The organism is Bradyrhizobium sp. LB13.1, from assembly GCF_054056815.1.
The window spans coordinates 2,618,478-3,079,850 of record NZ_JBSRYQ010000001.1; the positions used below are offsets into that span (position 1 = coordinate 2,618,478).

At 63.1% G+C, this 461,373-nt stretch carries 369 protein-coding genes and 56 pseudogenes (1 of these 425 cut by a window edge); 224 read left to right on the top strand and 201 right to left on the bottom strand.

The genetic code is table 11. The features are described from left to right. A protein-coding gene (locus ACVWYI_RS12415; protein ID WP_456662159.1) for a DNA topoisomerase IB crosses the window boundary here: on the bottom strand, window positions 1–762 show its 5' portion. The gene continues 114 nt to the left of window position 1, outside the view; the window shows 762 of its 876 coding nt (coding positions 1–762); the start codon lies at window positions 760–762; its stop codon lies off the left edge, out of view. Window positions 763–1,248: 486 nt separating this feature from the next. Here ACVWYI_RS12415 and ACVWYI_RS12420 point away from each other — a divergent pair, with 486 nt between their 5' ends. Continuing rightward, window positions 1,249–2,073, top strand: a complete 825-nt coding sequence (locus ACVWYI_RS12420; protein WP_456662160.1) for a ribonuclease HII — start codon at window positions 1,249–1,251, stop codon at window positions 2,071–2,073. 25 nt (window positions 2,074–2,098) lie between these two features. Here the strand turns inward: ACVWYI_RS12420 and ligD (ACVWYI_RS12425) are convergent, their stop codons facing one another. The 11 genes and pseudogenes from ligD (ACVWYI_RS12425) to ACVWYI_RS12475 all read right to left on the bottom strand — a co-directional run bounded on the left by ligD (ACVWYI_RS12425) (window position 2,099) and on the right by ACVWYI_RS12475 (window position 11,270). Then, the gene (gene ligD, locus ACVWYI_RS12425) at window positions 2,099–3,046 is read right to left on the bottom strand and encodes a non-homologous end-joining DNA ligase (protein ID WP_456662161.1); all 948 of its coding nucleotides are present in this window, start codon (window positions 3,044–3,046) and stop codon (window positions 2,099–2,101) included. Window positions 3,047–3,206: 160 nt separating this feature from the next. Further along, window positions 3,207–3,617, bottom strand: a complete 411-nt coding sequence (locus tag ACVWYI_RS12430; RefSeq protein WP_456662162.1) for an MOSC domain-containing protein — start codon at window positions 3,615–3,617, stop codon at window positions 3,207–3,209. Then, window positions 3,617–5,299, bottom strand: coding sequence for a PHP domain-containing protein (locus ACVWYI_RS12435; RefSeq protein WP_456662163.1), 1,683 nt, complete (start codon window positions 5,297–5,299; stop codon window positions 3,617–3,619). The genes ACVWYI_RS12430 and ACVWYI_RS12435 overlap by 1 nt, the downstream gene beginning before the upstream one ends. A 403-nt stretch (window positions 5,300–5,702) precedes the next feature. Then, window positions 5,703–6,566, bottom strand: a complete 864-nt coding sequence (gene istB, locus ACVWYI_RS12440) for an IS21-like element helper ATPase IstB (RefSeq protein WP_456661642.1) — start codon at window positions 6,564–6,566, stop codon at window positions 5,703–5,705. Window positions 6,567–6,574: 8 nt separating this feature from the next. Beyond that, a pseudogene (gene istA, locus ACVWYI_RS12445) lies at window positions 6,575–8,065 on the bottom strand (IS21 family transposase); the annotation flags it as partial. A 640-nt stretch (window positions 8,066–8,705) separates the two neighbouring features. Further along, window positions 8,706–8,885: a hypothetical protein gene (locus ACVWYI_RS12450; protein WP_456662164.1), complete on the bottom strand. Its 180-nt coding sequence runs from the start codon at window positions 8,883–8,885 to the stop codon at window positions 8,706–8,708. A gap of 198 nt (window positions 8,886–9,083) precedes the next feature. After that, a complete protein-coding gene (locus ACVWYI_RS12455) occupies window positions 9,084–9,422 on the bottom strand; it encodes a hypothetical protein (RefSeq protein WP_456662165.1) in 339 nt (112 codons plus the stop codon). 62 nt (window positions 9,423–9,484) lie between these two features. Beyond that, window positions 9,485–9,748: a GlsB/YeaQ/YmgE family stress response membrane protein gene (locus ACVWYI_RS12460; RefSeq protein ID WP_456662166.1), complete on the bottom strand. Its 264-nt coding sequence runs from the start codon at window positions 9,746–9,748 to the stop codon at window positions 9,485–9,487. A gap of 21 nt (window positions 9,749–9,769) precedes the next feature. Then, on the bottom strand, window positions 9,770–10,228 hold the full coding sequence (locus tag ACVWYI_RS12465; RefSeq protein WP_456662167.1) for a YidB family protein: 459 nt from the start codon (window positions 10,226–10,228) through the stop codon (window positions 9,770–9,772). Between the two features lie 71 nt (window positions 10,229–10,299). After that, a complete protein-coding gene (locus tag ACVWYI_RS12470) occupies window positions 10,300–10,914 on the bottom strand; it encodes a general stress protein (protein ID WP_456662168.1) in 615 nt (204 codons plus the stop codon). A 35-nt stretch (window positions 10,915–10,949) separates the two neighbouring features. Then, window positions 10,950–11,270 carry a hypothetical protein gene (locus ACVWYI_RS12475; RefSeq protein ID WP_456662169.1) on the bottom strand — a complete coding sequence of 107 codons (321 nt, stop codon included), beginning with the start codon at window positions 11,268–11,270 and terminating at the stop codon, window positions 10,950–10,952. Window positions 11,271–11,663: 393 nt separating this feature from the next. On the opposite strand from ACVWYI_RS12475, the gene ACVWYI_RS12480 reads away from it, so the two are divergent. Next, complete coding sequence (locus tag ACVWYI_RS12480) at window positions 11,664–11,849, top strand: DUF3606 domain-containing protein (protein ID WP_106946902.1); 186 nt, start codon at window positions 11,664–11,666, stop codon at window positions 11,847–11,849. A 34-nt stretch (window positions 11,850–11,883) separates the two neighbouring features. Here ACVWYI_RS12480 and ACVWYI_RS12485 read toward each other — a convergent pair. After that, window positions 11,884–12,778: pseudogene (locus ACVWYI_RS12485) on the bottom strand (3'-5' exonuclease). Window positions 12,779–13,761: 983 nt separating this feature from the next. On the opposite strand from ACVWYI_RS12485, the gene ACVWYI_RS12490 reads away from it, so the two are divergent. The 3 genes from ACVWYI_RS12490 to ACVWYI_RS12500 all read left to right on the top strand — a co-directional run bounded on the left by ACVWYI_RS12490 (window position 13,762) and on the right by ACVWYI_RS12500 (window position 15,990). After that, entirely contained in the window at window positions 13,762–13,959 is a 198-nt protein-coding gene (locus tag ACVWYI_RS12490; RefSeq protein WP_247431434.1) for a hypothetical protein, read from the top strand. A gap of 194 nt (window positions 13,960–14,153) precedes the next feature. Next, complete coding sequence (locus ACVWYI_RS12495) at window positions 14,154–15,539, top strand: adenylate/guanylate cyclase domain-containing protein (RefSeq protein ID WP_456662170.1); 1,386 nt, start codon at window positions 14,154–14,156, stop codon at window positions 15,537–15,539. After that, window positions 15,469–15,990, top strand: coding sequence for a tetratricopeptide repeat protein (locus tag ACVWYI_RS12500; protein ID WP_456662171.1), 522 nt, complete (start codon window positions 15,469–15,471; stop codon window positions 15,988–15,990). The genes ACVWYI_RS12495 and ACVWYI_RS12500 overlap by 71 nt, the downstream gene beginning before the upstream one ends. 94 nt (window positions 15,991–16,084) lie before the next feature. Here ACVWYI_RS12500 and ACVWYI_RS12505 read toward each other — a convergent pair whose 3' ends face one another. The 5 genes from ACVWYI_RS12505 to ACVWYI_RS12525 all read right to left on the bottom strand — a co-directional run bounded on the left by ACVWYI_RS12505 (window position 16,085) and on the right by ACVWYI_RS12525 (window position 19,813). Further along, window positions 16,085–16,834 (bottom strand): type II toxin-antitoxin system VapC family toxin, encoded by a 750-nt coding sequence (locus tag ACVWYI_RS12505; RefSeq protein WP_456662172.1) that lies wholly within the window; start codon window positions 16,832–16,834, stop codon window positions 16,085–16,087. 5 nt (window positions 16,835–16,839) lie between these two features. Continuing rightward, entirely contained in the window at window positions 16,840–17,337 is a 498-nt protein-coding gene (locus ACVWYI_RS12510; protein ID WP_456662173.1) for a hypothetical protein, read from the bottom strand. 5 nt (window positions 17,338–17,342) lie between these two features. Next, on the bottom strand, window positions 17,343–19,160 hold the full coding sequence (ligD, locus tag ACVWYI_RS12515; protein ID WP_456662174.1) for a DNA ligase D: 1,818 nt from the start codon (window positions 19,158–19,160) through the stop codon (window positions 17,343–17,345). Window positions 19,161–19,279: 119 nt separating this feature from the next. Next, entirely contained in the window at window positions 19,280–19,582 is a 303-nt protein-coding gene (locus tag ACVWYI_RS12520) for a hypothetical protein (RefSeq protein ID WP_456662175.1), read from the bottom strand. 12 nt (window positions 19,583–19,594) lie between these two features. Then, the gene (locus ACVWYI_RS12525) at window positions 19,595–19,813 is read right to left on the bottom strand and encodes a PF20097 family protein (RefSeq protein ID WP_456662176.1); all 219 of its coding nucleotides are present in this window, start codon (window positions 19,811–19,813) and stop codon (window positions 19,595–19,597) included. Window positions 19,814–20,305: 492 nt separating this feature from the next. Between ACVWYI_RS12525 and ACVWYI_RS12530 the strand changes: the two genes are divergently transcribed. Beyond that, entirely contained in the window at window positions 20,306–20,536 is a 231-nt protein-coding gene (locus ACVWYI_RS12530) for a hypothetical protein (RefSeq protein WP_456662177.1), read from the top strand. Between the two features lie 116 nt (window positions 20,537–20,652). After that, window positions 20,653–20,868, top strand: a complete 216-nt coding sequence (locus tag ACVWYI_RS12535; RefSeq protein ID WP_456662178.1) for a hypothetical protein — start codon at window positions 20,653–20,655, stop codon at window positions 20,866–20,868. A gap of 10 nt (window positions 20,869–20,878) precedes the next feature. On the opposite strand, the gene ACVWYI_RS12540 is transcribed toward ACVWYI_RS12535, so the two are convergent. After that, the gene (locus ACVWYI_RS12540) at window positions 20,879–21,061 is read right to left on the bottom strand and encodes a hypothetical protein (protein ID WP_456662179.1); all 183 of its coding nucleotides are present in this window, start codon (window positions 21,059–21,061) and stop codon (window positions 20,879–20,881) included. 247 nt (window positions 21,062–21,308) lie between these two features. Here ACVWYI_RS12540 and ACVWYI_RS12545 point away from each other — a divergent pair, with 247 nt between their 5' ends. From ACVWYI_RS12545 to ACVWYI_RS12555, 3 genes are all read left to right on the top strand, one after another. Continuing rightward, entirely contained in the window at window positions 21,309–21,728 is a 420-nt protein-coding gene (locus ACVWYI_RS12545) for a CopG family transcriptional regulator (protein ID WP_456664515.1), read from the top strand. Between the two features lie 4 nt (window positions 21,729–21,732). Further along, a complete protein-coding gene (locus tag ACVWYI_RS12550) occupies window positions 21,733–22,932 on the top strand; it encodes an extracellular catalytic domain type 1 short-chain-length polyhydroxyalkanoate depolymerase (RefSeq protein WP_456662180.1) in 1,200 nt (399 codons plus the stop codon). 259 nt (window positions 22,933–23,191) lie between these two features. Next, a complete protein-coding gene (locus tag ACVWYI_RS12555) occupies window positions 23,192–23,656 on the top strand; it encodes a hypothetical protein (protein WP_456662181.1) in 465 nt (154 codons plus the stop codon). A gap of 167 nt (window positions 23,657–23,823) precedes the next feature. Here ACVWYI_RS12555 and ACVWYI_RS12560 read toward each other — a convergent pair whose 3' ends face one another. After that, window positions 23,824–24,363 (bottom strand): PepSY domain-containing protein, encoded by a 540-nt coding sequence (locus ACVWYI_RS12560; protein WP_456662182.1) that lies wholly within the window; start codon window positions 24,361–24,363, stop codon window positions 23,824–23,826. Between the two features lie 627 nt (window positions 24,364–24,990). Here ACVWYI_RS12560 and ACVWYI_RS12565 point away from each other — a divergent pair. The 4 genes from ACVWYI_RS12565 to ACVWYI_RS12580 all read left to right on the top strand — a co-directional run bounded on the left by ACVWYI_RS12565 (window position 24,991) and on the right by ACVWYI_RS12580 (window position 28,182). Beyond that, window positions 24,991–26,199 (top strand): PAS domain-containing sensor histidine kinase, encoded by a 1,209-nt coding sequence (locus ACVWYI_RS12565; RefSeq protein WP_456662183.1) that lies wholly within the window; start codon window positions 24,991–24,993, stop codon window positions 26,197–26,199. Window positions 26,200–26,400: 201 nt separating this feature from the next. After that, window positions 26,401–27,120 carry an adenylate/guanylate cyclase domain-containing protein gene (locus ACVWYI_RS12570; protein ID WP_456662184.1) on the top strand — a complete coding sequence of 240 codons (720 nt, stop codon included), beginning with the start codon at window positions 26,401–26,403 and terminating at the stop codon, window positions 27,118–27,120. Between the two features lie 94 nt (window positions 27,121–27,214). Next, the gene (locus ACVWYI_RS12575; protein ID WP_456662185.1) at window positions 27,215–27,865 is read left to right on the top strand and encodes a tetratricopeptide repeat protein; all 651 of its coding nucleotides are present in this window, start codon (window positions 27,215–27,217) and stop codon (window positions 27,863–27,865) included. 38 nt (window positions 27,866–27,903) lie between these two features. Further along, window positions 27,904–28,182 (top strand): hypothetical protein, encoded by a 279-nt coding sequence (locus ACVWYI_RS12580; RefSeq protein WP_456662186.1) that lies wholly within the window; start codon window positions 27,904–27,906, stop codon window positions 28,180–28,182. A gap of 478 nt (window positions 28,183–28,660) precedes the next feature. On the opposite strand, the gene ACVWYI_RS12585 is transcribed toward ACVWYI_RS12580, so the two are convergent. The 3 genes from ACVWYI_RS12585 to ACVWYI_RS12595 all read right to left on the bottom strand — a co-directional run bounded on the left by ACVWYI_RS12585 (window position 28,661) and on the right by ACVWYI_RS12595 (window position 32,997). Beyond that, window positions 28,661–29,737, bottom strand: coding sequence for an IS110 family RNA-guided transposase (locus ACVWYI_RS12585; RefSeq protein ID WP_456662187.1), 1,077 nt, complete (start codon window positions 29,735–29,737; stop codon window positions 28,661–28,663). 117 nt (window positions 29,738–29,854) lie between these two features. Next, on the bottom strand, window positions 29,855–31,141 hold the full coding sequence (gene urtA / locus ACVWYI_RS12590; RefSeq protein ID WP_456662188.1) for an urea ABC transporter substrate-binding protein: 1,287 nt from the start codon (window positions 31,139–31,141) through the stop codon (window positions 29,855–29,857). Continuing rightward, window positions 31,138–32,997 (bottom strand): adenylate/guanylate cyclase domain-containing protein, encoded by a 1,860-nt coding sequence (locus ACVWYI_RS12595; RefSeq protein WP_456662189.1) that lies wholly within the window; start codon window positions 32,995–32,997, stop codon window positions 31,138–31,140. Before ACVWYI_RS12595 ends, urtA begins: the two co-directional genes overlap by 4 nt. 903 nt (window positions 32,998–33,900) lie before the next feature. On the opposite strand from ACVWYI_RS12595, the gene ACVWYI_RS12600 reads away from it, so the two are divergent. After that, window positions 33,901–34,383 carry a hypothetical protein gene (locus ACVWYI_RS12600; RefSeq protein ID WP_456662190.1) on the top strand — a complete coding sequence of 161 codons (483 nt, stop codon included), beginning with the start codon at window positions 33,901–33,903 and terminating at the stop codon, window positions 34,381–34,383. Next, window positions 34,376–35,609: pseudogene (locus ACVWYI_RS12605) on the top strand (HlyD family secretion protein). Before ACVWYI_RS12600 ends, ACVWYI_RS12605 begins: the two are co-directional and overlap by 8 nt. Before the next feature lie 202 nt (window positions 35,610–35,811). On the opposite strand, the gene ACVWYI_RS12610 reads toward ACVWYI_RS12605, so the two are convergent. Both ACVWYI_RS12610 and ACVWYI_RS12615 read right to left on the bottom strand, forming a co-directional pair. Continuing rightward, window positions 35,812–36,216, bottom strand: a complete 405-nt coding sequence (locus ACVWYI_RS12610) for a response regulator (RefSeq protein WP_456662191.1) — start codon at window positions 36,214–36,216, stop codon at window positions 35,812–35,814. A gap of 120 nt (window positions 36,217–36,336) precedes the next feature. Then, on the bottom strand, window positions 36,337–36,771 hold the full coding sequence (locus ACVWYI_RS12615; protein ID WP_456662192.1) for a hypothetical protein: 435 nt from the start codon (window positions 36,769–36,771) through the stop codon (window positions 36,337–36,339). A 911-nt stretch (window positions 36,772–37,682) separates the two neighbouring features. Here ACVWYI_RS12615 and ACVWYI_RS12620 point away from each other — a divergent pair. The 4 genes from ACVWYI_RS12620 (at window position 37,683) to ACVWYI_RS12635 (ending at window position 46,821) form a co-directional block, all read left to right on the top strand. Then, window positions 37,683–38,768 (top strand): IS5 family transposase, encoded by a 1,086-nt coding sequence (locus ACVWYI_RS12620; RefSeq protein ID WP_456651353.1) that lies wholly within the window; start codon window positions 37,683–37,685, stop codon window positions 38,766–38,768. A gap of 428 nt (window positions 38,769–39,196) precedes the next feature. Continuing rightward, entirely contained in the window at window positions 39,197–40,483 is a 1,287-nt protein-coding gene (locus ACVWYI_RS12625; protein ID WP_456662193.1) for a FecR family protein, read from the top strand. Between the two features lie 94 nt (window positions 40,484–40,577). After that, on the top strand, window positions 40,578–46,625 hold the full coding sequence (locus ACVWYI_RS12630) for an Ig-like domain-containing protein (RefSeq protein WP_456662194.1): 6,048 nt from the start codon (window positions 40,578–40,580) through the stop codon (window positions 46,623–46,625). Between the two features lie 46 nt (window positions 46,626–46,671). Further along, on the top strand, window positions 46,672–46,821 hold the full coding sequence (locus ACVWYI_RS12635) for a hypothetical protein (protein ID WP_456662195.1): 150 nt from the start codon (window positions 46,672–46,674) through the stop codon (window positions 46,819–46,821). Between the two features lie 966 nt (window positions 46,822–47,787). Here the strand turns inward: ACVWYI_RS12635 and ACVWYI_RS12640 are convergent. The 3 genes from ACVWYI_RS12640 to ACVWYI_RS12650 all read right to left on the bottom strand — a co-directional run bounded on the left by ACVWYI_RS12640 (window position 47,788) and on the right by ACVWYI_RS12650 (window position 50,275). Beyond that, entirely contained in the window at window positions 47,788–48,237 is a 450-nt protein-coding gene (locus ACVWYI_RS12640; protein ID WP_456662196.1) for a response regulator transcription factor, read from the bottom strand. A gap of 1,116 nt (window positions 48,238–49,353) precedes the next feature. Further along, a complete protein-coding gene (locus ACVWYI_RS12645; RefSeq protein ID WP_456662197.1) occupies window positions 49,354–49,770 on the bottom strand; it encodes an N-acetyltransferase family protein in 417 nt (138 codons plus the stop codon). Window positions 49,771–50,014: 244 nt separating this feature from the next. Continuing rightward, entirely contained in the window at window positions 50,015–50,275 is a 261-nt protein-coding gene (locus tag ACVWYI_RS12650; RefSeq protein WP_456664627.1) for a hypothetical protein, read from the bottom strand. Here ACVWYI_RS12650 and ACVWYI_RS12655 point away from each other — a divergent pair. From ACVWYI_RS12655 to fabI, 4 genes and pseudogenes are all read left to right on the top strand, one after another. Further along, the gene (locus ACVWYI_RS12655) at window positions 50,238–52,460 is read left to right on the top strand and encodes a DUF3141 domain-containing protein (protein ID WP_456662198.1); all 2,223 of its coding nucleotides are present in this window, start codon (window positions 50,238–50,240) and stop codon (window positions 52,458–52,460) included. The genes ACVWYI_RS12650 and ACVWYI_RS12655 overlap by 38 nt on opposite strands. Window positions 52,461–52,490: 30 nt before the next feature. Further along, window positions 52,491–53,453 carry a phosphate acetyltransferase gene (locus ACVWYI_RS12660; RefSeq protein WP_456662199.1) on the top strand — a complete coding sequence of 321 codons (963 nt, stop codon included), beginning with the start codon at window positions 52,491–52,493 and terminating at the stop codon, window positions 53,451–53,453. Between the two features lie 5 nt (window positions 53,454–53,458). Next, window positions 53,459–54,674, top strand: a pseudogene (locus ACVWYI_RS12665) (acetate/propionate family kinase). Further along, window positions 54,671–55,459: an enoyl-ACP reductase FabI gene (fabI, locus tag ACVWYI_RS12670; protein WP_456662200.1), complete on the top strand. Its 789-nt coding sequence runs from the start codon at window positions 54,671–54,673 to the stop codon at window positions 55,457–55,459. The pseudogene ACVWYI_RS12665 and the gene fabI overlap by 4 nt, the downstream one beginning before the upstream one ends. 138 nt (window positions 55,460–55,597) lie before the next feature. Here fabI and ACVWYI_RS12675 read toward each other — a convergent pair whose 3' ends face one another. From ACVWYI_RS12675 to pflB, 4 genes are read right to left on the bottom strand one after another with little or no spacing between them, the layout of a single operon-like run. Next, on the bottom strand, window positions 55,598–56,467 hold the full coding sequence (locus ACVWYI_RS12675) for a formate/nitrite transporter family protein (RefSeq protein ID WP_456662201.1): 870 nt from the start codon (window positions 56,465–56,467) through the stop codon (window positions 55,598–55,600). Window positions 56,468–56,501: 34 nt separating this feature from the next. Further along, window positions 56,502–58,103: an aspartate:alanine exchanger family transporter gene (locus ACVWYI_RS12680; RefSeq protein ID WP_456662202.1), complete on the bottom strand. Its 1,602-nt coding sequence runs from the start codon at window positions 58,101–58,103 to the stop codon at window positions 56,502–56,504. Window positions 58,104–58,144: 41 nt separating this feature from the next. Further along, window positions 58,145–58,972, bottom strand: a complete 828-nt coding sequence (pflA, locus tag ACVWYI_RS12685; RefSeq protein WP_456662203.1) for a pyruvate formate-lyase-activating protein — start codon at window positions 58,970–58,972, stop codon at window positions 58,145–58,147. Window positions 58,973–58,984: 12 nt separating this feature from the next. Then, window positions 58,985–61,255 (bottom strand): formate C-acetyltransferase, encoded by a 2,271-nt coding sequence (pflB, locus tag ACVWYI_RS12690; RefSeq protein WP_456662204.1) that lies wholly within the window; start codon window positions 61,253–61,255, stop codon window positions 58,985–58,987. A 347-nt stretch (window positions 61,256–61,602) separates the two neighbouring features. Here pflB and ACVWYI_RS12695 point away from each other — a divergent pair, with 347 nt between their 5' ends. Both ACVWYI_RS12695 and ACVWYI_RS12700 read left to right on the top strand, forming a co-directional pair. Further along, complete coding sequence (locus ACVWYI_RS12695) at window positions 61,603–61,797, top strand: hypothetical protein (protein ID WP_456662205.1); 195 nt, start codon at window positions 61,603–61,605, stop codon at window positions 61,795–61,797. 12 nt (window positions 61,798–61,809) lie between these two features. Continuing rightward, on the top strand, window positions 61,810–61,980 hold the full coding sequence (locus ACVWYI_RS12700; RefSeq protein ID WP_456662206.1) for a hypothetical protein: 171 nt from the start codon (window positions 61,810–61,812) through the stop codon (window positions 61,978–61,980). An 88-nt stretch (window positions 61,981–62,068) separates the two neighbouring features. Here ACVWYI_RS12700 and ACVWYI_RS12705 read toward each other — a convergent pair whose 3' ends face one another. Beyond that, window positions 62,069–63,001 carry a tyrosine-type recombinase/integrase gene (locus ACVWYI_RS12705; protein ID WP_456662207.1) on the bottom strand — a complete coding sequence of 311 codons (933 nt, stop codon included), beginning with the start codon at window positions 62,999–63,001 and terminating at the stop codon, window positions 62,069–62,071. A 220-nt stretch (window positions 63,002–63,221) separates the two neighbouring features. On the opposite strand from ACVWYI_RS12705, the gene ACVWYI_RS12710 reads away from it, so the two are divergent. Then, window positions 63,222–63,563 carry a hypothetical protein gene (locus ACVWYI_RS12710; RefSeq protein WP_456662208.1) on the top strand — a complete coding sequence of 114 codons (342 nt, stop codon included), beginning with the start codon at window positions 63,222–63,224 and terminating at the stop codon, window positions 63,561–63,563. A 194-nt stretch (window positions 63,564–63,757) separates the two neighbouring features. Here the strand turns inward: ACVWYI_RS12710 and ACVWYI_RS12715 are convergent. The 8 genes and pseudogenes from ACVWYI_RS12715 to ACVWYI_RS12750 all read right to left on the bottom strand — a co-directional run. Further along, a pseudogene (locus ACVWYI_RS12715) lies at window positions 63,758–64,278 on the bottom strand (IS91 family transposase); the annotation flags it as partial. 1,161 nt (window positions 64,279–65,439) lie between these two features. Next, window positions 65,440–66,174, bottom strand: coding sequence for a cytochrome c3 family protein (locus ACVWYI_RS12720; protein WP_456662209.1), 735 nt, complete (start codon window positions 66,172–66,174; stop codon window positions 65,440–65,442). A gap of 5 nt (window positions 66,175–66,179) precedes the next feature. Then, window positions 66,180–66,692, bottom strand: coding sequence for a nitrate reductase cytochrome c-type subunit (locus ACVWYI_RS12725; RefSeq protein ID WP_456662210.1), 513 nt, complete (start codon window positions 66,690–66,692; stop codon window positions 66,180–66,182). Then, a complete protein-coding gene (napA, locus tag ACVWYI_RS12730) occupies window positions 66,665–69,160 on the bottom strand; it encodes a periplasmic nitrate reductase subunit alpha (protein ID WP_456662211.1) in 2,496 nt (831 codons plus the stop codon). Before napA ends, ACVWYI_RS12725 begins: the two co-directional genes overlap by 28 nt. Window positions 69,161–69,163: 3 nt before the next feature. Continuing rightward, entirely contained in the window at window positions 69,164–69,472 is a 309-nt protein-coding gene (locus ACVWYI_RS12735; protein ID WP_456662212.1) for a chaperone NapD, read from the bottom strand. A gap of 11 nt (window positions 69,473–69,483) precedes the next feature. Then, a complete protein-coding gene (gene napE, locus ACVWYI_RS12740) occupies window positions 69,484–69,675 on the bottom strand; it encodes a periplasmic nitrate reductase, NapE protein (RefSeq protein WP_456662213.1) in 192 nt (63 codons plus the stop codon). A 463-nt stretch (window positions 69,676–70,138) separates the two neighbouring features. Beyond that, a complete protein-coding gene (locus ACVWYI_RS12745) occupies window positions 70,139–70,501 on the bottom strand; it encodes an SUMF1/EgtB/PvdO family nonheme iron enzyme (RefSeq protein WP_456662214.1) in 363 nt (120 codons plus the stop codon). A 40-nt stretch (window positions 70,502–70,541) separates the two neighbouring features. Further along, a pseudogene (locus tag ACVWYI_RS12750) lies at window positions 70,542–70,889 on the bottom strand (formylglycine-generating enzyme family protein); the annotation flags it as partial. On the opposite strand from ACVWYI_RS12750, the pseudogene ACVWYI_RS12755 reads away from it, so the two are divergent. Continuing rightward, window positions 70,858–70,941: pseudogene (locus tag ACVWYI_RS12755) on the top strand (hypothetical protein); the annotation flags it as partial. The pseudogenes ACVWYI_RS12750 and ACVWYI_RS12755 sit on opposite strands and share 32 nt — an antisense overlap. A gap of 201 nt (window positions 70,942–71,142) precedes the next feature. On the opposite strand, the pseudogene ACVWYI_RS12760 reads toward ACVWYI_RS12755, so the two are convergent. Then, window positions 71,143–71,864, bottom strand: a pseudogene (locus tag ACVWYI_RS12760) (Crp/Fnr family transcriptional regulator). Between the two features lie 184 nt (window positions 71,865–72,048). Between ACVWYI_RS12760 and ACVWYI_RS12765 the strand changes: the two are divergent. Next, window positions 72,049–72,512: pseudogene (locus ACVWYI_RS12765) on the top strand (pseudoazurin). Between the two features lie 166 nt (window positions 72,513–72,678). Here ACVWYI_RS12765 and ACVWYI_RS12770 read toward each other — a convergent pair. From ACVWYI_RS12770 to ACVWYI_RS12780, 3 genes and pseudogenes are all read right to left on the bottom strand, one after another. Beyond that, window positions 72,679–72,955: pseudogene (locus tag ACVWYI_RS12770) on the bottom strand (PilZ domain-containing protein); the annotation flags it as partial. Window positions 72,956–73,469: 514 nt separating this feature from the next. After that, window positions 73,470–76,496: an ATP-binding protein gene (locus ACVWYI_RS12775; protein WP_456662215.1), complete on the bottom strand. Its 3,027-nt coding sequence runs from the start codon at window positions 76,494–76,496 to the stop codon at window positions 73,470–73,472. 145 nt (window positions 76,497–76,641) lie between these two features. Continuing rightward, window positions 76,642–76,809: pseudogene (locus ACVWYI_RS12780) on the bottom strand (SAM domain-containing protein); the annotation flags it as partial. Between the two features lie 679 nt (window positions 76,810–77,488). Here ACVWYI_RS12780 and ACVWYI_RS12785 point away from each other — a divergent pair. Further along, window positions 77,489–77,833 carry a hypothetical protein gene (locus ACVWYI_RS12785; protein WP_456662216.1) on the top strand — a complete coding sequence of 115 codons (345 nt, stop codon included), beginning with the start codon at window positions 77,489–77,491 and terminating at the stop codon, window positions 77,831–77,833. A gap of 9 nt (window positions 77,834–77,842) precedes the next feature. On the opposite strand, the gene ACVWYI_RS12790 is transcribed toward ACVWYI_RS12785, so the two are convergent. Beyond that, window positions 77,843–79,732 carry an MASE1 domain-containing protein gene (locus ACVWYI_RS12790; protein ID WP_456662217.1) on the bottom strand — a complete coding sequence of 630 codons (1,890 nt, stop codon included), beginning with the start codon at window positions 79,730–79,732 and terminating at the stop codon, window positions 77,843–77,845. A gap of 474 nt (window positions 79,733–80,206) precedes the next feature. Between ACVWYI_RS12790 and ACVWYI_RS12795 the strand changes: the two genes are divergently transcribed. The 5 genes from ACVWYI_RS12795 (at window position 80,207) to ACVWYI_RS12815 (ending at window position 84,246) form a co-directional block, all read left to right on the top strand. Next, entirely contained in the window at window positions 80,207–80,707 is a 501-nt protein-coding gene (locus ACVWYI_RS12795; RefSeq protein WP_456662218.1) for a helix-turn-helix domain-containing protein, read from the top strand. 27 nt (window positions 80,708–80,734) lie between these two features. Next, window positions 80,735–80,947 carry a hypothetical protein gene (locus tag ACVWYI_RS12800; protein ID WP_456662219.1) on the top strand — a complete coding sequence of 71 codons (213 nt, stop codon included), beginning with the start codon at window positions 80,735–80,737 and terminating at the stop codon, window positions 80,945–80,947. Window positions 80,948–81,692: 745 nt separating this feature from the next. Beyond that, window positions 81,693–82,292 carry a hypothetical protein gene (locus ACVWYI_RS12805; RefSeq protein WP_456662220.1) on the top strand — a complete coding sequence of 200 codons (600 nt, stop codon included), beginning with the start codon at window positions 81,693–81,695 and terminating at the stop codon, window positions 82,290–82,292. A gap of 34 nt (window positions 82,293–82,326) precedes the next feature. After that, a complete protein-coding gene (rnk, locus tag ACVWYI_RS12810; protein ID WP_456662221.1) occupies window positions 82,327–82,740 on the top strand; it encodes a nucleoside diphosphate kinase regulator in 414 nt (137 codons plus the stop codon). A gap of 327 nt (window positions 82,741–83,067) precedes the next feature. Further along, window positions 83,068–84,246 carry a DUF5996 family protein gene (locus ACVWYI_RS12815; RefSeq protein WP_456662222.1) on the top strand — a complete coding sequence of 393 codons (1,179 nt, stop codon included), beginning with the start codon at window positions 83,068–83,070 and terminating at the stop codon, window positions 84,244–84,246. On the opposite strand, the gene ACVWYI_RS12820 is transcribed toward ACVWYI_RS12815, so the two are convergent. The 4 genes from ACVWYI_RS12820 to ACVWYI_RS12835 all read right to left on the bottom strand — a co-directional run bounded on the left by ACVWYI_RS12820 (window position 84,243) and on the right by ACVWYI_RS12835 (window position 85,619). After that, a complete protein-coding gene (locus tag ACVWYI_RS12820; protein WP_456662223.1) occupies window positions 84,243–84,572 on the bottom strand; it encodes a GcrA family cell cycle regulator in 330 nt (109 codons plus the stop codon). The genes ACVWYI_RS12815 and ACVWYI_RS12820 overlap by 4 nt on opposite strands. Before the next feature lie 39 nt (window positions 84,573–84,611). Then, on the bottom strand, window positions 84,612–84,788 hold the full coding sequence (locus tag ACVWYI_RS12825) for a hypothetical protein (protein WP_456662224.1): 177 nt from the start codon (window positions 84,786–84,788) through the stop codon (window positions 84,612–84,614). A gap of 143 nt (window positions 84,789–84,931) precedes the next feature. Then, window positions 84,932–85,243, bottom strand: a complete 312-nt coding sequence (locus ACVWYI_RS12830; protein WP_456662225.1) for a hypothetical protein — start codon at window positions 85,241–85,243, stop codon at window positions 84,932–84,934. Window positions 85,244–85,403: 160 nt separating this feature from the next. Next, window positions 85,404–85,619, bottom strand: coding sequence for a dodecin family protein (locus tag ACVWYI_RS12835; protein ID WP_009859447.1), 216 nt, complete (start codon window positions 85,617–85,619; stop codon window positions 85,404–85,406). A gap of 572 nt (window positions 85,620–86,191) precedes the next feature. Here ACVWYI_RS12835 and ACVWYI_RS12840 point away from each other — a divergent pair. The 4 genes from ACVWYI_RS12840 to ACVWYI_RS12855 all read left to right on the top strand — a co-directional run bounded on the left by ACVWYI_RS12840 (window position 86,192) and on the right by ACVWYI_RS12855 (window position 89,357). Beyond that, window positions 86,192–86,335: a hypothetical protein gene (locus tag ACVWYI_RS12840; RefSeq protein WP_247348745.1), complete on the top strand. Its 144-nt coding sequence runs from the start codon at window positions 86,192–86,194 to the stop codon at window positions 86,333–86,335. A gap of 198 nt (window positions 86,336–86,533) precedes the next feature. After that, a complete protein-coding gene (locus ACVWYI_RS12845; RefSeq protein ID WP_456662226.1) occupies window positions 86,534–88,306 on the top strand; it encodes an adenylate/guanylate cyclase domain-containing protein in 1,773 nt (590 codons plus the stop codon). Window positions 88,307–88,734: 428 nt separating this feature from the next. Beyond that, window positions 88,735–88,869: a hypothetical protein gene (locus ACVWYI_RS12850; RefSeq protein WP_456662227.1), complete on the top strand. Its 135-nt coding sequence runs from the start codon at window positions 88,735–88,737 to the stop codon at window positions 88,867–88,869. A 32-nt stretch (window positions 88,870–88,901) separates the two neighbouring features. Then, the gene (locus tag ACVWYI_RS12855; RefSeq protein WP_456664628.1) at window positions 88,902–89,357 is read left to right on the top strand and encodes a hypothetical protein; all 456 of its coding nucleotides are present in this window, start codon (window positions 88,902–88,904) and stop codon (window positions 89,355–89,357) included. A gap of 22 nt (window positions 89,358–89,379) precedes the next feature. Here ACVWYI_RS12855 and ACVWYI_RS12860 read toward each other — a convergent pair. The 4 genes and pseudogenes from ACVWYI_RS12860 to ACVWYI_RS12875 all read right to left on the bottom strand — a co-directional run. Further along, a pseudogene (locus ACVWYI_RS12860) lies at window positions 89,380–89,618 on the bottom strand (SOS response-associated peptidase); the annotation flags it as partial. A 403-nt stretch (window positions 89,619–90,021) separates the two neighbouring features. Next, entirely contained in the window at window positions 90,022–90,372 is a 351-nt protein-coding gene (locus ACVWYI_RS12865; RefSeq protein WP_456662228.1) for a hypothetical protein, read from the bottom strand. A gap of 68 nt (window positions 90,373–90,440) precedes the next feature. Further along, window positions 90,441–91,631, bottom strand: a complete 1,191-nt coding sequence (locus ACVWYI_RS12870; RefSeq protein WP_456662229.1) for a hypothetical protein — start codon at window positions 91,629–91,631, stop codon at window positions 90,441–90,443. Window positions 91,632–92,894: 1,263 nt separating this feature from the next. Next, window positions 92,895–93,800: a LysR family transcriptional regulator gene (locus ACVWYI_RS12875; RefSeq protein ID WP_456662230.1), complete on the bottom strand. Its 906-nt coding sequence runs from the start codon at window positions 93,798–93,800 to the stop codon at window positions 92,895–92,897. A gap of 59 nt (window positions 93,801–93,859) precedes the next feature. On the opposite strand from ACVWYI_RS12875, the gene ACVWYI_RS12880 reads away from it, so the two are divergent. After that, entirely contained in the window at window positions 93,860–94,456 is a 597-nt protein-coding gene (locus ACVWYI_RS12880; RefSeq protein ID WP_456662231.1) for a LysE family translocator, read from the top strand. Between the two features lie 331 nt (window positions 94,457–94,787). On the opposite strand, the gene ACVWYI_RS12885 is transcribed toward ACVWYI_RS12880, so the two are convergent. The 11 genes and pseudogenes from ACVWYI_RS12885 to ACVWYI_RS12935 all read right to left on the bottom strand — a co-directional run bounded on the left by ACVWYI_RS12885 (window position 94,788) and on the right by ACVWYI_RS12935 (window position 104,945). Next, complete coding sequence (locus ACVWYI_RS12885) at window positions 94,788–95,762, bottom strand: tripartite tricarboxylate transporter substrate-binding protein (RefSeq protein ID WP_456662232.1); 975 nt, start codon at window positions 95,760–95,762, stop codon at window positions 94,788–94,790. Between the two features lie 24 nt (window positions 95,763–95,786). After that, a complete protein-coding gene (locus tag ACVWYI_RS12890) occupies window positions 95,787–96,500 on the bottom strand; it encodes a GntR family transcriptional regulator (protein ID WP_247348092.1) in 714 nt (237 codons plus the stop codon). A 21-nt stretch (window positions 96,501–96,521) separates the two neighbouring features. Continuing rightward, on the bottom strand, window positions 96,522–97,262 hold the full coding sequence (locus ACVWYI_RS12895; protein ID WP_456662233.1) for an SDR family oxidoreductase: 741 nt from the start codon (window positions 97,260–97,262) through the stop codon (window positions 96,522–96,524). 24 nt (window positions 97,263–97,286) lie between these two features. After that, window positions 97,287–98,057, bottom strand: a complete 771-nt coding sequence (locus tag ACVWYI_RS12900) for a 3-hydroxybutyrate dehydrogenase (RefSeq protein ID WP_456664516.1) — start codon at window positions 98,055–98,057, stop codon at window positions 97,287–97,289. Between the two features lie 15 nt (window positions 98,058–98,072). After that, window positions 98,073–98,453 carry a carboxymuconolactone decarboxylase family protein gene (locus ACVWYI_RS12905; RefSeq protein WP_456662234.1) on the bottom strand — a complete coding sequence of 127 codons (381 nt, stop codon included), beginning with the start codon at window positions 98,451–98,453 and terminating at the stop codon, window positions 98,073–98,075. Between the two features lie 14 nt (window positions 98,454–98,467). Further along, window positions 98,468–99,703, bottom strand: coding sequence for an ABC transporter substrate-binding protein (locus ACVWYI_RS12910; RefSeq protein ID WP_247348100.1), 1,236 nt, complete (start codon window positions 99,701–99,703; stop codon window positions 98,468–98,470). Window positions 99,704–99,738: 35 nt separating this feature from the next. Next, window positions 99,739–100,989, bottom strand: coding sequence for an ABC transporter substrate-binding protein (locus ACVWYI_RS12915; RefSeq protein ID WP_456662235.1), 1,251 nt, complete (start codon window positions 100,987–100,989; stop codon window positions 99,739–99,741). Between the two features lie 33 nt (window positions 100,990–101,022). Further along, window positions 101,023–101,730 carry an ABC transporter ATP-binding protein gene (locus ACVWYI_RS12920; protein WP_247348104.1) on the bottom strand — a complete coding sequence of 236 codons (708 nt, stop codon included), beginning with the start codon at window positions 101,728–101,730 and terminating at the stop codon, window positions 101,023–101,025. Beyond that, a complete protein-coding gene (locus ACVWYI_RS12925) occupies window positions 101,717–103,489 on the bottom strand; it encodes a branched-chain amino acid ABC transporter ATP-binding protein/permease (RefSeq protein ID WP_456662236.1) in 1,773 nt (590 codons plus the stop codon). Before ACVWYI_RS12925 ends, ACVWYI_RS12920 begins: the two co-directional genes overlap by 14 nt. 2 nt (window positions 103,490–103,491) lie before the next feature. Further along, window positions 103,492–104,428: pseudogene (locus tag ACVWYI_RS12930) on the bottom strand (branched-chain amino acid ABC transporter permease). 112 nt (window positions 104,429–104,540) lie between these two features. Beyond that, window positions 104,541–104,945, bottom strand: coding sequence for a hypothetical protein (locus ACVWYI_RS12935; RefSeq protein ID WP_456662237.1), 405 nt, complete (start codon window positions 104,943–104,945; stop codon window positions 104,541–104,543). A 31-nt stretch (window positions 104,946–104,976) separates the two neighbouring features. Here ACVWYI_RS12935 and ACVWYI_RS12940 point away from each other — a divergent pair, with 31 nt between their 5' ends. Continuing rightward, window positions 104,977–105,165, top strand: coding sequence for a hypothetical protein (locus ACVWYI_RS12940; RefSeq protein WP_456662238.1), 189 nt, complete (start codon window positions 104,977–104,979; stop codon window positions 105,163–105,165). Between the two features lie 81 nt (window positions 105,166–105,246). Here the strand turns inward: ACVWYI_RS12940 and ACVWYI_RS12945 are convergent. Both ACVWYI_RS12945 and ACVWYI_RS12950 read right to left on the bottom strand, forming a co-directional pair. Next, a pseudogene (locus ACVWYI_RS12945) lies at window positions 105,247–105,936 on the bottom strand (MmgE/PrpD family protein); the annotation flags it as partial. Between the two features lie 31 nt (window positions 105,937–105,967). After that, window positions 105,968–106,861 carry an NAD(P)-dependent oxidoreductase gene (locus ACVWYI_RS12950; RefSeq protein WP_456662239.1) on the bottom strand — a complete coding sequence of 298 codons (894 nt, stop codon included), beginning with the start codon at window positions 106,859–106,861 and terminating at the stop codon, window positions 105,968–105,970. Between the two features lie 250 nt (window positions 106,862–107,111). On the opposite strand from ACVWYI_RS12950, the gene ACVWYI_RS12955 reads away from it, so the two are divergent. The 11 genes from ACVWYI_RS12955 (at window position 107,112) to ACVWYI_RS13005 (ending at window position 116,544) form a co-directional block, all read left to right on the top strand. Continuing rightward, the gene (locus ACVWYI_RS12955) at window positions 107,112–108,464 is read left to right on the top strand and encodes an MmgE/PrpD family protein (protein WP_456662240.1); all 1,353 of its coding nucleotides are present in this window, start codon (window positions 107,112–107,114) and stop codon (window positions 108,462–108,464) included. A gap of 28 nt (window positions 108,465–108,492) precedes the next feature. After that, window positions 108,493–108,879 carry a carboxymuconolactone decarboxylase family protein gene (locus ACVWYI_RS12960; protein WP_247348113.1) on the top strand — a complete coding sequence of 129 codons (387 nt, stop codon included), beginning with the start codon at window positions 108,493–108,495 and terminating at the stop codon, window positions 108,877–108,879. Window positions 108,880–108,900: 21 nt separating this feature from the next. After that, window positions 108,901–109,737: an N-acyl homoserine lactonase family protein gene (locus tag ACVWYI_RS12965; RefSeq protein WP_456662241.1), complete on the top strand. Its 837-nt coding sequence runs from the start codon at window positions 108,901–108,903 to the stop codon at window positions 109,735–109,737. A gap of 85 nt (window positions 109,738–109,822) precedes the next feature. Continuing rightward, window positions 109,823–110,530 (top strand): GntR family transcriptional regulator, encoded by a 708-nt coding sequence (locus ACVWYI_RS12970; protein WP_247348117.1) that lies wholly within the window; start codon window positions 109,823–109,825, stop codon window positions 110,528–110,530. Between the two features lie 52 nt (window positions 110,531–110,582). Then, entirely contained in the window at window positions 110,583–111,548 is a 966-nt protein-coding gene (locus tag ACVWYI_RS12975; RefSeq protein ID WP_456662242.1) for an ABC transporter substrate-binding protein, read from the top strand. Between the two features lie 489 nt (window positions 111,549–112,037). Then, window positions 112,038–112,307 carry an ABC transporter permease gene (locus ACVWYI_RS12980; protein ID WP_456662243.1) on the top strand — a complete coding sequence of 90 codons (270 nt, stop codon included), beginning with the start codon at window positions 112,038–112,040 and terminating at the stop codon, window positions 112,305–112,307. After that, entirely contained in the window at window positions 112,286–113,092 is an 807-nt protein-coding gene (locus ACVWYI_RS12985) for an ABC transporter ATP-binding protein (RefSeq protein WP_247348293.1), read from the top strand. Before ACVWYI_RS12980 ends, ACVWYI_RS12985 begins: the two co-directional genes overlap by 22 nt. Window positions 113,093–113,112: 20 nt before the next feature. Further along, window positions 113,113–113,922: an ABC transporter permease gene (locus ACVWYI_RS12990; RefSeq protein WP_456662244.1), complete on the top strand. Its 810-nt coding sequence runs from the start codon at window positions 113,113–113,115 to the stop codon at window positions 113,920–113,922. A 9-nt stretch (window positions 113,923–113,931) separates the two neighbouring features. After that, window positions 113,932–114,591, top strand: a complete 660-nt coding sequence (locus ACVWYI_RS12995) for a polysaccharide deacetylase family protein (RefSeq protein WP_456662245.1) — start codon at window positions 113,932–113,934, stop codon at window positions 114,589–114,591. Between the two features lie 3 nt (window positions 114,592–114,594). Then, window positions 114,595–115,464: a fumarylacetoacetate hydrolase family protein gene (locus ACVWYI_RS13000; RefSeq protein WP_456662246.1), complete on the top strand. Its 870-nt coding sequence runs from the start codon at window positions 114,595–114,597 to the stop codon at window positions 115,462–115,464. 36 nt (window positions 115,465–115,500) lie between these two features. Further along, complete coding sequence (locus ACVWYI_RS13005) at window positions 115,501–116,544, top strand: uroporphyrinogen decarboxylase family protein (RefSeq protein ID WP_247348129.1); 1,044 nt, start codon at window positions 115,501–115,503, stop codon at window positions 116,542–116,544. A gap of 180 nt (window positions 116,545–116,724) precedes the next feature. Here ACVWYI_RS13005 and ACVWYI_RS13010 read toward each other — a convergent pair whose 3' ends face one another. The 7 genes and pseudogenes from ACVWYI_RS13010 to ACVWYI_RS13040 form a co-directional block, all read right to left on the bottom strand. Further along, complete coding sequence (locus tag ACVWYI_RS13010; RefSeq protein WP_354046063.1) at window positions 116,725–117,114, bottom strand: response regulator; 390 nt, start codon at window positions 117,112–117,114, stop codon at window positions 116,725–116,727. Further along, window positions 117,111–117,998 (bottom strand): annotated as a pseudogene (locus tag ACVWYI_RS13015) (sensor histidine kinase); the annotation flags it as partial. The gene ACVWYI_RS13010 and the pseudogene ACVWYI_RS13015, both read right to left, overlap by 4 nt. A 710-nt stretch (window positions 117,999–118,708) precedes the next feature. Next, the gene (locus tag ACVWYI_RS13020; RefSeq protein WP_456662247.1) at window positions 118,709–119,896 is read right to left on the bottom strand and encodes an FIST signal transduction protein; all 1,188 of its coding nucleotides are present in this window, start codon (window positions 119,894–119,896) and stop codon (window positions 118,709–118,711) included. A 246-nt stretch (window positions 119,897–120,142) separates the two neighbouring features. After that, window positions 120,143–120,520 (bottom strand): response regulator transcription factor, encoded by a 378-nt coding sequence (locus ACVWYI_RS13025; protein WP_249811867.1) that lies wholly within the window; start codon window positions 120,518–120,520, stop codon window positions 120,143–120,145. A gap of 77 nt (window positions 120,521–120,597) precedes the next feature. After that, a complete protein-coding gene (locus tag ACVWYI_RS13030) occupies window positions 120,598–121,209 on the bottom strand; it encodes a response regulator transcription factor (protein WP_456662248.1) in 612 nt (203 codons plus the stop codon). Then, window positions 121,206–123,482, bottom strand: a complete 2,277-nt coding sequence (locus tag ACVWYI_RS13035; protein WP_456662249.1) for a sensor histidine kinase — start codon at window positions 123,480–123,482, stop codon at window positions 121,206–121,208. Before ACVWYI_RS13035 ends, ACVWYI_RS13030 begins: the two co-directional genes overlap by 4 nt. Window positions 123,483–123,792: 310 nt before the next feature. After that, window positions 123,793–123,948, bottom strand: coding sequence for a hypothetical protein (locus tag ACVWYI_RS13040; RefSeq protein ID WP_456662250.1), 156 nt, complete (start codon window positions 123,946–123,948; stop codon window positions 123,793–123,795). Between the two features lie 160 nt (window positions 123,949–124,108). Here ACVWYI_RS13040 and ACVWYI_RS13045 point away from each other — a divergent pair, with 160 nt between their 5' ends. After that, window positions 124,109–125,083 carry a helix-turn-helix transcriptional regulator gene (locus ACVWYI_RS13045; protein ID WP_456662251.1) on the top strand — a complete coding sequence of 325 codons (975 nt, stop codon included), beginning with the start codon at window positions 124,109–124,111 and terminating at the stop codon, window positions 125,081–125,083. Between the two features lie 123 nt (window positions 125,084–125,206). Here the strand turns inward: ACVWYI_RS13045 and ACVWYI_RS13050 are convergent, their stop codons facing one another. Beyond that, entirely contained in the window at window positions 125,207–126,094 is an 888-nt protein-coding gene (locus tag ACVWYI_RS13050) for a hypothetical protein (RefSeq protein ID WP_456662252.1), read from the bottom strand. 240 nt (window positions 126,095–126,334) lie between these two features. Here ACVWYI_RS13050 and ACVWYI_RS13055 point away from each other — a divergent pair. Then, window positions 126,335–127,523 (top strand): annotated as a pseudogene (locus ACVWYI_RS13055) (CaiB/BaiF CoA transferase family protein). A gap of 121 nt (window positions 127,524–127,644) precedes the next feature. On the opposite strand, the gene ACVWYI_RS13060 reads toward ACVWYI_RS13055, so the two are convergent. After that, complete coding sequence (locus tag ACVWYI_RS13060; RefSeq protein ID WP_247348146.1) at window positions 127,645–128,013, bottom strand: hypothetical protein; 369 nt, start codon at window positions 128,011–128,013, stop codon at window positions 127,645–127,647. 110 nt (window positions 128,014–128,123) lie between these two features. Next, window positions 128,124–128,579 carry an Hsp20 family protein gene (locus ACVWYI_RS13065; protein ID WP_456662253.1) on the bottom strand — a complete coding sequence of 152 codons (456 nt, stop codon included), beginning with the start codon at window positions 128,577–128,579 and terminating at the stop codon, window positions 128,124–128,126. 355 nt (window positions 128,580–128,934) lie between these two features. On the opposite strand from ACVWYI_RS13065, the gene ACVWYI_RS13070 reads away from it, so the two are divergent. Together ACVWYI_RS13070 and ACVWYI_RS13075 are read left to right on the top strand one after the other, a co-directional pair. Further along, on the top strand, window positions 128,935–129,156 hold the full coding sequence (locus ACVWYI_RS13070; protein WP_456662254.1) for a hypothetical protein: 222 nt from the start codon (window positions 128,935–128,937) through the stop codon (window positions 129,154–129,156). Next, window positions 129,153–129,332, top strand: coding sequence for a hypothetical protein (locus ACVWYI_RS13075; RefSeq protein ID WP_456662255.1), 180 nt, complete (start codon window positions 129,153–129,155; stop codon window positions 129,330–129,332). Before ACVWYI_RS13070 ends, ACVWYI_RS13075 begins: the two co-directional genes overlap by 4 nt. Before the next feature lie 28 nt (window positions 129,333–129,360). Here the strand turns inward: ACVWYI_RS13075 and ACVWYI_RS13080 are convergent. Further along, window positions 129,361–130,085 (bottom strand): annotated as a pseudogene (locus ACVWYI_RS13080) (DUF72 domain-containing protein). A gap of 127 nt (window positions 130,086–130,212) precedes the next feature. On the opposite strand from ACVWYI_RS13080, the gene ACVWYI_RS13085 reads away from it, so the two are divergent. Continuing rightward, window positions 130,213–130,428: a hypothetical protein gene (locus tag ACVWYI_RS13085; RefSeq protein ID WP_354046086.1), complete on the top strand. Its 216-nt coding sequence runs from the start codon at window positions 130,213–130,215 to the stop codon at window positions 130,426–130,428. Window positions 130,429–130,434: 6 nt separating this feature from the next. Here ACVWYI_RS13085 and ACVWYI_RS13090 read toward each other — a convergent pair. From ACVWYI_RS13090 to ACVWYI_RS13105, 4 genes and pseudogenes are all read right to left on the bottom strand, one after another. Next, window positions 130,435–131,605, bottom strand: a pseudogene (locus ACVWYI_RS13090) (amidohydrolase). Between the two features lie 271 nt (window positions 131,606–131,876). Beyond that, window positions 131,877–132,965 (bottom strand): mandelate racemase/muconate lactonizing enzyme family protein, encoded by a 1,089-nt coding sequence (locus ACVWYI_RS13095; RefSeq protein WP_456662256.1) that lies wholly within the window; start codon window positions 132,963–132,965, stop codon window positions 131,877–131,879. Window positions 132,966–133,039: 74 nt separating this feature from the next. After that, window positions 133,040–134,233, bottom strand: a complete 1,194-nt coding sequence (locus ACVWYI_RS13100; protein ID WP_456662257.1) for a M20/M25/M40 family metallo-hydrolase — start codon at window positions 134,231–134,233, stop codon at window positions 133,040–133,042. Between the two features lie 24 nt (window positions 134,234–134,257). Next, window positions 134,258–135,511, bottom strand: a complete 1,254-nt coding sequence (locus ACVWYI_RS13105; protein WP_456662258.1) for an MFS transporter — start codon at window positions 135,509–135,511, stop codon at window positions 134,258–134,260. A 140-nt stretch (window positions 135,512–135,651) separates the two neighbouring features. Between ACVWYI_RS13105 and xylB the strand changes: the two genes are divergently transcribed. From xylB to ACVWYI_RS13125, 4 genes and pseudogenes are all read left to right on the top strand, one after another. Then, a complete protein-coding gene (gene xylB, locus ACVWYI_RS13110; protein WP_456662259.1) occupies window positions 135,652–137,097 on the top strand; it encodes a xylulokinase in 1,446 nt (481 codons plus the stop codon). 217 nt (window positions 137,098–137,314) lie between these two features. Then, window positions 137,315–138,838 (top strand): sugar ABC transporter ATP-binding protein, encoded by a 1,524-nt coding sequence (locus ACVWYI_RS13115; protein WP_456662260.1) that lies wholly within the window; start codon window positions 137,315–137,317, stop codon window positions 138,836–138,838. Next, window positions 138,831–139,886 carry an ABC transporter permease subunit gene (locus ACVWYI_RS13120; protein ID WP_247348171.1) on the top strand — a complete coding sequence of 352 codons (1,056 nt, stop codon included), beginning with the start codon at window positions 138,831–138,833 and terminating at the stop codon, window positions 139,884–139,886. Before ACVWYI_RS13115 ends, ACVWYI_RS13120 begins: the two co-directional genes overlap by 8 nt. Before the next feature lie 131 nt (window positions 139,887–140,017). After that, a pseudogene (locus ACVWYI_RS13125) lies at window positions 140,018–140,934 on the top strand (ABC transporter substrate-binding protein). Window positions 140,935–141,035: 101 nt separating this feature from the next. Here ACVWYI_RS13125 and ACVWYI_RS13130 read toward each other — a convergent pair. From ACVWYI_RS13130 to ACVWYI_RS13155, 6 genes are all read right to left on the bottom strand, one after another. After that, on the bottom strand, window positions 141,036–141,803 hold the full coding sequence (locus ACVWYI_RS13130; protein ID WP_456662261.1) for a glucose 1-dehydrogenase: 768 nt from the start codon (window positions 141,801–141,803) through the stop codon (window positions 141,036–141,038). Window positions 141,804–141,813: 10 nt separating this feature from the next. Then, window positions 141,814–142,200, bottom strand: a complete 387-nt coding sequence (locus tag ACVWYI_RS13135; protein ID WP_456662262.1) for a putative quinol monooxygenase — start codon at window positions 142,198–142,200, stop codon at window positions 141,814–141,816. A gap of 2 nt (window positions 142,201–142,202) precedes the next feature. Further along, window positions 142,203–142,406, bottom strand: a complete 204-nt coding sequence (locus tag ACVWYI_RS13140; protein ID WP_456662263.1) for a DUF2255 family protein — start codon at window positions 142,404–142,406, stop codon at window positions 142,203–142,205. 8 nt (window positions 142,407–142,414) lie between these two features. Then, window positions 142,415–142,810: a (R)-mandelonitrile lyase gene (locus tag ACVWYI_RS13145; protein WP_456664517.1), complete on the bottom strand. Its 396-nt coding sequence runs from the start codon at window positions 142,808–142,810 to the stop codon at window positions 142,415–142,417. Between the two features lie 116 nt (window positions 142,811–142,926). After that, window positions 142,927–143,706 carry a carboxymuconolactone decarboxylase family protein gene (locus tag ACVWYI_RS13150; RefSeq protein ID WP_456662264.1) on the bottom strand — a complete coding sequence of 260 codons (780 nt, stop codon included), beginning with the start codon at window positions 143,704–143,706 and terminating at the stop codon, window positions 142,927–142,929. Next, window positions 143,703–144,911: an arabinose transporter gene (locus tag ACVWYI_RS13155; protein ID WP_456662265.1), complete on the bottom strand. Its 1,209-nt coding sequence runs from the start codon at window positions 144,909–144,911 to the stop codon at window positions 143,703–143,705. Before ACVWYI_RS13155 ends, ACVWYI_RS13150 begins: the two co-directional genes overlap by 4 nt. A 120-nt stretch (window positions 144,912–145,031) precedes the next feature. Here ACVWYI_RS13155 and ACVWYI_RS13160 point away from each other — a divergent pair, with 120 nt between their 5' ends. After that, the gene (locus ACVWYI_RS13160) at window positions 145,032–145,940 is read left to right on the top strand and encodes a LysR family transcriptional regulator (protein ID WP_456662266.1); all 909 of its coding nucleotides are present in this window, start codon (window positions 145,032–145,034) and stop codon (window positions 145,938–145,940) included. A 355-nt stretch (window positions 145,941–146,295) separates the two neighbouring features. Here ACVWYI_RS13160 and ACVWYI_RS13165 read toward each other — a convergent pair whose 3' ends face one another. The 6 genes from ACVWYI_RS13165 to ACVWYI_RS13190 all read right to left on the bottom strand — a co-directional run bounded on the left by ACVWYI_RS13165 (window position 146,296) and on the right by ACVWYI_RS13190 (window position 150,934). Next, window positions 146,296–147,576: a type II toxin-antitoxin system HipA family toxin gene (locus tag ACVWYI_RS13165; RefSeq protein ID WP_456662267.1), complete on the bottom strand. Its 1,281-nt coding sequence runs from the start codon at window positions 147,574–147,576 to the stop codon at window positions 146,296–146,298. Next, window positions 147,563–147,898, bottom strand: coding sequence for a helix-turn-helix domain-containing protein (locus ACVWYI_RS13170; RefSeq protein WP_456662268.1), 336 nt, complete (start codon window positions 147,896–147,898; stop codon window positions 147,563–147,565). Before ACVWYI_RS13170 ends, ACVWYI_RS13165 begins: the two co-directional genes overlap by 14 nt. Before the next feature lie 158 nt (window positions 147,899–148,056). Beyond that, window positions 148,057–148,338, bottom strand: a complete 282-nt coding sequence (locus ACVWYI_RS13175) for an HGGxSTG domain-containing protein (RefSeq protein ID WP_456662269.1) — start codon at window positions 148,336–148,338, stop codon at window positions 148,057–148,059. After that, complete coding sequence (locus ACVWYI_RS13180) at window positions 148,335–148,973, bottom strand: hypothetical protein (protein ID WP_456662270.1); 639 nt, start codon at window positions 148,971–148,973, stop codon at window positions 148,335–148,337. Before ACVWYI_RS13180 ends, ACVWYI_RS13175 begins: the two co-directional genes overlap by 4 nt. A gap of 446 nt (window positions 148,974–149,419) precedes the next feature. After that, window positions 149,420–149,911: an NUDIX domain-containing protein gene (locus tag ACVWYI_RS13185; protein ID WP_456662271.1), complete on the bottom strand. Its 492-nt coding sequence runs from the start codon at window positions 149,909–149,911 to the stop codon at window positions 149,420–149,422. A 63-nt stretch (window positions 149,912–149,974) separates the two neighbouring features. Continuing rightward, on the bottom strand, window positions 149,975–150,934 hold the full coding sequence (locus tag ACVWYI_RS13190; protein WP_456650857.1) for a lytic transglycosylase domain-containing protein: 960 nt from the start codon (window positions 150,932–150,934) through the stop codon (window positions 149,975–149,977). 198 nt (window positions 150,935–151,132) lie between these two features. On the opposite strand from ACVWYI_RS13190, the pseudogene ACVWYI_RS13195 reads away from it, so the two are divergent. Next, window positions 151,133–152,172 (top strand): annotated as a pseudogene (locus ACVWYI_RS13195) (L,D-transpeptidase family protein). A 191-nt stretch (window positions 152,173–152,363) separates the two neighbouring features. Here the strand turns inward: ACVWYI_RS13195 and ACVWYI_RS13200 are convergent. Together ACVWYI_RS13200 and ACVWYI_RS13205 are read right to left on the bottom strand one after the other, a co-directional pair. Further along, a complete protein-coding gene (locus ACVWYI_RS13200; protein WP_456650855.1) occupies window positions 152,364–153,221 on the bottom strand; it encodes a VOC family protein in 858 nt (285 codons plus the stop codon). A gap of 146 nt (window positions 153,222–153,367) precedes the next feature. After that, entirely contained in the window at window positions 153,368–154,558 is a 1,191-nt protein-coding gene (locus ACVWYI_RS13205; protein ID WP_456662272.1) for a urate hydroxylase PuuD, read from the bottom strand. Between the two features lie 235 nt (window positions 154,559–154,793). Between ACVWYI_RS13205 and ACVWYI_RS13210 the strand changes: the two genes are divergently transcribed. After that, a complete protein-coding gene (locus ACVWYI_RS13210) occupies window positions 154,794–156,134 on the top strand; it encodes a PQQ-dependent sugar dehydrogenase (protein ID WP_456662273.1) in 1,341 nt (446 codons plus the stop codon). A 52-nt stretch (window positions 156,135–156,186) separates the two neighbouring features. On the opposite strand, the gene ACVWYI_RS13215 is transcribed toward ACVWYI_RS13210, so the two are convergent. Genes ACVWYI_RS13215 through ACVWYI_RS13225 form a run of 3 tightly spaced genes read right to left on the bottom strand, consistent with a single transcriptional unit; the run spans window position 156,187 to window position 158,370 of the window. Next, a complete protein-coding gene (locus ACVWYI_RS13215) occupies window positions 156,187–156,987 on the bottom strand; it encodes an SDR family NAD(P)-dependent oxidoreductase (RefSeq protein WP_456662274.1) in 801 nt (266 codons plus the stop codon). A 1-nt stretch (window position 156,988) separates the two neighbouring features. After that, window positions 156,989–157,543 (bottom strand): carboxymuconolactone decarboxylase family protein, encoded by a 555-nt coding sequence (locus tag ACVWYI_RS13220; RefSeq protein ID WP_456662275.1) that lies wholly within the window; start codon window positions 157,541–157,543, stop codon window positions 156,989–156,991. A gap of 14 nt (window positions 157,544–157,557) precedes the next feature. Beyond that, window positions 157,558–158,370 carry an SDR family NAD(P)-dependent oxidoreductase gene (locus tag ACVWYI_RS13225; protein WP_456662276.1) on the bottom strand — a complete coding sequence of 271 codons (813 nt, stop codon included), beginning with the start codon at window positions 158,368–158,370 and terminating at the stop codon, window positions 157,558–157,560. Between the two features lie 234 nt (window positions 158,371–158,604). Between ACVWYI_RS13225 and ACVWYI_RS13230 the strand changes: the two genes are divergently transcribed. The 4 genes from ACVWYI_RS13230 to cyoD are packed head-to-tail and all read left to right on the top strand — an operon-like array spanning window position 158,605 to window position 162,455. Next, a complete protein-coding gene (locus tag ACVWYI_RS13230; RefSeq protein WP_456662277.1) occupies window positions 158,605–159,438 on the top strand; it encodes a cytochrome ubiquinol oxidase subunit II in 834 nt (277 codons plus the stop codon). Continuing rightward, on the top strand, window positions 159,428–161,428 hold the full coding sequence (gene cyoB / locus ACVWYI_RS13235; protein ID WP_247441205.1) for a cytochrome o ubiquinol oxidase subunit I: 2,001 nt from the start codon (window positions 159,428–159,430) through the stop codon (window positions 161,426–161,428). The genes ACVWYI_RS13230 and cyoB overlap by 11 nt, the downstream gene beginning before the upstream one ends. Next, window positions 161,428–162,069, top strand: coding sequence for a cytochrome (ubi)quinol oxidase subunit III (locus ACVWYI_RS13240; RefSeq protein WP_456662278.1), 642 nt, complete (start codon window positions 161,428–161,430; stop codon window positions 162,067–162,069). Before cyoB ends, ACVWYI_RS13240 begins: the two co-directional genes overlap by 1 nt. Continuing rightward, window positions 162,066–162,455, top strand: a complete 390-nt coding sequence (gene cyoD, locus ACVWYI_RS13245) for a cytochrome o ubiquinol oxidase subunit IV (RefSeq protein WP_247348214.1) — start codon at window positions 162,066–162,068, stop codon at window positions 162,453–162,455. The genes ACVWYI_RS13240 and cyoD overlap by 4 nt, the downstream gene beginning before the upstream one ends. A 219-nt stretch (window positions 162,456–162,674) precedes the next feature. Here the strand turns inward: cyoD and ACVWYI_RS13250 are convergent, their stop codons facing one another. Beyond that, window positions 162,675–163,463, bottom strand: coding sequence for a thermonuclease family protein (locus ACVWYI_RS13250; RefSeq protein WP_456662279.1), 789 nt, complete (start codon window positions 163,461–163,463; stop codon window positions 162,675–162,677). A 198-nt stretch (window positions 163,464–163,661) separates the two neighbouring features. On the opposite strand from ACVWYI_RS13250, the gene ACVWYI_RS13255 reads away from it, so the two are divergent. The 3 genes from ACVWYI_RS13255 to ACVWYI_RS13265 are packed head-to-tail and all read left to right on the top strand — an operon-like array spanning window position 163,662 to window position 166,797. Then, window positions 163,662–165,260: a GMC family oxidoreductase gene (locus ACVWYI_RS13255; protein ID WP_247348217.1), complete on the top strand. Its 1,599-nt coding sequence runs from the start codon at window positions 163,662–163,664 to the stop codon at window positions 165,258–165,260. A gap of 7 nt (window positions 165,261–165,267) precedes the next feature. Then, complete coding sequence (locus ACVWYI_RS13260; RefSeq protein ID WP_456662280.1) at window positions 165,268–165,717, top strand: hypothetical protein; 450 nt, start codon at window positions 165,268–165,270, stop codon at window positions 165,715–165,717. Window positions 165,718–165,777: 60 nt separating this feature from the next. Next, complete coding sequence (locus ACVWYI_RS13265) at window positions 165,778–166,797, top strand: S1C family serine protease (protein WP_456662281.1); 1,020 nt, start codon at window positions 165,778–165,780, stop codon at window positions 166,795–166,797. 170 nt (window positions 166,798–166,967) lie between these two features. On the opposite strand, the gene ACVWYI_RS13270 is transcribed toward ACVWYI_RS13265, so the two are convergent. Beyond that, a complete protein-coding gene (locus ACVWYI_RS13270) occupies window positions 166,968–170,444 on the bottom strand; it encodes an indolepyruvate ferredoxin oxidoreductase family protein (protein WP_456662282.1) in 3,477 nt (1,158 codons plus the stop codon). Between the two features lie 164 nt (window positions 170,445–170,608). On the opposite strand from ACVWYI_RS13270, the pseudogene ACVWYI_RS13275 reads away from it, so the two are divergent. The 3 genes and pseudogenes from ACVWYI_RS13275 to ACVWYI_RS13285 all read left to right on the top strand — a co-directional run. Further along, a pseudogene (locus ACVWYI_RS13275) lies at window positions 170,609–171,049 on the top strand (hypothetical protein); the annotation flags it as partial. Window positions 171,050–171,253: 204 nt separating this feature from the next. Beyond that, window positions 171,254–171,973 (top strand): cysteine hydrolase family protein, encoded by a 720-nt coding sequence (locus ACVWYI_RS13280; protein ID WP_456662283.1) that lies wholly within the window; start codon window positions 171,254–171,256, stop codon window positions 171,971–171,973. Beyond that, window positions 171,934–172,368: pseudogene (locus ACVWYI_RS13285) on the top strand (regulator); the annotation flags it as partial. The gene ACVWYI_RS13280 and the pseudogene ACVWYI_RS13285, both read left to right, overlap by 40 nt. Here ACVWYI_RS13285 and ACVWYI_RS13290 read toward each other — a convergent pair. The 10 genes and pseudogenes from ACVWYI_RS13290 to ACVWYI_RS13335 form a co-directional block, all read right to left on the bottom strand. After that, a complete protein-coding gene (locus ACVWYI_RS13290; RefSeq protein ID WP_247348226.1) occupies window positions 172,369–173,193 on the bottom strand; it encodes a carbohydrate ABC transporter permease in 825 nt (274 codons plus the stop codon). Beyond that, entirely contained in the window at window positions 173,190–174,128 is a 939-nt protein-coding gene (locus tag ACVWYI_RS13295) for a carbohydrate ABC transporter permease (protein ID WP_247348229.1), read from the bottom strand. Before ACVWYI_RS13295 ends, ACVWYI_RS13290 begins: the two co-directional genes overlap by 4 nt. Further along, entirely contained in the window at window positions 174,125–175,420 is a 1,296-nt protein-coding gene (locus ACVWYI_RS13300; RefSeq protein ID WP_456664518.1) for an ABC transporter substrate-binding protein, read from the bottom strand. The genes ACVWYI_RS13295 and ACVWYI_RS13300 overlap by 4 nt, the downstream gene beginning before the upstream one ends. A 105-nt stretch (window positions 175,421–175,525) precedes the next feature. Further along, complete coding sequence (gene soxA, locus ACVWYI_RS13305; RefSeq protein ID WP_456662284.1) at window positions 175,526–176,308, bottom strand: sulfur oxidation c-type cytochrome SoxA; 783 nt, start codon at window positions 176,306–176,308, stop codon at window positions 175,526–175,528. Next, window positions 176,305–176,622 carry a thiosulfate oxidation carrier complex protein SoxZ gene (gene soxZ / locus ACVWYI_RS13310; RefSeq protein WP_247441222.1) on the bottom strand — a complete coding sequence of 106 codons (318 nt, stop codon included), beginning with the start codon at window positions 176,620–176,622 and terminating at the stop codon, window positions 176,305–176,307. The genes soxA and soxZ overlap by 4 nt, the downstream gene beginning before the upstream one ends. Further along, window positions 176,622–177,089, bottom strand: coding sequence for a SoxY-related AACIE arm protein (locus tag ACVWYI_RS13315; protein ID WP_456662285.1), 468 nt, complete (start codon window positions 177,087–177,089; stop codon window positions 176,622–176,624). The genes soxZ and ACVWYI_RS13315 overlap by 1 nt, the downstream gene beginning before the upstream one ends. A gap of 4 nt (window positions 177,090–177,093) precedes the next feature. Next, window positions 177,094–177,546 carry a sulfur oxidation c-type cytochrome SoxX gene (soxX, locus tag ACVWYI_RS13320; protein WP_247348240.1) on the bottom strand — a complete coding sequence of 151 codons (453 nt, stop codon included), beginning with the start codon at window positions 177,544–177,546 and terminating at the stop codon, window positions 177,094–177,096. Then, window positions 177,539–178,811: pseudogene (locus ACVWYI_RS13325) on the bottom strand (FCSD flavin-binding domain-containing protein). Before ACVWYI_RS13325 ends, soxX begins: the two are co-directional and overlap by 8 nt. A gap of 54 nt (window positions 178,812–178,865) precedes the next feature. Continuing rightward, on the bottom strand, window positions 178,866–181,052 hold the full coding sequence (locus ACVWYI_RS13330) for a molybdopterin cofactor-binding domain-containing protein (RefSeq protein ID WP_456662286.1): 2,187 nt from the start codon (window positions 181,050–181,052) through the stop codon (window positions 178,866–178,868). An 11-nt stretch (window positions 181,053–181,063) separates the two neighbouring features. After that, window positions 181,064–181,513, bottom strand: a complete 450-nt coding sequence (locus ACVWYI_RS13335) for a (2Fe-2S)-binding protein (protein ID WP_247441256.1) — start codon at window positions 181,511–181,513, stop codon at window positions 181,064–181,066. A gap of 274 nt (window positions 181,514–181,787) precedes the next feature. Here ACVWYI_RS13335 and ACVWYI_RS13340 point away from each other — a divergent pair, with 274 nt between their 5' ends. After that, window positions 181,788–183,407: a B12-binding domain-containing radical SAM protein gene (locus tag ACVWYI_RS13340; RefSeq protein ID WP_456662287.1), complete on the top strand. Its 1,620-nt coding sequence runs from the start codon at window positions 181,788–181,790 to the stop codon at window positions 183,405–183,407. Between the two features lie 4 nt (window positions 183,408–183,411). On the opposite strand, the pseudogene ACVWYI_RS13345 reads toward ACVWYI_RS13340, so the two are convergent. Further along, window positions 183,412–184,801 (bottom strand): annotated as a pseudogene (locus ACVWYI_RS13345) (MFS transporter). Between the two features lie 163 nt (window positions 184,802–184,964). Here ACVWYI_RS13345 and ACVWYI_RS13350 point away from each other — a divergent pair. Further along, window positions 184,965–186,026 carry an isocitrate/isopropylmalate dehydrogenase family protein gene (locus ACVWYI_RS13350; protein WP_456662288.1) on the top strand — a complete coding sequence of 354 codons (1,062 nt, stop codon included), beginning with the start codon at window positions 184,965–184,967 and terminating at the stop codon, window positions 186,024–186,026. Between the two features lie 366 nt (window positions 186,027–186,392). Here the strand turns inward: ACVWYI_RS13350 and ACVWYI_RS13355 are convergent, their stop codons facing one another. After that, on the bottom strand, window positions 186,393–187,136 hold the full coding sequence (locus ACVWYI_RS13355; protein WP_247348254.1) for an SDR family NAD(P)-dependent oxidoreductase: 744 nt from the start codon (window positions 187,134–187,136) through the stop codon (window positions 186,393–186,395). Window positions 187,137–187,293: 157 nt separating this feature from the next. Here ACVWYI_RS13355 and ACVWYI_RS13360 point away from each other — a divergent pair, with 157 nt between their 5' ends. The 5 genes and pseudogenes from ACVWYI_RS13360 (at window position 187,294) to ACVWYI_RS13380 (ending at window position 193,471) form a co-directional block, all read left to right on the top strand. Then, window positions 187,294–188,064, top strand: coding sequence for a methyltransferase domain-containing protein (locus tag ACVWYI_RS13360; RefSeq protein WP_456662289.1), 771 nt, complete (start codon window positions 187,294–187,296; stop codon window positions 188,062–188,064). Window positions 188,065–188,275: 211 nt separating this feature from the next. Continuing rightward, window positions 188,276–189,289, top strand: coding sequence for a DctP family TRAP transporter solute-binding subunit (locus ACVWYI_RS13365; RefSeq protein ID WP_247441263.1), 1,014 nt, complete (start codon window positions 188,276–188,278; stop codon window positions 189,287–189,289). A 347-nt stretch (window positions 189,290–189,636) separates the two neighbouring features. Beyond that, a pseudogene (locus tag ACVWYI_RS13370) lies at window positions 189,637–189,867 on the top strand (TRAP transporter small permease); the annotation flags it as partial. A gap of 306 nt (window positions 189,868–190,173) precedes the next feature. Further along, window positions 190,174–191,415, top strand: coding sequence for a TRAP transporter large permease (locus tag ACVWYI_RS13375; protein WP_456664519.1), 1,242 nt, complete (start codon window positions 190,174–190,176; stop codon window positions 191,413–191,415). A 124-nt stretch (window positions 191,416–191,539) separates the two neighbouring features. Further along, complete coding sequence (locus ACVWYI_RS13380) at window positions 191,540–193,471, top strand: alkyl/aryl-sulfatase (protein ID WP_456662290.1); 1,932 nt, start codon at window positions 191,540–191,542, stop codon at window positions 193,469–193,471. Window positions 193,472–193,549: 78 nt separating this feature from the next. Here the strand turns inward: ACVWYI_RS13380 and ACVWYI_RS13385 are convergent, their stop codons facing one another. Next, on the bottom strand, window positions 193,550–194,620 hold the full coding sequence (locus ACVWYI_RS13385; RefSeq protein ID WP_456650829.1) for a glycosyltransferase family 4 protein: 1,071 nt from the start codon (window positions 194,618–194,620) through the stop codon (window positions 193,550–193,552). Between the two features lie 275 nt (window positions 194,621–194,895). Here ACVWYI_RS13385 and ACVWYI_RS13390 point away from each other — a divergent pair, with 275 nt between their 5' ends. The 5 genes from ACVWYI_RS13390 (at window position 194,896) to ACVWYI_RS13410 (ending at window position 201,858) form a co-directional block, all read left to right on the top strand. Then, window positions 194,896–196,659 carry an ABC transporter ATP-binding protein gene (locus tag ACVWYI_RS13390; RefSeq protein ID WP_247348263.1) on the top strand — a complete coding sequence of 588 codons (1,764 nt, stop codon included), beginning with the start codon at window positions 194,896–194,898 and terminating at the stop codon, window positions 196,657–196,659. A 56-nt stretch (window positions 196,660–196,715) separates the two neighbouring features. Further along, window positions 196,716–198,920: an amylo-alpha-1,6-glucosidase gene (locus ACVWYI_RS13395; RefSeq protein ID WP_247441268.1), complete on the top strand. Its 2,205-nt coding sequence runs from the start codon at window positions 196,716–196,718 to the stop codon at window positions 198,918–198,920. Window positions 198,921–198,941: 21 nt separating this feature from the next. After that, window positions 198,942–199,463, top strand: a complete 522-nt coding sequence (locus tag ACVWYI_RS13400) for a PRC-barrel domain-containing protein (RefSeq protein WP_247348267.1) — start codon at window positions 198,942–198,944, stop codon at window positions 199,461–199,463. Between the two features lie 23 nt (window positions 199,464–199,486). Continuing rightward, entirely contained in the window at window positions 199,487–200,800 is a 1,314-nt protein-coding gene (locus ACVWYI_RS13405; protein WP_354105002.1) for an MFS transporter, read from the top strand. A gap of 113 nt (window positions 200,801–200,913) precedes the next feature. Next, a complete protein-coding gene (locus ACVWYI_RS13410; RefSeq protein WP_247441275.1) occupies window positions 200,914–201,858 on the top strand; it encodes an oxygenase MpaB family protein in 945 nt (314 codons plus the stop codon). A 133-nt stretch (window positions 201,859–201,991) separates the two neighbouring features. Here the strand turns inward: ACVWYI_RS13410 and glgA are convergent, their stop codons facing one another. Continuing rightward, window positions 201,992–203,407: a glycogen synthase GlgA gene (gene glgA, locus ACVWYI_RS13415; protein WP_256468284.1), complete on the bottom strand. Its 1,416-nt coding sequence runs from the start codon at window positions 203,405–203,407 to the stop codon at window positions 201,992–201,994. Between the two features lie 192 nt (window positions 203,408–203,599). On the opposite strand from glgA, the gene ACVWYI_RS13420 reads away from it, so the two are divergent. The 3 genes from ACVWYI_RS13420 (at window position 203,600) to ACVWYI_RS13430 (ending at window position 207,263) form a co-directional block, all read left to right on the top strand. Next, on the top strand, window positions 203,600–204,796 hold the full coding sequence (locus tag ACVWYI_RS13420) for a CaiB/BaiF CoA transferase family protein (RefSeq protein ID WP_247441279.1): 1,197 nt from the start codon (window positions 203,600–203,602) through the stop codon (window positions 204,794–204,796). 184 nt (window positions 204,797–204,980) lie between these two features. Continuing rightward, on the top strand, window positions 204,981–206,048 hold the full coding sequence (locus ACVWYI_RS13425) for an alcohol dehydrogenase (protein WP_456662291.1): 1,068 nt from the start codon (window positions 204,981–204,983) through the stop codon (window positions 206,046–206,048). A gap of 135 nt (window positions 206,049–206,183) precedes the next feature. Beyond that, window positions 206,184–207,263, top strand: a complete 1,080-nt coding sequence (locus ACVWYI_RS13430) for an isocitrate/isopropylmalate dehydrogenase family protein (RefSeq protein ID WP_247441281.1) — start codon at window positions 206,184–206,186, stop codon at window positions 207,261–207,263. Between the two features lie 25 nt (window positions 207,264–207,288). Here the strand turns inward: ACVWYI_RS13430 and ACVWYI_RS13435 are convergent, their stop codons facing one another. Together ACVWYI_RS13435 and ACVWYI_RS13440 are read right to left on the bottom strand one after the other, a co-directional pair. Then, complete coding sequence (locus tag ACVWYI_RS13435; protein WP_247441283.1) at window positions 207,289–207,606, bottom strand: antibiotic biosynthesis monooxygenase family protein; 318 nt, start codon at window positions 207,604–207,606, stop codon at window positions 207,289–207,291. 57 nt (window positions 207,607–207,663) lie between these two features. Beyond that, the gene (locus ACVWYI_RS13440) at window positions 207,664–207,996 is read right to left on the bottom strand and encodes a DUF1330 domain-containing protein (RefSeq protein WP_249811110.1); all 333 of its coding nucleotides are present in this window, start codon (window positions 207,994–207,996) and stop codon (window positions 207,664–207,666) included. An 82-nt stretch (window positions 207,997–208,078) separates the two neighbouring features. Between ACVWYI_RS13440 and ACVWYI_RS13445 the strand changes: the two genes are divergently transcribed. Continuing rightward, the gene (locus tag ACVWYI_RS13445) at window positions 208,079–208,978 is read left to right on the top strand and encodes a LysR family transcriptional regulator (RefSeq protein ID WP_247441285.1); all 900 of its coding nucleotides are present in this window, start codon (window positions 208,079–208,081) and stop codon (window positions 208,976–208,978) included. A 4-nt stretch (window positions 208,979–208,982) separates the two neighbouring features. On the opposite strand, the gene ACVWYI_RS13450 is transcribed toward ACVWYI_RS13445, so the two are convergent. Continuing rightward, on the bottom strand, window positions 208,983–209,804 hold the full coding sequence (locus ACVWYI_RS13450; protein WP_247441287.1) for an enoyl-CoA hydratase: 822 nt from the start codon (window positions 209,802–209,804) through the stop codon (window positions 208,983–208,985). Between the two features lie 123 nt (window positions 209,805–209,927). Here ACVWYI_RS13450 and ACVWYI_RS13455 point away from each other — a divergent pair, with 123 nt between their 5' ends. Continuing rightward, entirely contained in the window at window positions 209,928–210,206 is a 279-nt protein-coding gene (locus ACVWYI_RS13455; protein WP_456662292.1) for a hypothetical protein, read from the top strand. 295 nt (window positions 210,207–210,501) lie between these two features. Here the strand turns inward: ACVWYI_RS13455 and ACVWYI_RS13460 are convergent, their stop codons facing one another. Further along, window positions 210,502–210,873 carry a helix-turn-helix domain-containing protein gene (locus ACVWYI_RS13460; protein WP_247317264.1) on the bottom strand — a complete coding sequence of 124 codons (372 nt, stop codon included), beginning with the start codon at window positions 210,871–210,873 and terminating at the stop codon, window positions 210,502–210,504. Between the two features lie 29 nt (window positions 210,874–210,902). After that, window positions 210,903–211,949 (bottom strand): LysR family transcriptional regulator, encoded by a 1,047-nt coding sequence (locus ACVWYI_RS13465; RefSeq protein WP_247342640.1) that lies wholly within the window; start codon window positions 211,947–211,949, stop codon window positions 210,903–210,905. Window positions 211,950–212,473: 524 nt separating this feature from the next. On the opposite strand from ACVWYI_RS13465, the gene ACVWYI_RS13470 reads away from it, so the two are divergent. Both ACVWYI_RS13470 and ACVWYI_RS13475 read left to right on the top strand, forming a co-directional pair. Continuing rightward, window positions 212,474–212,710, top strand: coding sequence for a hypothetical protein (locus ACVWYI_RS13470; RefSeq protein WP_456662293.1), 237 nt, complete (start codon window positions 212,474–212,476; stop codon window positions 212,708–212,710). Window positions 212,711–212,916: 206 nt separating this feature from the next. Next, a complete protein-coding gene (locus ACVWYI_RS13475) occupies window positions 212,917–213,648 on the top strand; it encodes a cytochrome c biogenesis CcdA family protein (RefSeq protein ID WP_247342645.1) in 732 nt (243 codons plus the stop codon). 283 nt (window positions 213,649–213,931) lie between these two features. Here ACVWYI_RS13475 and ACVWYI_RS13480 read toward each other — a convergent pair whose 3' ends face one another. From ACVWYI_RS13480 to ACVWYI_RS13500, 5 genes and pseudogenes are all read right to left on the bottom strand, one after another. Further along, entirely contained in the window at window positions 213,932–215,599 is a 1,668-nt protein-coding gene (locus ACVWYI_RS13480) for a peptidoglycan-binding protein (RefSeq protein WP_456662294.1), read from the bottom strand. Between the two features lie 209 nt (window positions 215,600–215,808). Continuing rightward, entirely contained in the window at window positions 215,809–216,219 is a 411-nt protein-coding gene (locus tag ACVWYI_RS13485; protein ID WP_354053145.1) for a hypothetical protein, read from the bottom strand. A 367-nt stretch (window positions 216,220–216,586) separates the two neighbouring features. Further along, a pseudogene (locus ACVWYI_RS13490) lies at window positions 216,587–217,721 on the bottom strand (mandelate racemase/muconate lactonizing enzyme family protein). Between the two features lie 16 nt (window positions 217,722–217,737). Beyond that, window positions 217,738–219,196, bottom strand: a pseudogene (locus ACVWYI_RS13495) (sensor histidine kinase). Window positions 219,197–219,463: 267 nt separating this feature from the next. Continuing rightward, the gene (locus tag ACVWYI_RS13500) at window positions 219,464–219,805 is read right to left on the bottom strand and encodes a DUF1236 domain-containing protein (protein ID WP_247441293.1); all 342 of its coding nucleotides are present in this window, start codon (window positions 219,803–219,805) and stop codon (window positions 219,464–219,466) included. Window positions 219,806–219,945: 140 nt separating this feature from the next. Between ACVWYI_RS13500 and ACVWYI_RS13505 the strand changes: the two genes are divergently transcribed. The 4 genes from ACVWYI_RS13505 to ACVWYI_RS13520 all read left to right on the top strand — a co-directional run bounded on the left by ACVWYI_RS13505 (window position 219,946) and on the right by ACVWYI_RS13520 (window position 223,477). Then, a complete protein-coding gene (locus ACVWYI_RS13505) occupies window positions 219,946–220,179 on the top strand; it encodes a hypothetical protein (protein WP_247441295.1) in 234 nt (77 codons plus the stop codon). Window positions 220,180–220,563: 384 nt separating this feature from the next. After that, the gene (locus ACVWYI_RS13510) at window positions 220,564–221,562 is read left to right on the top strand and encodes a TRAP transporter substrate-binding protein (protein WP_456662295.1); all 999 of its coding nucleotides are present in this window, start codon (window positions 220,564–220,566) and stop codon (window positions 221,560–221,562) included. 83 nt (window positions 221,563–221,645) lie between these two features. After that, entirely contained in the window at window positions 221,646–222,161 is a 516-nt protein-coding gene (locus ACVWYI_RS13515; RefSeq protein WP_456662296.1) for a TRAP transporter small permease, read from the top strand. After that, window positions 222,158–223,477, top strand: coding sequence for a TRAP transporter large permease (locus tag ACVWYI_RS13520; RefSeq protein ID WP_456662297.1), 1,320 nt, complete (start codon window positions 222,158–222,160; stop codon window positions 223,475–223,477). Before ACVWYI_RS13515 ends, ACVWYI_RS13520 begins: the two co-directional genes overlap by 4 nt. A 22-nt stretch (window positions 223,478–223,499) precedes the next feature. Here ACVWYI_RS13520 and ACVWYI_RS13525 read toward each other — a convergent pair whose 3' ends face one another. Continuing rightward, window positions 223,500–224,774: a serine hydrolase domain-containing protein gene (locus ACVWYI_RS13525; protein WP_456662298.1), complete on the bottom strand. Its 1,275-nt coding sequence runs from the start codon at window positions 224,772–224,774 to the stop codon at window positions 223,500–223,502. Between the two features lie 173 nt (window positions 224,775–224,947). Between ACVWYI_RS13525 and ACVWYI_RS13530 the strand changes: the two genes are divergently transcribed. Then, window positions 224,948–225,865 (top strand): intradiol ring-cleavage dioxygenase, encoded by a 918-nt coding sequence (locus ACVWYI_RS13530; RefSeq protein ID WP_456662299.1) that lies wholly within the window; start codon window positions 224,948–224,950, stop codon window positions 225,863–225,865. Between the two features lie 33 nt (window positions 225,866–225,898). Here ACVWYI_RS13530 and ACVWYI_RS13535 read toward each other — a convergent pair whose 3' ends face one another. Continuing rightward, complete coding sequence (locus ACVWYI_RS13535) at window positions 225,899–226,792, bottom strand: LysR family transcriptional regulator (protein WP_456662300.1); 894 nt, start codon at window positions 226,790–226,792, stop codon at window positions 225,899–225,901. A 102-nt stretch (window positions 226,793–226,894) separates the two neighbouring features. Between ACVWYI_RS13535 and ACVWYI_RS13540 the strand changes: the two are divergent. Continuing rightward, window positions 226,895–227,765 (top strand): annotated as a pseudogene (locus tag ACVWYI_RS13540) (SDR family oxidoreductase). A 48-nt stretch (window positions 227,766–227,813) separates the two neighbouring features. Here ACVWYI_RS13540 and ACVWYI_RS13545 read toward each other — a convergent pair. Continuing rightward, window positions 227,814–229,550: a protein kinase domain-containing protein gene (locus ACVWYI_RS13545; RefSeq protein WP_456662301.1), complete on the bottom strand. Its 1,737-nt coding sequence runs from the start codon at window positions 229,548–229,550 to the stop codon at window positions 227,814–227,816. Window positions 229,551–229,610: 60 nt separating this feature from the next. Continuing rightward, window positions 229,611–230,450, bottom strand: coding sequence for a formate/nitrite transporter family protein (locus ACVWYI_RS13550; RefSeq protein WP_247342686.1), 840 nt, complete (start codon window positions 230,448–230,450; stop codon window positions 229,611–229,613). A gap of 661 nt (window positions 230,451–231,111) precedes the next feature. On the opposite strand from ACVWYI_RS13550, the gene ACVWYI_RS13555 reads away from it, so the two are divergent. The 11 genes and pseudogenes from ACVWYI_RS13555 (at window position 231,112) to ACVWYI_RS13605 (ending at window position 244,691) form a co-directional block, all read left to right on the top strand. Next, window positions 231,112–232,431: a CmpA/NrtA family ABC transporter substrate-binding protein gene (locus tag ACVWYI_RS13555; protein ID WP_456662302.1), complete on the top strand. Its 1,320-nt coding sequence runs from the start codon at window positions 231,112–231,114 to the stop codon at window positions 232,429–232,431. Between the two features lie 71 nt (window positions 232,432–232,502). Continuing rightward, window positions 232,503–233,399, top strand: a complete 897-nt coding sequence (gene ntrB / locus ACVWYI_RS13560) for a nitrate ABC transporter permease (RefSeq protein WP_456662303.1) — start codon at window positions 232,503–232,505, stop codon at window positions 233,397–233,399. A 12-nt stretch (window positions 233,400–233,411) separates the two neighbouring features. Further along, window positions 233,412–234,206 carry an ABC transporter ATP-binding protein gene (locus tag ACVWYI_RS13565; RefSeq protein WP_247441314.1) on the top strand — a complete coding sequence of 265 codons (795 nt, stop codon included), beginning with the start codon at window positions 233,412–233,414 and terminating at the stop codon, window positions 234,204–234,206. A gap of 337 nt (window positions 234,207–234,543) precedes the next feature. After that, complete coding sequence (locus ACVWYI_RS13570) at window positions 234,544–235,923, top strand: MFS transporter (protein WP_456662304.1); 1,380 nt, start codon at window positions 234,544–234,546, stop codon at window positions 235,921–235,923. A gap of 120 nt (window positions 235,924–236,043) precedes the next feature. Continuing rightward, the gene (locus ACVWYI_RS13575; RefSeq protein WP_354053134.1) at window positions 236,044–236,472 is read left to right on the top strand and encodes a globin family protein; all 429 of its coding nucleotides are present in this window, start codon (window positions 236,044–236,046) and stop codon (window positions 236,470–236,472) included. Between the two features lie 10 nt (window positions 236,473–236,482). After that, window positions 236,483–237,700, top strand: coding sequence for an NAD(P)/FAD-dependent oxidoreductase (locus tag ACVWYI_RS13580; RefSeq protein WP_456662305.1), 1,218 nt, complete (start codon window positions 236,483–236,485; stop codon window positions 237,698–237,700). 1 nt (window position 237,701) lies between these two features. Continuing rightward, the gene (locus ACVWYI_RS13585) at window positions 237,702–240,407 is read left to right on the top strand and encodes a nitrate reductase (RefSeq protein WP_456662306.1); all 2,706 of its coding nucleotides are present in this window, start codon (window positions 237,702–237,704) and stop codon (window positions 240,405–240,407) included. 271 nt (window positions 240,408–240,678) lie between these two features. Next, window positions 240,679–241,576 (top strand): annotated as a pseudogene (locus tag ACVWYI_RS13590) (SMP-30/gluconolactonase/LRE family protein). A gap of 8 nt (window positions 241,577–241,584) precedes the next feature. Further along, window positions 241,585–242,424: an aldo/keto reductase gene (locus ACVWYI_RS13595; RefSeq protein ID WP_456662307.1), complete on the top strand. Its 840-nt coding sequence runs from the start codon at window positions 241,585–241,587 to the stop codon at window positions 242,422–242,424. 186 nt (window positions 242,425–242,610) lie between these two features. Continuing rightward, window positions 242,611–243,552: a DMT family transporter gene (locus ACVWYI_RS13600; protein WP_247441508.1), complete on the top strand. Its 942-nt coding sequence runs from the start codon at window positions 242,611–242,613 to the stop codon at window positions 243,550–243,552. A 59-nt stretch (window positions 243,553–243,611) separates the two neighbouring features. After that, window positions 243,612–244,691 carry a zinc-binding dehydrogenase gene (locus ACVWYI_RS13605; protein WP_456662308.1) on the top strand — a complete coding sequence of 360 codons (1,080 nt, stop codon included), beginning with the start codon at window positions 243,612–243,614 and terminating at the stop codon, window positions 244,689–244,691. A 4-nt stretch (window positions 244,692–244,695) separates the two neighbouring features. Here ACVWYI_RS13605 and ACVWYI_RS13610 read toward each other — a convergent pair whose 3' ends face one another. After that, window positions 244,696–245,157 carry an Lrp/AsnC family transcriptional regulator gene (locus ACVWYI_RS13610; protein WP_247441329.1) on the bottom strand — a complete coding sequence of 154 codons (462 nt, stop codon included), beginning with the start codon at window positions 245,155–245,157 and terminating at the stop codon, window positions 244,696–244,698. Window positions 245,158–245,293: 136 nt separating this feature from the next. Between ACVWYI_RS13610 and ACVWYI_RS13615 the strand changes: the two are divergent. After that, window positions 245,294–247,658 (top strand): annotated as a pseudogene (locus ACVWYI_RS13615) (transketolase). A gap of 312 nt (window positions 247,659–247,970) precedes the next feature. Then, window positions 247,971–249,401 (top strand): aldehyde dehydrogenase family protein, encoded by a 1,431-nt coding sequence (locus ACVWYI_RS13620; protein WP_354053128.1) that lies wholly within the window; start codon window positions 247,971–247,973, stop codon window positions 249,399–249,401. 171 nt (window positions 249,402–249,572) lie between these two features. On the opposite strand, the gene ACVWYI_RS13625 is transcribed toward ACVWYI_RS13620, so the two are convergent. Further along, window positions 249,573–250,553 carry an SMP-30/gluconolactonase/LRE family protein gene (locus tag ACVWYI_RS13625; protein WP_354107751.1) on the bottom strand — a complete coding sequence of 327 codons (981 nt, stop codon included), beginning with the start codon at window positions 250,551–250,553 and terminating at the stop codon, window positions 249,573–249,575. Window positions 250,554–250,643: 90 nt separating this feature from the next. Between ACVWYI_RS13625 and ACVWYI_RS13630 the strand changes: the two are divergent. Then, window positions 250,644–251,469: pseudogene (locus ACVWYI_RS13630) on the top strand (NAD-dependent epimerase/dehydratase family protein). 38 nt (window positions 251,470–251,507) lie between these two features. Here ACVWYI_RS13630 and ACVWYI_RS13635 read toward each other — a convergent pair. Further along, window positions 251,508–252,779: an MFS transporter gene (locus tag ACVWYI_RS13635; protein ID WP_456662309.1), complete on the bottom strand. Its 1,272-nt coding sequence runs from the start codon at window positions 252,777–252,779 to the stop codon at window positions 251,508–251,510. 294 nt (window positions 252,780–253,073) lie between these two features. Beyond that, window positions 253,074–253,754 (bottom strand): GntR family transcriptional regulator, encoded by a 681-nt coding sequence (locus ACVWYI_RS13640; protein ID WP_456662310.1) that lies wholly within the window; start codon window positions 253,752–253,754, stop codon window positions 253,074–253,076. Between the two features lie 173 nt (window positions 253,755–253,927). Between ACVWYI_RS13640 and ACVWYI_RS13645 the strand changes: the two genes are divergently transcribed. From ACVWYI_RS13645 to ACVWYI_RS13660, 4 genes are all read left to right on the top strand, one after another. Beyond that, the gene (locus tag ACVWYI_RS13645) at window positions 253,928–255,652 is read left to right on the top strand and encodes an IlvD/Edd family dehydratase (protein WP_456662311.1); all 1,725 of its coding nucleotides are present in this window, start codon (window positions 253,928–253,930) and stop codon (window positions 255,650–255,652) included. Window positions 255,653–255,724: 72 nt separating this feature from the next. Further along, entirely contained in the window at window positions 255,725–256,720 is a 996-nt protein-coding gene (locus tag ACVWYI_RS13650; RefSeq protein ID WP_247342740.1) for a TRAP transporter substrate-binding protein, read from the top strand. A 193-nt stretch (window positions 256,721–256,913) separates the two neighbouring features. Continuing rightward, entirely contained in the window at window positions 256,914–257,492 is a 579-nt protein-coding gene (locus ACVWYI_RS13655; RefSeq protein ID WP_456662312.1) for a TRAP transporter small permease, read from the top strand. Then, window positions 257,489–258,829, top strand: coding sequence for a TRAP transporter large permease (locus tag ACVWYI_RS13660; protein WP_354051885.1), 1,341 nt, complete (start codon window positions 257,489–257,491; stop codon window positions 258,827–258,829). The genes ACVWYI_RS13655 and ACVWYI_RS13660 overlap by 4 nt, the downstream gene beginning before the upstream one ends. Window positions 258,830–258,846: 17 nt before the next feature. On the opposite strand, the gene ACVWYI_RS13665 is transcribed toward ACVWYI_RS13660, so the two are convergent. Then, window positions 258,847–259,641: an enoyl-CoA hydratase/isomerase family protein gene (locus tag ACVWYI_RS13665; protein ID WP_456662313.1), complete on the bottom strand. Its 795-nt coding sequence runs from the start codon at window positions 259,639–259,641 to the stop codon at window positions 258,847–258,849. A gap of 241 nt (window positions 259,642–259,882) precedes the next feature. On the opposite strand from ACVWYI_RS13665, the gene ACVWYI_RS13670 reads away from it, so the two are divergent. Continuing rightward, on the top strand, window positions 259,883–261,115 hold the full coding sequence (locus ACVWYI_RS13670) for an NAD(P)/FAD-dependent oxidoreductase (RefSeq protein ID WP_456662314.1): 1,233 nt from the start codon (window positions 259,883–259,885) through the stop codon (window positions 261,113–261,115). Here the strand turns inward: ACVWYI_RS13670 and ACVWYI_RS13675 are convergent, their stop codons facing one another. Together ACVWYI_RS13675 and ACVWYI_RS13680 are read right to left on the bottom strand one after the other, a co-directional pair. Beyond that, complete coding sequence (locus ACVWYI_RS13675) at window positions 261,116–262,033, bottom strand: ribokinase (RefSeq protein WP_456664520.1); 918 nt, start codon at window positions 262,031–262,033, stop codon at window positions 261,116–261,118. Between the two features lie 17 nt (window positions 262,034–262,050). Then, on the bottom strand, window positions 262,051–262,944 hold the full coding sequence (locus tag ACVWYI_RS13680) for a sugar kinase (protein WP_247342754.1): 894 nt from the start codon (window positions 262,942–262,944) through the stop codon (window positions 262,051–262,053). 209 nt (window positions 262,945–263,153) lie between these two features. On the opposite strand from ACVWYI_RS13680, the gene ACVWYI_RS13685 reads away from it, so the two are divergent. The 9 genes and pseudogenes from ACVWYI_RS13685 to ACVWYI_RS13725 all read left to right on the top strand — a co-directional run bounded on the left by ACVWYI_RS13685 (window position 263,154) and on the right by ACVWYI_RS13725 (window position 272,621). Continuing rightward, entirely contained in the window at window positions 263,154–264,002 is an 849-nt protein-coding gene (locus ACVWYI_RS13685) for a VOC family protein (protein WP_456662315.1), read from the top strand. Window positions 264,003–264,097: 95 nt separating this feature from the next. Further along, complete coding sequence (locus ACVWYI_RS13690) at window positions 264,098–264,859, top strand: TetR/AcrR family transcriptional regulator (RefSeq protein WP_456662316.1); 762 nt, start codon at window positions 264,098–264,100, stop codon at window positions 264,857–264,859. Between the two features lie 218 nt (window positions 264,860–265,077). After that, a complete protein-coding gene (locus ACVWYI_RS13695) occupies window positions 265,078–265,887 on the top strand; it encodes an ABC transporter permease (RefSeq protein WP_456650794.1) in 810 nt (269 codons plus the stop codon). 55 nt (window positions 265,888–265,942) lie between these two features. After that, on the top strand, window positions 265,943–266,935 hold the full coding sequence (locus ACVWYI_RS13700; RefSeq protein ID WP_247349675.1) for an ABC transporter substrate-binding protein: 993 nt from the start codon (window positions 265,943–265,945) through the stop codon (window positions 266,933–266,935). Between the two features lie 14 nt (window positions 266,936–266,949). Continuing rightward, a complete protein-coding gene (locus ACVWYI_RS13705; protein WP_456664521.1) occupies window positions 266,950–267,780 on the top strand; it encodes an ABC transporter ATP-binding protein in 831 nt (276 codons plus the stop codon). 215 nt (window positions 267,781–267,995) lie between these two features. Further along, window positions 267,996–269,394: pseudogene (locus ACVWYI_RS13710) on the top strand (hypothetical protein). Continuing rightward, complete coding sequence (locus ACVWYI_RS13715) at window positions 269,391–270,542, top strand: Gfo/Idh/MocA family protein (RefSeq protein ID WP_247288534.1); 1,152 nt, start codon at window positions 269,391–269,393, stop codon at window positions 270,540–270,542. Before ACVWYI_RS13710 ends, ACVWYI_RS13715 begins: the two are co-directional and overlap by 4 nt. 10 nt (window positions 270,543–270,552) lie before the next feature. Beyond that, the gene (locus ACVWYI_RS13720; protein ID WP_456662317.1) at window positions 270,553–271,758 is read left to right on the top strand and encodes a dihydrodipicolinate synthase family protein; all 1,206 of its coding nucleotides are present in this window, start codon (window positions 270,553–270,555) and stop codon (window positions 271,756–271,758) included. Continuing rightward, a complete protein-coding gene (locus ACVWYI_RS13725; protein ID WP_456662318.1) occupies window positions 271,758–272,621 on the top strand; it encodes a sugar phosphate isomerase/epimerase family protein in 864 nt (287 codons plus the stop codon). Before ACVWYI_RS13720 ends, ACVWYI_RS13725 begins: the two co-directional genes overlap by 1 nt. Before the next feature lie 40 nt (window positions 272,622–272,661). Here the strand turns inward: ACVWYI_RS13725 and ACVWYI_RS13730 are convergent, their stop codons facing one another. Then, the gene (locus tag ACVWYI_RS13730) at window positions 272,662–273,894 is read right to left on the bottom strand and encodes a cytochrome P450 (RefSeq protein ID WP_456662319.1); all 1,233 of its coding nucleotides are present in this window, start codon (window positions 273,892–273,894) and stop codon (window positions 272,662–272,664) included. Between the two features lie 107 nt (window positions 273,895–274,001). On the opposite strand from ACVWYI_RS13730, the gene ACVWYI_RS13735 reads away from it, so the two are divergent. From ACVWYI_RS13735 to cnbZ, 9 genes and pseudogenes are all read left to right on the top strand, one after another. Then, complete coding sequence (locus tag ACVWYI_RS13735) at window positions 274,002–274,556, top strand: phosphonopyruvate decarboxylase (protein WP_456662320.1); 555 nt, start codon at window positions 274,002–274,004, stop codon at window positions 274,554–274,556. After that, window positions 274,553–275,143 carry a thiamine pyrophosphate-dependent enzyme gene (locus ACVWYI_RS13740; protein ID WP_456662321.1) on the top strand — a complete coding sequence of 197 codons (591 nt, stop codon included), beginning with the start codon at window positions 274,553–274,555 and terminating at the stop codon, window positions 275,141–275,143. The genes ACVWYI_RS13735 and ACVWYI_RS13740 overlap by 4 nt, the downstream gene beginning before the upstream one ends. A 135-nt stretch (window positions 275,144–275,278) precedes the next feature. After that, window positions 275,279–275,980: a TetR/AcrR family transcriptional regulator gene (locus tag ACVWYI_RS13745; protein ID WP_354051897.1), complete on the top strand. Its 702-nt coding sequence runs from the start codon at window positions 275,279–275,281 to the stop codon at window positions 275,978–275,980. 1 nt (window position 275,981) lies between these two features. Next, the gene (locus ACVWYI_RS13750) at window positions 275,982–277,175 is read left to right on the top strand and encodes an efflux RND transporter periplasmic adaptor subunit (protein ID WP_247349684.1); all 1,194 of its coding nucleotides are present in this window, start codon (window positions 275,982–275,984) and stop codon (window positions 277,173–277,175) included. Window positions 277,176–277,251: 76 nt separating this feature from the next. Beyond that, window positions 277,252–280,348 (top strand): annotated as a pseudogene (locus tag ACVWYI_RS13755) (MexW/MexI family multidrug efflux RND transporter permease subunit). 139 nt (window positions 280,349–280,487) lie between these two features. Further along, entirely contained in the window at window positions 280,488–283,085 is a 2,598-nt protein-coding gene (locus ACVWYI_RS13760) for an ATP-binding protein (protein WP_456662322.1), read from the top strand. After that, window positions 283,082–283,471: a response regulator gene (locus ACVWYI_RS13765; protein ID WP_247349687.1), complete on the top strand. Its 390-nt coding sequence runs from the start codon at window positions 283,082–283,084 to the stop codon at window positions 283,469–283,471. Before ACVWYI_RS13760 ends, ACVWYI_RS13765 begins: the two co-directional genes overlap by 4 nt. Beyond that, window positions 283,468–284,719: pseudogene (locus ACVWYI_RS13770) on the top strand (adenylate/guanylate cyclase domain-containing protein). The gene ACVWYI_RS13765 and the pseudogene ACVWYI_RS13770 overlap by 4 nt, the downstream one beginning before the upstream one ends. A gap of 9 nt (window positions 284,720–284,728) precedes the next feature. Further along, a complete protein-coding gene (gene cnbZ, locus ACVWYI_RS13775) occupies window positions 284,729–285,475 on the top strand; it encodes a 2-amino-5-chloromuconate deaminase CnbZ (RefSeq protein WP_456662323.1) in 747 nt (248 codons plus the stop codon). Here cnbZ and ACVWYI_RS13780 read toward each other — a convergent pair. The 12 genes and pseudogenes from ACVWYI_RS13780 to ACVWYI_RS13835 all read right to left on the bottom strand — a co-directional run bounded on the left by ACVWYI_RS13780 (window position 285,472) and on the right by ACVWYI_RS13835 (window position 299,266). Then, entirely contained in the window at window positions 285,472–286,359 is an 888-nt protein-coding gene (locus tag ACVWYI_RS13780; RefSeq protein WP_456662324.1) for an ABC transporter permease, read from the bottom strand. The two genes, cnbZ and ACVWYI_RS13780, sit on opposite strands and share 4 nt — an antisense overlap. Window positions 286,360–286,362: 3 nt before the next feature. Further along, entirely contained in the window at window positions 286,363–287,304 is a 942-nt protein-coding gene (locus ACVWYI_RS13785; RefSeq protein WP_354106680.1) for an ABC transporter permease, read from the bottom strand. A gap of 31 nt (window positions 287,305–287,335) precedes the next feature. After that, window positions 287,336–288,847 (bottom strand): ABC transporter substrate-binding protein, encoded by a 1,512-nt coding sequence (locus tag ACVWYI_RS13790; RefSeq protein ID WP_456662325.1) that lies wholly within the window; start codon window positions 288,845–288,847, stop codon window positions 287,336–287,338. A 23-nt stretch (window positions 288,848–288,870) separates the two neighbouring features. Beyond that, window positions 288,871–289,971: an ABC transporter ATP-binding protein gene (locus ACVWYI_RS13795; RefSeq protein WP_456662326.1), complete on the bottom strand. Its 1,101-nt coding sequence runs from the start codon at window positions 289,969–289,971 to the stop codon at window positions 288,871–288,873. Beyond that, a complete protein-coding gene (locus ACVWYI_RS13800) occupies window positions 289,971–290,942 on the bottom strand; it encodes an ABC transporter ATP-binding protein (protein ID WP_456664522.1) in 972 nt (323 codons plus the stop codon). Before ACVWYI_RS13800 ends, ACVWYI_RS13795 begins: the two co-directional genes overlap by 1 nt. A 15-nt stretch (window positions 290,943–290,957) precedes the next feature. Next, window positions 290,958–291,668 carry a DUF1028 domain-containing protein gene (locus ACVWYI_RS13805; protein WP_456662327.1) on the bottom strand — a complete coding sequence of 237 codons (711 nt, stop codon included), beginning with the start codon at window positions 291,666–291,668 and terminating at the stop codon, window positions 290,958–290,960. Between the two features lie 10 nt (window positions 291,669–291,678). After that, window positions 291,679–293,491, bottom strand: a pseudogene (locus ACVWYI_RS13810) (gamma-glutamyltransferase family protein). An 81-nt stretch (window positions 293,492–293,572) separates the two neighbouring features. Beyond that, a complete protein-coding gene (locus ACVWYI_RS13815) occupies window positions 293,573–294,562 on the bottom strand; it encodes an ABC transporter ATP-binding protein (RefSeq protein ID WP_247349702.1) in 990 nt (329 codons plus the stop codon). Further along, window positions 294,559–295,545 (bottom strand): ABC transporter ATP-binding protein, encoded by a 987-nt coding sequence (locus ACVWYI_RS13820; RefSeq protein ID WP_247441395.1) that lies wholly within the window; start codon window positions 295,543–295,545, stop codon window positions 294,559–294,561. Before ACVWYI_RS13820 ends, ACVWYI_RS13815 begins: the two co-directional genes overlap by 4 nt. Before the next feature lie 58 nt (window positions 295,546–295,603). Next, entirely contained in the window at window positions 295,604–296,575 is a 972-nt protein-coding gene (locus ACVWYI_RS13825; RefSeq protein ID WP_456662328.1) for an ABC transporter permease, read from the bottom strand. Window positions 296,576–296,585: 10 nt separating this feature from the next. Continuing rightward, window positions 296,586–297,566 (bottom strand): ABC transporter permease, encoded by a 981-nt coding sequence (locus tag ACVWYI_RS13830; protein WP_456662329.1) that lies wholly within the window; start codon window positions 297,564–297,566, stop codon window positions 296,586–296,588. A gap of 104 nt (window positions 297,567–297,670) precedes the next feature. Continuing rightward, window positions 297,671–299,266: an ABC transporter substrate-binding protein gene (locus tag ACVWYI_RS13835; protein WP_456662330.1), complete on the bottom strand. Its 1,596-nt coding sequence runs from the start codon at window positions 299,264–299,266 to the stop codon at window positions 297,671–297,673. A 294-nt stretch (window positions 299,267–299,560) separates the two neighbouring features. Between ACVWYI_RS13835 and ACVWYI_RS13840 the strand changes: the two genes are divergently transcribed. The 6 genes and pseudogenes from ACVWYI_RS13840 (at window position 299,561) to ACVWYI_RS13865 (ending at window position 307,293) form a co-directional block, all read left to right on the top strand. Next, window positions 299,561–299,818 (top strand): DUF6489 family protein, encoded by a 258-nt coding sequence (locus ACVWYI_RS13840; protein WP_247441401.1) that lies wholly within the window; start codon window positions 299,561–299,563, stop codon window positions 299,816–299,818. Next, entirely contained in the window at window positions 299,818–300,618 is an 801-nt protein-coding gene (locus tag ACVWYI_RS13845) for an esterase/lipase family protein (RefSeq protein ID WP_247349709.1), read from the top strand. The genes ACVWYI_RS13840 and ACVWYI_RS13845 overlap by 1 nt, the downstream gene beginning before the upstream one ends. A 45-nt stretch (window positions 300,619–300,663) precedes the next feature. After that, window positions 300,664–302,214: a WS/DGAT/MGAT family O-acyltransferase gene (locus ACVWYI_RS13850; protein ID WP_247441404.1), complete on the top strand. Its 1,551-nt coding sequence runs from the start codon at window positions 300,664–300,666 to the stop codon at window positions 302,212–302,214. A gap of 10 nt (window positions 302,215–302,224) precedes the next feature. Further along, window positions 302,225–303,221: pseudogene (locus tag ACVWYI_RS13855) on the top strand (alpha/beta fold hydrolase). A gap of 130 nt (window positions 303,222–303,351) precedes the next feature. Next, window positions 303,352–306,588 (top strand): bifunctional cytochrome P450/NADPH--P450 reductase, encoded by a 3,237-nt coding sequence (locus ACVWYI_RS13860; protein ID WP_456662331.1) that lies wholly within the window; start codon window positions 303,352–303,354, stop codon window positions 306,586–306,588. Between the two features lie 30 nt (window positions 306,589–306,618). Continuing rightward, window positions 306,619–307,293 carry a spermine/spermidine synthase domain-containing protein gene (locus ACVWYI_RS13865; protein WP_456662332.1) on the top strand — a complete coding sequence of 225 codons (675 nt, stop codon included), beginning with the start codon at window positions 306,619–306,621 and terminating at the stop codon, window positions 307,291–307,293. Window positions 307,294–307,322: 29 nt separating this feature from the next. Here the strand turns inward: ACVWYI_RS13865 and ACVWYI_RS13870 are convergent. Beyond that, window positions 307,323–307,786 (bottom strand): annotated as a pseudogene (locus ACVWYI_RS13870) (nuclear transport factor 2 family protein). A 121-nt stretch (window positions 307,787–307,907) separates the two neighbouring features. Next, on the bottom strand, window positions 307,908–308,822 hold the full coding sequence (locus tag ACVWYI_RS13875) for an alpha/beta fold hydrolase (RefSeq protein ID WP_247441413.1): 915 nt from the start codon (window positions 308,820–308,822) through the stop codon (window positions 307,908–307,910). A gap of 172 nt (window positions 308,823–308,994) precedes the next feature. Between ACVWYI_RS13875 and ACVWYI_RS13880 the strand changes: the two genes are divergently transcribed. From ACVWYI_RS13880 to ACVWYI_RS13955, 16 genes are all read left to right on the top strand, one after another. Next, window positions 308,995–309,378 carry a metal-sensitive transcriptional regulator gene (locus ACVWYI_RS13880; RefSeq protein ID WP_247349714.1) on the top strand — a complete coding sequence of 128 codons (384 nt, stop codon included), beginning with the start codon at window positions 308,995–308,997 and terminating at the stop codon, window positions 309,376–309,378. Next, on the top strand, window positions 309,375–310,457 hold the full coding sequence (locus ACVWYI_RS13885; protein WP_247441415.1) for an alpha/beta fold hydrolase: 1,083 nt from the start codon (window positions 309,375–309,377) through the stop codon (window positions 310,455–310,457). Before ACVWYI_RS13880 ends, ACVWYI_RS13885 begins: the two co-directional genes overlap by 4 nt. Beyond that, window positions 310,454–311,047, top strand: a complete 594-nt coding sequence (locus tag ACVWYI_RS13890; protein ID WP_247349716.1) for a GNAT family N-acetyltransferase — start codon at window positions 310,454–310,456, stop codon at window positions 311,045–311,047. Before ACVWYI_RS13885 ends, ACVWYI_RS13890 begins: the two co-directional genes overlap by 4 nt. Before the next feature lie 204 nt (window positions 311,048–311,251). Further along, window positions 311,252–311,707: a phasin gene (locus tag ACVWYI_RS13895; RefSeq protein ID WP_247349717.1), complete on the top strand. Its 456-nt coding sequence runs from the start codon at window positions 311,252–311,254 to the stop codon at window positions 311,705–311,707. A gap of 168 nt (window positions 311,708–311,875) precedes the next feature. Continuing rightward, window positions 311,876–313,162, top strand: a complete 1,287-nt coding sequence (locus ACVWYI_RS13900) for a DUF445 domain-containing protein (RefSeq protein ID WP_456662333.1) — start codon at window positions 311,876–311,878, stop codon at window positions 313,160–313,162. 201 nt (window positions 313,163–313,363) lie between these two features. Next, window positions 313,364–314,134: an esterase/lipase family protein gene (locus ACVWYI_RS13905; protein WP_456662334.1), complete on the top strand. Its 771-nt coding sequence runs from the start codon at window positions 313,364–313,366 to the stop codon at window positions 314,132–314,134. Window positions 314,135–314,323: 189 nt separating this feature from the next. Then, window positions 314,324–315,190, top strand: coding sequence for a phenylacetic acid degradation operon negative regulatory protein PaaX (gene paaX / locus ACVWYI_RS13910; RefSeq protein ID WP_354051822.1), 867 nt, complete (start codon window positions 314,324–314,326; stop codon window positions 315,188–315,190). Between the two features lie 76 nt (window positions 315,191–315,266). Further along, a complete protein-coding gene (paaA, locus tag ACVWYI_RS13915) occupies window positions 315,267–316,259 on the top strand; it encodes a 1,2-phenylacetyl-CoA epoxidase subunit PaaA (protein ID WP_456662335.1) in 993 nt (330 codons plus the stop codon). A 10-nt stretch (window positions 316,260–316,269) separates the two neighbouring features. After that, entirely contained in the window at window positions 316,270–316,557 is a 288-nt protein-coding gene (paaB, locus tag ACVWYI_RS13920; RefSeq protein ID WP_247349725.1) for a 1,2-phenylacetyl-CoA epoxidase subunit PaaB, read from the top strand. A 131-nt stretch (window positions 316,558–316,688) separates the two neighbouring features. Beyond that, the gene (paaC, locus tag ACVWYI_RS13925; protein WP_456662336.1) at window positions 316,689–317,465 is read left to right on the top strand and encodes a 1,2-phenylacetyl-CoA epoxidase subunit PaaC; all 777 of its coding nucleotides are present in this window, start codon (window positions 316,689–316,691) and stop codon (window positions 317,463–317,465) included. Next, window positions 317,459–317,962, top strand: a complete 504-nt coding sequence (paaD, locus tag ACVWYI_RS13930; protein WP_456662337.1) for a 1,2-phenylacetyl-CoA epoxidase subunit PaaD — start codon at window positions 317,459–317,461, stop codon at window positions 317,960–317,962. The genes paaC and paaD overlap by 7 nt, the downstream gene beginning before the upstream one ends. A 2-nt stretch (window positions 317,963–317,964) precedes the next feature. After that, window positions 317,965–319,047: a 1,2-phenylacetyl-CoA epoxidase subunit PaaE gene (gene paaE / locus ACVWYI_RS13935; RefSeq protein ID WP_456662338.1), complete on the top strand. Its 1,083-nt coding sequence runs from the start codon at window positions 317,965–317,967 to the stop codon at window positions 319,045–319,047. 55 nt (window positions 319,048–319,102) lie between these two features. After that, window positions 319,103–319,552 (top strand): hydroxyphenylacetyl-CoA thioesterase PaaI, encoded by a 450-nt coding sequence (gene paaI, locus ACVWYI_RS13940; protein ID WP_247441429.1) that lies wholly within the window; start codon window positions 319,103–319,105, stop codon window positions 319,550–319,552. A gap of 36 nt (window positions 319,553–319,588) precedes the next feature. After that, window positions 319,589–320,920, top strand: coding sequence for a phenylacetate--CoA ligase PaaK (paaK, locus tag ACVWYI_RS13945; protein WP_456650765.1), 1,332 nt, complete (start codon window positions 319,589–319,591; stop codon window positions 320,918–320,920). Between the two features lie 53 nt (window positions 320,921–320,973). Beyond that, a complete protein-coding gene (locus ACVWYI_RS13950; RefSeq protein ID WP_456662339.1) occupies window positions 320,974–321,978 on the top strand; it encodes a quinone oxidoreductase family protein in 1,005 nt (334 codons plus the stop codon). 2 nt (window positions 321,979–321,980) lie between these two features. After that, entirely contained in the window at window positions 321,981–323,039 is a 1,059-nt protein-coding gene (locus ACVWYI_RS13955; RefSeq protein WP_456662340.1) for a YeeE/YedE family protein, read from the top strand. On the opposite strand, the gene ACVWYI_RS13960 is transcribed toward ACVWYI_RS13955, so the two are convergent. Then, window positions 323,018–323,932, bottom strand: a complete 915-nt coding sequence (locus tag ACVWYI_RS13960) for a DMT family transporter (RefSeq protein WP_354051803.1) — start codon at window positions 323,930–323,932, stop codon at window positions 323,018–323,020. The two genes, ACVWYI_RS13955 and ACVWYI_RS13960, sit on opposite strands and share 22 nt — an antisense overlap. A gap of 99 nt (window positions 323,933–324,031) precedes the next feature. Between ACVWYI_RS13960 and pdxR the strand changes: the two genes are divergently transcribed. Then, window positions 324,032–325,459 carry a MocR-like pyridoxine biosynthesis transcription factor PdxR gene (gene pdxR / locus ACVWYI_RS13965; RefSeq protein ID WP_456664523.1) on the top strand — a complete coding sequence of 476 codons (1,428 nt, stop codon included), beginning with the start codon at window positions 324,032–324,034 and terminating at the stop codon, window positions 325,457–325,459. A gap of 4 nt (window positions 325,460–325,463) precedes the next feature. Here pdxR and ACVWYI_RS13970 read toward each other — a convergent pair. The 5 genes and pseudogenes from ACVWYI_RS13970 to ACVWYI_RS13990 form a co-directional block, all read right to left on the bottom strand. After that, a pseudogene (locus tag ACVWYI_RS13970) lies at window positions 325,464–326,688 on the bottom strand (bifunctional alpha/beta hydrolase/OsmC family protein). A gap of 25 nt (window positions 326,689–326,713) precedes the next feature. Further along, window positions 326,714–327,376 carry a sulfite oxidase-like oxidoreductase gene (locus ACVWYI_RS13975; RefSeq protein WP_456662341.1) on the bottom strand — a complete coding sequence of 221 codons (663 nt, stop codon included), beginning with the start codon at window positions 327,374–327,376 and terminating at the stop codon, window positions 326,714–326,716. A gap of 3 nt (window positions 327,377–327,379) precedes the next feature. Further along, complete coding sequence (locus tag ACVWYI_RS13980; RefSeq protein WP_456662342.1) at window positions 327,380–328,702, bottom strand: MFS transporter; 1,323 nt, start codon at window positions 328,700–328,702, stop codon at window positions 327,380–327,382. 33 nt (window positions 328,703–328,735) lie between these two features. Continuing rightward, entirely contained in the window at window positions 328,736–329,959 is a 1,224-nt protein-coding gene (locus ACVWYI_RS13985) for a cytochrome P450 (RefSeq protein WP_354106706.1), read from the bottom strand. A gap of 59 nt (window positions 329,960–330,018) precedes the next feature. After that, complete coding sequence (locus tag ACVWYI_RS13990) at window positions 330,019–330,228, bottom strand: ferredoxin (RefSeq protein ID WP_456662343.1); 210 nt, start codon at window positions 330,226–330,228, stop codon at window positions 330,019–330,021. A 148-nt stretch (window positions 330,229–330,376) separates the two neighbouring features. Between ACVWYI_RS13990 and ACVWYI_RS13995 the strand changes: the two genes are divergently transcribed. Then, a complete protein-coding gene (locus ACVWYI_RS13995; RefSeq protein ID WP_456662344.1) occupies window positions 330,377–331,024 on the top strand; it encodes a TetR/AcrR family transcriptional regulator in 648 nt (215 codons plus the stop codon). On the opposite strand, the gene ACVWYI_RS14000 is transcribed toward ACVWYI_RS13995, so the two are convergent. The 4 genes from ACVWYI_RS14000 to ACVWYI_RS14015 form a co-directional block, all read right to left on the bottom strand. After that, the gene (locus tag ACVWYI_RS14000) at window positions 331,021–331,671 is read right to left on the bottom strand and encodes an aspartate/glutamate racemase family protein (RefSeq protein ID WP_456662345.1); all 651 of its coding nucleotides are present in this window, start codon (window positions 331,669–331,671) and stop codon (window positions 331,021–331,023) included. The two genes, ACVWYI_RS13995 and ACVWYI_RS14000, sit on opposite strands and share 4 nt — an antisense overlap. A gap of 148 nt (window positions 331,672–331,819) precedes the next feature. Continuing rightward, a complete protein-coding gene (locus tag ACVWYI_RS14005) occupies window positions 331,820–332,833 on the bottom strand; it encodes an amino acid ABC transporter substrate-binding protein (RefSeq protein ID WP_247349742.1) in 1,014 nt (337 codons plus the stop codon). Window positions 332,834–332,845: 12 nt separating this feature from the next. Next, on the bottom strand, window positions 332,846–334,195 hold the full coding sequence (locus ACVWYI_RS14010; RefSeq protein WP_456662346.1) for an aspartate aminotransferase family protein: 1,350 nt from the start codon (window positions 334,193–334,195) through the stop codon (window positions 332,846–332,848). Between the two features lie 3 nt (window positions 334,196–334,198). Next, the gene (locus ACVWYI_RS14015; RefSeq protein ID WP_456662347.1) at window positions 334,199–335,071 is read right to left on the bottom strand and encodes a MurR/RpiR family transcriptional regulator; all 873 of its coding nucleotides are present in this window, start codon (window positions 335,069–335,071) and stop codon (window positions 334,199–334,201) included. Window positions 335,072–335,158: 87 nt separating this feature from the next. Between ACVWYI_RS14015 and ACVWYI_RS14020 the strand changes: the two are divergent. Beyond that, a pseudogene (locus ACVWYI_RS14020) lies at window positions 335,159–336,353 on the top strand (amino acid ABC transporter permease). Between the two features lie 2 nt (window positions 336,354–336,355). After that, entirely contained in the window at window positions 336,356–337,462 is a 1,107-nt protein-coding gene (locus tag ACVWYI_RS14025; RefSeq protein ID WP_247349747.1) for an amino acid ABC transporter permease, read from the top strand. Between the two features lie 63 nt (window positions 337,463–337,525). Here ACVWYI_RS14025 and ACVWYI_RS14030 read toward each other — a convergent pair whose 3' ends face one another. Together ACVWYI_RS14030 and ACVWYI_RS14035 are read right to left on the bottom strand one after the other, a co-directional pair. Continuing rightward, a complete protein-coding gene (locus tag ACVWYI_RS14030; protein ID WP_456662348.1) occupies window positions 337,526–338,944 on the bottom strand; it encodes an amidase in 1,419 nt (472 codons plus the stop codon). 110 nt (window positions 338,945–339,054) lie between these two features. Beyond that, window positions 339,055–339,831, bottom strand: coding sequence for an SDR family oxidoreductase (locus ACVWYI_RS14035; protein WP_456662349.1), 777 nt, complete (start codon window positions 339,829–339,831; stop codon window positions 339,055–339,057). A gap of 156 nt (window positions 339,832–339,987) precedes the next feature. Here ACVWYI_RS14035 and ACVWYI_RS14040 point away from each other — a divergent pair, with 156 nt between their 5' ends. Then, window positions 339,988–341,061, top strand: coding sequence for a tartrate dehydrogenase (locus ACVWYI_RS14040; RefSeq protein ID WP_456662350.1), 1,074 nt, complete (start codon window positions 339,988–339,990; stop codon window positions 341,059–341,061). A gap of 192 nt (window positions 341,062–341,253) precedes the next feature. Here the strand turns inward: ACVWYI_RS14040 and ACVWYI_RS14045 are convergent, their stop codons facing one another. From ACVWYI_RS14045 to ACVWYI_RS14060, 4 genes are read right to left on the bottom strand one after another with little or no spacing between them, the layout of a single operon-like run. Further along, window positions 341,254–342,330, bottom strand: a complete 1,077-nt coding sequence (locus ACVWYI_RS14045; protein ID WP_456662351.1) for a malate/lactate/ureidoglycolate dehydrogenase — start codon at window positions 342,328–342,330, stop codon at window positions 341,254–341,256. An 11-nt stretch (window positions 342,331–342,341) separates the two neighbouring features. Beyond that, window positions 342,342–343,253, bottom strand: a complete 912-nt coding sequence (locus tag ACVWYI_RS14050) for an NAD(P)-dependent oxidoreductase (RefSeq protein ID WP_456662352.1) — start codon at window positions 343,251–343,253, stop codon at window positions 342,342–342,344. A gap of 12 nt (window positions 343,254–343,265) precedes the next feature. Next, complete coding sequence (locus ACVWYI_RS14055) at window positions 343,266–344,516, bottom strand: allantoate amidohydrolase (RefSeq protein WP_456662353.1); 1,251 nt, start codon at window positions 344,514–344,516, stop codon at window positions 343,266–343,268. A gap of 32 nt (window positions 344,517–344,548) precedes the next feature. Then, window positions 344,549–345,466, bottom strand: coding sequence for a LysR family transcriptional regulator (locus ACVWYI_RS14060; protein ID WP_247441466.1), 918 nt, complete (start codon window positions 345,464–345,466; stop codon window positions 344,549–344,551). 120 nt (window positions 345,467–345,586) lie between these two features. Here ACVWYI_RS14060 and ACVWYI_RS14065 point away from each other — a divergent pair, with 120 nt between their 5' ends. The 6 genes and pseudogenes from ACVWYI_RS14065 to ACVWYI_RS14090 all read left to right on the top strand — a co-directional run bounded on the left by ACVWYI_RS14065 (window position 345,587) and on the right by ACVWYI_RS14090 (window position 351,196). After that, window positions 345,587–346,402, top strand: a complete 816-nt coding sequence (locus tag ACVWYI_RS14065; RefSeq protein ID WP_456662354.1) for a putative hydro-lyase — start codon at window positions 345,587–345,589, stop codon at window positions 346,400–346,402. An 89-nt stretch (window positions 346,403–346,491) separates the two neighbouring features. Beyond that, on the top strand, window positions 346,492–347,736 hold the full coding sequence (locus ACVWYI_RS14070; RefSeq protein WP_456662355.1) for an ABC transporter substrate-binding protein: 1,245 nt from the start codon (window positions 346,492–346,494) through the stop codon (window positions 347,734–347,736). 181 nt (window positions 347,737–347,917) lie between these two features. Next, the gene (locus ACVWYI_RS14075) at window positions 347,918–348,796 is read left to right on the top strand and encodes a branched-chain amino acid ABC transporter permease (protein ID WP_456662356.1); all 879 of its coding nucleotides are present in this window, start codon (window positions 347,918–347,920) and stop codon (window positions 348,794–348,796) included. Continuing rightward, window positions 348,796–349,779, top strand: coding sequence for a branched-chain amino acid ABC transporter permease (locus tag ACVWYI_RS14080; protein ID WP_456662357.1), 984 nt, complete (start codon window positions 348,796–348,798; stop codon window positions 349,777–349,779). The genes ACVWYI_RS14075 and ACVWYI_RS14080 overlap by 1 nt, the downstream gene beginning before the upstream one ends. Further along, a pseudogene (locus ACVWYI_RS14085) lies at window positions 349,776–350,508 on the top strand (ABC transporter ATP-binding protein). The gene ACVWYI_RS14080 and the pseudogene ACVWYI_RS14085 overlap by 4 nt, the downstream one beginning before the upstream one ends. Continuing rightward, a complete protein-coding gene (locus ACVWYI_RS14090) occupies window positions 350,492–351,196 on the top strand; it encodes an ABC transporter ATP-binding protein (RefSeq protein WP_247349760.1) in 705 nt (234 codons plus the stop codon). Before ACVWYI_RS14085 ends, ACVWYI_RS14090 begins: the two are co-directional and overlap by 17 nt. A gap of 136 nt (window positions 351,197–351,332) precedes the next feature. Here the strand turns inward: ACVWYI_RS14090 and otnC are convergent. Further along, window positions 351,333–352,038, bottom strand: a pseudogene (otnC, locus tag ACVWYI_RS14095) (3-oxo-tetronate 4-phosphate decarboxylase). Between the two features lie 104 nt (window positions 352,039–352,142). On the opposite strand from otnC, the gene ltnD reads away from it, so the two are divergent. The 6 genes and pseudogenes from ltnD (at window position 352,143) to ACVWYI_RS14125 (ending at window position 361,612) form a co-directional block, all read left to right on the top strand. After that, window positions 352,143–353,060 (top strand): L-threonate dehydrogenase, encoded by a 918-nt coding sequence (gene ltnD / locus ACVWYI_RS14100; protein ID WP_456662358.1) that lies wholly within the window; start codon window positions 352,143–352,145, stop codon window positions 353,058–353,060. Between the two features lie 14 nt (window positions 353,061–353,074). Continuing rightward, window positions 353,075–353,858: pseudogene (gene otnI, locus ACVWYI_RS14105) on the top strand (2-oxo-tetronate isomerase). Beyond that, a pseudogene (gene otnK, locus ACVWYI_RS14110) lies at window positions 353,855–355,133 on the top strand (3-oxo-tetronate kinase). Before otnI ends, otnK begins: the two co-directional pseudogenes overlap by 4 nt. 170 nt (window positions 355,134–355,303) lie before the next feature. Continuing rightward, window positions 355,304–356,997, top strand: a pseudogene (locus ACVWYI_RS14115) (methyl-accepting chemotaxis protein). A gap of 246 nt (window positions 356,998–357,243) precedes the next feature. Beyond that, window positions 357,244–360,423, top strand: coding sequence for an efflux RND transporter permease subunit (locus tag ACVWYI_RS14120; protein WP_456662359.1), 3,180 nt, complete (start codon window positions 357,244–357,246; stop codon window positions 360,421–360,423). After that, window positions 360,410–361,612, top strand: a complete 1,203-nt coding sequence (locus ACVWYI_RS14125) for an efflux RND transporter periplasmic adaptor subunit (RefSeq protein WP_456662360.1) — start codon at window positions 360,410–360,412, stop codon at window positions 361,610–361,612. Before ACVWYI_RS14120 ends, ACVWYI_RS14125 begins: the two co-directional genes overlap by 14 nt. Before the next feature lie 70 nt (window positions 361,613–361,682). Here the strand turns inward: ACVWYI_RS14125 and ACVWYI_RS14130 are convergent, their stop codons facing one another. Together ACVWYI_RS14130 and ACVWYI_RS14135 are read right to left on the bottom strand one after the other, a co-directional pair. Beyond that, complete coding sequence (locus ACVWYI_RS14130) at window positions 361,683–363,197, bottom strand: acetyl-CoA acetyltransferase (protein WP_456662361.1); 1,515 nt, start codon at window positions 363,195–363,197, stop codon at window positions 361,683–361,685. Between the two features lie 166 nt (window positions 363,198–363,363). Next, the gene (locus ACVWYI_RS14135) at window positions 363,364–364,497 is read right to left on the bottom strand and encodes a nitronate monooxygenase (RefSeq protein ID WP_456662362.1); all 1,134 of its coding nucleotides are present in this window, start codon (window positions 364,495–364,497) and stop codon (window positions 363,364–363,366) included. A 247-nt stretch (window positions 364,498–364,744) separates the two neighbouring features. On the opposite strand from ACVWYI_RS14135, the gene ACVWYI_RS14140 reads away from it, so the two are divergent. Both ACVWYI_RS14140 and yghU read left to right on the top strand, forming a co-directional pair. Beyond that, the gene (locus tag ACVWYI_RS14140; RefSeq protein ID WP_456662363.1) at window positions 364,745–366,403 is read left to right on the top strand and encodes a flavin-containing monooxygenase; all 1,659 of its coding nucleotides are present in this window, start codon (window positions 364,745–364,747) and stop codon (window positions 366,401–366,403) included. Between the two features lie 110 nt (window positions 366,404–366,513). Next, a complete protein-coding gene (gene yghU / locus ACVWYI_RS14145) occupies window positions 366,514–367,395 on the top strand; it encodes a glutathione-dependent disulfide-bond oxidoreductase (RefSeq protein ID WP_456662364.1) in 882 nt (293 codons plus the stop codon). A 175-nt stretch (window positions 367,396–367,570) separates the two neighbouring features. Here yghU and ACVWYI_RS14150 read toward each other — a convergent pair whose 3' ends face one another. Continuing rightward, window positions 367,571–368,848, bottom strand: a complete 1,278-nt coding sequence (locus ACVWYI_RS14150) for an acyl-CoA dehydrogenase family protein (protein ID WP_456662365.1) — start codon at window positions 368,846–368,848, stop codon at window positions 367,571–367,573. Window positions 368,849–369,257: 409 nt separating this feature from the next. Here ACVWYI_RS14150 and ACVWYI_RS14155 point away from each other — a divergent pair, with 409 nt between their 5' ends. Then, entirely contained in the window at window positions 369,258–370,439 is a 1,182-nt protein-coding gene (locus ACVWYI_RS14155; protein ID WP_354053044.1) for a sensor histidine kinase, read from the top strand. Between the two features lie 80 nt (window positions 370,440–370,519). Here the strand turns inward: ACVWYI_RS14155 and ACVWYI_RS14160 are convergent, their stop codons facing one another. Continuing rightward, a complete protein-coding gene (locus ACVWYI_RS14160) occupies window positions 370,520–370,897 on the bottom strand; it encodes a VOC family protein (RefSeq protein ID WP_354053045.1) in 378 nt (125 codons plus the stop codon). 79 nt (window positions 370,898–370,976) lie between these two features. Next, window positions 370,977–371,756 carry an SDR family NAD(P)-dependent oxidoreductase gene (locus ACVWYI_RS14165; RefSeq protein WP_247349776.1) on the bottom strand — a complete coding sequence of 260 codons (780 nt, stop codon included), beginning with the start codon at window positions 371,754–371,756 and terminating at the stop codon, window positions 370,977–370,979. Between the two features lie 177 nt (window positions 371,757–371,933). Between ACVWYI_RS14165 and ACVWYI_RS14170 the strand changes: the two genes are divergently transcribed. From ACVWYI_RS14170 to ACVWYI_RS14180, 3 genes are read left to right on the top strand one after another with little or no spacing between them, the layout of a single operon-like run. Beyond that, the gene (locus tag ACVWYI_RS14170; protein WP_456662366.1) at window positions 371,934–372,725 is read left to right on the top strand and encodes an enoyl-CoA hydratase/isomerase; all 792 of its coding nucleotides are present in this window, start codon (window positions 371,934–371,936) and stop codon (window positions 372,723–372,725) included. Continuing rightward, the gene (locus ACVWYI_RS14175) at window positions 372,722–373,708 is read left to right on the top strand and encodes a phosphotransferase family protein (RefSeq protein ID WP_456662367.1); all 987 of its coding nucleotides are present in this window, start codon (window positions 372,722–372,724) and stop codon (window positions 373,706–373,708) included. Before ACVWYI_RS14170 ends, ACVWYI_RS14175 begins: the two co-directional genes overlap by 4 nt. 2 nt (window positions 373,709–373,710) lie before the next feature. Then, window positions 373,711–374,091, top strand: coding sequence for a DUF6285 domain-containing protein (locus ACVWYI_RS14180; RefSeq protein WP_247349781.1), 381 nt, complete (start codon window positions 373,711–373,713; stop codon window positions 374,089–374,091). 122 nt (window positions 374,092–374,213) lie between these two features. Here the strand turns inward: ACVWYI_RS14180 and ACVWYI_RS14185 are convergent, their stop codons facing one another. Beyond that, window positions 374,214–374,993 (bottom strand): enoyl-CoA hydratase-related protein, encoded by a 780-nt coding sequence (locus ACVWYI_RS14185; RefSeq protein ID WP_456662368.1) that lies wholly within the window; start codon window positions 374,991–374,993, stop codon window positions 374,214–374,216. 209 nt (window positions 374,994–375,202) lie between these two features. On the opposite strand from ACVWYI_RS14185, the pseudogene ACVWYI_RS14190 reads away from it, so the two are divergent. Beyond that, window positions 375,203–376,482 (top strand): annotated as a pseudogene (locus tag ACVWYI_RS14190) (acyl-CoA dehydrogenase family protein). A gap of 169 nt (window positions 376,483–376,651) precedes the next feature. On the opposite strand, the gene ACVWYI_RS14195 reads toward ACVWYI_RS14190, so the two are convergent. Then, window positions 376,652–378,232 (bottom strand): fatty acid--CoA ligase, encoded by a 1,581-nt coding sequence (locus ACVWYI_RS14195; RefSeq protein ID WP_456662369.1) that lies wholly within the window; start codon window positions 378,230–378,232, stop codon window positions 376,652–376,654. 234 nt (window positions 378,233–378,466) lie between these two features. Further along, window positions 378,467–379,339, bottom strand: a complete 873-nt coding sequence (locus tag ACVWYI_RS14200) for an SDR family oxidoreductase (protein ID WP_456662370.1) — start codon at window positions 379,337–379,339, stop codon at window positions 378,467–378,469. Window positions 379,340–379,454: 115 nt separating this feature from the next. Between ACVWYI_RS14200 and ACVWYI_RS14205 the strand changes: the two genes are divergently transcribed. The 3 genes and pseudogenes from ACVWYI_RS14205 to ACVWYI_RS14215 all read left to right on the top strand — a co-directional run bounded on the left by ACVWYI_RS14205 (window position 379,455) and on the right by ACVWYI_RS14215 (window position 382,429). Beyond that, a complete protein-coding gene (locus tag ACVWYI_RS14205; RefSeq protein ID WP_456662371.1) occupies window positions 379,455–380,264 on the top strand; it encodes a crotonase/enoyl-CoA hydratase family protein in 810 nt (269 codons plus the stop codon). Between the two features lie 126 nt (window positions 380,265–380,390). Next, a pseudogene (locus ACVWYI_RS14210) lies at window positions 380,391–381,936 on the top strand (acyl-CoA synthetase). Between the two features lie 88 nt (window positions 381,937–382,024). Continuing rightward, entirely contained in the window at window positions 382,025–382,429 is a 405-nt protein-coding gene (locus ACVWYI_RS14215) for a YccF domain-containing protein (protein ID WP_247349792.1), read from the top strand. A 498-nt stretch (window positions 382,430–382,927) separates the two neighbouring features. On the opposite strand, the gene ACVWYI_RS14220 is transcribed toward ACVWYI_RS14215, so the two are convergent. After that, window positions 382,928–383,854, bottom strand: a complete 927-nt coding sequence (locus ACVWYI_RS14220; RefSeq protein WP_456662372.1) for a LysR family transcriptional regulator — start codon at window positions 383,852–383,854, stop codon at window positions 382,928–382,930. A gap of 161 nt (window positions 383,855–384,015) precedes the next feature. On the opposite strand from ACVWYI_RS14220, the gene ACVWYI_RS14225 reads away from it, so the two are divergent. Next, complete coding sequence (locus ACVWYI_RS14225) at window positions 384,016–384,996, top strand: tripartite tricarboxylate transporter substrate-binding protein (RefSeq protein ID WP_456662373.1); 981 nt, start codon at window positions 384,016–384,018, stop codon at window positions 384,994–384,996. Between the two features lie 927 nt (window positions 384,997–385,923). Beyond that, window positions 385,924–388,713, top strand: coding sequence for a phosphoenolpyruvate carboxylase (gene ppc / locus ACVWYI_RS14230; protein ID WP_456662374.1), 2,790 nt, complete (start codon window positions 385,924–385,926; stop codon window positions 388,711–388,713). Window positions 388,714–388,776: 63 nt separating this feature from the next. On the opposite strand, the gene ACVWYI_RS14235 is transcribed toward ppc, so the two are convergent. The 4 genes from ACVWYI_RS14235 to ACVWYI_RS14250 form a co-directional block, all read right to left on the bottom strand. Then, a complete protein-coding gene (locus ACVWYI_RS14235) occupies window positions 388,777–389,949 on the bottom strand; it encodes an SMP-30/gluconolactonase/LRE family protein (protein WP_456664524.1) in 1,173 nt (390 codons plus the stop codon). A gap of 114 nt (window positions 389,950–390,063) precedes the next feature. Further along, window positions 390,064–390,978, bottom strand: a complete 915-nt coding sequence (locus ACVWYI_RS14240; protein ID WP_456662375.1) for an SDR family oxidoreductase — start codon at window positions 390,976–390,978, stop codon at window positions 390,064–390,066. 5 nt (window positions 390,979–390,983) lie between these two features. Continuing rightward, entirely contained in the window at window positions 390,984–392,123 is a 1,140-nt protein-coding gene (locus ACVWYI_RS14245; protein WP_456662376.1) for a thiolase C-terminal domain-containing protein, read from the bottom strand. Between the two features lie 3 nt (window positions 392,124–392,126). Then, window positions 392,127–392,540, bottom strand: coding sequence for a Zn-ribbon domain-containing OB-fold protein (locus tag ACVWYI_RS14250; protein WP_247349800.1), 414 nt, complete (start codon window positions 392,538–392,540; stop codon window positions 392,127–392,129). Between the two features lie 192 nt (window positions 392,541–392,732). Between ACVWYI_RS14250 and ACVWYI_RS14255 the strand changes: the two genes are divergently transcribed. From ACVWYI_RS14255 to alkB, 4 genes are all read left to right on the top strand, one after another. Continuing rightward, on the top strand, window positions 392,733–394,082 hold the full coding sequence (locus ACVWYI_RS14255) for an amidase (protein WP_456662377.1): 1,350 nt from the start codon (window positions 392,733–392,735) through the stop codon (window positions 394,080–394,082). Continuing rightward, entirely contained in the window at window positions 394,075–394,761 is a 687-nt protein-coding gene (locus ACVWYI_RS14260; protein ID WP_456662378.1) for a DUF2848 domain-containing protein, read from the top strand. Before ACVWYI_RS14255 ends, ACVWYI_RS14260 begins: the two co-directional genes overlap by 8 nt. A gap of 184 nt (window positions 394,762–394,945) precedes the next feature. After that, window positions 394,946–395,692, top strand: coding sequence for a 2OG-Fe(II) oxygenase (locus ACVWYI_RS14265; RefSeq protein ID WP_456662379.1), 747 nt, complete (start codon window positions 394,946–394,948; stop codon window positions 395,690–395,692). Window positions 395,693–395,701: 9 nt separating this feature from the next. Beyond that, window positions 395,702–396,355: a DNA oxidative demethylase AlkB gene (alkB, locus tag ACVWYI_RS14270; RefSeq protein WP_456662380.1), complete on the top strand. Its 654-nt coding sequence runs from the start codon at window positions 395,702–395,704 to the stop codon at window positions 396,353–396,355. 126 nt (window positions 396,356–396,481) lie between these two features. Here alkB and ACVWYI_RS14275 read toward each other — a convergent pair. The 6 genes and pseudogenes from ACVWYI_RS14275 to hpaH form a co-directional block, all read right to left on the bottom strand. Beyond that, window positions 396,482–398,108: pseudogene (locus ACVWYI_RS14275) on the bottom strand (thiamine pyrophosphate-dependent enzyme). A 25-nt stretch (window positions 398,109–398,133) separates the two neighbouring features. Then, the gene (locus ACVWYI_RS14280; RefSeq protein ID WP_456662381.1) at window positions 398,134–399,003 is read right to left on the bottom strand and encodes a fumarylacetoacetate hydrolase family protein; all 870 of its coding nucleotides are present in this window, start codon (window positions 399,001–399,003) and stop codon (window positions 398,134–398,136) included. A gap of 3 nt (window positions 399,004–399,006) precedes the next feature. After that, window positions 399,007–399,991 (bottom strand): annotated as a pseudogene (gene hpaD, locus ACVWYI_RS14285) (3,4-dihydroxyphenylacetate 2,3-dioxygenase). Between the two features lie 66 nt (window positions 399,992–400,057). After that, on the bottom strand, window positions 400,058–401,596 hold the full coding sequence (gene hpaE, locus ACVWYI_RS14290; protein ID WP_456650718.1) for a 5-carboxymethyl-2-hydroxymuconate semialdehyde dehydrogenase: 1,539 nt from the start codon (window positions 401,594–401,596) through the stop codon (window positions 400,058–400,060). Continuing rightward, entirely contained in the window at window positions 401,589–401,987 is a 399-nt protein-coding gene (locus ACVWYI_RS14295; protein WP_247349812.1) for a 5-carboxymethyl-2-hydroxymuconate Delta-isomerase, read from the bottom strand. Before ACVWYI_RS14295 ends, hpaE begins: the two co-directional genes overlap by 8 nt. Before the next feature lie 30 nt (window positions 401,988–402,017). Beyond that, entirely contained in the window at window positions 402,018–402,824 is an 807-nt protein-coding gene (gene hpaH, locus ACVWYI_RS14300) for a 2-oxo-hept-4-ene-1,7-dioate hydratase (protein WP_456662382.1), read from the bottom strand. Between the two features lie 170 nt (window positions 402,825–402,994). Here hpaH and hpaR point away from each other — a divergent pair, with 170 nt between their 5' ends. The 19 genes and pseudogenes from hpaR to ACVWYI_RS14395 all read left to right on the top strand — a co-directional run bounded on the left by hpaR (window position 402,995) and on the right by ACVWYI_RS14395 (window position 428,864). Beyond that, complete coding sequence (gene hpaR, locus ACVWYI_RS14305) at window positions 402,995–403,453, top strand: homoprotocatechuate degradation operon regulator HpaR (protein ID WP_456652062.1); 459 nt, start codon at window positions 402,995–402,997, stop codon at window positions 403,451–403,453. Between the two features lie 289 nt (window positions 403,454–403,742). Next, on the top strand, window positions 403,743–404,885 hold the full coding sequence (locus tag ACVWYI_RS14310) for an ABC transporter substrate-binding protein (RefSeq protein WP_247447299.1): 1,143 nt from the start codon (window positions 403,743–403,745) through the stop codon (window positions 404,883–404,885). An 84-nt stretch (window positions 404,886–404,969) separates the two neighbouring features. Continuing rightward, entirely contained in the window at window positions 404,970–405,842 is an 873-nt protein-coding gene (locus ACVWYI_RS14315; protein ID WP_247349815.1) for a branched-chain amino acid ABC transporter permease, read from the top strand. Next, a complete protein-coding gene (locus tag ACVWYI_RS14320) occupies window positions 405,839–407,617 on the top strand; it encodes a branched-chain amino acid ABC transporter ATP-binding protein/permease (RefSeq protein ID WP_456662383.1) in 1,779 nt (592 codons plus the stop codon). The genes ACVWYI_RS14315 and ACVWYI_RS14320 overlap by 4 nt, the downstream gene beginning before the upstream one ends. Further along, complete coding sequence (locus tag ACVWYI_RS14325) at window positions 407,617–408,345, top strand: ABC transporter ATP-binding protein (protein WP_148774473.1); 729 nt, start codon at window positions 407,617–407,619, stop codon at window positions 408,343–408,345. The genes ACVWYI_RS14320 and ACVWYI_RS14325 overlap by 1 nt, the downstream gene beginning before the upstream one ends. A gap of 72 nt (window positions 408,346–408,417) precedes the next feature. Next, window positions 408,418–409,504: pseudogene (locus ACVWYI_RS14330) on the top strand (malate/lactate/ureidoglycolate dehydrogenase). Window positions 409,505–409,647: 143 nt separating this feature from the next. Continuing rightward, a complete protein-coding gene (locus ACVWYI_RS14335; protein WP_247349821.1) occupies window positions 409,648–410,424 on the top strand; it encodes an HpcH/HpaI aldolase family protein in 777 nt (258 codons plus the stop codon). Between the two features lie 159 nt (window positions 410,425–410,583). Then, complete coding sequence (locus tag ACVWYI_RS14340) at window positions 410,584–412,107, top strand: UxaA family hydrolase (RefSeq protein WP_456662384.1); 1,524 nt, start codon at window positions 410,584–410,586, stop codon at window positions 412,105–412,107. 349 nt (window positions 412,108–412,456) lie between these two features. Beyond that, complete coding sequence (locus ACVWYI_RS14345) at window positions 412,457–413,173, top strand: hypothetical protein (RefSeq protein ID WP_456662385.1); 717 nt, start codon at window positions 412,457–412,459, stop codon at window positions 413,171–413,173. Between the two features lie 1,006 nt (window positions 413,174–414,179). Next, window positions 414,180–417,457 (top strand): annotated as a pseudogene (locus tag ACVWYI_RS14350) (transglutaminase family protein). Window positions 417,458–417,484: 27 nt separating this feature from the next. Continuing rightward, window positions 417,485–420,010: a circularly permuted type 2 ATP-grasp protein gene (locus ACVWYI_RS14355; protein ID WP_456662386.1), complete on the top strand. Its 2,526-nt coding sequence runs from the start codon at window positions 417,485–417,487 to the stop codon at window positions 420,008–420,010. Continuing rightward, entirely contained in the window at window positions 420,007–420,885 is an 879-nt protein-coding gene (locus tag ACVWYI_RS14360) for a transglutaminase family protein (protein ID WP_456662387.1), read from the top strand. The genes ACVWYI_RS14355 and ACVWYI_RS14360 overlap by 4 nt, the downstream gene beginning before the upstream one ends. 218 nt (window positions 420,886–421,103) lie before the next feature. Next, the gene (locus ACVWYI_RS14365; RefSeq protein WP_247349826.1) at window positions 421,104–421,931 is read left to right on the top strand and encodes a metal-dependent phosphohydrolase; all 828 of its coding nucleotides are present in this window, start codon (window positions 421,104–421,106) and stop codon (window positions 421,929–421,931) included. 47 nt (window positions 421,932–421,978) lie between these two features. Continuing rightward, on the top strand, window positions 421,979–422,869 hold the full coding sequence (locus tag ACVWYI_RS14370) for an alpha/beta fold hydrolase (RefSeq protein WP_456662388.1): 891 nt from the start codon (window positions 421,979–421,981) through the stop codon (window positions 422,867–422,869). A gap of 136 nt (window positions 422,870–423,005) precedes the next feature. Next, complete coding sequence (folE, locus tag ACVWYI_RS14375; protein WP_247447292.1) at window positions 423,006–423,632, top strand: GTP cyclohydrolase I FolE; 627 nt, start codon at window positions 423,006–423,008, stop codon at window positions 423,630–423,632. A 27-nt stretch (window positions 423,633–423,659) separates the two neighbouring features. Continuing rightward, complete coding sequence (locus tag ACVWYI_RS14380) at window positions 423,660–425,183, top strand: FAD-dependent oxidoreductase (RefSeq protein ID WP_456662389.1); 1,524 nt, start codon at window positions 423,660–423,662, stop codon at window positions 425,181–425,183. Window positions 425,184–425,379: 196 nt separating this feature from the next. Next, window positions 425,380–426,588 (top strand): ABC transporter substrate-binding protein, encoded by a 1,209-nt coding sequence (locus ACVWYI_RS14385; protein WP_456662390.1) that lies wholly within the window; start codon window positions 425,380–425,382, stop codon window positions 426,586–426,588. A 228-nt stretch (window positions 426,589–426,816) separates the two neighbouring features. Then, a pseudogene (locus tag ACVWYI_RS14390) lies at window positions 426,817–428,036 on the top strand (acyl-CoA dehydrogenase family protein). A 336-nt stretch (window positions 428,037–428,372) separates the two neighbouring features. Next, a complete protein-coding gene (locus tag ACVWYI_RS14395; protein ID WP_247349833.1) occupies window positions 428,373–428,864 on the top strand; it encodes a septal ring lytic transglycosylase RlpA family protein in 492 nt (163 codons plus the stop codon). Between the two features lie 57 nt (window positions 428,865–428,921). Here ACVWYI_RS14395 and ACVWYI_RS14400 read toward each other — a convergent pair whose 3' ends face one another. Then, the gene (locus ACVWYI_RS14400; protein ID WP_247349834.1) at window positions 428,922–429,830 is read right to left on the bottom strand and encodes a LysR family transcriptional regulator; all 909 of its coding nucleotides are present in this window, start codon (window positions 429,828–429,830) and stop codon (window positions 428,922–428,924) included. Between the two features lie 130 nt (window positions 429,831–429,960). On the opposite strand from ACVWYI_RS14400, the gene ACVWYI_RS14405 reads away from it, so the two are divergent. Together ACVWYI_RS14405 and ACVWYI_RS14410 are read left to right on the top strand one after the other, a co-directional pair. Next, complete coding sequence (locus tag ACVWYI_RS14405; RefSeq protein ID WP_456662391.1) at window positions 429,961–431,190, top strand: MFS transporter; 1,230 nt, start codon at window positions 429,961–429,963, stop codon at window positions 431,188–431,190. A gap of 151 nt (window positions 431,191–431,341) precedes the next feature. Next, window positions 431,342–432,136 carry a COG4705 family protein gene (locus ACVWYI_RS14410; RefSeq protein WP_456662392.1) on the top strand — a complete coding sequence of 265 codons (795 nt, stop codon included), beginning with the start codon at window positions 431,342–431,344 and terminating at the stop codon, window positions 432,134–432,136. Between the two features lie 370 nt (window positions 432,137–432,506). On the opposite strand, the pseudogene ACVWYI_RS14415 reads toward ACVWYI_RS14410, so the two are convergent. After that, a pseudogene (locus tag ACVWYI_RS14415) lies at window positions 432,507–434,247 on the bottom strand (methyl-accepting chemotaxis protein). A gap of 244 nt (window positions 434,248–434,491) precedes the next feature. Between ACVWYI_RS14415 and ACVWYI_RS14420 the strand changes: the two are divergent. From ACVWYI_RS14420 to ACVWYI_RS14435, 4 genes are all read left to right on the top strand, one after another. Next, window positions 434,492–435,874: an ethanolamine ammonia-lyase subunit EutB gene (locus ACVWYI_RS14420; RefSeq protein WP_456662393.1), complete on the top strand. Its 1,383-nt coding sequence runs from the start codon at window positions 434,492–434,494 to the stop codon at window positions 435,872–435,874. Window positions 435,875–436,027: 153 nt separating this feature from the next. Further along, the gene (locus ACVWYI_RS14425) at window positions 436,028–437,614 is read left to right on the top strand and encodes a B12-binding domain-containing radical SAM protein (protein WP_456662394.1); all 1,587 of its coding nucleotides are present in this window, start codon (window positions 436,028–436,030) and stop codon (window positions 437,612–437,614) included. Between the two features lie 6 nt (window positions 437,615–437,620). After that, a complete protein-coding gene (gene eutC, locus ACVWYI_RS14430) occupies window positions 437,621–438,406 on the top strand; it encodes an ethanolamine ammonia-lyase subunit EutC (RefSeq protein WP_456662395.1) in 786 nt (261 codons plus the stop codon). A 204-nt stretch (window positions 438,407–438,610) separates the two neighbouring features. Then, window positions 438,611–440,977, top strand: coding sequence for an efflux RND transporter permease subunit (locus ACVWYI_RS14435; RefSeq protein ID WP_354107211.1), 2,367 nt, complete (start codon window positions 438,611–438,613; stop codon window positions 440,975–440,977). A gap of 105 nt (window positions 440,978–441,082) precedes the next feature. Here ACVWYI_RS14435 and ACVWYI_RS14440 read toward each other — a convergent pair whose 3' ends face one another. Further along, a complete protein-coding gene (locus tag ACVWYI_RS14440) occupies window positions 441,083–441,580 on the bottom strand; it encodes a hypothetical protein (RefSeq protein WP_456662396.1) in 498 nt (165 codons plus the stop codon). A gap of 461 nt (window positions 441,581–442,041) precedes the next feature. On the opposite strand from ACVWYI_RS14440, the gene ACVWYI_RS14445 reads away from it, so the two are divergent. The 6 genes from ACVWYI_RS14445 (at window position 442,042) to ACVWYI_RS14470 (ending at window position 448,255) form a co-directional block, all read left to right on the top strand. Further along, window positions 442,042–442,275, top strand: a complete 234-nt coding sequence (locus ACVWYI_RS14445; protein WP_247349845.1) for a hypothetical protein — start codon at window positions 442,042–442,044, stop codon at window positions 442,273–442,275. Between the two features lie 191 nt (window positions 442,276–442,466). Further along, window positions 442,467–443,351, top strand: a complete 885-nt coding sequence (gene hpnC, locus ACVWYI_RS14450; protein ID WP_354047047.1) for a squalene synthase HpnC — start codon at window positions 442,467–442,469, stop codon at window positions 443,349–443,351. Beyond that, entirely contained in the window at window positions 443,341–444,180 is an 840-nt protein-coding gene (gene hpnD, locus ACVWYI_RS14455) for a presqualene diphosphate synthase HpnD (RefSeq protein WP_247447278.1), read from the top strand. The genes hpnC and hpnD overlap by 11 nt, the downstream gene beginning before the upstream one ends. Next, on the top strand, window positions 444,180–445,436 hold the full coding sequence (gene hpnE, locus ACVWYI_RS14460; RefSeq protein ID WP_247447277.1) for a hydroxysqualene dehydroxylase HpnE: 1,257 nt from the start codon (window positions 444,180–444,182) through the stop codon (window positions 445,434–445,436). Before hpnD ends, hpnE begins: the two co-directional genes overlap by 1 nt. 75 nt (window positions 445,437–445,511) lie before the next feature. Further along, window positions 445,512–447,509, top strand: a complete 1,998-nt coding sequence (shc, locus tag ACVWYI_RS14465) for a squalene--hopene cyclase (RefSeq protein WP_456662397.1) — start codon at window positions 445,512–445,514, stop codon at window positions 447,507–447,509. Continuing rightward, window positions 447,506–448,255, top strand: a complete 750-nt coding sequence (locus ACVWYI_RS14470; protein ID WP_247349850.1) for a phosphorylase — start codon at window positions 447,506–447,508, stop codon at window positions 448,253–448,255. The genes shc and ACVWYI_RS14470 overlap by 4 nt, the downstream gene beginning before the upstream one ends. A gap of 93 nt (window positions 448,256–448,348) precedes the next feature. On the opposite strand, the gene hpnH is transcribed toward ACVWYI_RS14470, so the two are convergent. Both hpnH and ACVWYI_RS14480 read right to left on the bottom strand, forming a co-directional pair. Continuing rightward, window positions 448,349–449,509 carry an adenosyl-hopene transferase HpnH gene (gene hpnH / locus ACVWYI_RS14475; RefSeq protein WP_456662398.1) on the bottom strand — a complete coding sequence of 387 codons (1,161 nt, stop codon included), beginning with the start codon at window positions 449,507–449,509 and terminating at the stop codon, window positions 448,349–448,351. A 35-nt stretch (window positions 449,510–449,544) separates the two neighbouring features. After that, window positions 449,545–449,955: pseudogene (locus ACVWYI_RS14480) on the bottom strand (4-hydroxy-3-methylbut-2-enyl diphosphate reductase); the annotation flags it as partial. Between the two features lie 540 nt (window positions 449,956–450,495). Here ACVWYI_RS14480 and hpnN point away from each other — a divergent pair. Continuing rightward, window positions 450,496–453,086: pseudogene (gene hpnN / locus ACVWYI_RS14485) on the top strand (hopanoid transporter HpnN). Here hpnN and ACVWYI_RS14490 read toward each other — a convergent pair. Next, complete coding sequence (locus tag ACVWYI_RS14490; RefSeq protein WP_456662399.1) at window positions 453,054–453,686, bottom strand: DUF2147 domain-containing protein; 633 nt, start codon at window positions 453,684–453,686, stop codon at window positions 453,054–453,056. The pseudogene hpnN and the gene ACVWYI_RS14490 sit on opposite strands and share 33 nt — an antisense overlap. A 141-nt stretch (window positions 453,687–453,827) precedes the next feature. Here ACVWYI_RS14490 and hpnO point away from each other — a divergent pair, with 141 nt between their 5' ends. Further along, complete coding sequence (gene hpnO, locus ACVWYI_RS14495) at window positions 453,828–455,219, top strand: aminobacteriohopanetriol synthase HpnO (RefSeq protein WP_456662400.1); 1,392 nt, start codon at window positions 453,828–453,830, stop codon at window positions 455,217–455,219. A 9-nt stretch (window positions 455,220–455,228) separates the two neighbouring features. Here the strand turns inward: hpnO and ACVWYI_RS14500 are convergent, their stop codons facing one another. The 8 genes and pseudogenes from ACVWYI_RS14500 to ACVWYI_RS14535 form a co-directional block, all read right to left on the bottom strand. After that, window positions 455,229–455,534 (bottom strand): HigA family addiction module antitoxin, encoded by a 306-nt coding sequence (locus tag ACVWYI_RS14500; RefSeq protein WP_247349855.1) that lies wholly within the window; start codon window positions 455,532–455,534, stop codon window positions 455,229–455,231. 15 nt (window positions 455,535–455,549) lie between these two features. After that, window positions 455,550–455,828, bottom strand: a pseudogene (locus tag ACVWYI_RS14505) (type II toxin-antitoxin system RelE/ParE family toxin); the annotation flags it as partial. A 68-nt stretch (window positions 455,829–455,896) separates the two neighbouring features. After that, window positions 455,897–456,664 (bottom strand): anti-sigma factor family protein, encoded by a 768-nt coding sequence (locus ACVWYI_RS14510; protein ID WP_354107203.1) that lies wholly within the window; start codon window positions 456,662–456,664, stop codon window positions 455,897–455,899. Further along, window positions 456,661–457,209: a sigma-70 family RNA polymerase sigma factor gene (locus ACVWYI_RS14515; protein ID WP_456662401.1), complete on the bottom strand. Its 549-nt coding sequence runs from the start codon at window positions 457,207–457,209 to the stop codon at window positions 456,661–456,663. Before ACVWYI_RS14515 ends, ACVWYI_RS14510 begins: the two co-directional genes overlap by 4 nt. Before the next feature lie 142 nt (window positions 457,210–457,351). After that, window positions 457,352–457,687, bottom strand: a complete 336-nt coding sequence (locus tag ACVWYI_RS14520) for a cupredoxin domain-containing protein (protein ID WP_456662402.1) — start codon at window positions 457,685–457,687, stop codon at window positions 457,352–457,354. A gap of 23 nt (window positions 457,688–457,710) precedes the next feature. Further along, on the bottom strand, window positions 457,711–458,655 hold the full coding sequence (locus ACVWYI_RS14525) for a metallophosphoesterase family protein (protein WP_456662403.1): 945 nt from the start codon (window positions 458,653–458,655) through the stop codon (window positions 457,711–457,713). Window positions 458,656–458,768: 113 nt separating this feature from the next. Next, on the bottom strand, window positions 458,769–459,650 hold the full coding sequence (locus ACVWYI_RS14530) for an alpha/beta fold hydrolase (protein WP_456662404.1): 882 nt from the start codon (window positions 459,648–459,650) through the stop codon (window positions 458,769–458,771). 9 nt (window positions 459,651–459,659) lie between these two features. Beyond that, a pseudogene (locus tag ACVWYI_RS14535) lies at window positions 459,660–461,280 on the bottom strand (GMC family oxidoreductase). Window positions 461,281–461,373: the final 93 nt, after the last annotated feature.

The window sequence follows — 461,373 nt, forward strand, 5'->3', positions numbered from 1 at the left end:
AATCATCTTCACGAGGTCACCGGACATATAGGCGTTCAGGATTTCCGGGTGCACGTAGCACTTGCGGCAGATGGCCGGTGTGTTGCCAAGCTGCTTCGAGACGCTCTCAATCGCGGCGACGACGTTGCGCTTCGCCTCGGCCTGGCTATCGTAGTTCTTGAATTCGGCCAGAGCCAACGCCGCCAGAACCGTCCCCGCCCAAGTCCGAAAATCCTTGGCGCTGAAGTCCTCGCCCGTGATGTCCTGGATATAGGCGTTGACGTCGCCGGAATCGACGGTGTGGGGCTGTCCGTCCTCGTCCAAATACTTGAAGAGTTCGTGTCCCGGGATCTCCGCGGAGCGCTTCACGATCGCGGCTATCCGCTTGTCCTCGACGCGAAGCTTCCACTGTTTGCCTGACTTGCCCGTGAAGTCGAACCGAAGGATGCCGCGCCCGACCTCGACGTGCTTGCGGCGCATGGTGGTGAGCCCGTAGGACTTGTTTTTCTCGGCATACTCCGCATTGCCGACCCGGATCAATGTCTTCTCCAGAAGACTAACGATCGTGGCCAGCACCTTCTCGCGGGGCAGTCCGTCCCGCTTCATGTCGGAGGCGACCCGCTCCCGCAGCGCGGGCAGCGCGGCAGCGAACAGGATGATATGCTCATACTTGTTCTGGTCTCGCAGCTCGCGCCACTTCGGACGGTACCGATACTGCTTCCGACCCCGCGCATCGAGCCCGGTCGCCTGGATGTGGCCGTTCGACGACGGGCAGATCCACACGGAGTCGTAGGCAGGCGGGATGCCGATGATTTGATGCGTCGGATGACGGCGGCATCGGTGATGCGCTTGCCGTCCTTGTCGTAGTAGCTGAAAGTGGTTCCATTCCGCTTGCGCGTGTACCCCGGCGCGGAGTCGCTGACGCACCGGAGGCCTTCTTCCGCGATGGTAGCCGCCACTTCGACCGTGCGGTCCAGAACCTGTTCGTCGTTGCCGGTCTGTCGGAGCATGGGCCTGTCCCTCGGAAGCACCCTAGGACCGAGGCTCCGCTCCTTTCTAAAGGAATGAAGATACCGGTTGGTTCCGCTCTGAGGTGGACGGGCGCGATGTGCGATGGCCGCTCAGACTATCGGGACCTCAGATGAGAGCCGGCCCGGTTCCTTTCGATAAGGCGCTGCGCAGTCGATGAGGATGGCATGGCTGAACTTCAGACAATCGCCACAAAGTTCACCGACACGCTCCCCACAGTCAGTCTTTACGAAGGCCGCTATGTCCCAGTATTCGCTCGATGTGCTGCGTCAGCGCTATGTCATCGAGAAAAGACCACTCGAGGCCAGCGTCGAGCAGACCTTGCGCGCCGACACCCGCGCGGGAGCCCGTGCCATCCTGGCTTTAATCGATAAACGGCGTTTCGAAAACAGGTCCGAAGGACAGCGCCTCCGGAAGATCCTCAGTTTCGAAACCTCTCTCTGGGAGAGCGGCCTTCAGGCCGTGGCAGGCGTGGACGAAGCCGGAATGAGCCCTCTCGCCGGGCCAGTCTCCGCCGGCGCCGTGATCCTGAAACCCGGCACCCGGATCATGGGAATCGACGACTCGAAGAAACTCGACGCCGCGGCTCGCGAAGAACTCGCGAAGGAGATCAAGGCAAAGGCAGAGAGTTGGTGTGTGGCGTTCGTGCAGGTCGAGGAGATCGACACGATCAACATCTATTGGGCGGGCATCCAGGCCATGCAGCGCGCGGTCCGGGGGCTGGGGTTGGCGCCGCAACACCTGCTGATCGATGCAAAGCGGTTGAAGGAAATCGATATCCCTCAGCAAGCCATTATCAAAGGCGACGCCAAGTCCGCCAGCATCGCCGCTGCCTCAATCCTCGCGAAAGTCGAGCGCGACACGGTCATGCGGATGCTCGACGTCCGCCACCCCGGCTACGGCTTCGCGGATCATAAGGGCTACCCGGTGCCGGCTCATTACGAAGCTCTCGCGAGGCTTGGTGCATGCGCAGCTCACCGGAGGTCGTTCGGACCTGTACGCAAGGCTCTCGGGTTGCCGCCCCTGCCGCCGTGGCCTTCGGCATCCGAGCGCGTAGCGGGCTAAACAGGTCGTACGCCTCTTGGCGGCGCTATTTTCGCGACCAGCTCTTTTCGCGAACGACGTCCCTGGCCTTCTTGTCGGACCGCAAGCCGAGATAGACCGGCTGGCGCAGCTCGCCCTTACTGGTCCACTCGGAGAACTTCACTTCCGCGACCGACGAAGGACGCACCCAGGTCGTGACCCGCTCATCCTTCACCTTGGCCGGGAACGGCGACTTACCAGTCTTGAGCCTCATGAGCTTGCTGTGAAGCTCTTCAAGAACCTGGTGGCTGAAGCCGGTACCGACGTGGCCGATGTACCGCCATGCATCCCCTTCGCGTACTGCCAGCACGAGGGCGCCGAAAAAAGGCCGGGTTCGCCTCGGCGCCGTGAAGCCGGCGATCACGACCTCCTGCCGCTGCGCCGTCTTCACCTTCAGCCAATCGGCGGTCCGGCGTCCGGATGCATACGGGCTGTCGGCACGCTTGGCCATGATGCCTTCGAGGTGTCTCCGCTGTGCTTCTGCGAAGAATTTCGTTCCGTTGCCTTTGCGGTGGTCGCTGAACGCGATCAGCTTGTGGCGCGGCAGGATGGCCTTTAGCCGCTTCTTGCGATCGACGAGCGGCAGCGCACGCAGGTCTTTGCCGTCTGCGAAGATAAGATCGAATGCGCAGTACAGAAGTTTAGCCTCGTCGCGCAGTGCGTTTTGAAGCAACTGGAAATGGGATACGCCATCCTTCCCGATCGCGACCAGCTCGCCATCGATCACGGCGTCGGCCTTCACGCCTTCCAGTGCTTTCGCGACCTCGACATAAGAGTGGCTGATGATTTTTCCGTTGCGGCTGTAGAGTACGACCCTCCCGCTCCGAATTTCCGCGACCATGCGGAAACCATCGAATTTGTCCTCGAAGACCCAATCGGGATCGTCGAACGGCGCATCCGTCAACGTGGCCAGCATGGGCTGCAGGCGATATGGCAGGGTCGATTTTCGGGCCATGGTAGGGTCTTTCTACACGGCCGGCAGAGGCCGAAACGAGGAGGACGGAAGGCGAATCCGCGCAGTATCACCAGCCGCGACCATCCCGCCGGCCCGTACCACGCCCAACACCCCGGATTTGAACGGAGGGCCCGTTTCCGCCGACGAGAGCACCTGTTGCTTAAGGCCGCCCGAAGCGGTCGATGAGGACACAGGGCGTCCGGAGACCGGTCAGCTCGACGATGGCCATGGGACCTAATTCGATGAGGGGGCCGAGCGGCATCCGCTCGAGGGCCAAGCCGGCGGTGCTGATGTTCTCGCCGAGGTCGCCTGCGCCGACCTCGAAGGCGGCTTTAAGTAGCGTCGCGAAGAGTTCGGACGGGATCAGGTGAACCTGCCGGAGATTGGGCAGGCGTGGCCGGCGGGCGAGATAACGGTGCCGCACAAACGGGCCAGCGTGGACGTCGCCTTCGACGCCATGGCCTTCCACCAGCACGATGCGATCCCGAGGCGGCTTGCTGAAGCGGTGACCGCGATCGGCGGCGACCGCGACCACGGTGCCCTCCAGCGAGAGCGCGAACGCCTGCGGCATCAGGCCGCTCGGGTGAGCGAGCGCCGCTTCTGACGAAGGTACCGGGAGATCTCCGGAAGAGCCATCGCGTTCAGGACCCGGTCGGCGGGGACACCGCCCTTGCGCGCCATCTCGACACCCCAGCGCATGTGGTCGAGCTCGGGGATCGAGTGCGCGTCCGGATTGATGCTGAGCATGCAGCCGAACTCAACGGCGGCCTGGTGCCAGCGCCAATCCAGGTCCAGGCGCCATGGATGAGCGTTGATCTCGACGACGACGTCGTGCTTGGCGCAGGCACGCAACACTTTCTCGACGTCGATTTCGTAGCCTGGCCGCCGCTGGAGCTGGCGCCCGGTCATGTGGCCGATGATGGTAGTATGAGGATCGGCGATGGCCCGCAGCAGGCGCTGCGTCTGCGCCTTGCGGTCCAGTTTGAAGCGGCCGTGGATGCTCGCGACCACGAAATCGAAGCGCGCCAGCACGTCGTCCGTATAGTCCAGCGAGCCGTCGGCCAGAATGTCGGACTCGATGCCTTTGAGGATCCGGAAATCCTTGCCGAAACGCTTGTTCAGTCGGTCGGCTTCCCGGTACTGCTGCGCGATCTCCTCCACAGAGAGACCGCCCGCGTAGTGCGCGGACTTGGAATGGTCGGCGACCCCAAAATATTCGAAACCGCGCTGGCGCGTAGCCTTGGCCATGGTCTCCAGCGTCTCGGTGCCGTCGGAGGCATCCGTATGGCCGTGAAGGATTCCGCGCAAGTCCTTGTCGGTGACGAGCTTCGGCAGCTTGCCCTTCTGAGCCAGTTCGACCTCTCCGCGCCCCTCCCGCAGTTCAGGATCGATGAACGGCAGGTCGAGGGCGCTATAGATCTGGGCCTCGTCGCCGCCGATCAGGGTACGACCCTTGTGCAACCCGTCGCTCTCCAGCCGCATTCCTTTCTCCGCGGCCAAAGCCTGGAGCCTCTCGATGTGAGCGGCTGAGCCGGTGCCGAAAAGAAGGGCGGCGCCGAAGTGGTTGCGGTCGGACAAGCGGATTTGCAGTCCATCCGCTGCCGGCGCGTTCGGCGTCTCGCCGGTCTTGGGAGCCTCCGCGACGATCGTGAGGTCGCCGACGAGTTCGCAGCCGCGGCGGAAGTCGCCTGCGATCGTCACCCGCTTGAACTCCGGCCGGGCCTTCCGAAGCGAATCCTTGGCGTGCGAGAGCAGGGCGGCCGCACGGTGCAGATGGAGGCGACCTTCTCCGCTTTTCGCGATGGCCAAGTTCTGCAGGATCTTGGTCTGCAGCGCGGCGCCGAGGCCTTTAGCTTTCTTGATGCGGTCGTCCTTGGCGGCGGCCTCCAACTCGGCCAGCGAAGTGATACCGAGATCCTTGTAGAGCCGCAGCACCTTCTCCGGAGCCAGACCTGGCACGGCAAGCATCTCGAGCACACCCTCGGGAATCTCCTTCCGGAGCTTTTCAAGGCTCGGATGAGTGCCGCACTTGTAAAGCTTGGTAATGATGTCGGCGATCGCCTCGCCGACGCCGGGGATTTCGGTCAGTCGGTCTTCGGCGATGAGCACGTCCAGAGGGACGGCAAGGGCTGCCAAGCTGTCAGCGGCCCGAGAATAGGCTTTTGCCCGGTAGGGGTTGCCGCCACGCAAGGCGGTGCGCTGCGCATATTCCCGCAGCAGGCTTGCTACACCACGAGTGTCGAGGGAGGCCATTTAACTAGCCCCCCGTCCCGCGTCCTGCGACCTCGGCGGATCAAAGCCACTCCCAGCGCCCGAACCTTCGCCTGGCGGACGGTCGAGAGACCTTTCAAGCTTCTGAGCTGCCCGGAAGTCCTCAAGGTGCTCCATATTCGGGCCGTAAGCGGCCTCTTTCTTGAGGAGATTATAGATCCGCCCGGCCAGCAGCTGCAGATGCTTCATCCTGCCGTGCGGCATAGATCGGGCCTTACACAGAGCGCGGACAGCGTAAGCCCGGAAGTAGTCGAATGCGTCTGACATAATGTCGATAACGCCTGGTCTCCCCCTATAGTTCGGTTGCTGGCCTCAGCCCTGCTGAGAGGGCGCCCCCAAAGTCCTCGCACATTCCCTTGAGAACGGATGCTGCACCTTCCCGCTGTCAATCGGCTTGCAACTTTGACCCCTCATCGGCGTCCAATTTTGACCCCTTTGCGCGGCGATGTTTGCTGGTAGCGCTCGTCTCGTCGGAGCTGGCCGGGATAGCGGAGGCGAGACGAGCGCGGGTGGCGTGATCGTCGTCTCGGCTTTTGAACCGCCAGCTGTCGTTGCCGGTCTCGACGATGTCACAGTGATGGGTCAACCGGTCGAGCAGCGCGGTGGTCATCTTGGCGTCGCCGAACACGCTCGGCCATTCGCCGAAGGCGAGATTTGTCGTCACGATGACGGAGGCGCGCTCATAGAGCCGGCTGACGAGGTGGAACAGAAGCTGGCCACCCGACTGGGCGAAGGGCAAATAGCCGAGTTCATCCAGCACGATGAAGTCCATCCGGGTCAGATGCTCGGCGAGCCGTCCTTGCCGTCCGTTGCGGGTCTCGGTCTCGAGCCGGTTGACGAGGTCGACGACGTTGTAGAAGCGTCCTCTAGCGCCATCGCGGATGCAGCTTCTGGCGATGGCAATGGCCAGGTGGGTTTTGCCTGTGCCGGTGCCGCCAACCAGTACGACGTTGCGTTGCTGGGCGATGAAGCCGCCGCCGGCGAGGTCATTGACGAGAGTCTGATTGATTGGCGTGCCATCGAACTGGAAGTCGGCGATGTCCTTGGCAAGTGGCAGCTTGGCAATGGTGAGCTGGTATTTGATCGACCTGGCTTGCTTCTCATTGATCTCGGCGTTGAGCAGGTCGCCGACAATGCGCTGAGGTTCGTGCTGGCGTTTGACAGCGATCGCCATGATCTCGTCGAAGGCCGCCTTCATGCCATAGAGCTTGAGTTCGCCCATGAGGTCGAAGATTTGGGTTCGTTCCATCAGATGGTCCTCCGGAGGTTGTCGTAGCGGGCACAATCGGCGATCGGTGCATGACGGAGCGTCAGTGCGGCCGGCGTCATGATGTTGGCCGGTGGGGCGAGTTCACGTTGCCGGGCCAGGATATTGAGAACGACATCTGCGGAATGGACGCTGTGACTGAGCGCTTCGGCACAGGCCGCTTCCACCGCGGGGAGACCGTCAGTCAGCACCGCGTTGAGGATGTCGACCATCTGCCGATTGCCATCGTCGGTGCTGGCAAGCTTGCGCCGGATCCGCTCGATCGCGGCCGGCAGCACCCAGTCCTTGAAGGGAGCACCGTTGCGCAGGGCGCCGGGTTTGCGGACGAGCACCGGCACATAATGCCAGGGGTCGTAGACGGTATCGCCGCGACTAAAGGATCGCGGGTGCTCGGCAACGATGCGTCCATCCTGACGGATCACGATGCGATCGGCATAGGCTTGAACCTCGACCGGTCGTCCGACTGCGCTGGCTGCGACCGAGTACTTGTTGTTGTCGAAGCGCACCAGGCAGGTCTTCGAGACCGACGCCGTCACGGCATGGAAGCCGTCGAAGCGGCCGGCATAGGGAACGAGCTTGGGGCGTTCGGCTTCGAACACGTCCCAGATCGTCTGATCAACCAACTCCGGATGGCGATGAGCCTTGGCGTAGGCGATGCATTTGTCGAGCAGCCAGGCGTTTAACTCGTCGAGGTTTTTGAACCGCAGCCGCGGCGTGAAGAAGCGTTCCCTGACCAGCCCGACCTGGTTCTCGACCTGCCCCTTCTCCCAGCCCGACGCTGGCGTGCAGGCGACCGGATCGACCAGATAGTGGCTGCACATCTGCAAGAAGCGGCGGTTGTAGAGACGCCCTTTACCGACGAAGATCGTCTCTACCGCGGTCTTCATGTTGTCGTAGATGCCGCGAGTGCAGGTGCCTTTGAACAGGGCGAACGCCCGGTCGTGGGCGTCGAACACCATCTCCTGCGTCTCCCGCGGATAGGCTCGCACGAACAGCATGCGGCTGTGACAGAGCCGGACATGGGCGGCCTTCACCATCACCGTGGTGCCGCTCAGCAAGACCACCTCGTGGCTCCAGTCGAACTGGTAGGCTTCGCCTGGGGCAAAGCTCAGCGGAACATAAGCGGCTGCGGTCGATTGCCCGCGTTCTTTGCTCCAGCGCCTGGCGTAACGCCGCACCGCATCGTAACCGCCGTCATAGCCGCGGCCGCGCAGCTCTTCGAAGATCCGGATCAACGTCAACTGTTCACGAGCGGATTTAGTCACGTTCGACGCAAGCAGCCCGTCAAGTTCGACTGCCCATTGTCCGAGCTTTGGCCGCGGCTGCACCTGCCGCTCGTACTCGAATGAGGTCTCTCCCGACCTCAGCACCTTCCGGACCGTGTTCCGCGACACCTTCAGGTCACGGGCGATCTCCTTGATCGTCTTGCCCTTGATGAAGTGCTCGCGCCGGATCCGGGCAATCGTCTCCACGATCAGCATCCCCCACCACCTGCTTTGTTACGAAGCAGGCAGCGCAACAGACCAACCTGTAGGGGGTCAATTTTGGACGCCGATCCCCCGGCTTAGGGGGTCAATATTGCAGGCCGAATGACACTTCCCGCCGGCCGATTTCGCCTGGTCCTCAATCTCGCCAGCCGAGTCGGCTCGACCCAATGTCTAGGAACGAAACGCAGCAGCGTGGCTTGGTCGCTAAAGGAGCCGCGCCATGAAACGCTCTGGCATTGCACTTGTCTTAGCTCTCGTCATCCCTTGCGCAGCATTTGCCCAAGGTGGGGGCGGAGGCGGTGGAGGCGGCGGCGGCGGTGCCGCCGGATCTGCCGGTGGAAGCGCTGGCGGTGCGTCGTCGTCTGCAGGTGCAGGGGGTTCGACTGCAGGGGGTTCGACTGCAGCATCTCCGTCCGCTACAGGAGCCGCAGGCGCCGCGAACTCGGGCGGAACGGCAAGCCCGCCGGCTACTGCCCCGAATGCAAATACCAATCCAACCACCGGCACCACCAATGCGATAACCGGTATCGCCAATGGCACTCCCACTCCTCAATTCGGGCTCAATCAGGGAGCGGTCAATGGAAACAGCACGAATGCCGCAAGCCCCGGCACCAATGCTGCCGGAACCGCAGCTTCATCCGGAACGCCTGCTGCTAATACCCAAGGGGCCGCCGCGGGCGGCATCGGTCGGCCAACGACCACTGATCAACACGATAGTGACGTCAAGATCGATCGGGAGAACAGCAAAGTCGACCAGACCGTGAAAAAGATATGCAAAAACTGCTAAAGCATCGACGACAGAGGCGATGGCCACAGAACCTTCGGCGTCAGCCGCGGCGGCGCGAGGAGGCCCCAGGCCTGTTCGAGTGCATTTAGGCGTCAGTCAAAAGCGTCAGCTTCCATCCACTAGCGCTCGGACACTAAGCCGGAGCTCAGCCTACCGACGGCAGTGAAAAGTGATTCGCAAGCAGCTGCAACACTTCGCGACCGCCCGGCTCCGAACGGTCAGACCTCACGTTTTCGGACTCGGCTGCGGCGTAGGTGCGGCTTGAGGAGTTTGAGGAGGTGTCGGATTGCTCTGCTGCTGAGGCGCCGCGGGATCGCCGCCCGCATGAGGAACGCACGTACCGATATTGCTGAGCAGTCGTTTGGCCTGAAGGTCGCGCACCTTTGAGTATTCGCGTCTTCGCTCGATATTGGCCGCGGCCCACCGGTCCCAGACCTCGAAGGCGTCGGTGTAGTGCTTTCGCATCTGCTCCTCGGCGGCAAGGCAATCGGCAAACTTGTCGAAAACCAGGTCGGTGTTGACCGGGGTCATGCCTCCTACCAGGACAACGAGCATCCATTTCATCTTCCCAATCACCTTTCACACTGGGCATTCACCGCTAACGCGGAGAATTCCGTTCACGGTGGTTAGATGGCGCGGCGGCTGCGACCGGCCACAAAACCGTAGACGAGAAGCACGATGATGGCGCCTACGACCGCCCCCACTAGTCCTGCGCCTTCTCCGGGCCGATACCAGCCGAGAGCCTGACCAAGATAGGTCGCAACGAACGCGCCTACTATTCCCAGGATCGTGGTCAGGATGAAACCCGAGGGCTCGTTGTCGCCGGGCATGATGAACTTCGCGATGATGCCTGCGATGAATCCTATGATGATCGTCGAGATGATGCTCATGTTTCCTCGAACCTTACGATGTTATCCTACCGACGGAGTCGGAAGACGTCCGTCAGGCGTGTACTTGTCCACCGCTGTCGGAAGCTCGCGCGATAATCGGTCGAGGATCTCCTGCTGAGACAGGCCGGTCTGCTGCTCCAGTTTTTGAAGAACGTCCGGACCGATAGCCTGCTGGAGTTCGAGCGGGGTGACTTCGCGGTTTGGCCCCTGATTGATCCAGGATTGAGCCGCATCGCCCTGTCCATTCTGCTTGAAGTGCTCGAGCAATTCGCCGATCCCGCCGTTCAGGAGCGAACCCACGCCGCCGCCTCCCACAAGGCCGCCAAGATTGCCGAGCATCCCGCTCAACGAGTCCTTGGCACCCGCCGGCTGACCGGAGGTCGCATTGCGAAACATGTCCGCCAGCTTGTCCCGATTTTCGTAACCGGCGATTGCGAGCATACCCAGGAGGGCGGTCATCGATGGCATTCCGCGGCTCATTTTCGGCTCCTGAGTTCGATGATCATCGTGAAGAAAATGGCGGCCCGCCTGGTGTGCGGGCCGCCGGGTATTCATCGCATTCCGGTCCCGTAGAGTTGGCGTTCTCTGCGGACCTCCTCCGCCCCGTAAGGCTGGGCGGAGGGATCGTAGCTCTTCCACCCGGCCTTCTGCCAGGCTGCGCTCCGGTCGCGCAGATTGACGGCGGACTGGTTCAGGATCGCTTCGTATCGCGCGCGGTCCGCATCCGGCACACGAGCCGAAACCAGCGTGCCGCCGCGCCTCACACCTTCGGCATAGAGTGGTGCTTCCTCATCGGATACGCCGGCCTGCGTCAACGCCCCGACGGCTCCACCCGTCGCGCCGCCGGCAACGGCACCGAGCGCAGTCGACGCGAGCCATCCGGCCGCCACGACAGGACCAAGGCCGGGGATAGCCAACAACCCAAGGCCCGCGAGCAGGCCCGCAGCGCCGCCCAAACCTGCGCCGACGCCGGCTCCCGTAGCCGCACCTTCCGCCCGATCGTCAACCCCATCGCGATCGACCTTCTTGTCGGTGCTGTACCAGTTGTCCGAATTGTTCGCGACGATGCTTAAATTCGAATGCGGCACGCCCGCGGCCTCCAGGCTCGTCACCGCGCGTTGCGCATCGGAATAGTTGTCGTAAAGACGTGAAATCGTAATGGTCATCTTGAATCCCTCTAAATCTTCGCTGCTGCGCGAGGCTATTTGGCCGCGTTGACGTTGCCCTGGAAATCCAGGCTCACATTGGATGAGGCGCCGCCTTTACTGGCCTTTCCGCGCCAAACGCCGTTGTCGTCCTTCTTCAGCGATGTGACGTTCGTGTAGCCCGCGTCCTCGATCTTGGATTTGGCCTGGCCCTCGGTGAAGCTGTTGGCGCCTGCAACCGGCTTGCTGGAATTGTTCTGGCCGGAACTGTTGACCGCATTATTGTTGGGCCGATCGGCAGCCGGCGGCTTTTGCGCAAACGACGGGCCGGCGAGTAGCGAGGCCGCCGTCAGTAGAAGAAGTAATTTATTGTTCATTTCGTCCTCCAGTAGTGGCACGGCACAACAGGTGCTGGCCCGAGAAGTTCCAAGTTTTCCCGGTCCGGTCGGCTTGGGTGGAGGGGTCCTCAGGGCATCTACAAGATGGCAGCGGGCGCCGCCGTGTACCGCGCGAAGTCTGTGTCCTCGTTCTCATGATGCCGAACAGTGCTGACTCTCTACATCATCCGTTTGGTCCGACTAGGCGCAACCACTCCTGGAAAGCATCGAAGCAGCCGCGACAGGAGGTGCTAGATACACCCGTCGAGTGACGCCCATGCAGGCCGGTCCATCGCGGTTGGTGCGCAGCCGCGCTGGGATAGAGGGACCGTTGCGGAACCTGCGAATCCTTAAAGCGTTGCACTGCCATCAGATTCGCAGAAGGAGGACTTGATGGCAGCCGCGAAGAAGAAGACCGCACGAGGACGTAAGCAGGACCGGGCGCGCGTCGCCGGCGGGCAGAAGCACGAAGTCGGCTATGAGGCGAAGAAGACCGGACGGTCCGCGCCCGCGGTCAAGAAGGCGGTCAAGAAAGTCGGGAATTCCCGCAAGCGAGTTGAGAAGCGTCTCGGGCGCTGATGCGCAGGCGGCGGCTTCTTCCGAGCTGCCGGCCTCAGATCCGGCTGGAAAAGCGCGTGAAAGCGGTCAGCGTCTGCAGGCGCGGCTCCACGTCGCGGAGATAGATCTCTGACCGGAGAAATGCGAGCTCCGCGTCGAGCGTGGACTCGCAGACGTCGACGTACCAGGACTTAGGGCGCCCATCTGTGCCGTCGCTCCAGCGATAGCCGCGGCTCTTCAGCGAATAGTTCGAACGGCGACTGTTCGGCCCAGATGCGGATGGTCTTCTTTCGTGCGGTCTCGAGCAGGACGGCGAGCGCGGGCGCGCCGGTCGTCGGTAGGTCGAAGTCCAAAATCTCGACCAGCGCGTGACAGTCGTCAACCGCGCGGTGCGCTTGGTGGAAGTAGCCGGCGCCATTCAGAAGGTAGCCGAGTTTCGCTCCATCGAAGCCGTGCTGCCGCCAATCGACCTCAGTCGCGGAGCATGCCCACGCCTTCCGCTCGAAGACGGGCCAGTAGCGCTCGGAAAATTTGCGATCAAACCCGCTGTTGTGCGCAATGACGATGACCACGGAAGCATCGACGAAGGCGTTCACGGCTGCCTCGTCGATCTTGTGGCCCGCCACCATGTCGGCGGTGATGCCGGTAAGCGCCGTGATCTCGGCCGGGATCGGCTCGGACGGCTCATTGAAGGCGGAGAACGTGTCCCTGACATCAACGATGCGCCCCTCCGGCGTGTAGCCGAACTTGACCATGCCGAGCTCGATGAGTTCGTCTTTGCGGTGGTCGAGGCCGGTGGTCTCGGTGTCGAGCAGGATGCCGATCCTCAATTCCTGTCCGGACACCGCCGTCGACCTCGGGCGCGGCACCAGGCGGCGGAGCACCCGGTAGTCGCTCGATCGGCCTAGTGCCTCGGCCATCGCGGCCAGATCCGATTCGTCTTGAAACATCTCTTCTCATGGTGAGCCGAACCGGTACCCCGAGCCCCAGAATACCGGGGAGGCCGGTCGGGAGATACCTGAAAGACGAGCAATTCACGGGCTTTTCGGAAGTGTCGGTGCAGTTGGACTCCGTTGCGGGCCGCTCGCGCAAGGGCTATCGATCGCGAGCGCTCCGGAGGTCCCGCGCCGATGAATGGGGCGGATCGGGGCCGGCACTCCGGACGGCTGGACAGGGTCCGCGTATGGTTGCCGACCCCGGATTGCTACGGTCCCACTGGTGCGTGCTCGTTTACGATCTGCAACTATATTTGTATCCATGGATCTCGAGTATGACCCCAAGCGCGAGGCCGTCGCGGCGAGGAAGCTTGCCGCCGAAGCCAACGGCGCAGAGCGGCAGAGATGGATCACCGCCGCGCTGGCGTGGTCAGAACTCACTCGCCTCCGGGGGTCTGCCGAGGGCAACCTGGCGGAAGAGTCGCCTACGTGGCAGCTCGTTGCCGGTGCAAGGCGCTACGCCTTCCCCCACCCCCTCTCAGGCTGCTAGGTCCGCGTTCAGGGGCAAGTGCGATGCCGCACCCGTCTACGACCTCAATTCCTCGCTGGTGAGGCTAACACCACCGGCAGAGGCCCTCCGACCAGACTGCCGCGTGCGCAGCATCATTTCGGCACTGAGCTTGGGCCGACTGCGACGACGACCCGCTGCGCAACCCGATCGACGGCTCGCTGCGGCCCTTCGGAGCGGTAGGTCCTTCGCTGCGCGCGGACTTTGCCTCAAGCAGTGGAACGGGCTCGGCCGGCCACGGTAGATGCGGCGGGCCCCGCGCGAATGAACGGCCTGCGTGGCTCCGCCCTCAAGCCCCCCAGCCCCCAAAAGGCGGGGCCACGCTCATTCCTCCTCATCCTCCCGCAGAATTTTTCGTCATCAGTAACTTGCGTGAATCCCGGTGTGGGCGGTTCATGCAGGATCGCGCTTTCGCTGGTGGAGACCTCCAATGTTCGATGCTGAAACCACCGCGCTTTTGCGCGCGGTCCTCGACGAGGTGTGCGAGAGCGTGTCACGTTACGAGACCTCTGCCCGCACCCGCGTCGCCTCCATGATCCTCGAAGCCGCCAGCAAGGGCGAGACATCGGTCGACGGGCTGAAGGAGATCGGCAGGAGTGCACTTCGCGACCCGATCGTGCGGAACTAACCTGCTCCCGGCGAGCCGCGAGTCGTCATGGGCCGGCAAGAAGCGCCCGCCCGGCGCCACCAAACTACGGTGCTTAGTCAAAAATCTGCGCTGACTCAGGGCGCTATGACGTCCGCTCTGCTTCTGATATCCGGCGGCATCTCACCAGAGGTCAGACTTAGGTCCGGACCGGACACCTCGAGTTCGTCCAAGATGTGAAATTCCTTGGCAGCCGCAGCCAACTGCGTAGACTGGCCGCGATCATCCAGGAGGGCGACTTGGCGATCGACCGGCACATCCGACGGTTGACCACTATCCTGGCGGCCGATGCAGTCGGCTACAGTCGGCTTGTGGGCAGTGACGAGGAAGGTACGCTCGATCGCCTCCGGGACCTTCGCAAGGACTTGATCGATCCCGCCATCACTGCCCATCGAGGTCGCATCGTCAAAACTACTGGAGACGGTTTGCTGGCCGAGTTCGCGTCGGTTGTGGATGCGGTTCGTACGGCGATCAATGTGCAGCGGGCCTTGGCCGGGAGCAACGCCGACCTAGCGCCGGACAAGCGCATTGAATTCCGCATCGGCATCAATGTTGGTGACGTGGTCGTGGAGGAAGACGGCGATCTCATGGGAGATGCGGTCAATGTGGCGGCGCGGTTGGAGGGGATTGCCGAGCCTGGCGGTATTTGCCTGTCCAGTGCCGCCTATGACCAGGTACGTGGCAAGATCGATATCGCGGCGCAAGATCGCGGCCGCCACAAATTGAAGAATATCGCCGGGCCAGTCCAAGTCTATACGCTATCGCCCACCCGCTCGGTAGCAACGGCGCCGGACAACGCCATCGCACCGCGGCTCTCTATCGTCGTCCTGCCCTTCGTCAACCTCAATGGCGACAGCGAGCAGGACTACTTCGTCGATGGTGTAACCGAAAGTCTGACAACCGACCTATCCCGCATTCCTGGAGCTTTCGTCATAGCTCGCAACACGGCCTTCACCTTCAAAGGCAAGCCAGTGGACGTCCGGGTGATCGGCCGCGAACTTGGCGTTCGATACGTGATGGAAGGGAGCGTGCAGGGCGGCGCTGACCGCGTTCGCGTCAACGCGCAGCTTATCGACACAGAAACCGGCGCACACCTTTGGGCCGAACGTTTCGACAAGCCGCGCGCCGACATTTTCGACATGCAAGATGAGATCACCACGCGGCTCGCTCGGACTGTGGGCATCGAGCTCGTTGCTGCCGAAGGCCGCCGGGCCGAGCGCGAACGGCCAAACAACATGGATGCCGTAGATCTAGCTATGCGCGGTTGGGCGATCCTCAACCAACCCTTGTCGCTGCGCCGCGACCGTGCGGCGTGTGACCTGTTCGACGAAGCGCTCAAGTTGGACGCCCAAAACGTCGAGGCGTTGATCGGTGTTGCGTTCTATCATGGCAACGAACTTCGCACGTTCGCCTCGATCAATCGGGACGAGCAACTACGAATCGCGCTTACCGCGATCACTCGGGCACTGACGCTGGCTCCTAGCAACGCTCTTGCCCATTTTGTTCCACGCCAACGTCCTGCATGTCTCGGGCGCGACAGAACGAGCGCTCAGCGAGCTTGAGTTCGCAATCGGGCTGGATCACAATCTGGCCTGGGCGCACGCCGACGCAGGCTTCATGAAGGTGCTACTCGGGCGCGCGGAAGAAGCAGAAGCTAGTCTCACAAACGCAATCCGACTCAGCCCGCGTGATCCCGGACTGGATCGCTGGCACGCCCTGCTTGGGATTGCGGATCTGTTCCTCGGCCGGCTCGACTCTGCCCTGGACCGGCTACGTAAATCGGTCGGATTGAATCCTAACGTCGGCATGCCTCATTTTTTCCTGGCGGCGGCCTCAGCCCTCAGCGGTCGCGCTACGGAGGCGCGAGAAGCGCGGAATGCCGGCCTCCGGCTCGACCCGAACTTCACCGTCGCCAGATTTCGCAACGAACGCCGCAGTGAAAACCCGACTTTCCTGGCGCAGCGCGAGCGCATCTACGAGGGCCTACGCTTGGCAGGTGTGCCGGAGGGGTAGGCTCGCCGCGAGACTGTCACGTCCAGCTTAGGTCACAAGTCGCCGCTGAAGGTAAGTTCGAGTTTGACTTAGGGAGCCGAGGTTTACGAGTACCCTAGCTGAGGCTGATGCCTCGAGCTACCAGGCTCGCGTCCAAGTGCGCCTGATCGACACATCGTTGCACTGGTCCCGGGTAGTCCCGCTCTACCCAGGGCGCATCGGCGAAGCGAACCTGATCGATCTTCGAGAGCCGAAGGCAGATCCAGCTGGCTTGGAGAGGACGCCTGATGCTCGAACCGGCCTCCACAAGGAGGGCGAATGCGCGCTCCTCGCCGGCGGCGTGGCCCAGTATGTAGGGGCAGACCGTCTGGCGTTGGCCGGCATTGGTCACGTGCACGGGCCGGCGTTCAAGAAGCGCCGCTCGGAGCGCAGTGAAGACGTCGCTGTGGCCTGCGCTCACGATCTGAAACGGTCGCTTGGGACCGCGGAGGGGTCGGTACGCGGCGAAGTCAGGGTTGAACGTCGCTGCTCGGCTGATCCCCAGGCGCTCCATCAGCGCAAAACTCGTTCGGTCGATGAAGGAAAAGCTCTCGTCCCGAAACCTTGCCTCAATCTCCGAAGCCGCATCCAGATCGGCGCGCACGACGGGTTCGACCCGAACTCCGCTGTCGCGCAGCCGCTCCCAGAAGCTTTCCGCCACGTCCTTTCCGAATTTGGCCTTGAGCAGTTGCCACGTCTCGGTCAGCACCAGGTCGGTGGTAAGGTGCTGGTCGATGCTTTGGAGGATCGACTTGGCGCGCCCATTCTGAGCGTCCCGCTTGGCGGCGGCGGCAAACCAAACCGAGCTGTCAACGAACGCACTCATGCGCGTCACTCCTGAACCGGGTACTCCCAAATCTCGCGCTTCGGCACGTTGGCCTCAACCCATTCCTTCGCGCCCTCTTTGGAAACAAAGAGCCTGACCCAATCGGCATCTCCCACGTCTCGGGAGCCCGGATCCGGCGAGTAGAGCCAGACCGATCCTTCGGCTCGGCCGCCGTCCACTTGGTATTCCCAGGCCACGCCTTCAGGGTCATTTTCCTTGAACCACCTGTCGGCCGCATCGGCAGACGCAAACACCTTTATCCACCCGGGCTCGCCTATCGCGCGCGTTTTGCCGTCCTGGTAGTCGTCGAGGTAGAGCCATACGGTTCTGCCCTCGCGGCGAGCCTCGTCATGGTAGGGGACAACCTCGTTCACCCTCTGCCGGTCGGACCGATCGGCCTCAGGCAGGGACATTACCGCGGCGTAGAGTTCGGCAGGAATGCCGCGCCTGTCGCCAGGAGGCTTGTAGCGCCATTCCACCCATTGATCGAATGCATCTGACATATGGCTTACCTTCTCGAGTTGGCACGGAATGGACTGTCCATGGTGAAGGCGTCCGGCGCGATCCCGCTCTCGATCCGCTTCCAGGTCACGGGCGCAGCGATCGGAAATCCCTCACGGGCGCGCGGGGAATAGGTGCCGATCGCCGTCGTCCCGCGGCCGTTGCGCAGATAATCGAGGAAGATACGATCGCGACGCTTTGCCTGCGCAGACAGCAGGTAGCGGTCTGGATGGCGCGCTGCGAGGGCGGAGACGAGCTGATGCGCGATCCGATGCGCCTTGTCGTGCAGCACCGGCTGAACCAGCGGCGCCATCAGATGAATTCCGTTGCCGCCGGTGAGCTTGGGCCAGGCCTCGAACCCCTCGCGTTTCATCAGGATGCGCAGATCGAGCGAGGTCTCCACGACGGCCTCCCAGGTGACACCCTCGCCGGGATCAAGGTCGATCACGATGCGGTCGGCATGTTCGAAGTCCTCGGCGGTCGCATTCCACGGGTGCAGCTCGACAGCGCCGATCTCGACGAGACCAAGGAGGCCATCGAGGCTGTCGACCCACAGGCGAGTGCCTTGGCCGCCCTCGCGCTTCTGAATGTGGAGCTGGTGCACGGTGGCCGGAATGTCCTTCGGCAGCAGCCCCTTGTGATAGAAGGTCGTGCCGTGCACGTGACGCACCAGCTTGAGCGGACGATGCCCAAGGTGCGGCAGCGCCTTCTTCCAGACCCGGGTCCAATATTCTGCGAGTTGTTCTTTAGACGGAGCAACGGCTTCGGGCAGAAGCTGCAGGATGTTCTCTCGGGGGACGCCCAGCTTCGGCCGGCCCGCGACGGACGGCACCAGCCGCGGCGCCTTGACCTTGCGCACCGTAAGATCATCGCGGAAGCCCTTGAACACAGCTTCGCGGAGCAAGCCATCATCGGTCAGCGCGCCATATTGGACCTCGATCTCGAGGGTCGGCTCAACCCAGGTCGCCTTCGGCTTTTTGACCGCCATATGGAGCGGAGAAGTCTTGCGGATCAACGGATCAAGCCGCTCGCGTAATTCGCGCGCGGTCGTCTCGGTGTAGCCGGTACGCACCTTGCCGGCGTAGAGCAGCTTGCCGTTCTCGCGCCGGCCGACGTAGAGCGAGGCGACCTTGCGCGGGCGGGCCCCAAGCTTCTCCACGAAGGCGACGATCGGAAAGGTCTCGCTCTTCTTGCACTTGAGCTTGATCCAGCTCTCCTGCCGACCCGAGCGGTACGGCTGGCCCAGCCGCTTGGCGACCAGACCTTCGAGGCCCAGTTTGCACCCTTTGTCGAAGATCACGTGGCCGTCGGCCGCAAGCGCCTCGACGTAAATGAAGGTTTCCGGTGCGTCCTTCAGAAGCCGCTGCAGCAGGCGCTTGCGATCCTCATACACGACGCCACGCAAATCGTAGCCATCGAGGTACAGGAGATCAAACGCGTGGTAGCGCACACGCTCGCTGCGCTTGGAGCCGAGCTCGCGCCTCAGCTGCTGGAAGTCCGGCAATCCGCCACCGCCGTACACAACGGCCTCACCGTCGATGATCGCGCTGTTTGCTTTGAGCTGGTGGGCAGCTGCGGCGATCGAGGAGAATTGTTCCGTCCAGTCCAGGCCGGTACGTGAATAGACCTTGGCATCCCCATCTCGGAGGTGCAGCTGCGCGCGGTAGCCGTCGGCCTTGATCTCGTAGACCCAGTCTTCGCCGCGCGGCGGCTTCTCGCGCAAGGTGGGATCACACGGCTCGATGTAACCAGGAATAGCAGCTTTGACAGCGCCATGGACGCGCGATACCCCCAAACGAGACTGACGCAACGCCACAGCACACATGCCGATTCAACGCGGTCGCGCTGATTCGTTCCGTCCAGCCCGCTACCGCGGGCGCGAAGTTAATTCCAGTCTAGGAGGTCACGCCGAGGCGCTTCATGAGGCAAATGACGTGACGATGGCTAGGGCCGCTGCGCCCTTTCGATCGCTGCCTTTGCTTCTGCCAACGTGCAGCCATTCGCGGCGCGGTAAAGTGAAACTGCGCGGACCTTCTCGCCGGCTTTGAGCGCGTCCTCTATTTCCGTCGAACCACACAGCGGTTCATAGCTCACACCGCCTTGCTTCAATAACAAATCGAGCTTTGCTTCAACTCTCTCCAGCGAGACCAGTCGCCGCTGCAGGCCTGTCACTTGCACGCGAAAATAGAACGCCAGCCCCGTGACCATTGCGAGCACAAGGGCGGTAGATCCAGCGATCGTTTCCATGAAGCGCTCTCTTTAGTCGAGCGATCCTGCCTCTGCATACGATTCCAGATAGCCGCAGGCCGAGCACCGATAGGTGGTCACGGTAAGCGCCTTCCTGCCGAACATGAACGACTCGCGGTACGTGGCGGGCGGCCCTCCCGCAAACCAGAGCAACTGCCCACGCCCCAGACTGGGAATGAAGCCCTGCTCCATCGTCTTCTCGCATTTCGGGCAAGCTTTGTGCTCTGTCATTTCGGGATCGTAGACGGACCGCCGAACGTTACAAGCCTCGCAGGAGCGCCCGTTCGTCCGGGAGCTGGAGCAGATTCGGTCCCTGCCTCGTTTGCTGCCGGGCGGTTGACACTCCAGCGGCGCCTTGTCCCTTCGGCCCAAAGCGCAGGAACGTCTCCAGTTTCGTGTGTGTTGCCACGTAGGTGCGGAGAGCTCCGACCATGCTTGAAACGGATACCCTGCTGGTAAAATGCCCGAACTGCGGGGCATGGCCTATGGCCGCAAACCTTCCGAAAAGCATCCCACGGGAGGTGGAGGTCGAGTTCAGATGCTCCCGCTGCACTTACCACGAGGTGGGGCGTTTCCTACGAGCGAGGACACTGAAAGGGGACGAGCCTCACCGGGTGGCGTAGGCCGCAGGACCCGAAATCGCTCGGCCCGAATTTCTCGCGGAACGGCGATGCTCGCGCCGACTTGATGATCGGTGCGACGTCATTTCGGAGGAGAACGATCATGAAAACCATCTTCGCCACTGCCTGCCTGCTCGCAATTGCGTTGGTCTCGCCAGTGCAGGCCAAAGGATGCATCAAGGGCGCGATCGCGGGTGGTGTTGCGGGCCACATGGCGGGCCATGGGAAGCTCGGGGCGGTGGCCGGCTGCGCAATCGGGCATCATGAGGCCAACAAGCAGAATGCCAACAACGCCAACAACTCGAACGCCCAAGCGCCGTCCGGGCAGAAGTAGCGGGCCCAGGGGGCTGCCACGCGGGCCCGCTCGTCGCGAGCGAGTAAATCGACACAGATCCTCGGACCTGTCTTAGGCCAATCTGGAACCGATTAGCGCCCGTTGGATTGGTCGGCATGACCGAGCGAGTTCCATACGAAAGCAGCAATGGTGACGTGTGGGCGCTGACGCGAAATCCACGAACGAATACCCCCGTCGTGAAGCACCAGCCAAACATCAGCTCAGGCGGCCAGGTCTCCTACACGGATATCGGCGAATTCCTGCGTAGCGGCGCGGGGGGCCCGGAACGCCAGCAATTGCTGAAGTTGATCGATACCCTGCTGGACGGCTGAGAGAACACTCTCAGGCCGACCACCTGTCCTCCTCCCGGCGGGCTTCGTCGTCGTTGATGCGCTGGGCCAAGTCGGCAGCGATTTCAGGATCCTCAGTAGTGGCGATAGGCTCGCCGTCCTGCTTCTTGATCTTCTGTCCTTCGGCGGTCACCGGAAAATCATCGGGCTCCAACGGCTTCTTGGAAGTGGACATGTGTCTTCCTCCTGTTGCGACGATAGCACGCCCGAGCGAGTCCGGGATTTGTTCAGGGAAATGTACTGAGCCCGACGAAGCCGTCCGCCGCTCGGGAAGGTCGCGCAGCGGCAGCAGATCGCATCGGGGCTCGTAGGGCGCCGCAGCAGGCGGAGGAACATTTTGCTTTCCTGGCCTTGAAATGGTGCTGCAAACATCCATTTACCCTCCCGTCACCATCCGCTCGGATGGTCAAAATGGACGTGCCATGCCTGACAATGTACGCGAATTGCGATCCCGGACTCCCGACACGGAGAAGATCACGATCAACCTAGGCTATGTCTATCTCGGCCAAGTCGATCTCATGGTGCAGGAAGGGTTCTACTCGAACCGCACCGATTTCATCCGGACCGCGATCCGCAACCAGCTCGAGCGGCACGCAGACGTGGTCAAGCAGTCAACGGCCCGCAAAAGCCTGGATCTGGGGCTGCGTAATTATGCCCGCGTCGATCTCGAACGGGCGCGGCGCGCCGGGGAGATGCTGCACATAAATGTTCTCGGCCTGGCGACCATCGATCAAGACGTCACGCCGGAGCTTGCTCGCGCCACAATTGCCTCGGTCTCGGTGCTCGGTGCCCTTCATGCCACTCCCGCGGTCAAGGCCGCTCTCGCCGACCGAACGAGATGAAACGATGCTGAATCCAGACATGGTTCGCGAAGCGACTCACCTCACACGCGCCGGCCAACTGGTCGAAGCCACTGCACTGCTGCAGCGAATGCTGCGCGGCGACGGCGGCCCCGCAGCGACAAGGGGAAATACTGTGTCTGTCGAGCCTGCGAGCCTTGAGCCGCCGACACTCGAGCTGAAGGCCAATGTCATCGAGGAGAGGGAGAGCGGGCCGTCCACGCAAGCCACGCCTGCAAAACGACACAAAGGCCTCGCGCCCTTCGGCGCCATGAAAGATCTCTCCGGGTTCGGCATGCCAGGTCCGGTCGGGCGCACTCCAATGTCCAAAGCGGATATTGCACCGGACGGCACAAGGTTCGTCTCTGCCACCTTCACCAACGCGGCGGGAAGTCGGACCTACAAGCTGTTCATCCCCAGCCGCACTCATGAAGGACCGCGTCCCCTCATCGTCATGCTTCACGGCTGCACCCAGTCACCGGACGATTTCGCCGCCGGTACCCGGATGAATTTTCTGGCGGACGAGCGGAATTGCTTTGTTGTCTATCCGGAGCAGCCACGCGGTGCCAACCATGCGAAATGCTGGAACTGGTTTCGCACGGGGGACCAGCAGCGGGATAGCGGCGAGCCTTCGCTGATAGCAGGCATCACCCGCACGATCATGCGGAATCATGATATCGATCCCAAGCGCGTCTACGCCGCAGGCCTGTCGGCCGGCGGCGCCGCCGCAGCCATCATGGGTGCGACGTACCCCGACCTATATGCCGCCGTCGGCGTCCACTCCGGCCTGGCCTGCGGGGCTGCCAGCGACCTTTCGTCTGCACTGGCCGCTATGCGGCAGGGCAGCGCTGGACCGACCGGGACGGCTGGCGTGTCGGTGCCGACCATCGTCTTCCATGGCGATCGCGACAGCACGGTGCATCCGAGCAATGCTGACCGTATCCTCCATGGGTCGGGCGAAGATGCGAGCCTGAGGACGAAGATTCTTCGCGGGCGAGTACCTGAGGGGCACGCGTATACCCGCACTATCCTCACCGATGGAGGTGGCTTGGACGTGTCCGAGCACTGGAGCGTCCACGGGGCCGCCCATGCCTGGTCGGGAGGCAGTCCTGCCGGGTCCTATACGGATCCGCGGGGGCCGGACGCGACTAGGGAGATGCTGCGTTTCTTCCTCGAGCATTCGCATGCAAGCTTCACGCGAAGATAGCGGCGGCCTGAATGTCCAGTGGCAGATGGCCGCTCCCACGAGCGCTGTTCGGCGAAGCTCGTCTACTCAGGAACCGGAGGAGGTATCACCGTCGCCTTTCCGGGATCTCGCGGCGGACGAGACCGAGCTGACCAGGTTCGTCCCAATGGTCTCCACGACGAAAACGAGTAGCTCGCGCGCTTTCGATCGACAGCAACAGGCGTCTGGAACGTAATTGGCGTTCCGGCTTTTTGCTCCGTGATAGTCGGAGGGAAGTGCGATGAAATCGATGAGCGCTCTCGCATTGGCAGTTGTTGTCTCGACAGCGACGGTCTCGGCTCAGCCGGTGCGATGGACCAAGTACACTATTCCTCAGACCGGCACCTCGATGGATTTTCCATCTTCGATCTTCACGGAAGGAGCTGGCAGACCCGACGGCTACGGGCAACGGTTCCGAACCGCCGACGGACGTGCCGACATCACGATCCAGGCCGCGCCCAACGCCGAGAACGATTCACCCGCGGCCTTTCTCGCCAAAAAGCATCCGCCTTCACGCATTCAGTACAAGCGAGTGACACCACGGTTCTTTGCGGTCTCCAGCTACAGGGGCGACAAGGTATGGTACAACCGCTGCAACTTCTCGGGGCAGCTGATCCATTGCGTGTTGATCGACTATCCCGCAGAGGAAGAGCACGCCTGGGACAACATCGTCACTCGCATGAGCCTGTCGCTGAGCGGAAGGTAGCCGTCCTGCAGGGATCCTAGAAGAACATCTCCGCACGTCCCTTTCACAGGGTGCTCAGGTCGTCCGGCACGTCGCCGAACACGCGGATGACCTTGGCCTCGGGACGACCTGATACTCGCCGAGCAGCGCAGGCGCACCGTCGAATCGCATACTGGCCCGACAGCACGTTAGCGGTGCGTTGACTCGCGACGCCCGACCTTGGGCGGCTCGAGCAGCACTTCCTTCAATCGGTCTCCGGCGGCGACGACGACAACGAAATTGAGCTTGCCGTCCTGCTTCATCAGTCCGCCAGCGAGCGCTTTTCCCTCCGCCGCTATCTCTGCGACCCGCACCGCATCCGACAGCTCCTGCTTGATCCATTTCAGGGCGACGAGGTTGGCGAGATCTTCTCGATCGAGTTCCTTCAATGATGATGCAATCTCGTGCTGCGACACGCTCCCGGTTCTCGCATCTATCACATTCTCGTAGATATGCTCGTTCTTGACCGTGCGCACGCGGTAGACGGGCGGACCGGATATCTCGAAGTTGACGTCAGCGGTCTTTGAGCCATCGTGCAAGCGCTCGGCGATCGTCATCGCCTGTTCTAGCGGCACGCGGGCGGTATGGAACTGCTCGAGCACACGGCGGATGGCCGCTTCGTCGACATTCTCCTGCGTGGCAGCGCTTTGCTGGGCCGCGTCGGATGGAGCCCGGGTGATGTCGGCCATCGCTCCCGTCCCGGTCAGGGCGGCGGAGCAAACCATGGCCCTCGCTGTGTGAAAGCGCCAGTAAATTCAAGGCAATCAATAATAGCGATAAGCATTCACGCGCGGCAAAGCCGAGCGGCGGCGCACGCAGTCGGAGGAGAGTGTTGCGCGCTATCTCGCTCTTCTTGCGACGCGCGCTGCACGCTCACATGACCGGCCACGTTAAAGATGTACGGAAACTGCGTCCTCCGCCATTCCCGTCGCATTAACGATGCGAATGGGAATCAAGGTCAACGTGCAGAGCGGAAACTTCGGTTTCAGCAAGCGGGTGCATTCGGCGCGAGCTTGCGGATCGTCATGTCTTCGATCATGCGCCGGCGCAACGGGCTCCTTGCCTCGTCGGTCATGGGGATGCTCCTGTTTTGAGTGAAGGTTGCGAACCCCTCATCTCAAGACAGGACGCCCCGTCGCGCTATCCTCTGAGCCGCGCTGCCAACGTAGTGCCCTACCGCGCGAGCGGTTTAGTCCTCTGACCCAAGTCGGACATGTCGCGATGCCTCGACTAGTCCGCTACTTGGACTTGACCGGCCGTCTATCGCCGATCAGAGTCAGGCCCTCGTACGATAGAACAGCGACCGGTGCTTGAGCATGACGAGCCTGTTGAACAGTTCAAGCCCAGCCAATTTTCCTAGCGAGCCTTCGGCGGCACTGGACGCGAGATTCTGCCAGGCTATGAATGCAGCGCCCGTCATGATTTGGGTCTCAGGTACGGATAAGCAATGCATTTGGTTCAACCGCCCGTGGTTGAATTTCACTGGCCGCGACATCCACGAGGAACTCGGCGATGGTTGGTTGGAGGGCGTTCATCCTGAGGATTTGGATCGCTGCCTCGAGACTTACCTTCGCCACTTTGATGCGCGGACGGATTTCCGGATGGAATATCGGCTCCGTCGCTATGATCAAACATATCGCTGGATTGATGACACCGGAATTCCGCGCTTTGCGCTGGATGGTTCTTTTCTGGGATACATCGGTTCGTGTACTGATGTTAACCAGCACAAAGAAGTGGTGAGCGAACTGAACAGCCATCTGGTCGAAATTGATGGATTGACGAGACGGGCGCGCGCGGCGGAGCTACAGAATTCAAAGCGCACTGCAGAGCTGGCCCACTTGAATCGCTTCAACGTGGCGGGCGAGCTTACTGCGACGATTGCACACGAACTGAGCCAGCCGCTCGCGGCCATTCTTGTCAACAGCGAGACGGCGATGTCGTTGCTTGATTCGTCGGCTTCGACTGTTGAGGAACTCAGGCAAATCCTGAGCGATATTCAACGAGACAATCAGCGTGCCAGCGATGTCCTACACCGCGTCCGTAGCTTTCTGAAAAAGGCGCCGTTCGAGCGCAAAAAAAACGATCTTAATGAAATTGTTCGAGATACGATCGGACTTTTGTCGCGGTTGGGCTCGCGAGAGACAGAGTTGGCCAGCGAGCCTACATTGGATGAGTTGCTTGTAAATTGTGATCGAACTCAGTTGCAGCAAGTCATCATCAATCTGATTCTGAACGCAATGGACGCGATGTCAGCCGTGCCTGCTGCCAACCGCAAGATTGTCATCACTACAGAGCGCGTCGAAAATTTTGCTGACGTTATCGTATCGGACACAGGGCCGGGCATTTCAGACGACATAGTAAAATTGGTGTTTGAGCCATTTTTCTCGACGAAGCCCGAAGGCATGGGAATGGGATTGTCAATTGTTCGCACTGTAGTGGAAGCCCATGGAGGTCAGATTTGGGCAAAGGCCAAGGCTGGGAATGGCGCCGATTTTCACGTCCGTCTACCGTTGTCAGGAACCTAGCGACATTACGCAGAGACGTCCGCTTCTGGTCCGTTGCTACCGTTGAACCGATGCCCCGTCATCTCGGTTCAGAGGGATCGACCGGAAGTTCGCAGTGGAGCGCTAGACCCATCGCTTTCGACCAAACTTGGACATTGATTGTAGCCTGAGATTGCCAGACATGCTTAAATAGCTTGAGCTGAACTGGTCCGAGGCGCCGTCGTGGACAAGGTGAACCTCCCACGCCGACTAGCGGCCGTTCTGGCGTCAGACGTCGCCGGTTACAGTCGCTTGATGGGTGCCGACGAGGAAGGCACGCTGACCCAGCTCAAAATCCTAAGGAAGATACTCGTTGATCCGACAATCGCTGCTCATCGAGGACGGATAGTTAAGACCACTGGGGACGGCCTGTTGGTGGAGTTCGCGAGCGTCGTCGACGCTGCGAGAGGTGCTGCTGAAATTCAGCACGCCATGGCAACGCAAAACGGCAGTGTGCCGGACGACAAGCGGATCGAGTTTCGCATCGGCATTCACGTTGGCGACATCATCATCGATGATGACGATATTTTTGGCGATGGCGTCAATATCGCGGCCCGTCTTGAAGGGCTCGCCGAGCCCGGTGGCATCTGCATCTCGGATGATGCACAACGTCAAATCCGCGGTAAAACGGATCTGGCCTTAGACGATATGGGTCCGCAGTGGTTGAAGAATATCGCCGAGGCGATGCGTGTTTGGCGGCTACGGATCAACAAGAGCTCGCTTCAACACCGACTGCCAGGGCGGGGGCTGTCGTCGCACAACTTCCCGCCCTTCCCGACAAGCCGTCTATCGCTGTGCTGCCGTTCCAGAATATGTCTGGCGATCCAGAACAGGAGTATTTTGCTGATGGCGTGGTCGAAGAAATCATCACTGCACTCTCCCGCTTCAAGACGCTATTCGTAATCGCACGCAACTCAACTTTTAGCTACAAGGGCCAGGCGTCGACATCAGGCAGGTGGGGCGTGAACTTGGCGTCCGTTACGTGGTTGAAGGGAGCGTGCGCAAGGCAGCAGGGACGGTTCGCATCACGGCCCAGTTGATTGACGCCGCGACGGGTGCGCACCTCTGGGCGGATCGTTTTGATGGTAAGCTGGACGACGTCTTCGCTCTGCAGGACAAGATAACCCAGGGCATAGTGATCGCGATTGCGCCGACCGTTCACAAGGCCGAGATCGATTTGGCCGCGCGGCGTCGACCAACCAGTCTCAGCGCGTACGACCTCTGTCTCCGGGCCGCACCGCATTTTTACGCGATGACCCTTGAGGGGCTTGCCGAAGCCCTCCAGCTGGCGCATCGAGCGTTAGAGATTGATCCCCGCTATGGCTTTGCCGCGTATATAGCCGGTACCTGTCATATCTTCGTCATAGCGCAGGGTTGGGCTCAAGACCTCAACCGCGAGGTCGAAGAAACGATGCGGCTTCTTTCGTTCGCGCTTAGCATCCACGAGAATGACCCAGACCTACTGGCCAGCGTCGGTGTTGCAACTTCTTACCTGACAGACGACTCTGCCACTGCCGCCGAAATGGTTGACCGCGCGGTAGCACTTAACCCGAATTCTGCCCTTGCTTGGAACCTGCGAGGGCAGGCTTACCTGTTTGGGGGACAGGCTGCTGAAGCCTTCGGAGTTTTGAACGGACCATTCGCCTGAGCCCCCTAGATCCCTCGCTTTACCTGGCGCTTGCGGGCATGGGGATTGCGCTAGTCGAGCTTCGGCGCTTCGACGAGGCGGTCGCGGTAGGCAAGAGAGCCGCTCGCCAGAACCAAACTTATGCGACGACTTATCGGTGCCTCGCATCAGCCCTAGCTCATCTTGGACGCCAGGCGGAAATGCAGAAGGTGGTTTCCCACCTGCTTGAGATCGACCCAAATTTCCGAATTTCTGAATGGGTGAAACGCGGCGCTCAGTGGCACAAGCACAACAAATGGTTGATTGAGCGCATCCGCAAAGCAGGACTGCCGGGATGATACTGCGCGACTTGCTGGACACCCGGCCCATTGCTTCCCGTTGACGCGGTGCCGCTCCATGTCGGTTTATAAGGACAACCGGAAGCTTTCAGCCAAGCGCTAGACCGCCGATTTTGACCGGAATGTATGGTCCGGCCGCGCGTTGCAAGAGGTTTCGTCAACTTGGCAGATGCGGTCTTGCATCAATGTATCCGGCCTCTGATTGGAGCGTGTTGTGCTCCGGGCCATCATGGATATCAGCGCGCATTCGAGCTAATTAGCGGACAGGCCTCGAACGGGCCATTCGGGTCACCAGTGTTCGCATGCGCCGGGAAGACCGATCCTCCATCGTTGTCTCATTCCTCTCGCAGACCTCGGCGGGTAAGGGATGTTGTTACGTCATCGAACGCTCCTCACTTCGCACTGTTCCTTTGTTCGTGCCTGGCGGCCGTTCCTTCGTCCCGGCCTGCGCGCGCCGACGCGCCGCGCGCAAGGGCCGTCAAGGCCGGCCGTAAGCAGGTCGGGACGCCATCTCATCGGTCTTGACGCACTCGAAGGCGCGCCCCCTGTTGAGAACCGCCCAGGCGATGCGGGCGAGCTTGTTGGCGAGCGCAATCGCCAGCACGTTGTGGTGCAATCGTTTCTTGGCGGCTTCGATCCAAGATTTGAGGCCATAGCGCTCCCAACCCTTGACCTTGACCAGCACAACCCACGCGGCCTGCACAAACAGCGCGCGCAGGTAGCGATTGCCGCGCCTTGATATCTTGCCGAGGATCGTGCGGTCGCCGGTCGATATCTGCTTCGGCACCAGTCCAAGCCAGGCGCCGAAGTCGCGGCCTTTCGAGAACACGTCTCCAGTGCCGATCGCGGCCACCATCGCGCTCGAGATGATCGGGCCAATGCCAGGCACCGTCATCAGTCGCTCGCAGCCTTTGTCTTGACGAGCCAATGCTTCGATCTCGCTGGAGAGGTCCTCGATACGCTCATCCAGCCGGCGCCAGTCGCCCGCCAGATCCTCGATGATGCGCAACATGCGAGGCGAGAGCACATCGGTGCGCGTCGCGAGGATACCCGGCAACTCGGACCGCAGGGAGCGCAGGCCTTGCCGCAGCGCGATGCCCCGCTCCAGCAGGAACGCACGGATCTGATTGATGACGCCGGTGCGCTGACCGACTAATCGCTCGCGCACGCGGTGCAGCGCCTGCAGGTCGAGCTGGTCGGCGGTCTTGGTTGCGACGAACTTCATGGTCGGGCGTTGGACCGCCTCGGCGATGGCTTCCGCATCTCGGAAGTCATTCTTCTGTCCCTTCGAATAGGGGCGCACGTATTTCGCCGGCATCAAGCGGGCGTCGTGGCCAAGCATTTGCAGCTTGCGACTGAGGTGATGCGCGCCGACGCAGGCCTCCATGCCGATCAAACACGGCGGCAGGTTGGCGAGCCGCGTTTCCACCTGGCCGCGCGACCACTTCTGCCGCAGCACGATGCCGCCGCGCTGATTCTGGCCAATGATGTGGAACGAGTTCTTGCCGATATCGATGCCGATGACGGCGGGCGAAGTGTCGAGTTTCTGAGACATGGCGTGCTCCTTGTCTTGGGCGCCCCTTGCCAGCTTATCCTGCTGGCAGGGCCGGAGCACGGCCGGACCATTCCATTAGCGGACCTCAATTTGTTCTCGTTGGCGTGCGGTGTTTCGTCAGTCCTTGAATGTCGGCTCGGCACATCCGCCGCAAACCCACGGGAAGGCCCAATCGGCAGTCAGTCTCGCGCTCTCGGGAATATATCGGCTCCAAACTGAGGCCTTGATCGGGTTGATGGAGCGCCAGACTACGTCGAATGTCCCAGCGGAATTGATTCGGCCGATCATTGCGGGCTTCGAGAGATGGTGATTGGTGTTCATCATGATCTCAAAGCCGCTCGGTGCCTTAATCCTCTGACCGTACATCGCCTGCCGGACGGCATCGATGTGGGTCGTGCCAGCCTGTCTCACCGCCTGTGTCCACATTCGAAAGCCGATGAAGGTTGCTTCCATCGGGTCGTTCGTCGTCTTGTCCCGTTGCTCGCTGAAGTCCGTCCACATTTTCACGAACGAATCGTTTTCTGGCGACGTGATGGACTGGAAATAATTCCATGCTGCGAGCTGGCCAGCCAGGTCACTGGCGCCAACCTGGAGCATTTCGCGGTCTCCGACCGACAGCGCCATCACCGGAAGGGAGCCGGCGTTCACCTGTTGCGCGATCAGCTCTCGGTAGAAATGCGTGTTGGCTTCTCCGTTGATGGTCGATATCACCGTGGTCCGTTTCCCTTCCGAACCGAAGGCCTTGATCCTTGTGACAATCTCCCGCCAGTCGGAATGCCCGAACGGCGTGTAGATCGTTGTGATATCCTCGGGTGCGACCCCTTGGTTAGCGAGATAGGCGATCACGATCTTATTAGTGGTCCGGGGATAGACATAGTCGGTTCCGAGCAGAACCCACCTGCGAACCTGCCCCCCTTCCTTGCTCATCAGGTAGCGGACGGCAGGAATTGCCTGTTGGCTTGGCGCGGCTCCGGTGTAGAAGATGTTTTTCGAACTCTCTTCACCCTCGTGTTGTACCGGATAAAACAGAAGGCCATTCAACTCTTCGAAGATCGGAAGAACCGACTTCCGGGATACCGACGTCCAGCAGCCGAATACGACCGCAACCTTCTCCTTCACGAGCAACTCGCGGGCTTTTTCGGCGAATACATCCCAGTCCGACGCCGGGTCCACGGTGATCGGCTCAAGCTTCTTGCCAAGCAGCCCGCCCTTTTTGTTCTGATCCGCGATCATCATCAGGACCGTGTCCTTTAGGACGGCCTCGCTGATTGCCATGGTGCCGGACAGGGAATGCAAAATGCCAACCTTGATGGTGTCATCAGCGGCGCGAGCAGTCGAAGCGGCGAAGTACAGGCAGAGCGCGAACAACGTCCCCGCCATTCGAGAGATCGGCGTGCCCTTCATGTCGATGCCCCCGTGAGTTCAAAGATACTTGTTTCCCTGGTCATACCCTTGGCGACCACGGCATCAAGGGCCCGGAACTTGAAGAGACCGCCAACCCGCCGATACACATTCTCGCTAACAAGGATCGTTGTCCCGGTTTCCTTATTCAAACCTTCGAGCCGCGCCGCAAGGTTAACCGTGTTGCCCAGCGCGGTATAGTTCATGCGCTCGGTCGATCCGACATTGCCAACCACGGCCTCACCGACATGAATGCCGAACCTCGTCGTGAACGGCTTCAGCCCCTCGGTCTCGAACTCGAGGTTAAGCTGTTCGCCTGCGGCCTTGGCGGCAAGCGCCGCTCGGCAGGCGCGCGCGACGTGATCAGGTTGCGGGTGCGGCGCATTCCAGAACACCATGACAGCGTCGCCGATGAACTTGTCGACCGTCCCTCCCTCAGCGAGGAAAGCCGCCGTCAGCACCGAAAAGTACCGCGACGTCTGCCGCATGAGCACGTCAGGATCGGCCGTCTCCGCAATGGTCGTAAAGCCTTGAACGTCAGTGAAAACCAACGTGATCTCCTGCTTCACGCCGCCGAGCTCGGTCGAGATGGAATTGTCGATCAACCCGCGAACAATCTCCTTGGGGACGAAATGAGCGAACGACCATATCGCCCGCTGCGCGAGATTCATTGTACTCCCGAGCGCGTGGATTTCCTTGATGTAAGAGGTCACCGGCACGAGTTCGGGTTCGGCCAGTGTCTGCAATTGGCGCGCCTGCGTGGTGATACGCTGGATGGACCGGGACATTTGGCTGCCGAACATCCAGACGACCGGAATGAAGGCCACGCCAACCAGGGTCGCCAAAACGAGACCGTTGAACTGCAGCCTGCGGACGTTCTGGACGAAGTCATCCTGGGCCGCGAGCAGCAATATGCTGCCGCTATAGCCTTCGCCGAGCGCGAACTTGGTCACCCTAAAGAGGAAACTGCCCGTTCCGTCGTCAATGTTGCCCTCGTAGTTGTCCTTATTGTAGGAGCCGCGGATCACAGAGGCCACAGTTCCTGTATTTAGCTCGTCGATGCTGGGCAATGACGATCGGGTCGGGTGCGTCATTGCGCCCGTAATCAGATCTGCATATTCCGGGTGGGCGATCAGCGATCCCGCCTGATCGAAGATCATGACGGTGCCATGCTCACCCGGTCGCTGGGCCTGGACAAAGTTGCTGAAACTGTCGAGCTTGAGGTCGGCGGCGATCACACCCGGCACCTTTCCGCGCAGCGGCGCGCTGACGGTGATGACCGGCGCTCCTATGCTGAAAGAGAGATATGGTTCTGAAATATGGGGCCGGTCCGCCTGCATTGTCGCCCAATACCAAGCACGTTGGCGAGCGTCGTAGCCGTACTTCCACACATCGATCTCATCGATCTCATTGCCTTGCTTATCCTGAAAAATTCGTCGCAACGGCAACTCGCCTCCCGCGGCCGGGCGAATCAAGCTGATCGCAACGTCCGCATTGGCAGGCGCGCGCAAGCGCTCTCGCTGCTCCTCGGTAAGGTCCCTGATGCGTCGAACCTGCAACCAGGCGCCATTGCCGAAGCCGGCATAGATGCTGTCCATCTGCGGCATCTCCTGCAGGGCAGCCTTGAACAGCGGAACAGCACGGCCAGTCTCGCTTCGTTCATTCGAGTCGGCAACACTTGAACTGGTGGCCAGTACATTGACCAGGGATGAAATCGAGGAGAGTTCACCTTGAAGACGCCCGAGGACCTTGGCGCTGGTTGCATCCATGTAGGCAGACGCGGCTTCCTTGGTGGCAAAACGCAACGAATGTAGCTGAATGGTGATCAGCAGCGCCGTCAGCGCGACGATGAACGTCATCACCGCAAACGTGATGGAAGTCCGGAATGTGAGCATTCGAGTTTGGCTTGATCTTCCATTCATCCGGGTCACTCTCACAACATGCACTTCGCGCCCGGCATCTGGCTCAACGCTCGCGTCAGCGCCCAGCTAAATGCGACGGTCAACACGAATCCGATGGGTGCTTTCACGGTCACCGGCCAATTGAAATCGAACAGCTAATATTGCACTACAGTGCGATAGTGCACCAGGAACATGCCGTCGGCATCAGACTGCATCGGGCGCGGTCGAGCGACGGGTTTCGTGCCTTGGGCTTGGGCACAGCCTCCTTTCCGCGACTCCTGAATTGGAGATGGATGTCATTTGTGCCCCTCCGATTGCGAGGGATCGGTGCGGCCAGAACAAAATGCGGCAAAGCCGAAAGTTCTGGCGTTGCTCGATCATCTCACTTCCAGCCAAGCGGATCGATTAGAGTTCAGATTTCACCAGTAATCGGAAAGGCGCGACAAGGCAGTGTGGAGGCTGCAAGATGCGGCCTGAGACTGCAGGGTGCGATGCGGTATGATTTCGACCTGCGAATGGGTGCAGCCAGCGGCCGCCTTCGTCAAGGCGGAGCGAACGTCACCCCTTGAGTTTGACATAGCCGGTTTGAGCCAGAAAGGACCTCCGCCCGAACGGCCCGCGCCAAATGGTCGCGAGGTATTCTCATTATGTCCGCCGTCCGCCTCCGGGCCGTCTCGGGCTGGTGGTCGTCCCTGCTACGTCAGGCGCGGATCACTGATGATGAATTGGCGTGATTGTCCTAGCGATACGCTGAGAGGCCCGCACAGCGCTCGCCGCAAGCCAGCTTGCCAAGTATCTGCATTGTGCGAGTATGTAGACGCAAAGCTCAGTCTTCAATCTGGGCAATCGGAGGAGTAGTACGTGAGCGACCTGCATCCGGCTGCGCCTCATCATCTACCAGGCTTCATCACCGCTCCAGGTGACACCGATATTATTATGGTGGTTGTCGGCATTCTTCTTGTCGGCGCCGTTCTGCTGGTTGGCAATTTTTATCTGCACCTGCACACGATGCCGGAGCGGATGGCCCACAAGTCGCAGAAGTTTCAATTCGAAATCGTGGCCGTGCTGGGACTGCTGGCGCTGTTCACGCATAATCACCTATTCTGGGTGATTGGCTTGTTCCTCGCCATGATCGACTTGCCGGACTTCAGCACGCCGCTGCGGAAGATCGCCGGAGCAGTCGAAAGAATGGCCGGTGTTGCGCCGGAGCCGGACGCTACCGAAGCGCCGAATCTTACTGCGGCTCATACAGTGCCAGACGTGGCGAAGACTAGCGCTTCCGTCGACGAGATCAAGAACAGGATCGAGCGCGATTTCAAGCGGGGGAGGCCGGGCAATGCTTGAACTCCTCCTCTGCGCCACCTTCACGATCCTTCCGGACTATCTCTATCGTCGTTATCGGCAGGGCAAGCGCTTCGGGCACGAAATCACGCTCTATTCGGTCTGGTTCGAACTGCGATTTGGCATTATCGCCTGCCTGATGCTTACGGTCTCGCTCATCACGATCATCTTCTATTTTCATCCGTCGACCTCGTCGGCGACGTTGTTCTATCGGACTGTCCCGATCATGACCGAAGTCAACGGCCGGGTTGCCGAGGTTCACGTCGACGTCAGTGCGGACGTCAAACGAGGTGATCTGCTTTTCAGACTCGACAGCGCCAAGCAGGAAGCGTCGCTCATGACGGCCAAGCGCAAGATCGCCGAAATCGACGCCGCCATGCTGGCCGCGCAGGCCGATGTCATGAAGGCGGAAGGCCAGCTTCAGGAGGCAAAGGGTTCGCTGCAGCAGGCTCAGGACGAACTCGATACCAAGACTGAATTGCAGAAGCGCAACCCCGGAATCGTTCCGCAGCGCGACATCGAAAAGCTCGGTGTGGCCGTTGCGGGTCGCCAGGGCACTCTAGACGCGGCGACCGCTTCCAAGCAATCCGCGACGACGCGGCTGAGCGCTCTGCTACCGGCGGAGAAGGCAAGCGCCGAGGCCGCATTGGCCGAAGCGCAGGTCGATCTGGACAAAACCTTCATTCGGGCCGGCGTCGACGGGCGGGTAGAGCAATTTGGACTGAGGCCAGGTGACATCGTTACGCCAAACATGCGCACGGCCGGCGTCCTGATCCCGCAGGGTGCAGGACGGCGTGCGCTCATGGCAGGCTTTGGGCAGATCGAGGCTCAGGTCATGAAGGTCGGAATGGTGGCCGAAGCCACCTGCATCTCCAAGCCGTGGACGATCATCCCGATGGTGGTGACCAGTGTGCAGGACTACATCGCGGCGGGGCAGTTCAGGGGCGGCGAACAACTGATCGAGGCGCAGCAGGTCGCGCGGCCCGGCACCATTCTCGTTTTCATGGAGCCAATCTTCAAGGGCGGGCTCGAGGGCGTGACACCCGGCAGCAGTTGCATCGCAAACGCCTACACCAGCAATCACGATGTGATTGAGGGCAAAAGAGACCGGCGCCCTCAAGCGCTTTGCGCTACACGGGGTCGATGCCACCGGCATTGTGCACGCCATGCTGCTACGCATTCAGGCGCTCGTGCTGCCTGTCAAGACCTTGGTGCTGAGCGGCCATTGAGGGCGTTTTAGAAGCTGCTCGATAAGCAGCCGCGATCAAGAAGTGTCTTCGATACTGCTTCTGGGCCAGGCCGTGTCACAGCCGGGTCCTAAGCTGATTCATTCCGAGCGTCGGCAGGACCCCGCATTCTGCCCGAAAACGGAAGCGGTGACCTCGCACCTATTTAATCTGCGTCCGCGAAGCCGCCGCTTTCGAAATGGCTTCAGCAAGAGAGCCTGCGAAACGGCTTGCGCAGACAAGCGATGGAGCCGGCATCCATCGCCCTGTTGCAGGTATGCTCGCGGTCGTTTGCGCTCATGAAGATGACGGGATACTTCGATCCTAAGGCCGCAAACCGGCGCTCCAGCTCCATGCCAGACATTCCCCCGAGGTGCATATCAAGCAGCAGGCACGTTGCTGTCGCTACACTGCCGCTCTCACGCGCTAAAAGCCGGACCAAGCTCTTCAACAGAGCCGGATCGTCATCAACCACGATCACGAGCGTGCGATGCGCCATCATATTGGTGCCGGACCCCGTATTATCATGGCTCCAGGACGACCGGAATCCTTGATCTCGGTCAATGGCAATGAACTGATGATGAAGAGAATCGCCGCCCGTGAAGCCCAAGAGAAGTCTCAAGGCGCGAGCACGGAACTTCCGCTCCTGGCCCAAATGCGAAGTGCACGATTTCCGCTATTTGGGTCGCTATCGGAGGAAACTGGCGTCGCACACAATCCGCGGGCGGTCCTACTGCGCTAGAAATCCGAACGCGACAACCAGTGCCACCATGCTCGCGAAAATCAGCAGTGCCGGGAGGGATTTTCGGGTCATTGGTCTTGTCGAATGGCGCGCAGCCGATTGACGGGGTTGAGGTCTAGGCGGTCTTTGGGACCGCACGACTTTGCCCTCTGTCGTTGGCGTCCGAGCCTTTGGTTCCGGTGCTGCGCCTACGCCTCCCATCTCGCTGTAATAAGCGCTGTAGACCTCGCGAACGGCGAGGGCTGTGGACTGGGCCTCGCTCATTGTCTCGAGCCGAGTTCGATAGTTAGTCAGAAATCTTTGAGCGCTGGACGGCAGGTCATCGAAACCACCGAGCTTGGCCATCATGAGCCAGGTGGCAAAATCCGCCTCAGCCTTCGTGCGCGCTTTCTTGGCGATACTGGCGTTGGAGCTAGAGGACATGGTGGTCCGACTGGTTTGAACCCGGCCGCGAAGCTGTTCATCGACACCATCCGCGCGGCGGGGGGCAGGCAATTGGCAATCCACTCACAGTACCGGGAAAGTTCAAACGCGAACCTTACCAACTAGTCGGCTCCTGGCCCAGTTGAACAGGACTGAGCAGGCTAACTAGGTAGGGCTCACCTCTGCAGATGCCCAACCGCAGTAGCTATCAAACTCGTGGTCCAGTTCGACTCCAACTAGCACGCTCTGGATGCATGCTCTGCGACGCACCACACGAACAGTGAGCGTGGAAACAGCGTCTGCAGGCCGATGCTTTAACGTCTGCGGATGTCCACTCCTCTACAGTGCACTACGCAAAGAACTGGAATCGCATCGATTTCACTGTAGCGTCGGAACGTGGGCGTGAATTGCTACGGCCACTTATTACAAATAGGCCGGCTTCTCCATGGCTTCGCTCGTTATCCCAAATACGACATGATCTTCCCCAGCGATAGTTCACCTTACTGCCAAGGGGGGACGACCTTGTTGGTCCTATGCCAGCGCGGATCGCAGTCCATATGCCAGCTTGAAATCTTGTTAACGTCTACGGCAGGATGCCGCTCGGAAATCGGTGGAGCCCGACGTCTGATCGGGAACGGAACATTCGCGAACGCGCCTAGCAGCTATGGATTGGAAGCGGCTGTGAGCACGGTAAAGCCTAGATTCATTGGCTAGACGCTCAGCGCGAGGTTGTTGCAGGTGCGCTCGGAGGTGTCGCTCGTGTGTCGAATGGCGCGGCCGGCAAGTTGAAGACGAAAGCCGCCGCGCCTCGGAAAAAACGGCGAGGAGCCTAGCAGTCTGCTGAAAAACCCCCTCGCCAGGGAGGGGGACTTGATGATTCACTTTATCATCTCGAATCGGCGGAGACGATCATGCGCGGCAGGTTTACGGATCAGGGCGGCCTGTTTTCGTACATCGCGCCGGATAAACGTGTGCCAGCGAACCATCCGCTGCGGAAGGTCCGGGAACTTGTCCGGGATGTTTTGAGTGATTTGAACCGCAGCCTTGGAAAGCTATACGCCAGCGAGGGACGTCCTTCGATCCCTCCGGAGCAATTGCTGAGCGCCTTGCTGCTGCAGGTGTTCTACGGCATCCGCTCGGAACGCCAGCTGATGGAGCAACTGGACTACAATCTTTTGTATCGCTGGTTCGTGGGACTGTCGCCGGACGATCCGGTCTGGGACCCGACCACCTTTACCAAGAACCGGGAGCGGCTGCAGAACGGCGATGTGTTCACGAAGTTCATGACCAGGCTTCTGAACCATTCTCAGGTCCAGCCGCTATTGTCGGACGAGCATTTTTCGGTGGACGGAACGCTGATCGAAGCCTGGGCTTCGCAGAAGAGTTTTCGCCCCAAGGACGGCAGCGGCGACGATGATGACGGCGCCAACTTCCATGGCCAGAAACGCAAGAACGACACCCATGCGAGCACCAGTGACCCGGACAGCAGGCTTTATCGCAAGGCGGCCGGACGGGAGGCCAAGCTTTGCTATATGGGCCACGCCACCATGGAGAACCGGCATGGGCTGGCGGTGGCCGGCAGGGTCACGCATGCCAATGGCACCGCCGAACGCCGGGCTGCGGAGGTCATGCTGAAGGCGAGACGCAAAGCCGCAGGTCGCCGCATCACGGCTGGTGAGGACAAGGCGTACGATACGGCCGATCATGTCGCCAATCTTCGCGCCATCGGCGTGACGCCGCATGTGACACAGAACCAGGCCATCACCAAAACCGGCAAGAACCGTAACAGCGCGATCGACGAACGAACCACGCGGCATCCGGGATACGGCATGTCGCAATCGCGCCGGGCGATGGTCGAGTGCATTTTCGGATGGGGCAAGCAGCATGGCACCATGCGCAAGACCAAACATCGGGGCATCGCTCGCGTCGCCGCCGACTTCCTGCTTAATCTGATCGCCTATAACCTGATCCGAATTCCCAAACTGCTCGCCGCATAGCCACCCCGCGCCGGGGCACACTCAATACCAAGCTCGAAATTACATCCAACTCTACCGCGCCGCTCCAAAAACGACCGGCGGAAAATGAAAATTCTCCATTTCAAGGTTTTTCAGCAGACTGCTAGTGCTTAACGCGCCTCTTGTCCGGAGCGCGTCCGGCGCCGAACCAAGGAAACACGAACTCAGTTCGTCAGGCGGGCTCGTGAAAGCCGGGCAGGTTGAGCGATCGTCGGGCTTAAGAAAGTCCGGAGGAAGAAAACCGCTTCTCTCGCAATTAATTAGATGATATTAAAATTAAATTGAATATTTTGCAAATGTTTCTTCAGGGGGCGCCATTTGAACACCCCATTGCAACCGAACTTCGAAGCTGCGGGGTCTGAGTTAGCGTGGGGTCCTTCAGTTTGCTGGAGCCTGGCCCAGCCAACACGGTGATCATTTCCGATGCGCATCTCATGTTCTCGGGCGAGTATGCACGCTCGGGCCATGATCTCATTATCTCGGATCTCGACCAACGTGTCACAATCCAAGGTTACTTTCACGGTGAAAAGCGCGCCTCGCTCATTTCGGCAGACGGTGCGCTACTCGATCCAAGAGTGGTAGAAGCGCTAACCGGCTATCAAACCTTTGCTCAAGCTGCCGGAAATGCGGCGTCGGCTGCAAAGGTGATTGGTCATGTCGCCACTGTAACGGGAAGCGCCAGCATCGTTCGCAATGGCGTTACTATCGAGGCAAATAATGGAGACGTCGTCTATCAGAACGACGTCGTGCAAACTGGAACTAGCTCGACAATTGGTCTGGTTCTGATTGACGGCTCAACGTTCAATCTGAGTGCCAACGCTCGGTTTATGTTGAATGATTTAGGTTATGAAGAGCAGAATAGTGCGAGTGGTACCTTGGTCGGTCTGACTAGTGGTTCCAATCATGCTCTTTTCACACTTGTCCAAGGCGCGGCCAGTTTCGTAGCAGGCCAGGTCGCCAAGACCGGCGACATGCAAGTTGCAACGCCTTCTGCTGTGATCGGAATCCGCGGTACAGCAGTCATTCTCAACGTCGATGCGGTGGATGGGCAGGTCTCGATCTCCGTTGCCGATCAGCACGATGGGCAGGTTCATTCAGTCCAGGTCTTCAAATGCGTTCCAGCGAGCGTACTTCAAGGCGCTTGTGTTGCGGGAGATGCGATCGGGATAATTACCAGCAATGGTCCATCGCTGACCGTAACGCCAGCTGCCAATTTTGAGGTGATCACCCAAGACGTCAGCAAGAGCCAGAGCCAAGTTGCTCAGGAATTCAGCGCATTTCAGCAGGTGTTGACGACCTACGACATCGGCAAACAGCTTGCGCCGAACACTCCGTCACCCAGTGACGGCAAGCGAGGCGATGTCGATACGAAGACGCTGCAGAAGTTCGCTGGAAGTCCGCCAGCCTCGCCCACCGAGGCCTCGACTACCGTCATTGCAGACGATGTGAAGGGTCAGGCTAGTGGTGGATCGATCACTCCTACTTCTGTGACGCTCGCTTCTATCACAGGAGGTTCTGCGTCAACAACGAAGCCGGCTGTCTCTTTGGACAACACGCAAGCTTTTGTCCCGATTTCGTTCCGACCTATAGTTATCGATAGCGCAGGAGGTTCAGTCAACCAAGGCAATCAGACGATCAGCGGAACTGTTGATCCGACCCTCGTTGGGTCCACTCTGACGCTGTACGACACCCTATGATGGCGTCACTACGCAAATCGGAGCGGTTACCGTTGGTTCTGGCGGCGTTTGGACTAAGACGGTCACTCTGGCGGGTGATGGCGACCACAGCATCGTGGCCTCTAACCCTAGCACTAATCTCAAGACGAGCGCGCCCGTTGTTTTCACGCTAGACACGACGGCACCGACGGTCGCGATTACCAGCGCCGGGGGTCCGATCAACCAGGCGAGCCAGACCATCACCGGTTCGGTGGACGTAGCCGATGCCGGCGCCACCGTGACGATCCTGGACGGCACCACCCCGATCGGCACCGCCATCGTGCGGGGCGACGGCAGGTGGAGCAGCACGGTCACACTGAATCAGGGTAGCAACTCGCTGACAGCCAAGGTGAGCGATGCCGCCGGCAACACCGCAACCAGTGCCGCGGTGGTCTATATGCTCAGCAGCACCGGCCCGACGGTTGCGATCACGACGATCGAGGGCGGCGACAATCTGATCAACGCATCGGAAGCCGCAGGCGGCATCCAGGTCAGCGGCACCGCGGAGATCGGCTCGACCTTGACCGTCAACGGTGCGGCGGTGACGGTGGACGGGGCCGGTCACTGGATCACCTCGATCACACCTGCCGGCCAGGGCGCCTTCGTTGTAACGGCCATAGTGACCGATACGGCCGGCAACACGGCTTCGACGTCGACGGCACTGAGGGTCGACACGATAGCGCCGACCATCACGATCTCCAATGCCGGCGGACCGACGAACCAGGCGAACCAGACCATTGCCGGTACGGTCGATGTGGCCGATGCCGGCGCCACCGTGACCGTCTATGACGGCAGCACGCCGGTGAAGACAGCCGTCGTGCAGGGCGACGGCAGCTGGAGCGCACTCGTCACGCTCGGTAACGGCAGCAACTCGCTGACGGCCAAGGTGACCGATCTTGCTGGCAATACGACGACCAGCAACGCCGTTGTCTACACGCTCAGCACGACCGGCCCGGCAGTGACGGAGCATCTGACCTCCGATACCGGGTCTTCGGCGCTTGACCAGATCACTTCGAACCCTGCGCTGACCGGGACGGGCCTGGCAAACACCACGGTGCACTTCACCATCGATGGTGTTGTCAGCTCCACCACTGTGACGACCGACGCGCAAGGGGCATGGTCGTTCACACCGAGCGGTCTCGCTGATGGGCTGCATACCATCGTGGCAAGCCAGACGGACACGTTTGGCAATACGGGCAGCGCCTCGCTGATCTTGACGCTCGACACCACGGCTCCGTCCGAGGCGCTGGCGATCACGGCGATCAACCAGGACACCGGCACGGCCGCGGACTTCATCACCAGCGACACCACGCTGACGGTCTCCGGCAGCAATGGCGCGCTGGGCTCTGGCGAGAAGATCCAGGTCTCCCGCGATGGCGGCGCCACCTGGGCGGACGCCACGCAGTCGACGGCGACGAGCTGGAGCTATCTCGACCCGGCAACGCATGCGACCAGCTTCAGCTACCAGACCCGGATCATCGACACCGCCGGCAACATCGGCACCACCGCCAGCCAGGCGGTGACGATCGATACGATAGCGCCGACCATCACGATCTCCAATGCCGGCGGACCGACGAACCAGGCGAACCAGACCATTGCCGGTACGGTCGATGTGGCCGATGCCGGCGCCACCGTGACCGTCTATGACGGCAGCACGCCGGTGAAGACAGCCGTCGTGCAGGGCGACGGCAGCTGGAGCGCACTCGTCACGCTCGGTAACGGCAGCAACTCGCTGACGGCCAAGGTGACCGATCTTGCTGGCAATACGACGACCAGCAACGCCGTTGTCTACACGCTCAGCACGACCGGCCCGGCAGTGACGGAGCATCTGACCTCCGATACCGGGTCTTCGGCGCTTGACCAGATCACTTCGAACCCTGCGCTGACCGGGACGGGCCTGGCAAACACCACGGTGCACTTCACCATCGATGGTGTTGTCAGCTCCACCACTGTGACGACCGACGCGCAAGGGGCATGGTCGTTCACACCGAGCGGTCTCGCTGATGGGCTGCATACCATCGTGGCAAGCCAGACGGACACGTTTGGCAATACGGGCAGCGCCTCGCTGATCTTGACGCTCGACACCACGGCTCCGTCCGAGGCGCTGGCGATCACGGCGATCAACCAGGACACCGGCACGGCCGCGGACTTCATCACCAGCGACACCACGCTGACGGTCTCCGGCAGCAATGGCGCGCTGGGCTCTGGCGAGAAGATCCAGGTCTCCCGCGATGGCGGCGCCACCTGGGCGGACGCCACGCAGTCGACGGCGACGAGCTGGAGCTATCTCGACCCGGCAACGCATGCGACCAGCTTCAGCTACCAGACCCGGATCATCGACACCGCCGGCAACATCGGCACCACCGCCAGCCAGGCGGTGACGATCGATACGATAGCGCCGACCGCCGCGGCGATCGGTACGGTGACGGATGATGTATCGCCGCTGACGGGTTCAGTTGCCGAAAACGGCTTCTCGAACGACCCGACACTAACGGTTGCAGGTACTGCGGAAGCCGGCAGCACGGTGACCCTGTACGACACCGACGGCACGACCGTGCTTGGCACGGGCATTGCGGTCGGCGGCAGCTACTCAATTACGACAGCGGGCCTAAGTCAGGGCAGCCATACGCTGACGGCCAAGGCAACCGATCTGGCAGGGAATACGGGTGTAGCCTCAAGCGCATTTCGTGTCGCGGTGGACGCCTTGGCGCCAGCGGACATCATATTGTCAAACACGAGTGTCGCAGAAAATAGTGCGACAGGAACGGTGGTCGGTTCCCTATCGGAAGTTGATCCGGGTGGTACCGGGACAGCGACCTTTTCGCTGTTGGACAATGCCGGTGGCCGGTTCACAATCAGCGATGGCAATCTGTTGGTGGCCGGGAGCCTTGACTACGAGATGGCCCAATCGCACCAGGTCAGCGTGCGGGTCACCGATGCAGCCGGCAATATCTTCGACAGAGATCTCACCGTCGCTGTCCTCGACGTGGCTGGTGTCACGGTGATTGGTGACGCTGGCGCCAACGTGCTTATAGGGACAATTGAGACCGATACTATCTTCGGGTTTGCCGGGAATGATCGGCTGCAGGGGCTTGGGGGTAACGACAGTCTGGACGGTGGCGCCGGGTTTGATCGCGCGGTTTATGCGGATGCGACTGGCTCGGTCACCGTAAACCTTGCGGCTGGAACCGGCTCCGGGGCCGGGGTCGGCAGCGATACGCTCATCAGCATTGAAGCCGCCGTGGGCGGGGACTTTGCCGACACGTTCGATGCGACCGGCTTTACGGGATCAAGCACCCAGCCCGGTGTGGCCTTGGGCCAAAGCGCTTTCGAGGGCCGGGGCGGCGACGACGTGATCACCGGCCGCATCAACGATCTGGGTCAATCGTTGACGCGGGTTGAGTATCTCAGCGCCTCGGCTGCGGTGACGGTCGATCTTGCCGCCCGCACAGGGCAGGGCACGGCGGCCGGCGATGCGGCCAATGTCGGCCACGACACGTTCACCAACGCATTGCAGGGCGTGTATGGGTCGGCCTACGGCGATACGATCTACGGCAGCAACAACGCCAACTTCACGTATGAAGTCTTTGAAGGTCGCGGTGGCAACGACTATATCGACGGCCGTGGCGGTTACGATATGGTCGCCTACAACAACGACGTGGCGACCACGTCGAGTATCACGATCAATCTTGCCGCCGGAAGCGTGGTTGGCGATTCCACCATTGGCACCGACACGCTCAGTGACGTGGAGGCGGTGCGGGGTACCAACTTCGACGATACTTTCGACGCGACCGGCTACGGCCTTGCCGGCGCCCTGAACGTCTCTTCGACCAACGGCAACTTCAACGACTTTGCAGGCGCAGGCGGCAACGATACCATCATCGGCAACGGCAACACGCGCCTTAATTACTCGATCGCGCAGGCCGCCGTTACGGTTGACCTTCAGATCACCGCCGGCACGGCCATCACGGTGGCCGGCAGTGCCACTGGCGCGACCGAGGGCACCGATACCTTCACCGGCGTCAACGCCGTTCAAGCCTCGGTCTTCGCCGACACGCTGCTGGGCAGCAGTTACAACAATACGTTCACGGGCCTGGGGGGAGACGACTACATCGACGGCCGCGGCGGGTTCGATACGGCAAGTTACAACAACCTGAACACGGTGACGGGCGGGGTTGTCGTCAACATGGCGGCTGGCACGGTGACGGGCGATGCCTCGAGCGGCACCGATACGCTGCGCAACATCGAGGGGGTTCAGGGCACCGGCTATATCGATACCTATGATGCCACCGGCTATGGCCTGGCAGGCGCGCTGAACGTCTCGACCAGCAACGGCAACTTCAACCAGTTCGAGGGCCTTGGCGGCGATGACATCATCACCGGCACCGGCAACACCCGGGTGCTCTACAGCAATGCCACCGGCGCGGTCACGATTACGATCGGGGCGGGAGGCGCAGGTTCGGCGTCAGGCGATGCCTCGACCGGCCACGACAGCTTCACCGGCGGCGTTAACAGCGCGTTCGGTAGCAACCTTGCCGACATCTATAATGCAAGCGGGTTCAATGCCGGCTTCAACTCGTTCCAGGGCAACGGCGGCAACGACACCATCACCGGCAACGGCTCAACTCAGATTCAGTACAGCAATGCCACCTCGGGCGTGACGATCGATCTGATCGCAGGTACGGCCATCGGCAACGGCTCGGTCGGAACGGACACCATCACGGGCGGCGTCAACTCCGTCCTTGGATCCAACTTCAACGATGTGATTTCTGGGACTAACAATGCGACCGTCACCGACGTCTACTTCGGCGGCGGTGGTAACGACACGCTAAACGGCCGTGGCGGCTACGACCTCGCAAACTATAACGACAGCAGCGTTTCCGCTGCAATTGACGTCAATCTTGCAGCCGGAACCGTTGTGGGCGACGGCTCGGTTGGTAGTGACATATTGCACGGCGTCGAGCTCATTCGAGGCACCAGGTTTGCAGACACGTTTGATGCCACCGGCTTCAATGGCGGCAGCACGAACGCAGGTTCGTATGATACCTTCAATACCTTCGAAGGCATGGCGGGCAACGACACTGTGACAGGAAACGGGGATACTCGTGTTGATTACTCGCATGCCCTCGCCGCGGTCACTGTTGATCTGGTTGCTGGAACCGGACAAGGTGTTGCCGGAGGTGATACGGCAGGCGTCGGCTTCGATACTTTCACTGGTGGTGTAAACTCCATACGCGGTTCAGATTTCAACGACCAGCTCTTTGGTAGCAACAATGCCAGCGGTGCAGAGGAGTTGATCGGAGGCGCCGGCAACGACACCATTGACGGGCGCGGCGGATTTGATCGCGCGCTGTTTTCGGCATCGTCCAGTGATACGACCACCGGAGGAATTGTCGTTGATCTTGCAGCGGGCACGGTCGCTGGCGACGCCTCGATAGGCAACGATACATTGAAATCGATCGAATCGATCCGCGGGACCAGTTTCGCTGACACATTTGATGCGACCGGGTTCAACGGTTCGAGCGTGAACGCCGGCAGCAATGGCACGCTAAACGAATTCGAGGGGGAGGCCGGTAACGACAGCATCACGGGAAACGGCAACACTCGTGTAGCGTTCTATCACGCTGCCGCCGGCGTGAACGTAGACCTCAGCACTGGAATCTCCACGAGTCTTGCAAATGGGGACGTCGCACATGTCGGAACCGACACATTCACTGGGGTTGCTGCAGTGCGCGGCTCAGATTTTGGCGATCAGATTAGCGGCAAATCGGGAATTGCAATATTGGATGGCCGCGGCGGCGACGACGTCCTCGTTGCAAATGGAGGAGCGAACACCCTTATCGGCGGGGTGGGCAACGATCAATTTAAATTCAAAGCAGCGCTTGCCAATGGTGCCACAATCTCTGACTTTGTCGGAAATGGCGCAGCCGCTGGAGACTCTATTGAGTTCGAGGGTTTCGGTACGGCAGCGCAAGGTGCGACATTTACCTTCTTCAGCGCCGCGGGTGCTGATTCTATTTGGCAAATCCACTCCGGATTGGACGGTCACAACGAATTAATTACGTTGAAAGACATCGCTACGTCCGCTGGTGTTCATAGCAGCGATTATCTCTTTGCTACTTAAATTTGGGCGGATCGATTATGGCCGGCTCTTTGTGCTGAGCGGACCTATGCGCGATGCAACCACCTTCATCGAATTGCTACGCACCGACCTGGTCGATGCCACGATCTTGGGACTGCACGATTTAAAGCAGATGGGCGTGCAAACCGAACAATCGAGCACGAACGCGCTTTTCGCTGGCTGTCCGAAGGGACTGTAGCCTTACGTCCGAAAGAAGATCTGGATCAACTCCGGATCAGCGCCCGCCGCCCAGACCGTGAGATGCCGGGCACCAAGCATCTAGGAGAGTGATCGAATAGGTTGGGAGATCATGCCATTGAGCAGTCACATATCAAGATCCGCAGCTGAGCAGAGTACAGCGGCTGTGAGACTGGGCAAGGGCAGCCGCATAGTTGTGGCGCCATCAGCTGGCCCGAGGCTTTCCGGCAAGCACGGGGTCGTCGTCGGAAATGGCGCGACCATAAACCAACTCAGGGTTCAGCTGGACAGCTCCAAGCACTGCATAACCCTTCACGTGCGTTTCTTGGGCCCGGAAGCTGAACCTTAGGGTGGCACGCCGGGAGTCTCGCTCGTGGCCGACATCAGCCAGCCGCCCAAAAGCTGTTATCGCGGATTGCTCGAGTGCGTGCGCATTTGAAGAGCATGTTAAAGGAGGCGCGGCTTACTTCCCCGAGAGGTTCTCGGATGCAGCCATAGAGCAAATATCTTTCGAGATTCCCTCCCTCCGCCCCTGGATCAGTCGTAAGGAACGCGCAGAGGTCGTTGGTGGTCCGCCCTCCTTGACCTTCCCGACCGATGTCCAACTGGTATAGATGCCGAGCAGCGCCGCTTTTCACTCGCCAGGCCGCGCTTTTGCTGTCGAACGGCGAACAGGATGAGCAGTAGGGGCAGATGAGAAACAAAGGTGATCGTGAGGGGCCGGCCAACGAGCGTGGGCGTGTTGTATCGAACAGGACGAGGCGCTATCAAAGCGGCATCCTAAGTACCTCGCAAATTATCGAATCCTAGTAGGTCGAGGCGCCCGCGAGCTACTGCGCGTTGGAAAGCGCCGGCGAGTCGCTGTTCAAGTGCTCCGCGATATCAACGCGCAACCCGAACCGTAACTTGTTCGATCCGCAGTTCGGACACTTTCAGACGTTTAGTGCTTCAAGAATATCTGTCTCGCTCATGATGCGGGGCTTTGGAGAAGGAGGCCCATCCGTTCAGCAAGGCCCACAAGTTCAGCCAACGACTGCACCTGCATTTTCTCCATCACCCGTGAGCGATGCGCCTTAATCGTACGCTCTGTACAGCCCAACTCGTACCCGATCTGTTTGTTAAGCTTGCCCCCAACGACAAGTTCAAATACTTGCCGCTCGCGCGGCGTCAATGCCGCCAGACGGGCGTGAACCGCGTCCAGCTTGCCTTTCTGGACACGCACAATTTCGCGTCGCGCGAAGGCACGTTCAATTGCGCGCAGTAAATCGTCGGGCGATATCGGCTTGATCAAAAAGTCCTCTGCGCCCGCCTTAATGGTCCGTACCGTGGTCTGGATGTTGGGATAGCCGGTAACGAATACAATCGGCAACGTCGAACCAAGTTCGTCCGATCGCACTTGGAGTTCAGGACCACTCATTCCCGGTAGTCGCACATCGAGGAGAATGCAGCCGGGGTTGGTCTCAACCGATCCAGCAATTGCTCCGCCGACGCAGAGGCTGCCACATCGTAACCGGCGAGTTTCTGGCGATGTTCGACAGCTGTTTGGAAGGCACTGTCGCCATCCACAACATGCACAAGCCCCAGCACGAGCGTTCCCCCAAGACTATCGGTCCGCTTGCCGACTACGTCAGCCGCGACCAACTAGCCGTGATAAACCAGCGACCTACGCCATGGCGAGGAAGGTATCCCACTCAACAGACAAGCAGGCCCGACCGTTTCTGAGAGGGGCTCTGCGATTTTGGTACCGTAATTGTACGGGCAAAGTCGGCCGGCGGATGCAAGCGCCTTTACCGCCGCACGATAAGAATCGCGATTGCGCCATTTTTTAAAGCGCTGCTTTCAATGGGTTGGAAAAACTTTTGCTACGAGGTCCGTGACATCCGTTGGAGCAGCCGCCTGAATTGCAGCAAGGAATTGGGCTATTGATTCGTGCGAGTATTCCAGCGTTCGTCGGCCTGTCCAGCGATCCCTTAGAACTCACAACTTGGATCGGCCGATGATGGGTGTGCAAGGGCGCTTGGTGCCTCATACCCGGCGCCCTTGTGCTGAGGTCCTACGCTCCGCGCCAGACGCGCAACACGCCTTCGCGAAAGCCGCCGACGAACTGATCAGATACGTCCGGTGGTAGAATTTGGCTGAGGTCGTCGAACGAGCCGCTCACCATGGTGGCAAGTTCATGTGCCGAAGCATGCACGCATGCTCCGCCCACCGGCAGCCCAACTCCAAACCACGTTGTCGCTCTTTTTCGACGTCCATCGTCCCGGACCAACCGACGTGCTGACAGCCCCGGCGAGGAGCTGATGGGCGCCGGGCCGGGGCTATGCGCTCACCGCCGTCTTGGGCTTGGGGGCTGTGAAAGATCGACGAGGCGCTTACCCAGACAAGCACAACCTCAGTGTCTGGACAGTGCACCTTAGTGCTAATCCTTCTGGCGCCTTCGCGAAGTAGCGCTCGACGCCGACAATGTCCGATGTTGAGGGCGGACCGGGAGCTATCGGCAAAAAGCGCAGCTTGATAGACGGTGTTCCAGAAGTCATGCCAGTTGCAACGCCAGATGGACGGTCTGTGGGTCTCGCCGGGTGGCCGGCTTGAACCCGAACCTTCCGAAAATTTTCAACATCGCTGTGTTTTCGGACAGAACCTCCGCCGTCAATTCCCTTAGTCCCGCTTCCCTCGCGATGTTGACGAGGTGCCGCATAAGGGTCGAGCCGACGCCGCGCCCTTGCCAGGCATCGACCACCATGAAGGCCATTTCGGCCCGGCCGGGCTCGGAGACAACATATCGGCAGCCGCCGACCATGACCTTCCGGCCTGCCTCCTCGACGCGAGCAACCAGAGCGACGTGATTTTTGAAATCGATGTCCATGAAGAAGGTGCGCTCCTTTTCCGTGAAATGGCGCTTCATCACGAAGAAGCGACGTTGCAGCGACTGCGCGCTGGCTTGCTCCAAGGCAGCGAGCATGTCGGCCTCATCCTTACGCCGTAGCGCTCGATATCGACCACGCTGCCGTCTCGCAAATGTTCGTGCACGATGTACCTGGCGAGGTCCGACATCAGAGGCTCATTTGCTGCGCGCGGCCGATCATGGCAGGCTCCGATAGATGGAGCGGTCGGCTACGTTCGGTTGCTTGGGCTGGATCAAAATGGCGGGGCCAGTGATTCTGGCTTAGCCGCGGTGCTTTGCAGTCGCGCTCTCAATCCGATGTATCTCGTTTGCCTAAATCCTGGGCGGGCGTCCGCAAGCTTGCGGCGCTCATCTTCATCGGCGTGATAGGCGGCACGCCGGTATCAGCTTGGGAAATGACGGTCGCCTCGAGTCTACCGATCGCATCGGTGACCGTCGGACATTGACTTAGATCAATGGCCCGCACCGCGATGCCCTCTGTATGACACCGGGCGCGCAAGCGAGGTCGGAACATGTCGACGGAAATCTCAAACCTGCCGGGCGGTTCCATGTCCGGACTTGTCGCGTCAGCCGTGGAATACATGGTCGATGCCGGACAGCGCAGCATGCTGTTCCTGGATATCATGCGACGACGCGGTGACCAGTACCGGGAACATGCCGCGCAAACGGCGCCGCATGTCCTGCAATATGCCGCCGAATTGATCATCGATGGCCGTAAGCTGGACGAACCGGTCAACTACGCGCTGGTGCGCATCATTCCGCCCCAGGGCGTTGAGATCGATCTCAATCGGCGTCCATTCATCGTGGTTGATCCCCGCGCCGGGCACGGTCCGGGGATTGGCGGCTTCAAGGCGGACAGCGAAATCGGCGTGGCGATGAAGGCGGGGCACCCCTGCTATTTTGTCGGCTTCCTGCCGGAGCCGATGCCGGGACAGACCATTGAGCGCGTCGCGCGCGCCGAAGCGGTGTTCATCGAGAAGGTCATAAGCCTGCATCCCCAGGCCGATGGCAAGCCCTGCGTGATCGGGAATTGTCAGGCTGGCTGGGCAATCATGATCCTGGCGTCGCTGCGGCCAGAGCGGTTCGGGCCGCTGATCATTGCCGGTGCGCCGCTCGCCTATTGGGACGGCGTACACGGCAAATACCCGATGCGCTATTCGGGTGGTCTCCTGGGCGGAAGCTGGCTGACCGCAATGACCAGTGACCTTGGCGCCGGCAAATTCGACGGCGCCTGGCTGGTGCAGAACTTCGAGGGCCAGAACCCCTCGAACACGCTGTGGACGAAACAGTACAACGTCTATTCCAATGTCGATAGCGAGGCGGAGCGCTACCTTGAATTCGAGCGCTGGTGGGGTGGGCACGTCAATCTGAACGCCGAAGAAATCCAGTTCATCGTCGATGAACTCTTCATCGGCAACAACCTCGCTGCCGGCAAGATCGAGATGTCGGACGGCCAGAAGGTGGACTTGCGTAACATCAGGTCGCCGATCCTGGTGTTTTGCTCTGAAGGCGACAATGTCACACCGCCGCAACAGGCGCTGAACTGGATCCTAGATTGCTATGCCGACGTCGATGAAATCAGGGCCTATGCGCAGACGATCGTCTACACCGTTCACAAAAGCATCGGCCATCTGGGTATCTTCGTGTCCGGCGGCGTAGCCAAGAAAGAGCACGCCGAATTTTCCAGCAACATCGATCTGATCGACGTACTGCCGCCGGGACTCTATCAGGCGACATTCGAGGCCAAGGGCGAGGCGACGGCGAGCGCCGATCTAGTCGTCGGCCAATGGGTGATGCGTTGCGAGGCCCGGACATTCGACGACATCCGCGCCATGGGGGGCAATTCGCCCGAGGACGAGAGGCGGTTTGCTGCCGCAAAACGCGTCTCGGAGCTCAATCTCGCGGCGTATCAGAAGTTTATCCAGCCCCTGATCAAGAAGGCGGTGACGCCGCAGATGGCAGAATGGATGCGCAACATGCATCCGCTGCGGCTGCAATATGAGGCCTTCAGCAGCAAAAATCCCTGGATGAACGTGGTGAAATCTGCCGCGGACAAGATCGAGGAGGACCGCAAGCCGGTCTCGAAGGACAATCCTTTCCTGGCATTCCAGGAGCAGATGTCCAAGCAGATCGTTCACGTGCTGGATAGCTGGCGCGACCAGCAGGAGGCGCTGAGCGAGGCGATCTTCCTCAACGTCTATGGTTCGCCGGCACTGCAGGCCGCTGTAGGCATCGATCCGAAGTCCGTACCGTCGCGTCACCGGGAGATGTCGGCCGAGCACCGTGCGCTGCTTGAGAAGCGGACCGCCGAGCTGAAATCGAGGATCGGAAAGGGGGGCCTGCGTGAGGCGGCCTTGCGTGCGCTGCTCTATGTCGGTTCGGCGCGCGGAATGGTCGATGAGCGGAGCATCGAAGCGCTGCGTCAGATTCGGCGCGACCATGCCGGAGACCGCTTAACGCTGCCTGAGTTCAAGGCAGTGGTACGTGAGCAGTTCTTCATGCTGCTGCTGGATCGGGAAGCGGCTCTCGCCGCCATTCCGAAGTTGTTGCCTGAAAATGGCAATCAGCGTCGCGCGGCCTTCGCCGCTATTCGTGAGGTGCTATCCGCCAGCGAGGACATCACGGGTGAACGCGCGAACCGCCTGGAGCGGATCGCCGGTTTGTTCAATGTGGACGCAGGGGAGGTGAGGGGGTCGAACGTTGCCCCTTTCGATCCCAAAGCGAGAGCGTCGTAACGCAAGTTGGAACGAAATGGAGACGACGCCATGTCAGTCGATGCGACGCAAACACAGTCTCGCAGCAAGTACGATCGCCTGATCGCGGCCGCCAAGGCCGTACTGCCGACTCCAACCGTTGTCGTGCATCCCTGCGACGAAACATCGTTGCGTGGAGCCGTCGATAGTGCACTCGCCGGCATCATCCGGCCGATCCTAGTGGGTCCTGAACGGAAGATCAGGGATACGGCGAGGACGCACCGGCTCGACATCTCCGGCTTGGAGATCGTCGACGCCGCGCATAGTGATGAGGCCGCCGCCAAGGGTGTTGAACTAATTCATGCAGCCAAGGGTGAAATGCTGATGAAAGGCAGCCTGCACACCGACGAATTGATGCGAGCGGTGACGGCGAAGGTCGGCGGTTTGCGCACCGATCGGCGTATCAGCCATGTCTTCGTGATGGACGTGCCGGCCTACGCCGAGACTATCTTCGTGACCGACGCAGCCATCAACATCTTTCCCGACCTCGACGCCAAGCGGGACATCATCCAGAACGCCATCGATCTCTATGTGCAGGCGGGGTTCGGCATATCCCCGCGTGTAGCGATCCTGTCGGCGGTCGAGACCGTCACCAGCAAGATTCCATCGACGATCGAGGCGGCGGCGCTGTGCAAGATGGCCGACCGCGGCCAGATCAGCGGTGGTGTGCTGGACGGGCCGCTGGCGTTCGACAACGCCATCGACGTAGAAGCGGCACAGATCAAAGGCATCACGTCCCAGGTCGCCGGCCGCGCACAGATACTCGTCGTACCCGATCTCGAATCCGGCAACATGCTGGCGAAAAACCTCGCCTACTTCGCCAAGGCCGACGGCGCCGGCATTGTGCTCGGCGCCCGCGTTCCGATCGTTCTGACGTCGCGCGCAGACTCGGCACGCGCGCGGATGGCGTCCTGCGCGGTGGCCGCGCTTTATGCCCACGCGCGGCGGAAAAAAGCTCCAACAGTGGCAGCGTGATCGCCATGGATACGATCCTCGTCGTCAATGCAGGCTCCTCCAGCGTCAAGTTCCAGATCTTCGCGGCCGAGGGCGAGGGCAGGCTGCGCCGGCATATCAAGGGCCAGATGGACGGTATCGGCAGCCGTCCGCGGTTGCGCGCGAGTGGGGCGACCGGCGATCTCTTGGCCGATCGCGCCTATCCGCTCGAGGCGGTGCCAGACGTTCCGGCCGCGATGGGGGTTGCAGGAGACTGGCTGCGGAACGAGCTCCGCATTCAGCCAATGGCGGTCGGGCATCGCGTCGTACATGGTGGGCCGGACTATGAGCAGCCGATCCTGATCGACCACGGCGTGGTCGCGCGCCTGGGGCGCTTCGTCAGCCTTGCGCCGCTGCATCAGCCGCACAATCTGGCGCCGATCCGTTCGATCCTTGCCAATTTCCCCACGCTGCCGCAGGTCGCCTGTTTCGACACCGCGTTTCATCGCACCCACGACGCCGTCGCCGATCATTATGCGATCCCGCATCAGCTTCATGCCGAGGGCAGTGCGGCGGTATGGCTTTCACGGCCTCTCCTACGAATACATCTCAAAGGCATTGCCGCACATCGCGCCGGAGATCGCGAAGCGCCGGGTCATCGTTGCCCATCTTGGTAGCGGCGCCTCGATGTGTGCGCTTAAGGAAGGTCGAAGCGTCGAGAGCACCATGGGATTCACCGCGCTGGACGGGTTGCCGATGGGGACGCGTCCGGGCCAGCTCGATCCAGGAGTCGTGCTGTATCTGATGTCTGAAAAGGGCATGTCCGCGTCGGCGGTACAGGATTTCCTCTATCGCGATTGCGGCCTGAAGGGGCTTTCGGGCGTCAGCAACGACATGCGTGAACTCGAGGCCAGTGAAGATGCCAAGGCGAAGCTGGCGATCGACTATTTCGTCTATCGGATCGGACTCAACGCCGGCATGCTTGCGGCCGCACTCCAGGGCCTCGACGCCTTCGTTTTCACCGCTGGCATCGGTGAGAACTCCGCAGGCGTTCGCGCACGTGTGACGGAGCAACTTGGTTGGCTAGGCGCTGTGCTTGATGCGACCGAGAACGCGCGCCATGCGCGGATGATCTCGCGGACCAACAGTCGGATTCCCGTCTACGTCGTACCGACCGACGAGGAATTGATGATCGCGCAGCACACGCTGTCGCTGCTGGTCGGCGACCAGTCGCCCAACGCCGGAAAAGAGAGGGTGTCATGATCCCGGTATTCCCGGATAGCAAAGTCGCCCTGAGAGGGAAAAAAGGTCTTGTCGTCGGCATCGCCAACGATCAGTCGATCGCCTGGGGTTGCGCGAGGGCGTTTCGAGCGCTCGGCGCCGATCTCGCTGTCACCTATCTCAACGACCGTGCGAAGAAGCATGTCGAGCCGTTGGCACAGGCGCTTGAAGCGCCGATCTTCATGCCGCTTGACGTCATGGTCGAAGGCCAGATGGAACAGGTGTTCGAGCGCATCGCGAGTGAGTGGGAACAGCTCGATTTTCTGCTGCACTCGATCGCCTTCTCGCCGAAGGAAGCGCTGCATGGGCGCGTCGTGGACGTTGACCGGGACGGATTCCTCAAGACGATGGACGTCTCGTGCTGGTCGTTCATGCGGATGGCCCATCTCGCCGAGCCCTTGATGAAGAATGGCGGCACGATGTTCACCATGACGTACTACGGCAGCCAAAGAGTGGTGGCTAATTACAATGTGATGGGTGTGGCGAAAGCGGCGCTCGAAGCTGCCGTCCGATACATTGCGGCGGAGCTCGGTCCGAAGGGCATCCGTGTCCATGCGATCTCCCCTGGGCCGCTCGCCACTCGCGCCGCCTCGGGCATTCCGGAGTTCGACGAATTGATGGACAAGGCGCAGTCGACTGCGCCGGCGCGCAGCCTCGTCACGATCGACGATGTCGGCAATGCCACCGCATTCCTGGCGCTCGACGGCGCCAAACTGATCACCGGGAGCGTGCTCTACGTCGACGGTGGCTATAATATCATCGACTGAACGCACTTATCGATGGTGAGGGCGATCAGCTCGGCGACGCAGGCGGGTTTCTGGCCGCCTTCGATCTCGATCGCGAGACGATCGGATTTCCGAAGCGGCATGACGGCAATCCTTTACGCGCTGTGAAAGCTTGAGCAGTTACTTCTGTCCCCGATACGCTGGGCCGAACGCGGCCCGGTAGATCGCCCAGTAGGCGGCGCCGACGAAGCCGGCACCGCCGACGATGTTGCCGAGCGTGACCGGCACGAGATTGTGGACGATCCCGGCGATCGTGATGGACGAAGTATCGAAACTCGCCGGAACGTGGCCGGTTTGGACCAGCAGCCACGCCAAGGGCAGAAAGTACATGTTGGCTACGCAGTGCTCGAACCCGGCTGCTACGAAAGCTGAAACTGGCAATATGACCGCGACGATCTTGTCGGTGACCGACCGGCCGGCATAGGCCAGCCAGACGGACGCGCACACCAGCACATTGCAAAGAATGCCCTTGACGAACAACGTCATCATATCGGGACGGACCTTGCTGGCAGCTGTCTTCAGGATGGATAGACCGATCGCGCCGTCATTCATGTCGAGATGATGGGAAAAAAAGACCAGGACGACCAGCCCGAGGGATCCGAGCAGATTGCCCAACCAAACAATGGCCCAGTTGCGCAGCATCGTCCCCGTGGAGACCTTTCCGCTCGCCCAGGCCATCACGATCAGGTTGTTGCCTGTAAACAATTCGGCGCCTCCCACCAGGACCAGCGCCAGACCCAGCGAGAAGACCAGCCCGCCGACGATGCGTATGGTGGCGAAGCTGAGCTCCGCGTCACTGGCGACGATCGTGTAATAGAGGGCGCCGAAGCCGACGCCGCCGCCTGCGACGACCGCCAGCATGAAGGAGGCGAGAGGGGGCAAACTGGCCTTCTTCACGCCGACCTTCTCGACGGCCTCCTTGATTTCGGCAGGGCTGTAGGCCTGCAGATTGAATATGGGCGGCTGCGGCGCAGATTCTCGGTCGGACATCGCTGGTTTTCCTTGCCCGTAACCGATGGCGCCACTATCCGCCCGCGCCGCTTGTCGCCAGCAGTCCGATGATTTGCGCAGCGATGACCTTCAGCAGCGTCATCGACGGGAAGATCATAGCGTAGCCGACATCCGGGCGTTCGGTTGGCGCCATCTTGGTTGAGTAGACCAGAATGGCGGGGTTGCCCGTCGCTCCGGATGCCACGCCGACCAGATCGTCGTAGGGAATCTTCATGACATAGTGTCCGATCAGTAGGACGATGAATACCGTTGTTAGGAGCACGGCTACACCGATGAACAGCATCGTGAAGCCTGACTCGGCCACGGTGCGGACAAAGGGCTGTCCGGAATTGACCCCGACTGTTGCGAGAAATATGGCGAGGCCAAAGTTTCGAAGGACGATGTTGGCGGGCAGGGGCATGGTCCAGAGCATGGGTCCGGTGCGACGGAGACGGCCGAGAATGAGCGCAACGATGAGTGGCCCGCCCCCGATGCCGAGCGTCACGATACCGACGCCCGGGATTGGAATCGGAATAAGACCGAGCAGGACACCTAGGACCATCCCGATGCCGAGCGAGACATAGCTGAATTCGGCCGCCGCCTTCACCGTGTCGCCGAAGTGACGCCGGATCTCTTCCTTGCGGTCAGGAGGCATCAGCACGCCGACCCGGTCGCCGAATTCAAGCATCAAGTCGGATGACGGCACCAGGTCGGCATCGTATCGCCGAACGTGCAGCAGATGTGTCGGGTAGCCGGCCGGCATCGGAAGGCTCGAAAGAGGCACACCGACCACGCTGGCCTTTCCCACAAAGACTCGGATGTAGTCCAGATTAGCGCGGTCGCTTGCCAGCCGGCCGGGGTCCAGGCTGCCCAGCTGCGCGGCCGCCTTGGCTATCGCCAGCTCGCTCTCGGCGACGACCAGAAGAGCGTCGCCCGCTGATAAAGTCGTATCGGGTGTCGGAACGAAGTTGCGACCGTCCTTTCGTACCATCGTAACTTGGACGTCGGCGAGGGCGTTGCTGGTCAGTTCGTCGAGCTTCTTTCCAGCAAACGATTGGTCGATCGAAATCTCGCCCATATGGAAGCGCTGGGCCTTCGCCGGAAATTTTGGCTTCACGATGCGCGTCATGACGTAAATGCAGAGGATCGGCCCGATAACCCCAAAGGGGTAGGCGATTGAATAGCCGATCGACGGATCCTTGTTCTTCATGACCTCAAGCGCGGCTTGAAGCGACGCGGTGCTCGTCATCGATCCGGCATACAGACCAAGGGTGTGTCCAATCTTGATGCCGAAAATGTGCCCTAGTCCAAGCGCAACGGCCAGACCGGCCAGGCATGCGACAAGGGCCAGCAGATTGTACTTCTGCCCGACTCCAAACATACCCTCGAAGAATTGCCGGCCATAAAGAATCCCGATGCCGTACAGGAACATGATCAGACCGGTCAGTCCGATTGGTCCGATAATTTGAGCCTTCGGCGCGAACGCGCCTATCGCAAGACCGACGAACAGAACCGCGCCAACCCCCATAGAAAATCCGGCGATACTGATCTGACCGACGAGATAGCCCAGTCCGATCGCTAGAAACGCCGTCAGGATCGGCTGGCTTCCGATAATGTCGCGTGCAAGATCCAACATGTCTGTGAACTCCCCCCGGGATTCGTCGGATAATCGATCGATCAGCGCGCCTTGCACCCCGCGGCCCGGAACTGTCCGAGCACCCGCTCGACCAGATCCCGGCTGGCTGGCGGGGTGTTTTCGAGCTTGTATTCGAGATCCATCGCCTTCCACTTGAACGCGCCCATCTGGTGGAAAGGCTGCACCTCGACCCATTCAACGTTCTTCATGGGGGCGACGAAACGGGCGATGCCGTCGACATTCGCCGGATCGTCGGTCTCGCCCGGAACGAGGGTGAAGCGGATCCAGACCGGCTTCGACATCGTAGCCAGCCGCTCGGCGAAGCGAAGCGTCGGCGCGATGTCGCGCCCGGTCACCCGCTTGTAGGTTTCCGGATCCGAGCTTTTGACGTCGAGAAGCACCAGGTCGATCTCGGCCAGGTAGGCGTCGTCGGTGCGGTCGCCGAGGAATCCGGAGGTCTGGATCGCCGTGTGCAGACCCATTTTTCTGGCGCCTGCGAAGATCCGTTGCGTGAACGCACGCTGCACCATTGCCTCGCCGCCGGAGATGGTTAGTCCGCCGCCAAGGGTCTGGATCGAGGGCACGAAATCGGCGAGGCGGCGGAGCACCTGGTCGGCCGAAACGTAGGTGCCGTCCTTGAGATGCCAGGTGTCCGGGTTGTGGCAATAAGTGCACCGCAGCAGGCAGCCCGAGGTGAAAAGCACGATCCGCAGACCGGGCCCGTCATAGCGGGACGACGTCTCATAGGAATGGCAATATCCGAACGCGCCTTCCTGGTCCTTGACCTTGTCCTCATCGGGCGCGTCTGGCGAAAGCCCGACCCGGAGATCATGACGACTTCCGGGTTCCAGTGCCAGCACCGTCGACATGGTGCACCTCGTTCAAATCTGGCCGTGGAAGGTGCGGCTGATCACGTCACGCTGTTGTTCCGGTGTCAGTCGGACGAAATTCACGGCGTAACCCGATACCCGGATGGTGAGCTGCGGATATTTGTCCGGGTTCTTCATCGCGTCTTCGAGCGTCTCCTTGTCGATGACGTTCAGGTTCATGTGAAAGCCGCCACGATCGAAATAGACGTCGAAGGCCTTAACCGCCTCGTCGATAAGCTGGCCTTCCGACAGGTGCGCCTTCTGAGGCGCGACGGAGACCGTGTAGCTGATGCCGTCCTGCGCATCCTTGTAGGGAAGCTTGGCGACTGACAAGCAGGAGGCGAGCCAGCCATGGCTGTCGCGTCCGTGCATCGGGTTGGCGCCGGGTCCGAATGGCTCGCCCTTGCGCCGTCCGTCCGGGGTGTTTCCGGTAGCCTTGCCGTAGACGACGTTGGAGGTGATCGTGAGCACGCTTTGGGTATGGGTCGCGTTGCGGTAGGTCGGATGCTTGCGGATCTTCTCCATGAAGCTGGTGACGAGACTGGACGCGATCAGATCGACCCGGTCGTCGTTGTTGCCGAACTGTGGCGTCGGCTTGTTGCCCTCGTTCTGGTAGTCGACCACGATCCCCTTATCGTCCCGCACTAGGCGGATCTTCCCGTATTTTATGGCGCTGAGGCTGTCGGCCACCACCGAAAGACCAGCAATTCCGAACGCCATCGTGCGCAGGACGTCGCGGTCATGAAGCGCCATCTCCAGCCGCTCGTAGAAATACTTGTCGTGCATGTAGTGGATGCAGTTCATGGCATGGACGTAGGTCTCGGCCAGCCATTCCATCGTGATGTTGAACTTGGCCATGACGTCGTCGTAGTCAAGGAAGTCGCCCGCGACCGGCATCGTCTGGGGTGCGATCTGATCGCCGGAGACCTCGTCACGGCCGCCGTTGATCGCGTATAGCAGCGCCTTCGCAAGGTTGACGCGCGCGCCGAAGAACTGCATCTGCTTGCCCAGCTTCATCGCCGAAACGCAGCAGGCAATAGCGTAGTCGTCGCCCCAGAACGGCCGCATCAGATCGTCGTTCTCGTATTGCAGTGAGGAGGTGTCCTTGCTCACCTTCACGCAATAGCGCTTGAATGGCGCGGGCATATGGTTTGACCAGAGTATCGTGATGTTCGGTTCGGGAGCCGGCCCCAAATTGTAGAGCGTGTGCAGCATACGGTAGCTGCTTTTTGTGACGAGAGCCCGGCCATCCAGGTCCATGCCGCCGACGCATTCGGTCGCCCAATAGGGGTCGCCGCTGAACAGCGCATCGTAGTCGGGGGTGCGGAGGAAACGGACGATGCGGAGCTTTTGCACCAACTGGTCCCAGAGCTCCTGCGCACCGGCTTCGTTCAGAACTTCCGTCTTCAGATCGCGCTCGATGTAGATGTCGAGGAAGCTCGAGATGCGGCCGATCGACATTGCCGCACCGTTGGCTTCCTTGATGGCGCCGAGATAGGCGAAGTAGGTCCACTGGAAGGCTTCCCGGGCGTTCGCGGCCGGTTTGGAAATGTCGCGGTCGTAGAGCTTCGCCATCGAGGCCAAATCCTCGAGTGCGCGCGTCTGTTCGGACAACTCCTCGCGCGACCGGATGATCTCGTCGGTCGGCCACATGTCGTCGATCTGCGTGCGTTCCTGGCGCTTGACCTCAAGCAGGCGGTCGGTCCCATATAGCGCGACTCGACGATAGTCGCCGATGATGCGGCCGCGGCCGTACGCGTCCGGGAGGCCCGTGATGATGCCGGAGCGCCGGCAATTCATGATTTCGGGCGTGTAGGCGTCGAACACGCCGTCATTGTGCGATTTGCGGTATTTCGTGAACGCTTCGTGGACGGCTGGATCAGGCGCACAACCAGCAGCCTTCAGGCCGGCCTCGACCATCCGCAGACCACCGTATGGGAAGATCGCGCGCTTGAACGGCTGGTCGGTCTGAAGGCCCACCACGAGCTCGTTATCACGGTCGATGTAACCGGCTTGGTGGGCCAGCAGCGTGGATGGGGTCGCTGCGTCGACCGCGAGCACTCCCTTCTTCCTCTCGTCGGCGAAGTACGGCTGCAGTTTCGCCCACACGGTCTTTGTGCGCTGCGATGGGCCGGTCAGGAAGTCCTCGTCGCCGTAATATGGCGTAGAGTTCCGAACGATGAAGTCGCGAACGTTAATGGAAGTCTGCCAGTCGCCCGGCTGAAACCCGCTCCAGCAATCTCCAGCAACAGCTTCCTTTTTGAGAGCGGTACTTGCCTTCATGGACGTCTCCCCACCAGCGTATGTTTGATTGGTGTGCCCGAAGGGGGGGTGAACCCGCATGGGCGACGTTGCCGGATGGTGGTTTTCGATCGGCTTCCCCTGCTTGATCTAGATCAAGGCCGCCCCGGAATAGCTGCATGAGCCTGTCGGCCTGATTTGAAGATTCCGTGCGGATTCTCAGGAACGACATCACGGGCGCGCTGACCGGGGAAATCGAAGATCCGTCGTTGATAGTTTATCCTGAGAGCCGACTTACTGCTGGTGGAATGGATTCCACTATGCGGCACGAGAGATTTTGATCTACATCAAGAATTACATGCGGCAATATCCATTAGATGGAGGCTCCGGTGCTGGACCCTGCCGATGCCATGACGGCCGCCATTCGTTCGGCCTTTGACAACTACCCAATGGAAGGCGATCCTGATTGGAGAGGTCCCAGCTGGATCCTGCCTGACGAATGCACGCACTTGATTCAGACGATACTGCGAGCGTTGGATGAAGCGGGTTTCCAAATCGTGACGAAGCAAACAGACAGCAGGTGATCGAGGACCGAGATGGCTGAAATCAACAAACTCTCTGTCGAGAAAGCGCTTGAAAAATTGCGGAGCAGCGATACGCCGAAGAAGAACACGCGGCGCGATGACAAGATTGCGGAACTTGACGAGGAAATAAAGCGAATGAGAGCGCAGAGGTTGCGGCTCGATCGGCCGCCGCATAAGCAATGATTTCGAGCGAGGTTCGTTGACGCATATCTAAGGACCCAAGGTTGACGGGACCTCCCTACAGCAACATCGATTTCACTGATGACGTAGTTCATCGCGTCAGCGAGCGGCTCAGGCCGCTCGCCTCCTGACGATGGCGGAAATCCAATTGTTTGCCGGCCATACGCTCGCATGAGAAGCGATTGTTTCTACGATGGACTTTCCACAAGGGGAAAGGGGTTCGGTATATTAGGCCGCGAGCCCAATATCGCGGCGTTGAGCTTCGATGCTTCGATAATCCGCCAGAGCTCGGTCGCCACGCCGTCCAGCACAGCACGCTTCTCCTTGATTCGCTTGGAGTGGTTGTACACCTTGTTAGTAACGGTCGGAACGATCTGTTCGGACTGCTTGATGGCCGCGTGATCGAGGCACTTCGCGATCCATGCATCGTCAAAACCGAGGTCACCGTCGCTGCCGTCCGGCGCAGATCGTGTGGCGTGAACGGCTTGAGGCCGAATAACTCACAGAGCCCGGGCGTCTCGGATTTGTCTTTGTTCTTCTCATGTTTCGTGCCGCGCAATGCGTCGGCCATCGCCTTTCGGTGGATCGGCTGGCCCTTGTACGTGGGGCTCTCGAATACGAACTGCTGATCCTTTGATGTCAGCGCCTCGTTGATGATCTCCACCGCGAGGTCCGACAGAGGCTGCTGGATCATCCGCCGCTTCTTAACCCGCTTGAGGGGGACGTCGAAACGCGAGTTGTCGCCATCCAGATCGAACAGCTCATCGCGTTGCGCACCGAGCAGTTCGCGTGAGCGCAGCATGGTGACCAACTCGAACTTGAGCGCGAGGCGTGTGCGGCGATCCCACGGCAGGTCGTCGCGGTCTAGACCGTGCCAGAAGATGCCGATCTCGTCTTCGGACAGGACTCGGGTGCGCGGGTGTTCCGGATCGAGTTTCGGCAGATTGGCGCACGGGCTGGAAGTCACGTAATCGCGGCCTGCCTCTGCGGCCCAGTTGAACAGGCCCGAGGCTGCCTTGCGCATATGCCGCGCGTTGCTGACCGAGCGCTTGCCGAATTTGCCAGCGCTTCCCGCGATGGAGCGGGTGATGGAGCAGTCCCGTTCAGGTAGATGAACGGGAGGTTTGTTTGATCCAAGTCAAGGGCGCGAAGCTCCCGCGCGCGAGGGTTCGGACAGACCCGCGGTTCGGCGCGATGCGCAGGTGTCTGCGGCGTCATCTCTCTCTCGAAGAAGGAGCACGCTGATGTTGCGTCGAATTCTCATCGCTTCGGCAGCTGCGGCCATGCTGCTAATCACCTTCACGCCCGACGACGCCGATGCTCGCGGTCGCGGAGGTGGCGGCTATCGGGCCGGTGGTGGAGGCTACCGCGGCGGCGCTGTGGCAGTTCGAGGGGCTCGGGGCGGCGCTGTCGCAGTGCGCGGCGGGCGATACGGCTATCGTGGTGGGGCCTATCGTGGCTACGGTGTCGGTGCGGCAGCGGTGGGTGCCGCTGCGGTCGGAGCAGCCGCGGCCGGGACCTACCGCGGCAACTGCTACGACGCCTACGGCAACTACGTTTGCGGCGGCGGGTACCGTCCGTACTAAGGGTGATGCGGTACTCGAAGCCGTGACGAGGTCATTTGCATAGGCGGACCTTTCATAATGGGGCGGCACACCCTGCGCCAGCGAGGTGGCTGCCCTGACACGTCGGCACGGCCCAAGGAGAAGCCGTGACAGCGTGGTTCGTGTCGCGGAGGCGCAGAACTGCTCGAGCCTCGAACCTCCCTGCGCCGTGTTGCCGGGCTGGCAAACGGGCGCTTGCTGTAGACCACCCACTCAGCGTCGCGCAGTGGCGTCAGGTATGCGGCGAACGCTTGTGCATCGGTAAGCGCAGCGTGATTGCCTAAGAATTGCAGCCGGCCCGCATCGTGTGCCGCCACCAGCTTCTCCAGGAACAGCCGGCGGAACAGGCGCGAGAGCACGCGCACCGGCAGGAAGAAGCCGGAGCGGCACGCCACCCCAGCGCCCGCCATCGAGCGAGATGCCGCCGCCCGGTACGATCATGTGGACGTGCGGGTGATGGGTCATGGCCGAGCCCCAGCTGTGCAGCACGGAGGTGATGCCGATGGGGGCGCCCAGATGCTTTGGATCCGGCGGCGATCGTGGTCAGCGTTTCGGCCGAGGCCTTGAACAGCAGGTCGTAGATGACGGCCTTGTTCTGGTAGGCGATGTCGGCGATGGCCGCCGGCAGCGTGAACACGACATGGAAGTACAGCACGGGCAGCAGATCGGCCTCGCGCTCGGCGAGCCATTGCTCCGCCGCGGCTAGGTAGGGCTCAGCTCTGCTGATCCCCAACCGCAGTAGCTATCATAGCTCGTGGTCCAGTTCGACTCCAACTAGCACGCTCTGGATGCATGCTCTGCGACGCACCATACGAACAGTGAGCGTGGAAACAGCGTCTGCAGGCCGATGCGTTAACGTCTGCGGATATCCACTCCTCCACATCGAAACGGTGATCTCTTTGAAGTCTCGATCGAATTCTGACTAGTGGCGAAGCTCGCTTCGAGAAGCTACGGAGTGAACCTACGTATCGGCAGCCGTCCACGAATCTGGCTCAAGCAACGGAGATTGCCCGAAAGCTGTGCCACTGACTTTGCGACGATTTGGCAAATGTGGCTCAGTCAAAAAGCAGCCTGACGGATTCGCTCTCAAGTTTTTCAAATGGAGAGCTGCGTCATGTCCGACCACCAGCTGCGCTTCAAAGACCCCGGCTTCGATTTCGATGCCAAGGGGATCTGGGGCATTCTCGCCGCCATCGTTATCGTCGCAATGGTGATGTGGAGGCTGCACTAGGGCTTGGGTGGCGTCTCGTCGATCGACGGCAGCGGAAGGGGCCCGGTCTTGCTCGGCAGACCCGCTTCGTACCGGAGAGCGAGGTCGATCAGCCGCCTCTTGGGGTGAAGGGGTCGGCTTTATCTGCGAGGTCGCGGACCAAAATCGTCCGCTCGTTGTTGAAATCATCATCCATGGGGTTACCAAATAATCCCGATTATAGTCGGCGTCCGATCATTTGTTGGTTTCGAGTTGCGTATGGTTAAGCGTGCCAAGTCCCTCGTGCATGCCGCGAAAGCGGAGATGCCGGGATTCATCAAGCCCCAGCTCGCCACCCTGAAGATGAAAGCCCTCGCGGGGGCTGGATTCACGAAATCAAGTACGACGGCTACCGGGCTCAGGTTCACGTCGACCGCAGCGCCACCAACCCGCGGCCACGACACTGGAGTCCATGGCTATGTTCAGTGATGTCGTAGGGCGTTGACGGGGGCGCAAGTGTAGGCGCAGAGCCACGGAAGCCAGCGCCTGGCAGCCTTCATCTCGATCGAGATCAGATGGCTCGGTGTCGTCAGCGTCACGATCAGGATGATCCGGACTTCTTCCTCGTTCCCGGCTATGAATCTCCCTTGCGGCTCATGGTCACCCTCATCATCGTTCGACCTGCAGACGAGGAGTTTCGATCGCGCTCATCTTTCCACCGCCGACTGAATGGAGGTACCGGGCGAGGGCCTTCGAGGCGTCGTGCAAGCCACTTTGACGATCCCTTTGTTCCGGTGGAGCGCGCCAACCCGGCTCGATGCCGGTCATGTCTGGCAATTCGTGCGCGATGCCCTTGTGGCAGTCGATGCAGGTCTTCTCTCCCGTGACTAGAAACTTCGCGTGGATATCGGCGGCCCGTCGGGTCTGCTTGGTGAAATCCATGGCGACGGCGGAGTGGCAATTGCGGCACTCCAGCGAATCGTTGGCCTTCATCCGGACCCACTCGTTCTTGGCGAGTTCGAGACGGTGGGCCTGAAACTTCTGCCTGGTATCGATGGTGCCGAAGATCTTGCCCCAGACCTCCTTCGATGCCTGCATCTTGCGGGCGATCTTGTCCGTCCAGTCGTGCGGAACGTGACAGTCGGGGCAAGTGGCGCGGACGCCCGAGCGGTTGGAGAAGTGGGCTGTGTGCTGCAATTCCTCGAATACGTTGCTGCGCATTTCATGGCAGGACGTGCAGAATTTCTCGGTGTTGGTGACCTCGAGCGCGGTGTTGAACGCGCCCCAAAACAGCACGCCGCAGACGAAGCCGCCCAACGCGAGGAAACCGAGACTGAGATGCGCGCTCGGACGGCTGGCGATCCGCCAGAACCACATCAGGAGCGCCTTGAGCCGCTGCACCATGCTTTTCACTTCTTCCCAGGAGGGTCGACGAGAAGCATGTCCTTGAACGTGCTCGGCACCAGCGGCTGCGCGTCCGTCTGCTGGACGTGGCACGCGGTGCAGAAATATCGGCGCGGCGTCACGTCGGCGAGCACCTGACCGTTGCGGTCCATGAAGTGCGTGATGCTGATCATCGGCGCGCCGGATCCTTCGGTGAACTGGCGTCGATGGCAATCGAGACAACGGTTGGTCTTCAGGGTGAGCTGATAGTTGTCGATGGAGTGCGGGATGATCGGCGGCTGCTCCGGGTAATTGCGCATCAGCCGCTTGTCGTCGATGACCGGCCGCGCCAGAGGTGGCGCCGGGACGTCGCCCATCGGCGCCACGGCTCCGGTCACGCGCGGCACGATTTTGGGGAAGTTCTGGGACGCGGTCTGGGCGTAGATCGCGCCGCAGGCGAACGTCAACAGGCCGCCGAACAGCGCACCAAGCGCTGCTCGGCGAAGGCCAATCAAACCGGAATGATCTTGACCGCGCATTTCTTGAAGTCCGTCTGCTTGGAAATTGGATCGGTCGCGTCCAGCGTCACCTTGTTGATGAGTTGGCTGGCATCGAACCATGGAATGAAGACGACACCGCGTGGCATGCGGTTGCGCCCCTTGGTGTCGACGCGGCTCCTGATCTCACCCCGGCGGGAAACCACCCGGACCTCCGCGCCCTCATTGATCCCGCGGGCGCGGGCATCCTCCGCATGCATGAAGACTCGGGCGCCGGGAAACGCCTTATAGAGTTCGGGCACGCGCATGGTCATGGAGCCGGAGTGCCAGTGTTCGAGCACACGGCCGGTGACCAGCCAGACGTCATAATCCTTGTCGGGGGATTCGGCCGGCGGTTCGTAGGGCACCGCGATGATCCGCGCCTTGCCGTCCTTGTTGCCGTAGAACTCGACGCCCTTACCCGGCTTTACATAGGGATCGAGACCCTCGCGGTAGCGCCACTTGGTCTCCTTGCCGTCGACCACGGGCCAGCGAAGTCCCCGTACGTCATGATAGGTGTCGAAGGGCGCCAGATCGTGGCCATGGCCGCGGCCGAACTCGGCGTATTCCTCGAACAGACCCTTCTGTACGTAGAAGCCGAAGGCCTTCGCCTCGCGATTTTCGTAGTCGGCGGGCACTTCGCTTGCCGGGAACTTGTCGACATTGCCGTTGCGGTAGAGAACGTCGAACAGCGTCTTGCCGCGGTAATTGGGATTGGCGTCGAGAATTTGCGCCGGCCACACCTCGTCGGTGGTGAAGCGCTTGGAAAATTCCATCAGTTGCCAGAGATCCGAGCGTGCCTCGCCAGGCGCGTCGACGAGTTGCCGCCAGACATGCGTGCGCCGCTCCGCGTTACCGTAGGCGCCTTCCTTTTCCACCCACATCGCCGCGGGCAGAACGAGATCAGCGGCCATCGCCGTCACGGTAGGGTAGGCATCCGAGACCACGATGAAGTTGTCGGGATTGCGGTAGCCCGGATAGGTCTCCCGGGAATTGTTCGGCGCCGCCTGGAGGTTGTTGTTCACCTGGATCCAGTAGAAGTTGAGCTTGCCGTCCTTCAGCATGCGGTCCTGCTCGACCGCATGGTAGCCGGGCTTCTCCGGGATGATGCCGTGCGGAATGCGCCATATCTCCTCGGCGTGCTTGCGATGCTCCGGATTGGTGACGACCATGTCGGCGGGCAGGCGGTGCGCGAAGGTGCCGACCTCGCGCGCGGTCCCGCAGGCGGAGGGTTGCCCGGTCAGCGAGAACGGCGAATTGCCCGGCTCGGAGATTTTTCCCGTCAGGAGGTGCAGATTGTAGACGAGCTGATTGGCCCATACGCCGCGAACGTGCTGGTTGAAGCCCATGGTCCAGAGCGACATCACCTTGCGCTTCGGATCGGCATAGAGTTCCGCGAGCTCCTGCAGGAAGCCGCGCTCCACTCCAGTAAGGGCCGACACTTTCTCCAGCGTGTAGTCCTTCACGAAAGCAGCATAGGCCTCGAAGTCGATCGGTTGGGTGGCACCGGGATCTGCTGCGCCCTTGGCCATGACCTCGACTGGGTCATCCGGACGCAACCCGTAGCCGATGTCGACTGCGCCCTTCACGAAGGTGGTGTGGTTCTTGACGAAGTCCCAGTTGACGCGTCCGGTCGTGATGATGTGGTTGGCGATGTAGTTCAGGATCGCCAGATCCGTGCCCGGCTTGAACACGATCGGAATGTCGGCGAGGTCGGAGCTGCGATGCGTGAAGGTCGAGAGCACCGCGACCTTTACATGTGGATGACTCAAACGGCGATCGGTGAGACGCGTCCACAGGATCGGATGCATCTCGGCCATGTTCGAACCCCACAGCACGAAGGCGTCCGCGGCCTCGAAATCGTCGTAGCAGCCCATCGGCTCGTCCATGCCGAAGGTGCGCATGAAGGCGACCGCCGCCGACGCCATGCAGTGACGAGCGTTCGGATCAAGGTTGTTGGAGCGGAAGCCCGCGCGCATAAGCTTGGTGGCGGCGTAACCTTCGTAGACCGTCCATTGCCCGGAGCCGAACATGCCGAGCGCTGTCGGCCCCTTTTCCTTCAGCGTCGCCTTGGCGCGGGCGGCCATCACGTCGAAGGCCTCATCCCACGTCACCGGCGTCAGTTCGCCGTCCTTGTCGAACGCGCCGCCCTTCTTGCGCAGGAGTGGCGCGGTCAGTCGGTCACCGCCGTACATGATCTTGGAGAGAAAATAACCCTTGATGCAGTTCAGTCCTCGGTTGACCTCGGCGAGCGTGTCGCCGTGGCTGGCGACGACCTTGCCGGCCTTGACGCCCACCATTACACCGCATCCGGTGCCGCAGAAGCGGCAGGGGGCTTTCGACCATTTGATCTCGAGCGATCCGACGCCGCCGGCCATGGGCTGGGCGACCGCTGGAACGGCGATGCCGGCGGCCGCGGCAGCGACGGCGGCGGCCTGGGCCTTCAGCAATTCGCGTCGCGAGAGTGACATTCGCTAGTCTCCGATATCCGCTGAATGCTCGACCTGTTCGAACACCATGTTGGCCGACAGCACTCCAGGCCACGTTGCGATTTCGGCCAGGCGACTGCCGAGGACGCCGCTGTCGGCAGCCTCCATGACGACGACGATCTTGGACGGACTGCGGTGATGGACTTCCACCTCTGGAAGATCCGCGAGCTTGCGCACAATCTCGTCCTGGCGATGCGGAAGCGTCGAGACGACGGCGCTGGAGATGTGGACGACCGGTTCGGCAAGTCGGCCGAGAATGAGAGAGCGTCGGGACGGGCGGTTAGCTTCTTCCATCGGCGGATCCCTCAGTGATGCGGCGGGCCCGGCGGGCCCAAAATCAGTTGCGTCATCCATACCAGGAAGCCGTAGCCTCCGACCACGCCGACCGCCATGATCGGCCAGATGACGGCGGCAATGATTGCGAAGACGAGGAGCTCCGAGCGTCTGCCGCCGGAGCTTCGCGAATGCGGATCATCGTGTTTCGATACGTCGGCCATCGAATGTCCTTCGGCGCGGGGTCACAATCTAGCCGCCACTTCGATGATGGCAACTGCTTTCGCGCGCGTGCGACTTATCGTCTGCATGCAAAACGTTCATCGCTCGAATTGCTTAACTGCAGCTCCGCTGAACGCTTCAGCGTGCTTGGAGTGATAATTATGAGTTTTATGTCATGTTACGTTGCATTGCGGCATGCTTTCGACGCGCAGCAGCTGAACCGATCTTGCGGACAAGCTCGGCTAGTCTGTGGTGAGAGTTCGCGACGCGGCTAGTACCGGAAGCCCGGCGACAACACCTGAACTGCGCTCTCTAACGAGTCGCCATAGGAATCGTCGCCGATGAGTGTGCATCACTTCGTTCAGGACGTACGCGCGCGCCAGACTGCGCCGCAGACTCGAGCAACCGGTTCTCCGTTGAAACTTCGACAGAGCGCCTCGGAATGCGCCGAGAGAGGGGCCCGATCTACGTGCGTGTCAGAATTCTCGACACATTCCTGGCGAAGTTTGCCACGACTGACTTCGAAGACTCGACGACGAGCCTGAAGCCGAGATTGTTGGGCGGCACCCCGGCGGCGCATCCGCCCGTCCGCGGGTCGCGAATGAAATCGGTCATGTAGGTGCGGTGGGCGCGCTCGACGACGCGAACTCCGCAGTTGGTGTTCGTGACGTGTTCAGTCCCGCGGTCGAGCGAGGCCCGCACGAAGCACGTCTGCGTCCACTCCCAGACGTTTCCGCCGACATCGACAAGACCCTTGCTGTTGGCGTCGAAGGCGCCGACCGGCTGGGGCCCGACGGCCGCGGGGGCGTGCGCGCGCGGCTTCGGCATCGTAGCGCGCGATCCAGGCCTGCGCCGGGTCGGCGGGATCCACAAGCGCCTGGCCTTCGTCGCGAACCTTCTCCGCGGCGGCGAACGACCATTCCTCGTCGGTCGGCAGACGGTGCGTCACGCCGGTCTTCCGGGAGATCCACGCGGCGTAGGCCGCCGCGTCGTTCCAATTGACGCCGACGACAGGCACGTCGCGGGATCCTTCGGGCAGCGGCACGCGCGGGCAGGCGGCCTCCGCCACGCAGCGCATGTATTCCGCGGCCGTCACCTGGTTTTTCATGATCGCGAGGCCCCGCGGCAGCCGCAGTTCGCGCAGCGGGCTCATCCGCGCCGGCGCCTCCAGCCCCGTATCCGGGATGTCGCATGCGCTCTTCGTGCTGGTTTTCATGATGGTCGCGTCGCCCCTGGCAGCCTTCATTCCGCTGCCGGCTCTCGCGGGTCTGCTCGTCGTGGTGTGCTGGAATATGGCCGAGAAGGAAGAATTCGTCCGGCTGCTGCACGAATGGCGCGGCGCCAGCGTGCTGATCGCCGCCTTCGGCCTCACCCTGATCGAAGATCTCACGACCGGCATCATCGCCCGATGCGTGCTGGTAGCGGGTCTCGCCGTTTTCGATCGCGCGAGGGCGCGCTCCACCCAGCCGTCAGGATCCGGGCGCGCGGGGCCGGTCGCCTTCGTCACCATCGGCAAGCTTGAGGAGCCGCTGCGAATCGCGCAGGACGATCCGCTGCCGGCCTCCTTCGACCAGCCCTTGGCTCTCCCATGCGCTCAGGATCCGGCTGACTGTGTGCAGCGTGGTCCCCGTCATCTCGGCCACGTCCTGCCGGCTGATAGGGAAGTCGATCTCGATGCCGGCCTCGACCTTGCGGCCGGCCTGTTTCGCGAGCCGCAGCAAGGCGTGCGCGACCCGCTGTTCGACCTGTTCGTTCGATATCTCGATCACGCGGGCCTGGGTATCTTGCAGGCGGCTGCCGACGGTCTGCAGCGCGCTGCTCGCGAGGCTCGGATATTTGACGATCAGGCGTGCCAGGATGAGGAGGGCCAGGCGAGCGCGATGCTGTCGACCGCCGCCACCGCCGTCGCCGGGTAATGCGACAGGTTCATAGCCTGCGCGACGCCGAACAACTCGCCCGCCGACACGTAGCGGACGACGGTCTGCTGACGTTGCGGCGTGGTCTTCTCGACGCGGAGATGGCCGTGGAGCAGCACGAAGAAGCGGTCGGCTTCGACTTCCTGCTCGAACACGGCGGTCCCCTTCGGGTAGCGGACCGAACGGGCCTCGCGCAGCAGATCATCCTGCTCGGCCGGGTTTAGGCCGGCGAACATCGGTAGATTGGCGACCAGGGAGCGGTCGACGGAGGCCATGGAACCCTTTCTTGCAGTGCGCCGGACCCTAACCGGCGCCACGGCATGCCACAACACCGGTCTGGACCTTGGAGGCAGGGAACCTGCCGAATGCTTGGGCTGGCGCAAAGTCCGGCACCACCGGTCCGTATACCGAATATGGGCAAGAGGCCGGCGGTCGCCGGCGCGCAAACGCGAGGATGAGATGACTGGAAAATTGATGATCTCTGCATTGGTTGCCGCGGTGGTGGCGCTGGCGGGGACCGCGCATGCCGCGGAAATCGAGGTGAAGATGCTCAACAAGGGATCGGACGGCGTGCCGATGGTGTTCGGACCGTCGTTCGTGAAGGTCGCGCCGGGCGACACCGTGAAGTTCGTGCCCACCGACAAGGGCACAACGCCGAAACCATCAAGGGCATGCTGCCCGAAGGCGCGGCGAGCTTCGCCGGGAAAAATGGCGGGGTCGTCGCCGTGACCTTCGACGAGGAAGGCGTCTACGGCGTGAAGTGCCTGCCGCATTACGGGATGGGCATGGTCATCATGATTGTGGTGGGTAATCCGGTGAACGCGGACCAGGCCGAGGCAGTGCCGCAAGTGGGCAAGGCGAAGCAGGTCTTCGCCACGCTGTTCAGCAAACTCGAAGCCAGCAAGACAGCGGAAATCAAGTAGTTGGAGGAGGGGGCGGCGCTCCGCAGTCGCCGGCATTCGGTGAATCCCAAGCCGGACGAAAGCGGGGCGCACGTCGCTTGATCTTCAGGGGCGCTACGGCTCGCGGAACAGCAATCGACGGGGCGTTGCGGCGGCCCGGCAGGCACTGGCGCCCGGGCTCTCCTCCTTTTGGGTTTGTCTCGATGAACGTGACTCCCAACTGCTCGCCATTCACCCAAGCAAAAGCTCGCAGCGAGATAGGCCAACCCTAGTGAGGAGAGCACCAGGAAGAATTCCTTGAGGGGAAGTCCTTGGACTGAACCCTCGACCAGCAGCTTCGCTCCGGAGTCCGAGACGTCCTTGAGCGTACAGGCACGTCGCCACGTCCCATCTATCGCCATCATGTCGGCAGTAATGGGCCTCTCGAATGACACTCGGTGCGTTGCTCTCTTGTCGGGGATCATTGGGCCCGCGCTCCATGTCTGAGAGCGAAGGCACGAGAGATGTCACTGCCTGTCCATCCGCAATCTTTCGCATCTACTTCAGATTGAACTCATGACGATCTGATTTTCAGTCTAGATCCCCATGAGCGTCAAAGCCATGATGGCGACGATCCTCCAGAGCCAACTGACGTTACACGGCGTGCATTCACTGAAGCCATCCGACTGGAGCGGCTGATGGAGCAAGCTCAGAGAGCTGGAGCTTAGTTTGGCTGCGCGAGAACTCGCGCAGAAGCAGGAGCCGTAGCGCCCCGCAAATCGTAACCGCCAGCAAAATTCTGCAGGCGGATGCGCGGCGCGTGAGCCCTCCGGCAAATATCTGCTGCGGGTCATTCGCGTCGATTTTGCCCGCGTCTTCTCGATGTCCGCTCTCGCCCCGACTGCCGACGTGCCGGACACGATGGCAATCTTCGCCTTCGGGCCAGTTCCGGCCCCCGATGACAGACCCGCACCGGGGCGCCCAACCAGCTACTGTGCTTTAAGTCAGTTCATCGAGAATTGCCTTGCCCTCAATGAAATCTCGCGTGTCCAAGCCTTCGGCGAAGCTGCCGAGCACCGGCGCCAGCAGGGTACGGGCCTCGTTAACCCTGCCTGCCTCGCGCCATAGCCGGGCGAGCCCCGTCGCCGCGCGTAGCTCCCACATGCGCGCCGACTGCGCGGTCGCAAGCGCGAGCGCTCGCTCGAATTTCAGTTCAGCGCTGACCTTATCCCCCTTCGCGAGCGCGAGCTCAGCGGCAAGCCGATGCAACTCCGCCTCATACCAGCGCTCGTCCGTGGCCCGCACTAGGCGTAGGGCCTCGTCGAGTTGTTCCTCCGCCTCCGGCCACCGACCCGCCCGCAGACAGGTTTCGGCCAGGATCGCTCTCTTGTAAGGATGCTCGACCTTCTGCTCCGTTGCGGCGAGCTTTGCCAGCGCATCACGCATCAAGTCGATGCCGTCTCCCGGCGCGCCACGACTGGCCCGTGTCCAGCCTTCGAAAAGACGGGCGACCGCGTGGAACACGACGATCCCTCTCTTCGCTGCAAGGTCGACCAGCGTAGCAATATTCGCCTCCACCGCCGCCCAATCCCCGCACATGTGATGCAGATAGCAACCGTTGCTAAGTACCATCGCGTAGTAGAACTCTGAGCCGCCTCTAGAGGCGGCAACGGCTTCTCCCGCTAAGGCATGCCCCTGGTTCGGAAATCCTAGCGCGAACATGGTCCATGCCAGATATGTCAGCGGGAAGGTGGGATACTGGCCGTGCGAGTAACGATTGACGCGCCCGCGGTCTACGCCATCGACGCGCAGCGAATCTTCCAGGTGCTGGCGAGCGCGAACAAGATCACCCAACAAGAATGCTGTGCTACCAATCAGGTACTCTGCCACCTTCAGCGCTGAATGATTATGGTCATGCTGCGCAATGTCCATGAACTCGCTCGCATAGCGTTCAGCATCGTGCAGCTTCGGCCGGTTGAAGGCACCGACAAACTGTCCATATATGACTTCCAGCAGCCGATCGGCGTCGCCAACCTCTTCGCATAGTGCGCGAGCCCGCTTATAGGTGAGCTCAGTCTGCAGTGAGCCCGAGCCACGGATGGCCCGGTACACCGCGCCGAGCGCCATCTGCAGATCAAGCTCAGTACGCTTCCTCGCCTCGTCGGGCAGTTGCGGCAAAAGTGCGACCGCCGCGGTCAAGACGTGCTCAGCCTCGACGTAGTTGGAGCGTTCGCGCGCACGCGTGGCGGACCGCTGCCAATAGGCGATCGCGCGATCATAGATGCCGGCGGCCGCGTAGTGGTGTGCCAGCAGTTCGGGCTGCGCTTCTGCAATCTCTGGGAATTGCTGCTCAAGTACGTCGGCGGTCTGCGCATGCAGTTGCTTTCTGGAGGTCAAGAGTAGGGTTCCGTAGGTGGCGTCCTGCACCAGCGCGTGCTTGAAGACGTAGCTGGTTTGAGGGCGCGAGCCACGGCGGAACAGCAGTCCCGCCTGAACCAACGCATCCAAGGCCCCGGTCAGTGCGTCCAGGTTCGGTGGCAAGACAGCTGTCAAGAGGGCCTCGCTGAATTCGCGGCCCAACACCGCCGCCACTTGCGCGACTTCCTTCGTTCCGGCCGTCCGGTCCAGCCGCGCAACCAGCGCGTCCTGCAGCGTCATCGGAACCGATAGCTGTAATCGCCCGTAACGCCCGCAAACAGTTTCGTCGTTGGCCAAGCCTGCTTCGAGTACCGCCTTGGTCAGCTCCTCGATGAAAAGCGGCACGCCGTCCGCTTTTGCAACAATCTGCTGAATTATTTCCGCCGGCAGCGCTTCGGTGGCAGCCAGTGCACCAACCATGTCAGCTGCCTGCGCTCGGCTGAGCCGATTGAGCATAAGCATGGTTAGATGGGTGCAGCCGCTCCATGGCGGTATGTAGTCGGGTCGGTAAGTAATCACGATCAGTACGCGAGAATCCTGCACCCGATCGATCGCGGCCGCGATCAGCTCTGCGCTCGAAGGGTCTATCCAATGCGCGTCTTCCACCACGATCAGCACCGGCTTCCGGGTCGCCAACCCAAGCACTCGATCGACCAATGCTGCCACGGTTCTCTGTTTAAGGATCTCTGCCGTCAGCTCCAGCCTGGGATAGTGCGGAGCCATCGGGATCGATAGCAGGCCTGCAAACAGCGAAGCGATCTCGGGCACTGCCTGTCCGGACTCGGCCAACATCTGCTCGAGTTTGTTCAATTTTATCGCGGGCGGATCGGTTGGCAGAAACCCGGCCGCCTGCATCAACTGGCGCGCGAAGGGATATAGGGCGCTGGTCGCGAAATATGCCGAGCATTGGCACCGCACCCGTACATGCGGAAGGTCCGCTATTCGCTCGATTAGCGCCTCGGCAATCCGCGACTTGCCGATGCCAGGCTCCCCACAGAGCAATACGACCTGGCCGTCGCCCTGCTTCGCCTGCTCCCAGCGGCGCAGCAAAAAATCGACCTCCTCCTCGCGACCGATCAGCGGAAATGGCCCGCCAAGATGCAGCGCCTCGAAGCGACTCTCGGTCAGACGCTCGCCGGTCACTCGCCACGCCTGCATAGGACGGGCGACGCCCTTCAGCTGGTGGACACCAATGTCTTCGTAGGTGAAAAGGCCACCGACGAGCCGCTGTGTGCTGGCGCTGATCACCAAGGCATTGGAGGCGGCCAGCGACTGCAGCCGCGCAGCAACATTCGGTGTTTCACCGACGATCGCCATTTCCTCGCGTGCCCCGACCGCACCCATCTCTCCGACCACCACGAGCCCGGTGTGCACACCAAGGCGGACACCGAGCTTGATACCGATCTTCCTTGACAAATCTCGATTTAGCAGCGCGACCGCCTCAACAATATCGAGCCCGGCACTCACCGCACGTTGGGCGTCATCCTCGTGCGCGCGCGGAAGGCCGAAATAGACGAGGAGACCATCTCCAAGGTATTTCGCGAGATGACCGTCGTAGCGGTCGATAACGACGGCGCATGCCGCCTGATAGAGCGAGCAGTAGATCACGCAGCTGTTCAGGGTCCAGGGTACTAGAGAGAGCGGTGGAATCGACGAGGTCGCAGAACATTACCGTCAATTGACGACGTTCCCCCTCGGGGGTCATCGAGGCCGGTATCTTCGTCAAGTGCGTTGTTTGCACGAGACCGGCGATTGCTTTGAGCAAACGCTTGCGGTCTGCAAGACGTGTAAACCCGAGATCTTTCAGATCCTCGTTACTGAGCTCGGACAGCAGATCAAGGTCGACGCCGTTCTCGGCGAATGTTTCAGCAAATCGTCCGAGCCCGAGATCCTCGAGCCAAGCCCTGACATCGTGGCTCATTGCCGTGTCCTCGGACCCAAGAATATCGCTTGAGTTCGCCAGCTCTCACTGAGGTGGAGCGAACTGACGTTATGTTTGGTCGATGAGCAACCCTATCTCATACTATGTCGCCTGTGGGGCAAGGGCCAATTTTAGCTCGAATGCTGTTCACTTCGTGGGATCGATCGTTGCGCGGTGCGGGACGACGCGGCCGGAGTCGGTCGTGTTCTCGCGGGTGAGAGTTTCGCGAACAATAAGCGCACCACGAGAGACGCCCCTGTAAGTAGCTTCTTCGCATGACCGCTTTGGGTCAACAGGCGCCGTCCTGACCGCCGCCGGTCACGGCCGGTCCACCACGACAACCTGACGATGTCAGAGCCGGTCTGGGCTTCGCGTTCGGGCCAAGAACAGACGTCGCGCGTCCGATTGGTGCCAGAAGGCCACCGACCGGCTTCGAGGTCCGAATCTGCATAGGCAGCCGCCCAAGCCCCGGCTAATGTCTCGGCCTGAAATCGGACGTCACCCAGGAGCAAGTGGAGTAATCGCGGTGCAATAAGGGCCTAACTGATTGGACGCTGCAGGGGCACCAATGAATTCACCTTCGCAACCGAATGCTAAACCGCCACCATCCCTGACGGGATCAAGCGCTCACGAGCCAAATCCATCCGAATCGTCGGATCTGAAAGGCGCGCGTATCCTCTTGGTCGAGGATTCCTGGCACGTCGGCAGCGCCATCAAGCGTCTACTTCGCGCATTGGGAGCTGATGTGGCCGGCCCGGCTGCCACCATTCCGGATGGCGATCGCTTGGTTGCCGAGCGCACTCCCGACGTGGCCATCGTCGACATCAATCTGCGAGGCGGCGAGCGGGCCAACGAGCTGATTGATCGGCTGCACAAACTGCGCATTCCGGTCGTCGTCATCACGGGTTACTCGGCCGTTTCTCTACCTTCCGGACAAGCCGAGGTCATTCTGCAGAAACCCGTCAGCGTTGAAACGTTTCTGGGAGTCTTGCGCCCGATCATTGCCCGGCAAAGGGATCGATAGGGAACCATCTCACGCCACGTCGGCTGTATCCGTCTTGAGGGGAATCTCGATTGTGCAAGACACGCCATCCGATGAAAACGCGAGGTCGACCGTACCACCGAGCTCGTGAGGGATGAGATCGCAAATAAGGCTGGTTCCGTAGCCGTATTGAGACGGAGCCGATGTTGGCGGACCACCCGCCTCGCGCCAAATGATTATCAGCACTGCCGCCGCTTCGCCGCTATTCCGGCATTCCCAGCTAACGGACACCCGGCCCTCCGGGACCGACAGTGCGCCGTATTTGGAGGCGTTCGTTACAAGCTCGTGCAGCACCATCGCCAGGGCTTCGCTTGCCGCGGCGGTGAGCGCGACTTCGGGCCCCCAGGCTGTCGTATTCGCCTTCGTCGAATAGGGAGCCAATTGATGGCGCACAATATCTGCGACGCATACGCCCTGCCAATTGACCTGGCTCAATAACGCGTGCGCAACTGCCATGCTTTGGATACGCTGATCGAGGGCTTGGACAAACTCGTCCATCGTGCTGCTGCCCTGTCGCGTATACATGGCAACCACGGCAACGCGGGCAAGCACGTTCTTGACGCGGTGGTCAAGCTCGGCGACCAGCAGGCGCTGGTGCTCATCAGCTCGCTTGCGTTCCGTAATGTCAAGGGTCAGGCCCTTGATGCGTATGCACTTCCCGGCTGGGTCGAACTCGGCCGTTGCTGTTTCCTCGAGCCACATTTCCTGGCCGTCCGGCCGCATCACGCGAAAATCGACCGCATACGAAGGCTTGTCGGGCCGGACGCTTTTCACCTGCGCTTTGAAGCTTGCGCGGTCATCCGGATGGATCAGCTCAAGAAAGCGAGCTGTCGTTACGGGTTCTTGCGGGTCGTACCCAAGAAGCTTCGCGGCGTTCTCGCTGTGATGCGATAAATCCGTGCAGGCATCCCATTCGAAGGCCATCACTGCTCCCGCCGCCAAGGCGTCTTCCAGCCGGGCCGCCACCTCACTGAGCGCCGCCTCTTGCTGACGCCGCTCTGCGAACAGCGCGGAAAGAACCAGGGTGCAGAGCGAGGTCGTCAGGATACCAGCTTGAGCACCCAGGATGCGGTCGTCGATCGGGAGATCGGGGTCACCGAAATATCCAATGCCAAAGATTGTTGTCCACACGATCGTCAGCGCAATGATGAATGCGGCTGCGGCGGCGAACGCCGGCTGGCAGCGGGCCGCCAGCCAGAGCAGCAGTGGAAACAACAGGGCGATGGGGACCACAGTCACAAGGGACACGCGCGGTAGAAAGATAGCAATGGTGCTCGTCATCGTGATCGCAGCGAGCGCTACGGCGCCTTCGACGGCCTCCTTCGGCGGCGGCGGACGGCCGCTTGCGGCCGCAGCTCCGATCAGCAGCGGCGCGACCGTCACAATGCCGAGCGCGTCGGATGCGAACCAGTGCTGCCAGATCGTCAGACTCGGTGCAGCGGAGAAGTGGAACAACTTGAACCCCAGAGTCCCACCTATCCCGGAGATAGCACTGGAAAACGCCGCAGCTGCGAGCAATCCCAGGACCCGGCGCAGCCGGTCGAGGGCGAACCTCGAGCCAAATTGACGCTCGATAAAGCCAGCCGCAAGCAACGCTTCACCAGCATTGCACAAGGCGAATGCTGCGGCGCCCGCGAAAGTCCTGTCGCCCAATAAGTTGGCCACAATCGTTGCCGCGGCCGCTCCGATTGCCACCGGCCATTTATAACGAGGACCAAGGGCTATCAGGGCGCCGGCGGCAACGCCGGAGGCCGGCCAGAACACGGCTACGCCGTCGGGCTTTGTCAGCAGATAAAGACTAAGTCGCGCCCCCAGGAAATATGCGATCCCTACCGCCAGAGCGACGCCGATCGCCGTCAGCTCCACGCGCTTGCCGGTCAAGACAGCCTCCCTCAGGATCCCAGTCTTGCCCATCAAAGCACGGGGGACAATCGTCAGCTAGAGCGCGGGACGCAATACAAGCAATGTCCGCCTTGGGTCAAAGTGCGAAGAACTCAACCTGAGCAGATCTGGTCCGCGTGCGTCGGTGAGCGGACCTCTTGGAACGCCGCCGCGACGTGCCGAGTCGGCCGGCATCAGTGGATCGCGGCATACAAATTCATTCCCGGCTACATGACGTCTCCCTGCAGGCGCGCGCCGCCCGTGGGGTGGGCATTTCTGTCTTGAGCCGCTGTGACGCCGCGGCCTTGCCGGCCGGGGAGAACACTAAGAGCCGGAGGCCGCGGAGTCTATTGCTTGCAGATATGTAGTTCTATTTCCATACGGCGCTAGATTGTCTCGATTACGGGCGCCATGTTTCTGGTCCATCAAGATACCTGTCGTCGGCTAATCGGAATTATTTCCACATATGTGCAGATGACAAATTCCAGCATCAAGTCGGCCAAGCGGATCTTCGAAGTCCTCGAGTACTTCGAGGATGTGAAACGCCCGATCTCGCTGAAGGAAGTCGCGAAGAAGTGCGACTATCCCACGTCCAGCGCTGCGGCGTTGCTGAAGAGCATGGCGATGCTGGGATACCTGTTCTACGACAGCTACAATCGCACCTACATGCCGACGATGCGCATCGCCCAGATGGGCAGATGGCTGGACACCGGGCTATTCGGCGACAGCGCCATCCTTGCGCTGGTCGATTTCGTCCATGAGAATCTCGACGAGCTCGTCAGCATCAGCACCCAATCCGATCTACATGCTCAATACATTCACGCTCTGCAAACCAGCAAGCGCTTGCGCTTCGAAGTCAAGCCCGGCGATGTCCGGCCGCTTGCCATCAGCGGAATCGGGCGAACGCTGCTCAGCGGTCATACCGACGTCGAGATTGAACGGCTCTTGCGCCGCATCAATGCCGCTTGCCCGTAGGAAGAGCACTTCGAACTGAATGCGCTGATGAAGATCGTCAACGGCATCCGGCGCGACGGCTACATGTTCTCCAAGCACATCGTCGTCCAGGACGCTGGCGTCATTGCCGTCCTGCTGCCAAAGCGCGATTTCGGACGCGACCTGGTTCTTGGCGTCGGCGGCCCTGTATCCCGTCTCGAGGAGCGACAGGACGAAATTTTGGCCTGTATTCGCGAAGGCATCGCGCGGTTACTGACGTGACGTCAGGCGTTTGGCAGAACAAAGCTCGCCCCAAAACCGCAGATGAAACTTTGCCGACCTTCATGGCCCGGCGCTCAGGGGCACCAACGGAGCAGTCGCTTTCGTCGCCACCTGCACCTCGCACCCAGTCAGGCAAGGCATATTGAGCCGATTGAGGCCCGCGAGCACGGCGATCCACGAGACGCCTGCGATAAGACTTGCCGACAAGAACAGGATCGGCTCCCACGCGAGCCCGAAAAGCACCAGACTCACAGCCGTGCCGATCTCCCAGACACGAGCGTGTCGGCTCCGATTTTTGCTTTCAGCCATGGCAGTACAAAAGCACCGCCCACCGCACCGACGCCGATTGCACCCAGCAAGGCATGATCAGGATTTCGTGCAGCACGGGCCTGCTCTGAAGTAGCGAAAAAGAAACGATTGAAGCAGCTGCAATGAACACAGTGCTGAGCGTTGTCCCGAGCTTCGGCGCGCTGTACTACGGCTCACATTCACGTCAAACAGCTGCCGGACTTACGGGTCGAAGCGAAGAGACCGATCGCCTGCGGCAATGCCAGACTGGCCATCCTGCTCGATGTAACATGCCGCGCATGCTCTTGCTCAGTTTGTAGCCGCGTGGCGGTCGACTCTTTCGCTCGAACGACCCTCCTTTCTTCCCGTTTGAACATTTCGTGTTGCACAGGTGCTGTGCGGTTTCGTCGCAATGTTTCCGGCGAGATGAACTCCTATAGTCATAGTGGCATGGCATATGTCGTTGACATTGATACGCGCACCGCGCGTTTTGGACTTCACGCCGGCCGCCTCCAAACGGGCGGTTAGCCGGACGGTGTTCGCGCCGTCCAGGCTCTTTTCCAGTTTCGTGACCTCCACCCAAGAGGTCGTCTTGAAGCAGAAGGAGTGCGCCGTGCTGCCTCTTCCAAAAATTGCACTAACCTCATCAGACTATCCGCGGCTCGAACAACTCGCCCGTCTTGCCATCCAAACCGGAGACCCGGACGGGATCTTTCTCATGGGTGAGATTAACCGAGCCGACATCGTGCCGGACGAGTGTGGGAACGTCCGTTCGCTCGTGACCATCGGATCATGGGTCACCCATTGCACGAATTGGGGCGTTCCGCGTCGCACCGCAATTGGTCTGGCCCGAGGAGTGCTGGTCGGATCCCGCCTGCATTTCGGTGTTAACACCGCTGGGTGCGGCTTTGATCGGACTGCAGGTCGGCGATCAAATGCCGTATTTCGTCGCCGGATGCCCGAATGTTGTCAGGGTCCAAAACGTAGCCCAGTCGGATTCGAATGTAGTCCGACTCTTCCGGGGAGGGGCGAGGCGGTCGGGCAAGCCGTTCGATGACGACCCCGGACCAACCGCAGCATAGGAGCGATCAATGCGCAATTTCGAAGCTGAAAGCCGGCGAGAACAGCCGGCGTTGCCGCCGATCAAGATCACTGAGGACGAATCACGGCGTCTCAGTTCCTTGGCCAACTCGAGCATGGATCTGTTTCCGCGAGCCGCCCATTTTCTGGCTCGAGAAATGGAACGTGCCACGGTGACGGACGAGAACAACTTGCGAGGCGTGATCAGGATGGGGTCGAAAGTGACCTATCGCGATGACGAGACAGGTGCGAGCCGGGAGATCGTGCTGGTCTATCCGCATGAGGCAAACATCGAGCTCAATCGGATCTCGGTCCTGACGCCTGTTGGAGCGGCCTTGATCGGCCTATCGCCGGGGCAGCGGATTGACTTCGAGACACCCCACAAGCGTACCAGGGGCCTGACCGTTCTCGCTGTTTCCCAATAGGGCGCATAACGCCAGGTGCGCCTTGCGTATACAGTGAGCAAGATTTGCCCGCCAAAGATCGCCGTGTCTTGATTTAGTGACAAACCGGAATAGGCTCGCGAGCCAACGCTTAGTTCCAAGCCTGACCGAAGCCGACAATGGGACTTTGGCGAATGATCGCTTGGCGCCACAAGCGTCTTCGGTGCGACGTGGCGCTATATGGCGTCACAATGGGAGACCGGCCCTATTCGCCTTTCTTCGTCTGGCCTTGAGCAGCGAAGAGACCTCGCCTCATATCATTTCGGTGCTGTGTGACTGACCGGATGAAGCTTAGTTGGAGGAAGCACTGTGAACGCAAACTGGCCAGACATCCCGTTCGAGCAGTGGCGCGAGACATGTTCCGCGCTCCATATCTATTCGCAGATCGTGGGTAAGTACCGACTTGCACGAACGCCTTGGCTCAACCATTCCTGGCATGCGACCCTATACGTCAATACACGCGGCTTGACGACTTCGCTGGTACCGGACGGGGCCGGCACTGAGATCACCCTTGATCTCCGGAAACATGTCGTCATCGGAGAAGCAGCAGACGGGCGGAGGGCTGAGCTTCCGTTAGGACCAATGTCCGTGGCTGACTTCTATGTACATTTCCTCGAACTCGTTCGGGGAATTGGGGGCACGCCGGAGCTTCACGACCGACCCAGCGAGGTGTCAGCGCCCATCCCCTTTTGCGATGATCGGCAAACCAGGCCCTACGATGCTGCAGCCGTGACAAGGTTCTTCGAGGCGCTGGTGCTCGCCAACAATGTGTTCACCCGATTTCGAACCGGCTTCATCGGCAAGGCTAGTCCGGTTCATCTCTTTTGGGGCAGCTTTGATCTAGCGGTCACGCGCTTCTCCGGACGCCGCGCGCCCCTACATCCGGGTGGCATTCCGGCTTTGCCGGACGAGGTGACCCGAGAGGCATACAGTCATGAAGTCTCGTCGGCGGGTTTTTGGCCCGGCGGCGGCAGCACGGATTTTGCGGCCTTTTATTCCTATGCCTATCCCGCTCCTGCAGATTTTGCGGAGGCTAAGGTGATGCCCGATGGGGCGTACTTCGACCCGAAGCTCGGGGAATTTCTTCTGCCTTACGATGTCGTCAGACAATCGGCTGACCCAGAAGTAGCGCTGACGGCCTTCCTGGAGAGCACCTATCGCGCTGCAGCCGACCTCGGTCATTGGGATCGTATGGCCCTCGATTGTCTCACCGGCTTACCCCCGCCGACCGCGACCATTAAGCTAAGCGGCCCGACGGGCGCCGACGAGGTGCTTGAACAGCTTGGTCGCCATGTCGGCTTTCCGCCCCCAGCGGCAAGTGTCCGCAAGGCTCCTAAGGTCTGTTTAAGGGGATATAGCGGACTAGATTTGCTCGCGTTGAGTTCTTCGCATTTTGACCCGAAGCAGGCGAACTTGGGAAGGTGCACGATCCCCCGAACCGAGCCGAATACTGAGCACAGCGCAACGGCGTTCGCGGTGACCTCTTAGCCGGTATTTTTGACCGCCTCAGCCAGTATCTCGTAAAGCTGCCGCTTGCTGAATCGGTTGGGCTGCTGCCTCTCCGCTGCGTTCCGCGACACCTTCTTTGCGACTGGACGGACGCAAGCTGCCGACGACGTCGCCCTCAGCTTCGGGGTCGGCCTTATCTTGGGCCTTGCCGTGGGCGGCTTGTGACCGCGCTTCAGGCCCTGACGGGTCAGCATGCCGCAGACCGCGTTACGACTGCACCCGAGCCGCCGCGCTATCTGCGCCGCGCTATGTCCTGCGGACCAGAGCCTGGTGAGGAGCCCTATGTCTTTCGCATCCCAGCCCATGGGGGATATTATAGCACCGACGGCCGATCACGCGTCAATCTAGTCTTCGTCCGGCTCGCGCACGACCGCCGGTTCATCAGCGCCGTCTTCGTCATCTTCATCCTCCTCATCCTCTTCATTTTCATCAGGATCTCTTGGCGGCGTCGCGCTGCCCATAAGCACGAGCGGTGTCCAGCAGATCGCTGTGTTGGAAGCTTCGAAGGTGTGTTGCTTCATGTCGTTGCTGCTCCTCGAAAAGCATCCTCGGTGAATTCCTGACCGGCGGCACGCGCAAATCCAGGACGCGACTGTCGCCAACGCGAGGGTGACATCAGGTCGATGACATGAGCAAGGGCAGCACCGCGACGCAACTGGCGACTCTACTTGACGCCCGAAAACCCATTAGACTCTATGTCAACCAAAAGCTCGCCGCTGGTGATTTCGGGAACCCCAAGATCGAGGTCATGCAGACTTGCCTGAACAAACGCCAGTATCTTGGCGTTTGCTACGTTGGCGCTTTCGCGGTCATCGAATATCATCACGGCGACGCCGACACCGTCGCCCGCATCCAGCACATGGTAAGATCTAAATCCCTGCGATTGCCTCAGGATCTCACCGACGCCGCTCTTGGCGCGACGAGCGGCGTCCGCTACCGAACGAACATTCGTGTATTTGCGAATGACCATGTACATGGGTCCACCACGCGCCATACGCTCCCCTGCATCAGAGCATATCGGACCCAGTCGGAGCAGTGCAACTTCCGGGATAGGCCACAGCGCCCGGTTGGGCGGACCGCGCAACGCGTGTTTTCCAATGAGCCATCCTCGCCCGCAAGGGCGAGGTGCTTGAGGCTCAGGTGCCTTCGAACTTGAACGAGACGTTGAGCTTGGTGCGATAGGCCTCGACTTTTCCCTTGTCGTCCAGTTGCATATCGAGCTTGACCACCTCTGCAATGCGAAGGTCCCGGAGGGATTTAGCAGCTTGCTCGACCGCATTGGCAGCCGCCTTCTCCCACGAGTCGGTGCTGGTGCCGACCAGCTCAATGACCTTGTAGACGCTATCGGGCATGTCGTCCTCCTATTCGGGGTAGGGGTCGGAAATCTAGCATCTGGATCGCGACGCTGAAAAGTGTCGGCGATGTCGCGGAAAAGGTCCGATTGGCTGTCGCTTTTCCTGAACACACGGGCGGCCCCGTCGGGAGATGCGGTCGCATTTTCAACCCGAACGGACGCGCACATGGAATCTCCTTCCTGCCAGTAGGCTTCTGAATATAATTTTGCCGGCCGATGTCCTCATTGCGGCCAAAGGTTTTGACCCATGAAGCGATGGCACCGCGTCAGCATCAGCAGCATGGTTCTCGCCGTGGTCTGGTGTGCGCCGGGGCCCTGGTGGTCAGCCGATCGCACGTTCGATCAGAAGTCATAGCTGATTCATCGGCAACACGTACGCCTGAGCCCATAGAGCGTGCGTGGCACCTGCCCGTGGCAGCCACATTCCAAAGACACGTTGATTGGCAATCAAATGGCTCTCGCTACGGACCTGCCGCTGTTGCGAATACGTACCTGTCTCTTGGCGAGGCGGCGAGGACGGAGGGCAAGGTGCTGGCCGGCACGTGGAGCTGCTGGACAGGCGTATGCATCATGGGTCTCACGCTCGACGAGCTGGCCAAAGTCGCCCAGTCCCACACCAGCCGGAAGGTTACGGGCGTCGAGCGGAAGCGGCTGTTCGATGCTGTAAATACCTTCGACGGCGATAAGAAGCAGGGGCTGCTGTTGATAGAGTAATATCCCGCATGTCGCCTTTTGGCCCATCGCGTCGGTTGGCGCAGTGCATCAGCAGATCTGGGGTCGGGGGTAGAGCAGAAGTTTGCGCCTCCGGTGCAGACCGCCGCCTTTGACCCAAATCGAAAGTCGGCTCTAGTCCAGCAGCAGCCTGATGTGCTTTGATAGGCGGGGTGGGCCTACCAGCTTTAGAGGTATTGTTTGACCGAAGAGCGGGTGGAACGGCGACTGGCAGCGGTGCTGGCGGCTGATGTCGCCGGGTACAGCCGTCTCATGGGCGAGGACGAGGAAGGAACCTTGACCCGGCTCAAGGCGGTCAGGAAAAACCTCGTTGATCCGACCATCGCTGCGCATCGCGGGCGCATCGTCAAAACAACCAGCGACGGAATGCTAGTCGAATTCGCCAGCGCGGTAGATGCGGTGCGGTGTGCGCTTGAGGTCCAAGACAGTATGGTCGGGCAAAGTGCTGACGGACTACCCGCGACCCGGATTGAATTCCGCATCGGCATCCATGTCGGCGACATCATTTTTGACGATACTGATATATTTGGCGATGGCGTCAACATCGCAGCTCGCCTTGAGGGCATAGCCGAACCGGGCGGCGTCTGTATTTCTGACGACGCTTATCGTCAGGTTCGCGACCGTGTTAATACTGCATTCGATGACAAGGGGGAGATTGCGCTCAAGAACATCGCACGTCCGGTGCGGGTCTTTGCGCTGACCCGTGCAAAACCACACGCAACCAAAGTTATCGAACAGGCGCCTCAACTAACCTTGCCCGACAAGCCGTCAATCGCGGTACTGCCGTTCCAGAACATGAGCGGCGATCCCGAGCAGGATTTTTTTGCGGACGGGATGGTCGAGGACATCATAACGGCGTTGTCGAAGTCCAAGGTTCTTTTTGTGATCGCGCGCAATTCGAGTTTTACCTACAAGGGTAAGGCTGTCGATATTAAGAAAGTCGGACACGAGCTGGGCGTGCGGTATGTGCTAGAAGGCAGCGTTCGCAAGGCAGGTTCTCGCGTGCGGGTGACCGGGCAGCTTGTTGACGCCACGACAGGCGCTCATTTGTGGGCCGATCGATTTGAAGGTGCGCTGGACGACATTTTCGATTTGCAGGACACCCTTACGCGACATGTGGTGGGAGCTATTGAACCCGAGCTCGAGCGTGCCGAGATTGAGCGAACCAGACGAAAGCCAATTGGCAACATCGACGCGGTTACCGAGCTCTATCGTGGACTTCCTCACATTAATTGGCCCACGACCCCGGAGAATAATGACGCCGCTCTCCAACATTTCCGAAATGCAATGGCGCTTGACCCGGCTTTTCCGCAGCCGTATGGCGCTGCCGCGGCGTGTCTTATGTGGCGACGAGCCAATTACTGGCCTGCCGACTTTGCAAGCGACGATGCGGAGTTGTTGCGTCTTTTTGACCGCATGAAAGAATTAAGCACTGATGATGCAGTTACGCTTGTCGGCATTGGGTTTGCTCTTTGTCATAATAGGGTTGACTTTGATGCCGGTCTGGAAATGATCGAGCGGGCCATCCGCGCAAATCCCAATTTTGCGCAGGCTTATAATGCGAGAGGCTGGGTGCGTGCTTGGGACGGCGGTTCGGATGCAGCGATTGCTGACTTCGAACAAAGCATGCGCTTTAGTCCGCGCGATCCATTTAGCTTCGCTTTGATGATCGGTATTGCTTGTGGTCACTTCAATGCCGGGAGGTATGAGGAAGCGGCAAGCTGGGCAGACAGATCAATCCGGTTATTTCCTTATTTCCTCGGGGGGCTTACGACAGCGATTGCGTGTTACGTAGAAGCAGGAAGGCTAGAGGATGCTCAAACAGTGAAGGCGCAGGTTCTCCAGCTTGCGCCTTACTGGCGCCTTCGGCGGTACGGGACCGGTCCGATAAAATCCATCGAAGTTGCCAACAAAATGCGTGAGGCTGCTCGAAAGGTAGGCATGCCTGAATGAAGAGTGTCTGCCGAATCGGCTCAAGTATGCCAGAGTGAATCTCTGGAGTTTGGTCCATTCCGACACGCCGGTCCGACCTGACCACGTCCGCTTATCCGGGTAGACCGGAAGTCATCGCCTCCGATGCGAACCGTCGCCTTCTGGCGCTTAGCAGAACGGCGCACAAGCCGCTGCTATGTCTGTTCTCCGGCCGACATCGGACGTGACCGCGCCGCATCCGGTTCATGCATGGCGATGCGCAGCGCGTAATCTGGCAACCGTTGCAACGCCCAGGGCGCGTGCATCCAGACATCGCGCTCGTTAAGGAAACGGTTACTGGTCACTGTCACCATTTACATATAGGTCGTCGCCATAAGCGGCAGCGCATTCTGAGAACGGTTTAATACTTCGACACGCCCGGTTGGCGGTCTCTTGCAGGAGACGCCCCAATGTTTAAGGGCTTCACGGTCTTCGCTGTTGCGCTGATCAGTACGGCGCAGGTGGATCAATATCTAACTCACGGTCGGTACACCGACGCGGCCATGGCTATGCTGCGGCAAATCGGGCAGGCGTTCGGGTTTTGAGATGTCCCTCGGGGATAACTTTGAGGCGCGTGATGGAAGGCATCGCATGGGCCGATCTCGACGCGGATGAGCAACGCGCCCTTGCGATATTGGGAGCGGGACTTTCTATCGAGCTGTGTGAGCCACTTGCTCTCCTGACGTTAAGGCGCCGAGGGCTGATCGTAGGCTCGCATCTGACGGCTGCTGCGCACAAATTGCGGAGGGGCGTTGTTTTAGGCGAACTCAGGAGGCGTGATTGCAGCTTGAAGGTATCAATGAGGCTCGGGGTACGGAAGATGTCAGGAGCGATTGGGCTGATCGTGGAGGGATATCTTTCGCTCAAGGATCAGAAGTCTCTCGATGAGCTTCGAATACAGCGCCGGAAATTTATCGCAGACCTCAACGCGTGCACCGGGATCAACTGCACGACTACTATCCAGCAGATCGAGGAAGACATCGTAGTGATCGAGGCTGGATTAGCGCGGTTGGACGACGCAACGACAAGATAACCGACCAATGCTGTCGCGTTAGAGCTGCCGCTCTATCCTCTTTGTCCGCCCCACGCATCACGATCCTGAGAGCGCATCATCCGGCAACGACCGTTGCAGCGCCTTAGCCTCAATCCATGGCGCTCGCATCCAGACATCGCGCCCCATATCCGTCGTGAGGATCACCGGCATCGGCTTCGGATGGATCGGTTCAACCATGGCGTTCGGCGTAGTCGTCAGGAAACTATAGACAAGGTGCGGGCCTGAGACCGGCTTGAACTTGTGCCGTGGTCCGTCCGGTGCCGACAGGCTGTGCGATGTGTGTCTGTGTCCTAATTCCCACAGTTGTGTAAATAAGCGCCGAACTTTGACCCCCATCGGCTTCCATCATTGACCCCACGAGTGATGAATAATCCGGTGATGGTTCAAAGGATTTGTCAGTGTTGGCCGGGGCGCATTGTCTCATCAAGAATGTTACTGGACAACTTCTCGCCGATGACTGCAGCGGCGCCACCAAATTGCTTCGGTGGCCTCTATGGCGGGAAAGATCAGCATGGGCGCGCGGCGCGAGGTGTTGTCGGCGGTATGCTAGTCGAGTTCGCCAGTGCCGTCGATGCGGTTGCCGAGCACGGGATCAACATCGTCGACTGCACCGAGGAAAAATCTACACGCCATGGTGACCTGCTCAAGCAGGAGTACTGTTCATGTTCGACGAGGAGGGTGCCGAGGTGATCGACTTTGAATTCGGCTTTCGCTGTCGCCAGCTTCGCCTTGCGATCGCGCATTGCCATGATTTCATCCGCGGTGGGGTCTGGACGCTTGACGGCCAGCCACCACGGCGTCGAGCCGTATAGACGGACGCGGTACGTTTGCTCGCCCACGTCATCGCGCTCTTGAAGTACGTCAACGCTTTGCAGCACTGGCGGTGGCCGTGCACTTCGTGGATTTTCTCGATCGCCTTGACGGCTTCGAGCGGCGCCAATTCTGTGACGAGTTTCGCGAGCAGCGGTTGCATCGGAGCCTTGCCGAGCGCCAACCTGACGTCGTCCTGGCTGCCCCACGACGGAGGCTTCTCCTTGCCCTATGCACCGCCGGCCCAGCGCGTCACCTCCATGCTCGCTTGATATGCGGCGTCTGTCTGCCCCAGGTCCATGCAGCAGGCGGCTTCACCTCAACCGGTTGCTCATTGCCAACGGGCGTCAACGTGATTTCACCCTCTGCGAGCGTCTCGTCCGCGCGGTGCTGGTTTATCTTAACTCCCAATGGACGTTCGACCGCCGCGGTCGCGTCGATCATGTCGAGTTTGTTGGTCTTTGCGCTGACAGCGACAGTCGGACGAATCAGCGTCGTATTGTTACGCAACGAGATCAAGCCCGTCAGATCGGGGTCTGGCCGGGCGCAGGCAAACTTGGCCGTCCAGCCATGGCGGCCGCCGGCATAGTGATTGCGGGCTGTCTTGGTCGAGATATGTCCAGCTAGTGCCGCGATCTCCGCGGCGCCGAAACCGGCCCGTTTCCAGTTTGCCATGGCTACGTGCCGTGTGGTGTACAACGACCACCTACGGATGCTCAACCGCGCACAAACCCTCGCCAGCCGCTCACCAAGCCGTCCGAGGAGCCGCCTCCAGTTCTCTTCCAGTTTATCGAAGAGGCGGCGCAGCCCGACGATCAGCTGCTCTACCAAGTGCTCGATCCCTTCCGGAACGTTGTCGAGCAGAATAGTGCGGGTCTTGCCGGCCGAGCGCCCGTTGGTCGATTTCGCATTGGCTACAACCATTTTGTTGCCAAGGATCGTCGTGTTTAGCCATTCGCAAGGACGGAGTCCGAGGTAAGGGCCGAGGGCGACCATCAGGGACAGAACGGTATCCGTATCGTCGAGCCCGCCGGCGAGCCTCCAGCGGTTATTGAAGTCAGCGCAAATCTGGAGATATTCGGCTTTGGTCGGGGCCTTGAGTTTCGCTCTGGATGAGCGCTTCGCGCAAGGGCCGCGGCGATCTTTCAGTAGAGCGGTCAGGTCGGCGAGGCCGGATACGGCGCGATCACGCTCCAGTTCCCCTACATGAAGCTTGTGTCCAATGACTGCACGGAGCTGCTGCTTGTACGGCCGCGTGGTGGCCGGCCGGAGCACCAGCTTGGGATCGGAAAACAAAGCCTTGAGGGCATCGATAATGTCGCCTGGCCCGGCCAGTTTCTTCTGCGCACGAGCCAGCAGCAACCACCCGCCCTTCAAGTAGGAGCGACGCGTGCCGTTGGTATGGCTCGGCTTGATATTGCTTCCGAGGGGGCGTTTGGGCATCGCTTATGCTACCGCTTGCGTTAGTCCATGCCCTGTTCCTCTATACCCGTGGTCGGCAAGCCGGAAATTTGTCTGACGCCGCGGTCGAACGGTGTGGTCAGTCGACCGGTCCGGCGATCCGAAAAGCCATTCGCAGACATACTTCGTTGCTGAGGTCTGTCTTTCGGCGGTGCGATTGACGTCGAATGTGCAGGGTCCACTCGATCTCAATGCCGCCAGACTACCGCCCTTAACCGTTACCACCCGCATCGGCATGGGGATCGGTAACCGTCATGAAGGCCGAAGTTCGCTGCGCCCCAGAGGCTACGCGCCCTTGGGCGCCCCCGTTGCCGCCGAAGTGGAGGCCGTTGCTGCGAGAGCAGCCTGAGCCGAAACGATCGCTGCCAGGATTGAGTGCGCTCGGGGCGGTGCTGCCGGAGGAGGCCATCGCGCGCTTCGTGACCGCGCCTTGGTCTGACGCGAGGCCACAGTTGTCAGCTTCGTTGGGGTGATGGCTTTAAGGTCACATTGGTGGGCTCGTTTTGCGCTTCTTGATGGTGCGGCACCCAAATGCTACACACCCTCTGTGTCGCTCGGATTTTCCCGAGATTTTTCAGGTAGGTAGCTGTAGCGGTCGCAGGGCCGAAATCTGGGTGGGGACCCTCCCGCCCCAGCCAGATCCAACATGCTGATTTTGTTAGAGGAATGGCCTTGCTGAAGGAGGATTTTCCGGCGCATTTGGAAATTCTGTGCTGGTTTCGTTTTGGTCGAAGGCAGATGAAAGTCCTCGCGCGTTGAACGTTCGTTCGACTTATCAAGATACGAATTGAGCCTATGAACGCTGTCCGCGTTGCAAGCTTCCGACCGCTCGCGTTGACGTCGCGTGCGGGATCGACAGCTGCAGAATCCCGCCGCCTAAGCACTGTTCAACGAAACGCGAAGTCTATCTTTGAGATCGGACGCTAGTCTCGCTCCATCTTGTCCGGCACCATCGCACCGACATGGACCCAGCAGTGATACTTGTCGCCGAGTTGGTGCGCGCGGTCGCACCACAATTGCATAATCCGGAAGCCAGATAACTCGCATCATCTTGCTTCTATGGACCAGACTGTCTTCCAACAGCCCGAGGCTTCCTTAACGAACGGCAGCTTCCAATTTGGTCGCAACCGGTACTGATGCGAGATGCAGCCTATTGTCGCCGCAGCTCAAGCCGAGCGTTGCCAGCCATACTATAATGATCCTCATCTCGTCCTATCCCATGATAAACGAGGCTGAAGACGGCGCTTACGTTCCCGGCAGATGTCGTATCAAGCTTTCACGGATGTGCCGCGCAAGTTCGGTGGCGGCTGGCGGCGCGTGGCCGTTAGGCATATGCAGGTTGATCGCAAACGGAGGCAACTCAGGCAGGCCCGCTTCTGTAGGTACGATCTCGAGGTCGGCCGGCACGGTCGAGGTGAGCAAAGCCGTGATCGCCAAGTCTGCGCGAACGGTAGCCGTGCTGGCATCGATGCTCCCGCTCTCAAACACAGTGCGCCATGCCACGCCGTGCTCACTTAGCGCTTGAAGGACCGCAGGCCGGAATCCGCATGTTTCGGCGACCATCGAAACAGGAAACGGCGTTTTCAAATGTGCCGAGCCGGACTTTGCACCAACCCACACCAAGCGATCGACGATCAGGCACTCGCCACGGGACGGCCCGAGCGGTTCTTCGATAAGGGCAACATCAATCGTCCCATCCAGGGTGCTCGCCAGAAGATCAGGAGACGCGGCGCAAACGAGCATGATGTCCACCAACGGATGGTTCTCAGTGTAGGTTTTCAAGATTGGAGCGAGCCACGTGCCGGCGAGATCGTAGGGAGCGCCCAGGCGAACTTGCCCGCTCATCGCCTCGGTAGTCATGTCTGACCAAAGCTCGTCATTCAGGACCAGCAGACGACGGGCTTTCCCCAGCAACCGCTCTCCTGTGGCGGTGAGCCGAATGCGTCGGCGATCACGCGTAAAGAGAGCGCCAGACAAATCCTCTAATCGCGCGATCTGCTGACTGACGGCGCTTTGAGACAGGTGCAGCGCATTTCCGGCCGCCGTCATGCTGGCATGATCGGCGACGGCTACGAAGGTCCGCAGAAGCCCCATATCGAGATTACGACTCATCCTTGCATTATGGATCGTAATGCGTTCCATGCACAGCATGCGTTTCCATAATGGATTGCGGCGCGGTAAATTCTCGCTTCAATAAACAGGGGCAGAGAGTGTCTTCCGCCGAGTTCTTACCGCTTATTCTCTTCGTTATCGTTTCGACGATCACGCCAGGAGGCGCAACGACCCTAGCCACAGCCTCGGGCGCTCATTTCGGTTATCGTCGCTCCATACCGCTCATGGCCGGTTTCGCGGTGGGCCTTGCTTCAATGGCGGCCTCGGCCGCTGCTGGCTTGGGGAGCGTTTTGCTGGCGCTACCGTCCTTGCTACTCGCTATGAAGGCGATCGGCTGGCTCTATCTCTTGTGGCTTGCCTGGAAGATCGGTCGCAGCGGACCTCCCCATCTCCAAGCTAATCTCGCGAAACCGACCAGCTTCCTCGGCGGGGTGTGGTTGCTATGGCACAACCCGAAAGGCTGGGCGATGACGCTGGGGGCCGCAGCTTCCTTTGCTGCGCTTGCGGGCAACCCGTTTCAACTCGGTGCGCTGCTCGGGTGCGCATTTGGTATCGCCGCAATCCTGTCTCTCTCGCTCTGGTGCGCCGCCGGATTGCTGCTCGCTCGCCTGCTCGAAACGGAGATACAGTGGCGCGTCCTCAATGTCCTTTTAGGGGTTTTGCTCGTCATTTCGATCGTTCCGATGTGGCTCTAATGATTCGGGCCGCAAAAAGAGCACCATTCCCCGATTTAGACGGATCCGCGTATCCGGAAGCGCGAAGACCTGGAACAGTTCGTTCAGACGGACGTGATCTCGAATGCCACGGGCGGTTTCACTTATCATCCCAACCCGCATCAGAAACTGCGGTTCGGATGCGCCAAGGACAACACGAATCCGCATTTCATGCGGTCGTTGTACCCCCTGTTCATCCAAGAGGTACTGCCTCTTGATCCCAAGAGAGTGGTCGATCCGGACGGTACGCGACGCGGATCATCGCCAGTCGAGTGTTACCTGAAGGCCCGCTTCGAGCCCTTGATGGTGGGATCTACTGTGGCTCGATTCCCGCGGCCTTGATGATCCGTCCCCATTTGCCGATCTCGGCCTTCAGGAAAGCCTCGAGCGCCTCCGGCGTCGCGCGCTCGGGCTCGACCGGAGCCATGCTGAGTTCGGCAAAGCGGCTGATCAGGGCAGGATCCTTCAGGGCTGTCTGTAGCGCGCTCACGAGACGGTCGATCACCGGCTTCGGCGTGCCGCGCGGCGCGTAGAGGCCGTACCAGGTCGTGACGTCGAACTCGGGAACACCGGCTTCGGCCGAGGTCGGCACGTCAGGCAGCGTCCCGACGCGTTTCTTGCTTGTGATCGCGCAGCCCTTGATCGTGTTCGACTGGATATACGGCGTCGGCCCGGTCGCGGGATCGCAATAGACGTCGATGTGGCCAGCGATGACGTCGTTCAGCGCCGGTCCGCCGCCCTTGTAGTAGATCGGCGTAAGTTTTGTGTCGGTGGTGTTCATGAACATCAGGCCGCAGAGCTGCGAGGCCGAGCCGAGACCGACATTGCCGAAAGTCATCTTGTCGCCTTCGCTGCGGATGCGCGCGATCATCTCGCCGAGATCCTTGGCCGGAAAATTCGGCCGGGCCACCAGGATCATCGGCACGTCGGTGACAAGCCCGATCGTGGCGAAGTCGCCGACGGGGTCGAACGGCAGCTTGGCATAGAGGGAGGGCGCCGTGGCCTGGCCGACATGCATCAACAGCAGCGTGTAGCCATCAGGCGCGGCTTTGGCGACGCGGTTGGTGCCGAGCGTGCCGCCGGCGCCGACGACATTCTCGATGACCATCGACTGCTTCAGCGTCGCGCTCATGGCGTTGCCGAGGATCCGCGCGATGACGTCGCCGGGGCCGCCGGCGGAGAAGGGCACGATCATCGTGACCGGGCGGGTAGGGTAGTCGTCTGCGATCGCCGCGCCACACGGGCAGAGCAGGAAAAACAGGATCAGCGATCGTACGAGATACGTCATCGAACACTCCCTGGCGGCATTTTTTTAGTCGTCGGAAGGCGCCGCCTCCTTGGCCGCCGACGATTTTTCGATCATGTCGAGCGCGGCCACCGCGGCCGCGTTGATGTGATCGACGCAGCAACGTTCGGCGAGGTCCGCATCGCCGTTCTGGATGGCACGCCAGATCGCGGTCACCTCGCGCAGGCTCTTGTTGATCCGTTTCGGTTGCGACATCGACGTGATCCGCAACAGCTGGATCCGGTCGTGGAGCGGCTTGAGCATGCGTTCGATGAAGGCATTGCGGCAGCCGCCGATCAGCGCGCCGTAGAAGTCGGTCTTGGCTTCGAGGCACCCGACCAGATCCTGCTTGGCGGCGGCGGCCTTCAGCCGCGTCAGGGCGTCCCCGATCCGGCGCGCCACTTCGGGATCGTGAAGCCTGGCGCATTCGCGGCCGGCGAAGCCTTCGAGGACCGCGCGTGCCGTGTAGAGCTGCCGGGCCTCCTCCAGGCTGATCGTCGAGACCACGGGGCCGCGATGCGGGACGGTATTGACGAGCCCGTCGGCCTCGAGGGCGCGCAGCGCTTCGCGGATCGAGGGACGGCTGACGCCCATCATCTCGCAGAGCTCGCGCTCGACCAGCCGCTGGCCCGGCTTGAGCGTTCCGGACATGATCGCCTCGCGCAGCTTTTGCGCGACCATCGCCCGGACGGTCGGGACGTCCTCGATGCGAAGCGACTGCAGTTCCGTGCGTCTGTCCATGACTGGCCTTGGTTTGAGGGCTCAAAACCGGTTTACAGGCAGAATCATCATTTCGGCAATTTGAACGTGCGTGGGCTGGTCGAGGGCAAAGACAATGGAACGGGCGATATCGGCCGGCTCGAGCGCCATCCTGAACTGGTCGAAATAGTCCTTTTCCTTCTGCTGATCGCCGCGGTAGCGGGTCAGGATGATGTTGGTCCGGGTCAGGCCGGGCTGAAGCTCGGTGACCCTGATCGCAGTTTCCGCCAGCTCGCCCCGGAGGGTCTCGGTGAACATGTGCACGCCCGCCTTGCTGGCACTGTAGGCAGCCATGTCAGGCACGATCCGGACCGCGTTGATCGAGCTGATGTTGACGACATGGCCGGCATTGCGCTGGACCATGCCGGGAAGGATCGCGCGCGTGACGCGCATCAGGCCGATCAGGTTGGTCTGGATGATGTTGGACCAGTCGTCCGCGGAACCAATGTCGAAGCGTGTCCGTCCGCCGATATCGTGGCCGGCGTTGTTGATGAGGACATCGACCGGTTTGAAATGACCGGGAATGGCATCGGGCAGGCCATCCACCGCCTTTGCGTCGCTGATGTCGAGCTGGATCGGAAACACCGCATTGCCGGCCGTCGCCGCCAACTCCTGAAGCGCCTTGGCGTCGCGATCGACCAGCACGACGCGGCGGCCGCTGTCCAAGAGCGCCTTGGTGATGGCGCGTCCCATGCCGCCGGCGGCGCCTGTCAGCACGACAGTCTGGCCCGAATGTTCAGTCATAACAACACTCCCGTTCCGATGCTCTCATGCGACCGACCAGCCGCCGTCGATCGGCAGGCTGGCTCCGGTAATGTCGTTTGCGGCGGGTCCACAGAGAAAGACGACCATGGCGGCGACCGCATCCATTTCGACGAAGCGCTGCGTGGGCTGGCGCTTGCCGAGATACTCACGGGTCACGTCGTCTACCGGTCGGTCACTGTCCGATGCAATCGCCGCGATCTTGTTCAGGATGGCGGGCGTCGGCAGCGTGCCGGGGCAGAGCGTGTTGCAGGTGATGCCGCTGCGGGCTGTCTCAATGGCGACGGCGCGGGTCATGCCCAAAATCGCCGTCTTGGTGGTGACGTAGTCGATGCGGTCCTCGACTGCGCGGCTCGAATAGATCGAGCCCATGTTGATGATGCGGCCCCAGCCGCGCTGCTTCATCGCCGGCAGCGCCAGGCGGATCAGATGGAACGGCGCAGACAGGTTCACGGCCAGCGCCTGCTCCCATCGATCGGGCGGAAACTGCTCGATCGCGGAGAAATGCCTGATAACGGCGTTGTTGACGAGGATATCGATGGCGCCCCAGCGGTCGAGCAGGTCCGCCATCATGGCCTCGATCGCCTCGCGTTGGGAGAGATCGACGCCGGCCGCGATGATTTCGACACCGAAGCGGGCGCGAAGGTCATCCGCAGCCTGCTTCGGCGCGACGAGATCGTGAAGGACAATGTTGGCACCCGCGCCGGCCAGGCCTTCCGCGACGGCCAGTCCGAGGCCCGCAGTCGCACCAGTCACGAGTGCCCATTTGCCCTTCATCGTAGCCACGCTGCGCTATTTGTTGTCGAGTTCGGCGAAGACGTCCTTCGCGTTTCGGAATGCATCCACGCCGGCCGGCACGCCGCAATAGATCGCGACCTGCATGAAGACCTCGCGGATTTCCTCGCGCGTTGCGCCGGTGGCGAGCGCACCGCGCACGTGAGTCTTCAGCTCATGCGGCCGGTTGAGCGCGCACAGCATTGCGAGATTGAGAAAGCTGCGGGTCTTCCGCTCCAGCCCTTCGCGCCCCCAGACATAGCCCCAGCAATATTCGGTGGTGAGATCCTGCATCGGGCGGTTGAAATCGTCCGCGGATGCGATAGCCTTGTCGACGAACTCGTTGCCGAGCACGCTCTTGCGGATTTCGAGGCCGCGGTCGTAAGTCGCCTTGTCCATGTTGTTCTCCGTTGTCAGTTTTTCGGCCAGAACGGCTGTGCCAGTGCGAGCGCTGGAGGGAACACCGTCACCGGCACGCCTGCCTGCCACTGCACGATGGTCATGCCGGCGCCGACGCGGCGGCCCTTCTCGTCGAACTTGATCTCGCCCAGCGGATAGTATTTCGAGGGGCCGGCATCCATGGTGCGCAATGCTTCACCGACGGCGACGCGATCGGCCTTACCGGCTTTCTCGAGCGCGTCCTTGATCACCCACATGTCGCCGTAGGTGGAGATCGCATTCTGCGTCATCCACGGCTCCTTGTAGCGGGTCTTCAATTCGGCGATCAGTGCCTCGTGGCCCTTGGCGCCCCAGCTTGCGACGCAGGTCAGTACGCCCTGAAGCAGTTCGGGGCTGACGGTTTGCAGCATGTCCGGCTCGGCGATCGCGATGCCGAACGAGATGGTCGGAATCTTGCCCTGGCCGAGACCGAACTCGTTCATCTTCTCGAGCAGCAGCTTCGCGTCTGAGATCACCGTCGGCAGGAAGAACAGCAGGTCCGGCTTGGCCGAACGGATCTTCTGCACAAGCGACGTCGCATCCGCCAGCGGCGGCGTGAACGTCTCGTCGACGATCAGCTGCAACTGGTTCTCCGCCAGAAGGCCTTCGCGCATCGCCTTTGCGGAGGCGATCGAGGCCCCCGTGTTGTCGGTCAGGATCGCGACCGTCTTCGGACGCTTGCCGGAGGCCGTCTCCGCCAGCTTGATGATCTGGGGCAACGCTTGCCGCGCCTGCGAACCTGCGGTGGCTGCGGTCTGGAATACGTACTTGAATCCGCGCTCGGTGATGAGGTCGGAGTAGGAGAGGGTGAGGACGGGCAGGCTGGCGCGCTCGGTCACCTCCGTGACCGCGAGCGTGAACGAGGACAAATACGCGCCGCTGGCCGCGACCAGATCGGTCTCCTGCGCAACCATGCGCTGGGCGGCGTTCTTGGCCTTTTCCGTGGTGTCGCCGGAATCGAGCACGACGAGCTTCAGCTTGGCGCCGCCGAGTGCCTTGACGCCGCCTTGCGCGTTGATGTGGTCGACCGCCATCTCGGCGCCTTCACGCATCACCGTTCCCGGCCGGGCATAAAGCCCGGAGATCGGCACCAGCAGGCCGACCTTCACTTCCGCGGGTTGTTGCGCCCAGGCGCGGGATGCGATCAGCGTACCGGATGCGCCCGCCAGCAGCGTTCGCCGCGTGATCGTGATCTTGCTCTTCGTGGTCATGACAATTCTCCTCCCTGAAAAAACGCGCGACGCTGTTAGGATTTCTTCGGCCAGAACGGCTGCGACTGCGCGAGCTCGGGCGGATAAACGGTGACAGGCACGCCCGATTGCCATTGCACGATGACGACGCCGGCGCCGACGCGACGGCCCTTCTCGTCGAATTTGAGTTGGCCGCCTGGATAGTATTTCGAGGGGCCGGCATCCAGGGTGCGGAAGGCCTGCGCGACCGAGTTGCGGTCGGCCTTGCCGGCTTTCTCCAGCGCCTCCTTCATCAGCCACATGTCGCCATAGGTCGAGATGACGTTCTGCGTCATCCAGGGCTCCTTGTACTTGGCCTTGAGCTCCGCGATCAGCGCCTCGTGACCCTTCGATCCCCAGTTGGCGACGATGGTCATGATGCCCTGCACGGTCTCCGGACTCACGCTCTGGAGCATGTCGGGCTCGGCAATGGTGATACTGAACGATACCGTCGGAATTTTGCCCTGGCCGAGGCCGAACTCGCTGATCTTCTCCAGACCGAGCTTGGCGTCGGAGACCGCGTTCGGCATGAACAGCAGCAGGTCCGGCTTTGCAGAGCGAACTTTCTGGATCAGCGGGGTCGCATCCGACAATGGCGGCGTCCAGACTTCCTCGACGACGAGCTGGAGACCTTCCTGCGCGAACAGCTTTTCCTTCAGCGCTTTGGCGGTGGCGACGGAGGTCGCGGTGTTGTCCATCAGCATCGCCACGGTCTTCGGCTTCTTGCCTGATGCATTCTCGGCAAGCTTGATCAGCGTCGGCAGGCCGAGCTCGGACTGGCGGCTTGCGGTCGCGGCGGTCTGGAAGATGTATTTGAAGCCGCGGTCGGTCAGCAGGTCCGAATAGGACAGCGTCAGCACCGGCAGTTCGGCGCGCTCGGTCACCTCGGTTACGGCGAGCGTGAAGGAGGAGAGATAGGCGCCGGTGGCGGCGACGAGATCGGGCTCCTGCGCCACCATGCGCTGCGCCGCGTTCTTGGCCTTCTCGGTGGTGTCGCCGCAATCGATCACGACAAGCTTCAGCTTGGCACCGCCGAGCGCCTTGATGCCGCCCTGCGCGTTGATGTGCTCGATGCCCATCTCGGCGCCCATCTTCATCACCTGGCCGGGGCGGGTGTAGATGCCCGACAGCGGCACGATCAGTCCGACCTTGACCTCGGCCGGCGTCTGCGCGCGTGCCACGCCGGCGAGGCCGACGGCGGCGGCGCCCGACAGTACGGTCCGGCGCGTCAATCCTGTCGATGTCTTGCCTTTCGAAGTCTTGTTCATTTTGTTTCTCCCTGGTCTTTGTTTTTTTGTTCGTCACATACCGAGATAGGCTTTTCGTACGCGGTCGTCGGCGCGCAGCGTGTCGTTGTTGCCTTCGAGCACGACGTGTCCGGCTTCGAGGACGTAGCCGTGATCTGCTGACTCCAGCGCTTCCGCGACGCGCTGCTCGACCAGCAGCATGGTCAGCCCGGACTGACGCCGGATCTCGATCAGGCGCTCGAAGATGAAGTCCGCAGTCGATGGCGCGAGCCCCATTGAGGGCTCGTCCAGCATCAGGAGTTTTGGCGAGGAGGCGAGACCACGGCCGATCGCGAGCATCTGCTGCTGGCCACCGGACATCGTGCCCGCAAATTGATTGCGGCGTTCCTTCAGCACCGGCAGCCATTCGAAGATGCGCTCGATATTGGCCTGCCAGTCGCGCCGGCCGCTCTCTGTCATCGCGCCCATTTCCAGATTCTCCATCACGGTCAGCGACGGGAAGACCTGGCGGCCCTCGGGAACATGGGCGATGCCGAGATGGGCGCGCTGCGGCGGCGGCACCGCGAGCAGATCGACGCCGTCGAATGAGATAGCCCCGCCGCTTGGCTTCACGATACCGGAAATTGTCTTGAACAGCGTGGTCTTGCCGGCGCCGTTGGGCCCGACGATCGCAACGAACTGACCTGCACCGACATTGATCGACACGTCGTTCAGGACGGGTTTTGCGGAGTAGCCCGCGCTCAATCCCTCAATTCGCAGCATGGGCCGCCCACTTTTTGCCGAGATAGGCCTCGATCACGCGGCTATCGCGCGTCACCACCTCCGGCAGGCCCTCGGTGATGACGGCGCCGTGGTCGAGCACGAGAAATCTGTCGACCAGCCGGACCATCGCCTGCATGGTGTGCTCGATGATGGCGATGGTCATGCCGTCGCGTGCAAGCTGCTGGATCACGGCGACGACCTCGTCCGCCTCGCCGTGACCGAGGCCGGCCAGCGTCTCGTCGAGCAGCAGGATGCGTGGCTGGCCGGCAATCGCGCGCGCAAGCTCCATCAGCCGCAGCTCCTTGGTCGAAAGTTCACCGGCGACACGATCGGCCACCGCAGAAAGCCCCACGCGGGCAACCGCGTCGGCGGCAAGCTTGCGTGCCTCCCCGTCGGAGCGCGCACGCACATAGGCGCCCACCACGACATTGTCGAGGATCGACATGCGCAGGAACGGCCGCATGACCTGGAAGGTGCGGCCGACGCCGGCCTCGCAGATTGTGTGCGGCCGCTGGCCGGACACGTTGCGGCCGTCGATCAGAACCTCGCCCTGGTTCGGCTTCAGGAAGCCGTTGAGGAGATTGAACAGCGTGGTCTTGCCGGCACCATTGGGGCCGATGATGCCGAGGATCTCGTTCTTGTGCAGCTTGAAGCTGACATCCTGCACGGCCTTGAGGCCACCGAAAGAGCGCGAGAGGTTGCGAACCTCAAGCACGACCTCGCCGGTCGCGGCGCGCTGTTGCGAGCCGGCCTTCAGTGTCGTCACGTTGGCGGCGGTCGCTTCCGGAGCGTCGTTGACCGTTGCTTTGGACGCATCCCGTTTGCGCAAGAGATCGCGCAGTTTCCAAAAGAGGCCTTCTGGTGCCAACAGGATCACGCAGACAATGGCAAGGCCGAAGATGACGCCCTGGATGCCGGGGATGCGCGCACCGGCCTCCGCGTGCAGGATTTCGGCGAGCGGGATCAGAATGACCGACCCGATGACCGGACCCCAGACCGTGCCGACGCCGCCGAACATCACGACCGTGAGCGCCTGCGCGGACACCAGCATGCCGAACACCGAGGCCGGGGTCACGACCAGCAGCACCTGCGCGTAGAACCCGCCGATAGCAGCCGCGATTGCGCCGCTCAGCGTGATCGCGCGGAGCTTCCAGGCCAGCGTATTGATTCCGGCCGCTTCGGCCGCAGCCTCGTTCTGCTTGATCGCGAGCAGCGCCATGCCGAAGCGCGAGCGCTCGATCACCTGCGTCAGCACGATCGTGGCAAGCATGATCGCGAGCCCCAGCAACGTGTAGAGGTGAGGATCGGCGAACTGCATATAGGCGATCGGAGCGTCACGCTTGATCGGGAGCGTCACCTCCTGGAATCCGAGCCACTCGAACACGTAGAGAATGGCGAGCGGGTAGGCGAGCATCGCCAGGGCGAAGTAGTGGCCCTGCAGGCGGAAGGTCGGAAATCCGATCAGGAGCCCGGCGATGCCGCCGAGCATGGCGGCGACCGGAATCAGCAGCCACGGCGAAATATCGAAATAGATCTGCCCGAGCGCGGTGGCATAGGCGCCGATCCCGAAGAAGGCGGCGTGGCCGAACGAGATCAGTCCGGTGTAGCCGCTGAGCAGGTTCCAGGACAGCCCGAATACCGCCCACACCGGCACCAGGGTCAGGATGAGCTGGTAATAGGAGTTCGTGACGCCGAGCGAGACCACGGCATAGGCGATCGTGAACAGCAGGGGAGGAAGGAAGGAGCGCATCCGGAGCATGGTCACGTCCTCTCGACCATGCGCCCGAAGAAGCCTTGCGGGCGAAAGAAGATGATAAGGAGAAAGACGGCGAAGATCGCTGCGTTCTGCAATTGCGTCGGCAGGATGAGCGTCGACATCTGCTGCACGAGGCCGATCGTCATCCCGCCCCAGAAGGCGCCGATGATGCTGCCCATGCCGCCGAGCACGACACCGGCATACATGACGATGACGTATTCGAGGCCGACGAAGGGGTGGAACGGATAGTTGGTTGCGAGCAGGCCGCCGGCGATCGCGGTGATGCCGCAGCCCAGTGCAAAGGCGGTGCGGTGGGCGCGGTCGACGTCGATGCCCATATAGGTCGCGGCGGTCGGATTGTCGGCGGCGGCACGGAGTGACTTGCCGATCCGCGTGCGCGCGATCAATAGCGAGAGCAGCGTCATGATCGCCAGCGAAACGATCGCGTCGATGCTGCGCGCCTTGTTGAGGAAGATGCTCATATCGAAGTAGGGGGCCGAGCTCCCAGGCCGTGCTCGACAGCGGCGTGCGGATCGAGGCCAGCACGGATCCGAACACGATGAGGCCGCCGTTCTGCAGGATCAGCGCGATGCCGAGCGTGAGGATCAGCTGGGCGTAATGGCCTTCGCCCTCGAGCGAGGCGGTGCGCGTGCCTGAGACGTGCGAGATCAGGGCCAGATGGACGAAATAGCCGAACACGGCAAGCACGGGCCCGGCGAGCAGGATCGCGACGAACGGCCCGACGGTATTGCCGAACAGCGTCTGGATCCCGGCGGCGGTGAAGAGATAGAAGGCGACATACATGCCGAGCATCATGAAATCGCCGTGGGCGAAGTTGATGACCCGCATGACGCCGAAGATCAGGCCGAGCCCGACACACATCAGGCCGTAGACGGCACCGATCAGAAGGCCTGCGGCGAGCGCTTGAAAGAATCCCTCCATCAACCCGGCCTCCGCGCGGCGCCTGCGCCGGCCTGCTGACGATCATGCGCCGATGGTGCTAATAGACTGGTCTCCAAGTCGACCATGTTTCCCCCGTACTCTCCGGCACTTCTTATGATGCCGATCGTAAAACCCGTTCCGGTGCGTCCAGACGGCACTGTGCTGCGATGGCACCGGCATTGCCGAGCTGTTCGCAGTCGTCGATGAGTTGCTCCAGCCGGTGTGCGCGGTCCTCGCCGAGGGCGCGGCTGGCGGCGGCGCGAAAACGCGCGCGAATATCGGAGGGTGTGGCGGCAATGACATCGGGCAACGCGTGCCGGATCGTCCGGCCGCCGCGCAGATGCACGGTCACATCCGCGCCCTGCTTGCCGGGGAAGGCAGCGGTGAAGCCGGCATCGGCCTTGAGGTCCGTGACCGAAACCAGGCGGATGATGTCGGCATCGTCGAGCCCGGCATAATTCTCTTCCGCGATCTCGCCCCGCGCCAGCGTCGCGGCGACGCTGAACGGAATGCTCATCTTGGCCTGAAGCGCGTTGCGGTAGGGCCCTGTGGAAGTCGCAGCCGGGATAGCGAACGGCGGCATCGGGCGCGCGAATGACGACGCGGTCGATCTCGTCGGCGCCGGCGAGCTCGCGCGACACGCGAAGCGCCGCCTGTGCGGCGGTCTGCGCGAAATTGCAGGCCGGGACCGGCTTGTTGTAGACGGCCATGATCTCGCTCTCGCCATTCGGGAATAGCGCGACGTTGTCGGGCGCGGCCTGGCGGCGATATGCGGCGAACAAGCCGGCTTCACCTTCGAGAATCGTTTCCGAGCCGAAAGCGCCCGCTGCGGCAAGGCCAATCGCCTTAATTGCGTTACTGGCGGCGAAGCCCGGATGAAAATACATGTCCGAGCCGCCGGCATGTGGCCACTCGTTCAGTCCGCTCGACGTATTGGCCGCGATCGCGATGGCGCTGGTCGCGGCGTCTTCGGAAAGGCCAAGCGCGAAACTTCCCGCCAGCGCCGCGCCGATCGGTGCAACCAGCCCGGTCGGCCGATACAAGCGTGCGAGATCTGAGCTGACGAGCGCGCGGCCGATCCGCGCACCGGTCTCGTACCCGATGATGGCAGCTGTCAGCAGTCGGCCCCCGTGCAGCGGCGTCTGTTCCGACAGCGCGAGAAGGGTCGGCCAGATCACGACGCCGTGGTGCGCGATGCTGGCCGCATGCATGTCTTCACGGACGAGACCATGTCCCATCACGGCATTGGCGAAGGCTGCGTCGGCCGGCGAGGTGGGTTGCGGTCGTCCGACGATCGTCGCGCTGCCACCGGCATTCGCGATTGAAACAGCCTGACGGCTCCAGGGATGATGGCCCGCCTCGAAGGCGCAGGACAAGAAGTCGAGCAGGCAAATCTTCGCCTTGGCGACGACTTCGGACCCGAAATCTCCGAGGTCGAGCGCAATCACGCGCCGCGCCATCTGGCGCGCGAGCGATATCTTGCCTGATACGGTCGGGCCGATCGTCATCGCAGTCGCTCTCCCCGAGGGTTTTGCGCGATCAGCCACGCATCTCGACGCCGGCCCACTCCTCGAGCACCTTGGCGATCGAGGTGAAATCGGACGACGCGCCGTATTTGGCGTTGGTGATCGCGAGCATCTGCCGCACCACCGCGCCGCAGACCATCGGCACACCCATGGCCTCGGCTTCGTCCACGCACAACCGGACATCCTTGTAGGAAAGGCCGGTGGTGAAGCCGAAATCGAAGGTGCCGGGCAGCACCGCGCGGGGGAATTTGTCTTCGGAGGCGCTGTTGCGGCCGCTGCTGGCATTGATGATGTCGATCAGCACCTTTGCGTTGACGCCGCCTTTGACGCCCATCGCGACTGCTTCCGACGTGATCACCAGCGCCGCGGCCGCCATCAGATTGTTGGCGAGCTTGGCCGTCTGCGCCACGCCGGGCTTGTCGCCGGTGTAGAACAGCTTGCCGAAATTCTTCAGGATTGGTTGCACAGTCTCGTAGGTTACCTGCGGGCACGACACCATCACGGCCAGCGTGCCGTTGACGGCGCCCTTGATGCCACCGCTCACGGGCGCATCGACGAGTTGCATTCCTTTGGCCTTGAGGCCTTCAGCGACGAACTTCGCCGTGCCGGGACCGGAGGTCGAGAGATCAATCACGATCTTCGCACGATTGCCGCTGCTGATGCCGTCCTGTCCGAGCGTGACGGCCTTGACGATGTCGGGTGTCGGCAGACTGGCGAGCACGATGTCGGCGCGCGAGGCGACGTCGGCTGGCGACTTTGCGAGTAGCGCGCCGCGCTTGACCAGCGGCTGGGTCGCCTCGACTTGCGTGTCGTAGATGACGAGCGAATAGCCCGCGTCGATCAATCGCCCCGCCATGGGGCCGCCCATGCGGCCCGTGCCGATCACGCCGAGAATCTCTCCCGCCATCGTCTACTCCCTGTCGCGCGATCCCGTGACGGGCGCGCCTTCTTGATATTCTGGTCAAACGTTTTCGCCGGTCGGCCTTTTCTGCCGCCGTCGTGGTGGCAGCGGGATCCGGCGCCAGCGAGCCGGATTGTTATGTTTGTCAGACAAGCTGTCAAGCATAACATTTGGGGTCGACAGGTTGCCGAGGATCGGCATAAGGTCCGGGAAAACGAGGAAGACGCCCCGCGTGCCGCAAGTTTCAACTTCGAGTGTGAGCAAGACGCTCGCCGATTTTGTCGCGTCCTCGTCATGGGCGGACGTCGAGGCGCAAAGCCACGAAGCGCGGCGATCGATCCTCAATTTCTTTGCGACCACGCTCGGCTCCGCACGCGATCCCGTCGTCATGGCCGCGATGCGCACGCTGTCGCCGTTCAGCGGCGCCGCGACATCGACGGTGATCGGCCATTCGGAGCCGATGGACGCGTTATGCGCGTCGTTTCTCAATGCCATCTCGGCCAATCTGCTCGACTTCGACGACACGCATCCCGAGACGATCATTCATCCGGCCGCGCCGGTTGCCGCTCCCGTGCTCGCGCTCGCGGAGACGCGCAAGGTGTCGGGGCGGGAGGCGTTGACGGCCTTCATCCTCGGCGTGGATGTCGAGTGCCGCATCGGCAATTCGGTGTCGCCGCGGCACTACGCGCGCGGCTGGCACATCACCTCAACCTGCGGGATTTTTGGCGCGGCCGCCGCTTGCGCGAAGCTATTGGGGCTGCCGGCGGAAGGGATTGCGAACGCCATCGGACTCGCGGCGAGCCAGTCGGCCGGCAATGTCGAGAACCTGCCGAGCGCCGCCAAGAATGTCAGCGTCGGCAACGCGGCACGCAACGGATTGTTCGCCGCATTGCTTGCGCAGCAGGGTTATGAGGCCGCGCCGCGCGCGATTGAAGGTCCGCTCGGCTGGGCGCGCACCATGGGAGATGAGCCCGATCTCGCTCGCCTGCTCGAGGGTCTCGGCAAGACCTGGGAGATCGCGAAGAATACCTACAAGCCCTATCCGGCCGGCATCGTGTTCCATTCGGTGATCGATGCATGCCTCCTTATGCGCGGGAAAATGGGCCGACGGATCGACCAGATCGAGTCGGTAACGGTGCAGGGCTCGGCGCTGCTGCTTGCGCGGGGCGATCGCCCTGTCAACAACGAGCGTGATGCGCGCGTCAGTATCCATCATTGCGTTGCCTGCGGATTACTGCTCGGCACGGCCGGCGTTGTCGAATTTGCACGTGAAACTGTGGCCCGGCCCGATATCGCGCAGCTGCGACAAAAGGTGAGGGCGGAGCTCGACGGTGAGATGCCCGATGGCGCGGCGCGGGTCATCTTGCGTCTGTCATCCGGCGAGGTCCTCACCGAGACTGTCATCACGCCGCGCGGCAGCCAGGCCGCGCCGCTTGCAGATAGCGACATTGAAGAAAAGCTGCGCGAAGGCGTGCGCACTGGTCGGAGCGACTGGGATGCGGACCGCGTTATCGACGCAGTCTGGCTGCTCGATAAGGCGGATAACGTCGGCAATCTCCTGCAATCGCTGCGACCGCCGTCGGCGTCGCGCCAGACAACTTCCAACTAGAATCTCTCAAGACCTGAAAGGGACGATCATGAGCAAGACCGAACTGTTCGAAAAAGGCCTCAAAGTTCGCAAGGAAGTGCTCGGCGAGGACTACGTCAACAAGTCGATTGCCGGGGCCGACGAGTTCACGCGCACGATGGCGGAATGGTCGACCGAGTTCTGCTGGGGCGCGTTGTGGACCCGGCCCGGCGTGGACCGGCGTACGCGCTCGATCGTCAATCTGGCAATGCTTGGCGCGCTGAACCGCCCGCACGAGCTGAAGCTGCATGTGAAGGGCGCCCTGAAGAACGGGCTGACCAAGGAGGAGATCAAGGAGATCCTGCTGCAGGTCGCCGTCTATTGCGGCGTTCCCGCCGGCATCGACGCCTTCCGCAATGCGCGCGAGGCCTTCAACGAGGTCGATGCAAAGCCCTGAGCACGGATTATGTGAGTTATCATGGCTGATCCGGAATACGAGCTGTTCGCCATCCGCTATGCAACGCGCGATGCGCAACGGAGCGAGCACTTCATCGGCGGCGACCCGCATGACGGGCCGATGCCGATGGACTATTTCATGTGGTTGGCGAGGGGAGGCGATCGCACCTTCGTCATCGACACCGGGTTCAACGCTGAAATTGCGAGGCAGCGCGGGCGAACATTCCTGCGCTGCCCGGTAGAGACGCTTCGCGCGTTCGATGTCGACGTCGCCGACGTCAAGGACGTGATCCTCACGCATCTGCACTACGACCACGCCGGCAATTTCGACCGGTTTCCGAACGCGCGGTTTCATCTTCAGGAGAGCGAACTCGCCTTCGCCACCGGGCGCTATATGCAATATCCGAGGCTGTCGCATTCCTTCGAGGTCGAGGATGTCTGCGGGATCGTGCGGCTGAACTATGCGCGCCGGGTGCTGTTCTACAATGGCGACGCCGAGATTGCGCCCGGACTGACGGTTCATGCGGCCGGCGGGCATTCCGCCGGTCTCCAGTTCGTCCGCGTCAACACACGCCGCGGCCCTGTCGTGCTCGCCTCCGACGTCAGCCATTTCTACGAGAACATGACGAGCGAGCGTCCGTTCACGACGGCTTTTCACGTCGGCGACATGCTGGTGGGTTTTGACAAGCTGCGGGTCGCGGCGTCCGACGCGGCCCACATCGTTCCCGGTCATGATCCGCTCGTGATGAAGCTCTATCCCTCGCCAAGCCCGGATCTGGATGGCGTTGCGGTCCGTCTCGATGTGGCGCCATCCCAGGCCATTCAGTCCCAGGGCGTTCAGCGGGGCGGCATAACCTAGGCTAGAAAAAATCGATTTTCGATTTTCTATTGACCCGCGCGCGCCGGCTTGCAATCATCCCAACATGGGTCCGCTTCAGTTCCATATGTCCGGAAGCCCCGGGGATGGTCCGCGCAGTCTGACGTCGGCGCTGCATGAGCGCTTGCGCGCCGATATTCTGGCGACGCGGCTGCTGCCGGGGCAGAAACTGCATATCGCCGGGCTCGCCAAGCAGTTTTTCGTGAGCCTCGCCGCCGTGCGCGAGGCGCTATCGCGTCTGGTCGCCGACGGACTCGTGCAGGCGTCCGACCAGCGTGGCTTCCGCGTGAGTCCGGTGTCGCTTGCCGATCTCGCCGACGTGACGCAGACCCGGATCGATATCGAGGGGCTTGCGCTCCGCCGCTCGATCGAGCGCGGCGATGAGGCCTGGCTCGCCTCGGTGAAATCGGCGTGGGCGGATCTGAAGGCCGTTCCTTATCACTATCCCGACGATCCGACGGTGCACTACGAGGAATGGGTAATTCGTCATCGGATCTTCCATCGCGCGCTGGTCAACGCGTGCGGCTCGCCATGGCTGCTCGGCTTCCGCGACGTGCTGCATGAGCAGAGCGAGCGCTATCGCCGGCTTTCGATTCGCAGGGAGGTCGGTGGCAAACCGCGCAACGTCGAAGCCGAACACAAGACGATTGTCGCTGCCGTGGTGAAGCGCGATGCGGATGCGGCAGTTCGCGCATTGTCAAAGCACTTCGGCACCACCAAAGATTTTGTCGAGCTCGCTGCCTCGCGCATTGCGGAGGTAAGCCGCGCGACCTGACGATCCGGAGAAAATCCGGCAAACAAAAACAGAGACCGGGAGGAAACCAACAATGAAGATCAATCGCCGTCACGCGCTTATGTCGCTCGTCGCCGCCGCAATTCTTGCCGGCCCTGCGAGCGCCGCCGACACCATTCGTGTTGGTCTGCCGACGAAAACCTACTGGCCGACGACGATCGCCGAGACCGCTGTGCGGCAGAAGCTGTTCGAGAAGGAAGGCATCCAGGCCGAGCTGACCATCTACCGCAGCGGTGCGGAGACGTTCGAAGGGATGGCTGCGGGCGCAGCCGACATCATCCTCGATCCGCCCTCGCTGGTTTCCGCCGGGCGCAAGAAGGGGGTGATGTCACGGATCGTGGCCAATGCCGCGATGGGCAATTTCGGCTGGCAATTGATGGTCCCGACCAAGTCGACCATCGACGTCAAGGACCTCAACGGCAAGAAGGTGGCGATCACCGCGGCCGGATCCGGCTCCGATTTGCTCGCGCTGTGGACCATCCAGGACAAGAAGATCGATTTCACCCGCGTTCCCGTCGGCGGCGGAGGCCTCGTGCCGAACCTCCTCGCGGGCAACGTCGAGGCTGCCGTGGTCTATTCGCCGCTCAGCTTCCAGATCTCGAAATCCGGCGAGGCCAGGGCCATCCTCGACTATGCGACCGCCGTACCGCCGAACCTGACCGCCGGCTGGATCGTGCTCGACAAGCTCGCCGACGCAAAGCCGCAGCTGGTGCAGAAGGCGGTGAACGCCCTCTACGGCGCGGTCGCGTTCATGCGGGCTAATCGCGATGTCACGGTCAAGCTGATCGCCGAGCTCTATGAAATGCCGCCGGAGATCGCGAGCCTCGAGTACGACAACACGATCATGAAGCTCGAGACCAGCGGCGACATGGGCGCGGTCAATGTGAACGCGGCCGTGCAGCTGTCGCTGGATCTCGCCAAGCTCGGCGGGCTCAAGGATATCGTGCCGGTCGAGGACGTGATCTCGACCAAGTTCAAGCCGATCCCGACCAAGCAATAGCGATGCAGAGCACGCTCGCCATCAACCTGGTGCGGATCGCGATCATCATCGCGATCCTGGCGCTGTGGGAGGTGCTGTCGCGCAGCGGCATCGTCAATCCGCGCCTGCTGCCGTCGGCGTCCGACACGTTCGCGACGCTCGGCGATCTCCTGCAGCGCGCGGCCGTGCAGAAGGATCTGATGGTGACCGCGACCGAAGTGCTGGCCGCGTTCGCGCTCGCCGTGCCCTTCGGCGCAGTGATCGGCTTCCTGGTCGCGGAGAACCGCTACTTTGCCGACGTGGCCAAGCCGCTGCTGTTCTTCGCGTTCAGCATTCCGAAGTCGATCTTCCTGCCGATGTTCATCCTGGTGTTCGGCGTCGGCTTCGCGCAGAAGGTCGGCTTCGGCTTTTTCTCCACGATCTTCATCGTGATCATGTCGACCACGACGGCGGATGGAGTCGGTCAAGGTCGAGCATCTCACGGTGGCGCGCTCCTATGGCGCCACGCCGATGCAGACCGCGTTCCGGGTCTATCTGCCGAGCATGCTGCCGGTGCTGCTGGAGGCCTTGCGGATCTCCATGATCTTCAACCTGACCGGCGTGATTTTGGCCGAGATGTACGCCTCGCGCGACGGCATCGGCCACCAGATCGCGACCTGGGGTGAGAATTTCCAGATGAAGCAGCTCCTCGCCGGCGTCGTGATGGTCGCCGCGATCGCCATGACCTTCAACGAACTAGTCAGATGGGTGGAAACGCGATGCAGCCATTGGCGAACGTGACCCCGTTGAAGCCTCCCGCGCGCGCCGGCGCGATCGAGGTGAAGAATGTCGGCCAGGTGTTCAAGACCAGGTCGCAGGACGTCGTCGCGCTGGAGGACGTCTCGCTGGAGGTCAAGCCCGGCCGCTTCGTCGTACTGGTCGGTCCGAGCGGCTGCGGCAAGTCCACCCTTCTGATGATGATGGCTGGGCTGCGCCAGCAGACCTCGGGCACGATCACCATCAGCGGCGCCCCGATCCCGGAGCCGGACCCCGACAGGGTCGGCGTGGTGTTCCAGGAGGCGAGCCTGTTTCCCTGGCTGACGGCAGAGGACAATGTCGAGTTTCCGTTGGCACTGCGCGGCGTGCCCAAGGCGGAACGGCGCACCAAGGCGCAGGATGCGCTCAAGCTGGTCGGCCTCGACGGCTTCGGAAAGCGCCATCCGCATGAGCTCTCGGGCGGCATGAAGCAGCGCGTCTCGATCGCGCGCGGGCTGGTGCAGGACCCGCCGGTGCTGCTGATGGACGAGCCGTTCGCCGCGCTCGACGAGCAGACGCGCATGACCATGGGCGACGAGTTGCTGCGTATCTGGGCGGCGACCGGAAAGACCGTCGTGTTCGTCACGCACAGCCTCACCGAAGCCGTCTATCTCGCCGACGAGGTGATCGTGATGTCGGCGCGGCCCGGCCGCATCGTCGACCATCTCCAGGTCCAGCTGCCGCGGCCCCGCACCTACGAGATGCTGAGCGGCGACGCTTTCGGAGCGCTGCGCGACCGCATCTGGCGGCACATCCGCAAATCGGCGTGAGGCGGGAGATGAGCGCCAAGATGACCGCGAAGATAAGCGCGAAGACGCTGCGATATCTGATCGTGATCGGCCTGATTGCACTATGGGAGCTGCTGCCGCGCACCGGTCTTATTCCCGAGCTGTTCCTGCCGTCCCTGTCGTCAACGCTGATCGCTGGATGGAGCGACGCTGCCGAATACGGTCATGCGCTGGCGGTGACGCTCTACGAAGTCGTGGTCTCCATGGCGTTCGCCTGTGGCGGCGGTATCCTGCTCGGCGCCGTCGTCGGCAGCCTGCCGCGCCCCCGCGTCCTGATCATGCCGATGGTATCGAGCTTCTACGCGGTGCCGCTCGTGATCCTCTATCCCGTCTTCACCGTGTGGCTCGGCATCGGCTCGGAGTCAAAGATCGCGTTCGCCTCGATCTACGGTTTCCTGCCGACGATGCTCGCGACCGCGGCCGGCATCCAGACCATCGATCCGCAGCTCCTGCTCGCGGCGCGCAGCATGGGGGCGACGCTGACACAGCGGCTGGTTCGCGTCATCATCCCTGCGGCAATCCCGACCGTGCTGTCGGGCTTGCGCGTCGGCGGTGCGCTTGTGATCGTCGGCGTCGTGGTCTCGGAGATGCTGATCTCCTCGGCCGGCATCGGCTATCTGATCTCGCGCTACCGCACGATCCTCGACAGTCCGCACGTGTTCGCGGGTGTGCTGCTCGTGCTGTTCATGGCGATCGCCTTCAACGCCGCGATCCGGTGGATCGAGCGCAAGGCGGCGATCTGGCAGACCGGCACGCGCGCAGGTCAGGCCAATGACGAGATCGCGTCGGGCGCGATGCAGCCGGCGACCTGAGGTTTTAGCGTGTACGATCTGACCCTGACATTCGACAACGGCCCCGATCCCGACGTGACGCCGCGCGTGCTCGACATTCTCGGCGAGCGCGGGATCAAGACCACCTTCTTCGTCATCGGTGAGAAACTCGCCGACCCCGCGCGGCACGGCCTTGCGGTGCGAGCACACGGGGAGGGGCACTGGATCGGCAATCACACGTTTACGCACACCATTCCGCTCGGTGAGCAGCCGGACCGGGACACTGGGGAGAACGAAATCGGCCGCACGCAAGGAGCGATCGGCGATCTCGTGCATCCGCAGCGCTGGTTCCGGCCGTTCGGTGGCGGCGGCAATCTGGACACGCGGCTTTTGAAGCCGTCCGTCGTCGATTATCTCACCCGCAACAAGCACAGCTGCGTGCTGTGGAATGCGATCCCGCGCGACTGGGACGATCCCGACGGTTGGACCGAGCGCGCACTTGACCAATGCAACCGGCAGCCCTGGACGCTAATGGTGCTGCACGATCTGCCGACCGGCGCGATGGACCATCTCGAGCGCTTTCTTGACCGCGCCGAAGCGGCCGGCGGTCGCTTCCGCCAGGATTTCCCGCCGCAATGCGTTCCGATCCGCAGCGGCGAGATTGCACTTCCGATCAACGATTATGTTTCCTCCATCGAAGAGAGTGTTTGACCCATGAAAGTCGCAAGTTTCACGATCGCCGGCACCGCCAGCTACGGCATTGTCACCGACAAGGGCGTCATCGATGCCGGCAGGCGGCTGACGGCATTTGCGACGCTGAAGACGCTGCTTGCGAAGGGCTCGCTCGGCGAACTGAAAAAGCTTGCCGGCGAGACGCCCGACTACGCGCTGAAGGATGTCGCACTGCTTCCGACCGTGCCCGATCCCGACAAGATCTTCTGCATCGGCGTCAACTACGCCACCCATCTGGCCGAGAGCGGCCATCCCACCCCGCCACACCCGATGATCTTCACCCGCTTCGCCAACAGCCAGGTCGGGCATGGCCAGCCGATGATCCGGCCGCTGGAATCCGAGCGTTTTGATTATGAAGGCGAGATGGCGGTCGTCATCGGCAAGGCCGGTCGCCGCATCTCGCGCGAAGCCGCGCTTGGCCATGTCGCCGGCTATGCCTGCTACAATGACGGCAGTATCCGCGACTGGCAGCGCCACACATCGCAATTTGCGCCCGGCAAGAATTTCGCCGGCACCGGCGGCTTTGGGCCCTGGATGGTCACGACCGACGAATTGACCGACGTTAGCAAGCAGACGCTGATCACGCGGCTCAACGGCGTCGAGGTGCAGAAGGCCCCGGTCTCCGATCTCGTCTTCGACGTGCAGGCCCTGATCGCCTACTGCTCGACCTTCACTGAGCTCGCGCCGGGCGACGTGATCGTGACAGGCACGACCGGCGGCGTCGGCGCCTATCGCACCCCGCCGCTGTGGATGAAGGGCGGCGACATCGTGGAGATCGAGATTTCCGGCATCGGCATCTTGCGCAATCCCGTCAAGGACGAGGTGCCGGCCACGGCGACGCGCGCGGCCTGAAAGCCGCGCTCGACAAACAATAAGAAGGAGAATCCCATGCCCTTGCCAACGCACATCCTGCCGACCACTGTGGTCGGCAGCTATCCGCAGCCGGAATGGCTGGTGAACCGCGCCATGCTGTCGAAGGTGGTGCCGCGCACTCGCCTGCACGACATGTGGCGGCTACCGGCGGAACATCTTGAGGAGGCGCAGGACGATGCGACCATCGTCGCGATCCGCGACATGGAGCGCGCCGGCATCGACATCGTGACCGATGGCGAAATCCGCCGCGAGAGCTACTCCAACCGCTTCGCCACGGCGCTCGACGGTATCGACGGTGACAATCCCGCGATGATCACCGCGCGCACTGGCAACACTCAGACCCCGGTGCCGCGCGTCGTCGGGCCGGTGAAACGCAAGGGACCGGTTGAGCTGCACGACATGCAGTTCCTGCGCAGGAATACTGATCGTGCAGCGAAGATCACCCTGCCGGGTCCGTTCACCATGAGCCAGCAGGCCAAGAACGAGTTTTACAAGGACGAGGAAGAGCTCGCGATGGCCTTGGCCGAGGCCGTCAATGCCGAGGCGCTGGATCTGCAAAGAGCAGGCGCTGACGTGATCCAGCTCGACGAGCCCTGGGTGCGCAACAATCCAGATCTCGCCAAACGCTACGCGGTCAAGGCGATCAACCGGGCGCTGAAGGGCATCACGGTGCCGACCGTCGTGCATCTCTGCTTCGGCTATGCCGCGGTCGTGCCCGGCTCGAACAAGCCGGCCGGCTATTCCTTCCTCGCCGAGCTTGACGACACGACCGCCGACCAGATCTCGATCGAAGCCGCGCAGCCGAAGCTCGACCTCGGTGTGCTCAAGGACCTCTCGTCGAAGAAGATCATGCTCGGCGTACTCGACCTCGCCGATCCCGCGATCGAGAGCGTCGATACCGTGGCCGATCGCATTCGCAACGGCCTGAAATACGTATCGCCGGATCGCCTGGTTCCTGCGCCCGATTGCGGCATGAAATACATGCCGCGCGCAACTGCGTTCGGGAAGCTCAAGGCCATGTGCGATGCGGCAGCGATGGTCAGGCGAGAGCTAGGCTGAAAGGGCGCGCGTCAGAGTTAGGTAACGCGCCAAACCGCAGCGACTATGAAAAATCGGCAGAACGATGTGAATGTTGGAATGCGTCGTCAAGGGCACTTCAGTTCGCGCCTCTTTCGAGCCAAGGGGCGGACTCAATTGATCCACCAACTGGCGGAGCAAGTGCGACCGAGCGGAATCAAACTATCGCCCAGAGGTCAAACGACAATCTATTTCGCTGCGGAGCGCAGAAAAATCAATTGGTTTCGTCAACAAGGCCTCTGCACCCGCTGCCATGGCTCTTCGTCGGGTGTCGCCATCACCGTAGGCAGTGATCATGATCACCGGGACATCCGGCCTTGACGCTTTCGCTTTGGGTAGAAGTTCAAGGCCGCTCATTCCCGGCATATTGACGTCCGACAAAATCAGGATCAAAGGCACGGTATTGGCATCACTGATTTTCTGAAGCGCGCTATCTCCCGAAGTAGCGAATTCCATTGTAAAGCGGCCGGAACGGATGTCGCGCCTGAATTGCTGGCGAAACAGGTCTTCGACGTCGGGTTCATCATCGACCACGAGTATAAGACAAGTCACGAATGAGTCTCAGCGTTGCTGGCATGGGCGGAGCGTGGAAGGACCACTCGAAATTCAGTGAACTGGCCGGCTTGAGTGTCGACCTCAATCGAGCCGGCGTGTTGCTTGACAACGATATCGTAGCTTAGCGAAAGCCCGAGACCGGTGCCTTCTCCGGGCGGCTTGGTCGTGAAGAATGGGTTGAACATTTTCTCCATCACTTCGGACGGAATTCCCGAGCCATTGTCGCGAATTCGAATTTCGACGCGGTTCCCCAGATTTCTGGTTGCTGCAGTAAGCTGAGGCTCGTAATCATCGCGGCCATCGTCTGCCTTACGTTTCCTCGCAGCATAAAATCCGTTGTTGATCAGGTTCAGTAGCACGCGGGTGATCTCCTGGGGTACCAGCTCGGCCTCTCCTGCGCCGGGATCGAATTTCTGGTCGAGCCTGATATAAAACCCCTGCTCCTCGGCCCGGGCACCGTGATAGGCAAGGTTGAGACTCTCCTCAACCAGGGTATTGATATCAACCGCGCGCCGCTCACCTGAATCATCGCGCGAGTGCATCAGCATATTCTTGACGATCGAGTCTGCGCGCTTGCCGTGCCGCACCACCTTTTCGAGGTTACTTTTAAGAAGCCTTGCGATTTCATCCGTTTCCTGGCGCATCATATCGTTCAATGGCGCTGGTTTGAGAACCTCGCCCAGTTCGTCGACCAACCCCTGCGAGAGTGCGGAAAAATTATTGATAAAATTGAGCGGGTTCTTGATTTCGTGGGCGATGCCGGCGGTGAGTTGGCCTAGCGAAGCGAGCTTTTCGGTTTGGATTAGCCGATCCTGCGCAGCGCGCAGTTCGTCCAGCGAGTGCGACAGCTCCCGCGTTCGTTCACGGACTTTTTCTTCGAGAGACTGCCGCTCCCGATCAAGCGCCTGGTAGAAGCTCGCGTTGTTGATCGCGGTAGAAGTCTGGCTAACTAAGTTGGCCAGCTCGAGCAGGACCTCGCCGTCTTGGACGACCCGGCGCTGGTAATGCGCCTGCGCCGCTGTATTTCCCGCGACTAGCAAGCGGATGGGGTTGTTCGGTTCCCCGCCCAAAGGCGAGACGATGTACTCGTCCATACCGAAGAGACGCCGCAGCGACGTCAGCTCGCTGCGGCGGCAATCGGGCAAACACAGTACCCGCTCCACACCGTCATCAAGTGGTGCGAGCGCCAGCGAGGCGGCGGGGAGAACCAGCCTGGCAATGCTGGGACTCTCGGCGTCGTCATAGTATCCATCCATCGTCTCGATGGAGAACACGTTCGCGCCGGGCTGCTTAAAAAGAATGAGGCAGCGCTCGAAGTTGAGTTCGTATAAAGCGAATTCTGAGGCAAGCTGCAGGATCGTGGCGAGGTCGACGGTTGTATTGAATTTCTTACCAAGCTCGTAGAGCTGACGATACGCGCTCATCTGGCCGTCGAGATGCTCTTGGACTTCGTAGAGCTGACTCTCAGTCGTCACCAGGCGCTTGACCTCGTCCGAGAGGCGCTGGTTTTCAACGCGAAGGCGGTCGATCTCGCTCATGCTACCGATCTTTCCACAGGACGCGGAGTATAGCGGTGCTGACATTGGCTAACTCAGTAAACTGCTAATACTACGGCGGTGTAGTTGTGGAAATAGTCGCGCCCTCCTATCGGCCCAATTTCTCCATAGGTGTAGAGGCCTATCCATGGAACCGTGGGCCCAATTTTTTGCTGAAGCTTTTCCAGTATTTGGCTTTTTTGCTGGTCGCGGAAAACGGCTTTGCCGCGGCCTATGCAGTCGAACTGAAACACCATCTTCGGTGCGTTATTGCCTAATGTTGACTTGATTTCTTCGCCAATGCGGTCGACGCCGGCCGATATCTTCTCGTGGTCGCGCCGGCTCATCCAGATGCTCGTACCTTCTTCGACCTCGGTCGGAATTGTGATTGACCCCGCCTTGTCATCTTTTGTCGGCATGAAGCGGATCAAATAGTCGTCGTAACCCTTGATCTGTTCGGGCGCCTTGAATGCCATGCAGAGACTGAGGACCGCCTTGCTCCAATTGTCGATTTCGTCACCGACCAGATATTCCTTGAGCACATCGAGGACCGGCATGCCGTCGATCTCGTAAATGACGTTGCCGGAGCAGCGGGTCACCTTGCGTTCGCCGCCGATCGGAAGGCAGCCGTGGTTAACCGCCCAGGCAAGCCGAGCTGATCCGGACAGCAGAATGCAGGCGATACCATCGGATGTGATTTGATCGTCGCAATATTGATAGGTTTGTTTGAATTCCATGTTGTCGGCCGACGTACCCCCAAACAGGGGCAGGTGACGATCAAGCTGCAATTCACTCTTGAGGCCTGCGGCGAATCGGTCAAAATTCAGGGTCAGCCCGTCGCCAAGCATGATCAACCCAAGCGTGTCAGGCTGCATCTCGCAAGCCAGGCTCTGAGCGATGGTCCTTCCCGCGGCTTCCGAATCCGCCTTGAGGCCGGAGGCGATTGCGTTCTTGAATTTCAATTCATCGGAGCTGATGGTCATCACGGCCACCGAGAAGTTCGACTCGTCGGCTTCGACACCTGCGATGACTCCCCCGCCAGACCCGCCGGCGAGCGGAGCACCACCGGTGGCTACGCGAACGGCGTCCAGGAGTGCGCGCTGTTCATATCCGACGGAAGCAAACATAAAGACGAAGTCGGGCCGGTCGATCCCGGCCGCCGTCAATGCTCTCTCGGCGGCCTCGCGCCCGGCCACCTTCGGATTTCGATGATGACTCATCCCAACACCGGCATTCGTACCCATCGGCATGACCTTTCATCGCGAGCGAACCGGACGCCTGTCCCCAGCAGATTTGCTTAGCTCTATGAGAGATTGCCGATAGGGCGACGACAACAGCGGCAAAGAACGATGAGCACGGCATCCTCAGGCTAGTCGGGGAACCAACGGCTGCCTATGCTAATCCGGCAAAACGCACGCCTTGCCTCATTTGAGAACGTAGCACCGTACACCTTTTGTTGCCATGGTCGCCGACCGGCTCCGGACAGAAGCTTACCTCTTGGTGTTCGTCGCAGTTTCGATGGCGACCAGCAGCGATGCAGGTTGCAGCGGCTTGGTAAGGAAAGCCGCGCAGCCGGCCGCTTCGCAGCGTTCACGGGCGCTGGTCTCGTTGTGAGCCGTGATGACGATGGTGGGAATCCGGATCCCTGAGCGAGTGAGTTGGTGCTGAAGCTCAAGGCCGCTCATTTCGGGCATCTGCAGGTCGACGATCAGGCACACTGGCAGTCCGAGCGGCAGCCCGGCCAGAAAGCCCCGGGCCGAGGTGTATGTCCTGACCTCGAGCGCGCGTGCCCTCAACAAGCGCTCGAGAGCCCTCAGAACGAAGGGGTCGTCATCCACAATCGCGATGCAGCCCGAGTTGTCTCCCATGGTGACACTATCGGCGTCAGGGTTGTGGCCTGTCGAGTTGGCCCTTGGACCAACATTGCCTGGAATTCCACTCGGCACTAGATCCGCGCTTTTTCCGCCAACCTTACGAGGTCCGCCACCGAGCGCACCCCGAGTTTCATCATCACCCGCCCGCGGTGCACCTTGATCGTCTTCTCCGCAGTACCCAGGTTCCCCGCGATCTGCTTGTTGAGGCGGCCGGCGACCACCTGGGTCAGAACTTCGCGCTCCCGCGGTGTCAGCATCGCGAGCCGTACCTTGATCTCGCCGATCTCAGCAATAGCGACGCGGGTCGCCGCATCCTCTTTCCCGGCTCGTGCAATCGCGGCCAACAGTTCTATTTCCTTGACAGGCTTGGTCAGGAAGTCGATCGCACCGGCACGCATGGCGCGGACGCTGGTCGGGATGTCGCCCTTTCCCGTCAGGAAGATGATTGGTCTTTGCGAACCTGCTGCAGTCAAGGTCTGCTGCAGCTCTAGCCCATTCAACCCAGGCATCGACACATCGAGTATGGCACAACCAGGCACCGATCCATCGTGTTCGGCTAGAAACATCGGCGCAGACGTGAATGCCTTGACGTCGAAGTTTCGCGCCCGTAACAGCCGCGACAACGCATTCAGCACCCTCGTGTCATCATCAACAACGAAAATTGTGAACGTCGGATCTTTCATTGGGCCTCCGCAAGGACTTCTTGCGTTGGCAACAATATAGTCGCGACGACGCCACCAGTACGGTCGTTGGCCACGGCAATCTTGCCTCCATGCGCTTCAATGATGGTGGAGCAGATCGTCAGTCCAAGTCCAAGGCCATGGGTCTTTGTCGTGAAGAACGGTTCGAACAAACGGTCTGCCTGGGCAACCTCGATCCCTGGTCCTCGATCTCTGACAAAAACCTCAATGCATCCCTGCGTTGCTCGGCTGGAGATCGTGATCGTCCGCGTCCCCGCGGTCGAAGCCATCGCGTCCATCGCGTTCACGAGGAGGTTTAGCAGAACCTGTTGCAATTGGACGGCATCGCCGAAGAGCTGCGGCAAAGCTGCCGCAAGATCCATGTTGACCATAATGCGGCGGTCGATCATTTCGCTCCGAAGCAACGCGACCGTCTGATCGATCAGTGCGTTCATACTGACAGACTCCAGCACCGTCTCGCCTTTTTTCAGCAAGCTGCGCAGGCGATGAATGACTTCGCCAGCCCGGTTAACATCTTGCACAATATCCTGCAGCGCGTCTCGAACCTCCGCGATGTTGGGGGGATCGTCAGCCAGCAGATAGAGCGCAGCCTGCGCGTTCGACAAGATCGCAGTGAGTGGCTGGTTGACCTCGTGGGCGATCGCACCGGAGAGCTCACCCAGAACGGAAACCCTCATCAAATGCGTAACTTCCTGTCGCTGCAACTCCGCTTCGGACTCGACGGCCTTCTGCTCGGTGACATCAACGAAAATTCCGCTAAATCGGTTCGGAGCTCCGTGATCGTCGGGGCGCACACGCGTCCGGATGCTGATCCAGCGCACCTGACCTTCCATTAGTATCCGAACTTGCGTTACGGCAGGTTCGCCGGCATTCCTGATTTGCCGGATCGCGGCGAGTGCGACATCGCGGTCGTCAGGGTGTATGATTTCCAAAAACGTATCGCGGGTAAGCGGCCGGTCACCCGCGAGCCCAAACATTGCTCGGCAATGCTCCGTGGCCCACATTCCGTTCGTTGTTCGGTCAAACTGCCATAGACCGACATTTACTGAAGCCGCGGTGAAGCTCATTCGCTCCTCGCTTTCCTTGAGCGATATCTCCGCTTGATAGCGCCGGCGCCGCTGGAACAGCAATGCGGTGACGAAGGATGCCTGCAGTCCGACAATCAAGATCGTGCTCAGTACGAGGTAGCGATGCTCACTCCAGAGCGTCGGCTGCTTGAAGAGTACAACGCTGCCAAGCGGAAGGTCACTTTCTTTGAGGCCCCACTGCGTCATAGCCCGCGCATCAGTCCGGAATGCGGGCTTCGGATTGGATTTGGGAGGAACCTTCGTGACCTCGGTACCTGAAAGTATCTCAAGGGCCATGTCAGCGGCAGTTATGCCCAGAGACTCAAATGTGTCTGTGTATCCTCCAACGATGCCGGCGCCGATATAAGTATCGAAGATCCCATAGACTGGGGCGGCGGAAGCTTTCGCCACCGCCGCAGCCACGTCTCTTGGGATGAAGCGTTTGCCTTCGCGATCTGCAAAAAAGGTAAGCATCATGACAATGCTGTCACTTGGCAGCCGTGAAACGTCGCGCAGCAATTCCGCATGAGTGAGGTTAGACCAGTAGACCACCTCAAGCCCGGCATTCTGCCTTTCAATCGCAGTGCGTGCGATTTCACGCCAGCGGAGATCGACGACATCGGTCCCGCTAATCACAACCAAGCGGCGTGCGTTGGGCTGAAGCCGTTCTGCAAGCTCGAGTGTCTTTTCAGGGTAGGAGTTATTGATCACGCCGGTGATGTCCGGCGGCAACTGCAGCGCTTCGTAGGTCGACCGGATGACATCGGAAAATACGACGGGAACACCCGGGCCGATTACGTCACGATACTTGAGGATAAAAGGTATCGCCGAGACGCCGATTACGAACAGAAGGTCGAAATGGACGCCGGCGTATTTCTCGCGAAGGAAATTGGCCATTCGTGAGGCGTGCGCCTCATCCGGACGTCGGGCCAAATCCAGATATTCGGCGTCGATTTCAAGCCCCTCGGGAGATCGTTCCAGCCAGCGCTTTCGAACCGCATCCGAAACCAGTGCGGTAGCCGGGAACGTATAATTGTATGCGTGGAGAACTAAAACCCGTCGCGACGCATCTTCAGCGTGAGATTGAGCGATGAAAACCCAAGGCGTGAAAAGAATCAGCAGAAATGCACCACGCAAAGGACGCGCGTACCTAGCAGCCGGCCAACCAACACGATCGCAGGCTTTCACGAAGCTCGTCCATTCGAAACCCGGACGAGAATAGAGCATTCATTCGGGAGCTGTCGAGTGGTGAACTCGGCTTTGGGCGGTGGTGGGACTAAGCCGCATCGGACCACAGATCGGTTTTCATGCGCGCCCACGTCCTCCGCCGCACGGCCACGTGGGACCTTGGTCCAATTTAGCGGGGCGGTTTCGCCGAATACCTTCCTCAGCTGGATACCTTCGCTGCGGCGCGGCTGCAGAGCCGTTCTGGAGCGGGGGCGAAGATCAGAACCCCACTCTCAGCCCCATCAATTCACGTTCCGCGCGACCAAACGCTTCATCCTTGCGAGCTGCGATAGCAATGCGCCAAATGTGTTATCTCAAGTCGTTTTTGTCCGGCCGGCAGAGCGACAGCCGCTTCGGTCAGTGCGTCGGCGAATTCGTCGCACTCGTCCGCTGTCATGTTGATCGGCTGCTCTGGCTCGGCGCCCATCGATCATCCTCGAACCTTCGGACCTTAAGCGACAGGGGCTGGCAAATCTATTCGTCGCCCCCGGCCGGATTCACTTAATTCGGAGCCCGCCGCCGAGCCCCAACCGCCAACCGTCCGATGGAAACACACAACACGTGTGCCGAAAACTGCGGAGGAGAAGATGGATCGGAGTGCGACGCTCAGCTTTGAAGACCCACTTTGCTACCAGGCGGCGATCACCACTGCGGATCTTGAGGTGCTACCGACGTCAGGCTGTTCGTTCAAGGCGGAATTGATCAAGGTCCGCTTGGGTGAGCTATTGCTGCAACGCTTCTTCCATAATCTACCCACGCTCAACACCGGCGTTATCAAGCCCGGACGCAGCGTATTTACGTTCCTGACGTCATCGTCGCCAGCTAGTATGCGGCACTGCGGAATGGACGTTTTGTCTGGAGACATCATCGCCAATGACGGCGACGAGATACACCAGCAGACCGAGGCCGAGTTTCGTCTGGGATCGATATCTCTCGCGATCGCCCAACTCGATGCCGCTTGCCAAGCCATAGCCGGTTGCGAGTTTTTTTCGAACTCAGCGCAGAAGCAGCTTATTCGGCCGGATGCTGCTATGATGTCGCGGCTGTTGAACCTGCATGAGGTAGTGGGCCAAATCGCAGCAAACGCGCCTGAGATTCTTGTCGTGAACGAGGCAGCGCGCTCCTTGGAGAACCAGTTCATCCATCTACTGGTCAGGTGTCTGACGGAGAGCGCATCTAGTCGATCCATTAACTGCGGCCTGCGGCAGGCTCGGATAATCGCAAAATTCCATGAATATCTTGAAGCTAACCCGAACGTGCCGCTTTATTTGGAAGACATATGCGGAGCGATCGGAGCGGCGGAACGCAGCCTTCGCGCCGCCTGCGAAACACATCTCGGCATGGGTCCTATCCGCTATCTTGCGCTGAGGAGAATGCACCTTGTTCGCCGGGCGCTCTCGCAAGCCGATTCTTCCACCACGACCGTGACGAGAATTGCCATGGAGCACGGGTTCTGGGAGCTGGGGCGCTTCTCAGGGAGTTACCGCGCGATGTTTGGGGAAACGCCTTCGGCTACATTGTTCCGACCGCCGCACGACCGACCTGCGGATGGCCTGATGTAGCGCGAGCGCCGAGTTGAAGCCGGCCAAATCCACCAGACTTAGCACTCTAGCTACGCCGTCGGTCCACTTCCGGTCTGGCCCTGAACGGACCCTTCAGCCGCTTCCACTCCAATCAGCGTCCGCCTATCCTTCGTATTGGTCCGGCCCCATCGCCCAGAGCGATTGATCGTGACCGGATGCGTAATTGCGATTGTTCAGCGCCGGATTGCGATTGACCATCGGCCGCATGAACATCGGGTGAGTGGCGCTGCGCACCTCGTGCTCGACCGTGAACAGGGGCTTGCCGCCGTCGAGATCGACGATGTCGCAGAACCGGTACTGATATTGATTGTCCTCGCGCGAGATCAAATTGCGCGCCAACAGCCTGCGGTAAGGGCCGGAGAAGTCGGTGATGTACATCTGCACATGGTGGCCGTCGTAGTCGCCTTGCGGCCGATCGGTCTCGCGGAACAACAGATGCTGGTCGCGGCCCGTCTTCACGGCGGCGACCGTGCCGTCGCCGTTCCACAAGGCGGAAGGCATGCCCATGATTTCAGGGTAGAAGGCGCAGATACGCGCTGCCGAACCCACCGGCACGTCGAACTCGACATAGGGAATGCCGAGCGCGATGCGGCCGAAGCGCGCGGCGTCGGGCTCGTAACAGCGCAGGCGGTTGCCCCACGGACAAATCGCTTCGACATGGTCGTTGCGCTCGGCGAAGGCGAACGCCGTGCCCTCGAGCTTTTTGGCGACCGACGCCAATCGCGCCAGCAGCGCCTCGCGGCCCGCGATCACCAGTCCGACATGACCGCGCAGCACCTGCGGCCTCCCGCTCGGCAAGTGGAATTGGCTCCGCCCGGCGTTGATCCACATGTTGGTGTCGGACACCATCAGGTAGGGATCGCGGGTGAGCCCGAGGCCCGTGACGTAGAACAGGTTGGCGAGCCGCTGATCCGGGACCTGGATGTTGACGTGCTCGAGATGGATCGCGTTGCCGAGATCTTCTGCGGATCGATCGAATTGTTGCGGCATGGATGGGGCTCTCGCTGGGGGACGGACGGGTCATACTAAAGCGTTTTCGAGCGAAGTGGACACCGGTTCGCGCAAAGAAAACGCGTCAAAATAGGAATCTAGAGCGCGCAATTTCCGCCAGCCGAAACGGCGAACCGATGACATCTTGAGGCAGGGCATGACGTCCGTTGCGACCTTGCCGTGGCGGCCAGTCCCTGTAATCTGACCAAAACCTGAGGTAAGAACACCGGGAAGGAACGGATGCGGGGAGTTTTGGCGGGCGTACGCGTTCTCGATTTCGGGCGCTATATCGCAGGGCCTTATTGCGCGACCTTGCTGGCCGAATTCGGCGCCGAGGTCATTCGCGTGGAGAAGCGCGACGGCAGCGAGGATCGCTTCGTGGCGCCGGTGGGAGAGGGTGGCGAAGGCGCGCTGTTTCTTCAGGTCAATCGCAACAAGAAGTGCCTCACGCTCGATCCGATGAAGCCGGAAGGGCAGGAGGTGATGCGCCGCCTGGTTGCGACCGCGGACGTGGTCGTCGCCAATCTGCCGCCGCAGACCCTGCGCGCGATGAAGCTCGACTACGACTCGCTCAAGGCGATCAAGCCGGACATCATCCTGACGACGGCAACCGCGTTCGGCGGGCCGGGGCCCTGGTCCGACCGCGTCGGCTTCGACGGCGTCGGGCAGGTCATGTCGGGTTCGGTGTACATGACGGGCGCCGGCGATCCGCCTTACCGGGCCGCGGTCAACTGGGTCGATTTCGGAACGGCGCTGCATTGCGCGTTCGGGACGCTCGCTGCGCTGATCGAGCGCGGCAAATCCGGGCGCGGGCAGATCGTCGAGGGCGCGCTGCTTGCAACCGCTTTGTCCTTCACCAATGCCACGCTGATCGAGCAGGCGCGTTATCAACGTCAATCGCGTGCCGACAGGCAATCTCGGCCAGACCGCAGCGCCAGCCGACATCTATCGCACCAGCGACGGCTGGGTGTTGTGCCAGGTCACGGGGCATCCGCTGTTCAAACGCTGGGCCAGGCTGATGGGCGAGGAGGAGGTGTGGCTGAACGATCCGCGCTTTGCCGACGACATCAGCCGCGGCAACAACGGTCCCGTCATCAGCGAGCGGATGGCGCGCTGGTGCGCCGAGCGCACCACGCAGGAGGCCGTCGACACCCTGGGCAATGCCATGATTCCGACCGGCCCGGTGCTGAGCCCGCAGCAGGCGCTGGATCATCCGCACATCCGCGCCGCCGGCTTTATGCAGGACGTCGATTATCCCGGTCTGCCGAAGCCCGCACCAGTGACACGCGCCGCCGTCCGCCTGTCGGAAACGCCCGGTGAAATCGCGACGCGCGCGCCGACGCTCGGCGAGCATACCGATCTTATCCTGACCGAGCTCGGCTACGACAAGGCCGCGATCGCGGCGCTCCGGCAAGGCGGCATCGTCTAGCGAGGGAGGCAGGCCGAGCACATCCGGCAATCTCTCATCGGCCCTGTGCGATTGCCGGGAGCTTGGCTGCGGTGTGGTCAACGGGTTGTTTGGAGGACAACGTCGGCGGACGCCGGAGGCGCTACGCGCAGAGATCGATGGCAGCGCGACCATCAGGTGGTCGGCCGTCACCGTCGGCTCCCGCATCAAATGCGGGACGCCGCAGCCGCATCGAGGCGCCGCCGGGGGGCGGCGGGTCGTCGTCGTCATCCAGCCTGCGCAGCGCGGCGAGGATGTCCGCGAGCCGGATGGTGTGGTCCAGGCCGGGAATCTCGCGCAACGCGGGATGGGATTCGACCGCGTACATGTCGGACGCCCACGACGACAGGATGATCCGCTTCTCCGGGGTCGAGAGGCCGCGGTCGTCGAGGACGGCGCTCGGAGATGCATAATGTGCGGCGGGATGAAACAGCGGGTCGAGACCGCCGGTGGTCGCATTGGCATTGGTCATGGTTGTCTCCCTCTACACTCCTTCCGAAGGGATGGTTCTCGATCGGCGGACGGCGACCCGGTCGCCATCCGCCATGCTGGTTGCAGCAGTGCCGAACGAGCGGGACGAGGCTAAGCCGCCTTCCTCTGCTCGATCTGCGGTGACGAAGAGCCCGCGATCTGGATCCGGCGTGGCTTCATCGCGTCCGGAATCTCGCGCACCAGGTCGATGATCAACAGGCCGTCCTCAAAGGCAGCCTGCTTGACCTGGACGTAGTCGGCGAGATTGAACACGCGGCGGAACGGGCGTGCCGCGATACCCTGGTAGAGGTATTCGCGTGCAGCGCTGTCGGGCTTCCTGCCCTCGATGGTAAGGGCGTTCTGTTCGGCGGTCACCGTGATGTCGTTGACGCTGAAGCCCGCCACCGCCAGCGTGATGCGGTAGTGGTCTTCGCCGGACCGCTCAATATTGTAGGGGGGATAGTTGTCCTCGCTCGCCTGGCGCAGCGTGCTGTCGACGAGGTCGGCCAGGTGGTCGAAGCCAATGGTGGAGCGCCACAGGGGCGCGAAGTCAAAGGTGGTCCTCATACCAAGTCCTCCAAAGAGCAAGATGGATACGAAGGAGCGCAAGACAGGGAATCGGACCAGGTCCGAACATCCCGACCGGCGCCCGCGCCGGACCCGATCGGGCATCCGGCACGCCGCTCTCGCGGCGAAAAACGAAATAGAGCGGCGCAAGGACGTTGCAAGAGGTGAGCAAAATTTTTTTTTGACTCACATCGCCGGCGGCCGGCCGATCCCTCCAAAAGCGCCGGCAAGCGGCGAGGAATCGCCTTGACAAGGAAAGCAGCCTGAATATTTTTTGGCCAGGAAGATTGCAAGATTGCCCTTCCGACACCGCTAAATCGATAAGGACCGTGAACGACCGTCTGGAGTGACGACGATGCTCGATCAAGATCTGGCCCGCCTCCGTGCGCACCGAAACAATCTCTCCCGCTACCGGCGCTTGCTGAAGACCAAGCTGTCGGACATCGAACGCCGGTTTGTCGAACGACGCCTCGCCGAGGAGCAGACCGCGCTCGAGGCCCTTGCCGCCGATGTCTTCCCCATTGCATTCACCCTTCCGAACCAGCCGCCGTCCGCCGCGCGGGGAGCGGAACGATGAGCGACGTCCGCGACCTCCTCATCCGCGGCAGCGAGAAGGTGATCCGGCACTATCGGCTGCTGCTGGCCGGCGCCAGAACCGAGAGCGAACGCGAGTGCTACCGTAGCAGAATCCAGCGCGAGCAGCGCCTGCTCGACGAGCTGCAGGGCGGGTTGCCGGATCGATCGGCGGCATGACCGCGCTTCGCCGAGCCTTGTCCGTGCGTTACAGCAATTGCTTCAATGCCTGTGCATCGGCCGGCGCCGCGCTCTTCTGGTCGTTGTCGAAGTAGACAAAGACGTCGCAGCCCTGCCGCTTCCAGGACTTGATGCGCCGCGCCACCATTGCGCCAGCGTGGTTTTCGTATAGTGCCCGTGATAGCGCCCGCTTGGTCCGTGTCCGCGCACATAGACGAAATCCGCCGTGCGCTTCCATGGTGCCGGCGCGTCGTGATGGTCGGACAAACATAGCGAGATGTTCTCGTCGGCCAGCATCCTGAGAATGCGCGGCTGATACCAGCTCGGATGACGGAATTCGAAGCTGTACCGCCGCTTTCTCGACAACAGCTTGAAGAAGGCGGCGAGGCGGTCCGCGTCGACCTCGAATTGCGGCGGGAGCTGGAACAGGATCGGGCCGGCCTTGCCGCCGAGCCGCGAGATACGATCCTCCAGCAGCTCGAGGCTGTTGACGGAGCGGCCCGACAGGCGCTTCCAGTGGGTGATGAATTTCGACGCCTTCCAGGCGAACACGAAATCGCGCCCGGTCTGCGCCCGCCAAGCCTCGACGGCCTCCGGCGTCGGGGTGCGGTAGAACACCCCGTTCAGCTCGGTGGTGTCGAACTGTCCGGCGTAATAGCGCAGCTGCTCCTTCAACGTCACGCCCACCGGAAAGAACGGGCCCCGCCAGGAGGCGTAATGCCAGCCGGAAGTTCCGATCAGAACGCGTGCCATTTCCCTGCCATCCGGTTGCCATCGTCGGACGCGGCACGCTTGATGGCGGGAGCCGCGCCAGCCGAAAGGGAACGCCCGTGCGGCCGATACGTTGCTCGTGAGCTTGACCAACGCAGGATCGGAACCGATGTACGCACTGTTCGAAGGTAGCAAGCAGATCGGCGACCCATTCCCCTCCGAGAAGGAGGTGTGGGAAGCCGCATTGATCGAAGGGCTGGTGACCGACGTTCCCGTCGCGGACGAGGAGGGCGGCAGGCTTCTGCCTGCCGGTTATCACGTCGCGCGCATCGAGGAGACATTCGAGCCGAAGCCGGGCTGGAAGCTGCCGCGCGATATCTCTTGAGCGCGCCTAGTTTGACGCCAGCGCCGACTTGTTCGAGACCAGCGCCGACTTGGCGACTTCCGCCATCCAGCTCGATGCCACCGGCAGGATCGCGTCGTTGAAATCATAGCGCGGGCCGTGCAGCTCGGCGCCGTCGCGTAAAGCCCCGTTGCCGATCCAGACGAAGGCGCCGGGCCGATGCCGGAGGTAGAAGGCGAAATCCTCGCCGGCCATGCTGGGCGCGAGGTCGCGCCGCAGCTCGGCCTGCACCTTGTCCGCGGCGAGGCGCGCGAGACCCGCCTCCGTCGGCGTGTTGATCACGACGCCGACACCCATGACGATCTCGGGCGTCACCTTGACGCCAAAACTCGTCGCGATGCCGGCGCAGATCGCTTCGATCCGCGCCACGATGGTGTCTTTCACCGCGTCGCGATGATAGCGCAGCGTTCCGCCGATCATGACGCGCCCCGCGATCTGATTGCGCGCGGTGCCGCCTTCGATCGTGCACAGCGAGAGCACGGCGGTGTCGAGCGGATCGACGCTGCGCGATACGATCGATTGCAGCGCCAACGATCAAATGGCCCGCCGCCATCACCGGGTCCCGTGTCAGATGCGGCATGCCGGCATGTCCGGCATGGCCGTCGATCGTGATGCTGACGCGGCCACCGGAGGCCATGACGACGCCGTCATGGACCGCGATGGTGCCGGCGGCAAGGCCCGGCCAGTTGTGAAAGCCGAACACCCGTTCCATCGGAAAGCGGTCGAACAGCCCGGCCGCGACCATCGCGCGCGAGCCGCCAAAACCTTCTTCCGCCGGCTGGAAGATGAAGTCGACCGTGCCGCTCCAGCTGGTGTCGGCGGCGAGCAGCGCGGCGGCGCCGAGCAGCGAAGCGGTATGCCCGTCATGGCCGCAGGCATGCATCACGCCGGGATTTTTCGAGCCGTAGGGCAGGCCCGTGTCTTCGGTGATCGGCAGCGCATCCATGTCGGCGCGCAGGCCGACGCGGCTCTGCGTGTGGCCACGCGTCAAGGTCGCGACGATGCCGTGGCCGCCGATGCCTGACACGAAGGGAATGCCGAGCTCGGTGAGCTTGTCCTGCACAAAGGCGGCGGTGGCCTTCTCCTGGAGGGACAGTTCGGGATGCGCATGCAAATGCTGGCGCCACGCGGTCAGTTTCTGGTGCAGTTCGGGTGTCAAGACAGGCATCTCTCGCAAGGTGGCGGCTTGCCACCATAGCGGATTATCCGCGCCCTGCATCCAGCACCTTGGAATGCCTCGCGTGCAGCAACACGTTGGTGATTGCTGGGCAGACCGACCGCGCTGCGCGCTCCACTTCACCTCTCCCGCTTGCGGGAGAGGCCGGGAGAGGGCTCGATCGTCATTGGGGATCTCTCTGCGGAGACACACCCTCTCCCCAACCCTCTCCCGCAAGCGGGAGAGGGGGCGCACCGGCGGCCGCGGATCCGCGCTACGCCGCCAGCTTCGCCAGCCCGCTCCAGTCGAAGCTGATGCCGTGGCCCATACGGTCCGGCGCGAGCGCAAGCCCATCCTCCAGCACCAGCGGATGCTCGATATATTTGTCCAGCCCAAAGCCGTGCGCCTCCAGATACGATCGGTTCGGGCAGGCCGCGAGCAGGTGCACGGTGATGTCGTGCGCGCCGTGGCTGGTGACGGGCAGGTTGAACGCTTCCGCCAGCCGCGCGATCTTCATGAACGCACTCACGCCGCCGCAATTGGTGACGTCAGGCTCGGGATAGGACACCGCGCCTGCGACGATGTAGTTCTTGAACTCCCACAGCGAGCGCAAATTCTCGCCGGCCGCGATCGGCACGCCGCCGGCCTGCATGATCCGCGCATGTCCCGCGACATCGTCGGGGATGATCGGCTCCTCGAGCCAGGTGAGGTCATGGGGAACAAACGCACGGGCGGCGCGGATCGCTTCCTCGACCGTCCATTTCATGTTGGCGTCCGCCATCAGCGGAAACCCGTCGCCGAGATGCTGTCGCATCGCGGAGACCTTCGCGACGTCGGTTTTGAGATCAGGCCGGCCGACCTTCATCTTGATGGCGCGAAAGCCCTTGGCGAGATTGCCGTCGGTCTGCTTCAGCAGCGCCTCGACGGAGAGATCGAGGTCGATGCCCCCTGCGTAACACGGCACACGCGCATCAAAACCGCCGAGCAGGCGGAACAGCGGCAATTTCGCGCGCCGCGCCTTCAAGTCCCACAGCGCGATGTCGAGCGCGGAGAGTGCCAGCACCGCCGGCCCGCCGCGCCCGCCATAATGCAGGCCCCACCAGACCTGATGCCAGATCGCTTCGGTATCATCGGCCTCGCGCCCCTCGACGAGTGGCGGGATCTCGCGCTTGAGAATGTTGGCGACCGCGCCGCCATTGCGCCCGACTGTGTAGGTGTAGCCGACGCCCTCGGCGCCATCGGCATCGCGGATGCGGCAGGTGATCAGCTCGAACGCCGCGATCTCGCCATGGGTCGAGTCGGAGAGCGTGACGGGGAGGGGGATCCGGTAGAACCCGGTCTCGATGGTCGAAATGCGCGGCATGATTTGTCCCTGCGTTTTCTTTGCAGGCTAGGCTGGCATGCACGGCCCGGCAAGCGCGCGCCGTGCAAGGCAGCTCACCGCATCGTCGCGAGCTGCAATGCCAGCGCACAGGCGCGGTCGTATTCGTCGAGATTGATCCATTCGTCGATCGTGTGCGCCTCGTTCTGGCCGGCGCCAAAGGTCACCGTCGGAACGCCGTGGCGGACCATCCAGTTGGCGTCGAGGCCGCCATTGGCGGCGCGCACGTTCGGAGTTCCGCCCACCGCAGACACCGCCTCGATCGCGCGTTTCACCACCGGCAGGTTCTCCTTCATGCGGAACGGATAATAGTCGGTTTCGGCCTTGAATTTGACCTTGCCGGCTTTTCCTTGCGCGTTGGTGACGCGCTTGGCCGCCTTCTCGAACGCGGCCTTGTAGGCCTTGGTGATCTCCTTGAAGAACTTTCCGTCATGGCTGCGGCTTTCGCCGCGCACGTGCACGTAGTCGGTGACGACGTTGGTGGCATCGCCCGCAGGCCGCCCCTCGCCGCCGGTGACGGGGCCGACATTGCTGGTGCCTTGCTGCTTGCGCTTGACCACCTTGCCGAACCAGCCGCCGGCCTTCACATCAGCCAGCGCCAGCGCGAGGATCATGGTCGAGGAGATGCCGCGCTCCGGCGCGACGCCGGCATGCGAGGCGCGGCCGAAGATCTCCACGGTCCAGCGATCGGCTCCGACGGCGCCGATGACGACGTTGGAGGCCGAGCCACCATCATAGTTGAACGCCATCACCGGCGAGCCGAGCTCGTTGAGCTTGACGTGGCGCGCGCCATAGAGCCCGCTCTCCTCGCGCACGCAGAACAGAAGCGTGATCGGCGGATGATCGAGATTCTGCTTTTCGAGCTCGGCCGCCAGCGTCACCAGCACGCCGCAGCCGCAGCGGTTGTCGCCGCCGAGCGCGGTCTTGGCCTCATTGACGATCTTGCGCTTCGCGAGCTTCGGCTTGGCGCCGGCGCACAGCGGCACGGTGTCCATGTGGGTCATGAACATGATGCGCGGCTGGTTGTGCAGCGCGCCGCGGCCGGGCAGGTCGACGATGAGGTTGCCGGTCTCGGTCGGCACGGGAATGCGCGTATTGGCGTCGTCGAGCCGGATCGCCTTCGCCGGCACGCCGCTCTCCTTCAGCGCGGCCGTGAGCTCCCGCCCGATCGCCGCCTCCTGCCCGGTGACGCCTTCGACGGCGAGGAAGCGCATGAGGCGGTCGGTGGCGGCTTTGGCGTCGACAGACATGAGATGTCCCCTTGATGCAGAGCCTTACTCTATCGCCGGTCTTGGCGAGGTATAGACCAAAAAGATCAGCGCGCCGATGCCGAGCATGGCAGCCATGAACAGCAGCACGGCCGGCAGCCCCGCGAAGGCCGCGACCGCGCCGGTGATCGACTGCATCAGCGCCGCGCCGAGGAAGAAGGCGAGGTTGATCGCCGCAAGCGCCTTGCCCGCAACTTGGGCGTCGACCAGCTGACGCGACATGCCGAACAGCAGCGGCTGCGCGGAGGTGGCGAGCCCGATGAGCACGAACAGCACGAGGTCGTATTGCGGCGGCATCACGGGCACACCACACAGCACGGAGACAGCGTAGTGCGGCGCCCCTAACGCCATCAGCCCCAGCAGCAATGCGCCGGCCAGGTGCGTTCCCGCCACCAGCTCGCGGCGGCGACTGAGTTTGCGGTCGATCATGCCGATGAGAAGCGGGCCAGCAATCATCGCCAGCGTGAACGCGCCGAGCTGGTTGCCGGCCTCGACCCGCGACAATCCCTTGACCTGCATCAGCCACGGCCCGCCCCACAGGCCGCGCAGCACCAGCGAGGTCGCAAGCGACACCAGCGCCAGCGCGATCAGGCCGCGCAAGGGCCGCGACAATCCGAGCCTGAGCACCTCGATCATCTGCGACAGCGCCGAGGATTCATCCTTGTGCTCGGCCGGCTGGTTCGGCACCAGCATGAACACGGCAAACGCGACCACGACGCCGCCGAGTGCCGAGATCCAGAACCCGGCGCGCCAGCCGTAGGTGTCGACCACGAAGGCGAGCGGGCTCGACGACAGCAGCATGCCGATATTGCCGATCGAGAGGATCGCGCCCGACCACAGCCCGAAGCGGGCGGCCGACAATTGCTTGGCGGCCAACGTCATCGGGCACATCAGCATGCCGGAGGTGGCGATGCCCAGCAGCACTTGCCCGACCGCGAAGCTTTCGGGTCCAGTCGCGAACCCCGACGCGATGGCGCCGACCACGGTTCCGGCGAGCAGGCTCAGCGACACCGGCCGGACGCCAAAGCGGTCCATCGCCGCGCCGACCGGGATCTGCGCCGCCGCAAACGCGAACGGGTAGACCGAGGTGAGGCTCGCCAGCGCCTGTGGTTCGATGCCGAAATCCGCTGCCATCAGGTCGAGGCTGACCGCCGGAATGGTGCGCAGCAAGGTCGAGAGCATGTGCCCGCAGGCCAGCGCGAGCAATGCAAGGATCAGCGCGCGGGTGGCTCCCGCGTCGTCGGTGGCGGCGATGGTCATGGGCATTGCGTCCCGACAAGGTTTCGGGTGGGGGTTACATGATTGGCGGGTGCATGCCAACATCGGGAACGCCATGCCCGCAATGTCATGGACACGCAAGATCCTGGACGCGCAAGGCAACGCGCAAGGCAAGTGGCATCATGTATCTCGGGATCGATCTCGGCACCTCTGCCGTCAAAATCGTTCTGGTCGACGACGCGCAGCGCGTGGTGGCGAGCCGCAGCCGGTCGCTGACGGTCAGCTCGCCACATCCCGGCCATAGCGAGCAGGACCCGGCGCAGTGGATCGAGGCCATTTTCGCGACGCTGGATGCGCTGAAGGCGGATCACGCGCGCGAATTGGCCGGGGTCGAGGGCATCGGCCTGTCGGGCCAGATGCACGGCGCAACGCTGCTCGACGCCGGCCTCGCGCCGTTGCGCCCCTGCATTCTCTGGAATGACGGACGGTCTGTCGCGGAATGCGCCGAGCTGGAGCGGCGCTGGCCCGCCTTGCGGACGACGACCGGCAACAAGGCGATGCCGGGATTCACCGCGCCAAAACTGCTATGGGTCGCCAGACACGAACCGGAGATTTTCGCCGCCACCAGGCTCGTGCTGCAACCAAAGGCCTATCTGCGCCTGGTGCTGACGGGCGAAGCGATCGAGGATGTCTCGGACGCCTCGGGTTCGCTGTGGCTCGATGTTATCAGCCGCGATTGGTCGGATGAGGGGCTCGCCGCGACCGTTCTGTCGCGCCGGCAGATGCCGCGTCTGGTCGAGGGCTGCGCGCCGTCGGCACGGCTGCGGAGCGAGATGGCGCAGCGCTGGGGCATGACCGGGCGGCCGATGATCGCCGGCGGGGCCGGCGACAATCCTGCGGGAGCCGTCGGCATCGGCGCCATCAATCCCGGCGCGGCCTTCATTTCGCTCGGAACCTCCGGCGCATTGCTGGTGCCGACCGACACGATCGCGGCCAACCCGGAGCGGGTCGTGCACACCTTCTGTCACGCCGTCCCCGACAGATGGATTCAAGCCGGCGCGATCCTCTCGGCGGCATCGTGCCTGGCCTGGATCGCGCGGTTGTTGGGGACCTCCGAGGCCGACCTGCTGGCGCCGCTCGGGTTGCACCCAAAGGCGCCGTCGTCCGTCAGCTTCCTGCCGTACCTCTCCGGCGAACGCACCCCGCATGATGACCCGGATGTGCGCGGCATGCTCGACGGGCTCAGTCACGCCACCGATCGTGACGCCATCGTGCAGGCCGTGCTGGAAGGCGTCGCCTTCGCGCTTGCGGATTGCCGGGACGTGCTTGCCGAGACCGGATTGGTGATCGCTGAGGCCGATGTCATCGGCGGTGGCTCGCGGTCGCGGTTCTGGCTGTCGGTGCTGGCCAATGTCCTGAACGTCCCCGTGCATCGCTTTGCCGACGGCGAGACGGGCGCGGCGTTTGGTGCGGCGCGGCTCGGCCGCCTCGCCGTCACCGGGGAGGCGATCGAGGCCGTCTGCACCGCGCCACGGCGCGTCGAGACGTTCGAGCCCGACCGCGCGCTTGCGCAGGCCTATGCCGAGCGACTTCCGGAATGGCGCCGCCTGTACCGGCCGCGGCGCTGATCGCGCACCAGATGGTGCGCGACGATGTGGCGAAGAAAAGGCATTGCATTCGAGATCGGTTCCGCCCGGAAAAGATAAAAGCGGCGCCGGACCGTTCGTCGGCATGCGGGAGCTATTGCCCTGCGCCGCGGCCTTTTGTTTAATGCGCCACGCGCCAGGGACCGAACGAGACGCGGGTGAGATTACGATGCCGCCGTCGGCGCGCCGGGGAGGTGTGATGAGCGAGCCCATCCTCGAGATGCGCCGGGTCTCCAAATCGTTCTTCAGCATCAAGGCACTGCGCGACGTCGACCTCACCGTCTACGCCGGCGAAATCCACGCATTGATGGGTGAGAACGGCGCCGGCAAATCCACCCTGATGAAGATCCTGTCGGGCGCCTACCGGCCAGACCCGGGCAGCGAAATCCGCATCGACGGCCAGCCGGTGCAGATCAGCGGCCCGCACGGCGGCCGCGCGGCCGGCATCGCGATCATCTATCAGGAACTCTCGCTCGCCCCCAATCTGAGCGTTGCGGAGAATATCTATCTCGGTCGCGAGGTCTCCCGCGGCGGCTTGCTGGCGCGCGAGGCGATGCAGGCCGGCGTCGGTCCGATCCTTGCGCGGCTCGGCGCCGATTTCACGCCGCAGACCCTGGTGGCCAGTCTCTCGATGGGCCAGCGCCAACTGGTCGAGATCGCGCGCGCGCTGCATGCCCGCTCCAGAATCCTGATCATGGACGAGCCGACCACCGCGCTGTCGGCCGGCGAGAGTGAAAGGCTGTTCGCGCTGATTCGTCAGCTGCGCGCCGAAGGTCTCGCCATCATCTACATCTCGCATCGCATGGACGAGGTCTATGCGCTCGGCGACCGCGTCACCGTGCTGCGTGACGGCACGCTGGTCGGTTCGCTCGACAAGCCGGACATCCGCGCCGACGCCATCGTCCGGATGATGGTGGGACGCGACGTCTCGTCCTTCTACAAGAAGGAGCATGATCTCAAGGCGCGGCCGGGAGCTCCCGTGCTTGCGGCCGTCGACATCGCGGACAACAGGCGCGTCAAGGGATGTTCGCTGACGGTGCATGCGGGCGAGGTCGTCGGTCTCGCCGGCCTGGTCGGCGCCGGCCGCACCGAGCTTGCGCATCTGATCATCGGCGCCGCGCCCATGATCTCGGGCCATGTCGAGATCGAGGGCCGCGCGGTCCGCATCCGCACGCCCGGCGAGGCGCTGGACGCGGGCATTGCCTATCTCACCGAGGACAGGAAGGCGCTCGGCCTGTTTCTCGACATGTCCTGCCTCGACAACATCAATCTCGCTGTGCTGGGACGCGATGCGAAATTCGGCGGCATCCTCGACCGAGACAAGGCTCGCGACCGCGCCAAACGCGCGTTCGCGGCGCTCGGAATCCGCGCTGCCAATGTCGGCGTTCCCGCCGGCGGGCTCTCCGGCGGCAACCAGCAGAAGGTGCTGCTGTCGCGGTTGCTCGCGATCGGTCCGAAAATCCTGATCCTCGACGAGCCGACGCGCGGCGTCGACGTCGGCGCCAAGTCCGAGATCTATTCGATCATCGACAATCTCGCGAAATCGGGCGCCGCGGTTCTCGTCATCTCGTCCGACCTGCCCGAGATCATCGGCATCTGCGACCGCGTCGTCGTGATGCGCGCGGGGCGGATCGCCGGGCAGATCCGGCGGGACGCGAAATCGCCGCTCAATCAGGAGGAGATCATGGCACTCGCCACCGGAACGGAGCAGCTCGATGCCTGAGAACGGCGCTTCCTCCAACACCGTACCTGCAAAGGCCGCCCCAGCCGGGTCCGGTGTTGCCGCCGCGCAGGAGACGAAGCGGCAGCGTACGCGGATGATCATTCGCGCGGTCGGCATGCTGCCGGTGCTGCTGTTGCTGTGCATCGGCTTTCATGTCCTGTCGGACGGCCGCTTCTTCACCGGCCAGAACATCGGCATCGTGGTGCAGCAATCCGCGGTCAATACCGTGCTGGCCGCGGGCATGACCTTCGTCATCCTCACCGGCGGCATCGATCTCTCGGTCGGCTCCATCCTGGCGGCGTCGGCGATGGCCGGGTTGATCGTCTCCAAATTCCCCGATCTCGGGGCACTGTGGTTGCCGGCCGCGGTGCTCACCGGCGCCGTTTTCGGCATCCTCAATGGCGCCTTGATCGCGCTGTTGCGCCTGCCGCCCTTCATCGTCACGCTGGGGTCGTTGACCGCCGTGCGCGGTGCGGCGCGCCTGCTCGGCGCCGACACCACGGTGTTCAATCCGTCGATTCCCTATGCTTTCATCGGCAACGGCGCCGTGACTCTCATTCCCGGCGTCGTGTCGATACCGTGGCTCTGGGTGATCGCGTTGCTGGTCATCCTGGTGTCGTGGCTGGTGCTCAAGCGCACCGTGCTCGGGGTGCACATCTACGCGGTCGGCGGCAACGAGAGCGCCGCGCGGCTCGCCGGCATCAAGGTTTGGGCCGTGCTGATCTTCGTCTATGCCGTGTCCGGCCTGCTCGCAGGCCTCGGCGGCGCGATGCAGGCGGCGCGCCTCTACGCCGCCAATGGCCTGCAGCTCGGCCAGTCCTACGAGCTCGACGCCATCACCGCCGTGATCCTGGGCGGCACCTCCTTTGTCGGCGGCATCGGCTCGATCTGGGGAACGCTGGTCGGCGCGCTGATCATTGCCGTGTTGTCGAACGGCCTGATCCTGATCGGCGTGTCCGACGTCTGGCAATATGTGATCAAGGGCCTGGTGATCATCGGCGCGGTCGCGCTGGACCGCTATCGGCTGCAGGGCTCGGCCCGCACTTGAGCGCGGGAGAGACGCAGCCGCTGCTGCGCCCTCATGTTCATTCCGTCACGGCAACTGGTCGCCGTGCCGGAGATTCAACAGACCAGGGAGGGAAGCCAATGTTGAAGACGATCTCGCTTGCCGGCGCCGCGATGGCGCTCGTCCTGAGCTCTGCTCCGTCCTTCGCCAAGGAGCTCAAGTCGGTCGGCATTTCGCTGGGCTCACTCGGCAATCCGTTCTTCGTCGCGTTGTCGAAGGGCGCCGAGTTCGAGGCCAAAAAAACCAATCCCAACGTGAAGATCACCACCGTCGGCTTCGAGTATGATCTCGGCAAGCAGGTCACCCAGATCGACAATTTCATCGCCGCCGGCGTCGACCTGATCCTGCTCAATCCCGGCGATCCCAAGGCGGTCGGCCCGGCGATCAAGAAGGCCCAGGCCGCCGGCATCGTCGTCGTTGCCGTCGACACCGCAGCCGAGGGCGCCGACGCCACGGTGACCACCAACAACGTCCAGGCCGGCGAGATCTCCTGCCAGTACATCGTCGACAAGCTCGGGGGCAAAGGCGACGTGATCATCGAGAACGGTCCGCAGGTTTCCGCGGTGATCGATCGCGCGTCGTCGGCTGCAAGAACGTGCTCGGCAAGAATCCCGGCATCAAGGTCCTGTCCAACGACCAGGACGGCAAGGGCTCGCGCGAAGGCGGTCTCACGGTGGCGCAGGGTTATCTGACCCGTTTTGCCAAGATCGACGCCATCTTCGCGATCAACGATCCGCAGGCGATCGGCACCGACCTTGCGGCGCGCCAGCAGCACCGCACCGGCATCGTCATCACCGCGGTCGACGGCGCGCCCGATATCGAAGCAGCGCTCAAGGACCCGCAGGCGGCGCAGATTCAGGCCTCCGCCTCGCAGGACCCGTTCTTCATGGCGCGCCGCGCCGTGCAGGTCGGCGTCGGCATCCTCAACGGCCAGAAGCCGGCGTCCACAGTCGAGCTGCTGCCGTCGAAACTCGTGACGCGCGACAATGTCGGCGAGTACAAAGGCTGGACCTCGGACCGGACGCAGTAGCGGCGGGAGACGGCCGGCGCTGGATGCGGCGCCGGCCGGGCTCACGTGGTGCCATGTTAGCCAGGCATGCATGTGCGCCCCTCCGCGAACAGACGATGCGTTCAATGGGCGGTAAACCCGCCGTCCACCGGTAGCGCGACGCCGAGGACGAAGCTGGCGCCCGGACTGCAGAGCCAAAGCACGGCGGCCGCGATCTCATCGGATTCGCCAAGCCGCCCGATCGGTTGGTCGCGCATGATTTCCTTTATGGCGTCCGCCTGCTTCGCCAGCATGTCCGACACCATCGGCGTATTGATTGTGCCGGGGCAGATCGCGTTGATCCGGATACCGCGTGGCGCGTACTCCATCGCCGCACTCCTCGTCAGTCCGATGACGCCATGCTTAGAGGCGTGATAGGCGGCGCGGCTGGGCAATCCGACCAGACCTCCGAGCGACGAGCGATTCACGATGGCTCCGCTTCCCTGTGTCCGCATCTGTTGCAATTCGTGCTTCATGCAGGCCCAGACACCGCGAAGGTTTATTCCGTTCACCCGATCGAAGTTCTCCGCGGTCTCATCAGCGGCATCGCTCGGCGGCACCTGGATGCCCGCGTTGTTGAAAGCCATATCGAGCCTGCCGAAATGCGCCACGGCCCGCTCGATCGTGTTTGCGACCTGCGCCTCGTTCGAGACATCGCAGACCACGGACAGGACCTTTCGTCCGGCCGACGTGAGTTTTTCCGTGGCGACCTGCAGAGCCTTCTCGTTGATGTCGGCAAGAACGACGGCCGCTCCGGAGGCTGCGAAAGCTTCTACCGTCGCCAGTCCCATGCCCGAACTCGCTCCGGTCACCAAAGCGACCTGGCCGCTGAAATCATAGGTCGGATTCATCAAAACCACCTCACTTCGTTTTCGCTCCAAGCGCGATGGGCGTCGCCTGCACAAGCTTGAGCGACTTCACCATCTTCTCCACTGTCGCCTTGTATTTCTTGAAATGATCCGATCCAAGGTGGGCTTCGTAAGCCTTCCTGTCGCGATAGATCTCCAAGACCTTGACGCGGGTCGGGTCGTCTTTTTCAGCCACGGCGTAAAGCACAAGGACACCCGGCTCTTTTCGGATCGCCGCGCCGATGTGCTGCTCGATTGCGGCCCTGTAGGCGCCCACTTGAGCGGGATCGACCTCGATCTCCGCCACCTGGACATATTGTCCGTCCGGCTCCTGGGCGACGGCGCCGCCGCCCAGCGCGACGGCGAGCATCGATGCGCCGTAGACCAGAAGCTGCTTCATGCTCATGCTTCCGCGGCCCTCGGCAGGATCCGTACGGTCGCGGACCGCGCACGCGCACCGATCATGGGTTCGAGATAGCGGTTGCCGCGATACTTCGCGCGGTACGCCTCGTCGATCGAATCCAGAACCGGTCCGTCGACCGGTTCGAACGCCACCTCCTTGATGAGGCCGGCGGCGCGAAGTTCATCGCTGTTCCAGCCGTGCATCGTGGACCTCACTTTCGGTACTGGTCGTCGGCCACCTTCTCCATCCAATCGACGTTCCTTCCGTCGAGGGATTCCTGGATGGCGATGTGCGTCATGGCCGTCGTGGGCGAGGCGCCGTGCCAATGCTTCAGACCCGGCGGAAACCAGACGACGTCGCCGGCGCGAATCTCCTCGATCGATCCGCCCTCGCGCTGCACCCATCCGAGGCCGGCAGTGACGACCAGCGTCTGCCCGAGCGGGTGCGTGTGCCAGGCGGTCCGGGCACCGGGTTCGAAGGTGACCTGACCGCCGCTCACCCGACCGGGGTCCGGAGTCTGGAAGAGAGGGTCCACCCGGACCGATCCGGTGAACCAGTCGGAATTCCCCTTCGTCGAGGGGCGGGAACCGTTTCTCTTGATATCGATGTCCATGACTGCGTTCCTTTGCATGTTCGAATCTTCGGCGCGGGCGTCCGGCGCCGCCGATGCCGCTAAGCCGGCGACCAAGGCGATGGCTTGTCGACGCGAGTACGACGACATCGCTACCGGGACCGCTTCTCGATGACGTCCTTGACCACCGGCGCCGCCGAGAACGCGTTGGGCCAACCCGCGTAGAATGCGAGATGGCCGACGACCTCGCCGGCTTCCTCCTTGGTCAACCCGTTATCCATCGCCCGGTTCAGATGATAGGTGATCTGCGCGACCTGGCCCGTCGCGACAAGGGCGCTGACCGTGACGAGACTGCGGTCGCGCGACGCGAGCCCCGGTCTCAGCCAGAGATCGCGGAACAGCACGTCCGTCGTGTACTGGACGAGGCCGGGCGTGATCTTGCCGAACTGCTCGCCGACACGCGTCGCCCGCTGCGCCTCCGCCGCCTCGTCAAGGGGAAGCTGGGGACCGGCTGCGGGCGGAAGTTGGTCGGCGCCGATGTTGCGGCTCTTGAACACGTCCTTGGCCGCGGCGACGGCATCCATCGCGTTTGCCCACCCGGTGTAGAACGCCAGGTGCGTGATAATTTCCGACAGTTCGGCCGGCTTCACACCGTTGTCGAGCGCGAGGTTGAGATAGTACGGCAATTCGACCGTCTGATCGCGCGCGATGAGTGCGGCGACCGTAACAATGCTCCGGTCGCGCGCCGGCAGACCTGGCCGCTTCCAGAGATCGCCGAGCACGACATTCTTCGCATATCTTTCGAGGGCGGGCGCGACGGCGCGAATGTCTTCGGTCGTGGGCATGGCTTTTACTCCTTCGATAGTTTGTTGACCGTTGGCCGCGCCGGCGACGATCGAAAGCGAAAGTACGGTCGCTGCGAGAAGCTTCATTGCTGCTGTCCTCCGATTGTTGGCGGGTTCACCATCAGCCAGGACGCGACGAACGCGGCGCAGAGTACGGTGACGGCGCTGACGAGAAACACGACATTCAGGCCGGCTCCCTTCGCGACCAACCCGAGCGCGGGGCTTGCGACCCCTTGAGCCAGGTCGAGGAGGGCGGTGTAGGCTCCCATCGCAAGACCGCGACTTTGTGCCGGCACCCGCCGGACTGCTTCGACGCCGAAGCCGGGATAGACCAGCGAGAATCCGAAACCCGTGAGTGCGGCTCCGACCAGCGCCAATTCGGGACGTACGGCCAGCCACATCAGCGCCTGGCCGGCAGTTTCGATGAGCACGCAGAATAGCGCGACCTTGGCGCCGCCGAACTTGTCGGATGCGTGGCCGAAGAAGACGCGCGCAAGGATGAACGCGACGGCGTAGGCGGTGTAGGCGAGCCAGCCTTGCGTCCAGCCACGATCGGCGAACAGCAGCGCGGCGAACGTGGTCACGGCCCCGAATCCCACACTGCCCAACGCCGAGCCGAAACCGGGGATCCACACCGATCCGAACACTTTTGCGAAAGATAAGCGGGCGCGAGGCACCGGCACGACGGCCGGAAGCGGTGCAATCAGCAGCAGTGTGACGAGAGGAGCCAGTGCCGTGACGACCGCGATCGCGGCGAAGCCGTAGCCGGCATAGAGCGCGGAGCCGACCGGGGCTCCGATCGCGAAGGCCGCAAACATCGCGGATCCGACCCAGGCGATGACCTTTCCGGTATTGCGGGCGTCGACGATCGCGAGCCCCCAACTGACGGCGGCGGTGATGATGAAGCTCTCCGCTCCTCCAAGCACGCCCCGCCCCAGCAGCAACACGGCGACCGATGCTCCGGGCGCGCCTTGGAACAGCAGCGAACACAAGTAGATCAATCCGGACGCCGAGGCCGCCAGCAGACCTGCGACAACCGCGCGCTTCGCGCCACGGCCGTCAGAATAGTGGCCCGCCCAGGGTCTCGAGATCAGCGATGCAGCGAACTGACTGCCGGCGACGAGGCCGACCACGAAAGTGCCGAACCCCAATCCGTCATGGACGTAGAGCGGGAGCACCGGCATCGCCACGCCGATGACGAGAAAGGCGACGAAGACTGCGCCCATAATCGGCAACAGCGACACCGCGAACGGACGCGGGGCGGCGGTATCTGGCATGGCTACGACGGACATTGCCGTTCCTGCGGTTAGCTTCGCAGCCCTCGGCTGCCATCTGTGAGCCTCAAAATAGGCTCTTGGGGTCATGTGGATAAGGCGATAAAACCCAATTGGATTGATTGGAGTGACCTATAAATGGAACGTGCCGACGCGAGCGACCTACTTGCCTTCTTGGCGGTAGCGAGAGAACGCAGTTTTACCCGTGCGGCGGCGCGGCTCGCGATCAGCCAGCCGACCCTGAGCCAGATCGTCCAGGCTCTGGAGGAGCGGTTGGGTGTGAGGCTTCTGAACCGCACGACCCGTAGCGTCACGCCGACCCAAGCGGGCGAGCGGCTGCTTCAAAAGATCGGACCCAAGTTCGACGAGATCGATGTCGAACTGGGAGCCCTTGGCGAGCTGCGGGAGACGCCGGCGGGAACGATCCGGCTCACCTCGACTGAGTACGCGGCGCAAGCCATCATCATGCCGGCCATGGCCAAGATCGCGCCCTATCCAGACATCAAGGTCGAAGTCATGATCGACGTTGGCCTCACCAACATCGTGGAGGCGCAGTACGACGCGGGAATCCGGCCGGGCGAACTAGTTGCGAAGGACATGATCGCGGTCCGAGTTGGTCCGGACCTGCGGATGGCCGTCGTAGGCTCGCCATCCTACTTCACGTCGCGGAAAAAACCGCGCACGCCTCAGGATCTGACGCAGCACAACTGCGTCAATCTTCACCTCCCGACGCACGGTGGGAGCCTTTACGCGTGGGAGTTCGAGCGGAACGGACGCGACGTCAACGTGCGCGTGGACGGGCAACTGGTCTTCAACAGTTCAGGCGCCCTGCTGCAGGCCGCGTTGCAGGGTCTCGGCTTGGCCTATCTGACCGAAAGTCAGGTTGAACCCTACCTTTCGAGCGGCACCCTGATCCGGGTGTTGGCGGACTGGTGCCCTCCGTTTTCCGGGTATCACCTGTACTATCCGAGCCGACGGCAGCCGTCGCCGGCATTCACCCTGCTGGTCGACGCACTTCGATACCGAGGCAGAGCACTACGGCAGTGAGTTATGCCGCAACAGCCTAAGCCATTACAGGTCCAACGAAATTACAAGCGGTGGGAGTCTTGGGTGGCGTCCGTTGCGGGTCCCCGCAACCGCGTTCGTCAACAACGATTGCGATCTACGCTGGCTCGCCTTCAAGGTCTATTCGGCAACTCACGACAGCTCCCTAAGTAGCTTCCGCGCATCATCTAGCAGGGCCCGGTCCTGCCTTCGTTCAGCTGGGAGTTATTGTGATAGTGCTGGATGGTCGATTTCGTGCCGCGGTCACCGCAATTCGTGCGCCGGCCAAGGACGTGCTGCGATACGCTTAGTGAGGCCAGTGGCAGGGAGTCACAACGGCGGCGACGCCTGCCGGCCTTCATTCAAGGAGTTCAACCAGCGCCTCCGGAGCATCGGCGAACGCGAACGGGTTGAGGAATTGCCGCCGCCACAGGAAATTGCGGTCGACTTCCGAGAGCGCTGCCGTGTCGCATATTTCTTTCCAGAACCTCTTGATCGCCTTGATCTGCCCCGCGATGAGCTTGGTCGCCTCATCAAGTCCGAGAAGGAAGAGCGGTGCGGCCTGAAGGCACACGGTGATCTGGCTCGTGCGTCGCTCGCCGGTGATGAACATCGCCTGGCTGGCCTCTCCGCCGGTTCTGGCCTGTGGGCAGATGTCGTAAGCGGGCGTCAGCGAGAGTTCTTTTCCATTCCAGAACGCCGCGTGGTTCCGGGCGTGATCGTCCGTGTTGCCGCAGAGGATGTTGAACACCATCCGTCCGAACAGCTCGCGGAGACCCTCCTTTGGCGAGGTGAACCTGTGACGGATAATCGTCGCGAGATCTTCGTAGCTCGCGTAACGCGCCATCATTTCCTCGAGTTCGAGCAGCGTCAGCGCGGAGATCATCGCGCGGCGCTGCCACCCGCCCCCGGACTTCAGCCGGTCGAAACGTTCGATCAGCAGAACGTCCTTTCCGGCAGCGCGGTCGAGCCTGACGGGGGCCGCAGCAAGGCCGGCCTTTGCGGCAAGCCGCATGGCCACGAACTCCGCTTTCACGACGTTGTGGAGATCATTCTGCGATGAGAATTTGGCGATATATTTTCCGGTATTCGCGGTGATTGTCGTTTTTGGACGGGCGCCGCCGATCGAGCTTCCATGCAGAAGGGCTCGATCAAGCTCCGGTGTCAGCGGGACTCCTTGTTCGACGAGCGCGGTCGCGGCCTGAAGTTCTGCAAGCGATGCCGTCGAAGCCTCTCGCGGTATATAGCTCTCGGCCGATAGCTGGAAATCCAGTGCGCCGATGCGGTCCGAGCCGGACTCCAGCAGATAGGTCAGCTCGTCGATATCTCCGGTATCGACGTCCTTGCCGCTCTTCCCGAATGTCCGGTTGAAAATGACGCGTCGGCCCCATGCGTCCGGAGCGGCGTCGCGAATGCAATTTGGCATCATCAAGCCGGGTGTCAGCGGCAGCACGCCGCTCCGCAGTGGAAGCTCCGGGTCATAGAGCGCGATCGCGTTGTTTCGAGCGAGGTAGCTTCGTCCGTAGTGGAAGAGCAGCTGTGTGCTCTCTGCAAACAGTCGACCCGCCACGACCGGGGCGGTGGCGTCTGGCAGCCAGATCCATACGAAGGCCTCGGTAGGCTTTTCAGAAGTTGTCATCGGGCGTCTCGTGCGAAGTACGGACGGATTTCGGCAGAAGCGCCATCACGGCGGAATTGAAGGAGAGGGTGCTCGCCAGCGTGCGTTCGTCGGCGTTGAACAGCGGCACGCCGGCGATGGCTGCTGCTTCGAAGGCCGCGCCAAGTGTGCAGCCGAGGTCGCCGTTCTCGATGCGCCGCAACAGCCCACGCGAGAGGCCTGCCCTGCTGGCAAGTTCTTCGGCCGTCATCTTCCGGTCGATACGAGCCTTGTGAATGAGCTGGCCCAGCAACTCGGCCGCATCTTTGGCGTAACGGGAGTAGGGTCTCGCTTTTTTGGGCATCGATGATCCATTAATAGACCGTGTAGGGCTAAGCGATCCGTTTATAGACCAATTCAGCCCTGGCGTCAATATGATGAGCTATAAATGGACCATTTGGCTCGACACGGTTCATTAATAGATCGTAGATGCCGGAGATTTGGCCTCAGCCGACTGATCCCTTAGTCAAGCACCGACTTCATCTCGACCAGCAGCTTCTGCGTTTCGCCCAGCAACGCCCGGATCGCCCGTCGTTCCGCAATCCCGTCCTGCGTGAATGCGCCATGCCTCCACGCATTCTGATTTCCCCTCGGCGCGCCTGATCTCCGTGCGCCGCCGTGCATGCGGCAGCGGCCTTTGCCTTGCACTGCCGGCGCGCGGCAGGCGGTGCCGCTGCGCGTCGCGGCGCCGCAACGCGGGCTCGTCATCATCGCGCTCGTGTTGCGGATGTGATTGCAGCTCATGCACTGGCGCCTTGTCCGGATTCGGCCTCGCCCGGCGGGACCGGTCCTGCATCTGTCGCAGCGTTCGGCTCCGCCACGATCATGCTCGCGTGTTGGGTAACGTTGCCCACGATCGCCCTGCCGCCGTCCTGCACCGACAAATTCCGGACCGTGATCGCGCGCTCGCCGTTGTTGCGGTGGCGGCTGAGTGCCTCGATCTGGCTTGCGAAGGTGCGGGTCAGCCGGGTCAATGCGCGCGTGATGCTTTCCTGCTGCTGGACGTCGCCGCTGCAGGCGAGGCGGCAGGCGGAGCGCATCGCCGCCGTGTGAACGGACACCATCTGCACCGCGAGCATGGCTTCGATCGAATCCTTCGGTGCGATGCTCTTCACCATCGAGATCATGAAGGCGAGATTGGCTTCATCGGGCTCTCGTCCGATCGCGCTGGACTTCACCAATTGCCTTAGCAGACCATGTAGCGCGTCGCGGTCGGCGGCGCCGAGCGCCTCGGCGAGCAGACGTTCGCCGGCTTGCGGGTCGGTATGGTGGATCACAATCCGCCGCTTGTAGAGTTTGATCCGCGGGTTGGCGGCAGGGCCGCTGAGATCGTTTGCCGCAACCGGCAGCGTGCCGTGGCGTTTCGCAGGTGTCGTCATGTGCTGTTTCCTTTGCCCGCGCGGGCTCATTGCGCGCGAAATCGATCGCTCGCTGCGCGTTTGTGGGATTTTCGAGATGTCGATGAAGGGCTTACGCACAATCGCCGCGCGGCGCCCGTGGTCGGGCGGCGTAGACGCTGGCGATTGTTGCGATGATGCCATTCTGCCGGTGTTTTGCCCGACGAGTCAAACGGCATTGCGAAGTGCGCAATTCTCGTTCGCGCAAATCCTTATCCGTGTAAGCCCTTGTTCTGACAGCGGCCGGCTACTGTGCATGGGGTTGTTTTCGCGGTTTTTGTTTCGATGCTGCCCTGACGTGCCGCCGCGCCGGCGTCAACGGCATGATCGCCTGCCGTTGGTGAAGGCCGGCAGGCTGCGCGCGCTCGCGGTGTCATCAGCCGAGCGGCTGCCGTCGCTGCCTGACGTGCCGACCGTCGGGTGCGCAGTTAGCGCGAAATGCCGGAGTGGCCGATCCCTACTCCGATGCCGGCCATCTGAGCTAACCGCTCGAGCAGCGGCCGCTGTCCCGCGTTGATCTTCTTGTGCGCTGCTTCGAGCGTGAACCATTCGGCACGGTCGACCTCGGGGAAGGTCTGTCGTTTGCCGCTACGTGGCGGCCATTCCATCTCGAACATGTTGCTGCGAATGCTGCGCACGTCGATGTCGAATTCGGCAGCGAACGCGGTGACGACCTTGCCGCCGCGCTGCTTGACCTGCCCAAGCGAGGTCAGCGGCATGGACAATGCGAAGCCGAGCTCTTCGGCAAACTCCCGCCGCGCTGCAGCTTCCGGATCTTCCCTGTCCGTATGCTCACCCTTCGGGATGGACCATGCACCGAAGTCCTTGTTGCGCCAGAACGGCCCTCCGGGATGAACAAGGAGAACCTCGACTTCCCGCCGCTTTCGATATGCGAGGATCCCGGCACTGGTCGACGGCATGGCTGATTCCCTGCAGGCGAACCAACGGAAGCCGCTCCATCGAGCGGCTTGCGGACTTGTGCATCAGCCGGCAGATCGTTCGCGGGCGGCGAGACGGATGGCTCGGGTTTTCGCGCTCTTTCCGGCCGCGCGCGCTTCAATCATGCTGCGCCTCTTGGCGTGAGTCGAGGCGTTCTTCCGGAGCAGGGTTGCGATCCGCTTGCGTGCACGGCTGGTATTCAACCGGGCGGCCAGTTCCTCGGCCTTGCGAATGATGGTGGCGGCCGAGGGCGTCAGGTTGACCGGAACCCAGGCGACGTCTTTCGTCTTGGACAGGCTGCCGATGCCCTCGCAGGGAGCTTCGCGTGGCAGGTCGATCCGGATCGCGAGGGCCTCCGTCCGTTCGGTCCAGTCTTCGGCCTTGGTGCCCGTGATGATGCGGACATAGTCGCGCGTCTCGCGCGGCAGCTCGCTCTCCTTGGCGAGCCATTTCTGGATCCGGCCGGGACCCGCGTTGTAGGCGGCCGCGGCCAGGCCGAGATTGCCGAAATCGTCGCGCAGCTTGCGCAGGAATTTTGCGGATGCCGGCAGCGCCTTCATCGGATCGAAGGGATCATCTAACCCGACCTCCGCGGCCGTCTCCGGCATGAACTGTGCGACGCCCTGTGCGCCGGCCTGGCTGACCTCGTCGGACCTGAAGCGGCTCTCCTGCCAGATCAGGCGGGCGAAGAACGGCACCGGAATGCCGCTGGCCTCGGCTGCTCCACGAAGCGCGTGGCAGAATCGTTCCGTCCGCGAAACCGGCGCCTGCGTGACAGGCTCGTTCGCAAGCGGCTCGGGTGTCTCCTCATGGGCCGCGCGTGCATTGGCGAACTCGAGAGCTTGCACGCTTGCGAGGAACAGTTCGACCACCGGAACGAGTGGCGAGGCTTGCGTGTTTTCAAGAACAGCGTGTTCGAAAGCCGACGTCTGGCGGGACGCCGACGGATCGAGGTCACACATCAGAATCATAAACGCGGCGCAAGCCGCGACGACAAATCGCATTGCGTGGACAACCTCGAACTGTGGGTGAACGGCCGGCGGCGCGCCGACGATAAGGCGATAAGGAGTTCTTAGACGACAGGGAGTTCTTAACCGTGTGATTGCGGCAAAGCTGCGGTCTCTTCGGTTCCGCCGGTGCTACTACGGTGTTCCCGCCGGGAAACTCTCCGCCGTTTTGCGGGACATATTGGGACGAGCGACATGATGCGGTGGATTATTGGCGCGGCGATTTCGCTGTCGGTGATCTGTCCGGCGCTTGCAGGGCATCTCGATGCAGCGGCGGTGAACGATGCTGTGCGTCCTGCGAAACAGCCGGCTACCGACAAGATCAACGCGTCCGTTGTGAAGCTTCAAATCATGCTGGACCGTGCGCAGTTCTCGCCCGGCGAAATCGACGGCAAGTTCGGCGAGAACGCGCAGAAGGCGTTGAAGGCATTTTCCGAGCAGAGCGGTATCGCATCCGACAAGACGATCGCGCCGGAGCTTTGGGACAGGCTGAGCGCGGCGAGCGAAGGTCCGATGGTATGGTTGTCGACTACAAGATCACCGACGCCGATGTGAAGGGGCCGTTCCTGAAAGAGCTGCCAGGCAAGCTCGAGGACATGAAGGCGCTGAAGGCGCTGAGCTACACCAGTCCGCTCGAGGGGCTCGCCGAAAAATTCCACATGAGCGGCGACCTGCTTCGGACGCTCAATTCCGGCAAGTCGTTCGACAAGGCCGGCGAGACGATCACTGTCGCAAATGTCCCTGCACGAAGAGAGCTGCCACCCGTTGCGCGGATCGAGATCGACAAGAGCAACGGGACGCTGAGGGCGTTCGACGGGGCCGGCCGCCTGCTCGCATTCTATCCCGCGACAATCGGCAGTCCAGACCGTCCGACGCCGAAGGGTACGCTCAAGGTCACCAGCACCGACGAGAAGCCGACCTATCACTATAATCCTGACTACAAGTTCAGCAGCGTCAAATCGAAACAGCCGTTCGATGTCCAACCGGGCCCGAACAATCCGGTGGGGGCATATTGGATCGGCTTGTCGGCGCAGGGTTACGGCATCCACGGCACGGCGGAGCCCGACAAGGTCAGCAAGTCGGCGTCGCACGGCTGCGTCAGGCTGACCAATTGGGACGTGCGCGCGCTCGGTGACCACGTCAAGCGTGGCACACCGGTGGTCTTCCTGGATGCGCCGGCGGAGTCGGCGTCCAAGCAGCGGGGGAAGTCCGGCGGCAGGCGCGCCTCGAACTGATCCTTGAAACTAGTCTTTGGGAAAGTCTTGGCGCATCGCGATCTCGGCGGCATCGCCGGGCGACAGCACCGTCTGGTCGAACGCTGTTTGCGGTCTCGTCATGATGTCGTAGAGCGAGATGCCCTTGCGAGATGCCGTTGATGGGCTTGCCCATGAGCTCGCGGACGCAGTCGGCTAGCGTGCCGTTGAAATCAGCCGGCAACGAATGCGAGCAGGGTGCCGTTGGCCTTGGCCGGCGGTACGCAGATCGCAGGTCCGCTGCGCACAGCTGCCGAACCGAGCGCCTTCTCGGTGGCCGCGAGATCGCCGCTCACGAGCACCAGGGCCGCGCCGCCGCGTCCGGAAAGTCCCGCGAGCGGCACACCGGGATAGCGCTTGCCGAGTTGGTCCAGCGTCAGATAGACGAAATCGGCACGGTCGCCGCCGGAGGGCACGGTCACTGCACCGTCGTCCCCGGTCTTCGGCGCGCGGTCGATCAGCCGTCCCAAATGCGCGGCTTCCTTCGCGGGCTCGGGCGTCGCGATCAGCGTCTGCTTGATCCGCTTCGCTGCATTGGCGTGCTTCATCAACTCGGGGATCCACACCGTGTCGTGGGTCTTGTGCTGGCAGGCGAAGATGCGCACGCCGCCGGGCGCCTCCGCGGTCGGCCACATGAAGGTGCGGAATTTCGCCGCCGAGACCGTGCCATCAGGCAGCGTCACGGGCCGTTCGAAATCGGTCGGGCCGATCGGCTCCAGGCCGCGTGCGCGGATCTCCTCCGCGCCGGCGGCGGAATCGACCGCGGTGAAGGCGATGCGCTCGATGCCCTCACCCCGCTTGTCGAGGAAGGCGCGCGCGGGCGCGTTGTGCTCGGTCGCGGCGAGCACGCCGAGCAGCTCCATATAGTCCGGGTCGAACATGATGGTGTAGTTGCCGGTTCCCATATGCGCACTGTGGGTGCCGCGCGGCGAGAGGGTGAAGCCGAGCTGCTTGTAATTCTCGGCGGCCTTGTCGAGGTCCTGAACCATGACCACGGCGTGGTCGATACCGATGACGTTCTTGAGGGCCACTGTTCTTCCCCGAATGCAAACTGACTTCAGACCGCGGCGGCGGCCACTGGTCCTGTCTACGCCGGATAGGCGGTCAAGTCATTTTCAAATCGGCGGCAAAGGCGGAAATTTCATTCCGCGAAATGCTCTCTCGACGCGCGATGGCGTCAGCGAGCCTGCTCGATATAGGCGGAGAGGATGGCGCGCTCCTCGCTGGTCATTTCGGTGATGTTACCCGGCGGCATCGCATTGGACCAGGCCGCGACGCGACCGATCAGGCGGATGTTGCGATGGATATGCTCGGGCGCATCGAGCAATATGCCTTTCGGCGCGGTCGCGATGCCGTCCCAGACAGGCTTGGTCGCGTGGCACATGCTGCAGCGGGACATCACGATCTCCTCGACATTGGCGAGCGTCGGTTGCACCTGCAGCGCGCTTGTCCTGGCCTCGCGCGGCCCGGCCGCGGAGAGGAAGAGGATCGCGATCACGCCGACCGCTGCGACGCCCCACACCCACCATGGCGATTTGCGACCGGCATGACCCTCGTTGAAGAAGTGGCGGATCACCGGGCCGAGCGCCAGGATGATCGCGACGATGATCCAGTTGAAGCGCGTGGCGTAGAGCAGGGGATAGTGGTTGCTGATCATCAGCACGACGACAGGCAGCGTCAGATAATTGTTGTGGACCGAGCGCTCCTTGCTGGTCTTGCCGAGTTTCGGATCGGGTGCTTGCCCCGCGATCAGGGCGGCCACGATCTTCTTCTGGTTCGGGATGATCAACGCGAAGACGTTGGCGACCATGATGGTGCCGATGATCGCGCCGATCTGGTTGAAGGCGCCGCGGCCGCTCAGCACGTGGGTGAAGGCATAGGTCAACGCGACCAGGAACAGATAGCCGCCGATGGCGAACGGGAGCTCGCGCTGCGCAAGCCCGGTGCGGCAGGCGGCTTCATACAGCAGCCATGCCAGCGCGAGGCTGCAAAAGCTGAACAGCCCGGCCTGGAATGGCGTGAGGTCGAGGATCGACTTGTCGACCAGGAACAGATCGGCTTCGAGATAATACACCACCACCATCAGCGCGAAGCCGGACAGCCAGGTGGTGTAGGCCTCCCATTTGAACCAGGTCAGCTCGTCCGGCATCCGGGCGGGTGCAACCAGATATTTCATGATCCGGTAGAAGCCGCCGCCATGGACCTGCCAGGCCTCGCCCTGCACGCCGTCCGGCAGATCGCTGTTGGGCTTGAGGCTGAGGTCGAGGGCGATGAAATAGAAGGAACTGCCGATCCACGCGATCGCCGCCACCACGTGCAGCCCGCGGAGCAGCAGGTTCGCCCATTCCGATATGATGGATCCCCACATGATCACCCCATCAATTGCGGCACCAATGCCGCAGCTTTGATGACCGCAACCGGCGGCCCCGCCCTTACAATGTGTCGCACCGATCAGCGGCATTTTCCAGTACGATGGATTGCTGCTGATGCACATCGTGCGGGCATGAGCTGACGTGGAATTCGGCAGGCGTTTGACCTGTCGCAGAACGTTTGCGGGTCGATCGGCGTTGACGCCCCACACGTGAAGGCCGGGAGGAAACGACGTGAAGAACAGGATTTCGTTGGTGGCGATATCCGCGGGGTGGCTGGTCGCGATCGCGACCTCCGCACAGGCCGAGCCGGTGCTGCAGGGCAGGGACGCCTACGGCGATTGGCAGGCCGACAAGCCCGGCACGGTCAGGTTGATCCGGCCGCAGGACCTTGCAAAGCCCCGGGCCACGCCGTCGGTTGCGAGCTTCTCGCGCGTGGTGCCCCGGCCGCCGGAGGCTGCGCTTCAGGTGCCGGCCGGATTCAAGATCGAGCTGTTCGCCGGGGGCCTGCGCGCCCCGCGCATCATCAGGGTTGCGCCGAACGGCGACGTCTTCGTCGCGGAGACGCGCGCCGGCAACATCCGCGTGTTGCGCGCCGGTGAGGGCGGCAAGGTCGCGACCAACGAGGTGTTCGCGAGCGGACTGCGGCAGCCGTTCGGCATCGCCTTTTTCCCGGGCGGCGACAATCCGCAATGGGTCTATGTCGCCAACACTGACAGCGTCGTTCGCATTCCCTATCAAGCCGGTGACCTCAAGGCGCGCGGCAAGGCGGAGACGATCGTGGCGAGCCTGCCGCATGACGGCGGCCATTCCACCCGCGACATCGTCTTCACGCCTGACAACAAGCGCATGCTGGTCTCGGTCGGCTCTCTCAGCAACGTCGCCGAAGGCATGGGTACGCCGCCGCGCGGATTGGAAGCGTGGTCGAAAACGCAGCCGCTCGGCGCCGCGTGGGCGAGCGAGACCGACCGCGCCACCGTGCTCGCCTTCAATCCCGATGGTAAGGAGCGGAAGATCTACGCCACCGGCATCCGCAACTGCGTCGGCCTGGCGGTCCAGCCGCAGACCGGGCTGCCCTGGTGCTCGACCAACGAGCGCGACGGGCTCGGCGACGACCTCGTTCCTGACTACGTCACCAGCGTGAAGGAAGGCGCCTTCTATGGCTGGCCGTGGTTCTATGTCGGCGGCAATGGAGACCCACGCCACGCCGGCGCGCGGCCGGACCTCAAGGACAAGGTTACCCTGCCTGATGTGCTGGTGCAGCCGCACTCGGCGTCGCTCGGCATGACCTTCTATCAGGGCACGCAGTTTCCATCCGAGTACCAAGGCGATGCCTTCGCCGCCGAGCACGGCTCCTGGAACCGGTCGAAGCGCACCGGCTACAAGGTGATCCGCATCCGGATGAAGGACGGCAAGCCGACGGGCGAGTACGAGGATTTCGTCACGGGGTTCGTGGTGAATGACACCGACGTGTGGGGGCGGCCCGTCGGTGTCGCCGTGGCGAAGGATGGATCGCTGCTGGTGTCGGAGGACGGCAATGGCACGATCTGGCGGGTGACAAGCACGCCGCGATGAAGGTGTACCCTCCCCCACAAGGGAAGAAGGGACAGCAGCGTGCTTGGGATGTCTACCCCCTGCGCACACTCGCGCCGCCATCCACCGGCAGCGTCACGCCCGTAATGAAGTTCGCCTCGTCTGATGCCAAGAACAGCGCGGCATTGGCGACGTCCCATCCCGTGCCCATCTTCCGGCGGAGCGGCACCTTGCTGTCGCGCTCGGCTTCGACTTCGGCGCGGGTCTTGTGCCATTCGCGGGCGCGGGTGTCGACGGCCATCGGCGTGTTCATCAGGCCGGGCAGGATGACGTTGGCGCGGATGCCGTATTCGGCGTTCTGGTAGGCGAGCTGTTCGGTGAAGGCGATCATTGCCGACTTCGTCGCCTTGTAGGCGACGTACGGATAGGTCGTGATCGCCGCCATCGAGGAGATGTTGATGATCACGCCGCTGTTCTGCGCGCGCATGATCGGGAAGACTTCCTTCGCTGCCAGAATGCAGCTCTTCAGATTGATGGCGACAACGCGGTCGAATGCCTCCTCGGTGATTTGCAGCAACTCGGCATCGCCGCCGGACAGGCTGACACCGACATTGTTGTGCAGCACGTCGATGCGGCCCCAGCGCGAATGCGCGTCCGCGACCATCGCCTTGATGTCGGCGGATTTCGTCACGTCAGCCTTGAAGGCTGCAGCGATGCCTTGCTTCGCGGCGATCATGGCGGCGGTTTCCTGCGCCGATTCCAGATGATGATCGACGCAAAGCACTTTCGCACCCTCACGTGCGAAGATGAGCGCGGTGGCGCGGCCGTTGCCCATTCCCTCGCCGGGGCTTTGCCCCGCCCCGACCACGATCGCAATCTTGTCCTTCAAGCGCATGTCAGTTCACTCCGGGAATCGGGTACTGCTGGAGTACCTCTTTGTAATAAGGCTCGTTGTCGATCTTCATGGTGGCGAGCACGCGCACGACGCCGCAATAGAAAGCGATGGTCAGCACGAGGTCGACCATGTGTTCGTCCGAGAGATGCCGCTTGATCTCGGCAAAGGTCGCATCCGACATCGCGAGCTCGCGTACCATCTCGCGGGCGCCCTTCAGGATCGCCTTGGCGAGCGGCTCGAGCTTCGAGGGCTTTCCGTTGGTCTCGGCCATCAGGCCGGTGATGTCCTCGTCGGTGACGCCGAATTCCTTACCGATCTTCACGTGATGGGTGAATTCGTATTCCGACTTCTCCATCCAGCCGACCTGGAGGATCGCAAGCTCCCGCAGGCGCGGGTCGAGCTTGCTCTTGAAGCGGATGTAGCCGCCGATGCCGTTGAAGGCGCGCGCCATCTCCGGCGAGCTGACCAACAGCTTGTGCAGATTGGTGTTGCGCTTGAGCATGTCGCGATATTCAGGCGCGACCTGGTCAGCTTCGAGATAGGGCAGGCGGGCCATCCCTGGTGTTCCTTTCAGTGCTCTTGTGATTCACGTTCGGGGGCTTGGAGCGTCACGCCGCCGTCGACCACCAGCACCTGGCCGGTGATGTAGCGCGCGAAATTGCTGAGCAGGAACTTGACGGTATGGCCGACGTCCCAGCCGGTGCCTTCGGTCTTCAGCAGTGAGGCCATGGCGCGCTGCGCGCGCGCCTGCTCGCTCATGCCGCGGGCATAGACCATCGGCGTGTACATCGGTCCCGGGCAAATGCAGTTGACGCGGATGTTGTCGCGGCCGTGATCGACCGCCATCGCGCGGGTCAGCCCGATGATCGCGGCCTTTGATGTCGTGTAGGTCGTGAGCCCGCGCGGCCGCAGCGCCGAGATCGAGGAGATGTTGACGATCGCGCCGCCTTTGGCGGTCTTGATCATGGCGGGGATCGCATGCTTCGAGAGCAGGAACATGCTCTCGACATTGACCTGCATGACGCGGCGATATTGCTCGGGCGTCTCGTCGACCACGCTGCCCCGGCTGCCGATGCCGACATTGTTGTCGAGAAAATCGAGCCGGCCCCAGCGATCGAGCGCCGCTTCGACCAGTGCCTTGCAATCGCCCTCGCTGGTGACATCGCCGCCATGGGCTGCGGCAGTGCCGCCCTCGGCTGAGATCATCTCCACGGTGCGCTCGGCGAGCTTGAGGTTGCGGTCCGCCACCAGCACCTTGGCGCCCGCGCGTGCCAGCAGGATTGCGGCAGCACGGCCATTGCCGATACCGTCGCCCGCAGCGCCGCCTCCGCTGACCATCGCTACCTTGCCGCCGAAACCGGCATCGTCCTCGGGGCCCCGCATGTCGGTCTTCCCAATTATTTTCGTGCAGATTAGCAATCGTCCCCGCCGGAGAGAAGGGCGCTCCTCCTGCATTCATGTCATTGACATCGCATGGAATTGCATGTCGCGGCCGGCGCATTGCGCAGGGCTGGTCCTTGCGGCTGAGGAACCGTTTTCCCGCGACTGCGTTTGCTGCCGGAGCCTTTCCCGCGCTAGGCTCTGTCCCGGGGCTTCCCAACCGCCAGTGGCTTGCCGATGAATCTGCTCGATCCACAAGGGCCTGTGGCTGCGGCCAACAGCACGATCCTGGTCGATTCCGTATTCATCATGCTCGCGATCGTGGTGCCGACCATCATCGCGATCCTCGGCTTTGCGTTCTGGTTTCGCGCCTCCAATCCGAGGGCGCACTTTCAGCCGGACTTCGTCTATTCCGGGCGCGTCGAGATGGTGGTGTGGGCGATCCCCGCGCTCACCGTGATCCTGCTCGGCGGCGTCGCCTGGATCGGCTCGCACCAGCTCGATCCCGCAGCACCCGTGCCCGGCACTGGCAGCCCGGTCCGCATTCAGGCCGTCTCGCTCGACTGGAAATGGCTGTTCATTTATCCCGACCAGCGCATCGCCACCGTCAACACGCTGACGGTGCCGGCCGGCGCCGAGCTGAACTTTCAGCTGACGTCGTCGAGCGTGATGAACACGTTCTTCATCCCGCAACTCGGCAGCATGATCTACACCATGAACGGCATGGTGACGAAGCTGAACCTGCGCGCCGACAGCGAAGGCAAGCTGCAGGGCCTGTCGGCGCATTTCTCCGGCGACGGTTTTCCGGACATGATGTTCGACGTCAACGTGATCTCGCCGCTCGTCTTTCCGGACTGGGTGGCGGCGACGGCGACGAGCGATGCTGTCCTCAATGAGGAAAGCTACAAGAAGCTGATGCAGCAGGGCATCGAAAAGGGCAGGCCGACCTACCGGCTCGACGATCCCAGGCTGTTCGACCTGATCGCGAGCCAGCACATTCCGCCAGGACCGGGGCCAGAGCTGATCTCCGATGCCGGCCGTCCGCACAGTGGAGGCCATGATGCTCGGTAAGCTCGACTGGTCGGCGATTCCGTTCGACCAACCCATTCCGCTGATTGCGGGCGCAGTCGTGCTGTTCGGGATTCTCGCGGTGCTGATCTGGGTCGTGGTGAAGGGGCATCTGCCATATCTCTGGCACGAGTGGATCACCAGCGTCGACCACAAGCGCATCGGCGTCATGTACATCCTGCTGGCCTCGGTGATGCTGCTGCGTGGCGGCAGCGACGCCATCATGATGCGGATCCAGCAGGCGGTCGCCTATCAGTCGCAGGGTTATCTGCCGCCGGAGCATTACAACCAGATATTCTCCGCGCACGGCACCATCATGATCTTCTTCGTGGCGATGCCGTTCGTGATCGGGCTGATGAACCTGATCGTGCCGCTGCAGCTTGGCGTGCGCGACGTCGCTTTCCCGACGCTCAATTCGGTCGGCTTCTGGCTGACCGCGACCGGTGCGCTGCTGGTCAACCTCTCGCTCGTGATCGGCGAATTCGCCCGCACCGGCTGGCTCGCCTTTCCGCCGCTGTCGGAATTGTCCTACTCGCCCGGCGTCGGCGTCGATTACTACGCCTGGTCGCTGCAGATCTCCGGCGTCGGCACGCTGGTGGCCGGTATCAACCTCGTGACAACGGTGCTGAAGCTGCGCACCAAGGGCATGAACTATCTGCGCATGCCGATGTTCTGCTGGACCACGCTGGCCTCGAACCTCCTCATCGTCGCGGCATTCCCGATCCTCACCGCGACGCTGGCGATGCTGCTGCTCGACCGCTATCTCGGCTTCCACTTCTTCACCAACGAAGCCGGCGGCAACGTCATGATGTTCATGAACCTGATCTGGGCCTGGGGTCATCCGGAGGTCTACATCCTGGTGCTCCCGGCGTTCGGCATCTTCTCCGAGGTGGTCTCGACTTTTTCGGGCAAAGCGCTGTTCGGCTATCGCTCGATGGTGCTGGCGACCATGGCGATCTGCGTCATCTCCTTCATGGTCTGGCTGCATCACTTTTTCACGATGGGCGCCGGCCCCGACGTCAACGCCATCTTCGGCATCGCCAGCATGATCATCGCGATACCGACCGGGGTGAAGATCTACAATTGGCTGTTCACGATGTATGGCGGCCGCATCCGCTTCGAGACGCCAATGCTGTGGTCGATAGGCTTCATGGTCACCTTCATCATCGGCGGACTGACCGGCGTGCTGGTCGCGGTGCCGCCGGCCGATTTCATGCTCCACAACAGCATGTTCCTGGTTGCGCACTTCCACAACGTCATCATCGGCGGCGTGCTGTTCGGTGCCTTCGCCGGCTTCGAATACTGGTTTCCAAAGGCGTTCGGCTTCCGCCTTGACGACCGCTGGGGCAAGCTGGCGTTCTGGTTCACGTTCCTCGGCTTCTACGTCACCTTCGTGCCGCTCTATGTCGCCGGCATGCTCGGCATGACGCGGCGGATGCAGCACTATGATGTCGCGGCATGGCGGCCGTGGATGTTCGTGGCGGCCGCCGGCATGGCCGTGCTGACGATCGGGGTGATCTGCCAGATCGTGCAGATCGTGGTCAGCATCCGCAACCGCGATGCCTTGCGCGATCGCACCGGCGATCCCTGGGACGGCCGCTCGCTGGAATGGGCGACCTCGTCGCCGCCACCGGTTTTCAACTTCGCTTTCAATCCCGATGTGCGCGGCGAGGATGCCTACTGGGACATTAAGAGCCGCGCCCAGCAGCAATCGCTCGAGCATGAAGTGCCCGAGTATCATGACATCGAGATGCCCCGGAATTCCCCGACCGGCTTCGTCTGCGCGTTCTTTGCCACCATCATGGGCTTTGCACTGATCTGGCACATCTGGTGGATGGTGATTTTGGGCGGCATCGGGGCGTTCGCGACCTTCGTCGTGTTCGCCTGGCGCGACCATGACGAATACGTCATTCCGGCCGACGAAGTCGCCGCGATAGACCGCGTCAATCTCGAGGAGCGGCGCAGCCTTGTCAGCATGGCGGGGACAGTCTGATGTCAATGACCGCGACGGCCGGCCGTGCGCACGCCGATCCCCATCACATCGGGCTCGTCATCGAGCATCCCGGGCCGGCGCCGAAGCGCATCGTGACCGCCTATGGCTTCTGGGTCTTCCTGCTCTCCGACATCGTGATGTTCTCCTGCTTCTTTGCGGCCTATGCAGTGCTGGTCGGCCAGACCGCCGGCGGCCCGAAAGGTTCGGAGATATTCGACCAGCGGAATGTGGCGATCGAGACTGTCTGCCTGCTGCTGTCGAGTTTTACGTGCGGCATGGCCAGTATCGCGGCCGATGTGCGCAACCGGTTCTGGTTCTACCTCGGCATGGCCGTGACTTGCGGGCTCGGAGCGGTGTTCCTCGCCATTGAGTTCCGCGAATTCGCCGATCTCGTCTCCCGCGGTTATGGGCCGTCGCGAAGCGCCTTCCTCACAGCGTTCTTCTCGCTGGTGGGATGCCACGGTCTGCACGTCTCGGCCGGCGTACTGTGGCTGCTGACCATGATGGCCCAGGTCTTCGCCAAGGGCTTTCGCGCAGACGTCCTGCGCCGGATGATGTGCTTTGCGCTGTTCTGGCATGCGCTCGACATCGTCTGGGTCGGGGTGTTCTCCGTGGTCTACTTGCTTGGGAGTGGCGTATGAGCGATCAGGCGCATGTGCGGACCGAACGCGACCTCGCGCCGGGCGAGGAAGAGCAACACAGTGTCGGCGCACGCATCCTTGGTTACGTGGTCGGCCTTGTGCTTGCGCTGCTGCTGACGGCGACGTCGTTCTTCATCGCCGGCACCGATCTGGTCTGGCAGCCTTCCATTCCCGTTGCGCTGATCGTGCTGGCGATCGCGCAGATGGGCGTGCACCTCGTGTTCTTCCTGCACATCACCACTGGCCCCGACAACACCAACAACGTACTGGCGCTGGCCTTCGGATTGCTGGTGGTCTTCCTGGTGGTCGGTGGCACCGTCTGGATCATGGCGCATCTGAATGCGAACATGCCGCCGATGGATCAGATCATGCCGATGCGCCGTTAGCGCATTGTGCAAAAAAGAAGAGCCGCTTGTTGTGACAAGCGGCCCAAGTCTAGGGAGGAAACGCCCGAGCAAAGCAATCGGGCCGGAACCGGATTGCCGCCAAGGAAACGCTCGCGCAAAGCGCTTGCGTACACATTTAAATGCAGCAACTCCCGATAGAGTTCAATTCCGGATGAATACTGTCTCCGGCTACCGCTCACGGCTGCGTGAAGGGCTTCCTCATTTCGGCCGGCGGCAATTATAGGCCTTGCGGAAGCCCGCGGCCTGGGCGTCGTCCTCCGAGCAGAACCAGCGATCCGGCTTGGTGGTCGCGGGGTAACTCGGGCAATCCCGTAGATGGTAGATGCCGATATTGCCGGTGACGCGCGCGCGCACCGCAAGCTTGCCCTTGATGCTACAGCTCGGCGGCATGTTCAGATCCTCGGGAAACAACGCCGCGCGAATCTCCTTGTCGCGGTCGGCGCGGCAGGCGGCACCCAGGAGCACGCCGTCCTTCTTGCCGGTGCGAAAATCTTGCGGTGCAACAAAGCAGCCCTTCCAGATTCCGACCGAGGCCGATTTGGCGTCGGCCGCCGCTGACTTGACGTTCGTCTTGATCGGCTCGCGCGCGACGGCAAAGCCGAGCTTGACTAACTGCTCGTTCAAGCTGGTCTTGTCGCCCTCGGCCGTGCAGATCGCGCGGTGCCGCTTGCCGAAGCTCTTTTCGGGGCCGACATCGTCGCAACGCACGGATCGCTTGCCGATCAGCTTCGCGAGCTGGTCGCGGGCCTCGATGCCGCAGGTCCAGGGATCGGCGTGATCGTCGATGCAGACCTGATCCAGCTCGGGCGCGTCGACGCCGTCGAGGCGGTAGGTGACGTCGCCGAGCTGGATGGAGTTGCCGTCGCGGACTGTCGCGGCGGCGGTCAGCGCAGAGGCGGGGCCGGAGGTGCCCAGAAATCCGGACAAAGCGAGAAAGAAAACGAGCGCGAAAGCGCGCGCGGCGGAAAATGAATTCTCGAAGGACATACGGTCTCGCTATCGATTGGTCTTTCGCCTTGTTCCTAGCATCCGGATGTGGCGATACCAATGGTCTGCGCCCTGCGAAGTGCGACATTCCGGCCCCGCGGCTTTACTCAGCCGTAGCTCTGATCCTATCGTTGCCCGGCCTCGCGGACCGCGGAGGCCGAATCGCCCGTGAAGCGGCGAGGGAGGGAAAAGGTTGCGATGAAAGACCCCGTGGACGTCCTGATCATCGGTGCCGGCGCTTCAGGCGCGGCGGTGGCGTGGTCGCTGGCCGAGACCAAAATGCACATTCTCTGCCTGGAGCAGGGTGGCTGGATGAACCCGGCGGAATATCCCAGCACGGGCCGGGACTGGGAGGCCAAGTTCTACGGCGAGTGGTCGTCGAGCCCCAACATCCGCGGCCGGCCCGAGGACTATCCGATCAACGACGACAATTCGCCGATCAAGGTCGTCAACTACAATGCGGTCGGCGGTTCGACGGTGATGTACACGGCGCACTGGCCGCGGCTGCATCCCTCCGATTTCAAGGTCAAGACGCTCGACGGCGTCGCCGACGACTGGCCGATCGACTACGACGCGCTGACCCCGTTCTTCGAAGAGAATGACCGGATGATGGGGACGTCAGGCCTGTCGGGCGATCCGCTCTCGCCGCTGACGCATCCGCCGATGCCGCAACAGCCGCTCGGCTTGTCCGGCGCCATCATCGGCAAGGCCATGAACGAGCGCGGCTGGCACTGGTGGCCGTCGGACACGACGGTCGCGACCATGGATTATGAGGGCCGCGCGCGCTGCATCAATCTCGGCCATTGCACGCCGGCCTGCGCGCAAGGCGCAAAATCCTCGACCGACATCACCTATTGGCCGCACGCGGTCCGCGCCGGTGTCGAGCTGCGCACCCATTGCCGGGTGCGCGAAATCACCACCGACGAGAACGGCATGGCCACAGGCGTGGTCTACTACGACAAGGATGGCGTCGAGCAGTTCCAGCCGGCGCATGTCGTCATCATCGCCTGCAACGGCGTCGGCACGCCGCGGCTGCTGCTGAACTCGGCATCGAGCCGCTTTCCGAACGGTCTTGCCAATTCGTCCGGCCTCGTCGGCAAGAACCTGATGTTCCATCCCTATGCGCAGATCTACGGCTACGTGAAGGAGCCGACCGACAGCAACCGTGCGCCGCCGACCTGCCTGTGGAGCAAGGAGTGGTATGACACGGACCTGGCGCGCGGTTTCGTGCGCGGCTATGGCGTCCAGTTCGTGCGCGGCGCCGGACCGGTGTTCGAGGCTGTCGTCAGCGAGCAGAAGGGCATCTTGCCGTGGGGCGCCGATCATCACCGCATCTTCCGCAAGCTCAACGGCCACCGCCTCGGGTTTTCCGCGATTTGCGAGGACCTGCCGGAGGAGCATAACCAGGTCACGCTCGATCCGGTCTTGAAGGACAGCCACGGCATTCCCGCGCCGAAGATCGACTACACGATCAGCGAGAACAGCCGGAAGATGATGGAGCATGCGCTGGCGCGCGGCCGGGAGATTCTCGAAACGGCGGGGGCGAGCGACATCTGCGTCAACTCGCCGATCCCGTGGGGCGGCTGGCACCTGCTGGGCACGGCACGCATGGGCACCGACCCCGAACGCTCCGTCGTCAACGAATGGGGCCGCTCGCACGACGTGAAGAACCTCTTCATCGTCGATGGCAGCGTCTTCGTCACCTCGGGCGGCGTCAACCCGACCTCCACCATCCAGGCCATCGCGCTCTACGTCGCCGACCAGATGAAGCAACGCCTCGCCAATTTGTTCGATTGAGAATGATATGTCCGCAGAAAATCAACTGACACGCGCCCAACGCGACGACCTTCGCACCATCGCCGCGATGATCGTTCCCGCCAGCGACGCGTACAAGGTGCCCGGCGCCGATGATCCCGCGATCCAGGCCGACATGCTGGCGACGCTTGGCCGTGACAACAAATTGGTGGCGGCGGCGCTCGATCATCTGGCGCGGCTTGCGGGCCAACCGTTCGCCGAGCTCGATGCGGCAAAGCGCGACGCGGTGGTGCAGGAGTTTCGCAATTCCGGCGGCGCGGCCGCGGTGACGCTCGTCCGCGTGGTGCTGCAATGCTACTACCGCGACGACCGTGTGCTGCACTCGCTAGGGCTCGAGCTGCGCGCGCCGTTCCCCAAGGGTTACGTGCTCCCGGATGGCGACTGGTCCCTGCTCGACCCGGTCAAGGCAAGGGCGGGCTCGCTGCGGCGGGTGCCCTAAGCGGCCACTTGCGCTGGAGGGAACAGGCCACCATCTGTGTGACCCTCAAGGACTCTTGCCATGCTGGATTTTACCACAGACATCGTCGATGACGCACCGTCATCGCGAGCGACAGCGGCTGCCCCGGACAATGACGGGGCCCTGCTGGACGCCTATTCCAATGCCGTGATCGACGTGACCGATCGCGTCGGCCCTGCGGTGGTGCGCGTCGAAACCGGGCCAAAAGTGCCGAACGGCCGCGAGCGCGGCGGGCTCGGCTCCGGCATCGTGATCTCGCCGGACGGGCTCGTGCTTACCAATAGCCATGTGGTCGGCTCGTCGAAGGAGATCCGGCTGCGGGACGTCGAGGGTAATGTCGGCGAGGCCCGCGTGCTCGGTGTCGATCCCGATACCGACCTCGCGCTGCTGCGCGCCAACGGCGTGCGTGACTTGCCCTATGCCGCGCTCGGCAACTCCCAGAACCTGAAGCGCGGCCAGCTCGTGATCGCGATCGGCAATCCGCTCGGTTTCGAGTCGACCGTCACCGCCGGCGTGGTCTCCGCGCTGGGGCGCTCGATCCGCTCGGTCAGCGGCCGCACCATCGAGGACGTGATCCAGACCGATGCCGCGCTCAATCCCGGCAATTCCGGCGGGCCGCTGGTGTCGTCGAATGCCGAGGTGATCGGCATCAACACCGCCATCATAAATGGCGCGCAAGGCATCTGCTTCGCGGTCGCCAGCAACACCGCGCAATTCGTGCTGTCGGAGATCATCCGCCACGGCTATGTCCGCCGCGCCTATATCGGCGTCGCGGGGCAGACCGCGCCGATCCCGCGGCGGCACGCGGTGCTGGCCGGCGTCGAGAACAAGATGGGCGCGCTGCTGGCGCAGATCGAGCCGGACGGGCCGGCGGCGAAGGCGGGCCTGTTGTCCGGCGATGTCGTGATCAGCCTCGATGGCGTCGAGATCAACGGGGTCGACGACCTGATCCGCGTGCTCGACCGCGACCGGATCGGCCGGCGGCTGGCCATGGACGTGCTGCGGCTCGGCCGCCTGCGGGCGATCGACATCGACCCGGTCGAGCGCAAGCCGGCCCGCTAGCTGTGGTCTTTCAGGAGGTTGTCCATCATTGCGAGCCAACGGGTCTGCGCGAAGCGCGGCCCGATGACGGGCTCCGCGAAGCAATCCAGACTGTCTCCGGGGAAAGACTCTGGATTGCTTCGTCGCAAGGGCTCCTCGCAATGACCAGGAGAGAGGTTCGGGCCTAACCGCTACTCCGCAGCCACCGCAAAGCGGCTGTTCTCCAGCTCCGCTTCCAGCCGCGCCTTCTCGGCCGCGGCAAGCTTGATGTTGGCCTCCTTGACGTGGCCGAAGCCGCGGATCGTCTCCGGCAGTCGCGCAAGCTTTGCCAGCAGCGGGATCTGCTCCGCCTTCAGCCCGGCGATCCGCTGATCGATCATGCCGAGATAATCCGCGACCAGCTTCCGCTCGGTCCGGCGCTCCTCGGTGCGGCCGAACGGATCGAACGCGCCGCCGCGCAGGAATTTCAGCTTGGCCAGAACGCGGAAGGCGTGGATCATCCAGCCGCCGAATTCCTTCTTCTGGAGATGTCCGGTGGTCTTGTCGCGCTGTGCGAAGATCGGCGGGGCCAGATAGAACTTCAGCTTGAAGTCGCCGTCGAATTTCTCCGAGACCTTCTTGGAGAAGCTGCCGTCGGTATAGAGGCGTGCGACCTCGTACTCGTCCTTGTAGGACATGAGCTTGAATAGATTCTTGGCGACAGCCTCGGTCAGCTCCACGGACGCGGGCGAGGCAGCTGCTTCCGCCTTGCGCACCTTGGCGACGGCCGCGAGGTAGCGGTCGGCGTAGGCCTTGTCCTGGTAGCCACTCAGAAACTCCGCGCGGGTCGCGATGATGTCGTCGAGCGACTTCGCCGGCGCGGACGCCCCGCTCCTGAACTGGAGCACGCTGCGCACCCGCGACATGTCGTGGGCGGCGAGGCGTCCCCAGGTGAAGGCAAGCTTGTTCATCTCGATGGCGGCGCCGTTGATCTCGATGGCGCGGAGCAGCGCTTCCAGCGACAGCGGGATGGCGCCCTTCTGGAAGGCGAAGCCGAGCATGAAGGGATTTGTCGCAATCGAATCGCCCATCAGCGCCGAGGCAATGCCGGTGGCATCGATGATGTCGAGGTTCTTGTCGCCGACGGCGTCGCGCAGCACGGTCTGCATCGTGCCCATCTCGAAATCGAGATCGGGGTTTTGCACGAAGCTCGCGGTGGGCTGCAGGTCGGCGTTGACATAGGCCTTGGTCACGCCGCGCTCGGCACGGCTGAGCGCGGAGGGACCGGCCGAGACGATCATGTCGCAGCCGAGGATGACGTCCGCGCCGCCCGTGGTGATCCGGACCGCGGAGATGTCTTCCGGCTTCGCGGCGATGCGTACATGGCTCATCACGGCGCCGTTCTTCTGCGACAGGCCGGTGAAGTCGAGCGCTGAGCAGCCGCGGCCGTCGACATGGGCGGCCATGCCGAGCAGCGCGCCGATGGTGATGACGCCGGTGCCGCCGATGCCGGTGACGAGGATGTTGTAGGGCGCCTCCAGCTCGCGGGCAGGCGGCAACGGAAGCTCGGCGAACAACTGGCCGGAGTCGACTGCCGAGGTCTTCACGCGCTTCAGGCTGCCGCCATGCACGGTAACAAAACTCGGGCAAAAACCTTCGACGCAGGAAAAGTCCTTGTTGCAGTTCGACTGATCGATCTGGCGCTTGCGGCCGAATTCGGTCTCGAGCGGCTGCACCGAGACGCAGTTGGAAGCCTGCGAGCAGTCGCCACAGCCTTCGCAGACCAGCTCGTTGATGAAGGCGCGCTTGGCGGGATCGGGATAGAGTCCTCGCTTGCGGCGGCGGCGCTTTTCCGCCGCGCAGGTCTGGTCATAGATGATGACCGTGAGGCCCTTGATGTCGCGCAACTCGCGCTGAACGGCATCGAGCTCGCGGCGGTGATGAATGGTCGCGCCCTGCGGGAAGTAGTTGCCTTCAGGGTATTTGGTCGGATCGTCCGAGACGATCGCGAGCCGCTTGATTCCTTCGGCCCAGACCTGGTGCGCGATCTGCGCGACGTTGAAGCCGCCCTCGGCCGGCTGGCCGCCGGTCATGGCTACGGCGTCATTGTAGAGGATCTTGTAAGTGATGCTGATGCCGGCGGCCGATGCCGCGCGAAGGGCGAGAAGCCCGGAATGGGTATAGGTGCCGTCGCCGAGGTTCTGGAAGATGTGCTGCTCGGTGGTGAAGGGCGCTTGTCCAATCCAGTTCACGCCTTCGGCGCCCATATGCGAGATCAGATCGGTGCGGCGCGTCGGCATGCTCAAAGCCATGCCGTGACAGCCGATGCCGGCCATGGCGCGGCTTCCTTCGGGCACGCGCGTCGAGGTGTTGTGCGGGCAGCCCGAGCAGAAGAACGGCGTGCGCGCGAGCTTGATCTGCGTGCTGGTGGTGACGGGGTTGTCAAAGGCTTCGAGCCGGGCGAGCCGCTGCTCCAGCACCGGGCTGTGATGGCCGAGCTTGCGCAACCGCGCCACCAGCGCGGCCGCGACCAAGGTCGGCGTCAGTTCGCCCTCGCTCGGCAGCAGCGGTGCGCCGCGCTCGTCGCGTTTGCCCGTGACGGTCGGGCGCCGGGACGCATCGATATTGTAGAGGATGCGCATCAGCTGGTCTTCGATGAAGCCGCGCTTCTCCTCGACCACCAGCACATCTTGAAGACCTTCGGCGAAACGCTTGGCGCCGCTTTCCTCCAGCGGCCAAGTCATCGCGACCTTGTAGATGCGCAGGCCGAGGTCCTGCGCGTCCTTGTCGGTAATGCCCAAATCGGCGAGGGCCTGCCGCAGATCGAGATAGGCCTTGCCGGTCGCGACGATGCCGAGACGTGCTGGCTTGGAGTCGAGCACGATGCGGTCGAGCTGGTTGGCGCGGGCGAAAGCCTGTACCGCTGCCATCTTGGGGCCGAACAGGCGCCTCTCCGCGTCCAGCGGCGGATCGGGCCAGCGGATGTTGAGGCCGCCGGGCGGCATCTCGAAATCGTCGGGGAGCTTGATCTGGATGCGTTCGGGATCGCTATAGATCGAGGCCGAGCTCTCCACGGTCTCGCTGATCGCCTTGAAGCCGACCCAGCAGCCGGAGAAGCGCGACAGCGCAAAACCATAGAGGCCGAGATCGAGATAATCCTGCAGCGTCGCCGGATTGATCACGGGGATCAGCGCCGCCGCGAACACCTGCTCGCTCTGATGCGCCAGGGTCGAGGACTGGCAGCCGTGGTCGTCGCCGGCAAGCGCAAGCACGCCGCCATTGAGCGAGGTTCCGGCCGCATTGGCGTGCTTGAGCGCATCGACCGAGCGGTCGACGCCGGGTCCCTTGCCGTACCAGATGCCGAACACGCCATCGACCTTGGCGCCGGGAAACAGGCCGACCTGCTGGCTGCCCCAGACGGCGGTCGCCGCGAGGTCCTCGTTGAGGCCGGGGACGAAGGCGATGTCGTGCTGCTGGAGGTGCGACTTGGCACGCCACAGCGCGTGGTCGTACATGCCGAGCGGGGAACCGCGATAACCCGAGATGAAGCCGCCGGTGTTGAGGCCCTGGAGCCGGTCGCGTTCGCGCTGCAACATGGGCAACCGGACCAGCGCCTGCGTGCCGGACAGGAAGATCCGCTTCGATTCGAGCCGGTATTTGTCGTCCAGCTCGACCTGCATCAGCGTCATTTCAGAAGTCCTTGTCTCTCGTTCGACTTTATTCGACTTGGGCTTTGCGCTGCGGGAGGGATTGCGGCTGCGCGACGCGAATTGTGACAGTCAAAGGCATGGGCCAGCGAAGTCAATATCGCTGGCCGCATTCGTGGCGCTCCTGCTAGTCATGGCTTCCAGTGGAGAACACCATGGGCGACCTCTATCCGTTCTCGCTGCAGCAAAAGCTCGCCGTCATCACCGAGAACTCGCCGTATTACTCAGGTGCCGACAATGCTTCTTCGAATCCTTGGGGCATCCCGATGGAGATGCTGAGCGTGCTGTTCCAGTATCGCTCGAAGAACGATCCGTTGCCGGCGAAGGGACCAGCCGTCGGCCTGTTCGCCGATCAGGAGATCAGGCTGGTGAAGGGCCCGCTCTTCGTCGAGGAGTACGAAGTCGAGCGCGAGGTGGTCGCGCTCTCCGGCAGCCGCCGCACCGAGAGTGCGTGGGTCAAGACGCGTGTGTTCGACAAGACGAATTCGGCGGTCGCGACCATGCTGCTGAACATGGCGACGCTGAAGGATTCCTACGCGCCGTATGAGGAAGAATATCGGCGGCGGTACGGAGAGACTGCCCGCTGAAAACGAGCTTCGTTGTCGCTCATCCTCTAGGCAAATGCCCGTCGCAAAGCCGTCGCACAGCGAATAAGCAGCCGCGAGCACTCTCGATAACGCGCTGATAGCGCAGCGAATTCCCGCGCTTCGTCTTCCCGATCGTCATTGTACACAATGGCACGGCGCTTGCAGAACTCCTGGCACAGAGAGTTCTCGCGAGGGGCGGGCGTCATGTTGAACTCAAGCAAGCCGACAATGGGCGTCATCAGCGCCGAACCCGGACCGATCGAGCTCGACTGGTCCGCCACCGCGCTCGTGATCATCGACATGCAGCGCGATTTCATGGAGCCCGGTGGCTTCGGCGAGACGCTGGGCAACGACGTCAGCCAGCTCGCGCGCGCGGTGAAGCCGATCGGTGCGGTGCTGAAGGCCGCGCGCGACACCGGCATGCTGGTGATCCACACGCGCGAAGGCCATCTGCCCGATCTCTCCGACGCGCCACCGGCGAAACTCGAGCGCGGCGCGCCATCCTTGCGCATCGGTGACCCCGGCCCGATGGGCCGCATTCTCATTCGCGGTGAGGCCGGCCACGACATCATCCCGGAGCTCTATCCGCTCGACAGCGAGATCGTGATCGACAAGCCCGGCAAGGGCGCATTCTACGCCACCGAGCTCACCGACGTGCTGGAGAAATACGGCATCGAAAATCTGCTGGTGTGCGGCGTCACCACCGAAGTGTGCGTCAACACCACCGTGCGCGAGGCCAATGACCGCGGCTATCGCTGCGTCGTCATCTCGGACGGCTGCGCATCCTACTTCCCCGAGTTTCATGAGATGGGCCTCAAGATGATCAAGGCCCAGGGCGGCATCTTCGGCTGGGTCGCGAACTCAGCCGCGGTACTGGAGGCGATGCCAAGCTCCAGATCGACACTATGCTGGGCTCGACCATGAATGCGGCTGCGATCGTCGGCGGAATGGCCGCCGACAAGGCCGACGCGGTCAAGGCTGCCGCGATCGCAGCACTTCCGCAGCAGGGCGTATTCTATCACGGGTTGGACGTGATGGGTGGCGGCTCCATTCTCGGCGGCCTGATCCTGGGTGCCATCGGCGTCTTCATCATCGAGCGTGATTTCGAGAAGGCCGCGGCGTTTGCCCTGGTTGGCGCCGTGCTCACCTATTTCGGCTTCATGCACGGCGAGGCCGTAGGTATCGGCGGAGGGTTCGGCGTCACGCCGTCCGTCGCTTTCGCCTACGCCGTGATGGCAGCCGGGCTGTACGCTCTCAGCCGGCGCAGCAGCGAGAACTATATGCCGCATGCGGAGATGACGGCCGCGCCGGCGGAGTAGCTACCCGCCCTTGACGGCCCCAGCGGTGAGCCCGGCAACGATCTGTCGCTGGGCAAACACCGTCAGCAGAAGTACCGGGAACGTCACGATCAGCGCGGCGGCGGCCAGCGGGCCCCAGCTCAGCTGGTCGAACGAGATCATGTTGTAGACAGCGACCGGCAGGGTGCGTGTCTCACGTCCCGCCAGCACGATGCCGAACACAAAATTGTTCCAGGAGAAGATCACGGCCAGAATGAAGGCAACGGCGATGCCGGGCTTGGCGATCGGCAGCGCGACATGGCGGAAGACCTGCCAGCGTGTGGCGCCGTCGATGAGGGCGGCTTCTTCCAGCTCCATCGGCGTCGTCTCGAAATAGCCGATCATGATCCAGATCACGATCGGCACCGTGACCACGAGGTGGATGATGATCTGCGGCACCAGCGTGCCGAGCAATCCCAGCCACTGAAACAGTAGGAACAGCGGGATCAAATAGGACAGGCCGGGCGTGATGCGGGCGATCAGGATCACGATCGCGGATTTGTGCGCGGCCATGCGTGCGATGCCGTAGCCGGCGGGGACACCGACGATCAGCGCAAGCAACGTCGCGCCGCCTGTTACGATCAGGCTGTTGATGAAATAGGTCAGGAAGCGGTTGGAGGCGAGCACGTCCGCGTAGTTCTTCCAGGCGATATGCTCGGGGAAGAACACCGGCGGGTAGGCGGCGTTGTCGATCTCGAATTTGAGCGACAGCGACAGCATCCAGAGAAAGAACAGGATTGCCGGCGATACGATGACGAACACCGAAAGCCACAGGCCGATTTTGCCGATGATCTGACGGGGTGTCATGCGTCGCTCGAGATTTCTGTCCACAGCATGCGCTGGCGGGCATAGAGCATCACGGCCGCAAGCGCGACGATCAGCAGGAAGAACACCACCGCGATCGCCGAGCCGTAGCCGAGGTCGTAATAGGAGAAGGCCACGCTGTAGAGATAGATGTTGATGGTCTCCGACGCCGATCCCGGTCCGCCCTGCGTGATTGCGAAGATGATGTCGAAACTTTTCACGGCGTCGATCATGCGGATCATGCCGGCTATGAACAGGAACGGCATGATCAGCGGCAGGGTGATGAAGCGGAAGACCTGCCAGATATTGGCGCCGTCGATCTGTGCACTTTCATAAGGCTCGGTCGGAATCGCGGCGAGGCCGCCGAGCACGATCAGCATGACCAGCGGCGTCCATTGCCAGGTCTCAACCAGCACCAGCGAAGGAATGACGGTCGCGGGATGGAACACCCAGAGCTGCGCAGGGATCCCGACCAGTGACAGCAAATAGTTCAGCACGCCGAGCTGCGGGTGGAACATCATGGTCCAGACCAGCGCGATCGCCACCGGCGTCGCCATCATCGGCATGATGAAGACGCCGCGCAGGAAGCCGCGGCCGGGGAATTTCTGGTGAAACACCACGGCCGCAAACGTGCCGAGCACGAGCGGCAGCAGCACGGACAGTGCGGTGTAGAACAGCGTATGCCCGATGGCCTCGATGAAGCGGGGATCGCTCGTCAGCCGCAGATAATTGGAGAATCCAGCGAAGGTGGTCGCCGAGCCGACCTTCCACTCGTTCAGGCTCATCCAGATCGTGAAGACCCACGGGAAGATGATGATCGCGAGCACGACGACCAGCGCCGGCACCACGAACGGCCAGTAGGACGGCGGCCGCAACTCCTTCTCCGGCGCGGCATCAGACTTTGCCGCGCCCGGAGTCGATTGTGTCAATGCACTCACGTCTTCTCGCTACGCTCCAGGATCGGCCGGTACTGATCGTTGGCCTTCTTCAGCTCGGCGGCAGGATCGGCGCCGGACAGGGTCGCGGTGACCGCGGCGCCGACGATGTCGCGGAATTCGGCGACCGGGATCACGACGGGCAGGCCCAGCTTGCTGATCTTGCCGGAATCGATCACCGATTGCAGCCACTCCTTGGTCTTCACGCCCTTCTGGACTTCGGGATCGCCGAGGATCGAGTTGCGGAACGGCACGCCGCCACCGGCCTGCAGCAGCCGCGCGCCCTGGGTCTTCGAGACTACCCATTGGCAGAGCAGATAGGCGGCTTCCTTGTTCTTGCTCGCCGCGGCAATGCCGATGCCGTCGCCATAGGTCGAGGAATATTGTCCCTTGGGGCCGGCGGGTACGACGGTGTAGCCGACCTTGCCGACAACGCGGGAGGCGGCCGGATCTTCCAGCGGCGGCGCCCAGCCGACGCCGTCGATCCACATCGCGGACCGGCCTTGCGTGAAGGAGGCCATCGACTCCATCCAGTTGAAGCCGGCGACGCCTGGAGGCGCCGATTTCGTCAGGAGTGTCTGATACAGCTTGGTCGCGGCAATCGCTTCCGGACCGTCGGTCAGGATGTTGCCCTTGGCGTCGAGGAATTCCCCGCCATAATCGAGGAAGAAGTTGCTCCACATCGCCATGTTGGCGTTGCGCAAGCCGCGCCCGACAAAACCGTAGATGCCTTCCTTGGCATCGGTGAGCTTCTCGGCCGCCGCGGCCATCTCGTCGAGTGTCTTGGGCACGGCGACGCCCTTCTTCTCGAACAGCTCCTTGTTATAGTAGAGGATGAAATAATCGACCGACCACGGCAGCGACAGCATCTGGCCCTTGTCGTTCTTGGCGTATTGCAGGCCCGCGGCCGAGAAATCGCTCTCCACGAGATCAGGGGCGGTCAGCGTCGGGTTCTTCATGAAGGGCGTCATGTCGGCGAGCCAGCCGCCCCTCTCGAACTGCCGCTTCTGCACGTGATAGCTGAGATGGACGACGTCGAAGCTCGGCCGTCCCGAGGTCAGCTCGATCACCACCTTCTGGCGCTGCTGCTGCTCGGGAATTTGCTCGGATTCGACCTGAATGCCGGTGAGCTCGGTGAACTCCTTGACGTATTTTTGCAGATTGTCGCCGCGGGGCCCCTTGGCGAGGATCACCTCAAGCTTGGTCCCGGCGTATTTCTTCCAGTTCACCTCGGCGCGTGCCGGCAATCCCGTCAGGCTGAGCGCGCCAGCCGCGGCAGTGCCCGTTAAAAGCATACGACGCGAGATTTTGTGGTTGACCACTTTAGGTCCCTCCCTGTGACTCAATTTGGGCGGATACTAGCGGCCGTTCTGCGTCTGCCTAGTCCTAATCTGCGGAATTCAGGGCCGCACGGCCGGCGTTTCCACACTCAGGCCGCGCGCCCGCGACATCAGATAGAGTTCGAGCGCAACGAGCTCGGGCGAACCGTAATCATAGGCCTGGGCGCGAACGCCGGTCATGCAGCTGCGCAGCCGCCGCTCCAGCGAGCCCAGCGTCTGCCATTCCAGGCGATAAAGCGGATAGCCGGTCGGCTGCCCTTGCGTGATCGGCGCGCCGGCAAGACGCTTGTTGTAGTTGTCGTCGTGGCAATTGGTGCAGGCAAGGTTGAGCTGGCCCTCACGCTGCATGAAAAGGTCGCGGCCCTGTTCGACAAACGCCTTCAGCTGCGGATCGTCGCCAGCCGTGATCGCCGCGCCGCGCGATTGGTGCGCGACGAAGGCGGACAGGGCCAGCAGGTCGCGGCTCTCGTACGGCAGCGGCGTTGCCTGCTGATGATTGCTGCGGCAAAGATTGATGCGCTGGTCGAGCGTGACGGGGCGCGTCAGCGCCTTGTCGAAGGCCGGATAGCGCGCTGCGACGCCCTTCATGCTGCCGCGTGCATCGCCATGGCAGTCAGCGCAGGCCTTGTCGGCACTGCCGGTCTTCTTCGTCCACAACGCCTCACCGTCGAGCACGAACAGCATGCCGGGATTTGACGTGTCGTCATCCTGCATCGCACGTGTGTCAGGCCCCATGAACGAATAGCCGGAGCGGCGCGCGTCCGGCGGAATCTCGCCGGCGAGCAGGGCAGGGGTGGTGGCGAGGAGCGCCGCCGCCGTCGCTATCGCGCACCAAAAATTCATTCGACGGTGATCGACGCCGATGCGCTCGACGAATAGCCGTTGTCGCCGGTCCACTCGAACTCGAACTTGCCGCTCTCCTTCGCGACCGTGAAGAACGACAGATAAGGGTTGGCCGCGATCGCCGGAAACAGGTCAGCACGAAAAATCTCGGCGCCGTTGTAGCGGCACGTAAAACTCGTGATGATGTCGCGCGGCACCGGCGCGCCGTCCGCGGTGTGCCGGAAGCCGGTTTCCATGATGTGCGAGGTCAAAGTGCGGATCTCGACGACATCGCCGCGCCGGGCTTTTGCCGGAACGTTGATCAGCGCGGCCATCAGTTCATCTCCTCGGTGCAGGCGGCCAGCGTCACGACGATTTCGGTCGTGACCTGCCAGAACGAGTCGTCGGAAAGACGCGCGATCGCCACCACCTTCTGGGTGTCGGCGAGCCGGATCCGGGTCGAGATTTGGGCGCGGCCGGAGGAGGGGCCGAGATAGAAATTGCCGATGTTCGGCTGCGGGTTCTTCTCATTGAAGACGTGGATGCTCTTGACGTAGTCGTCCGCCGTCATCGGGCTGGCGACGCTCACGGTCATCGGCACCGTGTTGCCGTTCTCGACCAGCGGCGGAATGTCGAGCTTCACCCTGCCGGTGCGCACAGGTGCTTCGCCGACCACGTTGCGGATCGCGGTGGTGAGCATCGCGGGCGTCGCTTGCAGCGGCCGCAGGGTGACGATCGGGATCGTCCCGGCGGCCGCGACGCCTCCGGCGATACTCAGGAAATGTCGTCGCGTGGTTTGCATGGACCTAGTCCCGAAGCGTTGCAAGAAAGGCCACGATGTCCTCGATCTCCGTGGCCGACAATATCGGCCTGCCGGCGAAATTGCGCCCGACGCGCATGAGGTGGTCGTTGCGATAATAGGACGGCATGATGGTCTCCGGGTTGAAACGCGCCGCATCGACCAGTCGAAGCCGCAACTGGCTCGTGGTCCAGCGGTTCCCCGCACCTGTGAGATCAGGCGCGAGGTCGCCTTGGAACCGCGTTTCGGGGAAGGGGCCGGAATGGCAGAGGATGCAGGTGGTGGTGCGCGCGAGCACAAGCGCGCGGCCGCGCGCGGCATCGCCGGGCGCGCCGGTGAGCGATTCCGCAATGCCGTCGCCGGCGATGTTGTAGGGCAGGAGTTCCTCTGCCCCTGCATGGCAGGCGAAGGCGAAACTGGCGGCGATCAGCGCTGCGATATGGATCGATGATCTAGCCAAAGGTGTCTGCCGTGATGGTTTGAAACCAGTGCTCGGCTTCAGTCGCTTCCCGGGCGCGCAACTCGCGCGGAGCATCGACCGGGCTGGTCGCGCCGCCCTCGACCTCGGCGAAGATATCGCCCTTGGGCTGGTAATTGCCGGCGAGTGAAAAGCCGTAACCGGGCGCGACAATGTTGTAGCAGATGCCTGTCAATCGCGGCGTTTCCGGCGCCCGACCGGCGAGGAGATTCACGATGGCGGCAGCACAGGCCTTGCCCTGTGCGCCTGCAGCGGACGCCGATTTGGGAATGCCGCCGCCGAGGCAGGCATCACCAATGACGTGGATGTTCCGGACGAGTTTTGACTCAAAGGTAACAGGATTGATCGGGCACCAGCCGGTTGCATCCGCAGCGCCCGCGATCTCGGCAATACGCCCGGCGCGCTGCGGCGGGATAACATTGGCGACGTCGGGGGTGTAGTTGCCGAACTCGGTGACGATGGTCCTGGTCGCGGGATCGACCGAGGTCACGCGGCCGCCTTGCGACAGTCCGATGCGTTCGATCATGTCGCCGTAGAGCTCCTTCCACGCCTTCTCGAACAGCCGCTGCTGCGAGAAATTGTCCTTGGCATCGAGGATCAGAACCTTCGAGCGCGGCTTCTTCGTCTTCAAATAATGCGCGATCAGGCTGGCGCGCTCGTAAGGCGCCGGGGGACAGCGCGAGGGATTGGCGGGGATCGCAATGGCGACAGTGCCGCCGTCCGGCATTGCCTCCAACTGCCGGCGCAGCAGCAGCGTCTGCGCGCCTGCCTTCCAGGCGTGCGGCATTTTTTCTGATGCCGCGTCGTCGTAGCCGGGCAACGCTTCGAAATGGAAGTCGATGCCGGGGGAGAGTACGAGACGATCATAGGGCAGCGCAACGCCATCGGGCCGTGATGACGCTGCGCAGCTGCGGCTCGATCGTGGTCACGGCCTGGCCGATCACGGTGACGCCCTCGGCGCGGAGCCTGTCATAGCCAAACTGCTGCGCGTCGATCTCGCGCAGGCCGGCAATCACCGCGTTACTGAAGGGGCAGGAGGTGAAGATCGCATTGGGTTCGATCAGGATGACTTGCAAGTTTGCCTGCGCGCGCTTCAGCGCGCGGGCGCACGCGGCGCCGCCAAAGCCGCCGCCGACCACGACGACGCGGCCCGTCGATTGCGCGCGCAGGATGGAAGGTACGGCGAGCGATGTTGCCGCGACGGTGATGCCGAGGACGGCATTCCGCCGTGTCATCGACGCTTTCATGGGCCTCATCCGAAAAATGCTGCGGCGGCCATGGTGGCCGCCGCAGCTGTCGTCTCAGGCGAAGGTGATGTTCTGGTCGCGCAGCGGCACCGAGCGGATGCGTTTGCCCGTCGCCGCGAAGTACGCATTGAGCACCGCCGGCGCCGCGACGCCGATGGTCGGCTCGCCGACACCGCCCCAGAACCCGCCGCTCGGCACCATCACCGATTCGACCTTCGGCATCTCGTTGATGCGCATCGAATTGTAGGTGTCGAAGTTGGTTTGCTCGATCTTGCCGTCCTTGACGGTGCAGCCGCCGTAGAACAGCGCGGAGAGGCCATAAACGAAGGAGCCCGCGATCTGCCGCTCCACCTGTGCCGGATTGACGACGTAGCCGGGATCGGTGGAGGCGACGATACGAAGCACCTTGATCTTGTTGCCATCGGTCACCGAGATTTCGGCAGCGCCGGCGACATAGCTGCCATAGCCCATCACCTGCGCGATGCCGCGATAGACGCCCTGCGGTGCCGGTGTGCTCCAGCCGATCTTCCCGGCCACGGCATTGAGCACCGCCAGATGCTTGGGGTGATTGCCCATCAGCTTGCGGCGGAATTCGAGCGGGTCCTGGCCTGCGGCCTGGGCCAGCTCATCCATGAAGCATTCCATGTAGATCGCGTTGTGATTGACGTTGACGCCGCGCCAGAAGCCCGGCGGAACGTGCGGGTTACGCATCGCATGCTCGACCAGCAGGTTCGGCACGGAGTAGCCGAACGCGGCTTCGCCGGTCTGGGCGACGCCCTGGAATGCGGCCGGATCCATGCCGTTCTGCAGCGCTTCGGGGCGCAGCGAGAACAGGATCGACTGCCCGGACAGACGGTAGTGCAGCGCGACCAGATTGTTGTCGGCATCGAACGCGCCGGTCATCTTACACTGGGTGATCGGGTGATACTTGCCGTGCGCCATGTCCTCTTCGCGAGACCACAACAGCTTGATCGGCGTGCCCGGCATCTCCTTGGCGATGATGACGGCCTGGCGAACATAGTCGGTCTGGCCGCGCCGGCCGAAACCGCCGCCGGGCATCACCTTGTACACGTCGCACTTCTCCGCCGGCAGGCCGGAGGCTTCCAGCACCGCCGCGAAGACAGCTTCTCCGTTCTGTGTGCCACACCAGACCTCGCATTTGTCCGCCGTGTAGAGCGCCGTGGCGTTCATCGGCTCCATGGTGGCATGGTTCTGGTAGGGATAGCTGTAGACGGCCTCGACCTTCTTGGCGGCAGTGGCAATCGCCGCCTTCGCGTCGCCGTTCTTGTTGCCGACATAGGCCGGCTGCGCGTTGTCGAGGCCCTCGGCCAGCCACTTTGCAATCGATTCGCTTGAGACCTTGGCGTTGTCGCCCTCGTCCCAGACGATCGGCAGCGCCTCCAGCGCGGTCTTGGCGTGCCACCAGGTGTCGGCAACGACCGCGACCGCGGTATCGCCGACCTTGACGACCTTTTTGACGCCCTTCATCCCGGCAATCTTGGCTTCGTCAAAGCTCTTCACCTTGCCGCCGAACACCGGGCAGTCCTTGATCGCGGCGTTCAGCATGCCCGGCAGCTTGACGTCGATGCCATAGACCATGGTGCCGGTGGTCTTCTCGGTGGTGTCGAGCCGCTTCACGCCCTTGCCGATCAGCTTCCAGTCCTTGGGGTCCTTCAGCTTGACGTCGGCCGGTGGCGTGAGCTTGGCCGCGGCCTCGGCGACCTTGCCGAAGGTCGTGGTCTTGCCCGAGGACGTATGGGTGATGACGCTGTTGGCGGCCGTGCATTCGGATGCCGGCACTTTCCACGTCTCGGCGGCGGCCTGGATCAGCATCACGCGCGCGGTGGCGCCGCCCTTGCGGACGTAGTCTTGCGAAGAGCGGATGCCGCGGCTGCCGCCGGTCGAGAAATCGCCCCAGACGCGCTTGCGGGCGACGCTTTGGCCGGGCGTCGGATATTCGGTCGAGACTTTCGACCAGTCGCATTCGAGCTCCTCGGCGACGAGCTGGGCGAGGCCGGTGAGCGAGCCCTGGCCCATCTCGGAGCGGGCGATGCGGATCACGACGGTGTCGTCGGGCCGGACCACGACCCAGGCGCCGATCTCGGGGGAGCCGTCGGCGGCGCGGACCACGGCGGGGCCGCCGAAGGGGATATCGAGGCCGATTGCGAGACCTGCGCCGACCGCGGCGGTGCCGATGACGAAGGCGCGGCGGTTGAGCCGCGGTGAAACATGCTTATTCATGTGGCGGCTCCTTACGCGCTTGCGATCGTGTGGATCGCTTCGCGCACCTGCTGGAAGGTGCCGCAGCGGCAGATATTGGTGATGGCCTCGTCGATATCGGCGTCGGTCGGCTTCGGCTTCTCGCTCAGGAGCGCCGCCACCGCCATGATCATGCCGCTCTGGCAATAGCCGCATTGCGGCACGTCCTGGGCGATCCAGGCTTCCTGCACCTTGTGCAGCGACTTGCCGGAGGCGAGCCCTTCGATGGTCGTGATCTTCTTGCCCACGGCCTCGCTGACCGAAACCCCGCAGGAGCGGGTGGCGACGCCGTCGATGTGAACGGTGCAGGCGCCGCATTGTGCAATGCCGCAGCCATATTTTGTGCCGGTCAGGCCGGCATTCTCGCGGATTGCCCACAGCAGCGGCGTATCCGGCTCGACGTCGAGCGTGAAGGCTTTTTCGTTGATTGTAAGGTTTGCCATCGCAGTCCCCTGATTGGTCCAATCCACCGATAGGACTCAGGGGCGCAATGTGTCCGGCAAATTGGAAACCTTCAAATCAACAGTCTGAGGGGTGGCTGGACCCTGGCTGGACCCTGGCTGGACCCTGCTTGGACGCCCGCGGCACGGCTTGGGGCGACGTATGCCGGCTTCCGCGGGCAGACACCCTTGGAACCGAGAGCGACAGTTTGTCCGTTTTGCCGGGGTGCAAGTCGACAATGCTCTGCTACAGTGGGATCAAGCCAAAAGGGGTTCCATGAACGCACCGCAGCCTTGCAACGTCCTGATGCTCTATCCGCTGTTCTCGGCAGAATCCTTCTGGAGCTTTGGCGAATCCTGCAAAGTGTTGGGCGTGAAGCGCCCCGCCGCCCCCTTGGGCCTGATCACCGTTGCCGCGATGTTGCCCGAGAGCTGGACGGTCCGGCTGATCGATTGCAACACGCAATCCTTCGGCGACGAGGATCTGTCCTGGGCCGACGTCGTCTTCACCGGCGGAATGATGCCGCAGCAGGCCGACACGCTGCGCCTGATCGAAACGTGCCGTGCTGCGGGCAAGCCGGTGGTGGTCGGCGGTCCCGATCCCACTTCGAGCCCCCACATCTATGAGACGGCCGACTTCCAGGTGCTCGGCGAGGCCGAGAGCGTCATCGACGAATTCATCGCGGCCTGGGACAGTGGCGCACGGTCCGGCGTCTTCATCGCACCGAAATTCCAGGCCGACGTCACCAAGACGCCGGTGCCGCGCTTCGACCTGCTGAAGTTCGAGGACTACCTTTATCTCGGTGTGCAGTATTCGCGCGGCTGTCCGTTTACCTGCGAGTTCTGCGACATCATCGAGCTCTATGGACGCGTGCCGCGGACCAAGACAAACGCGCAGATCCTGATCGAGCTCGATACGCTCTACGCAATGGGTTACCGCGGCCATCTCGACTTCGTCGACGACAATTTCATCGGCAACAAGAAGTCGCTCCGGCTGTTCCTGCCCCAGCTCGCCGAATGGCAACGCGCTCACGCCTATCCCTTCGAATTGTCGACTGAAGCCTCAGTCAATCTCGCCGACGATCCCGAGCTATTGGACCTGATGGGTGCGGCGAACTTCTTCGCCATCTTCGTCGGCATCGAAAGTCCGGACCCGGCGACGCTGGTCGCGATGCGGAAGAAGCAGAACACGCGACGCAACATCGCCGAGAGCATCCACAAAATCTACGCCGCTGGCATGCTCGTCACCGCGGGTTTTATCGTCGGCTTCGACAATGAGAAGCTCTCGATGGCGGATGCCATGATCGACTTCATCGAAGAGGCGGCCATCCCCGTCAGCATGGTCGGCCTGCTCTATGCCTTGCCGAACACGCAGCTCACGCGCCGCCTGGAGCGCGAAGGCCGGCTGCACCCGGGCCACGACCTGGCGCCGACCATCGGCGCCGATCAGTGTACCGCCGGGATCAACTTCGATCCGGTGCGCCCGTTGCGCGACATCCTGATGGACTATAAGCGCGTGCTGGAGCACATCTACAGCCCGACGGCCTATGCGAGGCGCATCGACCGTCTGATGACGCTGCTCGACCGCTCTCGCCAGCGCCAGGAGCTCGCGGAAGGCGATATCCGCGCCCGGATCGGCGCGATGGAAACGGTGCACAAGGTGGTCACAGCCCTTCCCGAGGCGCGTGGGCCGCTCTGGCAGACCTTCATGAACTGCGCCAAGCGCGACACGTCATCGGCGCGGATCGCCGTGCAGATGATCGCCGCCTATGCGCATCTCGGACCGTTCTCGCGCAAGGTCATCGATGCCATCGACGCACGCCTCGCTGCGCTCGACGAGGAGACGGTCATTCCGGTGGCGACGATCGACGCGACGGCGGCTCGACATCTGGCTTGAGGGTCTACTTCACCGCCAGCCGCAAGAAGCTCATCACGCTGCCGAGCGCGGCGAAACCGGCGCCAAGTGCCAATGCGACGATGGCGCCATCGCGACCGGCCAGCGCGAAGCAGAGGGCGGCAAGTGCCGCTCCGGTGGTTTGCCCGGTCAGGCGCGCGGTTGCGACGATGCCCGAGGCGCTGCCGCTGCGGTGAGGCGGCGCGCTCGACATCACCGCCTTCATGTTCGGCGCCTGGAAGAACCCGAACCCCATGCCGCAGATCACCATCCGCCAGATGATGTCGGGGATAGCAGGATTGGCCGGAAGCATCGCGAGCAGCGCCATGCCGATGCCGAGCAGCACGAGGCCGATGCCGCCCAACAATCCGACCGCATGCCGGTCGGAGAGACGCCCCGCGATCGGCGCCATGATGCCGACCACCAGCGGCCACGGCGTCATGAAAAATCCGGTCTCGACCTGCGAGCGGCCCAGCACGTCCTCGAAATAGAACGGCAGCGAGACGAAGGCGAGGCCCTGCACCGCAAAGGAGCACACGGCCGTCGCCGGCCGACAATGCGAACATCGGCCGGCTGAACAGGTCGATCGGCAGCATCGGCGCCGGATGGTCGGCATGGCGGCGCGTCAGGACGAAGCCGAGCACGAGCGCCGTGACCAGCTCGATGCCCACGACCACAGGCGAGAGATTATGCGCGGCGCTGCCGATGCCCGTGATGAACAGGCCGAGGCAGGCCGACGCCAGGATCGCGCCGAGAAAGTCAAAGCCGTGATCGGCGCGCGGCGTCTTCGGCAGCATCGCAAAGCCGATGCCGATCGCGACGAGGCCGAACGGGATGTTGACGGCGAACAGCCACGGCCATGGGCCGACCGCGAGAATGGCGGAGGCAATCGACGGCCCGAAGGTGAAGGCGGTCGCGACCACCAGCGCGTTGTGACCGAAGCCGCGGCCGAGCATCCTGCTGGGATAGACGAAGCGCACCAGCGCCGTGTTGACGCTCATGATGCCGCTGGCGCCGAGCCCTTGCAGCGTGCGCGCAACCAAGAGACTGTCCAGCGACCACGCCTCCGCGCAGAACAGCGAGGCGATGGTGAACAGGATCAGGCCGCCGAGATAGATGCGCTGGTGCCCGACGATCTCGCCGAGCGCCCCGAGCGGCAGCAGCGTCGCCACCAGCGCGATCTGATAGACGTTGACCACCCAGACCGACTGCTCTGGTGTGACATGCAGATCGGCGGCAATGGCGGGCAGCGCGATGTTGGCGATCGCGGTGTCGAGCGAGGCCATCGCCAGCGCGGTGAAGATCGCGGCGATCGCCCAGCGCCGCCGCGCGACCGGCAGGCCGTCGGAAATGGTGTGGTCGGGCTCGCGCGCGGCGGCAGGTAACGTGATTGTCATTGCCTTGCGCGTTGCTCCGGCGGCGGGGCTGATAAGGACTCGGCATGTACTACGGCCGGGGCGCCTGCCACAGGCATATGCTTGCATGCTGTGTATGCGCGAAGGCTGGGCGATGAGCCTGCGCGCCGGCGTATGATCGCTGCTGCAATTTCAGGGGATCGCCATGCACATCGTCGTTCTGCCCGGTGACGGCATCGGACCGGAGATCACGACCGCGACATCAGGCGTGCTGCGCGCGGCCTCCGAGCGCTTCCAGCTCAATTTGCGGCTGGAGGAGCACGCGATCGGGCATGCGAGCCTCAATCAGTTCGGCACGACCGTGCGTCCCGAGCTGCTCGACATCGTCCGCGCCGCCGACGGCCTGATCCTGGGGCCGACCGCGACGTTCGATTTCAAGGACGAGGCGCATGGCGAGATCAATCCGTCTCGGCACTTTCGCAAGAACCTCGACCTCTACGCCAATGTCAGGCCCGCGCGCACTTATGCAGGGAGGCCCGGCCGGGTCGGCGATTTCGACCTCGTCGTGGTGCGCGAAAACACCGAGGGGTTTTACGCCGACCGCAACATGGAGCAGGGCAATGGCGAGATGCTGGTTACGCCAGACGTCGTGATCTCGCTGCGCCGGATCACGCGCCTGTGCTGCGAGCGCATCGCGCACGCCGCCTGCCGTCTCGCGATGAAGCGGCGCAGGCATCTGACCATCGTGCACAAGGCCAACGTGCTCAAGATCGGCGACGGCATGTTTCTGGATATCTGCCGCGAGGCGGCGAAAGGCTATCCCGGCCTCGCGGTCGACGACATCCTGGTCGACGCCATGATGGCGCATGTGGTGCGCAACCCCGATCGTTTCGACGTCATCGTCGCCACCAACATGTTCGGCGATATCCTGTCCGATCTCACGGCCGAGCTCTCCGGAAGCCTCGGCCTCGGCGGCTCGCTCAATGTCGGTGACCGCTTTGCCATGGCGCAGGCGGCGCACGGCTCGGCGCCTGACATCGCAGGCCAGGACGTCGGCAATCCGGTGTCGCTGATCCTGTCGACGGCGTTGCTGCTGGCCTGGCATGGCGAGAGGAACGGTGCTGTCCGTTACGAGGAAGCCGCGCGAGCGATCGAGGCGGCGGTGGCGACGGCGATCGGCGAGGGCAGGGCGACGCGCGACGTCGGCGGCAAGCTCGGCACGATCGCGGCCGGGGCTGCGATCGCGGAGATCTTGCAGGCGGGGTGAGGTGCTTCTGCGGGTCCTTGCGCTTTTTTCTTAGGGGCCAAAACAAAAAACGCGAAAACAGCCCATGCACAGTAGAAGGCCCCTTGATCGATAAGGGATTTTCGAACCGCGTCACGACGACATTCCGTGCCGCGATCACGTTGACCCGTCGGGCAAAACACTGGCAGGATGCTATGGTGACACCGATCGGGAAAAGACCAGTGTGTGTGCCCCTCGTGAATGCGCGACGTCCGCTTCGAGAGCGTAGGATGGGTTGAGCACTTGCAAAACCCATCGCGTGTCACGTTGGATGCTGTCGATGGGCTTCGCTGCGCTCTACCATCCTACAAGCTGAACTCTCCGGCAGCCTCGGCCTCGTCGGCGCCCTCAGAACTGATACCTCCGCAAGCCCCCATCCACCGGGATCACCGTCCCCGTGATATACCGAGCCACGGGCGAGGCCAGAAACACCGCCAACGCCGCCAGATCTTCCGGCTCGCCCCAATAGCCGACCGGGATCTCTTCCTCCGCAAAGCGCTCGCGATAGTCCGGCGCGTAGTTGCGGCGGATCTGTTCGCTCATGATGCGGCCGGGCGGGATGCAGTTGATGGTGATGCCGTGCTCGCCGATCTCGCGCGACAGGCCCTTGGCCCAGGCGTGCACGGCGGCTTTCGCCGCGAATGCGGCGTTGAGGCCTTCCGGCTCGGACTTGCCGGTGATGTTGACGATGCGGCCCCATTTGCGTTCGATCATCTGCGGCAGCAGGGCATGCGCGATGCGGCGGTAGCTGGTGAAATTCAGCGCGATCGCCTCGTCCCATTTGCTGTCTGGCGCATCGACGGGGAGGGGGCGGCTGCCGCCGGCATTGTTGATGAGGATGTCGACATGGCCGAGCTGTTTCAGCGCAAAGGCCGAAATCTTCTCCGCCGCGTCCTTTTCCATCACGTCCTGCTCGAACGGCGTGATCAGGCCGGAGCCGACTTCCTTCACCAATTCGGCGAGCAGATCGGTGCGGCGTGCCACGCCGACGACGCGCACGCCTTCGGCGGCGAGACCCTTGGCGATGGCGCGGCCGATGCCGACGCTCGCGCCCGTGACGACAGCGGTTTTTGATTTGAGCCCGAGGTCCATGATCACACGCTCTCTTGTTTGCTTTTTTGCTTGTTGCTGTTCGTTTTACTGTTCGTTTCCTGCCCTGTCCCCGTCAGGGTGATTTGCCCGACCGGGACGAGCAGTGGTAACCAAGAGCCGCGTTGAAGGAAACACGAAAAAGAAAAGGCGCCGAGCGATGGTCTGGGATCCGCAGCAATATCTGAAATTCTCCGGCCACCGGCTCCGGCCCGCCGTCGACCTGTTGATGCGGATTCCGGATTCTGGTCCGCGTGCGATCGCCGATCTCGGCGCCGGCGCCGGCAATGTCACCAAGCTGATCAAGGAGCGCTGGCCCGACGCGACGGTGACGGGTGTCGAGGGCTCGGCCGAGATGGTTGCCGCCGGCCGCAAGGCAGCACCGGACGTGGAATGGTCCCATGAAGACCTCGGCCACTGGCGCCCGACGAAGCAGTATGACGTCGTCTATTCCAATGCCGCACTGCACTGGCTGCCCAATCATGCGGCACTGTTTCCTTCGGTCATGGAGAAGGTGACGCCCGGCGGCATGCTTGCGGTGCAGATGCCGCGCAACTTTCTGGCCCCTTCGCATGTGCTGATCGGCGAGACCGCGCTCAACGGTCCCTGGCGGTCCAAGGTCGAGCATCTCGTCACGCCGCCGCCGGTCAAGGGGCCGGCCTATTATCACGGTCTGCTTGCTCCGATGTCGGCCAATATCGACATCTGGGAGACCGAATATCTGCAGGTGCTCGAAGGCGAGAATCCCGTGAAGGAGTGGACCAAGGGGACCTGGCTGACGCGCTATCTCGACATCTTGCAGGGCGACGAGAAGGCCGCGTTCGAAGCGGCCTATGGCGAGCGGGTCACGAAGGCCTATCCGAAGAATGCCGCCGGGCAGACGCTGTTCCCGTTCCGGCGTCTGTTCATGGTCGCCCAGCGCAAGGGCTGATTGCACCGCCGCAATGCGACATAAGCGCTCGCTTCCGGCAGTGGGAGCGGGGGGCGGGTTGCGCATTCAGCAGCCGTCAAGATAGCTTGGCTGCGGCAAATTGGGCTTAGGTCTAGTTGTTCGGGTGGCGGTTTGCTGCCACTACTGGACTGCAAAACTGGGCTGCAAAACAAAAAAGACCCGGTTTTAGAGGTTGTTGGGAGGTTACTTTATGCGCAAGCTGCTTCTTGCGGTCGCCGCCGCGTCTGTTCTCTTGGCTCCTGCCTTGTCTCCCGTCTCGGCCCAGGCCCAGAGCCCGATCGTCATCAAGTTCAGCCACGTCGTCGCCAATGACACCCCGAAGGGCAAGGGCGCGCTGAAGTTCAAGGAGCTTGCCGAGAAGTACACCGACGGCAAGGTCAAGATCGAAATTTATCCGAACTCCACCCTCTATAAGGACAAGGAGGAGATCGAAGCGCTTCAGCTCGGCTCGGTGCAGATGCTCGCGCCCTCGACCGCGAAGTTCGCACCGCTCGGTATCAAGGAGTTCGAGGCGCTCGACCTGCCCTGGCTGTTCAAGGACGACGCGACCTATTCCAACGCGATGAAGGGCACCATCGGCAAATGGCTGTTCCAGAAGCTCGAGACCAAGGGCATTACCGGGCTCGCCTATTGGGACAACGGCTTCCACATGCTCTCCGCTAACCGTGCCCTGATGAAGCCGACCGATTTCCAGGGTCTCAAATTCCGCATCTCCGGATCGAAGGTCGCCGACCAATATCTCCGGATCATGGGCTCGATCCCTCAGATCATGGCGTTTTCCGAAGTCTACCAGGCTTTGCAGACGGGCGTGGTCGACGGCTGCGAGAACACCGCGTCGAACTACCTGACGCAGAAGTTCTACGAGGTGCAGAAGGACATCACCGTGTCCTATCACGCGCATCTGCAATACGCAGTCATCGTCAACTCGAAATTCTGGTCGGGCCTGCCGCCTGATATCCGCGCCCAGCTCGAAAAGGCGATGAACGAGGCGACCGACTACACCAACTCGATCGCGCGCCAGGAGAACGAAGATGCGCTGGCCGAGATCAAGAAGACGGGCAAGACCACGTTGCATTATCTGACTGACGCCGATCGCAAGGCATGGCAGGAGGCGATGCAGCCGACCTACAAATGGGCGAAGGGGCGGGTCGGGCAGGAGGTGCTCGATCTCCTCGCCAAGGAACTCGACGTCAAGATGAACTGACGCCGGCGCCGTTATAAGAACAACCATAACGGTCGGGGGTGATCGCACTCCCGGCCGTTGCTCTTGATGATGAGCCAAGCTGGGGGACTAAGTTGCTGCGTGTACTGAATCGTGTGCTCAATCATATCGAGGAATGGCTGATCGCGACGTTGATCGCGGCTGCGACATTGCTCATCTTCGTTGCCGTGCTGCACCGTTATGGCGCCGGGCTGTCGATCGACATCGCCAAATGGGCGGAGGCGCGCAACCTGGCCTTGCTGGCCGTTCCCGCGCGAGCCGCGTTCGTCTGGCTTGCCGCTCTCGACCTGTCCTGGGCGCAGGAACTCTGCATCTACATGTTCATCTGGATGGCGAAATTCGGTGCGGCCTACGGGGTACGCACCGGCATCCATGTCGGCGTCGACGTCCTGGTCAACATCCTTCCTGGCGGATCGCGCCGCCGCGTCATCACTTTCGGCCTGATGTGCGGCGCCCTTTTCACCGCCATTGTGTGCTATTTCGGGGCCGCGTTTGTCGGCCAGATGTGGCAGACCGGCCAACAATCCAACGATCTCGAAGCGCCGATGTGGCTGGTGTATCTCACCATCCCGCTCGGCTCCGGGCTGATGTGCTTCCGTTTCCTGCAAGTCGCCTGGTCGTTCTATCGCACCGGCGAGCTGCCGCATCACGACATGGCCGGCGTCGAGGGCGTCGAGGCAGACCCGGTTCATCCGGCCCCGGTCACGCGCAGTCAGGTCGCCCGCGACGAACGCAGCCCGCTCGGCTGGGTCCTGATGCTGTTGCCGGTCCTGATCGTCGCCGTGTGCTTCGCGCATTCGGCGCACGTGATCACGCTGCCGCAGGGCCTGCGTGTCGCCGTGGTCTTCGGCCTTCTGCTGTCGTTGATGCTCACGGGCATGCCGATTTCGATTGCGCTCGGTCTGACCGTGCTCAGCTTCATGTTCACGCTGACCGACGTGCGAACGGAATCGGTGGCGCTGAAGCTGTTTACAGGCATCGAGAGCTTCGAGATCATGGCGATCCCGTTCTTCATCCTTGCCGGCAACTTCCTGACCCATGGCGGCGTGGCACGCCGGATGATCGCCTTTGCGACCGCGCTGGTCGGCCATTGGTACGGCGGCCTTGCGCTCTCGGGCGTGGTCGCCTGCGCGCTGTTCGCCGCGATCTCCGGCTCATCGCCGGCCACGGTGGTGGCGATCGGATCGGTGATCCTGCCTGCGATGGTCGCGCAGGGGTTTCCGAAGCGGTTCGGGGCGGGCGTGATCACGACCTCCGGCTCGCTGGGAATTCTCATTCCACCCTCGATTCCGATGGTCCTTTTTGCCGTCTCCACCAATACCTCCGTCGGCAAGCTGTTCATCGCCGGGATCGTGCCGGGGCTCGTGCTCGCCATGCTGCTCGGCGCCACGACGTTCTATCGGGCCTGGCGTAACGACTATCCGAGGATGCCGAAAGCAACCCTCGTCGAGCGCTTCGATGCGTTCCGCAAGTCGATCTGGGGTATCCTGCTGATCGTGATCGTGATCGGCGGCATCTACAGCGGCCTGTTCACACCGACCGAAGCTGCCGCCGTCAGCGCGGTGTATGCCTTTATCGTCGCAGTGTTCATCTACAAGGATCTGAAGCTGCGAGACGTGCCGCGCGTGCTGCTGTCGTCGGCAAATCTGTCGGCGATGCTGCTCTACATCATCACCAACGCCGTCTTGTTCTCGTTCCTGATGACTTACGAGAACGTGCCGCAAGCGCTCGCGCAATGGATGATCGACCAGGGCCTCGGCTGGATCGGCTTCCTCCTCGTCGTCAATCTCCTGCTGCTGGTGGCGGGCAACGTGATGGAGCCGTCCTCGATCATCCTGATCATGGCGCCGATCCTGTTTCCGGTTGCGATCAAGCTCGGCATCGATCCGATCCATTTCGGTATCCTGATGACGGTCAACATGGAGGTCGGACTGTGCCATCCGCCGGTCGGCCTCAATCTCTACGTCGCCTCGGGCATCGCCAAGATGGGTATCACCGAGCTCACGGTCGCGGTGTGGCCATGGCTCCTGACCATGCTGGCGTTCCTTGTGGTCGTGACCTATTGGCCGGGCCTGTCGCTGTGGCTGCCCAGGCTGTTGGGCATGTAGCTGCGAACACGCTGCATCCTCTCCGCCTTTGGGCGCGGGGCTACGCATCACGCCGTCCTCCCGCCATGGCAATCGACCGCGAGATGCGGTTAGATGCCGCGCAACAGGCCGGGAGGAGATCAAGATGACAGACACGTCCAGCAGCGAGCCGAAGGACGCAACGGCGTCCGTCATTGCGCAGCAGACGGCGATGCTGAACGCGCTGCCGTTTTCCGACACGCGGGATTTCGACGATGCCGCGCGCGGCTTTCTCGGCACGATCGACAACGCGAAGATTACAAACCCGCAAGGACGGACAGTCTGGAGCCTCGAACCCTACGGCTTCCTGTCGACCGAGCAGGCGCCGCCGACTGTCAATCCCAGCCTGTGGCGGCAGTCGCGGCTCAACATGCAGCACGGGCTGTTCGAGGTCGTGCCTGGCGTTTACCAGGTGCGTGGGCTCGACATCGCCAACATGACGCTGATCGAGGGCGATAGCGGCGTCATCGTCGTGGACACCTTGACCTCGATCGAGGGCGCGCGCGCGGCGCTCGATCTCTACTACAAGCATCGCGGCCAGCGGCCGGTCGCGGCCGTGATCTTTACCCACACCCACACCGACCATTGGGGCGGCGCGCGCGGCGTGCTGGAGGAGGATGCGCTCGCCACCGGGCGCGTGCCGATCATCGCGCCCAATTTGTTCATGGAGCATGCCGTCTCCGAGAACATCATCGCGGGACCGGCGATGCTGCGCCGGGCGCAGTACCAGTTCGGGCCGCTTCTCGCCAAGGGCGTGCGCGGGCAGGTCGATTGCGGCCTCGGCAAGTCGATGGCGGCAGGTTCAGTGGCGCTGCTGCGGCCGACCGATTTGATCATGGCGACCGGCGACAGGCGCGTGATCGACGGCGTCGAATTCGAATTCCAGATGGCGCCGAACAGCGAAGCGCCGGCGGAGATGCATTTCTTCATCCCGCGCTACAAGCTGTTGAACCTCGCCGAGAACTGCACCCACAATTTCCACAATCTGCTGCCGTTCCGCGGCGCCGACGTGCGCGACGCGCTGGCCTGGTCGAAATATCTGGGCGAGGCCTTGCAGCTCTGGGACGGCAAGGCGGAGGCGATGTGCGGCCAGCACCACTGGCCGGTGTGGGGACGCGACCGCATCGGCACGATGATCCGGCAGCAGCGCGACCTCTACAAATTCGCGCATGACCAGACCATCCGCCTGATGAACCACGGCCTCACCGCCGCCGAGATCGCCGAAACCATCCAACTGCCGAAGAGTCTCGAAGGCGCCTGGCATGGCCGCGGCTATTACGGCCATATCCGGCACAATGTGAAGGCGATCTACCAGAAATATCTCGGCTGGTATGACGCCAATCCGGTCAATCTCGATCCGTTGCCGCCGGTGGAATCCGGCAAGAAGTACGTCGAATATATGGGTGGTGCCGACGCCATTCTCGCGCGGGCGCGTGTCGATTTTGACAAGGGCGAATTCCGCTTCGTGGCGCAGGCGCTCGGCCATCTCGTCTTTGCCGAGCCGGATAATGCGGCGGCGCGCGCGTTGCTGGCGGACACGCTGGAGCAGCTCGGCTATGCCGCGGAAAGCGCGACCTGGCGCAACGCCTATCTGTTCGGCGCGCAGGAATTGCGCCAGGGCATGCCGAAGGTGCCGGCGCGCCCGCCGATGCCGCGCGAGACGCTGGCGGCGCTGCGTACTTCACAGCTCTGGGACGTGCTCGGTATCCGCCTCAACGGGCCGAAGGCGGAAGGTAAGCACATCGTGCTGAACTGGAGCTTTTCCGACACCGGCGAGATGTTCGTGCTCAATCTGGAGAATTCCGCGCTCACCTATACCGAGGGCGTGCAGGCGGAAGGCGCGGATGCCAGCTTCACGCTCGCGCGCTCGACTTTTGACGAGGTGATCGCGAAGCTGACGAGCTTCCCGGAAGCCGTGGCCGCCGGCAAGGTCAAGCTATCGGGCAGCCCGATGCGGCTCGCCGAGCTGATGGGCCTGATGGACGACTTCCCGCGCATGTTCGAGATCGTGGAGCCGAAGCGGGCGGAGGTGAGATAAGCTTCTCGCGCCCCGGCTCTGCGCTGCAACGCAAAAGGCGTTGCAGCGCAGAGCCGGGGCACGAGAGTGGTCAGCAAGCTACTCCGCGCTGCTCACCAGCTTGATCCGCGGCGCCTTCTCCTCGTCCAGGCTGCGATAGGCCGCGAGATAGTCCAGCGCCATCCGCCGCGCCGTGAAGCGCGTCTCGAACTGCTTGCGGATGGCAGAGCGGTCGAGTTGCTGCAGGCGGCCGACGACGCCTGCCGCGCTGAGGACGTCCTCGACGACGAAGCCGGTGAGGCCCTCGTCGATGATCTCCGGCACCGAGCCGCGGTTGAAGGCGACGACCGGCGTTCCGCAGGCCATGGCTTCGATCATGACGAGGCCAAACGGTTCCGGCCAGTCGATCGGCAGCAACAGGCCGAGTGCGCCGCTCAAAAAGTCCGACTTCTCGTGATCGCTGATCTCGCCGATGAATTCCACCAGCGGATTGTTTTCGATCATCGGCCGGATCAGCTCGTCATAGTAATCCTGGTCGGTACGGTCGACCTTGGCCGCGATCTTCAGCGGAATCCCGCAATGGGTCGCGATCTTAATGGCGCGGTCGACGCCCTTTTCCGGCGCGATGCGGCCGAGCACGGCGAGATATTCCTGCCTCGCCGGCTTCGGCGTCAACAGGTTCTCCGGCAGACCGTGGTGGATCGTCCTTACCCAGTTCGCCTGCGGCACCGGCCGCCGCTGCGCGTTCGAGATGGAGATGACGGGGACCTTCGAAAAGGTGTTGAAGACCGGCTGATGCTCCGGGAGGTCGAGCCGGCCGTGCAGCGTGGTTAGGAACGGCGTCGGCTGCCGGTAGAACAGCGACCACGGATAATAATCGAGATGGAAGTGGAGGAAGTCGAACTCCTCGTCGTCACATTTCTGCCGCACCCGCTCCAGCATCACCATGTGCAGCGCATTGGGATCGCGCACGGAACCGTCGAGGCGGAGCGCCCGCGGCCATAGCGCATCCAGCTTCGCCGAGGTCTGCGAATCGCCGCTGGCGAACAGCGTCACGTCGTGTCCAAGGGCCACCAGCTCTTCCGTCAACCAATGCACCACCCGCTCGGTGCCGCCATACAGCTTGGGTGGAACAGCCTCCGTCAACGGAGCTACCTGCGCGATGCGCATCTCGCCATCTCCTCTGCGATCATGAACGTGAAACCCCCAGTCTTTGCGGCACCGGCAATGCCAGTCAGGGGAACGTTCCCGCACTTGCGAAGTTCCTTCCCTCAGAGGTTACTTATTGGACACGTCGGGTGCTCGTCGCGGTGCTGCCATCACATCTCCGCAGATCGTCCGCATCCGCATGTCGTGATGGGTTTGCCCGGGAACCGAGGCGAAGTGGTCGATGTTCAGTCGACTAACAGAAAAATTGAAAACATCACGACGGGGTCGATAGTCACATGGATCATCTTTCTGGATACGCGCGCCGGCCATTTGCCTTTGTTTTGCGCTATCTCCGGCGTCGCCTGGCGTCGCATCTCGTGATCCTGACCGCCGTCGTTGCGGCCGTTGCCTGCTCCGTAGGCACGCAGTACGGCGTCAAATCCCTCGTCGACAGCCTGACGGCCGGAACTTCACACGGTGGCAGCGTATGGCTGGCATTCGTTTTACTCATGTCGCTGATCGCCGCCGACAATTTCCTTTGGCGGATCGCCAGCTGGACGGCGAGCTTCACCTTCGTGCGTGTCACGGGTGATTTACGCCGTGACATATTTCGTCATCTGACAGGCCACGCGCCGAGTTACTTCTCCGACCGCATGCCCGGCATGCTGACGAGCCGCATCACAGCGACCTCGAACGCGGTGTTTACCGTCGAGAACATGTTCGTCTGGAACGTATTGCCGCCCTGCATCGCCACAGTTGCGGCAATCGCTCTGATTGGAACCGTCAGTCCCTATATGGCACTCGGCTTGATTGTGATCGCTGGCGGCATGGTGCTGGCGATGTTCCGTCTGGCGGCTGCGGGCAAGCCGCTGCACGACGACTTCGCCGATAAGGCCGCCGTCGTCGACGGCGAGATGATCGACGTCATCAGCAACATGCCGCTGGTGCGCGCCTTTTGCGGCATCGGGCACGAGCATGAGCGTTTCGACGCGACGGTGAACCGGGAGCTCACGGCGCGCGGTCGCAGCCTGCGCTATCTGGAGAAGCTGCGGCTTATCCATGCCGGCATTACCGTCGTGCTCACAATCACCCTCATGGCCTGGGCCATCATGCTCTGGCAGGATGGCGCGGCGACCACCGGCGACGTCGTGCTGGTCTGCACTCTCGGTCTCTCCATTCTCAATGCGACCCGCGATCTCGCGGTGGCGCTGGTCGACGTCACCCAGCACGTTGCGCGGTTGACCGAGGCGATCGCCACGCTGCTGGTGCCGCATGAATTGCGCGACCACCCCGACGCCGAGCCGCTGGTAAAGAGGGGCGCCGCGATCGCGTACAACAACGTCACCTTCGGCTATTCCGGGGGTGAGAAGATCTTTGAGCGGTTCAGCCTGCGCCTGCAGCCCGGCCAGCGCGTCGGCTTGGTCGGCCAGTCCGGCGGCGGCAAGTCGACGCTGTTCGCGCTGCTCCAGCGCTTCTACGATGCCGACGAAGGCAGCATCACCATCGACGGCCAGGACATTTCCAAGGTGACGCAGCAGAGTCTGCGCGCGGCGATCTCCGTCGTGCCGCAGGACATCTCCCTGTTCCACCGCTCGATCCGCGAGAACATCCGCTATGGCCGCCCGAACGCCACCGACGACGAGGTGCTGCGTGCGGCGATTGCGGCGCGCTGCGATTTCGTCGAGAGTCTGCCTGGTGGTCTCGACACCATGGTTGGCGACCGCGGCGTCAAGATGTCCGGCGGCCAGCGCCAACGCATCGCGATAGCGCGTGCCTTCCTGAAGGACGCGCCGATCCTGCTGCTGGACGAAGCGACCGCCGCGCTCGACAGCGAATCCGAGGAAGCGATCCGCGAGGCGCTGTCGCGGCTGATGCGCGGCCGCACCGTCATCGCGATCGCGCATCGCCTCGCGACGTTGCGCAATTTCGACCGCGTGATCGTGTTGAAGGGTGGTAAGATCATCGAGGACGGGTCACCCGAACGTCTGATGCAAGGCCACGGGCCCTATCGTGAGCTGGTCACGCAGGAAATGAGCCGGCTCGCGCAGGCCGCCGCGTAAACCAACAGTCGCGTTCGAGTCGGTTGCGTGTCGAAACAAGCGCAGGGGAGCTGCTGATGTCGGCTGAAGCCGTTACTCAATTCATCTCCGTGACGCGGACCATGGACCAGGTCGCGGAGCAGCCTTTCTATATTCCGATGACGGGACCGTCGGCGCGGCCGCGGCGTTCGCTCAAGCACGACGATACCTTCATCGTGCTTGACAGCCATGGCGACATCGGCGCCTCGGCCGGCGGGCCTGACGGCCTGTTCCATCACGACACGCGCTACCTCGCGAGGCTTGAGCTCGTGCTCGACGATCTCCAGCCGTTGCTGCTGGGATCCAACCTGCGCGACGACAACTCGGCGCTGACGGTCGATCTCACCAATCCGGATATCTACCGGGAGGGCAGCCTCGTACTGCAAAAGGACCTGCTTCACATCGTGCGCACGATCTTCCTGTGGCGCGGCACTGCCTATCAGCGCATCGGCGTGCAGAACCACGGCGATCGCCCGGCCAATTTCGGGCTGACCCTGCTGTTCGACAATGATTTCGCCGATCTGTTCGAGGTTCGCGGCGAGCGGCGTCCGCGTCGCGGCATTGGCTCGAGCCGGCTGTTGGGCCCGACCGACGTGCTGTTCGACTACCGCGGTCTTGATGACGCCGAGCGCACCACATGCCTGCATTTCGACCCGCGCCCGACGAAGTTGTCGGTGAATGCCGCAACCTGGCAACTCGAACTCGATCCGCATGAGTCGAAATCGCTGTTCGTGGCCGTGTCCTGCAATCGGCCGATCACGGAGAAGCCGGCGCGCTTTTTCAGGGGGCTGCTCGCCCACCGCCGCGAGATGCGGCAATCGACGATGGGGACCGCCAGCATCGAGACATCCAACAACATCTTCAACGAGGTGCTGTGCCAGTCCATGGCCGACCTCAACATGCTGATGACGGAGACGCCGCAGGGCCGCTATCCCTATGCTGGGATTCCCTGGTACTCGACGACGTTCGGCCGCGACGGCCTGATTACGGCTCTGCAAATGCTGTGGGTCGACCCGCGCATCGCCAAGGGCGTGTTGCGGCGGCTCGCGCATTTCCAGGCCAAGGCGGTCGATCCGCTGAACGATGCGGCGCCCGGAAAGATTCTGCATGAGATGCGCGGCGGCGAGATGGCGGCGCTGCGCGAGGTGCCGTTCGCTCAGTATTACGGCAGCGTGGATTCGACCGCTTTGTTCGTGCTGCTCGCCGGAAGCTATTTCGAGCGCACCGGCGACGAGAAGACGTTGACCGAGTTGTGGCCGGCCATCGAGGCGGGGTTGGCCTGGATCGACGGCCCCGGGGACCCCGACAAGGACGGCTTCGTCGAATACCAGCGAGCCACGGAAAAGGGCCTCGCCAATCAGGGCTGGAAGGATTCCTACGACGCGATCTTCCATGCCGATGGCCAGCTTGCGGAAGGCAATCTCGCGCTGGCCGAGGTGCAAGGTTACGTCTTTGCCGCCAAGCGGCTCGCCGCGCGCTGTGCGCTCCGGCTGGGCAAGCCCGATCTCGCCAAAAAGCTCGAGGCCGAGGCCAAGGCGCTGGCCGAGCGCTTCGAGGCCGCGTTCTGGTGCGAAGAGCTCGGCACCTATGCGCTCGCGCTCGACGGCAAGAAGCGGCCCTGCAAGGTACGGACCTCAAACGCCGGGCAGGTGCTGTTCAGCGGCATGATCCGTGAAGATCGCGCCCGTCTCGTCGCCGCCGATCTGATGGGGCCGCACTTCTACTCGGGCTGGGGCATCCGCACCGTCGCTGTCGGCGAGGTGCGTTACAACCCGATGTCCTATCATGACGGGTCGATCTGGCCGCACGACAACGCACTGATCGCGCTCGGGCTCGCGCGCTACGGGCTGAAGCATTCGGTCGCGCACGTCTTCAAGGGACTGTTCGACGCTGCAACCTACATGGACCTGCGCCGGTTGCCCGAATTGTTCTGCGGTTTCCGGCGCGAGAAGCGGCGCGGCCCGACGCTCTATCCGGTCGCCTGCGCGCCGCAGGCCTGGGCCAGCGCAACCGCGTTCACGTTGCTGGAGGCGACGCTGGGCATCGAGTTCGATGTGGCGCGCGGAGAGATCCGGCTGCGCAATCCGCGTCTGCCGGCGTTCCTGCACGAGGTGATTTTGCGCGATCTGCGCCTGGGCGAGTCCAGCGTGGATCTGCGCGTCAGCCGCCATGGCGAGGACGTCGCGCTGGAGGTGTTGCGCACGCGTGGCCAGATCCAGGTCTCGATCGTGTTGGCGCGCTAGCGGCGCGCGGGAGGAGGGTGCATGCGTACCGCCGGATGGTTGATCCTGAGCGTGGTGATCGTCGCGGGATTGACGGTCGCCGTATCACGAGCTGCGGAGGAGTTGCCCGCGCCTTCAACTGAAGCGAATGCGCCGCCGACGCTGCAGCCGCCGGCGTCATCGGTCCCCGTCACGCCAAAGGATGCCGCGCCACCGCCGTCGGTCACGATCATCGGCGCCAGCGATGCGCATGGTGTGCTTGGCCGTGACGTGCTCAGCGCGGCGAACGAGGGCATGGGTCGCATTGTCGACGTCATCGTCGATCGCAGTGGCCATGTCCGCGCTGCAGTTATCGATTTCGGCGGCTTCCTCGGTGTCGGCAGCCGCAAGATCGTGGTTGACTGGAACGCTTTGCGGTTCGGCAAGATCGCCAGCAAGAAGGACAGCATCACGCTGGAATTGACCAAGGCGCAGGTCGCCGCCGCGCCGGAATACAAGGAAGACGCGCCGATGGTCGTGCTCGGCGCGTCCGGCAGCCTGCAACCGCTGCAAGCGGTTCAGTGAGGCGCGGGGAGGGATGGCCGCCTGTGCTGTTGTCGAGAAAGCCGAACCATGCAGATCGCGAGGGCCGCGCTAAGCACGACAACGATGCCGCGCCATTGCCTCCCGGCATTCCGGCACCGTCGCGCCAGAGCCTGCGCGGTCTCGACTGGTTCATCTTCTTTCTTGCCGACGTGCAGACCGGATTCGGTCCCTTCATCGCGGTTTACCTCACAACGCAAAAATGGACCCAGGTCGAGATCGGCCTGGTGCTGTCGATCGGCGGCATCGTTGCTCTGATCGGACAGATGCCGGGCGGCGCCATCATCGATGCCGCAAAATCCGAACGGCTGGTCGCGGGCCTCGCCATCGCCACCATCGGCTGCTGCGCGCTCGCCTATGCGGCGATGCCGATCTTCCCCGTGGTGGTGGCTGCGGCCACCTTGCACGCGGCAGCGAGCTGCGTGCTCGGGCCGGCGATCGCGGCGATCAGCCTCGGCCTAGTCGGACCGTTCGCGATCGGCGAGCGGCTCGGCCGCAACGCCCGCTTTGCCTCGCTTGGCAACGGTGTTGCGGCTGCCGTAATGGGCACGGCCGGCTATCTCCTGTCGAGCCGCTCGGTGTTCCTGGTCTCCTTCCTGCTCGCGATCCCCACTCTGATCGCGCTGTCGCGCATCCGCGAGCATGAAGTGGACATCGCGCGCTGCCACGGCGAAATGCCGCGCGAGGCGAAGGATCGCGGCGACACCAATATCTGGCACTTGATCCGACAGCGTCCGCTCATCGTCTTTGCGCTGAGCGTCTTGCTGTTGCAACTGGCGAACGCGTCGATGATGCCGCTGATGGCGAGCGCGGTGACGGCGCGATCGGCCCAGTGGGCGACGGTGCTGGTCGCCTTTTGCATCGTCGTGCCGCAGGCGATCGTGGCGTTGCTGTCGCCGACGGTCGGACGCAAGGCGCAAGCGTGGGGTCGCCGGCCGCTGCTGCTGATCGGGTTCGGCGCGCTGGCGATCCGCGGCCTGCTGTTCGCCACCGTGCGCGATCCCTATTTGCTGGTGCTGGTGCAGGTGTTCGACGGCTTCACCGCCGCGGTATTCGCAGTCATGATCCCGCTGATCGTGGCTGACGTCGCCTTCGGCAGCGGCCATTTCAATCTTGCGCAGGGCATCGTCGGCACGGCAACGGGCATCGGTGCATCGCTGAGCACCGCGCTCGGCGGCTACGTCAGCGACAAGTTTGGCAATGCCACCGCCTTCCTCGGGCTGGCAAGCATTGCTGCGACGGGATTTCTGCTGATCCTGATGGTGATGCCGGAGACCCGGCGCAAGGGCATGATTGCGCCAAAAGAAATAGCCGGCTGAACCAATCAGCCGGGGCGTCGTAGGATCGGGCCGGGTGAGAACATCGCCGTTCATCGAATTGCCACAGGCCTCGCGGATTGTCGGTCCTCGCTCGCAATCGAAAGGCCCTGCAAGTGGTGTCCGCGAACGATCTGGAATTTGCCCTCGATCAAGTCCGCGCCAACGCCCCGGAGCAGGTCCCCGGCGTGTTCGGCCCGTCCTCGGTGACCTGGCGGATCGACCGCGAGGCCGTCATCTTTCTCGGCGCCGGTCGTGCGTTGATGCTGCAGTTGGCCCACCCTTGGGTCGCCGCCGCCATCGCCGAGCATTCCAAAACCTTCGCCGATCCGATCGGGCGATTTCACCGCACCTTCGACATCGTCTTTGCCATGGTGTTCGGCTCGCTCGACCGCGCGCTGTTGTCGTCGCGGCAATTGCACCGGCGCCACAGCATGATCGTCGGCGAGATGCCCGAGACCGTCGGTCCGTTCGTGGCCGGCTCGCGCTACTGTGCCAACGACATCCCGTCGCTGTGCTGGGTTCATGCCACGCTGGTCGAGACGGCGCTGATGGCGCACGATCTGGTTTTGCCGCCGCTCTCGGCGGAGGAGCGCGAATGCTACTGGACCGAGAGCCGGACGTTCGGCGCCTTGTTCGGATTGACGGGGGACGACCTGCCCGCGGACTGGTCAGGCTTTGCGGCCTACACCAATGCGATGGCGCAGTCGGACACGCTGACCGTCAGTCCGGCCGCGCGTGAGATTGTGAGGCAGATCTTTTGCGGCGCGCGTCCGTGGTTGCGGCCGCCGCGATGGTATCGCGCGCTCACGGCGAGCTTGCTGCCGGAGCCATTGCGCGCGGGCTTTGGGTTTGAGCTCGACGAGCGCAACACCAGGTCGGCCGACAACGCACTGAAATGGATCCGGCGGGTCTACCCGAAATTGCCGGACCGGTTGCGCTATGTCGGTCCTTACCAGGAAGCGCAAGCGCGGCTAAACGGCGAGCCGCAGCCCGACTGGTTGACCCGGTGCCTCAACAGAGCCTGGATCGGCCGCTCGCAGATGGATCAGCGCCGCTAAGAAGCGCCTCCCGCATGTCCCGGACAAGCTGCGACGCAGGGGCCGCGAACTGCTGCGCGACATGGGCCCCGGCTCTGCAGCGCACCGTCGAAGAGACGCTGCGCCGCGTCCGAGGCACGAGAGAGCGCAGGCCTCACACCGCCGCCAGCTTCCGGTACAGCGCGTTGTAGCTGCCGGCCGAGATGCTCCAGGAGAACGACCGTCCCATCGCGCTGCGGCGCATGGTGTCGAGCTGGTCGTGCGCCATGAAAGCCTGGAAGGCCCGGCGGACGCCGCCGAGAAAGGATTGGTGCGAGGGTTTTGAGAACAGGAAGCCGGTTTCGCCGTCGGTGATGGTCTCGGCGAGGCCGCCGGTCTGGTGGCCGATCGGCAGCGAGCCGAAGCGCTGGGCGTACATCTGGCTGAGCCCGCACGGCTCGAAGCGCGACGGCATCAACGTGAAATCGCTGCCGGCGAAGATGCGGCGCGCCTGGGCGTCGTTGAAGCCGATCACGACCCCGATCGCGTCGGGCCGCCGGCGATGGGCGTCGATCAATGCCTGCTCGAGCGCCGGCTCGCCGGAGCCGGTGACCACGATCTGCCCGCCGGCATCGACGATCTCGTCGGCCGCCGCCAGCACAAGGTCGATGCCCTTCTGGTGCACGAGCCTCGCGACGATGCCGAACATAGGCCCGCGCGACACCGCGAGCCCGAACTGCTTGCGCACGTAATCCGCATTGGCTTTCTTGCCGACCCAGTCGCCGGCGCCGAACTGCTGGGCGAGCTGCGCGCAGGAGCGCGGGTCCCAGCTCTCGTCGATGCCGTTGAGGATGCCCGTGAGCTCGGACGCGTCGGAGCGCAGCCGCAGCAGGCCTTCCAGGCCGCAGCCGAATTCGTCCGTGGTAATTTCCCGGGCGTAGGTGCCGCTGACGGTGGTGAGGTGCGAAGCATAGACCAGTCCCGCCTTGAGGAAGGAGAGCTGGTCGTAGAACTCGACGCCGTCGATATGGAAGGAGCTTTCGGGGACGCCGATTCGCCGCAGCGAGTCTTTGGGGAAAAGCCCCTGATAGGCGAGGTTGTGGATGGTCAGGATCGACGGCAGCTTGGCGCCGCGCCAGGCCAGGTAGGCTGGCACGAGCGAGGCCTGCCAGTCATTGGCATGGATCAGGTCTGCTGCCCAATTCTTGTCCAGCTTGCCCATGGCAAGCTCAGCGGCGGCCGAGGCCAAGCGCGCGAAGCGGATGTCGTTGTCCGGCCAGTCGCGCCCGGACTCGTCACCGTAGGGATTGCCGGGCCGGTCGTAGAGTTGTGAGCACAACAGCACATAGACAGGAAGGCCGTCCTTGGTCGCGGCCCGGCCGAGCGAGCAGGCCGGCATCTCCGCGAATGCCGGACAGCGGCCAACGATCTGAATATGCGTGAGTTGTTCGATGATGTCGCGATAGCCGGGCAACATGACCCGGATATCGGCGAAGGGACGCAGCGCTCTTGGAAGAGCCGCGGAAACGGCTCCAAGTCCGCCGACGCGGACGAAGTCGTCCATCTCTGTCGTAACGAACAAGACCCTCAAGAACAGCTGCCCTCATCCGATCCCGTTGCTGCTATGCAAGAACGGGTCCAGTTGCCCTGGAATTCCCAGGCCCGCCCGCGCGGCGCATCGGTTCGGTAAAGACTTTCCTACTCAGCCGTCGCCCTCTAGGGTCGGCGCACCAACAACAGAGAACTTCGATAGTTCCTAAGTGACCCGAGGACGCGAGCAGGCATGCGGCTATCAGAGAAGCATGAGGGGACGACGACAAAGGCCTTCGCCGGCCTCAGGGTCCTGGATTTTTCGACCACCATCGCCGGTCCCCATTGTGCACGGATGCTCGCCGACATGGGCGCCGAGGTCATCAAGATCGAGACTGACGGCGGCGAGACGATGCGGACCCGCCCGCCGCTGCGCAAGGGCTGCAGCACCGTGTTCGGTCAGCTCAATGTCGGCAAGAAGAGCGTTGTGCTGGACCTCAAGTCCGAGGACGGCAAGGAGGCGGTGCGCCGGCTGGCCGCGACGGCCGACATCCTGGTCGAGAACTTTCGTCCCGGCGTGATGCACCGGCTGCGGCTCGACTATGACAGAATACGCGCCGTCAATCCGAAGCTGATCTACTGCTCGATCTCCGGCTACGGCCAGAGCGGCCCGTCGGCCGAGCTGCCGGCCTACGCACCGGTGATCCATGCGGCCTCCGGCTACGACATGGCCCATCTCGCCTACCAGCCCGGCCGCAGCCGCCCGGATTATTGCGGCATCTACCACGCCGACGTCGTCACCGGCACCTACGGTTTTGGCGCGATTGCGTCGGCGCTCTACCAGCGCACGGTAACTGGGCTCGGCCAGCACATCGACGTCTCCATGCTGGAATCGATGCTGACGCTGACAGTGATCGAGTTGCAGAACTCGCAGTTCGCCGTGAAGCCGCCGCCGCGCCCGATGTTCGGGCCGACCGAGACGGCGAGCGCGTATGTCATGATCACGGTTGCCAGCGAGAAGACGTTTCAGGGGCTGATGGGGGTGATCGGCCGCCCCGAATGGATTTCCGATCCGCGCTTCGCCACCTACGCCGCGCGTCGCGACAATTGGGCCGACTTGATGGACGGTGTCGAGGCCTGGTCGCGGCAGCTCTCGACCGATGTCTGTCTTGTCGCGCTAGGTGCGGCCGGCGTGCCGGCCTCGGCCTACCGCACCGTGTCCGAAGCACTGGCCGATCCGCAGATCGCGCATCGTGAGGCGCTCTCGTCGGTGGAGGACGAAGGTGGCTCGTTCCAGGTCCTCAATCTGCCGTTCCGGATGACCGGTGCCGACACGACACCGGGCAAGACAATGGCCGTGCTTGGCGAGCACACGGACCGGCTGCGGGCGGAGATCGGGCTCACCGACAGTGGACCAATTCCGTCAGGCAAAACAGCCGCGCAAGTCTGACGGCAAGTCTGACGGCAAAGCCGACGGCAAGTCTGACGGATAGCATCGTGCGGCAAGCAATGCGGCGTTGCGCGTGGTCGGCTTGCCATCATCCGCCAGCCTAAACTAGACAGGTCCGAGTTTGTCTCGTCCTGCCGCCCATGCCATGGTGGCGACGACAAGAAAAGTATCCGGGAGGACGCCGATGAAGAGTTTCAAGGTTGCCGATTTCAAGGCGCCGCTGCAGGAGTTCGACGAGGCGACGCCGCAGCCGTCCGGCACGCAGGTTCTGATCAAGGTGAAGGCCGCCGGCGTCTGCCATAGCGACCTCCACATCTGGGAAGGCGGCTACGATCTCGGCCACGGCCGCAAGCCGCTGTCGCTGAAGGATCGCGGCATCAATTTGCCGCTGACCATGGGGCACGAGACGGTCGGTGAAATCCTCGCCTTCGGTCCGGACGTGAAGCCAACCGACCAGGGCGATCTCAAGCTTGGCGACGTCGGCCTGGTCTATCCCTGGATCGGCTGCGGCAAATGCGCCACGTGCCTCGGCGGTGACGAGAACATGTGCCTGACGCCGCGCTCGCTCGGCGTTTATTGCGACGGTGGTTATTCCGATCACATGCTGGTGCCGCATCCACGCTATTTGCTCAATCTCAGAGGGCTCGATCCCGCGTCGGCTGCACCCTATGCCTGCTCGGGTGTCACGACCTACAGCGCGCTGAAGAAGATCGAGCAGCACTTCGAAACGCCGATCGTGATGTTCGGTGCAGGCGGGCTTGGCCTGATGGCGCTGTCGCTCTTGAAGGCCATGGGCGGCAAGGGCGCGATCATGGTGGACATCGATGCGAAGAAACGCGAAGCCGCGGAGAAGGCCGGCGCGCTCGCGACCGTCGATCCCAAGGCGCCGGACGCGCTGGAGCAGCTTGCCAAGAAGGCGGGTGGCCCGATCCGCGCCGTGCTCGATCTTGTCGGCAACGCCGCCACCACACAGCTGGGCTTCGACTGCCTGACCAAGGGTGGCAAGCTCGTCATCGTCGGCCTGTTCGGCGGCGGCGCGACCTGGGCGCTGCCGCTGATTCCGATCAAGGCGGTGACGATCCAGGGCAGTTATGTCGGAAACCTGCGCGAGACGCAGGAGCTGCTCGACCTGGTGCGAACGAAGAACGTAGCGCCGATCCCGGTGACGCGGCAGCCGCTCAACAAAGCCAACGACGCGCTGGTGCAGTTGCAGCAGGGCGCGGTCGTCGGGCGCACGGTGCTGACGCCGTAATCGCGACTCTCTCCGTCGTCATTGCGAGCGAAGCGAAGCAATCCAGACTGCGTCCTCGGATGCATTTCTGGATTGCTTCGTCGCAAAAGCTCCTCGCAATGACGAGCCTCTCTCTCTCCTTCATTCGGAAATCCGATGTCCGCAAACAACGCCTTCCACATTGCCGTGCTCGCCGGTGACGGCATCGGTCCCGAAGTGATGGCGCCGGCCATCGAAGTCCTGCGCAAGATCGAGACGAAATCCGGCTTGAGCTTCCGCTTCACCGAAGCGCCGGCGGGCGCCAATCATTACCTCGCCACCGGCAAGTCGATGCCCGACACCACGATCAAGCTGTGCGAGGAGGCGGACGCGATCCTGCTTGGGGCCTGCGGCCTGCCGTCGGTGCGCTATCCCGACAACACCGAGATCGCGCCGCAGATCGAGCTGCGCTTCATCTTCGATCTCTATGCCGGCGTGCGTCCGGCGCGGCTCATTCCGGGCGTGCCGAGCCCGATCGTTGGTGCCGACCAGCGCGGCATCGATCTCGTCGTGATCAGGGAGTCCACCGAAGGCCTGTTCGCCTCGATGGGCAAGGGCGTCGTCACCCATGAAGACGCGCGCGAGACCATGGTGATCACGCGCAGGACGTCCGAGCGCCTGTTCGAGTTCTCGTTTCGCCTCGCAGAGCGGCGCAAGGCGCGCGGCAAGCCCGGGGTGCTGACCTGCGTCGACAAGGCGAACGTGTTCAAGGCCTTTGCCTTCTTCCGCGGCATTTTCGACGAGATCGAGAAGCGTCATCCGGAGGTGAAGACCGATAGGCTCTATGTCGATGCCTGCTCGGCGATGCTGGTGAAGCGCCCCTGGGATTTCGACGTGATGGTGATGGAGAACATGTTCGGCGACATCGTCTCCGACATCACCGCGAGCCTGATCGGTGGCCTCGGCATGGCGCCGTCGGCCGACATCGGCGACAAATATGCCGTGTTCCAGCCCTGCCACGGCACTGCGCCTGATATCATGGGGCAGGGCAAGGCCAATCCCACCGGCATGATCCTGTCGGCCGCGATGATGCTGGACTGGCTCGCCGACAAGCACGGCGTCGAGGGCGCGGCGGAAGCCGGTGAGAAAATCGAGCGTGCGGTGGACAAGGTCTATGCCGACGGCATCAAGCCGATGGAATTTGGTGGCCGCAACGGCACCGCCGACATCACGAAGGCGGTGCTCGCGGCGCTGTAGGCTCGCGCCGATTTCGATAGCCAGTTCAAGCGCCGCGAATTGCCCTTGCAGTCCACGTCCGCTCCCGCATGACGCTGCAAATCTGGAACTTGAATTCGCTGAAGAAGGCTTCGACCCCACGCCGCTTTGCCTTGCCGTGCTCGGGATCAATCCGCCATTGATGAAGCGCTTCCTCGGTCTCGAACTCGACGATCGTCACTCGCTCTCCATCGTCCGCAACGAAGCCCTTGTGTGAGATGTAACCCGGTATTGTTCGCGCGAGTTCGCTCATGCGTTTTGCCATCGGCCCATACTCATCCTGCGCGCCGGGATTCATTCGAGTGCGAAATACAGTGACGATCATCAGATAGGCTCCTGTGTGGGACGAGCTCGGTTCACGGCCTTTGCGGCGGCAGTCGCCCTAGTCGGCAGTGCCGTCAATGATAATGAAATCGGCGTCCGCATACTTTTGGCGAATGATCCGCGCGCTCTGATATTCCGGACTTGCGTAGCAGGCAGCAGCCGTGGAGCGATCCTTGAATTCGACCACGACGTTCCGCTGGCGGGCCTCTCCCTCCATTTTTTCGAACGCTCCGCCACGCACGATGAATTTTGTGCCGAATTTCTTGAACGCCAGATTAGCCGCAGCAAGGTACTCGGGGTAGTTTTTCTCATCGCGAACCGAGACGCGTACAATCCAATAAGCCTTCGGCACGTCATTCTCCGTTGTTGTTTCCCTGATGGCAGAAGCCATCGTCCGTGCCGTGATCTTTACCTGAGGCGCGTAATCACATATAATGAATAATTATGATCTAATTGATCACACTGAGAGATGTATGGATCTGTCGGATCTGCGGATATTCATCGCTGTCGTGCGCGAAGGCAGCGTGACCCGCGCGGCCGAGCGGTTGCATCGCGTTCAGTCCAATGTGACGACCCGTATCCGGCAGTTGGAAGAGGATCTCGGCGTCGCCCTCTTTATTCGAGAGGGTAAACGCCTTCATCTGGCGCCCCCGGGGCAGGTGCTGCTTGGCTACGCCAATCGCTTGCTCGCGCTTGCGGATGAAACACGCTATGCCCTGCAAGACGCAAAACCCCGCGGTACGTTCCGCCTCGGCGCGATGGAAAGCACGGCCGCTGTCAGGCTGCCGGGACTGCTCAGCGAATACCACCGGCGGCATCCGGGGGTCGTTCTGGAGCTTCGCACCGGCAATCCGGAGGTTCTCGCGAGCGCCATTCTCGCCGGCGATCTCGATGCAGCGCTTGTTGCCGAACCTATCGCCGATGAGCCCTTTGAGAAGGTGCTCGCCTTCGAGGAGGAGTTGGTGATTATTGCGGCTGCCAATCATCCGCCGATCGTCAAGAAAGGCAGCAACCTGCCACGTACCATCATCGTCTTCGAACACGGATGCCCGCATCGCAAGCGGCTTGAAGACTGGTACGCAAGGCGAAACGAAATGCCGGTGCGCATGATCGAGCTGGCGTCGTATCACGCAATGCTGGGCTGTGTCGTTGCGGGCATGGGCGTCGCGCTGATCCCCAAAAGCGTTCTGACCACTTTTCCGGACAGAAGGCTGTTGAGCGTCCACCCGTTGGGACGAACGGAGAATCGGGCGTGGACTGTGCTCATCTGGCGCAGGGAAGCGGGCTCCGCGAACATTCAGGCCTTGAAGGAGATGTTGCAGAGCTCCCGGTTGGCGGGTCACCGGCAAGTGCGGACCGCTCGGGCTGTGTGAGGCGCTACTTCCCCGAAAACTGCGGCTTGCGCTTCTCCATGAAGGCCTGCCGGCCCTCGCGGAAATCGGCACTGTCCATGCAGGCATTGCCGATCGCCTTGATCGCGTCCATGTCGCGGCCGCTTTCATCCTTCAGCACTTGCGAGATGGTAAGCTTGGCCGCCTTGATCGCGAGCGGGGCGTTCTCGGAGATCGTCTGCGCGATTGTCATCGTCTCACCCCAGAGCTCATCGATGGGGAACACGCGCTCGACCAACCCGATGCGCAGCGCCTCAGTGGAATCGATGCGCATGCCCGTGTACATCAGGAGCCGCGCCCAGGACGGTCCGACCAGCGACACCAGGTGTTTCAATCCATCATAGCCGTAGGCGATGCCGAGTTTCGCCGCGGGAATGCCGAACTGGCTGCCATGGGAGGCGATGCGGATGTCGGCGAGCATCGCGACCTGCATGCCGCCGCCGAGGCAAAAGCCCTCGATGCAGGCAATCGTCGGCTTGGGATAGTCGGCGAGCAGCGCGCGCTGGGCGGCGCTGCGTTTTGCATATTCCTCGGACGCGGCGGCGTTATGGCGTGTCTTCTCGAACTGGCTGATATCGGCGCCCGATACGAACGCCTTGCCGCCGGCGCCGCGCAGGATCACGATGCGTACGGCAGCGTCGTCGCGCAGGCTCGCCAGCGCCTCGCCAAATCCCTCCCACATCTCCAGCGACATCGCGTTGCGCTTGTCGGGATTGTTGAAGGTAATCACGCCGACGCCACTGGCTGTGTGCTTGAGGATCTTGCCGCTGGCGTAAGGTGTTTCGGTCGTGCTGGAAATATCAGGCATCGCGTGCTCGCTTGTCGTAGGCCGGGCGCAATGTGCGGCCGGGGCAGGGCCCGGGTCAACCGCGGCAGGGGATGCGGCTTTGCATCCGCCTGTCCCGCGATTGCATGGCGTTATTTATTGAGCATGATCTTTTCGGAGAACCGCTGCGCGCTTTTCGGGGGCATGCCCCTAGCGCACCATGTGCGCGGTGAGCGGATGGCTGCCGGCATTGCTGAAGAACGCCGCCTCTTCGGCGATCGCCTCCAGGAGCTGCTCGTCCTGGTTATAGACGTCGTTGCGGAAGTGCCGTTCTGCTGGCGCACGGTGAAATTCGGCGTGTGCGTGCCCGACCGGTCGACCGGATGCGGATTGATCGGATTGTCGTGGGCGTCGAGCACCTCCATGTGCATGCCCGACGAATAGGTCGTGCTGATTCGAGAAATCGGCGGCAGGCTAGCGCCTCCCGGTTGCGGCCCCTTAAGCACGGCGCATCGCGAGCCCCGCGTGTCGGACGCGCGGTCTCTGGATTGGGTCGCGACAGGTCGGAATGGATTCGCGATAACCGCGGGCGGGGGCGACACAAACGTCAACAAAAAGGGGCGGTCATGCCGCCCCGAAAAAGACCGCGCACGAGCGCGCCGGGTCTCGTCCAATCCGGCCGCGCCCCCGTGACGCGGCGGATTGAACATCGGCCGGAAAGGCGCGAACGCCGATCGGCTCAGGCTTCGTTCGCTGCGATCGATTCCATCAGCGAGACAAGCTGACGCTGCACCGTCTGGTCCTTGATCTTGCTGTAGGCGCGCAGCAGGCGGAGGCTGAAGGCCGAGTCCAGGAACAGCAGGCTCTCGACTTCGCGCGCCTTGTTGTCGCCGTCGTAGAAGAAGGTCACGGGCACGTCGAGGGAGGTGGCGATCTGCTGAAGCCGAGCCGCGCCGACGCGATTGACGCCCTTCTCGTATTTTTGGACCTGCTGGAAGCTCACGCCGAGCTTGTCGCCGAGCTCAGCCTGCGAGATCTTCATCTCGACGCGCCGCAGACGGATCCGTTTGCCCAGCTCAATGTCCGGCTTGCCGGCACTGCGCTGCTTCATTCTCTTCGCCGCTGTCTTCATCTTTTTTCTCATCGGTCTTCGGTTGAAAACCCCCCGAAGAGCTGGGTCAGGGGTTCGCCCATATACTCGTCCTTGAATTCATGCGGGTGCACGAACTCTTCCTTAAACCACGGGAAACGCGCCGGATTGAAGGCTTCGATCAGCCAGTCAATCATGTGCCGCACTCTCGGTATCCGACCGCTACCGGGATGGTAGGACAACCAGATATCCAGCGGTCTGTTCAGCTCGACCTCCAGTGGAATCAACTTCCCGCCAAGCGCAATGGCGTAGCTCGGAAACACGCCGATTCCGGCGCCATTCGCGACCGCCCAGTAGTTGGCGCTTGAGACGTTGGTCTTCATGACCAGAAGGTCACGTTCCGGAACGCCGGGGAAGAAGCTCTCGAAAGTTTCCTTGGCGGCAAGCTGGTCGGCGAATTGCAGCACCAGGCGGTGCTTGATCAACTCCATCGCCGAGCGCGGCGCGCCATGTTTTGCAATGTATTTCTCGGAGGCCCAGAACATCAGATGCATGCGCCCGAGCCGCACCATCTTGACGTCGAGCGCCGAAGGTCGCGACAGGTGGATGGCGACGTCGGCCTCGTGGCGGGAGACGTCGGCCGAGCGCATCGCGCAATGCAGATCGACCAGGATCTTCGGATAGGCCTGCTGGAATTCGACCAGCCGCGGCGCGAGCCAGAACGTGCCGAGTCCCTCGGTCACGGCGACGCGGACCTCGCCGGACAGGGCATTCGCCGTCGAATCGCTGGTGCGCAGCACGTCGAACGCAGCCGCCTCCATCCGCTCGACGGCAGAGACCACCAGCGCGCCTTCGTCGGTCAGATGAGTGCCGTGGACGTCGCGGGTGAACAGGGTGGTGCCGGTCTGGCGTTCGAAATCATCGATCCGGCGGCGGACGGCGTTGATCGACAGCGACAGGCGCTCGGCCGCCGAGCGGAAACTTCCGCATCGTACGACTTCCAGGAAAATGCGCGCCGCATCCCAGTCCGAGAGGCCGCTGATGTTTATCTTTGGGCGTTCCTCCAGTGGAACGCCCCTTTCCGCCAAGGAGTGCATACAAGTCCCTTCAGGTCGCTAAACTGGCAGAATATGGGGCAAACCACAACCACGGCGGGTTGGGGAACGACGAGTTTTGAACGTCATCCTTACTGTGTCGCGGGTGGTATTTGAGTGCTGCCAAGGGGCAGCGAACAAGGGCCGGGAATCGGGCGGACTATCGCCCGTATGAGGGGTGTGACGTGAGTTCCGTTGCGAGCCGCGACATGGCTGCGGGATTGTCGGCGTTGTCCGCAATGGATGTCCTTGCGCGAGAGCCGATGCCGCCTTCTGCGATGGATCAATCGCAGCACGCCAGGCGTTTTAAGCCTGAGCATTTTGACGACAGCCGACACACCGGCGCGATGTTCGCCGGAACCGCGGTTTCAACGCCAAAACACACTGAAATCCTATTCGGAGGCGCAATGGCCTCGTGTTATCGTCGGTACTCCATGGGGGCCGCGGGAATCGTCGTCATTACGTCTCACGGGCCGAATTAACGGAAAGAACGCCGGTGTCGCCATTCAGACGAACAGTTGCAGTCGGTGCTGGAAACACTCGAAGCGTGCCGCAGGGTGCTCAACGAGAGCAACAACCGTGAGTCAGCCGAGCTGCTGTCCATTGTCATTCTGGACGTGCGGATGAAACTCAAAGGAATTGACAGCGCCGATCTCAAGGCGCTGTGCGACGAAATGCTGCGGAGCGCTGCAGGCGAACCGCTGCCCCCTTCCAAGCAGACGCAGGACCAGCCCCGGCGTCCGCTGCTCCGCGTGGTGAAGTAGCCGCGCCGCCGAATCTCGCTTTTTGGCGAGATTTGTGCGTGTCCCGATGCCGCATCTGTGATTGCAGACGGCATCGGGAGGAGCCCTGGTTTTGTGCGCCTCTGTTGCGCATTCGCTGGCATCGGCTACACCAGAGCCGGTTCGGCTCCGGGCCGCGCGCATTCCCCGCGCGCCGCGCCGGCGCCTGAGATGGCTCCGACTGCACCATGCAAAATGTTTCGATCCCGGCGGCGCTGATTGCCGGCCTCGTCAGCTTCCTATCCCCTTGCGTCCTGCCGCTGGTTCCGCCCTATCTGATCTATCTGACGGGCGCCACGATCGAGCACGTCGAGAGCGACGAGCCGGCATCGGCCTCCAAGCGCGCGATCATGATGGCGGCGCTGCTTTTCGTGCTCGGTTTCTCGACGGTGTTCGTGGCGCTCGGCGCCAGTGCCTCGCTGATCGGGGGCCTGATCCGCGCCTGGTCGGCCGAGCTCTCGATCCTGGCCGGCATCGTCATCATCGTCATGGGCCTGCACTTCCTGGGCCTGACGCGCATCGGCCTGTTGATGCGCGAGGGACGCTTGACTGCGCCCAAGCCCGTCGGCCTCTGGGGCGCCTATGTGATGGGGCTCGCCTTCGCATTCGGCTGGACGCCCTGCATCGGCCCGATCCTCGCTGCGATCCTCTCTGTCGCCGCGGCGGAAGCGACGGTGACCAAGGGCGCGGGCCTGCTCGCGGTCTATTCGGCCGGCCTCGGCATTCCCTTCCTGATCGCCGCGTTGATGATCGAGCAGTTCTCAAAACTGTTCGCGCGCATGAAGGGCCAGCTCGCCAATGTCGAGCGCGCCATGGGCGTCTTGATGGTGATCACCGGCATCGGCTTTCTCACCGGCACAGTCTCGAATGTCAGCATCTGGCTGCTGGAGACATTTCCGGCTCTGCAGACGATCGGGTAGATCGAGCGTGTTCATCGCGGTGGCTTCCGGAATAAAGCAAAAGCCGCGTGGCTTGTTCGCATCCTGATGCATCGAAAAGGCTTGTGGCGATGTCGCTCCGATCGTGGGAGTGAGATCACATCGGCGTAACGGGCGAGATGTCCATAGGTTGACACCGACGATGTCCGTGCACTGAACTTGACCTTGTCGAACCGTCCCGCACGGCCGGCCCATCTTTGGCTCCGCATAGGATGCAAAAAGAGCCCCGCCAGAGGCAGGGCTCTTGGGTGTCTTGCCGGCCGGTTTATTTCTGAGACGGCTGGCCCGACGTCGAAGGCGACGGCGCATTGTTCTGGTTGGTTTGCCCAGACTGCGTATTCTGGTTGGTGCTGGGCTGATTGGTGGACTGATTGTTGCTCTGGGCCGGAGCCTGGCCGGTCGTCTCGCCCGAAGGCTGTCGTGTGCCAGCCTGGCCCGATGTCGTCGATTGGTTCTGCTGAGCCTGGCCGGTTGTGGATGGCTGGTTCTGCGGAGCCTGTCCCGTGGTCTGGTTTTGCTGCGCCGGCGCGTTGGTCTGGTTGTTGCTTTGCCCGGTCGTGTTCTGAGGCGTCGACTGGCCAGTCTGCCCCTGACCCACCGACGTCGATTGGCCCTGCGTGGCGCTGATCTTGTTCGACACGCCAAGCGCAGCGACCGTGCGGGAATCGATCGAGCCAGTGGTCTGGAAACCTTCCTGTCTCTGGAAAGTCATTAGTGCGCTACGCGTATCGGATCCCAGGATGCCGTCTGCTTTGCCAGACAACAGGCCACGTTCGATCAGAACCTGCTGAACAACGCGGATCTCGTCGGGGCTGAGATCCAGCGCAGCAACGCTGCCACCGCCACCGGTCGACCTGCCATGCTGCGCATAGTGCGTCCGCGGGCCGGCGGGAATAACGTCAACAATCCTGCGGCCACGGTCGGTGACGACGATCTCGTCGTTCACGACGAAGAAGCTGTCGTCGCGATAGTCCGGATAGACGTCGATCAGCGCGGGGTAATCCGAGATCGAGACCACGGAGATGTTGCGTGGTACGACCACGCCGGCATTGACCCGGAAATTGATGGAATTTTCGTTGACCCGCACGCGTTCCACATTGCGTGAGCTCAGCACCGACTGCTGCAGCCTTGTTTGCTGCTGTGCGTTCAGCTGCACGCGGCCGGACATGCTCTGGGTGTTCCCGGCGTCGGGCTGCGCCTGAGCGTTGGCCTGTCCTTGCGTGTTGGCGCCGGTCGTCGTGCCCTGACCCTGCTGTGCACTCCGGCCTTGGGCGTTGCTGTTGGCGCCTGTGGTTGTGGTGCCCTGATCCTGTTCGTTCTTGCCTTGGGCGCTGCTCTTGGTGTTCGCGCCGGTGGTTGTCGTGTTCTGACCCTGCGCATTCTTGCCTTGGGCATTGTCCTTGGTATTTGCGCCTGTGGTCGTGCTCTTGTTGCGTTCCGCGCCTTGTGACTGGCGCGTGCTATCGCGCTCGCTACGGCTCTGTCCGACGGTCTGGTCCTTCAGTCCGCTCTTGTCGTTAGCGGACTTCGACTGACGCGCATTTTCACCATCGCTACCGCTCTGACCGACCGTCTGGTCCCTGCCATGCTTCTCGTATTTGGATTGGGCCGCACGTGCTTTGTCGCGGTCGCCGCCTTGACCGACCGTCTGCCGCTCGCTGTTGCCGGCCTTTTCCGCGGCTCGGCTGCTATCGCGCGCCGCGGAAGGACCCTCGGTCCGACCGCCTGCGCGGTTCTGCGTCATTCCTTCGCCATGGGATGCGCCACCTGCGCCCTGCGACATCGAACCGGCGGACCGGCCGTGTTCCGCAGCACCTTCGCTGGCTGCGCCACCGGCGCTCGTTCCGCTTCCGCCTCCGCCAGCGCTCATTCCGCCGCCGGCACCTTCGCGTATGCCTTGCGCCGACGCCAGGCTGACGCCGGCGAACAGCACTGCTGTTGTCAGCAGGAGCTTGTTCTTCCTCGTGTTCATCTGAACCTCCTTGGTTTGCTTCGTCGCATTTCCCGACGCATGTACATTCGAACGCCAGCTGGACGATCCGTCGCGATCGCGCGCGTTGGACCCTTCAGATCGAGCGGAAGGCGTCGACCTCCGGTCTCGATGGCCCGGCGCTCCACGCTGGCCTTGCTGCGGCCCTCACGTCACCAGTGATGATACCAGCGATGGTGATAGAAGTGCCGCCGTGGGAACGGTCCGCCATAGTACGCATAGGCTGGGCGCACGACTCGGCGATACCGGTAGCCGTAATAGGCCGGAGCGTACCCGCTTCCGTAGTAGGTCGTGGTGTAGCCGCCCCAGCGATATGGTGCGTAGCCGCCGTAATATGCCGGTGCGTAGCCACCATAATAGCCAGGGTATCCGTAGTAGCCATAGCCAGGGCCATAGGCGTAGGCGGACGAGGCGAGGCCACCGAACACGGCACCTGCGATCAATCCGCCCGCCAGCGCCGGACCGAAACCGCCGCCCCAGCGGGCTTCCGCCGGCGTCGGCGCTGCTACGGCGCTCGCGCCGAGGGCGCCGACGGTTGCCAGAACAAGCGCAGTCTTTGTCATCTGCGTGGGCTCCTTCGTTAGTGTTTCGATGTCGGCCCAACATCAACGAAAGGCAAAAGTTGCAAGCGCGAGCCCGCGAGCGACAGGAATCATGAAGATAAACGAGCGTTCATCTCGATGAACCTGCGCGCGCCGATGACGGCCGCCTCATGACTGGTCGCGCTGATCGAAGATCAATACCCCCGCTCTGTTCCGCGGCCGCGCGTGGAACGCATCATCCAGCGCGAGTGCTCTCCTCGGGATGCGACGGTTTGGCGCACTCGCGGCCCTCAATGGAACGGCGATGCAGTCGCGGGTCTACTTTGGCGAAAGGGAACGCGTAGTCATGTTCCATTTCCGCATCGAGCGCGGCGATTTCAATACGCGCTTAATTCGCTGCGAAATGCGCAAGCGCCTTGCGATCGATCTCGATCCCAAGGCCCGGGCCGTCCGGGACACGCACGATGCCTTTCTCGTGCTCGATCGGCTCTTTCAAAATCGCCTGCCGGATCGGATGTTCGGTCCGGTCGAATTCGAGCATCGGCTCGAGCGGTGACAGCGAACTCGGCGTGTGCGAGGGCAGCACGGCGAGGAGCTGAAGCGAGGCGGCGATCGCGATGCCGGTGCCCCAGACATGCGGATTGTAGCGGATGCCGAAGGCCTCGCTCATGTCGGCGATCTTCTTGCATTCGGTGAGGCCGCCGGCCGCGCAGGTGTCGGGTTGGGCGATATCGAGCGCATGGGCGGCGAACAGGTCGCGAAAACCGAAGCGCGTGAATTCGCACTCGCCGCCGGCGATCGGAATGGTAAGTGCGGATTTCACCGCGCGATAGCCCGCGACGTCCTCGGGCGGCACCGGCTCCTCGAACCATCCGATATCATAGCGCTCGATCATGCGGCCGAGCCGGATCGCAGCGACCGCGTCATAGGCGTGGTTCGCATCGACCATCAGCGCAACATCGGGACCGATCGCCTCGCGCACCGCGCAGGTGACCGCGGCATCCTCCGCGATCCCGAAGCCGACCTTCAGCTTCACGGCGCGGAATCCCTCGGCGGCATAGCCGGCCGCTTCTTCCGGCAAATATTTGCGCGGATCGCCCGATTTGCACCGGTACAGGCCGGTCGCATAGGCCGGCACCTCCTTGCGCGCGGCGCCGCCGAGAAGCTGGTGCGCGGGCACGCCAAAATGCTTGCCCTTGATGTCCCATAACGCGATATCGATGCCGCTCAACCCCTGAATCACGACCCCCTTTCTGGCCGTGATCGCGCAAGCGAGCGTACACAGTCTGCCATAGCACGTCGGTCCGCAGCGGATCCTCGCCGATCAGCCACGGCGCGACATTCTGAACCACCGCCGCCGTGATCCGTGCCGGGCCGTAGCATTCACCCCAGCCGACAAGTCCGTCATCGGTCTCGATCTCGACCAGCATCGCGGTACGCGTGTCGTACCAGGCGCGCGAGTAAGCGAAGGGCTGCGAGAGCTTTGCCTCGAGAATGTGTGTGCGCACATTGGTGATTTTCATCGGCGCTGCCTCCCGTTCACCGCGTTTCGTCCAGCGTGCAAATCACCGTGCAGACGACACCGCGCGGCAGGAAGTCGATGGTCGCCTCGCCGCCGAGCTGGTCGCGCGCACTGCGCTCGATCAGGCGCGAGCCGAAGCCGCGCTGCACCGGCGCCGTCACCGGCGGTCCGCCGATCTCGGTCCAGATCAGGCGCAGCCGCGGCTTCGGCGCATCGGCGATGACTTCCCATTCCAGCGTCACCCGGCCGGTCTCGTTGGATAGCGCGCCGTACTTTGCGGCATTGGTGGCGATCTCGTGCACGATCATCGACAGCACCACGGCGAGCCGTGGCGACAGCGGCACCGCGGGTCCGGCCATGCGGATGCGTTCGGGATTGTTCAGCAGGAACGGCTGTAGCGCGCGGGCGATCACGTGCCGCAGCTCGGACCCCGCCCATTTCTCCTGGCTCAGCAAATTATGCGCTTCGGCCAGCGCGCCAAGCCGGCCCTCGAACTTCGTCCGCTCGTCCCGGCTTGAACTTCGGAATGTCTGCACCGCGATCGCCTGCATCAAGGCCAGCGTGTTCTTGACGCGGTGGTTAAGCTCATCGATCAGAAGATCGTGCAGCATCTCGCCGCGCGCGATCGTGGTCGCCATCCGGACCGCGAAGGTCAGGCCGGTCAGCAGCAGGATGCCGCCGATCAGGCTGGTGATCGCGATGTTGCGCCAGAGCGGAGCGATCAGCGAGCTCTCGGCGACGCCGGCGGCGACCGTCCATCCGGTCAGCTGCGACCGCGTGTAGGCTCCGGCCAGGGCGACGCCGTCGAGCGACACTGCCGGAAGCGATGCCTCGCTGCTGCGGAACATCTCGGCGTAGAGCGAGGGCGAAGCGCGCTTGCCGACGGTTTCGCTGGGGTTCGGCGCGCGCGCGAATACGATCCCCTTGTTGTCGAGCAGCGACACCGTCCAAAGCTTGTCGGGCTGCTGCTTCTCCACCAGATCCTGGAAGATGCTGATCGGCGGGCTGAAACAGAGGTCGTAGATCACCTCGCCGTTGCGAAACACTGGGACCTCGACGGTGAGCACCTGTCGCCCATTGATCGCGCCGGTGAACAGGTCGGAATATTGCCGCGACCTGGTCGCAAATACCTTCTCGATGATCTCGATATGACCGCGTGGCGGCAGGCTTGCAGTGTCCTCCGTTGCCGAGGAGAACAGCAGCCGGCCGTTGCGATCGGAGATCAGCACGGAGGCCGCCCTTGCCGTATTGGTCGACGAAGCCGAGCGCGATGCGGCGGAAGTTCTGGAAGTCGTCGTTGCGCAGCGAATTCGTCAGCGCAAGGACCTGCAAGCCGCCGGTCATCCGCTGCACCTCGGAGTCCAGCACGAGGCGCATGCTGCGTACGTTCTCCAGCACGCGGCGGGTCGCGTCGTTCCGGTCCTGCTTGTAATTGTAGACGGCAATACCGACCGCAAAGACGATCAGCGGCAACATCGTTCCCGTGACCAGAAGAGCGAGCCGGACCGGCAGGGTGAGCTTTGACAAAACGCGGGCGTCCCGGTTCCGGTGCAGCGGCGCCGGATTATGATTTTGGGGGGACCATACGGGTGGGACTTGCGCTGCGCCACGATTTTCGCGTTCGGCGGGCCGTTGAAAGATGAGTTATTGCAGCGCAGCCGGGGACGCCTGCGCATCAGCTCATGTTGATCGCGGTCAGCAGCAGACACATGGCGTAGGCGGCCGCCTTGCGTCACGCCTTGATCAGTCGATTTCCTGAACGACCGTGCGCGAAGCGGGATCCACCAGCATCACGCGATCGCCGGTATAGACATAGCGATACTTGGTGAGGGAGGGACCCCAATCCGTCGGAACCGGCTCGAGCTCGACCTCGCTCGGCACCGTCGCGCCGACGATGATTTTTTCCTTCGTCGTGACCGGGCGAACGCGGTGTTCGGTGACGTAGGATTGGATCCTGGTTCGGTATTGCGGCTCGATCTGAACCGCTGTCGCGTGCCCGGTTCCGGTGGTCACCACGGTGGATTGCGCGAAAGCGCCGGTCGTCATCAGGATGGCCGCGGCGGATAGCAAAAACAGCTTCTTCATATTGTCCTCCACGTAAGACCAAGCGCCGCACCAACATTCCACCGCAGGCACCGTTCCCCGAAGTCAGGAACAAAGTGCCATTTTTTCCCGTTGTTCGGATCGACCGGACCGACATGCCCGGCAACTGGAGGAGGAAGATCATGAACACGAAGCTTGCGACTGCGGCATTGATGATTGCCGCATTCTCCCTGCCGGCGTTCGCGGCCAACGAGTTCTACGTCGTGCAGGACGTCAAGACCAAGAAGTGCACCATCGTCGACAAGAAGCCGACGGACACGTCGATGACCGTCGTCAGCCCGTCGGGCACCATCTACAAGTCGCGCACCGAGGCTGAAAGCGGCATGAAGACCGTCAAGGTCTGCACGTCCAACTGAGGAGGATGACACAATGCCCGTTCTGATTCTGTGGGCCGTGCCGGCCGTGCTGGTGATCGGCGGCGGCATCTATCTGATTGGCCATTTGCACTAAAGTGCTGTGGAAGGCGAGCGGGTCTGTGCGTGCAGCGCACAGGTCCGCAAGCCCTCTGTCTGATACGAGAAGGAGAAGGGCTCCCCTCAGCCCGCCACACGTCGGCAGGAGCGCAAGTTGCAGTGCAACAGCTCGCGCAAGGGGTGGCCCTGCGACGAAGAGGACCTCCCGCGCACGCGAAATGACTTCCGTCCCGCCGACGTTTTCCATACGCTTCCCTCTCGCAAGCCGTATACCGGCTGCGCTCACGGCCCGGCGACAGGGCCGGAGTATCAAAGGGAGGGGAGACGATGAAGCGAAGATCATTTCTCGCTGGGCTCGGCGCGACCACTGCGGCGGCTGCGATGGGCATGCCGTCGATCATCAGGGCACAGTCGCCGATCACGCTGAACGGCGCGGTCCAGTTCAACGACGACCACGCCTTCAACCGGGCACTGCTCCGGTTCGAAGAGCTGGTCAAGAAGTACTACGGCAAGCCCGTCAACTTCACGCTGCACAGGAATTCCTCGCTCGGTCTCGAAAAACAGTATTTCGAGTACATGTCGCAGGGCAAAGCCGTCGATTACGGCATCGTCTCGCCGGCTCACATGTCGACCTTCGCCAAGGCGGCCCCGTTCATCGACGCGCCCTTCCTGTTCAAGGGCATCGAGCACATGAACAAGGTCGTCGAAGCCAATATCCTGGCGCCGATCGCCGACGAAGTCGCGGCCAAGGCCGAGGTCGTTCTGATCGGTTATTCCGGCGGTGGCATCCGCAACATTTTCGCCAACAAGCCGCTCAAGACTCTCGCCGACCTCAAGAGCCTGAAGGTGCGCGTACAAGGCGCGCCGATCTGGTCGAAGACCTTTGCGGCCGTGGGCATGAGCCCGACGGTGATCGCCTATAACGAAATCTACAACGCGATCCAGAACGGCGTGATATCGGCCGGCGAGAACGAAGCGGCCGGCGTCGAGGCGATGAAGTTCTACGAAGTGGCCCCGCATCTCAACCTGACCCAGCACGCCGTGTCGATCCGGCCGATCTGCTTCTCGGTAAAGACGCTGAAGACCTTGCCCAAGGACTTGCAGGACGCGATCATGAAGGCCGGCAAGGAGGCCGGCGATTACGGCCGTCAGGTGGAGTCGAGCGAAGAGGTCGTCAAGCTCGACGCGCTGGAGAAGGCAGGCAAGCTCAAGCGCGTTCCCTTCGAAGAGCGGGACGCCATGAAGAAGCTCGCCGACCCCGTGATGGCCACCTACGCCAAGGAAATCGGCGCGGAAGGCATTTTCGAGAAGATCAACGTCGTCTGAGAACTGTCGCCGCCCACGCGACAGGACGTCGGGGCAAGCCAGACGACTTGCCCCGTTGCGTGATTGTGATCCCCGGAGTCTTGATGACTGAAATATCGATGCCACCGAACCCGTCGCTATGGCGCCGAGCGACGGCGGCCTATGCAAAATTGCTGGAAATCCTGCTCGCCGCCTCGGTCGGCATTCTGGTCATTCCGGTCACGTTGCAGATCATCTCGCGCTACACGCCTTTGATTCCGTCCTACATCTGGACTGAGGAGATGGCGCGGTTCATGTTCATCTGGACGATCATGATCGGCGCCATGGTCGGCATAAGAGAGTCGCAGCATTTTGAAGTCGATGTCTGGCCTGATCTGTCACGCCGAAGCGAAGCCATGGTGCGGATTCTCGCGCGGCTCGGCGTGCTGGCGCTGGCGCTGGTGTTCGTATCCGCCGGCATCGAGTTCACCCGCTTTGCCTGGAACAGAACTTCGGAGCTGGCCGATCTGCCGCTTTGGCTGATCCACGTCGCCTGGCCGATTGCCGGCGTGACCTGGATCGTGTTCGCCGGTGAACAGATTGTCGACGAGATGCGGATTCTGGTCGGGGCAAATCAATGAGCGGCAATGTTCTTTCTGCCGGACAGGCCGCGATGGTCCTGTTCGGTGCTTTCGTTGGCCTGCTCATCATACGCGTGCCGGTCGCCTTCGCGCTTGGCCTTGCCTGCGTGCCGATCCTGCTGATCGAGCCGCATCTGTCGCTGATGACGCTCGCGCAGGAAACCTTCAACGCCTACAATTCGTTTATCCTGCTGGCGGTGCCGTTCTTCCTGCTCACCGCCAATCTGATGAGCATCGGCGGCATCACCGACCGGCTGGTCGCGCTGTCCCGCTCGATGGTCGGGCACTGGCCGGGGTCGCTGGCGCAGATCAACGTCGTGCTGTCGGTGTTCTTTGCCGGCATCTCCGGCTCCTCCACCGCGGACGCGGCGAGCCAGTCCAAGATCTTCATCGATGCCCAGACCAAGGAGGGTTACGACCTCTCGTTCTCCATCGCCATCACCGCGGTCTCGGCCGTGCTCGCCGTCATCATCCCGCCCTCGATCCTGATGATCGTGTGGGGCGGGCTGATCTCAACCTCGATCGCCGCGATGTACCTGGCGGGGATCGTGCCGGGATTGCTGATCGCCGGCGCGCAGATGGCGACAGTGCATGTCTATGCCGTGCGCCGCGGCTATCCGACCTATCCGAAGGACACCTGGAGGGAGATGTGCTGCGCCATCTGGCGCTCGATACCGGCGCTGATGACGCCGTTCATCATTGTCGGCGGCATCCTGCTGGGGTGGTTCACCGCGACCGAATCCGCCTGCGTCGCGGTGCTTTATTCCGTAGCGCTGTCGACATTCTTTTACCGTGAAACCGGCGCGCGCGAACTCTACAGGGCGTTGCTCGACACCGGGCGCCTGGCCGGCGTCGCGCTCTTCTGCGTGGGCACCGCGAGCGCGTTCGGCTGGCTGTTGGCTTATTACAGGATCCCGCAGGAACTGCTGGCCAACGTCTCGACCTGGGGCATGGGTGCGATCGGGGCCGGCTTCTTCATCGCGTTCTGCTTTCTGGTGGTGGGCTGTTTTCTCGACGCCATTCCGGCGATCATCATCGTCGGTACTGTGCTGGAGCCGCTCGCCAGGTCCGTAGACCTCCATCCGGTCCAGTTCGCGATTATTTCCATTATATCGCTCGCCTTCGGGCTGGTGACGCCACCCTATGGTTTATGTCTGATGATCGCCTGTTCGATCGCCGGCGTGCGGCTGCGTTATGCGCTGAAGGACACGGTGATCATGCTGATTCCGATGCTGCTCGTCCTGGCGGCAGTCATCGTCTGGCCAAGCGTGTCGCTGTTCCTGCCGCGTCTGATCGTGCCGGAGATGTTGAAATGAGCGGGGCGTGATCCCTGTTGGCCTAGAGATTGCTCTCGGTGATCGCGGCGTAGACCATGCTGCGCAGCTCGCGCCGGATCGGATAGGCACTCGACGGCAGCACTTGCGTCATGAAGATCGCAATCAGCTCCTCGGCCGGGTCGATCCAGAACGAGGTGGTGGCCGCGCCGCCCCAATTGTACTCGCCGGGGCTGCCGGCGATCAGCGTCTCGGCCGGCCGCATGGTCACGGCGAAGCCAAGGCCGAAGCCGATGCCGTTATAGGCAGCTTCGGAGAACAGGGAGCGCGACACTTCGGGCAGCGAACGGCCGCCCGGAATGTGATTGCTCGTCATCAACGCCATCGTCTTCGGCCCGATCAGCCTGACGCCGCCGAGCTCGCCGCCATTGAGCAACGCGCGGCAGAAGGTGAGATAGTCGGCAACTGTCGAGCAGAGGCCGCCGCCGCCGGAGATGAAGGAGGGCGGGACGAGGAACGAGCTCGTCGCCGGATCGTCCTGGAGCGTCAGGCCCTCGCGCCGCTGACCGGCATGAAAGGTCATGCCGCCACCCGGGTCGGCCGAGTAACAGGCGGCGAACCGGTGGGCCTTGGAAGCCGGCACGTGGAAATCAGTGTCGGTCATGCCGAGTGGATCGAGGATGCGTTGTTTCAGGAACTGCTCGAAGGGAATCCCGGAGATCTTGCCGACGAGGTAGCCGAGCACGTCGGTCGCGACCGAGTAGTTCCAGGCCTCGCCCGGCGAGAACTCCAGCGGGATTTTCGCGAGGCTCTCGATCATGGTCTGGAGCGTGCCTGACTTCTCGACCTCGCCGATCTTTTCAGTGCGGTAGGCGGCATCGACGTTGGAGCGCTGCTGGAAGCCGTAGGTGAGGCCGGCGGTGTGGCGCAGGAGGTCGACGATCAGCATCGGCCGCGACGGCGGCCGGGTCAGGAAGGCCGGCGCGTTGCCGGCGACGAACACGCCGAGATCCTTCCACTCCGGAATGTACTTGGCGACGGGCTCGTCGATCGCAACGAGGCCCTGCTCAACCAGCATCATGAAGGCGACGCTAGTGAGCGGCTTGGTCATGGAATAGATGCGGTAGATGGTGTCGTCCTTGACCGGCAGCTTGCGCTCGACGTCGGCAAAACCCTGAACCGAACTATGCGCAACCTTGCCGCGCCGATAGACCAGGAGATGCGTGCCCGGGAAGCGGCCGGCATCGATGTAGCGGCTCTTCAGATGCGCATCGACGCGGTCGAGCGCGACCTTGGACATACCGACGGATTCGGGCGAGGCGGGGGTAGGGGCGAGCATCAGTTCCTCCGGGCAGCTTTTCTGGGAAGGTTGATAGCCGAAATGGCAGCCCCATTCCAAGCGCGTTGCGCTTAACGCCGCCCGGCCTACTGGTGTAGTCTCCACCTTGGAACGCCTCCAGGGAGCCGCAAAGATCCCCATGGGCCCACGAGAAAATCGCAGGCAAACGCACCATGACCCAGTTCAACGAGACTGAACTCACCGAAGCCGTCGTCCGGAGCTTTGACCAGACACCCGACCCGCGCGCGAAATTCCTGCTCCAGGAATTGGTGAAGTCGCTGCACGATTACGTGAGCAAGACCGGCCTCACCTTCGAGGAATGGGAATACGCCATCGATTTCCTGACCCGCACCGGCCAGAAATGCACGGATACCCGCCAGGAATTCATCCTCCTGTCCGACGTGCTCGGCGTCTCCATGCTGGTCGACGCGGTCAACCACCGCGAGCGCGAGGGCGCCACCCAGACCACCGTGCTCGGGCCGTTCTATGTCGGCGAGCACAAGGTGACGGCGCACGGCACCGACATCTCTCCGAACAATCAAACCGGCGAACGGATGTTCGTGCAGAGCCGCGTCACCGATCTCAATGGCAAGCCGCTCGCGAATGTCCCCGTCGACGTCTGGCATGCCGATGATGACGGCTTCTACGATTCACAGAAGCCGAACTATGAGGAGGTCGGCGCCTCCGCGCGGGCGCGTTTCATCACGGATAGCGACGGCCGCTTCTTCTTCCGCACCATCTTGCCGTGCAGCTACCCGATCCCGACCGATGGCCCGGTCGGCGAGATGATCGTGCAGACCAACCGCCACCCGATGCGGCCCGCGCACGTGCACTTCCTGGTCAATGCGAAAGGCTACGAGCCGCTGATCACCCATGTCTTCATGGACGGCGACAAATATCTGGATTCCGACGTGGTGTTCGGGGTCAAGGACGATCTCGTCGCCAAGGTCGAGCCGCGCAACGATCCGGCGATGCCCGACGGCTCCAAGGCAAGCGGGCAGTGGCACTTGATGAGCTACGAATTCCACCTCAAGCCGGGCGGCGGCATGGCGCCGAAGCCGCTGGGGACGAAGGCGGAGGAGCCGGCCTGACGGTCAGGCGCGAGCCGCGCGCGCCCGCCCCCCTCATCTCCCGATAAAGGCCGCCAGCTCGTCAGGCGTCCCCATGGGGAAGGCTTCCTTCATAAAGTCGAGGAAAGCGGATACGCGCGCGCTTAGGAGCCGGCGCGATGGATAGAGCGTCCATAACGCGATCTCTGGTCCGTCGATGTCGCCCCAATGCACCAGCGTGCCGGCAGCCAGATCGTGACTGACCAGTGACACCGGAAGGCGTGCGGCGCCGACGCCCGCCCGGACTGCATCGCGGACCATGACGAGCGATGACAGCCGAAGGACCGGATCAACCGCGATGCGCGATCTTCCGCTTGGCACCGTCACTTCCCAGCTTGTCAGCTGGTCGCCCGGTCCGCGCATGACAGCCGGCACAGCGATGCCGTCCTTCGGTCGTTTCAGGTCCGGGCTCGCCACGACCACCAGCCGATCGCGCAGGAAGATTCGTCCGACAAGGCTGTCATCTGGATCGGGATTGACCCGGATCACCAGATCATACCCCTCCTCCACCATGTCGACGGAGCGATCTTCCGTCGAGACCTCAAGACGGACCTGAGGATATCTGAGCGCGAACCCGGCCGCGAGTTTCCCCATCGCAGTCTGAGAGAACAGCAAAGGCGCGCTGATCCGCATCCTGCCTCGCGGGCTGTCCCCGCCCGAAGCGATCGCTGCCGCTGTCTCGTCGAGCTCGGTGAGCAATGCCCCCGTCCGCTCGTAAAGGGCGCGTCCTTCCTGGGTGAGTTTCACGGCGCGCGCGCCGCGCTCGAACAGGCGCAGGTCGAGCGCGGCTTCCAGCTCCGCGACCCGGCGGGAGAGGGTGGCTTTCGGACGCCCGGCGGCCCGTGCGGCGCGTCCGAACCCGCCGTGCCGGGCGACGAGATTGAAATCGGCGAGTGCGAGCAGGTCCATCGTTCCACCAGTGAGACGGTCTGTCTAGATATATCGTATATCGGTTTGAATGTGGATCACTAATTTCCCGGGTGTCTTCTGACCCAACCCGGAGTGATCCCCATGACCATCCTCGTTATCGGCGCAACCGGCACCATCGGCCGCAACGTCGTCGAACAACTCGTCAAGCGCGGCGCCGATGTCCGCGCTCTCGCCCGCGATTCCGCAAAGGCAAACCTGCCGGCAGGCGTCACGGTCGTGCAGGGCGACCTGCTCGACGTCGACTCGCTGCGCAGCGCGTTCAAGGGCGTCTCGACCCTGTTCTTGCTCAACGCTGTGGTCGCCGATGAATTCACGCAGGCGCTGATCGCGCTCAACGTGGCCCGCGAGGCCGGCGTCGAGCGCGTGGTCTACCTCTCGGTGATCCACAGCGATCGCTACGTGAATGTCCCGCACTTTGCCGGCAAGTTCGGCGTCGAGCGGATGATCGAGCAGATGGGCTTCAACGCCACCATCCTGCGCCCCGCCTACTTCATGAACAACGATCTCACGATCAAGGACGTGGTGACCGGATACGGCATCTATCCGATGCCGATCGGGAGCAGGGGGCTCGCCATGATCGATGCGCGCGACATCGGCGAGATCGCGGCCGTTGAGCTCATCCGTCGTGAGCGAGCCCGCAGCGCCGCTTGCGCTCGACCGCATCAATCTGGTCGGTCCCGAAACGCTGACCGGCGCGAAAGCCGCCGCCGTCTGGTCGGAGGTGCTGGGTCGCACGATCGCCTATCCCGGTGACGATACCGCCGGCTTCGAGAAGAATCTCCGGCAGTTCATGCCGAGCTGGATGGCCTACGACATGCGGCTGATGAGCGAGCGTTTCCTCACCGAGGGAATGGTCCCAGAGGCTGGCGACGTCGAGCGGCTGACCGCGCTGTTGGGGCGTCCCCTGCGCTCCTATCGCGACCTTGTCTCCGAGATCGCGGCCTTTGCCTGACGGCACGGGCACGTCCCATCGCGACAACGTGCCTGGCTACACCCTTGATCAGCGCGCGTGCAACATCGCAAGCAGGACCACGACGACGCAGGCGAGCGCCGCCGTGGTCAATTTCCAGAACATCAGCGGGCTGCGCTCCAGCAAGGGCGTGATCCGCGTGTCGAGATAGGCCGGATTGGGCGAGCGAAGCTCGAAGACGAATTCGGACAGATCCTCGTGCCGCTTGTAGGGATCCGGATGGAGCGCACGTCTGAGCGCGCCGTCGACCCAAGCAGGCACGTTGCTGTCGTCGTTGGCCGGGCGATATTTGAGCCTCCGCACGTCCGCCTTGCGCCGGATACTGGCGATTTGGGTGCCATAGGGAAGCTTTCCCGTCAGCATCTGGTAGCAGATCACGGCCAGCGAAAACATGTCGGAGCGCGACGAGCCGCCTTGCCCAAGAAAATATTCCGGCGCCGTGTACTGGACCGTTCCCAGAATTTCGTCGGCCTCGTCCTGCGGCGCGGCCTCCGCGACGCCTGCCACCCTGACTGATCCAAAGTCGATGATCTTCGCGGTCCCGGTCTTGTCGATCAGGATGTTGTCGGGCCTGAGGTCCTGATGCAGCATTTCCATGCGGTGGAAGGCGCGCAGGCCCGCGGCGATTTGCTCGACCAGTCCGCGGACGGTTTCGAGATCGGGGCGTGGATTGTCCGTCATCCATTGCCGCAAGGTCTGACCTTCGACGAATTCGGTGGCAACGTAGAGATAGCTGCGCCGTTTCGACTGCGACAACGGCTTCAGCACGTGCGGGCTGTCGATCCGGCGCGCGATCCACTCCTCCATCAGGAAGCGCTTCAAATAGGCGGCATTGTCGCGCAAATCGATCGACGGAAGCTTCAGCGCGACTGGCTCTTCGGTTACTGCGTCGACGGCAAGGTAGATGTGACTGCGGCTGCTGCCGTGGATTTCGCGGACGATCCTGTAGCCGTCGAAGATTGCCCGCGGCTCCGGCAGCGGGGGAAGCGGCAGTTGGGAGGTCTGGTTGAAGATGCCGGCTGGCTCGCGGTGCGGCACCGCATCGATGCGGAGGATCTGGACCGTGATGTTGTCGTCGCTGCCGCGCCGGTAGGCTTCCTGGACGATCGCTTTCGCCGCCCCATCGAGCCCGGCTGCATGCTCGCTGAGCGCGCTCGTGATGAAACGCGCGTCGACGAATTCATAGGCGCCGTCGGTCGCCAGCAGGAAAGTGTCGCCAGTCTCGATTTCGAAACTCTGGTAGTCGATCTCGAGCTGCGGATTGATGCCGAGCGCGCGGCCGAGATAGGTTTGCTCCGACGACACGATGATCCGGTGATCGTCGGTCAGCTGCTCGAGCGCCTTGCCGGCGACGCGATAGACGCGACAGTCGCCGACGTGGAAGATGTGAGCGGTGGTCGCCTTGATGACCATGGCGCTCAGGGTGCAGACATAGCCCTTGTCGCGGTCATAGGCATATTGGCTCTTGCGCGTCTGCGCGTGCAGCCAGGAATTGGTGGCATCCAGCACGCGGCGGGCGGAGGTCTTCACCGTCCAGGATTCCGACGTGCAGTAATAGTCCATCAGGAAGCTCTTGACCGCCGACTCGCTGGCGATCTGGCTCACCGTGCTGCTGGAGATGCCGTCGGCGAGGACGGCCGCAATGCCCTTCAGGCTGAGCATCGGCTCGTCCGGAACGAGGACGCCGTGAAAATCCTGGTTGATGGGCTTGCGACCCTTGTCGGAATGCTGGCCGACCGAGATATGAAGTCCGCGGGTCATTGTCATCACCGGCAAAGGGGAGCCTCACCCTGGTCGGACGAGGCTCCCCTGTCGAGACGTTTTCGATCAGGCCGCAACGCGGGTCGGCGCGGCCTTGCCGGCCTGCCGCTTCGGCTTGGTCATGACGTGCGTGGTGTAGAGGGTCATGCCAGTGAAGGCGAGGCCGCCGACGAGATTGCCGAGCACGGTCGGGATCTCGTTCCAGATCAGATAGTCCATGATCGAGAACTTCGCGTGCAGCATCAGGCCCGAGGGAAACAGGAACATGTTCACGACGGAATGCTCGAACACCATGTAGAAGAACAGCATGATGGGCATCCACATCGCGATGACCTTGCCGGGGACCGAGGTCGAGATCATGGCGCCGACGACGCCGGTCGAGACCATCCAGTTGCAGAGCATGCCGCGCATGAACAGGGTCGCCATGCCGGCGGCACCATGCGCGGCGTAGCCGAGCGTTCGGCCTTCGCCGATATTTCCGATGGCCGCGCCGACCTTGTCGGGCTCTTGCGTGAAACCGAACGTCGTGACGAAAGCCATCATGAAGGCGACGGTGAGGGCGCCGCCGAAGTTGCCGACGAAGACGAGGCCCCAGTTGCGCAGCACGCCGCCAAGCGTGACGCCGGGACGCTTGTCGATCAGGGCGAGCGGTGAGAGCACGAACACGCCGGTGAGCAGATCGAAGCCGAGCAGGTACAGCATGATGAAGCCGACCGGAAACAGCATCGCGCCGACCAGCGGCTGGCCGGTGTTGACGTTGATCGTGATGGCGAACCATGCGCCGAGCGTGAGGATGGCGCCGGCCATATAAGCGCGGATGATGGTATCCCGGGTGGACATGAATATCTTGGACTCGCCCGCATCCACCATCTTGGTGACGAATTCCGAAGGCGCGAGATACGACATCGATGGTTCCTTTTGCTTCGTAAAAGAGATCACGCCCTCCTGCGAGAGCGATTGGCCGCGGGCTGCCCGCCGCGCACGAGGGCTTGGAATGGTTTCGGAAGCCTTGGGAATCGCGTCACGACGACCGAGCCGGGAAGGGCCGCGAAGCAGTTGAGCTTCCTCGTTGCGGCCGCCAGAGGCTGCAACCATGCGGCAAAGCCGCAGTCTTCGTTGACGTGATGGAAGAAGCAATTTGCATGCCGGGGCCTGCAGCTTGAAAAGAGTTAGCGATATTAATTAGATACCATTGCCACGGTTCAGATTTCGACGCACTCCGTGGCCTTATGCTTGAGCCGCTGCATAGTATTTGTGCGCCGCACAAGGATTGAGCAGGTCGCAAATTTCACGTGCGGACTAAGCCTGCGACAAACTGGCGCGCTGCACATAACGTTATGAACTGGCGTCGCTTTTCGCTGCTTTGGGCTTGGCACGAAGCTTGAATAGTTCCCAGCCGACGCCATTGAAGCCGTCCCGCGAGACTTCTCATCCGATTTGTGACGCCACCAGACGGGGGGTTCCCTGTCGCGCGTTCGCATGGGCCTTTTTTGGGGTCACGGACGGACGGGCTGCTCGCGTGCACTGACGCAATCATTCTGCAACGACGCAAAGGACGACACCGCCAATGACCAAGCGCACCCGCCGGCCCTCGGAAACGATCGGCCTGAACCGCCGTCAATTGTTGAAGGCTGCCGGCTCGACCGTCGCACTCCTCGCCGCTGCCAAGCTGAATTTCCCCGCCGGCGCTTTCGCGCAGGACGCCGGCCCCGAGGTCAAGGGCGCCAAGCTCGGCTTCATCGCCCTCACCGACGCGACCCCGCTGTTCGTCGCGAAGGAGAAGGGCATCTTCGCCAAATACGGCATGCCCGATGTCGAGGTCCAGAAGCAGGCCTCCTGGGGCACCACGCGTGACAATCTCGTGCTCGGCTCCGAAGGCAATGGCATCGACGGCGCGCACATCTTGACCCCGATGCCGTATCTGATCTCGGCCGGCAAGGTGACGCAGAACAACCAGCCCACGCCGATGTACATTCTGGCGCGCCTGAACCTGAACGGTCAGTGCATCTCGGTCGCCAAGGAATATGCGGACCTCAAGGTCGGCATCAACACCGCGCCCTTCAAGACTGCGCTGGAGAAGAAGAAGGCCTCAGGAAAGTCCGTGAAGGCCGCGATGACCTTTCCCGGCGGCACCCATGATCTCTGGATCCGCTACTGGCTCGCTGCCGGCGGGATCGATCCTGACAAGGACATCGAGACCATCGTGGTGCCGCCGCCTCAGATGGTGGCCAATATGAAGGTCGGCACCATGGACTGCTTCTGCGTCTGTGAGCCCTGGAACCTCCAGCTGATCCACCAGGAGATCGGCTACACCGCGATCACCACCGGCGAGCTATGGGACAAGCATCCCGAAAAGTCGTTCGGCATGCGCGCGGCCTGGGTCGACAAATACCCGAAGGCGGCGAAGGCGCTGCTGATGGCGGTGATGGAAGCCCAGCAATGGTCGGAGAAGGCCGAGAACCGAGAGGAAGCCGCAGTGATCTGCGCCAAGCGCCAGTGGATCAACTGCCCGGTTGAGGACATCACCGATCGCATGAAAGGCAAGTTCGACTACGGCACCGGTCGCATCGTCGAAAATTCGCCGCAGCAGATGCGCTTCTGGAAGGACCATGCCTCCTATCCGTTCCAGAGCCATGATCTCTGGTTCCTCACCGAAGACATCCGCTGGGGCAAGTACGAGGCGAATTTCGACACCAAGGCGCTCATTGCCAAGGTCAACCGCGAGGACATGTGGCGCGATGCGGCCAAGACGCTGGGCGTCGCTACTGCCGATGTCCCGGCCTCCACCTCGCGCGGCAAGGAAACCTTCTTCGACGGCAAGGTGTTCGACCCCGAAAATCCGGCCGCCTATCTGAAGTCGCTCGCGATCAAGCGCGTCGAAGTCTGATGGAGCCTGCGGCTGCCGTGAGGCGGCCGCATCGTCTTGGAAAGCCGAGATTGGGAGCCGGAGAGATAGCGATGAACATGCCTGCCACGAAGATGGACATTGAGACCGCGACCACGACCGGCGCCGCCGCGCCGGTCGTCGCGATGACACCGAGGCGCCCGCGGCGCGGCGAGACCTACGCGCGGATGGCGCGGGAGACCGCCGTGCGCGTGATCCCGCCGCTCGTCGTGGTCGCGCTGCTGACATTGATATGGGAACTCGTCTGCCGTCGCGCCGGCTCGGCGCTGCCGCCACCGTCAAAAGTCTTCAAGGACACCAAGGAACTGATCCTCGATCCGTTCTTCGATCACGGCGGCATCGACAAGGGTCTGTTCTGGCATCTCTCAGCCAGTCTCCAGCGCGTCGCGCTCGGCTATTCGCTGTCCGCCATCGCGGGCATTGCGCTCGGCGTCCTGGTCGGCCAGTCGGTCTGGGCCATGCGCGGGCTCGATCCGTTGTTTCAGGTCTTGCGCACTATCCCGCCGCTCGCCTGGCTGCCGCTCTCCCTCGCGGCGTTCCGCGACGGCCAGCCCTCGGCGATCTTCGTCATCTTCATCACCTCGATCTGGCCGATCATCATCAACACCGCGGTCGGCGTCCGCAACATCCCGCAGGACTACCGCAACGTCGCCGCGGTGGTGCAGCTCAATCCGCTCGAGTTCTTCGCCAAGATCATGATCCCGGCCGCCGCGCCCTACATCTTCACGGGGCTTCGCATCGGCATCGGCTTGTCCTGGCTCGCGATCGTGGCCGCGGAAATGCTGATCGGCGGTGTCGGCATCGGCTTCTTCATCTGGGACGCCTGGAACTCCTCGCATATCAGCGAGATCATCCTGGCGCTGTTCTATGTCGGCATCATCGGCTTCGTGCTCGACCGTCTGATCGCGGGCGTCGGCAAGATCGTCACCCGCGGCACCGCGCCGAACTGAAGGGGAAAGCACATGACCGCCTATTTGAAGCTCGACCACATCGACAAGGTCTTCACCCGCGGCGCGGCCACGACCGAGGTGTTGAAGGAGATCAACCTGACGATCGAGAAGGGCGAATACGTCTCGATCATCGGTCATTCCGGTTGCGGCAAGTCGACCCTGCTCAACATCATCGCAGGATTGACCACCGCCACCACCGGCGGCGTACTGCTGGAGAACCGCGAGGTGAACTCGCCGGGTCCGGATCGCGCAGTGGTGTTCCAGAACCACAGCCTGCTTCCGTGGCTGACCGTGTACGAGAACGTCAGGCTCGGCGTCGACAAGGTCTTCGCCAAGACCAAGAAGCGCGCCGAACGCGACGCATGGGTCATGCACAATCTCAACCTCGTGCAGATGGCCCATGCCAAGGACAAGCGGCCCTCGGAAATCTCCGGCGGCATGAAGCAGCGCGTCGGCATTGCCCGCGCGCTTGCGATGGAGCCCAAGGTGCTGCTGCTCGACGAGCCGTTCGGCGCGCTCGACGCGCTGACCCGCGCGCACTTGCAGGACTCCGTGATGGCGCTGCATCAGAAGCTAGGCAACACCATCTTGATGATCACCCACGACGTCGACGAGGCCGTGCTGCTGTCCGACCGCATCGTCATGATGACGAACGGGCCGAGCGCGCGCATCGGCGAGGTGCTGGAGGTGCCGCTGGCGCGCCCGCGCAAGCGGCTCGAGCTCGCGACCAACGCCGCTTATCTGAAGTGCCGGCAGCGCGTGCTCGAATTCCTCTATGAGCGTCATCGCTTCGTCGAAGCCGCGTAAGCGCGTCGTTAACACATGCGTGGCCCGCACAAATAACAGACATCAAGCTCAATCCTTGTGCGCCGCACAAGGATTGAGCGAATCGCAAAATTTGCGTGCGAATGGAGCCCTGCAACAATTTCGGGCTGTTCGAATAAGTCTCTGAATTCCCTGTATTTACCGAATGCGCGTGGTTGGCACGGAAATTGAAATACCAACTGCGACGCCAACGACGACGTCCCTTAACATCATCAATCAGCATCGTGAACTCGCCACCGGGGCTTGGCCTCGGCGCGCGCCTCCTTGCCTGGAGGCAGAGCCTGCAACGACGCAGCGGTGAGCCTGAAAGGGATACTCAATGACGAAGAATCCAAACTGGATTTCAGACTGGCGCCCCGAAGATGAGGCGTTCTGGAATGCGACTGGCAAGACTATCGCGCGACGCAACCTGATCTGGTCGATCGTGGCCGAGCATATCGGCTTCTCGGTCTGGCTGATCTGGAGCATCGTCACCACCAAGCTGCCGCAAGCGGGCTTCCACTACACCACCGACCAGCTGTTCCAGCTCGTCGCGGTGCCCGGGCTGATCGGCGCGTTGATGCGCTTTCCCTACACTTTCGCGGTGACGACCTTCGGCGGCCGCAACTGGACCATCTTCAGTGCTGCGATCCTGTTCATTCCGACGCTCTCGCTGGCCTATTTCGTGGGCCAGCCCGATACGCCGTTCTGGCTGATGCTCCTGATTGCCTCGACCGCCGGCCTCGGCGGCGGCAATTTTGCGTCCAGCATGACCAACATCTCCTTCTTCTTTCCTGACCGGATGAAGGGTTGGGCGCTCGGACTGAATGCCGCCGGCGGCAATATCGGCGTCTCCAGCGTGCAGCTGTTGACCCCGATCCTGATGACGCTCGCCGTCATCAACCTGTTCCAGGCAACACCCGTCGACGGTGTCTTCCTGCAAAACGCCGGCCTGATGTGGGTGCTGCCGATCGCGATCGCGGTGTTCGGCGCGGTGTTCTTCATGAACAACCTGACCACGGCCAAGTCGTCGATCAGGAACCAGCTCGCAGTGGTCAAGCGCAAGCACACCTGGATCATGGCGTATCTCTATATCGGCACGTTCGGCTCGTTCATCGGCTACTCGGCTGCGTTTCCGCTGCTGATCAAGACGCAGTTTCCGCAAGTCACGATTGCGATCGCATTCCTGGGGCCGCTGGTCGGCTCGTTGTCGCGGCCGCTCGGCGGCTGGCTTGCCGACAAGATCGGTGGGTCGGTCATCACGTTCTGGAATTTCATCGTGATGGCAGGCGCCACGGTCGGCGTGCTCTACTTCGTCGGGCAGAAGGACTTTATCGGCTTCCTGTCGATGTTCCTGGTCCTGTTCGTGACGACGGGCATCGGCAACGGTTCGACCTACCGCATGATTCCCTCGATCTTCCGCGAGCAGAATCTGTTCAGGGTGCGCGGCAAGGGCGATGCGGAGCGCGCGGTCGCCTTGAAGACGGCGAGCATCGAGAGCGGTGCGGCGGTCGGATTCATCGGCGCGGTCGGCGCCGTCGGCGGCTATCTGATCCCGACCGGCTTCGGCAAGTCGATCGCGCTGACGGGAGGACCGCAGCTCGCGCTCGCGATCTATCTCGGTTTCTACGCCTCCTGCCTCGCGCTGACCTGGTGGTTCTATCTGCGTCGCAGCCCGCAGGGTGAAGGCGTGTCAAGCCTTGCCGGGGCGCGCGTGTAACACTTGGTACGAATCTCGCTTCTCTCCGTACGCGGGGAGAAGCATTGCCCGACAGTTTGATCATGAACCTGGTTCGCAACGGCGCGCACCAAGGCAAACCGAAACAGGCAGGAGAACATCATGACGCCAGAACAGATCACCCTCGTCCAGCAGAGCTTTGCCAAGGTCGCGCCGATTTCCGCGCAGGCCGCGATACTGTTCTACGATCGCCTGTTCGAGGTGGCGCCGTCGGTGCGCGCGATGTTTCCTGAGGACATGACCGAGCAGCGCAAGAAGCTGATGGGCATGCTCGCCGCCGTCGTCGGCGGCCTGTCGAACCTGGATTCGATTCTTCCCGCGGCCTCGGCGCTGGCGAAGCGGCACGTCGCTTACGGCGCCCAGGCCGAGCACTACCCCGTGGTCGGCGCGACCTTGCTGTGGACCCTGGAGAAGGGGCTCGGCGAAGCCTGGACGCCCGAACTCGCCAGCGCCTGGACCGACGCCTATGGCGTGCTGTCCGGCTACATGATTTCCGAGGCCTATGGCGCCCAGGCGCAGGCCGCCGAATAGGAGACGCCTTGTGAGTGAGCCACTCGTCATCGTCGGTAACGGTATGGCGGCCGCGCGCCTTGTCGACGAGCTCGCCAAGACCGCACTCGGCCGCTACGCGGTTGCCGTTATCGGCGATGAACCACGGCTCGCTTACAACCGCGTGCTGCTCTCCTCCGTGCTGGCCGGCGAGACCGGTTCGCACGAGATCGAGCTGAGACCTGCCGACTGGTGGCGCCATCGCGGCGTCACGGTGCGCTACGGCTATCGCGTCACCGAGATCGACACCGGCCGACGCGAGCTCAAGATCGAAGGCGAAGAGAGCATGGAATATTCCAAGCTCGTGCTCGCCATCGGCTCGACGCCGCTGCGGCTCAACGTGCCGGGCGCCGATCTCGCCGGCGTGCACACCTTCCGCGACACCCGCGATGTCGACCTGCTGCTGACGCTCGCTGCCGCCAGGAAGCGCGTCGTTGTGGTCGGCGGCGGTCTGCTAGGACTCGAAGCAGCCTACGGCCTCGTCAAGGCCGGAGCGCCTGTGACGCTGCTGCATCTGATGGACCGGCTGATGGAGCGCCAGCTCGATGCGCCCGCTGCGGACCTGCTCAAGACGCTGGTCGAGCGCAAGGGCATTCGCATCCTGCTCAATGCCTCCACGGTCCGCATCCATGGCGAGGGCCAGGTCGAAGGGGTCGAGCTTGCCGATGGCAGCCGCATCGAGGCAGATGCCGTGATCTTCGCCGCCGGCATCAGGCCCAATACTGCGCTCGCCAAGGACGCCGGCATCGCCGTCAACCGCGGCATCGTCGTCAACGACGAGATGCAGACGGAGTCACCCGATATCTACGCGCTCGGCGAATGCGCCGAGCATCGCGGCACCTGTTACGGCCTCGTCGAGCCTGCCTACGAGCAGGCGCGCGTGCTGGCGCGGCATCTTGCCGGCCGGCCTGCGGCCTATCAGGGCAGCGTAGTCTCGACCAATCTGAAAGTGTCAGGCGTCAGCGTGTTCTCCGCCGGCGACTTCATGGGCGGGGAGGGCAGCGAGAGTCTCGTGCTCACCGATCGCAGGCGCGGCACCTACAAGAAGCTCGTCATCGCCGACGGCCGGCTCACCGGCGCCGTGCTGATCGGCGATACCGTCGATGCGCTCTGGTATCTCGAACTGATCCGCAACAGCGAAAAGGTGGCGGCGATCCGCACCGACATGGTGTTCGGCCGCGCGCTCGCGCGATCCTCGAAAGCAGCCTGATATGACCGCGATCGATCCCACGCTCCGCGCCACCAAGACGACCTGTCCGTATTGCGGCGTCGGCTGCGGCGTGCTGGCGACGCCGGAGGGCAACGGCGGCGCGGCGATTGCGGGCGATCCCGATCATCCCGCCAATTTCGGCCGGCTGTGCTCGAAGGGCTCGGCGCTCGGCGAGACTGTCGGGCTCGAAAGCCGGCTGCTCTATCCGATGATCCGCTGCAAGGGCGTGCTCGAACGCGTCGCCTGGAGCGATGCGCTCGACCACGTCGCCCACCGCATGCAGCACATCGTCGCCCGCGACGGCGCCGACGCGGTCGCGTTCTATCTCTCCGGCCAGCTTCTGACCGAAGACTATTACGTCGCCAACAAGCTGATGAAGGGCTTTGTCGGCACCGCCAATGTCGACACCAATTCGCGGCTCTGCATGTCGTCCTCGGTCGCCGGTCACCGCCGTGCCTTCGGTGCCGACACCGTGCCCGGCTGCTACGAGGATCTCGACCAGGCCGATCTGCTGGTGTTCGTCGGTTCGAATGCCGCCTGGTGCCATCCGGTGCTGTTCCAGCGCATGCTAAAGAATCGGCAGGAGCGCGGCGCCCGCATGATCGTGATCGATCCGCGCCGCACCGATACCGCGACCGACGTCGACCTGTTCCTCGGCCTCAAGCCAGGCACCGACACGGCACTGTTTTCCGGCCTGTTCGTTCACCTCGCCGACAACGGTGCGCTCGATCAGGACTACATCGCGCAATACACGTCGGGCTTTGACGACGCACTGGCGCGCGCGCGCAGCATCGCCGGCAGTGTCACGGCGACCGCGCTTGCCACCGGTCTCACCGAGCAAGACGTGGCTGCCTTCTTCAAGATGTTCCGCGACACCGAGCGGGTCGTCACGCTCTATTCGCAGGGTGTCAACCAGTCGGCGCAGGGCACCGACAAGGTCAACGCGATCCTGAATTGCCATCTCGCCACGGGACGCATCGGCAAGCCCGGCACTTCGCCGTTCTCGTTCACCGGCCAGCCCAACGCGATGGGTGGCCGCGAGGTCGGCGGCCTCGCCAACCAGCTCGCCGCGCATATGAACTTCACGCCGCCGGACATCGACCGCGTGCGGCGGTTCTGGAAGGCGCCGCGCATCGCCACCCATGAGGGGTTGAAGGCAGTGCAGCTGTTCGAAGCCATCAACCGCGGCGAGGTCAAGGCGCTGTGGGTGATGGGCACCAACCCGGCAGTGTCGCTGCCCGATGCGGACTTCGTGCGCGAGGCGCTGACGAAACTCGAGCTGTTCGTGGTGTCCGAGAACGTGCTCTCGAACGACACGGTCGATGCCGGCCCGCACGTGCTGCTGCCGGCGCTCGCCTGGGGTGAGAAGTCGGGCACCGTGACCAATTCCGAACGCCGCATCTCGCGCCAGCGCTCCTTCCTGCCTGCGCCAGGCGAGGCAAGACCGGACTGGTGGATCCTGAGCGAGACCGCAAGGCGACTCGGCTTCGGCGACAGCTTCAACTACAAATCGGCGGCCGATATCTTCCGCGAGCACGCCGCGCTCTCGACGTTCGAGAACGACGGCAGCCGCGATTTCGACATCGGCGCGCTGACGTCGCTGTCGGACGAGGCCTTTGACGCCTTGAAGCCGGTGCAGTGGCCCGCGCGCGAAGGCGAGGCGCCCGTCGAACGGTTCTTCGCGCAGGGCGGCTTCTTCACCAATGACGGCAAGGGCCGCTTCGTCGCGCCGGAGGTGCCGGCGCTGCGTGGCGAGACCGGGCCGTCGCGGCCGCTGCGCCTCAACACCGGGCGCATTCGCGATCAGTGGCACACCATGACGCGTACGGGTCTCAGCCAGCGGCTCGGCGCGCATCTGCCGGAGCCGTTCGTCGAGATCCATCCTGACGATGCCAGCAAATACGGCATCGTCCACGACGGCTATGCCCGCATCACCACGGACTACGGCCAGTGCATCCTGAAGGTCGTCGTCAGCGATCGGCAGCAGCGCGGCACGCTGTTCGTGCCGATCCACTGGAGCGCGATGAACGCCTCCCACGGTCGCGTCGGTGCGCTGGTCGCACCGTTCACCGATCCGTTCTCGGGGCAGCCGGAATCGAAGGCAACGCCGGCGGCCATCGCGCCCTATGAATACGTCTTCCGCGGCTTTGCGTTGTCGCGCAAGCAGCTCGACCTACCGTCGAACCTGATGTGGACCCGCGTCACGGTCGTCGGCGGCTTCGGCTATCTCTTCGCCGACAATGCGGATCTGTCGCGCTGGCCGGCCTGGCTCGGTGGCGTTGCCGGCGAGGACGTCGCCGACTATCGCGACTTCGGCGGCGGCGTTTATCGCGCGGCGTCGTTTGCGGGCGACCGCATCGAAACCTGCCTGTTCGTCGGCCCCGCGCATGATGCGGGCGACTGGGAGGTGGTGAAGAGCCTGTTCGTGTCCGACCACGTCACCGACGAGCAGCGCCGCATGCTGCTCTCAGGCAAGTCCAGCGAAGGCGCCGCCTCGACCGGCCCTGTCGTCTGCGCCTGCTTCGGCGTCGGCCGCGGCACCATCTGCGACAGCATCGCTGCCGGCGCGCGCACGGCCGCCGAGATCGGCGCAAAGCTCAAGGCCGGCACCAATTGCGGCTCCTGCATCCCCGAGCTGAAGCGCCTGATCGCGACGACCGAGGTCGCGCCGGCGAAGCCAGTGAAGCTCGCGGGCGCGGCGGGGTAGGGGTCTCTCCAGACCAAGAGACGGTCTCGTGCCCCGGACGCTGCCGCAGCACGAAGTGATGCGCTGCAGAGCCGGGGGCCATCGCGCGGAGGTTTGTGTGGGCCTTTCTGGGTCCCGGCTCTGCGCAGCAACGCAGGGGGCGTTGCAGCGCGTCCGGGACACGAGAGCGGTATGGCTAGGTACGCCGCCATGCCCTCCGCCCAATCGACGCGCCCTCGATTGTGCCTTATGTTGCCGCGATCTCCCATCAACAACGACAAAAATAACAATGATGTACCTGGAAACGCCGCCGCGCCTGATTGAAACCAAGCTGTTCTCCGCAATGCCCGACAGGTTCCGCCGCAAAAGCGAGCGGACGGATTGGGCCGATGCCAACCGGCCGGGTGTGCCGACGGACTCCTTCATCGAAGGACCGTCGTTCGACAAGGATGGCAATCTCTACATCGTCGACATTCCCTTCGGCCGCATCTTCCGCATCGAGCCCGATGGCGAATGGTCGGTCGCGATCGAATATGAGGGCTGGCCGAACGGATTGAAGATCGCGGGCCGACGGCCGCATCATGGTCGCCGACTACAGGCACGGCATCATGGAGTTCGAGGCCAAGGCCGGCCGCATCAAGCCTGTCCTGACTGCACGCAATTCGGAATCGTTTCGCGGCTGCAACGATCTGCATCTCGCCTCCAACGGCGACATCTATTTCACCGACCAGGGCCAGACCGGCCTGCATGACCCCAGCGGCCGCGTCTATCGCCTGACACAAAGCGGCCGGCTCGATTGCCTGATCGATACCGGCATCAGCCCGAATGGCCTGGTGCTCGATCCGACCGAAACGGTGCTGTTCGTCGCGATGACGCGCGACAATTCGGTGTGGCGGTTGCCGTTCATGAAGGACGGCAGCGTGTCCAAGGTCGGCCGCTTCTGCTCGCTGTTCGGCACCAGCGGCCCCGACGGCATGACCATGGATGCCAAGGGCCGCCTGTTCGTCGGGCACGCTTCGCTTGGCCATGTCTTCGTGTTCGCGCCGAACGGCGAATTGATCGCGCGGATCAAATCGTGCGCGGGGCCGAATTGCACCAACGTCGCAATCGGTGGCGCAAAGAACGATCGGCTCTATATCACGGAGTCCGGGACCGGCAGCGTGCTGGTCGCTGATATCAGCGGACTGTGAGCTTTCACATGAACACAAGACCTTTCGGCGAAACCGGCGCCGCCGTCTCCGTGATCGGGCAGGGCACCTGGTATCTCGATCATGGCGATCGCAAGCGCGCGATCACGGCGCTTCAGCGCGGGCTCGATCTTGGCATGACTCACATCGACACCGCCGAGATGTATGGCGATGCCGAACTCGTCATTGCCGATGCGATCACGGGCCGGCGCGACGACGTGTTCCTGGTCTCAAAGGTGCTGCCAAGCAACGCTTCGCGCGGCGGAACCATCACCGCCTGTGAGCGCTCGCTGAAGCGCCTGAAGACTGATCGGCTTGATTGCTATCTCCTGCACTGGCGTGGCTCGTATCCGCTGGAGGACACCGTCGCCGCATTTGAGGAACTGGTGAAGACCGGCAAGATCAAATCCTGGGGCGTCTCCAATTTCGACGCCGACGATCTCGACGAGATCCTCGAAATTGCCGGCGAAGGCAAGATCGCCTGCAATCAGGTGCTCTATCATCTGAAGGAACGCGCGATCGAGCACGCGGTGATCCCGTGGTGCGAACAGCATGGCGTCGCTGTGGTCGCCTATTCGCCGTTCGGCCACGACGATTTCCCTACGAGCAACAGCAAGGGCGGCGCCGTGTTGGCGGGCATAGCGGAGGCGCGTCGCGCGACGCCGCGCCAGGTCGCGCTGAGCTTCCTCACCCGTGAGACTACGGTGTTCGTGATCCCGAAGGCGTCCTCTGCGGAACATGCCGGCGAAAATGCAGCGGCCGGTGATCTCGTGCTGACGAAAGACGAGATTGCGGCGCTCGATGCGGCGTTTCCACGCGGTGCAAAGCCGCGCAGCCTGCCCATGCTGTAGTGCACAAAAGCCTATTATTAATGGAGTATTGACGCGCGCGGGCGTGAGCGCATATCGGCATCCTGTTTTCGGAAGTTGTGAAGGCGGCGCAATTATCGTTTTTAAGGATCATTCCCGATTCGCATTTCCTAGGTTCCTGCCGTGACACCGCCGCCCGCCGTAGCCGCAAGGCTCGACAGTATTCCCATGCCCATGCCGGAAAAGAAGCAGCAGGCGCGCCGCGCGCCTGCGCGCGTCGATCATCCCTTCAAGGGTATCGCGCTGGTGCTGCTGTCGACGATCTTTCTCGGTTGCTCCGATGTCACCGCGAAATATCTGTCGTCGAGCCTGCCGTCGATCGAGATCACCTGGATCCGCTTCGTGACGTTCGCGCTGATGTTCACGCCGGTGATGCTGCCGGGCTCGCCGTTCCATGCGATGCGCACCGAGCGCCTCGGCCTGCAACTGATGCGCGGCGCGGCACTGCTCGGCTCTTCGCTGTTCTTCATCACTGGCCTGAGCTTCCTGCCGATCGCGGAAGCCTCCGCCACCGGTTTCGTCTCGCCGCTGTTCGTCACCGCGCTCTCGATCATCTTCCTCAGCGAGAAGGTGGGCATGCGCCGCTGGATCGCCACCGCGATCGGCCTGACCGGCGTGATGATCATCCTGCGTCCGGGCTCCAGCGCGTTTCACGCCGCCGCGTTCTTCCCGATCGTCTCGGCGTTCTGTTGGGCCGCCGCGCTGATCCTGACGCGCATGATAAGCGGTCGCGAAGCCGTCCTCACCACGATGGCTTATTCGGCGCTGACGGGCGTTGCGATCCTCTCTCTGATGGTGCCGTTCGTCTGGGTCACGCCGAGCTGGACTGCGATCGGACTTGGCATCGTGATCGGTGTTGCCTCCACCGTCGGCCAGTGGATTATCGTGCTGGCCTATCGCTACGGCGATGCCTCGGTGCTGGCGCCGTTCTCGTATACGCAATTGCTGTGGGTCAGCATTTTGGGCTTCTTTCTGTTCGGAGAAGTGCCTGATATCTGGACCGTCACCGGCGCGGCCTTCATCGTCGCCAGCGGCCTCTACATCGCCCACCGCGAGCGCATCCGCCGCGCCCAGCTCCTGATAATGGAAGAGCGTTCCCCGAACCCCTGACGCAAGTTCGCGCGTCCGCTTTGTGCTATCAGCGGCTCCAACAACAAGGGAGGAGCCGGATGCGCGCTGCGATTTTCAGGAACGGTGAGATCGTCGTCGACCGGATGGCTGAGCCGAAGCCGGGCAACGGCCAGGTGCTGGTCAAGACGCTCGCCTGCGGCATCTGCGGCTCAGACCTTCACGCACGCCAACACGCCCACCGCATGGTGGAGATGGCGCGGAAGACCGGGCGCAAGCCAATGGACCTCACCCGCGACGTCGTGTTCGGCCATGAGTTCTGCTGCGAAGTCGTCGATTACGGGCCCGGCACCACGCGCAAGCTCAAGTCGGGTACGCGCGTGTGCTCACTGCCGGCCCTGGTGACGCCGCAGGGCATCGAGGGCATCGGTTATTCCAACGAGAATGTTGGCGGCTATGCCGAGGCGATGCTGCTGAGCGAAGCGCTGCTGCTCGAAGTGCCCAACGGTCTCGCACCGGAGCATGCTGCACTCACCGAACCGCTCGCGGTCGGCGTTCACGCCGTGGCCAAAGCCAATATCCGAGGCGGCGAGGTGCCGCTCGTGATCGGCTGCGGGCCGGTCGGGCTTGCGGTGATCGCCGCGCTCAGGATCAGGGGCCTGCATCCGATCGTCGCCGCCGACTATTCGCCGGCGCGACGCGCGCTCGCGGCCAAGCTCGGCGCCGACATCGTCGTCGATCCCCTGAAGTCGCAGCCCTATGCGACCTGGGCCGAGCACGCGCAGATGTCGGACGCGGAGAAGGCGGCGCGGCCGCCGTTGCAGGCCATGCTGCCCGCGCTGAAGCCCGCGATTATCTTCGAATGCGTCGGCGTGCCCGGTCTGTTGCAGCAGGTGTTCGAGGGCGCGCCGCGCGATGCGAGGATTGTCGTTGTCGGCGTCTGCATGGAGACCGACAGGAGCGAGCCGATGCTCGGCATCATGAAGGAGCTCAACGTTCAATACGTGCTCGGCTACACGCCGGACGAATTCGCAGCGTCGTTGCGCCTGATCGCGGAAGGGCAGGTGGATGCGGCTGCGATGGTGACGGCCGAGATCGGCATCGACGGTGTTGCGAAAGCCTTCGCCGACCTCGCCAATCCTGAAGTCCACACCAAGATCATCGTGCAGCCGTCGCGGTGATGCCTTACACCGGCAGCGCGATCGAATATTTCACCTGGCTGAGCGCAAAGCTGGACTCGATCGAGGCGATGCCGTCGAGCCGGGTGAGCTTGGTTTTCAGGAAAGTCTCATAGGATGCGAGGTCGGCCGCGACCACGCGCAGCAGATAGTCGCGGTTGCCGGTCATCAGATAGCACTCCAGCACCTCGTCCCATTTCGAGATTGCGCGTGCGAAGCGGTTGAGATCCTCCTCCTTCTGCCGCGCCAGCTTGATCGAGATGAAGACGCTGACATGCAGCCCCAGTGCCTTCTGGTCGACCGTCGCGATGTAGCGCGAGATGACGCCGCGCTCCTCCAGCAGCTTGACCCGGCGATGGCAGGGCGAGACCGAGAGTCCGACCTTTTCGGCGAGTTCCTGCATGGTCAGCCGGCTGTCATTCTGGAGCAGGGCGAGGATTTTTCGATCGATGGCGTCTAGCGCGGGCATTGGGATAGAACCTGTGGTTTCCAGATAGTTTTTGGTATGGCGTTCCAATATTAGCAGGTATCGCGCGAAAAATTGAGAAATTTGGCCCAGCCCGCAGGCGTATCATCGTGGCACCTGTTTTCCGGGAGCGTTGCCAATGCCCGTTGATACCGCCCGTCTCGACACATTGACCGCGCTGGCCCGCAAGGCGCTGTGGCTGTCGTCCTGGACCATCCATCACGCCAACCACGTCCGCACCAGCTCGGATGGCCTGAAGGTCGGGGGACATCAGGCCTCGTCGGCCTCGCTCGCGACCATCATGTCGGCGCTGTATTTCCATGTGTTGCGCCCTGAGGACCGCGTCGCGGTGAAACCGCATGCGAGCCCGGTGTTCCACGCCATCCAGTATCTGTTCGGCCGGCAGAGCCGCGAGAAGCTGGAAAACTTCCGCGGCTTCAAGGGCGCGCAGTCCTATCCTTCGCGCACCAAGGATGTCGACGACGTCGATTTCTCGACCGGCTCGGTCGGCCTCGGCGTCGCGCAGACGCTGTTCGCCTCGCTGGTGCAGGACTATGTCAAGGCGCATGGTTGGATGAAGGATCGCCGTGAAGGGCGGATGATCGCGCTGGTCGGAGATGCCGAGATGGACGAGGGCAACATTTTCGAGGCGCTCGCGGAGGGCTGGAAGCACGGCCTGCGCAACACCTGGTGGGTGGTCGACTACAACAGGCAGTCGCTGGACGCCGTCGTCCGCGAAGGCCTTTGGGAAAAATTCGAGACCATGTTCCGCAATTTCGGCTGGGACGTGGTGATCGTGAAATACGGCCGCCTGATGCGCGAGGCCTTTGCCGAGCCCGGCGGCGAGGCGTTGAAGCGCTGGATCGACAATTGCCCGAACGCGCTCTACGCGGCGTTGTGCTTCCAGGGCGGCGCCGCCTTCCGCAAGCACCTGCATGACGAGATCGGCGATCAGGGACCTATCACAAAACTGATCGACAAGCGCAGCGACGACGAGCTGCTGGCGCTGATGTCGAACCTCGGTGGCCACGATATGGCGAGCATGCTGGAGGCGTTCGAATCCATCGATCACGACCGCCCGGTCTGCTTCATCGCCTACACCATCAAAGGCGTCGGCCTTCCGTTCCAGGGCCACAAGGACAACCACGCCGGCCTGATGACGGTCGCGCAGATGGAGAAATATCGCGACAGCCAGAACATCCGACCCGGACACGAATGGGACAGATACGAGGGTCTCGCGCAAGACGCCGCCGAGCTCGATGCCTTCCTCGCGCGCGTGCCGTTCAACCAGGACGGCCGGCCGGCTTACCGCGCCTGCGATCGAGGTGCCCGCGCAGCTCGCCTTCAAGCTGTCGCCGCAGATGTCGACCCAGCAGGGTTTTGGGCTGGTGCTGAACGAGATCGCGCGCGGCGACAGCGAGCTTGCCAAGCGCATCGTCACGACATCGCCTGATGTCACCGTCTCGACCAATCTCGGTCCGTGGGTGAACAGGCGCGGCCTGTTTGCGCGCGGCGAGAAGGCCGACTTATTCCGCAGCGAGAAAATTCCTTCCACGTTCAATTGGGACTTTTCGCCGAAAGGCCAGCATCTCGAACTCGGCATTGCCGAGATGAACCTGTTCATCATGCTCTCGGCGCTCGGCCTGTCGCACCAGATCAACGGCGAGCGGCTCTTGCCGGTCGGCACGCTCTACGATCCCTTCATCGAGCGCGGTCTCGATGCGCTGAACTATGCCTGTTACCAGGATGCGCGCTTCATGGTGGCGGCGACCCCATCAGGCATCACGCTCGCGCCCGAAGGCGGCGCGCACCAGTCGATCGCAACGCCGTTGATCGGCATGGCGCAGGATGGCCTTGCCTCGTTCGAGCCGGCCTTCGTCGACGAACTCGCCGTGATCATGGGGTGGGGATTCAACCACATGCAGCGCGATCCGGGCGAGGGCGGCTCGATCTATCTGCGGCTCTCGACGCGCAGTATCGAGCAGGCGCAACGGATCATGACGCCCGAACTGGAGCAGGGCATCACCGACGGGGCTTATTGGCTGCGCAAGCCTGGCCCGAATGCCGAACTCGTGATCGCCTATACCGGCGCGGTCGCGCCCGAAGCGATCGAGGCGACCGGCTTCATCGGCGAAAGCCGGCGCGACATCGGCCTGCTCGCGATCACTTCCGCAGATCGTCTGCATGCGGGTTGGACCGCCGCACGGAAATTGCGCCGTGATCGGAGAGGCGTGCAGCATCTCAGCCACATCGAAAAACTGCTCGCGCCGCTGCCGCGCGACTGCGGCATCGTGACCGTGATCGATGGTCACCCGGCGACGCTCGGCTGGCTCGGCAGCGTCCGCGGCCATCGGGTCGAGGCGCTCGGCGTCGAGCAGTTCGGTCAGACCGGCACGATCGCCGACCTCTACCGTCACCACGGCATCGACGCCAACGCCATCATCGATGCGGCCGAAAGCCTCACCACCGGCGCGCCGGTGCTGCATCGGAAGATGGCGGTGTAGTGGGAATGACCGGCGCATGGGCCCCGGCTCAGCAGCGCACCGCTGAAGGGCGCTGCGCTGCGTCCGGGCCACGAGAGCCGCTTCGACGAGCTGCAGTTTCGCGTCCCGGACGCGGCGCGGCATGAAATGACGCGACGCTGAGCCGGGACCCAAGTTCTCACGTCCCAGCCACCTTGCCACCCCTCCGCCATCGGCTCATATAGCCTCCGTCCGCCGCAACGCTGGCCCCGCATATGGCGGGTTCAATTGCCGGCGCTTTCGTGCAAGGATGCCTGCCGAAACGCCCCCTCCATACCCAAGAAGAGGTTCACGATGGTCAATCGCATGCAGTTCTACATCGACGGCGCCTGGGTCGATCCCGCCGTCAAGAAGTCCACCCCGGTCGTCAATCCGGCGACGGAAGAGGCGATGTACGACATTGCGCTGGGCTCCAAGGCCGACGTCGACAAGGCCGTCGCCGCCGCCAAGCGCGCGTTCGTGACATTCTCCCAGACCAGCCGTGACGAGCGCGTCGCGCTGCTCACCAAGGTCATCGAGATCTACAAGGGGCGCCTCAAGGAGATCGGCGCTGCCGTCTCCGACGAGATGGGCGCGCCGCTGCCGATGGCCGAAAAGCTCCAGGCCGGCGCCGGCCTCGGCCATCTCATGACCACGCTCGACGTGCTCAAGAATTATCATTTCGAGGAACCGGTCGGCACCGCCATGGTGCTGCGCGAGCCGGTCGGCGTGGTCGGCATGATCACGCCCTGGAACTGGCCGCTCAACCAGATCGCCTGCAAGGTCGCGCCCGCGCTCGCCGCCGGCTGCACCATGATCCTGAAGCCGTCGGAGTTCACCCCGACCTCGGCGCTGATCTTCGCGGAAATCCTCCATGAAGCCGGCGTGCCGAAGGGCGTGTTCAACCTCGTCAACGGTCTCGGCCCCGAGGTCGGCGCCGCCATGAGCGAGCACCCCGATATCGACATGATCTCGTTCACCGGCTCGACCCGTGCCGGCATCGATGTGGCCAAGCGTGCGGCGCCGACCGTGAAGCGCGTCAGCCAGGAGCTCGGCGGCAAGTCGCCGAACGTCATCCTCGAAGGCGCCGACCTCACGAAGGCGGTGACCGGCGGCGTGATGCACATGTTCAACAACTCCGGCCAGTCCTGCAACGCGCCCTCGCGCATGATCGTGCCGCTGTCGAAGATGAAGGAAGTGGCCGCGATCGCGAAGGCTGTCGCCGACAAGACCAAGGCGGGCGATCCGCGCGCCGAGGGCACCACCATCGGTCCGGTCGTCAACCGCGGCCAGTGGGACAAGATCCAGGGGCTGATCAAGAAGGGCATCGACGAGGGCGCAACGCTCGTGTCCGGCGGCCCGGGCCTGCCCGAGGGCGTCAATAAGGGCTTCTATGTCCGCCCGACCATCTTCGCCGACGTCACCCCTGACATGACGATCGCGCGCGAAGAAATCTTCGGACCGGTGCTGACCATCATCGGCGCCAAGGACGAAGCCGAGGCCGTGCATATCGCCAACGACACGCCCTATGGCCTGGCCGGCTACGTCACGGGCGCTTCCGTCGAGGACGCCAAGCGGGTCGGCCGCCAGATCCGCGCCGGCAACGTCAACCTCCAAGGCGTGCCTAACGACCGCACCGCGCCGTTCGGCGGCTACAAGCAGTCCGGCAACGGCCGCGAATGGGGCAAGTACGGCCTCGAGGACTTCCTCGAAGTGAAGGCCGTCGCCGGCTTCAACGCGGCGTAAGCTATCGTTTGAACCAACATGACGCCGGAGTGGAAAACCGCTCCGGCGTTTTTGTTCTATCTTTCGTCATTGCGAGGAGCGAAGCGACGAAGCAATCCAGGCTGCCTCCGCGGAAAGATTCTGGATTGCTTCGCTTCGCTCGCAATGACGAAAGGCGTGACGGAGGAAAAACTATCCCCCCACCGCGCCCTGCGTATTCACGTACAACGCGTAGATCGATTGGCTCGCGGCCATGAACAGGCGGTTGCGCTTGACGCCGCCGAAGCAGAGATTGGCGCAGCGTTCGGGCAGTGCGATGCGGCCGATCATGACGCCGTCGGGCGCGAACACCACGACGCCGTCGAGCTCGGGATCGCCCATGCCCCAGCCGCACCAAAGATTGCCGTCGATGTCACAGCGCATGCCGTCCGGCGTGCCCGGACCCGCATCGATGTGGACGCGCTTGTTGGAGATCGTCGTGCCGTCTGGCGAGACGTCATAGGCGAGAATCTTGCGGTTCGGCACGCCGCGTGATTCCACGACATAAAGAATCTTCTCGTCCGGCGAGAAACACAGGCCATTCGGCCCCAGCACGCCTTCGGCAACGATAGTCGCCTTGCCGGTCGTGGGATCGAACCTGTAGACGTTCGGCTCGATCTCGGGCTCGGCCTTGTAGCCCTCGTAATTGCCGAGCAGGCCGAAAGTGGGATCGGTGAACCAGACCGCGCCGTCGGACTTCACGACGACGTCGTTCGGCGAGTTGAGTTTCTTGCCGCCAAACGAGTCCATCAGCACAGTGATGGTGCCGTCATATTCCGTGCGGGTGACGCGTCGCCCGCCGTGCTCGCAGGTGACGAGCCGGCCCTGGCGGTCCCTGGTGTTGCCATTGGCGAAATTGGAGGGCTTGCGGAACACCGAGACCGCGCCGGTCTCCTCCTCCCATTTGACGATGCGCTGGTTGGGGATGTCGCTGCACAACAGATAGCGTCCATCGCCGACCCAGACCGGTCCCTCGGCCCAGCGCAGGCCGGTGGTCAGCCGTTCCACCGCCGAGAGCTTCAGCCAGTATTTTTCGAAGCGGGGATCGAGTGCGCTGATCGCCGGATCGGGGTAATACGTCGCCGGCCGCCAGCCTTGAGGCCGATCCTGGTTATGGGACGATGCATCGTTCATGTGCAATTCTCGTTGTTGCGTTCCCTCTGTCCAAGTCTGCTAGCATCAGATATCTACGGCCGCAAATCGGTCGCACATACGAGGAAAGACATGCCGCGCATCTTGATGACGGGAGCTTCGGGCGGGATTGGAACGCGCCTGCGAAAATTGTTGCCGCCGATCTATCCGGACCTGCTGCTCAGCGACATCCGCCCGCCCGCCGACCTCGGCCCGAACGAGCAATTCAAGGCGGCGGACCTCTCCGACATGGCGCAGGTCGAGGCGATCTGCGAGGGCGTCGACGGCATCATCCATTTCGGCGGCTATTCGGTCGAAGGTCCCTGGAATGACATCCTCCAGGCCAACATCATCGGCGGCTACAATCTGTTCGAGGCGGCGTATCGCAAGGGCGTCAAGCGCGGTGGTGTTCGCCTCCTCGAACCATGCCGTCGGATTCTATCCGCGCCACCACAAGATCGGCACCGACGTTACCCCGCGCCCCGACGGCCGCTATGGCGTCAGCAAGGTATTCGGCGAAGCGGTCGGCGCCCTCTACGCCGACAAGCATGGCCTGAAGGTGACCTGCCTTCGCATTGGCAATTTCGGCGACGTGCCGCTGGACCTTCGCCGGATCTCGATCTGGCTTAAGCCGGAGGATCTGGTGCAGCTCTGCCAAATCGGGCTCGAGCATCCCGACATTCATTTCGAGGTTTTCTACGGCGTGTCCCTGAACGAGCGCGCCTGGTGGGACAACCACCGCGCCTACGAGTTCGGCTACCGCCCCACGGGGCGCTCCGAGAACCACGTGGCGCATGCGATGGCCGAGCAGGCCAAGATGAAGCCCGATCCGATCGGCGATCACTATCAGGGCGGCGCGTTCTGCAGCAACGAGTTCGACGGCGACACAAGCCGGATCATCGACTGGACCAAACGGTAGGAGCGCATTCGCAGATCTAGGGCGTCGGAATCGACGCCCTAGACAACGCGTTTGCCGGCCTGGGCCGCGATGGGCCTCTGCACAAAATACATCAGGATCAGGGAAATCACCGCCGTCGTCACGACGACGTATCCCAGCCGGTCGAAATGCCGGAGCGTACCGTCGGCGTCCTGCGCGATCAGCGCGGCGGCTAGCACGGAGCCGAGCCCGCCGGAGAGTTGTTGCAGGGACGCGCCGACCGCGCTGAAGGAGCCGCGTTGCGCCGGCTCGGGGATCGCGGAAATCAGCGCCTGCGACGGAATCATGCGTGAGAAGATGCCGACGAACATCAGGACGTTGACCAGGATCGCGACCGTCAGACTCACCTCGCCGAGATGCGTGTAGATCAACACCATGACGATCGACATGGCGCTGCCGAAGGCAAAGGTCGGATATTTGCCGAAAGCATCGCTCGCGCGTCCGACCAATGGGCCGATGACGATGCTGAACAGGCCGGAGACGAGATAGATCGTCGGCAGATGCACGATATCGATGCCAAGATTGTGCACGGTGTAGGCGCTGCCGAACGGCATCAGCATGTAGCCGCCGGTCGCCAGCAGGGTCGTCACTGAAAACGCCATCCAATATCGTGGCTGCGAGACCGTTGCGACCAAATGCCGGAACGGGTTTCTATCCTGCTTCAGCGCGAGATGGCCGTTCACCGGCTTCGTCAGGAACAGCACGGCGGCCATCCCTATCACCGAAAGGCCGACCAGTGCGCCGAACGCGACGTGCCAGTTCCACTGGTTGGCGAGGAAAAGACCGGCCGGGATGCCCAGCACCTGGCTTGCAGCGAAGGCGGTTTGCACGAAACCCATGACGCGGCCGCGCAATTGCAGCGCAAACAGATCGGTCACGATGGCGAGCACGACCGAGCCGATCACGCCGCCGAACAGGCCGGTCACGATCCGCCCCAGCAGCAACAGATGATAGTTGGGCGCGATCGCGCAAAGCGCCGTGCCAAGGGTAAAGCCGGCATAGAAAAACAGCAGCAGCCGCTTGCGATCGAACCGATCGGCAAAGCCAGCCGCCATGATGCCGGAAATTCCCGCGCTGAATGCATAGGCCGAGACCGCCACCCCGAACTGTGCGGCCGAAATATCGAGCGCCGGCATCATGATGGCGCCGAGCGGCGACATGATCATGAAATCGATGATGATCGTGAACTGGACCAGCGCTAGCAGCGCAACCAGGATTGCCTGGTAGCGCGAAAAGCCGCGGGATGGCGCTTGCCGCTCGGCGATCGGCTCGGTCAGGGTTTGTTCGGTCATGCCATTTCATTCGGGAGGAGACAGGTGAGGACACGCGATGAGCCGCCGGACGGCGGTTCCTATCTATTCTGGATCTGCGTTATTTCGATGGGTTGACAATAGTTTTAATGGCTGTCTCGGCGCGGTGCGCCGGCTTGTTATGAGGTCGCGCTTCGCGGTGAGCTATCAAACCCTCATGGTGAGGGCCGCCAAAGCGGGTGTCTCGAACTATGCAGGCCGAGCACGTCCGGCAAGCTCTCAGCTGCCAGATGCGATAGCCCTGCCGCGAGGGGGAGAGGCGAAGGAACGGCCGCACTAACTCGCCTCGCCCCCGATCCGCGCCAGATAATCCGACTTGCTGAATTGCATGTGGTCCACGCAGAGTTGGGCCAGCGCCCAGCTGTCGCGGCCCTTCAACAGCTCGATCATCAGTTCGTGCTGGCGCCGCGATTGCGCCAACCCGTCGCGGTCGGCGAGGTTTTTCGCGCGCATCGGCAGGGTCAGGTTCATGTAGTCCTGGAGCGAGCGCACCAGATAGGGATTGCCGCAGGCCGCGAACAGCGCGACGTGGAAGGCGTCGTTGGCCTCGTGAATGCCGCGCAGATCCCGCACCTCCGCCTTGGCGCAATACTGCCGTTGCAAGGCGGAGAGCTCGTCGATCAGGTCTTGCGGCGCGGGCAGGGGGATCATCAGCGCGGCCTGCCGCGTCAGCATCTCCCGGACCTCGTAGATCTGTCGGACCTCTTCGGCCGAATAGAACCGCACAGTGGCGCCGACATTCTTCTCGCGGCGGACGATGCCGCGGCGCTCCGCGTCCACCAGGGCCTGACGCACAAAGTGGCGCGAGGTGCCGTAAGCCGACATCAGCGCGTCCTCGGTGAGGCGTGCGCCCGGCGCGAGGCGGCCGAAGATGATGTCCTCCTCGAGCCGCGCGACGACATCGTCCGGATCGTCGCGCCGGATCGTCGTGGCGTCTGCGGTGCGGATGTCGGACATGCCCTCGGCCTCCCGGCGCTTGGCCGGTTCTCTCTGTGGAGCAGGGTAGATCAGGATTGTCAATAATTTGGCGGTCCACCAGCATGTTGATCCAGAAAATAGCGGGTTTGATCTCTGCCTTATTGACAATCAAGGGGCAGGCTGTACGACAATGACCCGGTGATCGGAGTGGCATGATGACGAGTGGGTTGCGCAAAGGGCTGACGAGCTATGGCGATGCCGGCTTCTCGCTGTTCCTGCGCAAGGCGTTCATCAAGGCCATGGGCTATTCCGACGACGCGCTCGAGCGCCCGATTGTCGGCATCACCAACACCTATAGCGACTACAATCCCTGTCACGGAAACGTCCCCCAGATCATCGAGGCGGCCAAGCGGGGGGTGATGCTGTCGGGCGCGATGCCGTTCGTGTTCCCCACGATCTCGATCGCTGAGAGCTTTGCGCATCCGACCTCGATGTATCTGCGCAACCTGATGGCGATGGATACCGAGGAGATGATCCGGGCCCAGCCGATGGATTCGGTGATCGTGATCGGCGGCTGCGACAAGACCTTGCCTGCGCAGGTGATGGCGGCGATCAGCGCCGACCTGCCGACCGTGGTCATCCCCGTCGGCCCGATGGTGGTGGGCCACCACAAGGGTGAGGTGTTAGGGGCCTGCACCGATTGCCGCCGGCTGTGGGGCAAGTATCGCGCCGGCGAGATCGACGATGTCGAGATCGAGGCGGTGAATGGCCGTCTCGCGCCGTCGGTCGGCACCTGCATGGTGATGGGCACGGCTTCGACCATGGCCTGCATGATCGAGGCCATGGGCCTGTCGCTGCCGATGAGCGCGACGATCCCGGCGCCGCATGCCGAGCGGTTTCGCCTGGCCGAGGCGAGCGGCAGGGTTGCCGCGGAAATGGCCAAGACCAAGGGGCCGAAGCCGAGCGAGTTTCTGACGCCGGCGTCGTTCAAGAACGCGCAGGTCGTGCTCCAGGCGATCGGCGGCTCGACCAACGGCCTGATCCATCTTACCGCGATGGCGCATCGCTCACCGCACCGGCTCGATCTCGGGGTGTTCGACCAGATCGGCCGCGAGGTACCGGTGCTGGTCGATCTCAAGCCGTCCGGCGAGCACTATATGGAGCATTTCCACCACGCCGGTGGTGTGCCGAAACTGCTGGCGCAGCTTGGAGATCTCGTCGATCTCGACGCGAAGACGATCACCGGCGAGAGCCTGCGCGATGTCGTCGCGAATGCGGAAGACGTGCCCGGCCAGGACGCGATCCGTCCGCGCGACAATCCGATCAAGAGGGAAGGCGGCCTTGCAGTCCTGCATGGCAATCTCGCGCCGCGCGGTGCGGTCATCAAGCAGTCGGCTGCAAGCCCGAAACTGTTGCAGCACACCGGGCGCGCGGTGGTGTTCGAATCCGTCGAGGACATGACCTTGCGGGTTGACGATCCCGATCTCGACGTGAACTCCGACGACGTGCTGGTGCTGCGCAATGCCGGGCCGAAAGGCGCGCCCGGCATGCCCGAGGCGGGCTATCTGCCGATCCCGAAGAAGCTCGCGCGCGGCGGCACCAAGGACATGGTGCGCATTTCCGACGCGCGCATGAGCGGCACCGCGTTCGGCACCATCGTTCTCCACATCACACCGGAATCCGCTGTCGGCGGACCGCTGGCCCTGGTGAAGAACGGCGACATGATCCAGCTTGACGTCGCCAAGCGCAGCATCGAGCTGCTGGTCGATGCGGCCGAGCTGGAACGGCGTCATGCCGCCTTGAAGCCGGCCGCTGCGCCGGATGAAGCGCGGCGTGGCTACGCCTGGCTGTTTAACGAGACCATCATGCAGGCCGACGAGGGCTGCGACTTCGATTTCATGCAGAGGACTGGGAAGAAGACTGAGCAGAAAGACTAAGAGAGGGTGACCAATCACCCGCACGAACGCTCAGACCGCTAAAGCGGCGGGCGATAAAAACAGGGGGAAACGATGATTGCACGATCCATGCTTGGGCTGGCGGCAACGGCCGCTGTTCTCTTCGTCACGGGCGCATCGGCGCAGGAGGTGAAGCATTATCGCTTCGCCTATGACCAGCCGCGCAACACCGGCTATTCCATTGCGGGCGACCTCTTTGCCGACAAGCTCAAGGAATTGAGCAAAGGCACCATGATCATCGATCAATATCCGGGCGCGCAGCTTGGGCAGGAGCCACAAGTGCTCCAGCTCGTGAAGGCCGGTGACGTCGAATTCTCGATCGTCTCCTCAGCCAACACCGCGACCATCTCGCCGCAGGCCGGCGTGATGTCGTTGCACTATTTGTTCCGCGACGAGAACCACGTGGTTAAGGGACTGGCCGATCCGAAAGTGTTCGAAGCCCTCAAGACCCTGATCGACGAGACCACGCAGGGCCTGCACGTCATCGCGACGGGATCGCAGGGCGTGCGTCACATGTACTCGAAGAAGGAAATCCACAACGTCGGCGACATCAAGGGGCTGAAGATCCGTGTGCAGGCGACTGCGACCGAGGACACCATGTTCCCCGCCTACGGCGCCCAGACCGTGCACATGCCGTTCGGCAGCGTCTACACCTCATTGCAGACCGGCGTCATGGACGTCGCCGAGAACAGCATCAATGTCTACCTCGTCAACAAGCACTACGAGGTCGCGCCGGTGCTCAATATCACCGAGCACGAGGCCAACAACGCGCTGGTGTTCATCTCCGACAAGCTCTGGCAGAGCCTCTCGGCCGAGCAGAAAGGCTGGGTGCAAGCGGCGGGCAACGAGATCAGCACGAAGGAGCCGGCAAAGGCCTTCGATCTCGAGCGCAGCGCGGCCGAGAAGCTGAAGAAAATGGGCGTGAAGATCGTCGACAACGTCGACAAGAAGAGCTTTGCGGCGATCGCCGACCCCTATCTTGACAAGCTGGCCAAGGAGCTCGGTCCGCATGCCGTGAAGATCAAGGATTTGATCCGGTCGGTCAATTAAGCCGCCCCTGTGGCCATCCTTCGAGACGCCCGCCTACGGCGGGCCTCAGGCTGAGGTCACGTTTTCAGGCGAGATTTTAGACCCTCATGGTGAGGAGCCCGCCGCAGCGGTCATCTCGAACCATGCAGGCCGAGCACGTTCGGCAGCTTCCGAGCTGTCGCCTGCGATAGCTCCAGGACGACGGGAAAGTTGAATGGCCATCGCCGACAAACTGCTGGTGCAACGGCAACGTCATCTGAAATGGCGCGGGCTCGACTGGCTCGAGCTTGCGCTGATGATCCTCTGCGGCGTGCTCTGCTTCGGCTTCTCGCTGTCGGTGACCGCCGACATCGTCACCCGCACCATCGGCCATCCCTGGCTGTGGCTTCAGGAAGTCACCTCGACGTTGTTCATCTATGCGATCTTCGTCGGCACTGCGGCTGCGACCCGGCGCAACGACCACCTTTATCTCACCGCCATTTCCGAGGCGATGCACGGCACGTCGCGCCTGATTGTCGAACTGATCATCCGCCTCGTCGTGCTCGGCGTCGCCTTCTGCTTGATCTGGTACGGCTACCAGAATTATCTCCGCGGCTTCGGCAGTTTCCGCCTGCCGTCCGGCACGCCGATCGCTTCGCTCTATGCGATCATCCCGCTCTCGGGCGTGCTGATCGGCCTGTTTACCATCGAGCAGCTCGTCAACGGTTTGCGCAACGGTTTTGACCACCCCGAGCCGCCCGAGGAGGACGGAACGCCTATCATCACCGACGCACAGATGAGGGCGCAGCCGTGAGCGCACCCATTGTCCTGGCATTGATGACGATCTGCTTCCTGTCGTTCGGCTATCTCGGCGTGCCCGTGCCGTTCTCGCTGATGGCCGGCGTCTTCATCGGCGCGCTTCTCTCCGACGTGTCGCTCGCCGCCATCATCCAGAAGATCTTCGACGGCGTCGATTCCGAGGCGCTGCTGGCGATCCCGTTCTTCCTGCTGGTCGGCGAGCTCATGAGCTCGGCCAATGTGGTGGTACGAATAGCCAATCTCTCGGTGTCGCTGGTCGGACATATCAGGGGCGGGCTGTCGCAGGTCGTGGTGGTCTTCAGCATGTTCTTCTCGGAGATGTCGGGCTCGACCACCGCCGACGTCGCGGTGATGAGCCGCGCGCTGGGCGGCCCGATGAAGCGCGAGGGCTACGAGCCCGCCTTCATCGCCGCGATCATCGCCTCCGCCTCGACCATCGCAGCGCTGGTGCCGCCGAGCATCACCGCGGTGGTCTATGGTGCCGTCGGCAACGTCTCGATCGCCGGTCTGTTCATGGCGGGCGTCGTGCCGGGACTGATGATCGGCTTCGGGCTGATGATCTACTGCTATTTCTTCGGGCCCTCCGGCCTGCGCAAGCCGCGCGCGCCGCTGCGGCAGGTGGTGTTCGCGGCGGGCGATGCGGCGCTGCCGTTGATGATCCCGGTTATCCTGCTCGGTGGCATTCTCACCGGCTGGTTCACGCCGACGGAAGCGGGCGTCGTGGCCGTCGTCTGGATTGTCGTCGTCGTGATCCCCGCGCTCAACCGCGGGCACATCAGGAAGATCCCGTACGATTTCTGTCTTGCGGGCCTCATCTTCTCGCTGCCGCTGATCACCATCGGCGCCGCCAATGCGTTCGGCTGGATGCTCGCTTATCTGCGCGGCGCAAGCTACATCGCCGATGTCATCACCTCGATGGCCGGCAACGACCCGCACCTGATCATGCTGTTGATGGTGCTGCTCTTCACGGTGGTCGGTGATTTCATCGAGCCGGTGCCGACCATCATCATCTTCATGCCGCTGGTCAACACACTGACGGAAGCCGGCGACATCAACGCCGTGCATATGGGCGTGGTGCTGATCGCAACGCTGGCGTTCGGTCTGATCACACCGCCCTACGGCCTAGTGCTGCTGATGGCGTCGAAATTCGTGGGCGTCAGTTTCGCAAAAGCGCTACGCGCCGCGTTGCCGATCTACCTCGTGTTCCTTGGGACGATTGCGTTCGCGATCTACTTCCCGAGCGTGGTGCTGTGGCTGCCGCAGAAAGTGTTGCCGGAATCGGTCGGATGCTTCAAGTCGCCGGCGGGCACGGGCTATATCTGTCCCAAGTAAGCCCGCTCGAGCGAACGCTACTTGCTCTTGCTGGTGAATTTCTTGACCGCGGCGCGGAATTCCTCCGTGTTCATCGCCATGATGATCTTGTGCTCTTCGGCGTCGAGCTGCTGCTTCACCGGCGTCGTGGCGGCCTGGTAGACCAGCGATTTGGTGCCGGCAATCGCCGCCGGCGGGTTCTGCGCCAGCCGCTCGGCGAGTTGTCGCGTCGCCGCCTTCAACTCCGTCGCGGGAACGACCTTCGCGACCAGGCCCCATTCATGGGCTTGCTGCGCGGTAAAATTGTCCTCGGATAGGAAAATCTGGAGCGCGCGGCGGGAGCCGACCGTGTTGACGATGCCGACCGTAGATCCGCCATCCGGCGAGACGCCGATCTTGGCATAGGCCGGCGTGAACTTGGCGTCGTCGGCTGCGATGCAGAGATCGGTGACGAAGGCGAGGCCCATGCCGGCGCCGGCCGCCGAGCCATGGACGCTAGAGAGCGAGATCTTCGGCATGCGCCTGATGATCTCGATAAAGGTGTGATAATGCTTCAAGAGCTCGCCGACGACAGGCGTTACCGTGTTGGCCTCAGCCGCCGCACCAATCGTCTGCAGATCGCCGCCTGCTGAAAAGGCGCGGCCCTCGCCTTCGATCACCACAACTTTGATGTCGTCAGCGTTCTCGATATAGGCCGCGAGCTGTTCGAGCTTTTGCGCGATCGCCAGATTGATCGAGTTGAACGCGGTGGGGCGGTTGAGCGTGATGGTTGCAATCGGGCCGTCGATCCGCAGCAAAGCGGGATCGTCGGGTTGGGAGATTGGAGCTGGCATCTTGAAATCCCCGGCATGAGGTCGCTGCTCCAACTAGATCGCAGAAGGCGAGGGGTGACAATCCCCGGCCGCCAGTGCCCCGCCCGGTGCTCTTGCGCAAGCCGGAACGATAGGCTCAAATGTACCCGCCTTTGCCAAGGGACGGACACGAGCGCCGGCTCCTCCTGGGCCAGAAAATCAAAACCAGCGAGAGAGGAGACGACATGGGTCACGCTCGTGTCTCCGGAAATGGGCTGTTCCGATGACGGATGGTCCGGTGATCATTGTCGGTGCCGGCCATGGCGGCTACCAGGTCGCGGCATCCCTGCGCCAGGCAGGTTTTTCCGCTCCCATCTGCCTGGTCAATGACGAGGCGCATCTGCCCTATCAACGGCCGCCTTTGTCCAAGGCCTATATCAAGGGTGCGGCCGGGCCGGAGAGCCTGATGTTCCGGCCGGAGAAGTTCTACCAGGACCAGACCATCGAGCTGATCGCGGGCCGCGTGGTGTCGATCGACCGCGCGGGGCGCAAGGTGCTGCTCGCGTCGGGAAAGACGCTGCCTTACGGCCATCTCGTGCTGGCGACCGGCGCGCGCAACCGTTTGCTCGATCTGCCCAACGCCAATCTTCCCGACGTGAAGTATCTGCGCATCCTCGACGAGAGCGAGGCGCTGCGAAAGATCATCCCGTCGAAGACGCGCGTGGTGGTCATCGGTGCCGGCTTCATCGGACTGGAATTCGCGGCCACTGCGCGCATCAAGGGGCTGGAGGTCGACGTGCTCGAGCTCGCCCCGCGTGTGATGGCGCGCGCGGTGACGGCGGAGGTCTCGGAGTATTTTCAGGCGCGGCATCGCGAGGCCGGCATCCGCATTCACCTCGGCGTACAGGCAACCGCGATCGAGGCCCAAGGCAGCAAGGACGCCGGCAAGGTCACCGGCGTCTCCTTGAGCGACGGAAGGCATCTGCCCGCCGATCTCGTCGTGGTCGGCGTCGGCGTGCTGCCGAACATCGAGCTTGCGGCCGAGGCGGGGCTGCCGGTTGCTGCCGGCATCATCGTCGACGAATATCTCTCGACAGCTGATCCCGATATCTCGGCGATCGGCGATTGCGCGCTGTTCGCAAGCCCGCGCTTCGGCGGTTCGCTGCGCGTGGAATCGGTGCAGAACGCCACCGATCACGCCCGCTGCCTCGCGGCGCGGCTGACCGGCGACCGGAAGGCCTATGACAGCCATCCCTGGTTCTGGAGCGACCAGGGTGACGACAAGCTGCAGATCGCGGGCCTCACCACCGGCTACGACCGCGTCGTGCTCCGCGGCGATCCCGCCAGGAAGGCGTTCTCGGCGTTTTGCTATAAGGGCGAGAAGCTGCTCGGCATCGAATCGATCAACCGCGCCGGCGACCACATGTTCGGCCGCCGTCTGTTCGGCCTGAATCGCTCGATCACGCCAGAGCAGGCCGCCGATGAAAGTTTTGACCTGAAAGGCGCGCTGGCGTGATCAGCCGGCGTTGAGGACGGCGGCGACTTCCGCCGCCGTCGGCATCGACGGCCCCGCGCCCATGCGCTGCACGGAGATCGAGGCGGCGGCATTGGCGAACGCGAGTGCCGCGCGCAGTGCTGCGCCATCGGCGAGTTGTGCCGCGAGCGCTCCCACAAAATAATCGCCCGCGCCTGTGGTGTCGATCGCCTTCACCGCGCGACCGGCCACCGACAACTCCTCGCGTCCGGCGAGCGCGAGCACGCCGCGCTTGCCGAGCGTCACGCAGATGGTCTGGTCCTCGCGTGCCTGAAGTCTTCGCGCGACGTCGATGATCCGCGCAGCCTCGTCTCTGTCAGACAACTCCACGCCGGCGAGGAAGCCGAGTTCGGTCTCGTTCAGCACGAGGATGTCGACGAGCGCGAGCAATTCGCCGGACATGTTTTGCGCCGGGGCCGGATTGAGCAGCGTCGTGGCCCCGGCCGCACGGGCGCGCCGGAAGAACGCGGCAATCGTCGGCAACGGGATTTCGAATTGGCTGACGGCAACGTCGCCTTTCAACATCGGTACAACGCTGACATCATCAGCGCCGACCAGCGCATTGGCGCCGGGAATGACGATGATGGTGTTGTCGGCGTCCGCCACGGTGATAATCGCGGTGCCGGTGTGGGCCTCAGTCGTCTCCTGGAGGTAGCCGAGATCGATGCCCTGATCGCCAAGAAAAGCCTTCAGCTCACCTCCAAACGAATCCTTGCCGAGCCGTCCGATCAGCGTGGTCCTCGCGCCGAGCCGCGATGCCGCGACCGCCTGGTTGGCGCCCTTGCCGCCCGGGAAATACAGTACCTGCTTGCCGGCGACGGTCTCGCCGACCCGGGGATGGCGATCGGCTGTCGCCACTACATCCATGTTGATGCTGCCGGCGACGAAGACGCGTCCCATCATGACTCCTGCGAACGCTAGACCCTGGCCTCGAACTCGTGCCTGACCTTGGCGATGTCGACAAGCGTCGGCAGGCCGGCTTCGTTGCCTAGACGCTGGATCTTGAAGGTCGAGGCGGCGCGGGCAAAATCAAAGTGCTCGCGCCAGCTTTTGCCGGGATGGGCGAGATAGGAATAGACATAGGCGCCGTGGAAGACATCGCCGGCGCCGTTGGTATCGATCACGCGCTCGCGCGGGATCGGCATCGCCGGCATGATCTCGACCGCGCCTGTTTCGTTGTACCAGAGCAGGCCCTTCTCGCCCATGGTGATGCCGCCGATCTTGCAGCCGCGGCTCTTGAGATAGTCCAGCATCTTCTCCGGCGTCAGGTCCATTTGTTCGCACAGGCGCTCGGCAACGATTGCGACGTCGATGAATTCCAATAGCTCATGCGTGTTGGTGCGCAGGCCGCCGCCGTCGAGCGAGGTCAGGATGCCGGCCTCGCGGCAGACTTTCGCGTAGTGGATCGCGGCATCGGGCTGGTGGCCGTCGACATGCAGCGCGCGGCAGCCGCCGAGATTTAGCATCGGGAACGGATGGATGTGGTCGTCGTCGCGGCAGCGGACGATGGCGCGCTTGCCGTCCTTCGGCATGATGAAGGACAGCGAGGACTGGTTGACCTTCCGCCCGTGCAGCGAGATCGCGTATTTCGCGCACATGTCCATGAACATGCGACCGAGCCAGTCATTGGCCGCAGTGGCGATCAGATCGGGCACGATGCCGAGCTTGGCGCAGCAGAACGCCGCTGTCACCGCGTTGCCGCCGAAGGAAACCGCGTAGTCGGAGGCCACGTGCTTCTCGTCGCCGGTCGGCATGTGGTCGGTAATGAAGACGACGTCGATATAGGTCTGTCCGATAAAGAGAGCCTGCATTGATTGTCCGTGATGCGCTTTGTGGTCCCGGCCGGCGCGCTTACTGTAGCACCGGTCCCGTTGAGGGACCGCTGAAATTATTCGCAAAACTGCCGCCCGAAGCGCTTGAGGTCGGCATAGTGCCGGAATACGACCATGACAGGGCGATGCCAAGCCCGGGCAAATGCCGTCTCTCGGTCCACGGTTCCGGCCGATCCACAGGGGGAAACATGATCACCGGCCTCGATCACATCGTCGCTCTGGTCAGGGATATCGGTACGGCCAAGGCGGCCTTTCAGACGCTGCTCGGGCGCGCGCCGGCGTGGCAGAACTCGGGCGAGGGCGCTGACCGGGTGCTGTTCACCCTCGCGAACATGACGATCGAATTGATGGCGCCGAACGGCTTCAGCTTGACCGCCGACCGCATGCGCGCGCTGCTCGGCGATCAAGAGGGCGTGCTCGCCAGCCTGTGCTTTCGTGTCGCAGACATCGGCAAGATGCACCGGCGGCTGGAGCGGGTGGCGCTCAAGCCGGATGGTGTTGCCGAGGTCGAAATCAGCGACGCGCAGAGCGGCGCGGTCCTCCACTGGAAGCGGACGCGCGCCGCCACGGAGCTCACGCGCGGCGTGCGCATGTTCTTCCTCGAACTGGCCGATGAGCGTCCGCTTTCGCCTGCGACCGATATCGGGCCGATCGATGCGCTCGACCACGTCGTGATCACCACCGAGGATTCCGAGCGAGCCGCCGCGCTCTACGGCGCGCGGCTCCGGCTTGATCTGGCGCTCGATCGCTCGCACCAGGATTGGGGCCAGCTGATGTTCTTCCGCTGCGGCGATCTCGTCGTCGAGGTGGTGCGCCGCCCCGTCGCGGGCGGCGACTCCCTGCATGACCGCCTTTGGGGCCTGAGCTGGCGGGTGATCGACATCGACGCCACGCGCGCCCGCCTGATCGCTGCCGGGCTCGACGTCACCGAGGTCCGCAACGGCCGCAAGCCGGGCACGCGGGTGATGACGGTCAGGGCCGGCACTTGCGGCATCCAGACGGTGCTGCTGGAGCGCTCGCCGAAGCCGGTGGAGTAGGTTAGGCCTTTCCCCGTCATTGCGAGCGCAGCGAAGCAATCCAGAATCCCTCCACGGAGACAGTCTGGATTGCTTCGTCGCAAGGGCGCCTCGCCATGACGGCGAGCGCGTGTTACATCCATCCTGAGACCACCCAGCGAGCAACCGGTTTGGCGAAGGCAAAGCGAACTCTGAAATGGCAGCGCGATCCCGAGGGGATGCGGCTGCGCATTCTCGAAGCGGCCAAGCAGGAATTCTCGGCCCACGGTCTTGCCGGCGCACGTGTCGATCGCATTGCTGAACAGGCCGGCGCCAACAAGCGGATGCTGTACTATCACGTCGGCAACAAGGACGAGCTCTATCTCGCGGTGCTCGAAGGCGCCTATGACAAGATCCGCAGCGAGGAGCGTGGGCTCGATCTCGAGCACCTCGACCCGCCCGAGGCCATCAGGCGCCTGATCGAGTTCACCTGGAATTACTTTCTGCGCAATCCCGAATTCCTGTCGCTGCTCCAGACCGAGAACCTCGCGCGCGCAAAGCATTTGAAGCGCTCGACCAAGGTCAAGTCGATGCACTCGCCCTTCGTCGAGATGATCCGCACCGTGGTGCGCCGCGGTGTCGAGAGCGGCGACTTCCAGGTCGCGGTCGATCCGGTGCAGCTCTACATCTCGATCGCGGGGCTTTGCTTCTTCTATCTCTCGAACTCGGCGACGCTCAGCGTGATCTTCGGCCGCGATTTGCTGGCCAAGGACGCCAAGGACGAGCGGCTGGCCCACATGGTCGGCCTCGTGCTGGCAGCGCTGACGGGGCGCTCGGCGGAGCTGCTGAAGATTGCCAAGGCGCCGAAGTCGCGCGCCGCGGTGGCGCAGACGGTTTAATCTCAAGCTCTCGCCGGATCCGTCATGGCCGGGTTTGTCCTGGCTTGTCCCGGCCGTCCACGCGCGTCTCCGCGTGAGGAGAGGCGTGGATGCCCGGGACAAGCCCGGGCACGACCAGCGGGGGAACAGGCACAAAACGTCACAGGGAAACCTCTGGACAGTATTTACCCAATCGGTTAATTTCTCCCTCAACGAACAAGACGACCGGGAGTGAGAACGTGGCGGAGCTGAAGCCGCAGAGTGCGGTGTCCAAGATGCTGAATGCGGCCTGGATTCGGCCGTTCCTGTTCCTTGTCTTCATCGTCGTCGCCTGGGATCTCGCGATCCGGCTGTTCAAGATTCCCGCCTATCAAATCCCGTCACCTGGCGATGTCCTTGCAGTGCTACGCACCGACTGGCCGGAATTGCTTCGCCAGTCCTGGCCGACGACCTATGCCACTGTCTGCGGCTTCCTGCTGTCGGCGCTGTTCGGCATTCCCGTCGCCATGCTGATCGCGGGGTCGAAGACGGTGGAGAGCTACGTCTATCCGCTGCTGGTGTTCTCGCAATCCGTGCCGAAGATCGCGATCGCGCCGCTGTTCGTGGTGTGGTTCGGTTTCGGCATCATTCCGAAAGTGATTTCGGCCTTCCTGCTCGGCTTCTTCCCGGTGGTGGTCTCCGCCGTGCAGGGCTTCAAATCGGTCGATCCGGATATGGTGGATCTCGCCCGCGCCATGCAGGGCAGTCGCTTCCAGGTGTTTTGTGCGGTGAACTTACCGCATGCGCTGCCCGCGATCTTCTCCGGCCTCAAAGTGTCGGTGACGCTGGCGGTGGTCGGCGCCGTCGTCGGCGAGTTCGTGGGTTCCAATTCCGGCATCGGCTACGTGATGCAGCGCTCGATCGGCACGTTCGACCTGCCGACGATGTTCGCAGCCCTCGTGATCCTCGCGCTGCTCGGCGTGATCCTGTTCTGGGTCGTGGACCGCATCGAGAAGCTGGTCATTCCCTGGCATGTCAGCCAGCGTGAGGACGTGATTTTCGCATCTTAACTAAAGCAACGAACGGCCACCAACGGCCGAAGCAAATCGACAAGGGAGAGTGACGATGAAGCGGTGGATTGGAGCAGTCTCTGCGGCGCTGATGGTGTTTGCGGCGATGCCGGCGCAGGCCGCCGACAAGGTCGTGCTGATGCTAAACTGGTACGTCTATGGCGAGCACGCGCCGTTCTATTACGGCAAGGCCAAGGGCATTTACGCAGCCGAGGGCATCGATCTCGAGATCCAGGAAGGCCGCGGATCGGCTGCGACCACGCAGGCGGTGGCTGCCAAGACCGCCGATTTCGGCTATGTCGACGTGCCCACCATGATGCGCGCCGCGATCAAGGGCGCGCCTGTGGTTGCGACCGGCGTGCTGCTCCAGACCAGCCCGATGTCCGCCATGGGTTTCGTCGACAAGAACATCAGGAAGCCCGAGGACATCAAGGGCAAGACGGTCGCGATCACGCCTGCCGATTCCATGACCCAGATCTGGCCGTTGTTCCTGAAGAAGACCGGCCTGAAGGAGAGCGACTTCCAGACCGTCGCGGGCGACGGCCAGACCAAGCTCAATGCGGTCATCAACGGCCAGGCTGACCTCCTGCTCGGTTACGTCATGGACCAGTCGATGAAGATCAAGGACGCCACCGGCAAGGACGTCTATCCGATCAAGTTCGCGGACTACGGCATCAACATGGTCTCCTCGGGCATCATCGCCAACACCGATTATGTGAAGGCCAATGCCGACCTCGTGCGCCGCTTCATGTCGGCGACGACAAAGGCGGTCGAGGCCGCCGAGAAGGAGCCGAAGGCGGCGGCGCAGTCGATCCTCGACGCCAACCCGAAGGGCGGCAAAATCGATACGCTGACGCAAGGTTTTGAGTTGACCATTCCGCTCTACCGGACCGCGGAGACCAAGAGCAAGCGGCCGTTCCAGGTCACCGACCAGAACATGACCGACTCCGTCAATCTGATGGTCGAATATGGCGGGCTGGACGCCAAGGCCAAGGACAATCCGAAGGCGTTCTATACCAACGACTACCTGCCGAAGAGCGGCTCGTGAAACCTGCTACAGTTATGAGTGAAATCGCGCAGCCGGCCGCACATCTGAGATTGGTGAGCGACCGGGCCGCCGGCGATGCGTCGGGCATCAACCTGTCCGGCGTGTCCAAAACCTATCGGACGCGCGACGGTGACGTGCCGTCGCTGCGGCCGCTCGACTTTCACATCAATGACGGGGAGTTCTTCGTCGTGGTCGGCCCGTCCGGCTGCGGCAAGTCCACGCTGCTCAAGCTGATCTCGGGACTGTTGCCGCCGACGACGGGTGAGATCCTGGTCGAGGGCGAGAAGGTGACGGCGCCGCACGGCAATGTCGGCATCGTGTTCCAGAACGCGCTGCTGCTGCCATGGCGCAACATCTTGGCCAACGTGATGCTGCCGATCGACATGAAGCGGCTGCCGCGCCAGACATATCTCGACCGCGCCAAGGCGCTGTTGAAGATGGTTGGGCTCGAAGGTTTCGAGAGGAAGCTGCCATGGCAACTCTCCGGCGGCATGCAGCAGCGCGCCTCGATCTGTCGCGCGCTGGTTCACGATCCCAAGATCATGCTGATGGACGAGCCGTTCGGCGCGCTCGATGCGCTGACGCGCGAGCGCATGAATGTCGAGTTGATGCGGATCCAGCGCGAAACGAAAAAAACGGTGCTGCTGATCACGCATTCGATCCCCGAGGCGGTGTTCCTCGCCGATCGCGTGCTGGTCATGACCGAGCGGCCCGGCGCGATCGCCGCGATCTACGACGTGCCACTGCCGCGTCCACGTTCGCTCGACGTGATGGCTGATCCTGTTTTCACCGAACTCGTGCAACGCATCCGCAAGCATTTCTTTTCACAAGGGGCGTTGGATTAGTTAGCGATGGTGTTCTCCAGCCCGACCACATGCACGGTGCGCTCCCTCCCCCGCGTGCGGGGGAGGACTGGGGAGAGGGTATCTCCGCATCAGGATTGTCCGGTCGCGGAAAGAACCCTCACCCGGCGCTGCGCGCCGACCTCTCCCGCAAGCGGGCGAGGTGCACCGTCCGAGCAGCCAGACCGGTTTCCAACAAGCTCACATGCGGAAGCACCATGCCACCGCGCCTGAAGCTGCGAGACATCGCGTTCTTCGAACGTCCCGTGCATTTCGCGCGGCCGTTCCGCTTTGGCGCGATCACGATCAACGCGACGCCGCAGCTGTTCGTGCGGGTCGAGATCGAGGTCGAAGGCAAGGGGACCGCGGTCGGCGCCAGCGCCGAGCTGCTGGTACCAAAATGGTTCGACAAGCGGCCGGAGCTGTCGCCGGCACAGACCGTCGATGATCTGCGCCGCTCGCTGGAGATCGCGCGGCGGCTTTATCTTGCGCGAACTGGATTTCTGACGGCATTCGATCTGCATGCCTCGTGCATCGGTGCCCAGGTCGCGACCTGTGCGAAAAAGAATATTCCGGCGCTTGCGGCGGCTTACGGCCCCGCGGAAATCGACAAGGCGGTCCTCGATGCGCTGCTCCGCGCCGCCGAGACCAGTTTTTTCGAGGGCATGGCCGGCAACATCGCCGGAATCGATGCGCGGCTGTCGCCTGACCTGAAGGAAACGGATCTCACGACGTTTCTATCCGGCCGGAAGCCGGTGTCGCGTGTTGCCATCAGGCATACCGTCGGCCTCGACGATACCGTTGAAGGTGAGGGCGGGGTTGCCGATGCCCGCGACAACTCCGGTGCAAGATATTTCAAGCTGAAGCTGTCGGGCGATCCCGTGGCCGACGCAGCGCGGCTGGCGCGGATCGGCAAGGAGCTCGATACGCTTGGACGTGACTACAAGGCGACGCTCGATGCCAACGAGCAATATGCGGATCTCGCGGCGTTGCAGGCGCTGATGGACCGGCTTGATCGTGATCCCACATTGCGGCCGATCGCGTCGCGCTTGCTCTACGTCGAGCAGCCGATGCCGCGCGATATCACCCGGCAGTCACCGCTGGGTTCGCTGGCCGCGCGTGGCTTTATCATCGACGAAGCCGATGATTCCTACGACGCGTTCCCTGCGGCCCCGGGCGCTCGGCTATTGCGGCATCTCCTCGAAGTCCTGCAAGGGGCTCTACAAGTCCATCGTCAACGCGACGCGTGCGGCGAAATGGAGCGCGGGCGGCGAAAGATTCTTCGTCACCGGCGAAGATCTCACCTGTCAGGCGGGTCTTGCCGTGCAGCAGGACCTCGCGCTCGGCGCCTTCCTTGGCATCACGCACGCCGAGCGCAACGGCCATCACTATGTCGACGGCTTTGGCGAGGCGCCCGCCGCAGAAGCCGAGGCCTTCGCGGCAGCACATCCCGATCTCTACGCCGATGCCGGGCAGGGCATCCGGCTCTCCATTCACAACGGCGATCTCCTGACGGGATCGCTCAACCGAGCGGGTTTTGCGACGTCGGTCCATCCGGACTGGTCGGCACTGCGCCTGCTCGAACAGCCAAAATCACCTAGGGAGCAATCGGTATGACCACCCAACGCCTCGGCCTTATCATGAACGGCGTCACCGGCCGCATGGGCCTGAACCAGCATCTGATTCGCTCGATCGTCGCGATCCGCGAGCAGGGCGGCGTCCGTTTGAAGAACGGCGATCGCGTGATGCCTGATCCGATCCTGGTCGGTCGCAGCGCCGAGAAGGTCGAGGGGCTGGCCAAGCGCTACAACATCACGCGCTGGACCACCGACCTCGACGCGGCGCTCGCCGACAAGAACGACACCATGTTTTTCGACGCCGCGACCACGCAGGCGCGCCCCGGTCTGCTCACCCAGGCCATCAATGCCGGCAAGCATGTTTATTGCGAGAAGCCGATCGCGACGAATTTCGAGGCGGCGCTCGAGGTCGTCAAGCTCGCCAATTCCAAGGGCGTCAAGCACGGCACGGTGCAGGACAAGCTGTTCCTGCCGGGCCTGAAGAAGATCGCCTTCCTGCGTGACTCCGGCTTCTTCGGCCGCATCCTCTCGGTACGCGGCGAGTTCGGCTATTGGGTGTTCGAAGGTGGTTGGCAGGAGGCGCAGCGCCCGTCATGGAATTACCGCGACGAGGACGGCGGCGGCATTATCCTCGATATGGTCTGCCACTGGCGCTACGTGCTCGACAATCTCTTCGGCGAGGTCGAGAGCGTGAGCTGCATCGGCAACACCGACATTCCCGAGCGTTTCGACGAGCAGGGCAAGAAGTACAAAGCGACCGCCGACGACTCCGCGTATGCGACGTTCCAGCTCAAGGGCGGCGCCATCGCCCACATCAACATGTCCTGGGTGACGCGCGTCTATCGCGACGATCTCGTCACCTTCCAGGTCGACGGCACGCTCGGCTCGGCAGTCGCCGGCCTTTCGGACTGCATGATCCAGGCGCGGCAGGCAACACCCCGGCCGGTGTGGAATCCCGACGAGAAGCGGCTGCATGACTTTTACGGCGATTGGCAGAAACTGCCGGATAATGTCACCTACGACAACGGCTTCAAGGAGCAGTGGGAGATGTTCATCCGCCACGTCTACGAGGATGCGCCCTACAAGTTCACGCTGCTCGAAGGCGTCAAGGGTGTGCAGCTCGCCGAATGCGCGTTGAAGAGCTGGAAGGAGCGGCGCTGGATCGACGTCGCCCCGATCAAGGTCTGAGGAGGGAACAATGAATAAGCCCGTCCTGCCCAAGCCTGTCCCTTCAACGTCGTCCCTGTCGCTCAAGCTGCCGAAAGCCGATCGTTCGATCGAGACCTACCGGCTCGCGGCGTCGCGAACGTTTCCCGCAAAGCTCGAGGGACCGCTGAATCGCATCGCATTTTCGGCCGTCCATACGGTGGTCGATCCTTTCGCCGACAACGATCCCTGGCTTTCGGTTGCCGTCGACTGGGACAAGACCATCGCCTTCCGTGAACATGTCTGGGACCTCGGTCTCGGCGTCGCCGAAGCCATGGACACCGCGCAGCGCGGCATGGGGCTGGACTGGCCGAATTCGCTGGAGCTGATCACGCGTTCGGTGTCTGCCGCCAAGCATCGCAACGCGCTGGTGTTCTCTGGAGCAGGCACCGATCATCTCGCGGTCGAGGACGCCAAGAATCTCGACGACGTGATCCGCGCCTATGAGGAGCAGATATCGGCGGTCGAAAAGGTCGATGGTCGAATCATTTTAATGGCGTCGCGCGCGCTGGCGAAGCTGGGCCGTAACGCCGACGATTACGCAAAGGTCTATGACCGCGTGCTCTCGCAGGTTCGCGAGCCCGTGATCATCCACTGGCTCGGCGACATGTTTGATCCGGCGCTGACGGGATATTGGGGCACCAACGATCTCGACAAGGCGATGGACACGGCGGTAGCCATCATCAACGGCAACGCGGCCAAGATCGACGGCGTCAAGGTTTCGCTGCTCGACAAGCAGCGCGAGATCGACATGCGCAGGCGTCTCGACAAGCGCATCAAGATGTACACCGGCGACGACTTCAACTATGCGGAGCTGATCGCCGGCGACGGCGAAGGCTTTTCACACGCGCTGCTCGGCATCTTCGATGCGATCGCACCGGCGGCGTCCTACGCGCTGTCGCGGTTGGCAGCCGGCGACGAGGCCGGCTTCCACGATGTGCTGGGACCGACGGTGCCGCTGTCGCGCCACATCTTCAAGGCGCCGACGCGCTTCTACAAGACCGGGGTTGTCTTCATGGCTTATCTCAACGGCCACCAGGACCATTTCACCATGGTCGGCGGGCAGGAGAGCACGCGCTCGATGCTGCATCTTGCCGAGCTGTTCCGCCTTGCCGATCAGGCCGGTCTGCTTGCCAATCCTGAACTTGCGACGCGACGGATGAAGACCGTGCTGGCTTCGCACGGAATCGAATCCTGATGCGCGATTTCTCGTCCGACCATCGCTGGCTGTCGCTCAACACGGCGACGGTCCGCAAGCAGGGTGACCTCGTCGAGATCATCGACGCCTGTGCCAAGCACGGCATCCGCGCCATCGATCCCTGGCGCGACCAGGTCGCGGCCGTCGGCCTCGATCGTGCCGCGCGTGCGGTGCGTGATGCCGGTCTCGACCTATCGGGCTATTGCCGGGGTGGCATGTTCACATCCGACGCTGCACGCCGAGACGAGGTGCGCGACGACAACCGGCGCTGCGTCGACGAAGCCAAGGCGCTGGGAGCACCCTGCATCGTGCTCGTCGTCGGCGGCCTGCCGCAATATTCGCGGCCGGGCAGCAAGGCGTCGAAGGACATCGCCGGCGCGCGGACGCAGGTCGAGGAAGCGCTAGCTGAGATGCTCGACTACGCCAAACAGGCAAAGCTGCCGCTGGCGATCGAGCCGCTGCATCCGGCCTATGCGGCGGACCGCGCCTGCGTCAACACGACGAAGCAAGCGCTCGACATCTGCGACCGGCTTGATCCTGATCGCAGCGGCATGCTCGGTGTCGCGCTCGACGTCTATCACATCTGGTGGGACCCCGAGCTGATGGAGCAGATCGCGCGCGCCGGCAAGGATCGCCTGCTGGCCTTTCATGTCTGCGACTGGCTGGTGCCGACGAAAGACATCCTCAACGACCGTGGCATGATGGGCGACGGCGTCATCGACATCAAATCGGTGCGCGAAGCGGTCGAGGCGCAGGGCTTTGCCGGCTATTCGGAGATCGAAATCTTCTCCAACGGCTGGTGGGACAAACCGATGGACGAGGTGCTGCAAACCTGCATCACGCGGCACAAGACGGTGGCTTAGGCCTTCGGAATAATCCGTTGCGCGCAGCGGCGCTGAGATCTCAGCCGATCGCGCAGGGCACGCTCAAAAATCCGCGGAACCGCACTCGTCCGCCCCGCACCGGCTGTCCGCTCACGGCGTAGTTCGGGAAGCGCACCAAAAAGCGCGAGACCGCGATGGCGCCTTCCAGCCGCGCCAGCGCCATGCCGGCGCATTGATGCGCGCCGGTGGCGAAGGCGAGATGCCGGTTCGGCGTGCGCGCGACGTCGAATCTCTCAGGGTCCGGAAACTGTGCCGGATCGCGGTTGGCAGCGCCGATGCAAAGCGTAATCGACGTGCCGGCGTCGAGCATGACGCCGCCGAGTTCGACCCGCTCGGTGGTCATGCGGTTGCCGAGTTGGTTAGAGCTTTCGTAGCGCAGCACCTCTTCGACCGCAGGTTTGATCAAATCCGGATGGCCGATCAAGCGCTGTTTCTGATCCGGATTCCGGTCGAGCGTCACGAGGCCGTTGCCGATCAGGTTGGTGGTGGTCTCGTGGCCGGCATTGAGCAGGAAGATGCAATTGTGCAGCAACTCCTTCTCGGTCAGCCGCTCGCCGTTCTCCTCGCCATTACCTTCTCCCTGGATCAGTCGCGTCAGCACGTCGCGTTCGGGATTGCCGGGCCTTTCGCGACGGCGCACGACCAGCGTCGAGAGATAAGCGAGAAAGTCCGTCACGGCTTTATTGCCGCGGGCAGCCACTTCAGGCGACACCACCGGTTCGAGCGCACCGAGGATCGCCAACGACCAGTCGCGCAGCGGCTCGCGCTCGTCATGGGGAACGTCGAGCAGATTGCCGATCACCTCGATGGGGATCGATGCGGCGAAGTCCTCGATCAGTTCGCAATCACCTTTGGCGGCGATGGCGTCGAGCAGGCCGTCAACCAGCTTGATGATATCAGGCTCCATCCCTGCGATCGCACGCGGTGACAGCGCGCCCATGATCAGGCGCCGTACGCGCGTATGCGCCGGCGGATCGTTGAAGACGAGGCTGGTGGTGTGGTGCTCGTAGAGCGGGGTGTCGCCGTATTTCGGCGCGAACTCACGCTTCTTGTCCGAGCTGAACGATATTGTGTTCTTGTAGGTCGTGACGAGATCGTCATAGCGGGTCAGGAACACGGTGCCGTTGGGCAGGCGCTTGACCGGTTCGTTCTCCCGCAGTGCACGATAGGTGGGGTAGGGATCGGCGTAGAAGTCGGACGTCAGCTTCTCCAGATCGAACTTGGCTGCCAGTTCATTCGCACTTGCGTTCATGCCGCCATACTCGCCGGTTGAGTCCGATATGCTGTTTTCGCTCTTTCGAACGACGCGGGTCACCGTCTACAGTCGTGCCATGATTTGCAAGCCGACCGGACAGGAAAATGCACGCCCGCGCTGACGCTGCCGACACGGCCGCCGAGTCTAGCACTCATTGGCCCGACGATATTTTCGCGACCTTGCAACGCTTCGGCGTCCGGCAGGTGCCCTACGTGCCCGACGCCGGCCATTCGAGGCTGATCGAGCGCGTGCTGGCCTCGTCCACGATGCGCGGCATTCCGCTGACGACGGAGGAGGAGGGCGTGGCGCTGCTGGCCGGCGCCTGGACCGGCGGACAGCGCGGTGTGTTGCTGATGCAGTCGAGCGGCGTCGGCAATTGCATCAACATGCTGTCGCTGATCCCGATCCTGCGCTTTCCCTTCCTCACGCTGGTGACCATGCGCGGCGAGTGGGGCGAGTTCAATCCGTGGCAGGTGCCGATGGGATCGACCACGCAGGGCGTATTCGAACTATCAGGCGTCAAGGTGCTGCGTGCCTCGAACGCGGCCGAGGTGCCGGCCGTATTGGAGGCGGCGGCTGGACAGGCCTACAACGCCCTTACGCCCACCGCTGTCCTGCTGTCGCAGCGCCTGATCGGCGCCAAGGTCTTCACCAAATGAGCAAGGCCAATCTCCTCGACCGCCGTCAGGTGGTGTCCGCGCTGCTTGCGAACCGCAAGGACGTGGTTGCGATCGGCGGCCTCGGAGCTTCCACCAACGACATGTGCGCGGCTGGCGACCACGCGCGCAACTTCTATCTCTGGGGCGGCATGGGTGGCGCGGCGATGATCGGCCTCGGGCTCGCGCTGGCGCAGCCAAAACTGCCGGTGCTCGTCATCACCGGTGACGGCGAGATGCTGATGGGGCTGGGCAGCCTCGCCACCATCGGCCTGCAGAAGCCGTCCAACCTCTCGATCGCGGTGCTCGACAACGAGGCCTATGGCGAGACCGGCGGCCAGACCAGCCACACCTCGGCCGCCGCCGACCTCGTCGGCGTCGCCAGGGCCTGCGGCATCGGGGATAGCCGGTCTGTGACAACCATGGCCGAGGTCGAGGCCTTCGCCAAAGCCGTCCACGACGTCTCGGTCGGACCACGATTCGCCAACGTGAAAATCGACAGCGCCAATCTGGAGCGAATCTTGCCAAGTCGGGATGGGACTTACATTCTCAACCGGATCCGGGGCGACCTCGGCTTTCAGCCGATCTAGGCTGGCTTCCCCAGCGGCCCCGTCCTGCGCAGGGACGATGTAAGCAAGATCAATTTCCACTGAAATTACAACGCATTTAGGTTGCGTTGCAGCATAGTGCTTGACTTTTACATGGGTGAGTGCTTACTCACTAGCATGAGCTCATTGCGTATGACGAGCGACCTGAGGCGTCAATTGATCCTCGGCGCCGCAAAGCGTTGCTTTGCCCGACACGGCTATACCGGCACCACGACCAAGAGCGTGGCGGCCGCCGCTGCCATTTCCGAAGCGCTGCTGTTCAAGCATTTCCCGTCCAAGGCCGCGCTGTACGCCGAAATTCTCAGCGACGAATGCGAGGCTGACCCGGCGCTCATGGATCTGCTCGAACGGGAGCCCTCGACCGTCACCCTGGTCGAAGTGATCCGCGGCATGGTCGGACATTTCCTTCAGATCGCTGACGGGCCCGACCGCGAAGAAGCCCAGCGCCTGCGACTGATGGCCACGAGTCATTTGGATGACGGCGAATTCGCCCGTTTGCTGTATGCCAAGATCGAAACGCTGATCGGGGCGGTCTTCGTCGCCTCGCTCAAGCGTGCGGTTGCCGCCGGAGACGCGCGGCCATACAACGGCGAACCGCTCAACCTGTTCTGGTTTGCGCATCACACGGCGATGACGGCTGCGCTGACCAGGCTGCCGGCCACGCCGTGTCTCGCTTATGGCAAGGCGAACGACCTCGAGCGGCAGCTCTGCGAGTTTCTCCTGAGGGGTATCGGACTTAACGACGCCGCAATTGCGTCGCATTTGGGCCGCGATCAGGCCGCGGATGCGGGCAAAACGGCGATTGCAGAAAGCGCATGACATGAACATCGTAACCGAACACAAGATTTCGGGCGAACCGATCGACACCAAGGCTCCCAAGCGTCCGGTCCGGCCGGTGCTCTGGTTCGTTATCGTCGGAACGCTTCTGGGCGTGCTGGTCGGTGGCCTCGTCTGGTTCAATTATTTCCGCGGCCAGATGATCAAGCAGTTCTTCGCCAACAACAAGCCGCCGCCGGTCGCGGTCAGCGCCGCCGAGGCGAAGTCCGAGGTGGTGCCGAACCTGTTGACCGCGGTCGGTGGTCTCGCCGCCGTGCACCAGGTCGATGTCAGCGCCGACGTCAACGGCCGCGTCACCGAGATCAAGTTCGAGCCGGGCACGCATGTCGAGGCCGGCACGCCGCTGGTGCAATTGTTCGACGCGGCCGAGCAGGGCGATCTCGCGAGCTTCAAGGCGCAGGCAACCGTCGCGCAGCTGTCGCTCGACCGCGCCAAGCAACTGGCGTCGCGCCAGTTCGGTCCGCAGGCGACCGTTGATCAGGCGCAGGCTGCCTACGACCAGGCAATGGCCGGAATTGCCAAGACCGAGGCATTGATTTCGCAGAAGCTGGTGCGTGCACCGTTCTCCGGCGATCTCGGCGTCCGCAAGGTCGAGGTCGGCCAGTATCTGACAGCCGGCACGGCCATCGTTTCGCTGACCGATCTGTCGGAGCTGTGGGCCAACTTCACGGTGACGGAAAAGGACTCGGGCAACCTCAAGGTCGGTCAGCCGGTTCGGTTGAAGGTCGATGCCTATCCGGGCCGCACCTTCGACGCCAAGATCACCACGATCGAGCCGCAGATCTCGACCGACACCCGCAACATCCGCGTGCAGGCGACCATCTCCAATCCGGAGAAGATCCTGAAGCCCGGCATGTTCGTGACCACCACTGTGGTGCTGCCGGACAAGCCGGCCGTGGTCACCGTGCCGGAGACGGCGGTCGACTACACGCTGTACGGCGACTCGGTGTTCGTGATCACCGAGAAGAAGGAAGAGGACGGCAAGACCAGCCTGAGCGCGGTGCGCACTTTCGTGCAGACCGGCAACCGGGTCGAAGGCCGCGTCGAAATCGTCAAGGGCGTGAAGCCGGGCGACAAGGTCGTCGCCGTCGGCCAGCTCAAGCTGCAATCGGGCGCGGCGGTGTCGATTTCGACCGACCCGGCTCCGCAGATCCCGGCGCAGCCGCCGCGATACTGACATCGCACACGTCGCAGCATGATCCGGCCCGGCCGGGTCATGCGCTTTGCAAGTCAACGAAATCGAGATCGCCGCGATGCGCTTTACTGATATTTTCATCAAACGGCCGGTCCTGTCGATCGTCGTCAGCCTGCTGATCCTGCTGATTGGCCTGCGCGCGGCAACGACGCTGCCGATCCGGCAATATCCGAAGCTGTCGAACACGGTCATCAACATCACGACCGTCTATCCGGGCGCGTCCGCGGACCTGATCCAGGGCTTCATTACGACGCCGATCGAGCAGGCGGTCGCTTCCGCCGAAGGTGTCGATTACATCACCTCGTCCTCGGTACTCGGCACCTCGACGATCCAGGTCTACATCAAGCTGAATTTCGATCCGAACCAGGCGCTGACCGAGGTTCTGGCCAAGACCAACTCGGTCAAATACCTGATCCCGAAGGAATCCAACGATCCGATCGTCACCAAGACCACAGGCCAGACCACGGCCGTGATGTATCTCGGATTCTCGTCCGAAGAGCTGTCGGGCTCGGCGATATCAGACTATCTGACGCGCGTTGTGCAACCGGTGCTGTCGACCGTCGACGGCGTGGCCTCCGCCGACATTCTCGGTGGCCAGACCTTTGCGATGCGGCTGTGGCTTGATCCCCTGAAGATGGCGGGCCGCAACGTGTCGCCTGCGGATGTCGCGGCCGCGATCACCGCCAACAACTTCCAGTCCGCGGCGGGGCAGACCAAGGGCTATCTGATTGTCTCGAACGTATCGACGAATACGGGGCCTGACCGACGTCAACCAGTTCAAGAAGATGATCGTCAAGGCCAAGGACGGCGGCTTCGTGCGGATGGAGGACATCGCCACCGTCGAGCTTGCGGCCCAAAGCACAGACGCGAGCGTTGCCTTCAACGGCGAGCACGCGATCTTTATCGGTGTGCAGGCAACGCCGCAGGGCAACCCGCTGACCCTGGTCAAGGGCGTGCGGGCGCTGTTCCCTGAGCTGGAGCGCAATCTGCCGCCGTCGATGAAGATGAAGGTCGCCTACGATTCGACCAAGTTCATCCAATCTTCGATCGACGAGGTGGAGAAGACGCTGGGCGAGGCCGTGATCATCGTGATCGTGGTGATCTTCCTGTTCCTGGCCTCGTTCCGCTCGGTCATCATTCCCGTCGTCACCATCCCGCTGTCGATGATCGGCGTCTGCACGCTGATGCTGGCGCTGGGGTTCAGCTTCAATTTGCTGACGCTGCTTGCGATGGTGCTCGCGATCGGCCTCGTGGTCGACGACGCCATCGTGGTGGTGGAGAACATCCATCGCCATCTGGAGGAGGGGAAAACGCCGGTGCAGGCGTCGCTGGAAGGCGCGCGCGAAATCGTCGGTCCCATCATCTCGATGACCATCACGCTCGCGGCCGTGTACGCGCCGATCGGTTTCCTTGGCGGCCTGACCGGCTCGCTGTTCCGCGAATTCGCCTTCACGCTTGCGGGCTCGGTGATTGTGTCCGGCGTGATCGCGCTGACGCTGTCGCCGATGATGTGCTCGGTGCTTCTGAAGAACACCGAAGAGGGCCGCTTCGCCAAGTTGGTCAACAAGGTGTTTGGCGCGCTGACGCGGTGGTACGGACGCAGGCTCGATCGCTCGCTCGACTACAAGGCCATCACCGGCCTGTTTGCGGTGACCATCCTCGGGCTGGTCGGCTTCCTCTACATGCACACGTCGAAGGAGCTGGCGCCCGAGGAAGACCAGGGCATCGTGTTCGCGGTGACCAAGGCGCCGAAATACGCCAACATCGACTACGTCGACTTTTACGGCGAGAAGCTCGACAAGGAATTCCAGAAGTTCCCCGAGACCGATCTTCGCTTCGTGCTGAACGGCATCAACGGCCCGCAGGGCGGTATCGCCGGCATGCTGCTGAAGCCGTGGGAGGAGCGCAAGCGCTCGTCGATCCAGCTGAAGTCGCTGGTGCAGGCCGAGCTTTCCAAGATCGAGGGCGTGCAGGCGTTCGCGTTCAACCTGCCGCCGCTCCCGGGCGGCCCGGGCGGCCTGCCGGTGCAGATGGTCATCAACTCCACCGCCAGTTTCCAGACTGTCTATGAACAGATGGAGAAGTTGAAGGCTGCCGCCCGCAAAAGCGGAATGTTCATCGTCTCCGACAGCGACCTTGCCTACAACCAGCCGAACGTGAAGGTGACGATCAACCGCACCAAGGCGCAGGATCTCGGCGTCAACATGCAGAACCTCGGCAGCACGCTCGCGGTGCTGCTCGGCGGCAACTACATCAACCGCTTCAATCTCGAGGGCCGTTCCTATCAGGTCATCCCGCAGGTGCCGCGCGGCCAGCGGCTCTCGCCGGAATCGCTCGCCGGCTACTACGTGACAACCAACACCGGCCAGCAGCTTCCGCTCTCGACGGTGGTATCGATCGAGACCAAGACCGAGCCGAATTCGCTGACACATTACAATCAGCTCAATTCGGCGACCTTCTCGGCGGTGCCGATGCCCGGCGTGACCGTCGGTGCGGCGGTCGACTTCCTCGAGAGCGAGGCCAAAAACCTGCCGCAAGGTTTCAGCCATGATTATCTAGCTGACAGCAGGCAATATGTGCAGGAAGGCAACCAGCTCGCGGTCACCTTCGGCTTCGCGCTGATTATCATCTTCCTGGTGCTGGCGGCGCAGTTCGAGAGCTTGCGAGATCCGCTGGTCATCATGATTTCGGTGCCGATGGCGATCGTCGGCGCACTGATCCCGCTGTTCTTCGGCGTGGCGACCATGAACATCTACACCCAGGTCGGACTGCTGACTTTGGTGGGCCTGATCACCAAGCACGGCATCCTGATGGTCGAGTTCGCCAACGAGCTCCAGATCAACGAGCGGCTCGATCGCCGCTCAGCCATCGAAATGTCGGCCCGCATCCGTCTCAGGCCGATCCTGATGACCACGGCCGCGATGGTGACGGGCCTGATCCCGCTCCTGACCGCGACCGGCGCGGGCGCGGCCAGCCGCTTCTCGATCGGTCTGGTGGTCGTCGCCGGCATGTCGATCGGCACGCTGTTCACGTTGTTCGTGCTGCCCGCGGTTTACGTGGTGCTGGCGACCGACCATCGCGCGGCGGCCGATTCCGAGCGGAACAAGCAGGTCAACGATCTCGACCTCGGCTCCAAGGCGCTGCGGCCAACCTGAGGACGCAGGTAAGCTAACCCGAGGGCGGCAGCGGCATTCCGCTGCCGCCCTTTTCTATTTGCCCCGGGGGTCCGATTGCCATCAGGCTTTCCCGCGCTCGCGAGAGACAAGGTCCGGTCTTCTTGCTAGGTTCGGCGGGATGAGCCTTTCCCTCCACCCCGATACCCCGCAAGCACGGGCGCTGCCGACTGCGGCGCCGGCTGGCGTCGCGTCCGGCACGACGCCAGGGCAGGGGATCAGGACCCGGCTCTTCACCAAATATGTCGCGCTGTTCGTGGCTGTCGTCGCCATCGCGCTGCTGGCCAACGGCCTGTTCGAGGTCTTCTTCTATTATCGCGAGCACAAGGCCGCGCTGATCCGGGTTCAGCATGAACAGGCCGAGGCGGCTGCGGCCAAGATCGGTCAGTTCGTCAAGGAGATCGAGAGCCAGCTCGGCTGGACCACGCAGCTGCCCTGGTCGGCGAGCTCGATCGAGCAGCGCCGGTTCGACGCGCTACGGCTGCTGCGCCAGGTGCCCGCCATCACTGAGCTCGCCCAGATCGATGCGACCGGCCGGGAGCGGTTGCGGGTCTCGCGGCTCGCCATGGACGCGATCGACAGCGGGATCGACCTGTCGGACGATCCGAAGTTCACCGAGGCGGTCGCGCACAAGGTTTTTTACGGCCCGGTCTATTTCCGCAGGGAGTCCGAGCCGTACATGACGCTGGCGCAGGCCGGGTCGCGCAAGGATGCGGGCGTCAGCGTCGCGGAGGTCAATCTCAAGCTGATCTGGGACGTCGTGTCCCAGATCAAGGTCGGCGAGCACGGACACGCCTACGTGGTCGGTCCGGAGGGACGCCTGATCGCGCACCCCGATATCAGCCTGGTCCTGCGCAACACCGACATGTCTGGTCTCGCGCAGGTGCGCGCCGCGCTGGCCGGAGGCGGCGCCACGCTCGATGCGCTTTCCGAAGCGCGCAACATCCAGGGACTGAAAGTGCTGACCGCGTCGGCTCCGATCGCGCCGCTGCACTGGACCATGTTCGTCGAGATGCCGGTCGAGGAAGCCTATGCGGCGCTCTATGCTGCGTTGGAACGGCTTGCCTTCGTGCTGCTCGCGGCGTCGATCTTCGCGGTGCTCGCCGGGATATTCCTGGCGCGTCGCATGGTCGGGCCGATCCAGGCGCTGCGGAGCGGCGCCGAGCGCATCGGCGGCGGCGATTTCTCCCAGCGGATCTCGATCAGGACCGGCGACGAGCTCGAGGGGCTCGCGGACCAGTTCAACCACATGGGCGAGCGCCTGCAGGAATCCTATGCGGATTTGGAAAAAAAGGTCGAGGTGAGAACGGCTGAGTTGACCGAGTCGCTCGAGCAACAGACCGCTACGTCGGAAGTGTTGCAGGTCATCAGTTCGTCCCCGGGCGAACTCACACCGGTGTTCCACAAGATGCTCGAGAATGCCACACGCGTCTGTGGCGCGAGTTTCGGCGTAATGAATCTGTGGAATGGCGAGAGTTTCACGATTGTTGCGGATTACAATGTGCCGCCTGCGTTCGCGGCTTCGCGAAAAGACCTGCCGATCCGTCCTCATCCGGAGAGCGCACTTGCTGTGGTCGTTAGGACACGCCGGGTCGTCCATGTTCATGATGTGCAGGAAACTCCGGCCTATCTTGCCGGAGGCCCGACCATTCGTGGAATCTCCGACGTCGCCGGCGCCCGCACGATCGTCATAGTGCCCATGATGAGGGAAAATGAGCTGATCGGAACGCTCGCAGTTTATCGCAAGGAGGTCCGGCCGTTTACCGATAAGCAAATCGCGTTGGTTGAGAATTTCACGAAGCAAGCCGTCATCGCTATCGAGAACACGCGACTGCTGAACGAGTTGCGCAAGCGTACGACGGAGCTGTCGCAATCCCTCGAAGATCTCCGCGCCGCGCAGGACCGCCTGGTCCAAACCGAGAAGCTGGCGTCCCTCGGTCAGCTCACGGCGGGGATCGCGCATGAGATCAAGAATCCGCTCAATTTCGTCAACAATTTCTCGTCGGTGTCGATGGAGTTGATCGACGAGCTTAACGAGGCCCTGCAAACGGCCTCGCTCGACGGCAAGACCAAGGAAGAGGTCGAAGAGCTGACCGGCATGCTCAAGAGCAATCTCGAAAAGGTAGTGCAGCACGGCAAGCGCGCCGACTCCATTGTCAGGAACATGCTTCTGCATTCGCGCGAGGGCTCCGGCGAGCATCGCCCCAGCGATATCAACGCGATCGTGGAAGAGAGCCTCAATCTCGCTTATCATGGCGCGCGTGCCGAAAGACCCGCCTTCAACGTCACGATCGAGCGCAGCTTCGACCCCGCGGCGGGCATGGTCGATATTTATCCGCAGGAAATCACTCGCGTCTTCCTCAATCTGATCTCGAATGGCTTCTACGCCACAGCAAAGCGCAAGGAGAGCGCCACAGACGCCTTCGAGCCCACCTTGCGCGCGGAAACGAAAAATCTCGGCGATAAGCTCGAGATACGTATTCGCGACAATGGCACCGGGATTCCGCCCGAGGTGAAGGAGAAGATGTTCAATCCCTTCTTCACCACCAAGCCGGCCGGCGAGGGCACCGGGCTCGGCCTTTCCATGAGCCATGACATCGTCGTGAATCAGCACGGCGGTACCATCGATGTGAACACCGAGCCCGGAGTATTCACCGAGTTCATCATCACCCTGCCGCGCATAATGGCGGCGGGCGACACTTCCGGAGGCAAGTCTTGAACGTTTACATCCTGGTCGTCGATGACGAACCCGACGTCGAGACGCTGTTCCGGCAGCAGTTCCGGCGCGACCTGCGCGCCGGCCGCTTCCAGATGGAATTCGCGCCGTCTGCGCCCGATGCGCTGAAGCTCGCCGCCGAGGTTCGCGATCCCTCGTTGATCCTGATCCTGTCAGACATCAACATGCCCGGCATGAGCGGGCTCGACATGCTGCCGAAGGTGCGTGACGCGCATCCTGACGTTCCCGTCATCATGATCACCGCCTATGGCGATGCAGAGACGCGCCGGAAGGCGATCGAGCGCGGCGCGGTCGGACTTCTCACCAAGCCGATCGATTTCGCGCTGCTGCGGCAGGAAATCGACACGAGGCTCGAGCAAGCCGCATGACCGCGACCATTCTCTTCGTCGACGACGAGCCGGATCTCGAGGCATTGGTCCTGCAAAAATTCCGCAGGCAGATTCGCGATGGGCTGGTGACCATCATGTTCGCGCGCGATGGCCTCGAGGCGCTGCAGTCGCTCGAGCAGAATCCGCATGTCGACATGGTCGTCTCCGACATCAACATGCCGCGGATGGACGGGCTGTCGCTGCTGGCGAAGCTCCAGGAAGCCGAAGACAAGAAGTCCACCATCATCGTGTCGGCCTATGGCGACATGAGCAATATCCGCACTGCGATGAACCGCGGTGCGTTCGACTTCCTGACCAAACCGATCGACTTCGCCGACCTGGAGATGACGATCCAGAAGACCATCCGCCACATCGAAATGCTGCGTGAGGTGCGAGGCCGCCAGGCGGAGGCGGAGCGCGCCCACGCCGCGCTGTCGCGTCATTTCTCGCCCGAGCTCGCCAAGCGTCTCGCGGCAGGGAGCGAAGGTAAGGGAATCGAAGTACAGTGGCGCGATGTAGCGACCATCTTCACTGACATTACCGGCTTCACCTCGCTGGTCGAGAGTGCGCCGCCGGAGACGCTGGGCGCGCTTCTCAACGAATATGTCGGCGGGATGACCGAGGTCGTTTTCGCGCATGAGGGGACAGTTGCCAAGATCATCGGCGATGCGATCCAGGTGCTCTTCAACGCGCCCGGCGATCAGCCCGATTATGCGACACGCGCAGTCGCCTGCGCGCACGGTCTCGACGCCTGGGCGGAGGATTTTTCCGCACGCTGGAAGACGAGAGGCGTGAATTTCGGCACCACCCGTATCGGCGTTCACGCCGGACCGGCCCTGGTCGGCAATTTCGGCGGCAACCGGTTCTTCGACTACACCGCGTACGGCGACTCCATCAACATCGCGGCGCGGCTGGAAGCCGCAAACAAGCATCTGGGCACACGGATTTGCGTCAGTGCCAGCGTCGCCAAGGCGGCCTGAGAATTTTCAAGGCCGTCCCGTCGGCGAGCTGTTGCTGCGCGGACGCAGCGAGCCGTTGCGCGCGTTCGAGCCGCTGGCGCAGGCCCAATTCGCTGCGCCGGAAACGGCGCTGTATTCCGAGGCTTTTGCCAAGATGGAGGCCGGTGACGGCGCCGCCATGCCGGCTTTTGCCGCGCTGGTCGGAATGCATGCCGACGACTCCCTCGCCGGCTTTCACCTGAAGCGCCTGCTCAACGGCGCCAAGGGTATTTGCATGCAACTGGAATAGGAGTCCGACATGACACGCGAATTCTCCGCCGGCAATTACCGCTTTATCCCGTCCGTGTTCCAGTATTCAGCCGGTGCGGCCGCGGATGACGGCTATGAGATCGAGCGCGTCCGCTTCGACCGCCCGGTGCCGCTCGCGGAAGGGTTTGCGCTTGCGGCGAAATACATCCAGGAGGCGGGGCGGCCACTGACGGCGTTCTGCGCCTGTGAGCTGCGCTCACCGGCGGCCTTCAGCGAGGACGGTTTTCGCGCGTTCAACCTGCATTATGTTAAGACGCTATCCGAATGGGGCATCTTCGACGGCACCACGAATCCGGTGGCGCGCAGCAATGTCTGTCCCGAGATCGATCCGCCGGCCGAGCCGTCGTTCTATGCGTTCTCCTTCACGCGGCCGACGAGCTCGAAGACGCCGAGCTTCGTGATCGCCGGCGGCGCCGAGGCGCGCGAGGGTAGCGGATCCTATGTCGAGCGTACCGTGCGCTACCGCGACCTCAGCCCGGAGGGCCTTCGCGAGAAGGTCCGCTTCACGACGACCTCGCAGATGGAGAACCGGATGACGGCCTTCGGCTTCGGCTGGAAGGACACGACCGGCGTGCAGGCCTATTCCGTGCACGACTTCCACCACGCGCTGGTCGACGAGCTGGTCCGCCGCGGCGCGCTGCGCTCCGGCCTGTCCTGGCACTATGCCCGGCCGCCTGTGGTCGATCTCGAATACGAGATGGATTGCCGCCGGGTGATGCGGGAGATGGTGATCTAGCGCTGGCGCGGATCGAGCGCGTCGCGCAGGCCGTCGCCGAGCAGGTTCAGCGACAGCACTACGAGGAAGATCGCAAGCCCCGGCCAGATCGCCATCCAGGGCGCCTGGGTCAGGAAGCGCTGTGCCGCATTGAGCATGCTGCCCCAGGACGGCGCGGGTGGCTGCTGGCCGAGGCCGAGGAAGGACAGCGCTGCTTCGGCGATGATGGCGGCGGCGATCGACAGTGTCGCCTGCACCAGAAGCGGGGGCAGGATGTTCGGCAGGATATGCGAAAATGCGATCCGCCACGGCGGATTGCCGAGCGCGCGAGCCGCCTCGACATAATCCTCGGCCTTGACGTTCAACACCAGCCCGCGGGTCAGGCGGATGAAGATCGGGGTGGCTGAGATACCGATCGCGATCATGGCGTTGCCGAGGCTCGGACCGAGGAACGCGGCGAGTGCGATCGCCAGGATCAGGAACGGGCAGGCCAGCATCGCGTCGGTGATCCGGCTGATCAGCGCATCGACAAAACCGCCACGATAGCCGGCGAGCAGGCCGAGCGGCACGCCGATGCCGAGCGCAATCGTAACCGAGATCAGGCCCGCGAGCAGCGATGCGCGCGCGCCGTAGACGACACGGCTCAGGATATCGCGGCCGAGCTCGTCGGTGCCGAACCAGTGCGCCGCGGTGGGCGGCTTGCGCACCAGGCTCCAGCTCGTCGCTATGGGATCATAGGGTACGACGAGTGGCGCAAGCAGCGCGAAGCCGATGAACAAGGTGATCACGACAAGTCCAAATACTGCCGCCTTGCGCTTGAACAGCCGCCGCCGCGCGCGGCGCGCCGGGCTGTCCAGCTCGTAGGCCTGGATGGTGGGACTTGTAGATAGCGCAGCGTCGGTCATCGCCTAGCCCCTTAGCCGCGGATTGACGAGGACATAGGCGACGTCGGCAACGAGGTTGAGGGTAATGTAAACCGTCGCCGTGACCAGCACCACACCCTGCACCACCGCATAGTCGCGGTTGAACACCGCGTCCACGATCAGCTTGCCGAAGCCGGGAATGGAGAAAATCTGTTCGGTCAGCACGGCGCCTGACAGCAATGTGCCGAGCTCGAGCGCGCCGAGCGTGATGATAGGCGTCAGCGCATTGCGCATGGCGTGCTTGAGGATGACCGAGCGTTCCGACAGTCCCTTCGCGCGCGCGGTGCGGACATAATCGCTTTCCAGCACCTGGAGCATGGCGCTGCGGGTATGCCGCATCAAAACCGCGGAGATCGCATTGCCGAGTACGAAGGCGGGCATGATGGTGGCAGCCAGACTCGCGCGCCAGTTTTCGGTGAGCGGCACGTAACCCGAAGCCGGCAGCCAGCCGAGCTCGATCGAGAACAGGAAGATCAGCATGATCCCGAGCCAGAAGTTCGGGGTCGAGATGCCCCATAGCGCGAACAAATTAGCGCCATAATCCCAGGCGGTACCCTTCTTAACGGCGGAGACGATGCCGGCGGGAATGCCGATGAAGAACGCGATCAGGATCGCCATCGATCCGAGCTGGAGCGTCACCGGCAGCTTCTGCGCGATCAGCTCGCGCACCGGCATCTTGTTGCGCAGGGACTCGCCGAAATCGCCTGATAGAACGCCCTTGAGCCAATAGACGTACTGTACCGGGATCGGCTTATCGAGCTTATACTGCTGCCGGATCTGTTCGATCACGGCGGGATCTCGCTCCTCCCCGGCCATCACCAGCGCGGGATCGCCCGGCAATAATTGCTGGAGCGAGAAGATCAGCACCGACACGAAGAACAGCGTCGGGATGATCTGCGCGATGCGGTGGGCGAGGAAGTTCAGCATGGTTCGGATCGCGTTCTGGAGGCGGCCTCGATCACTTGAACTTCAACCCGACCACCCGCACCAGCCCGTCGGGCATCTGCTTGTAGCCCTGCAGCTTGGTCGTATGCGCGATCAGGAGCGTGCGGTGATAGATGTAGATGATGGGCAGATCGTCGAGCAGGATTTTCGCCAGCTTTTGGTAGATCGCCTTGCGCTCCTCGACATTGGACGTCATCCGTCCATCTTCCATCAGCTTGTCGGCATCCGGGTTTGCGTACACGCCGTCATTCTGCGCCGCCTTGCTGCGCATGAAGATGTAGGAATTGCCGTCGGGATCGATGCGGCCGCTCCAGTTGATCTGGAAAACCTGGAACTCGCCGGCCTGGGCCTGCTTGAAGGTCGTCGCGAATTCGACGGCGCGGATCTTGATGTCGAAGCCCGCTTCCGCGGCCATCGACTGGACCACCTGGGCGACGGCTTCATTCTCCGCGCCCTTGGGGATCATGTAATCCACGGTTACGGGCAGCGTGACCCCGGCTTCCTTCAATAGCGCTTTCGCCTTCGCGATGTCACGGCCGTGGACCGGGAACGCCTTCTGGTAATAGGGATGTGTCGGGCTGACCCATTGATTGCCCGGCGTGAACTCGCCGTTGAAGACGACCTGATTGAGGGCTTCGCGGTCGATGGAAAGGTCGAGCGCCTGGCGGACTTTGGCCGACTGGCTCAGCGGCCCCTTGGTCTTGTCGTTACCGATGTTGACGGTCAGGCCGAGATAGCCGAGCTCGGGCGCTGTCGACAGCACCAGCCGGGAATCGGCGCGCACGTCCTTGATATCGGTGGCGAGCACGCGCTCGATCAAATCGAGTCCGCCAGACTTCAGATTGGCGAGGCGGACGGTGGCATCGACGATCGGCTGGAATACGACCCGGTCGATATGGATGTTGTCCTTGTTCCAGTAATCGGCAAATTTTTCGAACACCATGCGGTCCTGCTGGACGCGCTCGACAAATTTGTAAGGTCCTGCGCAGACCGGATGCAGGCCGAACTTGTCGCCGGCCTCCTTCGCCGCCTTCGGCGACACCATCATGCCGGAGCGGTCGGTGAGCTGGGCAATCAGCGGCGAGTAGGGGGTCTTGAGCACCAGCTTGATGGTCAGGGGATCGACGACCTCGACATGGTCGACGCTGGCAAGCTCGGGCTTCCGGAACGAGGTCGGCAGCGTCATGTGACGCTCGATCGAGAACTTTGCGGCCTCCGCGTCCAGCGGCTCGCCGTCATGAAACTTGACGTTGGGTCGGAGCTTGATCGTCATCTCCTTGCCGTCGGCCGAGGTCTCGTGTGACAGCGCGAGCTGCGGCACGATGTTCAGCTTCTCGTCGATGTCGAACAACTTGTCGCAGAAGGCGGAGAATACGATGCGGCCGACATAGGTGCGGCCGACACTGGGGTCGAGAATGTCGGGGTCCTCGGCGATGCCGATGCGAAGCGTCGTCTGGGCCTGGGCGCCGCCCACGAGCGACGTCAGCAATGCCGACGTCAGGATCGCCAAACGCATGAAACTCATCGCTCTCACCCTCTGTTTGACGGCTAGGCCGGGTCGGTCCTCAATGAACTAACCCCGCCGGCGCGTGCTGCTTCCGGGCCGCCGCTGAAGGCGGCGACCAATTTTTCAAGAATCGGCGAGAAGCCCCCGTCCGACGGTACGATCGCCTCGGACGACGGCAGTTCCGACGTTCGGTGGCACGCCGTTGCATGTCCGATGCCATCCGGCAGCAGCTGAGGCATTTCGCTGCGGCAGCGCTCGACCACATAGGGGCAGCGGGTGTGGAAGCGGCATCCCGGCGGCGGGTTGAGCGCGCTGGGGATCTCTCCCTGAAGCACAATCCGGCTGCGCTTTGCCCGCGGTTTAGGCACGGGGATCGCGGACAATAGCGCCCGACTATAGGGATGGCGGGGTGCGGCGAACAGCGCGTCCGCCGCCGCCGTCTCGACGATCTGGCCGAGATTCATCACCGCCACATGGTCGGCGATGTGCTTGACCACGGCGAGGTCATGCGAGACGAAAATGTAGGCGAGGCCGAGCCGGTCCTGGAGTTCGCGCAGCAGATTGAGGATCTGCGAGCGAATCGAGACGTCGAGCGCCGAGACCGGCTCATCACAGATGATCAGTTTCGGCTCGACCGCGAGCGCTCGGGCAATCGCGATGCGCTGTCGCTGGCCGCCGGAGAATTCGTGCGGGTAACGCCGGGCCAGCCGCGGCTCCAGCCCGACCAGCCGCAAGATCTCCTCGACGCGCTCGCGCCGCTGTGCCGCCGGCACGAGATCATGCAGCGCCAGCGGCTCGGTCAGGATCTGGCCGACCGTCATGCGTGGGTTGAGCGAGGCGTAGGGATCCTGGAAAATGATCTGCGCCTCGCGGCGGAAGGCGCGCAGCGCGCCGGCGTCAAGGGAGAGGAGATCGCGGCCTTCGAAACGGATTGTGCCTGCATCCGGCTCGATCAGCCGCAGCACCAGGCGGCTGACGGTGGATTTGCCGCAGCCGGATTCGCCGACCAGCGCCAGCGTCTTGCCGGCCTCCAGCGAGAAGGAAACGCCGTCAACCGCTTTGACATGTGCCAGCGCCCGGCCGAACAGCGAGCGCTCGGCGACGAAATGCTTGACCAAACCTTCGACCTCGAGCAGCGCCATCAGGACACCAGGCGCTCGAGCAGCGCGCGGATACAGCGCGAGAGGTGGCCGGGGCTCGCTTCGACGAGCGGCGGCGGTGCCTTGGTGCAGGCGTCCAGCACGAAAGGGCAGCGCGCGGCGAAACGACAGCCCGCGGGGGGGTGCATCATGTTCGGGACCATCCCCTCGATCGTGGCAAGCTGTTCGGCGCGATGGTCCAGCCGCGGGATCGAGCCGAGCAGGCCGACGGTGTAGGGATGCTGCGGCGCCGAGAACAATTCGTCGACCGGCGCGCGTTCGACGATCTCGCCGGCATACATGACGGCGACTTCGTCGCAAACTTCGGCGACTACGCCGAGATCGTGGGTGATCAGGATGATCGCGGCGCCGCTCGCCGCCTTCAATTCCCTCATCAACTCGAGGATCTGCGCCTGCAAGGTGACGTCGAGCGCGGTGGTCGGTTCGTCCGCGATCAGCAGCCGCGGGTCGCAGGCGAGCGCCATCGCGATCATGACGCGTTGGCGCATGCCGCCGGAGAGCTTGTGCGGATATTCGTCGATCCGCCGCTCGGGCGAGGGAATGTGAACGCGACGCAGCAGTTCGATTGTCCGGTCGCGCGCGCTGCGGCGTGAGCCGCCGCGGTGGCGCAGAATCGTCTCGATGATCTGGTCGCCGATGGTGAAGCTCGGATTGAGCGAGGTCATCGGCTCCTGAAAGATCATCGCGAGCCGGTTGCCGCGGAGGTCCCGCAATATCTGGTCTGGTGCCTGCAACAGATCGAAGCCGTCAAAACGGATCGCGCCTGAGATCTCCGCGCTCTGTTTCGACAGCAGGCCCATGATCGCCAGCGAGGTCACGCTCTTGCCGCAGCCGGATTCGCCGACGAGGCCGAGCGTCGCGCCATTGGCGACGCTGAGATCGACGCTGTCGACCGCGTGGGTGATGCGGCCGTCGTCGCCGTGAAAACGGATGCGGAGATCCCTGATCTCGATGAGGGGGGCTCGCGTTCATGACCGTTTTGCGCGCGCTGCGGCGATGCTGGCGTCGATGACGCTGCGATCGGTGTTGCCTGCCGGGTTCTGCCGCGTTGGGATCGAGCCGCGAAAGTGAACCCACAGCTCCTGGCTGACTTGTTCGAGCCGTTCGAGCTCGCCGAGCGGATCGGGATGATCGTCGGCACGTACGTCCAGTACCGGCCATTCCTCCTCGCCATGGATCAGGAGCGCGGCGGACTGCTTGCCGCGCTTGTCCCCGCCGGCGGCTTCGCCCGCGCGCATCGCGGCGAGCAGGCGGCGCGGGAAGGGCAGGCTGTCATTGGCGATGTAGGTTCTTGCGGTCTCGTCGAGCACGTCGGCGCCCGCGAGCATGTTGCCGGCGATCGAAAAGCCGCTGCCCGCGATGTGCCCGCACCAGTCGACGCAGTCGCGCCCGGTATGCGCCGCGATCTCGCCGCTCGCATCCATGATGTGGATCTGGCGGCTCTCGCGGCCATCGTCGGTCGCGAGCAGGGCAGCCAGCAGGTCGTGCGCATTGAGACCCTCACGCAACAGCTTGACGCCGTCGATGCCGTAATAGGGATTGACGAAGGCCTGCGTCGCGATGGCGCCGAGACCGGCAGCGATATAAGGGACACGCGCGCCGACGGCGAAGAAGCGCGTGGCAACGGCGATGCCGAACTGGCCGGTGGCAGAATCTCGCGCGATGATCGACCAGGTCATATGCTGCCCTTTAGCGCCCTGCGGCGTAGCCCTGCATGCCGCGCGGATTGGCGGCGGCGCGCCGTCGTACACCGACGCGGGAGGCCGCGGTGAGGCGGCCTTCCGACCAGTCCGATCCGACTTCGACGATATGTCCGCGTTCGCGAAGATTCTCGATCGTCGCCTTCGGCACGCGGTTCTCGACCACGAGCACGCCGGGGCGCGCGGTACGCGGCCAGAACGAGATCGGAAAGTGCTCGGAATGCCAGGCCGGCGCATCGATGGCTTCCTGGAGATTGATGGTTGCAATGGACGTGCCGCAGGAAAAACTGCGTGATCCACTGATCCTGCTGGTCGCCGCCGGGCGAGCCCCAAGCCAGGTAAGGCTCGCCGTCACGCAATGCCATGGTGGGTGAGAGTGTGGTGCGCGGTCGCTTGCCGGGCGCGAGCGCCGCGGGGTGATCCTCCTCCAGCCAGAACATCTGGGCGCGGCTGCCGAGGCAGAAGCCGAGCTCCGGAATGATCGGAGAGGATTGCAGCCAGCCGCCCGACGGCGTCGACGACACCATGTTGCCAGCCTTGTCGATGATGTCGAAATGCACGGTGTCGCCGCGCACCTCGCCGAAACGCCCCACCGTTGGCTCGCCGGCGCCGAGCGCGCCAACCGCCTCGCGCTGCCCCTCGGCACGGCGCAGCTTGACCACGCCGCCAAAGCCCTCGATCGAGCCGGGGAGGAAGTCGAGCGAAGCCTTGTCGGTGACGAGCTTGCGTCGTTCGTCGTTATAGGCGTCCGACAACAGCGTCGCGATCGGGATATCGCTGAACTTGGGGTCGCCGTAGAATTTCTCGCGGTCGGCAAAGGCGAGCTTGGCGCATTCGATCTGGAGGTGGATGAATTCCGGACCGGTCGGATTGAGCCCGTCAAGCGCAAAGCCCTTCAGGAGCGCGAGTTGCTGCAGCGTCACCGGGCCCTGGCTCCAGACCCCGGCCTTGCACACTGTGTAGCGGCCGTAGTCGTAGGTCAGCGGCGCCTCGACCGTCGGCTGCCAGCGCGCCATGTCGTCCGCCGATAGCACGCCGCGATGCGGCGAGCCGCTGACGTCCATCACCTCCTGGGTGCGGCAGAATTTGTCGATGGCTTCCGCCACAAAGCCATGCGACCACGCCTTTCGGGCGCGCTCGATCTCGGCGTCGCGGCCGCCGCCGCCGCCGCCGCTTTCGGCTTCGCTCAGAATCCGTGCGTAGGTCGCCGCAAGTGTCTTGTTGGTGAAGAGTGTGCCGGGTTTTGGCACTTCGCCGTTCGGGAGATAGACGGCGGCCGACGTCGGCCAGTGCTTGCGGAACAATTGCTCGACAATCTGGATCGTGGCGCAGGCGCGCTCGACCAGAGGATAGCCGTCGCGCGCATAAGAGATCGCAGGCTCCAGCACGTCGCGCACGCGCATCGTCCCATAGTCACGCAGCAGCATCATCCAGGATTCGAAGGTGCCGGGGACGCAGGCCGCGAGCAGGCCGGTGCCGGGCACCATGTCGAGGCCTTCGCTCTTGTAATGCGCGATGGTGGCGCGGGCCGGTGCCGGACCCTGGCCGCAGATCACCTCGGTGCGACCGCGCTTGACGTCGTGCACGATGATCGGCACGTCGCCGCCGGGACCGTTCAGATGCGGCTCGACCACCTGGAGCGTGAAAGCGGTGGCGACGCCGGCGTCGAAGGCGTTGCCGCCCTTTTCCAGGATGGCCATGCCGACGGCGGTCGCGATCCAGTGCGTGGTCGCGACGACCCCGAAGGTGCCCTCGATCTCGGGGCGCGTCGTGAAACGATCGGGATTGACATTGCTGGCCATGGACTACCTCATTTGCGGCGCGCGCAATTGATCACAGGGCCAAGCCGCCGCCAAATGCGCAGGCTGCATGGCACGCGCGCGTCACGCCGGGACCGAAGCGGTGTTGACGGCGTGGCAGGCGACCCCGTCGATCAGTTCCGGGGCCTCCTTGCGACAGAGATCGAACGCCAGCGGGCAACGGGGGTTGAAGGCGCAGCCGGGGGGCGGGTTGATCGGGTTCGGGATCTCGCCCTTCACCGGAATGCGCTGGCGGCCGCTCATGGCGAGATCAGGCACGGCGCCCAGCAGCATCTTGGTGTAGGGCATGCGCGGGCGGGCAAACAGCTCGCGCCCCTCTGCGATCTCGACGATGCGGCCGAGATACATCACGCCGACACGGCTCGCCATGTGGCGGACCACGGCGAGGTTGTGGCTGATGAACATGTAGGTCAGGCCGAACTTGTCCTGGAGGTCGCGCATCAGGTTCAGGATCTGCGCCTGCACGGAGACGTCGAGCGCCGAGGTCGGCTCGTCGCAGACGATGAACTCCGCGTCGGAGGCGAGTGCCCGCGCGATCGCGATGCGCTGGCGCTGGCCGCCCGAGAATTCGTGCGGAAACTTCAACCTGTCGTCGGGATGCAGGCCGACAAGGCTGAGAAGCTCTCCGACGCGCGCCTGGATGTCGCGCTCGCCCTGGATCAGGTCGAAGGCGCGGATCGGCTCGGAGATGATGGCATCGACCCGGAAGCGCGGGTTCAGGCTCGCATAGGGGTCCTGGAAGATCATTTGGATGCGGCGGCGCAGCTTTCGCCGAGCCGGCGCCTGCCGCGGGTCGGTCATCGAGACGCCGTCGATCAGGACGTTGCCGGAGCTCGGCGGCAGCAGGCCGACGACCATCCGCGCTACCGTGGTCTTGCCCGAGCCGGACTCTCCGACCAGTGCAAAAGTCTCGCCCTTCCTGATGTCGAAGGTGACGCCGTCGACGGCCTTGAGATATTCGAGATGGCCGCCCTCGAGCACGCGGTTGAGCCAGGGCTTCGAGACGTCGAAGACGCGCCGCAAACTTGTGGCCTGGACGAAGGGAGTGCTCATGCAGCGCTCTCCGCCGGCACGTTGTCATAAAGGTGGCAGGCAACGGATTGCGTGCCGCGCGGCAGCGGCTCCGGCCTCTCCACGCGACACCGATCGAATGCGAATGCGCAGCGTGGATTGAACGAGCAGCCGCGCGGGATCGCCGACAGGCGCGGCATGGAGCCGGGGATCTGGACCAGGCGCTTGTCGTCGCCGGCAAGCGTGGGGATCGCGCCCATCAGGCCCTTGGCATAGGGATGCAGCGGATTTCTCACGACGTCCTGCACCGGGCCGATCTCGGCGACGCGGCCGGCATACATCACCGCGACACGGTCGGACGCCTCCGCGATGACGCCCATGTCGTGGGTCACCAGCATCACGGCCGTGCCGTGGTCGCGTCCGAGGCGCTTGATGAGCGAGATGATCTGCGCCTGCACGGAGACGTCGAGGGCGGTGGTCGGCTCGTCCGCGATGATCAGCTCCGGCTCGGCGCAAATCGCCAGCGCAATCACCACCCGCTGGCGCATGCCGCCGGAGAACTCGTGGGGATAGCCGTCAATGCGCTTTTCCGGTGCGGGGATTCCGACTTCGGCAAGCAGGTCGATGGCGCGGCGGCGTGCGGCGGTCTCGGACAGATTGAGGTGGGTCCGGATCGTCTCGATGAGCTGGTCGCCGACGCGGTAGAGCGGATTGAGCGATGTGAGCGGGTCCTGGAAGATCATGCCGATCCGTTTTCCCCTGATACGGCGCAGCTCTTCTGGCGGCAGATTGTCGATGCGCAGGCCCGCAAGACGAATCTCGCCGCCGGCGATGCGGCCGGGCGGATCGATCAGGCCGATCACCGCGAGCCCGGTGACCGATTTGCCGGCGCCGGATTCGCCGACCACGCCCAGCACCTCGCCCTTGGCGATATCGAAGGAGACGCCGTCGATGGCGCGTAGCGTGCCGCGGCGGGAGGCGAACTCCACCTGAAGATTGCGCACGGAGAGGATGGGTTCGGTCATGAGCGAGATGCTCTCATCCAAGTCTTGCTCATCCAAATCTTGCTCATCAAAGTTTTGCTCATCGGAGCTTCGGGTTGAGCGCGTCGCGCAGCCAATCGCCGAGCAGGTTGATCGACAGGATCAAGGCAGCGAGCGCGATACCGGGAAAGGCGACGATCCACCATTCGCCCGCGAACAGGTAGTTGTTGCCGATGCGGATCAACGTGCCGAGCGAGGGCATTGTGTCGGGCAGGCCGACGCCAAGGAAGGACAGTGTCGCCTCGGTAATGATGGCGAGCGCGAGGTTGATCGTGGCGATGACCAGGATCGGACCCATCGTGTTCGGCAGCACATGGCGGAACATGATCTTTGGTGCGGGCAGGCCGATCAATTGCGCGGCGGCCACGTAGTCCTTGTTCTTCTCGACCATCACGGAACCGCGCACCGTCCGGGCGTACCCGACCCAGAAACTCAGGCCGATCGAGATCACCAGCACGACCAGCATGCTGGTTGCATCCAGCCTGTTGCCGAGGATCGATTTCGCGATGCCGTTGACCAGCAGCGCGATCAGGATGGCGGGGAAAGTGAGTTGCACGTCGGCGATCCGCATGATCACGCCGTCGACCGCGCCCCCGAAATAGCCGGCGATCAGACCGAGCGCGATTCCGAGCGCGCCGGCGAAGATTACGCCGGCCACGCCGACGGCGAGCGAGATGCGCAGCCCGTAGAGAATGGCGGAGAACACGTCGCGGCCCTGCTCGTCGGTGCCGAGCAGGAACGGGCTCTGGCCGTCGGCGGTCCAGAGCGGTGAGATCCGGGAATTCATCAATTGGAGCTGCGCCGGATCGAACGGGTCCTGCACCGCGAGCGCGGAGGCAAAGATTGCGAGCAGAAAGAACAGCACGGTAATGGCCGCCGCCACCATGGTCAGCTTGGAGCGGCGAAACGAATAGAAGATGTCGCTGTCGAGTGCGCGGCTGAACCAGCTACGGGCAGCATGCGTCGGCAGCGTGCTCGGCTTGTCGGGATTGGAGGCGACTGCGTCGGACATGCGGACTGCCTTATGTGGCACGGCCGACGGTCGCGCGCAGGCGCGGATCGACGACCGTGTAGAGGATGTCGACCACCAGATTGATGGTGACGAAGATCAGCGAGACCATCAGCAGGTAGGCGGCCATAATCGGGATATCGACGTTTTGCACGGCCTGCACGAACAGAAGTCCCATGCCGGGCCATTGGAACACGGTTTCGGTGATGATCGAAAATGCAATAACCGAGCCAAACTGCAGTCCGGCTACCGTGATCACGGGAATCAGAGTGTTCTTCAGCGCGTGGCCGAAATGAATGGCACGGGTTGTCAGCCCGCGGGCGCGGGCAAAACGAATATAATCGGTCCGAAGCACTTCGAGCATCTCCGCGCGCACCAGCCGCATGATCAGGGTCATCTGGAACAGGCCGAGCGTGATCGAGGGCATGATCAGCGCCTTCAGGCCCGACAATGTGAGCAGGCCCGTGGTCCACCAGCCCAGCTTGACGACCTCGCCGCGGCCGAACGAGGGCAACCAGCCCAATGTCACCGCGAACAGATAGATCAGAAGGATGCCGATCAGGAACGTCGGCAGCGAGATGCCAATCAGCGAAACCGCCTGGAATAATTTGGCGAGCAGGGTGTCGCGCCTGAGCGCCGAATAGACGCCCATCAGGATTCCGCATATCATTGCAAATACGGTCGCGCAGATCGCAAGTTCCAGGGTGGCGGGCATACGCTCCATCAACAGCGTCGAGACCGGCTGGCGGAACTGATAGGAGACGCCGAATTTGAATTGCGCGGCATCGGCGAAATAGCGCACGAACTGCACCGGCACGGGATCATCGAGGCCGAGCGATTTGCGCACGGCTGCGCGTTCGGCCGCCGGCGTATCGAGCGAGACGATCTGGTTGATGGGGTCGCCGGCGAAGCGGAACATCGAGAACGCGATGATGCCGACGGCGAACATGACGCCGATCGCCTGAACGGCCCGGCGAAGAGTGAAAGCGAGCATGCCTTCCACTTTCCTTGAGTGTGCGTCTGGCCGACGTCTTTGTCAGCCGGAAAAGGAAAGGTCCCGGAAGCCTGACGCTGCCGGGACCTCGTGTTCGACTGACGCTATTCCTTCTTGGTCGCCCAGTGGAACATGACCAGATTGTCGGCGCGCTGCGGCAGGTTGACCTTTTTCGATACGCCCCAGGCCAGCGCCTGCTGGTGCAGCGGAATATAGGCCCAGTCCTTGATGCTGATCTCATACGCCTGCTTGATCAGCTGATTGCGTTTGGCGGTGTCGGTTTCGACCAGCACCTTGTCGGTGATGGCGTCGAATTCCTTGTTGCAATAGCCACCAAGATTGGCTTCGCCCCGCGAAGATTTCGCATCGTCGCGGCATCCCATGATGTCGTTCAGCACATTGTGGGAGTCCATCGTGCTCGGCGTCCAACCCAGCATGAAGAACGAGGTCTGGTAGCCACCTTGCTTCAGCACCTTGGCGAAGTACTGCGCCTTGGGCTGTGCCAGCAGATTGATCTTGACGCCGATGCGGGCAAGCATGCCGACGACGGCCTGGCAGATCGCGGCATCGTTGACGTAGCGGTCGTTCGGACAATCCATCGTGACCTCGAAGCCGTCGGGGTAGCCGGCCTCGGTCAGGAGTTTCTTGGCGCCGTCAGGATCGAATTTTGGCCGCGTGAACTCCTTGGACAGTGCGAACAGTTCGGGCGCGATCATCAGTGCCGACGGTGTCGACAGTCCCCGCATCACGCGCGTCTTGATCAGCTCGATATCGATCGCCTTGTAGAACGCCTCCCGGACCTTGACGTCCTTGAACGGGTTCTTGCCCTTGATGTTGGAGTAGAGCAGCTCGTCACGAACCGTGTCGAATCCGATGAAAATGGTGCGAAGCTCCGGCGCCTTCAGCACCTGGGCATTCGGGCTCGCATCGACGCGGGCAATGTCCTGGATCGGCACCGGCTCGATGACGTCGACCTCGCCCGAAAGCAGCGCAGCGACGCGGGTGGCGTCGGAGGCGATCGGGGTGAAGATGATCTCCTTCAGGTTGCCTTCCATCTTGCCCCAGTAATTGGGGTTGGCCTTGAACACGGTCTTCACGCCGGGCTGATGGCTCTCGATGATGAAGGGACCGGTACCGTTCTCGTGCAGCGAGGCGTAGCTCGGCGAGGTCGCGGACACCGGGGTCGGCTCGACGGCCTTGTTCTCCTCAGCCCACTTCTTGTCCATGATGTACCAGACGTCCCACGCCGAATGCAGGATGGGATTGGGCGAGGGCAGGACGAAATCGACCGTGTAGTCGTCGACCTTGACGACCTTGACGTCAGGCGCCAGGCGGGTCTGCATGTTCGAGTTTTTGTTTCGGACACGATCGGCGGAGAACAGCACGTCGTCGGCGGTGAAGGGGTCGCCGTTGTGGAATTTTACGCCCTTTCGCAAATGGAAGCGCCACCGGGTCGGCTCCGGAGTTTCCCAGCTCTCCGCCAGCGCCGGAATGATCTTGAGGTCCTTGTCGCGCGCGGTGAGGCCCTGATAGACGTGACCGAGATGGGCGTGGGTGGTGGACTCGTTCAGCGAGTAGGGATCAAGCGACTTCAGGTCGCCCTGGTTGGCATAGCGCAGCGTCTGGCTCGACGCTGGCGACATCGTCAACGCAAGCATACCGGCGAGCGTCGCCGCAAACAGAGTTCGATCGACTGACATTCTTGACCCTCTCAACTCTGCCGCGCCGTGATTTTTGATTGTTCGGCGGGCGTCCCAATCCATGTTGCCCAGAGTTCTCGACCCGTGCAAGCGCCATTGCAGCAAGGAACGCGCCAAGTTGCACCGCTGTGCAGCAATGCTGACCGACAATCGGGGGACGAGGGGCCGATTTTGATTGACCATATCCATCGAACGCGGAAGCCGGCGCCTAGCCGCGTGCCTCAGGTCGCTTGCGTTGCACACCGTGTCGCGGCGATACTATATGAAGCCGCTCGAATCTCATCTGGAGGGGATATGAAAGTTAATATCGAAATCGACTGCACCCCCCTGGAAGCCCGTCAGTTCTTCGGACTACCCGACGTGATGCCGATGCAGGCCGCGGTGATGGACAAGTTGCAGCAGCAGATGATGTCCAACATCGATAAGGTTTCGCCGGAATCGCTGATCCAGAGCTGGTTCACCTTCGATCCCAAGATCGCTGAGCGGTTTCAGGACATGTTCGTCACCATGGCCGGTCTCGGCGGCACGCGCAGCAGCGACAAGAAGAAATAATGCCGCCCGTCCCGGACGGGCCGCAGTCCTCAGGCCGGCTTCATCCGCCGGGCCTTGGTCTGCTGCTCGCCGAAGCCCGTGGGTTATTCGAATTCAATGCCAGCCTGCTGTTGTCGCCGGTTCTGATGCGTGCGCCGAAAGGCGATGGCCATCCAGTACTGGCGCTGCCGGGCTTTCTCGCCAGCGACTTCTCGATGGCGCCGATGCGGCGCTATCTCGGTGCGCTCGGCTATGAGGCACATGCCTGGCGGATGGGGCGCAACCTCGGCGGGCTGGGACGGATGCGGGATTTGCTGCGCGCCCGTCTCGCTGCAATCCATGCTGCGAGCGGACGCAAGGTCAGTCTGGTTGGATGGAGTCTCGGCGGCGTCTATGCGCGCGATCTCGCGCTCCAGGCGCCCGACATGGTCCGCAATGTCATCACGCTCGGCAGCCCTTTTGCCAATGACATACGAGCGACCAATGCGACGCGGCTCTACGAGATGATGTCCGGCGAACGGGTGGAGGATTTCGCCGAGCTGCGCGAGGCGATCGCCGGCGATCTGCCGGTGCCGGCAACCTCGGTCTATTCGCGTGCCGACGGCATCGTGAACTGGCGGACCTGCCTGCTACGTCCCTCCGACCGCGCCGAGAACATCGAGGTGCACCTGGCGAGCCATATCGGGCTCGGGGTGAATCCCGCAGCGCTTTGGGTCGTGGCGGACCGTCTTGCGCAACCGGAGGGGGAGTTCTCGCCATTTGACCGGGCAGGGCCGTTTGCCATTGCATATGCCCCGCCGGAACAGGCAGTATCGGCCTGACGAGAAGTGCCGCTAAGGCGCCCGTCAAATACTCGGGAGGGAATTATGGCTGACGGTAAGAAGCTGTCGTCGCTGGACGCATCATTTCTTTATCTGGAAACGCCGGAAATGCCGATGCATGTCGGCAGCATGGCCATCTTTCGCCTGCCGGACGACTACAAAGGCGACTTCTTCGAAGACTTCAAGGCAATGATCGTCTCGCGCCTGCACATCGCGCCGATCCTCAAAGCGCGGCTGGAGAAGGCGCCGCTCGACATCGATCATCCTTCCTGGGTCGAGGACGATCAGTTCGACATCGACCGTCACATCTTCCGGGCCAGCCTGCCGCAGCCGCGCGATCGCGCCACGCTCGAGCGCATCGTCGGCTGGATGCACGCCAAGCTCTTGAACCGCGCCCGCCCGCTCTGGGAGTTCTACGTGTTCGAGGGCATGAAGGACAACGAGGTCGGGCTTTATTCCAAGATGCATCATGCCGCCATTGACGGCGGCGCCGGTGCGGCGCTCACCAACATGATCTACGACATCTCGCCGACCCCCCGCAAGGTCGATCCGCCGACTGCAGGAGCCAAGCCCGGACCGGAGCCGCGCGACATCGCCGCGAACCTGCTCGATTCCTATCAGCAGTTCATCACCCAGCCGCTCGATGCATCGGCAGCCGCGAAGAATTTGCAACTGCCGCGCACCGGCAAGAGCGACATCGGCTCGATCCTGTTCGACAATGCGATGTACCAGATCGAGAGCGCGGTGCGCTTCGCCGGCAACATCCCGACCATGGTCAAGAGCGTCTCCGAGGTGCTCGGCAAGATTTCCGATCCGAAGTCGCGCGAGAGTCTCGCCAGCATGGTGTCGCCGCCGACCATGCTCAACAAATCGATCTCCTCCGAGCGCAGCTTCGCCGGCGTCTCGATCTCGCTGTCGCGATCCAAGGCGCTGGCCAAGCAGGCTGGCGGCAAGCTCAACGACGTGGTGCTGGCGCTCGCGTCCGGCGTGGTCCGGCGTTACCTGAAGGAGCACGGCACGCTGCCGGCGAAATCGCTGACCGCGGCGGTGCCGATCTCCTTGCGCGAAGAGGGCAACACCGAGGCCAACAACCAGGTGTTCGGCATGATCTGCTCGATCGCGACCAACATCGAGGATCCCAAGGCGCGGCTGGAAGCCATTATCGCGCAATCGACCAAGTCCAAGGAGATGTCGCATCCGCTGCGGGCGCTGATGCCGCAGATATCCAACATCTCCATGCTGGGCGCGCCGATGATGATGCAGATTCTGGCACTGGTCTACAGCCGCTCGAACCTCTCGGATGTGTTGCCGCCGGCCGCCAACATCACGGTGTCCAACGTACCGGGGCCGCGGCAAACGCTCTACGCCGCGGGCGCCGAGTTGTTGCACATCTTCCCGGTGTCAATCTCGACCCATGGACAGGCTCTCAACATCACTGTGCAGAGCTATCGCGACCAGCTCGATTTCGGCTTCATCGTCGGTGCCAACATCATTCCGCATGTGCAGGTGATGTGCGACATGCTGCCGGAGGAGTTTGCCGCACTCGAAGCGGCCTATGCATCCCCGGTGGCCGACATCAAGGGCGCCGCGGAGTAGGAATGTGTCGATGATTGAAATGCCGCCGCTCAAGTTCGCGCAGACGAACGGAATCCGCATGGGCTATTACGATGCCGGCCCGGCCGATGACAGGCCGCCGATCGTGCTGTGCCATGGCTGGCCCGAGCTTGCTTTCTCCTGGCGCCACCAGATCAAGGCGCTAAGCGAGGCCGGCATCCGGGTGATCGCGCCGGACCAGCGCGGCTATGGTGCGAGCGACCGGCCCGAGCCTGTCGAAGACTACGACATGGAGCATTTGACCGGCGATCTCGTCGGGCTGCTCGATCATCTGAACATCGATAAGGCGATCTTCGTCGGCCACGACTGGGGCGGCTTCGTCGTCTGGCAGATGCCGCTGCGGCATCCATCGCGCGTGGCCGGTGTGGTCGGCGTCAACACGCCGCATTGGGACCGCGCGCCGATCGATCCGATCACGCTGTTCCGCCAGCGCTTCGGCGACCAGATGTACATCGTCCAGTTCCAGGATCCTGCGCGCGAACCGGACAAGATCTTTGGCAGCCGTGTCGAGCAGACCTTTGACGCCTTCATGCGCAAGCCTTTGGCGCGGCCGGAAGCGAAACCGGCTGAGACGCCGATCGCGGGCGTTGGCGCCTCGTCAAAGACCAATCTGGCGTTCCCGCAGATGATCGCGGCCTATGACGCAAAGCACGATCCGCGTACGCCGATCCTGTCGGCCGACGAGAAGAAAATCTTCGTCGATACCTTCACGAAAAACCGGCTTCACCGGCGGCATCAATTGGTATCGCAATTTTACGCGCAACTGGGAGCGGTCGAAGGGGCTCGATCATCACGTGCATGTGCCGTCATTGATGATCATGGCGGAGAACGATGCCGTGCTGCCGCCGTCGGCAGCGGACGGCATGGAGAAGCTGATCGGTGATCTCGAGAAATATCTGGTGAAGGACAGCGGCCATTGGACGCAGCAGGAGAAGCCGGAAGAGGTCAGCGCCAAATTGATCGAATGGCATAGAAGGCGGTTCGGCTAGCTGGTCATTGCGAACTCGTCATTGCGAGGAGCGGAGCGACGAAGCAATCCAGGCTGTCTCCGCGGATATATTTCTGGATTGCTTCGCTTCGCTCGCAATGACGACATTGAGGCAGGGGGACTACATTTCGATGTCATCGAAGAACCGTCTGGACCCGATCCCGCAGCCGCCGACCAAGCCGGTGGTCGGCAACATGCTGTCGCTGGATTCGGCGGCTCCGGTGCAGCACCTGACGCGGCTTGCCAAGGAATTAGGCCCGATCTTCTGGCTCGACATGATGGGCTCGCCGATCGTCGTCGTCTCCGGCCACGACCTCGTTGACGAGCTGTCCGATGAGAAGCGCTTCGACAAGGCGGTACGCGGCGCGTTGCGGCGCGTGCGCGCGGTCGGTGGTGACGGCCTTTTCACAGCCGACACCAGGGAGCCCAACTGGAGCAAGGCGCACAACATCCTGATCCAGCCGTTCGGCAACCGCGCCATGCAGTCCTATCACCCGAGCATGGTCGATATCGCCGAGCAGCTCGTCAGCAAATGGGAGCGGCTCAACGCCGACGACGAGATCGACGTCGTCCACGACATGACGGCGTTGACATTGGACACGATCGGCCTGTGCGGCTTCGAGTACCGCTTCAATTCTTTCTACCGGGGCGACTACCATCCTTTCGTCGAGTCGCTGGTGCGCTCGCTCGAAACCATCATGATGACGCGCGGCCTGCCGTTCGAGCAGATATGGATGCAGAAGCGGCGCAAGACCATGGGCGAAGACGTCGCCTTCATGAACAAAATGGTGGACGAGATCATCGCCGAGCGGCGCAAGAATGCGGATGCGATCGACGACAAGAAGGACATGTTGGCTGCGATGATGACCGGCGTCGACCGCTCGACCGGCGAGCAGCTCGACGACGTCAACATCCGTTACCAGATCAACACGTTCCTGATCGCAGGCCACGAGACCACCAGCGGCCTGTTGTCGTGCACGATCTATGCGCTGCTAAAACACCCGGACATTCTCAAGAAGGCCTATGACGAGGTCGATCGCGTCCTCGGCCCCGACGCCAACGCGAAGCCGACTTACCAGCAGGTGACGCAGCTCACCTACATCGCGCAGATTTTGAAGGAGTCACTGCGGCTGTGGCCGCCGGCGCCGGCCTATGGCATCTCGCCGCTGAACGACGAGACCATCGGCGGCGGCAAGTACAAGCTTCGGAAGGGTACGTTCACCACCATCCTGGTGACCGCGCTGCATCGCGATCCCTCGGTCTGGGGTCCGAACCCGGATGCCTTCGATCCAGAGAATTTCAGCCGTGACGCGGAAGCCAAGCGACCGATCAACGCCTGGAAGCCGTTCGGCAACGGCCAGCGGGCGTGCATCGGCCGCGGCTTCGCCATGCACGAGGCCGCGCTCGCGCTCGGCATGATCCTCCAGCGCTTCAAGCTGATCGACCACCAGCGCTACCAGATGCACCTGAAGGAAACGCTGACGATGAAGCCGGAAGACTTCAAGATCAAGGTCCGTCCGCGCGCCGATCGCGAGCGCGGCGCTTATGGTGGGACTGTCGCCGCGGCCGCTTCGGCACCGAAGGCACCGCGTCAGTCGACCGCGCGGCTCGGTCACAACACGCCGATGCTGGTTCTCTACGGCTCCAATCTCGGCACCGCCGAGGAACTCGCGACGCGCATGGCCGATCTTGCCGAGATCAACGGCTTTGCCGTGCATCTCGGGCCTCTCGACGACTATGTCGGCAAGCTGCCGCAGGAGGGCGGCGTGCTGATCATCTGCGCCTCCTATAACGGCGCGCCGCCTGACAATGCGACGCAATTCGTCAAATGGCTCGGTGATGAGCTGCCGAAGGATGCGTTTGCCAATGTGCGCTACGCCGTGTTCGGCTGCGGCAACAGCGACTGGGCCGCCACCTATCAATCGGTGCCGCGCTTCATCGACGAGCAATTGTCGGCGCATGGCGCGCGCGCGGTCTACCCGCGCGGCGAAGGCGATGCGCGCAGCGATCTCGACGGCCAGTTTCAGAAATGGTTCCCGGCGGCCGCCCAGGTGGCGACCAAGGAATTCGGTGTCGACTGGAATTTCACCCGCACCGCGGAGGACGATCCGCTCTACGCGATCGAGCCGGTCGCGGTGACCGCCGTCAACACCATCGTCGCCCAGGGCGGCGCGGTGGCGATGAAGGTGCTGGTCAATGACGAGCTTCAGAACAAGACCGGGACCAATCCCTCGGAGCGCTCGACGCGCCATATCGAGGTGGAACTGCCGTCCAACATTTCGTACCGCGTCGGCGATCATCTGAGTGTGGTCCCGCGCAACGATCCGACGCTGGTGGATTCGGTCGCCCGTCGCTTCGGCTTCCTGCCGGCGGACCAGATCAGGCTGCAAGTCGCCGAAGGCCGTCGCGCGCAATTGCCGGTCGGCGATGCCGTGTCGGTCGGCCGCCTGCTCAGCGAGTTCGTCGAGCTCCAGCAAGTGGCGACACGGAAGCAGATCCAGATCATGGCGGAGCACACGCGTTGCCCCGTCACGAAACCAAAACTGCTGGCCTTCGTTGGCGAGGAGGCCGAGCCGCTCGAGCGTTATCGCAGCGAGATTCTGGCAAGACGAAAATCGGTGTTCGACCTGCTGCTCGAACATCCGGCTTGCGAATTGCCGTTCCATGTCTATCTGGAAATGCTCTCGCTGCTGGCGCCGCGCTATTACTCGATCTCGTCTTCGCCGTCGGTCGATCCGGCGCGTTGCAGCGTCACGATCGGCGTGGTCGAAGGGCCGGCGGCGTCGGGGCGCGGAACCTACAAGGGCATCTGCTCGAACTATCTCACCAATCGACGCGCGGGCGATGCGATCTATGCAACGGTGCGTGAGACCAAGGCCGGCTTCCGGCTCCCGGATGATCCATCCGTGCCGATCATCATGATCGGACCAGGGACGGGACTTGCGCCGTTCCGCGGCTTCCTCCAGGAGCGCGCCGCGCGCAAGGCGAAGGGCAGCGCCCTCGGCCCGTCCCTGCTGTTCTTCGGCTGCCGCCATCCCGATCAGGATTTTCTCTATGGGGACGAGCTGAAGGCGCTGGCCGCAAGCGGCATCACCGAGCTGTTCACGGCATTCTCGCGCGCGGATGGACCAAAGACCTATGTCCAGCACGTCCTCGCCGCGCAGAAGGACAAGGTCTGGCCGCTGATCGAGCAGGGCGCGACCGTCTATGTCTGCGGCGACGGCGGCAAGATGGAGCCCGACGTGAAAGCGGCGCTGGTCGCGATCCATCGTGAGAAGAGCGGCAGCGATGCCGCCACGGCTGCGCGCTGGATCGACGACATGGGCGCGAAGAACCGCTATGTGCTCGACGTCTGGGCGGGTGGGTGATTGTTCGTCCGATCGTGCTAAAGCACTCCCATGATTCCCTGGGAAAAGATCGATACCGCCAAAATCCCCGGCTCCGATGAAGAGCTTCGCCTGATGCGGCGAGGCAAGGAGTTCTCCATCAAGCTCGGCACCAACGAGTTGATGAACAACCGCCTGTCGGGCTCGGAAGCCGCGCTCGCGACGCTTGCGGCGAAGCAGATCGAGACGGTGGCAAAGCCGGTCGTCCTTATCGGCGGACTGGGGATGGGTTTTACGCTGCGCGCGGCGCTCACCGTGCTCGGAGCTAGGGCGAAGATCGTGGTCTCCGAGCTCGTGCCGGCGGTGGTCACCTGGGCACGCGGTCCGATGGCTGAGGTGTTCGGCGACAGTCTCGATGATCCCAGGGTGAGCATCCGGGAAACCGACGTCGGCGAAATCATCCGGGCACAGCGGTCGGCCTTCGACGCCATTCTCCTCGACGTCGATAACGGACCGGAAGGGCTGACCCGGAAGGGCAATAATGCGCTCTACAATGCGGGTGGATCGGAGGCGACCAAGACCGCGCTGCGACCGGGAGGTGTGCTCGCCGTCTGGTCGTCCGGACCCAACCCGGCCTTCACCAAGCGGCTTGGCAGCGCCGGCTTCGAAGTCAACGAGGTCAGCATCCGCGCCACCGGCAGAGGCGGCGGCGCACGCCACGTGATCTGGATCGCGAAGAAGAATTAGGCCGCCTGCGCAGCTACGAGCTCGATCCGTCAGAACATCGTGTTGCTGTTCGCGGGAGTCTCGGGAATAGCCTGAACGACGTCCCAGTGTTCGACGATCTTGCCGTTCTCCAGCTTGAAGATGTCGACGATCGCGTTGCCCCTGGTGCCGGGCTCGCGAACCGCGTGAACGTGCAGAATGACGTAGTCGCCATCCACGAAGCTGCGCTTGATGTCGCTGTGGGAGTTGGGGAATTTCTCGCGCGGGAAGCCGATGAACTTTCGGAAGCCGTCCGGACCATCGGCCGCGTTTGGATTGTGCTGGACGTAGCGGTCGCCGACATAGGCGAGAGCTGCATCGGCGTCCTTTTGGTTGAGTCCCTTCTCGTAGAACGCAAGGACACTTTTGCGATTGGCTTGTCTTGCGCGCTGCCCGCCATCGCGGCGCCGCCGGCGAGGGAGAGCGTGAGAATTGAAGCAGCGATCATTGCGGCCGACCGGACGATGAGATGCATGTGAACTCCGAGAGGCCGCAGCCTCGTTCTTGCGACTGAAGGAGGCCGGTATAGCTTTCGTGCCGCCTTCCGTTAACCGGCAGCTCACATGGTCACCGCGAGGAGACCGTATGCGTCGGGTCTATGCCGCCCGCGTCGCCGCGCCATGTGCATGCTTGTCGATGGCGCCGATGATCTCCGGCCAGAAGCGCATCGGCAGCGCGTGGCCCATGCCTTCGATCATCAACAGCTTTGCGCCAGGAATTGACTCTGCCGTATCCTTGCCGCCCTCGGGGCGGACCAACGGATCGACGGTGCCATGGATGACGAGTGTCGGCGTCTTGACGCCATGCAGTCGCTCCTTGCGGCTGCCGGAGGCAAGCACCGCGCGGAGCTGCCGGCCGACGCCGGCCGGATTGAGCCCGCGCGCGAACACGCGTTCGGCACGACCGGGATCGAGCGCCTCTTCCTCCGGAAAGGACCCGGCCCGCAACACGTTCCAGGTCTGGCCGTAGCGCACGATGAACTCCTCCTTGCTGCGCGGCGGCGGCGCCATCAGCATCGCGGCGGCCTCGCGCGTCGGTGGTGGGACGCGCGGATTACCTGTTGTCGACATGATCGACGTCAGCGACCGCACGCGCTCGGAAAACGACAGCGTCACCTCCTGCGCGATCATGCCACCCATTGAGGCGCCGACCAGATGCGCCGACTTGATGCCGAGCGCATCCATCAGCCCGATCGTGTCCTTGGCCATGTCGATCAGCCTGTAGGTGGCGGCAACGGGAATCCTGAGGAAGCGGAGCTTCAACAGCTCGAGCGGCGTCAGGCGCTTGCCGCCAGTGAGATGGCTCGACTTGCCGATGTCGCGATTGTCGAAGCGGATCACGCGAAAGCCATGCCCAGCGAGCTGCTCGCAGAACGCATCGTCCCAATGGATCATCTGGGCGCCTAACCCCATGATCAGCAGCAGCGGCTCGGCATTATCGTTGCCGAAAATCTCGTAACAAATGTCGATGCCGTTGGCGCGGACGGTCTGCGACGGCTGTTGGGCGTTCACGGGTGCATTCCCCTGGCTTTTGATCAATGCTGTATCGCACGGTTTCCCGTCGCGATGAAGACGCGTGCGCGACACCGCACCCGCTGCTTGCCGGTTGACCGGCACCTCGCAACGGTGTGGTATGGCGAAAAAAAGGAAGGGCGTCGAAGCTCTCGATTTCAGGAGGACGCCGATGACCGACAAGACCAATGACCCCGTTGCCATGTGGCAGAAGATGGTGGGCGAGATGGAGAAGGGGTTCAACTCCTTCGCCAATCAGGCCATGTCGTCGCCCGAGTTTTCGCAAGCTATGAACCGGGCCGGCGGCGTTGCTGCAGGTGCTCAGAAGCAGCTCGGTGAGCTCATGGAGAAATATCTGGTCTCCATGAATCTGCCGAGCCGGGAGCAGGTCACGAGTCTTGCGGAACGGCTGCAGTCCATCGAAGGACAGATCGGTGAGATCAAGTCGATGCTGAGCCAGATGGCGGCAAGTTCCGGCGCGTCTCAGGGCTTCGATCCAGCGTTGCGGCCGCCGCGCACCAAGCGCCCGCCGTCCGAGGGCGGAGAGCAGACATGAATGCACCCACCGGACTTGATTTCGCATCGATCACGGAGCGTATCCAGTCCGAGGTGCAGCGCGCGATCCAGCGCAGCATCAAGGGTGTGGAATATTTCTCGACCTCCGGTCCGACGCTCGGCTCGACGCCGAAGGACGTGCTGCATTCGCGCGGCACGATGAGCCTCTACCATTATCGGCCGATGTCCGACGAGATCTATCGAATTCCGATCTTGATCGTGATGGCGACCACTAATCGCGGTTACATTCTCGACCTCGTGCCCGGCCAGAGTTTCATCGAGTTTCTCTTGAAGCGCGGCTACGACGTTTACATGCTCGACTGGAGCGCGCCGCGGCCGGAGGAGAAGAGCCTGCGAATGGAGGACTATGTCCTCGACTTCATCCCGGATTGCGTCCGTCGCGTGCAGCAGGATTCCGGCGAGCAGGACGTCTCCGTCATTGGCTATTGCTTCGGTGGCGTGCTGTCGCTGCTCTATGGCTCGATCTTCCAGGATGGGCCGATGAAGAATCTGATCTGCTTCACCACGCCGATCGATTTCCGCGAGATGAAGCTGTTCGCGAACTTCTCCGACCGGCGCTATTTCGACGTCGACCGCCTGGTCGACAGCGTCGGCAACGTGCCGCCGGAGATGATCCTGTCGTCGTTCGAGATGCTGCGCCCGGCCTCGCGCACGGTGAGCCAGATCCAGCTCTGGGAGAACATCTGGAACGACGAGTTCGTCAAGTCCTACCGGATGTTCGACCGTTGGGCGACCGACACGCTACCGCTGGCGGGGGAATATTTCCGCACCATCACCAAGGACCTGATGTGGGACAACAAGCTGTTCAACGACACCATGTCGGTCGGCGGCCGTGCTGCGAAGCTCGAGGACATCAAGGTGCCGTTCCTGCATGCGGTGGCCGAGCATGACCACATCGTGCCGTATGAGGCCGCAAAACACCTGATCGCCAAGATTGGATCCGAGGACAAGGAAGAGGTGATGCTGAAAGGCGGTCATGTCTCCCTCGTCGCCGGCGCCAATGCGGTGAAGCGGCTGTGGCCGAAACTGGATTCCTGGCTAGGGAAGAGATCGACATGAGTGAGCAACGTTCTTATCCGCGTCGCGTCAACACGGATGCCGGTGATATCGAGATCCGCCTGATGTCGCCGACGGATGAGGCTGCGGTGCTCGCCTTCGGCAAGGGCCTGCCGTCTCACGATCTCCTTTTCCTGCCGCGTAACATCAGTGAGCCAAAGGTGCTGTCGGCCTGGGTCAAGGAGATCGAGCGCGGTGCGATCACGAGCTTGCTGGCGGTCAGGGGCGGCACGGTCGTCGGCTGCGGCACGTTGGTGCGCGACCCGCATTCCTGGTCGCCCCATGTCGGTGAAATCCGCATGGTGGTCTCGCCCGACGTCCGCGGGAAGGGGGTGGGGAAGGCGCTGTCGCAGGAGACTTTTGCGCTCGCGCTCGGCGCCGGCCTCGAAAAGCTGTCTGTCCAGATGACGGTCGACCAGCAGGCGGCCATCGCGCTGTTCGAGAGCCTCGGCTTCAAGGCCGAGGCGCTGTTGCGCGACCATGTCCGGGACGTCGACGGTAAGACCCACGACATTGTCGTGCTCGGTCATAACATCGCGCAGGTCCAGGCCCAGATGGAGGCCTATGGGCTGCCTGGCGCCGTCCAGCATTGAGCGCCCTTGGGGCGGCTGTCCGGGAACCGGATGGCTACGGAGGCCGCATAGTGCCTCCTATCAAAGCTATTCACGGTTTCGTGATATCGCAGTGCAATATGAATGTTGCATCGCACCATTAACTATGGCATATAAGCCTTGCCCCGGGCCAATGCGGACGGGGTGAGCCCATAGCTCAGAACAAATGAGGATGGAGAGACCCCAATGACCACTGAAACCAACACCGCTTTCGAGGGCTTCAAGGACGCTTTCAAGAACATCCAGAACCTGGAAGTTCCCGAGGCCGCCCGTGAGTTCGTCAAGAAGTCTGCCAACACTGCCAAGGACCGTGCTGCCGAGGTTTTCGCTGGCTCCGAGCGCGTGACCGCCGCCGTCGAGAACGCCGTGACCGAATCCGTCACCGAGGCCGGCAAGATCAGCCGCAATATCCAGCAGGCGATCTATGACGACGCCCAGGCATTCTTCGCCGGTATCGACAAGCTCGCCTCCGCCAAGTCGTTCAGCGAAGCCGTCGAGATCCAGTCGGGACTGCTCCGTTCGCGCGGCGAAGTGTTCGTCTCGCGCGCCAAGGCGACCACCGACTATCTCGGCAAGCTTGCGGCCAACGGTGCGAAGTCCGCTCAGGACAATTTTGCCAAGGTCTACAACAAGACCGCCTGATCTGCCTGAGACGAGAAACTGAATTTGAGGCCCGCTTCGGCGGGCCTTTGTTTTTTTGCGCTGCCGTCATTGCGAGGAGCGAAGCGACGAAGCAAATCCAGAGTCTTTCCGTGGAAAGATTCTGGATTGCTTCGCTTCGCTCGCAATGACGAGTACTGTGATGCAGTTATGTCCTCACTCGCTACCTTTTCTTTTGATACTCCCGGCGACGAAGAACGCGCGGCGGAGCTGCGTCGCATCAAGGCACTGGCGACGCTGGTGCTGGCGTCGACGCTCGCTCTGTTCGTCGTCGCGAAATGGCTTCTCCCCGTGCATCCCGTGTTCGGATTCATCGCTGCATTCGCGGAAGCCGCGACCATCGGCGGGCTCGCGGACTGGTATGCAGTGGTGGCGCTGTTCAGGCGGCCGCTCGGCCTGCCGATCCCGCACACCGCGATCATCCAGAGCAACCAGGCCCGCATCGCCGACAAGCTCGGCGAGTTCATCGAGGTACATTTTCTCGAGGTTGGTCCCGTCGAGGCCAAGCTGAAGGAGATCGATTTCGGCTCCTTTGTCGCCGACTGGCTCCGCGACCGCAAGCGAAGCGACGATCTCGCGCGCTTCGCGCTCCGCCTGTTGCCGGAGGCCGTCTCCGCGACCGAGAGCTCCGGTCTGATGACATTCATCATCCGCCGCATGTCCTCGCAGCTCCAGGCAATCGACCTGGCGCCGCTCGCGGCCGGCACGTTGCGCGGCTTTGTTGCGGAGGGACGCCATCAGATACTGTTCGACGATCTCCTGCGCGTGATGCACGAGACGCTGAATCAGAAAGACACGATGGCGATGATCCGCGAGAAGGTGCGCGCGGAATTGCCGACCTTGCTCAGGCTTTATCGCGCCGACAAATTTCTGGTGAACAAGATCGTGGCTTCCGCTACCGCCTTCTTCGATGAGGTGCGCGCCGATCCCAAGCACCCGTTCCGCGGCGAGTTCGATCGCATGGTGCTGACCTTCGTCGACCGGCTCGGCACTGACCAAGCCTACGTCGATCGCATCGCCGGCCTGAAGCGCGATCTGCTCGCGCGGCCCGAGCTTGCCGATCTGGCCCGCACTGTGTGGGCCAACACGCGCTCTTTCATCGAACGCAGCGCGAGCGGCGAAACACAGGTGTTGCAGCATCATCTCGCCGGAATGTGTGTCGCGGCGGGCGAAGCGCTCGCCGGCGATGCCGAGCTGCGCGCTGAGATCAACAAGGGTCTGGTGGCGGTGCTGCGCAGTTTCGTCGCAGACCAGAAGAGCGGGGTTTCGACCTTCATTTCCGACCAGGTCAAGTCGTGGGACATGGCACAGCTGATTTCGCTGATCGAAATCAACATCGGCCGCGACCTGCAATACATCCGCTTCAACGGCTCGCTGATCGGCGGGCTTGCGGGACTTGCACTTTACGCCGTGGAATTCCTGCTTCGATTGTTGTGACTTTTGCGTCACGAACGTTAGCATTAACGGGCGGGCCTATTGTGGCCCCGCGTCTCTCCCGATTGAATGTCGGGAACCGGCTGCCTAGCTGATTCATGTTGCGCTGCGGAACGATCGAGAAGCCGGCGTGTTGGAATCCCATACCCATTTGCCGGCAGGCCACCGGTAGCCTTTTCAGCAATTCTTCCCAGGGGACCATTGATGACCGCTACCGCCCAGACGCTGAGTCCGCCGTCCCGCACCCTGATGTTCCTGGAAGGGCGCGCGATCCACGAGTTCGGCGCATTCCTCGGCGCGCTTCCGCTGCTCAGCCTCGCCCCGCGCGGCGATGGGCATCCGGTGCTGGTGCTGCCGGGCCTCGTGGCCTCCGACGCGTCCACGCGCGCGCTCCGCACGTTTCTGTCGGGCAAGGGCTATGCGGTGAGCGGTTGGCGCCAAGGCCGCAATTACGGCCTGCGCGAGGGCGTGCAGCACGCTATGGTGGATCTGGTCCGGGAGCTCAGTGACGCGCACGGCCGCAAGATCAGCCTGGTCGGCTGGAGCCTCGGCGGTCTCTATGCGCGCCAGCTCGCCAAGATGATGCCCGACCGCGTGCGCCAGGTGATCACGCTCGGCAGCCCCTTTGCCGGCGATCCCCGTTCGACCAATGCCTGGCGCGTCTATGAATGGGCGAGCGGTCGGAAGTCCGACGAGGTCGATCCGCAGTTCGGCGGCGATCTCGCCGTTGCGCCGCCGGTGCCGACCACCGCGATCTTCAGCCGCACCGACGGTGTCTGCGCCTGGCAGGGCTGCGTGGAGAAGACGGGCGCCCAGACCGAGAGCATCGAGATCGAGAGCAGCCATTGCGGCATGGGCCATCACCCGGCTGCGGTCTATGCCGTCGGCGACCGCCTCGCGCAGAAGGAAGGCAACTGGCGGCCCTTCGACCGCAGCGGCTGGCGCAGCCTGGTCTATCCCGATCCGCATCGGTAAGCGGCCTGCATGGTTCGAGACGCGCGGCTTCGTCGCGCTCCTCACCATGAGGATTTAAAGCAAGCGAAGCGATTAGACCTCATCCTGAGGAGGCGCGCAGCGCCGTCTCGAAGGATCGAGCCCGGCTCTCGCTTCCATTGTCGTACCCGTCCATTGTCGCGCCCGCACCAAACGCGCTATGCCTCGCGCATGGCGTATCCTTTGTCCCGCATCATCGACCAGCTCAAGCGCGAGCCGTCGCGCACCGGCTCCATCGTGATCACCGTGTTCGGTGACGCCATCGTGCCGCGTGGCGGCTCGGTATGGCTCGGCACGCTGCTGGAATTCCTCGAAAGTCTGGATATCGACAGCGGCGTGGTGCGAACCGCGATGTCGCGGCTTGCCGCCGACGGCTGGCTGACCCGCGAAAAGGTCGGCCGCAACAGTTTTTATCGCTTGGCCGACAAAGGCCGCCAGATCTTCGAAGCCGCCACGCGCCACATCTACGATCCGCCGCCGTCTGACTGGACCGGACGTTTCGAACTGCTGCTGATCGGCAATGGCTGGGATCGCGACGCCTCGCGCGAGGCGCTCCGCAATGCCGGCTTCGGTAGTCCGCTCCCGGGCGTGTGGGTCGCGCCGTCGGGCGTGCCGGTGCCGGACGAAGCCGCCGGCGCGATCCGCCTTGAAGTCTCCGCCGAGGATGACAGTGGTCGGCGCCTGCTCAGTGCGAGCTGGCCGCTGGACCGCACCGCGGACGCCTATCTCAAGTTCATGAAGACGTTCGAGCCGCTGCGCGCCGCGATTGCGCGCGGCACGGAGCTGTCCGAGGCCGACGCGTTTACCGCGCGCATCCTCCTGATCCACTATTACCGCCGCGTCGTGCTGCGCGATCCGCTGCTGCCCGAAAGTCTGCTTCCGGCAGACTGGCCGGGCAAGGCTGCCCGCGCGCTGTGCGGCGAAATCTACCGCGCGCTGCTTGCTGCATCAGAACAATGGCTTGATGGTCATGGAACCAATGAAAAGGGGCCGTTGCCGCCGGCGCGAAAACTCCTGGAAAGGAGGTTTGAGGCTTGATCTTTATGTTACAGAAATATCTTGCATGCGATAATTCTTGATATATATTGCCTCCCAATAAAACGGGAGGATGCGCATGTATACCCAGGCGCTGAACACGACCGAGACCGATGATCGCGGTCTTGAGGACGCGGCCAAGGCTGCGCAGTTCCAGGCGCGCATCGATGCCGAGGAGCGCATTGAGCCGAACGACTGGATGCCGGCGGCCTATCGCAAGACGCTCACCCGCCAGATCTCCCAGCACGCCCATTCCGAAATCGTCGGCATGCTGCCCGAGGGCAACTGGATTACGCGCGCGCCGTCCTTGCGCCGCAAGGCCGCGCTGCTTGCCAAGGTGCAGGACGAGTGCGGCCACGGGCTCTATCTCTATGCCGCCGCCGAGACGCTGGGCACTTCGCGTGAACAGCTGGTCGACGCCATGCTCGCGGGCAAGGCAAAATATTCCTCGATCTTCAACTATCCGACGCTGACCTGGGCAGACATCGGCATCATCGGCTGGCTGGTCGACGGCGCCGCGATCATGAATCAGATCCCGCTGTGTCGTTGCTCCTACGGCCCCTACGCGCGCGCGATGATCCGCGTCTGCAAGGAGGAGTCGTTCCACCAGCGCCAGGGTTATGAGATCGTGCTGACGCTGTGCCACGGCTCAGACGAGCAGCAGGCAATGGCGCAGGAAGCGCTGAACCGCTGGTGGTGGCCGGTGCTGATGATGTTCGGCCCGCCCGATGCCACGAGCCAGCACAGCGACACCTCGACGAAATGGAAGATCAAGCGCTTCTCCAATGACGAGCTGCGCCAGAAATTCGTCGATGCCACCGTGCCGCAGGCGCAATATCTCGGCCTCACCATTCCCGACCCCGGCATGATTCAGGATGCGGAGGGGCACTGGCGCTACAGCGAGATCGACTGGACCGAGTTCAAGCAGGTGCTCGCCGGCAACGGCCCCTGCAACCGCGATCGGCTCGCCGCACGCCGCAAGGCGCACGACGAGGGCGCCTGGGTGCGCGAGGCGGCAGCCGCCTACGCCGCAAAGCGCGCGCGCCGTCAGACTGCACAAGCCGCGGAATAGGGAGATCGCGATGGCCACGCCGAACACGCCGCTCTGGGAAGTCTTCATTCGCAGCCGCAACGGGCTCGCACACAAACATGTCGGCTCGCTGCACGCGAGCGACACGACCATGGCCTTGCAGGCCGCGCGCGATATCTACACCCGTCGCGGCGAGGGTCTTTCGATTTGGGTCGTGCCGTCGACCGCGATCACCGCGAGCGATCCCGCCGAGAAGGGCATGATGTTCGAGCCTGCGGAATCGAAGATCTACCGCCACCCGACGTTCTACGAGGTGCCCGACGAAGTGGGACACATGTAGCTCTCTCTCCTCATGGTGAGGAGCCGCGAAGCGGCGTCTCGAACCATGAAGGCCCGTGACCCGCGGCCCATCCTTCGAGACGGCGCTTTCGCGCCTCCTCAGGATGAGGTTCTAACAAGTGGATAGGACAGATGCCCGTCGCGAACATCCAGGTCTCGGAAACACCGCTGGTGCTCTATGTCTTGCGCCGCGCCGACGATGCGCTGATCCTCGGGCATCGCCTCTCGGAATGGTGCGGACATGCGCCGATGCTGGAAGAGGACATGGCGCTCTCCAATATCGCGCTCGATCTCCTCGGCCAGGCGCGCGAGCTCTATACCTACGCCGCCAAGGCCGAAGGCAAGGACAACGACGAGGACAAACTCGCCTACCTGCGCGACGTCAGGCAATACCGCAATCTGCTGCTGGTCGAGCAGCCCAATGGCGATTTTGCACAGACCCTGGTGCGGCAGTTCTTCTATTCCGCTTTCGCCGATCTCTACTGGCGGGTGATGATGACCTCGCGCGACACGACGCTTGCCGCGATTGCCGCAAGGTCGGAGAAGGAGAGCGCCTATCATCTGCGCCATGCCTCGGAGTGGATCATCCGGCTCGGCGACGGCACGGATGAAAGCCACGCCCGCGCGCAGGCCGCGATCGATCATCTCTGGGCGTTTACCGGTGAGATGTTCGCCGTCGATGAAGGCGAACGCGCCCTGATCCACGCCGATATCGCCATCGATCCCGGAAGCTTGCGCGGTCGCTGGCTGACGACGCTATCGGGTGTCGTCAGTGAAGCCATGCTTGAGCTGCCGCAGACCGACTGGATGCAGCAGGGCGGCCGTACCGGCCGGCACAGCGAGCATCTTGGCCATCTTCTGTCCGAGCTGCAGTCGATGCAGCGCACTTTCCCGGGGCAGACATGGTGACGGTGCTGGAGCGAGACAGCGAACTGCGCAAACGCGCCTGGGACGCCGCGGCCAGCGTGGTCGATCCCGAAATTCCGGTGCTGACCATCGCTGATCTCGGTGTGCTCCGCGATATCGTTCTCGATGGCGACAATGTCGAGGTCGCGATCACGCCGACCTATTCGGGTTGCCCGGCGATGAACATGATCGCACTGGAAATCGAGGTCGCGCTGGAGCGGGCTGGTTTCCGCGGTCCAAAGGTCCGCACTGTGCTGTCGCCGGCCTGGACCACCGATTGGATGAGCGACGAGGGCCGCCGGAAGCTTCACGCCTACGGCATCGCGCCGCCGCAAGCCTCGAATTCGCGCCGGGCGCTGTTCGGCGAGCAGGCCGTTGCGTGCCCGCAATGCAGCTCGGCGAATACCGAGCTGCTGTCCGAATTCGGCTCGACCTCCTGCAAGGCGCTGTGGCGCTGCAAGGCCTGCCGCGAACCCTTTGACTATTTCAAGTGTCATTGACCATGTCAGCAGCCGCACCGCGCTTCCATCGCCTGGCCGTCAACGATCTTCGCCGCGAGGCGTCCGACGCCGTATCGCTGACATTTGCCATCCCAACGGAGCTTGCGACCGACTACGCTTTCACACCCGGCCAATACCTCACGCTCCGCACCATACTGGATGGCGAGGAGGTGCGCCGCTCCTATTCGATCTGCTCGGGTCCTGACGATGGGGAGATCCGCATCGCCGTGAAGAAGGTCGACGGTGGCGCATTCTCGAGCTGGGCCGCGGACGATTTGAAGTGCGGCGACGAGTTGGACGTGATGACGCCCACAGGACGCTTCGGCGTGGTCCCGCCGGCCGGCGCCGGCCGCATCCATGTCGGCTTTGCCGCCGGCTCCGGCATCACGCCGATCCTGTCGATCGTCAAGGGCACGCTTGCGCGCGAGCCGGACAGCCATTTCTTCCTGTTCTACGGCAATCGCGCGACCGACAACATCATGTTCCTCGAGGCGCTTGAAGAGCTCAAGGATCGCTTCATCGACCGCCTCTCGATCTTCCACGTTATCTCCGGCGAGGAACAGGACATTCCGGTCCTGCATGGCCGGCTCGACGGCGACAAGGTGAGGGTGCTGCTGCGCTCGCTGGTCCCGGCCGCGAGCATCGATCACATCTTCATCTGCGGACCCCTTGGCATGAGCGAGGAGATCGAGGCGACCTGCCGCGGCCTTGGCATCGCGGAAGAGCGTATCCACGTCGAGCGCTTCGTCTCCGAGTTCGGCGGCAAGCCGCGGCCGAAGAAGATCGTTGCGCCCGACGCGCCGCCGAAAGCGGTGGCGTCACTGATCATCGACGGCAAGCGTCGCGACGTGCCGGTTGCCGAGGACGAGGCGATCCTGGATGCCGCACTGCGCGCCGGCATCGATCTGCCCTTCGCCTGTAAGGGCGGCATGTGCTCGACCTGCCGTGCAAAACTGGTCGAGGGCGAGGCGCCGATGGACATCAACTACTCGCTGGAACCCTGGGAGCTGAAGGCCGGCTTTGTCCTGACCTGCCAGGCGAAGCCATCGTCGGAGCGGGTCGTGGTCGACTACGACCACGTTTGACAGTTATGGCCAAGCAGCAGAGCATTGCGGGTAAGCAATTGGCCGGGAGATGCGCGTGAACGTCAAAGCCGCCCTGTCGCCTGAGGATGTTGCCCGCGCCTGCGCCGATGCGATGTGGGCGGAGGACGATGCCTCAAAGGGCCTCGGCATGGAAATCGTCGAGATCGGCCAGGGTTTTGCGACCCTGGCGATGAATGTGCGGCCGGACATGGTCAACGGTCAGCGCATCGCCCATGGCGGCTTCATCTTCACGCTCGCCGATTCCGCGTTCGCCTTTGCCTGCAATTCGCACAATGAACGCGTGGTGGCCGCGCAGGGCCAGATCACCTTCATCAAGCCCGGCAAGCTCGGCGACCGCCTCGTCGCAAAAGCGTGCGAAGTCAGCCGCGGCGGCCGCTCCGGCATTTACGACGTGCGCATCACCGCCGGCGATACCGTCATCGCGGAATTCCGCGGGCATTCGCGGGTCATTCCCGGTACGTGGCTGCCGGCGCAAGATCAATAACGAAAAAGAACAAACCAATGATATGGGGAAACGAGGATGGCTCTGACGAGGCTCAAGGAAGGTGGCAACACCTATCGCGCCGAAATGGACGCGCATGAGCGCGCGTCGCGTGACGAGATCATGGCGCTCCAGACGCAGCGGCTGGCCTGGTCGCTGAAGCACGCCTACGACAACGTCGCGCATTATCGCAAGGCCTTCGACACGGCCGGCGTGCACCCGTCGGAGTTTCGCGAGCTCTCGGATCTCGCGAAATTTCCATTCACGGTGAAGACGGACCTGCGCGACAACTATCCCTTCAACATGTTTGCCGTGCCCCGTGAAAAACTGGTGCGTGTGCATGCCTCCTCCGGCACGACAGGAAAGCCGATCGTCGTTGGCTATACGCAGGCCGACATCGACACCTGGTCGGAAGTAATGGCGCGCTCGATCCGCGCTGCCGGCGGCCGCACCGGCATGATCATCCACAATGCCTATGGCTACGGTCTCTTCACCGGCGGGCTAGGCGTGCACTATGGCGCGGAGAAGCTCGGCTGCACCGTGGTGCCGATCTCCGGTGGCATGACCGAGCGGCAGGTGCAGCTGATTAATGACTTCCGGCCCGACATCATCACGGTGACGCCGAGCTACATGCTGGCGATCCTCGACGAGTTCAAGCGTCAGAAGCTCGATCCGCGTCAATGCTCGCTCAAGGTCGGCATCTTTGGCGCCGAGCCCTGGACCAACGCGATGCGCGGCGAGATCGAGGACGCCTTCGACATGGACGCGACCGACATATACGGTCTCTCCGAGGTGATCGGCCCCGGCGTTGCGCAGGAATGTATCGAGACCAAGGACGGCCTGCACATCTGGGAGGATCATTTCTATCCTGAAGTGATCGATCCGGAAACTGGTGCGGTGCTGCCCGACGGGGAGAAGGGCGAACTGGTCTTCACCTCGCTCACCAAGGAAGCATTTCCGGTGATCCGCTATCGGACCCGCGACCTGACGCGGCTGCTGCCGGGCACGGCTCGGCCGGGCATGCGGCGGATGGAGAAGGTCACGGGCCGTTCCGACGACATGATCATCCTGCGGGGCGTCAATCTGTTCCCGACCCAGATCGAGGAGGTTCTGCTCGCCACCGACTGGTGCGGCGGGCATTTCATTCTGGAGCTGACTCGCGAAGGCCGCATGGACGAGTTGACCATCATTGCCGAGGCGCGGCCGGAGAGTTGGGACGGCCGGGGTCTTCTCGACCATGCGAGCCGGATCTCGACCCAAATCAAAAACACCATCGGCATCAGCTCCAGGGTGAGCGTGGTTGCGCCGGCCACGCTGGAGCGCTCGCTCGGCAAGGCCAAGCGCCTCTACGACAAGAGGCCGAAGGATTGACTTGACCGCCCCCAAAGGCGACAAGGCCCGCGAGAAGTCCCGTGGGTCTTTCGATGTCCATAGCCGATGCCAAAGCCGTCGAAGCGCGCTGCGTGCGCCTCAATGCCAAGGCCGAGAACGCCGCCACGCTTGCCCCTGGCGTCGAGCGTCATACGCTCACGCGCGGTCCGAGTGATCTCCTGATCGAGGTCAAGGCCGCCGCCGTCAATCCGTCCGACGTCAAGGCCGCGACCGGGCTGATGCCTTATGCCGTCTTCCCGCGCACGCCCGGCCGCGACTACGCCGGCGTGGTGATCGACGGGCCGTCCGGTACGATCGGCCGCGAGGTGTTCGGCTCCTCCGGTGATCTCGGCATCCGCCGCGACGGCACTCACGCCAGCCATCTCGTCGTTGAGTCTGACGCGGTGGTAGCCAAGCCGAAGACCTTGTCCTGGGAGGAGACGGCCGGCATCGGCGTGCCCTTCGTCACGGCCATGGAGGGCTTTCGCCGCGCCGGCATTCCAAAGCCCGGTGAAACGGTGCTGGTGTTCGGCGTCAACGGCAAGGTCGGTCAAGCGGCGGTGCAAATCGCGACCTGGCAGGGCGCGCGCGTCATCGGCGTGGTGCGCAAGGCGGAAGCTTATGAAGGCCATACCAACGCGGCGATCGAGGTGATCGACGCTTCCGCCACCGATGTCGCCACGCGCGTGCGCGAGTTGACCGATGGCAAAGGCGCCGACATCATCTTCAACACGGTCGGCGATCCCTATTTCCAGGCGGCGCACAAGGCGCTCGCACTTCGCGGCCGCCAGATCCTGATCGCAGCGATCGACCGCATCGTGCAGTTCAACATCCTCGAATTCTACCGCGGGCAGCACACCTATGTCGGCATCGACACGCTCGGCCTGCCGTCGGCCGCGACAGGCGCTGTGCTGCGTGACCTCGGCCCGGGCTTTGCGAGCGGGCACCTGAAGTCGTTCCCGATCAAGGCGAACGCCGTCTATCCGCTCGAACGCGCAAAGGAGGCCTATGTCGCCGTTGCCGGCTCGTCGCGTGATCGCGTGATCCTGAAGCCTTGATCATGGAGTCATCCACCCAACTTGTCATCTTCGCCGGCCTCGTCATTGGCCTCGTTTACGGCGCCGTTGGACTGCTCAGCGGCTTCTGCCTGATGAGCAGCATGCGCGGCTGGCTGGCGGAAGGGGACGGGCGGCTGGTGCGGACCTATGCGCTGGCGATCGCGGTTGCGACCGCCGCGAGCCAATTCTTCGCCGGCAACGGCATGGTCGATCTCGGCAAATCGATCTATCTGCAACAATCCTTTTCGGTGCCGGTGCTGTTGCTCGGCGGTCTGCTGTTCGGCTACGGCATGGTGCTGTCGAACGGTTGCGGCTCGCGGGCGCTGGTGCTGCTCGGCCGCGGCAATCTCCGCTCCTTCGTCGTGGTGGTCGTGCTGGCCATTGCCGCGCAGATGACGCTCAAGGGTCTGATCGCGCCGGCGCGCATCGCGCTGGTGCAGGCCTCGCAAACCACGGTCCACCTGAATTCGCTGCCGTCACTGTTGGCGACGTTCGGTCCGGCAGAAGCGGTTTCGCGCGCGATTGCTGCTGCTGTCATCGTCGTTGTGCTTATCCTGTTTGCTTTCGCACACCCACCTTTCCGGCGTTCGCACGGACAGATCGCAGCCGGTGCCATCGTCGGTCTCCTCGTCGCCGGCGGCTGGTTCGTCACCGGCTATCTCGGCGCGGATGACTTCAACCCGGTGCCGGTGACCTCGCTCACCTTCATCGCGCCGATCGCGGATGCGCTGCAATACGCCATGCTCTCGACCGGCCTGACGCTCAATTTCGGCATTGCGACAGTTGGCGGCGTCCTCGCTGGCAGTCTCGCCACCGCGCTTGTCACAGGCCGATTCCATCTCGAAGGCTATTCCTCGCCACGCCACATGCTGCGATCGGCGGGCGGCGCCGCCCTAATGGGCATCGGCGGCGTGATGGCCTTCGGCTGTTCGATCGGGCAAGGGCTCACTGGCGTGTCGACGCTCGCGCTGGGCTCGTTCGTCGCCGTCGCCGGCATCCTGCTCGGCACCACGGCGGGCCTGCGCGGAGTCCTGCGCGTTCAGCCTCTCGCGGTGGCCTGACCGCGTAGCAGGCGATCGCCGAGCGTCGCGAGAGCGATGCCGGTGACGATCAGCGCGGCCGCGATCACAAGACTCATGTCGATCGGCTCACCCAGCAGGATCGCGGCGCTGGCGATGCCGACGAGCGGCGTTGCGGTGGTACCGAGCGAAGTCGTCAAAGCCGAGATGCTCTTGTTCACCATCGACATCGCCCAATAGGCCAGCACCGTTCCGATCAGCCCCGAATACAGGAAGAGCAACACGAGCCTCCACGACCACTCCACATGCGGCAGGCCATCCGCGATTGTCGCGCTCACTGACAGCACAATTGTCGCCACGAGCACCTGCCAGATCAGGAGCTGGAGCGGGGACGCAATCCAGCGATGCGCGCGGATATAGATGATGTTCGCGGCCCAGGAGATCGCGGCCAGGATCACCATGCCGGCGCCGAGCACGACGTTGGCATTGGTCCAGTCGATCGAGGCCGGGTTCAGGATGACGACAAGGCCGATCAGCCCGAGCAGCGCGCCGGCGAGCTTTGGCGCCGTCAGAGTGTCCTTTCCGAGCAGGGGTGCAGCGAGCGCGACCCAGAGCGGCGTGGTGTAGCCGAGCACGACGCCCTTGCTTGCGGGCAGGAAGCGCAGACCCGACGCAACCAGAACCGAAAACAACGTCATGTGCAGCAGTGCAACGCTGAGCACGACCGGAATGTCACGCCGGTCCGGGATCACCAGGTTGTTGCTCAGCCCGAGGATCGCGGCGAGACCGATCAGAGCGATCCAGCTCCGGATCGCCGCGCTCCACAGCGGCGGGACGAACTGCACCAGTTGCTTGGTCACCGACCAGTTTATGCCCCAGGCCAGCACGACGATGAGGAACAGGCCAACGGCCGCGCGGGGTGACAGGGAGTTCATTGTGGAGGTCCTTGAAGCAGTCCGGTTCAGCGGATAGCATCAATTGGAGCCTGAAAAAGTACCAGATTGTAGAGGAATAAGGTGCCAGTTTCGGAAGGCATGATCTCCGCCCTGCTCGATCTGAAGCGGGCTGACGGGGAGGGGCTGGTGGCTCAACTGACGAGCCAGCTCCGAAGCTTGATCGCGACCGGCCGTCTCGGCAAAGGCCGCACGCTGCCGTCGAGCCGCCGGCTTGCGAACGATCTCGGCGTCTCGCGCAACACCGTCACCTATGCCTTCGAGCAGCTTGCCGCCGAGGGATATCTCGAGGCCTCGCATGGGCGCCGTCCGATGGTCACGGTCGACGGCGAGCGCATCGAGAAAACGGACGCCGTTGCATCTCGCGTGCGCGCCGGCAAGCCGCGGCTTTCACCTTGGGCTTCGAGCCTCACGCAGACCGACTGGCCGATGTCGTATCAGGCGCAACTAAGACCCTTGCGTCCCGGACACGGCGATTTCAGGGAGTTTCCGAACGAGGTCTGGGCGCGCTGCCTGCGCCGCAGCGCCGTGCGCGCGGCCAAGCGCGAGCTCGGGCCGGTCAACCGGACGCGCCTGCGCGAGGCGCTGGCGCATTATCTCGCGACCAGCAGGGGCGTTCGCGCCAAGACGGATCAAATCCTGATTCTGCCGAGCGCGCAGGCTGCGCTCACCTTGATTGCGGCTGCCGTCATCACGCCCGGCGACGACGTCTGGGTGGAGGACCCCGGCTATCCCGGCGCCACGGCGGCCTTCCGCGCATCCGGCGCGCGCGTCATCGGGATGAGGTTGGACGAACAGGGCATGCAGCGGATTCCGGGACTGGCGGCGCCGAAATTGATCTTCATGACGCCGTCGCACCAGCACCCGACCGGCCGCCTGATGTCGCTCTCGCGCCGCACCGAATTTCTTGGCCTGAGCAGGCCCGGCAAGACCTGGATTGTGGAGGACGATTACGACGGCGAATTCCACTATGACAGCCGGCCGGTGCCGGCCTTGCAGGGGCTCGATGCCCATGGCCGCGTGTTCTATGTCGGCACGTTCTCGAAGGCGATGACCTCGGATATCCGGCTCGGCTATCTCGTCGTTCCCCCGGCATTGGTCAACACCCTGGAAATCGCACAGCGGCACATCGGGCTGATCGCCGCGAGCCACATCCAGGAAGCGCTGGCCGAATTCGTTGCCGACGGGCATTTCCTGGCGCATCTGCGCCGGATGCGCCGGCTCTATCACGTCCGCCGCGATCACCTCGTCGAGGGACTGGAGCGTCATCTCGGCGAGGTTCTCTCGGTCGAAGTGCCCCCGGGCGGCATCCAGCTCGTCGCGCGCCTCAAGCGCGGTCGGGCCGATCAGGCGGCGGTAAAGCGGCTCGTCGCGGCAGGGGTTGAAACGCGGGCTTTGTCCAGCCTTGCGCTCGGCCGTCCCTGCGATCACGGCCTGCTGCTGGGCTTCGCGGCCTGGCGCGAAAGCGAGATCACCGCGGCGTTGCGGACGATGGCGTCGTGCTTCTAGCGCGCTAGTCCACAGCCTTCGTCACGATGCGGATTTCCGAGGTCAGGGTCCGGTGCACCGGGCACTTGTCGGCGATTTCCATCAACTTCTTGCGCTGCTCGGGATCGAGTGTGCCGTCCATCGCGATGTCGCGCTCGATCTGGTCGAGCATGCCATCGCGTGTCTCGCACTCGGCACAGTCTTTTGCGTAGATCTTGGAATGTTTCAGCGTGACGGTGACACGATCGAGCGGCAGCGACTTGCGGTCGGCATAAAGGCGCATGGTCATGGAGGTGCAGGCGCCGAGACCGGCAAGCAGGAAATCATAGGGACCAGGACCGGCATCCTCGCCGCCGGCGGCGACCGGCTCGTCCGCGATCAGGCGATGCGGACCGACGGAGATGGTCTGGTTGAATTTGCTCTTGCGGGTCTCCTGCACCACGACCTGGCGCGGTGCCTCAGGGAGGTCCATCGCCTTCGCGGGTTTGGCTGTGTCGATGTACCGGCTCGGCCCAAGCCGCGATCAGGTCGGCCGCGTAGAGGGCGTCGGATGGCTTGGTCAGGAGATGATCGGCATGGTCGAGCGAGACGAAGCTCTTGGGATGCCTAGCCGAGACAAAGAGCCTCGTCGCATTGTCGATGCCGACGGTATCGTCGACCGGAGAATGCATGATCAGCAGGGCCTTGTGCAGGCCGGTGACGTCCTTCATCAGCTCGTGCTCGGCGATGTCGTCGAGGAATTCGCGCTTGATCCGGAACGGGCGTCCCGCCAGCGAGACTTCGACCTCACCCTGCGCACGGATGGTGTCGATATGCTCTTTGAACAGACCGGTGACGTGGGCGGGATCGGATGGTGCCGCGATGGTCGCAACCGCCTTGGCTTCCGGGATGTGTCCGGCTGCCGCGAGGATCGCGGCGCCGCCGAGGCTGTGACCGATCAGGATGGATGGTGCCTTGCGGACGCTACGCAGATGATCGGCCGCGCGCACGAGATCGGCGACGTTGGAGGAGAACGTCGAATTGGCGAAATCCCCCTCACTGGAGCCGAGCCCGGTGAAGTCGAAGCGCAGCACGGCGATGCCTTTGGCGGCGAGCGCGACCGAGATACGCTTGGCGGCTAGCGTGTCCTTGCCGCAGGTGAAGCAATGCGCGAACAGTGCGAAGGCCGCGGGCTCGCCGTCGGGTAGCTCCAGCGCGGCCGAAAGCTGATGGCCGCCTTCGCCGGTGAATTGAAAGCGCTCTGTCGGCATGGGCTTTCCTCGTTCTTGCTTGAACCTAATCGCCTGAATAGCGCTGTTCGGCCCAGGGATCGCCGCGGTTATGATAGCCGCGGACTTCCCAAAAGCCCGGCGCATCCTCGGTCAGGAATTCGATGGCCTGGAGCCATTTGGCGCTCTTCCAGAAATACAGATGCGGCACGACCAGCCGCACCGGGCCGCCATGCTCGTCCGACAATGGCTGGCCGGACCAGCTATGAGCGAGGAGTGCATCCTCGGCGGCAAAGTCGTCCAGCGCGAGATTGGTGGTGTAGCCGTCAGAAGAATGCAGCACCACGAAGCGCGCGTCCTCGCGCGGCTGGCAGGCAGCGAGCAGCTCGCGGGTCGCGAGCCCTTCCCATTCATTGTCGTACCGCGACCATGTCGTCACGCAATGGATGTCGGAGGTGAACTGCGCCTGCTTCTGGGCGACGAAATCGGCGAAGGTCCAGAACACCGGGTTCTCGATTGCGCCGTAGACGTCGAGCCGCCAACGCTCGCGCGAAACCGGCGGCACGACCCCGAGATCGAGCACCGGCCAGTCCTTTGTCGGATGCTGGCCGGGCGGCAGGCGCTGCTCTTCCGGGCGCGTGATCTTGCCGGTCAAAAAGCGGCCTTCGCGCGCCCATTTTTCCTTGGTGCGCGTCAGCTTGCTGTCGGGCGGCTCGTTGTCCTCGGCCATGAGCTACTCGTGGCGATGCATCGCGGAGGCGTGCTTGGTGTCGCGCATGGTGGAATAGATGATCAGCGACAGGCAGATGACGCCGGCGAGATAGTAGTAGAACCACTCCTCGCGCCCGATGCTCTTGAAATAGAGTGCGATCGCCGGCGCCGTGCCGCCGAAGATCGAGACCGTGATCGCATAGGGCAGGCCGACGCCGAGGGCGCGGACATTGGTCGGGAACAGCTCGGCCTTTACCACCGCGTTGATCGAGGTGTAACCGGCGACGAACAGCCAGGCCGCGCAGATCAGGATGAACGCGATGAACGGCGACTTGGTCTCCTTCAGCGTCATCAGCAGCGGCACGGTCGCGAGCGTGCCTGCGACACCGAAGAAGATCAGCAACGGCTTGCGGCCGATCTTGTCGGAGATCGCACCATAGATCGGCTGCAGGATGGTCGCGAAAATCAGCGTGCCGAAGATCACGAAGGTGGTCTGGTCCTCGGTCAGCCCGACTGAAAGCTTCACGAACGTCTGCATGTAGGTGGTGAAGGTGTAGAACGCCGCGGTGCCGCCTGCGGTCAGGCCGACCACCAGCAGCAGCTCGCGGGGATAGCGCAGCAGGTTGGTAAGCGAGCCGGTCGGCTTCACCACCTTCCTGGCTTCCTCAAACGCTTCGGTCTCATGCAGGCCGCGCCGCATCACGGCGGCGAAGATCGCCAGCATGGCGCCGATCGCGAACGGGATGCGCCAGCCCCAGGTCCTCAGCTCCTCCGGCGTGAGGAAGACTTTTTGCAGGAGCAGCAGCACGATGATCGCCGTGAGCTGACCGCCGATCAGTGTGACGTACTGAAAGCTCGAATAGAACCCGCGATGTTTGGGATCAGCGACCTCGCTGAGATAGGTCGCGCTGGCGCCGTACTCGCCGCCGAGGCTCAGGCCCTCGATGATGCGGGTTAGCGCCAGGATCACCGGCGCGGCAAAGCCGATCGAGCCATAGGTCGGCGTCAACGCGATGATCAGCGAGCCGAAGCACATGAAGACGACCGACAGCGTCAGCGAGATGCGTCGCCCGTAATGATCGGCGATATAGCCGAACAACCAGCCGCCCAGTGGGCGCATCAGGAACGTCGCCGCGAATACCACGGCGACATTCAATTGCTGCACGACGGGATCGCTGCCGGGAAAGAAAGCGGGAGCGAAATAGAGCGCGAACGCGGTATAGGCGTAGAAGTCGTACCACTCGACGAGATTGCCGATCGAACCGATGAAGATCGCCTTGATCCGGCGCTTGGCGTCGGAGATGTCAATGTGGTCGGAGGCCGGTCTGATTGCTTGCTCGGTCACGTCCGGCCTCTCCGTATCGCTGTTTGGAAAGGTCTACATCGCCTTTCCAAGCAAAAATGGCAACTGGCGGGGGCCTCTGACGGTTCCCTGTGACCAGGTCACCGTGCCTGCCGGATCGAGGGCGAAGTCCGGAATTCGCTTCAGCCATTCCTCCAGCGCAACCTGCATCTCCATGCGCGCAAGGTTCGAGCCGACGCAGCGGTGGATGCCGAGGCCGAAGGCGGCATGGCGGTTCTCGCGGCGGTCAATCACGACCTTGTCAGCATCCGGAAAAATCTTTGGGTCGCGGTTCGCGGCCGGGAAGGACAGCAGCACCATGTTGCCTGGCTTGACCGGGCAGCCCGAGATCGTGGTCTCCTTGACCACTTCGCGCGCCATCGTCACCGGCGAATAGGCGCGCAGCAGCTCCTCCACCGCGTTCGGGATCAGCTCGGGCTCGGCAATCAGTCGCTCGCGATCGGCGGGCGTCCGGGCGAGGTGCCAGAGTGAGGAGCCGATCGCGCTCCAGGTGGTGTCGATGCCGGCGATCAGGAGCAGTCGCAGCGAGCCCAGCACGTGGGAATCCTCGAGCGGATTGCCTTCCTTGTCCTTGGCGTTCATCAGGTAGGAGATCAGATCGTCGGTCGGCTTGTTCTTGCGGGCCTCGATGTGGGCGCCGAAGTAAGCGCTCATCTCGTGCACGGCCTGAAGCAGCATGGTCTCGTCCTTGATGCCGAGCTCCAGGATCATGTGGATCCATTTGATGAAGAGATCGCTGTCGGACTCAGGAATGCCGAGCATGTGCGCGATTGCCCGCACCGGAATGTGCTTGGTGTAGCGCTCCGCCGCGTCTAGCCGACGTTCGGCGATGAATCCGTCGATCAACTCGTTGCAGATCGCGCGCATCCGCGGCTCCAGCTTCTTCATCGCGTCCGGCGTGAACGGCGGCAGAAGCAATTGCTTGGCGGGCTTGTGCACCGGCGGATCGGAGGTGATCGGCGGGGCGGAGTTCCTGCTGGTGATTTCCGGCCGCACGTCGCGGACGATGATCCGGCGCGAGGAGAAATGCTCGCTGTCGTTGGCGATCTCGCGTACGGCCTCATAGGTCGTCGGCATGTAACAGCCGAGAAAGCGTTCGGTGTGCACGACCGGGCCTGCGGCGCGCAGCTCGTCCCAGATCGGGAAGGGATCTTCCGTCCATTGCGGATCGGTGTGGTCGAAATCATGGACCCAATCGGTCACGGGCGGATGGGCGGCGGGTTGGCTGACGTCGGACATATCAGTGAATCCCTAGGGGCTCGTGTTCAAGAAAGGCACGCGGGGCGGCAGGCGGTGCGCTACTCCTCGATCACGTCGATTGCGATTTCCGGACAATTGGATTTGGCAAGCCAGGCCTTGTCTTCGAGGCCGGGCGGGACGGTGCCGTCGCCGGCCTCGTGGGCGTTGCCGTATTCGTCGAGCTCGAACAGCTCCGGCGCCAGCGCCTTGCAACGCGCGTGCCCCTGGCATTTGTCGGGATCGACGTGAATCCTCAGTCGCTTTGTCATGGCGGCTTCCTCGGTCGTGCGCGCGTGAACCCGAAGGGTGCGCGTCTTGTCAATTTTGTCACGGCATTGCCGCTTCTTCTAAGTTATAGGCTATTACATTCTCGGCAGGCTTCCCCTGTCAAGCACAAACTTATAGGCTCGGCGCAACATGCGTTCACAACTTGCCCGAAAGCCCGAGAATACCTACCACCATGGCGATCTCCGCGACGCCTTGATCAAGGCTGCGTTGCGCGAGGCGGAGCAGGGCGGGACGGAGGCGATCAGCATCAAGGCGCTTGCAAAACAGCTCGGCGTCTCGCAGCCGGCGCCCTACCGGCATTTTACCGATCGCGAGGCGCTGCTTGCGGCGGTGACGGCGGAGGCGTTCCGGCAGCTCAGCGCGATTTTGCGGGCCGCGATGGCAAGGCCGTCGAAGCAATCGAAATTATCGCGGCTGGCGCAGGCGACGCTCGATTTCGGTTTGCACCGCAGTGGCATCTACCGGTTGATGTTCGCTTCGCGCACTGTGTCCTGCGCGCCCAAGGGCAGCGAGTTGCGCGAGGCCACGCACGAGACATTTGCGCTCGTGGTGGAAGCTCTTGAAGCGCCCGCGGTCGGCTATTTGCGCGAGCGGCACGCGCTCAAGATCTGGGCGGCGCTGCACGGCGTGGTGATGCTGGCAGAGCAGGGCCTGTTCACCGGTGAGGCGGCGCATGCCACGCGCGAGGAGCTGGTGGAGGATTTTGTCAGCGAAACGAAGGCAGCGCTTGCGGCGGCGATCAAGGCCGCGCGGCGCCGGAAAAAGGCTGGCACTTAATCCTTCGCCACCAACAGCTTCATCAGCTTCTCGACGGCGCTGTCGGGCGTGGTCACGACAGGGCGGCCGGTAGCCTCCGCCACGAGAGGCGCCGTCGCAGCGATACTGAACTGCGCGAGCGCGACGACGTCGCAATCGCGTAAGTCACGTGAGGCTTCCACGATCAGCCGGTCATGTGTCGCGCGGTCGCCGCGGTCGAGCGCGGCCAGCGCGCCTTCGGCAAGTTTCGGCACGATCTTGACGGAGGCCGGAAATTCCGGCGGCATCGAGGCCAGCGTGGGCGGGAAGGTCGAGAGCAGGCCGATCCGCTGGCCCATCGTCACCGCCCGTTCGATCATGGCTTCGTTCGGCTTGAGCACCGGCATCGGCGCATGCGCGCGCGCAACCGCCTCGATGCAGGGGCCGAAGGCCGAGCAGGTGAACAGGATCGCATCCGCGCTGGTCGCCGCGGCGTAGTCGCCGAGCGCAAGGAAGCGCTCGGTCATGGCATTGTTGAGCTTGCCGTCACGCGCGAGATCAGCCGACAGGCTGTCGTCGAGCAGGTTCATCAGCCTCGCCTCTGGCCACGCCTTCGCGAACGCCGCCTCGATCGGGCCGATAGAATGCTTGAGAGCGTGGATCAGGGTGATGCGAGGAGACGTCGTCATTGAACGTTACCCGATGGAAGGTTTCGTGCCCCGGACGCAGCGCAATGCGCAGCATTGCGCTGCAGAGCCGGGGCCCATTGTCGCGGCGAGGTCCCGGCTCAGCGCAGCAGCGTTGCACGCTGCTGCGCGTCCGGGACACGCGAGGTCTTTACTTGAACGGCACCGCGTACATCAATCCGCCCTTGCTCCAGAGGCCGTTGAGGCCGCGCTCGAGCTTGAGCGGGCTCGCCTTGCCGACATTGCGCTCGTAGATCTCGCCGTAATTGCCGGTGGCCTTGATTGCCGTGACCAGCCATTTATTGTCGAGCCCGAGCCGCGAGCCGAGATCGCCGGAGGCGCCCAGAAGGCGCTGGATCGCCGGTGTCTGCGACTTCGCCATCTCGTCGACATTGGCTTGCGTGACGCCAAGCTCTTCGGCCTCGATCAGCCCGTAATGCAGCCAGGTGATGATGTCGCTCCAGACCTCATCGCCGTTCCGGGTGAAGGGGCCGAGCGGCTCCTTGCTGATGGTCTGCGGCAGCACGACGTAGTCGGCCGGATTCGGCGCCGCGGTCGTCACGGCACCTGCGAGCGCGGAAGCGTCCTGGGTCATGGCATCGCAACGGCCGCCGAAGAACGTCTGGTACATCGTGTCGACGCGGTCGAACACCAGCGGTTTCCAGTCAATGCCATTCGCCCGGCCGTAGTCGCCGAGCGTGACCTCATGCGTGGTGCCCTGGGCGACGCAGACGGTGGCGCCCTTGAGATCCTTGATCTCCTTCACGCCGAGGTCTTTCTTCACGACAAAGCCCTGGCCGTCGTAGAAGTTGATCGGGCCCTGCCGCAGGCCCAGCGTCACGCCGCGCAGATAGGTCTGCGTGGAATTGCGGTAGAGCACGTCGATCTCGCCGGACTGGAGCGCGGTGAAGCGGTTCTGCGCGGTCAGCGAGACGTAACGCACCTTGCTGGCGTCGCCGAGCACGCCGGCGGCGAGGGCGCGGCAATAATCGACGTCGAGACCCTTGTAATTGCCTTGCGAGTCCGGCGCGGAGAAGCCGGCAAAGCCGGCGCTGACACCGCATATCAGCGTGCCGCGACTCTTCACCGTGTCGAGCGTCGCGGCCGATGCGACCACCGTCGATGCCGCGAGCACGCTCGCTGCGATAACCACTTTCCTCATCATGTTACTCTCCCCTCAATGATTGACACTACGCAACACGTGGTCGACGGCGGTGCCGAGCTTGTCGACGATCAGGTCGATCTCGTCAGCCGAAGTGATATAGGGCGGGGCCAGCAGTACGTGGTCGCCGCGGACCCCGTCCACAGTGCCGCCGCCGGGATAGCAGCCGAGCCCGTTGGCAAAGGCCTCCGCCTTGATCTTCTGGTTCAGCTTCAGCGCCGGATCGAACGAGGTGCGGCCGGCGCGATCGGCGACGAGCTCGATCGCCCAGAACAGCCCGCGACCCCTGATGTCGCCGACATGGCGGTGGTTGCCGAAGCGCTCGGTCAGCCGCTGCTCGAGCTGCTTGCCGCGCTCCTTGACGCGTTCGAGCAGGCCGTCCTCGCGGATCACGTTTTGCACCTCGAGTGCGGCGGCGCAGGCGAGGGGATGCGCGAGATAAGTATGGCCGTGCTGAAACGCACCGGAGCCCGCACGGATCGTGTCGATGATCTTTCCGCTGGCAAGCATCGCGCCGATCGGCTGGTAGCCGCCGCCGAGGCCCTTCGCGATCGCCTGGATGTCGGGCGCGACGCCTTCCTGTTCCCATGCATGCGTGGTGCCGGTGCGGCCCATGCCGGACATGACCTCATCAAGGATGAGCAGCGCGCCATGTCGATTGCAGATCTCGCGGACCGCTTTGAAGTATCCGTCCGGCGCCGTTACCGCACCGGCGGTCGCGCCGACGACGGGCTCGGCGAGGAACGCCGCGACGGTCTCAGGGCCGAGCCGCTGAAACTCGGCTTCAAGTTCGGTGGCGAGGCGCGCCACAAACTGCGCATCTGATTCACCATCGTGTTTCTCGTGATAGGCGAAGGCCGGGGTCACATGGCTGAAGGCGTCGGAGAGCAGCGGCGCATAGGGCGCACGCCGCCACGCATTGCCGCCGGCGGCCAGCGCGCCGAGCGTGTTGCCGTGATAGCTCTGGCGCCGTGCGATGAAATGCTGCCGCTGCGGCTCGCCACGCTCGATGAAATATTGCCGCGCGAGCTTGATGCTGGCCTCGATTGCCTCCGATCCGCCACTGACGAAATAAGCATAAGCGAGGCCGCCGGGCTCGTGGCCGACCAGCAGTTCGGCCAGCGCCTCGGCCGGCTCGGAGGAGAAGAAAGCGGTGTGCGCATAGGCCAGCGTCGAGGCCTGCTTCGCTATCGCTGCGATCACGCGCGGATGCTGATGGCCCAGGCAGGACACCGCCGCACCGCCGGATGCGTCGATCACGCGGCGTCCGTCCTCGGCCAGGAGATAGACGCCTTCGCCGCCGATCGCCTTGGGCGGCGTTTCGCGCAACGAACGGTGCAGCACGCGGCTGGTGCGAGCGGCCATGGGTCAACCTTTCTCTGGAACGTAAGTGGAGGCCGCGGCCAGTCGCGCCTCGGTATTTTCCAGGCGCTTCTTTGCGGCCGCGCCGCCGAGCGAAAATGTCACGGCAGCGAGCGATTGCGCGATCGCAATGGCACCGGTGAGGCTCGGGAAAAAGCCGGGAGAGGAGGCCGCCTCGAACAGCAGCACGTGGTCGGCGCCTTCGGCCATCGGCGCCGATGGGCTATCCGCGATCGCGATCAGGCTCGCGCCGGCACGATAGGCGGCCTGCGCGACCCGGACGCTCGCATGTGTATAGGGCATGAAGCCGATGACGATGACGGCTTCGCCGGGCCGGAACGCGCCGAGGTCGAGATCGTCGGGGCCCGACGCACCGACGAGTTGCACCTGTTCGGGACGAAACAGCCGGAGCTCGTAGTTCAGCAGCTCAGCGACGCTGCGGCAGCTCCGGTAGCCTGTGATCCAGATCCGCTTGGCGTCATGAAGTGCGCGGGCCGCTTCCGCGATCGGCTGGGCCGGAATGCGCGGGAGGCCAGCGGCCTCGGCCTCGAGCTTGTCGGTGACGAGCGCGACATCGGCGTTCGGGCCGTGACGGCGGCTCTTGGCGCGGCCGGAGAAGGGCGCGATCTGCGAGGGCCGCCGCGCCTCCGTCAGCGCCGCGCGCAATTCGTCCCAGCCCGAATAGCCGATGGCTTTCGCAAGCCGCGTGAACGCGGCCGGATCGGCGCCGGCAACCGCTGCGAGATCGCGCATCGAACGCGTGGTGGCGTCGTAATCGTTGGCCGCGACGAAACGCCCGACCTCCTGCAACCGCATCGGGAGCGACGGCAATGCAATGCGCAGTTCGCTCAGCGGCGAGGATTTCGCGGGCTCGGCCATGAAACATTTGTTGCACGAAGTAGAGTTTGGTGCAACAGTTGACGTGCGCCGCCGGAAATCGCCCGTCTTGAGAAGGATTTTTGTGCTGTGACGTCAGACGCTCCGAGACCGCCGCCGCGCCGCCGCTTGTTCGGCGCTTTCGGGCAACGCGAGCTGAAAGGCCTGTTCTGGCAGGTCCTGGTGGTCGGGATCGCGGTCGCGGTCATCGTCTTCCTCTGGTCCAACACGGTCACTAATCTCTCCGCGCGCCGCATCACGACCGGATTTGCGTTCCTCGGCCGTGAGGCTGGCATGCCCATCGCCGACAGCCTGCTCGCCTACAATCCAAGAGACTCATATCTCTGGGCCTTCGTCGTCGGCATCGCCAACACCTTGCGTGTTGCCGTAATTGGCATCGTGCTCGCAACCATTTTGGGTACGCTGATCGGTATCTCGCGCTTGTCCGCGAACTGGTTGGTGTCGCGGCTTGCCGCTGTCTATGTGGAAACGCTCCGCGATATCCCGCTGCTGCTCCAGCTTTTGTTCTGGTATGTGCTGATGCAGGCACTGCCGGCCGCACGCGCGGCGTTTCGGCCGATCGATGGCGTGTTCCTCTCCAATCGGGGCTTGATCCTGCCGGCGATTCCAACCGGGAGGTCGCAGCTTTGGGTGCTCGGCACAGCAGTGCTCGGGCTTGTCGTGTTCTATGTCATCCAGCGACGGCTGATCTCACTGCAGATGCGCGATGGCAAGCCACGGCCGGCCTGGCCTTTCGCGCTTGGCCTCATTGTCGTGCTGCCGGCGCTCGTGTCCGCACTGCTCGGCGTATCCTGGATCATCGAATGGCCCGAGTTGCGCGGCTTCAACTTCGTCGGTGGACTGACGCTCGCGCCGGAATGCGGCCTATTTTGCGCTCGTGATCGCGCTCGTCACTTATACCTCGGCCTTCATGGCCGAGATCGTGCGCAGCGGCATCCAGTCGGTGCCGCGCGGCCAGTGGGATGCCGCCAATGCGCTGGGTCTCCGCCGCAGCTTCATGCTGCGGCAGATCATCCTGCCGCAGGCGTTGCGCGTGATCGTGCCGCCGATGACGAGCCAGTACCTCAACCTGACCAAGAACTCTTCGCTCGCGGTGGCGATCGGCTATCAGGACGTGGTCTCGATCGCCAACACCACGCTGAACCAGACGGGCCAGGCGATCGAGGCGATTGCTTTGATCATGGCGGTGTTCCTCACCATCAGCCTCGGCATCAGCTTTTTCATGAACTGGTACAATTCGCGCATCGCGCTGGTGGAGCGCTGATCATGACGGCGATCGCCGACATTCCGGAAGCACCGCGCGCCGCCCGTCGCCCGCAAATCGGCAACCCGGTGCTGCGCTGGCTGCGCACCAATTTGTTCTCGTCGATTCCGAACGGCATCCTCTCAGTCGTGCTGCTGGCGGTGCTCGCCAAGGGTGTCTTCAGCTTAGTGCTGTGGGGAATCGCGAACGCAGTCTGGTTGACGCCGGCGAACGATTCCAGTGCCTGCCGCGCAGTGCGCGGCGTCGGTGCGTGCTGGGCGATCATACCCGAAAAGTACCGCTTCATCCTGTTTGGCACCTATCCGTTCGACCAGCAGTGGCGGCCGGCGCTGGCGGTGCTGCTCTTCATCGCCCTGTTCTATCTCTCCACCCGCCGCGCCTTATGGCGGCGCGAACTGGCCTATCTCTGGATCGGAGCGCTGGCGCTGATCAGCGTGCTGATGTGGGGCGGCGTGTTCGGTTTGTCGTTCGTCTCGCAGGACCGTTGGGGCGGCTTGCCGGTGACGCTGATCCTGGCGACGTTCGGTCTCGCGTTCGGCTTCCCGCTCGGCATCCTGGTTGCCCTCGGCCGTCGTTCGAAGCTGCCGGCAATCCGCTCGCTCAGCGTGCTCTATGTCGAGCTGATCCGCGGCGTGCCGCTGGTCAGTCTGTTGTTCATGGCGAGCGTGATGTTTCCGCTGTTCATGCCTGCCGGATTCAACATCGACAAGCTCTTGCGCGCGCAGATCGCGATCATCCTGTTCGCCGGTGCCTATCTTGCCGAAGTCATCCGCGGCGGCCTTCAGGCCGTGCCGAGCGGACAGTATGAGGCCGCTGATGCGCTGGGGTTGTCCTATTGGCGCAAGAACCGGCTGATCGTCCTGCCGCAGGCGATCCGCCACGTCATCCCGCCGCTGGTCAACACCTTCATCGCCTTCTTCAAGGACACCAGCCTCGTCCTGATCATCGGTATCTTCGACCTGCTGACGACGGCGAAGACCGCGATCATCGATCCCGCGTGGCAGCAATTCTCCGTCGAAGTCTACATCTTCGTCGCCGCCATCTATTTTGTCTTCTGCTTCGCGATGTCGCGGTATAGCCGGAGTTTGGAGGCGACGCGCGCGGGCTAGATATCTCGTGCCCCGGACGAGGTGCAACGCGTCAGCGCTGCCGCTCGTCCGGGGCTCGAGAAGTTACTTCTTCACTTTTGGATCAATCGGCGTCGTGCCCCGCAGACCCAGAATATCCTCCAGCACCTTCGCGCCCGCGAGCACGTCAGCGTCGCTCCGGGGCGCGCCGACCACCTGCACACCAACCGGCAGGCCCGACGCCGTGAAGCCGCACGGCAGCGACAACGCCGGGCAGCAGGCGAGCGTGACGGCGTAGACGATGCCGAGCCATTCGACGTAATTGTCGAACCTCTTGCCCGCACATTCGGCGACATAGCGGTTCTCGATCGGGAACGGCGGCACGATCGTCGTCGGTACCAGCAGCAGATCGTAGGTCTGGAAGAATTCGACTGCACGCGCGGTCATGCCGACGCGCTGCGCTTCGGCGCGCTCGAGCTGCTCGACGGTGAGCTTGAGACCTTCCTCGATGTTCCAGATCACCTCGGGCTTGAGCAGGTCGCGCTTGGTGCGGAGCAGCTGCGCCTTGCTGATCGCGAAGTCGAACGCGCGGAGCACGTGGAAGCACTCATGCGCCTCGCGCCAATCCGGATGCGCCTCCTCGACGATGGCACCGGCTTCGGCAAAGCGTTCCGCCGCCTTGCGCGTGAGCGTCTTGACTTCGGAGTCGACCGGGGTGATGCCGAGATCAGCGGAGTAGGCGATGCGCTTCGGCTTTTTGCCCGACCGCGCGGCTGTCAGGAACGAGGTCGCGGGCGCCGGCAGCGACAGCGGGTCGGCGGCATAATCGCCGCTCATGGCATCCAGGAGCAGCGCGAGGTCTTCGACATTGCGTGCCATCGGGCCCTGCACGCCGAGATTGCGGTCGATGCCCGCTTTCGGCGTGTGCGCGACGCGGCCGATGCTCGGTCGCATGCCGACGATCCCGCAGAAGCTCGCGGGGCTGCGCAAGCTGCCGCCCATGTCCGAGCCCTGTGCGAGCCAGGCCATGCCGGTCGCGAGCGCCACCGCCGCGCCGCCGGAGGAGCCGGCGGCGGATTTCGAAATGTCCCAGGGGTTGAGGGTCGCGCCGAATACCTCGTTGAAGGTGTTGGCGCCGGCGCCGAATTCCGGCGTGTTGGACTTGGCGTAGACGACCGCACCATTGGCTTCGAGGTTCTCGACCATGAGGTCGGACTTCGCTGGGATATTGTTTTTGTAGATCGGCGAGCCCTGGGTGTTCAGCACGCCTGCAACATCGGTCAGGTCCTTGATCGGCACCGGCAGGCCTGCGAGCAATCCGCGCGCGCCGGCCGGCTTCTGCATCAGCGCCTTGGCGCTATCCCGCGCGCGATCGAAGCACAGCGTCGGCAGCGCATTGACCTTGCCGTCGACTTCACCGATGCGCTTCTCCAGCGCATCCAGCAGCTCCAGCGGCGAGACCTCGCCGGACCGCAGCTTGTCAACGACGACGCAGGCGGTTTCGCGGATCAGATCCTGAGACAATTATTTTACTCCTGTGCTTATTGAACCGTCATTGCGAGCGCAGCGAAGCAATCCAGTCTGTCCGCGGAAAGATTCTGGATTGCTTCGCTACGCTCGCAATGACAGAAAACTCAACCCCATCCCGCGCTGATGCCGCCATCCACCGTATAGATGACGCCCGATGTATAGCCGGCGCGATCCGACGCCAGGAACGCCATGAGGTCGCCGATCTCGCGGGCATGCGCCGGCCTGCCGAGCGGCAGGCTCTTCTGGAATTCCTTGTAGCGGCTCTCGTCGCCGAACTGGTGCTTTGCCCGCGTCTTCAGCAGGGTGACGTGACGGTCGGTGCCGACCGGGCCGGGATTGATGCCGACCACGCGGATGTTGTCGGCGAGGCTCTTGCCCCCGAGCGCGCGGGTGAAGGCCATCAGCGCGGCATTGCCGGCGCTGCCGCAAATGTAGTTGGCGTCGAACTTCTCGCCGGCGGCGCCGATGTCGTTGACGATCACGCCGCCGCCCTTCGCCTTCATCTGCGCATAGATCATGCGCGTGAGGTTGATGTAGCCGAACACTTTCAATTCCCAGGCGTGCCGCCAGGTCGCCTCGTCGATCTTGTCGATGGAGCCGCCGGGAATGTCGCCTGCATTGTTGACGAGCACGTCGATGTCGGCGGCCTCCTTCGCCAGCCGCGCCAAATCCTCAGTCTTGCGCAGATCGACAATGCTCGTCGCGGCATCGATCTGATGGGCGGAGCGCAGGCGCTCGGCCAGCGCCTTGAGCTGATCGCCATTGCGGGCGGCGAGGAGGAGATGGCAGCCTTCCTCGGCAAAGACCTCGGCGGCGGCTGCGCCGATGCCCTTGGACGCACCCGTGATCAGGACGCGCTTACCACGCAGATGCAGATCCATGGAAGTTACTCGCTCGGTGAGAACAGGATGAAATCAGTAGGCGGTTGGCCGCGCCATGGTCAACATTGCAGTGCAGCGTTGCACTGCCGCCGCGTTTGGTCCATTGCAGTGCGGTCAAAAAGGCGGCGGCTGCCGGACCAATCAAGGACGTTCTCGATGAGCAAGAAACAATACCGGATCGCGGTCATTCCCGGTGACGGCATCGGCAAGGAAGTGATGCCGGAGGGTCTGCGTGTTCTGGAGACCGCAGCGAAGAAGCACGGGGTGTCTCTTCATTTCGATCATTTCGACTTCTCGTCCTGGGACTATTACGAGAAGCACGGCCAGATGATGCCGGACGATTGGAAGGACAAGATCGGCAAGCACGATGCCATCTACTTCGGTGCGGTCGGCTGGCCGGCCAAGATTCCGGATCACGTCTCGCTGTGGGGTTCACTGATCAAATTCCGCCGCGAGTTCGATCAGTATGTGAATTTGCGTCCGGTGCGGCTGATGCCGGGCGTGCCGTCGCCGCTGGCAAATCGCAAGCCGGGCGAGATCGATTTCTGGGTGGTGCGCGAGAATACCGAGGGCGAATATTCATCCGTCGGCGGCCGCATGTTCCCGGACACCGACCGCGAGTTCGTGACGCAGCAGACGGTGATGACCCGCATCGGCGTCGACCGCATCCTGAAGTTCGCCTTCGAGCTCGCGCAGTCGCGGCCGAAGAAGCACCTGACCTCAGCGACCAAGTCGAACGGCATCTCCATCACCATGCCCTATTGGGACGAGCGCGTGGAGGCGATGGCGAAGAAGTATCCAAGTGTGAAGTGGGACAAGTACCACATCGACATCCTGACCGCGAACTTCGTGCTGCATCCGGATTGGTTCGACGTCGTGGTCGGCTCCAATTTGTTCGGCGACATCCTGTCCGACCTCGGCCCGGCCTGCACCGGCACCATCGGCATCGCGCCGTCGGGCAACATCAACCCCGAGGGCAATTTCCCGTCGGTGTTCGAGCCGGTGCACGGCTCGGCGCCCGATATCGCGGGGCAGGGCGTCGCCAATCCGATCGGCGCAATCTGGTCAGGCGCGATGATGCTCGAGCATCTCGGCGAGAAGCAAGCCGGCAAGTCGATCGTCGATGCGATCGAGCGCACGCTGGCCGAGCGCACGCTCCGCACCAAGGACCTGGGCGGCAACGCCGACACCACGGCTTGCGGCAAGGCGGTTGCGGATATGGTGGATTAGAGCGCTGCTTTCCCCTCCCCCCTTGTGGGGGAGGGTGGCTTCGATGCGAAGCATCGAAGATGGGTGAGGGGTTGTCTCCGCGGAGACAGGCCTCTCAATTGTGCATTTCTCTTCGTGGAGAGAGACCCCTCATCCGGCGCTTCGCGCCACCTTCTCCCACAAGGGGAGAAGGGAAGAGCCGCGTGCTCTGCCTCACGACCCCGCGATCCTCTCGATCGCCGCCTGATCCAGCCCGAACTTCTTCCCGGCCTCCAAGATCTCCTGCCAGGTGGTCGGATCGACCGGAATGCCTTCAGCCAGGCGCTTCTGCTTCGTCTCGCGCTCGGGCTCGCCGGCGATCTTCACCTTGTCGACGCCGACGGCGGGAGGTGAGCCGGTGTGCCAGGCGACGAAGCTCTCGACTTCGCGCGCGAGATTTTCCGCGGTGCCGAGCTTGGTCGGATCGATGATGATCGAGAGCATGCCGTTGAGGACGTTGTACTTGCCATCGGACGGGCCCTTGACCACCTGCCCGCCAGAGAGCGCGCCGCCGAGGATTTCGCACACCAGCGCGAGCCCCGACCCCTTGTGCTCGCCGAACGGCAGGATGGCGCCGTGCGGCGGGATCACGGTGTAGCGCGGGTTGGTGGTCGGCTTGCCCTCATTGTCGATGATGGTGCCGGGCTCGAGCTCGACGCCCTTGTTGTGGGCGACACGGGTCTTGCCCTGCGCGATCCTGCTGGTGGCGAAGTCGAGCACGATCGGCTCTTTGCCCCTGCGCGGGATGCCGACGCAGAACGGGTTGGTGCCGTGGCGCCCATCGCTGCCGCCCCACGGCGCCACGATCGGGCGCGAGATCACGTTAACGAAGTGAATCGATACCAGTCCGTGGTCGATGCACTGCTCGGCCCAGTGGCCAATGCGGCCGATGTGGTGCGAGTTCGACAGGCCGACGAGACACACGCCGTTGCGCTTGGCGCGCTCGGCCGCCAGCTCCATCGCTTCATGGCCGATCACCTGGCCGTAGCCGGTGAGGCCGTCGAGGGTGAGAAGCGGACCAGTGTCGAGCACGATCTTGACGTGCTGGTTCACGGCGAGGCCGCCCGTGGTGACGCTCTGGACGTAGCGCGGGATCATGCCGACGCCGTGCGAGTCATGTCCCCTGAGGTTGGCCTCGACGAGGTTCGTGGATACGAGCTCGGCCTCGCGGTCCGTGGAGCCGCCGGCCTTGACAATGGCGCGGACGACGTTGGTGAGCGGCTGTGCCTTGATGGTGCGATAGTCGGCCATTGTTGTTGCTCTTATCCTTTCACGATCCGGCGGCAGTGGACCCAGGCCGCTTCGATCAGGTTCTCACTTGCTTCCGGCGTGCGGAAGGCCGAATGCGCCGACAGCGTCACGTTCGGAATCTTCGTCAGCGGATGATCGCCGGGCAGGGGTTCGATGTTGAAAACATCGAGGCCGGCATGGCGGATGTGGCCCGACTTCAGCCCGTCGATCATGGCGGTCTCGTCGACGACGGCGGCGCGGGCGGTGTTGATGAGGATGACGCCCGGCTTCATCTTCGCGATCATCTCGCGGGTGATCATGCCGCGGGTCTCGTCGTTGAGCAGCAGATGCAGTGACACGACATCGGCTCGCGCCAGCAATTTGTCGAGATCGGTGAATTCGACGCCCGGATGGCTCTTGGGCGAGCGGTTCCAGGCAATCACCTTCATGCCGCTGCCCGAGGCAATGCGTGCGACCTCGGCGGCGATACCGCCGAAGCCGATCAGGCCGAGCGTCTTGCCGGTGAGCTGCATGCCATCCTCGCGCAGCCAGTTGCCGCCGCGCATCTCGCGATCCATCATCGCGATGCCTCGCGCCGAGGCCCACATCAGCGCGATCGCGGCTTCCGCGACCGCCGTATCGCCATAGCCCTTGATCAGATGCACGGAGATACCGAGTTCAGCGAGCTCTTCCGGATTCATGTAGCTGCGCGCACCGGTGCCGAGGAAGACCACGTGCTTCAGCCCTGCGCACTTCTTCGCGACCTCGGTCGGTAGCGCGGTGTGATCGACGATCGCGATTTCGGCGCCGTCGAGGATCTCAGGATATTGCTCGGGCTTGATGTCGGGATCCCTGTGGATACGCACCTTGGGATCGCCCGGTTGCTCCAGCCGCTCCATGATCACGGCGAGAGCTTCATTGGCGTCGACGAAAACTCCGCGCATGGTTTTCTCCGGTCAGGACGCGACGCCGGCGATCGCCAGCACGGTGTGCATCAATACGTTGGTGCCGGCCGCGCAGTCGGGCTGCGTGGCGTCCTCCAGCTCGTTGTGGCTAATGCCGTCCTTGCAGGGCACGAACACCATCGCCGCCGGCATGACGGTATTGAGGTTGCAGGCGTCGTGGCCGGCGCCCGAGGTGATGCGGCGAGAGGAATAGCCGAGCGTCTTCGCTGCGTTCTCCACCGCTGCAATCAGCTTCGGATCGAAATGCGTCGGCGGCTTGCGCCAGACGAGGTCGATCTTGACCTCGACCTTGCGGCGGGTGGCGATCTCGGCGATGGCAGCGCGCAAATCGCGATCGAGCGCGTCCATGATCGCGCCATCGGCGCTGCGGCAATCCATGGTGAAGGCGATCTCGCCGGGAATGACGTTGCGCGAGGGGTTTGCGATCACGGCCTCGCCGATGGTGCCGACCGCTTTCGGCCCGTGCTTGCTGGCGATGGCCTCCATTGCCAGCACGATCTCGGAGAGCGTGGCGAGTGCATCGCGCCGCAACGGCATCGGCGTCGATCCGGCATGGCTCTCGAAGCCGGTAATCTTGCCGTCATACCAGAGCACGCCCTGGCCGGAATCGACCACGCCGATGGTCTTGCTCTCAGCCTCAAGGATCGGACCCTGCTCGATGTGCAACTCGACGAAGCAGCCGAGCTTCTGAAAGCCGACCGGCTTGTCGCCGCGATAGCCGATGCCGTCGAGTGCCTGCCCGACAGTGACGCCTTCGACGTCCTTGCGCGACAGGATGTCATCAGTGGTGAAGTCGCCGACATAGGCTGCGGAGGCCATCATCGCGGGGGCGAAGCGCGAGCCCTCTTCATTGGTCCAGTTGACGACGCAGATCGGCGCCTCGGTCTCGATGCCGGCGTCGTTCAGCGTACGGATCACTTCGAGCGCGCCGAGCGTTCCCAGAATGCCGTCATACTTGCCGCCGGTAGGCTGGGTGTCGAGATGCGAGCCGATGCCGACGGGCAGCTTCGACATGTCGCGGCCCTTGCGCAGGCCGAACTGCGAGCCGAGCGCATCGGTGTGCACCTCTAGGCCGGCGTCTTCGCAGGCCTTGCGGAACCAGTCGCGCACCTGCTTGTCCTCCGCGCTCAGCGTCAGCCGCCGCACGCCGCCCTTGGCCGTCGCGCCGAACTGCGCGGTCTCGTGGATGGAGCCCCAGAGGCGGGCGGAATCGATTTGCAAATTGGTGGCGGCTCGGCTCATGCGGTCAGTCTCTCATTTGTCCGGCGCCTGTTTCAATGACGCGCCGGCGCGGGCGCGTCAACTGCGAGGCTGCTCTGCGCAATCTGACATGCAAGCTCTGCGACGCGCTCCACCGCCACGACGTCGGGCGAGGCGAGCCAGCTCGCGGTGAATGTCAGCGGCGCGATTTCGAGATCGGTGTCGAGCAGTTGCAGCCGCCCGTCTGCAAGCTCGCTCTCGACGATGGCGTCGGGAATCACGGCGATGCCGAGGCCCTCGACCGCCATGTGGATGACGGTCGCGAGCGAGGCGGAGGCGTGCAGCCGGATCGGCGGCAGCTCCGGCCGGTCGAACACTTCGCGCACGACCTCGTAAGGCCGTGTCTTGCGTGGGAAGGTAATGATCGGAAACCGCGCCAGCTCAGCCCGCGTTACCGGTCCATGGCCGAGGCCGAGCGAGGGGCTGGCGAGAAAGCCGATCGGATAGTCGGCGAGGACGCGATTGTGCACCCCGGAGGCCGAGAGCGGACCGACGACGAAGGCAAGCTCGATCTCTTGCGCAAGCAGGCGCGCGGTGAGATTCGGCGTGATGTCGACCTCGATCTCGAGCGAGAGGTTCGGATAGACCTCGTTCATGCTCTTCACGAGGCGGGGCAGCCAGGTGTGCACGATGGTTTCGGCAACGCCGAGACGCATCACACCGCGCATCGCCGAGCGGTCGCCGACCTCGGCCAACATCTGGGCGCGCAGGCCGATCAGTTTTTCCGCATACACCATCATCTGCCGGCCGCTCGGCGTCGGCGAAGCCACGCGGTGATCGCGGTTGAGGAGCTTCACGCCCATCTCGCGCTCAAGCTGGGCGATTCGCTGGGAGATCGCCGGCTGGGTCGTGTTGAGCCTTGCTGCGGCGCCGCGGAAGCTGCCGAGCTTCACAACCCAGAGGAACGTCTCGATCGACCTGAAGTCCAGCATTGGAAGGATTTTCCCGAGCGATAAGCCAAATTTATCGAGAATGATTAGAAACGACGATTAGACTTTATAGCACGCTTGGTGTTGGCTTGTCTTTGTCGAGTTTATAGGCAGGTCGATCACATGACTGTTTTGGTGGCAGTGCAGCAAACTGAAACGCCCGACATGCTTCCGAGCCGCAAGGCGCGGCTTGCCTACCGCGAGGGTCTGGTCGCCTCGACCGCCGGCGTGGCTCCCGGCTTCGTCCAGGGCAATCTGGCGATCCTGCCGGCGGAATATGCCAGCGCCTTTCACCGCTTCTGCCAGCTCAATCCCAAGCCGTGCCCGATCATCGGGATGTCCGAGGTCGGCAGTCCGCACATCCCGGCGCTCGGAGCCGATCTCGATATCCGCACCGACGTGCCGCGCTATCGCGTCTGGCACGACGGCGAGGTGGTCGACGAGCCGACCGATGTGACAAAGCATTGGCGCGACGATCTCGTGACCTTCGTGCTCGGCTGCTCGTTCTCGTTCGAAGAGGCGCTGCTCGACGAGGGCATGCCGATCCGCCACATCGAGCACAATGTGCGGGTGCCGATGTATCGCACCAACATCGCCTGCGGCGAGTCCGGTCCCTTCGCCGGTCCTATGGTGGTGTCGATGCGTCCGTTCAAGCCGGCGGACGCGATCCGCGCGGTGCAGATTACCTCGCGCTATCCAGCCGTGCACGGCGCGCCCGTGCATCTCGGCCATCCGCATCTGATCGGTATCAAGGACATCGCCAAGCCCGATTACGGCGATCCGGTGCCGGTTGCCGACGACGAGATCCCGGTGTTCTGGGCCTGCGGCGTGACGCCGCAATCGGTCATCAACGCCGCGAAGGTGCCGTTCGCGATCACGCATTCGCCCGGCCTGATGCTGGTGACAGATCTCAAGAACAGGGCCATGGCCGTGATTTAGTGGGCAGCGTTTGCTGCTTCTTCGGGCTTTACCGCATCCATCAATCGTTTCATTCGATCAACCGAAATTCAGTAACAGGGGACTTTGCCATGACGATCACTCGCCGCGACGTATTGTTGGGAGCTACCGCTACGGCCGCGCTGGTGCCGCTGGCAGCGCGCGCGCAGACTTCCGAGGTCGTGATCGGCGTGATCTATCCGTTCTCGGGCGGCAGCGCGCAGCAGGGCGTCGACGCGCAGAAGGCCTATGAGACCGCGCTCGAGGTCATCAACAAGGACACCGATTTCGACTTGCCGCTGGCGAAGGGCGAGGGCCTGTCGGGTCTCGGGGGCGCAAAGGTCCGGCTCGTCTTTGCCGATCACCAGGCCGATCCGCAGAAGGGCCGCGCCGAAGCCGAGCGCCTGATCACGCAGGAGAAGGTCTCCGCCATCATCGGCACCTATCAGAGCGCGGTCGCCGTCACCGTCAGCCAGATCTGCGAGCGCTACCAGATCCCGTTCGTCTCCGCCGACAACTCCTCGCCCAGCCTGCATCGCCGCGGCCTGAAATATTACTTCCGCGCCGCGCCGCACGACGAGATGTATTCGGCCGCGATGTTCGACTTCTTCGATGCCTTGAAGAAGAAGGGCACCAAGATCGAGACGCTGTCGCTGTTCCACGAGGACACCATCTTCGGCACCGATTCCGGCAACGCCCAGGCCAAGATCGCCGGCGAGCGCGGCTACAAGATCGTCACCGACATCAAGTATCGCGCCAACTCGCCCTCGCTCTCGGCCGAGGTGCAGCAGCTCAAGAGCGCCAATGCCGACGTGCTGATGCCGTCGAGCTACACCACCGACGGCATCCTGCTGGTCAAGACCATGGCCGAGCTCGGTTACAAGCCGAATGCGATCGTGGCGCAGGACGCCGGCTTCTCCGAGAAGGCGCTCTATGACGCCGTCGGCGACAAGCTCGAAGGCGTGATCTCGCGTGGCACCTTCTCGCTCGACCTGGCGCAGAAGCGCCCGATGGTCGGCAAGATCAACGAGATGTTCAAGACGCGCTCGGGCAAGGATTTCAACGATCTCACCTCGCGTCAGTTCATGGGCCTGATCATCCTCGCCGATGCCATTAGCCGCGCCAAATCGACGGACGGCGAGAAGATCCGCGACGCGCTGGCCGCCACCGACATCCCGGGCGAGCAGACCATCATGCCCTGGAAGCGCGTCAAGTTCGACGAGATGGGCCAGAACAACGATGCCGACCCGGTGCTGCTGCAATATGTCGGCGGCAAGTTCGTCACCATCTTCCCGCCGCAGGCCGCGATCGCTGAAGCGATCTGGCCGATGAAGTAAGATTTAGGAAAGCGGGAGCTCAGACGGTAGCTCCCACCCTCATCCCTGCGCAACGGCGAAGCCGTTGTCGCTGGAGGAGCGGGCGCAGCCCGCGTCTCGAAGGACGAGGGCGGGCCCATCCTTCGAGACGCGCGCAGGAGCGCGCTCCTCAGGATGAGGGCGTAATTCGGGGGACGGACTTTTGACAGCCCAAACCATTATCCAGAGTCTCGCGAGCGGCCTTCTCATGGGTCTGCTCTACGGACTGATCGCCGTCGGTCTCGCGCTGATCTTCGGCCTGATGGACGTCGTGAACTTCGCCCATGGCGAGTTCCTGATGATCGCGATGTATGTGAGCTTCTTCCTGTTCACGTTCTTCGCGATCGACCCCCTGCTGTCGGCGCCGCTGGTGGCTGCCGCGCTGTTCGTGTTCGGAGCTGTGGTCTATCTATTGGTCGTGCGCTTTGCCATGCGGGCCAAGGCCAATGCCGGCATGGTGCAGATCTTCTCGACTTTTGGCCTCGCCATCGTGATGCGCGGCCTCGCGCAATTCTTCTTCACGCCGGACTATCGCAGCGTTCCGCATTCCTGGCTCGGCGGCAAGACGATCTCAATCGCCGGCATCTTCCTGCCCGAGCCGCAGCTGATGGGCGCGCTGGTCTCGATCCTGGCCTTTGTCGGGCTCTACTTCTTCATCCATCGGACCGATTTCGGCCGCGCGCTGGAGGCCACCCGTGAAGACCCTGGCGCGGTGGCCCTGGTCGGCATCGACAAGAACCGCGTGTTCGCGCTTGGCTGGGGACTTGGTGCCGCGCTGGTCGGCCTCGCCGGAGCGATCATGGCAAGCTTCTTCTATATCTATCCCGACGTCGGCGCGTCCTTTGCGCTGATCGCCTATGTTACGGTGGCGCTCGGCGGCTTCGGCAGCGTATTCGGCGCTTTCGCCGGCGGCATCATCGTTGGCCTCGTCGAAGCGACCACAGCCCTTGTGTTGCCGCCGTCGCTGAAATCGGTCGGCATCTACGCAGTCTACCTGCTGGTCGTCTTCATCCGGCCGCGCGGCCTGTTCGGGTCGATGTGATGGACAAGAATTTTGCCGTGCGGCGCCGCCGCGACCTCATCATCGCCGCGGTGCTGGCCGGGCTCGCAGCGCTCGCCCCGCTGTTCATCAAGGACGTCTACGTCCAGAACATCCTGATCCTGACCTTGATGTATGCGGCGCTGTCGCAGAGCTGGAACATTCTTTCCGGCTACTGCGGGCAGATTTCGCTGGGACACGCGCTTTATTTCGGGATCGGCGCCTACACCACCGAGCTCCTGTTCACCAAGTTCGGCGTGCTGCCCTGGTTCGGCATGCTCGCCGGCGGCGTGATTGCCGCCTTCATTGCGATGGGGCTCGGCTATCCCTTCTTCCGCCTGCGCGGCCATTACTTCGTGATCGCGACCATCGTCATCGCCGAGATCGGGCTGCTGCTGTTCCAGAACTGGGAATGGGCGGGGGCGGCGATGGGAATCACCATTCAGGTGCGCGGCGACAGCTGGCTGAAATTCCAGTTCATGCGCAGCAAGCTGCCGTACTTCTATTTCGCGCTGGTGCTGTGCAGCCTCGCCTGGTTCGTCACCTGGTGGCTGGAAGACTCCAAATGGGGCTTTTGGTGGCGCGCGGTGAAGGACAATCCGGAAGCGGCCGAAAGCCTTGGCGTCGTCGTGTTCAACTCCAAGATGGGCGCGGCTGCCGTCTCCGCTTTCCTCGTTGCCATCGGCGGCGCCTTCTATGCGCAATTTCTCGCCTATATCGATCCTGAGAGCGTCATGGGCTTCCAGTTCTCGCTGCTGATGGCGCTGCCGGCAGTGCTTGGTGGCATCGGTACTCTCTGGGGCCCGGTGCTTGGCGCGGCCATCCTGATCCCGATGACGGAGCTGACGCGCTCCTATATCGGCGGCTCCGGGCGCGGCGTCGATCTGATCGTCTATGGCGGGCTGATCGTGGCGATCTCGCTGGCTCTGCCGCAGGGGCTGGTCAGTCTGTTCTCCCGTTCTAAAGCGAAGGGAGCCTCGCGATGACCGCGCTCCTTGAAACCCGCGGCGTCTGGCAACGTTTTGGCGGCCTCGTCGCCAACAGCGACGTCTCGATTTCGGTCGGCCGCGGCGAGATCGTGGGCCTGATCGGCCCCAACGGTGCCGGCAAGTCGACGCTGTTCAATCTGATCGCCGGCGTGTTGCCGCCGACTCAAGGCTCCGATCTGGTTCGACGGCGAGGACGTCACCAAGATGCCCGCGGCCGAGCGCTGTCAGCGCGGCGTCGGGCGCACGTTCCAGGTGGTCAAGAGCTTTGAGACCATGACTGTCATCGACAACGTCATCGTCGGTGCTCTCGTGCGTAACACCGTGATGCGAGTAGCGCGCCGCAAGGCGTATGAGGTGCTGGAGTTCACCGGCCTTGCCGCGCGTGCCGACGTGCTGGCGAGCGACCTCGTGCCGGCCGAGAAGCGCCGTCTCGAAGTCGCCCGTGCGCTGGCGACCGAACCGAAGCTGCTGCTGCTCGACGAAGTCCTCACCGGCCTCACGCCGACCGAGGCGCAGACCGGTGTCGCCCTGGTGCGCAAGGTGCGCGATGCCGGCATCACCGTGCTGATGGTCGAGCATGTCATGGAAATCGTGATGCCGCTGGTCGATCGCGCCATCGTGCTCGACCTCGGCAAAGTGCTGGTCGAGGGCAAGCCCACCGAGGTCGTCCGCGATCCCAAGGTGATCAGCGCTTATCTGGGAGATCGTCATGCTGTCGGTGCGTGAAGTCACGACCGCCTATCAGGGCCTGGTCGCGATCTCCGCGATCTCGATCGAAGTCCAGAAGGGCGAGATCGTCTGCGTCGCGGGCGCCAACGGCGCGGGCAAGTCGACGCTGCTGAAATCCATCGCCGGCGCCGAGCGCCCGCGCTCGGGCACCGTGACGTTTGACGGCAAGCGGCTCGACGGCATGGCGCAGCACCACATCACGGCCACCGGCATCGCCTACGTGCCGGAGAACCGCCGCCTGTTTCCGCGCCTCTCCGTGCGCGACAATCTGCGCCTCGGCAGTTATCTCTATCGTGGCGAGGCCGATCGTGAGAGTCCGCTCGATCTCGTCTTCAAGCTGTTCCCGCGCCTGTCCGAACGCCTCGAGCAGCGCGCCGAGACGCTCTCCGGCGGCGAGCAGCAAATGCTCGCGATCGGCCGCGCGTTGATGACGCGCCCGCGGCTGCTGATGCTGGACGAGCCTTCACAGGGCATCATGCCGAAGCTGGTCGACGAAATCTTCCAGGCCGTGAAGCGCATCCGCGACGCCGGCATGACCGTGCTAATCGTCGAGCAGCGCATGGCGGAGTGCCTTGAGATCGCCGACCGCGCCTACATCCTGCAAACCGGCCGCGTGCTGATGCAGGGCGCAGCAAGCGAGATCAGAGGCAATCCGGATGTGCGCAAGGCATATCTGGGGCTGTAACTAGACTGCCACCACAATCTCTACCGTCATTCTGAGGTGCGCGCCCTTCGCGCGCCTCGAAGGATGCGCCGCGAGCGCCTCTAGCCCATCCTTCGAGGCTTCACCTTGCGATGCATTGCATCACAAGGCTCGCGCCTCAGGATGACGGCGGAGTATGCGGTGAGCGCCCGTGCTCATGCCCATGCTCCGGCAGCTTCACCCCGAACACTTTCACCAGATCCTCCACCTGCTCCGGCGACAGATAGCGCGGGTTCATCCACGCGCAGCAGCAGATACAGCTTCGCCGTCTCCTCCAGCTCCTCCGTTGCGAACACCGCGGCCTCCAACGTGTCGCCTGATACCACCGGGCCGTGATTGGCGAGCAGCACGGATGAATATTCCCCGGCCAGCCCCTTGATGGCATCCGCGACCTCGGGATCGCCGGGGCGGTAATAGGGCACGAGCGCGGTGGCGCCGCATTTCATCAGATAATAGGCCGTCATCGGCGGCAGCACGGCACGCGGGTCGATCTCGGGGAGCATCGACAGCGCGACGGAGTGGGTAGAATGCAGATGCACGATTGCCCTTGCGCTCCCGCGCGTGGCGTAGAGCGCAGTGTGCAGCGGAACTTCCTTGGTCGGCGCATCGCCCGAAACCAGCCGGCCCTGCTCGTCCAGCCGCGACAGTTTTGCGGGATCGAGAAAGCCGAGCGAGGCGTTGGTCGGCGTCACCAGCCAGCCGCCGCCGTCCAGCCTGATGCTGATATTGCCGGAGGAGCCGGGCGTCAGCCCGCGCTCGAACAGGGACCGTCCGAAGCGGCAAATGTCTTCGCGCAGCCTTGTCTCGTTGCTCATGGCCGTCATGTCCGTTTGTCTCACGCTTTGGCAGCGCGGCCAAGCCGTGTTATTCGGTTGCCAAGCTGCCGCAAAGGGCGGCCGTACGGGAAACGTTCGCAAGGATCAGATGCATGTCCGCCTCCACGTCACAGAATCAGCGCATCGCCGTCGTCGGGCTCGGCTCGATGGGGTTTGGCATGGCGACCTCGCTGAAGCGCGCCGGTCATATCGTCACCGGCTGCGACGTCTCGGCCGATGCGGTGGCGCGGTTCGTGACGGAGGGCGGCGCGGGCGCCAAGACGCCGGCCGAAGCTGCCAAGGGCGCCGATATCGTCGTCAGTGTCGTCGTCAATGCCGCGCAGACCGAGACGATCCTGTTCGGCAAGGACGGCGTCGCCGAAGCCATGCCCAAGGATAGCGTCTTCCTGTCGTCCGCGACCATGGATCCCGACGTGGCGCGGCGCCTTGCCAAGCAGTTGGAGGCGACCGGCCGGCACTATCTGGATGCGCCGATCTCCGGCGGGGCGCCGCGCGCCGCGCAAGGCGAGCTGACGATTCTCGCCTCAGGCAGTCCGGCTGCGTTTGAGAAAGCGCGGCCCGCGCTCGATGCCATGGCCGCAAAGCTCTACGAGCTTGGCGATGCCGCCGGCCAAGGCGCCGCCTTCAAGATGATCAACCAGTTGCTGGCCGGCGTGCATATCGCCGCCGCCTCGGAGGCGATTGCGTTCGCGGCCAAGCAGGGCCTCGACATCCGCAAGGTCTATGAGGTGATCACGGCGTCCGCGGGCAATTCCTGGATGTTCGAGAACCGCATGCCGCACGTGCTGGATGGCGATTACACGCCGAAGAGCGCGGTCGAGATCTTCGTCAAGGACCTCGGCATCATCCAGGACATGGCGCGCAGCGCCAGATTCCCGGTGCCGGTCTCCGCTGCCGCGCTCCAGATGTTCTTGATGACGGCAGCCGCCGGCATGGGCCGCGACGACGACGCGTCGGTGGCGCGGATGTATGCAAAGGTCACCGGCGTCAGGCTCCCCGGCGACAAGTAGACAAGAGGACTCCAATGCCCCGTTTTGCCGCCAATCTCTCGATGATGTTCACCGAGGTGCCGTTCCTCGACCGCTTCGATGTCGCAGCCCAAGCCGGCTTCACCGCCGTCGAGTTTCTCTTTCCCTACGAGCATCCGGCCGAAGCGGTCGGCGAGCGGCTCAAGCGCAATGGCCTGACGCAGGCGCTGTTCAACCTGCCGCCGGGCGACTGGAATGCCGGCGAGAAGGGTTTTGCCGCACTCCCCTCGCGCTTCGCCGAACTCAAGCAAAGCCTGGAGACCGCGCTGCCTTACGCCAAGGCGACCGGCGTCAAGCGGCTGCATTTGATGGCCGGCATCGCCAACCGTGGCGAGCGCGTTGCCATCGAGGCGTTCTACAAATCGGTGGCGTGGGCCCGCCGAGTTCTTTGCGCCGCACGGAATCGACATCGTGCTCGAGCCGATCAATGCGCGCAATGTGCCCGGCTACTTCCTCAATGATTTCGGTTTCACGCGCGACCTGATCGACGAGTTGAGGATTTCGAACCTGAAACTCCAGTTCGATATCTATCACTGCCAGATCATCCATGGCGACGTCACGATGCGGCTGCGCGAGATGATGCCGATCATCGGTCACATCCAGATCGCCAGCATCCCCTCGCGCAACGAGCCTGACGGCGAGGAGCTGAACTATCCGTTCCTGTTCACCGAACTCGACCGGCTCGGCTACACCGGCTTCGTCGGCTGTGAATATAATCCGCGCGGCAAGACCACGGACGGTCTTGCCTGGTTCCAGCCCTATGCCGGAGTGAAGCCGTGACACTTGCACTGGGCTGCATCGCCGACGACTACACCGGCGCCTCCGACCTTGCCAACACGCTGACACGCGCGGGCTTGCGCACCGTCCAGACCATCGGCGTTCCCGCGGACGATCTCGCGCTGCCCGAGGTGGACGCCGTCGTGGTGTCCTTGAAGAGCCGCTCGATCGAAGCCGGTCTTGCCGTATCGCGCTCGCGCGCGGCGGAGACATGGCTGCGCAGCCGCGGCGCGAGCCATGTGCTGTTCAAGATCTGCTCTACTTTCGATTCCACGGATGCCGGCAATATCGGCCCGGTGATGGACGCGCTGCGCGCTGATGGCGGCGAGTCGGTGGTGCTGGCGACGCCGGCGTTTCCGGAAACCGGCCGCACCGTTTACCAGGGCAATCTGTTCGTCGGCGCCGTGCCGCTGAACGAGAGCCCGCTGAAGGACCATCCGCTCAACCCGATGCACGATTCCAACCTGGTGCGCGTTCTGGCGCGTCAGAGCGGGACGCAGATCGGCCTCGTCGACCTCGCCACGGTCACCCGCGGCGCAGATGCCGTGCGGGCGCGGCTGGCCGAACTCGCCGGCAAGGGCGTTGGCGCGGCGATCATCGACGCCGTCTTCGACCGCGACCTCGAGGCCATCGGCCTCGTCGCTGCCGAACACCGGCTGTCGGTCGGTGCCTCCGGCCTCGGCCTTGGGCTGGCGCGGGCGCTGGTCTCGACAGGCAAAGTCAAATCGGCGGCGGCCAGCAGCGCCGCGGGCGCCGCGGTCGGCGGCCCCGCGGCATGCCTCGCCGGAAGCTGCTCGCAGGCGACGCTTCAGCAGATCGCGAATGCCCAGCGTGTCATGCCGGTGCTGCATCTCGATCCGGACCGTATTACTACGGGCAAGGACGAGGCGCAGCGCGCGCTGGCCTGGGCGAAGCCGCGACTCGCCGACGGTCCGATCCTGATCGCATCGAGCTCGACGCCGGATCAGGTCGCGGCGCTCCAGGCACGCCACGGCCGCGACGCGGCCGGTCACGCCATCGAGCAGGCCATGGCCGATATCGCCGAGGGGCTGGTGCATGCCGGCGTCAAGCGCCTGGTCGTTGCCGGCGGGGAGACATCGGGGCGCCGTGGTCGACCGGCTAAAGATTCCTGGATTTCTCGTCGGAGTAGAGATCGCGGCGGGCGTCCCGGTGCTGCGCGCGGTCGGTGCTGAAAAAGGCGACATGTTGCTTGCTTTGAAGTCCGGAAATTTCGGCGGCGCGGCGTTTTTCACGGACGCGCTTGGGCTCATGCGCTGAGCGCAGGGCATTTTTAGCGTCATCTTCACTTGTTTCGGGCTTCCGTACTCGTACGGAGTCGTAATTAACGTCTGCTCAGGTGCTCTGGTGTTGGATGTCGGTGCTGCTCCCTTTGGTTGATTCGTAGAACTTCCGGACGCGCCGCCGCGCCAGCACAAAGAGACCCGATTATGCTCGCCACCATTTCCATCCGCGCCAAGATCATCAGTGTCGTGGCGCTCCTGCTGGTCGCAATGACCGGCATGGGTCTGCTCGCCGTCATGAAGATGCGGTCGATGAACGCCAATACGGTCGACATCACCACGAGCTGGCTGCCGAGCGTGCGGGGGTGCTCGGCGATCTGCGCGCCGGCGTGATCACCTACCGCAACGTGATCCGCGAGCACATGCTGTCGGAGACTCTCGAAGAGAAGCTCGCGTCGGAGAAGACGCTGGCGACGGTGGTCGAGGCCAACACCAAGTTCCGTCAGGTCTACGAGCCCATGATTACCTCGCCTGAAGAGCGGGCGATGTACAGCGAGTGGTCCAAGCTGTGGGACGAGTACAAGAAGGGCACCCAGGAAATCATGGTGCTCTCACGCAAGGAGGCCGGCAAGGTCCCGCACGAGGCGCATGAGCTGAACACCAAGACCGTCAACAAGATTGGACTGCAAGCCGATGAGGTCTTGCGCAAGGACATCGAACTCAACACCAAGGGCGGCGACCAGGCCGCCCAGGATGCCGCCAACAGCTATTCCTTTGCTTTCATGCTGGTCTCGATCATTCTAGGCGCTGCGGTCGTCATCGGCACCGGCGTCGGCTTCTATCTCGTCCATGACGTATCGAGCGGCATCAACTCGATCACCGAGCCGATGCAGGCGCTTGGCAAGGGCGAGCTTTCCGCCGAAGTCCCGCATCGCGGCGAGAAGACGGAGATCGGTGCCATGGCCGACGTGCTCCAGATCTTCAAGGAAGCGCTGATCGCCAAGAAGTCCGCCGGCGAGGCCGCGGCCGCCGATGCCGAAGCCAAGATCGAGCGGGGCCGCCGCGTCGACAACGTCACCCGCGAATTCGAAACCATGATCGGCGAGATCGTGCAGACCGTGTCGTCGGCCTCGACCCAGCTCGAAGCCTCGGCCTCGACGCTGACCTCGACCGCCGACCGCTCGCAGCGGCTGGCGACCACGGTTGCCGCGGCTTCGGAAGAAGCCTCGACCAACGTGCAGTCGGTGGCCTCGGCGACCGAGGAGATGGCTTCATCGGTGGGCGAGATCAGCCGTCAGGTGCAGGAATCGGCGCGGATGGCGGGCGATGCCGTCGGCCAGGCCCGCGCCACCACCGAGCGCGTCAGCGAGCTCTCAAAGGCTGCCTCGCGCATTGGCGACGTCGTCGAGCTGATCAACACCATCGCCGGCCAGACCAACCTGCTGGCGCTGAACGCGACCATCGAAGCCGCACGTGCCGGCGAAGCCGGCCGCGGCTTCGCAGTCGTCGCCTCCGAGGTGAAGGCGCTCGCAGAACAGACCGCGAAGGCGACTGGCGAGATCGGCCAGCAGATCGCCGGCATCCAGGCGGCGACCAACGACTCGGTCGGCGCCATCAAGGAGATCTCCTCGACCATCGAGCGTTTGTCGGAGATCTCCTCGGCGATTGCGGCCGCGGTGGAAGAGCAGGGCGCTGCGACCCAGGAAATCGCCCGCAACGTCCAGCAGGCCGCCCAGGGCACCCAGCAGGTTTCGTCCAACATCACCGATGTGCAGCGCGGCGCGACCGAAACCGGCTCGGCGTCCTCGCAGGTGCTGTCGGCAGCGCAGATGCTGTCCAACGACTCGGGCCGGCTCAAGACCGAGGTCAGCAAGTTCCTGACCAACGTTCGCGCGGCGTAGGCCGGGCAGGCACGGAATTCCTGAAAGCGGCGTCTTCGGGCGCCGCTTTTTTGCGCGCAGGAAAGCGGCTTCTGTCACCTTTCGGGGCGCGAGCCGCATATCTGGAATGCTATTTCGCAGTGCAATAGCGCGGAATTGACCGCACGTGACGCAGCGTCGTTGGCCATTTGGGCGGTCTTCAGGTAAATCAGCCGTGGAACCCGCGGGGGCGGTGTTTCCTGTCCCTGATTTGGAATTGCCTGGCGAATGATTGCTCTGGTTCGTATTGCCCTGAGCCGGCCCTACACGTTTGTCGTGCTCGCGCTCCTGCTTCTGATCATCGGCCCGCTGGCGGCGCTGCGGACGCCGACCGACATCTTTCCGGACATCCGCATCCCCGTGATCGGCGTGGTCTGGCAGTACACCGGCCTGCCGCCCGACCAGATGTCCGGCCGCATCACGACGCCGTTCCAGCGCGCGCTGACCACGACGGTCAACGACATCGAGCACATCACCGCCAACTCCTACAACGGCTTTGGCATCATCAAGATCTTCTTTCAGCCGAACGTCGATATCCGCACCGCCAACGCGCAGGTCACGGCGATCTCGCAGACGCTGATCAAGCAGATGCCGCCGGGCGCGACGCCGCCCTTGATCCTGAACTACTCTGCCTCGACCGTGCCGATCATCCAGGTGGCGCTGTCGGGTGACGGCCTCACCGAGCAGAACCTTGCCGATATCGGCATCAACCAGCTCCGCACGCCGCTGGTCACAGTGCCCGGCGCAGCGATCCCCTATCCGTTCGGCGGCAAGCAGCGCCAGGTCCAGATCGACCTCGACCCGACCGCGCTCCAGGCCCGCGGTCTCTCCGGCCAGGACGTCGCCAATGCGCTTGCAGCCCAGAACCTGATCACGCCGGTCGGCACGCAGAAGATCGGCCAGTTCGAGTACATCATCCAGCTCAACAACTCGCCGCTGAAAATCGACGAGCTCGGCAATCTGCCGATCCGGACCGTCAACGGTGCGATGGTCTATGTGCGCGACGTCGCGACCGTGCGCGACGGCAATCCGCCGCAGACCAACATCGTCCATGTCGACGGCAACCGCTCAGTGCTGATGATGGTGCTGAAGGCGGGCGCGACCTCGACGCTCGACATCATCGCGGGCATCAAGCAGAAGGTGATCGACGTCAAGGATCAGCTGCCAGACGCGCTCAAGATCGGCTTCATCGGCGATCAGTCGGTGTTCGTCCGCGGCGCCATCGAAGGCGTCGCCTTCGAAGGCGTGATCGCGGCGCTGCTCACCAGCGTCATGATCCTGCTGTTCCTCGGCAGCTGGCGCTCGACCGTCATCATCGCGGTCTCGATCCCGCTCTCCGTGCTCGGCGCCATCATCATGCTGTCGGCGATCGGCGAGACGCTGAACATCATGACCCTTGGCGGCCTGGCGCTCGCGGTCGGCATCCTCGTCGACGACGCTACCGTGACCATCGAGAACATCAATTATCATTTGGAGCAGGGCAAGCCGGTCGAGCAGTCGATCCTCGACGGCGCCAACCAGATCGTGACGCCGGCCTTCGTCTCGCTGCTCTGCATCTGCATCGTGTTCGTGCCGATGTTCTTCCTCACCGGCGTGGCGCGCTTCCTGTTCGTGCCGATGGCGGAAGCGGTGATGTTCGCGATGATCTGGTCGTTCCTGCTGTCGCGCACGCTCGTGCCGACCATGGCCAATTATCTGTTGCAGCCACATGTGCATCACGAGGGCGCGCCGCCGAAGTCCCGCAATCCCCTGGTGTGGTTGCAGCGCGGCTTCGAGGCTCGCTTCGAACGCATTCGCGGCGGCTACCACAACTTCCTCGGGCTCGCGCTTGCCCACCGTCCGGTGTTCGTGATCGGCTTCCTCTGCGTGGTCGGCGCGTCCTTCGCGCTGGTGCCGTTCCTCGGGCGCAATTTCTTCCCTGCGGTCGATGCCGGCAACATCCTGATGCACGTCCGCACCCAGGTCGGCACCCGTGTCGAGGAGACCGCCAACCAGCTCGCCGACGTGCAGAAGGCGATCCGCAAGCTGATCCCGAGCGAGATCGAAACGCTGACCGACAACATCGGCATGCCAATCTCCGGCATCAACATGACCTACAACAACACCGGCGTGATCGGCCCGCAGGACGGCGACATCCAGATCAAGCTGAAAGAGGGCCACAAGCCGACCGAGGAACATGTCCGCGTGCTGCGTGAGCAACTGCCGCGGCTGTTCCCCGGCGTCAGCTTCGCCTTCCTGCCCGCCGACATCGTCAGCCAGATTCTGAACTTCGGTGCGCCGGCGCCAATCGACCTCCAGATCCGCGGCGCCAATCTCAGCGCCAACTTTGCCTACGCCAGCACGCTCCTGGCCAAGGTGCGGCGGATTCCCGGCGTCGCGGATGCGCGCATCCAGCAGTCGCCGAACAATCCGACCTTCAACATCGATGTCGATCGCACCCGCGCGCAATATGTCGGCCTGACCGAGCGTGACGTCACCAATAGTCTCGTGGTCAACCTTGCCGGCTCCTCGCAGGTGGCGCCGACCTACTACCTCAATCCGGATAACGGCGTGTCCTATTCGATCGTGATGCAGACGCCGCAATACCAGATGGATTCGCTCAGCGCGCTGCAGACGTTGCCGATCACGGCCGCCGGCAATTCGCAGTCGCCGATCCTGGGCGGCATTGCCGACATCAAGCGTTCGACGTCGAGCGCGGTGGTCTCGCAATACGACATCCAGTCGATGGTGCAGATCTTCGCCACGACCTCGGGCCGTGATCTCGGTGCGGTTGCCGTCGACATCCGGCAGGCGATCGCCGACACCGCAAAGGAGGTGCCGAAAGGTTCTTCCGTGGTGCTGCTCGGCCAGGTGCAGACCATGAACAGCGCCTTCACCGGCCTCTTGTTCGGCCTGCTCGGGGCGATCGTGCTGATCTACTTCCTGATCGTCGTGAACTTCCAGTCCTGGTCCGATCCTTTCGTGATCATCACGGCGCTGCCGGCCGCGCTCGCCGGCATCGTCTGGATGCTGTTCGCGACCGAAACGACGCTGTCGGTGCCGGCGCTGACCGGCGCCATCATGTGCATGGGCGTCGCCACCGCCAACAGCGTGCTCGTGATCTCATTCGCCCGCGAGCGCTACGAGGAGCTTGGCGATCCCATCGCAGCCGCGCTCGAAGCCGGCTTCGTCCGGTTCCGCCCGGTGCTGATGACTGCACTCGCCATGATCATCGGCATGGCGCCGATGGCCTTGGGGCTGGGCGAGGGCGGCGAGCAGAATGCGCCGCTCGGCCGCGCCGTGATCGGCGGCCTGATCTTTGCGACCTTCGCCACCCTGATGTTTGTTCCCGTGGTGTTCAGTATGGTACACAAGAAGCAAGGCGCCAAAGCCGCCGCCTCCCTGGAGACCCCGCATGTCGCCCACTGAACCCCGCTCCCCGGTATCGCACCGGAAACTGGGCATTTTTGGCGTGGTGGCGCTGATTGCGGCAGGCCTCGTGGTCGGCACCGGCATTCGCGCGCGCGAGGAGCAGGGCTCCAAGCTGAAGGAGTGGACCGACGAACAGGCCGTTCCCAGCGTCGCGGTGACGCTACCCAACGCCAAGGCGCTCCACGCCAGCCTCGATCTGCCGGGCCGGTTGGAAGCCTATTCCCGCGCACCGATTTTCGCGCGCGTATCGGGTTACCTGAAGAGCTGGAGCGCCGACATCGGCGCGCGCGTCAGGGCCGGTCAGGTGATCGCCGAGATCGAGGCACCCGACCTCGATCAGCAGCTCTTGCAGGCCCGCGCCGACCTCGCCAGCCAACAGGCCAGCGCCAGGCTGTCGGAGGCGACGCTCAACCGCCGCAAGACGCTGGTCGCTTCCAACTTCGTCTCGGCGCAGGAAATCGACGAGCGCACCGCCGATCTCTCCAACAAGAACGCCGCCGTGCATTCGGGGCAGGCCAACGTCGAGCGGCTCGAGGCGCTCGCAGGCTACAAGAAGATCACCGTGCCATTCGACGGCGTCGTCACCGCGCGCGATACCGACGTCGGAGCGCTGATCAACGCGGGCGGCGGCTCGGGGCCGGCGATGTTCGTGGTTTCCGACATCACCAAGCTGCGCGTCTACGTCAACGTTCCCCAAAACTACGTGCCTGCGATCAAGATGGGCGCCAAGGCCAGCATCGTGCTGCCGGAGTATCCGAACCGGACCTTCCAGGCCACCGTGGAGGCTTCTTCGCAAGCCGTCGACGTCGCCTCGGGCACGACGCGCATGCAGCTTGGTCTCGACAATTCCTCGGGCGAGCTGATGCCCGGCGGCTACGCCAGCGTGAAGCTCAGCCTGCAGCGCGACTCGGCGCCGCTCAGCATTCCCGCCAGCGCGCTGATCTTCAACAGCAGCGGCCTGCGCGTCGCGACTGTCGGTGTCGACGACAAGGTCCTGTTCAAGCCCGTGACCATCGCCCGCGACCTCGGCCGCGAGATCGAACTCGCCTCAGGAATTGCAGCGGATGACCGCGTCATCACCGCACCACCGGATGGCCTGTCCGACGGCGACCTGGTCCGCGTGACCGGCGCCGGCGCCAAGGGCAAGCCGGCGACGGCGTCGGAGAAGCAGGCGCCGAAGGGGTAGGGGGGTCCCGTGCCCCGGCTCTGCGGAGCGGCATTGCATGCCGCACCGCGTCGGGGACACGAGAGCTAGTCTAGGCCGCGCGCCACTCCGGCACGCCATCGACGGCCATCGTGATCTCGCCGAGTGAGCCGACCGGCGTCCTATCCGTGTTCAGGAGATGCGCCAGAGTCGCCGTATCGCTCGCGGGTATCCGCGCCAGCGTGCGCCTGTCATCTTCCGTCCGCAGCATCACCACGCCGTGCTCGACATCGCCGCCACGGCCGTAGAGCACCGTAAAGCTCTCGACCTTGCCCCTGCCTGAGATATCCGTGACGAACTCCGGCACCGCGCGCTTGTTGCTGTCTGCCGCCGCTTGCACGCTGGTCTCCTGCGCCAATGCCTCACGCGGCGGCACCTTCGACACCACCAGCGCATGATGCTTGGTGACGAAGCCGCCCTGGCCGTAAAGCAGGCCGAGCTTTGCGCCGTCGCGCACACGCCGCACCATCGCGCAGGCTGCATGCGTCATGTAGGTGTTGAGCGGCGCGCCGAAGAAGGTGAGGCCGCCGGTCACGGTCGGCTGTACGTCGGGGCCTAAACCCAGCGTCCGCCGCGCCATCTTGGGCACGCACGGGAAGCAGCTGTACAGTTCGATCGCGTCGAACTCTTTGCCGTCGCCGCCGACGAGGTCCATCGCGGCTTTCAGCACCGCATTCTGCGGATGGCTCTCGTAAAACTGGTCGCGCAGGAGATAGTCGCGCGGTTCTTCCGCAGAGGCGCCGCCGAGCGGGTAGACCAGCTTGTCTTCGGCAATGCCGGCCGCGCGAGCCCTGGCGAGGCTGGTGAGCAGCAGCGCACCGCCCATGTTGACGCTGGGGTTGGCAACCATGAGCTTGTTGTAGGGCCACGCGATGAGACGATTGTCCGCCGTCGGCGTCGTGATCTCGTCCGGCGCGTAGCGCCGCTTGAGCCAGGCGTTGGGATTTTGCGCCGCGGCCTCGGAATAGCGCGACCATAGCGTGCCGGACTCTGCCATCGCCTCGCGCGGCGTCTGGCCCCAATGCGCCGAGGAGGCGGTCTCATAGAACGGGTAGACGGTGACGGGGCGGAACACACCGAGCTTCACGGCCAACGGCTTCTGGAACGCCGCGCCGCGCTTCGGCTCCTCGACGTCATGGGCGAACGGCGTCCATGGCAGCTTGGCCCCGGCGCGCTCGGCCTTGGTCGCGGTCGACTGCGCCTCCGCGCCGCAGACCGCGGCCACCGTGCATTCGCCGCGCGCGATGCGCTTTGCTGCCTCGTGGACGTAGCGGATCGGGCTTTCGCCGCCGACCGGGCCGTAATAGCAATGCGCCGGCGTGATGCCGAGTTGTTTCGCCAGCAGCTGCTCCGGATCGCGATAACGCCAGCTCAGGAAGTTGACGACGTCGAGCGATTGCACCTCGCCGAGCAGTTTGGCGCCGGCGTCCTGTTCGGCACGTCGCAGCGCCTGTTCGAGCAGATCAAGCGGCTCGAGGCCGTCGGTGATCTCCTTGGGGCGATCGACGATCTCGCCGATGCCGACGATGACGGGGATGCGGTTTGGGGGGATAGAGGAGTTCGTCATTTCTGTTTGCTTCACGTTTCAGATCTTGGGCACGCCGTCGCCCTTCGAGGCCTTCGCTGCGCTACGGCACCTCAGGATGACGGCTACAGATACCGCGTCATCCTGAGGTGCGAGCCGAGCGGCGCGTACGCCGCCGGGCGAGCCTCGAAGGATGGTCCGCGGGCAATCACTCCGCCACCAGCGCATTCATGTGCTCGACGGCTTCGGCAAACTCTTCCTTGAACTCCTGCACCACGGCGCCTGCGGATTTCACGCTGTCGATGAGGCCGACGCCCTGGCCGACGAAATAGCTGACGAGATCCCGCGCCCTCGCGTTGCCGCTCGCCGCGGCGCGGTCGATCGAGTTGAAGGCGTCGCGGCTGACGATGCTTTGTAGCGGCATCGGCAATGCGCCGGGGCTCTCGGGTGCGCGATCCCAGGCGTCGGTCCAGACCGAGCGGAGTTGTCGGGCCGGCTTTCCCGTACGCCCTTTCGAGCGGATCGCATCGCGCGATGATGCGGCGATCATCTTCTCACGAAAGATTTCCGTGGTTTCGGCCTCGACGGTGGCAAGCCACACCGAGCCGGTCCAGGCGCCGGCCGCACCCATGGCCATGCAGGCCGCCATCTGCCGTCCGGTCATGATGCCGCCGGCGGCCAGCACCGGCACGTCGCGGATCGGCTTGATCGCCTTGATCACCTCCGGCACCAGCACCATGGTGGAGACCTCGCCGCAATGGCCGCCCGCTTCGGTGCCCTGGACCACGAGGATATCGACGCCGGCCGCGACCTGTCGTAGCGCATGCTCCTTGGCGCCGACCAGAGCGGCAACCGGCACGCCGTGCTTCCTGCCCATCTCGATCATGGCCTTCGGCGGCACGCCCAGGGCATTGGCGATCAGGCGAATCGGGTGGTTGAACGAGACCTCCAGCAGCTCCAACGCGGTCCTGGCATCGAATGGCTGCGGCTGGTCGTCAGCCACCTCAGTGGTCGTGAGTTCGATGCCGTATTTCTTCAGGAGATCGCGCGTGTAGTTGCGATGCTCCTGCGGCACGCGTGCTTCAAGGCTCTTCCAGGTGACGTCCTTCTCACCCGCGGTCGAAATGTTTTCCGGGATCAGCACGTCGACACCGTAAGGCTTGCCCTCAACGTGGTCGTCGATCCATTTCAGCTCGCGTTCGAGGGTATCAGGCGTGTGCACGGTCGCACCTAACACGCCAAAGCCGCCGGCGCGGCTGACGGCGGCGACGACATCGCGGCAATGGCTGAAGGCGAGCAGCGGGAACTCGATGCCCAGCATATCGCAGATCGGCGATTTCATCGTTCCCTCCCGGCGGCCTCGCGTTGCTGTTGTTGCATTCTGCAGCGAAGACCACTCGACGCTAGCCCATCGTCGTCCGCGATGCCACGCCGGATTCGGCCACGCATCTTGCGCGCAGGCGCCGCGCGGCAGACGAGCCATTCCGCTGTACAAAATAAGCAGATCAGAGCCGGCCGATTTGCCTCTTGCGCTTTCGGATGCGCGAGCGAATGCTGGCCCACAACAACAGAAAAGGGAGCGCCAGTCGATGTCGCCAGCGCAAGCGAATCCGTCTCCGACCACGGAATCCTACGACGTGATCGTCGTCGGCGCGGGCTTCGCCGGCATGTACATGCTGCACCGCTTGCGCGGGCTCGGTTTCTCGGCGCGAGTCTACGAGCAGGGCGGCGGCGTCGGCGGCACCTGGTACTGGAATCGCTATCCCGGTGCGCGTTGCGACGTCGAGAGCATGCAATATTCCTATTCGTTCTCGGAAGAACTCCAGCAGGAATGGGACTGGAGCGAGCGCTACGCATCGCAGCCGGAGATTTTGAAATACGTCGACCACGTCGCTGACCGGTTTGATCTGCGCCGGGACATCCAGTTCAACACCAACGTCGAGCGCGCGATGTTCGACGAACATGCGAGGTGCTGGGCGGTGACGACGTCCGACGGCAAAACGGTTCAGGCGCAATTCGTCGTGCTCGCGACCGGCTGTCTCTCGAATGCGCGCAAGCCCGACATCAAGGGTCTCGATAACTTCAAAGGTCCCGTCTATCACACCGGCAATTGGCCGCACGAAGACGTTGATTTCACCGGCTTGCGCGTCGGCCTGATCGGAACGGGATCGTCAGGCATTCAGTCGGCGCCCGTCATCGCCGAACAGGCAAAACATCTGACAGTGTTTCAGCGCACTGCGAATTTTTCCATTCCCGCCCGCAATGCCGCGTTGACCGACCAGGAGCGCAACACGTTCCGCAAGAATTATCCCGAGATCCGCCGCTTCGCCCGCGAAGTCGCGCGCAACGGTATTTTCGCCGAGCAGCCCGACCGCGGCGCGCTCGATGATAGCGACGATGTCAGGCGCGAAAAATACGCGGCGCGCTGGGAGCGCGGTGGTCTCACCTTCATGTATGCCTACAACAATCTCGGCCTCGCGCTGTCGGCGAACGACACCGCCGCGAATTTCGTCCGCGGCAAGATCGGCGAGATCGTGACGGATCCCGAGACGGCAAGGCTGCTGCAGCCGGACAGCCATCCAATCGGCACCAAGCGCATCTGCATCGACACCGATTATTTCGCGACCTTCAACCGGCCGAACGTCTCGCTGGTCGATATCAAGAGCAACCCGATCCAGGAGATCACGGTGAATGCCGTCCGTGTCGGAGGCGAGGACCACGAGGTCGACGCGCTCGTGCTCGCGACCGGCTTCGACGCCATGACCGGATCGGTCGCGAAGATCGACATCCGAGGTCCGGGCGGACAGACGCTGAACCGGAAATGGGCGGAAGGCCCCAAGACCTATCTCGGGTTGATGAGCGCCGGCTTTCCGAACCTCTTCATCATCACCGGCCCCGGCAGCCCCTCGGTGCTCTCGAACATGATCGTGTCGATCGAGCAGCATGCCGACTGGATCGCGGACAGCCTCGTCCACATGCGCAAGCAGGGCCTTGCCACGATGGAGGCGGATGGGGAAGCCGAGGACAAATGGGTCGCCCATGTCAACGAGGTCGCCCATGGCACGCTCTATCCGCAGGCCAATTCCTGGTACATGGGTGCCAACATCCCCGGCAAGCCGCGCATTTTCATGCCCTATATCGGCGGCGTCGGCGTCTACCGTCGGATCTGCGACGAGGTCGCGGCGAAGGGATATGAGGGGTTCGTGATGGAAGCCGAAGCCCGGCCGCGCAGGCTGGTGACGGGCTAGGCTGCATGCGGCCGGACTGAGGTCCGCGCCGGGCGCAGACCGGGCAGGCTTGTCATTCGCCATTTGCGCGCTAATTAATGCAGACGCATCTTCCCGCCGGAGAGCTTTGCATGACTGACGCCCCCGCCTACGTGCCGCCCAAGGTCTGGACCTGGAACAAGGAGAACGGCGGGCAGTTCGCCAGCATCAACCGCCCGATCGCCGGTCCCACGCATGACAAGGAGCTGCCGGTCGGCCGCCACCCCTTCCAGCTCTATTCGCTGGCGACGCCGAACGGCGTCAAGGTCACCGTGATGCTGGAGGAGCTTCTGGCGCTCGGCCACAAGGGCGCGGAATACGACGCCTGGCTGATCAAGATCGGCAATGGTGACCAGTTCGGCAGCGGCTTTGTCGACATCAATCCGAATTCCAAAATCCCGGCGCTGATGGACCGCTCAGGCCCGGAGCCGATCCGGGTGTTCGAGTCCGGCTCGATCCTGCTTTATCTCGCGGAGAAGTTCGGCGCCTTCCTGCCGAAGGACATCAAGAGCCGTACCGAAGCGATGTCGTGGCTGTTCTGGCAGATGGGCAGCGCGCCCTATCTCGGCGGTGGCTTCGGCCACTTTTACGCCTACGCGCCGACCAAGATCGAATATGCCATCGACCGTTTTGCGATGGAGACCAAGCGCCAGCTCGACGTGCTCGACCGCCGGCTCGCCGACAATGAATATCTCGCCGGCAGCGAATACACCATCGCCGACATGGCGGTGTGGCCCTGGTATGGCGCGCTCGCCAAGGGGCTGGTCTATGGCGCGGGCGAATTCCTGTCCGTGCAGGACTACAAGCACGTGCAGCGCTGGACCGACCAGATCGCCAAGCGCCCGGCCGTCAAGCGCGGCCGCATGGTCAACCGCGTCTCCGGCGATCCCGCCAGCCAGCTCCACGAGCGGCATGATGCCGGCGATTTTGAGACCAAGACGCAGGACAAGATCGGCGAGGCGGCCGCGTCGTAGGTGGTCTTGCTTCAACTCGCCCCGCTTGCGGCCGCAAGCGAGGAGAGGTCGGAATTCAATCTCGCTTGAATTCCGGGTGAGGGGGGACTCTCCGCGAATCCAACTGTCACCGTCCTTGCGGAGAATCCCCTCATCCCAACCTTCTCCCCGCAGGCGGGGAGAAGGGGAAGAAAGTTCACGCCATGCTCAGCTCGTGGCGTCCCACCACCATCCAGTGCACCTCGTCCGGACCGTCGGCGAAGCGGAGATGGCGGACGTCCTGGTACATTTCGGCGAGCGGGGTCCAGTGCGAGATGCCGGTGGCGCCGTGCATCTGGATCGACTGGTCGATGATCTTGCAGGCTCGCTCCGGCACCATGGCCTTGACCATGGAGACCCAGACGCGGGCTTCCTTGTTGCCGAGCACATCCATGGCCTTGGCGGCCTTCAAGACCATCAGCCGCATCGCCTCGATCTCGCAGCGCGCCTGCGCGATGATCTGCATGTTGCCGCCGAGATGGGCGATCTTCTTGCCGAAGGCTTCGCGGGTGAGGCCACGCTGCACCATCAAATCGAGCGCCTTCTCGGCCTTGCCGATGGTGCGCATGCAGTGATGGATGCGGCCCGGGCCGAGCCGAAGCTGCGAGATCTCGAAGCCGCGGCCTTCGCCGAGCAGAATGTTTTCCTTGGGCACGCGCACGTTGTTGAAGCGCATGTGCATGTGGCCGCGCGGCGCGTGGTCCTGGCCGAACACGTACATGGGGCCGAGCACTTCGACGCCGGGGGTGTCGCGCGGCACCAGGATCTGCGACTGCTGCTTGCTCGGCGCCGCATCCGGATTGGTCTTCACCATCACGATGAGGATCTTGCAGCGAGGATCGCCGACACCGGAGATGTAATACTTCTCGCCGTTGATCACCCACTCGTCGCCGACGAGCTTTGCGTTCGTCGAGATGTTCTTGGCGTCGGAGGAGGCGACGTTCGGCTCGGTCATGACATAGGCCGAGCGGATATCGCCGTTCATCAACGGCTTCAGCCACTTCTCCTTCTGCTCCTTGGTGCCGACGCGCTCCAGCACCTCCATGTTGCCGGTGTCCGGCGCCGAGCAGTTCATGCTCTCCGAGGCCAGCGGGCTCTTGCCGAGCTCGGATGCAATGTAGGCGTAGTCGAGATTCTTCAGGCCCTGGCCGGTGTCGTCGTCGGGCAGGAAGAAGTTCCAGAGGCCTTCCTGCTTGGCCTTGTTCTTGGCTTTCTCCAGCACCTCGAGCTGCTTCGGCGTAAAGCTCCAGCGATCCTCTTTGCCTTCGCCGGCCTTGGCGAATTCGATCGACATCGGCTCGACGGTTTCGCGGATGAACTTCCTGACGTGATCATAGAGCGGCCGGACCTGGTCCGACATCCGGAGGTCGTTGAGCTCGTCGCCGGGGTTGAGGGTGTAATTGGTGGTGCGGGGAATATAGGCGTGTTTTGTCATTGTTCCTCCCGGACTCGCTGAGATCGTGCTGGAGCAGAGAATAGTCGCAGCGTCGCCAAAGTGCGAGCGCGCATTTTCCAACGCGAGCCATGCCACGCGATGGAATATCGCAATAGCTTTTCAAACACTGTTTGAGCGAGATCGGCATCGCGACGGCGACAGTCGGATGACCCGTCTGCTCGCAGATCTCCAGCAGGCATCTTGCGATCTGAACATGTGGGTCGGTTAACGGGTCGCGCCGCCGCAGCTCCTCTAGCGGATTCCGTACTGATTCCGCCTGTTCCCGGTGGCTATTGGGGCTTTTGCGCGCCGCTGTAACCGGCTAACCTCCGGCTCGCGCTGAGGGAGAGAGTACATGAGTTCTTCCGTTATACGCGAAGTGCAGTTTCCAAAGCAGCCGGCGCTGCAGTTGATCTACGATACGGCGCCGATCGGGCTTGCATATCTTTCGCCGGACTGCCGCTATTTGCAGATCAACCAGCGCCTCACCGAGATCTGCGGTATCTCGGTCGAAGGCCATCTCGGGCACACGGTGCGGGATTGCGTGCCCGGGCTCGCATCCGCCGTCGAGGGCATCGTTCGCTCCATCATGGAAACCGGCGAGCCGGTCACCGGCATCGAGGTTTACGGCCAGCGTCCCGGCTATAATGACGAACGCTGCTGGATCACCTATTGGCATCCGCAACGCGGCCCGAACGGTAACATTGTCGGCGTCAATGTCGCGGCAGAGGAGATCACCGAACGCAAGCGCAGCGAGCGAGAGATTCGCGGCGCGCGCGACGCGGCGGAGGCGGCGTTGCAACGCCTGAAAGAGGCTCAGGATTCGCTGGTCGAGGCGGAGAAGCTCGCAGCTCTCGGACGGTTGGTGGCTGGCGTGGCACACGAGATCAACAGTCCCGTCGGTACCAGCCTGACCGTCACCTCGGCGCTGGAGCGCAAGACGACAAAGTTTGCGGCGGAAGTCGCACGGGGCGGGCTGAAGCGATCGAGCCTGAATGAGTTCGTCGCGGTTGTTCAGACCGCATCACTGCATCTGGCCGACAATCTCGCGCGCGCCGCGGAATTGATCCAGGCATTCAAGCAGGTCGCTGTCGATCAAGGCTATCTTGAACGCCGCAGCTTCGATCCGGGCGAGCTGACGCGACAGGTTGTCGTGAGCCTACAGCAGGAATTGCGGAAGAACGCTTTGGCGCTCAATGTCGAATGCCAGCCCGATCTGGCAATGAACAGTTATCCCGGTCAATTCGCACAGGTAGTGACCAACCTGATTAAGAACGCGATGGTGCACGCGTTTCCGCATGGCAAGAGCGGTAGCATCAACATCGAGATTTGCGCGTGCGGCCGGGATGAAATTGAGATTGTCGTTTCTGATGATGGCTGCGGCATGAGCGCGGATCTGCGCCGGCAGGCGTTCAATCCGTTCTTCACGACGCGTCGCAGTCAAGGCTGCATCGGTCTCGGCCTGCACATCGTTCATAACATCGTCGTCAGTCGGCTGGGCGGGCGTATCAATCTCGAAAGCGAGCCAGACGAGGGGACACGAATTGGCGTGATCGTGCCGCGAGTTGCGCCCGTGCCACGCGATGCCTAGCGCGCCGGACACAGGCGAACGGAAGCGACGCCGTCCTTCGGATGGCTATCCTGGCTACGGCGACGCAGTGAGTGCTCCGCTCACACCATCCGATGCATCGCGCAGATCTTGTTGCCGTCGAGGTCGCGCAAATACGCAATATAGAGGTTGACGCCCGGGCCTTGTCGGACGCCGGGTGGATCTTCGCAAGGGATGCCGCCAGCGGCGACACCGGCGGCATGCCAGGCGTCGACCTGTTCCGGCGAATGGCAGGCGAAGCCGATGGTGCCGCCATTCGCGCAAGTCGCCGCCTCGCCGTTGATCGGCTTCGTGACCGAGAACACGCCGGTCTTGGTGATGTAGAAGATGCGATGGCCGTCAACCCTGGCCGGCCGCACCTCGAGCGTGCTCAGCAAATTGTCGTAGAACGCCTTGGCCTTGTCGAGGTCGTTGGTGCCGATCATCACGTGGGAAAACATTTGCCCTGTCCCCTTTTGCGCTTACGAAATCAGACATTGTAGGGTTGGCAAAGCGCAGCGTGCCCACCACGACAAAAACTCAAAACGCTGTATAGCCGCCGTCGATCACGAATGTATCCGCGGTGTGATAGGACGAGGCCTTGCTCATCAGATACACTGCGATGCCGCCGAAATCGCTGGCCTCGCCGAAGCGCCGCACCGGAATGCGCGGCATCACGTTGGCGACGAATTTTTCGTTGGCCATGATGCCGGCGGTCATGTCGCTCTTGATCCAGCCGGGCAGGATTGCATTCGCGGTGACGCCGTGGCGTGCCAGCTCGACGCCGAGCGCGCGCACCAGCGCGTTGATCGCGGCCTTGGTCGCCGCGTAATGCTCGTTACGCGCGGTGCCGAAGATCGAGGCCAGGCTCGAGGTCGCGACCAGCCGGCCAAAGGGATCGCCGGCCTCGGCGCGCTGGGTCATGTGTCTTGCGGCAGCCTGGAACGCGTGGAAGACGCCGTCGAGATTGGTCGCAAACATCGTGCGCCATTCCTCCTCGGTGCGCTCGATGAAGGAGCGCCGGCCGCCGCCGCCGATGCCGGCATTGGCGAAGCAGCCGTCGACCCGGCCGAAAATGTCGAGCGTGGCCTTCATCGCGGCATTGACCGAGGCCGGGTCAGTGACGTCGCAGACCCGCGCGTCGACCTTGCCGGGCAGATCCGCAAGGCTCGCGGCAGCGCTTCTGTTCTTGTCGGGATTACGGCCCCAGATCGAGACGTTGCAGCCCTGGCCGGCGAGCGCCTGTGCGATGCCGAGTCCGATACCGCCATTGCCGCCGGTGATCACGGCCACGCGGCCCGAGAGGTCGAAAAGGTCCATGGCGCGTTTCCTGTTTTTGGCAAGTCTTCTCGGCATGCGGCGCATCAGCCGCTGCGCGCAAGATTGCTGGCTATGCTCTGATCACCATGGACAAGACCGCGCCAAAAATCAAATATGCGCCCCGGCAAGCAATTCCGGTCTGCGAAATTGACACAGGCCGCAACGTACGAGGAAACCATGCAGTTCAAACACGTCACGCTCGATCTCGATGGTTCGGTCGCGATCCTCAAGCTCGACCATCAGGAGGTGATGAACGCGGTCTCCGTGGACATGCTGGGGGGCGGTCTCGCCGATGCGCTCGATGCGATCGAGGAGAAAAAGGACGAGGTGCGTTGCGTCGTGCTGACCGGAGCGGGCCGCGCATTCTGCACCGGCGCGAATCTCCAGGGCCGCAACAACCAGTCGAAGAAGACCAAGGCCGGCCTGACGCTGGAGACCGGCTTCCACCCGTTCCTGCGCCGCATCCGCAATCTGCATTGTCCTGTTGTCACCGCGGTCAATGGTCCGGCGGCCGGCGCCGGCATGAGCTTCGCGCTGCTCGGCGACATGATTCTGTGCGCGCGCTCGTCCTATTTCCTGCAAGCCTTCCGCCGTATCGGCCTCGTGCCGGATTGCGGCTCGACCTGGCTGCTGCCGCGGCTGATCGGCAAGGCCCGCTCGATCGAATTGTCGCTGATGGGTGAGCGGCTCCCGGCCGAGAAGGCGCTGGAATGGGGCCTCGTCAACCGCGTCTATGATGACGGCGTGCTGATGGAGGAGGCGATGAAGCTCGCGCATGAACTCGCCAGCGGCCCGACGGTCGCACTGTCGCTGATCCGCAAGCTCTACTGGGACAGCCCGGAGAATTCCTTCGAAGATCAGCTCAATCTCGAATTCCAGTGCCAGCTCCGCGCCGGCGATACGCAGGACTTCCGTGAAGGCGTCGGTGCGTTCCTGGAGAAGCGCCCGGCGCAGTTCAAAGGCAAATGATCGAGGCCGAACTCTCCCGCAGCGTTCAGCGCTGGTACCCGGGCGCGACGGGTGTCGCCGGAGTAGCAAGGCTGTCCGGCGGCGCCAGTCAGGAAACCTGGCGCTTCGATATCGTACATCCGGATGGGTCGATCGGCGCGATTCTGCGCCGCGCACCGAACGGCTATGGTGCTGCACCGACGCGTGCAGCCGGCCTCGCTGCCGAAGCAACGCTGATGCAGCTCGCATTCGACGCCGGCGTGCCGTCGCCGCGCGTCATGCATGTGCTGGTGCCGGACGACGATCTCGGCACCGGCTTCATCATGCAGCGGGTCGAGGGCGAGACCATCGCGCGCAAGATTCTTCGCGATGATCAATTCGCCGCGGCGCGACCGCGCCTCGCGCGGCAGATCGGCGGGGTGCTGGCCGGACTCCATAAGCTGCCCCTTTCGAAGCTGCCCGAGCTGCGGCACATGAGCGCCACGAAGGAGATCAGCGAGTTTGAGCGCGACTATCGCAGCCTGAACTGGCCGAAGCCCGTGTTCGAGCTGGCGCTGCGCTGGCTGCGCGACCACGACCCCGGCCCGTCCGCCGAAGAAACGCTGGTACACGGCGATTTCCGCAACGGCAATCTCATCATCGCTGCCGATGGCGTGCGCGCGGTGCTCGACTGGGAGCTCGCCCATCTCGGCGATCCCATGGAGGATCTCGGCTGGGTCTGCGTCAACTCATGGCGTTTTGGCGAGATCGACAAGCCCGTCGGCGGGTTTGGCTCGCGCGAAGAGCTGTTCGCCGGCTATGAGGCCGCGGGGCGCAAATGCGATCCTGAGCGGGTCAAGTTCTGGGAAGTGATGGGCACGCTGCGCTGGGGCATCATGTGCGGCGGCATGATGCAGCGGTTTCGCGAAGGCCCCGACCATTCGATGGAACGCGCCATGATCGGCCGCCGCGCCTCCGAGACCGAAATCGATCTGTTGCGGCTGCTCGCGCCGCGGGGGAGTTGACCATGCAGGACGAACCGACCCCGATCGAGCTGACCAAATCGGTCGCCGATTTCCTTCGCAACGACATCGCGCCGTTGATTTCCGGCCACCCCGCCTTCAAGCTGCGGGTCGCCGTCAACATCCTCGATCTCGTGACACGGCAGCTGACGCAGGGGGAGGGGAGCGATGCTGCGGAGGTCGAGCGGTTGCGCGCGCTGCTCGGCGCGGACGGCACGGTGACGGAGCTCAACCGCGCGCTAGCCGACCGTATCGCGAAAAGCGAGGTGGATCTCGCAACACCGGGGTTGGCCGAACACCTCTGGCAGACGACGATGGACAAGCTCGCGGTCGACCAGCCGAATTATGCATCCTATAAGCGCGAGCTGTCGCGAGGCGGCGGTTAGGGCGATCCATCCTTCGTCATTGCGAGGAGCCCTTGCGACGAAGCAATCCAGACTGCCACAGCGGTGAGATTCTGGATTGCTTCGCTGCGCCCGCTGCGCTCGCAATGACGGAGAGGGACCGTCTACTTCCCCACCCATTTCGGCGGCTGCTTCTCCGCAAACGCCTTCGGGCCCTCGATGTAGTCCTGTGACGCCGCCATCGCCTTCACCGCCGGGTACTCTCGCTGCTCCTCGATCGCCTGCTCCAGCGACACGCCAAGCCCCTTCTGGATGGTCTGCTTCGACGCGCGTATCGACATCGGCGAGTTCTTGGTGATCATCTCGGCCCAGCGCAGCGCGCCCGACAGCGCCTCGCCCTGCGGCACCACCTCGTTGACGAAGCCGAGCTCCAGGCCTTCCTTGGCGCCGACATGGCGCGCAGTGAGGATCATGCCCATGGCGCGCTTCAAGCCGATCTGCCGCGGCAGCCGGTGCAGGCCGCCGGCGAGGGCGGCAAGGCCGACGCGTGGCTCGGGCAGGGCGAAGGTCGCATTCTCGGAGGCGATGATGAGATCGCAGGCGAGCGCGATCTCGAAACCACCGCCCATGGCGACACCGTTGACGGCGGCGACGATCGGCTTGTCGCAGTCGAAGCGCGCGGTGAGGCCGGCAAACCCGCCCTTGTCCCAGCCGCGCTTGCCACCTGCCGCCTGCCACTTCAGGTCGTTGCCGGCGCAGAATGCCTTGTCGCCGGCGCCGGTGACGATCGCGACCCACTGCTCGGCATCGGCGCAGAAATCGTCGAACACCGTTTGGAGCTCGAAATGCGCGTCGGTGTGCAGCGCGTTGTAGACCTCGGGCCGCGACAGCGTGACGATCGTGATCGGTCCCTTGCGTTCCACTTTGGAAAATTTCAGCTCCATGGTCGCTCCCGCATTTTCTGTGACAGAGAATTTCGTCGCAGTGTAGCGCGCGGCGGCGCGTCAACACCATCGAATTGCGCAAGCGCGCCTTGCGCCTCTCACACGCCTCGGCTTGCTTGACTTGCGGACACTCTTCTCACCTTAATCGCGGGAAGAAAATCGCGCATAGCGCCTTAACGCAACACGAAAAAATCATCCGGGAGAGAACCGTGGATTTCTCATTGCCTGCCGACCTCGCCGCCTATCTCGGAGAGCTTGACCAATTCATCGAACGCGAGATCAAGCCGCTGGAGGAGGCCGACGACAACATCCGCTTCTTCGATCATCGCCGCGAATGGGCGCGCACCGATTTCGAAAATGGCGGCCTGCCGCGCCACGAATGGGAAGCGCTGCTGCGCAAGGCCAAGGATCTCGCGGACGCCGCCGGCCATCTGCGCTTTCCAGTGCCGAAGCAATATGGCGGCAGCCCAAGGATGGCTCCAACCTCTGGATGGCCGTGATCCGCGAGCACTTTGCCGCGAAGGGGCTCGGCCTGCACAACGACCTCCAGAACGAGCATTCCATCGTCGGCAATTTTCCTGTCGCCACCATGCTCGACCGCTACGGCCGCGACGACCAGAAGGCGATGATCGACGGCTCGATCAAGGGCAAGTACCGCATCACCTTCGGGCTGACCGAGCCAAATCATGGCTCCGACGCCACCCACATGGAAACGCGCGCGGTGCCTGCGACCCGTGACAACGTCAAGGGCTGGATCATCAACGGCGAGAAGATGTGGACCACCGGCATGCATGTCGCCACGCACTGCGCGCTGTTCGTGCGCACTAGCGGCAATGACGGCGATGCGCGCGGCATCACCTGCTTCCTGGTGCCGGCCAGGAGCCATGGCGTGAAGATCGAAGAGTACATGTGGACCTTCAACATGCCGACCGATCATCCCCGCGTCAGCTTCACCGACGTGTTCGTGCCCGAGGACGCGCTGTTCGGCGAGGTCGGTCGCGGCTTGTCGCTGGCGCAGTGCTTCGTGCACCAGAACCGAATCCGCCAGGCCGCGAGTTCGCTCGGAGCCGCCGTCTATTGCATCAACGAGAGCGTGAAATATGCGCGCGAGCGAAAACCGTTCGGCAAGGCGCTGGCCGAAAACCAGGCGATTCAGTTCCCGCTGGTCGAGCTGGCGACCCAGGCCGAGATGCTGCGCCTGTTGATCCGCAAGACCGCCTGGGAGATGGACAAGCTCACCGAGGAGCAGATCGAGCGCACGCTCTCCGACCGGGTCTCCATGTGCAACTACTGGGCAAACCGCCTCGCTTGCGAATCCGCCGACCGCGCCATGCAGGTCCACGGCGGCATGGGCTATTCACGCCACAAGCCGTTCGAGCACATCTACCGCCACCACCGCCGCTACCGCATCACCGAGGGCAGCGAGGAAATCCAGATGCGGAAGGTGGCGGGATTCCTGTTCGGCTATATGGGGCCGGGGAAGCATTAGACTGACGCGAGACAGTCTGGATTGCTTCGTCGCAAGGGCTCCTCGCAATGACGGAGGAGAGGGGCGCGTGTCTGCTTCCACACCGTCATTGCGAGCGGAGCGAAGCAATCCAGAACTGTCGCTATGGAGGGACTCTGGATCGCTTCATCGCTTCGGGCGGCAACGACGATCAATTCACCCGCCGGTCCTTCCCCGCCCAATACGGCTCGCGCAATTGCCGCCGCAAGATCTTGCCGCTTGGATTTCGCGGCAGCGCCGGCAAAAACTCGACGCTCTTCGGCGTCTTGAACCCGGCGATGCGCTCGCGGGTGAAGTTGATGATGTCGGTTTCGGTCGCCTGCTTGCCCGGCTTCATCACCACGACGGCCTTCACCGCCTCGCCCCATTTGTCGTCGGGTATGCCGATCACGGCAGCTTCTGCGACATCGGGATGATCGCACAGCGCGCTCTCGACCTCGGCGGGATAGATGTTTTCGCCGCCGGAGATGATCATGTCCTTGATGCGGTCGTGGATGTAGAGATAGCCGTCTTCGTCCATGTAGCCGGCGTCGCCGGTGCGCAGCCAGCCGTCGGAGCGCAACGTCGCGGCGGTCGCTTCCGGCAAATTCCAGTAGCCGGCCATGTTGGAGCCCGAGCGCGTCGCGATCTCGCCGACTTCGCGCGGCGGCAGCGGCTTGCCTTCGACATCAAGGATCGCGATCTCGATGCCCGGCAGCGCCTTGCCGGCCGAGCGCATCCGCTCCAGTCCCTCGACGTGGTCTTCCGGCGGCAGCGCGACGATGGTGCCAGTGGTCTCGGTCATACCGTACATCTGCACGAAACCGCATTTGAAGATCTCGATGCACTCCTTCAGCAGCGCCGCGGGTATCGGGGAGGCACCGTACAGCATGTATTTCAACCGCGAGAAATCGACCGTCCTGGCGCGTGGCTGCCGCACCACGAACTGCATCGCCGCCGGCACCATGAACAGTTTTGTGATGCCGGACTGTTCGAAGAAATCCAGCACTTTGGTCGGATCGAACTCGCGCGCAATCACGCCGCGGGCGCCGTGATAGAGCCCCATCACGCCCCAGCCGGAGCCGCCGATGTGGAAGATCGGCATCGCGACCAGCGACACGTCGTCGGTCGACCACCGGTTCCACTCCGGCTTGTCCTCGGCATTGCCTGTTTGCACCAGGTTGAGGAAGTTGGCATGCGACAGCATCGCGCCCTTCGGCTTGCCCGTCGTGCCGGACGTATAGAGCTGGATGGCGATATCCCTGGTATCGATCGGTACTCCGGGATCGTCGCCGCTCTGTGCATCGCGCCAGGCTGTATAATCAGGCCACTCCGGCGCGCCGCCTTCGGTGGTGATGACGGTGCGCACACCCGGCAGCTCGTCCTTGATCTGGCTGACCTGAGCGATGAACTCCGGTCCCACGAACAGCACCGGGGCCTTGCAGTCGCTAACGATGAAGGCGACCTCGGGGCTCGCGAGCCGCCAGTTCACCGGCGCCATCACGACGCCGGCCTTCATCGCGCCCATCAGCAGCTCGAAATAGATATCGCTGTTCTTGCCGAGATAGGCGATCCGCTCGCCGCGTCTCACGCCCATTTCAATCAACGCGCCGGCGACCTTGTTCGTCTTAACGTCGAACTCGGCAAAGCTGGTGACGCGGCCCTCGAACTCGTAGGCGGTGGCGTTGCCGCGGCTCGTCGCACGCTCGCGCACCATGTCGGCGAGATCAGTCAATGGCTGTTTGGTGGACATGTTTCTCCCGTGACGTCTTGTTTTTTATGCCGCGGAGTGTGGCGTCATCTGCGGGTGAAGACAAGATGGCGGGAGGGCAACCGCGCTTTCGTGTCCCGGACGCGGCGCAGCACGAAGTGGTGCGGCGCTGAGCCGGGACCCATTCTGATTCAGCATGCTGCGAGAGATAGGCCCCGGCTCAGCAGCGCATCACGCCGCAAGTGCGGCGCGCTGCGCTGCGTCCGGGGCACGAGATCATCCTCTCTTCGCCCGGTCCTTCTCGTTCTGTGCCTTGATCGAGTCCCGGGCGTTGGCCCAGTCGTCGTCGCCCCAGTCGCGGAGCTGGTAGAAATTGCCGCCCATTGCGAGCGCTTGGGCGCCGTCCATGGCGATCGTCTCGCCTGTAATCCAGTCGCAGCCGCCGGAAATCAAAAACACTGCGAGATTCTGCAGCTCCTCCATGGTGCCGACGCGGCCCATCGGGTTCATCGCCTTGGTGCGCGCGCCGGCCTCGTCACCGGGCTTGATGCGCTTACTCATGCCCTCGGTCGGAATCTCGCCGGGCGCGATGGTGTTGAGGCGGATGCCGTATCTGCCCCATTCGGTGGCGAGCGACATCGTCATGGCGTGGATGGCCGACTTGCTCATCGCCGACGGCACCACGTAAGGCGAGCCGTTGCGCACCCAGGTCACGGTGATCGAGACGACGTTGCCGGGCTGCTTCAAAGCTATCCAGCGCTTGCCGACAGCATGCGTCACGTAGAACGTGCCGTGCATGACGATGTTGGCGACCGCGTCGAAGCCGCGCGGCGAAAGTTCTTCGCTGCGCGAGATGAAATTGCCGGCCGCGTTGTTGATGAGATCGGTGAGAGGGCCATCGCGAAAGATGTTCTCGATCATCTCCTCGACCGCGAGCGCGTTGCGAATGTCGACGCCGTGGCTGGTGACGCGGCCGCCATACTGATCCATCAGCTCGGTCGCGGTCTCGTCGCAGACGATCTTGCGCCGGCCGCAGATGTGCACTTCGGCGCCGAGCTGGAGGAAGCGCGCCGCCATCGACTTGCCTAGCCCGGTCCCGCCGCCGGTCACGAGAATGCTCCGGCCGGCCAGAAGATTTTCCTTGAACATGGCTGTTTCCCCCGTAGGGATTGTCAGTTAATTGGTCGATTGACTAAATCCGGCCGCCGTCTTCCTGTAAAGCGGCACCGAACAAGAACAGGCAAGAACCAGGGGAGAATCATCCATGGAAGAGCGCGTCTCGATCTCGATCTCGGAAGGCGTCGCCGACGTCCGCCTGGTGCGCGCGGACAAGATGAATGCGCTGGATCAAGCCATGTTCGAGGCCCTTGTGGCCGCAACGGACCGGCTTTCAAAGGACAAGAGCGTCCGCGTTGTCGTGCTGTCCGGCGAGGGCCGCGCCTTCTGCGCCGGCCTTGATATGGGGCGTTTTGCCGCCATGAAGGAGAAGGGCGGCAACGGAATTCCGGGTGGCGAAAATCGCGATCTCACCGCGCGCACGCACGGCCAGGCGAATTTTGCGCAAGCCGCGGTGTGGGGCTGGCGCCAGCTTCCGGTCCCCGTGATCGCCGCGATCCAGGGCGTCGCCTTTGGCGGCGGCTTCCAGCTCGCGCTCGGTGCCGACATGCGCTTCCTCACCCCCGATGCACGGATGTCGGTGATGGAAATCAAATGGGGTCTGGTGCCCGACATGGCGGGCACGCCGATCCTGGCCTCGCTCGTGCGCGACGACATTTTGCGCGATCTCACCTACACCGGCCGCATCTTCTCCGCGCAGGAGGCGATGGCTTACGGTCTCGCCACGCGCATCTGCGACGACCCGCGCGCTGCCGCGCTGGATGTCGCGCGCGAGATCGCCGGCAAGAGTCCCGATGCGATCCGCGCCGCAAAACGCCTGCTCAACAATCTCTCGGTCGATCCGGGGCCCGCGCTGCTCGCCGAGTCCGTCGAGCAGCAGAAGCTGATCGGCAGCGCGAACCAGACCGAGGCGGTGCGTTCCAATCTGGAGAAGCGCGCGCCGAAGTTTGCGGACTGAGGCAGACCTCATCCCGAGGAGCCGCGAAGCGGCGTCTCGAGGGATGGGCCACGGGGTCTCATGGTTCGAGACAGCGCTGCGCGCCTCCTCACCATGAGGGACAACGTCAAACATAAAGAAAAACAAATGAGCGAAACGTCCCAATTCCTCGGCATCGTCTCCGGCGACCGCCGCCGTTCCCATGCCGAAGTCGCAGGCGCGTGCCGACCGCATCGCAAGCGGCCTCGCCATGATAGGCGTCAAGCAGGGCGATTGCGTCTGCATGCTGATGCGCAACGACATTGCCTTCCTCGAGGCCGCCTATGCCGCGATGCGGCTGGGCGCCTATGGCGTGCCGATCAACTGGCACTTCAAGCCGGAGGAGATCGACTACATCCTGAAGGATACTGGCACGTCCGTGCTGATCGGGCATGCCGACATGCTGCATGCCTTGCGCGACGCCATTCCGAAAGGCGTCACCGTGCTCAGCGTGCCGACGCCGCCGGAGATTCTGGCCAACTACAAGATCAATCCCGATCATCTGAAGACGCCGGATTTCGCGATCGATTTCGAATCCTGGGTCGCGCAGCACCAGCCCTATGACGGCCCGATCGTGCCGCAGCCCATGAACATGATCTACACGTCGGGGACGACAGGCCATCCCAAAGGCGTACGACGCAACGCGCCGACGCCGGAACAGGCGGCGGCCGGCGAGCGCATGCGCGCGATGATCTACGGGCTGAAGCCCGGCGCCCGCACGATCCTGCCGGGCCCGCTCTATCATTCCGCGCCGAACTCGTTCGGCATCCGCGCCGGCAAGCTCGGCGGCGCGCTGGTGCTGATGCCGCGCTTCGAGCCGGAAGAGTTTTTGCAGCTGATCGAGCGCTACAAAATCGACACCATCTTCATGGTGCCGACCATGTTCATCCGCCTGATGAAGCTGCCGGAGGAGGTACGCAAGAAATACGATGTCTCCTCGCTGCGCCACATCATCCACGCGGCCGCGCCATGCCCGGCGGACGTCAAGCGCGCCATGATCGAGTGGTGGGGGCCGGTGATCTACGAATTCTACGGCTCGACCGAATCCAGCGCCGTCACCTTCGCGACCTCCGAGGATGCGCTGAGGAAGCCCGGCACCGTCGGCAAGATTTCGCCGGGCGCCGAACTGCGCTTCATCGGTGAGGACGGAAACGTGCTGGGCGTGGGCGAGATCGGCGAGATCTACTCACGCATGGCGGGGATGGCCGATTTCACCTATCACAACAAGCCGGAGAAGCGCGCCGAGATCGACCGCGACGGCCTCATCACCTCGGGCGACGTCGGCTATATCGACGAGGAGGGCTACGTCTTCATCTGCGACCGCAAGCGCGACATGGTGATCTCGGGCGGCGTCAACATCTATCCTGCCGAGATCGAATCCGTGCTGCATGCCGTGCCCGGCGTGCATGATTGCGCGGTGTTCGGCATCCCCGATGCCGAGTTCGGCGAAGCGCTGATGGCGGTGGTCGAGCCGCAGGCGGGCATCACGCTGGACGCCGGCGATATTCGTACGCGGCTGAAGGCGTCACTCGCCGACTACAAGATACCAAAACACATCGAGATCCGCGCCGGGCTGCCGCGCGAAGATTCCGGCAAGATCTTCAAGCGCCGCCTGCGCGATCCCTATTGGGAGCAGGCGGGGCGGAAGATCTAGCGGCTACAAGAATGGCCAACGACCTGAGTGGCGTCACGGACCACCGGTCATGCTATACTAACGGGATCATCGACCTCCGGATCATCCCATGGCCCCTGTTTCCATCCTGCTCAACCTGCTCTGGATTCTCATCGGCGGCGCCTGGATGGCGGTCGGCTGGCTGATCGCTGCCGTTATCATGGCCATCACCATCATCGGCCTGCCGTGGGCGCGGGCGGCGTTCAACATCGCCGTCTACACGCTGCTGCCGTTCGGTTCGAAGGCGGTCAGCCGCGACGAGGTCACCGGAATGAGCGATATCGGCACCGGCCCGCTCGGGGTGATCGGCAACATCATCTGGTTTCTGCTGGCCGGCTGGTGGCTGGCGCTCGGCCATGTCCTCACCGCCCTGGCCCTCGCGATCACCATCATCGGCATTCCCTTCGCCTGGGCCCATTTGAAGCTCGCGGGCATCGCGCTCTGGCCGATCGGCAAGGTGATCGTGCCGGCTTAAGGCGTGGACCCGTCAATGTCGGCCTCCGGCTGCAGAGCGGAAGTCGCCCGGCTTTGGGTAGGGCTATCGCATTTGAGGCGCCTCCCCGCGGCCCATCCTTCGAGACGCCCGCCGTTGGCGGGCCCTCAGAATGAGGGGGGAACACGTGGTTGCAGTTTCAACGAAACCCGACGTAGCTCAGCCTCATCCTGAGGAGACCGCGAAGCGGTCGTCTCGAAGGACGAGGCGCTTGCTCAGCTCATAGCTCGTAGAATGGGTAGAGCGAAACCCATCAATCCGTCCGCCGATGACGAAGGATGATGGGTTTTCGCAAGGGCTCAGCCCATTCTACTGGCGGGAATCATGGCAGGCGCGATTCGCAACAGTTAGCGGCTATCCGGCCGGCTTAGGGTCCGGTCTGATGATCCGTGCATCGTCGCCCCATCTAGCGAGGCGGGGTGCGCTCAATTGCATTCCGCACACAATTCCCCGCGTTGCACTCAGGATATTGAACCCTTCCTATCTCGCAGTTCGACGAACGCACTCGATAAAGAGCTTTGCGGCTGGGCTGAGCGCGCGATTCTTGAGTGTCACAATTGCGACAGGCCGCGGCTGCGCGGGAAGTCGAATTGGAAGTACCTTGAGAGAGCCGCCATGGTTGCCAAAGCGAAGAATCGATGTTGGAAGCATCGTCACAAATTGTGCACTGGCAGCCAGTCGACAGCACAGATGCATTGAGAGCGTCGTAATGGGCGCACGTGGCAACTCTGTACTACTCGCGCGGAACAACTCGGCGGTGAGTGACCCGTGCATGGTATCCGCGGGAGGCAGAATCCAACGCTCGCCGACTAGATCGGCAAGCTTGAGTTTACGCATCCGTGCCCATTTGCTCTGACGGCCGGCTACCACGACGACCTGGTCGTCATACACGACTTCCGCCTTTAGATCGGCTTCCTTGAATGGCGTCGGAATGCGACCCAGCATGAGATCGATGCTGCGCTCACGCAACTCACGATAATGCAGTTTGCTAATGACAGCTTGCGCGACGTCCAAGTGAATTCGGGGCTGCTCACGTGTGAAGCGCTCGATGACTGCCGGCAAGAGACCGGCCGCAATACTCTCAGTACTGCCGATGTGCAACTCTCCCACAGACGGGTCGGCGAGAAATGCGATTTCGTCGACGCCCTGCTTGAGTTCGTCGAAAATCACTCGGCCTCGCGCGACCAGTGCGCGGCCGTATGCCGTCGGCTCGATCCCGCCTCGGCTGCGGTCGAGCAAACGAAGTCCGAACGTGTGTTCCAAGTCGGTGATTGCCTTCGATACGGCGGGCTGCGAGATCGCCAGCTCTGCCGCAGCCTTTCCCATGCTTCCGCGCTCCACGACCGTGAGCAGAATACGGAGGTCGCGCAGCTTCAGGCGGCGCCCAATGCGATCGACCAACGACATGACCACGAACCTGCCAAATCGGTTATCGAACCATCACATATCAGAATTGGACAGAAATGTCTGCGTGATGCACGCTTTGATTGATGAGGCATCCGAAATCGAATGTCTGGCCTTGTGCTGAGAACACGTTGCGGAAATAGGGGAGCCACGGGAGGCGGCTTATGGGGACGCGTCGTGACTTTTTGATAGCGTCGGCGGCCGGTGTCGCTTTCTCCGTCGCTGGTCCCGTGCCGCAAATCATTGCCGAACCGCGTGTGAAAACGGCGCATATCCTAACAGGCTTCACAGCCGGGTTGCCTGATTCTGTCGCGAGGCTCCTTGCGGAACAGATGAAGACCTATGCAACGTCGATCGTCGTCGAACCTCGACCAGGCGCGAGTGGTCGTGTCGCCGTGGAAGCCGTGAAAGCCGCTCCCCCGGATGGATCGGTCGTTCTGTTCGCGCCGACTGGTTTCCTCACGCTCTTTCCTCATACCCACAAGAAGCTGAGATACGAGCCTCAGGATTTTGCCCCAGTGTCGACCGTTGCGTCGTTCGCTGCAGCTTTGACGGTGGGGCCGCGAGTGCCAGAGGAGGCGAGGACGCTTGCCGATTTCGTCTCGTGGTGCCGTGTTAACGCAAAGGATGCGACCTATGGCACGCCAGGAGTTGGAACCAGTATGCACCTAATCGGTGCAGCGTTGGGACGCGGGGCAGGCTTCGAGTTTCTTCACGTACCGTATCAAGGTAGGGCGGCAATCCAAGACCTCCTCAAGGGCGAGATCGCATCGGCGATCATGCCAATCGACAGTTCCTTAGGTCTCGTGCAAGCCGGCGAACTGCGCGCCTTGGCAACCACCGGTCCAGCCCGTAGCCGGTTTCTTCCCGATGTGCCGACGATGGTGGAAGCCGGCTATCCCTTGCTCAAGGACGTCACATGGTTTGGGTTCTTCGTTCCGGCCAAGACACCGCCAGATATCATTGAAGGCCTCAATGGAGCTATTCAGGCGGCTCTGCGTACGAGTGTCATAGAGCGCAGCCTGGCAAAATTATCAGTCGAGATCGACTCGATCTCAATGGACAACTTTGCACAACTACTCGCATCGGAATCGGCACGATGGAAAGGGATCGTGCAAGCAACCGGGTTTAGCCCGAACGAATGAGCTCGTGAGATGGGTAGAGCCCTTGCGAAACCCATGCTTCGTCATCGGCGAACGGATTGATGGGTATCGCTGGCGTTCTATCCATCCTCGGCGCTCTGCGCTGCGATGAGAGAGCGCATCGCTGGTGCTGCGCACACAATTCCCCGCGTTGCCCGACGGGCAAAACACGCCGCATGCAGGTCAAGGGTGGCGCTCCCAAATATTCTGATTGACCGAATTTATCTCTTCGGGGAAACCGCAAAGCATCCCGGCCCGCAAAAGGGCGTTTCGCGATCGTCACGATACGTGAGCCGGGATGCGATGGACGCGGCAGCGCCGGCGCGTGACGAGGTGGCAGGGCGGGCTACGCCTGTGAGCCATCGCGCTCTGCGCGAACGACCCGGCACGGTCACCGCGTTTCTTTTCGGCTTCGGTGGCGAGCACGCGCGAGCTTCCGGATGTCCGGGGAGGGACGTCCGCGGACGGCAAAAGCGTGTGGTCCTGACGCCCGGGGTCTGTGCGTCAAGGCTTGCGGTGATGTGCGGCCCGACCGGGTGCGCGCATCGATCATCTGCAAGGCGACGGGGGCAATAGTGCATCGCTCCCCGGGGAGAGCGCGCCATAAGCCGTAAAACCATTGCGCAGGGAAGGCCGGGATGTCCCGGCATCACCTGTGGGTCACCCCGCGTGCGTTTTTCGCGTGCGGACCCTGGGTGCCAGCCGGCGCCCGGCCTTCCCTGCGCCCTTTCTTCTCGATAAGGGCGAAACGAACAGCAAAACTCGGGCGCCTGCGCCGCGAGGCCGCGGATATGCGCGCGCCGCCAGCGACGCGCACGATGATCGGTGACGTTGCCGCGCCGCCCCCAACTTCATCTTGCGCTGCGGCAAAAAACTTGCACACTCGTCGCCACCGGGGAGCCACAGGGTGCTCTAGAAGCGGAGCCAGCCATGTCCCTCCAGACCGTACCATCCGAGGCCACCGATCTTCGCCCCAACCGCCCTGAGGACGTCCAGGCGCTGGAGGCGGATGCGCAGCTGCGCGACGACATCCGTCTGCTCGGGCGCATCCTGGGCGATACCGTGCGCGATCAGGAGGGCGCCGAATTGTTCGACCTGGTCGAGCGTATCAGGCAGACTTCGATCCGGTTTCATCGCGACGAGGACCGGTTGGCCCGCCGCGAGCTCGAGCAGATCCTCGACAGCATGTCGACCTCGGAGACCGTGCGGATCGTCCGCGCCTTCAGCTATTTCTCCCACCTCGCCAACATCGCCGAGGACCAGAACAACATCCGCCAGATGCGCGCCGGTAAGGGTGGCGGCTCCGGCGTGCTGGCCGAGACGCTCGCCCATGCCAGGGCGGCGGGCATCGGTGCCGATGCACTACGCAACTTCTTCAAGAGCGCGCTCGTCAGCCCGGTGCTGACCGCGCATCCGACCGAGGTCCGCCGCAAGAGCACCATGGACCGCGAGATGGAGGTCGCAGCCCTGCTCGACCGCCGCGAGCGCGTCGCGCTGACCGCCGATGAGGCCGCCGCCAGCGACGAGCAGCTCCGCCGCGAGGTGCTGACGCTGTGGCAGACCAATTTGCTGCGCCGGACCAAGCTCACGGTGCTCGACGAGGTCGCCAACGGCTTGTCGTTCTACGATTACACGTTCTTGCGCGAGGTGCCGCGGCTGGTCAACGCGCTGGAGGACCGGCTGGAGGAGGGCGGCGAGCAGGCAGCCGGCGAGCTCGCCTCCTTCCTGCGGATGGGAAGCTGGATCGGCGGCGACCGCGACGGCAATCCCTTCGTCACCGCCGACGTGATGCGCGGCACGCTGCGGCTGCAGTCGAGCCGCGTCATGCAGTTCTATCTCGAAGAGCTGCATGTGCTCGGCTCGGAGCTGTCGATCGCCGCGCATCTCGCCGACGTCTCCGAGGAGCTGCGCACGCTGGCCGAGCGCTCGCCCGATACATCGCCGCACCGGAGCGGCGAGCCCTATCGCCTCTCGGTGTCAGGCATCTATGCGCGGTTGACGGCCACGGCCGAAAAGCTCGACGTCGAGATCACGCGCCGGCCGGTGGGCAAGGGCGCGCCGTATGACAGCGTCAGGGAGCTCAAGGCCGATCTCGACGTGCTGCACCGCTCGCTGATCTCCAACAACGCCCGCGTCATCGCCCGCGGCCGGCTGCGGCTGCTGCGCCGCGCGGTGGACTGTTTTGGCTTCCATCTGGCGCGGCTCGATATCCGCCAGAACTCGGCGGTGCACGAGCGCACCATCGCCGAGCTGATGGACGCCGCCAATCCCGGCATGTCCTACCTCGCGCTCGGCGAGGAGGCGCGCATCTCGCTGCTCACCAACGAGCTGCGCTCAACGCGCTCGCTGGTGTCGCCGTTCGTCAAGTACAGCGACGAGACGATGGGCGAGCTCAATGTGTTCCATGCCGCCGCGGAGGCGCATGCGAAGTTCGGCCCGGACGCCATTCCCCAATGCATCATCTCGATGTGCAAGGGCATGTCCGACATGCTCGAGGTCGCGGTGCTGCTCAAGGAGGTCGGCCTCGTCCATCCCTCCGGGCGCAGCGCGATCAACGTCGTGCCGCTGTTCGAGACCATCGAGGATTTGCAGGCGTCATCCAGCATCATGGACCGCATGCTGTCGCTGCACGATTACCGACGGCTGGTGGACAGCCGCGGCAGCGCGCAGGAGGTCATGCTCGGCTATTCCGACTCGAACAAGGATGGCGGCTTCGTCACCTCGGGCTGGGAGCTCTACAAGGCCGAGATCGGCCTCGTCGACGTGTTCGAGCGCCACGGCGTGCGGCTGCGCCTGTTCCACGGTCGCGGCGGCTCGGTCGGCCGCGGCGGCGGTCCGAGCTATGATGCCATCATCGCCCAGCCCGGCGGCGCGGTGAACGGCCAGATCCGCATCACCGAGCAGGGCGAGATCATCTCGTCAAAGTATTCCAACGCCGAAGTTGGCCGCAACAATCTTGAAATCCTTGCCGCGGCGACGCTGGAAGCAAGCCTGTTGCATCCGCGCCAGAGCGCGCCGCGCCGCGAATACCTGACCGCGATGGACGAGCTTTCAAGTCTCGCCTTCAAGGCCTATCGCGGTCTCGTCTACGAGACCGACGGCTTCGTTGATTACTTCTGGGCATCAACCGTCATCAACGAGATCGCGACGCTCAACATCGGCAGCCGCCCGGCCTCGCGCAAGAAGACCCGGGCGATCGAAGACCTTCGTGCGATTCCCTGGGTGTTCTCCTGGGCGCAATGCCGCCTGATGCTGCCGGGGTGGTACGGTTTTGGCAGCGCGGTCGAGCAGTGGATCGCGGAGCATCCCGACAAGGGCATGCCGTTCCTCAAAGAGCTCTACCGGGAATGGCCGTTCTTCCGCATGCTGTTGTCGAACATGGACATGGTGCTTGCGAAAAGCTCGATCGCGATCGCCTCGCGCTATGCCGAGCTCGTGCCGGATGAAGCCCTGCGCGAAAAGATCTTCGGTCGCATCCGCCGCGAATGGCATTCCTGCATCGAGACGCTCTTGGACATCATGGGCCAGGACCGTCTGCTCCAGGGCAATCCGCTGCTGGAGCGCTCGGTGCGCCACCGCTTCCCCTATCTCGATCCGCTCAACCATGTGCAGGTCGAGCTGCTGAAAGAGCACCGCGCGCAGAACCCGGACGAGCAGGTGCTGCGCGGGATTCAGCTGACGATCAACGGGATTTCGGCGGGGTTGAGAAATACGGGTTGATGAGGGCGAGTAGCGAACAGATGCGTGTCCGAACCGTTCGCTACTCGCCACGCGCTTATTGGCTCAAGGCTTCATCGAACCCTGTGCACTCGTGTAGACAGCATAGAGCGAACTCGAGCCGCAGATGTACAGTCGATTTCGCTGCTGACCGCCGAAGCAGAGATTGGCGACCGTTTCCGGGAGGTGGATCTTGCCGAGCAATTCGCCCTCTGGAGTATAGCAGCGCACGCCGTCCTCGTTCGGATCGCCCCAGCCCACGGAGCACCAAACGCGCCCGGCCATGTCGGTTCGCATCCCGTCGGTAATGCTGGGCTTGGGCATCTCCGCAAACACCTTGCTGTTCGAGACCTTTCCGGACCCAATATCCACGTCGAACACCCGGATATGCGACGGATTGTCCGGTCCATCCGTGAAGCCCGTATCGATGACATAGAGCTTTTTCTCGTCGGGCGAGAAGGTAATGCCGTTGGGCTCAACGAAGTCATCGACGACAACTTTAATGTCACCAGATTTCGGATCGACCCGGTAGACGTTCTTCTTCTCCTGCTCGGGCTCGGCCTTGATGCCTTCATAGTAGCCGCCGATGCCATAGCCCGGATCGACGAACCAGATCGAACCATCGGACGCGACAGCCACGTCGTTCGGCGAGTTCAGCTTCTTGCCATTGTACTTGTCGGCGATGATCGTGATCGAGCCGTCGAGTTCGGTGCGGGTGACACGCCGACCGCTATGCTCACAAGTGATCAGGCGTCCTTCGCGATCGATGGTGTTGCCGTTCGAGTTCATCGACGGCTGGCGATAGACGCTAACGTGACCGTCGTCCTCCAAAAAACGCATGATGCGATTGTTGGGAATATCGCTGAAGAGCACGTAGCGCCCAGCCGGGAAGTAGACCGGACCCTCAGCCCACCGGAAGCCGGTTGCGACGCGCTCAACTGCCATGGTGCCGGCGAAGGCAGGGAATCCGGAGGGGCCGAACGATGGCGGTCCCCCTTTCTTGGCAGATTCGAGGTGGGAGTCCGGATAACGGCTGCCGGGCAGCGGTCCCAGGGGCAACGGCGCGGTTGCTCGCGTTGGCGCGCCGGTCTGGCCGAATGGTGCGACGGTTGCCGCCGAAGCGGCCTGTGCTCCCATGCTCGTTGCCGCAAGCGCCGCCGCTGCGCCCTTCAGGATGGTGCGGCGGTTGGGGTCGCCGGCGTTGTTTTCGCTTTGTGGAAAGGTCAGAGATCTTGCCATGATTTCCTCCCGGATTTGTTTGGAAGGAAACCATTCGCCCGCAATCGGGCGTAATGCGGGCGATCTCCGGCCGGACAATTGGAGATCGCAACGCAGCAATAGCTGGAATTCCGTCTAGACGGGATCCCACGGGAAGATGTCGGCGGAACGGTCGAGCTTGTAGAACGATCCCTTCAGCGCCGGCATGCCGTGTTCTCCGATCGATTGCGGCGTCCAGCCTTCGCTCCGATGCACCGAGCGCAGCGGACGGTTCTGGCTGAACAGGAACAGCTCGTTCATGCGCGCGCCAAAAATCTGCCCGGAGACGTCCTTGGCGGCATCGGAGAGCAGATAGGCGCAGATCGGCGCAATTTTCTCCGGTCCCATCTGCTTGATCTTCTCGACGCGCGCCTTCTCGGCATCGGTTTCGGTCGGGATGGTGCCGATCATGCGGGTCCATGCGAACGGCGAGACGCAGTTGGAGCGGACGTTGAAGCGGCCCATGTCGAGCGCGATCGACTTCGACAGGCCGACGATGCCGAGCTTGGCGGCGGCGTAGTTGGCTTGTCCAAAGTTGCCGATCAGGCCGGAAGTGGAGGTGAAGTGCACGAAGGAGCCAGACTCCTGCTCGCGAAACAGCCGCGCCGCGGCGTGCGAGACGTAGAACGAGCCCATCAAATGAACCTTGATGACGGCCTCGAACGCCTCCACGCTCATCTTGTGGAAGATCATGTCGCGCAAAATGCCGGCATTGTTGACGACGCCGTCGAGCCGGCCGAAATGATCGGTCGCGGTCTTCACGATCTTGCTGGCGGGGATGGCTTCGGCCACCGACTCGAAATTGGCGACCGCGGTGCCGCCGCGCTTCTTGATCTCCTCGACCACTTCCTCAGCGGGGGATGCGCTCGAACCGGCGCCGTCGGAGGCGCCACCGGGATCGTTGACCACGACCTTGGCGCCTTCCGCCGCGCAGAGCAGCGCGATCTCCCGCCCGATGCCGCGGCCTGCGCCGGTGACGATGATGACCTTGTCCTGCAGTGATTTTGTCATGTGGATTACCTCTCGTTCGTAAACACGATCGTGCCCGACGCGGCGAACATGCCGCCGACGCCATGGCACACCGAAATCTTGGCGTTGGCCACCTGCGCCGGCGCGATGCCGCGCATCTGGCGTACGCTCTCCTGGAGCGCGTACATGCCGTACATGCCCGAATGCATGTAGCTCAATCCGCCGCCATTGGTGTTGAGCGGAAGCTTAGCCCCCGGCCGCGTGTTGCCGTCGGCGATGAACTTGCCGGTTTCCTCGTGCGGCATGAAGCCGAGATCGCCGAGGCCGAACAGCGGCAGATGCGCGAAGGCGTCGTAGATCATGAGATGGTCGACGTCCTTGTGGGCGATGCCGGCCTCCCTGAACGCCAGCGGCCCCGCGGTCTTGAACGCGCGCGAGGAATTAAAAGTCTCCATCTGGCTGACCATCGGCGTCTCCACGCTTTCGCCGGTGCCCATGATGTAGACGGGCTTGCGCGGAAAGTCCTTGGCGCGATCAGCCGAGGTCAGGATCAGCGCGCCGCCGCCGTCGGTGACGAGGCAGCATTGCAGCAGGCGGAACGGATAGGCGATCATGCGCGAGTTGAGGACGTCTGCGACCGTGATCCGGTCCTTCATCATCGCGCGCGGATTCTTTGCCGCCCATTCCCGCTGCACCACCGCGACCGAGGCGAGCTGCTCGTGCGTGATGCCGTAGGTCTTCATGAAGCGCAGCACGGGAATCGGGAACATGCTCGGTGGCCCATAGACGCCGAACGGCTGTTCGAACTGGCCGTTGAGGCTGTCCGGCGCTGTCGAGCGCGGCGCCTTGCCGATCATCGACTTGCCGCTCTCGGCATGGGTGATCAGCACGGTCTTGCACAGGCCGGCCTCGATCGCCGCCGCGGCGTGGCGGACATGCAGCATGAAGGAGCAGCCGCCGACGGAGGTGCCGTCCACCCAGGTCGGCTTGATGCCGAGATAGTGGCAGACCTGCTGCGGTGTCTCGACCGCGGTGGCGAAGCCGTCGATGTCCGACAGCTTCAGCCCGGCGTCGGCAATGGCATTGAGCGCCGCGTCCGCGTGGAGCTGGAGCTGCGACATGTTGGGGATGACCCCGAGCTCGGTGGTCTCGGCGGCGCCGACGACGGCAACCTGGTTGCTGCGCATGGCCTATCCCTTCGCCGGACGGAACACGGGGAGGGTGATCTTGTCGTCGAGCGCCTCGAAGGCGACCTCGAGCTTCATGTCGAGTTCGAGCGCCTCCGGCGTCTGCGGGCAGTCGATGATGTTGCTCATCAGCCGCGGCCCCTCGTCGAGCTCGACCACCGCGATCGCGTAAGGCGGCGTGAAGCCGGGCGCGGCGGGACGGTGGTTGATCACGTAGCTGTAGAGAAAGCCTTTTCCGCTCGCCTTGAAGATGCTGACCTTGCGCGAGGCGCAGGAGGGGCAGAACGGGCGCGGCGGGAAATAGACATGCGCGCAGGCGTCGCAGCGCTGCAGGCGCAATTCGCCCGCCTTGGTGCCGTCCCAGAAATGCTGGGTCTCCGGCGTCGGTTTCGGTCGCGCGCGCTGCGGTTCGGCCATCTCGGAAGATCCTCCCAGAGCTTGGTTTGTCAGGGGCGGGTCTCAAGCCCGCCTGTTTCAATCTTGATGCGACAATCGACCATGGCGCGTCAACGGTCCAGCAATGCGCATGCATGCCATCATGCGCACAATGCTTGTGTCGAACTGAGGCGGCGCTATAGATTGCGCACGCAAATATTCCGTGAGACAGACATGCCCGATTTTCCGACGCTGGCGAAGCTCGCCGAAGACCTCGAAAGCGGTCGCACCACTTCCCGCAAGCTGGTCGAGGCTTGCATCGCCAGAATTGCCGATCCGGCCGGCGAGGGACAGCGTGCCTTCATCCATGTCGACAAGGAAGCCGCTCTCGCGGCGGCGGATGCGATGGACGGTTTGCGCAAGGTGAAGGCGGCGCCCTCGCGCTACGCCGGTATCCCGGTCTCGATCAAGGATCTCTTTGACATCAAGGGCCAGGTGACGCGCGCCGGCTCCCGCGCACTCGACGATTCCTCGCCGGCCGAGCAGGATGCCCCCACGGTGGCGCGGTTGCGCAAGGCTGGCTTCGTCGTGATCGGGCGCACCAACATGACCGAGTTTGCCTATTCCGGCATCGGCATCAATCCGCATTACGGCACGCCGAAGGGCGCCTGGAACCGGGCCGCAGGCCATGTGCCCGGCGGTTCGTCCTCGGGCGCCGCGGTGTCCGTGCTCGACGGCATGGCGCACGGCGCGCTCGGTACTGATACCGGCGGCTCCTGCCGCATTCCGGCGGCCTATAACGGCATCGTCGGCTACAAGCCGACGCAGCGCCGCGTGCCGCTCGACGGGGCTGTGCCGCTGTCGTTCTCGCTTGACAGCATCGGGCCGCTGGCCCGATCGGTCAGTTGCTGTGCCATACTCGACGCCGTGCTCGCGAACGAGCCGGTCGTTGCGCTGAAGCCTCGCCCGGTGAAGGGCATGCGGTTGGCGGTGCCGACCACGATCGCGCTCGACGACCTCGATGCGGGCGTGGCCAAGACGTTCGAACGCGCGCTCAAGAGCCTCGCCGATCATGGCGCGATCATCGAGCGCATCGCGATGGCCGAATTCCACGACATCGGCCCGATGAACGCCAAGGGCGGCTTTGCCGCTTCCGAAAGCTTCGCCTGGCACCGCTACCTCATCACGTCCAAGGGCGACGTCTACGATCCCCGCGTTTCCGTGCGCATCATGCGCGGCGAGGCGCAGAGCGCGGCCGACTACATCGATCTCCTCAACGAGCGCCGCTCGCTGATCGCCCGCGTCAATGCGCGCCTTGCGCCCTATGACGCGCTGGTGCTGCCGACCACCGCCAATACGCCGCCGAAGATCGCCGATCTCGCCGACGACAAGGCGTTCACCAGGGAAAACCTGCGCGCGTTGCGCAATTGCACCCTGATCAACATGATCGACGGCTGCGCCATCTCGCTGCCTGCGCATCGCGAGGGCGACGTTCCGGTCGGCCTGATGCTGGCGGGCGCGGGCGGATCGGACCGCCGTATCTTTGAACTTGCTGCCGGCATGGAGGCCGTAATTCGTGTTTGACCTGACTTTCACCGTCGACGCCCAGGACACCACAACGCCACTGACACTGGCGATCGACCAGATGGTCATCGCCGGCTGGACCGGCCGCGACGCGATCGCGCGCGACAAGCACATCACGGAGCTGGAGGCCATGGGCATTGCCCGGCCGGCCTCGACGCCGATCTACTATCGCGCCTCGGCACGGCGGCTGACCATGGAAGACCGCATCGAATGCACTGGCGGCGATTCCAGCGGCGAGGTCGAATTCGTGCTGATCGGCTGGCAGGGCCGCATGTTCGTCGGCTGCGGCTCCGACCACACCGATCGCAAGGTCGAGGCCTACAGCGTCACCGTGTCCAAGCAAATGTGCGACAAGCCGATCGCATCCACGCTGTGGGAGCTCGAAGACGTCATCGGCCATTGGGACAGGATGATTTTGCGCTCCTACGCCTTCATCAAGGGCGAGCGCGTGCTCTACCAGGAGGGCACGCTGGACGCGATGCTGCCGATCGCCGATCTCGTCGCGCGCGGCTTCGAAGGTGGGAAATTCCCCGACGGCTGCGCCATGTTCGGCGGCACGTTCGCGGCCAAGGGCGGCATCCGCCCCGCCGACCGCTTCGAGTTCGAGCTGGAAGACCCTGTGCTGAAGCGGACGATCAAGCACGGCTATGACGTGGTGACGCTGCCGGTGCTGGGGTGAGCTGCCTCCGCACCGTCATTGCGAGCGCCGTTCTCTCAGCGCGTCATTGCGAGGAGCCCTTGCGACGAAGCAATCCAGATTGGTTCCGCGGAGGATACTGGATTGGTTCGCTTTGCTCGCAATGACGGGGAGATAGTCGGAAATCGGGTGGCGGCGTCGGCGCCTGGTTGCGAGGATGAGTGCCATGACATCAACAGCGCGAAAATCAGCTCATTCGATCTCGGTCGACCTCGCCACCCACGTCGATACCCTCGACTGGCCACAAATCGCCGGCGATCTCGACGCCCAGGGCTGCGCCGTCCTGAAGGGTCTACTGACGCCGGAGCAATGCCGCGCCACGGCCGCGCTCTATCCTGACGACACGCACTTCCGCAGCCGCGTCATCATGGGCCGCCACGGCTTTGGCCGCGGCGAGTACAAATATTTCTCCTACCCGCTGCCCGATCTGATCGCGCAGTTGCGCCCGACGCTCTACGCGCATCTCCAGGGCGTCGCCAATCGCTGGAATGAGGCGATGGGGATCGACATTCGCTACCCCGCCGCGCATGCGGCGTTCCTGAAACGCTGCCACGAGGCGGGACAGGCGCGGCCGACGCCGCTGCTGCTGCAATACGAGGCTGGCGACTACAATTGCCTGCATCAGGATCTCTACGGCGAGCACGTGTTCCCGCTCCAGGTTGCGATCCTCTTGTCGGAGCCGGAACGCGACTTTACCGGCGGCGAGTTCGTGCTGACCGAGCAGCGTCCGCGCATGCAGTCCCGCGCCGAGGTGGTGCCACTGACGCAGGGCGATGCGGTCGCCTTTGCCGTGCATCACCGCCCGGTGCAGGGGACACGCGGCACCTACCGCGTTAATCTGCGCCATGGCGTCAGCCGGATTCGCTCCGGCCAGCGCCACACGCTGGGTGTGATCTTTCATGATGCCAAATGAGCACTGCGATTGACGGGTGATCTGTTCGAGACAGTCGCCGAGGCGCAGCCGTCACGCGAGGAGATCGCCGATGGCGCCGTTTTGCTGCGCGGATTCGTCAAGCCGATCGAGAGCGAGCTGATTGCAGCTGCACGCGCGATCGTGGCGCAGTCGCCGTTCCGGCGCATGACCACGCCCGGCGGCTATCAGATGTCGGTGGCCATGACCAATTGCGGCGAGCGCGGCTGGATCACCGATCACACCGGCTATCGTTATGATCCGATTGATCCGCGAACCGGTGCGCAGTGGCCCGCGATGCCGCCCGTGCTCCGCGATCTCGCCCGCCGTGCGGCGGAGCAGGGCAGTTTCAATGACTTCGCGCCCGATGCCTGTCTCGTCAATCGCTACGAACCGGGCACGCGGCTGTCGCTGCACCAGGACAAGGACGAGCTGGACTATTCGGCGCCGATCGTCTCGGTCTCGCTCGGGCTGCCCGCGACCTTCCTGTTCGGCGGCATGGCACGCAGCGACAAGCCGCGCCGGTTCCGGCTGGTCCATGGCGACGTCGTGGTCTGGGGCGGGACTAGCAGGCTCGCCTATCACGGCGTCGCCCCGCTCGCCGACGGCGAGCACGCGCTGCTCGGGCGTCAGCGGATCAATCTGACGTTCCGCAGGACGCGCTGATCTATCCCCTCATCCTGAGGAGTGCGCCTTCGCGCGCGTCTCGAAGGATGAAGGCCGAGCTGCGAGACCCGGGCCTCTATGGTTCGAGACGGCGCTCGCGCGCCCTCCTCACCATGAGGATCGTCATCACGGCTTCGGCGGGTGAATGAACGCCCAGGGGCTGACTTCCGAATCCCGCGTCACTTCCACCGAGATCAGATACGGCCCACTATGGGCGAGCGCCTTTTCGATCGCCGCCTTGAACTGATCCGGCGCGGTCACGCGCGCAGCAGCGGCGCCAAAGGACTCCGCGAGCTTGACGAAATCCGGATTGACCAGATCCGACGCCACCACGCGGCCGTCAAAACGTTCGCGCTGGTCGCGGCGGACATTGCCGTAAGCGTTGTTGTTGAACACCAGCGTCACCACGCCGATATTGAACTGCACGGCGGTGGCAAGCTCCTGCACGCCGAACATGAAGCCGCCGTCGCCGGTGATCGCCACCACCGGCTTGTCGGGATTGGCGACCTTGGCGCCGAGCGCAGTGGGGAAGCCCGAGCCGAGCGTGCCCTGGTAGCCTGAGGTGATGAAGGTGCGCGGCTCGTAGATTGGAAAGCCGTACCAGGGAGGCGAAGCCGAACTGTGACAGTTCGTCTGTCACAATCGCGTTCGCCGGCAGCACCTCGCGCAGGATGTTGAGATAGGCCATCTGCGGCTGGATGCGCTGGATTTCCTGTTGCGCGGTCGCAGTCGCCTCGCGGATCGCGGCGCGGCGGCCGGCGGTCTTGCTGTAGCCCGTCTTGCTGACGGCGGCAGCAAGATCGGCGGTCGCGGCTTTGGCGTCGGCGACGATGGCCGTGTCCGGGATGAAGCGCCGCATCTCGACGGGATCGATGTCGATGCGGATACTCTTCAGGCCATCGGGACGGAACGGCCAGCGCGACATGGTCGGCAGCTCCAGCCGCGAGCCGATGCCGATCATCAAATCGGTGTTCGGCCACAGCTTGTAGGCCGCGGCCATGGTGAGGCCGAGCTCATGCGCGTTGGAGACGATGCCGCGGCCGCTGCGGAAGGCGACGACGGGCGCATCGATCATCTCGGCGAGTTCAAGGATCTCCTCGCGCGCTTCGATCGCGCCGCTGCCGACGAAGATCATCGGCGCTTTGCTGGACTTGATCAGTGCGGCAGCCTGCTTGATCATATCAGGGTCGGGCTGCGGCGCGGGCAATGGCTTCAGCACCTGTGCCGCGGCAGTGTCCGCGCGTTGGGTGAAGACGTCCCAGGGCATTTCGACTGAGGCGGGTCCGCGCCGTCCGGACGTCATCTCCTGGAAGGCGCGCGCGACCGTGGTCGGCGCGTTACCGGGATATTCGATCCGGTCCGCCCATTTCACATAGGTGCGCAGCGTCGCGAGCTGGTCGGGCATCTCGTGCAGATGGCCGCGGCCCTTGCCCAAAAATTGCGTAGGGACCTGGCCGGTGACGCACAGCACCGGCTCGTTGCAGCCGAACGCCGTGAGCAGTGCCGCGCTGGCGTTAAGCACGCCGGGGCCGGGCACCACGCTGAACACGCCGGGCCTGCCGCTGGAGCGCGCGTAGCCGAACGCCATGTAGCCGCAGGCCTGTTCGTGCCGCGCTCCGATCACCTTGAGCTGGGCCTGGTGGAAGGCGTCGAACAGGCCGTAGACCTGAGCGCCGGGCAGGCCGAACACGGTGTCGACGCCATGGGCGACAAGGCCGCTTACGATCGCTTCGCCGCCGGTGAGGGTGGTCATTGCACCATTCCATTTCGATTATTGTTCAGGCTTCGTCGACGACGCCATTTCGCAAGCTGCCGATGCCCTCGGCTTCGACCTCGACGACATCGCCGGGCTTCAAATAGCGCGGCGGATCGAACCGCGCACCGGCGCCGGTCGGCGTGCCCGTGACGATGATATCGCCGGGAACGAGCGTTGCGAAGGTCGAGATATAGCTGATGAGGTAGCGGAACGGGAACATCAATCGGCTGGTGCGGTCATCCTGCCGCAGTTCGCCGTTGACATGCGTGGTGAGGCGGATGTCAACGATCTGCGATTCCTGCGTGTAGGGCACCAGCCACGGGCCGAGGCTGCCGCTGGAATCGAAGTTCTTGCCCTGCGTGACGTTGAACTTGGCATGGCGTAGCCAGTCCCGCACCGTGCCTTCGTTGCAGAGCGTGAGCGCGGCGATGTGATCGAGCGCGGAACTTTCGGGGATGTGCCGGCCGGCTTTGCCGATCACCAGCACGATCTCGCCCTCGTAGTCGAGCTGCGCTGAGGCGCGCGGGCGCACCAGCGGCGTGTCATGGCCCACGAACGAGCGCGGCGAGCGCATGAACATGCTCGGATATTTCGGCGCGTCCTGGCCGTCCTTGTACTCGGCGTTGCGGTCGGGATAGTTGACGCCGATGCAGATGATCTTTTCCGGCGCGGGCACCGGCGGCAGCCAAATGATGTCACCGAGCGCGTGATCGGGCGTGTGGCACGCGGCTTCTTCGGCGAGGCTCGCGAGCTTTCCTGCGGCGACCACCTCGCGCAGCGTCGGATAGTCTTTTGCGTGGCGCGCGGAGAGATCGACAATGCCGCCGTCGACGACTGCGCCGTAGTGGACAGCACCCTTGACGGAATAGGTGGCGAGGCGAGGAAGGGTCATTGCTTAATCCGCCACCAGCACGTCGGCCACGAATTTTGGCTCGCGCACGGCTTGCCCAGCGAACGGCGAACCCTGCTCGAACCAGGAGCGCGGGGCCGGCGCGCCCCACAGCGTCTGCCGGCGCGGATCGCGCAGCGACCAGCGCAGCGGCTCGTGGTCGTGATCGCCGGTGAAGTAGTCGCTGGTGTAGAGTTCGAGACGGTGTCCATCGGGGTCGCGGACGTAGAGGAAGAACGCATTCGAGATGCCGTGGCGGCCGGGACCGCGTTCGATGTTCTTCACGAAGCCTTGCGAGGCCATGACATCGCAGAGATGGATGATGTTCATCGCCGTTGGCGTCCAGTAGGCGAAGTGGTGCAACCGCGGGCCCTTGCCGTTGGTGATCGCAAAATCGTGGACATTGCCCTTGCGATGCATCCAGGCAGCCGCAATGCGCCCGTTCGGTCCGTCTTCCTCGGCCGTATTCGGTCAGGCGGAAGCCGAGCCGGGCATAGAATTCGACGGTGTCCTGCACTTCGGCTGCGAACACGTTGAAATGGTCGAGCCGCTGCGGATGGCATCCCCTGTAGAGGTCGTAGCGGCGGAGCAGATGTGGCCGCCGGTCCATCGAGGCATACAGCTCGATCTGGAAGCCGAAGGGATCGGTGAATTGCAGCGTGCGGCCCTGGAACGGCTGATCGACGAACGCGTAGCCAAGACCGTTCTCGGACAGGAACTTTGCGGCCTTGTCCAGATCCCCGTCATTGCCGACTTTGAAACCGAGCCGGTTGCAGGCGGGCACTGCCGCCTTGCGCAGCACCAGCGAGTGATGCTGATGCTCTTCCGAACCGCGCAGATACACGACCTTGTCGTCGGCGTCCTCGACATGCAGGCCGACGGTGGTCTCGTAGAACGCGCTGCTGAGCTTCAGATCGGTCACATCGAGGACGACGTGACTCGAACGGATGATGTTGAACGGCGGCTCGAAGATATGTTGCGGCACGGGCATTGCGTTTCCCCTCTCTAGATCCCGTCATTCCCCGTTCGCGCTCCGCGCGCCTGGGAATCGCGAGCGTTAGATTCCCAGCTTTTGAATCTTGTGTGTGCCCCGCGCCAGCGAGACGTGCTTGGTTTCCATGTAGAAGTCGAACGAGTAATCGCCGCCGTCGCGGCCGATGCCCGAGGCCTTCATGCCGCCGAACGGCGTCGGCAGATGCCGGACGTTTTCCGAGTTGAGCCAGATCATGCCGGCTTCGAGTGCATCAGCGACGCGCAGCGCCCGGCCGACGTCGTTGGTCCAGACATAGCCGGTCAGGCCATAGCGGATGTCGTTGGCGATCTCGATCGCGTCTGCTTCGTCCTTGAACGGCAGCACGGTCAGGAAGGGGCCGAACACCTCTTCCTGCGCCACTCGCATCTTGCCATGCGCGCCGGTCACCATCGTCGGCTCGACATAATGTCCGCCGCCCGGGCCGTCATAGGTCTTGCCGCCGACGGCAATCGTCGCGCCGTCCTGGCGTGCGACGTCGAAATAGGAGCACACCTTGGCCAAATGCCGCTCATGGATCAGCGGCCCGATCTCGGTTGCGGGATCGAGGGGATGACCGACCTTCAAGGCTTTTACGCGCGCGGTCAGCTTCTCGATGAATTTTTCGGCAATGCTGGCCTGGATCAGCAAGCGGCTCGACGAGGTGCAGCGCTCGCCGTTGAGCGAGTAGATCATGAACACGACAGCATCGAGCGCGCGATCGAGATCGGCGTCGTCGAACACGATCACGGGGTTCTTGCCGCCGAGCTCGAAATGCACGCGCTTCAAGGTCGGCGCGCCCTGAATCATGATCGCGGAGCCCGTCGCGCTTTCGCCGACGAAGCCGATCGCCTTGATGGCGGGATGCTCGGTCAGCGCCTTGCCGGCCTCTTCGCCAAAACCGTGCACGGTGTTGAGCACGCCGTCGGGAACGCCGGCTTCCTTGACGAGCTTTGCAAGAACAGCGGCCGTGACCGGCGACCACTCCGCCGGCTTGTGCACGACGGTGCAGCCTGCTGCGAGGGCAGGGGCGATCTTCCAGGTCGAGAGCATGAACGGCGTATTCCACGGCGTGATCACGCCGACCGGGCCGATCGGCACGCGCGTCGAGACGTTCCAATGCTCGTCGCTCGGCGTGTTCCGGCCGTCGCGCGCCTCGCCGCATCTGTCGGCAAAGAAGCGGAAATTTTCGGCGGCGCGGATCGCGGCCTTGGCCATGAAGCGAAAGGCCTGGCCGGTGTCGATGCATTCAAGCACGGCGATGTCGTCGGCATTGTCCTCGATGGCGTCGGCGACGCGATGCAGCAGTTTCTTCCGCATCGCCGGCCCCATGTCGCGCCAGGACTTGAAAGCGAGGGCGGCGGCGGTGGCGGCGCGTTCGATATCCTCGGCATTGCCGCGGGCGACGCTTGCGAGCGTCGCGCCATCGATCGGCGACTTGGTCTCAAACGTCTCGCCTGATATCGACGGCACGATCTTGCCGTCGATCATGTGACCGATACCGTCGGCACGCAGCGTCTTCAGCAGCGGCGCGACGCGGTCGCGGTTGGCCTGGAACACATCGGCTTTCGGCGTGAACTTATCCATGGGAGGCCTCCACTTTCAGGGCGTCGTGGATGTTGTTGCGTTTCCAGCTGGTGTCCTTGTCGTTGATCTGCATGTCGAACGACAAAGCGAATTTGCTGGCTGCAAAGACGGGATCGAGATGTCGGGAGAGCGCTTGGAAAACGTGCTCGCCGGCTGTCTTGCGTGTCTTGAGGTCGCGGCCTTCGCCGATGCGCAGCACCATGTCGAGAAAGCCGTAGTCCTGTCGGGCATCGGCGATCGCGTAATGCTCGCACCTGACAGCTCGGACGCGGATGCCGCCGAGCGGGAAGATGCCGGTCTCGACCGCCGCCTTGCGCACGATTTCGCAGACAGCGCCGATGTCGAGGCGGCTGTCGAGATTGGCCGAATATTCGATCGTGAAATGCGGCATCGCGGTTTCACTCCCTGTCTTTTTGTTCGCCTAAGCGAAGTAACAGCTGACCGAGCCGTAGGCGCCGTAATCGGCCTGAATTGTGTCGCCCTTGCGGGTCTCGATCGGACGGATGAAGGAGCCGGCGAGCACGACCTGTCCGGGCTCAAGCGCAAGGCCGAGCGGCGCGATCTTGTTGGCGAGCCAGGCGACTGCAGTCGCGGGATGATTGAGCACGCCGGCGGCAAGACCGGTTTCCTCGAGCTGGCCGTTCTTGAAACAGAGCGCGCCGACCCAACGCAAATCGGCGTCAAGCGGGCGGATCGGCCGTCCGCCGAGCACCATGCCGGCATTCGCTGCATTGTCGGCGATGGTGTCGAAGATTTTTCGCGTCGCCTTGGTCTTGGGATCGACGCGCTCGATCCGCGTATCCAGAATCTCCAGCGCCGGCACGACGAAGTCGGTGGCGTTGAGCACGTCGAACAGCGTGCAGTCGGGCCCCGCGAGGCGCTTGCTCATGACGAAGGCGAGCTCGGCTTCCACGCGGGTCGCGATGAAGCGCTCCGTCGGGACGAGACCACCGTCGGCAAAGAACATGTCGTCGAGCAGCACGCCTGAATCCGGCTCGTTGATGTCAAGCGCGCTTTGCATCGCTTTCGAGGTCAGGCCGATCTTGTGTCCCCTGACGATGCGCCCCTCGGCGATCTTGACCTCGATCCACGCCTTCTGAATCGCGTAGGCGTCAGCGATGGTGATGCCGGGAAAGTCCTGCGAGAGTTGCCGGATTTGCGTACGGGTCCTCTCCGCCTGGTGCAGACGGCTCGCGCAAGCTCGGATATCGTCGTTGGAAAGCGCCATTTGTGATCTTGCAAATCGTGGTGCCCAAAGATACTTAACATGTTAAGTGAATGCGTCAAACACAATTTGGCTTTGCTGCACTGCAAACATTTTGCGGTTGAAAGGGCATCATCTTGAAGAGACCGGCTGATCCAGCGGACGACGGCGCCGCCGCCCCGCGACAGGTGCCGATGCGCGACTTCTCGCGCTCGCTGCCGATGTCGCTGCTGCGGGCACGCGAGGCGGTGATGCGGCAATTCCGTCCCTCGTTGCGTGCGCATGGCCTGACCGAGCAGCAATGGCGCATCCTGCGCGCGCTCGCGGCGATCGATGCCGTTGAGGTCACGGAACTCGCGCGCACGGCGTTCCTGCTCGGACCGAGCCTGTCGCGCATCCTGCGCGATCTCGAGGCGCGCAATCTGATCGAGCGCAAGACTGCGAAGGCGGACCAGCGCCGCAGCATGGTCTCGATCTCGGAAAAGGGCGTGAAGCTGATGGCCTCGGTGGCACCGTCCTCCGAAGCGATCTATGCCGAGATCACGCGACGCTTCGGCGCGCGCAAGCTCGCCGAGTTGCAGGAGATGCTCGGACAATTGGAGTTGTGTCTCGCTTCCAGCGACGCGGGTGACGAGATCACTGACAATATGTGACGGCAAATTTGCATGATGACTTGTCTGCTCACGCATGACTGCCATTATTGCTTGTCCCTTAGGCAGGCCGAGCGAAGCGAAATCCGCAAAAAGCCCGTAAAAATCGCTCAGAATAGATAACCATCGCGGGTAGTCATCGCGGGACGAGAGATCTGCGCACTTAGCCGATGTTGGCGAATATCAATTTACTCGTATCGGCAGAATTCGTAACTAGCATCCGGCTCTGTATTCAGTGATAGAGCCAAGACAAGAAGGGCCGACAAGGATGCCCGGCCCCAGGGAGGAATGAATGAGACTGACGAGACGCGACTTCGCGACCGGAATTGCTGCCGGCATTGCCGCGCCCTACCTCATCAAAAGCGCAAATGCGCAAGGCGCCACCATCAAGATCGGCATGTGCGCGCCAGTCACGGGACCTGCCGCTGAATCCGGCGGTTACGCCATCAAGGGCGCCAAGCTTGCGCTCGAAGCCGTCAACAAGGCCGGCGGCATCCTGGGCAAGCAGGGCGAATTGATCGTCGAGGATGATCAGACCACCAATCCCGGCATCGTGCTCGCCTTCTCCAAGCTCGCCTCTCAACCTGACATCGTCGGGTTCCTCGGTTCGATCCGTTCGACTCAGGTCCATGCGATGGCACCCGACGTCATCAAGCTCGGAAAGCCTGTGATGATCGGCGGCACCGATCCGAAACTCACCCATATGGGCAATCAGTGGCTGTTCCGCTTCCGTCCCAATGACAGTTATTCCGGCCGCGTCATCGCCGAATTCGGCGTCAACACGCTGGGTAAGAAGAAGTGGGCCGTGCTGCATTCGACCGACGCGTTCGGCACCGCCGGCGGCAACGCGCTCACCGGTGCGCTCGAGAAGCTTGGCTGCACGACTTTCGATCAGGGCTATGCCAACCAGAGCCAGGACTTTACGCCGGTCGTGCTCGCGATCAAGCAGTCCGGCGCCGACATTCTCGGCTCCTACTTCACCTTCGAGAACGATCTCGGCATCTTCGCCCGCCAGCTCCGTCAGCTCGGCGTGAACATCCCCTGGGTCGGCTCCCCCTCGATCGTCAACATTACTGCTTTGAAGCTCGCAGGTCCCGCGCTCCACAACACCTATGGCGTTGCCGACTACGCGGAAAATTCCAGCGAAGGCTCGAAGGCGTTCGGCAAGATCTACCGCGATTCCGTCAAGGTCGCGCCTGACAACCAGAGCTCCTGGACTTTCGATGCAATCAACGTCTTGTCGGCGGGCATCAACAAGGCCGGCTCGACCGATCCCGGCAAGATTCGCGAAGCCATCCTCGGGATCAAGAAGTTCCCGGGCGCCGAGGGCGAATACAATTTCGACCAGAACGGCGATGGGCTTCACGGCTACAACATCGTGAAGAACGAGAAGGGCGCCATCGTCTTCGACAAGCACATCGAGTTCAACGACTGACGTTCACGTGACCTCCCCGATGATCATCGGGGAGGTCGGAACGTTTTTCGGCGAACGCATTCGACCTCCAACAGAACGCTTGTCATGGATCTCGCCCTACAACTGCTCTTTACCGGGATCGGGATCGGCGCCGTCTACGCGCTCGTCGCGCTCGGCTTCGTGCTGATCTTCCGTGCCACCAATGTGGTGAATTTTGCCCAAGGCGAATTCTCCATGGTCGCGGCCTATCTGATGGTCGTCGCGGTCGAGGCCGGTCTGCCCTATTGGGCGGCCTTCATCGTCGCGCTCCTCGGCATGGCGCTGGTCGGCGTCGTCTTCAATCTCGGCGTCTATTATCCGCTGCGCCACCGTACCTATCTGCCTGTGATCATCGCCACCATCGGCGCCTCGATCCTGCTCGCCAATTCCGTGCTCGCGATCTACGGCCCGCAGCCGCAGGTGCTGGAAGGCTGGTTCGAAACGCCCGGCATCCAGGTCGGTCCGGTCTATCTCGACAGCCAGTATCTCCTGATCATCGGCGTCACCATCTGCCTCGTGATCTTCAATTTCTGGTTCTTCGAGAAGACGCTGCTCGGCAAGAAATTGCAGGCGACCTCGCAGGACAAGGAAATGGCCTCGCTGCTCGGCATTTCCGTCTCCACCATGATCATGATCACCTTCATCTATTCGGCGGTGCTCGGCGGCCTTGCCGGCATCCTCGTCGCGCCCGTGCTGTTCGTCTCGATCCAGATGGGCTCGACGATCGCGCTGAAGGCGTTTGCGGCAACTATCATCGGCGGCTTCGGTGACGTCGCCGGCGCCATCATCGGCGGGCTCGCGCTCGGCGTGATCGAGACGTTTGGCGCAGCCTATATCTCGGTGCCGTACAAGGACGGCTTCGCCTTCCTCGTCCTGATCGCCTTCCTGATCTTCCGGCCGCAGGGCATCTTCGGCGAACGCGTGGCGGAGAAGGCATGAGCGCCCCCAGCGACAACATGCCGATTCCGGCGCCCGCCATTCACTCGAAGCCGCTGCTGATCCGGCACCTGCCATATTTCATCGGTGCGGCGATCCTGGTCGCGCTCGCGGCCAACATGCGCTTCGACGGATACGTTCACAACATCCTGCTCCAGGCCACCACGTTCGCGATCGCGGTGTTCGGGCTGTCGGTCGTGCTCGGCCTGTGCGGTCAGATCAATCTGGCGCAGGCCGCGTTCTTCGGGCTCGGCGCCTATGCGGTCGGCATCGGGACGACGGATCTGCATGTCAGCTTCTGGCTCTGCCTCGTCGGCGGATGCGTGATCTCGCTGCTGGCCGGCGCCTTCCTGGGCATGTCGACCTTGCGGCTTGGCGGGCACTACCTCGCCATGGTGACGATCTCGTTCCAGCAGATCGTTACGCTGGTCATGATCAACGCGATCTGGCTGACGCATGGTCCCGACGGCGTCTCCAACATCGGGCGTCCCGACCTGTTCCAGTCGTCGCAGAGCTATCTCGCCTTCTGCGTCGCGATGCTGGCGATTGTCGGCTATCTCGTCTGGCATCTCTCCGACACCAAGCTCGGGCGCGCCATGCGAGCGGTGCGCGACAACGAGCTTGCGGCCGGCGTCAACGGCATCGACGTCTTCCGCACCAAGATCTACGCGTTCGCGCTCTGCGCCCTTCTCGGCGGGCTTGCGGGCGGTTTGTTCGCCGGCGGCTTCGCCTATGTCAGCCCAGATCAGTTCTCCTTCGCGGAATCGATCGTGTTCCTGACCATGTCGCTGCTCGGCGGCGTGGCCTCGCCGATCGGCTCGGCGATCGGCACCGGTTTGCTCATCCTGATCCCGGAGTGGCTGCGCTTCCTCAAGAGCGTGCCGGGCCTTTATCTCGCGATCTACGGCCTGTTCGTGATCCTGATCATCCGCTTCATGCCCGACGGCATCTGGGGTTTTGTCGCGGATGCCTTCGCTCGCTGGCGCGCCAAGCTCGCGGCGCCCCCGGTAGCAGGTGCCTTGCAGTTGAAGCCGGCAATGACCGGCGGCGATACCGTGCTGGAAGTCACCGGTCTCTCGAAATATTTCGGCGGCCTCAAGGCCGTCGACGGTGTCGACATCGCCGTGAAGCGCGGCGGCGTGCATGCGCTGATCGGGCCGAACGGTTCGGGCAAGACCACCACGCTCAACGTGCTTTCGGGCCTCTATGTGGCCACGGCGGGCAAGATCGTGCTCGACGGCACCGACATCACCAACATGCCGCCGCATCAGCGCACGGCGTCAGGTCTCGGGCGCACGTTCCAGAACATCCGCCTGTTCCGTTCGATGACGGCGCTGGAGAACGTCGAGATCGGCGGGGAGCGGCCCGGCAACACCATGGTCGGGAAGGGCGACGACGCCCTCACCGAGCGCGCGATGGAGGCATTGACCTTCGTCGGCCTCGGCAACCGCGCCAACGAGCTGATATCGAGCTTCTCCTATGGCCATCAGCGCCTGATCGAGATCGCACGCGCACTGGCCTCGAACCCGACGCTCTTGCTGCTCGACGAACCCGCGGCCGGGCTGAACTCGACCGAGAAGCTCGAGCTGCACGAGCTGCTCAAGCGCATCGCCGCCCAGGGGCTGACCATCCTGATCATCGATCACGACATGACGCTGGTCTCGGAAGCAGCCCAGCACATCACCGTGCTCAACTTCGGACGCCGCATCGCGGACGGCGAATCCATGGCCGTGCTGCGTCATCCCGACGTCGTCTCCGCCTATCTCGGGAGCGAATGATGCCGTTGCTCGAAATCCGCAATCTGGTGGTGCGCTACGGCGAGATCGAAGCGCTGCGCGGCGTCACGTGCGCCGTGGAGGAGGGGCAGGTCGTGACCTTGCTCGGGGCCAATGGTGCCGGCAAGTCGACGACGCTGCGCGCGATCTCGGGGCTCGCGAAACCAACTTCGGGCGACATCCTGTACGATGGCAAATCGATCGCAGGCCTCGGCCCGGAAGCCATCGTCCGCATGGGTATCTCGCACGTGCCGGAAGGCCGCCGCGTGTTCCCGGGTCTGACTGTGAAAGAGAACATCATGCTCGGTGCGTCCAATCGCCGGGCAGCGACTTCGGAGATATCGCGCGAGGCGGATGCGATGTTCGATCTGTTTCCGGACATCCGGAAATTCACCAATGCGCTGGGTTGGACGCTGTCCGGCGGCCAGTTGCAGATGGTGGCTGTCGCGCGCGGACTGATGGCCAAGCCGCGGCTGCTGCTGCTGGACGAGCCTTCGCTCGGTCTTGCGCCTGTCATCGTGCAGGCCGTGTTCAAGATCATTTCCGAGATCCGGCGCAACACGACAGTCTTGCTCGTCGAACAGAATGCGCGCATGGGGCTGTCGGTGGCTGATTACGGCTACGTTCTCGAGACCGGCCGTATCGTGCTCGGCGGCAAACCCGACGAGCTGTGGGGCAACGAAGCCATCCGTGCCGCCTATCTCGGCGGCCATGCCAAGGTGAGTGCTTAGGGCATGATCCGGAAAAGTGTGCAGCGGTTTTCCGAAAAGATCATGCCCAGACAATAACCGGGAGGTCAATTCATGGTCACGATCCAGGTCCAGAACCTCATCGATTTCGTCGGCGAGGTATTCGGCCACGCGGAGTCCTCTCCGGAGGAGGCGAGGCGGATTGCGACCTATCTGACCACGGCCAATCTCACCGGCCATGACAGCCATGGCGTCATCCGCGTGCCCGTCTACATCCGCTGGAAGAAGACGGGCTTTGTGGTCCCGAACCAGAACGCCGAAATCGTGCTCGATACGCCCTCGCTCGCGGTGGTCGACGGCAAGTTCGGCTACGGCCAGACCGTGACTCCGCAGGCGGTCAGGATCGGCATCGAGAAATGCAAGAAGGCGGGGCTCGCCGCGGTCGCGTTGCGCAATGCCGGCCATATCGGCCGCGTCGGCGACTGGGCCGAGATGGCCGCCGCCGAAGGGCTGATCTCGGTGCATTTCGTCAATGCCGCGGGCTCGCTGCTGGTGGCGCCGTTCGGCGGCGTTGAGAAACGGCTCTCCACTGCGCCTTACTGCGTCGGCATCCCGCGCGAGGGCCAGGACCCGATCGTGCTCGATTTTGCGACCTCGGTCGTGGCGGAGGGGAAGGTGCTGGTCGCGAGCCGCGGCGGCAAGAAGCTGCCCAAGGGCGCGCTGGTCGATGCCGACGGCAGCCTCAGCGAGGACCCCGCTGTGCTCTACGGCCACTATACGCCGGAAGGTCCGCGCGATCACACCAAGGGTACCGGGGCGATCCGCGCCTTCGGCGAGCACAAGGGCTCGGGGCTTGCCTTCATGTGCGAGCTGCTCGGCGGCGCGCTGACCGGAACCGGGGCCACTTCCGGCGGTCGCCGCTTCGCCAACGGCATGCTGGCGTTTTACGTCGATCCGAAAGTGGTCGATACCTCCCATGTCTTCGACGCAGAGGTGTCGCGCTATGCCGAGTTTATCCGTGCCACCAAGCCGGTGGCCGGGGTCGAGCAGGTGCTGATTCCCGGCGATCCCGAGCGGAAAACCCGGGCTGAGCGGACCCGAAACGGCATCCCCTTGCCGGATGACACTTGGGCGGCAATAGTGAACACCGCCCGCGAGGGTCGGCGTCAGCGAAGTCAGCATCCAGCGGGCAACCGCATAGGTCTTGCGTCATTGCGAGCGTAGCGCGGCGCCCCGGTTCGCGGTAACAGCAGATTGTGCTGTCGCGACGCTCGTCATGGTGACGAAGGTCCAAATAACACGGTCCAAATAAACACGATCAGAACAACAAAGAAGGAAGGCAACGTGGCTAACAAGGTCAAGGAAATCTGGAAGTCGGGCAAGGCCGTGGTCAACGCGTGGCTCGCGATTCCCTCCGGCTTCTCGGCCGAGATGGTCGCGCAATGCGGCTTCGACAGCGTCACCGTCGACATGCAGCACGGCGTGCAGGATTATCTGTCGATGGTGCAGTGCTTCCAGGCGATGGACAAGCATCCGGTCACGCCGATGGTCCGCGTGCCATGGAACGAGCCCGGCATCATCGGCAAGGTGCTCGACGGCGGCGCCTATGGCGTGATCTGCCCGATGGTCAATACGCCGCAGGAAGCCAGAAACCTCGTTTCCTATGCCAAATATCCGCCGAAGGGTGTGCGCTCGAACGGCCCGATCCGTGCCGGCATGTACGGCACCGCGGGCTCCTATCAGAAGACAGCCAACGACGACATTGTCCTGCTGCCGATGATGGAGACCAGGACCGCGGTCGAGAACATGGAAGCGATCTTCGACGTCGAAGGCATCGATGGTGTCTATATCGGCCCGTCCGATCTCGGCTTCTCCTACGGCCTCGAGCCCAAGCTCGATCGCACCGAGCCGGAGATCCTCGCGATCTATGAGAAGATCATCAAGGAGTGCGGCAAGCGCGGCCTCAACCCGGGCATCCATTGCAGCGGTGCGGAAGGTGCCGCGCGCGCTGTCAACATGGGCTTCAAGCTGGTGACGCTCTCGAACGAGGTCGGCCTGATGACCACCTACGCCAAGATGCAGGTCAACGCGACCCGCAAGGATTCGTCCGGCAAGGCGTGAGCTCTCTGTGTCCCGGACGCGGTGCGGCGCGCAGTGCCGCTCCGCAGAGCCGGGATCCAGTCGCTTGCGAGAGACACGACAAATTGGCCCTGGACGCTGCGCATTGCTTTCGCGCTTCGCAGCGTCCGGGGCACGATAGTTGCGATATAGGAGACTCCCATGACCATCAGCCCCGTCATTCGCCTGCATCCCGATGATGGCGTGCTGATCGCGCGCGCAAGCTTGCCGCCGGGCACATTGGTGGCCGACGGCGTGACCACGGTCGAGCGGATTCCTTCCGGCCACAAGGTCGCGATCAAGCCGATCGCCGTTGGCGAGGCGGTCATTCGCTACGGCCAGATCATCGGCTTTGCGACCACGCCGATCGCGCCGGGCCAGCATGTGCACGTGCAGAACTGCGGCATGGGCGACTTTGCCAAGGACTATGCCTATTGCGTCGACGTCAAGCCGACGCCGAATTTCGACCTGCCGGCGACCTTCGAAGGCATTCGCCGCCCGGACGGGCGCGTTGCCACGCGCAACTATATCGGCATCCTCACCTCGGTGAATTGCAGTGCGCATGTCGCGAGCCTCGTTGCCGACGTCTTCAAGAAGAATCCGTTCACCGGCGACAATCCGCTGGCCGATTTCCCCAATGTCGACGGCGTGGTCGCGCTGACTCACAAGACCGGCTGCGGCATGACGCAGAACGAGCCGCTGGCGCTGCTCCGCCGTACGCTCGGCGGTTACGCGCGGCATGTGAACTTCTCTCATGTGATCGTGCTCGGCCTCGGCTGCGAGGTGAACCAGATCGGCGGCCTGATGGAAGAGCAGAAGCTCGCCGGCCGCCTCCGCGCGATGGACATCCAGGAGGTTGGCGGCACCCGCAAGACGGTGGAAGCCGGCATCGCCTTCGTGCGCGAGGCACTCGCGGATTCCAACAAGGTCAAGCGCGAGAGCGTCGCCGTGAGCGAATTGACTGTGGCGCTGCAATGCGGCGGCTCGGACGGCTATTCCGGTGTGTCCGCCAATCCGGCGCTGGGTGCGGCCAGCGATCTGATCGTGCGTCACGGCGGCACCGTGATCCTGTCGGAGACGCCGGAGACCTATGGCGCCGAACATCTGCTCACGCGCCGTGCCGTCAGCCGCGAGGTCGGCGAGAAGCTGGTCGATCTTATGCGCTGGTGGGACGAATATACCGAGCGCGAAGGCGCCGAGATGAACGCCAATCCGAGCCCCGGCAACAAGGCCGGCGGCCTCACCACCATTTTGGAGAAGTCGCTCGGCGCGATGGCGAAGGCGGGCACCACCAATCTCGTGGAGGTGCTGCGCTACGCTGAGCCCGTCACCAAAAAGGGTTTCGTGTTCATGGATACGCCCGGCTACGATCCGGTCGCTGCGACCGGGCAGGTGGCAGGCGGCGCCAATCTGGTCTGCTTTACCACGGGCCGCGGCAGTGTGTTCGGCTGCAAGCCGGCGCCCTCGATCAAGCTCGCCACCAACACGCCCATGTACAAGCGCATGGAAGAGGACATGGACGTCAATTGCGGCACCATCCTCGAAGGCGAGGAGAGCGTCCAGCAATGCGGCCAGCGCATCTTCGAGCTCATCCTGAAGACGGCGTCGGGACAGCCGACCAAGAGCGAGAGCTTCGATTTCGGCGGCGCCGAGTTCGCGCCCTGGGTGCTCGGCGCGACGATGTAGGCGCGCTCAGCGCACCTCGCTGCGCAAATATGCAGGACGATCAGCGCCGGTAGACAATCCTACGGAGCGTCACTTGATCGCGCGGGTTCTCGCGGTCACGCGTGATTAATAATTCTTGCCGTATTCCGATAACGATGCGGGAGAATCCTTCGGGGCGGTGCCCTCACAATCAAGTAGCCGCGCCTTGCGTCATCGGCGACAACACAAGCTGAAGCTCTGAAGTCACTTCGACCCTGTCAGGGCGCTTGTCCGAATGGGACAAGCCTCCCCCCGCGTTGGAAGGTGCCAGCCATATATGATTTCGTGCTTGTTCTTCTGCTGCATTCCCATTTAAAGTTGTGCCATTTCGATGTATGGTCGATTGATGCGGTTTCCTCACAAAGCCAGATACTCGGCCTTACAATTGGTGCTTGGCGTCTTTGCGTTCGCAGCAAATTCTCTGGTGCATGCCGACGCTGCAACTGTCCAAACATCGAAGAATCCCAATTGTGCGTTCAGTCTGGAAGGCCCGATCGTTAGTGGGGATTCCGCCGCCCTGCTTGCGCTGATCTCCACCAGTCGACTGGACTCCCTGGACGAGCGCACCACCTCAATCTGCTTGAGATCGAACGGCGGCTCGTATGCCGAGGGGCTCAAGATTTCCGAATTGCTATTTAGTCGTGGCATGTCGACGGTCATTGAAGACGGCTCAGAATGTTATTCTGCCTGCGCCATCATCTTCATGGCTGGCGTCACTTCGGACCAGGAGATACCATATCGTAAACTCAGCGTCGGAGGCTCGCTAGGATTTCATGCGCCTTATTTGAACCTGCCAGAGGCAAGCTATTCAAAGGCTGAGGTAGATAGCACCGCCCAGCGTATGCGAGCAGCGATTCTCGCCCTGATGCAGTTGTCTTCCAAGAAGACGAAGCTGCATGGAGGTGACTTCATAAAAAGAGCCTTCTCTCCAGAATCTTGGAAAAGGGGCCGCAGGAGGTTTTCTTCGTCAAATCCGTTTATGACGCTGCCCGTTGGGATATCGAACTTTACGATGCAGACAGATATTTTAGAAAGCCGAGCAACATAGAGAGTGTAAAAAACGTTTGCCTCAATTTTCTCTCGTCCAACATGGACGAGGATAAACCACTAAGCCTCGATTTGGTGCTGAAGGTCGAGAAGTTTTCGTCCAAGTTCAACAAAGACGATTCACGAATTCTAGCCAAGAACGCTAAGACCAACGATTTGGTTTGCGAGCTTTATCCGAGAGTTCTCCCAAAGAATAATTATGTAAGCTTTTATTTGTGCTCTTATGATTATTGGTCATCCAAAAGCTTTGGCGACTGTCGAGGATACCTTTCCGCGCCCTGGATTCTGGTCGGAAAGTTTGCGCCGGGATTTTTTTCATATGATCCCAACACGTCGCTTACTAGGTTTCGATGATGTCGTACGAGTCGCAAAGAAGACTAAGGTGGCGGTCCTATTGCTCTCCCTGTTGACAGGGTGCGTCACGACCGAAAGCGAGAAAGACCAACAACGGGCCAATGCGAGCCAGGCAGCAGAATGTATCAATCGCGAAGCCAGCTTGATTGCGCCAACGGCTCTCGACCTCGAGACTGCTTCTTTAGCCGTCATCGGCAAATGTAGCTATTTCACAAACTTCATGAGGCGCGATATGCTTGCGCGCTATCCGGGGCACCGCGACTATATCGAGCCGAGACTTCGCGAGGTTGACGAGATTTATATGGCGCAAGCTCGTCTAGCCGTAGCGAGAGCCAGAGCGTCGAGGTCACAATAGCACGCATCATCGGACGGAAGTTCGGATGGAAGTAATGCCGATTGTCGTCTGCGCCGTATAACGGCGAGACGGGTCAGGAATCTCTCTCCGCATATACAGCTCCGATGCGTGCGGGGAAATGCCGCTCATCCGGCGCTTCGCGCCGCTTTCCCCACAAGGGAAGAATGGAAGCGGACCAGACGACGCTCCTCAAGCGGGCGCCCCGCACCTTGCATAGGCACGGTCTGCCCGTTGTTCATGCTTGATCGAGGTCACCAGCGGTGTTCTGCTCAAAAAAGCTGCTGGAGCACCGCACCCCGTGTCGATCTACGTCGCATTACACCACGTCACCCACTACAAATACGATCGCCCGATCGATCTCGGCCCGCAGACCATTCGCCTGCGGCCGGCGCCGCACACACGCACGCCGGTCCTGAGCTATTCGCTCAAGGTCACCCCCGCCAATCACTTCGTGAATTGGCAGCAGGATCCGCAGGGAAATTGGCTGGCGCGCTACGTCTTCCCAGAGAAGGCGACGGAGCTGAAGATCGAGGTTGATTTCACGGCGCAGATGACCGTGGTCAATCCGTTCGACTTCTTCGTCGAGCCCTATGCCGACAGCTTTCCGTTCGAATATACTCAGGATCTGAAGACAGAGCTCGCGCCTTATCTCGAGACGATCAAGCCCGATCGCCTGTTCGCGAAATATCTCGATACCATCCCGCACGAAGCTCCGAACACGGTCAACTTCCTGGTCGATCTCAACAGGGAACTGCGGGAGAAGATTCGCTACGTCATTCGCATGGAGGCGGGCGTGCAGACGCCCGAAGAGACGCTCACCTCCTGCGCCGGCTCGTGCCGCGACTCCGCCTGGCTTTTGATCCAGACTTTCCGTCATCTCGGTCTCGCCGCCCGTTTCGTCTCCGGCTATCTGATCCAGGTCCGTCCCGACATCGATCCGATCGAGGGGCCGCCGGAGGTCGAGAATGATTTCACGGACCTGCACGCCTGGGCCGAGGTCTATCTACCGGGCGCGGGCTGGATCGGATTCGACGCGACCTCGGGCATGCTGGCGGGCGAGGGGCACATCCCGGTTGCCGCCACGCCGCACTACCGCTCGGCGGCGCCGCTCTCCGGCGGTGCCGGCTTCGCCGAGGTCGAGTTCGCCTTCGACATGAGCGTCCGGCGCATCCGCGAGGCGCCGCGCATCACAAAGCCGTTCTCCGACGAATCCTGGACGCGGCTCAACGATCTCGGCGAGCGGGTCGACGGAGATCTCGCTGCGCAGGACGTCCGGCTCACCATGGGCGGCGAGCCGACCTTCGTCTCCGTCGATGACCTCGAAGCGGCCGAATGGAACATTGACGCCGTCGGTCCGACCAAGCGCGCGCTGGCGGACGATCTGATCCGCCGCCTCCGCACCCGCTTTGCGCCGGGCGGCCTGCTGCATTACGGCGAAGGGAAATGGTATCCCGGAGAGAGCCTGCCGCGCTGGGCCTTTGGTCTCTACTGGCGTAAGGACGGCGTGCCGATCTGGAAGAATGCCGACCTCATCGCCACCGTCGGGACGCCGCGGCGTGCCGAGGCCAAGGACGCCGAAGGCCTTTATCGAGGGCACGGCGGCACGGCTCGGCCTAAATGCCGGCTACATCATGCCGGCCTATGAAGATCCCGCCTACTGGTTGCAGAAGGAGGGGGAGCTTCCCGTCAACGTCGATCCTTCCGACTCCAAGCTGTCCGATCCGGAAGAGCGCGCGCGTATGGCGCGGGTGTTCGACGAGGGGCTCGATACGCCAAAGGGCTTCGTGCTGCCGGTACAGCGCTGGAACGCGGAAGCGCCGCGCTGGCGCAGCGAGCGCTGGAGTCTGCGTCGCAACCATCTGTTCCTGATGCCCGGCGATTCCCCGCTCGGCCTGCGGTTGCCGCTCAAGGCGCTCGAATATGTTCCGCCCGATCGCTATCCCTATATCGTCGAACAGGACCCGATAGAGACGCGGGCCAAGCTGCCGGTGTTCGGCCGCATGCCGCGCCCGCAATCTGCGGCGCCGCAGCTCGCGCCGGAAAGTCTCGACAAATCGGAGCCGGTCCGCACCGCGATGTCGATCGAAGTCCGCGACGGCGTGCTCTGCGCCTTCATGCCGCCGGTCGAGCGCATCGAGGATTATCTCGAGCTGATCGCAGCCCTCGAAGCGACCGCCGAGGAGATGCAGCTCCAGGTCCATGTCGAAGGTTATCCGCCGCCGTTCGATCCGCGCATCGACGTCATCAAGGTGACGCCTGACCCCGGCGTGATCGAAGTCAACGTCCAACCGGCAAAGAACTGGCGTGAGGCGGTCGACATCACCGTCGGGCTTTATGAGGATGCCGCCAAGATTCGTCTCGGCGCCAATCGCTTCCTCGTCGACGGCCGCCACACCGGCACCGGCGGTGGCAATCATGTCGTGCTCGGCGGCTCCTCACCGCAGGACTCGCCGTTCCTGCGCCGGCCGGATCTACTGAAAAGTCTGGTGCTGTACTGGCAGCGTCATCCGTCGCTGTCCTATTTCTTTTCCGGCCTGTTCATCGGCCCGACCAGCCAGGCGCCGCGCATCGACGAAGCCCGCCACGATAGCATTTACGAGCTCGAGGTCGCGCTCTCGCACGTTCCGCCGCCGGGCTGTCAGGCGCCGCTGTGGCTGGTGGACCGCCTGTTCCGGCATCTCCTCGTCGACATCACCGGCAACACCCATCGCGCCGAGATCTGCATCGACAAGCTCTATTCGCCGGATGGACCGACCGGCCGGCTCGGCCTCGTCGAATTTCGCGCGCTCGAAATGCCGCCCGATCCGCGCATGTCGCTGGCGCAGCAGTTGCTGATCCGCGCGCTGATCGCAAAACTCTGGCGCGAGCCGCAGGCCGGCAAGTTCGTGCGCTGGGGCACCGCGCTGCACGATCGCTTCATGCTGCCGCACTTCATCTGGGAAGATTTCCTCGAAGTGCTCAGCGAGCTGAAGCAGTTCGGTTATCCGTTCGAGCCGGAATGGTATCTGGCCCAACTCGAATTCCGCTTTCCCGCCTTCGGCCGCGTCCATCATGGCGGCGTGACGCTGGAATTGCGGCAGGGCGCTGGAGCCCTGGCACGTGCTCGGCGAGGAGGGCTCGGCCGGCGGCACCGTGCGCTATGTCGACTCATCGGTCGAGCGGCTCCAGGTGAAGGCCGAGGGTTTTGTCGAGGGTCGCCATATCGTCACCTGCAATGGCCGCCGCCTGCCGATGACCTCCACCGGTCGCTCCGGGGAAGCCGTGGCCGGTGTCCGCTTCAAAGCCTGGCAGCCGGCCTCCGGCCTGCATCCGACCATTCCGGTGCACGCGCCTCTGACTTTCGACCTCATCGACACCTGGAATGGCCGCTCGCTCGGTGGCTGCGTCTATCACGTCGCCCATCCCGGCGGCCGCAGCTACGACACCAAGCCCGTCAACACCTATGAGGCCGAGGCGAGGCGGCTGGCGCGCTTCCAGGACCATGGCCACACGCCGGGGCCGATGCAGCCGCCGCCCGAAGAACGCACAAGTGAGTTTCCGCTGACCCTCGACTTGCGGACCTCGCTCCTGCAATGAGTATGATGCCGGGGCAGGGAGAGGCGCATGGCCGAGGGCGCAGCCGAAGAGGACGACAAGGCGGGTAGGGCGCAAGGCCAACGTCAAGGTCAGCGCCGCTTCGCGCAATGGGTCCGCGACTATCGCCGCCTGCCCGGCATCCCCGACGAATTCCTGGGGCCCGACGGCGCCCCGCGCGCGGTCTGGAGCCGGTTCTTCGACGCCTTCGGCGCGCTCGCGCCCGACGAGGTCGAGCGGCGGTTTGGCATGGCCGACCGACATCTGCGCGAGGCTGGCGTCACCTATCGCGCGCCCGGCGAGAGCGCCGACCGGCCGTGGTCGATCAGCCATCTGCCGCTGCTGATCGATGAGGCCGATTGGAAGCAGCTGTCGGACGGCATCACCCAGCGCGCCGAGCTGCTCGAGCTCGTGCTGCGCGACATCTATGGCGAGGGCCGGCTGGTCGCCGAAGGCGCGTTGCCCGCGGCCGCGATCGCCGGCAGTCCCGAATATCTTCGTCCCGTCTGCGGCGTGGAGCCTCCCGGCGGGCGCTATCTCTCGCTCTATGCCGCCGACGTCGGCCGCGGACCCGACGGCCGCTGGTGGGTGCTCGGCGACCGCACGCAGGCGCCGTCGGGCGCGGGCTATGCGCTGGAAAACCGCCTGGTGCTCTCGCGCGCCTTCTCCGACCTCTACAAGTCGATGAACGTCCCGCGCGTCGCGCCGTTCTTCGAGGCGTTTCGAGATAGTCTTCGTGCGCGCGCCGATCGCGACGAGCCGCGCATCGGCGTGCTGACGCCGGGCAGCTTCAGCGAGACCTATTTCGAGCACGCGACGCTGGCGCGCTATCTCGGCTTCCTGCTGGTCGAGGGCGACGATCTCGCCGTCAGCGACGACCATATCCACATCCGCACGGTTGCGGGCCTCAAGCGCCTCGACGTGCTGCTGCGCCGGGTCGATTCCAACTCGCTCGATCCGCTCGAGCTCGATGCCTCCTCGCGGCTGGGGGTCGCCGGCCTGATCGACGTGCTGCGCAAGGACGGCGTCGTCGTCGCCAACATGCCGGGCTCCGGTGTGCTGGAGGCGCGCGCGATGCTCGGCTTCCTGCCGGCGCTCAGCCGTCGCCTGCTCGGCGAAGAACTGAAGATGCCTCACATCGCGACCTGGTGGTGCGGCCAGCGCTCGGCGCGCGATGAGGTGCTGTCGCGGCTCGACGAGGTCGCGATCGGAGGCGCCTACCGGCGCGGCGTTCCCGGTTTCGACAACAACGGTCCGGTGCTCGCGAGCGAGCTCGACGCCGGCGCACGCCGGCGCCTGACCGACGCCATCGCTGCGCGCGGCATGGACTATGTCGGCCAGGAGGTGGTGCGGCTCTCGACCATGCCGGTGTGGGAGCAGGGGCAGATCACGCCCCGTCCCTTCGTGCTGCGCGTGTTCGCAGCTGCGACGCCCGACGGCTGGGCCGTCATGCCCGGCGGCTTCTGCCGGATCGCCGAGCAGTCGGATGCGCGCGCGGTGTCGATGGGCGACGGCGCGCGCTCCGCCGACGTCTGGGTGGTCTCGGACAAGCAGGTCCCGACCGCGACGCTGCTGCCTGCGACCGACAAGGTGCGCATCCGCCGCATCGCCGGCGTGCTGCCGAGTCGCGCCGCCGACAATCTGTACTGGCTCGGCCGCTATCTCGAACGCGCCGAGGCGACGCTGCGGCTGGTGCGGGCGCTGGGCTCGCCGAGCGGGCCCAACAAGGGCACCGCGGCCTCGCTGCAATCTGCCGAGCGTATTCAGCGCTTGCTTGTGGCCTGGGGCGCGATCTCGCAGACGTCCCGCGCGGCGCCCAGCCGCATCGTTGCCGAAGCGCTGCAGAGCCCGGAGCGTTTCGGCTCGGCATTGTCGCTGGTCCGCGCGGCCCAGCGCACGGCGACCTCGCTGCGCGAGCGACTATCGCCCGATGCCTGGCAAGTCATCACCGAGATGACCGAGCGGTTGGCCTTGGAGGTCGAGGGCGACGACGGTGTGCTGAGCGCGGCCGAGCTGACCTTGCAGGAGCTCGCGAGCTTTGCCGGCCTTGCGCATGAGAACATGAACCGCGCCGCCGGCTGGCGCTTTCTCGATATCGGCCGCCGCACCGAGCGCGCCATCAACACCACGCGGTTTGCCCGGCAGTTCGCCTATGACGAGGCCGGCGACGAGGATCTCGATATCCTGCTGACGCTGGTGGATTGCCAGATCACCTACCGCTCGCGTTATCTGCTGGCGCCGATCCTGGCACCGGTGCGCGACCTCGCCGTGCTCGACAGCTACAATCCACGTTCGGTGGCGTTCCAGGTGACGGCGCTGAACGAGCATATCGCCGCGCTGCCGAGCCTGAAGGAGCACGGCTTGATCGAGAAGCCGCAACGGCTTGCGGTCGCGATGCAGGCAATGCTTGCGACCGCGGAGGCCGAGAAGCTCGAGGTCAAGACGCTGTTCGCGCTGGAGCAGGATCTGCTCAGCCTCGCCGAGGCGGTCGGGCAGCACTATTTCCCGCACGGCCCCAATGCCAGCCGCCCGGAAAAGCTGACGGGGCTGGCGTGATCTACGACATCCGTCACGTCACCACTTACGAGTACGAGAATCCGGTCAGCTTCGCCCGCTGCACGCTGCGGCTGGAGCCGAGGGGCGGCAACGACCAGGAGCTGATCTCGCATAATGTCGAGATCCGTCCGCGCCCCGCTGAGCGTCATGTTCGCCGTGATTTCTTCGGCACCCTGACCGAGAGCGTCGTGATCGAGGCCGCGCATCGCACTCTGCGCATCGATTCGCGCTCGCGCGTGAAGGTGTCGCGCCAGCCGCCGGCGCGCGCCGCTGCGAGCCCGGCCTGGGAGAGCGTTCGCGACATCTCCTTCGAGGCGACGAGCCTCGGGCCGTCCTCGCCGGTCGGCTATGTCTTTGCGAGCCCGCTGGTGCCGGTGCTGGGGCCGGTCAGCGCCTATGCGGCGACCAGCTTTGCGCCCGGCGCGGGCATCCTCGCAGGAGCGGTCGATCTCATGCATCGCATCCGCACCGAGTTTCGCTACGACCCCAAGGCGACGGTGATCTCGACGCCGCTCGACGAGGTCTTCGCCAAGCGCCATGGCGTCTGTCAGGATTTTGCCCATGTGATGATCGCGGGCTTGCGCGGGCTGGGCCTCCCCGCGGCCTATGTCAGCGGATATTTGCGTACCATTCCGCCGGCGGGCCAGCCGCGCCTGCAGGGCGCCGACGCCACCCATGCCTGGGTGTCGCTGTGGTGCGGGGCGGAGCTTGGTTGGGTCGATTTCGATCCGACCAACGATCTTATGGTCGCTGGCGACCATATCGTGCTCGCGGTCGGCCGCGACTTTTCCGACGTCTCGCCGGTCGACGGCATCATCGTCGGCTCGCCGAAGCAGAAGCTCGACGTCGCCGTCGACGTGCTGCTGGTGGAATGATTGCGGGTCCTGCCGTCGCGGCGCCGCCCCAGGACCGGGTTTATCGAGCCGGCACCGCAACCGCGATATCGCGGGACACAACCGCAACATATTTCCGTATTTTCGTCACGGCATTTGGTCACGCGGCCCAAGATGGGCTATGCTGACGGTTGCGTCGAGGACAACAATGAGACGTCGGGAGTAGGCGTGGGACACCACCGACAAGCGGGGCTGCATCCATGATGACGTTGCCGAGACTGGCGGCCGAGTCCCTCGAGAAGTTGCTCGGTACGTTCATGCGTCGCCGGTACGACGAGACGTCCGCAAGTATTGTCGAGAGCGCGACCCGCACCGCGATGGAATGCATCGGCAACAGCGATGCGCTCTATCACAATATCGAGCATACGATGCTGGTGACGCTGGTCGGCCATTCCATTCTCAGCGGCCGAAGTCTTCATACGCATCTGTCGGCCGCGGACTACGTCCATGTCCTGATCGCCTGCCTCGCCCACGACATCGGCTATGTGCGTGGCCTGTTCGAGGAGGATGACGCCGACGGCTTCGTGATCGATGCGGCCGACACCAAGATCTCGTTGCCGCGCGGTGCATCGGACGCGAGTTTGATGATGTATCACGTCGATCGTTCCAAGCTTTATGTAACGCGGCGGCTGCGGCATATTCCCGGGCTGGATCCGGAACGCATTGCTCGCGCCATTGAGGGCACGCGGTTTCCGGCCCAGGAAGGCCAGGACTATGACGACGAGGCCTCGATCCTGCGCGCTGCCGACTTCATCGGCCAGCTCGGCGACCCCAATTATCTGCGCAAGGCCAACGCACTTTACTACGAGTTCGAGGAGGTCGGCATCAATCGTCAGCTCGGTTATGACTCGCCGGCCGACGTCGTGAACCGCTATCCGCAATTTTACTGGAACAGCGTCGCACCGCACATCCAGACCGAGATCGGCTATCTCAACAAGACCGAGATCGGCCGGCAGTGGATCGCCAATCTCTACAGCAACGTATTCCGGGCCGAGCGCGACATCTCGCTGTCCGGCCCGCAGAAGTAACGACCGGGTAGTCGGGCTAGGTCTTCGAGCGAGTCCGCAAGCCAATCATGCAACAAAAAACAATCAGCACGGATATTCTCGACATCGCCTATCGCGAATACGGCGCGCCGGACGGCTGGCCTTGCATCATGGGCCACGGCTTTCCCTACGACGTGAACGCCTATGCCGAGACCGCGCCGATCATCGCGCAGGCGGGCGCGCGGGTGCTGGTGCCCTGGCTGCGCGGCTACGGACCGACGCGGTTCCGCTTTCCAGAGACGCTACGCTCCGGCGAGCAGGCGGCGCTTGGTGCCGATCTGCTGGCCTTCATGTATGCGCTCGGCATCAAGCGCGCGGTGGTCGGCGGTTATGACTGGGGCGGCCGCGCGGCCTGTGTGGTCTCGGTGCTGTATCCCGAGCGCGTGATCGGGCTGGTCTCCGGCAATTCCTACAACATCCAGAACATCGCCCGCGCCATGGAGCCGGCCTCACCGCCGGAGGAGGCGGCACTCTGGTATCAATATCTGTTCCACAACGAGCGCGGCCGCCGCGCGCTGGAGCGCAATCGGCGCGGCTTTGCGCGCCAGCTCTGGGCGATGTGGTCGCCGAAATGGACTTTCGACGACACGACGTTCGAGAACAGCGCAATCTCGTTCGACAACCCTGATTTCGTCGATGTCGTGATCCACTCCTATCGACATCGTTACGCGCTGGTCGCGGGCGATCCCGCATACGCCGCGATCGAGGCAAGGCTCGCAGGCCAGCCGCCGATCCGTGTCCCGACCATCGCGGTCGACGGCGACAGCGATGGCGTCAATTTCGGCACGGCGCATCACGCGCGCAAGTTCGAGGGCTTTTTCGAGGCACGCGTGCTCACGGATGCCGGTCACAACCTGCCGCAGGAGCGGCCGGCGGAATGGGCGCAGGCCGTGCTTGATGTGCGGCAAGCGGCGTCATAGAGCCGGGTTTCTCGTCCCACTGTCTCGCCGCCTGCCAGCTTCCGATTTTTCCTGATCCCGGGAACCTTTTCCAATCGCAGCCGTCCAAGCTGTGGGGCCGCTTTCTGTATGCGGTTCGTTGCAGGGGAGGTTTTCGATGAAGACACAAACGCGCAGGCTGGAACGTGTCGCGGTCGCGCAGGCGCCGAGTGAACGGCCTGAGAGGGCCGAGGTCGAGCAGGCGATCCGCACCATGATCCGCTGGGCCGGCGACGATCCCGCGCGCGACGGTCTACGCGACACGCCGGACCGGGTCACGCGCGCCTTCGAGGAGTATTTCTCCGGTTATGCGCAGGATCCGACCGAAATTCTGCAAAAGACGTTCGAGGAGATCGAAGGCTATGACGAGATGATCGTCCTGCGCGGCGTTCGCTTCGAAAGCCATTGCGAGCACCACATGGCACCGATCGTCGGCCGCGCCTGGGTCGCATATATCCCGCAACGGCGCGTAGTCGGCATCTCCAAGCTCGCGCGTCTCGTCGACATCTACGCCAAACGGCTTCAGATCCAGGAGAAGATGACCGCGCAGATCGCCAACACGATCAACGATGTGCTGAGGCCCGAAGGCGTCGGGGTCATCATCAAGGCAACGCATCACTGCATGACCACGCGCGGCGCGCACAAGCCCGGGACCGATCTCGTCACCAGCCGCATGCTCGGCGTGTTCCGCGACAATGCGTTGACACGCCAGGAACTGCTGGGGCTGGCCAATTCGGTCGATTGATCCGCGACAGTTCAAGGAGGCGACGCCATGACCGAGGACAAGAAGCCAAGCGGGCCCGACCTGTGCAGGGGCGTGTCGCTCGCCGAGTTCAAGGACGGCAAATTGCTCGGCCATGTCGGCGAGGAAGATGTCCTGCTGGTGCAGGCCGGCAGCGAGATCTTTGCGATCGAGCCGGCCTGCAGCCACTATCACGGTCCGCTCGCCGAAGGCCTGGTGGTTGCCGACACCATCCGCTGCCCCTGGCATCACGCCTGCTTCTCCTTGCGGTCAGGCGAGGCGACCCGTCCGCCGGCGCTGAATGCGCTGGCGGTGTGGGAGGTCTCGCGCGATCAGGACAAGATCATCGTTCAGCGCAAGCGCGAGATGCCGAAGGTTTCGGTGCCTCACCGTACAGCGCCAGCGCCGGAAAAATTCGTCATCATCGGCGGCGGCGCGGCGGCTTTCGCGGCGGCGCAGACGCTCCGCCGCGAGGGCTTTGCCGGCGCTATCACGATGCTCAGCAATGACAGCGCGATGCCGGTCGACCGGCCAAATCTCTCCAAGGATTACCTCGCGGGCAACGCTCCGGAGGATTGGCTGCCGCTGCGGGGCGAAGACTACTATCAGGACGCCGGCATCGACCTCAGACTCAGCACGAAAGTCGCCGCGATCGAGGCGAAGACGCGCGGCGTGACGCTGGGCAACGGCGACAGGCTGCCGTTCGACCGGCTGCTGCTCGCGACCGGCGCCGAGCCGGTCAGATTGCAGATTCCGGGTGCGGACCAGCCTCATGTCTACACCTTGCGCTCCGTCGCCGACAGCCGCGCCATCGTCAAGGCGGCTGGCAGCGCCAAGCGTGCGCTGGTGATCGGCGCCAGCTTCATCGGCCTGGAAGTTGCGGCGTCCCTGCGGGCACGCAAGATCGAGGTACACGTGGTCGCGCCGGACGAACGGCCGATGCAGAAGGTGCTCGGTCCCGAGATGGGCGACTTCGTGCGCGCGCTGCATGAGGAGAATGGCGTCAACTTCCATCTCAAGGACACGGTGGAAAAGCTGGACGGCACGCGCGCCACGTTGAGGAGCGGCGGCGTGATCGAGGCCGAACTGGTCGTGGTCGGAATCGGCGTCAGGCCGCGCCTCGCGCTCGCCGAGCAGGCGGGGCTTGCGGCCGACCGGGGCGTCAGCGTGAGCGAATATCTGGAGACCAGCGTATCCGGCATCTTCGCGGCCGGCGACATCGCGCGCTGGCCCGATCCGCATTCGCGGCAAACCATCCGCGTCGAGCACTGGGTGGTGGCGGAGCGGCAGGGCCAGACCGCGGCGCGCAACATGCTCGGAAAGCGCGAGCGCTTCGACGCCGTGCCGTTCTTCTGGTCGCAGCACTATGACGTGCCGATCAACTATGTCGGCCACGCCGAGAGCTTCGACGACATCGCGATCGACGGCAGCATCTCCGGCAAAGACTGCCTGCTGAAGTACCGCAAGGACGGCCGCGTCCTTGCGGTTGCTTCAATTTATCGCGATCTCGACAACCTCAAGGCCGAGCTGGAGATGGAGCGGACGCGCGGCTGAGGCGCCGCTTCCGATCTTGGTTTGCGTCAATGTATGCTGCCCGCGAGGGCTGCTGTGCTGGCTGTCGTCCCGGCGGCGCCACCAACCAGCAACTCGACGCAAGACCGCCTCGCGGAACTCCGCTGATCTGACGCGCTGACAGAAGCAGCACGGCGCGCGCCTACCTCGCGCGGACGACCATCACCGGGGAGAAACCATGAAAGCCGCTTTTGTCCTGGCCGCAGCGCTGGCTGCCTGCCTGTCTGCGCCGGTCTCCGCACAAAAATCCTATGGTCCCGGCGTCACCGACACCGAGATCAAGATCGGCAACACCATGCCCTATAGCGGGCCTGCGTCGCCGCTCGGCATCACCGGCAGGGTGATCGCGGCCTATTTTGACGAGGTCAACGAGAAGGGCGGCGTCAATGGCCGCAAGCTCAATCTGCTGTCGCTCGACGACGCCTTCTCGCCGCCGAAGACCATGGAAGCGGCGCGGCGGCTGGTCGAGGGCGACGGCGTCGCCTTCATCTTCGCGACCATGGGCACGGCCCCGAGCTCGGCGATCGCGAAATATCTCAACAGCAACAAGGTGCCGCAGCTATTTCTGATCAGCTCGGCCTCGAAGTGGAACGACCCCGCCAACATGCCCTGGTCGATGGCGCTGCCCTGGGCGCCCAACTACACCAGCGAAGCCGCGATCGACGTCGCCTATGCCCGGGCCAAGAACCCCAATGCGCGCTTCGCGGTGCTCTATCAGAACGATGACGCCGGCAAGGAGTATCTGCGCGGCGTCAAGGAAGCGCTTGGCGCCGATGCAGACAAGGCGATCGCGATGGCGTCGAGCTTCGAGGTCGCCGACCCCACCGTCGATTCCCAGGTGCTGACGCTCGCCAACACCAAGGCCGACGTCTTCATGATCTATTCGGTGACGCCGCGCGCTTGCGCCCAGGCGATCCGCAAGGCGCATGAGGTCGGCTGGCAGGCGACGCGCTTCCTCGCCTCCGGCTGCGCCAACAAGGCGACTGTGATGGTGCCGGCCGGGCTCGACGCGGGCAAGGGCGTGCTCTCGCTCGGCTCGCTCAAGCCGTTCGTCGAGGTGCCGAAGGACGATCCGGCGATGACGGCCTATATCGACTTCATGAAGAAGCGCCTGCCCAACGCCGACGTCAACAACGTCGCGGGCCTCTACGGCTACACCGTCGCCGAGGCGCTGGTGGTGCTGCTCAAGCAGTGCAAGGACAATCTGACGCGCGAGAACATCATGGCGCAGGCGGCGAATCTGAAGAACGTGCCGCTGTCGCTGCTGATGCCCGGCATCACGCTCAACACCACGCCGCAGGATTTCCGCCCGATCAAGGACGGCTATATGCTCCAGTTCGACGGCAACGACTGGATCGTGGCGAGCGAGCTGTTGCGCGGCACGTGATGGCAAGTCGGCTATCGCGGTTGGTGACGGCGCATCCTTCGAGACGCCCGCTTTCGCGGGCTCCTCAGGATGAGGGCGGAGTGCGCGGCGGCAGGTTCAATAGGCGCGAATGCCGCTTAGCCTCACCCTGAGGAGACCGCGGAGCGGTCGTCTCGAAGGGCGAGGCGTGCGCTCACGCAGTCCAGAAGCCAAATGCGATTACCCGATTGGCAAACGAGAGGAGAATAAATGGACTTTCACCACTCCGACCGTTCGCTGGAACTGCAGGAGCGCGTCCGCCAGTTCATGCGGACGCATGTCGAGCCGGTCGAGGAGCTCTATTACGAGCAGGTGAAGCCGGAAGCGACGCGCTACAAGACGCCGCAAGTGTTGCAGGACCTGAAGCGATTGGCGCGCGAGCAGGGGCTCTGGAACCTGTTCCTCTCCGGCGAGCACGGACCGGGGCTGACAAACCTCGAATATGCGCCCGTGAAGGAGATCATGGGCCGCATCCTCTGGGCGCCCGAAATCTTCAACTGCTCGGCACCCGATGTCGGCAACATGGAGGTGCTGGCAAATTACGGCACGCCCGCGCAGCAGGAGCGCTGGCTGAAGCCGCTGCTGGAAGGACGCATCCGCTCCGGCTTCTCGATGACGGAGCCGCAGGTCGCCTCCAGCGACGCCACCAACATCCAGTGCCAGATCAAGCGCGACGGCGGCGACTACGTCGTCAACGGCCGGAAGTGGTTCACGTCAGGTGCAATGAACGAGGATTGCGAGATCCTGATCGTGATGGGCAAGACCGCGCCCGACGATCCCGATCGTCATCGCCAGCAATCCATGATCCTGGTGCCGAAGGCGACGCCTGGCGTGCGCATCGTCCGGACATGCTCACTTACGGCTACGACGACGCGCCGGTCGGCCACCCCGAGATCGTCTACGAGAACGTCCGTGTGCCCGCCGAGAACATCCTGCTCGGCGAAGGCCGCGGCTTCGAAATCGCGCAAGGTAGGCTCGGCCCCGGCCGCATCCATCATTGCATGCGACTGATCGGTTGCGCCCAGCGCGCGCTGGAATTGATGTGCCAGCGCGCAGTCTCCCGCACAGCCTTCGGCAAGCCGCTCGCGGAGCAGGGCTCGGTGCGCGAGGACATCGCACATTCATTCTGCGAGGTCGCGCAGGCGCGCTTGCTCACGTTGCAGGCCGCCGACAGGATGGACCGCGAAGGCAACAAGGCCGCGCGCGACCTGATCGCGGCCGCCAAGATCGTGGTGCCCAGCATGGCCGCCCGCGTCATCGACCGCGCCATCCAGATCCACGGCGCTGCCGGCGTCTCGCAGGATACGTTCCTCGCGCGTGCTTACGTCTACGCCCGCTTCATCCGTATCGGCGACGGACCGGATCAGGTGCATCTTGCGGCAGTGGGGAAGGAGCTGATCAAGCGCGGCGGGGTGATCGGCGTAGGCTAGAGCCTCCTGCTGCCGAACGACGATATGCAACGTCTCCTGCAGTCTCGCGCTGTTGCGGCTTTCACGGAAGTCCCGCAATTCGCTTCTATCGCTGAGCACGTAAGACTCCGGAAGTCGAAATCCGCGGCTCTCGGAGTCATGCTGCTGACGCAATTCCTGTCTTAGACGGCTACAACTAAAACACTGTGCGGGACCGATCTGGTTCCCACCAAGGTTCCGCAGCCGGGGTTCTCGAATCCGCAAAGAATTGGCGCAAGTTCGAAACGCCTCCGCGTTCGCTTGACCATGTTCTGCGGCATCGGGAACCGCACGATCCGGAAAATCAAAGGAGATCTGATGTTGTTCCGCTCGAGCGCCGCAATTTGCGGCGCCCTGGTTGCGCTTGCCGTTTCCGTTACCGTTGCTCGAAGTGCAACAAGTGAGGTTCAGCCAAGCGCTGTCGTCGATGCCGCCTCTGGGGATGCGATCGTTGGCGCAGCATCCACGTATAATCCATTCAAGCCCGGTAAAGAGGAAGGCGGCCCGAGCACAGCCTCCGGCGAGCGTTATGATCCCTCGGTATGGACGGCTGCCATCAAGACGAGCTTGCGTCGGAAATTTGGTGGGGTCCAATTCGGGGCGCGACCGAAATATGCTCTCGTCGAGGCCGTCGGCAAGAAGGTCATCGTCAAGATAAATGACGTGGGGCCGCTCAGGCCCGGCCGCATCATTGACCTCAATGAGCGGACGATGCGCCATTTCGATCCGAGCATGGAGCTCGGTGTCATTCCTGACGTCACAGTCAAGCCACTGTCCGGCGACGATTGGATTCCTGGGCCTGTTGGCTGAACGCTATACCCGAAGGAGGCACAGCACAGCCCTCCGGGATGGCGGAAAAGCTTCGTACTAACCGCGCTTCCTTCGCGCGTCGTGATGGCGTAGCGCGTCGACGATCACCTTGAATGCAGCCGAGTTCTGCCGCGAGGTCGGATAATAGACATAATAGCCATCGAATTTCGGCGACCAGTCGTCGAGCACGATGACGAGTTCGCCGGACCGGATGTGCTGCGCCACCATGTCTTCGGGGACATAGGCGATGCCGAAGCCCTTCACGGCGGCGTCGATCATCGCGCGCGACTCATTGAAGGTCACTTGTCCCTCGATGCGTACCCGCAAGTCAGAACCGTTCTTGGCGAACTCCCATACATAATGACCGCCCGCCGCCTCGCGACGTTTGATGCAGACGTGATCTAACAGATCTTGCGGATGCTTTGGTTTCGGGTGCTCTTTCAGATATCCGGGCGAGGCGACCGCGACGAGCCGCCAATCCGGGCCGATGCGCACCGCGATCATGTCTTTCTCGACACTCTCACCGAGGCGTATGCCTGCATCGAAACCGTCTTCGACGATGTTGCGGAAGGCCGTGTCGAGGCTGAACTCGACTTTGAGATCGGGATATTTTTTCAGGGCCGGCGACAGCTTTGGCCAGACGACCGTTTCCAGCGCATGTTCGGAGAGCGTGATCCGGACGGTCCCCGACGGCGTGTCGCGCAGGGACATCAGCGCCGCGATATCGCGCTCGATCTCTTCAATGCGGGGCGCAACCGAGGCCTGAAGTCGCTCGCCCGCCTCGGTCAGGCCGACGCTGCGGGTCGTGCGCGTGAGAAGCCGCAGGCCCATCTGCGATTCCAGGCGCTTGATCGTATGGCTGAGCGTCGACTGCACGACGCCCAGTTTCGCGGCGGCTTTCGTAAAGCTGCGCTCGCGGGCGACGGCTACGAAAGCCAGCAGATCGTTGAAATCCTGGCTTGCCATGGCTGCGACTATTCATGGCCCGCATCGATCAATGCAAGCAAATTATATCGTCTAATTGAGCACCGACCGGGCCTCTATCTGTTGTCAGGAACAGCGCCAGCCTGGGCGCCTCTCGACATATGGATGCCCGATGGACGTCACAACCGATCAGAAGACAACGCAGCCAATGGCCGCATGGAGTGCGGTTTTCGCGCTGTCGCTGTGCGCCTCGACGCTCGTCGCGTCCGAGTTCATGCCTGTCAGCCTGCTTACGCCGATCGCCAGCGGCCTTCACCTGACGGAAGGACAGGCAGGACAGGCCATTTCCGTTTCCGGGCTGTTCGCCGTTCTGGCCAGTCTGTTCATCTCGGCGGCGACGGCTGGCTTCGATCGTCGCTCGCTCTTGCTGTGGCTGACCGGCCTGATGCTGGTATCTGGGGTCATCGTAGCCTTCGCTCCCAACTATCCAGTCTTCATCGCCGGACGGGCGCTTGTCGGGATCACGATCGGCGGTTTCTGGTCGCTGTCGGCCGCGACGATGATCCGCCTGGTCCCGACCACCGACGTGCCGCGCGCTCTTGCGGTTCTCAATGGCGGCAATGCGCTCGCGACCACGATTGCTGCGCCGCTCGGCAGCTTTCTCGGTCAGTACATCGGCTGGCGCGGCGCGTTCTTCTGTGTTGTTCCCGTCGCCGCGCTAACTTTTGTCTGGCAGTTCCTCACGCTGCCGGCGATGCCGAGCCGGGAGCGGGCCAGCGTGGCGGCAGCGTTCAAGGTCTTGCGCCACCCGCAAGTGCCTTACGGCATGCTCGCAGCCGCGCTGTTCTTCCTCGGACAGTTCGCACTCTTCACGTATTTGCGGCCGTTCCTCGAAACGGTGACGCGCGTCGATGTCACGACGATCTCGGCGCTCCTGCTCCTCATGGGCGTTGCGGGTCTCATCGGGACATCGATCATCGGGTTCGTCATCCGCGAACGTCTCTACATGTCCCTCATTGTCATGCCGTTCGCGATGGCTCTGATAGCCGTCGCAGTGACGGCATTCGGCTCGTCACCGACCGCAATTGCGGCGCTGATGTTCCTGTGGGGCTTCATCGGGACGGCCGCGCCCGCGGGTTGGTGGACGTGGGTCAGCAAGGCTTTGCCTAATGATGCCGAAGCAGGCGGCGGCCTGATGGTCGCGGTGGTGCAACTGGCCATCACCACGGGAGCGGCCGGCGGCGGCGTTCTCTTCGACTACAGCGGCTATCAAAGCACCTTTCTGCTCAGCGCCGTCATCCTTGCTCTCTCATCGTCCGTCATTTTGGTCGGAGCCCTTCGTCGCAAGGCAACGGCCGACGCGCGATGCGCTGCTTGCGTGTCGGCGAGCCCGGCCTTGTGACGCAGCCTCGCCGACGCGCCGAAAAAGGAGACCACCAGACAGCAGCCCGGGCCGGGAACATCACGAAGATTTATATTTCCGAAGTGTATCCTGGAGCGGCTGAGCGCGTTGTGCGACAGCGACTTGACCGGCCCGCGATTGCGAGATCCAAATGCAAAATAGTGATGAGGTGCTCAGCAAAGTTCCTGAGGTCACACTTGGATTTTGGATCATCAAGATCCTTGCCACGACGCTCGGCGAAACCGGCGGTGACTTGGTTACGATGGGCTGGCTGCACGCTGACCAAAATGCTCAAAATGGCGGCTATTTGATCGGCACTGCCGTCTTCTTTGCCGTGTTTGTTGCGGCAGTGATTGTGCAAATTTCGATGAGGCGGTTCAACGCCTGGATTTACTGGCTGGCCATTGTGGCCTCGACAACGGTTGGCACGGCGATGGCCGACCTTTTTGATCGCTCGTTGGGTGTCGGCTACACGGGAGGCTCGTCTATTTTGTTAGCCTGCGTATTGTGCTCGCTCGCCGCTTGGTATCTTGCCCTCGGCTCGGTGAATGTTCAGACGGTGGCCACGCCGAAGGTGGAAATCTTCTATTGGATGACAATCACGTTTTCCCAGACGCTCGGCACAGCGCTTGGTGATTGGGTCGCGGATGCGGGGCTTGGATACGAAGGTGGCGCACTTGTGTTTGGTGCTGGACTGGCTGTCCTTGTCGCTGCCCACTACTGGACCAACATCTCCCGCGTGGTTCTGTTCTGGGCGGCCTTTATTCTCACCCGACCTCTCGGTGCGACGGTCGGAGACTTCCTCGATAAGCCGGTAAGCCAGGGTGGGCTTCATCTAAGCCGGCCCTTTGCCTCAGCGGTGTTGGCTGCATGTATCCTCGCGTGCTTGCTGTTGCTGCCTCAGAGAGCGGGAAGGCATCCAGCGGCGACTGCAAGTTCCACATGATCCTGGCGAGGACACAGCGGTCGCTGATGTCTCCAGCTTCGACAACGGCCTCGTGGCCCAACTCTTCTATCGATTGGCATGCATCTTCGAAGGATGCGGGTAAGGAATGCTCTCGCTGGCTGACCGGATCGAGAGTGCCGCCCTAGTCCCGGAGGCGTGCAGGATTGAACGGATGGTTCGAGCAGGACTGCATGATGCCATCCTGCCGGTGTTTTGCCCGACGAGTCAAACGGCTTCGTAAAATTCGCAATGCGTCGCGGGGGCCGCCAAGCCATTGATATCGCTATCCCCGGCTACTGTGCATGGGGTTGTTTTCGCGTTTTTTGGTGAAGCGACCCCACCGCCGGCTCATCTGGCGGTGGACGCGCCGTCATCCCGCCTTTGCGATACGGCTGTCCGCCGACCCCGAGCGCAAGTTCTGGAAGAATTTTTCCACCTCGCGTGACAGCGTGTCCGCGGTTGCGGTCAGGCTGCTCGCTGCCGTGAGCACCGAGGATGCCGCCGTATCGGTCTCGCCGATGGCGTCGCGGAGCGAGGTGATGTTGGCGACGAGGGTTTCGTTGCCCTGCGCGGCCGACTGCGCGTTGGACGAGATCTCGCGCGTGGCAGCATCCTGCTGGCCGATGGCGCCGGCGATTGCCGAGGTGACGTCGTTGATCTCGCGGACTGCGCCGCCGATCTCGCGCACGGCCTCGACCGCGTTGCGGGTGGAGGACTGGATCATCGAGACGTTCTCGCTGATATCGGCGGTCGCCTTCGCGGTCTGGCCGGCCAGCGCCTTCACTTCGTGTGCGACAACGGCAAAGCCGCGGCCGGCGTCGCCAGCACGGGCGGCTTCGATGGTGGCGTTGAGCGCGAGCAGATTGGTCTGCTCGGCGATCGCCTGGATCAGGCTGAGCACACCGTCGATGCGTTGCGTGGCGGCTGCCAGGCTCTCGATCTCGGCGATCGATTTTTCGGTGCGCTGGCCGGTCTGCTCGACCGCGCTGGCCGACTGCCGCACCTGCCGGCCGATCTCCACCACCGACGCCGACAGCTCCTCGGCTGCACCCGCGACCGCCGTGACGTTGTGGGAGGCCTGTTCGGTGGCGTTCGCCGCCGTGCCGGCGCGGCTGCTCGCATCCGCGGTGACGCGCGTGATGGTCTGCGCCGTCTCACGCATGACGGAGGCGCTGTCGCTGAGGCCGCGCATGATCGCGCCGATCGCCTCGCGAAAAATGTCGACGGATTGCTCGATATGGCGAGCGCGCTCCTCGCGCGCGGCGGAGTCCTGCGAGACCTGCGAGGCGAGGTTGCGGTTGCGCCCCATCGCGTCCTGGAAGATCTGGATCGCGCGTGCCAGCGCGCCGATCTCGTCGGCGCGGTCAGCGTGCGGCACCACGACGTTCTCGGCGCCGTCTGCGACCTGCTTGATGGTCGCGGTGATGGCGGAGAGGGGACGGGCGATCGAGCGGGCGATGATGACGATGCCGATCACGACCAGCGCCAGCGCCACGCCGCCGAGGCAGGTCAGGACGAGAGAGAGGATGCGATTGGTCTCGGTCTCATGCGCGATCTGCCTGCCGCGCTCGGCATAGACCTTGGACAGCGCCTCGAGATCCTTGTTCAGCGCCGAGCGCACGGCGCGGTTGGCGTCGTTGTCGCCCCATTCGCGGCCCGCGGCCGCATTGATCTCGACGCCGCGCCGCACCAGCTCCTTGCGGAATTCGACGAACTGCTCGATGCGCTTCTTGAAGGTGGCGAACTGTTCTGCATCGTCAGCCCGGACGATGGTTTCCCAGCGTTTCACGACGTCGAGGATCTGGGCGTTGAACTTGAGCAGGGCCCTCGCCGTATTTCTTGACGACGGCTGGCTCCGTCGACATGTAGACGCCGCGCGATTCCATGACGACCGCATAGACCAGCGAGTTGACCCGCTCGACGTTGAGCGCGGCGGCGTTCGCGGTCTCGATCGCGCTGATCAGGTCGGCGCCGCGGCGGCTGTTGTAATCGGACAGCATCGCGATCGCCGCCGTCAGCAGCGCGAACAGCGCGAAGATTGCGTACAGCTTGTTGGCAAGCGTAAAGCGGCCTGCCAGGCCGGCGGCATTCCCAGATTGATTGATGGTCATGATGTTCAAGGGCCCTGAATGGCCGGGAGCGGCCGGGAGAGCGCGGTCGTGCAAAATTGATGCAAAACTATGCAGAATGAAGATGGACGCTGCGTTAACGCGGGGTTTGCCCCCGTCTTCGCCCTTGGTCGAAAGAAAGGTAAGATATTTCAGCGTCTTGATCTGAAGGTATAGTCTTGGGTTCGTGATAGTCTTGGGATCGTGCTGGACTCGGTCACTGGCCGACGAACCCCCGGAGAGACCCTTGGTCTACCGCCACACCATCGACGCCACGACCTACACGTTCCCAGATTTGCGCGACCTGCTCGCCAAAGCGACCCCGCCGCGCTCCGGCGACCGGCTGGCCGGGATTGCCGCCGCCAGCGCCGAGCAGATGATCGCGGCGCGGATGGCGCTCGCCGACGTCCCGCTCGGGCAGTTCTTGCAGGAAGCCGTCGTCCCCTATGAAGCCGACGAGGTCACGCGCCTCGTCATCGACTGCCACGACGCCAGGGCCTTCGCGCCGGTGGCCTCGTTGACCGTCGGCGCCTTCCGCGACTGGCTGCTGTCGGATGCCGCGACGCCAGAAATCCTGCGCAAGCTGGCGCCCGGTATCACGCCGGAGATGGCGGCCGCGGTCTCAAAGCTGATGCGCAACCAGGATCTGATCCTGGCGGCGCGAAAATGCGAGGTCACCACCGCGTTCCGCAACACCATCGGCCTGAGGGGCCGGATGAGCACCCGGCTCCAGCCCAACCATCCGTTTGACGACGCCAGGGGCATCACCGCCTCGATCCTGGACGGCATCCTGCTCGGCGCCGGCGATGCCTGCATCGGCATCAACCCGGCGAGCGACGACCCGGCTGTGATCGGCCAATTGCTGCGGCTGCTCGACGAGATCATCGCGCGGCTGAAAATCCCGACCCAGGCTTGTGTGCTGACCCATGTCACCACGACGCTATCGCTGATCGGGCAGGGTGTGCCGGTCGACCTCGTCTTCCAGTCGGTCGCCGGCACCGAAGCTGCCAACCGCAGTTTTGGTGTCGACCTCGCGCTGCTGAAGGAGGCGCAGGACGCCGGGCTGTCGCAGAAGCGCGGCACGGTCGGGCAGAACGTGATGTATTTCGAGACCGGGCAGGGCTCGGCGCTGTCGGCCAATGCCCATCACGGCGTCGACCAGCAGACCTGCGAGGCCCGCGCCTATGCGGTCGCCCGCGCCTTTGCGCCCCTCCTGGTCAACAGCGTGGTCGGCTTCATCGGCCCGGAATATCTCTACGACGGCAAGGAAATCATCCGGGCGGGGCTGGAGGATCACTTTTGCGGCAAGCTGCTCGGCCTGCCGCTGGGGATCGACATCTGCTACACTAACCATGCCGAGGCGGACCAGGACGACATGGACAATCTGCTGACGCTGCTCGCGGCCGCCGGCGTCACCTTCATCATGGGCGTCCCCGGCGCCGATGACGTCATGCTGAACTATCAGTCCACGTCTTTTCACGACGCGCTCTACGTCCGCGACGTCTTCGGACTGCGTCGTGCGCCGGAATTCGACGACTGGCTGGCGCAGTCGGGCATTGTGGGCGCTGACTTCCGGCTTGCCGGCGATGCTGGCCTGCTGCCCGATTTTGCCTCCCGGCTGATCGCGTGACGCGGCGGAAGCACCCCGGCGGCTTGAGGAAACCATTGGTCCCTCCGGGAATTATGCTCATGTCACAATATTGAGAAATTCCGGCGACAGCATTACGCTATACGTCGGGCTGGCAATTTCCGCGGCTATGTCGAGCGTGGCGGGGGAGCTTTGATGCGAGCTGAAAGTAACGGTACCTCCCGGCGGATTCTCTGCGTGTTTCCGCGATACACTTCGTCGTTCGGAACGTTCGAGCATTCCTATCCCCTGACCGATGGCGTCCGCGCCTTCATGCCGCCGCAGGGGCTTTTGCTGCTCGCGGCCTATCTACCCAGGGAATGGCAGGTCAAATTCGTCGACGAGAATCTTCGCCGCACGACGAAGGAGGAGTTCGAATGGGCGGAGGCGGTCTTCGTCAGCGGCATGCACATCCAGCGCCAGCACATGAACGATATCTGCCGGCGCGCCCATGAATTCGACTTGCCGGTCGCGCTCGGCGGTCCCTCGGTCAGCGCCTGTCCGGACTATTATCCATCGTTCGACTATCTCCATGTCGGCGAACTCGGCGACGCCACCAACCAGCTGTTCGAGATCCTGTCGCGCGACATCTCGCGTCCCGAGGCCCAGGTGGTGCTGACCACCAAGGACCGTGTGCCGATGACGGAGTTTCCGATCCCGGCCTACGAGCTCGCCGACGTGAAGAAATACTTTCTCGGCAGCATCCAATATTCCAGCGGCTGTCCCTATCAGTGCGAGTTCTGCGACATCCCCGGACTCTACGGCCGCAACCCGCGCCTCAAATCGCCCGAGCAGATCATCGCCGAGCTCGACCGACTGCGCGAATGCGGCATGACCGACACGGTCTATTTTGTCGACGACAATTTCATCGGCAACCGCAAGGCGGCGCTGGACCTCTTGCCGCACCTGATCGAATGGCAGAAGAGGACCGGCTACGTGGTGCGGCTCGCCTGCGAGGCGACGCTCAATATCGCCAAGCGGCCCGAAATCCTCGAGAAGATGCGCGAGGCCTATTTCGTCACCATCTTCTGCGGCATCGAGACGCCCGACCCCGATGCGCTGAAGGCGATGCACAAGGACCACAACATGATGGTCCCGATCCTCGAGGGCGTGCAGACCATCAACTCCTACGGCATGGAGGTCGTGTCCGGCATCATCATGGGGCTCGACACTGACAAGCCGAACACGTCCGAGGTGCTGCTCGACTTCGTCGAGGAATCCCAGATTCCGCTTCTCACCATCAACCTGCTTCAGGCGCTGCCGAAGACGCCGCTGTGGGACCGCCTGGAGCGCGAGGGACGCCTGGTCGAGGACGACGGCCGCGATTCCAATGTCAACTTCCTGTTGCCCTATGACGACGTCGTCGCATCCTGGAAGCACGCCATGGCCGTCGCCTACGAGCCCGAGAAGGTCTACGCGCGCTTCCAGTATCAATGCGACCACGTTTACGTGCACCGCCTGAAGATGCCGACGCCGGACGAGATGAAGACCTGGCCCAACATCAGGCGCGGCCTCGTCATGCTGCGAAATATCTTCTGGAAGGTCGGCGTGCTCGGCGACTACAAGCGCGTGTTCTGGAAGTTCGCGCTGGGGCGTATCAAGCGCGGCGATCTCGAAGGCCTGATCGGCTGCACCCTGATTGCGCACCATCTCATCACCTTTGCGCGTGAAGCATCGAGCGGCGAGACGAATGCGTCGAACTATTCGCTGCGGCTGCGTGAGGCTTCCGTTCCCGCCGAATGACGCAACATGTCTGACCCGGCCGTTCCGCGCCGCCCGACCCTCGATCTGCGATCGCTCACGCCTGCGCGCGTCGCGCTCGGGCGCAGCGGCGCGAGCGTGCCGACGCGCGCGCTGCTCGACTTCACGCTGGACCATGCCCGTGCCCGCGATGCCGTGCATGCCGCTTTCGACGCGCCGCGACTGGTCGCCGATCTCCGCGCGCTTGGCCTCGTCGTCACCGAGGCACGGAGCCGGGCGGTCGAGCGCAGGGACTATTTGCGGCGTCCCGATCTGGGCAGGCAGCTCGATGCCGGATCAGTCGAGGCTCTGACGCGAAGTGCCTCGGGGCCGTGCCCACTCGCGGTCGTGATCGGCGACGGCCTGTCGGCGGCAGCGGTCCACGCCCATGCGGCCGCGCTGATGACGCGTCTGATGCGGCTGCTCGCAGCCGACGATGATGTCGCGATCGGCCATGTCGTCATCGCCTCAGGCGTGCGCGTCGCGCTCGGCGACGAGATCGGTGCCATTCTCGGTGCGCGCATGGTCCTGACGCTGATCGGCGAGAGGCCGGGCCTGTCGGCGCCCGACAGCCTCGGCGCCTATCTGACTTTCGCACCGAAGCCGGGCCGCACCGATGCCGGGCGCAATTGCGTGTCGAACATCCACAAGGCCGGTTTGAGCTATGACGAGGCTGCTTTCAAGATCGCCTGGCTGGTCCGCGAAGGGCTTGCCCGGGAGGTCACCGGCGTGGCGCTGAAAGACGAGAGCGCGGACCGCGCGCCGCGTCGAATTGGCATGGCTTTGCCCTTATGACGGGCATTGCGGCAAAATCGCCACATCTTGATCGATTTGGCCACACTTCGCCTGCTTGCGAGAGGGGTGATTGTCCTGCTAAACCCCTCGCGGCGATTTTCCGCGCATTTTCAAAGGCAAGCCTCCCATTGGTATGGCATTTTCAGGCCGTTCGCGGGGCGCAACAAGCTCACAGACCGAGCCGATTTAGGAACTGGACAAGGCATGCTCGAAAAGCACCGTGAGAATGAGGTTCATGTCGAGAAGGTCGAGCAGGGACCTGCGTCCTCGATCGCCTTCGGGCTTGAGCGCATCGGGCTGATCGCCGTCCGGGCACCGATCGTTTCCTGCATCGTCCTGCTCGTGCTTATCGTCGGCGCCGTGTTCGGCATTCACCGGATCAAGATCGACGATTCGCTGTCGCAGCTCTTCCGCTCCAATTCCCGCGAATTCCACCAGTATGAAGAGGTGACCAAGAAGTTCCCGGCCGAGGAGTTCGACGTCCTCGTCGTGGTCGAGGGCAAGACCCTGCTGGCGCGGAAAAACCTCGAGAAGCTGCGCGACTTCGTCACCGACATGCAATTGGTCGAGGGCACGCGCGGCCTGGTCTCGCTGTTCTCCGCGCGTCAGGCGCCGGCGCCGGGCAAGCTGCCGGCCGCGCTGTTCCCGGCCGACCTGCCTGAGGGCGAGGCCTATGACAAGTTCATCGAGACCGTCAAAAACAACGAGATCATTCGCGGCAAGCTGTTGTCGGAGGACGGCACGCTGGCGCTGATCGTGCTTTCGCTCGATCCGGAGGTGGTCGCCTCCAACAAGCTGACCAAGACCGTCGCCGATATCCGCGCGCTGATGAAGGAAGACCTCAGCGACACCGGGCTCAACGTGCAGCTCTCCGGCGTGCCGGTCATGCAGCTCGAGATCCGCAACGCGGTCGAGCGCGACGGACTCACCTACAACATCCTGGGCATTCTCGCGGGCTGCGTCATCGCCATCATCTTCTTCCGTAAGGTTTCGTTCATGGTGGCGGCGGCGTTCCCGCCGATGATCGCGATCCTGCTGGCGCTCGGCGCGCTCGGCTGGGCCAATTTCAATCTCAACATGTTCCTGAACGTGATGACGCCGCTCATCATGGTCATCAGCTTCTCCGATTCGATGCAGCTCACCTTCGCGGCGCGCGACCGGCTGATCGCAGGTCAGGACAAGTATACCGCGTTCAAGAACGCGGTGCTGGTGGTGGGGCCGGCCTGCGTGCTGACGCACGGCACCGCCGGCATTTCGTTCATTGCGCTCCAGTTCTCCGACTCCGACTTGATCCGCAAATTCGGCGAGGCGGGTCTCGCCGCAACCATGATCGCTCTGGTCGCGGTGCTGTCACTGGTGCCGGTGTTCGGCGTACTGCTGGTGCGCAACGAGCAGACGTTCGCGACCAAATTCCAGAGTGCCGATGCGGGCGTGCAGGCGCTGCGCAATTTCTGCTACTGGATCGCGGTGCGCATGGTGGGCCGCCCCGGCCTGTTCAGTCTGATCGCGGTGGTGTTCGTCGCCGGCCTCGGCGTCATCTACGCCAATCTGGAGCCGCGCTACCGGCTCGCCGACCAGGTGCCGGACAAGCGCCAGGCCGTCGCCGCCAGCGACCGGCTCGATGCCAAGCTCACCGGCGCCAACCCGATCAACGTGCTGATCAAGTTCCCCAAGGATGAAACGCTCTATTCGCCGGAGACGCTGCAAACAATCGCGGACGTGCACGCGACCGTGGAGAAGGCGGCTGGTGTCGGCAACGTCTGGTCGGTCGAGACTCTGCGCCGCTGGCTTGCGGACAAGGCCGGCACCGCCGACGTCGCGACGCTGAAGGAATATGTCAGCGTCATTCCTGAGCATCTGGTGCGGCGTTTCATCGATGCCCAACAGGATGCGGTCTTGGTGGCCGGCCGCGTGCCCGACAAGGATTCCAGCCAGCTCCTGCCGATTGTCGACAAGCTCGATTCCGAGCTCGACGCCGTTCGCAAGAAGCACCCCGGCTACGAGGTGGCGGTGACGGGTCTTGCCGCGATCGCGGCGCGCAACTCGGCCGGCATGATCGAGAAGCTGAATCGCGGGCTCACCGTCGAATTCGCGCTGGTCGCGATCTTCATCGGCCTCGCCTTCCGCTCCTGGGTCGTGATGTTCGCCTGCATCCTGCCGGGCATCTTCCCGGTGGTGATGTCGGGAACGGTGCTGTGGGCAATGGACGAAGGCCTGCAATTCGCCAGTGTCGTGGCGCTGACCGTCTCGTTCGGCCTGGGGCTGAGCGCAACCATCCACTTCCTCAACCGCCTCAGGCTCGAGAGCAAGCCGGGCGTCGGTTCGGCGCTCGCGGTGGAGCGCGCGACCGTGCTGGTCGGCCCGGCACTGATCTTGACGACGCTGGTGCTGGCCTGCGGCCTCGTCGTCACCGTGTTCTCGGACCTGCCGTCGCTGCGGCTGTTCGGCTGGCTCAGCGCCTTCTCGATGGTCATGGCCCTCGTCGCCGATCTCTTCATCCTGCGGCCGACGGCGATGTGGCTGATCAATCTGCACGCCAAGCTTCAGGGCGCTGACAAGCGCGCGATCTGAATCGATCGCGACGAACGATCGACCATATTCTGATAAAAGAAAAACCCCTGGCTCGCGAAAGCCAGGGGTTTGTTTTGATCTGAAGTCTGGGAAGCGTGAAGGCTATCAGCCCTTCGTCATCGTGATGTTGACGCCGCGGATCTCGCCCTTGGAGGAAATCTGCACCGTCTGCTTGGTGCCATTGGTGCGCAGCGACAAATTGGCGGCGAAGCCGTTGGCTTCGACGAACACCTCGATCTGGCCGCCGCCGGCGGTGCCCTGCAAATTGCCGAAGATGTTGCGGTTGGCCTCGCTCCAATTGCCGGAGATGCGCTCGCCCTGGCTCGTCACGTCGCTGGTGAGGTCGAACTTGTAGCTGTCGGACGCGCAGTGCAACGCCTGCTTGAGGCTGAGACCGGTACCGGCGACCTTGTAGTCCGCCTTGCAGCGGATGCGCTCGGTGGAGCCGTCGGACAGCGACACCGTGCCGGTGCCGGTCCACGCGCCTTCGAAACCTGCAAACGGTCCGGACGACTGAGCCTGGCCTGCCGAAACTGAGAAGAGCAGCGCAGCCCCGATGCCGGCCGCCTTGATTGCCTGTCCAGATCGCCCAAAGAATTTCATCTTAAAATATCCCGTTTTAGAAGGACGTCCGCTTATCACCGAGAACGTCTCGCCACATCGAAAGTTTAGTGTTCCGAGCCAGTGTCAGGTTCAATGCCTGACTGCCAGAGATGGCGGTTCACGACGCCTCGCGCCATGCTCCGACCTCGCGATTTGCGGTATTTCGGCATGTTTCTGGCGCCCAAGGCCGGGTCGAGAGATGCAGCTCTGCAACAGGTGCGCAGCAAAACGCGGCGTGCCTGAATTATGACGTAGTATCAATCTCTTACATTTGCCAGAGAAGGTGCAGGGAAGACCTGATTTGGTGGATCTGGCGCCAATTTGGCCGCATTTACCAGTGCTTGTGCCTTCTCCGAGGCTGCACTTTCCGCGGCAACTTGCCATCAGAACAATCCGTTTCCGGTCGTCCCCCTGTGTGGTCCGGGATCGGCGCGATTCTGCCGTCAGAATGAAGGAATACAATGCGTAAGCTTCTCGTCGCTCTCACCTTGCTGTCGGCCTCCCTCTCGACCGCAGCGTTCGCCCAGCAAGGGCGCGGCACGGACTCCGAGCAGAAGGCCTGCTCGCGCGATGTGCAGAAGCTCTGCCGGCCGGTCATCGATCAGGGCGATTTCACCATTCTGGCCTGCCTCAAGGAAAACCGGGCCAAGATTTCGCAGGCCTGCGACCAGGTCCTGAAGAACCACAACCAGTAAGCTCGGCCACTGGCCCACAAGGGCGGCCCCGGGGTCGCCTTTTCGGGCCGAACCCGGAAGGGCAGCCATCGAGAGACAGGATTGGTTTTGCGGCCGTATTCCCCTATATGGGGGCCGCGGCGGCATCGCCGGCATGAGCCCGCGCGAGCGAAAAAGCCCTTCCTGTCCAAACGATTGTAGACCAGCCCTCGATGACCTCTGCGAGCGAATTGCGATCCGGCAAGGGTGAGCGCGACGAGAATTTTCCCGTCGCGTCCTGGATCATTCATCCACGTCATCGCGCCTTGATCCTGGCGTATTACAATTTCGTCCGCACCGCCGACGACATTGCCGACCACGCCACGCTGCCGGGCGACGAGAAGCTCGCTTATCTCGACTTGCTCGAGGCGGAATTGCTCGGCACGGGCGACACCCAGGCCGAGGCCGTCAGCTTGCGGCGCGCACTGGCCGAACGCGGCATGGCGCCGCGCCACGCACTCGACGTGCTCATCGCGTTCCGTATGGACGTGACCAAGCTACGCTACGAGAACTGGGACGAGGTCATCCACTATTGCCGCTACTCGGCAATGCCGGTCGGCCGCTTCATGCTCGACGTTCATGGCGAGAGCACGTCGACCTGGGCCGCGTCGGATGCGCTCTGCGCGGCGCTGCAGATCAACAACCACCTTCAGGATTGCGGCAAGGATTTCCGCGAGCTCAACCGCGTCTATCTGCCGCGCGATGCGCTGGCCGCAAGCGGCGCCTCGGTCGAGCAGCTCGGGCTGACGCAATCGCCGCCGGCGATGCTGGCCTGCCTTCAGGCGCTCGCCGTGCGCAACGAAGCGCTGCTCAACGAGGGCAGGTCGCTCAGCGCGGAGATCAGGGACTTCCGCCTCGGCGTCGAAGTCTCGGTGATCCAGGCCTATGCCGACCGCATCGTGCGTCTGTTGAAGGTGCGCGATCCCCTGCGCGAGCGCGTGCACCTGAACAAGTTCGAGCTCCTCACCTTCAGCCTCGCCGGCATGATCGGCGAAGTCGGCCGCCGCGCGATCGGACGTAAGGCCATTTCCAGACCGGGGACTGCACATGACGCTTGAGGCGACCTCGCCCGGCGCCAATTATGGCTCGACCGCATCCGGCAGTTCGTTCTACGCCGCGATGCGCATCCTGCCGCACGACCAGCGCGAAGCGATGTTCCAGATCTACAGCTTCTGCCGTCAGGTCGATGACATCGCCGATTCCGATGGCCCGCGCGACGAGCGGCTCGCCGCACTTCAGGCGTGGCGCAACGACATCGATGCGCTCTACCAGGGCAACCCGCCGCCGCGGCTGAAGGACTACGTCGCCTCGGTGAAGAACTTCGGCCTCAAGCGCGAGGATTTCCTCGCCATCGTCGACGGCATGGAGATGGACGTGCCGCAGGACATCCGCGCGCCCGACATGGCGACGCTGGATCTCTATTGCGATCGCGTCGCGAGCGCCGTGGGGCGGCTGTCGGTCCGGGTGTTCGGCCTGCCGGAAGAAGACGGCGTCGAACTCGCCCATCATCTTGGCCGGGCGCTCCAGCTCACCAATATCCTGCGCGACATTGACGAGGACGCGGGTCTCGGCCGGCTCTATTTGCCGCGCGAGGCGCTGCTGCATGCCGGCATCACCTCCAACGATCCGGACCGCGTGATCCTCGAGCGTGCGCTGCCGAAGGTCTGCCTGCCGCTGGCGCAGCGCGCCAAGGTGTATTTCGAGAAGTCGGACGAGATCATGAACCGCAACCGGCGCCGCGCGGTGCGCGCGCCGCGGATGATGTCGAAATACTACCATGCCATTCTGGACCTCCTGATCGCGCGCGGTTTCGACGCGCCGCGAGAGCCGGTGCGTGTGTCGAAAGTCACGCGCATCTTGATCCTGCTCCGTTACGCTCTCATCTGATGCAAAAAACAGCTCACATCATCGGCGCCGGAATTTCCGGCCTCTCCGCCGCCGTGCGGCTCGCCAATGCCGGCTTCAAGGTCGCCGTGCACGAGGCGACGCACCACGCCGGCGGCCGCTGCCGTTCGTATTTCGACGGCGCCACCAATCTCACCATCGACAATGGCAATCATCTGCTGCTGTCGGGCAACAGCCATGCGCGCGCCTATGCGCGATCGATCGGCACCGAGGCGGGCCTGGTCGGACCGGAGCGCGCGCAGTTTCCCTTCGTCGATATCACGACCGGGCAGCGCTGGCAGATCGATCTCGGCGACGGTCGGCTGCCGACCTGGGTGCTCGACGAGAGTCGCCGCGTTCCCGACACCGGGCTCACCGATTATCTGAAGCTGGCGCCGCTGATCTGGGCGTCTGAAGAGACGCTGGTGGGCAAATCCATTCCCTGCGAGGGCGTGCTCTATCAGCGCCTGGTGCAGCCGCTGCTGCTCGCAGCGCTCAACGTCGATCCTCCCGAAGGCTCGGCGGGGCTTGCCGGCGCGATCGTGCGCGAGACGCTGCTCGCCGGCGGGCAGGCCTGTCGCCCCCTGATCGCGCGCGACGGACTCAGTGACGTTCTGATCGAGCCCGCCGTGAAATTCTTGACCGAGCGCGGGCACTCCGTTCAACTCGGCCACGAACTGCGTTCCTTTGCGAACAATGACGGCAAGGTCGGCGCGCTGAATTTCGGCGGCGAGGATCTGATCCAGATCGGCGCTGGCGACGTCGTCGTGATGGCGGTGCCGCCGCGCGCCGCCTCCAACCTGCTGCCCGGCCTGAAGACGCCGACCGAATTCCGCGCCATCGTGAATGCGCATTTCCGCGTTGAGCCGCCAGCGGGATCAGCTCCGATCCTCGGCGTGATCGGCGGCGTCGTGGAGTGGCTGTTTGCGTTCCCGAACCGGCTTTCGGTCACCATCAGCAACGGCGACCGCTTGGTCGACATGCCGCGCGAGGAACTCGCGCAGGTGATCTGGAACGATGTCTGCAAGGCCGGTGGCGTTTCCGGCGAGCTGCCCCCCTGGCAGATCGTGCGCGAGCGCCGTGCCACATTTGCGGCGACGCCGGCGCAGAATGCCCTGCGCCCGGGGCCGGTCACTGCGTTCAAAAACCTGTTTCTTGCAGGCGATTGGACTGCTACGGGATTGCCTGCAACCATCGAGGGATCGGTCCGATCCGGCGATCGCGCCGCCGATCTGGTTCTGGCCGCCAAGGGATACTGACAGGCGGCCCTGACGGGCATTTGTCCCCGGTCAATTTCGGTCAATTTCAATCGACTAACGGAGCAATCGAGCGAGATGGAGTCCGTGAACGCGACCAACCGCGAAGCCCGAGAATCTATGAACTTGGACTCCAGGAACCTGGAATCCAGGAACCTGGACTCGAGCATTGCGTCGGCCATCGAAGGCGTCCTCGGCTTCCAGCAATCCGACGGCCATTGGGTGTTCGAGCTCGAGGCCGATTGCACCATTCCGGCCGAATACGTCCTGCTTCGTCATTATCTTGCCGAGCCGGTCGATGCCGTGCTCGAGGCCAAGATCGCCAATTATCTTCGCCGCGTTCAGGGGGCTCATGGCGGCTGGCCGCTGGTGCATGACGGCGAGTTCGACATGAGTGCCAGCGTAAAGGCGTATTTCGCGCTGAAGATGATCGGCGATTCCACTGACAGCCCGCACATGGTGCGTGCGCGCGAGGCGATCCACGCCCGCGGCGGCGCGATCAACAGCAATGTCTTCACGCGCTTCTTGCTTGCGATGTACGGCATCGTGACCTGGCGCGCCGTGCCGGTGCTGCCGATCGAAATCGTGCTGCTGCCGTTCTGGTCGCCGTTCCATCTCAACAAGATCTCCTACTGGGCCCGCACCACCATGGTGCCGTTGATGGTGCTCGCAGCGCTCAAGCCGCGCGCGAGGAATCCGAAGGCTGTCGGCATCGACGAGCTGTTCCTCCAGGATCCGCGCTCGATCGGCATGACTGCCAAGGCGCCGCACCAGAGCCTGGCCTGGTTCGCGCTGTTCCGCGCGCTCGACCACATCCTGCGTGTGGTCGAGCCGATGTTTCCCAAGAGCCTGCGCAAGCGTGCCATCGACGCGGCGCTCGCCTTCACCGAGGATCGGCTCAACGGCGAGGACGGCATGGGCGCGATCTATCCGCCGATGGCCAACATCGTCATGATGTACGACGCGCTCGGCAAGGACGAGAATTTTCCGCCGCGTGCGATCACGCGCCGGGGCATCGACAAGCTGCTCGTGATCAAGGACGACGAGGCTTATTGCCAGCCCTGCGTCTCACCGGTATGGGACACGACGCTGACCGCGCACGCGCTGCTGGAAGCCGGCGGTGACAAGGCGGTGCCTGCCGCTAAGCAGGGCCTCGACTGGCTGATCCCGAAGCAGGAGCTCGCGGTGAAGGGCGACTGGGCGGTGAAGCGGCCCAATGTCCGTCCGGGCGGCTGGGCCTTTCAGTACAACAATGCCCATTATCCCGATCTCGACGACACCGCGGTGGTCGTGATGTCGATGGACCGCATGCGCCGTGAGCACAATGCGGCCGGTTATGATTCCGCGATCGACCGTGCCCGGGAGTGGATTGAGGGCATGCAGAGTGACGACGGCGGCTGGGCTGCCTTCGACGTCAACAACCTCGAATATTATCTGAACAACATCCCGTTCTCCGACCATGGCGCGCTGCTCGATCCGCCGACCGAGGACGTCACCGCGCGCTGCATCTCGATGCTGACCCAGCTCGGCGAGACCGCGAAGACCAGCAAGCACGTCGCCGACGGGATCGCCTACCTCCGCAAGACCCAGCACCCGGAAGGGTCCTGGTATGGCCGCTGGGGCATGAACTTCATCTACGGAACCTGGTCGGTGCTGTGCGCCCTCAACATGGCTGGCGTCCGTCACGACGACCCGATGATGCGCAAGGCGGCCGGCTGGCTGGCCTCGATCCAGAACCAGGACGGAGGCTGGGGTGAGGACGCCGTCAGCTACCGCCTGGACTACGCCGGCTGGGAGGCAGCCCCCTCGACCGCCTCGCAAACGGCATGGGCCTTGCTTGCCCTTATGGCTGCCGGCGAGGTCGATCACCCGGCCGTCGCCCGCGGGGTGGAGTACCTGATTACAACACAGAACAAAAAAGGACTGTGGGACGAGCAGCGGTACACCGCCACAGGCTTCCCCCGCGTGTTCTATCTGCGGTACCATGGTTACCCGAAGTTCTTCCCGCTGTGGGCGCTGGCCCGGTATCGGAACTTGAGGGACACCAACAGCAGGGTGGTAGGGGTCGGAATGTGACTTTGGGGACGGGGGACTACCTTACCGCGGGCAATGCCATTGATCCGCGGCCGATATTGATCGTGACCGGACTGGTTCAGGAGGCCCGCATCGCGGCCGGGCCCGGAATGGCGGTCATCTGTTCGTCGAGCAGCCCGACCCAGTTGCGGGCGCTGCTGACGGTGCTGGATCCTGAGACGATTCGCGGCGTGATCTCCTTTGGCGTGGCCGGCGGCCTCGACCCGACGCTGCGCTCCGGCGACGTCGTGCTGGCGACCGAAGTGCTCGCCGGCGACACCCGCTGGGCCGCCGGGCTGTCGCTCGGCGACGACCTCATCGACCGCCTGACGTCGGGACGCCGCCGCGTGGTGCGCGGCAGCCTCGCCGGTGCCGAGGAAGTGGTCACGGGGCGGTCCTGCAAGGCGGCGCTGCATTCGGAGACGGGAGCGGCCGCCGTCGACATGGAAAGCCACATCGCGGCCGCCTACGCCGCCGAAGCCGGCTTGCCGTTCGCCGCGGTCCGCGTCATCAGCGATCCCGCCCATCGCGCGCTGCCGGCGCTCGCCCGCGCCGCCATCAAGCCGAACGGCCAGATCGACGTGCTGGCCGTGCTGCGCGGCATCGCGCGCAACCCGACCGCGCTGCATGGACTGGTCTCGACCGGTATCGATTTCAACCGCGCGCTGCGCTCGCTTCGCGGCTGCCGCGACTTCCTGATCGGCACCGAGCTCGTCGAGAGCGAGGCGTTGGTTTCCGAGGCGGCCTGAGCGGGTTCATAGAGCTCACAAAAGAAAAGGCCCGGTCGCCATTGGCGATCGGGCCTTTGTTTTTTGATCGGGCTACAAGGCCGACTTGCGCGCTTACGCCGCCGTCGAAGCCTTCCGTGCGGCCTTCTCCTGGGCGGCGGCAGCCTCGTCCTTGCGAAGCTCCGACAGGCGCTTCTGCACTTCCGCCGAGAAGATGTACTGCGCAGGGCGCTGCTTGGTCATGTCGATCTCGGGCGCCATCGGACCCGTGGTCCTGACACCGCGCAGCGACACCCACATCGCCTTCAGCGGGTGGCTGATGGCTGCGGTCGCCGCCGTCGGCTCGTAGCCGCAATGGGCCATACAGTCGGCGCACTTCTCGTACTTGCCGGTGCCGTAGGTCTCCCAATCGGTGGTGTCCATCAGCTCCTTGAAGGTCTTCGCGTAGCCTTCACCGAGCAAATAGCAGGGCTTCTGCCAGCCGAAGATATTGCGCGCGGGCATGCCCCACGGCGTGCACTCGTATTCCTGGTTGCCGGCGAGGAAGTCGAGGAACAGGCCGGAATGCATGAAATTCCACTTCTTGCCCTTGCCCATCGCAAAGACGTCGCGGAACAGCTTCTTGGTCTTGGTGCGGTTGAGGAAGTGCTCCTGGTCGGGCGCACGCTCATAGGCATAGCCCGGCGACATCGAGACGCCGACACCGAGCTCGACGGTGAGGTCGAGGAATTTTGCAATCTCCTCGGCCGGATGGCCGTCGAAGATGGTGGCGTTGACGTTGACGGTGAAGCCGCGGGCCTTGGCCGCCTTGATCGCGGAGACGGCGCGATCGAACACGCCCTTCTGCGACACCGCCTTGTCGTGGTGCTCCTTCAGGCCGTCGAGATGCACCGAGAAGAACAGGTAGGGCGAGGGCTCGAACAGATCGAGCTTCTTCTCGAGCAGCAGCGCGTTGGTGCAGAGCGAGACGAACTTCTTGCGCGCGACGAGGCCGCGCACGATCTCGCCGATCTCCTTGTGGATCAGCGGCTCGCCGCCGGGAATGGCGACCATCGGCGCGCCGCATTCATCGGCTGCGTCCCAGCACTCCTGCGCGCTCATGCGGCGGTTGAGGATCGCGTCCGGATAATCGATCTTGCCGCAGCCGACGCAGGCGAGGTTGCAGCGAAACAGCGGCTCCAGCATCAGCACGAGCGGATAGCGCTTGCGGCCGAGCAGTTTCTGCTTGATCAAATAGCCGCCGATACGCATTTCCTTGAAGAAGGGGATAGCCATTACGAGTTTCTTTCTGGGCTTGAAATTCGGGTGGGTCAGCTCGCAGCCAGTTGGGCCGGAAGCCGGAATTCGATGTTCTCCTCGCGGCCCGGCAGCACCGAGACCTGTACCGGTCCGATCCGCCGCATCGCTTCGATCACGTCATCCACGAGTACCTCGGACGCCGAAGCGCCGGCCGTGGCGCCGACGGTTCTGGCATCTTTCAACCACTCCGGATTGAGCGCGCTGCCGTCGGCAATCAGATAACTCGCGACGCCGGCCTCAGTGCCGATTTCGCGGAGCCGGTTCGAGCTATTGGCAGCGCCCACCACCAAGATCACGTCGACCAGCTTGCTCCAGTTCCTTACCGCAGATTGGTGGTTCTGTGTCGCATAGCAGATATCCCGGATGTCCGGGCCTTGAATATCTGTAAAGCGGGCCTGAAGTGCCCCGGTAATGCCCTTGGACACCGTGGTTGCGGCTTTGTTCTTCAATCTCCCCATTGCACCCACTAAGCCCGCGCGCAAAAACCGTGCGATTGCACCAGATAAACTTCCATTGGACTCCATCACGCAAGTTGCACCGATCCGCATCTTGAGTCCCCGGAGCACCGGGATACCAATGAGCTGCAATATCCGCACCATCGGTTTCGGCACGCAGCCGTCGCCCACGCGGGTACACATGGAAGCGCAATACTTTGTGTCAAAAAATCGGCAGCAAGGAAAGGGGCCCATGAACTTTGGTTCCCCTGCAGGATCCATTTGCGGTACTATAGTAGAGAACGTTCCGGCCGGCAAAACGGCGACATTTGTGCGCGGCCCTCGGTCACTTTCCCGCCTCAACTCCTCGGCTATACCGACCGCCCCGCATGATTTTGCCGCGGCTTCCCGCCGTTCAGCTCGAACCTTCTGGCGGGAAGAGCCACTCAAAACAGCAATAGGTTTCGCCCGGGAACTCCGATAAACAGCGGGCGTTTCCGGGAAGCTGTTAACGCAGAAAGAAAAGAAGTGCTGCAAAGCGTAGTCGTTGCCATCGTCAGGGCCTGCACCCGGTTTGCCCCCATCGTCGTCGTTCTCGGGCTCCTGCTGGCGGTGGGGGCGGGCTACTACACGGTCCATCACTTCGCCATCAACACCGACATCAATTCGCTGATTGCCCAAAATCTGGACTGGCGCCAACGCGACCAGCAATTCGATCGCGCTTTCGACCGCGATGCGACGATCACGGCGGTGGTCGAAGCCAAAACGCCGGAGATGGCGACTGCGGCGTCGGACGCGCTCTATGCCAAGCTGAAGGACGACAAAACCGACTTCCAGTCGATGCAACAGCTCGGCACTGGCGAGTTCTTCGAGAAGAACGGCCTGTTGTTCCTGCCGACCGAGGAGGTCGCCAAGGTCACCGGCCAGTTCGAATCCGCCGCGCCCCTGATCGAGATCATGGCGGGCGATCCCTCGATCCGCGGCCTGACCGGCGCGCTCGAGACGGGTCTGGCCGGCGTCAAGCGCGGGCAAGTGAAGCTCGACAACACCGAACGGCCCTTCAACCAGATCGCACAAACGGTTGAGACCGTGCTCAACAAGGGCAGTGCGAGCTTCTCCTGGCGAGAGCTCGTCAGTGACGAGCCGCTGACGGATTCGGACAAGCGCGCCTTCATCGAGTTCAAGCCGATCCTCGACTACAACGCGCTGGAGCCCGGCAAGGGCGCCACCGACGCGATCCGCAAGGCCGCAGCCGATCTGGAGTTTGCGACCAAATACCAGGCGCGCGTGCGGCTGACCGGTCCGGTCCCGATCGCCAACGAGGAATATGCAACCGTCCAGGAAGGCGCTGTCGTCAACGGCATCGGCACGGTTCTGGTCGTGCTGCTCATTCTGTGGCTGGCGCTGCATTCGGCGAAGATCATCTTCGCGGTGTTCGTCAATCTCTTTGTCGGTCTTGCGCTGACAACCGCCGCCGGTCTGATGATGGTGAGGCTCGCTCAATTTGCTGTCGATCGCGTTCGCCGTGCTGTTCGTCGGCCTCGGCGTCGATTTCGGCATTCAGTACAGCGTCCGCTATCGCTCCGAGCGCTATAAGCATAACGACCTTTCGGGTGCGCTGGTATTGGCCGCGAAGCGCTCGGCGATACCGCTGTCGCTGGCGGCGATGGCAACCGCGGCCGGCTTCCTCTGCTTCATGCCGACCGACTACAAGGGCATATCGGAGCTCGGCCAGATCGCCGGCGTCGGCATGCTGGTCGCGTTCCTCACCAGCATCACCGTACTCCCGGCGATGCTGAAGCTGTTGAATCCGCCCGGCGAGAAGGAGCCGGTCGGCTACGCCTTCCTGGCGCCGCTCGATCACTTCTTGGAGAAGCACCGGGTGCTGGTCGTCGGTGGTACGATCTTTCTCGCGGTCGCCGGCCTGCCGCTGCTCTACTTCATGAAGTTCGACTTCAACCCGATGAACCTGCGCAATCCGAAGGCCGAATCGATCGCGACCTTCCTCGATTTGCGCAAGGATCCCAACACCGGCGCCAATGCCATCAACGTGATGACCACGTCGGAGGAGCAGGCAAAGCAGGTGGAGGCGAAGCTGGAGAAGGTGCCCGAAGTGCTGCGGGTGATGTCCCTCAACAGCTTCGTCCCTGAGGACCAGCCGCCGAAGCTGAAGCTGCTTGCACAGGGCGCCAAGGTGCTGAACCCCGCGCTCAATCCTGACCAGATCGACGCGGCGCCGACGGACAAGGAGAACGTCGATGCGCTGAAATCCTCGGTCGACAATCTGCGCCGGACCGCAGGCGATGCGAAGGGCCCGGGTGCGGTCGCCTCGCGCCGGCTTGCGGACGCGCTCGAAAAGCTCGCCAACGGCGACGAGGCCACGCGGAACAAGGCGCAGGACGTGTTCGTCGCGCCGATGAAGATCGTGTTCGACCAGCTCCGGAACGCGATGCAGGCCGAGCCGGTCACCCTGAAGTCATTACCACCCGACCCTCATCAGCGCTTGGAAGAGCAAAGACGGCATCATCCGCGTCGAGGCGCTGCCCAAAGGCGATCCCAACGACAACGACACGCTGCGCAAATTTGCGGCGGCCGTGCTCGTTGCCGAGCCGACCGCGATCGGTGGCCCGGTCTCGATCCTGAAATCCGGCGACACCGTGGTGAAGGCGTTCATCCATGCCGGAATCTATGCGCTGCTGGTGATCGGCCTGTTGCTGTGGATCACGCTGCGCCGGTTCGTCGACGTGCTGATGACCTTGGTGCCGCTCCTGGTTGCCGGCGCGGTAACGCTCGAGATCTGCGTGCTGATCGGCTTGCCGCTCAACTTCGCCAATATCGTCGCGTTCCCGCTGCTGCTCGGCGTCGGCGTGGCCTTCAAGATCTACTATGTCGTGGCCTGGCGCTCGGGCAGGACAAACCTGCTCCAGACCAGCCTGACGCGTGCGATCTTTTTCAGCGCGATGACGACGGCGACGGCATTCGGCAGCCTGTGGCTGTCGAGCCATCCGGGAACGTCCAGCATGGGCAAGCTGCTCGCGCTGTCGCTGGTGACGACGCTCGCCGCCGTGCTGCTGTTTCAGCCAGCGCTAATGGGCAAACCCCGCAATCTCAGGGAGTAGGCAGATGTCGCCGACCGGGTCGGCGGCGCCCTTCGGACCCGGTTTGGCAGTGCCGGCGGCCTTGGGGGCTGCCGGCGCAGGCTGCGCCGCTGTAGCGCCCGTCGTTCCCGGGGCCTTCGGCGCCGCGCCGGTGGACTTCGGCGTGCCCTTGGCCATGGCATTGGCGGTGCTCAAGGGAATAGGCGGGCCAACGCGGGTCCAGGTTTCGCCACCGCAGAGGAAGCCCATCACGCAGCCCTTGATCTCGAGCTGGTCGGTGCCAACCGGCGTGATGGTCGCGCTGTAGAGCTGGCCGTCCTTGGCGTTGTAGACCTGACCCTCCCACTGATCGGCGCCGGGCTTTTTCTTCATGTCGATCAGGGTTGCCATGCCCAGCGTGGGCCTGGTCTTTTTCGACGCGTCGGGATTGTATTCATCGCGGCCGCCGGGCTCTTTTTCCCAGGAAACCGCGCCCCACATGCTGCCATTGCATTGGGCGACACGAATGTTGGCCACGGCGTCGGCAACCCGCCAGTCGCCGGTCGGATCGGCGGCGAGCGCCGGGGTCAGGCAGGTGAAACCGCCAGTCAGTATTAGTCCGGTGTAAAGGGCTAAACGCATGATAGTTCCTTGGCAGTGCAACATGGTCTAAAGCTGTGCTTGCGAAGATGGTCCGAAAAAGGGCAAAAGGCCGCACAGACCGTTTTCGGCAACGGTCCGTTTTCAGTTGACGAGACGGCCCTCAACCGAAGTATGTAACGGATGCACAGCCCAAATCCAGACATGTCTCAGCTATTCGCGGACCGTCAGGCCCAGCGCAGCGCCCTGCATAATCGGCATATGAACGAGCAGTTCGTTCGGGTGCTCAAGACCATCGGCTATGATGTCGGCTTCCAGAAGGGGCAGGGGCAGTACCTCTACGACCGAGACGGCGCGCGCTATCTCGACCTTTTGTCCGGCTTTGGCGTGTTTGCGATCGGGCGCAATCATCCCGTCATGCGCGAGGCGCTCAAGAGCGTGCTCGATGCCGACCTGCCCAACCTCGTCCAGTTCGACGTCTCGGTGCTCGCCGGCGTGCTCGCCGAGCGGCTTTTGAAGTACGTGCCCTATCTCGACAAGGCGTTCTTCGCCAATTCCGGCGCCGAATGCGTCGAAGCCGCGATCAAGTTCGCTCGCGGCGCCACCGGCCGGCCCGGCATCATCTATTGCGCCCATGCCTATCACGGCCTGACCTATGGCGCGCTGTCATTGACGGGTGATTCGAACTTCCGCACCGGCTTCGAGCCGCTGCTGCCGGGTTGCACCTCAATCCCGTTCAACGATCTCGCCGCGCTCGAAAAGGCGCTGGCCTCGCGAGAGGTGGCGGCCTTCGTCGTCGAGCCGATCCAGGGCAAGGGCGTCAACATGCCCACCGACGAGTTCCTGCCGGGTGCGGCTGCGCTCTGCAAGAAATACGGCACGCTGTTCGTCGCCGACGAGATCCAGACCGGCATGGGCCGCACCGGCCGCTTCCTCGCGGTCGAGCACTGGAACGTCGAGCCCGACATGGTGCTGCTGTCGAAGTCGCTGTCCGGCGGCCACGTGCCGGTCGGCGCGGTGCTGACGCGCAAGAGCATCTTCGACAAGATCTTCAACCAGATGGACCGCGCGGTGGTGCACGGCTCCACCTTCTCCAAGAACGACCTGGCGATGGCAGCCGGCATCGCCACGCTCGACGTCATGGAGTCCGAGAAGCTGATCGAGTCCGCCGCCAAGCGCGGTGCCGAGCTGCGCCTTGCGCTCACGCGCATGGTGCCCGGCTACGAGCTGTTGAAGGAAGTGCGCGGCAAGGGCTTGATGATCGGCATCGAGTTCGGTCCGCCGAAATCGCTGCGGCTGCGAGCCTCGTGGAACGTGCTGGAGGCCGCCAACAAGGGCCTGTTCTGCCAGCTCATCACCGTGCCGCTCTTCAAAGATCACAAGATCCTGACCCAGGTCGCCGGCCACGGCAGCCACACTATCAAGCTGCTGCCGCCGCTCACCATCACCGAGGAAGATTGCGGCTGGATCGAGCGCGCCTTCGACGACGTCATTGCCGGTAGCCACAAGGTCCCCGGCGCGATCTGGTCGCTCGGCAAGACGCTGGTGGACAACGCGGTGAGGCGGTCGGCGTAACCTGATCCCTCAGGCCGCCTTGGGCTTGTTCACAGTCTCGATGCGGTCGAGAGCCTTGCCGAGATCGCGTTTGGCGATCTGAATATCGTAATCGTTCTGGAGATTGAGCCATAGCTCAGCGGTCGTGCCGAGCGCTTTGGCAAGCCGAAGCGCGGTGTCAGCGGTGATTCCGGTCTGCTCACTCGCAATCCGCTCAATACGCGTACGCGGCAGGCCGCATGTCTTGGCGAGCGCGCCTGCCGACATGTCCAGCGGGCTCAGGAATTCTTCCCGCAGAACCTCACCAGGATGCATGGGCTTGAGTTTCTTGGCCATCGTCGCATTCTCATAGTGATAATCCACGATCTCGACCTGAACGGGACCTTGTGATGTCCACACGAAGCACACTCGGAACTGGTCGTTGATCCTGATCGAGTGCTGTCCCTTGCGATCGCCCGTGAGGGCCTCAAGGCGGTTTCCGGGTGGTGCCCTCAAGTCGCTGAGTTCGCCCGCAGCGTGAAGATAGCGCAATTTCCGGCGAGCAACCTTCACCAGGTCGGCCGGAAAGCGTTTGGGGCTTTCGCCGTTAAAGACCGCCTCAGTCGTTTTATCCCGAAACGTCCTGATCACTCAGGCAATGTATCATTGGTTGATACATGCGCAAGGGATTTGTATCAAATTCTGATACGAGTCCAGGGTTACCCCTCCACATTCGCCTTCATCGCCGCCTCGAACTTGTCGACGAACTCGGCGAGCTCGTCGGCGCCGATATCGCTGACGGCCCAGAAATTCAGGCCCCGCTCGCCCCAGCGGCGACAGTTGAAGCCCTGCATGGTCTGGGTCTTCGGCGGCCGGTGTTCGGTGCTCGTGGTCTGCGATACGAACAGGTTGATCACGTGCTGCCGGCGCTTGTAGACGACCGCGCCGATGGCACGTGCGTCGATATAATCGAGCCTGCCGCCGACCAGCGTAAAACCCTGCGCGGTGAGGTCGATCACGGGCGGGGCGACGTCGAGCTTGCCGTTGAACCACGGCTTCACGGTGTGCTGGTCGGTCGAGACCACGTCGATGAGGTGGCCGGCCTGGAGCGAGCGCAGATGCGCGGAGACGACCTCCGACAGGATGCGCTGCTGGTCGTCCTGGCGCAGCACCACGGCGACGACACCGGAGGCGGCGAGCGCAGAGACCGCCGAACCCATTGCAAAGCCGCGCAGCACGGAGCGGCGGCTCGGTTGTTGGCGCTGCGGCTGCGGCAGCGAAGCCTCGATCCGGGTGCGCAAACTCGTCGGCGCGGTGTAGCGCAAATTGGTGTCGGCGAGCACGCGCTGCATTTCCCGTTGTGAGGCAAGCTCGGCGGCGCAGGCCGGGCAGCTTGCGATATGGGCTTCGACCTCGCGTGCATGGCCCGCATCGAGCTCGTTGTCGAGCAGCGCGTGAAGCAGCATTTTTGCTTCGTCGCAGTTCATTTCGAGTGCTCCTCTTCCGCCATCCAGGCCGCGCGCAGCATGGCGCGGGCGCGTGCGAGGCGGGACATCACGGTGCCGACGGGTGCGCCGACGGCCTCGGCGATTTCACGATAGGACAGGTTGCTGATCTCGCGCAGCACGAAGGTTTCCTTGAACGGTTCGGCGAGGGCGTCGATCAGCTTGCGGATCGCGCCGGCGTCGCGGCTGCGCAGCACTTCCGTCTCCGGGCTCGCCTTGGTCTCTTGCCAGATCGGCGTCTGCTCGGCGGCGCCGGGCGTATCCTCGATCGCGCTGTGCCTGTGCGCGCGCCGTCCATATTCGGCGTTGCAGACGTTACGCAGGATCGCAAACAGCCAGGGCTTCATCGCCGGCCCGCGATAGCTGTCGAAATGCTTCAGCGCGCGCAGATAGCACTCCTGCACCGCGTCCTCGGCATCGGAGGCGTCGCGCAGCAGATAGCGTGCGAGTGTGTAGACGTCGTCGAGATGAGGCAGCGCGGCCTCGCGGAAGCGCTGTGCCTTCTGCAAATCGTCGTTGGCGGGCATCGCTCCTCGCTTTGCCTCTTGTTCTGCGCGTTGCTTCGTTTCGTCCACATTCGTTTGGTCGGCGTGTGTGACCGAGGGCACACGAGCCCGGCCGGCGTGGGACCACCGGCCGGGCAAGACGTTGATGCCTTGGTTCGAGATGTTACTCAACCTTGATCATCCCCGTCATGTGCGGGTGCAACGAACAAAAATATTTGTAGTCGCCCGCGTTGGTGAAGGTGAAGGAGAACTTGTCGTCGGTGTCCAGGGTCTTGGACCTGAACTTGCCGGCCGACACCACGGTGTGGGGGATGTCGTCCCGGTTGAACCAGGTCACCGTGGTGCCGACCTTGATCTTGAGCTCGGCCGGCTGGAAAACGAAATTGTCGATATGCACTTCCATGTCGTCGGCACGAGCGGTTGTTGCGGGCAAGAGGATAGCCGCGGCCAAAGCGAGACCGAGGTCGACAGCGAAGTCGCGGCGATTGAGTGTCTTCATTGTCAGCTTCCGTTCAGCTCTGCTCAACCTTGGAGCGGCGTGTCGATGATCGCGAGCCGCTGTTCGTTCTGCTTGAAGTTGACGCTGGCAACGCCGAGCATGGCGCGCAGTTTTGCGTTCTCGACCTTCATCGGTCCGGGTGACGGAGCTGCCCCCGGCGCCGGCTGCGGGAACGCAGTCGAGCGCGCGGTGTGGAAGGTGACGTTGCCCTCGACCTTCTGCATCACTTGATGGATGTGGCCGTTCAGCACGGTGACGGAACCGAAACCCTTGACGTATTCCAGCGCGCGGCCGCCGTCCTCGGTGCCCCAGCCCCATTCCGGATAGACGGTCCAGAGCGGGATGTGGGCAAACAGCACGATCGGCGTCGATTTCGACTTGCCGCGCAGGTCGTCCTCGAGCCAGGCGAGCTGATCGGCGCCGAGATTGCCGAGGCCGCCGGCCTTGAGATCGACGACGTTGACGAGGCCGATGAAGTGCACGCCGCCGGCGTCGAACGAATACCAGCCCGCGCCCTTGGTGCCGCGGCCGTAGCGCTCGCGATAGAACTTTACCTCCTCGTCGAGAAAGTCATGCTCGCCGGGCACGTAGTGCACGTCCAGCTTGCTCTGCGAGATGATGCGATCGGCGTTGTCGAATTCGGCGGCCTTCGACAAATGAGTAATGTCGCCGGTATGGATCATGAAGGACGGCTTGATCGGCATCGCGTTGATCTTGTTGATGGCTTCCTCCAGCGTGCCGAGCGCGTTGGGATTGGCCGGCTTGTCGAAGCCGACATGGCTGTCGCTGATCTGGAGGAAGGTCATGCCGGGCGCGGCCGCGGTCGCGGCTTGCGCGGAATCAATGATGCCGAGCGAGCGCGGCACGCCGCCCGTGATGGTCCAGAGCACTCCGGTGCCGGCCCAGGTCATGCATTCGAGCACCTTGCGGCGGCTTAAGCCGTCGTCCCCGTGATCGTGTCCGCTCATCGCGTGTCTCCTCTCGCCCGGAATTGGGCTTCGGGGAGGTGATTGGGGGAGGGGTGGGTTTATTCCCGGATGAGATGACGATTTCGTGAGTTGGTTTCGATCGAGGCACGACGCTATGTCGCGAATTCGCGCACGGCCTTCACCACGATCGCCGGCGCTTCCTGCGCCACACAATGCCCTGCACCGTCGAACGTCAGCGTGCTGACGCGCGGAATCAGCGACACGGCGCGCGAGGCCATCTCCTTGTAGATCGGTCCCGACTTCGCGGCGGTCGTGACCCGCACCCGGCAGTCGATCGCGGAGAGCGAGGTAAACGGATTGCCGCGCGCATCGCCGACGTAGACCTGCTCCATCGCCTGGTAGATCGGACGCAGGATCGCCGATTCGATCTCGGGCGTGCAGCAGAGCTGCACCCGGCCGTTCGCCAGCGGCGCGAAGCCATGGCGCACATAGGCCCGAAGCGAAGTCTCGGTCCAGTCCGCAAACGTCGGCGCGGCGCGGTAGCGCTCGAATACGGCGTCGGCACTGTTGAACTCGGCACGTCGGCGCAGTGTTCCCTGCACGCGGGACAAGGAGTCTTCGCTCAATTCTCCGGAGCGCGCAGCGCGCGGATCCATTACAGTTGGCTCCATCACGAACAGGCGTGCGAAACGTCCGGGCAAGAGTTTCGCCGCGAGCAGAAGATCGGTCGCACCTGCGCTGTGGCCGATCCCGTAGACGTTGCGCAGCCCGAGCGCATCGATCACCCGGCAGACATCTTCGGCATAGTCCAGAAAATGATAGGCCCCGGGCTTGTGGCTCGCGCCATGGCCACGGCGGTCAAGCGCATAGACCGTGTAGGTCGCGGCGAGATCGCGTGCGACCTCGTCCCAGACGTCGGCGACGAAGCCGGTGCCGTGAAGCAGAAGCGCAGGCGTCCTTCCGCTCTCGCCCCATCGCAGCATGGCGATCTGCGCATCAGCGGGGCCGATCGAAAAGCGGTGCGCTTGAATCATGGTAGGGCGCTACTTGCCATCTTCCAGGATCATCGTCGCGCCCTTCTCGGCGATCATCGCGGTCGGCGTGTTGGTATTCCCCGACGTGATGGTCGGCATGATCGAGGCGTCGACGATGCGTAAGCCTTCGAGGCCGTAAAAGCGCAGGCGCTCGTCCACCACCGCCATCGGGTCATTCACCGCGCCCATCTTCGCCGTGCCGACGGGATGGAAGATGGTGGTGCCGATGTCGCCGGCGGCCTTTGCAAGCGAGGCATCGTCGTCGCCGACGGAGGGGCCGGGCAGATATTCGCTCGGGCGGTATTTTGGCGAGCGCCCTCTGCTGCATGAGGCGGCGGGTGGTGCGGATGGCGTCGGCGCCGACCCGGCGGTCGTCGTCCGTTGACAGATAATTCGGCGCGATGATCGGCTTCTCGTCCGGCGCCGCCGCACGGAGACGTACGGTGCCGCGCGAGGTCGGCTGCAGATTGCAGGCGCTCACCGTGATCGCGGGGAAGCGGTGCAGCGGATCGCCGAATTTGTCGAGCGACAGCGGCTGCACATGGAACTGGATGTTGGCGCGCGCGCGCGTCGCATCGGAGCGTGTGAAGATGCCGAGCTGCGATGGCGCCATGGTCAGCGGGCCGCGGCGGCGGAAGGCGTAGTCGAGGCCCATCAGGCCGCGACGGACCAGATTGTAATAGGTCTCGTTCAGCGTGCGCACGCCCTCGACCTTGTAGATCGCGCGCTGCTGGAGATGATCCTGGAGATTGCGACCGATGCCGGGCTTGTCCATCACGATGTCGATGCCGAGCGGGGCCAGCCAGTCGGCGGGCCCGATGCCGGAGCGATGCAGCACCTGCACTGAGCCGATCGCGCCGGCCGAAAGGATCACCTCGCGTTTCGCACGCGCCTCGATGATCTCGCCGTTCTGGACGAAGCGCACGCCGACGGCGCGGCCCTGCTCGATGATCAGACGATCGACCAGCACGTGCTTCTCGAGCCGCAAGTTCGGGCGGTTCAGCGCCGGCTTGAGGAAGCCGCGTGCCGACGACCAGCGCCGGCCGCGCTTCTGGTTGACGTGGAAATAGCTGGTGCCTTCGTTGTCGCCGGTGTTGAAATCGGGAATGCGCTTGATGCCCATCTCCTCGGCGGCGTCGCCGACGGCGTCGAGAACGTCCCACGATAGCCGCGGCGCCTCGATGCGCCAGCCGCCGCCGGCGCCGTGGTGCTCGCTCGCGCCGAGGAAATGATCCTCGAGCCGCCTGAACAGCGGCAGTACGTCGTCATAACCCCAGCCGGTCATGCCGAGCTGGCGCCAGTGATCGTAATCGGCGGCCTGTCCGCGCATCGAGATCATGGCGTTGATCGCCGAGGAGCCGCCGATCACCTTGCCGCGGGGATAGGCGAGCGCGCGGCCGTTCAGGCCGGGCTCGGCCTCGGTCTTGAACATCCAGTCCGAGCGTGGATTGCCGATCGCGAAGAGATAGCCGACCGGAATGTGGAACCAGATCCAGTTGTCGTCGCCGCCGGCTTCGAGGATGAGGACGCGATTGCCTGGCACGGCCGACAGCCGGTTGGCAACGATGCAGCCCGCCGTGCCGGCCCCAACGACGATATAGTCAAATTCACCTTCGAGCCGCCTTGGCATTCTGCTTCCACCCGGATGGTCACTTAACGTTCCATCCTAATACGCAGACGCGGCGGATCGGGACAAGCCCGGCCATGCCGAACAGACAGGCTA

Coding starts and splice junctions, on each gene's coding strand:
- ACVWYI_RS13190 (WP_456650857.1), bottom strand. CDS start 150,934: ATGCGATTTGTCGTCGCGGCTTGCGCCGCGTTTATGATTCTGATGTGT.
- ACVWYI_RS13950 (WP_456662339.1), top strand. CDS start 320,974: ATGTCCATAGCCGATGCCAAAGCCGTCGAAGCGCGCTGCGTGCGCCTC.
- ACVWYI_RS13425 (WP_456662291.1), top strand. CDS start 204,981: ATGAAGAGTTTCAAGGTTGCCGATTTCAAGGCGCCGCTGCAGGAGTTC.
- ACVWYI_RS12920 (WP_247348104.1), bottom strand. CDS start 101,730: ATGCTGCGAATTGAGGGATTGAGCGCGGGCTACTCCGCAAAACCCGTC.
- istB (WP_456661642.1), bottom strand. CDS start 6,566: ATGGAACGAACCCAAATCTTCGACCTCATGGGCGAACTCAAGCTCTAT.
- ACVWYI_RS14055 (WP_456662353.1), bottom strand. CDS start 344,516: ATGAGCCGAGCCGCCACCAATTTGCAAATCGATTCCGCCCGCCTCTGG.
- ACVWYI_RS14080 (WP_456662357.1), top strand. CDS start 348,796: ATGGACAAGAATTTTGCCGTGCGGCGCCGCCGCGACCTCATCATCGCC.
- ACVWYI_RS14045 (WP_456662351.1), bottom strand. CDS start 342,330: ATGGCCGACTATCGCACCATCAAGGCACAGCCGCTCACCAACGTCGTC.
- ACVWYI_RS13905 (WP_456662334.1), top strand. CDS start 313,364: ATGACCGCTACCGCCCAGACGCTGAGTCCGCCGTCCCGCACCCTGATG.
- napA (WP_456662211.1), bottom strand. CDS start 69,160: ATGTCACTCTCGCGACGCGAATTGCTGAAGGCCCAGGCCGCCGCCGTC.
- ACVWYI_RS14050 (WP_456662352.1), bottom strand. CDS start 343,253: ATGCGCGGAGTTTTCGTCGACGCCAATGAAGCTCTCGCCGTGATCATG.
- ACVWYI_RS12850 (WP_456662227.1), top strand. CDS start 88,735: ATGTTTAAGGGCTTCACGGTCTTCGCTGTTGCGCTGATCAGTACGGCG.
- ligD (WP_456662174.1), bottom strand. CDS start 19,160: ATGTGTGCTGTGGCGTTGCGTCAGTCTCGTTTGGGGGTATCGCGCGTC.
- ACVWYI_RS12705 (WP_456662207.1), bottom strand. CDS start 63,001: ATGCGCAAGGCAGCCTCGGGCCTGTTCAACTGGGCCGCAGAGGCAGGC.
- ACVWYI_RS13600 (WP_247441508.1), top strand. CDS start 242,611: ATGCCCATGCCGGAAAAGAAGCAGCAGGCGCGCCGCGCGCCTGCGCGC.
- ACVWYI_RS12455 (WP_456662165.1), bottom strand. CDS start 9,422: ATGAAATGGATGCTCGTTGTCCTGGTAGGAGGCATGACCCCGGTCAAC.
- ACVWYI_RS14490 (WP_456662399.1), bottom strand. CDS start 453,686: ATGCGTTTAGCCCTTTACACCGGACTAATACTGACTGGCGGTTTCACC.
- ACVWYI_RS13390 (WP_247348263.1), top strand. CDS start 194,896: ATGGATCATCTTTCTGGATACGCGCGCCGGCCATTTGCCTTTGTTTTG.
- ACVWYI_RS13795 (WP_456662326.1), bottom strand. CDS start 289,971: ATGGCGCTGCTCGAGGTCGAAGGTTTGGTCAAGCATTTCGTCGCCGAG.
- ACVWYI_RS14220 (WP_456662372.1), bottom strand. CDS start 383,854: ATGTCGTTGGTCGATCGCATTGGGCGCCGCCTGAAGCTGCGCGACCTC.
- ACVWYI_RS12640 (WP_456662196.1), bottom strand. CDS start 48,237: ATGAGTGGTCCTGAACTCCAAGTGCGATCGGACGAACTTGGTTCGACG.
- ACVWYI_RS14025 (WP_247349747.1), top strand. CDS start 336,356: ATGACGGCGATCGCCGACATTCCGGAAGCACCGCGCGCCGCCCGTCGC.
- ACVWYI_RS13475 (WP_247342645.1), top strand. CDS start 212,917: ATGCAAAATGTTTCGATCCCGGCGGCGCTGATTGCCGGCCTCGTCAGC.
- ACVWYI_RS12615 (WP_456662192.1), bottom strand. CDS start 36,771: ATGTCCTCTAGCTCCAACGCCAGTATCGCCAAGAAAGCGCGCACGAAG.
- ACVWYI_RS13355 (WP_247348254.1), bottom strand. CDS start 187,136: ATGGACCTCGGGCTCAAATCAAAAACCGCTGTCGTCACGGGCGCGAGC.
- ACVWYI_RS13990 (WP_456662343.1), bottom strand. CDS start 330,228: ATGACAAAGCGACTGAGGATTCACGTCGATCCCGACAAATGCCAGGGG.
- napE (WP_456662213.1), bottom strand. CDS start 69,675: ATGGCCGACGTATCGAAACACGATGATCCGCATTCGCGAAGCTCCGGC.
- ACVWYI_RS12990 (WP_456662244.1), top strand. CDS start 113,113: ATGACCGCGAAGATAAGCGCGAAGACGCTGCGATATCTGATCGTGATC.
- ACVWYI_RS14235 (WP_456664524.1), bottom strand. CDS start 389,949: ATGGCAAGATCTCTGACCTTTCCACAAAGCGAAAACAACGCCGGCGAC.
- ACVWYI_RS13360 (WP_456662289.1), top strand. CDS start 187,294: ATGGTCTGGGATCCGCAGCAATATCTGAAATTCTCCGGCCACCGGCTC.
- hpaE (WP_456650718.1), bottom strand. CDS start 401,596: ATGGATAAGTTCACGCCGAAAGCCGATGTGTTCCAGGCCAACCGCGAC.
- ACVWYI_RS12710 (WP_456662208.1), top strand. CDS start 63,222: ATGTTGCGTCGAATTCTCATCGCTTCGGCAGCTGCGGCCATGCTGCTA.
- ACVWYI_RS13395 (WP_247441268.1), top strand. CDS start 196,716: ATGTCGGCTGAAGCCGTTACTCAATTCATCTCCGTGACGCGGACCATG.
- ACVWYI_RS13530 (WP_456662299.1), top strand. CDS start 224,948: ATGACCCAGTTCAACGAGACTGAACTCACCGAAGCCGTCGTCCGGAGC.
- ACVWYI_RS14215 (WP_247349792.1), top strand. CDS start 382,025: ATGGCCCCTGTTTCCATCCTGCTCAACCTGCTCTGGATTCTCATCGGC.
- ACVWYI_RS13605 (WP_456662308.1), top strand. CDS start 243,612: ATGCGCGCTGCGATTTTCAGGAACGGTGAGATCGTCGTCGACCGGATG.
- ACVWYI_RS13785 (WP_354106680.1), bottom strand. CDS start 287,304: ATGCTGAACTTCCTCGCCCACCGCATCGCGCAGATCATCCCGACGCTG.
- ACVWYI_RS14280 (WP_456662381.1), bottom strand. CDS start 399,003: ATGACCCTTCCTCGCCTCGCCACCTATTCCGTCAAGGGTGCTGTCCAC.
- ACVWYI_RS13700 (WP_247349675.1), top strand. CDS start 265,943: ATGAAGCGGTGGATTGGAGCAGTCTCTGCGGCGCTGATGGTGTTTGCG.
- ACVWYI_RS14515 (WP_456662401.1), bottom strand. CDS start 457,209: ATGCCCGCCAACGACGATTTGCAGAAGGCACAGCGCTTCCGCGAGGCC.
- paaX (WP_354051822.1), top strand. CDS start 314,324: ATGGCGTATCCTTTGTCCCGCATCATCGACCAGCTCAAGCGCGAGCCG.
- ACVWYI_RS13705 (WP_456664521.1), top strand. CDS start 266,950: ATGAGTGAAATCGCGCAGCCGGCCGCACATCTGAGATTGGTGAGCGAC.
- ACVWYI_RS13525 (WP_456662298.1), bottom strand. CDS start 224,774: ATGCTCGCCCCTACCCCCGCCTCGCCCGAATCCGTCGGTATGTCCAAG.
- ACVWYI_RS12420 (WP_456662160.1), top strand. CDS start 1,249: ATGTCCCAGTATTCGCTCGATGTGCTGCGTCAGCGCTATGTCATCGAG.
- ACVWYI_RS13790 (WP_456662325.1), bottom strand. CDS start 288,847: ATGAGTTTCATGCGTTTGGCGATCCTGACGTCGGCATTGCTGACGTCG.
- ACVWYI_RS13430 (WP_247441281.1), top strand. CDS start 206,184: ATGTCCGCAAACAACGCCTTCCACATTGCCGTGCTCGCCGGTGACGGC.
- ACVWYI_RS13845 (WP_247349709.1), top strand. CDS start 299,818: ATGCCGCCCGTCCCGGACGGGCCGCAGTCCTCAGGCCGGCTTCATCCG.
- ACVWYI_RS13160 (WP_456662266.1), top strand. CDS start 145,032: ATGGAACGTGCCGACGCGAGCGACCTACTTGCCTTCTTGGCGGTAGCG.
- ACVWYI_RS14255 (WP_456662377.1), top strand. CDS start 392,733: ATGCCCGATTTTCCGACGCTGGCGAAGCTCGCCGAAGACCTCGAAAGC.
- ACVWYI_RS13575 (WP_354053134.1), top strand. CDS start 236,044: ATGACGCCAGAACAGATCACCCTCGTCCAGCAGAGCTTTGCCAAGGTC.
- ACVWYI_RS14395 (WP_247349833.1), top strand. CDS start 428,373: ATGTTGTTCCGCTCGAGCGCCGCAATTTGCGGCGCCCTGGTTGCGCTT.
- cnbZ (WP_456662323.1), top strand. CDS start 284,729: ATGACACGCGAATTCTCCGCCGGCAATTACCGCTTTATCCCGTCCGTG.
- ACVWYI_RS13300 (WP_456664518.1), bottom strand. CDS start 175,420: ATGCTTTTAACGGGCACTGCCGCGGCTGGCGCGCTCAGCCTGACGGGA.
- ACVWYI_RS13555 (WP_456662302.1), top strand. CDS start 231,112: ATGACCAAGCGCACCCGCCGGCCCTCGGAAACGATCGGCCTGAACCGC.
- ACVWYI_RS12675 (WP_456662201.1), bottom strand. CDS start 56,467: ATGTCCGACCGAGAATCTGCGCCGCAGCCGCCCATATTCAATCTGCAG.
- ACVWYI_RS12560 (WP_456662182.1), bottom strand. CDS start 24,363: ATGGCCGACATCACCCGGGCTCCATCCGACGCGGCCCAGCAAAGCGCT.
- ACVWYI_RS12545 (WP_456664515.1), top strand. CDS start 21,309: ATGCCTGACAATGTACGCGAATTGCGATCCCGGACTCCCGACACGGAG.
- ACVWYI_RS12530 (WP_456662177.1), top strand. CDS start 20,306: ATGAAAACCATCTTCGCCACTGCCTGCCTGCTCGCAATTGCGTTGGTC.
- ACVWYI_RS13515 (WP_456662296.1), top strand. CDS start 221,646: ATGACTGAAATATCGATGCCACCGAACCCGTCGCTATGGCGCCGAGCG.
- ACVWYI_RS14405 (WP_456662391.1), top strand. CDS start 429,961: ATGGACGTCACAACCGATCAGAAGACAACGCAGCCAATGGCCGCATGG.
- ACVWYI_RS13780 (WP_456662324.1), bottom strand. CDS start 286,359: ATGACCGACGCTGCGCTATCTACAAGTCCCACCATCCAGGCCTACGAG.
- ACVWYI_RS12975 (WP_456662242.1), top strand. CDS start 110,583: ATGAAGATCAATCGCCGTCACGCGCTTATGTCGCTCGTCGCCGCCGCA.
- ACVWYI_RS13075 (WP_456662255.1), top strand. CDS start 129,153: ATGAGCGACGTCCGCGACCTCCTCATCCGCGGCAGCGAGAAGGTGATC.
- ACVWYI_RS13150 (WP_456662264.1), bottom strand. CDS start 143,706: ATGAAGCTTCTCGCAGCGACCGTACTTTCGCTTTCGATCGTCGCCGGC.
- ACVWYI_RS13100 (WP_456662257.1), bottom strand. CDS start 134,233: ATGTCTGTCGACGCCAAAGCCGCCACCGACCGCCTCATGCGCTTCCTC.
- ACVWYI_RS13365 (WP_247441263.1), top strand. CDS start 188,276: ATGCGCAAGCTGCTTCTTGCGGTCGCCGCCGCGTCTGTTCTCTTGGCT.
- xylB (WP_456662259.1), top strand. CDS start 135,652: ATGTATCTCGGGATCGATCTCGGCACCTCTGCCGTCAAAATCGTTCTG.
- ACVWYI_RS14240 (WP_456662375.1), bottom strand. CDS start 390,978: ATGACAAAATCACTGCAGGACAAGGTCATCATCGTCACCGGCGCAGGC.
- ACVWYI_RS12465 (WP_456662167.1), bottom strand. CDS start 10,228: ATGAGCCGCGGAATGCCATCGATGACCGCCCTCCTGGGTATGCTCGCA.
- ACVWYI_RS13885 (WP_247441415.1), top strand. CDS start 309,375: ATGAATGCACCCACCGGACTTGATTTCGCATCGATCACGGAGCGTATC.
- ntrB (WP_456662303.1), top strand. CDS start 232,503: ATGAACATGCCTGCCACGAAGATGGACATTGAGACCGCGACCACGACC.
- ACVWYI_RS14510 (WP_354107203.1), bottom strand. CDS start 456,664: ATGAACTGCGACGAAGCAAAAATGCTGCTTCACGCGCTGCTCGACAAC.
- ACVWYI_RS13985 (WP_354106706.1), bottom strand. CDS start 329,959: ATGTCCGACGTCAGCCAACCCGCCGCCCATCCGCCCGTGACCGATTGG.
- ACVWYI_RS14010 (WP_456662346.1), bottom strand. CDS start 334,195: ATGGCCGCTCGCACCAGCCGCGTGCTGCACCGTTCGTTGCGCGAAACG.
- urtA (WP_456662188.1), bottom strand. CDS start 31,141: ATGAAGGGCACGCCGATCTCTCGAATGGCGGGGACGTTGTTCGCGCTC.
- ACVWYI_RS13610 (WP_247441329.1), bottom strand. CDS start 245,157: ATGCCCGCGCTAGACGCCATCGATCGAAAAATCCTCGCCCTGCTCCAG.
- rnk (WP_456662221.1), top strand. CDS start 82,327: ATGCGCAATTTCGAAGCTGAAAGCCGGCGAGAACAGCCGGCGTTGCCG.
- ACVWYI_RS14165 (WP_247349776.1), bottom strand. CDS start 371,756: ATGGACCTTTTCGACCTCTCGGGCCGCGTGGCCGTGATCACCGGCGGC.
- ACVWYI_RS12650 (WP_456664627.1), bottom strand. CDS start 50,275: ATGGAACCGCCCGGCAGGTTTGAGATTTCCGTCGACATGTTCCGACCT.
- ACVWYI_RS13860 (WP_456662331.1), top strand. CDS start 303,352: ATGTCATCGAAGAACCGTCTGGACCCGATCCCGCAGCCGCCGACCAAG.
- ACVWYI_RS13350 (WP_456662288.1), top strand. CDS start 184,965: ATGCACATCGTCGTTCTGCCCGGTGACGGCATCGGACCGGAGATCACG.
- fabI (WP_456662200.1), top strand. CDS start 54,671: ATGATCCCGGTATTCCCGGATAGCAAAGTCGCCCTGAGAGGGAAAAAA.
- ACVWYI_RS13890 (WP_247349716.1), top strand. CDS start 310,454: ATGAGTGAGCAACGTTCTTATCCGCGTCGCGTCAACACGGATGCCGGT.
- ACVWYI_RS13805 (WP_456662327.1), bottom strand. CDS start 291,668: ATGACCTGGTCGATCATCGCGCGAGATTCTGCCACCGGCCAGTTCGGC.
- ACVWYI_RS13620 (WP_354053128.1), top strand. CDS start 247,971: ATGGTCAATCGCATGCAGTTCTACATCGACGGCGCCTGGGTCGATCCC.
- ACVWYI_RS13665 (WP_456662313.1), bottom strand. CDS start 259,641: ATGCCAGCTCCAATCTCCCAACCCGACGATCCCGCTTTGCTGCGGATC.
- ACVWYI_RS13335 (WP_247441256.1), bottom strand. CDS start 181,513: ATGGCAAACCTTACAATCAACGAAAAAGCCTTCACGCTCGACGTCGAG.
- ACVWYI_RS13225 (WP_456662276.1), bottom strand. CDS start 158,370: ATGCGGGGCCCCGAGGACGATGCCGGTTTCGGCGGCAAGGTAGCGATG.
- ACVWYI_RS12830 (WP_456662225.1), bottom strand. CDS start 85,243: ATGTACATGGTCATTCGCAAATACACGAATGTTCGTTCGGTAGCGGAC.
- ACVWYI_RS14370 (WP_456662388.1), top strand. CDS start 421,979: ATGCAACAAAAAACAATCAGCACGGATATTCTCGACATCGCCTATCGC.
- ACVWYI_RS13975 (WP_456662341.1), bottom strand. CDS start 327,376: ATGGCCGAGGACAACGAGCCGCCCGACAGCAAGCTGACGCGCACCAAG.
- ACVWYI_RS14070 (WP_456662355.1), top strand. CDS start 346,492: ATGACGATCACTCGCCGCGACGTATTGTTGGGAGCTACCGCTACGGCC.
- ACVWYI_RS14090 (WP_247349760.1), top strand. CDS start 350,492: ATGCTGTCGGTGCGTGAAGTCACGACCGCCTATCAGGGCCTGGTCGCG.
- ACVWYI_RS13895 (WP_247349717.1), top strand. CDS start 311,252: ATGACCACTGAAACCAACACCGCTTTCGAGGGCTTCAAGGACGCTTTC.
- ACVWYI_RS13255 (WP_247348217.1), top strand. CDS start 163,662: ATGAAAGACCCCGTGGACGTCCTGATCATCGGTGCCGGCGCTTCAGGC.
- ACVWYI_RS13655 (WP_456662312.1), top strand. CDS start 256,914: ATGGCCATCGCCGACAAACTGCTGGTGCAACGGCAACGTCATCTGAAA.
- ACVWYI_RS12430 (WP_456662162.1), bottom strand. CDS start 3,617: ATGCCGCAGGCGTTCGCGCTCTCGCTGGAGGGCACCGTGGTCGCGGTC.
- ACVWYI_RS13840 (WP_247441401.1), top strand. CDS start 299,561: ATGAAAGTTAATATCGAAATCGACTGCACCCCCCTGGAAGCCCGTCAG.
- hpaH (WP_456662382.1), bottom strand. CDS start 402,824: ATGGCGCTTTCCAACGACGATATCCGAGCTTGCGCGAGCCGTCTGCAC.
- ACVWYI_RS13205 (WP_456662272.1), bottom strand. CDS start 154,558: ATGTGGGGATCCATCATATCGGAATGGGCGAACCTGCTGCTCCGCGGG.
- ACVWYI_RS12960 (WP_247348113.1), top strand. CDS start 108,493: ATGAGCAAGACCGAACTGTTCGAAAAAGGCCTCAAAGTTCGCAAGGAA.
- ACVWYI_RS14035 (WP_456662349.1), bottom strand. CDS start 339,831: ATGGATCTGCATCTGCGTGGTAAGCGCGTCCTGATCACGGGTGCGTCC.
- ACVWYI_RS13640 (WP_456662310.1), bottom strand. CDS start 253,754: ATGTCCGACATCCGCACCGCAGACGCCACGACGATCCGGCGCGACGAT.
- ACVWYI_RS13835 (WP_456662330.1), bottom strand. CDS start 299,266: ATGTCAGTCGATCGAACTCTGTTTGCGGCGACGCTCGCCGGTATGCTT.
- ACVWYI_RS12535 (WP_456662178.1), top strand. CDS start 20,653: ATGACCGAGCGAGTTCCATACGAAAGCAGCAATGGTGACGTGTGGGCG.
- ACVWYI_RS14015 (WP_456662347.1), bottom strand. CDS start 335,071: ATGGCCGAGCCCGCGAAATCCTCGCCGCTGAGCGAACTGCGCATTGCA.
- ACVWYI_RS13220 (WP_456662275.1), bottom strand. CDS start 157,543: ATGGCCCGCCTGCCCTATCTCGAAGCTGACCAGGTCGCGCCTGAATAT.
- ACVWYI_RS13830 (WP_456662329.1), bottom strand. CDS start 297,566: ATGCTCGCTTTCACTCTTCGCCGGGCCGTTCAGGCGATCGGCGTCATG.
- ACVWYI_RS12840 (WP_247348745.1), top strand. CDS start 86,192: ATGGGTCTCACGCTCGACGAGCTGGCCAAAGTCGCCCAGTCCCACACC.
- ACVWYI_RS12680 (WP_456662202.1), bottom strand. CDS start 58,103: ATGTTGGATCTTGCACGCGACATTATCGGAAGCCAGCCGATCCTGACG.
- ACVWYI_RS13675 (WP_456664520.1), bottom strand. CDS start 262,033: ATGGGACGCGTCTTCGTCGCCGGCAGCATCAACATGGATGTAGTGGCG.
- ACVWYI_RS14005 (WP_247349742.1), bottom strand. CDS start 332,833: ATGATGAGGAAAGTGGTTATCGCAGCGAGCGTGCTCGCGGCATCGACG.
- ACVWYI_RS14310 (WP_247447299.1), top strand. CDS start 403,743: ATGAGACTGACGAGACGCGACTTCGCGACCGGAATTGCTGCCGGCATT.
- ACVWYI_RS13230 (WP_456662277.1), top strand. CDS start 158,605: ATGAATCTGCTCGATCCACAAGGGCCTGTGGCTGCGGCCAACAGCACG.
- ACVWYI_RS13825 (WP_456662328.1), bottom strand. CDS start 296,575: ATGTCCGACGCAGTCGCCTCCAATCCCGACAAGCCGAGCACGCTGCCG.
- ACVWYI_RS14410 (WP_456662392.1), top strand. CDS start 431,342: ATGCAAAATAGTGATGAGGTGCTCAGCAAAGTTCCTGAGGTCACACTT.
- ACVWYI_RS13485 (WP_354053145.1), bottom strand. CDS start 216,219: ATGACAAAGACTGCGCTTGTTCTGGCAACCGTCGGCGCCCTCGGCGCG.
- ACVWYI_RS13315 (WP_456662285.1), bottom strand. CDS start 177,089: ATGCAAACCACGCGACGACATTTCCTGAGTATCGCCGGAGGCGTCGCG.
- ACVWYI_RS12905 (WP_456662234.1), bottom strand. CDS start 98,453: ATGGACAAGGCGACTTACGACCGCGGCCTCGAAATCCGCAAGAGCGTG.
- yghU (WP_456662364.1), top strand. CDS start 366,514: ATGACTGACGCCCCCGCCTACGTGCCGCCCAAGGTCTGGACCTGGAAC.
- paaE (WP_456662338.1), top strand. CDS start 317,965: ATGTCAGCAGCCGCACCGCGCTTCCATCGCCTGGCCGTCAACGATCTT.
- ACVWYI_RS12890 (WP_247348092.1), bottom strand. CDS start 96,500: ATGGACAGACGCACGGAACTGCAGTCGCTTCGCATCGAGGACGTCCCG.
- ACVWYI_RS13955 (WP_456662340.1), top strand. CDS start 321,981: ATGGAGTCATCCACCCAACTTGTCATCTTCGCCGGCCTCGTCATTGGC.
- ACVWYI_RS12855 (WP_456664628.1), top strand. CDS start 88,902: ATGGAAGGCATCGCATGGGCCGATCTCGACGCGGATGAGCAACGCGCC.
- ACVWYI_RS12555 (WP_456662181.1), top strand. CDS start 23,192: ATGAAATCGATGAGCGCTCTCGCATTGGCAGTTGTTGTCTCGACAGCG.
- folE (WP_247447292.1), top strand. CDS start 423,006: ATGAAGACACAAACGCGCAGGCTGGAACGTGTCGCGGTCGCGCAGGCG.
- ACVWYI_RS13155 (WP_456662265.1), bottom strand. CDS start 144,911: ATGTCCGTCGTAGCCATGCCAGATACCGCCGCCCCGCGTCCGTTCGCG.
- ACVWYI_RS13260 (WP_456662280.1), top strand. CDS start 165,268: ATGTCCGCAGAAAATCAACTGACACGCGCCCAACGCGACGACCTTCGC.
- hpnC (WP_354047047.1), top strand. CDS start 442,467: ATGACCTCTGCGAGCGAATTGCGATCCGGCAAGGGTGAGCGCGACGAG.
- ACVWYI_RS13995 (WP_456662344.1), top strand. CDS start 330,377: ATGCGTTCACAACTTGCCCGAAAGCCCGAGAATACCTACCACCATGGC.
- ACVWYI_RS14150 (WP_456662365.1), bottom strand. CDS start 368,848: ATGACAAAACACGCCTATATTCCCCGCACCACCAATTACACCCTCAAC.
- ACVWYI_RS12520 (WP_456662175.1), bottom strand. CDS start 19,582: ATGGAAACGATCGCTGGATCTACCGCCCTTGTGCTCGCAATGGTCACG.
- ACVWYI_RS14200 (WP_456662370.1), bottom strand. CDS start 379,339: ATGTTCAAGGAAAATCTTCTGGCCGGCCGGAGCATTCTCGTGACCGGC.
- ACVWYI_RS13175 (WP_456662269.1), bottom strand. CDS start 148,338: ATGAGCTGCAATCACATCCGCAACACGAGCGCGATGATGACGAGCCCG.
- ACVWYI_RS13760 (WP_456662322.1), top strand. CDS start 280,488: ATGAGCCTTTCCCTCCACCCCGATACCCCGCAAGCACGGGCGCTGCCG.
- ACVWYI_RS13105 (WP_456662258.1), bottom strand. CDS start 135,511: ATGACCATCGCCGCCACCGACGACGCGGGAGCCACCCGCGCGCTGATC.
- ACVWYI_RS13000 (WP_456662246.1), top strand. CDS start 114,595: ATGAAAGTCGCAAGTTTCACGATCGCCGGCACCGCCAGCTACGGCATT.
- ACVWYI_RS12475 (WP_456662169.1), bottom strand. CDS start 11,270: ATGAACAATAAATTACTTCTTCTACTGACGGCGGCCTCGCTACTCGCC.
- ACVWYI_RS13400 (WP_247348267.1), top strand. CDS start 198,942: ATGCGTACCGCCGGATGGTTGATCCTGAGCGTGGTGATCGTCGCGGGA.
- ACVWYI_RS14500 (WP_247349855.1), bottom strand. CDS start 455,534: ATGGCCAAGAAACTCAAGCCCATGCATCCTGGTGAGGTTCTGCGGGAA.
- ACVWYI_RS13740 (WP_456662321.1), top strand. CDS start 274,553: ATGAGCAAGGCCAATCTCCTCGACCGCCGTCAGGTGGTGTCCGCGCTG.
- ACVWYI_RS14225 (WP_456662373.1), top strand. CDS start 384,016: ATGGGGACGCGTCGTGACTTTTTGATAGCGTCGGCGGCCGGTGTCGCT.
- paaA (WP_456662335.1), top strand. CDS start 315,267: ATGTATACCCAGGCGCTGAACACGACCGAGACCGATGATCGCGGTCTT.
- ACVWYI_RS13745 (WP_354051897.1), top strand. CDS start 275,279: ATGAGCTCATTGCGTATGACGAGCGACCTGAGGCGTCAATTGATCCTC.
- ACVWYI_RS13140 (WP_456662263.1), bottom strand. CDS start 142,406: ATGCACGGCTGGAACAGCGATGAACTTCGCGCCGCCGGCCTCATCAAG.
- ACVWYI_RS13715 (WP_247288534.1), top strand. CDS start 269,391: ATGACCACCCAACGCCTCGGCCTTATCATGAACGGCGTCACCGGCCGC.
- ACVWYI_RS12585 (WP_456662187.1), bottom strand. CDS start 29,737: ATGTCTCAGAAACTCGACACTTCGCCCGCCGTCATCGGCATCGATATC.
- hpnH (WP_456662398.1), bottom strand. CDS start 449,509: ATGGCTATCCCCTTCTTCAAGGAAATGCGTATCGGCGGCTATTTGATC.
- ACVWYI_RS12480 (WP_106946902.1), top strand. CDS start 11,664: ATGGCAGCCGCGAAGAAGAAGACCGCACGAGGACGTAAGCAGGACCGG.
- ltnD (WP_456662358.1), top strand. CDS start 352,143: ATGTCCGCCTCCACGTCACAGAATCAGCGCATCGCCGTCGTCGGGCTC.
- ACVWYI_RS13250 (WP_456662279.1), bottom strand. CDS start 163,463: ATGTCCTTCGAGAATTCATTTTCCGCCGCGCGCGCTTTCGCGCTCGTT.
- ACVWYI_RS12835 (WP_009859447.1), bottom strand. CDS start 85,619: ATGCCCGATAGCGTCTACAAGGTCATTGAGCTGGTCGGCACCAGCACC.
- ACVWYI_RS12825 (WP_456662224.1), bottom strand. CDS start 84,788: ATGAAGCAACACACCTTCGAAGCTTCCAACACAGCGATCTGCTGGACA.
- ACVWYI_RS12980 (WP_456662243.1), top strand. CDS start 112,038: ATGCAGACCGCGTTCCGGGTCTATCTGCCGAGCATGCTGCCGGTGCTG.
- ACVWYI_RS13070 (WP_456662254.1), top strand. CDS start 128,935: ATGCTCGATCAAGATCTGGCCCGCCTCCGTGCGCACCGAAACAATCTC.
- ACVWYI_RS13005 (WP_247348129.1), top strand. CDS start 115,501: ATGCCCTTGCCAACGCACATCCTGCCGACCACTGTGGTCGGCAGCTAT.
- ACVWYI_RS13510 (WP_456662295.1), top strand. CDS start 220,564: ATGAAGCGAAGATCATTTCTCGCTGGGCTCGGCGCGACCACTGCGGCG.
- pdxR (WP_456664523.1), top strand. CDS start 324,032: ATGATCTCCGCCCTGCTCGATCTGAAGCGGGCTGACGGGGAGGGGCTG.
- ACVWYI_RS13455 (WP_456662292.1), top strand. CDS start 209,928: ATGATCTTTTCGGAGAACCGCTGCGCGCTTTTCGGGGGCATGCCCCTA.
- ACVWYI_RS14120 (WP_456662359.1), top strand. CDS start 357,244: ATGATTGCTCTGGTTCGTATTGCCCTGAGCCGGCCCTACACGTTTGTC.
- ACVWYI_RS13095 (WP_456662256.1), bottom strand. CDS start 132,965: ATGCCGCGCATTTCGACCATCGAGACCGGGTTCTACCGGATCCCCCTC.
- ACVWYI_RS13215 (WP_456662274.1), bottom strand. CDS start 156,987: ATGCGCTTGAAGGACAAGATTGCGATCGTGGTCGGGGCGGGGCAAAGC.
- ACVWYI_RS12910 (WP_247348100.1), bottom strand. CDS start 99,703: ATGACCACGAAGAGCAAGATCACGATCACGCGGCGAACGCTGCTGGCG.
- ACVWYI_RS14445 (WP_247349845.1), top strand. CDS start 442,042: ATGCGTAAGCTTCTCGTCGCTCTCACCTTGCTGTCGGCCTCCCTCTCG.
- ACVWYI_RS14385 (WP_456662390.1), top strand. CDS start 425,380: ATGAAAGCCGCTTTTGTCCTGGCCGCAGCGCTGGCTGCCTGCCTGTCT.
- ACVWYI_RS14320 (WP_456662383.1), top strand. CDS start 405,839: ATGAGCGCCCCCAGCGACAACATGCCGATTCCGGCGCCCGCCATTCAC.
- ACVWYI_RS14065 (WP_456662354.1), top strand. CDS start 345,587: ATGACTGTTTTGGTGGCAGTGCAGCAAACTGAAACGCCCGACATGCTT.
- ACVWYI_RS14440 (WP_456662396.1), bottom strand. CDS start 441,580: ATGAAATTCTTTGGGCGATCTGGACAGGCAATCAAGGCGGCCGGCATC.
- ACVWYI_RS14170 (WP_456662366.1), top strand. CDS start 371,934: ATGCAGTTCAAACACGTCACGCTCGATCTCGATGGTTCGGTCGCGATC.
- cyoB (WP_247441205.1), top strand. CDS start 159,428: ATGCTCGGTAAGCTCGACTGGTCGGCGATTCCGTTCGACCAACCCATT.
- ACVWYI_RS13240 (WP_456662278.1), top strand. CDS start 161,428: ATGTCAATGACCGCGACGGCCGGCCGTGCGCACGCCGATCCCCATCAC.
- ACVWYI_RS12490 (WP_247431434.1), top strand. CDS start 13,762: ATGTTCGATGCTGAAACCACCGCGCTTTTGCGCGCGGTCCTCGACGAG.
- soxZ (WP_247441222.1), bottom strand. CDS start 176,622: ATGGCCGCGCTGATCAACGTTCCGGCAAAAGCCCGGCGCGGCGATGTC.
- ACVWYI_RS13750 (WP_247349684.1), top strand. CDS start 275,982: ATGAACATCGTAACCGAACACAAGATTTCGGGCGAACCGATCGACACC.
- ACVWYI_RS12885 (WP_456662232.1), bottom strand. CDS start 95,762: ATGACGTATCTCGTACGATCGCTGATCCTGTTTTTCCTGCTCTGCCCG.
- ACVWYI_RS12925 (WP_456662236.1), bottom strand. CDS start 103,489: ATGCTCCGGATGCGCTCCTTCCTTCCTCCCCTGCTGTTCACGATCGCC.
- paaD (WP_456662337.1), top strand. CDS start 317,459: ATGGTGACGGTGCTGGAGCGAGACAGCGAACTGCGCAAACGCGCCTGG.
- ACVWYI_RS13450 (WP_247441287.1), bottom strand. CDS start 209,804: ATGCCTGATATTTCCAGCACGACCGAAACACCTTACGCCAGCGGCAAG.
- hpnO (WP_456662400.1), top strand. CDS start 453,828: ATGCACAGCCCAAATCCAGACATGTCTCAGCTATTCGCGGACCGTCAG.
- ACVWYI_RS12700 (WP_456662206.1), top strand. CDS start 61,810: ATGGCTGAAATCAACAAACTCTCTGTCGAGAAAGCGCTTGAAAAATTG.
- ACVWYI_RS13050 (WP_456662252.1), bottom strand. CDS start 126,094: ATGCCGCAACAATTCGATCGATCCGCAGAAGATCTCGGCAACGCGATC.
- ACVWYI_RS12550 (WP_456662180.1), top strand. CDS start 21,733: ATGCTGAATCCAGACATGGTTCGCGAAGCGACTCACCTCACACGCGCC.
- ACVWYI_RS13465 (WP_247342640.1), bottom strand. CDS start 211,949: ATGCACTCCTTGGCGGAAAGGGGCGTTCCACTGGAGGAACGCCCAAAG.
- ACVWYI_RS12870 (WP_456662229.1), bottom strand. CDS start 91,631: ATGCCCAAACGCCCCCTCGGAAGCAATATCAAGCCGAGCCATACCAAC.
- cyoD (WP_247348214.1), top strand. CDS start 162,066: ATGAGCGATCAGGCGCATGTGCGGACCGAACGCGACCTCGCGCCGGGC.
- ACVWYI_RS14140 (WP_456662363.1), top strand. CDS start 364,745: ATGTCGCCAGCGCAAGCGAATCCGTCTCCGACCACGGAATCCTACGAC.
- hpnE (WP_247447277.1), top strand. CDS start 444,180: ATGCAAAAAACAGCTCACATCATCGGCGCCGGAATTTCCGGCCTCTCC.
- ACVWYI_RS13420 (WP_247441279.1), top strand. CDS start 203,600: ATGCGGCTATCAGAGAAGCATGAGGGGACGACGACAAAGGCCTTCGCC.
- ACVWYI_RS13445 (WP_247441285.1), top strand. CDS start 208,079: ATGGATCTGTCGGATCTGCGGATATTCATCGCTGTCGTGCGCGAAGGC.
- ACVWYI_RS14160 (WP_354053045.1), bottom strand. CDS start 370,897: ATGTTTTCCCACGTGATGATCGGCACCAACGACCTCGACAAGGCCAAG.
- ACVWYI_RS13165 (WP_456662267.1), bottom strand. CDS start 147,576: ATGACAACTTCTGAAAAGCCTACCGAGGCCTTCGTATGGATCTGGCTG.
- ACVWYI_RS13280 (WP_456662283.1), top strand. CDS start 171,254: ATGTTGAACTCAAGCAAGCCGACAATGGGCGTCATCAGCGCCGAACCC.
- ACVWYI_RS13045 (WP_456662251.1), top strand. CDS start 124,109: ATGGATCGGAGTGCGACGCTCAGCTTTGAAGACCCACTTTGCTACCAG.
- ACVWYI_RS12725 (WP_456662210.1), bottom strand. CDS start 66,692: ATGCGCGGTCAAGATCATTCCGGTTTGATTGGCCTTCGCCGAGCAGCG.
- ACVWYI_RS13685 (WP_456662315.1), top strand. CDS start 263,154: ATGATCACCGGCCTCGATCACATCGTCGCTCTGGTCAGGGATATCGGT.
- ACVWYI_RS14365 (WP_247349826.1), top strand. CDS start 421,104: ATGATGACGTTGCCGAGACTGGCGGCCGAGTCCCTCGAGAAGTTGCTC.
- paaC (WP_456662336.1), top strand. CDS start 316,689: ATGCCCGTCGCGAACATCCAGGTCTCGGAAACACCGCTGGTGCTCTAT.
- ACVWYI_RS13375 (WP_456664519.1), top strand. CDS start 190,174: ATGCTCACGGGCATGCCGATTTCGATTGCGCTCGGTCTGACCGTGCTC.
- ACVWYI_RS14380 (WP_456662389.1), top strand. CDS start 423,660: ATGACCGAGGACAAGAAGCCAAGCGGGCCCGACCTGTGCAGGGGCGTG.
- ACVWYI_RS13545 (WP_456662301.1), bottom strand. CDS start 229,550: ATGACAATGACCCGCGGACTTCATATCTCGGTCGGCCAGCATTCCGAC.
- ACVWYI_RS12935 (WP_456662237.1), bottom strand. CDS start 104,945: ATGAGCATTCCGTTCAGCGTCGCCGCGACGCTGGCGCGGGGCGAGATC.
- ACVWYI_RS12505 (WP_456662172.1), bottom strand. CDS start 16,834: ATGAGTGCGTTCGTTGACAGCTCGGTTTGGTTTGCCGCCGCCGCCAAG.
- ACVWYI_RS14245 (WP_456662376.1), bottom strand. CDS start 392,123: ATGCGCAGCAACCAGGTTGCCGTCGTCGGCGCCGCCGAGACCACCGAG.
- ACVWYI_RS12655 (WP_456662198.1), top strand. CDS start 50,238: ATGTCGACGGAAATCTCAAACCTGCCGGGCGGTTCCATGTCCGGACTT.
- ACVWYI_RS14185 (WP_456662368.1), bottom strand. CDS start 374,993: ATGGAGCTGAAATTTTCCAAAGTGGAACGCAAGGGACCGATCACGATC.
- ACVWYI_RS12800 (WP_456662219.1), top strand. CDS start 80,735: ATGAAGATCGTCAACGGCATCCGGCGCGACGGCTACATGTTCTCCAAG.
- ACVWYI_RS12435 (WP_456662163.1), bottom strand. CDS start 5,299: ATGGCCTCCCTCGACACTCGTGGTGTAGCAAGCCTGCTGCGGGAATAT.
- ACVWYI_RS14060 (WP_247441466.1), bottom strand. CDS start 345,466: ATGCTGGACTTCAGGTCGATCGAGACGTTCCTCTGGGTTGTGAAGCTC.
- ACVWYI_RS12470 (WP_456662168.1), bottom strand. CDS start 10,914: ATGACCATTACGATTTCACGTCTTTACGACAACTATTCCGATGCGCAA.
- ACVWYI_RS13865 (WP_456662332.1), top strand. CDS start 306,619: ATGATTCCCTGGGAAAAGATCGATACCGCCAAAATCCCCGGCTCCGAT.
- ACVWYI_RS13725 (WP_456662318.1), top strand. CDS start 271,758: ATGCGCGATTTCTCGTCCGACCATCGCTGGCTGTCGCTCAACACGGCG.
- ACVWYI_RS13435 (WP_247441283.1), bottom strand. CDS start 207,606: ATGATCGTCACTGTATTTCGCACTCGAATGAATCCCGGCGCGCAGGAT.
- ACVWYI_RS12510 (WP_456662173.1), bottom strand. CDS start 17,337: ATGTCAGATGCATTCGATCAATGGGTGGAATGGCGCTACAAGCCTCCT.
- ACVWYI_RS13595 (WP_456662307.1), top strand. CDS start 241,585: ATGAACACAAGACCTTTCGGCGAAACCGGCGCCGCCGTCTCCGTGATC.
- ACVWYI_RS13730 (WP_456662319.1), bottom strand. CDS start 273,894: ATGAACGCAAGTGCGAATGAACTGGCAGCCAAGTTCGATCTGGAGAAG.
- ACVWYI_RS12965 (WP_456662241.1), top strand. CDS start 108,901: ATGGCTGATCCGGAATACGAGCTGTTCGCCATCCGCTATGCAACGCGC.
- ACVWYI_RS12460 (WP_456662166.1), bottom strand. CDS start 9,748: ATGAGCATCATCTCGACGATCATCATAGGATTCATCGCAGGCATCATC.
- ACVWYI_RS13135 (WP_456662262.1), bottom strand. CDS start 142,200: ATGAAGCAGCTTCTGGTCTACGGCGCATCGATGCTCGCCGTCGCGCTG.
- ACVWYI_RS13645 (WP_456662311.1), top strand. CDS start 253,928: ATGATGACGAGTGGGTTGCGCAAAGGGCTGACGAGCTATGGCGATGCC.
- ACVWYI_RS13690 (WP_456662316.1), top strand. CDS start 264,098: ATGACGGCGAGCGCGTGTTACATCCATCCTGAGACCACCCAGCGAGCA.
- ACVWYI_RS14180 (WP_247349781.1), top strand. CDS start 373,711: ATGCAGGACGAACCGACCCCGATCGAGCTGACCAAATCGGTCGCCGAT.
- ACVWYI_RS14355 (WP_456662386.1), top strand. CDS start 417,485: ATGGCCGAGGGCGCAGCCGAAGAGGACGACAAGGCGGGTAGGGCGCAA.
- ACVWYI_RS14525 (WP_456662403.1), bottom strand. CDS start 458,655: ATGAGCGGACACGATCACGGGGACGACGGCTTAAGCCGCCGCAAGGTG.
- ACVWYI_RS14520 (WP_456662402.1), bottom strand. CDS start 457,687: ATGAAGACACTCAATCGCCGCGACTTCGCTGTCGACCTCGGTCTCGCT.
- ACVWYI_RS14295 (WP_247349812.1), bottom strand. CDS start 401,987: ATGCCGCATTTCACGATCGAATATTCGGCCAATCTCGACAGCCGCCTC.
- ACVWYI_RS13565 (WP_247441314.1), top strand. CDS start 233,412: ATGACCGCCTATTTGAAGCTCGACCACATCGACAAGGTCTTCACCCGC.
- ACVWYI_RS13585 (WP_456662306.1), top strand. CDS start 237,702: ATGACCGCGATCGATCCCACGCTCCGCGCCACCAAGACGACCTGTCCG.
- ACVWYI_RS12950 (WP_456662239.1), bottom strand. CDS start 106,861: ATGGCGGGAGAGATTCTCGGCGTGATCGGCACGGGCCGCATGGGCGGC.
- ACVWYI_RS13900 (WP_456662333.1), top strand. CDS start 311,876: ATGTCCTCACTCGCTACCTTTTCTTTTGATACTCCCGGCGACGAAGAA.
- ACVWYI_RS14345 (WP_456662385.1), top strand. CDS start 412,457: ATGTATGGTCGATTGATGCGGTTTCCTCACAAAGCCAGATACTCGGCC.
- ACVWYI_RS12565 (WP_456662183.1), top strand. CDS start 24,991: ATGACGAGCCTGTTGAACAGTTCAAGCCCAGCCAATTTTCCTAGCGAG.
- paaK (WP_456650765.1), top strand. CDS start 319,589: ATGGCTCTGACGAGGCTCAAGGAAGGTGGCAACACCTATCGCGCCGAA.
- ACVWYI_RS14125 (WP_456662360.1), top strand. CDS start 360,410: ATGTCGCCCACTGAACCCCGCTCCCCGGTATCGCACCGGAAACTGGGC.
- ACVWYI_RS14325 (WP_148774473.1), top strand. CDS start 407,617: ATGCCGTTGCTCGAAATCCGCAATCTGGTGGTGCGCTACGGCGAGATC.
- ACVWYI_RS12820 (WP_456662223.1), bottom strand. CDS start 84,572: ATGGGCTGGGATGCGAAAGACATAGGGCTCCTCACCAGGCTCTGGTCC.
- ACVWYI_RS13550 (WP_247342686.1), bottom strand. CDS start 230,450: ATGTCGTATCTCGCGCCTTCGGAATTCGTCACCAAGATGGTGGATGCG.
- ACVWYI_RS13265 (WP_456662281.1), top strand. CDS start 165,778: ATGCTGGATTTTACCACAGACATCGTCGATGACGCACCGTCATCGCGA.
- ACVWYI_RS12795 (WP_456662218.1), top strand. CDS start 80,207: ATGACAAATTCCAGCATCAAGTCGGCCAAGCGGATCTTCGAAGTCCTC.
- ACVWYI_RS14340 (WP_456662384.1), top strand. CDS start 410,584: ATGACCATCAGCCCCGTCATTCGCCTGCATCCCGATGATGGCGTGCTG.
- ACVWYI_RS12895 (WP_456662233.1), bottom strand. CDS start 97,262: ATGACTGAACATTCGGGCCAGACTGTCGTGCTGACAGGCGCCGCCGGC.
- ACVWYI_RS14205 (WP_456662371.1), top strand. CDS start 379,455: ATGGAAGAGCGCGTCTCGATCTCGATCTCGGAAGGCGTCGCCGACGTC.
- ACVWYI_RS12635 (WP_456662195.1), top strand. CDS start 46,672: ATGCGCGATGCAACCACCTTCATCGAATTGCTACGCACCGACCTGGTC.
- pflB (WP_456662204.1), bottom strand. CDS start 61,255: ATGAAGGCAAGTACCGCTCTCAAAAAGGAAGCTGTTGCTGGAGATTGC.
- ACVWYI_RS12620 (WP_456651353.1), top strand. CDS start 37,683: ATGCGCGGCAGGTTTACGGATCAGGGCGGCCTGTTTTCGTACATCGCG.
- ACVWYI_RS13850 (WP_247441404.1), top strand. CDS start 300,664: ATGGCTGACGGTAAGAAGCTGTCGTCGCTGGACGCATCATTTCTTTAT.
- ACVWYI_RS13500 (WP_247441293.1), bottom strand. CDS start 219,805: ATGAAGAAGCTGTTTTTGCTATCCGCCGCGGCCATCCTGATGACGACC.
- ACVWYI_RS13680 (WP_247342754.1), bottom strand. CDS start 262,944: ATGCAGGCTCTCTTTATCGGACAGACCTATATCGACGTCGTCTTCATT.
- ACVWYI_RS13130 (WP_456662261.1), bottom strand. CDS start 141,803: ATGAATCCGACCTATGATTTCAGCGGCCAGGTCGCTTTGGTGACCGGA.
- ACVWYI_RS13270 (WP_456662282.1), bottom strand. CDS start 170,444: ATGACGCTGATGCAGGTCGAGCTGGACGACAAATACCGGCTCGAATCG.
- ACVWYI_RS12580 (WP_456662186.1), top strand. CDS start 27,904: ATGGGGATTGCGCTAGTCGAGCTTCGGCGCTTCGACGAGGCGGTCGCG.
- ACVWYI_RS12540 (WP_456662179.1), bottom strand. CDS start 21,061: ATGTCCACTTCCAAGAAGCCGTTGGAGCCCGATGATTTTCCGGTGACC.
- ACVWYI_RS13625 (WP_354107751.1), bottom strand. CDS start 250,553: ATGAACGATGCATCGTCCCATAACCAGGATCGGCCTCAAGGCTGGCGG.
- ACVWYI_RS14000 (WP_456662345.1), bottom strand. CDS start 331,671: ATGACGACGTCTCCTCGCATCACCCTGATCCACGCTCTCAAGCATTCT.
- ACVWYI_RS12525 (WP_456662176.1), bottom strand. CDS start 19,813: ATGACAGAGCACAAAGCTTGCCCGAAATGCGAGAAGACGATGGAGCAG.
- eutC (WP_456662395.1), top strand. CDS start 437,621: ATGTCTGACCCGGCCGTTCCGCGCCGCCCGACCCTCGATCTGCGATCG.
- ACVWYI_RS13330 (WP_456662286.1), bottom strand. CDS start 181,052: ATGAATAAGCATGTTTCACCGCGGCTCAACCGCCGCGCCTTCGTCATC.
- ACVWYI_RS13170 (WP_456662268.1), bottom strand. CDS start 147,898: ATGCCCAAAAAAGCGAGACCCTACTCCCGTTACGCCAAAGATGCGGCC.
- ACVWYI_RS12985 (WP_247348293.1), top strand. CDS start 112,286: ATGCAGCCATTGGCGAACGTGACCCCGTTGAAGCCTCCCGCGCGCGCC.
- ACVWYI_RS13030 (WP_456662248.1), bottom strand. CDS start 121,209: ATGAAAGATCCGACGTTCACAATTTTCGTTGTTGATGATGACACGAGG.
- ACVWYI_RS14175 (WP_456662367.1), top strand. CDS start 372,722: ATGATCGAGGCCGAACTCTCCCGCAGCGTTCAGCGCTGGTACCCGGGC.
- ACVWYI_RS13635 (WP_456662309.1), bottom strand. CDS start 252,779: ATGACCGAACAAACCCTGACCGAGCCGATCGCCGAGCGGCAAGCGCCA.
- ACVWYI_RS13185 (WP_456662271.1), bottom strand. CDS start 149,911: ATGCCGTCGACCAGTGCCGGGATCCTCGCATATCGAAAGCGGCGGGAA.
- ACVWYI_RS14250 (WP_247349800.1), bottom strand. CDS start 392,540: ATGGCCGAACCGCAGCGCGCGCGACCGAAACCGACGCCGGAGACCCAG.
- ACVWYI_RS13670 (WP_456662314.1), top strand. CDS start 259,883: ATGACGGATGGTCCGGTGATCATTGTCGGTGCCGGCCATGGCGGCTAC.
- ACVWYI_RS13115 (WP_456662260.1), top strand. CDS start 137,315: ATGAGCGAGCCCATCCTCGAGATGCGCCGGGTCTCCAAATCGTTCTTC.
- ACVWYI_RS13440 (WP_249811110.1), bottom strand. CDS start 207,996: ATGGCTTCTGCCATCAGGGAAACAACAACGGAGAATGACGTGCCGAAG.
- hpnD (WP_247447278.1), top strand. CDS start 443,341: ATGACGCTTGAGGCGACCTCGCCCGGCGCCAATTATGGCTCGACCGCA.
- ACVWYI_RS14265 (WP_456662379.1), top strand. CDS start 394,946: ATGACATCAACAGCGCGAAAATCAGCTCATTCGATCTCGGTCGACCTC.
- ACVWYI_RS13735 (WP_456662320.1), top strand. CDS start 274,002: ATGCACGCCCGCGCTGACGCTGCCGACACGGCCGCCGAGTCTAGCACT.
- ACVWYI_RS14135 (WP_456662362.1), bottom strand. CDS start 364,497: ATGAAATCGCCGATCTGCGATATGCTGGGCATCGAGTTCCCGCTGCTC.
- ACVWYI_RS13960 (WP_354051803.1), bottom strand. CDS start 323,932: ATGAACTCCCTGTCACCCCGCGCGGCCGTTGGCCTGTTCCTCATCGTC.
- ACVWYI_RS14040 (WP_456662350.1), top strand. CDS start 339,988: ATGAGCAAGAAACAATACCGGATCGCGGTCATTCCCGGTGACGGCATC.
- shc (WP_456662397.1), top strand. CDS start 445,512: ATGGAGTCCGTGAACGCGACCAACCGCGAAGCCCGAGAATCTATGAAC.
- ACVWYI_RS12970 (WP_247348117.1), top strand. CDS start 109,823: ATGTCCGGAAGCCCCGGGGATGGTCCGCGCAGTCTGACGTCGGCGCTG.
- ACVWYI_RS12720 (WP_456662209.1), bottom strand. CDS start 66,174: ATGGTGCAGCGGCTCAAGGCGCTCCTGATGTGGTTCTGGCGGATCGCC.
- ACVWYI_RS13290 (WP_247348226.1), bottom strand. CDS start 173,193: ATGACACCCCGTCAGATCATCGGCAAAATCGGCCTGTGGCTTTCGGTG.
- ACVWYI_RS13065 (WP_456662253.1), bottom strand. CDS start 128,579: ATGAGGACCACCTTTGACTTCGCGCCCCTGTGGCGCTCCACCATTGGC.
- ACVWYI_RS12875 (WP_456662230.1), bottom strand. CDS start 93,800: ATGCTGTGCATGGAACGCATTACGATCCATAATGCAAGGATGAGTCGT.
- soxA (WP_456662284.1), bottom strand. CDS start 176,308: ATGAATTTTTGGTGCGCGATAGCGACGGCGGCGGCGCTCCTCGCCACC.
- ACVWYI_RS13025 (WP_249811867.1), bottom strand. CDS start 120,520: ATGGGAGACAACTCGGGCTGCATCGCGATTGTGGATGACGACCCCTTC.
- ACVWYI_RS13460 (WP_247317264.1), bottom strand. CDS start 210,873: ATGAAGCAGCGCAGTGCCGGCAAGCCGGACATTGAGCTGGGCAAACGG.
- ACVWYI_RS12900 (WP_456664516.1), bottom strand. CDS start 98,057: ATGAAGGGCAAATGGGCACTCGTGACTGGTGCGACTGCGGGCCTCGGA.
- ACVWYI_RS13570 (WP_456662304.1), top strand. CDS start 234,544: ATGACGAAGAATCCAAACTGGATTTCAGACTGGCGCCCCGAAGATGAG.
- ACVWYI_RS13020 (WP_456662247.1), bottom strand. CDS start 119,896: ATGGGTACGAATGCCGGTGTTGGGATGAGTCATCATCGAAATCCGAAG.
- hpaR (WP_456652062.1), top strand. CDS start 402,995: ATGCGCGACTTCTCGCGCTCGCTGCCGATGTCGCTGCTGCGGGCACGC.
- ACVWYI_RS14435 (WP_354107211.1), top strand. CDS start 438,611: ATGCTCGAAAAGCACCGTGAGAATGAGGTTCATGTCGAGAAGGTCGAG.
- ACVWYI_RS14195 (WP_456662369.1), bottom strand. CDS start 378,232: ATGTCCACCAAACAGCCATTGACTGATCTCGCCGACATGGTGCGCGAG.
- ACVWYI_RS12735 (WP_456662212.1), bottom strand. CDS start 69,472: ATGGAAGAAGCTAACCGCCCGTCCCGACGCTCTCTCATTCTCGGCCGA.
- ACVWYI_RS13380 (WP_456662290.1), top strand. CDS start 191,540: ATGACAGACACGTCCAGCAGCGAGCCGAAGGACGCAACGGCGTCCGTC.
- paaB (WP_247349725.1), top strand. CDS start 316,270: ATGGCCACGCCGAACACGCCGCTCTGGGAAGTCTTCATTCGCAGCCGC.
- ACVWYI_RS13085 (WP_354046086.1), top strand. CDS start 130,213: ATGTACGCACTGTTCGAAGGTAGCAAGCAGATCGGCGACCCATTCCCC.
- ACVWYI_RS12915 (WP_456662235.1), bottom strand. CDS start 100,989: ATGAACAAGACTTCGAAAGGCAAGACATCGACAGGATTGACGCGCCGG.
- ACVWYI_RS13060 (WP_247348146.1), bottom strand. CDS start 128,013: ATGACCAATGCCAATGCGACCACCGGCGGTCTCGACCCGCTGTTTCAT.
- ACVWYI_RS12745 (WP_456662214.1), bottom strand. CDS start 70,501: ATGCCGAAGCCGCGCGCGCACGCCCCCGCGGCCGTCGGGCCCCAGCCG.
- ACVWYI_RS14425 (WP_456662394.1), top strand. CDS start 436,028: ATGCGAGCTGAAAGTAACGGTACCTCCCGGCGGATTCTCTGCGTGTTT.
- ACVWYI_RS13720 (WP_456662317.1), top strand. CDS start 270,553: ATGAATAAGCCCGTCCTGCCCAAGCCTGTCCCTTCAACGTCGTCCCTG.
- ACVWYI_RS14130 (WP_456662361.1), bottom strand. CDS start 363,197: ATGACGAACTCCTCTATCCCCCCAAACCGCATCCCCGTCATCGTCGGC.
- ACVWYI_RS13505 (WP_247441295.1), top strand. CDS start 219,946: ATGAACACGAAGCTTGCGACTGCGGCATTGATGATTGCCGCATTCTCC.
- ACVWYI_RS14400 (WP_247349834.1), bottom strand. CDS start 429,830: ATGGCAAGCCAGGATTTCAACGATCTGCTGGCTTTCGTAGCCGTCGCC.
- ACVWYI_RS13535 (WP_456662300.1), bottom strand. CDS start 226,792: ATGGACCTGCTCGCACTCGCCGATTTCAATCTCGTCGCCCGGCACGGC.
- ACVWYI_RS13340 (WP_456662287.1), top strand. CDS start 181,788: ATGAACGCACCGCAGCCTTGCAACGTCCTGATGCTCTATCCGCTGTTC.
- ACVWYI_RS13650 (WP_247342740.1), top strand. CDS start 255,725: ATGATTGCACGATCCATGCTTGGGCTGGCGGCAACGGCCGCTGTTCTC.
- ACVWYI_RS13815 (WP_247349702.1), bottom strand. CDS start 294,562: ATGAGCACTCCCTTCGTCCAGGCCACAAGTTTGCGGCGCGTCTTCGAC.
- ligD (WP_456662161.1), bottom strand. CDS start 3,046: ATGGCCCGAAAATCGACCCTGCCATATCGCCTGCAGCCCATGCTGGCC.
- ACVWYI_RS12595 (WP_456662189.1), bottom strand. CDS start 32,997: ATGACGTTCATCGTCGCGCTGACGGCGCTGCTGATCACCATTCAGCTA.
- ACVWYI_RS12660 (WP_456662199.1), top strand. CDS start 52,491: ATGTCAGTCGATGCGACGCAAACACAGTCTCGCAGCAAGTACGATCGC.
- ACVWYI_RS14530 (WP_456662404.1), bottom strand. CDS start 459,650: ATGATTCAAGCGCACCGCTTTTCGATCGGCCCCGCTGATGCGCAGATC.
- pflA (WP_456662203.1), bottom strand. CDS start 58,972: ATGTCGACGGTGCTGGCACTGGAACCCGGAAGTCGTCATGATCTCCGG.
- ACVWYI_RS13385 (WP_456650829.1), bottom strand. CDS start 194,620: ATGCGCATCGCGCAGGTAGCTCCGTTGACGGAGGCTGTTCCACCCAAG.
- ACVWYI_RS13520 (WP_456662297.1), top strand. CDS start 222,158: ATGAGCGGCAATGTTCTTTCTGCCGGACAGGCCGCGATGGTCCTGTTC.
- ACVWYI_RS14315 (WP_247349815.1), top strand. CDS start 404,970: ATGGATCTCGCCCTACAACTGCTCTTTACCGGGATCGGGATCGGCGCC.
- ACVWYI_RS13180 (WP_456662270.1), bottom strand. CDS start 148,973: ATGACGACACCTGCGAAACGCCACGGCACGCTGCCGGTTGCGGCAAAC.
- ACVWYI_RS13880 (WP_247349714.1), top strand. CDS start 308,995: ATGACCGACAAGACCAATGACCCCGTTGCCATGTGGCAGAAGATGGTG.
- ACVWYI_RS13820 (WP_247441395.1), bottom strand. CDS start 295,545: ATGACCGAACCCATCCTCTCCGTGCGCAATCTTCAGGTGGAGTTCGCC.
- ACVWYI_RS12805 (WP_456662220.1), top strand. CDS start 81,693: ATGTCGTTGACATTGATACGCGCACCGCGCGTTTTGGACTTCACGCCG.
- ppc (WP_456662374.1), top strand. CDS start 385,924: ATGTCCCTCCAGACCGTACCATCCGAGGCCACCGATCTTCGCCCCAAC.
- ACVWYI_RS13040 (WP_456662250.1), bottom strand. CDS start 123,948: ATGGGCGCCGAGCCAGAGCAGCCGATCAACATGACAGCGGACGAGTGC.
- ACVWYI_RS13120 (WP_247348171.1), top strand. CDS start 138,831: ATGCCTGAGAACGGCGCTTCCTCCAACACCGTACCTGCAAAGGCCGCC.